This window comes from Acinetobacter sp. ASP199, assembly GCF_022700675.1.
Taxonomy (GTDB): Bacteria; Pseudomonadota; Gammaproteobacteria; order Pseudomonadales; family Moraxellaceae; genus Acinetobacter.
This window is the reverse complement of sequence record NZ_CP062182.1, coordinates 2,306,324-2,767,696: the sequence shown is the minus strand read 5'-3', so window position 1 is coordinate 2,767,696 and position 461,373 is coordinate 2,306,324. Positions and strand designations below refer to the sequence as shown.

The window sequence follows — 461,373 nt, the reverse complement described above, 5'->3', positions numbered from 1 at the left end:
CAGGAACTGGCAGCGAAATATTATTTCCGCCCACGTGATCAAAAAGCCGCAGCAAAATATGCCGCACAGTTCCCTAAAATTCAAACCTTTACGATTGATAAAGTCTTTGGGGGCTGGGCCAAGGCACAGAAAACGCATTTTGTGAATGGGGCAATCTATGACCAGATTTCTGCTGAAAACCGCTAATTTACTAAAAGTTTTCTAAATACAGGATAAAACAGCAAAAACGGATAAGTTGCTTATCCGTTTTTTTCATATCTAAAGAATAAAATGCTATAAAATCTGGATAGTTCTATGTATTTAGAATTTTTATTATATAAAACATGAAATTAAAATAAAAAATAACTGAATATTACCCTGTATACACTTTGTTTGCTGAATTGCGAAAAATAACTTTATTTCATATAGTTATCTGTATACAAGATAATCTTCCCTGTGCTCTCATGAAAACTCAGTTAAAATCAATATTTAGCGCTGCCTTATTGGCAACAGGTTTGACATTTACTGCAACTGCTACCCAAGCAGCTGACCGTGATTTTCTAAACGTTTCTTATGATGCCACCCGCGAATTCTATGATGAATTCAACAAGTCTTTTGGTGCTTACTGGAAAAACCGGACTGGTATTAATGTGAATTTTAAACAGTCCCATGGCGGTTCTGGTAAACAGGCACGTTCGGTGGTTGATGGTCTGAAAGGCGATGTTGTGACACTGGCTTTAGCCAATGACATCGACGAAATTGTAAAATCGGGTCAGATCAAAGCCGGCTGGCAAAAAGAATTTCCATATAACTCTGCACCCTATACTTCGACGATTGTCTTTATGGTGCGTAAGGGTAACCCTAAAAACATCAAAGACTGGACTGATTTGACCAAACCGGGTGTTGAAATTATTACGCCAAACCCGAAAACTGGTGGTCTGCCACGTTGGGTATACTTATCAGCTTGGGGTTATGCAGAAAAACAACCGGGTGGCAGCAAGGCTAAAGCTCAAGAGTTTGTAGGCAAGCTGTATAAAAACGTGAAAGTCATGGACTCGGCGGCACGTGCATCGATGACCACCTTTGCTGAACGTAATATTGGCGATGTATTGCTGACCTGGGAAAATGAAGCTTTAGTGACGCAAAAGACACTGGGCAAAGACAAGTTTGAAATTGTCTACCCATCACTCACGATTCTGACTGAACCTTCTGTGGCAATTGTGGATCGTACTGTCGAGAGAAATGGGAATAAATGGTTAGCAACAGGCTATATTAATTATTTATATTCTCCGCTCGGTCAGGAAATGGCAGCAAAACATTACTACCGTCCACGTAATCAGGAAGTTTTAGCGAAATACGCGAAGCAGTTCCCGAAAATTAACACTTTTACCATTGATGAAGTATTCGGTGGCTGGGCCAATGCACAGAAAACTCACTTTGTGAATGGTGCGATTTTTGACCAGATTTATAACTCAAAACGCTAATTTGTTGATTTAAAATTTAATTTTATAAATAAAAAAGCTTCCTCTATGGAGGCTTTTTTATCATTTGAGCAAAAATAAAAACGGTTTTCTCTATGAAAAATAATATTTATCTACAAAAAGTCGTTTGGAGCTTTAACCAAACAGAGTGATAATGTGCAGTTAAATTTTTCGGCCTATTGATTGAGTTTTTATGTCCCATATTTCTGTATTGCTTCACGAAACCGTTGATGCCCTGGTAGCTGATCGAAATACGGGAATTTATGTGGATGGAACCTTCGGGCGTGGTGGTCATACCCGTCTTTTATTGTCTAAATTAGATGAAAATGCCCGCGTTTATGCTTTTGATAAAGACCCGCAGGCACTTGAAACAGCCGCTATCCTGGAACAGGAAGATTCACGGTTTAAAATCATTCATGCCAGCTTTGCTGATCTTAAAGAGGCACTTGCCCAGCATGGAATAGAAAGTGTGGATGGTGTGATGGCCGATTTAGGCGTGTCATCTCCACAGCTGGACCAGGCAGAGCGTGGCTTTAGCTTTATGAAAGATGGTCCGCTGGATATGCGTATGGACAATTCACAAGGTCCGACAGCAGCTGAGTGGCTGGTGAATATTGAGGAAGAAGCTTTGGCCAATATCATTTTCCAGTATGGTGAAGAGCGTTATAGTCGCCGTATTGCCAAAGCGATTAAGGCTGCTGGTTATATCGATACGACGGCCAAGCTGGCGGAAATTGTTAAAGTGGCGCACCCTAAATGGGAAAAAAATAAACACGCGGCAACCCGAACTTTCCAGGCGATTCGTATTGCTATTAATAAAGAATTAGAAGATATTGAAGTTTTTCTGCCACAAGCCGTTGAAGTACTTAAACCTCATGGCCGTTTGGCGGTAATTAGCTTCCATTCATTGGAAGATCGTTTAATTAAACAATTTATTCAAAAAGAATCTACCTTAGAGGAAGACTCGGGCTGGGGGATGCCACAACAACGCAAGGATACACGTCGACTGAAAAAAGTATCCCGTATCAAGGCAAGTGATGAGGAAGTAAAAGCCAATCCTCGTTCACGTAGTGCATGGCTCCGAGTTGCGGAACGTTTAGCTTAATAGGCAAATAATGAAAACTGAAGTGGTCGAAAGGAAGTTGAATCAGTCAGGGATGAAAAAAGCCATTACTTACGGCATTCTCTTGATGATGATTTTCATCAGTGCTGTATTTGTGGTATTTCAAGTCTTTGAATATCGTCAGGATTATCGAAAACTGAGCAGCTATCTGCGTGAGCGTGATGATCTCAATGCAGAGTGGGGACGTTTGCTGATTGAGCAGCAGACCTTTGGTGCAACCGCACAGATTGGAACACGTGCCGTGACCCAGCTCAGAATGTATTCTCCTCCTGTTTCACAGACCGTGGTGATTTCATTGCCACAAACTTCAGATGTAAAAAAATAAGGCTAGCGCTCAGACATGGTAGACAAAAAAACCAAGCAAGTGGCACGTAAAAAACAGTCCGTGACGACTAAAAATGCTTTAAGCGTTGATATCAGCCGTTTTTATATTATGTGGGCCGTGGTACTGCTGTGCTTTGTGGCTTTAATCGGTCGTGCTTTCTATGTGCAGGTGATTAATAAAGAATTCCTGCAGAACAAAGCCAATGCCAAGATTTTAAAAACTGACAAAATTAAAGCCATGCGCGGTGTGATCTATGACCGCAATGGCGTGCCACTGGCGATCAGTACGCCAATTATGCGGGTGGTGATTGATCCACGTGATTATTTTGAGAATAAAAAACTCTATGATGAAACCATTCAGGCTTTGGAAAAGGATCCGAATAGCCGCAAGCTGAAACGTCAGTTACCGGATAAAAACCTGAACCTGGATGAACTGGCTGATGCTGTGGGGATGGATCGTGCTGACCTGCGCAAGAAGATGGAAGCGCGTCCGCGTTCCCGTTATCTGATCCTGAAAAAAGAAGTTCCGCCTCAGCAGGCTGAGCTGATCATGAAGCGTAATTTCCAGGGTGTATATACCGAGAAAAACTATAAGCGTTACTATCCGCAGCCACAACCGAACTCACAGATTATTGGTCTGACCAACAGTGAAAGCGTGGGGATCGAAGGCCTGGAAATGCAGCTAAATACCCGTCTGTCGGGTGTAGATGGCGAACAGCAGATTGTGCGTGACAAAAAGGGTAACCGAGTTAAAGATCCTGAAATTATTAAAGAAGTTGAAGCAGGGGAAAACATCACCCTGAGTATCGACTCACGTCTGCAATACATCATGTATCGTGAACTGACTGCAGCGGGTGTCGCCAATAATGCCCGTTCCGCAACAGCAATTGCAGTAGATGTGAAAACCGGTGAAATTCTGGCGATGACTTCATGGCCAGCGTATAACCCGAATGATAAAAATAGCATGCAGAACAAAGATGCTATGCGTAACCGCGGTGCAATTGACTCCTTTGAGCCGGGTTCGACCATGAAACCACTGACTGTAGCGATGGCACTGGAAAGTGGTAAATATAATGCCAATTCTGTGATTAATACCACGCCGGGTAGCATGCGTGTCGGTAATCATACCATCCGTGATACGCATAACTATGGCCCATTGACTCTGGGTGGCATTATCCAGAAATCATCAAACGTGGGTGTAGCAAAAATTGCCCTGTCATTGCCTTATGAAACCTTACCAACTTTCTATAAACGTTTAGGTTTTGGTCAGCGTTCAGCAGTGAAATTCCCGGGTGAAAGTGCTGGTCTGATCCTGCCTCCAAGCAAATGGAATGTATCAGAAGTGGCCACCATGTCTTATGGTTATGGTTTGAATGCGACCGTACTTCAGCTGGCAGATGCTTATGCCATGATCGCCAACAAAGGTGTGAAAATGCCACTGAGTCTGTACAAGCTGGAAGAACAGCCACAGGGTGAGCAGGTGATCGATCCGAAAATTGCAGAACAGGTCTTGTTGATGATGGAAGCAGTGACGATGCCGGGTGGTACGGCACGTCAGGCCAATATTCCAGGTTATCGTGTTGCAGGTAAAACCGGTACAGCCCATAAACTGCGTGCCGATCGTAAAGGCTATTCACAAAATGAATATCGTGCCCTGTTTGCCGGTATGGCACCTGTGAGTGATCCTCGTCTGGCGATGGTCGTTGTAGTAGAAAATCCAACAGGTGCCTATTATGGTGGTCTGGTGGCTGCACCGGTGTTTGCGCGTGTCATGCAAGAATCTTTACGCTTGCTGAATGTCCCATTGGACAAACCTTTAGAATCTTCCCAAGTCCAGTAAACAGGTGATCAATGTCGATAACATTTCAAGATCTCTACGCCGTTCAAGATAGCGCTGAATGGATGCGACAATCCTTTCAGGGCTTTGAGCTGGACAGCCGAAAAGTAAAATTGGGGCAAATTTTTATTGCCCTAACTAGTTTGTCCCAACCTGAGAAAACTGTGGAATATGCGAGAAAGGCGCTATCGCTAGGTGCACTTGCGGTCATTTCTGAACAGGATCTTGGAATTTCTCCCGCATTGGTGGTGCCAAATGTACGGCATCTGATGGGTGAATGGCAGAAACGCTATCTGCAAGCGACCCAGCCAGTACAGGCTGCACGTATTCTGGCCGTGACTGGAACCAATGGAAAAACGACGATTTCACGTCTAGTGGCTGAGCTGCTGATGCTACAAGGTAAACCTTGCGCAGTGATGGGCACCACGGGTAATGGAATTTTACCAAATCTGGAAGCCTCTTCGCATACCACACTGGATGCACTGCAATTGCAAAATGCCTTACATGGTTATGCACAAGCAGGTGCAGAATTTGCTTCGATTGAAGCCAGTTCGCATGGTCTTGAACAGGGTCGCCTGAACGGCTGTGATATTGAAATTGCGGCTTATAGCAACCTGAGCCGTGACCATCTGGATTATCACGGCACGCTGGAAGCTTATGCTGAAGCCAAATCACGTTTATTCAAATTTGAATCTCTGAAAGTTGCAATCATTAACCTTGATGATGCACATGCTCAGGTGATGATTGATGCTGCCAAAGCCAATCCAGCACAGCCGAAAATTCTGACTTATTCACTGTCGCAAGCTGCTGACTATCAAGTACAGGATACTCAATACCGGATTTCTGGCGCAGAATTTAAACTGATCACTGCACAGGGTACATTCACGGTACAAAGCCCACTCTTGGGTCATTTTAATGTAGAAAACCTGGTGGCGAGTCTGGTTGTGGCTGAACAGGCGGGTTTTGATTTGGCAAACCTGATTGCGACTGTACCTGAGCTGCAAGGTGCACCAGGTCGTATGCAGGTGATTCGTGATGGCGAACGCCTGTTTGTGGTGGATTATGCCCATACCCCAGATGCCTTAACGCAGGTATTGGTGACTTTAAAACGTCATGTCAATAACAAGTTATGGGCGGTGTTTGGCTGTGGGGGTGACCGTGATCGTGGTAAACGTCCATTGATGACCCAAGCGGCTCTCAATGGTTCTGATATTGCGATTTTAACTTCGGATAATCCACGTACTGAAGATCCAGAGCAGATTTTTGCCGATATGAAGCAAGGTATCGATTTCGCAGCTAAAACTTATCAGGAAATTCATGACCGTCGTGAAGCGATCAAGTTTGCAGTGAAACATGCGCAAGCGGGTGATATTGTAGTCATTGCAGGCAAAGGGCATGAAAATTATCAGGAAATCGATGGTGTACGCCATTGGTTTGATGATGTTGTCGAAATACAGGCGGCAATTGATGCGCAGCACTGTAGCCCTGACTCAGCATATCCAGCGCAGTAATAGGACGAATTTATGCATACTTCAACTACCAGTACTGTGCCTTTGGTACCTTGGACTGCCGCACAATTACAACAGGCAACTCAGGGTTATTGGCTGAATGACCAGCAGCCTGAAGGTGAAATTAAACGTATCCTGATGGATTCCCGTGATGCTGAAGCCGGTGATGCTTTTCTGGCATTGAAAGGCGAACGTTTTGATGCACATGATTTCGTGGCGCAAGTTGCGGCAAATGGTTGCCAGATTGCCATTGTAGATCATCCGGTTGATGCTGAAATCTGCCAATTGGTTGTGGAAGATACCCGTCAGGCGCTGGGTCGTCTCGGTGCTTTCCGTCGTCAGCAAAATCCACAACTCAAAGTCATTGCCCTGACTGGCAGTAGCGGTAAAACCACTACCAAAGAAATGCTGGGCAGTATTCTGTCTCGCATTGCACCAACACTGATTACACGCGGTAACTTAAATAACGATTTGGGTGTACCGATGATGTTATTGGAGCTTCGTCATGAGCATCAATATGCCGTCATGGAGCTTGGTGCAAGCCATAAAGGTGAAATCGATTACACCTCAAATTTAGTTCAACCGCATGTGGCAGGTATCTTAAATATCGGTACTGCACATATGGGAGAATTTGGCGGCCGCGATGGGATCTGCCGCGCCAAGTCTGAAATTTATTCTCATATTTCAGACATCTCGATTGTGCCAGCGCATGATGATTTTACTCAAGAGATTCGTAATGCAGTTCAAACTGAACAAGTAATGAGTTTTGGTGAGGGTGGGGAAGTTTTCGCTACAAATATCGAACTGCAATCACAATCTGCAACATTTACATTAAATACACCACAAGGTATAAAAACTGTACAACTTCCGTTTGCAGGTGAGCACAATGTTCAAAATGCAACGGCTGCTGCAGCATTTGCCTTGGCAATTGGTGTGGGTCTTGATGATATTGTCATTGGTCTTGAGCATGCTGTTGGTGCCAAAGGTCGTTTGAATTTCATCGAGCACAAAGAATATTTATTTATTGATGATACCTACAATGCCAACCCAACATCTATGCGTGCTGCTGCTGATGTGCTTGCACAGCAAGAGGGCATCCGTGTCATGGTGACTGGGGATATTGGCGAATTAGGTTCATCTGCAGCGATTGAGCATTATAAGCTCGGTCGCGATTTGGTTTCGGTGAAAGGGCTTAACTTTGTGGTTGCTGTCGGTGAATTTGCTCCAGCAGCACAAGAAGGTGCTCGTAGTACCCAATATGGTAAGAAAATGCAGGCCTTCTTAAACCAAGAGCAGGCATTGCCATTTTTAATTAATTTGATTGAAACACATCAACCTCAGCCGATGTCATTCCTGTTTAAAGGGTCACGTTATACCCATATGGAAACATTGATGGCTGCATTGATGGAGAAACTTTAAATGCTGTTATGGCTATTTGAACATTTGGCGGGCTATGACAGCACGTTTCAGGTGGTTCGTTATTTAACATTACGTTCATTGCTCAGTGTCTTGACGGCATTGACCATTGGTCTTGTACTTGGTCCGATTATGATTCGCAAGCTACAAGCCTTGAAATATGGTCAAGCAGTAAGTTCATTTGCACCTGAAAACCATGCGAAAAAAATGGGTACACCAACTATGGGTGGTGTATTAATTTTACTTTCGATTGGTATTTCAACCTTACTTTGGGCAGATTTATCCAATCCATATGTGTGGATTGTGCTTGCGGTGATGGTGATCTTTGGTGCGGTCGGTTGGGCAGATGACTGGATCAAAATCCGTTATAAAGACAATGCCGGTTTACCTGCGCGTAAAAAATTCTTCTGGACCTCTGTGGGTTCATTGGGTGCAGGTATTGCACTGTATATGATTGCACAACAGCAAACTAATCCTGTTGTTACAGCGAATATGCTGGATGTACTGATTCCGTTCTTTAAAGATCATAGTATTCCACTATCAGTTGTACCGCTGGGTATAGGTTTTATTATCTTTACTTACTTCGTTATTAACGGTGCATCGAATGCAGTGAACTTAACGGATGGTCTTGATGGTTTAGCCATTATGCCCATCGTTTTGGTTGCAACAGGTTTAGGTGTATTTGCTTATCTTGCGGGTGATGTGCGCTTTGCCAATTATCTTCATATTCCATATGTGAAATATTCATCTGAGCTTGTAGTGATTTGTGCTGCGATGATCGGTGCGGGCTTGGCATTCCTTTGGTTTAATGCTCATCCTGCGCAAGTGTTTATGGGTGATGTTGGTGCGTTATCACTTGGCGCGATGCTCGGCACTATTGCGGTGATGGTTCGTCAAGAAATCGTATTTGCGATTATGGCAGGCGTATTCTTGGTTGAAGCAATTTCGGTGTTCCTGCAGATCGGTTCATTACGTATGCGCAATAAACGTGTGTTCTTGATGGCACCGCTGCATCATCACTACGAGAAGAAAGGTTGGCGTGAAACTCAAGTCGTGATTCGTTTCTGGATTATTACAATTATGCTGGTAGTTTTGGGTCTAATGACTTTAAAATTACGCTAAGAAATGCATTTGAAAAAGTCGGCGCATGCCGGCTTTTTTGTTTTGGAGAATAAATCAATGAACCTACTGATGTGTCCTGTTTGTCGTGAGCAGCTCAAATTGAACGATCGCACGTGGCGCTGTGACAATCAGCATAGCTATGACGTTGCAAAACAAGGCTACGTAAACTTACATGTGGTTCAGCATAAACACAGTAAAAATCCAGGCGATACCCCTGAGTCTGTGCAAGCGCGTCGAGCATTTTTAAGTGCAGGTCACTATGCGCCATTACAGCAGGCTGTCGTTAAAAAAATTCGTGATCTACGTATTGAAAACTTGCTCGATATCGGCTGCGGGGAAGGCTATTACACTGATGCCATGCAGCAGGAAGTACTGCAGTGTGTAGGTGTGGATATTGCCAAAAATGCCATCCAGGTAGCAGCGAAGCTGAATAAAGAGATTACTTGGGTGGTGGGTACAGGCGCAACTTTGCCTGTGTTAGATGAGTCAATAGATCTATGTACCAGCCTGTTTAGCCCGATTCCGAAACAGGAAATTCTGCGTGTACTCAAGCCGAAATCTTATTTGATGGTTGTGACGCCTGCACCACAGCATTTGTATGCCATGCGTGAAGCCTTATTTGAGGAAGTTAAACCGCATGAACCACAGAAATTCGTCGAGCAGTTGCAAGATGAATTTGATTTGGTGAGTGAACAGATTGTTGAAGCGTCTATGAACTTGCCACAAGCAGACCTGAAAAATCTGATTGCTATGACGCCGTACGCTTATAAGGCTAAGTCGGAGCGCCGTCTGGCACTTGAGCAGCAGGAACAATTTGAATTGATGGCACAATACCAGATTTATATTTTTCAAAAGAAATAATGCCGATCATTATCTAAATAATAAAAAGCCCTCAATTGAGGGCTTTTTATTTGACTGCTTTATCAGAGAAATTACCGGACCTGCTCAATCAGATTATCAAGAGAATCAGTTTTCTTTGGCTGCAGCGGTTGTTCCTGTGTAGTTGGAGTTTCATTAGGTACAGTTAATTCTTCACCCGGTAGATCTTCAAAATCATTTTGCTCACGTCTAGGTGTAACAACGGGTGCTGGACGATAGAGTGGGGTAGCCATTGGCGGAGAAGAGAGGTCTTCCTGTACTTCTACATCCTGACTGATGACTTTAGTGCGATTTACTGGCGCTCTAGCTTTACGATCCAGACGTACCCAGGATTCTGGTGTACCTTTTAGTGCATTAGCCATAAAGTCGGTCCAGATTGGCAAGGCGGCTACACCGCCATATTCACGGCGTCCCAAAGTCGTTGGCTGGTCAAAGCCGACCCAAGTTACCGTTACCAGCTTGCCATTAAAGCCGGCAAACCAGGCATCCTTGGCATCGTTAGTGGTACCTGTTTTACCACCCAGGTCACTACGCCCAATGCGTAAGGCTGCACGGCCAGTACCATGCTGAATGACATCACTTAAAATATTAGCCATTTCATAGGCAGAGCTTGATTTGAGAATACGTTGTGCTTGACGGTAATTGCTATGTTCAGCCGAAACCTTTGGTGCTACTGCTTTATTTTCCAGTGAGAGGTTATTCATTTCGATTACTTCATCATCGGGCGTCACCACGTCAGCAGAAGCGATCGTTTGTTCTTCCTGACTGATACAGGAAATACAGGCATATTCAGGTTTTGCTTCAAAGATCGTATTACCATAAGCATCTTCAATCCGACTGATGAAATGCGGCTGAATCCGATAACCACCATTCGCGAACGTGGCATAACCGGTGGCCATCTGAATAGGCAGTACTTGCGGCGTACCAAGAGCAATGGTGTAGTTGCGCGGAATCTGTTTATCTTCCAGACCAAAATCCATCAATAATTGTCGGGTACGCTCTATCCCAACCGTTTGTAGCAAGCGCACAGAAACGGTATTACGTGAAAGGTATAAAGCACGACGTAAAGGAATCATGCCAAGATAACGACCATCTGAGTTTCTGGGGGTCCATTTGCCAATCGTAATCGGCGCATCATTGACCATGGTATGCGGACTCATGCCGCGCTCTAAGGCCAGTGCATAAACAAAAGGCTTAATGGTCGAACCTGGTTGACGCCAGCCTTGAATGGCACGGTTAAAAGTTGATTGATAAAAATTATAACCACCAACCACTGCTTCAATGGCACCATTATTGGGATTTAGTGCAATCAGTTGACCTTGAACTTTAGGAATCTGTACCAGTGCCCACGACGTTTTTTGTTCATTAGGACGTAAACGGACAATATCTTTCAGCTTAACAATATCAGCCGCACGGTTGGGTGCAGCACCCACACTATTGGCGTTTCGGTAGCGTCGTGCCCACGACATTCCTGACCAGGGAACGGTGACTGTTGTTCCATCCTGCATTAAGACTTCAAAACTATTTTGGTTAATTTTAGTGACCTGAGCAGGGTAGGTATTGGCAAAAGGCTGGAAATTTTTTAAGGGTTGATCATTTGCTTCAGCACCGCGCCAGCCATGACGTCGGTCATAGGCTTCAAGGCCCTGTTGTACAGATCGCTCAGCATAAGCCTGACGTTGGCTATTAATCGTGGTATAGACCTTATAGCCAGAATCGATGGCCTGTGCACCAAAATTCTGGATTAGTTCAGAACGAACCATCTCTCCGACATAGGGAAACTTATTTCGGGTACTACGATCCGGCATATCCAGATTGATTGGTTCAGCAATGGCTTGCTGATACTGAGTCTGATTCAGATAACCAAGCTGTAGCATGCGTCCCAGAATCCAGTTGCGACGTTCAAGAGCACGTTTAGGATTGGCAACCGGATTGTATTTGGAAGGAGCTTTCGGCAAACCGGCGATCATTGCCATCTGGGCAAGAGAAAGTTCTTCCAGGCTTTTGTTGTAATAGATTTTAGCTGCTGCGGCGATGCCATACGCATTTTTACCCAAGAAAATTTTATTCACATAGAGGGTTAAAATTTCTTCTTTCGTCAGATTTTGCTCAATTTTACGTGCCAGGAAAATTTCAGTCAGTTTGCGCTTCAGTGTTCGTTCTGGACTGAGATAATAGTTTTTTGCTACCTGCATGGTGATGGTGGAACCACCGGTCTGCACATCGGAACCAGTGACGCTTTCACTTAATGCACGTCCCAAGCCTTTAAAACTGATCCCGCTGTGCTCAAAAAAGCTGGAATCTTCCGCAGCCAGGAAGGCATGAATGAATTCCGGTGGAATCTGATCATATTCTACAGGCACAGAAAGTTTGCCGCCATATTCTGCAATCAGCTCTTGATCTGAACTAAATACTTGTAAAGGTTTAAGTAAAGGTGCCTTTTTAAGGATAGACATTTCAGGCAAAGATGGGGCAATATAAAGGTACATGCCATAAAAACCCATCGGAATTGAGATCATAATTATGATAATGATCAAAAAAAATGGATGAACAAGGCCTGAACTGGATAGCTTTTTCATAACAAGTAAGTTTTAATAAGAGCTAATGGCAAACTAGGTGAGCGGTCAGTATATCCTTTAGATATACATAATGTTAGATGAGTTATTGTATCTAGATAAAATTATTAAACCGTTTATACCTAGTAGGCTACTTTATTTTTGGGGATAAAAAAATAATAGGAATGATATTGTGCGCAGGTTATATCGTAAGCCAAACAAGGGGTTAATAGGCGTCGACATCAGTTCGACCTCTGTTAAAGTTTTGGAACTCTCTATGAAAAGCGGACGGTATTGGGTAGAAAGCTATGCTTTAGTCCCATTACCAGAAGGTAGTGTTGTTGAAAAAAACATCTTAAATCCAGAAGCTGTCGGTGATGCTTTGGCTCGTGCTATTAACTTGGCCAATACCCAATCCAATCAGGCTGCATTTGCGATTCCTACGTCTATGGCGATCACTAAAACGATCGAGATGGATGCAGATATGACGAGTGATGAACGTGAAGTTCAAATTCGTGAAGATGCTGAACAATACATTCCATTTCCGCTCGATGAAGCAAGCATTGACTTTGAAGTCTTGCCTGATCGATTATCGAATCCGAATCGTGTGAATGTTCTGTTGGTCGCAACACGTATTGAAAATGTCGAAGCCCGTTCTGAAGTGCTGCAAATGGCCGGTATTACACCGAAGATTGCAGATGTAGAAAGCTTTGCATTGGAAAATGCTTTCAGGGTGTTCGCTGATACATTGCCAATGGGCGTAAATACAGTTGGTATTCTGGATATTGGTCATAGCATGACAACTCTATCAGTTATGCGGAACAACAAGATTATTTATACCCGTGAACAGGTGTTTGGGGGCAAACAGCTGACTCAGGAAATCCAGAATCGTTATGGTCTGTCTTTTGAAGAAGCAGGACGTGCCAAGAAAACACGTGCACTGCCAGATGATTATGATATTGAAGTCTTAGAACCATTCCTGGATGCTGTGGTGCAACAGGCAGCTCGTTCATTGCAGTTCTTCTTCTCATCTTCTCAGTTTAATGAAATTGACCATATTTTGTTGGCAGGGGGGAATGCCAATATTCCGGGTCTGGCAAAACTATTACAGCAAAAGCTTGGTTACCGTGTCACGATTGCGAATCCATTTTTACAAATGGGCTTTTCTCCTCAAATTGATATTAAAAAAATTGAAAATGACGCGTCCTCACTCATGGTTGCATGTGGTTTGGCATTGAGGAGTTTTGATTAATGGCAAAAATTAACTTACTCCCTTGGCGTGATGAGCTCAGGGTTAAAAGAAATAACGAATTTGTCGCATATTGCGTAGGGGCGTTGTTACTAGGGGTAGCAGCAGCGGGGGGAAGCTGGTTCTATTACGATCAGAAGTTGCAGGATCAAGAACAGGCCAATCAGTTGATCATCAGTACTAATCAGAATCTGGATGTACAGCTGAAATCTCTGGAAGGTTTACAGGAACAGCGTGATGCGATTGTGGAACGCATGAAGCTGATCCAAGGTCTGCAAACCCAGCGTCCAATTGCCGTGCATCTTATTGATGAGATTGTACGTGTGACACCAAGTGATATGTATATTACTAAGTTTGTCCGTAGCGGTGATAAGTTCACTATTGAAGGTAAAGCAGCAAGTCCAAATACGGTTGCAGAATTATTGCGTAATCTTGAGGCTTCTACCTGGTACCGCAATGCCTTCATGAATGCATTCCTGGTGGCAGAAGAGAAAAAGGACAAAGCGCCAAGCTCTATCATTCCACGTGTTGAAGAATCTTATGGCACATTCACGGTTACAGTGGATCTAGATCAGATTGCTCAACCGGTGCTTTCGGAACAACAGCCGCAAGCGGCTGCAGCAACAGGAGGGGCAACATCATGAGCGAACAATTTGATGAATTAGGTCAGGAAGCTGTTGTTGTACCAAAAAATAAAATGACGGTAGAAAAGTTTTTTCAGCAATTTAATACCCTAGATCCAAATAACTATGGTAGCTGGCCGCTGGCTGTAAAGATTAGCTGCTGGGTATTTATTGTTTTCCTGGTTTTGATGTTGGCTTATTTCGGCCTGATTCGAGGCAAGATTGAATCAATTACTCAAGCCAATGCGCAAGAACAGAATCTGTTAAATGAATTTCGTGAGAAAGATTCTAAGCTGCGTAATTTGCAACAGTATCAACAGCAACTTCAGGATATGGAAGCAAGCTTTAACCAACAGCTTGAACAATTACCAAAGGAAACAGAAATTCCAGGTCTGGTTGAAGATATTAACTTGAGCGGTGTCAATGCAGGACTGAAGTTTAAGAATATCCGTCTTGAATCTGAAGTAAAACAAGAGTTCTTTATTGAACAGCCAATTTCTATTCAAGCAACCGGTGATTATCATGCCTTTGGTTCATTTGTCAGCGGTATTGCGGGATTATCTCGTATTGTGACGTTACACGACTTTACGATTACGGGTACTGAAAATAAAGAGAAGAAAAGTGATATTCCTGTTGTGGATTATACCTTGAAGGCAAAAACCTATCGTTATGTCGGTAGTGCGAATTCAGCATCGACAGGTAATAAGGCTGCAAATAGTCAGGGGGCACAGTAATGAAGATGATTAAGATTGCTTCAGCACTTACTGCCGGATTGATCCTGGCAGGTTGTGAGTCACGTATTGATGTGGTGAATCAGGAAATGGCCAATATCCGTAATCAACCAGCTATGCCAATCGAGCCAGCACCAGATTTTACTTCGGTTGAAACTTTTAGTTATGCCGCACATCAGTTAAAAAGTCCTTTCTTGCCAAGTTCATTGGCAGCAGAACTGAAGATTATGGCAGGCAAACGAGTATATCCAAATCTTTCACGACAGCTGCAGCCACTCGAAAGTTATCCACTCGAAACTTTGACCATGAAAGGAAGTCTCAAAAATCAGGCCGGACAGATTATGGCCTTGATTAATACGCCAGATGGGGAAATTGAACGTGTGCAGCGTGGCAGTTATATGGGGCTGAATCATGGCCGGGTGACCAATATCACACCGACACAAATTGATTTGATCGAGATTATTCCAGATGGACGCGACGGCTATGTAGAGCGCCCTCGCAGTATGGTCCTGATTGGGCCTGCGCCATAAGTGAAAGGGAATAACAATGAATAAAAGTTTTAATGAATTTATTTTTGGGGATGCTAATACAATGAATCATGTGTTTCGTCAGTTTTCAATGGGAGCAGTTGCCATTGCTGTAATGCAGGCGGCAAGTGCACAGGTTTCGATGACCAATGTGGTACCAATGCAAATTCCAGGACAAGGTACTGAAATTCGCGTGATGTTTAATGGATTGCCACCTCAGCCACAAGCTTATCAGTTAGAATCACCATCACGTCTGATTCTGGACTTTGATAAAGCACAGCAAAATTTAAAACAAAGTAATATTGCAGTTGCAACCAAAGAAGCAAGTTCTGTAGGCGTGACTTCAGATGCTCAGCGTGCGCGTTTAACTGTGAATCTGGCTGATGCGGGTGCATTTACCACGCGTGTTGAAGGCAATACCTTTATTCTAAAAATCAATTCAACCAATCCAGTTATCCCAGTACAGCCAGTCGTACAACAAAATACTCAAGGTATTACTAATATTGGGTTCCAGCGCGGGGCGAAAGGTGAAGGTCAGGTCGTGATTGATCTGGCAAGTGGTAATACACCGGTTGATGTGCAACAGCAAGGCACCAAAGTTATTGTACGAGCATTAGGCTCCAAGATTCCTACTCATTTAACGCGTCGTCTGAATGTGAATGATTTTGCTACACCTGTTTCGACAGTAGATGCAGTCAACCAGAATGGCTCTGGAGTGATTACCATTCAAACTTCAGATAGCTATGAATACATGGCTTATCAAACCGATAATAAACTGACAATTAGTTTAAAACGCCCAGAAGAGAAAAATCCATTACGTCCAAAGGCTGCTCAACATTATACTGGTAAGAAAATTTCTTTAGATTTTCAGGATATTGAAGTTCGCCGAGTATTACAGCTACTAGCAGATTTCACTGACATTAATATGGTTGCAGCAGACAGCGTACAAGGCAATATCACTTTACGTCTTAAGGAAGTGCCTTGGGATCAGGCTTTAGATATCGTTTTAAAGACCAAGAATTTGGATAAGCGTCGTAATGGTAATGTAATCTGGATTGCGCCTGTATCTGAGCTGATTAAAGCTGAAGAAGAAGAAGCTAAAGCACTTGCACAAAGTGTGAAACTTGCTCCTATTCAGACTGAATATATACAACTCAGTTATGCCAAAGCCGCAGATATTGAGAAACTGATTACACAGAATAAAGGTTCCTCTGGAAGCAATAGCTCAAGTAGTGATGATAAAGGAACTCTACTGAGTTCTCGGGGTTCTATTTCTGTGGATTCTCGAACTAATACTTTGATTGTGAATGATACACAGCAGTTTGTTGATAAAATCAGGAATATGATAGATCTGCTTGATGTACAGGTAAAGCAGGTAATGGTTGAAGCACGTATTGTAACGGCAGAGACAAATTTTTCCCGTGATTTAGGTATACGATGGGGCTTAGAGCGTAATATCCCTAGTTTAAGTGATGGTCCTAATGGGTCTAATATCTGGGGTGGTGATTATTCTCCGAAATTAGATTTAAGTGTGGATTTAGGTACGGCTACGGCAGGAACCTTTAATTTTGGATTGCTTAAAATATCGGACTATATGTTGGATTTACAATTAACCGCCTTACAGACAGATGGTTTGGGAGAGGTACTTTCTGCACCCAAGATTATGACTGGCGATAAGCAAAAAGCCTATATTTTGCGTGGAACGGAAATTCCATATCAAACGTGGAGTGCGGAAGGTGGAACAACAACTTCTTTTAAAGAAGCAAATCTAAGATTAGATGTAACTCCAAGTATTACACCAGATGGGAAAGTACAAATGGAGCTGAAAATTGAAAAAGATAGTGTAGGTACAATTACTCCAGAAGGTCCATCAATTAATACCAATGAATTACAAACTAATGTATTGGTAGGTGATGGTGAAACTGTAGTACTAGGAGGAATATTTGATGATATTCGTGCTAATAACTATCAAAAAGTACCATTCTTAGGAGATTTGCCTGTTATCGGAAATTTATTTAAGAATAATTCAAGAACTTCGAATCAAGCCGAACTCCTAATCTTTGTTACACCTCGAATTGTTAATGACAGTGTTTCAAGAAATCATTAATATATTTTGAAATTAACAGAATGAATAGGTGACTCCTTGCCAAGCAAAGAGTTTGAAACCCTACCAAATATCTATTTGGTAGGGCCGATGGGGGCGGGAAAGACAACAGTAGGACGGCATTTAGCAGAATTGTTAGGACGAGAATTTCTGGATAGTGATCATGAAATTGAGCGTAAAACAGGTGCAACGATTCCCTGGATCTTTGAAAAAGAGGGTGAACAGGGCTTTCGTAGTCGTGAGACGGTTGTCATCGATGAGTTAACCTCACGACCACAGTTGGTTCTGGCCACAGGTGGTGGTGCGGTGACTCAGGCGCCTAACCGTGAATATTTAAAACAGCGAGGCATCGTTGTTTATCTCTACACTCCTGTGGAAATTCAGCTCCAGCGAACCTATCGCGATAAAAACCGCCCCTTATTACAAGTCGAAAACCCGGAGCAGAAACTTAAAGATCTGCTAACAATTCGGGATCCGCTGTATCGGGAAGTCGCACATCATATTATTGAGACCAATCAAGGTGCTGCACGTGATCTGGCGCAGCGTATTTTGAATCTCATCCTTCCGAAAAAATAAGCTCAGTAGAAAAGTGGTTACTCCATCATGCAAACCTTACATGTCGAACTCGGTGAACGTCGTTACCCAATTTTTATTGGCAGCGATTTAAGTCCTCAGGAGCTGTTAGAACCTTATATTCATGGCAAACAGGTGATGATTGTCAGTAATGATACGGTGGCACCACTATATCTGGAACACTATAAGATAGCCTTGGAAAATCTGGGTAAAACGGTAGCAAGCTGTATTTTGCCTGATGGTGAGAAGTTTAAGGATAGTCAACATTTAAACCTGATTTTCGATGCATTGCTTGAAGCGGGTTTTAACCGGGATTGTACAGTATTGGCTTTGGGTGGCGGCGTGATTGGAGATATGGCTGGTTTTGCTTCGGCCTGTTTCCAGCGTGGTGTGTACTTTATTCAAGTACCAACTACATTGTTGTCTCAGGTTGATTCTAGTGTTGGTGGTAAAACTGGGATCAATCATCCATTGGGTAAAAACATGATTGGTGCCTTCCAGCAGCCGCAAGTCGTGCTGGCAGATATGTCACAACTTGCAACGTTGCCGGATCGTGAGCTATCGGCAGGTCTTGCAGAAGTCATTAAATATGCATTGCTGGGTGATGAGGACTTCCTGGTTTGGCTGGAAGCCAATATGGAAGGTCTGATTGCTCGTGATGAGCAGTTGCTGGCTGAAGCTGTTTATCGTTCCTGCGCGCATAAAGCCCGTATCGTGGCGAATGATGAAAAAGAGCAAGGCGAGCGTGCTTTGCTTAACCTTGGCCATACCTTTGGTCATGCCATCGAGTCTTATCTTGGCTATGGTGAATGGCTGCATGGTGAAGCGGTGGCGACCGGTATGGTCATGGCAGCTGATCTGTCTCAGCGTATGGGCTGGATTTCCAAAGCTGATGTAGAGCGTACAAAAAAAATCATTTCTCGTGCCAAACTCCCGATTGTTTGTCCTAAAATTCCTCTGGATGATTTCCTGGGGTATATGGCACATGACAAAAAAGTCTTAAATGGACAGTTACGTCTGGTATTGCTGGAACAATTAGGACAAGCGGTTATCACCCGAGACTTTGATGTAGAATTAATGAAGCAGGCCATTCTGGCCAATCAGGCATAGGTAATTTTAGAAAATGACAGCACTCCACACGCCATGGCAAAAGATTCAGCATTATTTTTGGCTGGTGACTGCGGTAGGCTGTCTTTTTGTTGCGCTCATTTTTTGGGCAATTACAGATAAGGATCAGGTCACTCCTGTAGAGAAAAAGCCTGAAACAGAGGTTGAACTACTGATTCAACCAGAAAAAGTTGCTTCAATGACCCATCTTGGTGCATTAAATGAGGAAGTTCATCCGCTGGATATGACCACACGCACCATTGTAAATGCAAACCATGAAGCCGAGTTTCGTGGTACCAAATATGTTACTCAATTTAAAAATCAGTATGCGATTGAGCTATTTCGGGTCTCTGATGAAATTATTATTAAAAACTTCTTAAGAAAACAGATAGATCGTAATAATTTCATCTACTTACGTCTGTCAGGCGAAAATATGCCTGAGCAATATGTATTGCTCTATGGTGCTTATAAATCAGCGAATCAAGCAAAGCAGGCACTGGATCAACTGAATATGGACTTGCCAAAATCAGTCAAACCAGCTGTGCAGCAATTTCAGGATTATCAACCTTATGTGAATAACTTAGGTTCTGATGAGCTGACGTCTAACCAGAAACTCTATCAAGTACGATTAAAAAATGTGCCTCTACCAAAAATAGAGGAAACAGTAGTTCCTAAGCCGCAGAGCCAGCCCTCATCAAATACGCCAAGTACCACCAGTACAACCATTGTTCGTCGTGATCCATCGGGAAATGTGGTAGATGTGCAGAAGTCTGAAAGCACTGTACCGTCAACGCCACGTGCTCAACCTAACGGTCAACAACGTGCTGAAGAACAAGAGATAAGTGATCCTTTTAACTAATACAAATTTGGGTGCGGGCTAAAATAGCGCACCCTGTATGAAAAAATGCTATAAATGTGCGCTTTTGGTGCAAAAAATACACAATAAAAATCATCACTCTGTATCTAATATTTGCTAAATCTTTGTCATTGGTATTGTTTCTGTCTTAGTGCATCAAGTTGGCATGTTCTTTGCTTTATTGGTGCATGAATTGAATTAATCTCCCTGTTTTGGCGCGAAAATGATTCGATGATTATGCGTAAGTGTCATATTTAGTCGTTATTTTTATGTGATTTCTGAGTCTTTTAAACTTTATTTTTCATGCGTATTAATCTGAAAAGGTTTATCTTCAAAGTGTGAAGAAAAGTTTTACTCTGCTAATAGAAATTTCCTCGAAAGTAAATTGGACGCCATCGCAAAGACGGATTTAGATTGTTTAACAGCCCGCCAGGGCTTTGTGATAAGAAGGGTACGCTATGCACATGCCATCGCCTAATAATGTAGCTCCCGCTCAAGGTTTATACCAACCGGATGAGTTTAAAGATAACTGTGGTTTCGGTTTGATCGCCCATATGCAGGGTGATGCAAGCCATGATCTCGTCAAGACCGCAATTCATAGTTTAAGTTGTATGACCCACCGTGGTGGTATTGCCGCAGATGGTAAGACCGGTGATGGGTGTGGTTTGCTTTTGGCAATGCCAAAGGAATTCTTTCGTGAAGAAGCAAAACGTTTAAGTGATATTACCTTAAGCGAAATTTTTGCTGTAGGTACGATCTTCCTGAACCTGGATCCTGCACTGGCAGCACACGCAAAACAAGTATTAACCAAAGAAATTGAAGAAGAAGGTTGCCGGGTTATCGCATGGCGTGTGGTACCCACCAATAATCAAGCGTTAGGTGAGATTGCGATGCAGTCTTTACCTGCTTTTGAACAGGTCATTGTTAACTGCCCAATCGGTGTCACTGAGGTTGAATTTAACCGTAAGTTATTCCTGGCGCGTCGTCGTGCCGAGCAGAAACTGACAAATGATCCATACTTCTATGTGACTACCTTATGCTCAACTGTGATCAGCTACAAAGGTCTGATGATGCCAGCAGCAATTGCTGACTTCTATACTGACCTGGCTGATGAGCGTCTGGCGTCACATATTGTGGTGTTCCACCAACGTTTCTCTACCAATACCTTGCCACGCTGGCCATTGGCTCAGCCATTCCGTTACCTGGCGCATAATGGTGAAATTAATACTATTACTGCAAACCGTAACTGGGCGCTGGCGCGTACACCTAAATTCGAAAATCCATTACTGCCAGGCTTGACTGAACTGAACCCGATTGTTAACCGTACTGGTTCGGATTCTTCTAGTCTGGATAACATGCTGGAAATCCTCATAGGTGGTGGTATGGACCTGTTCCGTGCGCTACGTATGCTGGTTCCACCCGCTTGGCAGAATGTTGAAACACTTGATGCTGACTTACGTGCATTCTACGAATTTAACTCTAAGCATATGGAAGCATGGGATGGTCCTGCAGGACTTGTAATTCAGGATGGTCGTCATGCGATCTGTATGCTGGACCGTAATGGTTTGCGTCCTGCGCGTTGGGTCGTGACTAAAAATGGTTACATCACCCTGGCGTCTGAGATCGGTGTATGGGGGTATGAGCCTGAAGATGTAGTATCTAAAGGTCGTGTAGGTCCAGGTCAGATTCTGGTTGTGGATACCTTGACTGGTAAAGTATTAGATACTCAGGATGTCAATAACCACCTGAAACGTATGCGTCCATACCGTGAATGGCTGCGTGAAAATTCAGTACGTCTACAGGGTAGCCCTGAGCTGGAAGAATACCTGTGCGATCAAGGCTTAAAAGGCGATAGCTTAAAAGCAGCACAGAAAATGTTCATGGTGACTTTTGAAGAACGTGACCAGTTATTACGTCCAATCGCAGAAAGCGGTCAGGAAGCTGTAGGTTCAATGGGTGACGATACGCCTATGGCGGTGTTATCACGTCAGGTCCGTCACGTTTCCGATTACTTCCGTCAGCAGTTTGCGCAGGTCACTAATCCGCCGATCGATCCACTACGTGAATCGATCGTGATGTCACTGGAAACCTGTTTCGGTCGTGAACAGAATGTATTTGAGCAAAGCCCAGAACATGCAGACCGTTTAATTGTATCCAGCCCGGTGCTGACGAATTCAAAAATGCATCAGATCCGCACGATTGGTCGTAAAGGTTATGAAATTGCGGACATCGACCTGAACTATCCAGAAGCGGAAGGTCTTGAAGCGGCGATTGCACGTATCTGTGAAGAATCTGCCCAAGCGATTCGTGATGGTAAGACTTTACTGGTTCTTTCAGACAAGAAAATCCGTGAAGGCTTCTTGCCAGCCAATGCTGTGATGGTCACTGGTGCAGTACACCATTACCTGATCAATGCAGGTCTGCGTACTGATGCGAATCTGATTATCGAAACTGGTTTTGCCCGTGATCCACATCAGTTTGCCGTGCTACTTGGTTTCGGTGCGACTGCAATCTATCCGTATCTAGCTTATGACGTGATCAATGATCTGGTGGCGAAGGGTGAATTGCTGGGTGATCCGGTCTACGCGCAAAACAACTTCCGTAAAGGTATTGAAAAAGGCTTGCTGAAAGTCCTGTCCAAGATGGGTATTTCAACAGTTGCTTCTTATCGTGGCGGTCAGTTATTTGAAGCAGTAGGCTTATCCAATGAAGTAGTAAACACATGCTTCGTAGGTGTGCCAAGCCGTATTCAGGGTGCAACATTTGTTGATCTTGAAAATGACCAAAAACAATTGGCGGATATTGCGTGGAAAAACCGTAAACCAATTGATCAAGGTGGCTTGCTGAAATTCGTATTCGGTAAGGAATACCATGCATTTAACCCGGACGTGATCAATTCGCTGCATAAAGCAGTACGTTCTGGTAACTATGCCGATTTTAAAGAATATGCAGAACTTGTGAATAACCGTCCGATCGCCACGATCCGTGACTTATTCAAACTGAAAACAGACAATTCGATTGCACTGGATCAAGTGGAATCTGTGGAAGAGATCCTGCCTCGCTTTGACTCTGCGGGTATGTCTTTAGGTGCATTGTCGCCTGAAGCACACGAAGCAATTGCGATTGCCATGAACACCATTGGTGGTCGTTCAAACTCGGGTGAGGGCGGTGAAGATCCGGCGCGTTACGGTACCATCCGTAACTCGAAAATCAAACAAATTGCATCGGGCCGTTTTGGAGTGACTCCTGCTTACCTAACTTCAGCAGAAGTCCTGCAAATTAAGGTCGCGCAAGGTGCAAAACCAGGTGAAGGTGGCCAGTTGCCGGGCGGTAAAGTAAACGGTCTCATTGCCCGTTTGCGTTACTCTGTACCAGGTGTAACCCTCATTTCGCCACCACCGCATCATGACATCTATTCAATTGAAGATTTATCACAGTTGATCTTCGATTTAAAACAAGTTAACCCACAGGCGATGGTGTCAGTTAAACTTGTTTCTGAACCAGGTGTCGGTACGATTGCGGCAGGTGTAGCGAAAGCCTATGCTGACTTCATTACCATTTCTGGTTATGACGGCGGTACAGCGGCTTCTCCACTTTCCTCTATTCACCATGCAGGTTCGCCTTGGGAGCTTGGTCTCAGTGAAGCGCATCAAGCTCTTCGCGTAAATGACCTGCGTGGCAAAGTCCGTGTACAAACCGATGGTGGTTTAAAAACCGGTCTGGACGTTGTGAAAGCAGCAATTCTGGGTGCAGAAAGCTTTGGTTTTGGTTCAACGCCAATGATCGCATTGGGCTGTAAATACCTGCGTATCTGTCACTTGAATAACTGCGCAACCGGTGTAGCAACTCAGCAAGATCACTTACGTCAGGAACACTACATCGGCGAACCACAGATGCTGATCAACTTCTTCACGTTCATTGCTGAAGAAACCCGTGAATGGCTGGCAGCGCTAGGTGTTTCAAGTCTGAAAGACCTGATTGGCCGTACCGATCTGCTGGAAGTCTTGCCAGGTGAAACGGACAAGCATGCGCATCTTGATTTAAGCAAATTGCTGGAGTCACATCCTGCAGCTGAAGGTAAAGCACAGTACTGTGAAGTTCAGGGCAATGCACCGTTCGACAAAGGTATTCTGGCTGAGAAAATGGTAGAAGAGATTCTGCCAGCGATTGAAGCAGGTACCGGTGGCGAATATAACTACAGTATTGGTAACTGTGACCGTTCGATTGGTGCACGTCTTTCTGGTGAAATTGCAAAACGTTATGGCAACCTCAGCATGGAAGCCCATCCGGTTAAAGTAAACTTGCTAGGTACAGCAGGTCAGTCACTGGGTGTATGGAACGCAGGTGGTCTGCACATTAGCCTTGAAGGTGATGCCAATGACTATGTTGGTAAAGGTATGGCAGGTGGACGACTCTCAATCTTCCCGCCGAAAGGTTCGCCATTCCAGACGCAAAATACCGCAATTATTGGTAATACCTGTCTATATGGTGCCACTGGCGGTAAGCTGTTTGCTGCGGGTACTGCAGGTGAACGTTTTGCAGTACGTAACTCAGGTGCCTTCGCCGTGATTGAAGGTGCGGGCGACCACTGCTGTGAATATATGACTGGCGGTATTGTGACTGTGCTTGGTAAAGTAGGTCATAACTTCGGTGCAGGTATGACCGGTGGTTTTGCCTATGTACTTGATCTGGATAACGACTTCGTTGACCATTACAACCATGAACTGATTGAGCTGAATCGTATTTCTACGGAAGCGATGGAAGAACACAAAGAGTTCCTGGGTCGTATCCTGGATGAACATATTAAAGAAACAGGTAGTGCTTGGGCGTACAAGATCCGCCACGAGTTTGACTTCTACAGCCGTAAGTTCTGGTTGGTAAAACCGAAAGCTGCCAACTTGCAAACGCTGTTGAAAACAACTCAAGCTGATCCACAATAATTCCACTACTGCAGAAATGAAGGCAGATGCAAGGCAACTGTGAACCCCTTGCATCTACCCACGGAGAGAGACATGGCAGAACGCCTAAGTAATGACTTTCAGTTCCTGGATGTAGCACGCCAAGATCCAGAGAAAAAAGAGATTGACGTCCGCAAAGCGGAATTTGTGGAAATTTATAAACCGTTTACTACAGAGGTGGCTGCAAACCAGGCGCATCGTTGTCTAGGTTGCGGTAACCCGTACTGTGAATGGAAATGTCCGGTACATAACTATATTCCGAACTGGTTAAAACTGGTGGCTGAAGGCCGTATTTTTCAGGCAGCTGAGCTCTGTCACCAGACCAATACCTTGCCAGAAGTCTGTGGCCGTGTCTGTCCTCAAGACCGTCTATGTGAAGGGGCATGTACCCTGAATGACGGTTTCGGTGCGGTAACGATTGGTAATGCAGAAAAATATATCAATGACACTGCTTTTGCATTGGGCTGGCGTCCAGATATGTCTTCAGTAAAATGGACTGATAAAAAAGTTGCCATCATTGGTGCGGGCCCTGCAGGACTTGGCTGTGCAGACATTCTGGTACGTAATGGAGTTAAACCAGTCGTATTCGACAAACGTCCTGAAATTGGTGGTCTGCTGACTTTCGGTATTCCAGAATTCAAGATGGAAAAAGACGTGATGAAACGCCGTCGTGAAATTTTCACAGGCATGGGGGTTGAATTCCGTCTGAATACTGAAATTGGTACCGATGTCACGATCGACCAGTTACTCGCTGACTATGATGCTGTCTTTATGGGTATGGGAACATACACTTATATGAAAGGTGGCTTTGCTGGTGAAGATCTGGATGGTGTGTATGATGCACTGGATTTCCTGATTGCTAACGTGAACCGTTGCCAGGGTTGGGAAAAAGACCCATCAGAATACATCAGCGTTGAAGGCAAAAAAGTGATTGTCCTGGGTGGTGGTGATACCGCGATGGACTGTAACCGTACTTCGATTCGTCAAGGTGCTGAGACAGTGGTCTGTGCTTACCGTCGTGACGAAGAGAATATGCCAGGTTCACGTCGTGAAGTAAAAAATGCACGTGAAGAAGGTGTTGAATTCCAGTTTAACCGTCAGCCAATCGAAATTGTCGGTGAAAATGGCAAAGTGACAGGCGTGAAATTTGTGACCACTCAACTGAGTGAGCCAGATAGCCGTGGCCGTCGTAGCCCAGAGCCAATTCCAGGTTCTGAGGAAATCCTGCCAGCAGATGCAGTACTGCTAGCATTCGGTTTCCGTACCAGCCCAGCTGACTGGTTTACCGATGTAGAAATCAATCTGGATGGTTCAGGTCGTGTGGTAGCAGCTGAGCAGCAACAGTACAAGTTCCAGACTTCGAATCCAAAAATCTTTGCCGGTGGTGATATGGTGCGTGGTTCGGATCTGGTGGTGACCGCGATCTGGGAAGGTCGTCAGGCAGCAGAAGGTATTCTGGATTATCTTGACGTCTAATACGCCCTTTATCATTTTTAGAAAGACCCGCATTAAGCGGGTTTTTCTTTTTCTCAAGAAAATGGAGAGGTGCTAGAGCGCTAAGGATAGGACAGAAAAATTTATAAAATTTAACAATACATTTGAAAATTATGTTTAAAATCAAATTAATTAGATAAATAAAATGAAAGAATTGAGGAATAATGATGAAAGCATTGCGTAAATCACTCACTATTTTAATGCTTGCCGGGACTTTGTCGCTCACAGGATGTGGCTATAACACCTTACAGGTCAAGGATGAAGCAGTAACTGCAGCTTGGTCAGAAGTGCAGAACCAATACCAACGTCGTGCGGATCTGGTGCCGAATCTGGTGAATGTTGTCAAAGGCTATGCTGCGCATGAAGAGCAGGTGCTTACAGAGGTCACTCAGGCGCGTGCCAATGTGGCAGGCCTGAAAGTTGATCAGGAAGTCTTAGAAAATCCTGAACTGTTCCAGCGTTATCAGGAAGCTCAATCGCAAATGACCAGTGCCTTATCACGCCTGCTTGCTGTCACTGAAAACTATCCTGATTTAAAAGCCAATCAGCAGTTCCGTGATTTGCAAGTGCAACTGGAAGGCACAGAAAACCGGATTGCCGTTGCACGTAACCGTTATATCACTACAGTTCAGGACTTTAACTCTTATGCACGTCAGTTCCCGCAGGTCATGACGGCAAAAGTAATTGGTATGGATACCAAACCAAACTTTAGTGCCGAACAGAGTGCCCAGTCTGCACCTACGGTTTCTTTTGAATAAAGACTGAACTCTAAAATAGGTAGAGAGTGATGCTAAAAATACTGCTGAAATCTATGGCAATGTTGGTTCTCATGCTGGGCATGGGCATGACATTGCCTGTTTCAGCAGAAACTGCAACCGCGACAGATCAGGAAACTGAAGAGGTCATTGTTGCGCGGGAAGTTTTACAAAGACAAAATCAGACCAGTCCATCTTTATCTACACCTGCTGCTGAAGCTGAGAATGAAGTTGCCCCGTCACAGGTTGCCAATGATATGGCCGAAGGACAGTTGCAGCGCGATTTACCCAGTATGAATGAGCCGGTCATTGATCAGGCCAATTTACTCAGTCCGGCAGAAAAGCAGCAACTCAGTCAGCGTATCCTGAAACTTTATAATGAAGGTAAAGGTCAGATTGGGGTGGTGATTGTGCCGACCACCGGCCAGGAAGACATTTTTAGTTATTCAATGCGCGTGGCAGAAGCCTGGCAACTGGGTTCGGCTAAACGTGATAATGGCTTATTGATGACCATAGCCATTAACGACCGCCGTATTCAGATTTTGACCGGTTATGGTCTGGAGGGTGTACTGCCGGACATCGTGGCAGGACGGATTATTAACGATAAAATCACGCCATATTTTAAACAAGGCCAATATGCTCAGGGGATTGATTCAGGACTGGAGGAAATTGAACGGATTTTAAATCTTGATCCTGAAATTGCCGCCCAAGCCGCGGATGAGCTAAAAGAGCGACACGAACAGGCTTATAAAGCCCAGCAAGCTTCTCAAGCAACTTTTGGTGCCGTGATTTTTATTATCATCGCTGGTGTGGTTGCTTCGATGATTTTCGGTAAAAAGCTCAGTGCTGCAACTGCTGCAGTTGCAGGCACAGCTGCTGGCTTAGTCAATGGCATGGGCTTAATTGCCAGTTTAATGATTGGGATTGGCGTATTTTTTGTATTAATCACTTCACTGGCGCAACTACTTTTGTATGCCTTTGCTTCTGGTGCTGGTCGTGGCGGTGGAGGAAGAGGTGGATTTGGTGGCGGCGGCTTCGGTGGAGGCGGTGGCGGCTTTGGTGGGGGAGGAGCATCAGGCTCATGGTAACAACGACAGATACAACAGAGATTGTCACACAGCCGAAGCTGGAAGAGTATGCACGGCCGAGTTTTAAACGCTGGCTCAAGCATTTCTTTTATATGCCGGCAACCAAGCGTTTTTTCTCCAGGCAGGATCAACATGCGATTGCACTAGCTGTTGAAGAAGCAGAGCATGGGCATGTGGGGGAGATTCAGGTCGTGATAGAAGGCTGTCTGCCTTCACGATCTGCCTATTACCAAGATACCTTATGTCGTGCCCGACAGCTATTTGCTGAACTTGGAGTTTGGGATACTGAATATAATAGTGGCGTGCTTTTGTATTTGAATTTATGTGAACAAAAAGTAGAAATCGTGATTGATCGTGGTGTAAAGCAAGCAACAACCCAAGAAATTTGGGAGCAGATTTGCCAATCAATAGTGAAAGAATTTCAGAATAAAAATTACAGACAAGCTGTCGTAGATGGAATTTTACAAATTGGACAAGTTTTAGATGAATTCTATGATCGGAGATTAAATGATCAAGATAATGAATTAGCGAATCACCCGATTATGCTAGATTAAAAGGCGTTAGATGCTGACAAAAATTGTCACTTAGTTACACAAAATGAAACTTAAAAATTACAAATAAAAAAATATTTTTTTAAAGTGCTGTTTTTTCTCTCAAAATTACTATAATAAAAGTTGGCACGTTAGATGCTAAATATAAATAGCTTTAACAATTAAGCTTATAAATAAACATAAAACATTTGTGGAGAATGTTATGAAATCAGTTCAAAAGGGTTTCACCCTTATCGAATTAATGATCGTTGTTGCGATTATTGGTATTTTGGCTGCGGTTGCACTTCCTGCATACCAAGACTATACAGTTCGTGCAAAAGTTTCTGAAGGTATTTTAGCTGCTTCTTCATGTCGTACTGCGGTGACAGAAGCTGTTGACTCAGGCTCTATTCCTGCTTCAGGTCAAAAATGGGGTTGTGAGCAAGGTACAAAGGGTACAGATAAGACTCTATGGGCAACTAAATATGTGCAGGAAGTTACAGTTTCAAATTCAGGTACTTCAGTTGGGCAGATTCGTGTAACATTATCATCAGATCCATCATTGAAGACAGCTGCAAATACACCAATTTATATGACTCCAACAACAGATGTTGAAGGAGAAACACCTTTAAATATAACTACAGTATCAAACGTTACAACTGATACAGCTACTACAGCATTAATTAAATCATGGTCATGTGGTTTAGTAACTGGTGATGCTGATAAACAAAAATATTTACCAGCTACTTGTCGCTCTGTACAAACCGCTGGTACATATTCTAATTAAAATTTTAAATTAAAAAACTGGCTACGGCCAGTTTTTTAATTTAATGGTTACTATGAAAATTATAATTTCTATTATTTTAGGTATTATATATATATCTTATTTTATAGGTATATCTCCATTCCCATGGACCGCGTCATCACAAGATTTTTTATGGTTTTTAGGCTTAGTTTTATCTCTTGGCTTATTTTATAAAAAAGAAGTTAAACTGCCTAAAATTACTATTCCTATTCTTTGTATATGTCTCATTCCTTTAGTCCAATTTATCTTTGGACAGGTGTATTATTTTTCTACGGCATTTTTGAGTTTTATTTTCATTTTTGCTTTTGTAGCCACTGTTTTATATGGCTATAATAGCCATCACTTGGCTGATAAAAATAAAATTATTCAATATATTGCGTATTTTTTTACGCTTATTGGATTGATCAGTAGTCTATTCGCCATTGCGCAATGGTTGCAAATTTCTCATCCTTATATCTTAAATTTAAGTCATAATCGACCTTATGCAAATTTAGGTCAGCCGAATCATTTGGCAACACTTTTGATGCTGAGTATTTGTAGTGTTGTGTTCTTATATGAACAGCTTAAATACAAATGTTTTATATATATCCCTATACTCTTTTTACAATTTCTTGCACTTGCTTTGACGCAATCTAGAACAACTTGGGTTGTTTTGATTGTACTGCTGTTTATATATCTATTTAAAAAAATTCGTTTCCAAAAAAGAACAACACATTATTTACTATCTTTTTTCTTCTGTTCATATGCGCTAATTTTTATATTTAATGCACAGATCGCACAATATTTTAATTTGGTTATACCTGTACCATTAGAAGATCGTATTAATGGTGGTTTTGCGCGTATTGAAATGTGGAAGCATATGTTCTATGCCATCCAACAACAACCTTGGTTTGGTTATGGATGGTATCAAACCACAATTGCTCAGCTTCAAGGTGTATTGTTGTTTAAAAATGAAGGCAATGCAACAAGTGCACATAATATAGTGATTGATCTTATTTTGTGGGTCGGCATTCCTTTAGGAATCTGTATTTGTGCATATGCTTTATATTTACTCAAAATCATATTCATTCATATACGCAGTTTGCCTGAACTTTATATGTTTATGATGGTGATCTGTATATTGGTGCATGCACAACTGGAATATCCTTTATTTTATAGTTATTTTTTATTCCCTTTAGGATTCTTTCTTGGGGTCTTGTTGATTGATTGTCAGTTAAAATCAATAAAGATTAATGAAAAAATCAAGCAAATTGTTTTTTTGGTCTCTATTAGCTTATATGCTCTAATATTTAGACAATATGATCAATGGTTGACGTATCTTGGTTATGCTGCAGGTATGGAAAATACAAGTGAATCGCAAAAACAAAAATCTTTATTATTTTCGCAATTTGCAGACCGAGCTGAGTTTGTCGTTGCAAAAATTGATCAGCATTATACAAAAGATGAGTTGGGTTTATTTGAGCACTATGTTGTAAGTCAGCCGACCTACTATAATTTATTTAAACTTGCTCAAATATTTTATTATAATGATGAACGTGATAAAGCACAGTATTATTTTCAAGTATCGAATGCTTTGTATAATGAAAACGCATTATTTGAAGATATATCTAAAATTCCTACAAAGAATAGCAATGGTATAGCATCGTTATTTTCAAAAAATAGTTCTGATGTATCAGACGCCATGATGAAGTGATAACTTATGTCTAAACGTTTACGCTTTTTTATTCAACATTTATCCCTGTCATTGCTTATGGCTTTATTGTTATTGGGAGTGGTGTTTTATTTTTGGTATCCCATTCCTTTAGCTAAGGCGGTAGGTGTCACGAGTATCATTTTGATGTTATTTGTGATCGATATCATTATTGGTCCATTATTAGGTTTGTTGGTTTATAAAGAGCATAAAAAAACCTTAAAATTTGATTTAGCTGTCATCATTTTAGTTCAGATTTCAGCATTAATTTACGGTGTGTTTACCCTTGAACAGGGGAGACCAGTATGGATTGTTTATAATGTAGATCGTTTTGAGCTTGTGCGTAAAAATGAGATTATTCAGGAAAATCTGGAAAAAGCAGAACCTCAGTTTAAGCAAGTGTCTTGGTTAAAACCTCAATATGTAATGCTTAAAACTATAAACAGTGCTGAAAAACGACAAGAAGATTTATTCACTGAAGTTTTTGGTGGTGTTTCTCTAGCGCAAATGCCTGATCGTTACATAGCATTTGATAGAAACTTAATTTTAAAAAGTAAAAAAATATTACCTATTAAAAAGTTATATGAATACAATCATGACTCAATCGTAAATAATGTATTGAGTAAAACTAAAAAAGTTTCGGGCTATGTACCTTTAAAAGGATCAAAAATTGATATGACAGTACTACTCGATAGTGAGGGTAAACCCATTAAGATTGTTGATCTTCGTCCTTGGGAATAATTTTCTCTAAAATATAAAAAGCGGATTATCTTTTAATCTGCTTTTTAATTATCATATGCCCAATTCAATCCTTCCGAATTGGTTATGAAAACCATCCTTGCACTTATAGCTGCATTTCTCATCTCCCTTGCATGGCTCAGTCCTGTACACTATCGCCCGTGGGTGACTTATACGGGTGAGCTCTATGCATTTATTGCCTTAATTGCGCTTGCTGCAATCTGTCTAAAAGAAAAACTCAAAATCCCAGCAATGAGTCTGCCATTGCTGTTACTGGCCTGTATCCCTCTCATTCAATTTCTTCTTGGACAGGTTTTTTTCTTTAGTACTGCCATGATGGGCTTTATTTTTGTTTTTAGTTTTTGGCTTGCCAGTGTTTTGGGTTATAACCTTTCAACAGGAAATTATAACCGAGAAGAAACATTTCACTATCTGAGCTATGTATTTTTAGCTTCAGGTACAGTGACAGGTCTCATTGCTCTATGTCAGTGGTCGAATCTAGATGCAGTGTTGCCGGGTATGGTCAATATTAGTGGCACACAGCGCCCATTTGCCAATTTTGCTCAGCCGAATAATATGGCGACTTTTTTAGTTATGGCATTGATGAGCTGTCTTTATTTGTATGAAAAGAAAAAAATCCAGACCAAGTGGCTATTTTTATGTGCGGCAATCATTGTCGTTGGCGTGGCTTTAAGCCAGTCTCGTACTGCATGGGTGGCTGCGATCGCGATTATGTTGTATCTGGCGTTCTACCAATATAAAGGGATCATTCGCCTGAAATGGTATTACAGCACAGCGTGGTTCCTCTTTTTTATTTCCTGCATTGTCGCTTTTCCATTACTCAGTCAATTGGCGACCCAACTTATGGATGCCCAGGTGGTGCAAAGCCGTGATGTTGTCTCCCGTGCTACAGGCGATATGTCACGACTTGCCATCTGGCAGCAAATGCTGGCCGCGATTCAGGCTCAACCATGGTTTGGTTATGGCTGGTATCAAACCAGTGTTGCTTTTGTTTCAATCACTGATACAGTTCAAGGTCCGGTCTGGATTCGTAGCGCACATAATTTTATTATCGATTTCCTGATCTGGAATGGGGTAGTGATTGGTGTCCCATTCTTAGCTTATTTCGGTTACTTGGGCTATCAAATGCAGCGATGGGTGAAATCCCCGGAGTCTGTCATTGGTATATTAATGATTGGTGCCTTTGTCACTCATGCCATGTTTGAGTTCCCACAGCATTATGCCTATTTCTTGTTACCAGTAGGTTTTATTATGGGTACAGTACTGGCGCAACGTTCAGGTGTAGCTAAACAGCTTGTCATGCCATCGTGGCTGATAAAAGCCATCTTTGCAGTTGGTGTTATTTTAATTGCAGTCATTTACCGAGATTATGATACCGCTGTACCAAAACTTGGTCAGAGCATTCGCTATGAACAGCAGCCGGAAAAAATTATCAATGAAAAGCCGATCTTCTTGCTAACTGAATTTAATCATCGTATTGACTGGATCCGGGTAAATCCCTATACCAAGATGAGTCAAGATGAAATCCATCAACATGAAAAATTGGTGGTGAGTTATCCAACCAAATACAACTTGTTAAAATATATTCGTTTACTGGCTTACAATGGTTATGTTGAAGAAGCTCATCATCAGCTCTGGCGTTTAAATACCATTCAAAAAACTGAACTGAACTATGATGAAGTCATTAAAGATATGCCGAAATAGTTTCAACTCAATAAAAAAGCCATCATCATGATGGCTTTTTTATGTCTTTAAGAAATCAAAGCTGGCTTTGAATATAGTTTTCAATACTCACACTTTGAATCAGATCAAGCTGAGTCGTTGTCCAGTCTAAATATTCTTCTTCTTTTTCCAGAATTTCCTGAACCAGATCACGCGTCACATAATCCATTTGAGTTTCGGCCAAAGCCACTGCCTGCTGGATGGTTTCAATATTCTCTTTGACTTTGCGCACATCACATTGCAGAACTTCTTGAGTGTGCTGACCAATATAGAGTTTGCCTAGGTGTTGCAGGTTTGGTAAGCCTTCCAGAAATAGAATCCGCTCAATAATCTTGTCTGCATGCTTCATTTGACGAATCGATTCTTTATACTCGGCAGAACCAAGCTTTTCGATGCCCCAGTCATTAAACATGCGTGAATGCAGGAAATATTGGTTAATTGCAGTCAGGTGGTGATACAACACCTGGTTTAATTGATTAATTACATCACGATTGCCTTTCATCGTATCACTCCGTATAACTTGATGGCCCATTTATAATTATGGGTTTTTATATCAAGTTATCTTAAATCATATAGCTCGGCAATGGCGAGTAATTTATTTAAATAAGCGTAAAACCTCCACAGAGGGAAATGGAGGATATAAGCAACACGACATGAAATGTCGTTTTGCTTTAATCAAAGTCTGTTTTGTTTGAGTGTTGATAGTTAATATAAGTACATGAAAACATTGAAACTGCGTATCAAGGACAGCAAACATTGTAAGGTGCTATCTGAATTGGCATTCGAGGTGAATTGTGTCTGGAATTATGTTAATGACTTAAGTTTTAAACACCTTAAACGGAAAGGCGAATTTCTAAGTGCCTACGATATTGATAAATATACCAAAGGCACATCTAAGCTATGCAATCTACACAGCCAAACTATTCAGGCTGTAAACGAAGAATATGTTACACGTAGAAAACAGTTCAAAAAAGCCAAGTTGAAATGGCGTGTCAGCAATAAAAAATCAGCAAAACGCTCACTTGGCTGGATTCCCTTTAAAAAAGCAGCAATCAAATATGCTGATGGATACGTTCAGTACGGTAAGCATCAGTTCAAATTATGGGATAGTTATGGTTTAAGCCAGTACAAGATTAAAACTGGTTCATTTGTTGAGGATGCACGTGGTCGCTGGTATGTCTGTTTGGTTGTAGATACGCCTAAGCAAAATAAATCCACTGCAACCAAAGCAGTAGGCATTGATCTTGGCTTAAAAGATCTTGCCACCTGTTCAGATGGTACAGTCATTGGGAATCCCCAATACTATCGACAGTATGAGCAACAATTAGGTATTGCTCAACGTGCAAACAAGCAAAAACGTGTACGAGCAATAAATGCCAAGATTGCGAATTGTCGTAAAGATCATTTGCACAAAGCCAGTACCCAACTGGTAAAGGAAAATGCATTGATTGCTGTAGGTAATTTAAGTGCGGAGAAGTTAGTAAAAAACAAAATGGCGAAATCTACTTTGGATGCTGGTTTTGCAGCATTCAGAACAATGCTCAGGTATAAATGCGAGTACGCGGGGGTATTGTTTGAAGAAGTGAATGAAAGTTTCACAACCCAGACTTGTTCGTGCTGTGGTGAGATCACTGCCAGCAGTCCGAAAGGTAGGGCGGGTCTTGGAATAAGAGTATGGGAATGTGAAAACTGTTTAAGTGTCCATCAACGAGACTTAAACAGTGCAAAGAACATACTCGCGCTTGGGCATAAGCGTCTAGCAGTAGAAATCCCCCACCTAGCGAATGCGTTGGTGGTGGGAGGATGTCAATGAACTGCAAATGAAAATCGCAATCAAATACTGTCAAATGAAATCTAAAACAATAAAAACCCGCCAGAGTCGAGGGCGGGGGAGGAGTAATGATCAGAGATCATTGTTTTTATCATTATATTTATAAGGCATATATCTTCAATATGATATTTAGGCTGCCACTGCAAGACGTGCAGCGATCTGGGAAACTTCATCACTGATGATCATACGAGCTTCAGGTGCACAGCGACCACAACACGTGCCCAGGTCCAGCATGTCGCGTACTTCACGATAGCTTTCCGCCCCATTGGCAACAGCTTCTTTAATGTCTTGATCAGTAATGCCACGGCATAGACAAACATACATGTCAGATAACCACAGTGATTAAATAAGATAAGTGATATTATTGATAATTATTATCGTTTGTCAATAAAAATCATTTGAAAATGCGTTCAAAATAATTGGGGATTTAGATAAAAAAATACCACCTGAGCGGAAATCCGAGTGCTGCTCGGATTTCCGCACAAGAACGATTTATAATTTAGAATTAAATATTGCAGGCTGGGGGGGGTAGGGATTTTTATAACTTATTGATTAATAATTACTACACCATCCATTTCAACCAGTGCATCCTTAGGTAGGCTTGCTACACCCAGAGCTGCACGTGCAGGATAAGGCTGGGCAAAGTATTCACCCATAATCTGGTTCACCAGCTGGAAGTGAGAAAGGTCAGTCAGGTAAATATTGAGCTTGGCAATATCTGCCAGAGAGCCGCCAGCTGCTTCACAGACTGCTTTCAAGTTGTCAAATACACGACGAATCTGAGCCTCGATGCCTTCAACCAGTTCCATGCTGTATGGATCTAGACCAATTTGACCTGAAAGATACAAGGTATTGCCAACAAGAATCGCTTGCGAATAAGTGCCGATCGCAGCAGGGGCATTTTCAGTATGGATCACTTGGCGGGACATCAATTTCTCCTTTTATATCAACATGCATCATATTAGATCATTGCTATGAGCAAAAGCATTATCGTTTTAAATGATTAACTCGCCTTCGATGTGGCTTCTGTGATGCTGATTGGCTGGGGCAGACGGATAATTCGTGGGAAACCATAATGCATGCGTAGGTCACGAATCAGTTGGGCAATCTGCTTACGGTTGTGTACGACTACGTTGACATAAGTCTTACCCTCGTAGTTACGTACCGACTCTACCCCGGATTTGGCTTTACGGCATTCATAGATCAATTCGGAAATCTGTTCATCATCCATGGAGAGATCAATACAAAGATAAGCGGTGAAGCTAATATCCTCATTGTCTTCAGAGGTCCATTGTAATGGCATCATATTTTCCGGATGCAGATTTTGTTCGTGTAGCAAGTTATGGCAGCGAGCACGATGAACAATCAGACCACGGCGGGTTAGATGACCTTGAATAGGGTCACCCAGTACCGGATTGCAACAGTGCGCATATTTGACATCTACACCTTCTGTACCCTGAATTAAACGATTTGAGTTAGAGCCGGTCTCTGCATCCTGAGCAAAGATATGATTGGCGACCAATTGAGGTAACAAATCACCAACTGCAATTTGTTCATACAGGCTTTCCTGAGTCGGAATATGCCGCCATTGCAGGATATTATTCCAGTCGGCCTCGGTTAAATCCTGAATAGAACGATTAAATAACTTTAAAGCGCGATTTAAAGCCTGTTCACCGACCATACGCTGCTCGTCAATATCTTGATCACGCAGGATATTTTGAATAGCACGGCGGGCTTTTTGCGTATTAATAAAGCTGAGCCAGTCTGGATTGGGTGAGGCGAGTACATCAGTGATCACTTCAATGACTTGGCCACTACTTAAAGGTGTAGAAAGCGGTTTAGTGTCGCCATTGATTTTAGCACCAACTGCATGGTTACCCAGGAACAGACTGGCAGAATAGGCAAAGTCTACTACGGTTGCCCCTTGAGGTAATTCATGTAGCTGACCGTGAGGCGTATACACCCAGATTTTTTCCTGATGCAGATAATCCAGTAATTCATTAAATGTGGTCTTGGCGCAATCGCCATCCACCAAGACATTCAGATTTTGCATGGAAGCCTGAATTGCAGAACGGCAGGCTTGAGGTGCATTTTCACCCAGTACTACACCGAAACGTGCTGCTTTACGCATCAGTTCAGTTTGGATTGTCAGGGAAAGAGTGGTTTTTTCACCCTTGATACGCATACTGAGAGACTGGTTACCACCGGGTAATGGGCGGCGGATATGGTCGGCAAAGCTTAAAACCTGGAAGCTCTCTTCCAAGAGTTCGGCAAAGCGGTCACAGTCAGCAATGCTTTGCAAAATGATTTCAAAGGCATGGCTATGGGTGAGTTCCTGTAAATTAATATCATTCTTAACGAAGTGACGTAGCAACTCGATATTGTTATTTTTCTTCTTGATTCGGCCCTGGATATTATATTGATTGAGTAATTCATTCAGTTTTCTTTCCCAGATCGCCTGATATTCACAGCGTTTGGATTTGGTTTGCTGTAAGGCAGTCTGGATATTATTGTACATGTCCAGATCCAGGTTCTGGTAGCAGAGATGTTCCAGATTGTCAGCCATCTCATTCATACCGACCAAACGGGCCATGGGTACAAAAATTTCAAAAGTTTCTTTGGCAATACGTGCACGTTTATCTGGACGTAAGGCATCTAAAGTAGTCATGTTGTGATAACGGTCTGCCAGTTTCACAATAATGACACGTGGATCCTGTAAGGTGGCCTGCAGAATTTTCCGGAAAGAGGCGGCTTTATTGTATTCCTTATCACTGGATTGGCTCAGCTTAGTGACGCCATCCACCAGTTCAGCCACAGTCTTGCCGAATTTTTCAGTAATGTCGTCCTTATTGAAATCTGTATCTTCAATTACATCATGGAGTAGGGCGGCCATCAGGGTTTCAGCATCTAAACGCATATGCGCCAAAATACTGCTTACCGCAATCGGATGCAGGATATAAGGTTCGCCACTTTTACGCGTGATTCCATCATGGGCAATATCCGCATAATCACAGGCGGCAAGCACACGCTCGACTTCACTGGCACTCAAATAAGCGTCGATGATGATATTAAGCTGTTGCTTGGCTTGACTGACCTGTGGGCCTGGCATAAAACACCTTTAAAACTAAATTCTTTACGAAAATACGCGAATACTTTAATGAAAAGCAAATCGCAAAGTTTGTCAATTTATTCCGTTTATACTCACAGAAAAACCGCATAAACTTGATGACTCGACCTTATGTTATAACCGTTCTAGAAAGAATATAAAAGTCACAAAACAAAAAAAGCCTAGTTGAAAACTAGGCTTTTTATAGGAAGGATTTCTTATTGGAAAGAAAAACCGTCCAGATTCAGGTTATTTGCTGAAAGTGCAAGGTCTAGACTAGAAGTTTGATAGTCTTGATCACGTTGTTTCAGGATGTCTTTAGATACATGACCTACTGCAATTTCACGTAGAGCAACAACGGTTGGCTTGTCATTGTCCCATTCTACAGTTGGTTCAATGCCTTGACGTGCCAATTGACGCGCGCGTTTGCTTGCCACTAGTACAAGCTCAAAGCGGTTGTCTACATGGTCTAAACAATCTTCAACGGTTACGCGTGCCATAAGAATTCTCGTTTGAGTAATATTTTAACAGACTGCGAAGTATAAAAGGCTTTGCCTGTAGACTCAAGTTTTAATCACTCTTCGCTTGGAGTAATTAAGGCTTGAATCAGTTTTTCATGACGGTTGGCTTGCTGTGATAACACCAGACGATTGGCAATGATGACAGATTCCAGATCATGCAGTGCTTTATTAAAGTCATCATTGATAATGACATAATCAAAGTTTACATATTGCTGCATATCTTCTACCGCACAGCCTAAACGATGCTCAATCACTTCAACAGAGTCTGTACCACGGTTAGACAGGCGTTGACGCAAGTCAAACTGGCTTGGCGGTAAAATGAAAATTTGTTTAGATTCAGGAAATAAGCGACGGACCTGTTGTGCACCCTGCCAGTCAATCTCAAGAAGAACATCATGCCCTTTAGCCAATTGTTCTTTTACAGTAGCTTGTGCAGTACCGTAATAGTTACCAAAGACTTCAGCATATTCAATGAAACCGCCTTCATTGACCAGATTAAGGAAATCTTCTTTGGTAGAGAAGTGATAGTGAACACCATCGAGTTCGCCAGGTCGTTGACAGCGTGTCGTATGAGAAACAGAAACATGAAGATTGTTGACACGTTCAAGTAATGCTTTAACGAGGGATGTTTTGCCTGTTCCAGACGCAGCAGAAACGACAAACAAGAGACCCGACATGATATTTTTCCTGATATGATAAAATATCTTCTCTATTTTAGAGTAGAGCGGCTTTAAACTAAATAGTTGTACGTCGATTGTTTTACATTTATTTCAATTGTTGCAGTATGAATTGAGTGAGTATTGAGGATTCTATGGAAATTGTTTTAGCCAACCCGCGTGGTTTCTGTGCCGGTGTGGATCGTGCCATTGCGATCGTGAATCGGGCCTTAGAATGTTTCAATCCACCGATTTATGTGCGTCATGAAGTTGTACACAATAAATTTGTGGTAGATGACTTACGCCAGCGCGGTGCGATTTTTGTTGATGAACTAGATGAAGTGCCAGATGACAATATTGTAATTTTTAGTGCCCATGGCGTATCTAAGGCTGTTCAACAAGAAGCAGAACGCCGTGGTCTAAAGGTCTTTGATGCCACTTGCCCATTAGTGACGAAGGTACATATTGAAGTGACCAAGTATGCCCGTGAAGGCATTGAAGCGATTCTGATAGGTCATGAAGGTCACCCTGAAGTTGAAGGAACCATGGGACAATATGACCGAAAAAATGGCGGGGATATTTACCTGGTTGAAGATGAAGATGATGTTGCTGCATTAACAGTGCGTAATCCAGATAAGGTAGCATTTGTGACTCAAACCACTTTATCAATTGATGATACTGCGAAAGTGATTGACGCATTGCGTCAGAAATTTCCACTGATTCAAGGGCCACGTAAAGATGATATTTGCTATGCCACTCAAAACCGTCAGGATGCTGTACGTGATTTAGCTGATCGTTGTGATGTCGTGTTGGTAGTAGGATCTCCAAACTCATCAAATTCAAACCGCTTACGTGAACTCGCTGAGCGCATGGGTAAAGCGGCATATTTAGTGGATAATGCAGATGAGCTAAAGCAGGATTGGTTTGCAGGTAAGTCTCAAATTGGTGTAACTGCTGGAGCTTCCGCACCAGAAATCTTAATTAAACAGGTCATTCAACGTTTGCAAGATTGGGGTGCACAAGCGCCGCAGGAGTTGAAGGGGCGAGAAGAGAACATCACATTTAGCCTGCCAAAAGAATTACGTATTTCAGTTATTCAAGCCTGAAATGTAACAGGCTGATCCGCTATTTTATAATTTTAGACAGATAACTGCTTTTTGCAGTTATCTGTTTTTTTATGCCATTTATCTCTATGTGTATGGGGTTCGTAAGCTAATTAGATACTATTTTTAATGAGGTAGAGTTTTGTTACCTTGGGAAAAGTATGTAGAAAAAGAATGGATTTACGTTAATTGAGCTCATGGTAACAATTGCGATATTGGCAATTGTGGCAATGATAGCTGCTCCTTCTTTTGGGTAGATGATTGAACGTCAAAAAATAAAAAATACAGAAGATTTGATTAATGTCATTGAGCAAGCTAGAGCTAAGTCCGTTTTGAAGTAAAAGAAGTAAATTAAATTTAAACTCTACTACAACAAATACGAACTCAGTGATGAATTAGAAGGTATCTGATCCTGTCCGACTCAAGATACCCGTCAATAATCAAATAAAATTTACTACTCAAGGTCTTTTTCAGAAAAGTTTTACAGAAATAGAGTTATGTCTGAAAACCGGTGCTAGTGAATCTAAAAAAATTACTTCGGATAAATTTGGAAAAGTTGAAAAACAATAACAGGATCTTGCACATGAATAATAATCAAAAAGGTGTAGGTTTAATCGAGGTATTAGTCTCCTTACTGGTGCTGGCAATCGGTGTATTAGGTTTTGTCGTATTGCAGGCCCGAGCTGTTGAAGCTACAGGTGAAAGTGCACAGCGTATTCAAGCTATAAATATTGCAAGAGATGTGACTGAGCGTATCCGGGCAAATCGTGGTGGTTGGGCAAGTTATAAAACGCAATTGGCCTCAACTGCAAAACAAAGAGATGGTTCTGTTAATTGTACTAATACGACCAATTGTAGCGCAGCAGATTTAGCAGATTACGATGCTCGTGAATTAGAGCAATATGCCAGTTCTTTGGGGATGAATCTGGCTCTATTAGAGTGTCCAAAAACAGGAACGACAGATAGTGGACGTCACTGTTTATTTATTGCATGGAATAATACTTCAGCGACCGATAATTCGAGTGATAGTGATACGGCTTGTACTAAAGGTATTACTTATCAATCTAAATCAACCTGTTTAATCATGGAGGTTTATTAGTGAAACCTACAGGATTTACACTCATTGAATTAATAGTCAGCATTGCCCTTGGGCTTATTGTGGTTGCCACAGCTTTAATGCTGTTTTTAAGTGGTCAACGCAATATTAATTTGCAAAATGCAGCAACAACTATTCAAGAAGATCAAAATTTTGGTTTGTCTTATATTGCAAGGCAAATTCGTATGGCAAATTTGAATAGTTCTCAAGCTATTGTAAATAATACAATAGCTCAATCAGGGATTGTGTTTAGCTCAAGCAATTTAAGTAGTTTTATTTCTGGTTTTACTCACACTTATGCTTCTAGGGCTGATGCCATCAGCAGTAATGTTCAGACCCGAACGGGAAATGCGGCATTTGCAGATGCTACAAGTGATCAGCTGGTCATTCAATACCGCCCTGCTGAAAGTGGTGGATATGACTGTGAAGGGAATGTCATTAATAATAAAAATATCTATATCGTGGAACGCTATTTTGTGCGTCTCGACGCGAACACAGAGTCACATGAAACAAATAATGAATTAAAAAAATCCTTAGCTTGTGCTGCAAGTCGTTATGCCTCAGATATAAGTGCATCTACCGCATTGGCAGCTGCTGGAGCCGGTATTTATGGCAATGGTCAAATCATTTTAAAACGTGTGGATCTGTTTAAGGTGAGCTTTTTAGTGGATGCCTCAACTGCAACCACGACTAATTTAAGATATATGACTTTGGGTCAATATAATGATTTAGCAGGAATTAAACCAAGAATAGTAGCAGTGCAGTTAGGTATTATTTCTCGTTCAACACAGCCTGCAAATGATGCTGCTGTGATTGTAGCGGAGCAGCAATTTAGATTAATGGGGTTCGATGTCAAAGTAAAAACAAACCAACCTGCCAAATATGCACGAGCACCAATCATGCAAACAGTCGCATTACGTAATGCCTTGGGAGATCGTTAATGAATAAGATTGAACGAGGGTCTACATTAATCGTGGTTCTGGTTATTTTGGTAGCCATTACTATCATGGGTAGTTTAGCCATCCGTTCCAGTATCACTTCTTTAAAAGTGGTCACCATGGGGCAAGCACAACAACTTATGATGCAAAACTCAGATGCTGCGCTTTTTCAAGTCGAAAATCCGGATCGATTAGATCGAAATATGGCGATTAATGGCATGTTTGGTTATATCAAAGGTGAAGATAACATCGGTAAAGAATTGGTATTTTGTTATAGGGCATCTGAATCAGAATTTTTTAAGTTAAGCCGAGCAAGTTTAATTGCTTGGAATGGGAACACTGTAAGTAATTCAGAGCTGGGATCAGCAGGTTTCTGCCGAATTGAAGATAGTTATTTTAGTACAAATCGTAAAACGGTAATAACGCAAGTAGCGATTAAAGCGGCAGATATGACTGAAGCAGAAGCATTTGCGTATATGCAAAAAGGAACTGATCCTGATGGTTCCAAAATTGATCCGGCTCAATCGTATACTGTTCATGCAACAACAATATTTCCTGCATTAGCACCATCTACAGTGACCAATGCCTCTATCGATAATTGCTTTAAGCAACATTTTAATAGCATTCCTGCTACGAAAGTAGCTGAAGTTGATCTCGAATTAACGAATGAAAAAGCCAAGCCAGCAACAGGGGCTGGTGCTCAGAATCCAACTACTATATCAAATTTAGAATTAGCCAAAAAAACAGTCTCAGCATGTTTGTCTAACTTAGGTGTGCCAACGCATACACAAGTGGCAACTTATGCACTTTTACAGCATTTGGCAAAATAATACTGAGGGTAAGAAGTTGAATAAAATTAAAAATAGTACATTTTTTACAATCTCCGCATTCAGTGCTGCATTAGTTTGTCAGACGGCAACTACGTATGCCAGTGATATTGAAATTTACAAGGCTCCGACTACAGGTGGATCGACCTTGACGTTGATTTTAGATTTATCAAGCTCAATGCACCAAGGCAAACTTACAAGTAGTTCAACTGATCAAACGCCAGTAAATAAGGACTTTTTTGGGGGGATAAGTTGTACAGTCTTCACGCGATCAACTGGAGATACCAGCTCATTTGAGATATTTACAACATTAAATGGTGTCACAAAAAGTTTTCAGGGCAGATATTGCTTTATTGAAGATAAGCAGAAATATAAAGCAAATGGAACTGTAATAAGTGGTACGCGCGAAGGGGTTTATAAGGATATTACTTCTACCAAGGATAGAAATGCTATTTCAAATGGCTGTATTTCAAGGGGTTTTACAGAGGTAATTAGCGGCTCGACAGATATAAAGAAGGGGACTCGATACTATTGTCCGGATCGTCTGACAACATTAAAGAAAAGCTTATTTGAACTTATAGCAGGTAATTCTAAGATTATAGTACCTGTTGGTGATCCAGTTTTAACTACGGTAGGTGCGTTACCCGATACAACAACGCTTGGAATTACTACATTTAATGCAAGTATTACAGATAGAGGATTTTTTTCATTAAGCACCGATAGAGTAGCGTTATTAGAGGTTATCAAGGATCTTAGTGCTGGATCAGGGACTGCGATATCTAATGCTATGGCATCAGGAGCTCGACAACTTTCTAACTATATTGATACTGTTCAGCAAGCTTGCGCAGGGTATGGACTCTATTTCTTAACTGATGGTGAACCATATAATGATAATAGACAAACAGCTAAAGCGACTTTTGCAAGTATTGTTAAAAATAAATCAGCTCAGGATACTGTTCCCTCAATAACCTCTAGATGTTCCAATGGTACAACCATGGATAATAGTGATGATCGATTAAGATCTTGGGAATGTACAACAGAGATGGCTAGCATTTTAAATCAAGGCTATACCTTAAAAGGAGTTCAAGTTAAAACAGCTGTTGTAGGTTTTGGTAATGAGTTTAGATTTGCTGATAGTGCTGGGGATAGGATTGTTTATTTAACAACGAATCCGAATAATCCTGAAGATAGGGGACATCCTGGCACATACTATACTGATACTATCCTGGCTGGATTATTTAATGGAACCAATAATCGGGTATTACAAGCTGCAAAAGCATCAGTGCGAGGCGGAGGCGGTTGGTATAGTCCAGATAATGCACAAGAAATTACTGACAGTGTTCAAGAGTTTGTAAGATTAATTAAGGTTTCTATTCCGGCAATTACTACAGGAACTGCGACGATCCCGCAGGATAGTTTGAATGCGGTCGCAATTCAGCCATTTGCATATTTTCCACAATTTCAACCAAAACCCTCTGAAGACTACCAGCTTTGGGGAGGTAACTTAAAAAAATATAAAGTGCTTAATGCAGTGTTAAAAGATAAAGATGATGCGAATGCTTTTGGTACGGCATCAGGAACTTTAAACACCGCAGCAAAAGATCTATGGGTAAAAGGTCTGGCTACGGATTCTGAGCTGAATAATATTGGTGGAATATTAGGTAAATTAAACCTTAAAGCAACATCTGCAGTCTTTAATCGAAAAGTATTGACCAATGCTGGAACCACTCTAAGCACAGTCGATGAAACTTATATCAAAGGAGACCTTGCGTCTCGTAAATATTTACTTGGGTTGCTTGGTTACGATTTAACAGAAGCTCAACTCAATGCATTAACAGCAACGTCGAATTTAACTTCATTAAGTCCCGACAAGACGCTTAGAAATATGGGTGCTGTTATGCATTCAACACCTGTACTGCTTACACAAGCAGGTAAAGTTGAATATATAGATGAAACTGCTAATGGCATTACGACCTCAAAAATAAGTACCGCAACACGTGATGACTATTTGTTATTTGGAACTACGCAAGGTGTTCTGCATGTAGTTAAGGTGGGAGCAGAAAGTGATACTACGGCAAATTATACTGGTGGTCATGAAGTTTTTGCTTTCGTCCCACAGGAAATCCTAGCTAACCAACCAAGAGCTTTTTTAAATGAAACTGAGTCTGGTTCAAATGGTATGAATCAACTTTATTATGGTGTGGATGGACAGTGGGTTGCGCATACAGAATATGTATACAACAGTACATCAGATAAATTTCTTGTTAAAGATGGAGCTAAATTAGGTAAGCAGTGGGTCTACGGTGGCATGCGTATGGGTGGGCGTAGTTATTACGCGCTAGACCTGACTGATATGTCTAGTCCAGCTATCAAATTTAGAATTGATCCCGCAACATCCAAAGTTTATAGCCCGGCAGTAACTGCTGGTGAATATTCATATTCTCATTTGAGTAAAATGGGGGAGAGTTGGTCAAAACCAGTTATTGCTAATGTGCAGTGGCAAGGTAAACGGCGGTTAGTTATGTTTGTGGGTGGTGGATACGACCGAACAGGGGGCACAGATGGTAAAGGTTATGAAACATTTAATTATGTTCAGACCAACGGGCTCGGCGCGGGTGTATTTATGTTTGATGCCCATACTGGTGAGCCACTTTGGTCAACTTATGAGGCAATTGATTCAAGTAAGCCTTCTACGTCTCCATATAAGGGGGATGGTAACGAAATCAAATATAGTATCGTTAGCCAAATCAAAGCCATTGATCGTGAGGGTGATGGAGATGTTGATCATTTGTATTTTGGTGATTTAGGTGGGCAAGTCTTTAGGATTGATCTTAATAGTGCTCATTCACCTTTAACGATTAGTTCTACAGCTACTGAGACCCAAAAAAACGCTGCTATTAATAGTTCTAAAGCGAGCTTTGCGAAAAATATTGTGCGCTTGCTAGAGATAAAGCAGGCGAATGGCCTTAGTCCGCGTTTTTATGAGGCTCCAGGTTTTAGTATCTACCTAGGAACAAATGGTAATTTTGCGGTTGTCAGTATTGGTTCAGGAAATAGAAGTAATCCACTTCTAGGAAAACAGGATAATAGTGCATATATAGTGCCAGGAGAAACCGCTGCAACTAATTCAGCGATGATTAATGACGCTGTTTATAATTTGTTTGATGTGGATGTTGTAAAAAAAGATCCTATGACTTTTACCTTACAAGATGCAAACTTAAGTAATTTAGCTGTGGTTACTGATGAAAATAGAGAATTAGGTGTAACACCAGCTGCTACAGCAGCCGAACCTAATCCTTTACCAGCGCGTAAGCTTGATTTTACGGGGAAAAAGGGCTGGTACTATGCCTTTACATCTTCTACAGGGCGTAAAGCGGTAGAAAAAGCTCAAGGTGATGTGATAGTTATTGATCATGATTTATATGTTTCAACATTTGATGCAGAAGCTGTAGGAAGCACAGAAGCTTGTGGGGCTGGTATTTATGGCGCTAGTAAGGCACACCGTTTTTGTATGCCTTACGGACAATGTCCACATGGTGATACTGCAGCAAACAATAAACTGACCTTAGGCAATGGATTGTTAGGGATAACGCTTGGCGGAGGTACAGATGGGAATCCTAATTCAAGAAGTATTGTTGCTCCTTTAAGTAATCGAACAACATCTGCCAATAATAAAATCTTAGGAGTTATGTATAGGAGTAGTTTGAAATTAACACCACTTAGTTGGTATGAGAAGAACTAAGGGGGGGCGGATGAATAATTATAAAGGATTTACATTGATTGAACTCATAATAGTAGTTGTTATGATGGCAATCATGGCTGCTATAGCTTTACCAAGTTATCAGCATTATGTGCGTAAAGCTGATGAGTCTGCTGTTAATCAAATGATGCAGCAGATTTCAAATGAGTTGGAAAAATATAAATCACGTCAATTCACCTACGTGGGTTATAGTCTGCCGGCAGAATTAACCTATTGGCCTAAAAATAGTACTTCAGCAACAGCAAAATATATTATTACAGTGCTTGATGGCGATAATATAACTAAAAAATTAACTGATACTGGTATTACAGGCCGTAAGTGGGTGATATCTGCAAATGCAGCAAATACACAACCTAAACTCAATAGTTTGGTGATGAATAGCCTTGGTCAAAAATGTAAAAAACAGGGAAGTACAATAAGTTTAGATTGTAGTGGAGCTGATCCATGGACAGATTAAAGAATGGATTTACACTCATTGAGCTGATGGTTGTTGTGGTAATTATTGGGATTTTAGCTATGGTGGCATATCCTTCATATCAAGATTATGTGAAAAAAACTAAACGTGTAGAAGCACAATCAGAATTAAGTGAGATTGCTTCAAGATTACAGCGTTATAAAGTTGCCAATTTTCATTATAAGAAATCAAGCACAGCTGCAATTACTTTGGCAGATCTAGGTCTTACGAGTGCCACTCCAAACTCGCAAAATGGACTTTATCGTTTTTCATTGGTGTTTAATTCAAAAACAGCCCCTACTACATGGACGCTATATGCAGAACCCATATCTAGTCAAGTTGGGAATGGGGTCAATTGCATTAATGAGCTCAGTCAGCAATTTTGGTCTAAAACAGCGAGTACATCAGCTCTATGTAAAGCTGGTTTATCTTCAACATCAACATGGGACGGTCGCTAAAACCCAAAATTGTAGCCAACCAATTTTTGATCTTTCATTCAGGGCAAACTTCGCGTAAAATATTGCCCTCTATGAAAGGGGTTTGAAGTGTTCCGGTGGTCGGTACATGAATAATCCGTAAAAACTATAAGGTTCTATCATGGTTGTTATTCGTCTTGCACGCGGTGGTGCTAAAAAACGTCCATTCTATCAAATCATTGTGACTGATAGCCGTAATGCACGTGACGGTCGTTTCATCGAACGTATCGGTTTCTTCAACCCTACAGCACAAGGTAAAGCAGAAAAACTTCGTTTAGATGCTGACCGTTTTGCTCACTGGGTTTCTCAAGGTGCTCAACCTTCTGATCGTGTTGCTTCTCTAGCTGCTCAAGCTAAGAAAGCTGCAGTTGCTGCATAATTTTTAAATAAATTAGGTAGTAGCTTGCCCATGACACCAACACAGAATGTTCCCGAAGATCGTATTCAGATTGGACAGTTACGTTCAGCATATGGATTAAATGGGTGGCTCTGGGTCTATTCCAATACAGAACCTATGAGCAATATATTTGACTACCTCCCTTGGTACATTGAAACTAAAGCAGGTTGGCAAATTGTAGATGTAAAACGTTGGAAACCACATGGCAAGGGCCTGGTTGTTTCGCTGAAAGGTGTGAGTGATCGCACTGCAGCAGATGGCTTGGTGGGTGCTAATGTCTGGATCTCTAAGTCGCAACTGCCTCAAGCAGGCGTGGACGAGTATTACTGGTCTGACCTGAAAGGTCTAACTGTGTTAGGTCTGGATGAAGAAGAGCAGGAAGTCAATCTCGGTCAAATCCATGAAATGTTTGAAACAGGTGCCAATGACGTGATGGTAGTTCGCGCTACTGCTGACAGCGTCGATGGCGAAGAGCGAATGATTCCATGGCATAAAGATGTGGTACAGCGAGTTGATCTCGAAGCTGGTCGTATCTACGTAAATTGGGGCGTAGATTATTAATCCTTTAGGGATTAACGCAGCAGGAAAATGAGGAGTCTGCGGTGTTCTTTGCAGTCATTACGCTTTTTCCTGAAATGTTTGAAGCGATTACAGCCTACGGTATTAGCGGGCGCGCAGCAAAACGCGATTTAATGCAAATTCATTGTATTAATCCACGCGAATTTGCTGAAGGGAACTACAAACGGGTGGATGAACGTCCATTTGGTGGTGGTCCCGGTATGGTGATGATGGCTGAGCCATTAGCGAAAGCAATTCATCGTGCCAAAGAGCTTGCAGCGCAAGCGGGTGCAGTTCATGTTCCTGTGGTGTATATGTCACCGCAAGGAAAAACCTTAAATGAACCTGCAGTACAGGATTTCGTTAAATATGACGGACTGATCGTATTGTGTGGACGTTATGAAGGTGTCGATGAGCGTTTGATCCAGAAATATGTCGATCAGGAATGGTCGATTGGAGATTACGTGTTGTCGGGTGGTGAGCTCCCTGCGATGGTTTTATTGGACAGTATTATCCGGAGACTTCCGGGTGCAATGTCGGATGAACAATCACATGTGCAAGACTCATTTGTGGATGGTCTGTTAGACTGCCCACAATATACCAAGCCAGACCATTTTGAAGGTATGGATGTACCAGACATTTTAAAATCGGGACATCATGCCAATATTGAGAAATGGCGGTTTTTGCAGCGCTATCAGCGCACTTTGGAACGCCGACCTGAGTTGGTAGAAAAAGTTGAACTGAGCAAGCAGCAAAAGAAATGGCTAAAAGATTTGCAAAGTGGCAACAGCTAAACCTGTTGTCCAAGTATGTACTTAAGCAATGTTGTTTAAGTATTTAAAATAGGCTCTTTATGCATTGAAGCGGTCAAGCATAAAGGGAAAGTCAATCGGGCCTATGCGCTTTAGCCTCTAGTCCCAGTGGATTTCAGACCTCTTCTGACCCACATTATTGGAGATACCCCATGAGCGGTAAGCATCCTTTAGTTCAAGCTGTTGAAAATGCTCAGCTTAAACAAGACATCCCAGCTTTTGCACCAGGTGACACAGTAGTTGTCCAAGTAAAAGTAAAAGAAGGCGACCGTGAACGTCTACAGGCATTCGAAGGCGTTGTAATCGCTAAGAAAAACCGTGGTCTGAACTCTGCGTTCACAGTACGTAAAATTTCTAGCGGTGTTGGCGTTGAGCGTGTATTCCAAACTCACTCTCCAATCGTTGCTAAGATTGAAGTTAAACGTCGTGGTGACGTTCGTCGTGCTAAACTTTACTACCTACGTGAACTTTCTGGTAAAGCTGCACGTATTCGTGAAAAGTTGCCAGCTCGTAAACAAGGTTAATTTTAGCCTTGCTTTACAGCAAAAAAATGCGCCGCTTGGCGCATTTTTTTATGCCTGCTATTTTGTCTTATAAACCTTGAAGCTTAAGCCGATTGGCATGTTGGTGGTAGACATTGACAGGATCTGGTGCAAAGGTTCCTTTGAAGCCAAACATCAGGTTAATTTCATCCAAATGATTCCATGGAAAATCATCACGGATGGTTTTGCCAAATTTTGCACTACACACTGATACGATGCCATCATTGGCACCTTCTTTATAGGCAGATAATCTATTTAAGGCTTTCATGGCCACATCACTGATATCTAAAGCATTGGTTGCAGGCTGATTGCCGGTGATTGAATATAGTGCTCTTGATATTTCCCTTCACCACATTTCTTTAAAGATAGTCCCATATTAAAACGTTGGTTAAATTCGGCTGTTCCTTCAATAGACGTACTATGACCGGCTGCTAATGCGTTGTGTGGGAATGCTTGCCCATCTAGCCCTTGTGCCCACATCAGTACATTCCCAAAGGCATTAATCAACACATTCACTAGTTCAGCAGCCCCTGTGTTATTCGCCAGTTTCATGACATCAGATGCGACAATTGTACCTTGGTTGGCACCGCCTACCGTCAGTACAGATGCAATTTGCTTAGGCATCACACCAGCAGCATAACGTACAGCATGTGCACCATGGCTATGTCCAATTAAGTTTTTTTGCACCTGTAATGGCCAGAACTTCCTGAAGTTGAGCCACGTATTGCTCGCCACGTAACTCGCTTGAATTAAATGGGGACATACGTGTTGCAAAAGCCGTGGAACCATTACGTGCCAAATCAGGCAGGATTTGATACCAATAATCCATTCCTAAATTTTCTGTTCCTAAGCGGTTAAAGCCGAGGAGTCCATGTGCAAAGACAATCGGGTATTGGGTTTTTGCATAGCTTGATATGATAAATCTTGTTTCTGCTTGTTGGAGGTGAGAGGTGTTGGCTTGAACATTAAAGGTTGATGTCATGGCTAACAGCATCAATGCAATATTAAGTTTCATAAAGTTCCATTTTAATAAAACATGAAAAAGCCCTACTCATAATGACTAGGGCAGATCAATACAAATTGTTTTATAAACCTTGAAGTTTAAGTCGGTTGGCATGTTGGCGGTAGACATTGACAGGATCTGGAGCAAACAGGTTCTTCAAGCCTAGCACCATATTCACTTCATCCATGTGATTCCAGTTATAGTTATCGCGAATGGTTTTACCGAATTTGGCACTACAGCGTGATACCAGCCCATCATTGTCTTTGCCACCATCAATAAGCAAACTGGTGACTTTTAAGGCGGAATCAGGATCGAGAAGATTGGTTACTGTACCTACCCCAGTAAATGAATAATGATGAATACCGCCGTCTTTGGCCTTACCTTCACCACATGCCGTAGTCGGCATACCCAGCGGATATTGCTGATTGAATTTAGCAGATCCAGCCAGGGTTAGGCTGCTACCACCCGCCAGAGAGTCATGTGGGAAACTGTTTGGATCCAGACCTTGTGCCCAGGTAATGGCTTTAGATACCAAGTTGATACCCTCCACTAAAGGACCTTGTATAGGTGTTCCTTCTGCTTGCAGGATCAGATCTGCAACAGGGGAGCCTTTATGTGGTGCACCGACTGAAGTCAGAGAAGCAACCATTTCAGGTACTACACCTGCGACATAACGAATGGTTGGACCACCATGAGAATGACCAATCAAGTTGACTTTTTTTGCACCGGTAATCGCCAAAATTTCTTCAACTTGATGTTGGAGTTGTTCACCGCGGATTTCAGAAGAATTGAATGGTGAAACACGAGTTGCCCAGGCATTGGCACCGTTGCGCGCCAGATCTGGCAGAATCTGGTACCAGTAATCTAAGCCAAACTGATCTGTACCGATCCGAATAAAGCCCGCCATACCATGCACAAATACGATTGGGTATTTGGTTTTCGCATAGCTGGAACTGGCTTTTGCAGTGACCTGACTGGCCTGGGTAGATGCCTGAGTACTGAGGCATGTAGCTGCCAACAGTAGACCTGTCATTAATGCTCCAAATTTCATTATGTTTTCCTCACTTTTGTTATTTTAACAGGATGGTCCTCATCCTGTTCCGCAAAGTCGCCCCTATGCAGTAGGGACTCAGATTTTAAGCTTTTGTTGTTAAACCTATTATTTTTTTATAAAAAATATGTGATTTATAAACCTTGTAGTTTGAGACGGTTGGCATGCTGGCGATAGATCGCGACTGGATCTGGTGCAAACAGGCCCTTCAGGCCAAACATCATATTGGCTAGATCAGTATGATTGAGTTTATACTGGTCATTGATGACCTTGCCCATGAAAGTACTACAACGTGACACCATGCCATCATTGTCTTTACTGCCATAAGATAAGGGACCGAGCTGCATCAAAATCGTATCAATATCCAGTGCATTGGTGGCTTGGGCGACACCGGTCCATGAATAATAATGAATGCCTTTACTGTCTTTCTGTTTTAAATTTTTATTGCAGTTTTCTGTGGATGCCAATACACCATCTTTCACCACCTGCTGCGCCACTGTGGCATTAAAGGTATTTGAGCCGGTCTGGGTCAGGGATTTCATGGATGCATCAAAATCAATTTCCAGTTCAGGTTTAAACTGACCCAGTGCAATCAGGGGGCCAATAATATAATCACCTAGAATATTAAAGGCTGTACGCGTCAGGCTATTGTTTTGAATATCATCGGCGACCTTAGAACCGTGGTAAGTTCCCGCCACACCGGTAATCGAAGCAATATACTGCGGTTGGGTTGCTGCCACATACAGTACTGTTGGGCCACCATGCGAGTGACCAATTAAATTCAGTTTTGATTTGCCGGTAATGGCCAGAACATCTTCAACTTGCTGAATCAGCTGTTCACCACGATGCGCTGTCGTATTGGCCGGAGAGAGCTGCGCTGCAAAAACAGTTGAGCCATTACGTGCCATATCCGGCAGAATCTGATACCAGTAATCCAGGCCAATACTATTGGTGCCAATGCGTGACCAGCCGAGCCAGCCATGCACCATCAAGATCGGATATTTGGTCTTGGCATAGTCGGACCTGGCCTTTTCGATGACTTGTATTGCATTCGCCGTTGCCTGGGCCTGTGCAGAAAAGCCTAATCCCAGAGTTGTTGCTAAAGCTACAGTAATTAACTGTGCTGTCTTGCTGAAAGTACGCATAATCGTCCCTTTGAAATTTTATCTTTATTCAAGCAATCATTGCTTTTGTCGAGTGCTATAAGCCGACAAAGTCGGGCTTTGAAAATACAGTTTTGGCCTTCAATGGCGGAGCAAATTTTTCTTTTTAAGCAGTGGTATTTTTTCATTTCTAATATCTAAAACCATGTCATTTGAGGACAGGAATGATGAAAGGAATTTGATATTTTAAATATATGTTTTATTTACAGATGTATTTAAAATCAAAGTCTTTGAAATAGTTCAAACTTGCATGCTTTATTGGGCATAGAACTGAAATATCTAGAAACAAATAGCAATTTAAATTTTCAGGGCCTGGTGCAGAATTTTCAAAATAAAAGAGATAAAAAAGCCATCAACAGCTGATGGCTTTTGGATTTAATCAGCAAAGGGCAGTTTGCCTCCTTTGTCATGTACCTGTTCAAAGGTTTCTACCCGCAACTGTTCTTGCGGTGTATTAAAATGCTGCGCACGTAGTTCCTGAACTGCCTTTTGCTTGGCACTGTCATTCAGGCCGCTTTTCATGATGCTGTCACGCTCATTTAAATAACTGGTCACACTGGACTTCCAGCTGGCGCGCTTACTATCCATATTTTCCAGACGTTGTGTGGCTTCAGGGCCAACCAGATTTAAACGCATCTGGCGGATTTCTTCAGTCGAGCCACCACGCGCTTTAATATCTGCGGTCAGGTTACGTAGATCTTCTAATTTATTTAACTGCTCCAGATTTTCTTGCCAGTCTTCCGGTAACTGTTGAAAAAGTTCTTTTAGTTTCTGCGCTTTTTCAGCTTCGCTTAGGTTCTTATCTGCCAGTACTGCCATACGGTCCAGCGTATATTCATGATAGGTATCTTCAGTACCAAACAGTCCCTCAATTTCATAATTAGAAAAGAATCGTTTGCGCAGATTCTGGGTGCTGGTATAGATGCTACGGTAATAGGCAGGATCTTCCTGATCCAGACCGGCAGGTGGGGTTATTTCACCAAGACTTTGACGATACTGCATATAGCGATCCCACAGATCCAGAATCTGGGACAGGGCAGGCTCTTTGTAGTTCTGAGAAATATAAGTTTTAAAATCCTGCTGAATCTGTTCAATGGTTTTTTCACCGTACTGGGTAATGAAATATTCAAAACAGTTGCGGGTCTGTTCATTCACGATCAGGCGATTACTGTTATCCAGCTGCATCTGACAGTTAATTTCGGTATCCTGCTGGCTGGAGCTGGCAAAAAAAGTATTGTTCTGGGCACTGACATTCAGGGCATTTGCTTCAGGATTCAGCATTACTGCCTGAGTGCTATCTTGTTCATTCGAAGTCTGCTTTTCATCCTGAGGGGAAAGCCACAGTAACAGCGTGACCAGACACAGGATCACTAACGCAACAATGATCCATATTTTATATTTCTGCATGTCCTATGCACCTTTATTTTGTTTTTCTTCAATTATTATCAACAAGTGAATCGGCTCAATATGCCATAAATACACATTGAATAGCATAGAAAAGTTGTAAAACATTGACCAGGGTTTTACCATTGCGCCAACTTAAAAATTGTCTGATTTTTTGCCATGAAATCTTCATCTCCTAAAATTCAGCGTCGTCATATCAGCGGTGTGTTCCTGTTAAATAAGCCTTTAGGCATCAGCTCAAATGCTGCACTGCAAAAAGTACGCTGGTTGTATCGTGCGCAAAAAGCTGGACATACGGGGGCGCTGGACCCATTGGCATCTGGTTTATTGCCGGTCTGTCTGGGAGAAGCGACCAAGTTTTCGCATTATCTGCTGGATTCAACCAAGCGCTATCAAACGACTATTTTTCTAGGTCATAGCACGACTACCGGTGATGTCGAGGGGGAAATCCTGCTTGAACAAGCTGTTCCTGAACTGAATGAACAGCTAATCAAGGATACGATTGCCCAATTTGTTGGTGAGATCCAGCAAGTGCCACCGATGTATTCAGCATTGAAAAAAGAAGGTCGCCCGCTGTATGAGCTGGCGCGTAAAGGCATTGAAATTGAGCGTGAAGCTCGCCCAATTACTATTTATGCCATCGAGCTTTTATCTTTTACTAACAATAGCATCACGCTGGACGTGACCTGTTCTAAAGGTACGTATATCCGGGTACTGGGTGAAGATATTGCCAAGGCATTAGGTACTTATGGTCATCTGACTTATTTGCACCGTACGCAAACGGGTCATTTTGACATTATTCCAAGTTATACCATTGAATATCTGGAAAGCCTGAACGAAGAAGAACGTGAAGCTTTATTGCTACCGGCCTATGCGCCAGTGCAGCATTTTCCACAGGTTCAAGCCCCAGAAGGCCGTGCTGAATACTTTAGCCGTGGTATGGAAAGTAATATTGACCATCCGGCAGAGCCACAAGTGCTGGTATTTGAGGGTGAGAAATGTCTGGGCCTGGCAGAAATTACTGATCGTAAGCGTCTGGTGCCGAAGCGTGTGTTAAATCTCTAGTAAATATTAAGAGAAAGTTGATATGGACATCGAGATCATCATCAGTCTGATTGGCTTTGCCTTTATGGCAGGGGCAATTGATGCCGCCGTCGGTGGTGGCGGTCTGATCCAGATTCCAGCGATTATGAGCAGCTTACCATATCTGCAGCCAGCGACCGTGTTCGGTACCAATAAGCTGGCTTCCATTTTCGGCACTGCCTCTGCAGCACTTTCCTATTTGCGACAGGTAAAATTGCCGTGGGCTTTGCTCGGCGTGGTTGCCTTATGTAGCTATATCAGTTCTTTTGCTGGCGCGGCCAGTGTCACCTTGATTCCAGTCGATATTCTCAAGCCTTTTGTGCTGGCCATGCTGATCGTGATCGCGGTCTATACTTTCATGAAAAAACAGTTCGGCCGGGTACATGTCGAGCAAAAGCTGAATAAAAAGATGCTGATTCTGGCTGCCCTAGGTAGCTTGGCAATCGGCTTTTATGACGGAATTTTTGGACCGGGCACGGGCAGTTTCTTTATCTTTTTCTTTATCCGTTATCTGAGCGTGGATTTCTTACATGCTTCAGCACTTTCGAAAATTGCCAATTTCACCACGAATCTGGCTGCACTGAGCTTCTTTATTCCAACGGGTCATGTGCTGTTTATGGTCGGTGCCATGATGGCGGCGGCGAATATTGCAGGCTCGATTGTTGGGGTGAAACTGGCCTTTAAATATGGCAGTGGTTTTATCCGGATTCTGTTTTTAATCCTGGTCAGTTTACTGATCTGCCGGATGGCCTATCAGATGTTTCTGAGTTGAAAATAGATGTAAACTATTCTCGATATTAAAGTTTTTTATACAAATTCTACTTATAAAACCTCCTGAACCCATGCCATTTCCTCTTTATGATGCAAAAAGGCATGACAAAAACAGGAGAACAATTATATGACCACCATTTTTGAAGCACTCAGGGAAAGTCATGAAATTCAGCGTGATCTCGCTGAAAAATTATTACAAACTTCCGGGGATACACCAGAACGCCGTGAGCTGTTCAAACAACTGAAAAATGAACTTTTTGCTCATGAAACGGCAGAAGACCGCTATTTCTATATTCCATTGATGATGACTGATTCTGGCCTGAGTATTACTCGTCATGCCCTCGCAGAACACCATGAAATGGATGAGATGGTGGAAGAGCTAACGGCCATGGAGCTGAGCAATCCTGGCTGGATCGCGCTGGCAAAAAAACTTTCTGAGAAGGTGCATCACCACTTAAAAGAAGAAGAACATGGCTTCTTCCAGCAGGCTGGTAAAATTCTGGGTGCAGAGCAGAAAACCGCTTTAGCTGTGCAGTATAAGAATGAATATCAGCGTTATAAAGACATGAAAAAAGATATGCTGGTCGAGAGCTAAATTTTAAATTCAAAACCAGAAATGCAAAAAGATGGCTGAATTGCCATCTTTTTTATGAGTTCTTTAAGCTGTTTTAGCCTTTCTGGCCTGACGTGCAGCACGCAATGTGACCCCGACAGAAGCTAACATAATACAGGCCAAAGCAATCCATTGTAATAAGCCGATACGTTCACCAAGCAGGACAAAACCGGTTAAAGCTGCCAGTGCAGGAGAAAGGCTGGACAGGGTGCCATAGCTCATCTTGTTCAGCTGTTTCAGGGCTTTCAGATCCAGCGCATAGGGAATCGCCGTCGCCAGAATGGCAATAGTCATGGCCTTGCCCCAATGTTGGGTATCCAGTATCGCCGCAGCATTGTTATATAACCCGAATGGCAGCAAACATAACGCAGAAATACTAATGGCAATGGTCAGGGCATGCATGCCCATATTCTGCTGCACCACACGCTGACCAAAGAAAATGTAAAAAGCCCAGCATAGACCAGCCCCTAAGGCACAGGCAGCACCCAGCAGGTCAAACTGATGATTGGCTGCTTGTCCCCATGGCACCATCAATGCGATCCCTAAAATTGCCAGAATTACCCAGATATAATCACTGCGATTTTTAATCGATAATAGCGCCAGCCCTAACGGTCCTACAAACTCCAAGCCGACAGCAATCCCTTGCGGCAGTCTACCCAGTGACATATAGAACAGGATATTCATCAGGCCTAGTGCTGCGCTGTAGCAGAGTAAATCTTTCCATTTTAGATAGGGCAGTCGGGAAATGATTTTCCAGGAACGGAACATCACACAGACAATGATTGCCGCAAAGCATAGTCTTAAAATGGTGACTGTTAGCGGATCAAGAACCGCAAATAATTGCTTAGCAAAAGAGGCACTGATTTGATATGAAGTCATGGAGAGAATCATGAACAGCACAGCGAGAAGTTGAGCATTTGGCATATCAAAGTAGATGTGGCGAGGGTGAGTGTAAATTGTAACTGAAATCAGCTAAAAAATTGAGCAAGTGGTTTGTTATAAAATAAAAATTTACTTATTACTTGAATAAGATAACAAACCCGCTTGTGGTTTAAATTTGACGTATAATCGCGCCGTGATTTTACATCACCTGAGTGCAGAGTAAAAAATCATAATAATTTGGATAACATGATGATCTTAAATAATTATCTCAAATGGCTTTTGTTGGCATTTTTGAGTGTCTTTTTAATTGCCTGTAAACCCACAGCTCAATTCAATTATCAGCCAAGTACTCCTAAAGTTGGGCAGGTGATTCAATTTGATGCGAGCAGTTCAAGTGTTTATAAAGCATCTGAAGGGAATGCAATCGCATCTTATGTTTGGGATTTCGGCAATGGAGAAAAAGCCACGGGTAAAGTGGTCAATTATACCTATAAGCAAGCTGGAGAATATAAAGTCAGTTTGACCGTGACAGATTTAGCGGATCAGGTCCATAGCACCACGCAAAAAATCAAAGTCATAGCGGCAGAAGATACGGTGAAAAAGACCGTAGAAGCGCTGGTGTTAAGCTCGAATGGTGTGCCATTAAAAGATGCAAAAGTCACTTTGCATGGTCAGCATGTCCAAACCAATGCTGAAGGCTATGTACGTTTTGATGTCATATTGCCAAAAAATACCCAGCGTGTCGTTGCACAGTTCGAGAAGAAAGGCTTTATCAATCAAGCCATCGTTTATGACGTGGAAAATTTAAATGCTATTTCTGCGCAATTATTGGTGGTGAAACAAACATTGCAAGTCAATGATATTGCACAAGCACAAATTATTCAGGCTGCGGACTTGAATGCCCAAATTCGCTTACCTGCTGAAGCATTTGTTAATGCTGATGGTAGTGTTGCTCGAGGTTTAGTCTATGTTGAATTTACACCTTGGGATATTGATTCAGAAGACTTAAATGCAATGCCTGCCAATGGTGTTGCGCGTAATGCACAAGGTCAAACCGTTGATTTGATTAGTTTAGGGATGATCAGTGCACGTTTTACCGATGTAAATGGACAAGCATTACAACTTGCGCCAGGCAAACAGGCTGTAATTCGTATGGACTTGCCTGCGTTTAGTATCAATGAGCAAGAAATTTATGCGGGCATGCAGATTCCAATGTGGCACTTTAATGAAAGCGAAGGCTTATGGGTTGAAGAAGGTGTAGGTCAGGTGATTCATTCACAAGAGTCATGGAGCGGATTTGCCGTAGAAGCAACGGTATCGCACTTTTCTACTTGGAATTGGGATTTAGAGTTTAATAATCCAAATCGTATTTTTGTGCAGTGTCAGGATGCAGGTGTTCCTGTGGCATGTCATGTCACAGCAGAAATCTTGCTGAGTGATTTTTCTCAAGTGACTAAATCACAGTATATTCCTGTAAATGGTCTGGAAATTATTAATTTACCTGAAAATGGTGAAATCTTCTGGTCTGCTAAAAACACCAACGGTACCAAGTTGGCACAAGCGTCTTCAGCAACGACTGGACAAGTGATTCTGCAATTACAAACACCGAAAACCAAAAACTTTGTGCGTTGTGAGAAAGATCAACAACCAGTGGCATGTACTGCAACAGTAAATGGCTATAACTTTGACTTACCTGTTGAGGGTGGCTATGTATCGACGTTATTGGATGAGCAGCAGTTAAATTGGACAGCCGTTACTGAAAAATATGAATCAGAAACGTCAGTCTATCGTTTAACAGGTGAAGCACAATCGAATACCTCTGATGCAGTGGTGATTCAATTGGATCAACATCAAAAACTCTTCGATAAAACAGCGTATACGCTACGTTGTGAAAATGATGATGCTGTTGGATCATGTCTGGTTGCTGTATGGGGGGATTATTACAATCCAGCTAATGGACAGTGGGATGGCTTCCGTAAAGAGCTGAGCTTGAATGTCAATCAAATGACTCTGGTATATTTACCAATTCCAGCACAAGAGACACTACAATCTTTCTGGATCAATGGTCGTAGTACGATCAGTAAAAATGGTTTAGAAAAACATGTGGACTTGTATCATTATCAAGACCAACCGGGTTATACACTCATTTTTGATTTTAAAGACGCAGAATGGTGTGACCCTTCAAAAGGTTGGGAGGATGTGGAGTGGATTGACGATCAGTTGGTGAGCACAGGCTATCCACCATGTTGGTCTTCATTGCCTCAATAAGTTTTAAGATAAAAAACCATGCTAAGGCATGGTTTTTTAGATTTAAGATTTGTTTTTTTGTGCCGTAATGGTACAGCCAATCGAGGCGCTCATAATCGTGGCAAGCGCAAGCCATTGTGTCCAAACTAAGCTTTCCCCTAAAAAGACAAAGCCTGACAGTGCAGCCACAGCAGGCTCTAGGCTCATGAGTGTGCCAAAACTCAAAGCGGTTAAATTTCTAAGTGCAATCATTTCCAGGGTAAAGGGCAGTGCACTGGCTAATACTGCCAGAGCTAAAAAGTACATCAGACTCATTGGCTCAAAAGTATGGGCTGGCATACCCGCAAAAAGAGCAATCGGCATTAAAAGACACATACCGACAAACATGCCTAAACATACGGTGTGATTACCTGACACGCCTGAAGGTTTTTGACCCGCCACAATATATAAGGCCCAACATGCGCCTGCACCTAAAGCAAAAGCAATCCCAAGTGGGTCAAGGGGTTCCGCAGCTTGATCGAATGGAAACAGTAGCACCAGTCCCAGAATTGCCAGTCCCACCCATATAAAATCAAATTTTTGTCGCGCGTAGAATAACGCCACACTTAGGGGACCAATAAACTCAAAAGAGACTGCAATACCAAGGGGCAAGCGATTAATTGCCAAGTAAAACAGCATATTCATACCCGCTAAAGCAATACCGTAGCTGATAATGGCAGACCATTTCACCTGTTTAAAATGAATCTGCCAAACTTTAAAAATCAGTGCCAAAATCAGTGAGCCTAACAGTAGGCGCATTGCAGATACGGTCAGAATTGGAAACTCAGCAAATAAATATTTGGCAAAGGAGCCGCTACTTTGCATGCTGATCATTGCAATCAGCAAAATAAGTGGTGCTTGCACCATCGGTGCAATTTTAAAATTTGGCATAGACTGAATAAGGTTTCGAGGCTATCGAAAAAGGGCAGCATACAGGAGCGGACTGTATGCTTAAACAATAAAAAAACCGCAGACCGAAGCCTGCGGTTTTTTAAAAGTTAAATTAGAATAATACGCGAACGCGGATTGTGCCTTCAACTTCATGTAGGGTATCTAGTGCTTCTGCAGATGCAGTTGCATCAACGTCCATGACTAAGTAGCCCACATCACCTTTAGTCATTAAAGACTGACCAGAAATGTTGATGCCGTGCTCAGCAAACAAGTTGTTGATTTTAGACAATACGCCTGGAATGTTTTTATGAATGTGAAGTAAACGGTGTTTACCTTCAGTCAATGGAAGTGCGATTTCTGGGAAGTTCACCGCAGACAAAGTCATACCTTTATCTGAGTAAGCAACAAATTTCTCGCCTACTTCTAAACCGATGTTTGCTTGCGCTTCGATGGTAGAACCACCTACGTGCGGTGTCAAAATCACGTTTGGAATGTTACGTAGTGGAGAAACGAATTCTTCACCGTTTGCTTTAGGCTCTTTCGGGAATACGTCCACTGCAGCGCCTGCAATGTGACCCGATTTAAGCGCATCAGCCAAGTCTTCGATCACAACACATGTACCACGTGCAGCGTTGATGAAGATTGAACCTTCTTTCATTTGAGCAAACTGTTCTTTGGTCATGAAGTTACGTGTAGACGGAACATCAGGAACATGTAAAGATACCACGTCAGCATTTGCAAGAAGTTCGCCTAAAGAACCCACTTGACGTGCATTACCTAAAGGTAATTTAGTCACTGTATCGAAGTAGATCACTTTCATACCCATGCTTTCAGCAAGCACAGAAAGTTGTGAACCGATTGAACCGTAACCTACGATACCTAAAGTTTTACCACGAGTTTCATACGAACCTACAGCTGATTTGTTCCAACCGCCTGCATGTGTATCTGTAGATTTTTCAGGTACACGACGAAGAAGAAGAATTGCTTCAGCAAGTACGAGTTCAGCAACTGAACGCGTATTTGAGTAAGGTGCGTTGAAAACTGGAATACCACGACGCATCGCAGCGTCCAAGTTCACTTGGTTGGTACCAATACAGAAACAGCCCACTGCGATGAGTTTGTTCGCAGCTTCGAAGATTTCTTCAGTCAATTGAGTACGTGAACGAATACCAATGAAGTGAGCATCTTTGATCGCTTCTTTCAGTGCTTCACCTTCAAGCGCTGTTTTACGATAGTCGATGTTGGTATAACCCGCAGCATTCAGCGTGTCGATGGCATTTTGGTGAACGCCTTCTAACAACAAGAAACGAATTTTATCTTTAGGTAGAGAAAGATGTTGGCTCATTACGGCTCCGCTACAAAGGCCAAATTTAGTCGCGGTATAATAGCACAGTAAAAGGGCGGTTATACATTTCCTTGATGACAGGAATATCAGCTATTTTTGCAAGTGATAGTAGTGAAAATGATATTTTTGGTTGAATTAAATCATCATTTTCAAAGGTGTATTATCAAAAATATCATTTTTTCAAGGAAACCCTGAAAAATAGCTTATAATATTGCGCCATGCTTTGAACCACGCCTATTTTGGTGTTTTAATCGGCATGTATTGCTTGCTTTGTATGTGTGTTTTTATGTCTAAAAAATGTGCAAACAAACGAGCAATGTCTCTCTTGTTTAATTCATGCTAGGTCTGCAAACGATGAATGCTCCAGTCGCTTTAACCCCTGAGTTATTGACCCAATTGACTGCAATTGTGGGTGAAAACCGTATTAAAACTGATGCGGACAGCCTCGAAAATTGGGGTCGTGATCATACCAAACACTTTGATCCAAACCCATCAGTTATCGTTTTTCCTTCGACAACTGAGCAAGTGCAAACCATTGTAAAACTTGCGAATCAGTTCAATGTCGCAGTAACACCATCGGGTGGTCGTACCGGTCTTTCTGCAGGTGCAGTGGCTGCGAATGGCGAGATCGTAGTCAGCATGGACAAGATGAACCAGATTCTGGAATTCTTCCCAGCTGACCGTATGGTACGCGTGCAGGCAGGTGTGGTGACTGAACAGCTTCAGAACTATGCTGAAGAACAAGGCATGTACTACCCGGTTGACTTTGCATCTGCAGGTTCATCGCAGATCGGCGGTAACATCGGTACCAATGCTGGTGGTATTAAAGTCATCAAATATGGCATGACGCGTAACTGGGTACTTGGTCTGACTGTGGTAACAGGTAAAGGTGACATCCTTCGCTTGAACAAAGGCATGATCAAAAACGCAACAGGTTATGCACTTCAACACTTATTTATCGGTGGTGAAGGTACGCTAGGACTTGTGACTGAAGCGGAAATTAAATTAGAACGCCAACCACAAGACCTTCAAGTGATGGTTTTAGGTGTACCTGACTTTGATGCCGTGATGCCTGTTCTACATGCATTCCAAGCGAAAATTGACTTAACTGCATTCGAATTTTTCGGTGAAGTGGCAATGCAGAAAGTGTTGGCAAATGGTCATGTACAACGTCCATTTGAAACTGAATGCCCATTCTATGTATTGCTTGAGTTTGAAGCGCCATTTGAGCCAATTATGGACAAGGCGATGGAAATCTTTGAGCACTGTATGGAACAAGGTTGGGTACTTGATGGCGTACTCAGCCAAAGCCTAGACCAAGTTGAAAGCTTATGGCGCTTACGTGAAGACATTTCTGAGTCAATCGCACCATTTACGCCATACAAAAATGACATTTCAGTATTAATCACACACGTTCCTGCATTTATTAAAGAAATTGATGCAATTGTGTCTGAAAACTATCCAGATTTTGAAATCTGTTGGTTCGGTCATATTGGTGACGGTAACCTGCACTTGAATATCCTGAAACCGGCTGACCTGACCAAAGATGAATTCTTTGCGAAATGCCAAGTCGTGAACAAGTACGTATTTGATACTGTGAAAAAATACGACGGTTCAATTTCTGCGGAACATGGCGTAGGTATGACCAAGAAACCTTATCTTGAATACACCCGTTCAGCTGAAGAAATCGAATACATGAAAGCCTTGAAAAAAGTGTTCGATCCAAATGGCATCATGAACCCAGGCAAACTATTCGATCTTTAATCAGAATAGATTTACAAAAGCGCATCGAAAGGTGCGCTTTTTTTATTGCTCTGTAACTGGACTTACAGAGTCTAAATAGCGTTAAGCTGAAAAGCCCGGCATAATAATTTCTGCATAATAAAGATAATCTGGGTTAAACAATATGTTACGGTTATTGGCGGTTACAATTTTAGGTCTGGGTGTGATGACATCAGGTTGTACAACCACCCAGAAAGTGATTGCAAAAGTGCAGTCTTCTTCAGATACACCTTTGGATCAGGTGCTTAAAATGAGGCCTGACCTGCGTGAAGAACTGGCAACAGTCGAGATACGTCAGTTCTTTAATCGTGTTGAGTCACCGACGGTTGGACAGGTAAAAGTGACTGAAACAGGTTTGATGGATGATTCGGTGAGATCGATTCAGATTATTTATCATTTCAGAAAAGAAGAGAAAAACTGGAAAATGCACAATACTGAAAAGCTCTATCAATGTGTACGCGGTTCAAATACCAAAACTTTCCAGAAAGCAGCTTGTCCATAATAATGTTTGATCTTTAAACAAAACTTCGTTAAAAGCGTATCTTGTTGATGCGCTTTTTTATTGTTTGGGATTCTATAAAAATGAATATTTTAATTGTTGGTAATGGTTTTGATTTGTCGCACTATTTGCCGACTAAGTATGATCATTTTATGGATGTGATGGAGGCTATTGAAAATAAAGAGTTAGGTAAACCTCTTAATGATTTAGTGACAAGTCATTTCGAAAACGTAGGTGACCTTATTGTTAAATTTTTACAACTGAAGAAAGCAATTAATCCTCAGACTTATGAAATGAATTTTGATGAACTTTTTAGTCAGTGTCGAGATAGGGATTTTATTACGAAAACAAAGCAAATCTACGTGACAGATAATATTAAGTTATCCTTTGAAAAAATCATAGAAATCAAATTTCTATTAAAAAATAATCCTTGGTATCAATATTTTAAGAACCACGTAAAAGAAGTAAAAACGTGGATTGATTTTGAGCAAAAGATCGAAGAAGTTATTCTCTCTACTAGTCAATGCTGCTCTGATATATTGAATATTCATGATAATAGTAAAATATATTATTATTTTGAGAACTCAAAAGATGAAGAGTTGAAAATAAGTAAAAAGAACTTAAATATTTTAAACTTTTTTGAATTTGTTAAACCTGAAAGATATGAAACTACTCGAATGAGACCGATAGCTGGATATGGCTCAGATACTTCAATGTCAAAAAGTTATTCGGATAGATTAAATATTAACCCTGAATATTGTTATGGTGGGAAAATTATTAATGGTTTCAATCCTTTACTTTTTTTAGATAAATTGCACAGTCAATTAGAAGAATTTATAGAAATATTTAATTTATATTTGAAATTAATTATTAGTAATCTGCAAACGACTTCTAAATTCCTGATTCAATCCGAAGATTGGGTATCTCCAGATAAAATCTATTCTTTTAATTATACAAATACTTTTCAAAGATTATATGACAACATCCCAATAGACTATTTGCACGGTTCATATGGTGAAGAGCAAAATATAGTTTTGGGGGTTTCAGAATTAGAAGATGAATCGTTGAAAAAATTAAAAGTATATGGTTTCACTAAATATCATCAAAAGCTTTTTAAGGATACGGATTATTTATTTTTAGATGAATACAAAAGGAAAGTTGAAGAAAATTTATATCTTTTAAAAGCTCATGAAGCTACAGAATATGATACGGCTCATAGTAAGCAAAAAAATAGAGAGAGATGGGTCAAAAAAGGGTTATTGGATCTAAATATAGTTATTTGGGGGCATTCTCTTGATTACTCTGATAAAGAATATATTATTGATTTATTTAGTTTAAATGATGAAATAGATAGGAATATTCGAGTAGTTGTTTACTATTTTGATAAATCAGCCAAGTTTTCACTTCTTAATAACTTATTAGCTATTTTAGATAAAGATAAGGTTGAACAATGGATGAAAAATGGCTGGCTTAAATTTGAAAAGAACCCAGAGATTCATTTCGGTGCTCAAGAAGAAGTTGATCAAGAAAAAGAAGCATCCTAAATCTGCAACACACAAACTCGTTTAGCCTATCGAATAAAAAATTTTGCTAGGCTAATCTTTTAATATCTAAAACAAATACGCAGAAAAAATGAAAACACTCGCTTTTATTCATCGTAATGATACACGTTCTGCTGTGGGTGATTTTTCACCTGTGTTATCGGTATTTTCCCATTATGAATTTGGGAATACCATTTCACCATTTTTATTGCTTGATCATTTAGGGCCGGGCGTTTTAAAACCATCACTACGCCAAAAAGGGGTAAGTGAACATCCGCATCGTGGTTTTGAAACTGTGACCATTATGTTTAAGGGTGAATTGGAACATCGTGACTCAAGTGGTGGCGGCGGAATGATTGGCGCAGGCGATGTGCAGTGGATGACAGCCGCATCAGGCATTATGCATAAAGAAGTGTTTAGCAAAGCCTTTTCAGAAACAGGCGGTGCATTTGAAATGCTGCAATTGTGGGTCAATTTACCTGCCAAAGACAAAATGAATCCACCCAAATATCAAAATCTAAGCGCAGATCAGATTCCAAAAATTACATTGGAAAATGATGCGGGTTCTGTACGTGTGATTGCAGGGGAGTTTGCAGGGCAACAAGGACCTGCACAGGTGCATTCGCCGATGCAAGTCTATGATGTCTATGTCAAACACGGGCAGACGATTGATTTACCTGCACAATCAGGTGAAACCACAATACTGTATATCCGTACAGGTCAGCTACAGATAGCAGGTTCGGATGAGGTATGTGTTGATCATGATATGGTGATGTTGTCGAATTTAGGTGAAGGTGTACGACTGACGGCACAGCAAGATTGCGCTTTTTTATATTTAAGTGCGCGGCCACTGAATGAACCTCTCAATGGTCATGGACCATTTGTGATGAATACCTATGATGAAATTTTACAGGCTTTTGATGATATTAAGACAGGAAACTTTATTCGTCATCCAACCAGTGAAATGCATGTACCCTAATCGCTACACAGATTTTGAAATTTAACTCTGTTAGACTGCACGCCTGAAATCAAGATAAAGAAAAATGAATCATCACCTTGATGATTGATATTGAGCTTATGCAAAATATTCAAACGACAAAACTCAATCGTGCCACCATTATGTTCCCATTGGCGCTGGTGCTGTTTGAGTTCTCCGTCTATATCGGCAATGACCTGGTACAACCAGCTATGCTCGCCATTACCAGAGACTTTGGTGTGAGCAGTACCTGGGCGCCGTCGTCCATGTCTTTCTATTTATTGGGTGGGGCATTTATTGCGGCCGTGCTTGGGCCTTTATCAGATCGACTTGGTCGTAAAACCGTATTACTCGGCGGTGTAGCTTTCTTTGTTCTGACTTGTCTGGCAATTTTGTTTACGCCGAATATTGAAAGCTTTATTGCACTGCGCTTTTTGCAAGGCTTTGGCCTGTCCGTGATTGGTGCAGTAGGCTATGCCGCAATTCAGGAAACCTTTGAAGAACGTGATGCCATTAAAGTCATGGCACTCATGGCAAATGTATCCTTACTCGCACCGTTGTTGGGGCCTGTGCTCGGTGCCTTTATGATTGAGCATGTATCCTGGCATTGGGGTTTTATCGGCATTGCCTTCCTGGCTTTTCTGAGCTGGTTTGGTCTTAAAGCTAAAATGCCTGATCCTCAAATCAGTCGGGTTAAACAGCCACTGAGTTATGTCTGGGATGACTTCAAAGAAGTCCTGAAAAATAAGCGCTTTGTGACGCTAACCATGTCATTGCCCACCATCTGCATGCCTTTAATGCTGTGGATTGCATTGTCCCCAGTGATGCTGGTCGAGCATTTGGGTCTGACCAGTATGCAGTATGGTTTAGCACAGATTCCAGTTTTGGGTGGGCTGATTGCAGGTAATCTGGTCTTGCTGAAAATCATCGATAAAATGCCATTAGGTCACACCATCATGCGTGCCGTACCGATGATGTTTGTCGGGACATTGGTCATTGTCGCGGGGCTGTTTATTCCAAAATATTTTGTGCATTGCCTGATTCTTGGCATGACGCTGATCAGTTTCGGCGAAGGCTTGAGTTTCTCGGTGATTTACCGTTTTGCTTTGATGTCTTCTGAAGTATCTAAGGGCACTGTAGCAGCTGCATTATCTGTACTGATGATGCTGAGTTTCTTTGCTGTGATTGAACTGGTGCGGGTGATTTATGAAGCCTATGATATTTGGGGCTATAGTATTTCTTGTGCCTTGCTCATTGCACTGTGGTTTGGTATTCCAAGGACTTGTTTAAAAACACTGATGGCAGAAAGAAAGGAAAGAGGGGAGTTTTGAGTCCTTATTGATGAAATTTATAAATTGTTGAAATCACATATTCAATATTCGAGTTCCCTCTCTTTTAGGAGAGGGTTAGGGTGAGGTATTTTAATTAAGTACCCTCTCTCTAGCTCTTACTTGCACTTCGCTTTAAAGCAGTGCTTTAAATCTCGCTCAAGGAGAGTGGATTTCCTTTGTAGATCTAATAATGATTAGAATCCAAAAATCAGGCCTCAGCTGGCTGCTCCAGCTTTTTTAATTTCATATCAAAGATAAATGGCCCAAATGGCAGAATTGAAGCGATCAGGCCCATAATAAACATACTGAGTGACCATTTCTGTTTTTCACATACCGCAAACAGCACTACCAGAAAAAGAATAAATAACACGCCATGCCCCATGCCGACATATTTCACCAAAACAGGATTGTCCATCATGTACTTCACCGGCATGGCAATAAATAACAACAGCAGGAAAGAAATACCTTCAATCAGGCCAATAAGGCGTAGGGTTTTGATGTTCATAAGCAAGTCAGAATATTTGGAAACTCTACGAGTGTAGCCGATATAAGTATCAGAATAAATAGGCTTTATAACTATAAGTAATTGTATTTAAAATAAATAATTCAGAGTTGTATGGTTGGTTTTAGCTATATTTTTATATTGGTAAAATGATCTGTATGATTTATAAGATATAAAAAAGCACCTCCGGGAAGGTGCTTCACTGTCGTGGATAACTTAGATCACGCCACAGGCAATACGGTCACCGCCACCGCCAAGTGGTTTAGGTGAATCAGAATAGTTGTCGCCACCGGCATGAACCATGATGGCACGGCCTTGAACATCAGCCAGTTTTAAACGTGGTGCAACCACAGTCACTTTCGCAGTCCCATCCGCTGCTACTTTCAGCGCTGGCAAGTCACCGAGGTGACCCGTCATTGGCGTACCGTGATTCGGTGCCTGATTGGTATTCAGGTGACCGCCCGCAGCCAGTGCAGCACCCATTTTACCGTCTTTTTCAGCAGGGGAACATGAACCATTTTCATGGATATGGAAACCACGTTCACCCGCAGGCAAGCTGCTTAAATTGGTACGAATCACCAGACCCGCCGGACTATCAGCCAGGTAAACCATACCAATTGACTGCCCCACACCTTGCGGAGATACGGCATTGATCGTAACCGCTTTCATATTGTCCATATTTGGTTGGGTAGACGAGGTAGCACAACCAGTGAACAGGGCAGCACTGATCATACCCAGCGCAGATAACTTGAATATTGACGACTTAAACAATGAAGACATGATATAGCATCCCATACTTATTTTGATTTTGTGTCCTCATTGAAACAGACAATTTTTGGCAATTCTATATGGATTAAGCACTTAAATGTTTTAGCTTTGTAATTCTGTGTAGACGCTGCCAACACCATTTAGAGTGGTGATGTTGGCGGCGGATCTTTCTTCTCTTCTTCGAGATCGTAGGCCATTGTGGCTTTCGGCATCATCAGCGGTTCATGCTGACCATTTTCATGCAGCCATTCACGCCAGATTGCCAGTAGTACAGCCAGAATCACCGGACCGATAAATACGCCAATCAGGCCGAAGCTGGCAATACCGCCAAGTACACCAAACATGATCAGCAGGAATGGAATCTGGGTTGCGCCGGAAATCACCAATGGACGAATCACATTATCAGCAGTGCTGACGATACAGATGCCCCATGCCATCACGCCAATCGCTTCAATGGTTTGACCTTGTGAAAATAGCCAGAGGGATACGGCGCCATACGCCATAGGTGGGCCAAAGGGAATCAGGGCAAAAATAAAGGTGATGATGGTCAGGACCATCGGGTTCGGCACACCCGCGACAAAGTAACTTACGCCTGCAAGTAGGGCCTGTGCAATTGCAGTCAGGCCAACACCATAGACTACGGCACGCGTGGTATCAGAAATGGTATCCAGATAGTGATGCACACGTGGACCAATCACTTTTTCTAAGGCTTTGCTGACCTGTTTCAGAATGATTTCGCCATCACGGTAGAAGAAGAATAGAGACAGCATTGCAAAACCTAATTTAATCAGGTTTTTGCTGATTTCATTAAATAGCACTTTACCGTAATTGAGATGTCCCTGAATCCAGATTGAAATATTCTGGACAATGCTGTTCGGGTCGTTATTGATCTCACGTAAGGTACGGGAAATTTCCTTACCGACAAGGGGCAGATCACGAATAAAGTTAGGAACATTCAGATGACCAGAAAAGACCTGTTTCTGTAATTCGTAATACAGGCTACGACCTTCATGTTGCAGCAGGAAGATGGCAAATGTCAGTGGAATACCGACCACCAGCGTCACCATAACCATCATGATAATTGCACTCAGGTTCGGTCTAGAACCCACAGAACGTTTGATAGATTGATACAGCGGCCAGGTCATATAGGCAATAATGGCTGCCCAAACTACAGGTACAATAAAGTATTTGAGTACATTAAAACTCAAATAAAGCAGGATAAAAAATAATCCAAACAATAAAACTTTTTGTAATGTAGGCGCGTATTGTTGCACTGAATTCAATGACTCATTCCTTAGGTCTGTCAGGCATATTAACTGAAAAAAAGCCGAGCGCAAACGCACACTAACAAAGTTATACGGATTCTTTTCTTACAAAGAAAGATATTGTGCGCTATCAGTTTAGAACCACTGGGTTGGATCATCAATAATGGCATTTAATACAGGTTGCCATTGCGCCTGCATTTCCCGGTACATTTTTTGTGGTTTATCGAAAATTGACAGGCCTTCCATTGCCAGACGTCCATACGGTGCACGTTCAGAAATCCAGGCCACCGGCTGCTGTTCAATCCGGTCAAAGAACTGCTGAATTTCCTGATTAGACGCTGCATTCGGCCTGTTACGATTTGCCAGGAGCAGAATCTGGACTTTACCTTTACGAATCCGCTTGATCTCCTGAAGATGTTTCAGAAAGCGGCGGGTCGAGTCGATATCAAAAAACGAAGGCTGTAAAGGAATGATGATGGCATGTGCTTCACTGACCAGTTGCTCGGCATGCTCACCATTTAAGGCACCCGGCGCATCGATAATCAGGTATTCGATTTTCTTAGGCACATCGCCAATAGATTTGCTACTACGCCAGTCCAGACTCTGGATCGGGGCGGCATCTTCGGGACGATGTTTGAGCCATTGCAGCGCAGATTTCTGGTTATCGGCATCAGCAAGCGCAACCTTGTAGCCTTTTTGCGCCAGAGCCGATGCCAGATTGATGGCAGTCATTGTCTTGCCGCAACCGCCTTTCTGATTTGCAACTAAAATCGTTTTCATGAGTCGAGATGATTTATTTATGTACACTGCTAGCATATCATTCTTTTCAGAACGGCAGAGGGTGGAAAACCTCGACTTCAGTCGAATCTCCCCATAACTTAAGTGAAAATTAAGGAAGATTGAATGTCCATATGGATGGCGATGTTAATAGGAGCGTGTATCGGGATTGTGCTGACCACGCTGATTCTGGGACAGAGCCGTAATGGCCGAATCAAGGCAGAATATGAGCAGTACATTGCCGAGCTGGAACTGGAACATCAACAGGCCCTGACCGCAGCCCAGAAGCGTAGCGTGAATACCAGCCGGGCTGTACTTAAGGGGAAAATGGCTGAGCAGCTGGCACCGATTATGCCTGAGTTTCAGTATTTACCCAGCGATGCCAAGTTCCTGGGCGATCCGGTAGATTATGTGGTCTTTGATGGTTATACCGACTTTCGTGATGGCGATGGTCTGGCCGAAGATATTGAAGTAGTACTAATTGATATCAAGAGTGGGGGTGCTCGACTGACCAAAGGGCAACAGGCAATTGCCCGGGCGATACAGGAAGGACGGGTACGCTTTGAAACCATCCGCATCGATTTTGAAGAATTCGAAGACTAGGAAAATATCATATGGATAAGTTACTGATCGCAGCAGCACTATTCGCGCTTGGGATCTGGGTCTGGTCAGAGTATTTTCGCGCCATCCCGCATCTAGAAGAAAGTGGCGTACTTAAGAATTTCAAGGTAGAAGCGGTGCAGCCTGTTTCAGCAAGGTATACAGTGCTGGAGAAATCCTTTATTAAACCGAACCGACGGGTCTTGCATCAGGCTAGTCCCTTTGTGGGCAGTTTTAATGATCTGGCCTATGTCAGCAATATTGATATCTTGCTTGCGACTCAGCCTTTGCCCACTATGCAGGCCGAACTGCAGCTTGATAAGCCGAAACGCTGTTTCCAGATTGAAGGTATGACCAATACAGCGCAGCAGGAAGCAATTAAAGCCCATGTGCAGCATTTCAGCCTGATTGCCGCCAATGAAAATATCGCCAATCAGATTCGCCGTCTGAAATCAGGACAGCAGGTTCATCTTCAGGGTGACATTGTCACTGTACATTCGGGTACTACAGGCCAAGATTTTCAGGCAGGGATCGGGTCGAAACATCGCGCCCAATGCCAGTTGCTTAAAGTGAATGCTGTTCAGGTCGATTGATTTTATTCAATGCCTGAAACAGGCTTGCGTGCCCGAGCCAGCAACATCCGCTGTCCAATACTAGGAATACCCGCGGCATCGACATATTTCACTTCATCCAGTTCAAAACCGGCTTCAAGTAAAGCAGTTTCAATATCCCGATCAAGATGACAGCCATCCGCGACTTTTTTCTGAATCGGGGTCAATAAATGCTGTAAACGCTGCACGTTCAGATTCTGGCGGTTCAGTACATGTTCGACTACATGCAAAGTTCCACCCGGAATCAATACCCGGTAAATTTCTTTCAGGCTTTGATGCAGATCGGGAATGCTGCAGAGAGTCCAGGTCGACACCACATTTTCCAGCTCATCACTATCAAAAGGTAATGCTTCAGCACTGGCAAGAATGTGCTCAACCACAAAAGGCGCCGTCTGAATCCGTTCCTGGCCTAATTTAAAAATTTCGGGACTAGGTTCTAAAGCATAGACGGTATGGACGCCTTGATAGAAGGGTAGGTTCAGCCCACTACCGAAGCCGATTTCTAGAACTTCACCCGAAACCCCAAGCAGGAGTTCACGGCGCAGATCCATGAGTGATGCAGTTTGCATGACCTGATTCAGCAGGTGTGGAAAAATGTGTTTTTGATAAAATTTATACAGCATGATTTTAAGTTCAATTTATTGCTGGATTGCGCTTAGCTTAACCGAAAAAGTCCCGCTAAATATAATTTTTAGTAGCACTCATTCATAGCACATTGTTACCAATTTCAACTATTTCCTTCATAAGTTCGCGCTAAGATAATCGGTAAACAGATAAATTGAGATGGTTGGAATAAAAGCAAGATGAGGTTGAAAAGCATGAAGCATATTGCCCTGTGTTTGGGCCTGATGTTACCGGTGCTGTCCCAGGCATCTATAGAACATAATATTGCCAAAGGCTTGCCACCCGTGGCAAAAGGCCAGTCAATTTCGGTATTGCAGCCATTTAAAGGTGATTTCCGGATTTTGGGTTCAAAAATTTATAATAATGATCCGCAAGCCAAGTTTTCCCCGATTGATTATGCCGTAAGTTGGGGACTGTTTGCTGAACCGGAAATTGCCCGTCATATCAGGGTCAATCAGTATGACCGCTACCTGAACTGGAAAATGGATCGTATTCCAGTGCCTAAAGCACAAGCCATGCAGATGGTATCCAATATGCATATCATTCCTGCCAATCCGCAGATTGCCAAAGCCATTAAACAGGTCAAACGTGGTGATCTGGTCCGCTTGAAAGGCGAGCTGGTTGAAGTGCGAGATAAAGATCTGGTGTGGACCTCATCGTTAACGCCGACCGATACAGGTGATGGCGCCTGTGAAGTGTTTCGTGTCGACTCGATTCAATGGATTGAAAAGGTACAGCGTAGCTAGTTGTAGCAGTTCCTTAATCATTTATTTTAAAAAAGAAAACCGCTCAAAGAGCGGTTTTTTATGGCTTGATTCAGCATTTATTTAGCAGCTAGTGCTTCACCTTCAAACTGAATGCCATCCCAGCCATTGATCATGAACTGGCGGATATTCTGGTGATCGGTCGCTTCAGGCGTTGCCAGTACTGCGGCATAGTGTTCAGCAAACAGACTTAAGGTTTGTGCCTGATCCAGACCATTCAGTTTTGCAAAAGAGAATACTTTGGCACTGCCCTGATTTTCAGTGGCTGCATTGGCTTGTTGACCATTTTTAAAAGCTGTTGGTGTGTGCTGATAGCGTGCATCAATGAATGCGATGACATCAGAAAATTTTGCTTCGCCAGCAGCCAATTGGGCCAGTAATTCCTGAGCCATGGGGTTTCCCTCTAGAACTTAAATAAATATGAATGGCGTCGAATATACCAATTTTTTGGCAAAGATCCATGTTCATTGTGCAATTTTAGGTGCATGATGTTATTCATTATTCTCGCCTAGTATCAAGGCTAGTGATGGATTCAGGATTAAAGGATAATGGAGAGGACATGAACTGGCTTTTGGTGGCAATGGGCGGTGCAATCGGGGCAACACTGCGTTATGCAACAGGTATGCTGATTTTCAAGCCGCAAATGCTATTTCCCTGGCCGACCTGGTGGATCAATATCATCGGTTGCCTCTGTGCCGGAATTTTCTTTGCCTTTAGCCAGAAATATAGCTTTTTACAGAATGAAGCACGGCTGTTATTCATGGTTGGGATCCTGGGTGGCTTTACCACCTTTTCCAGTTTTGGTCTGGAAACTTTTCAGCTGCTTAAACAGGGGGCAGCAACCATTGCGCTGAGCTATGTTGTATCCAGTGTGATTGTCGGTGTGCTGATGCTGGGGATCGGTTTCTACCTGACTCAGCTGGCTTTAGCGCAGGCATAAAAAAGTCAGGAAACTAGGGAGATTTCCTGACAATAGAGGATTGAAAAGAGACGTTTCAGCTTTAGCCGCGTTTAAAACGTGCAAAACGTTTGTTGAAGCTTGCTACGCGGCCTTCATTACTGGTTTGACGCTGTTCACCGGTATAGAAGGGATGAGACGCACTTGAAATATCCAGAGTGACATAAGGGTAAGTCTTGCCTTCATATTCACGGGTCTGGCTTGAATTCATGGTGCTGCCAATAACAAAATAAACATCGGCATTGGTGTCATGAAATAACACTTCACGATACTCTGGATGGATATCTGGACGCATGTTTTTCACCGTGCTTGAATAATAATGATGAGATTAATTGTTATGTTATAATATAACAATATTATTTTCAATATAGGTCTGGTAATGATGTGTAACCGGACATTATTCTTATTCCAGCTTAGGTACGTTTTGGTACCAGCTCTTCAAAGACGTCGCTGAGGTCATCTTTGACTTTCAGGTGAATCAGGTTCCAGTATTGTCCGGAAATGGTCCGGTTTACCATCAACGTATCTGGAGAAGGTTTGAATACATCCCAATACTTTAAGGATGGTTTGATCAGCTCTACACCGTCATGGTGCGCCGAGTTTTTCTCAAAATCATAATAGCCATTCAGTGGACGTAACAGTACTTCCAGCCACTGTTCATACAGTTCCTGAGGGAATTTCCCCAGTTCTGTCAGCGATTTAAGCGAGTCTAACTGCTGCTCAATCATTGGAATATTCTGTTCTCGGGCGGCATGCACCAATTCTCTAAAATGACCAATCACTTCAGAAGATAAAGTTTTTACACCACCAAAATCGTAAATGATGACCGTACCATCTTCACGGAAGGCGAAATTACCCGGATGCGGGTCACAGTGAAAACGACGCAGATAGAAAATTTCCTGCCCAATGGCACGGAACAGGCGACGGCCCAGATCATTGCGGATTTCTACCGGCCAGGTACTGGCAGTTTCAATGCTTTCGCCATGTTCCAGACTTAAGGTCAGAATATGCCGTGACGAATAATCCGGATAGACTTGGGGAATCACAATCTTGCTGTCCAGTGTTTCGTGGAAAGCACGAGCGACCTCTAAATTTTGCGCTTCGATTTCATAGTTCAGCTCATCGTCCAGACTGTGTTGAATTTCCTTAAACAGCTGATCTTGCAGTTTACGGTCAACTTTTAATACTCCCATCAGACGTAGCGCCAGACGGACCTGTTTCAGGTCGCTTTCACAGGCTTCTTCCACACCCGGATATTGCACCTTTACTACCACTTGCTGACCATTCGGCAAGGTTGCTTTATGCACCTGACCAATCGAGGCAGCAGCAAAAGGTTTAGGTTCAAAATCCTGGAAAATCTGTTCTAGCGGTTTGCCAAGCTCTTGTTCAACCTGTGCTTTAATCACGTTAAATGGCATGGCTGGCGCCTGACGTTGCAGCTTGGAAATGGCACGTGCGACTTCAGGCGGGAAAATATCTTTGTATTGAGACGCGATCTGGCCAACTTTCATCACCGCACCTTTCATTTCCCCAAGGGTGTCGGCAATCTGTAAGCCAATATCCTGAAAAAGTTTGCTGCGCGCTGCATTTTTCTGCTCTTCGTCGGCAGTTAAATTTTTAATAGAATTTGATAATGTTTTGCTGGCGATACTTGCTGTCATACCGGCAAGTTTCATAAAGCGACGACCGGGTGTGCTAGCCGTTTTTGCCATGCGGAATTCCTCAAAATCATCTTTTTAATGCTGCCTTTGATCATAGGCGACAAAGGCGTAAATGCCTACAACTAATTGTAGAGGTTGTGTTGCCAGGTCAATTTCATGCTTCACAATTTCTTCAATAATCTTCCAAAAATTGTGCCAATACAGCTTTGATTTCATCATTTAGATTAATCAGGTTGAGTATTCATTTTGATTTTTTACTTGTTTATGGGATTAGAATAATCAGCATAATTTAAGCTAAGACTATTCGATGAAAATTTATCGTTATTTTACCGGCAAGGATGATGTGCATTTTTGTGCCCGTGTGACCAAGGCATTAAATGAAGGCTATGAACTGTATGGTTCACCTACCATGACTTTTAATGGTACGGAAGTGATTGTAGGGCAGGTTGTGATCAAAGAAGTCGCAGATGAATCTGAGATTCCACAAGGTTTAAAAGCCGCTTTAGAAACGAATTAAAGTTGTGAATTATCACGGCTTCAATTTTACATTCGTATTTTTATCTCCATGTATAGACGGTCGTTACTATTGATGAGGCATGAGGTACTCAAAATATATTTTGAGAACGCAAGGTAAAAGCCCGTTCATTGATTGGATGCTATATCCTGAGGACGTTGTAAGCATTGGCGTGGTGCAAGATGACTGATCAACGGCGACCTCCATGTCGCCTGATAGCTAATTTAATATGGGATTGAAAATTCATCCTTTTTTAAATACTTTTTAAATCTGCTGAATCAAACGTTTATTGTTGCCATAGAGACGCATCAGTAGCAACACACAGGCCACACTCAGACCGACAATCAGACCCACCCAGACACCGGCCGCACGCATATCCGTAAATCTGGATAGATAGACACCGACCGGGAAGGCAATCACCCAATAGGCAATCATGGTGATCCACATCGGGCCTTTGGTATCCTGCATACCACGTAAGCAGCCTGCGGCGCTAATTTGCCAGCCATCCATCAGCTGATAGGCAATGGCAAACAGCACCAGATAGACCGCGATCTGGGCGACCTGCATTTCTGAGGTATACAGTGCCACAATCTCATGCTTAAAGAACCACAGTAGCAGCATAGTCAATATGGCAAGCACAGTGGCAGTGGCTAAACCGAGCCATTGTACCTTACGCATTGCGACCCAGTTTTTCTCGCCATAATAGGTTCCGACACGAATCGTTAGGGCAATCGCTAAAGACATTGGAATCATAAATAGCTGTGAGGTAATGGAGATCGCAATCTGATGTGCCGCGACAATAGTTTCACCCAACGGGCTAAGGACAATTGCCGCCGTACTGAAAATGCTGACTTCAAAGAAAATCGCTAAACCAATTGGTAGGCCTAACTTGAGAATACGCTTGAGCCAGTAAGTATTAATTTTTTCCCAGTGAGTAAAGGGTTGGGTTGCCTGATAGGCCTTATTTTTTAGAATATAGGTCGCGAGTGTAATCAGCATCAGCCATTGCAGAATCGCTGTAGCAAAACCACAACCCGCACTGCCTAACGCGGGAATTGGACCGAAACCATACATAAAAATAAAGTTTAGCGGAATCAATGCCAGTAGGGCCAATAAACTGATTGCTGTGACTGGGCGTGGATAACCGATTGCCTCAGAATAGCCGCGCAATGCTGCATACATGGTCACGGCTGGCATACCAAAACCAATCGCATGCAGGAACAAGCCAGCCTTAGGTTGCAAGTTTTCCGGTACGCCAAGTAAAGGTAGGGTCAAAGGCAAAATTTGCAAAACCAGACCCGCGATTACGCCGAGTACTAAAGCAACCCAAAGGGACTGACGGGCAATGGTTGAGATTTTCTCTGGGGTACGAGCGCCGTAGGCTTCAGCCACTAAAGGGGTGGTGGCAATCATGATGCCACTAAACAGCAACATCACCGGAATCCATAAGCCGACCCCGACTGCAATGGCTGCCAGATCAGTTGCAGACAGATGCCCGGCCATAATGGTATCAATCAGACCAAGACCGGCCTGAGAAAACTGGGTGACCAAAATCGGTAACATTAAAGTGAACAGGCGTTTTAATTCAAAGCTTAGGGTTGTAGCTGACGAAACATTCGACACAAAAAATACTCATCTTTCATCATGTGCTTAGATATAAGGTTTAGCGTTGTAAAGTGAGAAGCACACCAATAAAAATCACCACGCCACCCAGAAGACGTTGCCAGTTGAGTTGTATTCTTTCACTGTCGAACCAGCCAAAATGATCGATGATCATGGAGGAGACCAGCTGTCCAAAAATCACCAAAGCGGACAAAGTGAGCAGCCCAAGTTTCGGTGCACTATAGATACTCATGCTAATCGCATAGACACCGAGGACACCACCCAGCCATAAATACCAAGGCAATTGTGCAAATGTACTGAGGCCCGGTTTATCCACCTGCTGAAAAAATACCAACACAGCAAGCAATATTGTACCAATCAGGAAGGAGAAAAGGGCAGCTTGTAAAGGAGAATATAAATATTCCCGTAGCTGGGTATTAATACCGGTCTGAAAACTTAAGGCAATACCAATTGCCATTGCCAAAGGGATAAATAGCAGGATCTCGGAAGATATTTTCATTCTCAGGGTCTTGTTTTTGTTGGGTTAAACTGAGTCTACTGTAAAGCGGATGAGAATTCATAAGCAGGGTACTTTTGTCATGCTAAAATACAACAAAATTCATCTGATGTTCTGAGCACTGTCCTTGACTGATTTAAATCCTGCCGCTATTCCATTGTCCCTGTATATCCATATGCCATGGTGTGTGCGTAAATGTCCCTATTGTGATTTCAATTCACATGCGGTACCAGATGGCAAACTGTCTCTAGATCTCGAGCAGGAATATTTGCATGCCTTGGTTGAGGACTTTAAGACGCAGGTTGATTTTGCACAGAGACGTCAGATTCATAGTGTATTTATTGGTGGGGGTACACCCTCACTCATTTCTGCCCAAGGTTATCAGTGGTTATTTAGCCAATTAAAAGTGCTGCTTCCTTTTGAAGAGAGCTGTGAAATCACCTTGGAAGCCAATCCAGGCACAGTGGAACATGACCCATTTGCCGGTTATCTGACAGCGGGCATTAACCGTCTTTCGATTGGTGTACAAAGTTTTAATACTGAGCATTTGAAAAAGCTGGGGCGTATTCATAGCAATCAAGATGCGATCTCGGCGATTGCTCATGCCAAAGAAGCAGGTTTTGAGCGCATCAATGTTGATCTGATGCATGGATTGCCAGAACAGACTTTAGAACAGGCTTTAAATGATTTAAAACTGGCTGTGGAAAATGGGGCAACGCATATTTCCTGGTATCAACTTACTATTGAACCAAATACGGTGTTTTTCCGTACGCAGCCTATTTTACCTGTGGATGAGGTCTTGGAAGAGATTCAGGAACAGGGCGAGGCTTATTTAAAAGCTCAGGGCTTTATCAATTATGAAGTCTCGGCTTGGCGTAAAGAATTGCCGTCAGCACATAATCTGAATTACTGGCAGTTTGGCGATTATTTGTCAATTGGGGCAGGGGCTCACGGGAAAGTGACTCAAGCTGATGGGGTGTATCGTTTTCAGAAAACCCGTTTGCCGAAAGATTATTTAGCCAAAGTGCCCGCAGAGCATTTGCAGTTTAAACGGATTGAAGCTGAAGATATGCCGTTTGAATTTATGATGAATGCCTTGCGTTTAAATGATGGTGTAGCAGCGAAGTTGTATGCAGAGCGTACAGGCCTTAATCTGGATAGTCTAAATGAATTATTGACTTCACTACGTCAACGCAAACTCATGGTTGAGGATCCAGAACGTCTGGCTTGTACCGAGCAGGGGCATGTATTTTTAAATTCAGTATTGGAAGAGTTTTTATAAGCCTGTGGATTTCTATTCAATAAAGTTTAATTGCATCCGCCTCTATTAATTTCTCAATATTTTGTGATTATTCAAATATTAAGTCATTTGAATAACATAACAATATTGCGAGGGGCGAGTGAGTTCTTTATTAGATTTCTACAAAGTAGAATTAGGTGATGCACGCTTTTTTATTTTTGATAGTAAAAGTGATCATCTAGTTTATGGTGACTTGGATTTTGAGGAATATCATTGGGACAAAGCAAAATTTAATAAAGTTCGTCTAGGTGATTTTTTTCTATACCGTCGACCACAAAAAGCTTCAGAAATAAAAAACCAATTCTATATTTACGGTGCTAGCCGAATTGGCCAGATGATTGAAATTCCTAATGAGTCTGTTCCCAGTAAAGTTCGTCAAAAGCCCGTTTATGCCACTATTGAAGAAGGCATTGCTTTTGAAAATCCAATTCTGCAATCCGATTTGGAAAATTTCAGTGGAGCTTTAAAACCCGTGGCTCAACTTGGGAATATTTTTTCCAGCAATATGGTATGAATGAAATCCATGCCGATGATTTTTGGCGACTGCTGGATATCGGTGTGCAAGCTAATACTTATCTAGAGTTCGATGCATCCCAAACTCGTGTAGAGCAAGAAGCTGCCAATTATTTTGTTGAAGATAAGCGCGCCAATGTCAAAATCCGAGGCGTTGAACAAAGAGAATTTGCTTTAAAAGTAAAGCTCAATTACCAATATCAATGCGCAATTTCAGGTATTAAAACCAAAGGTTTTTTAGTAGCTTCACATATCATTCCTTGGTCAGAAAATTATGAGCAACGAACTAATCCACGGAATGGAATTTGTCTGTCTTCTCTATTAGATAAAGCTTTTGATACTGGTTTTATTGCTATTGATGAAAAGTTTAAAGTTTGTATTGCGAATAAAGCAATACACGACCAGTCTTTATATATTTATTTAAAACAGTATGAGGGGCAGAGATTACAGGTGCCAAAGAGCTATCAACCCGATCAAAACTTTTTAGCTTGGCATCGGCAGCATGTATTTTTAGATAATCACAGTGCCGATATCAGTTTCAAGTTAGAGTAAGCAAATTATATAAATTAGCCTTTTATATCATTTTGATTTTTTAAAAATAAAAAAGTCCGATGGATTACCTAGGGGTTTTTCTTCTATTTCGACTTCGCCTTCAAGTCATTCGTATTAACGAGGCTTAGGCGATATTTTGTAATATGGGCTGTTGTGATGATTATGACTTAGTGTAATTTTTTACATGACTGTAATCAGATGAAGAAATTAGACAGAGTATTTTGAATTAAAAGACTAGGGACTAGAGAAAAGCAAGACCTTAATTAATGGATCTAAGATAAGTGTGTATTTATTTATGGCACAAAAAAAGCACTCTAATGAGTGCTTTTTTTCATCTTAGCAACGATTAGATTGCAGTGATGTTAGTCGCTGTAGGGCCTTTTTGACCTTGAGCAACGCTGAAAGAAACCTTTTGGCCTTCAGCTAAAGTTTTGAAACCTGAACCTTGGATTTCGCTGAAGTGAGCGAAAACGTCTGGACCGTTGTCTTGTTGAATGAAGCCAAAACCTTTAGTTTCGTTGAACCACTTTACTGTACCAGTAACTGTATTAGACATAATATAACCTATTGAGTTTTATTGATTTATAGTCGATCTATGAGATGACTAAGATGTAACTTGGAAAAATAGACTGGATGGAGCTTTTGATCTATAAAAACGGAGGTTTATGACTAAAACTGCGATACTTAAAGAAGACTAACCAAAACAAGAATTTTTCTAGTTGTAACCATCATACCCGGAATTCAGAGATATTCAAGCTGTATATCACTATTATTTTTTATGCAGTTGATATCCCTTAAAATAATATTGTAGAAAAAATATACACTACTAAAAAATCAAGGACTTAATAGAATTGAACAAAAAAGAGCGCCGTAGCGCTCTTCTGATTATTTGACTTTAAAATTCAGCGAGAACTTAGTAATCGAAGCTGAAATGTTCAGATGCCAGTGAAGTCATCGTTTTAGATGGATTCACCATGGCCTCTGCATGACCTTGAGCACGCGGCAACATACGCTCAAAGTAGAAGTCAGCTGTCTTGATTTTTGCTTTATAGAACTCAGGAGTTTCAGTACCGTTGCCTTCAGCCAGTTTGGCTGAAGCCACCGCAGCCTGTTGTGCCCAGAAGTATGCCATCATCACATAGCCTGAGAACATCAAGAAATCTACAGACGCAGAAGATACGATGTCACGATCCTTACGTGCAGCCAGCATGATACGAACAGTCAATGCATTCCACTGTGCGCAAAGTTTGGTTAAGTCCCAAGCAAAACGACGCATGTATTTGTTACGTGCATGCTGACCACAGAATTTCAGGATTTCTGCAGTGTAATCACGAATCACTTTACCTTTAGAGGTTAACAGCACTTTACGACCAATCAGATCGAGTGCCTGAACACCTGTTGTACCCTCATAAAGGGTAGAGATACGTGAATCACGTACGATCTGTTCCATGCCCCATTCTTTAATATAGCCGTGGCCACCAAAGACTTGCATACCGTGATTGGCTGCTTCATAGCCTAGTTCAGTTAGGAAGCCTTTCAGAATTGGAGTATAGAAACCTAAGTGATCATCATGCGCTTCAAAAGCTGCTGTATCGCCACGAACCAGAGCATCATTCATTTTGTCAGCAATTTGCGCTGCATGGTAAATCATTGCACGACCACCTTCAGCAATCGCCTTTTGCGTCAGTAACATACGGCGAACATCAGCATGGTGAATGATGGCATCAGCTACTTTTTCCGGATCTTTCTTGCCAGAAAGGGCACGCATAGACATACGTTCTTTGGCATAAGGCAGGGCACCTTGGAAAGACAGCTCTGCATGACAGATCCCTTGAATTGCGGTACCAATACGCGCGGTATTCATAAAGGTAAACATTGCATGCAGACCTTTATTCTTTTCACCAATCAAGTAACCAACTGCATTGTCAAAGTTCAGTACAGCTGTTGCAGACGCGCGGATCCCCATTTTGTGTTCAATCGAACCACAAGTGACCGGATTACGTTCACCAATGCTGCCATCAGCTGCTGGAATGAATTTTGGTACGATGAACAGGGAAATGCCTTTAGTACCCGCAGGTGCATCTGGGAGGCGTGCAAGCACGATATGAATGATATTTTCAGTCAGGTCATGTTCACCCGCCGAGATAAAGATCTTAGTACCTGAAATGGCATAAGTGCCATCTGCATTTGGTTCAGCTTTGGTTTTTACCTGACCCAAGTCGGTACCACATTGTGGCTCAGTCAGACACATGGTCCCAGACCATGTACCTGCTACCAAGTGAGGTAGATAAAGATTTTTTTGTTCATCTGAGCCAAACTGAATAATCGTATTGATACAGCCTACGCTTAAGCCAGGATACATCTGGAAAGACCAGTTTGCAGTCCCCATCATTTCAGATTTAACCAGATTTAAAGATTGTGGCAGGTTTTGTCCGCCAAATTCTTCAGGATAAGAAAGACCTTGCCAGCCACCTTGTACGAACTGATCGTATGCTTCCTTAAAGCCTTTAGGCGTAGTGACTTCACCATTTTCAAAATGACAACCTTCCAGATCACCACTTTGATTCAATGGAGAAAGTACGTTTTCACAGAAATCTGCCGCACCTTCCAGAATCATATCTACGGTATCAGCATCGGCATATTCACCATTTGATAGCGTCTGGTAATGTGCAGGGTAATCAAGCACTTCATTCATTAAGAAGCGAATGTCACGTAACGGGGCTTTATATGCTGGCATGCGTTTTAATCCTGATTAATAGTTTTGGATTATCTGTATCGATTCTTTGATTATTCACATTGCAGCTAAAAATACATTGATAAGGCAAGCAAATAAAAATGTCAGAAAGGCGAATCGAGTAGATAGAAAAAATAGGGTGATTCTGGTTGAAGATATGGGCTAATAATAAAGAGCTAAAAAATAAAAAAGACTTATATGAGATGACTTTAATAGATAATTATTCTGTTTGTCTAGGTGGTTTTTTGGGTGAATTGTACACAAGTGTTATTGTTTGAAAATAAACAGAAGTGCTGTTATTAAACCCACTTATTGCTCTGTAGATTTCCTTCTGTCGGAAAATCAAAAGAGCCTCCGTAGAGACTCTTGAATCATATTAAAAGCTTAAACAGGCTTAAAGGAAATCTTTGAGCTGTGGCTTGACCCCATTCCAGATCGAGAAAGATTCAATCGCTTGACCCACCAGCATGCCAAAACCTTCAGCGCTAGGAATACCACGCGCACGGGCTTGATCTAGAAAAGTAGATGGTTTGCCATAGGCCATTTCATAAGCGTGTTTAAACTGCAGTGCTTCCGGCAGGATTAAGGCATCGCCACTTAAGCTGGCAGAAGTTGCATTAATAATGATATCGAAATCCCCCGCCAGATCAGTCAAGGCAATCGCTTGCAGTTCAGCCTGTGGTACTGCATCTTTCAGATCCGCAATCAGCTGTTCGGCACGAGCGAGGGTACGGTTGGCAATGACAATTTTTTTCGCGCCTGCCTGTACCAGTGGATAGATCACGCCCCGAGTCGCACCACCAGCGCCAATAATCAGAATGTCGGTATTTTCCAGATTCCAGTCTAAAGCACGAATAGCTTCGACCAGACCTTGACCATCGGTATTATCACCATGCAGGGCGCCATTTTCCATCCATAGTGTATTCACTGCACCGGCAATACGGGCGCGTTCAGTCAGCACCTGACACTGAGCATAGGCCTGTTCTTTAAAAGGAACTGTAACGTTCATACCAATACCACCTTGGGCAAAGAAGTCCTGAATATTGGCTTCAAAGCCATCCAGCGGGGCCAGACGTTTACTATAGGTGAGGTCAATGCCGGTTTTAGCGGCAAAGGCATGATGCAATTCTGGAGAACGTGATTGTTCAATCGGGTTGCCAACAACAGCAAATTGTTTGCTCATTTCACAGTGTCCATGTGCTGAAATGCCCAACAATATACGTGAAAACGGGTAGGGACTAAAGCCTTGAAAGGTCTAATTCTATGGACTTATTTTAGGAATTACAGGTTTTAATAATACGTTCAGTCAAGAGCAGGGCACCACTTAAGATAATACCGATGATCATAATAATACTGACACTAATTGCCAGACTGTCCAGGATGACATCCTTGGTTAAGAATGTTGTGGTAATCGCGCTGACTGTAACGGTCAGAAATATCCACATCATCAGCACATGACTTTTGAAATATCGTAGCTGCATATATTTTTACCCACTATTTTTAAGATTTTACTATACAGCAGAGCTTGTGACGAAGTGAGGACATTTCTGCTTATTTGTATAAAGAAAAGTTTCTAAATGTTTATAGAAAATTTTCGTTCACATTCAGAGCGTCAAAAATTCAATTTTGTAAATTTTGCAATGACTCGTTGTAAAGAGAAAGCTTTAAGCAAAAGGAAGATTAAATTTATTTCATACAGAAATTAATCAAAAGAGTTTCAATAAAAAATGCCCTCAAGCGGAGAGCATTTTGGTTAAGCGTATACTTACTTCTTTAACTCTTTTAGCCAATCTCGTGGCTTCAAGTAATAATCGGTGAGTTGTTTCTCTGGTGAACCTTCGGCCCATTCAGGACGATAAGACCAACCAGTCAGTGGCGGCAGACTCACTAAAATGGATTCGATCCGACCACCGGTCTGCAAACCAAACAAAGTGCCACGGTCATAAACCAGGTTATATTCAACATAACGGCCACGACGATAGAGCTGAAACTCACGCTGTGCTTCGCTATAAGGTTTGTCCTGATTGCGCTGGAAAATCGGAATGATGGCATCCAGGTAACCATTGCCAACTGCCTGCATATATTTAAAACAGGTTTCAAAATCCCATTGATTCAGGTCATCAAAGAACAGGCCGCCGACACCACGTTGTTCATCACGGTGTTTTAAGTAAAAATAATCATCACACCATTTTTTATGCTGTTCATAAACTTCTTCGCCGAATGGTGCACACAGGTCATGCGCAGTCTGATGCCATGAAAGCACATCTTCATTATTCGGATAGAATGGCGTCAGGTCAAAACCACCACCAAACCACCAGATCGGATCCTGGCCTTCTTTTTCAGCCACAAATAGGCGCACATTGGCATGTGAAGTCGGTACATTTGGATTTTTAGGATGGATCACCAGTGATACACCCATCGCCTGTGCCTTAGCCCCGGCAATTTGTGGATGACGTTCAGTCGCAGAAGCAGGCAGTCTGGAAATATTGATGTGTGAAAACATCACGCCACCTTTTTCAATCACTGTGCCATTTTGCAGCACACGTGAACGGCCACCACCACCTTCAGGGCGTTCCCAGTCATCAATGATAAATTCAGCTGAGCCACCGCCGGCATGTTCTTGTTGTTCGAGAGCTGCACAGATGCGAGCCTGTAAGTCGAGGAGAAATTCGCGTACGCGTTGAATATCCGCAGAAGTTGGATGCTGCATCAAAACCCTCATGGGGAGAAAGAAAGACTTGCTACATCAAAGCATAAAATGGCATAAAAATTAAGGTGTATTTGCTGATGGTGATTATCTAAAAAGACTTTTTATTTAAAGTAAATTCAAGCAGGGCAGTGTATTAAATCCGACTGAGATGCTAGGTTGAATTCTTTTTCCGGCCCACACACAATAGCCTTAGATGGCCCATGCTTGGGTGAATTTCGATGGTCATAGGTGGATATTATGTCGGTTCAGACTACTTCCCTCATTCAAAAATACAATGTCCCAGGTCCACGCTATACCAGTTATCCAACTGTACCGTATTGGGAAGGACAGTACTTTTCTATCGAACAATGGAAACAGACTTTAAAGCGCTCTTTTGCTGAATCGAATCAGACCGAAGGCATCAGTCTGTATATCCATCTGCCATTTTGTGAAAGCCTGTGCACTTTCTGTGGTTGTCATAAACGTGTTACCAAACGTCATGAAGTCGAGCAGCCCTATATTCAGGCGGTGCTAAAAGAATGGGATCTGTATTGTGAATTATTGGAAGAAAAGCCAATGATCAAGGAAATCCATCTTGGCGGTGGTACACCGACTTTTTTCTCGACTGAGCACTTAACTCAACTGATTAAAGGTATTTTGGCTAAGGCTGAAATTGCACCTGAGCATGAATTCAGTTTTGAAGGGCATCCGAACAATACTACCTATGAACATTTGCAAGGCTTGTATGATCTAGGTTTTCGTCGGGTCAGTTATGGCGTGCAGGATTATAACGAGACTGTACAGAAAGCCATTCATCGCATTCAACCTTATGAAAATGTCAAACAGGTCACTGAATGGGCACGTGAAATTGGCTATACCTCGATTTCGCATGATCTGGTCTTTGGCTTACCATTCCAGAGTCTGGATGATGTACTGAACACCATTGGTCAAACCAATACCTTAATGCCAGATCGTTTGGCCTTATATAGCTACGCCCATGTGCCGTGGATCAAGGGTAATGGCCAGCGCGGCTTTAAAGATGCCGATGTGCCTAAAGATGAGATCAAGCGCCAGTGCTATGAAGAAGGCAAAAAGAAACTGCTGGCACATGGTTACCATGAAATTGGCATGGATCATTTTGCGCTGCAAAGTGACAGCATGTATCAGTCTTTTAAGGATGGCTCTTTACATCGTAATTTTATGGGCTATACCGCTTCCAAAACCCAAGTGATGATTGGACTGGGGATTTCCTCAATCAGTGACAGCTGGTACAGCTTTGCCCAGAATGTGAAAACCATTGAAGAATATTATGAATCTCTGGAACAGAATGAAATTCCGGTCTTTAAGGGGCATGTATTAAGTCAGCAAGATCTGATTATCCGTAAACATATCCTGAATTTGATGTGTAGCTTCACAACTTCTTGGGTTGACGATCACATGCAATTTGCTGAAATTGATGACGTGCTAGAACAGCTCGAAGAAATGTCACAGGATGAGTTAATTAAAATTGAAGACTCATCAGTCACAATTTTAGAGAAAGGGAAACCTTTTGTACGTAATATCTGTATGGCTTTTGACCTGAGATTAAAACGTAAGATGCCAGAGAACCGAATTTTTTCGATGACGATTTAGAAATCCCTCCAAACCTCCCTTTCTCAAAGGGAGGCTTTTTCCTTCTTTTTAGAAAGGGGAGGAACTCCCTCCTTTAGTAAAGGAGGGTTGGGGAGGATTTATACAAATTGTTAAAAATCATCCTTCCGATACAAATGCGACATACGTTCATGCTTGGTCTTAAGGTACTGTTCATTAAATGGATTCAGACCAACCGTCAGCGGTATACGATCCACGACATTAATGCCCAAGTCTTTAAGTGCATTGATTTTTGAAGGGTTGTTGGTAATCAAACGTACTGCTTTTACCCCTAAATGATCCAGCATGATGCTACACATATCGTATTGGCGTGCATCGGCTGGCAAGTTCAGCATCAAGTTGGCATCTACGGTGTCATGACCTTGATCCTGCAGGGCATAGGCACGGATTTTATTGGTCAAGCCGATGCCGCGGCCTTCCTGGCGCAAGTACAGAATCACACCACGACCGACTTCATTAATCAGCTTTTGTGTCGCCTGAAGCTGCGGTCCACAATCGCATTTTAGTGAGGCAAAAGCATCACCCGTCAAACACTCAGAATGTACACGTACCAGCACGGCTTCATCACTTGGTTCTTCCAGTCCTTTAGATAATGCGACATGTTCTTCGCCAGTCTTAGGGTCTTGAAAAACAGTAATTTTAAATTCACCGTGAGCGGTAGGTAATCTTGATGTTGCTACAAACTCGATAGGCACAGCTGAACCCGTTAAATCCTGAAATTGCTCAAAGTATAGCGTAATGATTGGACATTAGTAGGGTTGCATAGATGAATTTCTGGAGAACATTTTCTTTTTTGTATAAAGCGAACGATAATAGTTGATAAACAGTAAGATTATTCAGGATAATCGTATTCTGCAAAATTTTACCCTGATCAAGATCATTGTTTAATATTGCGCCGTTAACAGCTTTACTGAATTGAAGCTGCTACAATTCGACTATATGATCGGGACTCCCCATAGACAGACCTAGCTTAGGATTTGCCAGGCTTTTGAAGGCTTTGCCATTTATGCTGTATACAGAAATACCAACTCAACGCCCTGTAACACCGTTGCTTGATGCGATCGACCATCCAGAGCAATTGCGTTCACTTGAGCCAAATCAGCTTGAGCAGGTGGCAGATGAGTTACGTCAGTACATTTTGTATGCTGCAGGACAAAGTGGTGGGCATTTTGGTGCCAATCTGGGGGTGATTGAGCTGACAGTGGCTCTGCACTATTGCTTCAATACGCCAAACGATCGCCTGATCTGGGATGTAGGCCATCAGGCATATCCGCATAAAGCCTTAACCGGTCGTCGTGAGCAATTAACCACGATTCGTGCCAAAGATGGTCTGGCGGCATTCCCGGCACGGGATGAATCTGAATTTGATACCTTTGGGGTAGGGCATTCTTCAACTGCGATTTCAGCAGGCTTGGGGATGGCCTTGGCGCGTCGCTACCAAAACAATCCATGTGAAGTGGTGTCCATCATTGGTGATGGTGCAATGACGGCAGGTATGGCCTTTGAAGCCATGAATGATGCTGTTGCACACAATGCTGATCTGATGGTGGTGCTGAATGACAATGACATGTCGATTTCCTGCAGCACCGGTGGTTTTGCCAAGCATCTCGCTGCACTGTGGGAACGCGGTGAGTCGGTAAATATTACCGAAGAGGGTGAAGCCTTCGTTCAGCCGCATCCGGAATGGGTCTACAACTCGCGTCTGCATTGCGCAGCGACTGATGCTGCCGATAACCTGTTTAAAGCGATTGGCTTCGACTACTTTGGTCCATATGACGGCCATGACCTGAATCAATTGGTACATGTGTTTAATGCGCTGAAAAAGCGTAAAGGTCCACGCCTGATTCATGTCTATACTAAAAAAGGCAAAGGCTTTGCTCCGGCAGAAGCAGAACAAATTAAATATCACGCGATTAATCGTCTAAATGCAGGATCTGCTACAAACCCAGTACCAAAATATTCTGATGTCTTTGGTCAGTGGCTATGTGATGAAGCGGCTAAAGATGACCGCTTGCTTGCCATTACTCCGGCCATGTGTGAAGGCTCGGGTATGGTGAAATTTGCGAAGCAATATCCTGAGCGTTTCTTTGATGTCGCGATTGCGGAACAGCATGCGGTAACGCTAGCAGCGGGTATGGCCTGTGAGGGTCTAAAACCAGTCGTTGCCATCTATTCAACCTTCTTGCAACGTGGCTATGACCAGCTGGTACATGATGTAGCACTGCAAAATCTGGATGTGACGTTTGGTATCGATCGGGCTGGTCTGGTCGGTGAAGATGGTCCGACGCATGCGGGTGCTTATGATTATGCTTATATGCGTACCATTCCGAACCTGGTAATTATGGCGCCAAAAGACGAAAATGAATGTCGCCAGATGTTACACACTGCCTATCTCTATAAAGGTCCGGCAGCAGTACGTTATCCGCGTGGGAATGGTCTAGGCGTCGAGATTCAGCAGGACATGGTTGAATTACCAATTGGTCAGGCAGAAATCGTAGCGAGCTTTAATAGTCAGCATGATGATTATATCTCTGTACTGGCATTTGGTAGCCGAGTGCAGGCTGCTATTGATGCAGCCCAAGCTTTTGCTGTAAAACTTGATTTGGCGGTGCGTGTGGTGAATATGCGTTTTATCAAACCACTGGATACCCAGATGCTGGATGATATTGCACCAAGTACCAGCCTGTTTGTTACTGTCGAAGAGCATGCAGTTATGGCGGGTGCGGGCAGTGCAGTCAATGAATATCTGGCTGAAGCGCAGATCGTGAAACCAATCTTAAATCTTGGTCTTGCTGATACCTTTATGGCACAAGCGACGCACGCACAGATGCTGCAACAGGCGGGACTTGATGCTCAAGGTATTGAAAAGTCGATGAATCAGGCCTGGTCTTCACTCACTCAGTCGGTCTGAGACAAAGCCTTTAAAATTTTAGACACATTTTTTCCCAAAAAGCCCTTATATTTGCTAAAATGTAGGGGCTTTTATGCATTATTCTTTATCAATATCTTCAAATTTGTAGTGGGTGTTCAATGGAACCTATGGTGGTGATGGCTGCGCGTGCGGCTCAATTAGTTGGTCAAGAGCTTTTAAAAGCGCATCAAAATCGTCATAAACTCGATCTACAAGTCGAAGAAAAAGGCATTGATGGTCCTGTAACGCGTGTTGACCGTTACCTGGAGCAACTGACTATCGATACGCTGCGTAAAAGTTATAAAAACCACAGCTTCCTTGGTGAAGAGTTTGGTCTGCAAGAAGGTAAAGGTCACGACGCTGAATGGTGTTGGGTGATTGATCCTCTTGACGGTACACTGAACTTCATCAACGGTTTCCCGCATTTCTGTATCTCTATTGCTGTTCAGCACAAAGGCGTAACGCAACACGGTGTTATCTATGACCCTGTGAAAGACGAGCTATTCTCTGCAAGTCGTGGTCGTGGCGCGATGCTGAACCAGCGTCGTATCCGTGTAAACGTGAAAGACAACTTACAGAATTCTTTCCTGGCAGTAGGTCATGCTTACCGCGCTCAACGTGGTGGTGAAGTGGTGTCTTATGCGAAAAACCATTTCGAATCACTATTAAACGTCACTGAAGCAGGTGCTCAATACCGCCGTGCAGGTTCTGCTGCGCTGGATCTGGCTTATGTTGCTGCAGGTCGTTTAGATGGTTACTTTGAACTTGGTTTGAAACCTTGGGATATCGCCGCGGGTGAGCTGATTGTGAAAGAAGCGGGCGGTACAGTGGTTGATGCACGTGGTGGCAGCGAATCTATGGAAAAAGGTCAGGTCCTTGCCTGCTCTATGAAAATGCTAAAACCTTTAATGCAGGCCGTTATTCCTGCATGGGGCGATGCAGCTAAATAATCGGGTTTAGACATTTTGGTTTAAAACATATTAAAGGCATCTTCCGAGATGCCTTTTTCATTACTGAAAAATATTTTTACTGCTAACTATGGTTAAAATATCAACTAATTTTAGATTAATACAAAATAACAATAAAACTTAATGACATTATTTTTAATCCTGCTATAATCCGCGCACGCACTTAATTTCTGTTCGTTACCTGAACATTTCTCTTCTTATCATTGTGTATGCGCGTGCGGTCCAAAGAGAGGACGATATCTCGCGCCCCAATCGCTAAAGCGATTCCTTCAGGTTATGCCGTAATCATGCGTGCGTTATATCACATCGTCGTTACTCGGATCGCCGCTGAATGATCTCTTATTTTCAGCGTATATTGCTGTACCGCTTTTTGTCGATGTTCATTTGACTTTATTTTTAATGGAGCACCCAATTTCCGGGTGAAAGACTCTATGAGCAAAACTTTTGCTGATTTTCCTCTACACGAAACCTTACAACAAGCTCTACAAGCACTAGGCTTTACTGCGCCTACACCTGTACAGGAACAATCTATTCCTGCGGCGCTTGAAGGTAAAGACCTTCTAGTGTCAAGCCAGACTGGTTCTGGTAAAACTGCAGCCTTCCTTCTCCCTACATTGAATGGCCTTGCAACTGAAGATACTTTCGTTCCGTTCAAAGAACGCATGAAAGCGGTAACTCAACCGAATATCCTGGTAATTTCACCAACACGTGAACTTGCACAACAGGTATGTCAGGATGCGATTGCATTTGTACGTCACATGAAAGGTGTTCGTATTGCTGCAATCATGGGTGGTATGCCATTTGGTAAACAAATCCAGCAATTAAAAGGTGCACAAGTGGTTGTAGCGACTCCAGGTCGTTTGCTTGATCTTGTAAACCGTCGCCAGATTAAACTGGACAAAGTCGATGCGTTAATCGTCGACGAAGCTGACCGTATGTTAGACCTTGGTTTCTCTGAAGACCTTGAGGCAATCGGTGACTTGGCTGCGAACCGTAAACAGACTTTGATGTTCTCTGCAACATTTGCTCCACGTATCATCACGCTTGCTGAACGCATGATGAATGAGCCAGAGCGTATTGCGATCGAAACTGGTCACTCTACGAATACTGACATCACTCAGACTCTGCACTGGACGGATGGCTTTGAGCACAAGAAAAAATTATTAACTCACTGGTTAAACGAAGAAGACGTTGATCAGGCAGTGGTATTCGCTTCTACGCAAGAAGATACCGATATGCTGGCTGAAGAACTTGCTGAAGCAGGTCTATCTGTTGTAGCGCTTCACGGTGCAATGCCACAGACCGTTCGTAACCGTCGTTTACGTAGCATCCGTGAAGGTCGTGCAAAAATCCTGGTTGCAACTGACGTTGCAGCACGTGGTCTAGACGTACCAACAATCTCTCACGTGATTAACTTCGGTCTTCCAATGAAGAACGAAGACTATGTACACCGTATCGGTCGTACAGGTCGTGCGGGCCGTACTGGTAAAGCGATTACTTTGGCAACTTACCGTGAACGCGGTAAAATCCGTGCGCTTGAAGACTACCTGGATGCTCGTTTAGAAGTATCTGAAATCGAAGGTCTTGAGCCATCTCCACCTCCTGCACGCGGTAGCCGTGATGGTGCTGGTCGTGGTCGCGGCGGTCGTCGTGATGGCGGTCGTGGTGGCTTCGGCGGTGGTCGTCGTTTCGAAGGTGAAGGTAACTTCAAACGTCGTGAAGGTGGTGATGACCGTCCACGTCGTGACTTCAATAGCGATCGTCCACGTCGTGAAGGCGGTTTCGGTGATCGTCCACGTCGTGATTTTAATGAAGACCGTCCACGTCGCGAGTTCAACAATGATCGTCCGCGCCGTGAATTTGGTGACCGTCCTCGTTTCGAAAATGGTGATGACAACCGTGGCAACCGCGTAGACTACAAACCACGTCGCGAAGGTTCTTTCGGTGACCGTCCTAAACGTGATTTTGGTGATCGTCCAGCGCCACGTCGTGAAGGCGGTTTCGGTGACCGTCCTAAACGTGATTTCGGTGATCGTCCAGCGCCACGTCGCGAAGGTGGCTTTGGTAACCGTCCGGCACGTTCATTCGGTGATGACCGTCCTAAACGTGATTTCGGTGGTGATCGTCCACGTCGTAACTTCGATGACAAACCACGTGGTGAGCGTTCGTTCGGTGAAGACCGTCCACGTCGCAAATTCAATGACTAATTGAATCTAGCCAGAAAAAACCAGCGATAACGCTGGTTTTTTTACGGATGCATTTTTTTAAAGTTTTAGGTAAAGTGTGTGCCAATCCGGAATTTGAATCGGTTATGATAATTAACTCTCAAAAAACACACTTGACTTGTTATATTCATGAGGTTGTTATGCCTTATATTGCGCTGATCCTGATCTTATGTAATATTTTTCTCTTTCTCTATAATTTTTATAATTGAATGATTATTGAACATATAAGCAAGCGATAAAATTATAAAAATAAATCATGCTTTCTCATTTTTTTCATTCAGATATTGCCTTTTTGCCATTGTAACATTCCGATCAAAAGGTAACATTTAGACAGATAATCCTTTATAGTACGCATGCTGAAAAAATGCAGGAAAACGCTTAGCTATGAAAAATCAAACAGCGTTTGAGACTCAATCACTCATAGAAGTGAAAGGTTTGAGCTTCAAGCGAGGCGAACGTGTGATTTATGAGAATGTCAGCCTGAACATTCGACGTGGTCAGATCACTGCCATTATGGGACCTTCTGGTACCGGTAAAACTACATTATTACGCCTTATTGGCGGACAGCTAACGCCAGATCAGGGACAGGTGTTGCTGGATGGCAAGGATATCGCACGTATGTCACGTAGTGAGCTGTTTGCTGCACGTGCACGTATGGGTATGTTATTCCAGAGCGGTGCATTGTTTACAGATATGAGTGTCTATGAAAATGTCGCTTTCCCGATTCGTGCACATACCAAATTGCCTGAGCACTTGATCGCAGAAATCGTGGCGCTCAAGCTGGAATCTGTCGGTCTGCGCGGTGCAGAGCAGATGATGCCCTCTGAATTATCCGGTGGTATGAACCGTCGTGTGGCCCTGGCACGTGCGATTGCACTTGACCCAGAGCTGATCATGTATGACGAACCATTTGCCGGACAAGACCCGATTGTGATGGGTGTATTAACGCGTCTGATTCGTTCCCTGCGTGAAGCATTAGACCTGACTACAATTATCGTTTCGCATGACGTCGCAGAAACTCTATCCATTGCGGACTACATTTACGTAGTCGCAGAAGGAAAGATCCAGGGCGAAGGCACACCTGAAGAATTAAAAGCACATCCTTCTGCATTTGTTCAGCAGTTCCTGACGGGTTCCGTTGAGGGGCCGGTGGATTATCAGTTTAGCCATCAGGCTTATTTAAGTGATGAGGTGCGTTCATGAATGCAATTGCCTTATTGGGTAGACGCGTCATAGAACGTGTACGCGGGATTGGGGTCGCGACCTTGATGCTGTTGCGCATTCTGATTTCGATGCCAACCTGGCTGGGGTTTAAGCTGTTTGTTTATCAGATGTATCGTGTTGGGGTGCTCTCTTTACTGATCATCGTAGTTTCGGGCCTGTTTATTGGTGCTGTCCTCGGTTTGCAGATGTATACCATTCTGGCCACCTTCGGTAGTGAAGCGATGCTTGGTACCGCTGTTGCTCTAACCTTATTACGCGAGCTGGCACCGGTTGTGGCAGCTTTACTTTTTGCGGGTCGTGCCGGTTCAGCATTGACAGCTGAAATCGGTCTGATGAAAGCCACTGAACAGTTATCCAGTATGGAGATGATCGGGGTTGATCCGCTGAAAAGGGTTATTTCTCCACGTCTTTGGGCAGGAATTTTCAGCCTGCCAATGCTGTCCGTGATTTTTGCTGCTGTGGGTATTATGGGCGGTAAAATGGTCGGTGTAGATTTCCTGGGTGCAGATGAAGGCGCTTATTGGAGCGGCATGGAAAGTACCGTGCAGTTCTATAAGGATATCTTTAACGGGACCATCATTAAAAGTTTTGTGTTTGCATTAATTTGTACATGGATTGCGGTCTATCAGGGATATGCCTGTGAACCAACATCTGAAGGGATTGCAACGTCCACAACACGTACTGTGGTGTATTCATCGTTGTGTGTTTTAGGTTTTGATTTCGTGTTGACTGCGGTCATGTTCGGAGGTGTTTAATGAAATCACGTACTAGTGAGCTGGCCGTTGGTGTTTTTGTCATTCTGTTTGGAATTGCAATTTTCTTCTTGGCAATGCGTGTCAGTGGTTTGGTCGGAACGAATATTGCCGATAGCTATAAAATGACAGCCACTTTCGAAAATGTAAATGGCATTAAGCCACGTGCCAAAGTGGCTTTAAGCGGTGTAAAAGTCGGTCAGGTCGATACGATTACACTTGATCCAGTCACTCGATTAGCCACGGTACATATGACGCTGGATGGTTCGCTGACATCGTTTAATGCTGAACAGTTGAAGAAAGTACAGCAAGAAGCCCTAGACGAACTACGTTACAGCACTGACTATGAAGCTGCGGCGCCTGCGCAACAAAAAGTAATGGAAAAACAACTCTTAGACAACATGACATCCATCACCAATATTGATGAAGATGCTTACATTATGGTAGCAACCAATGGCTTGCTGGGTGAAAAGTATCTGAAAATTATTCCAGGCGGCGGTCTGAATTATTTGAAACGTGGTGATCAGATTGCCAATACCCAAGGCACGATGGAAATTGAAGATTTAATTACCAAATTCGTGACAGGTGGAGCAGGCAGTAAGTCATCAGAAACTCAGGAGATCTCTGCTGATGAAGCAGTAACTTCTGAAACTACAGATGCAGAACCTGCATTTGTTGAATAATAGGTTGAGGAAATTTGAGTGAATATTTTAGTAAAGCAAACCCTTGCAGCAAGCATTTTATCTACTATGGCGATCGGAAGTGTTTTTGCTGCACCGGCTGAAGCACCACCTGCGTTTATCAAGAAAGTTGCAGATAACTTGGTGACTCGTCTGAAAGCAGACAAGAGCAAGTTGCAGAACAACCCGGCATTGGTGAAAACTATTATTCGTCAGAACCTTGATCCATATATCGATTCACAAGCATTTACCCGTATTGTGATGGGAACGTATGCGACCAATCAGTATAGCTCTGCTGCACAGCGTGCTCAGTTTGAACGTAATTTCCGTGAAACGCTGATTGAAAATTATGGTTCAGCATTTGCGAAGTATACCAACCAGTCTTATACCATGCGTCCGTACAAAGACACCGGTAGCAAAAATCCAGTTGTGACGATTGATTTCCATAACAATGGCGAAAAAATTCCGGTTTCTTTCCAGTTAGCGGATAAAGGTTCACAATGGAAAATCCGTAACATCAATGTGTCTGGTATTGACCTAGGTTTGCAGTTCCGTAACCAGTTTGCAGCAACTGTAAAACGTAATGGCGGTAACCTGGATAAAGCGATCGCGAACTTCAAGCCAGATGCAGAAGCAGCAGTTGAAAAGAAAAAATAAGATAGGTGAGCTGTGATCAAATTCAGTAATCAGGAACTGCACGTTTCAGGCAAAATCGACTATAGCAATGCGCAGCAATACTATGAACAGGGGCTGCGTGAAATTCAGTCACAGACTGGTTTTCCTATTGTGGTAAATCTGTCTGAGCTTGAAAGTGGTAGTACTTTGGCTTTGGCTATATTGGTCAGATGGTTACGTCAGACGCCACAAGCGAAAGGATTGCAGTTTAAGGCTGTTCCTGAAAAAGTGATGAAGATCATACAGTCCTGTCACTTAGAGAATGATTTACAGATCATTCACTAAACATAAAAAAGCACCGAAAGGTGCTTTTTTATTGTGATCAAATTTTAAGAAATAATGAAAATTAAATAGATCTAAGTTAAGTATAGATTGCAATTCCTCTCTCCCTGAGCAAGATTTTAAGCACTGCTTTAAATCGAAGCGCAAGAGAGTTGGAGAGAGGGTGAAGAAATTAGATCCATTTCTTCCATCTAAAGTAAATCAATGGTCCAATGAAGAATGCGACCAGAATTAGCCCGACAGTGATAAAGCTGGTGGTGCCATGTGCGAAAGGTAAGACTTCCGTGTTCATCCCATAGATACTCGCAATCAGCATGGGTGGCGCAAGCATACTTGGCAAGATCGAGAATCGACGGATCGTGTCATTCTGTTCGGTGTTAATGAATCCCGAGGTGGTGTCGAGCAGGAATCGAACCTTTTGGAACAGAAAGGCATCATGCTCAACTAAAGAGCGAACATCTTCACTGAGCTCTCGAATATCAGCATCATAGATATGACTACCGAGCGCACGTGGACGCGACAGGAAGGTCAGTACCCGGCGTAAATCGATCAGACAGAGCTGGGCTTTTCCGAGCATATCCTCGAGTTGTGCCAGACGGGTAATCATGTCATCCAGATCCAGCATCTGTTCACGATGGCGGTTATTCAGCACTTCGGTTGAGTATTTTTCCAGATCCTTGTGCACATCTTCCAGAATATCGGCAAGCTCATCCAGCTTGGCCTCAAGCAAGCCAAGTAAAATCCAGGTCGGGTCCTTATAATCAATCTCATAATCATTGCGACGCGCACGCGCACGAAAGGCACGGAACGCAACCAGCTTTTCCCCACGCAAGGTAAACAGTCGATCTTTATGCAGAATGAATGCGACAGTTTGAACCGTGGCTAAAATGCTGGACTGGTCTTCAGTATCTTCTTCGACCTGATAATTTTTATTTTTCGTTAAAAAATAGGTGCTGATATGCAAAATGCCGTCATCATCGCGGTAGAATCGGGCACTAGATGAAATGTCTTCTAATGATTTGAGGGTAGGGAGATTTTGCTCATAGGCGTCCATAATCCATTGCTGCTCTTCCTGTGAAGGTGCAATCAGATCGACCCAAACCAAATCTTGATGTAAATCAAAGTCGCCATTAATAGTGGCATCTTCTAGGCTACCGCGCTCTGTGGCATAAAAGGCTTCAAGCATGCTGTCTTTTCTCCCTTGCGCAGTATGTAAATTGGAATGGGTGTATTTTAGACAAGGAATTGAATAAAAACACTGATTGAACAGTTATTTTTTCAAAAAAAGCTTCGATCAGAGCTTCCTTGCGATACAGCCAGAACTAAATGGTGAAAAATGATGAATTCTATCGCAATTTTTTGTGGTTCCGCACTGGGAATTGCACCTGTTTATGCCGAGATTGCTGAAAAAGTCGGCCAGACGCTGGCGGCTAGACAGCAAACACTGGTCTATGGTGGTGGTCGTTCAGGCTTGATGGGGATTGTTGCGGACAGTGCTTTGGCTGCAGGCGGCCAAGTGATTGGAGTGATTCCAAAGCAGCTGGTAGACCGTGAGCTGGCTCATCCAGGCCTGACTGAACTGCATATCGTTGAAAATATGCATGAGCGTAAAACTAAAATGTCAGAACTGTCTGATGGTTTTATTGCGATACCGGGTGGCGTGGGAACACTAGAAGAAATCTTTGAGCAGTGGACCTGGGCACAGCTTGGTATTCATGAAAAGCCATGTGCATTTTTAAATGCAGAAAACTTCTACACGGGATTGATTCAATTTATTCAGCATACGACTGAGCAGGGCTTTACCAAGGCACGTTTTACCGAGAAGCTCATTGTCAGTGAGGAAATTGAAACAATCCTGGATGCTTTCGAGAGTTATCAACCACCCCAAGCGAAATGGGGGATGGTGGATCAGCAAGATCTGGTGAAATAAGTGCATTGATCATTTTTAAATTTGAGTTGTTATGAAAGTTATTACTGTTGCCGCCGGCATTGTACTGAATGAAGCACAGCAATTATTGGTGGTGCGCAAGAAAGGCACCAGCTGCTTTATGCAGGTGGGCGGCAAATTGGAACCCAATGAAGTACCTGAAGTGACTATAGTTCGTGAAATTCAGGAAGAGATCTGCTGTCAGGCTAAAGTACAGCAATTTGTTGGTCGTTTTGAAACCAAGACAGCGAATGAGCCAGACCACCAGCTGGTCAGTTATGTATATCTGGTCAAACTAGACCAAATGCCAAAAATTGAGGCAGAAATTGCTGAGATGAAATGGATTGATCTAAATGAACAGGATTTGCCGCTGGCACCACTAACTACAGAAGTTGTGATTCCATGGGTGAAATCCCATCTATTGGCTCAAGCCTGATTTAGAGTTTTGCACCTGCCACACAGGCTGCATAAATTTGCTGGCAGCCGATTTCTTCGAGCTTTTGATTAAGTGCGCGAATAGAACTGCCAGTCGTCACCACATCATCAATAATCAGCACTTTACGATAACGCAATTTTGATGATGTGCTGATCTGAAATTGAGCTTCAATATCTTCAATACGTTCCAGGCGGCTTAAGCCTTTTTGTGAATGCTGCTTGAGTCGACTCACCGGCTGCCATACTGGAACTTCAAGATGCTTTGCGACCTGTTTAGCCAGCAATAAGGACTGGTTATAGCCGCGTTGTACCAGTTTATCTGTCGAGATAGGCATTGGTACAACCGCGCTGACTTTAGGTAGTTTCAGGCTGAGAAGTGCGCCGGCTAACAAATTTTCCAGATAAAGTTTCTGTTCATACTTAAATAGCTGAATCAAGCGATCCATCGGGTAGTCATAATGGCAGGCAATCTGTACCTGCATTTCCTGGCGCTGAATGGTCTGATGTGCCCAAGGTAGCTGGTTCCAGCAATCCTGACATACTGAGTGAATTGCTTGATAATCGTTATGACAGAGCTGGCAGGGCTGTAACTTGCCCAACCAATGCTTAGCTTGCTGAATCAGCCTAGACATAGGCATAACGCGGTGCCTCAGGCAGCCAGCGTTTTAATAACGCATCGGCCTGTTTCGGATAATCCTTTAACATCTGCTGGGCCACATAATGCGCCTGATTCAGCAAATGATCATCCCGTTCCAGCTTGGCGACCCGGAAACCCATATCTCCAGTCTGTTTGGTTCCAAGCAGTTCACCTGGACCACGCAATTCCAAATCCTTTTCCGCGATAATAAAGCCGTCATTGGTTTCCCGCATGATACGCAAACGTTCCTGACCATTCTGAGAAAGAGGATGCTTATACAGGAGTACACAGAAACTGGCTTTGGCACCCCGACCAACACGGCCACGCAGCTGATGCAGTTGTGAGAGTCCGAGACGCTCGGCATTTTCAATCACCATCAGAGAAGCATTCGGTACATCGACACCCACCTCAATCACGGTCGTGGCAATCAATAGCTGCAGTTCATTATTTTTAAATTGTTGCATCACTGCCTGCTTTTCATCAGGCTTCATCTTGCCATGTACCAGACCGATATTGATTTCCGGAAAACGTTCTTTAATTTCAGCAAAAGTGGCTTCTGCTGCTTGGGCATCCAGTGTTTCTGACTGTTCGACCAGAGTGCAAACCCAATAGGCCTGCTTGCCTTCAGCACAGTTGCTGGCAATACGCTGCAAGACTTCTTCACGGCGGTCCAGTGGAATGGTTACGGTTTGGATCGGAGTACGACCGGGTGGCAGTTCATCAATAACTGAAGTGTCCAGATCGCCATACGCAGACATGGCGAGGGTACGTGGAATTGGTGTCGCCGTCATCACCAGCTGATGGGGTGACATGCCATCCAGTCCTTTATTGCGCAGCGCCAGACGCTGATCCACACCAAAGCGATGCTGCTCATCAATAATCACCAAACCGAGTTTGGCAAACTCGACATTTTCCTGAAACAGGGCATGCGTGCCGACCACCAGATTGGCACTGCCATCTTTAATGCTTTGCTCTGCCGCAGTACGAGCTTTGCCTTTTTGCTTACCTGACAGCCAGGAAACAGTCAGTCCCAGTGGCTCAAACCATTTTTTAAAATTTAAATAATGCTGTTCTGCCAGAATTTCGGTCGGTGCCATCAGGGCTACTTGCCAGCCTTCTTCCAGAGCATGGCAAGCCGCTACACCCGCGACCAGGGTTTTACCTGCACCTACATCACCCTGTACCAGTCGTAACATCGGTTTATTGCCTTTCATGTCATGGGCAACTTCCCTGGATACACGTTTTTGCGCCCCTGTCATTTCAAAAGGTAGACCCGCGAGCAACTGTTTGGCATAACGCTTACTGGGTGAAAATGCAGGTGCTTCAATCTGCTGAATAAAGGCACGACGGGTCAGTAAACTGATCTGATGTGCGACCAGTTCTTCAAAGATCAGACGCTGCTGGGCTGGATGGGAACCCTGTGCCAGCTGCAACATATTGGCATCTACTGGCGGATGATGAATATATTCTAGCGCCTGTTTCAGGTCATACCCATTGCTGAATTTAGCTGGTAACAGTTCCGGCAGATCATCACTGTGTAGGGCGAGCGCCTGCTTGATATATTCACGTAGCTTGGGTTGGGTCAGACCTTCAGTTGCCGGATAGATCGCCGTAAGCTGTGTCTGCGGGAGTGGGGTATGCTCAGTAATCACTTGCAGTTCGGGGTGATACATTTCCAGACCCCGGGCACCAACACGCACTTCACCAAAGACTCTTAATCTTGCCCCGACTTTACAGCGGTCAGTAATGCCTTTATAGATATGATAAAAACGTAGGGTAACTTTGCCGCAATCATCATCCAGCAGTACGGCCATGGACTTGCGTTTACCCGGTGGAAAATCTACTCCTTTAACGATGCCTTCCAGTAAATAGCTGCGTCCCACAGTCAATTGATTCATGGGGATGATCGTGCTACGGTCTTCGTAGTCACGTGGCAGATGAAAGAGCAAATCATCAGTTGTGAACAGATTTAATTTTTCAAGTAATGCGGCGGCGGCATTGCCGACACCTTGTAACTGATGGACTGCAGCCATGTCCCCTCAACCAGGTTTTGTGATTCGGTGCTGAATGCATATTTTATTTATCGGTTATGGTAAAACATCCGCACGCATAGCTAAACAATTATTTGAGCAAGGTCATCAAATTAGCACAATCAGTCATAGTGCGAAAACAGATTCCTGCGCCACTCATCATGTTCAGGATGTGCATCAGCTTGATCTAGGCAGCTTTGCACCAATTGACTGGGTCTACGTCTTGCTCAGCCCAGATCAGAGCACTATTGATGCTTATCAGCAGACTTATCTGGATTCAGTTGCTCCAATTGTTACTGCGCTAAAATCCCATCCGATACAGCGTCTGGTTGTCGTATCTTCTACCCGGGTCTATGGAGAAAATGCTGGAGAGCGGGTCGATGATGACAGTGCAATTTATCCCAATGATCCGCAAGGCAAAGTCCTGCATCACATGGAGCAGGCATATTTAGCTGCTTATCCAGAGCATTGTACGATCGTTCGTCCAAGTGGAATTTACGGGACCTCGGTTGTACGTCTAGAAAAAATGGCACGATCTATGGCCAGCTATCCAAATCTGCATTGGTCGAACCGGATTCATATTGAAGACTTGTCACGTTTTATGGCTGAGATGATTCACGTGGAACATCTTGAATCTTCATATATTTTGACCAATAACCAGCCGCAGCTGTTGCATGAGGTTTTGCAATGGTTCCAGCAGCAGATGAGATTGCCTTTATTGAAGGTGGAAAGTGCGCAGGTGACGGGGAAAAAGCTCTATGCGACACGTATGGAAAAGATGGGATTTAAATTAGAACATGAGGATTTTTTTAGGGATTATCTGGAGTTGATGCAGAAAAATAATCCCTCCTAACCTCCCTTTTTTAAGGGAGGAATTCCCCTCCTTTGGAAAAAGGAGGGGAGAGGGATGGATTATAAAAAGACCTTTCTCCTTGCGAAGCAGTACTCCTCATCCCAGAGGGAGAAGAAGCTTAAAGAATTTTACTTCTTCTTGCGCTTTGCACGCTTCTTGGCTTGTTCAGCTGCCAATGCATCTAAAGCTTCTTTCAATTCTTCATCAGTAAAGGCTGTCAGGTTATGCAGCATTTGTAGCTTCACTTCATCCAATACTAGATCAGCGTACTGAGCGATATTCTTGAAGCTCTCATCAAAGACAATCGCATTGTTTTCATTGGTACTGATATAACCTTTTCGGGTCAGCGTTTTGATAAAGCTCTGGAATAGGGCCTTATCAAAGAATTCTGGTGAATTGAATTCATACAGTACAGACAGACGCTGACCAACCAGATGACTTAATTCTTCAACCTGACGGGTGGAGATATTGCCTGAACCACGTTGAGTGATTAGTGCCAGTGTCATGTAATAACGCTCGATACTTTGCATCACAGGCGCAGCTAAAACTTCTAGCTGATGATGCGCTTCGCTGTTTGGTGTAGGCGCAACCAGATTTTTACCATCCTGTGCGATCAGCTTCGCTGAAATCAGGGCATCAATATAAGCGTTTACTGGTGCTTTAATTTCATCTTCATGCCATTTCAGGAACAGTTCAGCTTTCAGGAATGGATAGAGCGTACTGCTGATATTCACCAGATCATCACGGCGAATAATGCCATTATGATTGACCAGTGCAGCGACCAGTGACGGTAATACAAAGGCATGCAGAATATTGTTGCGGAAGTAGGTCAGTAAGATCGCCTGATTATCTTCGATGGCGATAATATTGCCCAGCACATGATTGACGCGTTTGATCAGTTTCAATTTCATTGCATAGGCAATAATTTCTTTGCCTGACAACGGCGTTACTTGCATGCGTTCATCATATGGCAAAGACATCAGCAGATTACGATAAGTATCTAATTGTTTGATACAAATCGCCTCATCCAGTGTGTGTTTTGGTGTTGCTAATAGAATGAGTGACAGCAGGGATACCGGGTTAATTACGGCTGCACGGTTAATATTTTCCAGAATCGCCTGTGCAGAGCTATTCACTGCTTCAGATACTGCTGGCGGGATCGGATCATCATTCTTTTCAATTTTGATCTGATCTGCACCATGCTGTTTCAGCATGTCATCGAGAAAGACGGGTTCACCAAAATTCAGATGTACCTTACCGAAAATACGTTCAATCTTGCGCAAGGTTTTTAGAATGCCAAAAATTGATTCGGCTTCTTTTTCCTTACCATTCATTTCACCCACATAAGTTGCACCTTCCATCAGGCGTTCATAGCCGATATAGGTGGGCACAAAGACGATAGGCTTCGCTTTGCCACGTAGGTGGCCATGTACGGTCATGGCCAGCATGCCGGTTTTCGGTGGTAACAGACGACCGGTACGTGAACGGCCACCTTCAATAAAGTATTCCAGTGGTGTATTACGTGACAGAACGCTATACAGATATTCTTTGAAAACTGTGGTATAGAGTGCATTACCGCGGAACGTACGGCGGATAAAGAAGGCACCCCCACCACGCAGGATCTGGCCGACAAATGGCATGTTCAGGTTATCACCAGCTGCGATGTACGGCACCATCAGACCACGACGATAAATCACATAAGACAATAACAGGTAGTCGATATGACTGCGGTGACATGGCGCATAGACAATTTCATAGTCTTTTGCCAGTTCACGCACGGTACTGAAGTTATGTACATCAATGCCATCGTAGAGCTGAGTCCAGAGGCGGGTCAGAGCTTTATCGGCAAAACGTACGGTTGAATTGGAATAATCTGATACGATTTCATTTAAATAACCAATCGCACGGCGTTCAGCTTCATCCACACTAATCTTGCTGCGGATACTTTCATTGCGTATAGCAGCCTGTACATCTGGAGATTTAATCAGACCCTGCATCACATTACGGCGATCTGAAAGGTCAGGTCCCAGAACGACTTCGCGCTGGGCATCCAGATAGTCATTCAAGGTACTGACAATATACGTTGCTGGAGACAGATTTGGATGTGTCACTTTGGCATGATCAATGAGTGCACGCAGTGACTGTGCTTCATGAAACTCCAGATAAGACTGACGACCATGCAGACCAATATTCACCAGCTGTTTCATCTTGCTTGGTGTTGACCAGGTATCGGTAAATAGCAGCTTGAACCAGGAATCTTCTTTCTCTGGCTCACGACCCCAGAGCACGGTCACCGGAATCAGTTCCACATCCAGTTCTGGATTCTGTTCCAGTACTTCAATCAGACGCAGCAGACGTGGTGGAAAAGCATGCGGCGGCGAACTTAGCAGATTACTTTCATCATGATATTGCAGGAACAATACCGATGCTTTTTCTTGGCTTGTGCCCAGATCCATTGGATCGAGTGCGGCAGGTAATTTGAGACGACGGGTTTCACCATCTACTACCAGCGCGTTACTGCGAGAATGGTTTTGCAGAACATAGCAGACAATCTTTTTCTGATCTTGCTGGTCAGCCGCTGGAGCAGGGACTTCCGTTGGTACTTCCCCAAGTACATGCGGGGTAACCACAAGTTCAAGCATCTTACTTGAAAGCTTGCGATACATTTGACCAAAGCCACTTTTGGACATACCTACTCCTAATTTTGCTGACCAGAACCACAGGATTTCTGAGGGGGATCTATTTTGATAGATTGTATTTGAAAACAATATGTCATTTTCTAACAAATTCTACAAAAGTTCTTTGATTTTAACGAGAAAAAACGATTTTTTTAGCGAAACGTACACAAAGGGAATGACAGGTCAGTCAGTCAATCTCTAGGGGTTTATTGAGAATTTGTGGCAGAATATTACCAGAAATGAAGCACATTGTTATTTTTCCAATTTTGGATATCCCGAACATCGTATAGGTTGCCTATGAATGTCTTAACACAAGAACTGGTTGAATTGCTTAGCCTGGAAAAGCTGGAAGAGAATATTTTCCGCGGAATTAGCCGTAATCTGGTAGGCAAGCGCGTATTCGGTGGGCAGGTGTTAGGGCAGGCTTTGCGTGCTGCATCATATACCACTGATCGTCCAGCACATTCCTTGCACGCCTATTTCCTGTTTGGCGGAGATGTCAATGCGCCGATTATCTATGAAGTAGATCGTATCCGTGATGGCAAGAGTTTTGCCAGTCGTCAGGTGCGTGCGATTCAGCATGGCCGTACTATCTTTATGTGTATGGTGTCTTTTGCCCAACCGGAAGAAGGTTTGAACTATCAGATTTCTGAACCAGAATATCCGCCAGTCGACAGCCTGAAAAATGAGGCGGAACTGAAGCATCAGATCGTTGAATTTGTACCGGAAAATGTCCGTGCTTCATTTATGCGTGATCGCCATGTAGAAATTCGTCCTGTGATGCCGGTGAATCCATTCCAGCCGCAGCCGGAAGCACCGAATTATGCGCACTATATCCGTACCCATGGCCAGATTGCACCAGAAGTTGATGAAGTTTCGCTGCATCAGGCGATTGCTGCTTTCTATTCAGACTTTACCTTGATGACGACTGCATTGCGTCCACATGGTCTGAGCTATATTTCACCAAACCTGCAATGTGCCAGCATCGACCATGCCATGTATTTCCATAAGCCATTCCGTGCTGATGAATGGATGCTTTACGATATGGATGCGACGGTGAGTGCCAGCTCACGTGGTTTGAACTTCGGTCGTATGTGGCAGAATGGAGAACTGGTCTGTAGCACTACTCAGGAAGGTCTGATCCGTCTGCGTGAAATCGAAACCCAGTAAGATTAAAAATAAAAAAGCCGGACTGAAGTTCCGGCTTTTTTTATGGATATCATTTGTATTTAGTGGCAATGTGGTACGTCATTAGCAGAATGCTTATGACAACCTTGCTGTTCTTTATTGCCCGAAGAATGTGCAAAAACCTGCCCGATGCTGCAAATGAGTGCAACAGTAATGATGATTTTTTTCATGAACGTTTATTTCCTTTCCATTAAACCAGTTTATTGCACTGATTAAGCACATCGCGTGCCAAAATTTGGTACATCAGCCTATGTATTAGATGAATAATAAAAGATATTTTGCTGCCAGGCATTTATAAAATTTTACTCGATTATCCGAAACTTGCATGGCATAGTGCCGGATAAGTTCAATATTAAAATGTCCATGAAGATGAGCTTAAATACGCAGATTCTAGTTGCCGCGGTATTGGGTGTCCTGTTTGGTTTTTTATTAAATCTTTTTCCGCAAACTACGTTTGAAGAGGTCAGCCTGTATGGCTTAGGCATCATGAGCAGCATCTTCATTGGTCTGCTGAAGATGCTGTTGATTCCGCTGATCTTTAGCTCGATTGTGGTTGGCGTATCGAATCTGCAGGCTGGTGGTCAGCTGAGTCGAACCTGGAAAATTACCTTGGCATGTTGTGTTACCACGACCACCCTGGCTTTAATCTTGGGGTTGGCCTGTGCCCATCTGTTTGATGTGGGCAAGGGTGTCGATGTATTGATGTTCCAGGATGCCATGGCTCAGCATCAAACTCCGGATACCTTAACGCCGTCTTCATTCTTTACCAACTTTATTCAGAATACCTTGATCAACCCGTTTAAGGCCTTTGCTGATGGGAATGTGCTGGCAGTTGTAGTCTTTGCACTCTTTGTTGGTGTGGCACTGGTTGCAGGGGGAGATAAATTCCGGACGGTGCGCAAACTTAGTATGCAGTTTTTTGACATCATGATGCTGATGATTGGCTGGGTCATGAAACTGGCACCATTCGGGATTTTTGCGCTACTGGCCAAACTGATCGCCACTGAAGATATTTCGGTGCTGAGCCGTCTGGCAGAGTTTGCGGCTGTCGTCACGGGAACCACCATTTTTCACGGTCTCGTAGTGCTGCCATTATTGTTGTGGATTTTCGGGAAAATGGACCCGATTACCTTTTTCAAAGGCACACGCGCAGCACTGATTACCGCTTTCGCCACCAGTTCCAGTTCTGCCACCATGCCCTTATCCATGAAGTGTGCTCAGGAAAATCTGGGGGTGCGTCCGCATACGGCAGGCTTTGTCATTCCGCTTGGGACCCAGCTGAACATGGATGGTACGGCCCTGTATGAAGCTGCTGCGGCTCTGTTTATTGCCAACCTGATGGGGCTTGATCTAACTTTGGGGCAACAATTGGTGGTATGTGCTACAGCGATGATTGCATCTTTAGGTGCACCGGGTATTCCAAGTGCCGGGATGGTAACCATGATCATGGTGCTGCAATCGGTTGGCTTGCCGGCAGAAGCGATCGCGATTTTATTACCGATTGACCGACTGCTCGATACGGTAAGAACAGTGGTGAATGTGCAGGGCGATATGATGATTAGTGTGGTGGTCGATCGACATACGCGTGAACCGCAGCTGGATTAGTCCATCTCCAGATCAGGATTAAAGACCACTTCCCACAGATGGCCATCCGGATCCTGAAAATAGCCTGCATAGCCGCCATAAAATGTGGCCTGTGCAGGTTTCACAATCTTGGCTCCCGCTTTTTCAGCCTGGGTCATGACCTGATCGACATCTAATGGGCTATAAACATTATGTCCCAAGGTCATTTGGGTTGGACACATTGGGCTCAGTTCAAGTCCGGTATCATGCTGGATGCTGCTTTGCGGCCATAACGCCAGTTTTAAGCCGGTTTGTAGTTCAATGAATGCGACTGCGCCGTATTCAAATTCTTTGCCGACAATGCCCTTACTGGGAAAGCCTAGCCCATCACGATAAAAGCGTAGTGCAGCCTCGAGGTCGTGAACACCGAGCGTAATCACTGAAATCCGTGCTTGCATCTGCTGATCCTTATGCTGATTGTCAGATCTTTATATCTTAGGTCAAATAAAAAGCAGGGAAATGATCCCTGCTGTTAGAAATTGTAATAAGAGGAGAGCGCTTAGGCGACTTTTAAGCCTGCCCGTTTGGCTGCAGGGGAATGCTCGAGATAATGCAGAGCATCATGAGTGCTGCCTTCATGCACCGGGTCATACCATGGCATCAGATAGCCGAGCTGCTGGGAAACCAGCCATAGCGGATTTGGTAACAAACGATTGTCCTGCTGTGAAATACGCAACCATTCTTTCCAGATCCAGGGTTTATAGACCGCAGGTTTAAGCTGCTTAAAGCGAGGGTCTTGTGCCAACAAGCGTGCTGCACCGTCAACCCAGAGACCGATTACCCCAATAATCACCACCACGCTGAGATAGTAGCGGGCAATATAACCGCCACCGAGATGACGATATAAGTCAAATGCCACACTGCGATGCTCGATTTCTTCTGCGCCATGCCATTTCACCAGATCTAGCATATTTGCATCAGCGCCAAGCCGTTCCCATTCGGTGTTATAGAGCGCATATTTTCCAAGCACACAGGTCATATGCTCTACAGTCGCGACGATACCAAGCCGGAACAGATCCCATTGATGTTCTGCGATTTTAGGAATTTTTAGACCAAGCGGCTGATCAGCCAGCAATTGATTGAAAAGGAAATTCATAATGTCCAAATTGTGCTGAATATCGATATTACGTTCGGATAAATACTCTTTATTGGCCGAGTTATGCGCCTGAGCATGCATGGCTTCCTGGCGGATAAAGGCCTGCACATCATGCTTTAACTTTTCGTCAGTGATCTGAGAGAGAACCTTGTTATACAGGCGGCAGAACCACAATTCACCAGCTGGCAGAATATTATTAATTTCATTGACAAAGTAACTGGCAAAAGGCTGATTTGGAATCCAGTCAATCGGGGTATCCTGCCACTCAAACTTTACTTTGCGTGGTTTGATGAAATAGGAAATTGAAGAGCCAATTTTTGTTGTTTTGAATCGCGAGAGTAAAGACATGAGCTGTATCCATCACTGCTTGATTAATACAGTATGAAAAAAATATCCCGAATCGCTGCAGGCAATACGGGACATTATTTTGTCACTTGGATCACATCGGACTTATTTTGGTTGTTCTTGTTCGACAATTTCTGTTTGATCAGCTTCAACCGGTGCATCCAGGTCATTTAATTCACTGGTAGTGACTGCATGAGCTGGGTCGAAATCAATTTCATCTTCTAGCTCAACAGATTCAATCGGTTCATCAGCTTCGTTTAAATCATGGATTGAAGCTTCCGGAATGGCATCCAGATCAAATTCACCTGACTGATCCAGGGTAAAGTTGAGACGACCCGCCATAACACTTGCCAATTCTTCCAAACCTTCTTTATTTAAAGAGGAGAATAGTTGAATCGAGAAGTTTAGCTTCATTTTATTTAATGTTGCTTTAACTTCCTGTAGTGCTTTAGAAGCAGGACCACGATTCAGCTTGTCTGATTTGGTCAGCAGTACATGTACAAACAGATGGCGCGAATAAGCCCATTCCAGCATCATCACATCGAAATGTTGCAGTGGATGACGGATATCCATCAACAGTACCAGACCTTGCAAACTCTTACGGTGAATCAGGTAATTTTCCAGTTCTTTCTGCCAGACGATTTTCATCGCTTCTGGTACAGCTGCATAGCCATAACCCGGTAAGTCGACCAGACGCTGGTCCGGATTGCCGAGGCTAAAGAAGTTAATCATCTGGGTACGGCCCGGTCTTTTTGATGCACGTGCCAATTGTTTCTGATTGGTCAGTGCATTGATGGCACTGGATTTACCCGCATTGGAACGACCGGCGAATGCCACTTCATACCCCGTATCTTCAACACAAAGATTAAGTTTCGGAGCACTCATTAAAAATTCAGCTTTGCGCAGCCAATTCAGGGCTTTCACCGAATATTCAGTAATGGCGGGATCCATTTTCTTGGCATAGCTAATCTTTTGCTTAGGTGCAGCAGATGCCTTACTGTTTTTCGATTTTCCTCGGCTGTGGTGCATAGCTCAACTTCAATTACATAATCTACAAAGGGCTATTATAAAGGAAGTCGCTCAGGCAAGCGAACTTTAGAATTGTTTGGCAGGCAATAGGCTGGGATTTAGGTCAGATTAATCAGGCTGATTGGAGATTGTGTGCTGAAATGACTCTTTAGTGGTTTCACTACTTCGCTTAAGGGGTATTGATTTAAGCTGCCATAAAACTGCTCTACGGCATCATCTAAAATATCTTTCAGGCCACAATTGCTGCGTAGTACGCAGGGTGGAGTATTACATTCTACCACTTGGTTGTCTTGTTGCAGAATGCGTACAATTTGACCGAGGGGAAGTTTTAAGGTGAGTGGATTCATGCGAATGCCGCCACCTCGCCCGCGGGTAGTGATGAGCCAGTCCTGCTTTGCCATAAAATGTACAATTTTCATGGCATGATTCTCTGACACCTGCAGCTCATTCGCCAGTTCCGCAATGGTATACGGCACTTCTTTCGGCTGTGCGATGTACATCAGAATCCGTAAGGCATAATCGGTAAATTTATTTAACTGCATTATAAAACTAGAGTTTTCATACAAAGCAGGGCTAGTCTAACACAGCCAGACTAGCCCTTGCTTGATTTCAGTTTAAGCTGACTGCTTAGTGGCGAACACCACCAGTACCGAAGGCTTCACTGTGAATATTCTCAGCAGGAATGCCTCGTGCAACCAGCGCTTTGTGTTGTTCTGCCATAAATGGCATTGGGCCACATAGATAGTAATCAGCATTTTCTGGTAGTAAAGCACGATCAACTGTACTTAGATCCAGACGACCTGCCACATCATAGTCTTCACCGAGTTTGTCAGCTTGGTGCGGAAATTCGTAAGCAGTAAACGTGCTTAAACGTGGGTATTTGGCTTTCAAGTCATGAATATGCTGTTTCATGGCATGAACCTGTTTACTACGGCAGGCATGAATGAAAGTCACCGGCTGTGGCATATCCAGCGTTACCAACTGATTTAGCATGGCTACCATTGGGGTTAAGCCGACACCACCACTGATGAACACGTTACGTTTGTTTGGATCAATCAGATAGAAGTTACCTGTTGGGGCAGATACTTCAATTTCTGAGCCTTCTGCCAGGCTATGTAAAGTATTAGATACCCAGCCTGGAACCAGATCGCCTTTTTGATCTTCACGTTTTACTGAAATACGCAGGTATTCATCTTGAGGGCAAGTTGAAAGCGTATATTGGCGAGGCTGTCTCAAATTCAATTCAGGCACAAACACACGTACAGAGATGTACTGACCCGCTTCATACTTCGGTAATGCACCGCCGTCGACGGGCGCCAGGTAGAACGAAGTGATCTCTGCGCTTTCTACCACTTTTTTAGCAATCTTGAAATTGCGCCAGCCTAACCAGCTTCCTTTGGTCTGTTCATGTTGATCATAAATCGTTTTTTCAGTCGCAATGAACAGGTCTGCTAATTGACCATATGCAGCAGCCCAGGCACCAATCAGTGGATCATCCATAGAAATATTGAGCACTTCACTGATCGAATGAAGCAGGTTTTCCCCAACAATACCGTAATCCGGTGCTTTAATATTTAAGCTGACATGTTTATGCGCAATGAGTTCAACCACAGGTAACAGCACAGAAGGATCTTCAATATTTTCAGCATATGCTAGAACCGCACCTGCTAAGGCTTGCGCCTGAGCACCACTACGCTGGTGACCCATGTTGAAAGTTTCTTTTAGATCAGGGTTATTGCCTAACATACGATTGTAAAAATAACCAGTTAAGGCAACACCATTTTCACGCAGGACAGGTACTGTAGCTTTTACTAGGTCAATTTGCTGTGGAGTCATAGCAGATCTCTCATGGCTGTTATTTATAAGATGTATTTAAAATACATCTTTAAAGATGTATTTACAATGCATCTTTTAATAAAAACCATAAATAAATTATGGGATATTAAAATATCCCATAAAAATGATGAAAATAATCGGAGGAAGGAGGGCTATCTTTTGCCGAATATTGAGCCCAATAAACCACGGACAATTTTCTGTCCGGTACTGCCGCCCAAGCTACGGGCAGCACTTTTGGCAAAAGTGCCGACAATATCCTGAGTCAGCTTTTCACGTTGCTTGGCAGCACGTTCCGCTTCCTTCTGTTGTTCGCGTGCCAGACGTTCCTGTTCACGGGCTTGTTGTTTGGCAAGTGCTTCCTGTTCTTTTGCCACTTGTTTGGCATAAGCCTCTTGTTCTTTCGCTTGCTGTTTTGCAAGCTCAGCAGCTTGAGCCTGTTGTTGACGTTCAGCAACTTTATTTTGCAGCATTTCATGGGCACTTTCCCGGTCGACTTGCTGCTCATAAATTCCAGCCACGATACTTTGCTGCATCAAAGCTTGACGTTCTTCCGGGCTAATCGGGCTAAAAGAGGAATACGGGGGCATGATCCAGCCACGCTCTACAATTTGCGGTATGCCTTTTTCATCCAGACAGCTAATCAGTGCTTCACCGACAGCCAGTTCGGTAATGGCCTCCTGAACTTTGAATTCTGGATTAGCGCGGAAAGTATCTGCGGCAGTTTTTACTGCCTTTTGATCTTTAGGTGTAAAGGCACGTAAGGCATGCTGTACTCGGTTGCCGAGTTGGCCTAAAACACTTTCTGGTAAATCGAGTGGATTCTGGGTGACAAAATAAATACCCACCCCTTTAGAGCGAATCAGACGCACCACCTGTTCAATCTTTTCTTGCAGGGTAGGGCTGGCATTATCAAACAGCAAATGGGCTTCATCAAAGAAGAACACCAGTTTAGGTTTATCCAGATCACCGACTTCTGGTAATTGATCAAACAGCTCTGAAAGCATCCATAGCAAGAAAGTGGCATAGAGCTTGGGTGTGTTCATTAGCTTGTCAGCAGCGAGCAAGTTGATATTGCCATGACCTTGACTGTCGGTTTGCAGGAAATCCATCAAATCGAGTGCTGGTTCACCAAAAAACTTGTCACCGCCTTGATCAGCCAGAGCCAGCAGATTACGTTGAATCGCGCCTAGACTGGCAGGCGAGAGGTTGCCATATTCAGCCTTGAAGTCAGCCGCATGCTCAGTCACATAACTGATCATGGCCTTTAAATCTTTGAAGTCGATCAGCAATAGCCCTTGATCATCGGCAATTCTAAATACCGCAGATAGCACACCTTCCTGAGTATCGTTCAGATTGAGGATTCGCGCGAGAAGAAGGGGGCCAATCTCGGAAATGGTGGTGCGAATCGGATGACCCTGATCACCAAATAAATCCCAAAACACCACAGGTGATGCGGCAAAGGGAATGCTGTCTATACTTAAGCTTTTAATTCGTTCATTAAATTTAGGATTACTTTCACCGGCTTTTGCCAGGCTGGAAACATCACCTTTAGCATCGGCAAGGAATACAGGTACACCAATTCGGGAAAAGCTTTCTGCCAGTACCTTGAGTGTTACGGTTTTGCCGGTACCGGTTGCGCCCGCAATCAGACCATGCCGGTTGGCGAGCTGAGAATGCAGCACGATATCTTGTGTGGTATCGGCAGTTTTTTTAGCAATAACGATTGGTGTACCCATAAATTTTCCTATTGTTATTTATTCATTTTTAACTTTTTTCATGTGTTGTAGTGCATGTTGAATATCTTCAATCAGATCTTCAGGGTGTTCCAGTCCAATACAGAAACGAACCAGGAAACCATCCTTCAAATGTGAATGTTTAAGAACACGCATTTCTTTTAAGTTATATAACATGACCAGGCTGACAGGACCACCCCAGCTAAACCCAAGCTTAAACAGTTTTAAACTGTCACAGAAATTACGGATATCTTGCAGTTCATATTTACTATCAAAAATTACACTGACCAGCCCGGCACTATGTCCTTCCTTGCAAATTTCTTTCCAGTATTGATGACCTGCGCTATGCGGGTCAGCTGGGTGTAGTACTTGCACAAACTCCGCCTGCTGTTTTAACCAGGACATGATGTTGAGCGCACTACTGGATTGATGTGCATAACGCAGTTGCATGGAAGAAAGGCTGCGTTGTACTTGAGCGACGTCATCACCTGATACCGCAATGCCCTGAATGGCGTGTGCACGGAACAGTTTGTGATGCAGGGCTTTATCACGGGTTACCACTGACCCCATCAAGATGTCACCACCACCACTTGGATATTTGGTCAGTGCATGTACGGATAAATCCACGCTCAGGTGTTCATCACCAAAATCAAAGGCATTAAAGGCCAGACCCGCGCCCCAAGTATTGTCCAGTGCAGTCAGAATATTGTGTGCTTGTGCCTTTTTAACCAAGCCATTTAAATCCGGGAATTCCAGTGTGACCGAACCTGCCGCTTCTAGCCAGATCAGTTTGGCTTTCTCGGATGGATTAAAGCTTTCCAGGCAGAGCGGATTATAAACTTGCACCTGAATGCCATAACGTGTTTCCAGGTTACGTAGATGCTCCATATTTGGGCCATAGATATTATCTGCTACCCAGACTTCATCTCCCTGACTTAAAAAGCAGGAATTCACGAGATTAATCGCCGATAAACCGCTAGGTGCCAGCAGGTGATAGCGTCCACCTTCGAGCTGGGCAATGTTGTCACCTAAGGTAAATGTGGTTGGGGTGCCATGGGTACCATAACTATAGTCATAGTCATCGGTCCAATGGCGATTAAACAGGGCATCGGTGTTGTTAAAAATAATTGTTGATGCACGATAGAGGGGAGGTTGAACTGTTGAAATATACTGAGGGGCCTTTCGTGGTGCATGAATCAGGGCGGTTTGAGGATTTTTTTTCATGCTGCAGCTCATATCTGGAGTCAAAAACAGCTTTAGCTTAAGAGAATCTTTGCTTTAGCGCTACTTAGCTTATCAATTGTATAAAACCCTACATAAAATAAAAAGTTGGCTTCATTTTTGCAAAACCTAGCTTATATACATACAAGAATAGGTTTGAGCGCATGAAATCGCATTTACGAGTACATTATTTTCAGCATATTGCTGGTGAGGGTTACGGTAGTTGTCATGAATTTTTAAAGCAGCATCAGGCGCAAATTACAGCGACTGAATTCTTTGCTTTACCCGTGGATCGCGCTTTGGATATAGAGGCATTGCCTGCGGTAGAAGAAGTGGATTTGCTCATTATTATGGGTGGCCCTATGAGTGTGAATGATGAGGCCAATTATCCATGGTTAAAAATCGAAAAACGCTGGTTACGTCGTTACCTGTCTCAAGGGAAGCCAGCTATTGGTTTATGTTTAGGTGGGCAATTGATTGCCAATGCCTTGGGGGCAGCAGTCAGTTATAACCCGGAACAAGAATTGGGTTGGATGTCTGTCAGTAAAGTGGCAAATGTGCCAGCAGACTGTTTTAGTTTGCCTGAACAGTTCCGGATTATGCAGTGGCATAATGAGACCTTTGAAATCCCGAAAGGGGCAGTGCGTCTGGCAGAAAATGAAGCCTGTCGCAACCAGATGTATCAGCTCGGTAAGAATGTACTCGGTTTCCAGTTCCATCCTGAGATCACCCCGGAAACCCTCTCGCTCTTTTTAGAAGATGAAGACGATCTATTAAAATTTTCAGGAAAATACGTACAGCCTGTGCAAGAGCTTAGGAAAAGTCCAAAAACCAATTTTATTGAAGGAAATCAAATACTAAACCGCGCAATTGAATACGTGGTAGAAAAATCTGCCTAACGGGTGAAAAACAAACTCTTGATTTAGCAACCAAATTGATTTGCAGACGAAAACTATAAAAGAGATTTGCTTATGCAATAAACAATGGCTATAATAGGCCACCCTTCGATAGGAAGGATGTTAACTGCGAAGAAAGTAGTTAACTATCGTTACAGTCGTGGCATCGATCACGACCTTAGTGATAATTCACTGCTCTTGACACTTACCTCAAAAATTAGTGGGGTGAGATGCGTCAAGAGTGATTCTTTATATATTTGGCTTGGAGTTTACTGGTATGTCTAACCAGAGAATTCGTATCCGTCTTAAGTCTTTTGATCACCGTCTAATTGATCAATCAGCTCAAGAAATCGTAGAAACAGCAAAACGTACTGGCGCACAAGTTTGTGGTCCAATTCCAATGCCTACACGCATTGAACGTTTTAACGTTTTAACATCACCACACGTAAACAAAGACGCGCGTGACCAGTACGAAATCCGTACTTACAAGCGTTTGATCGACATCGTTCAACCTACAGACAAAACTGTAGATGCATTGATGAAGTTAGATCTTGCAGCTGGTGTTGATGTTCAGATCGCATTGGGTTAAGGCTTTCGGGTTAATTAACGCTCTAAGTTAATTAGGCCGCTTTTTTAGAGGTTTATGCACATGGCTATTGGTTTAGTCGGTCGCAAGTGCGGTATGACACGTATCTTTACAGATGCTGGTGTTTCTGTGCCTGTTACAGTGATTGAGGTTGATCCTAACCGCATCACTCAAATCAAAACGCTTGAAACTGATGGTTATCAAGCGATTCAAATCACTACTGGTGAACGTCGCGAATCTCGCGTAACTAACGCTCAGAAAGGTCACTTCGCTAAAGCGGGTGTTGCTGCTGGTCGTCTGGTTCAAGAATTCCGCGTTTCAGAAGCTGAGCTTGAAGGTCGTGAAGTTGGTGGTACGCTTACTGTTGAGTTGTTCCAAGTAGGTCAAATTGTTGACGTAACTGGTACTTCTAAAGGTAAAGGTTTCCAAGGTGGTGTTAAGCGTTGGAACTTCCGTACTCAAGATGCTACTCACGGTAACTCTGTTTCTCACCGTGTTCTAGGTTCTACAGGTCAAAACCAGACTCCTGGTCGCGTGTTCAAAGGCAAAAAAATGGCTGGCCATTTAGGTGCTGAACGCGTAACTACACAGGGTCTTGAAATCGTTGCTATCGACACTGAACGTTCAGTTCTAGTTGTTAAAGGCGCGGTTCCTGGTGCTACTGGTGGCGACGTAACTGTTCGTCCTACGATCAAGGCCTGAGGGGAAATAACGTGAATTTAAATACTGTTTCCGGCTCTGCTGTTGAATTGTCAGAAGTTGCGTTCGGTCGTGAATTTAATGAAGCTCTTGTGCACCAAGTTGTTACAGCTTACTTAGCTGGTGGTCGTCAAGGTTCTAAAGCTCAAAAATCACGTGCAGACGTTTCTGGCGGTGGTAAAAAACCATTCCGTCAAAAAGGTACTGGCCGCGCTCGTGCTGGTTCTATTCGTAGCCCAATCTGGGTTGGCGGTGGTAAAACTTTTGCTGCTCGTCCACAAGACTGGTCTCAAAAAGTAAACCGTAAAATGTACCGCGGTGCTATGCAATGCATCCTAGCTGAACTTGTTCGTCAAGATCGCTTAGTTCTAGTTGAAGAGTTTGCTGTTGCAGCTCCAAAAACTAAAGAATTGCTTGCAAAACTTAACGACTTGAATGCTACTCGTGCATTGATCGTTACTGATGCTGTTGATGAGAACTTGTATCTAGCTGCTCGTAACCTTCCACACGTAGATGTGGTTGATGCGACTGCAATCGATCCTGTTAGCTTGATCGCGTTCGATAAAGTTGTTATGTCTGTAGCTGCTGCTAAGAAAATTGAGGTAGAACTCGGATGAACAACGAACGTTTATATCAAGTCCTGCAAGGACCTGTTTTCTCAGAAAAAGCACAAGTTTTAGGCGAAACTGCTGGTGTTCAAGTTTTTAAAGTTGCTACTGATGCAACTAAACTTGAAATCAAAAAAGCAGTTGAGCAATTGTTTGGTGTTCAAGTTGTTAAAGTTAACACTACGATCACTAAAGGTAAAACTAAACGCTTTGGTAAAACTATCGGACGTCGTTCTGATGTTAAAAAAGCATACGTCACCCTGAAAGCTGGCCAAGATGTAGAAATGGCTGACTTGGGCGATGCCGCTGAAAGCGCAGCGGAATAAGGACGAAAATTATGCCTATTCAAAAATGTAAGCCAACGTCTCCAGGACGTCGCTTTGTAGAGAAAGTGGTTCATGATCACCTTCACAAAGGCGCGCCTTATGCTCCACTAGTTGAAGCTAAAAAACGTACTGGCGGCCGTAATAATAACGGTCACATTACGACTCGTCACGTTGGTGGCGGTCACAAGCAACACTACCGTATCGTAGACTTCAAACGTAACAAAGACGGCATCCCAGCTGTAGTTGAGCGTATCGAATACGATCCAAACCGTTCTGCGCACATTGCGTTGTTGAAGTATGCTGACGGTGAACGTCGCTACATCATCGCGCCTAAAGGTTTACGCGCTGGTGATTCAGTACAATCTGGTAACGATGCTCCAATTCGTCCAGGTAACTGCTTACCACTTCGTAACATGCCTATCGGTTCTACTCTTCACAACATCGAGCTTAAAATCGGTAAAGGCGCACAGTTAGTACGTTCTGCTGGTACTTCTGCTCAATTGTTGGGTCGTGACGGTTCATACGCTATCATCCGTCTTCGTTCAGGTGAGATGCGTAAAGTACACGTTGAATGTCGCGCTGTGTTAGGTGAAGTATCTAACTCAGAAAGCAACCTTCGTTCATTGGGTAAAGCTGGTGCAGCGCGCTGGCGTGGCGTTCGTCCTACCGTTCGTGGTATGGCGATGAACCCGGTAGATCACCCGCACGGTGGTGGTGAAGGTCGTAGCAAAGGTATTCAACCTGTAAGCCCATGGGGTCAAAAAGCTAAAGGGTACAAGACACGTACCAATAAGCGTACGACTAAGATGATTATTCGCGACCGTCGCGTTAAGTAACAAGTAAAGGAATCTGACAATGCCTCGTTCTCTGAAAAAAGGCCCATTCGTCGATGCGCACTTGTTCGCTAAGGTTGAAGCGGCTATCGCGGCTAATAACCGTAAGCCGATCAAAACTTGGTCGCGTCGTTCGATGATCCTCCCGGATTTTGTTGGTTTAACAATTTCTGTACACAATGGCCGTAACCATGTTCCAGTGATCATCTCTGAACATATGGTTGGACACAAGCTTGGTGAATTTGCACCAACTCGTACCTACCGTGGTCACGGTGTTGACAAGAAATCTAAACGTTAATAGGTGCTATGATGGAAGTAACTGCTAAATTACGCGGTGCCGCTATCTCGGCACAAAAAGCTCGTTTGGTTGCAGATCTTATCCGCGGCAAATCTGTTGCGCACGCACTTAACATTTTGAACTTCAGCAACAAAAAAGCTGCAGTCCTAGTTAAGAAAGCGTTAGAGTCTGCAATTGCAAACGCTGAACACAATAACAGTTTAGATGTAGACGACCTTAAAGTTTCTACGATCTACGTTGATGAAGGCATGAGCCTGAAACGTATTATGCCACGTGCTAAAGGCCGTGCAGATCGTATTACTAAGCGTACTTGTCACATTACCGTTAAGGTAGGGGTTTGATATGGGTCAGAAGGTTCATCCAATCGGTATCCGCCTAGGTGTTGTGAAACGTCATAACGCTAACTGGTATGCGAGTCCGAAACAATACGCTGAATACTTGCTTAAAGATTTGCAAGTTCGTGAGTTTTTAACTAAAAAACTTAAGAATGCAATGATCAGCAATATTCTTATCGAACGTCCTACAGGCGCTGCTAAAGTAACTATTAGCACTGCTCGTCCTGGTATCGTTATCGGTAAAAAAGGCGAAGACATTGAGAAACTACAACGCGAATTAACATCTATCATGGGTGTTCCTGCGCAAGTAAGCATCAACGAAATCGATCGTCCAGACTTAGACGCGCGTCTAGTTGCTGAAGCTATCGCTTCTCAATTAGAAAAACGTGTAATGTTCCGTCGTGCTATGAAGCGTGCGGTTCAAAACACAATGCGTGCTGGCGCTAAAGGTATCAAAGTTGAAGTTTCAGGCCGTTTAGGTGGTGCTGAGATCGCTCGTACTGAGTGGTATCGTGAAGGTCGTGTGCCTCTACATACACTTCGTGCAGACATCGACTATGCTACTATGCGTGCTGAAACTACTTACGGTACGATTGGTGTTAAAGTTTGGATCTTCCGTGGTGAGATCTTGGGCGGCATGAAGCAAGTCATGAACCCAGCTCCAGCTGAAGAACGTCCAGCTAAACGCGGTCGCGGTCGTGGTGAAGGTCAAGAGCGTCGTGGTCGTCGCAATGATCGTTCTGCTGAAAAAGGAGAATAATCCATGTTGCAACCTAAACGTATGAAATTCCGTAAGGTGCAAAAAGGCCGTAACACTGGTCTTGCACACCGCGGTAGTTCAGTATCTTTCGGTACAATCGCTCTTAAATCAATTGAACGTGGTCAAATGACTGCGCGTCAAATTGAAGCAGCGCGTCGTACTATCAGCCGTCGTATTAAACGTGGTGGTAAGATCTTTATCCGTGTCTTCCCAGACAAGCCTATTACTTCTAAACCTCTTGAAGTTCGTATGGGTAAAGGTAAAGGTTCTGTGGAATACTGGGTTTGCCAAATCAAACCAGGTAAAGTCTTGTACGAAATTGATGGTGTTAACGAAGAGTTAGCTCGCGAAGCATTTACGCTTGCAGCTGCTAAACTTCCGTTTAAAACCACTATCGTGACTCGGACGGTAATGTAATGAAAACTAAAGATCTACGTGAAAAGTCGGTAGAAGAGTTGACAGCTTTGCTTGATGAGCAACAGCTTAACCAATTCCGTCTTCGTATGGCGAAAGCAACTGGTCAATTGGGTAAATCGCACGAAGTGCAATTAACTCGTAAGACGATTGCTCGTATCAAGACCCTCCTTACCGAAAAACAGGGGAACGGACAATGAGTGAACAAACAGTCCGCACGTTAACAGGCAAAGTAGTAAGCGACAAAATGGACAAGTCTATTGTTGTGCTTATTGAACGTCGTGTTCAACACCCGTTGTATGGCAAATCAATCCGCCGTTCAACAAAATTACATGCTCACGATGAGAACAATACCGCTAAAACTGGCGATCTTGTAACCATCAAAGAATGCCGCCCAATGTCTAAAACTAAGTCATGGACTTTAGTTGAAGTTATTGAAGCAGCAGCTGAGTAATTAACGTTCTTGTTGCATCATCGGACAAATTCGAGTACTCTTTGAGCCTTTCGAATTTGCGACCGGTGATGCTCGGTTTTGGAGTAGGGCAATGATTCAGACCGAAACTATGCTCGACGTAGCAGACAACAGTGGTGCTCGCCGCGTACAATGTATTAAAGTACTTGGTGGTTCACATCGTCGTTATGCTTCTGTTGGCGACATTATTAAAGTTACTGTAAAAGAAGCAATTCCACGCGCACGTGTTAAAAAAGGTGACGTGATGAATGCAGTTGTAGTTCGTACTAAATTCGGCATCCGTCGTCCAGATGGTTCAGTGATTCGTTTCGACGATAACGCTGCTGTTATTTTGAACAACAACAAAGCGCCGATTGCAACTCGTATTTTCGGACCAGTGACTCGTGAACTTCGTACTGAACAGTTCATGAAAATTATTTCATTGGCTCCTGAAGTTCTATAAGAGGCAATCATGGCTAAGATTAAAAAAGGCGATCAAGTAATCGTGATCGCAGGTAAAGAAAAAGGCAAACAGGGTACTGTTCTGTCTGTTTCAAATGACCAAGTGAAGGTAGAAGGTCTTAACCTAGTTAAGAAACATCAGAAGCCTAACCGAGCTACTGGCGCTGAAGGCGGCATCGTAACTCAAGAAGCTTCTCTTCACATCTCAAACGTGGCACTTTTTAATGCTACAACCCAAAAGGCTGACCGTGTTGGTTACCAAGTGATTGACGGCGTGAAAACTCGCGTTTACAAATCAAATGGTGAATCAGTGGCGGTAGCGAAGTAATAGGTTGAAAAAGGCAATGGCCAGACTTAAAGCACGTTACAACGACGAACTTAAAGCTCAATTACAAGAACAATTGGGTGTTAAGAATGTGATGGAGATCCCTCGCATCACTAAAATCACTATCAACATGGGTGTTGGTGCAGCTGCTGCTGACAAGAAACTCCTTGATGGTGCTCTTTCTGATATGCAAGCTATCGCTGGTCAAAAACCAGTACTTACGTTAGCTCGTAAATCTATCGCTGGTTTCAAAATCCGTGATGGTTGGCCGATTGGTTGTAAAGTTACTTTACGCGGCGAACGTATGTACGAATTCTTAGACCGTTTGATCTCTATTGCGATTCCTCGTATCCGTGACTTCCGTGGTTTCTCAGCGAAATCATTTGATGGTCGTGGTAACTACTCAATGGGTCTTAAAGAACAGATCATGTTCCCTGAGATCGATTTTGACAAGATTGACCGTATTCGTGGTATGGACATTACCATCACTACGACTGCTCGCACCGATGACGAAGGCCGTGCGCTTATGCGTGCATTCGGCTTCCCGTTCAAATAAGAGGTCGAAATGGCTAAGAAAGGTATGATTAATCGCGAATTGAAACGCGAAGCTACTGTTGCTAAATACGCTGCAAAACGTGCTGAATTAAAAGCTGTTATTGCTAACGTAAATGCATCAGACGAAGAACGTTTCGAAGCGATGATGAAATTACAAGCATTACCACGTAATGCATCTCCAGTACGTCTACGTAACCGTTGTGGTTTAACTGGTCGTCCTCATGGTTACTTCCGTAAGTTCGGTCTAAGCCGTAACAAATTACGTGAAACAGTAATGCAAGGTGATGTACCTGGCGTTGTTAAGGCAAGCTGGTAAGGAGCACTATAAATGAGTATGCAAGATACCGTTGCCGACATGCTAACACGTGTTCGTAACGCGCAAATGGCGAAGAAACAAACTGTTTCTATGCCTAATTCTAAGTTGAAGGTTGCTATTGCAAACGTTCTTCAACAAGAAGGTTACATTTCAAACGTAGAAGTTGCTGATGTTGAAGGCAAAGCAACTTTAACTATTACGTTAAAATATTTTGAAGGCAAACCAGTTATCGAAACTGTGAAACGCGTAAGCCGTCCAGGTCTACGTCAGTATCGCGGTAAAGATGCACTTCCAAGCGTTAAGCAAGGTTTAGGTATTGCAATTGTTTCTACAAGCAAAGGCATCATGACTGATCGCGCAGCACGTGCTGCAGGCGTTGGTGGTGAAGTTATTGCTTTTGTTTCTTAATAGGTGATTCCTCATGTCTCGTGTGGCTAAAGCCCCAGTAACTGTACCTAACGGTGTAACAGTTACTCAGAACGGCCGGCAGGTCGAAGTGAAAGGCACTAAAGGTACATTGTCTTTCAACCTGCATGCGCTGGTCGAGCTAAAACAGGAAGACGGTACTCTAGTTATTGCTCCTAAAGCTGAATCTAAAGACGCTTGGATGCAAGCTGGTACTGCTCGCGCTGTGCTTAACAACCTTGTTAAAGGTGTTAGCGAAGGTTTCGAACGTAAGTTACAACTTATCGGTGTTGGTTATAAAGCTGCGGTTAAAGGTAACGTTGTTAACCTTAACCTTGGTTTCTCTCACCCGATCGACTACAACCTTCCTGAAGGTGTAACTGCAGAAACTCCTACAGCGACTGAAATCGTGCTTAAATCTGCTGACAAAGCGAAATTAGGCCAAGTTGCTGCAGAAATCCGTGGTTACCGTCCACCAGAGCCGTATAAAGGTAAAGGTGTTCGTTATTCTGACGAAGTTGTACTTCGTAAAGAAGCTAAGAAGAAATAAGGCGCGAGGTTCTTATGAACGAAAAGAAACAATCCCGTTTGCGTCGTGCGAAAAGCACACGCTTGCACATCCGTGCATTGGGTGCGACTCGTTTGTGTGTAAACCGCACTCCGCGTCACATCTATGCTCAAGTTATCTCAGCAGATGGTGGCAAAGTATTAGCGCAAGCTTCTACTCTAGACGCTACTCTACGTGCTGGTACAACTGGTAATGTTGAAGCAGCTCAAAAAGTAGGTGCTTTAATCGCAGAACGCGCTAAAGCAGCTGGTGTAACTAAAGTTGCGTTTGACCGTTCTGGTTTCAAATATCATGGTCGTATCAAAGCCTTGGCTGATGCTGCTCGTGAAAACGGCTTGGAGTTCTAATCATGGCTAAAGTTGAACAAAACGAAGGTCTTGTTGAAAAGCTGGTTGCCGTTGATCGTGTAGCCAAAGTTGTTAAGGGTGGTCGTATCTTCTCTTTCACAGCATTAACTGTTGTGGGTGATGGTAATGGTCGCGTAGGTTTTGGTCGTGGTAAAGCACGTGAAGTTCCAGCTGCTATCTCTAAAGCGCTTGAAGCTGCTCGTCGCAACATGATTACTGTTGACTTGGTTAACGGTACTGTACAGCACCCGATCAATGCTCGTCACGGCGCAAGCCGCGTTTACATGCAGCCTGCTTCTGAAGGTACTGGTGTAATTGCTGGTGGCGCAATGCGTGCAGTTTTAGAAGCTGTGGGCGTACGTAACGTATTGACTAAATGTTATGGTTCAACAAATGCTGCTAACGTAGTAAACGCGACTTTCAATGGTCTGCGTGACATGACTTCTCCTGAGAAAGTCGCTGCGAAACGTGGTCTTACTGTTGAACAAATTCAAGGGTAATCAATCATGAAAACGATTAAAGTTACCCAGACTAAATCTGCATCGCACCGCTTGAAAAATCACAAGCTTAGCCTTAAGGGTTTAGGTCTGCGTCGTATTGGTCATACTGTAGAGGTGTTAGACACACCTTCTAACCGTGGTATGATCAACCAAGTCTACTATATGGTTAGTGTAGAGGAATAAGCCATGACTCTGCGTTTAAATACAATTGCACCTGCAGAAGGTGCTAAGCGTGACAACCTTCGTCTAGGCCGTGGTATCGGTTCTGGCGTTGGTAAGACTGGTGGCCGTGGTGTCAAAGGTCAAAACTCACGTAAGAGCGGTGGTACACGTCCAGGCTTCGAAGGCGGTCAAACAGCGTTATATCGTCGTTTACCTAAATTCGGTTTCACTAGCCAACAGGCTTTGAAAACTGCTGAAGTACGTTTATCTGAGCTTGCTAAAGTTGAAGGCGACATCGTGTCTCTAGAAACTTTAAAAGCTGCGAACGTTGTACGTAAAGATATGACTCGTGCACGTATCGTACTTTCTGGTGAAATTACTCGCGCATTCACTGTTCAAGGTGTTGTGTTGACTAAAGGCGCTAAAGCTGCTGTTGAAGCGGCTGGCGGTAAAGTCGAGGAGTAATCTCCAGTGTCTATGTCTCCTAGTTCTTCAGGTCATGTCAACATGATGAAAGGCCAACCATTTCATGTGAAATACCGTGAAATTATTCGTCGAATGATGTTTCTCATTGGTGCGTTGTTGGTGTTTCGACTGGGAGCACATATTCCAGTACCGGGCATTAACAATGCCGCGCTGGAGAATCTGTTTAATGCAAACCAAGGTACGATCCTTGGTTTGTTTAACATGTTCTCTGGTGGTGCATTGGAGCGAATGTCTATCCTTGCTCTTGGGATCATGCCATACATCTCTGCATCGATTATCGTGCAGCTGATGTCAACAGTCGTTCCACAGCTCGAAGCTTTGAAAAAAGAAGGCGAGCAAGGCAAACGTAAAATAAATCAATACACACGACAGGGCACACTGTTCCTTGCATTTGTGCAAGCGGTCGGTATGTGCGCGGGCTTGATCAGCCAGGGAATTACCCTGACCTCTGGTCTGGCTTTTTATGTTCCTGCGGTAACCTCACTGGTTGCGGGGACCATGTTCCTGATGTGGTTGGGTGAACAGATTACCGAGCGTGGGGTGGGGAATGGTATTTCCATGATCATCTTCGCAGGTATTGTTGCAGGTCTGCCTACTTTAGTAATGCAGTCTCTGACTTCTGTCGATAATGGTCAGTCCAGCTTAATGGGTCTGGCAATATTTGCATTGTTATCCATCGCCGTGCTTGCAGCTATTGTGTTTATCGAGAAGGCGCAACGTCGTATTCCGGTGAACTATGCTCAGAAGCAGCAGGGTCGTCGCGTATTTACTGCACAGCAGACACATTTGCCATTAAAAATTAATATGGCAGGTGTGATTCCTGCAATTTTTGCCAGTTCATTGCTTTTGTTCCCTGCGAGCTTGGGTCAGTGGGTAGGCAGTGCAGATCCTGATGCAGGAATTATCAAGCGTAGTCTACAAGATTTGGCATTGGTGTTGTCGCCTGGTCAGCCGTTGTATTTGGTGCTCTTTGGTGCGTTAATTATCTTTTTCTGTTATTTCTATACAGCACTAGTATTTAGTCCTAAAGAAGTATCAGAGAACTTGAAACGCAGCGGAGCTTACGTGCCTGGTATTCGTCCAGGTGAGCAAACTGCTCGTTACTTAGATCATATTCTCGGTCGTTTGACATTTATTGGCGCGATGTATATCACGGTCATCTGTTTGATGCCGATGGTATTGCAAAGTTCATTTGGTATCCCATTCACTTTAGGTGGTACTTCTTTGCTCATTGTTGTGGTTGTAGTGATGGACTTTATGGCTCAGCTGCAAGCACATCTCACTTCGCACCAATATGATAATCAAACGTTAATGAGAAAAACGACTGCTCATCCTAAGGGATAAGCGCACTTAGAGGTTTCATCATGAAAGTACAAGCTTCTGTAAAGAAAATTTGTGGTAGCTGTAAAGTTATCCGTCGTAATGGGGTTATCCGCGTAATTTGTAGCGCAGAACCTCGTCATAAGCAGCGTCAAGGTTAATCTGATCAAGACCTGTTGATTTCAGTAGGCGAATTGGGTTATTATCCGCCCCTCAAGATTTTTGTGGGGCGGTTATTATCTTAACTGCCTTTTTGGAGAAAATTGAATGGCTCGTATTGCCGGTGTAAACATTCCGGATAACAAGCATGCTGTTATCTCTCTAACGTATATCTTTGGTATTGGTCGCCATACTTCAAAAGCTATCTTAGCTGCTGCAGGTATTGCTCCAACAACTAAGATTCGTGAATTAGATGACGCTCAGCTTGATGCGATTCGTGCAGAAGTTGCTAAGGTTCCAACCGAAGGTGATTTACGTCGCGAAATTTCCATGAACATCAAACGTTTAATGGATTTAGGCTGCTACCGCGGTCTTCGTCATCGTCGCAGCTTGCCTGTCCGCGGTCAACGCACCAAAACTAACGCACGTACCCGTAAAGGTCCGCGCAAACCAATTAAGAAATAAGATTTCTGGAAGCTAAAAGATGGCTAAAGATACTCGCACACGCAAGAAGGTCACTCGTACCGTCTCTGAAGGTGTTGCACACATTCACGCTTCTTTTAATAACACCATTGTGACTATTACCGATCGTCAAGGTAATGCACTGGCTTGGGCCACTTCAGGTGGACAAGGCTTCCGTGGATCACGTAAATCAACTCCGTTCGCTGCTCAGGTAGCTGCTGAAGTTGCTGGTAAAGCAGCTTTAGATTACGGTTTGAAAAACTTGGACGTCCTTGTTAAAGGTCCTGGTCCAGGTCGTGAATCTGCGGTTCGTGCTTTAGGTGCAGTGGGTTATAAAATTAATAGCATTACCGATGTGACTCCAATTCCTCACAACGGTTGCCGTCCACCTAAAAAACGTCGCGTGTAAGGAGAAACATTCATGGCTCGTTATATTGGTCCAAAATGCAAACTCTCTCGCCGCGAAGGGACAGACCTGCAATTAAAATCTGGCGTTAAACCATTTGACGTTAAGACTAAAAAACATGCTAAAGTGCCTGGCCAACATGGTGGTGCGCGTGGCAGCAAACAATCTGAGTACTCACTACAATTACGTGAAAAACAAAAAGTACGTCGCATGTACGGTGTTTTAGAGCGTCAATTTAGTAACTACTATAAAGAAGCAGCTCGTGTTAAAGGCGCAACTGGCGAGAACTTGTTAAAGTTACTTGAAAGCCGTCTTGATAACGTTGTTTATCGCATGGGTTTTGGTTCTACACGTGCTGAAGCTCGTCAGTTAGTATCTCACCGTTCTATCACTTTAAATGGCCGTCGCGTTAACATCGCGTCTATCCAAGTTAAAGCTGGTGACGTGATTGCAGTTCACGAAGGCGCTAAACAACAATTACGTATCAAAAACGCAATTGAATTAGCTGCTCAACGTGGCATTCCTTCTTGGATGGAAGTAGATCATTCTAAACTTGAAGGTACGTTCAAAGCTGCACCGGATCGTTCTGATTTACCTGCTGAAATCAACGAAAGCTTGATTGTAGAATTGTATTCTAAATAATCCTTGAGGTAGCAATATGACGCGTACTGCAAATGAGTTTCTAACTCCGCAAGCGATCAAGGTCGAAGCGGCAAGCGGGACCTCGGCAAAAGTTATTCTAGAACCCTTAGAGCGTGGCTTTGGTCATACTCTGGGCAATGCTTTACGTCGCATCCTTCTTTCTTCTTTACCTGGCGCTGCTGTGGTAGAAGTAGAAATTGAGGGTGTTGAGCACGAGTACAGTACTTTGGAAGGCTTGCAGCAGGACATCGTCGAGCTCTTGCTGAACCTAAAAGGATTGTCTATTAAGCTGTTCGATCAAAATGAAGCTTATTTAACATTAGAGAAACAAGGTCCAGGCGACGTAACTGCGGCTGACCTTCGTTTACCTCATAATGTTGAAGTGGTTAACCCTGAACACTTGATCGGCACGTTAAGTGCTTCAGGCAATCTTAAGATGCGCCTGAAAGTGGCTCAAGGCCGTGGCTACGAGACTTCTGACTCACGTTTCCCAGAAGGCGAGACTCGCCCAGTGGGTCGTTTACAGTTAGATGCATCTTACAGCCCGATCAAACGTGTGTCTTACACAGTTGAAAATGCTCGTGTAGAACAACGTACTGACCTTGATAAACTGATCATTGATCTTGAAACCAACGGTACAGTTGATCCTGAAGAAGCAATCCGCAAAGCGGCAACAATCTTGCAACAACAAATTGCAATCTTTGTTGACCTTCAGAAAGATCAAGCTCCAGTTGCTCAAGAACCTCGTGAAGAAGTTGATCCGATTTTGCTTCGTCCAGTAGATGATCTAGAGCTAACTGTTCGTTCTGCTAACTGTTTGAAAGCAGAAAACATTTACTACATTGGTGATCTTGTACAGCGTACTGAAGTTGAGTTACTTAAAACTCCTAACTTGGGTAAAAAATCGCTTACTGAGATCAAAGATGTTCTGGCTTCTAAAGGCTTACAACTCGGCATGCGTTTAGAGAACTGGCCACCAGCTAGTCTCCGTATGGACGATCGTTTCGCCTATCGTAGCCGTTAATTAAGTAGGACTATCACCATGCGTCATCGTAATAGTGGTGTGAAATTAGGCCGTACAAGCAGTCATCGTAAAGCGATGTTCCAAAACATGGCTAACTCTTTGTTTGAGCACGAGTTGATCAAAACAACTGTGCCTAAAGCAAAAGAATTACGTCGTGTTGCTGAGCCTTTAATCACTTTAGCTAAAGTCGATACAGTAGCAAACCGTCGTTTGGCGTTTGCTCGTACTCGTTCAGCTGCAACTGTTGGTAAATTATTTACCGTTCTTGGCCCTCGTTACAAAGAGCGTAACGGCGGTTATCTACGTGTTCTTAAAGCGGGCTTCCGTGCAGGTGATGCTGCACCGATGGCTTACGTTGAGCTAGTAGATCGCGAAGTTAACTAATTTCGTGAAGAGCAGCAAACGTTGTTCGGAAAGGTCGGTTGAATAAACCGGCCTTTTTTAATGCCTGTGATTTGCCCAGATATACTAATGATCGGTTAGGCTATAAAATTGTCCCCAAAAGATAAAAAAAGTAAGGCAAATATATAAACTTGACATGGAGTATTGTCAGTTTTGTGCTTTAATAAAATAAATGACAAATTTGGGTCAAAAGAAGAACATGGAAAAACAGGTTGATATCTTAATTGTGGGGGCAGGCATCTCGGGAATTGGTCTGGCAGCACATCTCTCTAAAAATTGTCCGCAGCGTTCTTTTGAAATTATTGAACGTCGCGAAAGCGTAGGCGGTACTTGGGATTTATTTAAATATCCGGGCATCCGTTCTGATTCGGATATGTCGACTTTTGGCTTTAATTTTAAACCTTGGAAAAAAGCCAGTGTATTGGCTGATGGCGCATCAATTAAAAATTATCTGTCTGAAGTCGTAGAAGAATTCAAACTCGAATCCAAAATTCACTATCAGCACCGCGTTTTAAATGCCAATTATGATACACATACGCATAAATGGTCAGTAAAAATCGAAAATGCCCAAGGTAAAACTGAAACCTGGGTAGCGAATTTTGTTCTGGGTTGTACTGGTTATTATAATTATGACCAAGGTTTTCAACCGGAATTTCCAAGTCAGGACGCATTTAAAGGTAGTTTTATTCATCCGCAACATTGGCCTGAAAACTTCGATTATAGCGGTAAAAAAGTCGTGATTATTGGAAGTGGTGCAACTGCAATTACGCTGGTCCCAGCAATGGTCAAAGGCGGAGCAGGGCATGTAACCATGTTGCAGCGTTCACCGACCTATATTGCATCAGTCCCATCGATTGACTTTGTTTATGACAAGATGCGTAAGTATCTATCTGAAGATGTGGCTTATAAGCTTACCCGTGCACGTAACATCGGTATGCAACGCGGGATTTATGCGCTGGCACAAAAACGGCCAAAATTGCTTAAAAAGCTGCTTTTAAATGCAGTAAAGTTCCAGCTCAAGGGCACGGTGGATATGAAACACTTTACCCCAGACTATGAGCCTTGGGACCAGCGCCTGTGCGTGGTGCCGGATGGGGATTTATTCAAAATTTTACGTGAAGGACGTGCCTCGGTTGAAACTGACCAGATCGAGAGATTTACTGAAACCGGTATTCAGCTTAAATCAGGTAAGCATCTTGATGCCGATATTATCGTATCTGCTACTGGTCTAAATATTCAGATTTTGGGTGGGATACAGGCTTCTATCGATGGCAAGCCAATTGATACCTCTAAACATATGCTGTATCGCGGTGTGATGATCAGTGATATTCCGAATATGGCGCTGATTATTGGCTATATCAATGCATCCTGGACGTTGAAAGTAGACATTGCAGCCGAATATATCTGCCGTCTGCTGAATTATATGGATATGAACGGTTTTGATGAGGTACTGCCGGAAGGTAATACTGCGGAGTTACTGAAAGATACTGTCATGGGTAGCCTGACTTCGGGCTATATTGCCCGTGCCGCACACGTCATGCCAAAACAAGGCAAGCATGGCCCTTGGCGTGTCAGCAATAATTATTTAGCCGATCGTAAAGACTTTAAAAATGCCACTTTCGATGATGATATTCTACAATTTAAAGCAAAGGCTGAGCAGGGAAAGCAGCAAGGAAAAAAAGTTAAACCACGTCTGGTGTCTTAAAATCTGAAAAAATAAAAAGGAGCATTTGATGCTCCTTTTTATTTGCTTATATATTTGAATTAAATTGATCGTGAGATCAGTTCTTTCATAATTTCATTGGTCCCTGCATATATCCGGTTGGCGCGATGATCGATGTAGGCGCGAGCAATTGGATATTCCAGCATATAGCCATAACCACCATGCAGTTGCAGACATTCATCGACTACTTTACTGAACATTTCTGAAATTTTATATTTTGCAGCCGCCGCCGCATTCACGTCTAGCTCTTGCTGTAACTGTTGTTGCATACAACGATCCAGATAAGCCCGGCAGATTTCGATTTCAGTACGTAGTTCAGCCAGCTTAAAACGGGTATTTTGAAAGGCAGCAATAGGTTTGCCAAAGGCTTGACGCTCCTTGGTGTATTTTACCGTATGCGCAAAAGCGGCTTCTGCACCAGCCTGGCAGATCATGGCTACAATCAGACGTTCCCAGGCCAGTTCTTTCATCAGCATCATAAAGCCCATACCCGGCATACCCAACAAGTTTTCTTTAGGTACACGCACGTTATCAAAGAACAGTTCACAGGTATCCTGGCCTTTCATGCCGATTTTATTCAGCGGTTTGCCTTTGCTAAAACCAGCACGGTCAGCTTCCACCATGATCAATGACAGATTGGCTGAGCCTTTATCACTATCACCTGTTTTACAGACGACAATTTCCATATCGCAGAGATAGCCATTGGTGATGAATATTTTCGAGCCATTAATGACATAGTCATTGCCCTCTAATACGGCACTGGTACGTACCGCCTGAAGGTCTGAACCTGTGCCGGGTTCGGTCATCGCAATCGCAGTAATCACTTCACCACTGGTCATTTTGGGTAGCCATTGCTGTTTCTGGACTTCATTGCCGAAATTCAAAATGTAATTCGCCACGATATCGGAATGCAGGGAAAAACCGGTCGCTGAATCACCGGCATAAGCTTGTTCTTCAATCAGGATCATGCTGTAAAGCCGATCCACGCCTGACCCGCCATATTGTTCTGGCGCGGTTGGACAGAGTAGTCCCAAGGCTCCAGCCTTATTCCAGAGATTACGATCCACATGCTGTTGCTGTTCGAAGCGTTCGGTATGCGGAATCACTTCCTTTTCATAGAACTTACGCACCGTCTCGCGGAAAGCCTCATGCTCAGCATTAAACAATGTACGCGGTAATAAGTGCGGCAGTGGTCGAATCGCAGCAGATTGCATGATCAGGATTCCTTGTTCTGATTATTGTCCTCATGAACATAAGGGCAGGGGATATTGTGGACAATGTGCGAAATGTACAAAATACAGATAATGCTGATGCTTTCCGCCAATTCCCTCGAAAATTACTTGGCGCTTAGGTAAACTACTCATGTTTTTAACACGTTGGGGAAATATGATGACTGAAGACATCAGCCTGGAAGAGCGTAAAGTGATTTACCGCGCACGTCGTGGTCTCAAAGAGATAGATGTGTATTTTGATCCCTATGTCAAAAACTACTATTTGACAGCAGACCCATTTGAAAAAGAAATGTTTGCTGAGTTGGTGGCGCAGGAAGACCCGGACCTGCTGGACTGGTTTATGGAAGTCTCTGAACCGCCACGCCCTGAATTACGTGAGTTTATTAATAAGCTTAAACATTACGTTCATGGATAATCGTTGTTATCAGCTGAAACGCAGCCTGCTTGCACTCGCGTTTCAGTTTTTCATTTTTACTGTATTGATGTTTGTCATGTACCAGTTATTGCCCTTATGGTTATGGGGAATCTGTCTGGTTGCAGGACTGATCATCTATCATCTGTTTTATCGCAAGCGTCCGCAGATCGCCCAGTTTGAATATCTGGATGGTCGGGAATGGACCATTACCCATCATGATCAGCGTATACAGCGTGCCCAGATCAGTCATGTGATTGATCACCAAGCTTATCTGGTGGTGTATTTTCAACATGCCAAAGTAGCGCCACTGCTGATCTGGTGTGACCAGTTACCAGCACAACAATGGAAGTCACTGAAAGTCCTCACGAAAATGATCTGATAGCCAGACAATCGGTATTTTCATCAAAATCATAATTATATATTTTTCAAATTCTTATCTTTATATGCTGATCTTTTGTCGGACAATTCACTTAATTCTTTCGAAAATATTTGAATTGTCTGACAATTTTCTCGATTGCTTTTATTTTAAACAGGTACATTTAAATCACCGAAGTCAACAGAGGAGATTAATATGGAATTTCCAACGTGGATATTTCCAGTAGTCGCGCTAATTCTGGCACTGGTCATTGGAAGACTCGGTACTCTAGTGAAGGAACGAATTTCAACTCAACCCCATTAAGCTAAAACTATAAGTTAAAGCTTTCCCAGTTAATAAGTAGCATGTGCTGAACCGTCGCAATGCTACTTTTTTTTGCCCCAAAATTCAGTATTTCTTTCGATCAAGTCAATTGCAGAACCGGTAATCAATGGCAAAGTGACTCATCTAATTTAGAGTAAATACTCTTTAATTCATATAGTTCATCTGCTATGTTTAGCAGCATGGACATAATCACAATTATAGAGGACAGGAAAATGTCAAAAGTCCAACAAATATGCCAGGGTATGGCGGCCATAGTAATAACAACAACGGCTTTAACAGGTTGCTCACAGGTGATTAAAACGGGTGCCAATGTGGCGCTGGGTTTCACTGAAAAACATATTGTGCCACCGATTCTGGCCATGGATGATGCAGAAATGGTGTGTAATTCAGGCAATGCTTTAACGCCAGCCATCATGTCAACCAAGGAGATGGGCGCGGATCCGACCCGTGTTGCAGTGTTGATGTACTCTGCAGCCGGTATTTGTGCGGAGCAGAAAGCGCTAGAGGCTGAACTACGTTATATGCGTGCGTCCAAAGCCAATCAGGTCAGTGAGGCACAGGATGCTCGCGTAGAGCAGAAACGCTGGGCGGCATTGGCTGCACAGCGTCAATACACCGGCTACCAGATGTTCCAGAAACGCTATGAGAAAAAATATAGTGTAGCACTTGGCGACAGCTGCCCGAGCATGAAGAGCGATATCGAACAGACGGTATATCTGCTGGGCATGCTCAGTGGTCTGCAGGCGATGACGAATGATATTAACTCGGGTGGTGCGGTGCATGTGCCCAAGGATATTGCGGCTGTGGTGGAACGCGGGATGACCTGCCTGAACAATGAAAAATTCTGGGGTGCACCAAATGCCACGCGTGCCGTAATCTGGACCTTGTTACCAGGTGCAAGTGATGGCAAGCCAGATCCATATCAGACCTTGAAACAGTCGACTCAGATTGGTGAACAGAAAGGTGTGCGTCTATCGCATGCGCTTTACGCCGTAGCTGCTCAGGCTTCGGGTGATGATGCCAAGATGCGTGATGCATTGAAAACCTTTGCACAGGCACGTTCTGATGAAAAACCGGTAAATCCGCAATTCAAGCTGATCGATAGTATGGCTTCGATTATGGTGGGTGGTATTGCAGACCGTTACTGGACTGAACATACTGGCGTACGTAGTGCAGATGACGGCATGCAACGTTTCTGGGACGAAACAGATACGGCGTCTGACCTTGACGACCTGTTTAATTCGGATTCCTGATCCAGTCAGGTCCGTACGTTAAGGCGGACCTGAATTGACATACGCTAAGGGACTCAGCGATGCAGATGCACGATCACTATCTTCGTAACAAGATTGTCTTTCTGGCAGTTTTTGTTGCTTTCTGCGCATGGCTGCAGATTTTTAAAGATAGTTTTATCTTTTGGCAAGCCAGTCTGATGAGTGAACCCTGGCGGCTATGGACAGCGCATTGGGTGCATGTCGGCTGGACACACTATTTCCTGAATATGCTGGCCTTTATCTGCTTGCCCTTTATCTTTCCACGTGCTTCGGTGTGGAACTTCGTCAGTATTCTACTGGTCCTGCCTCCGCTGATCAGTCTCAGCTTCTATTATTTCCTGCCCGATATTGAAGCTTATGCTGGACTGTCGGGTGTCTTGCATGGGGCTTATGCCGCCGTAGCCTGTGTGCATCTGTTGTATAAAAAAGAACGCAGTTTTGCAGCTCTAGTGCTGTTCCTGATTTTTGCCAAGCTGGTCTGGGAAAATACCATGGGCAGTGAGGGCACAGCACAATTGATTGGCAGCCCGGTACTGGTTGAAGCACATTTGCTGGGGGTGATCTGGGGGATTGTAGTGGCTAATCTTTATATCATTGGTAATTACTGGCTGGATCAATGATGCAGTTGGCATAAATAACAAAAAAGAAAATGCAAATTGTCATTTTCATTTTGCACAGTCTGGTGCAGAGTCAGAAGCATAATAATCAGATCGGCCTGTAAATCGGACTTACAAGACAAAGGGAAAGGGAAGCCAGGTGTGGTGGACATTCCCAGAGAATAACAATAGGAATACACATGCAAAATGATGCTGAAAACAGATCAGGATTAGGTCTGTTGCGTTATATCTGGACAGAATGGATCTCGACATTTGTCGTGCTGGTCTTACTGTTGCTGACCCTTGTCATTGGTACTGGTGAAATGATCCATGGGCAATTGCTGCGTATGGGTGAACGGCTTTATGGTGATCCAGCCACAGGGATGCAGTATTCATTCTTACGTACTGAACCAAAAGCACCAACCTGTGAACGTAATGTTGATGTCGATAGCCGCGTACAACAGCAAATGAAAGCTGATGCTGCTGATGAATATGCGGATTTCTTCGGGGTGCGCTCCGAAGCAGATGTACGCGCAGCAGTCATGCAGGCACAACAGGTCTGTGAAGAATCCCATGCTTTCTATACTCAAGCCATAAATCATATCAATGCTCATCCGAGTATTCGTGCTTACCGTAGCTTTGAAACCAGCTTCTTTGGCCTGTTCAAGTTTGGTGTTGAAAACCGTGCGTTACTGCTGGTGATTATGGTGGTATTCGCTGCCATCAGTGCGACCTTGAAAACCCATCATATCGGCCTGCGCAGCCCAGCCACCAAAATTGATTTCCGGGTCTATACCTTGGCTATGCTGGTCGCTAATGCTTTCCTGGCATTCTCCTCCTATAGCCAGTATCAGTCAGTACTGAACTCTGGCGTGGCCATGGGGGAGATGAAATATATCTACTGGCTGTGGATGATTCTGTTTAGCACCTTGACCCTAGTCAGTTTATTCCAGGTGATTAAGCTGCCGAAGCCTACCCGTGAAGGTGGTAGTTTTGGTCTGGCCTTCCTGAGTGTGCCACTGTATGCCTACATGGCAATCAGTACCGGGATCAACTTTACCTTCTTCATGGATTATCCAATGGGGCAAGGGATTTATCTCGGCCAGCTGGTAGAGTTCTCCAGTATCTTCCTGAATCTGGCACTGTTTATCTGGGCAGGTATGTTGCTGAAGCAGACGCGTGTCGTGGATATGTTCCTGAATATTCTGCGTCCGTGGAATCTGGCACCAGAAACCCTGACATGGTTAATTCTGTTGGCAGCTGCATTGCCGACCGCCTATACCGGCGCATCGGGGATCTTCGTCATTGCTGCCGGTGCGATTATCTATAAGGAAGTCTGGAATGCCGGTGGTCGTCGTCAGTTTGCCTTGGCAGCCACTGCCATGTCAGGTTCTCTGGGAGTCGTGTTACGTCCATGTCTGTTGATTGTGGTGGTAGCTTCATTAAATAAAGAAGTCACCACAGACTTGTTGTATAACTACGGTGTGTATGTCTTCTTGTTAAGCTCGACCCTATTCCTGGTGATTTCACTGTTCTTTGCTGAAAGCAAGTTCCGTATTGCCCCAGCAGGCCTAGCAGCCCCACAATCAGGTCGTGCCTTCCTGGCTGTGATTCCATACATTGTGATTTTTGTACTGATCTGGATGTTCTACAAATATGCATTGTCGACCAATCTGAACGAGTTCACTGCACCAGTGATGATGCCAGTCATCCTGTTAATGATTGTACTGTATGACAAGCTACGCCATCAGCCTGCACCAATACCACCAGTGGGACATTGGGATGAAAGCCTGAATGTGAATCTGAACGGAATTGGTGGTACAGCAGCACAGCCTGAATCGGCACCTGGCTCATCCTTACGTCAGTTTGGTTTCTGGAAATCTATGCATATCTCGACCAGTGAAACGGTAGGGCATATCGGTGCACTGGTCATTTTGATGGCTTTGTCTGTCAGCGTCGGTGGTTTGCTGGAACGTCTTGAAATCATGGAAGCTTTCCCGACAGATATTAACAGCACTATTCTGGTCATTAGCATGATTGTTGGCTTGATGATCTTTGTGGGAATGATCATGGATCCATTTGGTGCCGTGATTCTGATTTCTGCAACGGTAGCGCCCGTAGCGTACCAATATGGCATTCATCCGGTACATTTCTGGATGATCACCCTGATTGGCTTTGAACTGGGTTATGTGACACCACCAGTCGCACTGAATCATCTGCTGGCCCGACAATCGATTGGTGATGCCGAAGTGGCAGAAGCAGATGCGGAAGTACGACATCTGTCCTTCTACTACCGCTATGAGCGCTGGATTCTACCAGTCATTGTGTTACTGCCAGCAATGCTGATCATTGCCTATGTACCATACCTCTTCAAGCTGTTCGGCTGGTATCACTAAAACTGGATATAAAAAAAGCACCTACGGGTGCTTTTTTTATTGCTGCCTTTAAGAGGCGGTATGGTTTCGTTTAAAGCGGTTTTGTAAGAGGGGACTACACAGCAAAATGGCTGAGAAAATCAGTGCTAGTCCCAGCAGGCTCATGACATCCGGGATCTCTTTCCAGAAGATATAGCCCCAAATTCCAGCAAAGATAATTGCCACATAGTTTACCGGTCCAATCTGTCCGGCAGGTGCCAGCTTATAGGCATTGGACATGAAGATCTGGCTGATATTGGCCAAGACTCCTGCAGCAATCAGATAAGCCAGTTCAGTCAGATGATAAGGGCGCCAGTGCCAGAACATTGGAATCACGGAAACCAGTGTGCCGATAAAGCAAAAATAGAACACGATCCGTTCCGGTGGTTCAGTATCTGTCAGCGCACGTACAGTCACAAAGGCCATCGCAGCCAGGAAACTGGCACTGAGTCCAATCACTGACATGAGATTAAACAGCCCTGAGTCTGGTTTGGTCACGCATAAAACACCAATAAATCCGATCCCCGCTGCAAGCAGCATTGCTTTGGTGATCTTTTCTTTTAAAAATAGCCAGGCAATGAAGGGAATAAAAATTGGCGAGGAATAGGTAAATACCATGGCATTCGACAGCTTGAGATGGGCAATAGCATAGAAAAAACCATACATCGCCATCAAACCGACTACAGAACGCCAGACATGCATCCATAACTTTTCAGTTTTAAAGAAACTGGCACCTTTGCTGAGCAGCAAAGGCAGGAATAACAACATACCCACCGCATTACGGAAAAACACCACAGTAGCATTATCAACGGTATGTGAAGCATAGCGAATACAGACACCCATCATGGAGAACAGCAAAGCCGAACAGGTGAGCAGAAGGATGGCTTTAATCAGATCAGAAGGGGCTGCGCTGGGCATAGGAAAGCATCGCTAGAAGATTGTGGAATATTCTAGCGAACTATTTGATCAGAAATTATGATTTTTCTGCAAGTTGGGCTTCAAGCAGCTTGATCTGTTCTTCCTTCAGCTTGATTAGCTCATCGGCATCCTTGTGCTGAGCGTCTAACGTCGCTTTTTGCTCATCTAGCTGTGACTGGATATCTTCCAGACGGGAGATTTCCTCTTTGGCTAGTGCAGGGTTCTCAGGCACTGGAGCTTTCAGTAGATCTTCCTGTACCAATGTATTGGCACTTGCTGCTTCTGTTTCAGCTTCTGTTTTGGCAGTTACATCAGTCTTGATAGGCTCTTGAGCAGGAGTGACAGTTGCAGTTTCCTGTTCAGTCATTTCCTGAGATGAAGATGCACTGAACCACTGATAAGCAAATACCAGAATGACGACAGTAACTAAAGCCCCAATAATCCCCATTAAAAGTTTAGAACTATCCCTTTGCTCTACACTCATATTTTCAACCTTATTTATTTTTCTATATTTAACGTGGTTTAAATTGAATCACACCCACTTCATCAGGTACAGCAGGAATTTCAGGTTGATCGACATGCGTAGGGCGGTTTTCCTCATAGCCACAGTCAATACACTCAATCCATTCATTCTCGCCGGAGGTCAGCATGACAATCCGATCCATCGCCTGACATTTTGGACATTTAGCACCTGCAATGAAACGACGTTTGATGGTCATCATACTCACCTGTTGATTAACTTAAAGGGCTAGTTTAAGCATTTTTTACCGTATTCGTCCAACCTTGATGACGTAGTAGGGCATCAATTTTTGGCTCACGACCACGGAAGTTGACAAATGCATCTAGCGCAGTGTCTTTTCCACCGACTGCCAGAATGTTTTTGCGGAAAGCATGACCCGTGTCAGTGTTGAAAATACCTTCTGTTTCAAAACGGTCAAAGGCATCACTGGCCAGTACTTCTGCCCATTTATAAGAATAATATCCGGCAGCATAGCCACCTGCAAAGATATGGCTAAAGCTATGCTGGAAACGGTTATACGGTGTGGTTGGCAACACAGCATATTTAGCTCGGATCTCATTCAACGTCGCCTGAACCTGTTCAGCATTGAGCGCTGGATTGGCACGGTGAATGGTCAGATCGAACAGGGCAAACTCGAGTTGACGCAAGGTTTGCATGCCTGACTGGAAGAAACGGGCATCTAGCAGGGCTTTTAGCAGATCTGAGGGCAAGACCTCTTTGGTTTCTATATGTTCGCTGAGCAGATTCAGGCTGTCCTGATCCCATGCCCAGAATTCCATGAACTGACTTGGTAACTCGACCGCATCCCAAGCCACACCATGGGTACCGGCAACAGAGATATTGTCTACTTCAGTCAACATATGGTGCAGACCATGACCAAATTCATGAAACAGTGTAGTAACTTCATCATGGCTCAGTAGGGCAGGTTTGTCGCCAACCGGCGGAGTAAAGTTACCGACCATATAACAGATTGGCTTTTGTACGCCGTCATGGGTACGCATACGAGAGCGGAAACCACTCATCCAGGCACCGCCACGTTTACCTTGACGGGCATACAGGTCAAAGTAGAAGCCACCGACAACTTCACCCTGATCTTCCAGTTCAAAATAATGTGCATCCGGATGCCAAAGCGGAGCTTCACGTTCGATGACCTGGATGCCATACAGACGGTTCACAATGCTGAACAGACCTTGAATCACTTTTGGGGTCGGGAAATAAGGTTTCAGTGCTTCCTGTGACAGATTAAACTGCTGCATTTTCAGCTTTTCAGAATAATAACTGCTGTCCCAAGGCTGCAGCTCTGTAATACCATCTTCTGCTGCAATTGCTTTCAGCTCGGCAATCTCTTTTTCGGCAGGCGCACGCGCATGTTCAGCAAGATCACGCAAGAACTCATCTACAGCATCGACACTTGGTGCCATTTTGCTGGCCAGTGAATATTCAGCATAGTTGTTAAAGCCGAGGAGTGCTGCCATTTCCTGACGCAGACTCAGGATTTCTTCCATTACAGCTGTATTGTCAAATTCAGACTTATCAGACTGATCTGAAGCACGTGTAGTATAGGCCTTATAGATTTCCTCACGCAGACTACGGTTTTCTGAATAGATCATAATGGCTAAATAGGATGGGAAATCCAAGGTGGCTACGGGCTGATCCAGTCCATGCTGTTTGCCATATTGCTTAAGCAGTTCAATATTACTTGTAGATAAGCCCGCCAGTTCATCGTCATTTAATGGTCTAAAGTAGGCCTGAGTAGCATCCAGCACATGATTGGAAAAATCTGAAGACAGTTGAGATAAACGTGCGGAAATTTCTGCATAACGTTTTTTCGCTTCACCTTCTAGCGCCACGCCAGAAAGTTTGAAGTCGCGTAGTGCTAATTTAATAGCGCTTTGCTGTGCTGCAGGCAGGTCAGTAAACACCGGTGCATCATGTACATGCTGATAAGTCTGATACAGCGCCGTATGTTGACCGAGCTGAGTATAATATTCGCTTAAACCCGGTAATAAGGCTTGATAAACTTCACGTGTTTCTGCATTGTTTTTCACGGCATTGAGGTGCGAGAGAATACCCCAAGCCTCACTCATATTATTTTCGAGTGTGTCAACATGCTCCAAAATAGCGAGCTGTTCCTGAGCTGAATCAGGTGTTTCGGTAAGTTCATTCAGGAATTTTTGACCTTCAGCAATACAGCTTTCAATCTTTTGTTTAAGTTCTGCCAGTGTAATCTGATCAAATTGTGGAACAGGCAAAGTCACCTTGTCTAAAGTCATGTCTTTTTACCGATTTATTTGCTGTGTTAAGTCTAGAAGTAAGGCTTCTAGATACATAAATCAAGCCTTTGACGCTATTTATTCTGTATCGTTTCGATGCTTTGAATGGATTCAATCTTTTTGATATGGCTTCCAAAATGACTTTGAACCACCGCCAACTTCATTTTTAGCACTTGACCTTGGTAGCGTTGGTATTCATCCGCACTCAGTCGAAACATACGGGTAGTGGCATAGGGTGTATCAATAAAATAGGAGACGCTACCTTTTTTCCCATGTTTTTTGATCGCTACGGTATCGATGCTGACCACAACCGGTTGACCAAACATAAGGGTATACAGTAGCGGTGGATAGCAAACCAAATTCATATAAAGAATACAGATAGCGAATAGCGGAAACATAAAGAAAAAATAGAATATCGGCCTTTTTTGCGCATTTTTCCATGTTCGAGGGATGATCCATTCTCCATGCCGATATAGAATATAAAAGTAAATGAGCATCAGAAAATACAACAATGTTGCCAGAATGATTGCGCCAATTTTAACGATAGCTGTGGGCGTGAAATCTAAAATAAAAATGGCAATACATGCGGTAATCATCAGCAGTAGAAAAGCGATGAGCACGTATTCATGATAATAGTATTTAGAGATATTTTTGACTGTCATAGTTGCAGTAGATTGTTTTTATAGCCATATCTTAAATGAAAAAGAGCGCCGTGGCGCTCTTTTTAACTGTGAAAATTATTCACCCTTTGGCTTTGCATTGGCTTTTTTCTTTTTCACTTTGGCCTTTTTCTTTACTTTACCTTTATCCTTTGCTTCAGACTTTCCTGCAGTTTTTTTAGCAGGCTTTTTGCTGTAGGAACTGGGTTTTCCTTTGTCTTTTTTGCGTCGTATGGGTTGTTCCCCATCTGCATTGTCCTTTGCTTTGGACTCACGTTCATTTTTGCCAAAGACTTGTTCAGTGGCTTCCGGACGGAATAAAGGCTTTTTCTCTGCGACACGTGGTGCACGGGCGCGGATTTGGCGGCCAGCATGGGTCAATTGTTGTACCAGTTCAAAGTCAATCTTACGCTCTTCCAGATTCACACCGGCAACCTTGATCTTGACTTCATCCCCCAGACCGAAAATTTGTCCACGGTTCTGACCAACCAGGCTTTGACTGCTTTGATCAAAGATAAAGAAATCATCACCAAGCTGGCTGACATGCACCATGCCATCTACATAAAGGTCTTTCAGGGTAACAAACAGACCAAATTCTGCAGTCGCACTGATAATGCCAACAAATTCTTCACCCAGATGCTGCTGCATATAGTGACATTTCAACCAGGTCGTTACAGAGCGTGAAGCCTCATCGGCACGACGTTCAGTTGCAGAGAAATGTTCACCGGCATCATCCAGTGATGCACCCGAAATCGGATACGGTTTTTGCACCAACTGTGCTTTAATCGCCCGATGTAACAACAGATCAGGGTAGCGGCGAATCGGTGAGGTGAAATGTGTATAAGCATCATATGCCAGACCGAAGTGACCATCATTCTTCGCGCCGTAGTAGGCCTGCATCATTGAGCGTAACAGGACTGCATGAATACTTGGTGCATCAATACGGTCTTTAGTGGCTTCAATGACTTCCTGATAATCTTTCTGGGTTGGCTGTTCCGGGAATTTCAGACCGAGTAGCTTGACGAAGTCACGCACTTTCTGAATACGGGAAAATTCTGGTGGCTGATGTACACGGTACAGCATTGGAATTTCATTTTTCAGCGCATATTCCGCCGCCGCCACGTTAGCGAGCAACATGCACTCTTCAATCAGCTTATGTGCATCATTACGGGTGCGTGGCAGAATTTCTTTAATGCCGCCCAGCTCATCGAATGTCATATAGGTTTCGACAGTTTCGAACTCCATGGCATGACGATCCGCACGCAATTCTTTCAGCACCTGATACAGCTGGAATAGAGTATTCAGTGATTTACGTACATCACGATCTTCAGTAATCGCGTTACTGTCACCCTCAAAATACTGTGCAACCTGGTTATAAGTCAGACGCGCTTTGGAATGCATTACAGAAGGGTAGAATTCAAAACCGGTCACACGGCCTGCACGTGACAGTTTTAAGTCACAGACCATACATAGACGGTCAACATGCGGATTTAAAGAACATAAGCCATTGGAGAGTGCTTCTGGCAGCATCGGCAGGACATAATGCGGGAAGTAAACCGATGTACCACGTTCCTGAGCTTCGTCATCTAGTGGTTTGCCAACACGGACATAATGGCTGACATCTGCAATTGCCACGACAACACGGTAACCACCGCCAGGGCGTTTCTCTGCATACACCGCATCATCGAAGTCGCGAGCATCTTCACCATCAATGGTGACTAAAGCCAGGTCACGCAGGTCGATACGGCCTTCACGATCCTTGGCATTTGGTTCCTTAAAGCTTTCTGCTTCTTTTATGACTTCAGCAGGGAATTCGTAAGGCAGACCATATTCCAGAATGGTTTGTGGAATGATGATTTCAGTATCCGCTTTATCTGCCATTGACTGGATAATATGCGCAGTCGCAAATTCTTCTTTAGTTGGATAAGTATCAATCGCGACACGAATAGAATCACCAACTTTGACCTGAGCATGTTCAATCAGTTCTTTTTCTAGGGTGATTGGCTGATGCGCATTCGGGCTGGCAGGTTGTACGAAATATTCACCTTCATGCTGGCAGACTTTACCAATAATCTGTTTTACACGATGCTGCACCACTTCAGTAATAAAACCCCAGGTCTTGCCTTTGCGGTCGACTGAAGTTTGGCGGACTTTAACGCGGTCACCATTAAAAACCTGGCGCAATTCGCGCTCTGGCAATAACAGGTCATCCTGTCCGGAAATATTGGCTGTACCCATGCCTTTAGAATTGATATACACCGTAGCTTCATATTCCGGTTGCTCAGTGGCAATCTGGAATTTATAACTATCTTTTATTAACTGGCCATCACGCACCATGGCAATCAGGCGGTGGCTCAGAGCATCAATACTTTTTTGATCTGCAATTTCAAAATGTTCAACCAGGTCAGCATGCGACTGGGCATTATTTTTTTCTATGGTTTCTAAAATCAGCGTGCGACTTGGGATAGGGTTGTCATAACGTTCGGCTTCAGCTTTTGCTTCAGGATCGACCCAGTTTTTCATCATGTCTTTAAATTTTCCTAGGAGATGGGATTAGCATAAGACATGTGCGCTCAGACTGCACGTAAATGATTGCAATAATCTGTTTTAAGTTTCCGTTTTTTGGCTGATTTTCGACTATTGGATATAAAGCGGAGCTTTTTCGCGCAATAAGTGTATAAAAACAGATAAATTGTTTAAAAAGTATTTAATCGAGCAAAAAACTGCACTTTTTTTTAAAGCTTTGCTTGCAGTGCTATGCCGAAATTTGTATTATGGCGGCACGTTACGGTGAGATGGGTGAGTGGCTGAAACCACGTCCCTGCTAAGGACGCATACGGGTAACTGTATCGAGGGTTCGAATCCCTCTCTCACCGCCACGCTTACTTACGTCGCGCGCTCATAGCTCAGCTGGATAGAGCACTTGGCTACGAACTAAGGGGTCGGGAGTTCGAATCTCTCTGAGCGCACCAAGTAAGTTAAGCAGAAAAAACGTATTGCCAACCTAGGCACACAAGTTACGCGCTCATAGCTCAGCTGGATAGAGCACTTGGCTACGAACTAAGGGGTCGGGAGTTCGAATCTCTCTGAGCGCACCAACTTGAACAATGAACCGCACATGTTGCGGTTTTTTTGTGCCTAAAATTTACATAACCTATATAAATCACATGCTAAAAATAAGTTTCAGGCAACAGAATAAAAAGAAGGCATGAAATGAGAAAAATCATTGTTCAGGAATTTCTGACCCTAGATGGCGTGATGCAGGCACCCGGCGGACCCGAAGAAGATACATTCGGTGGTTTTTAATATGGGGCTGGGTGGCACCGTATTTTACTGCTGAGCCAGATCCAGCCTTTGATACCATCATGGAAAAATGGATGCAGTCCACTGACATTCTCCTGGGAAGAACGACCTTTCAGATTTTTGAGTCTTACTGGCCTCAACATGCAGAGCAGTGGCCAGGAATTAATGAGGTCAATAAATATGTACTATCCACCAGTCTGGATCACTCGGACTGGCAAAATACGATCTTTCTAAAAAGTATTGATGAAGTGAAGCAACTGAAAGTTTCAGAAGGTGGAGATATCAGGGTACATGGCAGTGCCAGTCTGGTACAGGCTCTTTTTAAATATGGTCTGGTAGATGAACTCAGTTTAATGACTTTTCCTGTTGTTCTTGGTACAGGTAAGCGTTTGTTTGCGGGGGATTCCAAGCCTATAGCTTTTGAATTAACAGATCATCAGGTTTCCTCAAACGGTGTGGTGTTTACTCATTATAAGCAGGTGGGGGGCGTGATAACCGGGACAGTAGGCGACTGATTATTGATGCAAGAATGATTGAGAGAGAAGGAGCTTGATATCCATGGTTGCTGTATAACTTGAGTGTTTGGGGGTTGCTTGATTACATTTTGTGGTCATCCTTTAAAAATTCCATATTTGCAAATTTCATGATTTATTGGTTTTAGCTCTAAATCTGCATGAAAATTCACCTATAAAACCTGAATTTAATGATATCGTTTATTTACTGTACGTTTGTTTGGATTTTTATTAAAAAAGACTTAACAAGTTTAGAAAAACATATATAATGCACCCCATCAAGACGTCGCGCTCATAGCTCAGCTGGATAGAGCACTTGGCTACGAACTAAGGGGTCGGGAGTTCGAATCTCTCTGAGCGCACCAATCTTGATAAGAATTCTGAAAAAACCGCACATTGATGCGGTTTTTTTACGTCTGCTGATTTTGGTTCATAGATATAAAAAAACAATAACTGCTTTTGACTTCATTTCAGCTTTTGCTGCACTTTAAGTGCGTAGACTGTATTTGCTCCCACTGCTGGCAAAGTATCGTGATAAGGCATACTACGCATGGCACGTAATAAAAATGGCGCCTGATCATGAATTTTCATGCTGCTGGTCATTTGAAATAAAGTGCCATGCGCTTGTGGCAGCAGTTTCATGCCTGCTTTGACAAATTTCAGATCTCCGCCAATCGCATCAAACTTGCTCTGCAAAGGCGAAGACTGTTGATAGCGTAACTTGAAATCGAATGGAATCTGAATCACCCCCAGTCCAACTGATACCTTATAGTTAGCATCCATCTGCTGACTATTCACTGGATGAAGTTCCACTTTGCGAATTTGTCGTGGAAACAGTTGCTGACTGGCATCAGCTGCAAGCCAAGGCTGCAGTTTCTGAACGGGTTGTGGATAATAATGAAAACTGCTGCTAAAACGTATGTTTTCTGGGGTTTGATCATATTTGAGCTGACGTGCAGGCAGAATAAAGCTGACAGGCTGGGCAGACTGCTGACTGAGTTGAGTGATTTTCTGAATTTGTCTGCTATTAAAATGAATTTGCGGAATCTGGTTTGCAGATAATGGAATGCTTGACTGGGGGTTAAAACGTTGCTGTAACGCTTCAAGCAGGAAAGCATTGGTACCCGCAGGAATACCCAGTTTAGCTTCAGGTAAAGCATTTAAAATTTTGCTGAACAGAAAGCCTTTCGGCTGATTTAAGTCACCCCATTGAGTCACGGTGACCAAGGTTTTATTGGGTCCTAGTGCAAACCATTCCAGTCGTCCAGCACCATAAGGAATCGGGGCATCCACAATCAAAGTCTCAATACTATTTTCTGATACATGATGCTGCATTAGCACATTTTCCTTGAAATTCAGTACTGGAATTGGCGTAGGAATATGTACCTGATAACGCACCTGCTGGATGTGTCCGTGGGATTCCAGAATCTTGGCAGACTTGAGTGCTGGAAACAGGCCGGCATAGCCCTGATAGTTGGAAAGATGTTTTTTAACCTGAGCCTCAGGGATCGGTAATATCACCGCACTGCTATAAAATTGCACGCTTTGAGCAGCTGCCTGCTTAAAGGTCGGCAACTGTAAGGATTGTCGAGGATGTGCATAGATGAATAGTCGGTCACCGGTCAAATCTGCCAGCTGCTGAGGACCACCGGAAAAGACATCGATACTGCTCGGAAGTGCAGGCGTCCAGGGAATAATTTTCGCCCAGCTGAAAGGAATATAAGTCGTGCAGAGGCAAAGAAGCAGACACGATTTCAATGATTTCATACAACGTCCTGTTGTGCATTTTATTATTCTGATACCCGGGAATTAAAAACGATTTTTATAACCAGCGGAAGCAAAGATATGTAATTCATTTCCGAATACATTTTGCTAATGGGGATAGCAGTGAATTTGATATAGTATGAGCCAAGGATTTTTATATTTTGATGTGATGCTATGACTGAGTCAGCACCGACTTTATCGACCCGCTATTTTCTGACTTTAGAAGAATCTCAGGATGGATTTGCTTTGGCCACTTTTGGCAAAAAGCAGATCAGCCGGTTTCTGACTCCTTTGGTGAGTGTCGGGATCATTATCTGGGGCTTTTCTATGGGCTTTGATGGGGTGGGACGTTATTACGTGGCACTGGGTGCATTCTTCCTGCTTTTACAGGGCATCATGCGTTACTGGTTTCTGCCGATGATGTTCAAGCGCCAGTTTGTGAAATACCAGTTTGGCAAGAGCGAGCAGGGCATTGACCTGTATCAGGATCATGCGGAAATCTTTCATAATGGCCGCAACAAGGTCGTGCATTATAGTGAAGTGCAAAACTTTGCCAAAGGCAAGCTGACCTATATGCTGGAACTTAAAAATCGTACCGTGGTGATCGTACCTAAACGTGCCTTTGCCGATGCCACGGAACAAAGCATTTTTGAACGTACTTTCAAGAAATAATTTCAACATTTAAAAGGGAAAATAGTCAATCATGAGTACACGTCCATCCAAGATCGTTTGTGTCGGCCGCAGTTATGCAGATCATGCTAAAGAGCTGGGTAATGCCATACCGGAACGCCCAGTTCTGTTTATCAAGCCACCAAGTGCATTAGGCGATCTGGATGCTGGAATTGAATGGAATCGTGATCTGGGCAGCTGTCATTATGAATGTGAGCTGAGCTTGCGTATTGACCGTACTCTGAAAAATGAAACTGATCCTGTAAAAGCTTTAGAAGCAGTGGGGGCGCTGACTTTAGGCCTGGATCTGACTTTGCGTGATCTGCAAAATGACCTGAAGAAAAAAGGCCAGCCATGGGAACGTGCCAAAGCTTATGATGGTGCTTGCCTGCTCTCTGACTGGATAGCAGTTGAAGACGTAGTGAATGACTGGAAAGATGTACACTACACCCTGCATGTAAATGATGAACTGCGTCAGAAAGGTGACACTGCTTTACTCATCTTTGATGTGGGAACATTGCTGGTAGAGATCAGCCAGGTATTTACTCTGGAAGAAGGAGATGTGGTGATGACCGGTACACCAGCGGGTGTAGCAGCATTGCAATCCGGTGAACAGTTGAAAATGACCTTAAAGGGTAAAAACCAGGAATATGTCTGGACCACCTTTGTGAAATAATCGTTCTGATTAAATTTAAAAGGAGCAAAATGCTCCTTTTTTATTGGAAATCTTATGAGAAAGTCTGCACAGGCTAAGCTTTATGAAACAGATTTTCATCGAAACTTGAATAAAAATAAAAGGTTCCACATGGAACCTCTGAGTAAGAAGCCAAGTCTAAGCTCTCCGCTTCGCATTTTTATATTATGGCGAATAGAAAAATATATTGAATTTTCTGATTTTAAGCCTCGCTTTTCAGTTTGGCAGATTTATAGTATACCTCTTTATGTGAATTAGGTTGTATTTGTGGAGCAGCGTAAAGCGCTTGATGCGCAAGCCTCATTGATCATGTTTGTCCTGTGTATGTTGTGGGGACTACAGCAGGTGGTACTCAAGCTGGCGGCACCAGATATTTCGGCTTTAATGCAGATTGCATTGCGTTCGGCCTTATCTGCATTAATGGTTTATCCTTTGATTCAAGCAGGTATAAGGCGCCAGCTATGGAGCAGAAACTATCTTCCGGCAGGTTTGCTGGTCGGTGTATTGTTCGCTTTAGAGTTCTACCTGGTCGCTGAAGCGCTTCGTTATACTTCTGCTTCACATACCATCGTATTACTGTATACCGCACCAATTTTCGTGGCGCTGGGGCTACATTGGAAACTTCCTTCGGAACATTTATCTCCCTTACAGTGGGGCGGTATTCTGGTTGCGTTTAGCGGGATCGTGGTGAGTTTCTTATTTCGTAGTCAAACTGGTCAGGCTACGCAAGCCAGCGTGCTTTGGGGTGATTTATTGGCTTTAACAGCGGGTATATTTTGGGCTGCAACCACGGTAAGTGTTCGATTAACACGATTAGCTGAAGCACCAGCAACCCAAACCTTGTTCTATCAGCTCTTGATGGGTGGCATCTTGCTATTACCACTAGCGTGGATTACAGGGCAGACCACTGTGAATTGGACAATGCTCTCTATTTCTAGTCTGATTTTTCATACAGTGGTGATTTCTTTTGCCAGTTATCTGATCTGGTTCTGGATGCTGAAAAAATATTTGGCTTCACGTCTGGGCGTATTTTCTTTTCTAACACCCGTGTTTGGGATGATATTTGGAGTTCTACTACTCGATGAAAAAGTTGAGATGAACTTTATTATCGGTACGATCATGGTCATGCTGGGGGTAGTGTTGGTAAGTTTACAGGGATGGTTGAAGCCGAAAAATATAAAAGTTGTATCTTAAAACATTGATTATAAATAGTTTTAATTCGATATGAAAAACCTGGCGAATACCTGTCTTTGCTCAGAATCTTAGTTATATCGTTCTAAAAAGAAATCCTCTCCTAAGAGAGGATTTCTTTTTAGAAGTATTTAAGTCTTAGGATGAACCTGGGATGCATTCTGTGCTTCTTTCTGCTTAAACAGTTCTGAAAGAGGAATGCTTAGATTTTCTGCCAGATACTGATCTGCCTCTCTTAATTTTGGCTGTAGTCGCTGCATCCATAAATCATCAATCTGAACATTTTCAATTTGATGCGTATGTGGCAAGGCATAAGGAAGTTTCAGGTAGAAATCCCAGAAATTAACCTGATCTAGATCACGTACCAGGACATATTCATTATCATCAGTACGTTTAATCAGGTTTTGTTTTTCAAACATGGCGATATAGTTTGGCAAACGACCAATTTCATCACGTCCCAAGACTTCAAGCGCCTGTGACTCGCTAATACTTTCCCCGGTTTTTTGCTTGCGGTAAAACAGGGCTAGCAAATCCAGTAACATCAGAATTGGATGGCTTTTACGATCCTGACCTGATTCAAATGCTGTGATGGCATAACTGATTTCTACGCCAAGCAGGACGATATTCCAGGAGAGAAAAATCCAGAGTAGAAAAATTGGAACCGCTGCAAAAGCACCGTACACAATTTCATAACTGGTGAAATTGGACATGATAAAGCCAAACAGGTTCTTTAATAGTTCAAAGACCACCGCACTAAATAAACCGCCCACGAATGCGGATTTGATCGGTACATTACGGTTAGGTATGGTCCAGTTCAGGATGAAGAAGCCGAGTATCGTCAAAGAAAATGAAATCAGCCACAGTATAAAAGCACCATCCACTTCGTAGCCGGCAAAGTTGTTGCTCAGCACATTCATGGAAGCCATGGTCGAAGAAATCACGAAAGCGCTACCGAGTAAAATCGGACCGAGGGAAATAATGGTCCAATAGCGCATAAAGCCGATAATCCCGCCACGTGTTTCTGTGACACGCCAGATCCGGTTAAATACTGTTTCAATACTGGTCAGCATCATCACGGTAGTAATAAACAGAAACAGGATCCCGATGATGGTAAGATTGCTGGATTTGTCAGTAAAAGCACTCAGGGCTTTATCAAAGGCAATAGTGGTCTTAGGCAGAAAATTGGTATAGATCATTTCCTGAAGTTGCTGACGTGCAGGTTCCAGAGCCTTGATCGAAGAAATGATGACCAGAAAAACCGTCAGCATCGGTACTACGGCAAACAGGGTGGTATAAGTCAGTGAACCCGCCTGTTCACGGCAGCGGTCGGCCTCGAAGCGCCTGAGTACAAATAGAATAAATTGAAACCAGTGTTTTTCATAAAAAGGTAATTTCTTTAAGTATTCAACGATCATGCGCTTGTTGTCTCAATTTTTTATACATCATGAATTTTCTAGTTTAGCTTACCCAAAAATACAGTATAGTTTTGTTTTTAAGTATTGAACATTCACATTATGCAACCTTATGTCCTTGTTTTATATTACAGCAAATATGGTTCAGTCCGCGAGATGGCACATCTGATTGCCAATGGGGTAGAGTCTGCTGGTATGGTAGTCAAGATCAGAACGGTACCCAATCTTTCTACGGTGGTGAAAGAAGCAGAGCCGAGTATTCCAGCAGAAGGGGATATCTACTGTACGCTAGACGAACTGGCGAACTGTTCTGCTTTGGCAGTGGGTTCGCCAACACGTTTTGGCAATATGGCTGCTGAAATGAAATATTTCTGGGACCAGACCACCAGTCTGTGGCTGAATGGTGCATTGCATGCTAAACCGGCATGTGTGTTCACAGCTTCTGGTGCAATGCATGGTGGTCAGGAAAGTACATTGCTCAGTATGCTTCCGCCGTTGTTCCATCACGGTATGATGATCATGGGACTCAGTAATGCTATTCCAGCCCTGTCAAATACTAAAACGGGTGGTACACCCTACGGTGCCAGCCATGTCAGTGGTGCACGCCATGATCAGGCACTGAGCCAGGATGAAAAGGCACTGTGTGAAGCACAAGGTAAGCGCTTGGCAGAAGTGACTTTAAAGTTAAATCAGGTCTGATCCCTCTCAATTAGGACAATAAGCTTTAGTCTTTATTGTCCTGATCATTTGATGCTTGAGCATCTTCTTTATTCACTTCAAGTGCCTGAGCAGCTGTTGTCTGAGTATTAAAGCGATGTTTGCACTTCAGACAACGATAATCTAGAAACAGGTTGCGATCCACGGTTACACCAGCTTTTTTGCCCAGGAAGTTACCGACCACACCACCTGTGATCCCGACACTAATTGCACCAACGAAAGTTCCAACTGTTCCGCCGACAATTACACCGAGTGGGCCTGCCACAGTCCCGATCGCTGCACCAATCGATGCACCTGAAGCTGCGCCACCTACGGTTCCTGCCGTTGCACCTGCGGATGTCATGAGTAGACCGCCAATTTTTTTCAGATTTTGCTCATGATCACGTTGTTCAATATCTGTTGAGCCACATTTAGGACATTGCATAGGGTATTCCATCAATGATTGTTATGGGCTGTATGTTCAGCCTATTTATGATTTGTCATTTTTCCTAATCAGGTGAATATATGACAGCGCTACAGTATGTCTGTCCTATGTTTTGATGTCAGGGACATTTCCTGCCAATTTTGATTGTAGAGGAGACTTTGATAAGGCTTTGTATTTGTGCTGTAAATTATTTAGTGTCTAAATCTATCTCGAAAATTCTTTAAATTTTTAGCTGCCTTGTGATCTATAGATACTAAAAATAATGTTCTCCAAGTATCTTTTCTATTCCTTATAAAATAATTTACTTGTCATCTTTTTACACTAAATAACATGATCATCATAAATTGAAATTAAGTCATCTTTAATGGATGTATTAAGTATCTATATGTGAGTTTTATTTTTATATTTTTTAAAAAGGTAAAAAATTACATTTAAAAAATAGCCTTTATTATAATTGGTTAATTATATTTCTTAATAACATGATTTGTTAATATTGATTAAAATATAAGCTTTTATAAAATGAAAAATTATTAATAATTGATCGTGAAAATCACCATAAATATTTTCTTAATTAAAATATTTTCCCTATATTTATAAATATTTTTAAAATATTATTTTGAAAAATAAATTTATATTTTGATAAGATTTATAAAACATTTTTTATAATTAATGGAATTGATGGAAATAATTTATTTTAAATAAAATCAATAATTTAAATTTTGGTGGAAATAAAAAATATGTGAAGAATAATAAAATGTAATTTTTAATTTTTAATATGATTTAATTTTTGTCAGATAAATTAAATCTTAATTAAGCAGAACTCAAATAAACATACTAAATCAGAGGATACTAAGGGTATGAAAATATTGGTAATCAAGGCGGGTTTATTGTGTTTGTTTCTTTTGAGTAACGCTCATGCGACATCAGATGAGTGGACTCAGCGCTGGAAAGCATCACCTGCACGTTCTAACGAGAATCTGGCACAGGCAAATCTGATCGAACTCAGAGAGTCTGATTATTATGAGAGTTTTGGAAAAGCAAGAACGACAGTATATAACACCTCTTCAAATTCAATCGGAACTGTAAATACCCCAACTCACAATATTGCGATTGATGGTTCAGAAAATAGTGTAGATATTTCCAGTGAATTATTTAATGAAGCGCCAGTCAGTTCTAATTCCAATCAGAATTCACCACGCTGCCCAAATGTGAGTAACCAGCCGGGAGAAACACTATGTTGAATTTCCCGTATGGAAGGTCTTTATCTTCTGCCAGTATCATTTTTATCTTTACTCACTCCTTGACGGGCTGTACCGGCTTGGCATCTTCAAATTCAAAGCCAGTGGAACTAGTCCAAGGTCCTCCCATTACCGATATTTTTACCCCATTTGATATGGCGCTATCCTGCTTAAAGGGACAATTACGTAATGACATCAGCTTTTCTGTAGGTGCGATTTTAGACCAGACAGGTAAAGATGTCGTAACCAATGGTGGTAGTGGAAAAATGGTGACCCAAGGTGCAGGAGATATGGTGCAATCCGCCTTGTTTCAGTCTGGGGTCAGTGTAATGAACCGGCGTGACCCTCGTATCATTGAAAGTGAAGCAAAATGGGGGATTCGCGATCCCAGACAAATCCAAGCTTCTGATTATTATGTGACTGGCAGCATTAATAGCCTAGATTTTATTCCAGGTGGCGGTTTAGATATGCAGATTGCAGGTGTTGGACCGAATTACAGTCAAACCCGAATTATGGTGGGTTTAGATCTCTCCCTAACTGATACACGCAGCAGTAAAGTCGTCGCGAATGTCTCATTACAGAAACAGATTGCTGCACAAGATTATGGAATCAGTGCAGGAAGATTTACTGGTCGTACCTTGCTAAATATTCAGATCGGAAAAGGTGAGCGTGAAGCGACGAATTTTGCTTTACGGCAGATGTTGAATCTGGCCACTTTTGAATTACTGAGTCAAGTCGTTCCACCTCCAGTATTTGAGAAGTGCCGGGCAGAAATTCCACCAGAATTTGGTCGTTTAAACCTAACCCGAAGTTCGGTTGCTTTGCATAAGTATAAGAAAAGTCAGCAACAAAATAATCTAGATTCCAGTACCCCCGTTCAGGAATTAAGCTCGGACGATATTCAACAATCTCAAGAGAAAAACAAATCGACCAATACGCCGAGTAAAGATACCAAAGAACCAAAAAACAAAGAATCTGAAGTCATTCAAAATCCTGATCCAGAACCGGAAGTGAGTAAACAGGATCTCATTAAATATATCAGTAAACAACAGTCTCCAGCTTCTTCAGACAAAACACGAGAAGAAAAAGAGACACAGGACAAAAACAGTAAAGAAAAAGATGAGGAGAAGACATCCATGCTGTGGGATGCCAATCCTGAGGTTGTTGAAAACTATTGGTCAAGCACGTTGCGGGATTAATAGTTTCACAAATGGGCTCGCTCCCATGATCAAAAGAAGTACTGAGCGAGGAGTACTTCAAAACTAGAAAAGGAAAAACAAAGATGAAAAACACGATCAAAACAATCGCTTTATCCGTCACCTTCCTGTCTGGTGCAGGTATGGCATATGCTCAAGACACAAATGTAGAGGTAGATACCGGTTTACAGGCATCTCTGGATGCAATTTCCCAGCAGGTCGAAAATGGATCTGCCCTGAATCTGGCTGTTAATAGTGCTGATATTAATGCAAGTGTTAATACAGAGGCTTATGCTGATCTAGGCACAGATACTCAAGAGGTCGTTAATACAGTTGAAAATACAATTGAAACTACAGCAATTGGTGCAGCTAATACAGGTAGTATTGAGATCGCGCAAGGTAGTTTGAGTAGAGTGACTTCAGATACATTAAATGAAACTTTGGACTCTGAATACACTGAATTGAATACCCTAGATGATAGTTTCTCGGATGATGTCTCAACATCAGATCTTGCACAAAGTGCAGATATCTCTGACACTTTGAGCACAACAATGGATAGTAGTTTCAGTGAGGAAATCAATGAAACTTTAAGCAATTATAGTGTAGCGAATATTGCTTATAATGCTGGTGCAATTGATGCTTCTGTAAGTGCGATTGCAACAGGTGTGGATAATAGCGTGACTAACAGTATTACTACTACTGCGATCGGTGCAGTAAATACTGGAAGTATTACTGTGACAGTAGGAGAATAATAGAACTTTGCTTAATTTTCTTACAGGTCTAACTATTGGCAGATAGTTAGACCTTTTATTTTATCCAATAATTTAGGGAAATAGTCATTTTTTCATCGGAATCTCAGCTAACTATAGCGAGGTCGTTTGTTTCAGAATTGAATAAATAATTGTTCAGACAAGAAAAAAAAGAGCGCCGAGGCGCTCTTTGAAATTCCGTTTGCAATTTTAATCGCGAACAAATTCAACCGTACCATTTGCGAGTGATTTCACACGAGCTAATGATTCTACGCGATAACCTTTTTCAAGCAGAATGTCACGGCCCGGCTGGAATGATTTTTCAATCACGATGCCAATACCGACTACAGATGCTTCTGCCTGGTGAATCAGGTCTGCCAGACCAAGTGCTGCTTGACCATTTGCAAGGAAATCATCAATCACCAGTACTTTATCAGCAGCGTTGATGTGCTTTTTAGAAATTGCAATGGTACTTTCAGTTTGCTTGGTGAAAGAGAATACCTTAGAACGATACAGATCATCTTTCAGCGTTAATGATTGATATTTGCGTGCAAAGATCACTGGAACACCCAGCTCAAGGCCGGCCATTACAGCAGGTGCGATCCCTGATGCTTCAATGGTGATGATTTTAGTAATACCAGCATCTTTAAATAGACGCGCAAATTCCTGACCAATTTGCTGCATCATGACAGGATCAATTTGGTGATTTAAGAAAGAGTCAACTTTCAAAACTTCTTCAGATAGAACGATACCTTCAGCTAAGATTTTCTGTTCTAGTGCGTGCACGGGAGAATCCTCAAAACAGGTGCTTTTTCAAGCAAAAGCGTATTTTAAAAAGCACTCGGAAAAAATCAAGCAAAAATCGTTAAAAATACTTAGTGCGTGGGACCTTTATAGCCCGTCAGTAACAAACCATATGAAGTTTTTTTGTCGACATGCGCTACCTTGACTGGTAAATAATCAAGTTTTGGAGCTAACCAGAAGATAGTTTCGCGTCCTGGCTTATCATGTCTCATTACGACTTTCATGGTGCTAAAGGTGCCGTAACTGGTTTTGATATTTTCCGTGCCCTGTTTAACAAATTTACGTGCTTCCAGTTCTTTAGCATCTGCAATGTAATAATTACTTTTTAAACCAGAAGCTTTTAGGTCTTCACGGATCTGTAATTCGGCATTTAATTCATCTAGTGCACCATCTCTCCAGGCAAAGGAACGTGCCTTGTCATCTTTTTTTGTGCTAATAGTTTTAGAGGACGGATTGAACCTGATACTCATGGTATTGTTATGGACCAATACCTTGCTGCTACGGCTAAAGTTACTAGAACTAATCTTGCCATTGTTAAAAGTAAAGTGACTGGTTTCTGTCGCAGAAGCAATCGCGGCAGCCTTGGCTGCAAATACATAAGTCCAGTTGTTACCTGACTTGGTTAAGGTACGTGTGGCTGATCCCATGTTCTTGCCATTGTAGCTAAACTGATAAGTTGCCTGAAATGGGCTCATGGCAAACGCTTGACTGGACATGCCTGTGAATACCAGTGCTGTGGTCAGTCCTGCAGTCATACCAATAGTTTTAATTAAGTGTTGTGCCATAAGTGAATTTTCCTGTATGAAAGGGCAGTCAGTCACTTCTGCCAAACTTTTATTATCGGCTCAAAATGTGAAGGGAGAATGAACTGACAGAATTCGTAGAAGTGTATCATTCATGTTTTTTCATTGTCATTTCACTACTTAAACATGTTATGAATCTTGTTTCTGCTTGATCGGTGTGACCTGATTTTCACTAAATTCATCTGCATCATCCCAGCTTTCTTCTTTCTCTTGAGAAAGCTTTCTGAACAGGGCTGCTAGATTTACATTCCCAATGACGACCAGTTCTGCTTCACGTAATACGGCATGATTGATATGCACTTTAGACAAGGTATCTATCACTGATCGGCTTTTACCGAGCCAACGGTTAAGATCTAAATGTAACAGGTCATCGACAACTTTAATGACACCCAGCTTTTCCAGAATCATACCAAGAGGGTCTTTATTCAAAATGCGCTGATAGAAGAATAGGGCACAACGTACACCGAGTTTATAGAACACATTTGGATATTTGGCATCAATTAGCTGGGTATCACTAATCTGTTCAAAAACAATCAGCTGACGGTCTTTGTTGAGTTCCATCTGTACCAGTTTCAGGTCAACAGAAAGAGTAATGATCATGCCATTATAATCAAGCGTTGCGTATAAGCGTAACCAGTCTTCATGCAGATCCGCATGTAAATCTTTTAAGACTTTGACGTTATCAGTCACAAAACGCTGAAAAGTTGCATTCAAAAATACTTGGGATAGGGAAAACTCGCGTTCATCTTCAATAAACCCTTCCGCCTTCTGATACATCTGGCGAATGCGTCTGGAAATATTGGAAATGATGGTTTGCATATGGAAGCATCCTGGCAACTATATTTTTGATAGCATGTATCTTGTCGAAAAGTATAAAAAATACAAGAGCGTGTGCTTGCAGTTTAGCAAAATAAATTGCACCATTTTTAGTGTTTTGTTTATACAACGTAGAAGATTTGATATATGTCTCACTACCTGTTCAAAGTGAAAGATATATCAATATTTATATATTAAACAACTTTCTTTGTAAGATCTTAAGGATAAAGGCTCCTGGCTGAGCCTGAAAATGTGACTAGAATGACCCTGATGCCCTTGGTTAAATCATGGTGGAAAGATCCGATTTTTAGCAGTGCTGTAGCTATTGCTGCATTATTACATATCATGATTTTAATGCTGCAGTTTGGAATGCCATCGGAACAGGATACTTCGACCAAGGAAATCGCAGTCAGTCTGCGAATCAGTAATGACAAAATCGAGCATGCGGATTTTCTTGCTCAGACAGATCAACAAGGTTCGGGTCAGTTCCGTGAAGCACATCGTATGTCCAGTGATGCTCCATTGCCGATGCCGGATCAAACAGCGGGGAAAGAAGAGGCGAATCAAAACAGCCAGGATATGTTGCAACAAAAACAAGAGTTGAGCTTTGAAGAAAAAGTCCTGATGACGACAATGAGCTGGCAGAAACAGGCAGGAGAACATCAGCGTAAGAAACGTCAGGAAGAACTCAACAGCCAGTTTCAAGCCAAGGCTGCTATGGTCGCTAGTCTGGAAGCTCAATATACGCAGCGCCAGAAAAATTTTAGCCGTCAGCAGAAAATCAAAACTGTTGATGGTATTCAGGCCAAGCAGGATGAATCCGCAGCTTATCTGGAAAAATTCCGTCAAAAAGTCGAATTTTATGGGAATCGTTTTTATCCTGAATCTGCCCGTATCCAGCGTCTGGCAGGAGATGTACGTCTGATGGTGATCCTTAATCAGAATGGTGGGATTCGTGCTATTCGTCTCTTGGAGTCTTCTGGGCATCAGATTCTGGATGAAGCTGCGAAAACCTCTTTGCGTAAAGCAGCACCCTTTGGTGCATTTGATAGCAAAATGAAAGATATTTCAGAATTACGCATTATCCGAACCTGGCGCTTTGACCCGGCCGAAGCAGAGTTTGAGGTTCGTTAGTGGTTGTAGTGACGTAATATCTTACAGATTTCAACACTGAAACTTTCATACCAAGTGCTGTGCCCGAGTTGCTGTGCAACATGATGTTCAGCATCCAAATGCCAAGCCTGTATGTCTGAAAGATCATTCCAGTAGGACAGGGCAATTTCAGACAGGCTTTCAGTTAAGGCTTCAAACTGCACACAACCATATTGAGTTAAGGCTTTTTGGCGTAACTGTTGTGCTGTGGTAAAATAAAGAGGATCAAGTTTTTTAATTTTAGCTTTAAAAATAACCACGTATTTCATGATCTTGACTTATTAATTGTTATTGATCTGATCATAAAATGAAACGCCTATAAAAAGCGAGCCAAAGCTCACTTTTTATAGCCAGAAAAACTTTAGTCGTCAGCAGAAAATCAAAACTGTTGATGGTATTCAGGCCAAGCAGGATGAATCCGCAGCTTATCTGGAAAAAATCCGTCAAAAAGTCGAATTTTATGGGAATCGTTTTTATCCTGAATCCGCCCGTATACAGCGTTTGGCTGGAGATGTATGTCTGATGGTGATCCTTAACCAGAATGGAGGGATTCGTGCTATTCGTCTCTTGGAGTCTTCTGGGCATCAGATTCTGGATGAAGCCGCGAAAACCTCTTTACGCAAAGCAGCACCCTTTGGTGCGTTCGATGCCAAAATGAAAGATATGTCAGAATTACGAATTATCCGAACCTGGCGTTTTGACCCGGCCGAAGCAGAGTTTGAAGTGCGTTAATCCGGCGCTGTTTCATAATGACGTAGTACCTTGCAGCATCCACGCTGAAATAGCGATACCAGTTATCTTTACCGAATTGTTGCGCGGCCTGGTGTTCAGCGTTCTGATGCCAGGCATAAATATCCTGCAGGCTGCTCCAGTAGGAAAGTGCAATCTCAGTGATTCCTTCAGTTAAACTTTCAAAATGCTGAAAGTGAAACTGGGTCAAGGCTTTTCCCGCATCTGTTGGGTGGTGGTAAAGTAATCTGTGTCTAACTGCTTAATTTTAATTTTAAAAATAATGACATATTGCATGGTAACTTCTGATTTTAACTAATTGCTGAAATTATTCTTCCACACGATGATAATAACCGTGTTCTTCGGAACTGTTCCAAATAACATTTAAAAATTTGCCTTCAATTTTCAGATGCTTTGGAAAAATCCTCAGATGCTTTTTATATTTACGCTCAGGTTTTAAACCGATGCAGTTGCCATTTTTCCACCATCTACCTTCAGCATATTGATCTAGGGCTCCATAAGCCAAATACCATTTAAATTTACCTTCAGGCAATAACAGCATTTCAGAGCCTGTTTCCATGACGCCATTTAAATAATAATGACCTGTCCAGACTTCATCTGCTTTTTGAAATTGGGTTTCTTTACATACCGTTTTTGAACTTGCATAAAGCGTTGAAGATAGAAGGGAAGTACCCATGAGTAGCAATACTAGAAGAATCTTTTTTATTTTTATCCTGAACTTTAGCTAATCATCTTTATTGTTATGAGGTGTATTTTATCAGCTTTGGTTGAATTAAGTAGCATTGATTTAATTGCTATTTACAGGCATATCTAACAAAAAAGCGAGCCGAAGCTCACTTTTTATAGCAAGAAAATTTTAGTCTTGTTCTAAATAAGGATTATCAAAACCGAGTTTTGCTAGAATCTCGATCTCAATACCTTCCATTTCTTCTGCATCTTCATCTGAAGTTTCATGATCATAACCCATCAGGTGCAAGGTGCCATGAACCAGCATATGGGTAAAGTGAGTCAAAGGGGCTTTGCCTTGTTCAATCGCTTCACGCAATACCACCGGAATACAGATCACCAAGTCTCCAATCGGAAAAGCATCCAGAACTTCTGCCATTTCATCTGGTAGATCACTTGGAAAAGACAGCACATTGGTGGGTTTGTCCTTCCCGCGATATTCCAGATTCAGTTTATGGCTTTCATCATTGTCGACACAGGCAATACCAATTTCACAATCGCTTTGCGTACCAATATGACGTAAAGCAGTTTCTACAACTTTCTTGATATAGGCACGCTTAATCACGAGTTCAGGTGCCTGAAAATCCTGTTGTAGACTAAGACTAAGTTTCAAAACAAATCCTTAAAAATAAATATTAATGCTGGGCATCAGCTGCCGCATCATTTTCAGCGACCAAGGCTTCCTGACGTGCTTTGCGTTCGGCACGTGCTTCGGCACTTAAACGTTGTTGCTCACTATCCCAGCCTTCATAGGCTTCAACGATTTTCTGAACCAGCTGATGACGTACCACATCACGGGAATGAAAACGTGTGATATGAATTTCTTTCACATTTTCCAATACACGCAGGGAATGGGCCAAACCAGACTGCTGACCACGTGGCAAGTCGACCTGAGTCACGTCGCCAGTAATCACTGCACGAGAGCCAAAGCCCAGACGAGTCAGGAACATTTTCATCTGTTCAGGAGTGGTGTTCTGTGCTTCGTCCAGAATAACAAAGGAGTGATTCAAGGTACGACCACGCATGTAAGCCAGAGGTGCAACTTCAATGATCTGACGTTCGATCAATTTGGCTACTTTTTCGAAACCCAGCATTTCATACAGGGCATCGTAAAGCGGGCGCAAGTATGGATCAATTTTTTGTGACAGATCACCCGGCAGGAAGCCAAGTTTTTCACCCGCTTCTACCGCAGGACGTACTAGGAGAATACGCTGAATTTCATTGCGTTCCAGCATGTCCACTGCCGCTGCCACTGCAAGATAGGTTTTACCTGTACCCGCAGGGCCAATGCCAAAGGAAATATCGCTTTGCAGAATGCGTTGTACATAACGCTTCTGATTGGCACCACGCGGATTGATACGACCTTTGCGAGTCTGTAGCCAGACATTGTCCAGACCGGTATGTTCCTGATCATGCAGGTTTTCCTGCAATTCACGGTCGGTCTGGCTGCCTTGGATCATCAGATGCAGAGTGTCTGCACTGATTTGGTTGCTGTGTTCAGATTCTTCATGAAGTCGCTGCAGGAGCAACTCCGCTCTCTCAACGGCATCGATTTCACCATCAATAAAGAAGCTGTCGCCTCGATGGGAAACTTTGACGTCTAAACGTTGTTCAATTTGCTTCAAATGACCGTTATAAGCACCGAGCATGCTCTGTAAACGCTCCATTGAAATTCCAGGAAAAGCTACTGTACGTCGAATCGCTGCTGTCAAAGAGAGTTCCTTATAGAGATAGGTTCTTGTATCCCTACATTACGCCACGTCAGGCTCAAGATTCAATAGCTCACCGTAAACTAAATTGAGTGTTTTTATTTCAGTGATTTCAATCTCGGCAAAACGGCCAACCCATGCAGGATCACCGATAAATGTCACATAACGGGTGTTATCTGCAGTGCCCACCAGGAGATTTGGATCTTTATCAGAAACTTTTTCAATAAGAACACGTTGGATGGTACCCAGCATGGCATCTGTTTTCTCAATACTGGATTGCTTGATCCATTTTTGAACTTTTGCTAGACGTTCTTTTTTCACCTGTTCAGGGGTGGTGTCTTCAAGTTCTGCTGCAGGTGTACCTGGACGTTTTGAATACACAAAGCTATAAGAATGGTCAAAGTCCATATCTTTAATAAACTGATAGGTTTCTTCAAAGTTTTCATCAGTTTCACCCGGGAAACCAATAATGAAATCTGAAGATAAATGCATATCTGGACGAACTTTACGAAGTTTTGCAATCTTCTCGATATAGACATCGATCGTATGGTTACGCTTCATCGCTTGAAGGACATCATTGGAACCACTTTGCACCGGTAAATGCAGATGTGAAACCATTTGTGGCAGGTCACGATAGCATTGAATCAGATCATCATTAAACTCAAGTGGATGCGAAGTGGTATAACGTAAGCGACCAATACCTGGAATTTCTGCAACCAAACGTAACAGGTCGGCAAAAGTGCAGATCTTGCCATCAAAGGTTTCACCACGGTAGCCATTTACGTTTTGACCCAGGAGTGAAATCTCACGTACGCCTTTTTCTGCCAGACCTGCAATTTCTGCAAGAACATCATCCAGTGGACGTGATACTTCTTCACCGCGAGTATATGGCACTACACAGAAAGAACAGTATTTTGAACAGCCTTCCATGATGGATACAAAAGCTTTATAACCTTCGACACGTGGTTCAGGCAGGAAGTCGAATTTTTCAATATCCGGGAAGGAAATATCGACCAGTTTAATTTTGTCTTTCTTTGGTTTTTCGATTTGCTCAAAATGCTGATCCAGCATTTGTGGTAAACGGTGCAGAGTTTGTGGACCAAAAATCATATCCACGTAGCCAGCACGTTTCTGGATGTTGTCACCTTCTTGTGAAGCAACACAGCCACCCACACCAATAATCAGGTCCGGATTTTTATCTTTCAGCTTGCGCCAGCGACCCAATTCAGAGAATACTTTTTCTTGTGCTTTTTCACGAATTGAGCAAGTATTCATCAGTAGAATATCTGCTTCTTTAGGGTCTGTGGTGAGCACGTAGCCATGTGAGTCACCCAAAAGGTCGGCCATACGATGACTGTCATACTCATTCATCTGACACCCTTGCGTTTCAATGTACAGTTTCTTGACTGCAGCATCGTTGGCTGGGGTGTGCGCTGGCTGGGTAACAGTGTTTTCTGAGGCAGCTGGGGCACTCTTCGGAATGAAGGTTTGAACCGTCATGAAGGCTCCTAGGGATAATGTGTTGTAAGTTGTGAGCGGATGACCTTGTTAATCTGCGAATCAGGTCATTTAGAGTTTAATTCACAGAATGAATTTTGTGGAAGTCGCATATTTTAGCAGGAAAGTCGCTTAAACTTATAGCCTTTATTGGTGGCCTGAAAATATTGATTTATGGACAGAAAATGTTTGAAAATTAATATCGCTGAATCATAAGGTTACATAAGAGAACAGTAGAGTCGGTCTAGAATTTATAAACTAGCACCGATGTTGAACAAAATTGTCTGGCACGAACTACATGATAGAAGTTAAATTAATGTTGAAACAGATTATAAGTACACATAAATATTCAAGCTTATTCACTGTAGGGATGGCCTGCCTGGGTTCAATGGGCGTTCAAGCTGCCGAAGCACAATTTAATGACGCACTCACTGCGGCAAATGCTGGAAATATTGAATTATTACAACAGTATCGTGCGGCGATGCAGAATGATGCCTTGGGTTACTACCCGGAATACTGGATTCTGAATCAAAATCTTGCCATGCAGCCGGCCAGTCAGATTATTAATTTTGCCCAGCGTTACCCGCAATCTGCCATGGCAGAAAAGCTGGCAGCAGACTATGTTGAAGAAAAAGTAAAACAGGCCGATTTTGCAACTGCACAGCCAGTCCTGCAATATGTGACCAATCCAGATCAGGCAGAAAGCTGCGCGATTGCTCAGGTACGTGCCAAAGGTGGTGATCCTCTGGTCTATGCCGAATATAAAGATATCTGGTTGACCACCAATTCTCAACCGGAATCTTGTACTGGTCTAGGCAGAATGATGCTGTCCAGTCCCTTATTAACAACTGAAGACCGTCAACAACGTTTGTGGGTACAATTGCGTGCCGGTCAGTCTGGACAGGCAATTGCGACTGCCCAGAGTATCGGCATCAACCTTTCTTTGGCACAGCTTAATAGCATTCAGGCCAATCCGACCGCCTATTTGTGGACGGCACCAAAAGCGACGACTGCTGATCATGCTTATCTGGTGTATGCCATGGGGCGACTGGCGGATAGTGATCTGAATACAGCATTTTCGAGTGTACGACGTACCGCGGAAGGTACCCCTGAACAAATTCAAAAAGCGTTGTACCGTGTAGTTGGTTATATCGGTGGCACCACGGTGATGAAAAATAACTTCAATCGTGAAGTCCTGAATTATCTGGATCTGAGTTATGGTCTGCCATTTAGTCCGGAAGAAGCGGAAATTTATGCACGTCAGGCAATTCGCTTTAGTGCCTGGGAAAGTCTGATTCGAGCGATTGATGCGATGAGTGTGACTCAGAAACAGGAAGATCGCTGGCAATACTGGCTGGCTCGTGCTAGTGAACAGCGCTCAGACCGAGCATCAAAAAAAGCAGCTGAAGATATTTATCGCAAACTGGCCACTGGCGATGATTACCATAACCTGCTGGCACGTGACCGTTTAGGGCAGTTAACTTTAGGTACACCGAAATCGGCACAGCCTTCCGCTAAGGCCATGCAGCGCCTGAATCAGGATATTCATTTCCGTCGTGCTTTTGCCTTGCGTAATATCAATGCTTCAGCCACGTATGTAAACCGTGAGTGGAATTGGGCAGTGCGTCAGGCTTACTTGAAACATGATGATGATCTGCTGCTTGCAGCTGCGAAACGTGCGCATGATATTGGCTGGCATGACCGTGCCATCTATGCTGCAGATCGTACAGTCAATAAGCACAACTATGATTACCGTTTCCCAATGCCATATCGAAATTATGTAGTTAGCCATAGCCAGAATGCCAGTGTTGATCCAGCATGGGCTTATGGTTTGATGCGTCAGGAAAGCCGCTTTAATACTGTAGCACGTTCGCATGTCGGTGCGGGTGGTCTGATGCAGATCATGCCGGATACGGCCAAGCTGGTCGCGCGTCAGATGGGCGAAACCTATAATCCGGCAGCATTAAGCGACATGAATACCAATGTTCGTTATGGCACCTTCTATTTGTCTACGATTCAACGCCAGCTCAGCAACAGTCCTGTTTTAGCAACGGCAGGTTATAATGCCGGACCGAATCGCGCACGTCGTTGGCAGCCAGACTTACAGAATCTAGCAGCAGATCAGTACACGGAAAGCATTCCTTTATTAGAAACACGGGATTATGTGAAACATGTCATGACCAATGCGACACATTATGGCATCCTATTGGGCCAGGGAGCACAATCAATCGGGAAACGTATGCAAGCAATTCCGCTACGTAGTACACAATAAAAATTAATGATTTAGGGATAGTGAATTATTCATGAAGTTGATGAATAGTCGTCGAGTATCAGTATGGATTTCTGCTTGTATAGTCGCAGGAGGAAGTTTTCCTGCGCTTGCGGCACCGACGGGCTATATCATGGATGTGCAGATGGTTCCCGCACTTTGCAGTCTGTATCCTGAATTGGCCAAAAAGCGAAAATGTCTGGAAGGCTATTCCTTGAATATCTCCGGCTTATTTCCTGAAACCAGTCAACAGGATTGCAGCACGCAGACTTCATCCGCACTTCCACCTTTACAAGCCAAGGTGGTTGCTCGTGTCATGCCGGATGAGGCGTCAAGGGCGAGCTTATGGCGGAATATTGGTGGCTGTATTCCGATGAGTGCCAGCCAGTATTTCCGGACGATCATTAATTATGCTGATCGTCTGAAAGTCCCACAGGAACTAACAGACCAAGAAAATATCGTCATGCCAATGAGTACATTGCGTGCAAAATTCCTGAAGATTAATCCGCAATTACTGGCCAGCGCTATCCGGTTTAACTGCCAGACAAACCGTAATGTCAGTCTGCTGACCGCAGTCAAGGTCTGCTATCGTAGCAATGGTCAATACAAGCAATGTCCGGGTACTGTGGTAAATACCTGTCCTCAGAACATTATGATTAAAGGTACATACTGAGCTTTTCAGGCAAATTAATTTATATTTCCTATCAGACTTTTGTTGGAATTCATTCTCTTTTACATGCATCTCCGAAAGGATTGGAGTACAATCTTTGCCGTTTATGATTATTAAGATTAGATAGAACAGCTATTTAATCCGCATTGACTATCCTCTCAATTGGAGATAATTACATGAAGCAACCTGTTCGCGTTGCCGTTACTGGCGCTGCTGGTCAAATTGGTTACAGCCTATTATTCCGTATCGCTAGCGGTGAAATGTTGGGTAAAGACCAACCAGTTATTCTTCAATTATTAGAAATTCCTGTTGAGAAAGCTCAACAAGCGCTTAAAGGCGTGATGATGGAACTTGACGACTGTGCTTTCCCATTATTGGCAGGCATGATCGGTACTGATGATCCTAAAGTTGCATTCAAAGATGCTGACTATGCGTTGTTAGTAGGTTCTCGTCCACGTGGTCCTGGTATGGAACGTGCTGATCTTCTTAAAGTAAACGGTGAAATCTTCATCGGTCAAGGCAAAGCACTGAATGAAGTTGCTAGCCGTGACGTTAAAGTTCTTGTTGTAGGTAACCCTGCAAACACGAATGCTTACATCGCGATGAAATCAGCTGCTGACCTTCCAGCGAAAAACTTCACAGCAATGTTACGTCTTGACCACAACCGTGCGTTGACTCAACTTGCTCAAAAAGCGGGCGTTGCAGTTTCTGACATCAAAACAATGACAGTTTGGGGTAACCACTCTCCAACGATGTATGCTGACTACCGTTTTGCTACAGTAAACGGCGAAAGCTTAAAAGACAAAATCAACGATGCTGAATGGAACAAAGATGTGTTCCTTCCAACTGTTGGTAAACGTGGTGCTGCGATCATCGAAGCACGTGGTTTGTCTTCAGCTGCGTCTGCTGCAAACGCTGCAATCGACCATATGCGCGATTGGGCTCTTGGCACAAACGGCGAATGGGTAACTATGGGTATTCCTTCTGACGGTTCTTACGGTATTCCTGAAGGCGTTATGTTCGGTTTCCCTGTAACTTGCGAAAATGGCGAGTACAAAATCGTTCAAGGTCTTGAAATCGACGAGTTCAGCCGTGAACGTATCAATGTTACATTGAACGAACTTGAAGAAGAGCGCGCAGCAGTGGCTGACATGCTTAACTAATTTAGTCTTTTAAGATTAAATAAAAAAAGCACTCCAAATGGAGTGCTTTTTTTATTTCAGAATATCCTAAGAACAAAAAATAACATCCTGTCAAAGAGCGACAACTGAACTTTCTATATAAGTCGTTTAATTTGTAAGCAGAGTCATCAATAAAAGAGGAGGTACTGAGATGTTAGAGCAGCGACCTACCATGGAAGTTTTTTTTGAGCAACTCGGCTTGGATTCAAGCCCTGAAGCAATCGATGAATTTATCAGAACCCATCAGATCGGGATGGATGTGCCATTACATAAAGCACCTTTTTGGACCAAGAACCAACATGACTTTCTAATTGGGCATTGGAAGCAAGATGATGACTGGGCCATTTTTGTCGATGTACTGAATGAACAATTACATATTGAGGCTGAAGGAAGTGGTTCTTGTGACATGCCTTCTGCTAAACCTTTGTAAAATTTTTTCAAGACAATGCAATGATCCTTTTAATGATGGAGTAAACCAATGATATTAGAACAGCAACCTACTTTAGAATTATTATTTGAACAATTGGGGCTGCCTGCTGATGAAGTATCCATTGAGGAGTTTACAAAAAATCATCAGCTCCCATCAGAGGTAATTTTGCCAGACGCAGAGTTCTGGAGTGAGGGCCAAAGTGCTTTTCTGCGTGAACACTGGCATCGGGATGATGAATGGATCGTAATCATTGATAAACTGAACCAGCTTTTACATGTCGAAAGTGATAAAGAAAATTCTGAAAGTAATTAAGGATGCTTTATACAAAAAGACACAACAAAACCTAGTCCTTTGACTAGGTTTTTTTTGCCTTATCTTATAAGTTGGTTCTATAACTAATTACAGATTAACTGATATAAGGAGGGCGAGATGCTCGGAACAATGCAACCATCCTTACCCCTGTTATTTTCGCAACTTGGTTTGCCGAATAGTCCTGCTGCCATTGAACTTTATGTACGGACCCATCAGTTACCGAAAGAAATGTCACTGCATGATGCGCATTTTTGGAATAAAGCCCAACGTTCATTATTGATTAGTCATTTGGTACAAGATGATGATTGGGCGATTTGGGTAGATGAATTGAATCAACAGTTACATTTGGATGCAGATCGGCGCCGTTTGGCTTAAGAAACTTAATAGAAAAAAATGCCTCATATTCATGAGGCATTTTTATAAGCATAATTTCGCAGTTTTAATGCATCCGACGACGTAGAGTTTGCATAAACCATTCCTGTTGACGGTATTCTTCAAAAGCTGGATGTTGATCTACCAGTTCCAGATCAAAATTGCTCGATTTACTGTATTTATTCAACCAGTGACGCGTCATGGCAGGTTCTTTTTTGCTTGCTGAAGCATACGCCAGGAAGAAATAGATATCCGCATGCTCATAATTGGTCATCGGTTTTAGAATCTGCTGGGTAATCAGTGCATAGCGATTTTCTTTGGTGAGCTCAAAGTAGATCATGTAGGCTTTAGCCAAATGCAGTGACAGATTGATATACAGCTCTAGCGGTATTTCTTCAAACTCGACTCGACCTTGCTCAAGTAGAACAATCGCTTCTTGCAGGAAATGTACCTGCTCCTGATGTACCTGACTGATCGTCACCAGTTGCAGGCGAAGGTCAGCCCGTTCAAGCGCCAGCTCAGGGGTATTGCCATCTAGAAATAGCTGATCTGTTTCACCAATGCGTGCAATGATCTCTTTGGTGGTTGGTCGCATGAACGCAGTCCTCGTGTCTTAATGATTGCTATATGAGGCTAAAAAAATAAATTTAAAGTGATTAGATCAGGCTGGCATCAGAACGTAGCCAAGCCGTAATCGACAGGCGCTGATGCTTGGCTTTCACCACTTCATGCAGCAGATCGCTCTGGAACATGGCAATCCGGTTGGGTTTAGGTTGCAAGATATGCCATTGCTCATTTTTGTCTTGCAGATGCAGTTCACCACCCCAGTCATCCTGCCATTCATCATGCAAGTAATATACTGCAGAGATCATGCGACCATTTTTACCCTGAGGATTGTCACGGTGCAGGGCATAAAACTCGCCAGCGTTATAGCAGGCAAAATGTGCTTCGACATCTTTAATACCGAGGAAGAAAGCACGATTCAATTCGTAAGAGAGCGCATGTAAAGTTTGCACATGCTGATTGGAAATTTTCAAGTCTTCAGTGAGCCACAGAATATGGTCACTACGGATATTACTGACTACGCCATTTTGAATCGCGGCATCACGAAAGCGGGCTAAATTATCAGTACATTCAGCAATAAGCTGTTCAACATAGGTCTGATCATATGCATTGTCGATAATACTGAAACCATGTTGATCCAGATCATCAAGAATCTGATCAACTGACCATGACGCTGGGAGTTGAACTGCGTCCATAGAGATTCACTCAGGCGGATAAATTGAAGTCGCGTTATTCTATGTAAGAAACGTGTCTGAACGAAACTGTTTTTCATGTTAAAATAGCTGTTGATCTTAGGAATAATTGAAACATGAATTATCGTCACCACTTCCATGCAGGCAACTTTGCCGATGTCATGAAGCACGTTTTATTGCTTCAGATTTTGTCTCGCCTTAATAACAAAGATAAGCCATATCGTTATATTGATACGCATGGCGGCGCAGGTAAATATGACTTATCGACTTCAGAAGCGCAGAAGTCGGGTGAGTTCTTAAACGGTATTCATCGCTTGGTTAAATTGGATGATTCGATCAAGCGCAATGCCCCTGAAGGCGTACAGCAGTATCTAAAAATTGTTGAAAAAATGCGTGAAAATTTCGGTAAAGGCGCGTACCCAGGTTCACCTTGGTTTGCTCTTGAAGGCATGCGTGACATAGACAAAGCTACTATTTTTGAAATGCAGCGTGATGTATTCCAGCAACTTGATCAAAATATTTTTGACAAACGTGCTGGTCTGCATGAACGTGATGCTTATGAAGGTTTACTTGCAGTCATTCCACCAAAAGAAAAACGTGGTCTGGTGATGATCGACCCGCCATATGAGCTGGAACGTAAAGATTTCCCTCAACTGGTCGAGTTAATTGCAGCAGCTTATAAAAAATGGCCAACAGGCGTATTCGCTGTATGGTATCCAATTAAAGACCGTGCCATGATTGAGCGTTTCGAGAAAAAAATGTTCAAGACCGGTATTCGCCGTCAGCTGATCTGTGAAATATGTGTATGGCCAGATGACACACCTGTGGGCTTAAATGGTTGTGGTCTGCTGGTGATTAACCCACCTTGGAAGTTCTCTGAAGATGCTGATGAAGCACTGCAATGGTTATTCCCACATTTACGTATGCAGGAAAATGGTGGTCACGCCGCAGTTCGCTGGTTAGTAGGCGAATAATTTTTAAAAGATAAGGTCATAGCTAGGATCGACAAGAATGACAAATATAAGCAAACCGGAACGTGACTCTTCAACCGAAGTGCCTTTTGATGGTATCACTTTTGAGGTGGAAGAAGAGGAGCATACTCAGGAAGGGCAAAAAATTAAGCGTCGAGGCATCTATCTATGGCCGAACCTGATTACAACCGCAGCGTTGTTGGCAGGTTTTTATTCAATTATTGCCAGTATGAATGGTAATTTTCAGCAAGCCATTTATGCGATCTTTATTGCAGCATTACTGGATGGCCTAGATGGTCGTGTTGCACGGGCCATTGGTGCGCAAAGTCCATTTGGTGAACAGTTTGATTCGCTATCGGATATGCTGGCCTTTGGTGTGGCACCTGCTATTCTGATGTATAGCTGGGGCTTAAGTGAATTGGGCCGGATCGGTCTGGCAGCCTGTTTTGTATATACTGCCTGTGCTGCCTTTCGTTTGGCACGTTTCAATGTGCAGATTGGTGTAGTTGATAAGCGCTACTTCATCGGGGTCGCGAGTCCACTTGCTGCTGTAATGATTATTTCGCTGGTCTGGGTCGGTTTAGATTTCCCGGAAATTTTCGATATTAAAGATCCAGTGGTTCAGATCATAAATGCCGTTGCGATTGTGATTACCGGTTTGCTGATGATCTCTAATATCAAATACTATTCTTTTAAAACGGTAGAGCGTAAGCGGGTTCCATTTTTTGTCTTGCCAATCGCCGTATTTATCTTTGCAGCGATGACTTACAACATTCCGGTCGGGATTCTGGTTATCTCTGTAATCTATGCTTTGTCTGGTTTTGTTACGACTTTCATGGCGAAACGACAAGTGAGCTAGTATGCGGGAGAGTCTGATATGGCGTTTCTTCAAGATTTATTGGATCGTTCGAAACAGCTGAATCAGACTCCTGCTGCCCAGGCCGATCTGGCCTGTCACGGTCCAAATAAAAAATATAAATATATTCACCATCGTTTTGTTATTCCCAATGTGCCTGCGCCACTGCATTATTTCAATTTTTTTAGCATGATCGGTCAGCCAAATGTGCCGATGCTATGTAATCCCGATGCCATTCATACTGATGCCTTGGATACAGCAACTGTCATCTGTAGTACCAGTCCGCACATGGTCGGTCAGTTGAATCATTATTCCATCCAAAATGAATGTCGCTTTGAAAACTGTAACTTCAATTTCCATGCACGTGAGCAATTGAGTAGTACATTTCCGGAATTTCATTTCACCCGCCAGGATGATGAGCTCAGTGTTGATCTGAAAATAAGAGCGATTGAGCTGATTACCCACTTTACTCAGCTTCGATTTTCTCTGGCTGACTATTGGTCTATCCCATGCTGGTGTGAAGGTGTCATTCAATATAAAGATCAGCAATACCAAATCGAAAGTCTGGGTAGCTTTGAATATGCCCGTAGTTTTAAGTTTCCCTATTTGCCATTTGCTTTCTTGACTTATCAGATGATTAATCTGAGTCAAAACCGGCAGATTATTCTGGTTCAGGTGCGTGATAGCTTTAATAAAATTATTCAGTCACGCATTTACTATAAAGATCTGGAAAGCCAGCAAACCCAAATGCTGGATGAAAATGTGATTTTTAAAGTGCATCGGGTATATCCGAGTGTGACCACACCAAATGGTCAGAAAATGTATTTGCCGCGTGAGTTCGAATGGTGCTATGAAAGTAAAGAGGGAATTCAAATCTCGATTCAAGGACAAAGTCGGGGTGATTTTAAATTTGGTCTTGGGGCAGGCTATGTGGGGAGTTTTACTTACCAGATAAAGATCAATGAACAGGAAGAAAATGGGGAAGGGGGCTATATTGAATACATTGATTGCCGAGCTTTACGCTTCCAGGAACTCAGCAAAGAAGAAAAAATATTAAGTAATGTGCCTAATTCTGTGCCATTTTTAGCCAAAGAATAGAAAAAACGCTTATTTCTGTAGAATAAATAAACAGGCGATGATTTTTGTTGAAAAAGGGGGTTGCAAGCCCTCTGAAATGCTGTAGAATGCACATCCATCGGCGGTGATGAAGATTAAAACTTCTGATAAAACAGTAACTTAGTTAAGATTGGTTGAGTTGGGTTTTATTTGATAAGTTTAAAAATAATCTGATTTACTGGTTGACTTTCTAGAGATAGAGAGTAATATAGCCGACCTAGCTTGCTGGTGACGAACCAACAAGAAGATCATTAAGAGATTATGAAGAACAACTTGTGTGGATTTTTACTGGTTGATCAATCGAAACTATTTTCATTGATAATTGGTAGAAATTTCTCGAAGTTTATTTGAGCAAATTTTTTGTCAGTAATTGATGAGCCAAGATTGGCACCCTATAGGTGCTATTGATTTTAAACTGAAGAGTTTGATCATGGCTCAGATTGAACGCTGGCGGCAGGCTTAACACATGCAAGTCGAGCGGGGAAAGGTAGCTTGCTACTGGACCTAGCGGCGGACGGGTGAGTAATGCTTAGGAATCTGCCTATTAGTGGGGGACAACGTTCCGAAAGGAACGCTAATACCGCATACGTCCTACGGGAGAAAGCAGGGGACCTTCGGGCCTTGCGCTAGTAGATGAGCCTAAGTCGGATTAGCTAGTTGGTGGGGTAAAGGCCTACCAAGGCGACGATCTGTAGCGGGTCTGAGAGGATGATCCGCCACACTGGGACTGAGACACGGCCCAGACTCCTACGGGAGGCAGCAGTGGGGAATATTGGACAATGGGCGGAAGCCTGATCCAGCCATGCCGCGTGTGTGAAGAAGGCCTTTTGGTTGTAAAGCACTTTAAGCGAGGAGGAGGAACTCTAGATTAATACTCTAGATGTTTGGACGTTACTCGCAGAATAAGCACCGGCTAACTCTGTGCCAGCAGCCGCGGTAATACAGAGGGTGCGAGCGTTAATCGGATTTACTGGGCGTAAAGCGTGCGTAGGCGGCTTTTTAAGTCGGATGTGAAATCCCTGAGCTTAACTTAGGAATTGCATTCGATACTGGAAAGCTAGAGTATGGGAGAGGATGGTAGAATTCCAGGTGTAGCGGTGAAATGCGTAGAGATCTGGAGGAATACCGATGGCGAAGGCAGCCATCTGGCCTAATACTGACGCTGAGGTACGAAAGCATGGGGAGCAAACAGGATTAGATACCCTGGTAGTCCATGCCGTAAACGATGTCTACTAGCCGTTGGGGCCTTTGAGGCTTTAGTGGCGCAGCTAACGCGATAAGTAGACCGCCTGGGGAGTACGGTCGCAAGACTAAAACTCAAATGAATTGACGGGGGCCCGCACAAGCGGTGGAGCATGTGGTTTAATTCGATGCAACGCGAAGAACCTTACCTGGCCTTGACATACTAAGAACTTTCCAGAGATGGATTGGTGCCTTCGGGAACTTAGATACAGGTGCTGCATGGCTGTCGTCAGCTCGTGTCGTGAGATGTTGGGTTAAGTCCCGCAACGAGCGCAACCCTTTTCCTTATTTGCCAGCGGGTTATGCCGGGAACTTTAAGGATACTGCCAGTGACAAACTGGAGGAAGGCGGGGACGACGTCAAGTCATCATGGCCCTTACGGCCAGGGCTACACACGTGCTACAATGGTCGGTACAAAGGGTTGCTACCTCGCGAGAGGATGCTAATCTCAAAAAGCCGATCGTAGTCCGGATCGCAGTCTGCAACTCGACTGCGTGAAGTCGGAATCGCTAGTAATCGCGGATCAGAATGCCGCGGTGAATACGTTCCCGGGCCTTGTACACACCGCCCGTCACACCATGGGAGTTTGTTGCACCAGAAGTAGGTAGTCTAACCGTAAGGAGGACGCTTACCACGGTGTGGCCGATGACTGGGGTGAAGTCGTAACAAGGTAGCCGTAGGGGAACCTGCGGCTGGATCACCTCCTTAACGAAAGATTGACGATTGGTAAGAATCCACAACAAGTTGTTCTTCATGACGATGTATCTGAGGGTCTGTAGCTCAGTTGGTTAGAGCACACGCTTGATAAGCGTGGGGTCACAAGTTCAAGTCTTGTCAGACCCACCATGACATACTCATACGATACATTGAATCCTAAATGATAAGCTGGGGACTTAGCTTAGTTGGTAGAGCGCCTGCTTTGCACGCAGGAGGTCAGGAGTTCGACTCTCCTAGTCTCCACCATCACATCATTGACTACTAGTTGGTCAAGCAGATGTAAGATGAGCTAAGAAATAAGCGATCAATTGATGAGATCCTAGAGATTAACAAGTACAAGCGTTATGATACGCGCACTTGATAATCTCTGTGATCTATCACAGTTGACTGCACTCCGACGAGGATGCAGTGAATCATTAACAGAATATATTTGAGTTGAAATAATTTGTTCAAACTCGTTTTAAACAACCTAACAAGCAATTGTGAAAGTTGAATGAAATGAGTTCTAGCGATTAAACTGAATCAAGCGTTTTGGTATATGAATCTAATTGAAGCTGTACAGTGCTTAAATGCACAAGACGCCAACTGTATGAGAGTGATGAGAAATCATCATGATCTGTTGCTAACCTAACTTGTAAGGGTTAACGACTGTTTGGGGTTGTATAGTCAAGTAATTAAGTGCATGTGGTGGATGCCTTGGCAGTCAGAGGCGATGAAAGACGTGATAGCCTGCGAAAAGCTCCGGGGAGGCGGCAAATATCCTGTGATCCGGAGATGTCTGAATGGGGAAACCCACCTGGTATAAGCCAGGTATCATTAACTGAATACATAGGTTAATGAGGCGAACGGAGGGAAGTGAAACATCTCAGTACCTCTAGGAAAAGAAATCAATTGAGATTCCCTCAGTAGCGGCGAGCGAACGGGGAACAGCCCATTAAGTCATATCAGTTTTAGTGGAATGCTCTGGGAAGTGCAACCATAGTGGGTGATAGTCCTGTACACGAAAGGGCTGATATGATGATGTCGAGTAGGGCGAGGCACGTGAAACCTTGTCTGAATATGGGGGGACCATCCTCCAAGGCTAAATACTCCTGACTGACCGATAGTGAACCAGTACCGTGAGGGAAAGGCGAAAAGAACCCCTGTGAGGGGAGTGAAATAGATCCTGAAACCGCATGCATACAAGCAGTGGGAGCCGACTTGTTCGGTGACTGCGTACCTTTTGTATAATGGGTCAGCGACTTATATTCAGTAGCAAGGTTAACCGTATAGGGGAGCCGTAGGGAAACCGAGTCTTAATAGGGCGTTTAGTTGCTGGGTATAGACCCGAAACCGGGTGATCTATCCATGAGCAGGTTGAAGGTTAGGTAACACTGACTGGAGGACCGAACCCACTGTCGTTGAAAAGCCAGGGGATGACTTGTGGATAGGGGTGAAAGGCTAATCAAACTCGGTGATAGCTGGTTCTCCCCGAAAGCTATTTAGGTAGCGCCTCGGACGAATACCATTGGGGGTAGAGCACTGTTTCGGCTAGGGGGTCATCCCGACTTACCAAACCGATGCAAACTCCGAATACCAATGAGTACTATCCGGGAGACAGACTGCGGGTGCTAACGTCCGTAGTCAAGAGGAAAACAATCCAGACCGCCAGCTAAGGCCCCTAAATTATAGTTAAGTGGGAAACGATGTGGGAAGGCATAGACAGCTAGGAGGTTGGCTTAGAAGCAGCCACCCTTTAAAGAAAGCGTAATAGCTCACTAGTCGAGTCGGCCTGCGCGGAAGATGTAACGGGGCTAAAACTATATGCCGAAGCTGCGGATTTGCAATTTATTGCAAGTGGTAGGGGAGCGTTCTGTAAGCCGATGAAGGTGGATTGAGAAGTCTGCTGGAGGTATCAGAAGTGCGAATGCTGACGTGAGTAACGACAAAGCGGGTGAAAAACCCGCTCGCTGAAAGACCAAGGGTTCCAGTCCAACGTTAATCGGGGCTGGGTGAGTCGACCCCTAAGGCGAGGCCGAGAGGCGTAGTCGATGGGAAATTGGTTAATATTCCAATACTTCTGTTTAATGCGATGAGAGGACGGAGAAGGTTAAGTCAGCCTGGCGTTGGTTGTCCAGGTGGAAGGTTGTAGGCATGTATCTTAGGCAAATCCGGGGTACTCTATGCTGAGAACTGATAGCAAGCTGTACTTGTACAGTGAAGTGGCTGATACCATACTTCCAGGAAAAGTCTCTAAGCTTCAGTTAAACAGGAATCGTACCCGAAACCGACACAGGTGGTCAGGTCGAGTAGACCAAAGCGCTTGAGAGAACTCTGCTGAAGGAACTAGGCAAAATGGTACCGTAACTTCGGGAGAAGGTACGCTGTTGATGGTGATAGGACTTGCTCCTTGAGCTGTCGACAGCCTCAGAAACCAGGCCCCTGCAACTGTTTATTAAAAACATAGCACTCTGCAAACACGAAAGTGGACGTATAGGGTGTGATGCCTGCCCGGTGCTGGAAGGTTAATTGATGTGGTTAGCGCAAGCGAAGCTATTGATCGAAGCCCCAGTAAACGGCGGCCGTAACTATAACGGTCCTAAGGTAGCGAAATTCCTTGTCGGGTAAGTTCCGACCTGCACGAATGGCATAATGATGGGGGCGCTGTCTCCAGCAGAGGCTCAGTGAAATCGAAATCGCCGTGAAGATGCGGTGTACCCGCGGCTAGACGGAAAGACCCCGTGAACCTTTACTGCAGCTTGACATTGAACTTTGATCTTACTTGTGTAGGATAGGTGGGAGGCTTTGAAGTGGCGACGCTAGTTGCCATGGAGCCGTCCTTGAAATACCACCCTGGTAATATTGAGGTTCTAACTCTGCTCCATTATCTGGAGCGAGGACCATGTCTGGTGGGTAGTTTGACTGGGGCGGTCTCCTCCTAAAGAGTAACGGAGGAGTACGAAGGTGCGCTCAGCGTGGTCGGAAATCACGCGTAGAGTATAAAGGCAAAAGCGCGCTTAACTGCGAGACCCACAAGTCGAGCAGGTACGAAAGTAGGTCTTAGTGATCCGGTGGTTCTGTATGGAAGGGCCATCGCTCAACGGATAAAAGGTACTCTGGGGATAACAGGCTGATACCGCCCAAGAGTTCATATCGACGGCGGTGTTTGGCACCTCGATGTCGGCTCATCTCATCCTGGGGCTGAAGCAGGTCCCAAGGGTATGGCTGTTCGCCATTTAAAGAGGTACGCGAGCTGGGTTTAGAACGTCGTGAGACAGTTCGGTCCCTATCTACCGTGGGCGCTGGAAATTTGAGAGGATCTGCTCCTAGTACGAGAGGACCAGAGTGGACGAACCTCTGGTGTACCGGTTGTGACGCCAGTCGCATCGCCGGGTAGCTATGTTCGGAAGGGATAACCGCTGAAAGCATCTAAGCGGGAAGCCTACCTCAAGATAAGATTTCCCTGTGACTTTATGTCACCTAAAGAGCCGTTGAAGACTACGACGTTGATAGGTTGGATGTGGAAGTGTAGTGATACATGAAGCTGACCAATACTAATTGCTCGTGAGGCTTGACTATACAACACCCAAACAGTTGTTGTACGAACTGCGTAAGCAGTGAGCAGAGATTGATTCATTAAAGACCAAACAGTCAACACTGACTGATCTTGATTCAGAATACGCTAGATGAACGAAGATTAAGCAAACGCAACAGCGTTTGCCTGAGTGCAAGACATAAAGCTCTGCTTTATGTTACAATTCAACTCAGATATACCTGTTAATGTACTCTATTTGGTAGAAAGCAAGGCAACCATAAGACCTGGCGAGTATCCATAAACAGTTGTGCTGGCGACAATAGCAAGAGTGAACCACCTGATCCCTTCCCGAACTCAGAAGTGAAACCTCTTAGCGCTGATGGTAGTGTGGGGTTACCCATGTGAGAGTAAGTCATCGCCAGCTCATTATTCCAAAACACCCCCTGACAACAGGGGGTGTTTTTTTATGTACTAAAAATATTCTAGAACTCATCTTATTCATCAACTGCTGCTAAGCTAACTGGCTTTTATTTTGAGCACCTGATAGAACTCAGATAGTTTAATTTTTTAATTGTCTACGTGCATGTTTAAATGCAGTACGTAATCCTTCTTCTAACGTTGGATGATAGAAGGGTTTTTCTAGAATTTGATTAATTGTCAGTTGTTCACCAATCAACCATGCGAGTAGATGTGCTAAATGTTCTGCCTGAGCACAAAATAGTTCTGCACCCAATAGTTTATGTGTAGCCTTGTCTATATATATTTCAGCACCACCCATATTTGTAGCTTCTACACGTGCTCGGCCTTGTCTTTCATAAGAAACAAAACCCGTAACAAAATCAGTTCCTACTTTCTGTAGCTGCTGATAATTTTTTCCAATAATGGCCATTTCAGGCTGACTAAACACAATCGCTAATGGGATAAGTTTTGGAATCGCTTGTACATCTGGATAATTCAGGCAATTTTTGACGATTTTTTTACCTGCATATGCAGCTTCATGCTGAATTGGAGCATCAGGAGCTGCATCACCAATAATAAAAATTGGATAGTTCGCTAACTGTTTTGTAGAAAGATCAATTGGAAGATTTTTGATGTCTGTATATGAAGGATCGATTTTTTCCAGTTCGAGTTGATCAAGGTTGCTGCTTCTTCCGGTTGCCGCTAATACGTAATCAACTTCTAAGATTTCTGCTTGGTCATTTTGCTTAAATTTTATCTGGACTTGTTCGCCTTGCCGGATCATCTCATCAGGAACAGTTTTAAATTTAATCTCAAGTTCTGAGCTGAGTTGCTGTTGAGCAAGTTCCTGAAGCACTGGACTTGTAAGAGAACCGACTTTTTGACTCCGGGCAAATACAGTGGTCTTGACTCCTAAGCGTTGCATGGCTTGAGCAAGCTCAATTGCAATCACACCGCTACCAATCACTGCTAATGACTGAGGCAGGGTAGGAAGCTCAAATACTTCATTGGAGCTAAGCAGCCGCTCTCCAAGCATGTCTTTTTGTTTTTTATCTACATTTGGTCGTGAGCCTACAGCCAAAATAAAACTTTTAGCTTGATAATATTGTCCATCTACTTCTACGGTTTGGGCATCTACAAATTTGGCATGACCTGAAATTTTATGTTTTGGATTCCATTGATTGACTTCTTTAAGGGTGGCTTGAGTAAAGAAATCACGTAATTTACGAACACGTGACATGACATTGTTCGGAGTAACTTCACTATCAATATTTAAAGCTAAATCATGTGCATGCTGAATCAGGTGCATACGATTGGCTGAAGCAATTAAAACTTTACTTGGCATACATCCAACGCGTGCACAGGTCGTATCCCAAGGGCCAGCGTTAATAATAAGAATGTTATCAGTATATTTGATTGCTTCTTTATAGGCAGTGATGCCTGCCGTGCCTGAACCGATGATGATAATGTCGTACATATTAAAATTATTCGCCTAAGTATTTATTCAAATATACAAAAAATTAGCTTCTTTACGGAGGAGTATTATCAAATTTTTACAGGATGCTTTGACGAAGTTGTACTTACTTAAAAAATGGCGCAAAGAGCGCCATGGCTGTTTATGGATAAAATTAAAGGGTAGTTCCCATACTCACCCCCACTGTAGGTCGAACATTCATCGAATTACAGCCAATAAAACTCAAGCTTAAGCAAATGATCAGTAAAACTTTATTCATGAATTAATCCTTGTTCGTTTGCCTTGTAATACAAGGTGGTAAAGCATGTACCACTGCGGCAAATCATTAAAATGAGTTCAGATAAGTCATTATAGTATTTAGAAAATTTTTCAATGTTCTGTTATGTAATTTTTCTATTAATAAGTAGTTGATAAATCACACTGACATGATGTCACTCGGTAATAATGCGAAGCTAAATAACCGTTAATTCATTACCAGCTTTCTGATCTGGGCGATTAAAGATGATTGATTCAATACCTTGTGTCATTAATTCTTGGCACTTGGGGGACTATTTATATGTCCATCTATGCTGAATTTATTTATTAACTATCTGTTTTAATTAATATAAAACCGAATGTAGCAATGCTTAGTCCTGCCCAAGCATTGCATATTCCCGAAGGAATTAATTAATCATCCAACAGATCCATCTGTTTTGCGATTTGGTACAGATTATTAGAACGATTACCTGTACGGCAGAACATCAATAACGGTTTTGGCAGTTCATTATAGTGATTGGCAAAAGTACGGACATCGAGTTCAGTAATCTGACCTGCAACTACAGGTTGATGCACATAATCCAGACCTGCTGCACGCGCAGCTTCTTCAATTTGTGCACTGGTCGGCTGATCCGGGCCACCTTCCATATCTGGGCGGTTATTGATAATCGATTTAAAACCTTTTTCAACCACCTGTTCGATATGTTCTGGACCAATTTGACCTGCAAAGCCTACATTTTCACTCATGATGCCACTCCATCATTTAATTTATAAAGATATGCTTTATGATAGCATTAAGCTCGAAAATGAGCAGAAAGATCTGAAATTTTTATAAACGAATACAACCATAAAATAACGCAACGGAGCGCGTATGCATGCATATACAGTTGAGCCACTGTATGTCAAAAGCGGTCAAGATGTCATTGCTGCCGATTTTTACCGTCCCAAGAATATACAAAAACCAGCGGTCATTTTAATGGCGCATGGCTTGGCTGCCTTACGTCATTTTGAATTGGTCAAATATGCCCAATGTTTTGCTGCAGCAGGTTATGCAGTCATTTTATTTGATTATCGTTACTGGGGAGGGAGTACCGGACGACCGCGTGAACTGGTTTCGATTAAAGCCCAGCTTGAAGACTGGCGAACCATGATTGCCCATGTTAAAGCGCGTAAGTCTCTGGATACAAAGCGTATTGTGCTTTGGGGAACAAGTTTGAGTGGGGGGTATGTACTGACACTTGCCGCAGAATCCAAAGATGTGCAAGCCATTATGGTACAGGTGCCTTTTGTTGATGGTGCTGAAAGTGCCAAGCTATATCCCTTACAGCAGTTACCTAAAGCGCTGAAGATTTCCAGTCAAGATTATATGGGTTCCAAAGTCGGGATGGCGCCACGTACTTTACCCGTTGTTGCTCAGAATGAACTTTGTTTCTTGCCGACACCGGATAGCTATGAAGGTTATCTTTCAATCGTTCATCCAGATCATTATTGGAGTGGAGAAATACCAGCCCGGTTATTCTTTAAACTGATCCGCTATCGACCGATTCAGGACGTCCGCAAGATTACGATACCGGTTCTGTTTATCGCCGCAAAACAGGATAGCCTGATTCCGATTGAGTCTAGCCGTGAAACGGTAACCAATATCGCACCATTTGCCCAATATCATGAGTGGAATATACGACATTTTGATATATATCATGGAGAATGGTTTGAAAAAGCAATTTCGACCCAATTAGAATTCTTACATCAATATATTGGAGTTCGTTAGATGATCATTGTATGTCCGTCATGTCAGGCCAAAAACCGTGTGCCTGAAGATAAACTCACCGCGAGTCCTGCATGTGGCCAGTGTCATCAGGGCTTGATTCCACTTGCGCCGATTGAACTGAATGAACAGAATTTTAGTCAGTTCGTGACAGGCAGTGATTTACCGATTCTGATTGATCTCTGGGCGGACTGGTGTGGTCCGTGCAAGATGATGGCACCGCATTTTGCAACGGTAGCACAGCAGTATCCAAATGTGGTATTTGGCAAAATTGATACTGAAGCGAACCCAAGACTCAGTGCAGCATTTAATGTTCGTAGTATTCCGACACTGGTTTTAATGAATAAAACTGATGAAATTGCTAGAATAAGTGGCGCACTCAGAGCACCGCAGCTACAACAGTGGCTGGATCAGCATCTGAATGCCAAATCTTAATACCCAAGCCTGGAGTTAACGTGTCAGATTCTCATGTACAACCAGAGGGAATTCTTTCCCTACAGACGATTGCAATGCCAGCAGATACCAACTGGAGCGGTGACGTATTCGGTGGATGGATTGTTTCACAAATGGACTTGGCCGGTGCAATTCATGCAGAACGTTTTTCTAATGGACGTTGTGCGACAATTTCCATTAATCAGATGACTTTCCTGGTACCAGTAAAAGTCGGTGATGTGATCAGCTGTTATACCAAGATTCTGAAGGTGGGTAATACTTCGATTCAAATGCAGATTGAAGTGTGGGACAGTCACGATGATTCCCGTCCGCCTGTACGTGTCACTGAAGGGGTATTTACCTTCGTTGCAGTGGATGTCAAAGGCAATAAGCGTCTGATTCCAGATGAAGCAAAACAGAAGTTTCTTGACTCCCAGCAAGTGAATTGATGAGCGCAAAAAAAACCAGACCATATGTCTGGTTTTTTTTATTTCTGAAAGATTAAAACATAAAATCCTGATTTTAAAACGTACCTTGGTTTTAAGGTTAAAAATCAAATGGTGTTTAAGCCAAGAAGAGAAGAGCAGTCATGATCTCTAGAGATAATAAGAATACTTTGACACTATCCCGGATTGAGTTAGCACAGATTATTAAAATATTAAGCAGTAACTTTATTTTTAAGTTGTGATTTAGCAATCCAGGCCCAGAGCATTTCACACTGAATCGGTGCTTCGCCGGATTCATCTGTTACAACCACCTGCACCAATGTTTCGCCTTTATCCGTACTTTGCATCAATTGCTGCTGTTCAGCCGTTAGTGTGGCTACAGCACGCATTGCGCCTTGGGTGGGGCGCTTATAATCAATTTGAATACTTTTAATGAGAACGACTGTAGAATCAGGCACGTTCATTGCGGTGACAAATCCCGTGGCTGTTTCTGCAAGTAGTGCCATGGCACAGGCATGAATCTGACCAATATGGTTTTGCATCGCCTTATGATTGGCCATACTGACAATCACCTGATCATGGCTCAGCTGTTCATAGCGAATTCGGGCAGAACCGACCATTGGCACCACACGTCCAAAGGTTTTACTCAGCAGTGCAGTACGAATGCCTTGTGGAAGTCGTGAACTTGCTCTTACCAGTTTGGAGAGTCGGTTGCTTTTGGTCATGGTTCTATTATCCGAAAATAGACTGTCTTAGTCTTTAAAGTTGTTGAACTGTAAAGGCACACCAAATTGCTGTTCTTTCAGGAACGCCATAATTTGTTGCAAAGTATCGCGCTTTTTATCGGTCACACGAATCTTGTCGCCTTGAATAGAAGACTGCGCTTTAATGCCACTTTCTTTAATGGCTTTGTTAATTTTTTTTGCAGTATCTGAGTCAAGACCATCTTTCAGTTTGATCACCTGGATATAGTTTTTACCTGAAGGTGCGCCTTTTTGCGGATCAAGAGCCTGAATGTCTATTTTACGTTTAAAGAAGTGATTCTCTAACATGCTATAAACTTGTTCACACTGGAAATCACTTTCAGTCTTGATTTTGATTTCTTTATTTTTTTCGTTTAACTCGATTGAAACGTCCTGACCACGGAAGTCAAAACGGGTCGCAATTTCTTTTTGCGTGTTTTGAACCGCATGGTTTACTTCAAAAATTTCTAATTCAGAAACAATATCGAAAGAAGGCATGTTTTAGACCTTTACAAATGGAAAGAATATCTGAGATGCTAGGGATGTTTTCTTCATTTGCCAAGTGTTGTTTACATCAAAGGAGTGCACAATGATCCGTAAACAAGAAATTACAACATTTGAGTTCCCAGAAGGTGCTGTTATCTGGGATGTACGAGATTCAAATGCCTATGCTGAAGCGCATATCAAAGGTGCAGTGAACCAGCCGATTGCAAGTCTATCAGCAGACAGCCTTACTCAGGTGTCCACGGATCAACCGATTTATATTTTGTGTGGCGGCGGAAGCAAAGCACCACGTGCAGCTGAGCTATTAGAGGGAATAGACAACTCACGTGAATATGTAATCTTAATGGGTGGAACACGAGCTGCACGTGATGCAGGTCTACCACTTGAAGAGGGTGTGTAAACATCCTTTAAAAAAAAAAGCGCCGTAAGGCGCTTTTTTTATTGGGTGAGACGTTTATTTCCTTTTCTTTTAGGAGAGAGACAGGGGGAGGTAAAATATTTTTACAATGAAATAAAACCCTCAACCTAGCCCTCACTTGTGCTGCGTTTAAAGCAGTGCTTTAAAATTTGCTTAGGAGAGGGAATTCTTTTCTTAAGGGTGAGGAACTCTGTTCCGTAAAGGAGGAATTCTACTTTACTTGTAATCCCCCTTAGTCTCCCTTTGATAAAGGGGAAATTTTTTAAAATAAGGCTTCTTGGCTTGGACTTTCTTTTCAAAGCGTCTGACGTCCAGTTTCTTCACCAGATTCGTGGATGCAGGGCAAGCTTCTCCTAGAATTTGTGCAGCCAGGATTTCACTGCACAATGGCGCAAACAGGAAGCCTTTGGAACCTAAGCCAGCCAGACTATGGATTTCCTGATCTGATTTGAGTTTTCCAAGCAAGGGGAAATAATCTTTGCTCTGGGCACGAACCGAAGTACGACCTTGCCATTCACGGACATCAGCCAAATTCTGTGCATACTCTGGAAATACTGTATGAATTAGTTCACGGTTATGGATATGATCTTCTTCCAGTACATCTACATCGTCACGATTCAGGCAGAATGAAGCACCGAGCAGTAAATGCTGTTCATCAAACTGGATGCAGTAACCGCCGTAGCTATAGGCAATGTTTGGATCGAGTGGCTGATCGCTATTTTTGAGCCAGCTGACCTGTCCACGAATGGGCTTAAGCTCAGGATACTCTTCAAGCAGCTGAGGCGTATTTAATGCGGTACAGACGATGACATGATCAAACTGTCCGAGTGAGCTATCACCATCAAATAATTCTGGACGTGGTTTGGGCTTAATTTGGCTAATTTGGGCCTGAATATAATGAATATTGGAATGTTGCAGGATTTCATCACGCAACTGATGAGGCGATACGCCCCCTGCTTGCAGTAAAGCCAGTGCAGGATACTGAGTCACTAAAGACTGCTGATTTCGCTCAAGAACTTTCAGAATACCGTCAGGATATTCATTAGCCAGAGCCAACAGGTTTTCCGGATTTTTTAATGCCAGTTGATGAACCTGAATCGGGCGGAAGGCTTTGAACTGTGCATAATAATTCAAGGCATGTTGCCAAGCCTGGGTCATCAGGTGTTCAGCATTTTGTGCAATCGGTGACAGCTTTGGATTGAGGAGCGCTAATGGATTACCAGAACCACCCGAAAGTGGGGCTGTTTGATCAAATAAGCTGACGTGATGACCGCGTATAGCAAAAGCCCAAGCGGTGCTTAAACCGGCTATACCAGCACCAATGACAGCAATCTGGCGTGCCTGATATTCTAACTCTTTATTGAGCGAAGTTTTTTTTTGAGTAGGATCTTCAGGAATTGCTGTTGCTGGCTCTGCAGATGCAGGTGGATTCCAGATTGCTTTCAGCATTTCACGTTTATGACCAAAGCCACGAGGACGTGAAATGGAAATGCCATGATTTCTTAGACCGCGCTTCAATACGCCTGCCACGCTAAAAGAGGCAAAGGTGGTGCCGTAATCCGAGAGTCGCACGATATTATTCAGCACATTTTCTTCCCACATATCCGGATTACAGGAAGGTGCAAAACCATCCAGGAACCAGGCATTGACTGGTGCAGTTTTTTCTATGATCGGAAAGACATCATGTGCATCACCCAGCCATAAATCGAGTGAGAATCGCGCCTCAGGAAAACTAAGCCGATGGCAACCGGTAATTGGCATTGGATATTGGGAAATCAGCTGATCTGCAAGTGGTTTCAGTTCCGGCCAGGCATTTAAAGCACGAATCAGATCATCTTTCGAGAGCGGAAATTTTTCCACTGAAATGGCATGCAGGTGGCTCTGGTTATCTGGACGAACCTGTTGCCACAATTGCCATAAGGCCAGAATATTGAGTCCGGTACCAAAGCCTGTTTCACCTACGCAAAAATATTCAAAAGGTTTGAGATCCGCGAGTCGGGTACCGAGATCATTACCATTTAAAAACACATGGCGCGTTTCAAGCAGACCATTGTCCTTGGAAAAATAAACATCACCAAACTGTTTGGAAACTGGCACATCAATGCCATCCACCAGCTGCCAATCGAGATCGGCAGTTTGAATTGCGTGAGACAAAACGGATACAACCTTCAATACATCAGGAGAGGGAATAGCTTACCACTGACGACGGCGTTTGGTATAAACATAGCTCGCAATCAGGAAGCCCAGCAGCACGCCTACAGCCAATGTCGCAGCACCGTAGAGGAACATTTGTGCACTACGTTCACTTTGTAGCACCTGCACCTGAACGCCGAGATTATCGTTTTTCAGCTGTAGTTCCTGATTCTGGGTCAGTGCTTCAAGATTGGCCTTTTCCAGTTGTTGCAAACGTGTCGCCTGATCTTTGACCAGGGCCTTCACTTTGGCATCTTGCTGAGCCTTATTTTTAGCAATATCTTCTGCAGTCAATGGCTTGGCAGCAGGGTTTTGCACAAGAGGATTATTCGAAGCAGCCACTGGCATGATGCCAGGTTTATTGGCAGGCAGCGTTTGCAGTTGCGTATTGGCTACCGCGGGTTGCACAGTTGCAGGTGTATTTTGCGCTGGGGCAGCAGATTCCGCTGCCGGTGTTGCTTCAACTGCCCAGGCAGTTGTACAGGCAAGAGATAGACCGATTAAACTGGCAATTACAGCGTGCATGAACCTTATCCTTGTGGAAATGCTTTATTGAATGGTTTAACGTCAATATGCGCATAGACGCCTTCTTTTAAGAATGGTTCTTCCTGTAACCATTCATCCAATGCTTCGCGGCTGTCAAAATCCACAATGATGGTGCTGCCATAAAAACCAGCTTGCGGATTACCCGGTTCTTTTGGCATCGCGCCGGCAACGATTAAACGACCTTCATCATCTAATTTTTGCAGACGTTCCAGATGTTGAGGACGAATCGCAAGGCGTTTTTCGACAGTACCTTCCTGGTCGGTACAGCTGACAACAAATAATGGCATGGCAGTTCTCGATGATTTAGTTTAACTTTTATTCAGCAGCTTTAAAGTATTTGCGCAATACAATGAACTGAATAATGATAAAGGAAAACATCACGATCATGTCACCAAATGCGGTAAATTCACCCCAATATTTTCCATCCATAAAGAAATAAGCAAAGAAACCATGCAAGAAAGACATGACCGCAAACATTGCTGCCCAAGCATAGTTGAGCTTAAACCAGCCTCGTTCAGTCAGATCAAAAACAGGACCAAACAGACGCTGAATTAATGGTTTTTTATCTTTACTGAACCATGGTGAAAGCAGGAATACGCCAGCAAAAACCAGATTCAGCAGGACTGCTTTTAGACGAATATAGAAATCATCACTGAGCATTAAGGTGATCCCACCAAAGATCACCGTCATGAACAATACGATCCATTGCTGCTTGTCCAGACGGAATTTTTGCGAAACAAATAATGCGCCGTAGACCACTAACATGGAAATGATCAGACCTGTGGTTGCCACAAGAATATTGTTATTGTCGACACCGCCTGCGGAGCCAATCAGCTGGAGTAATGGATGGTTGGTATCTTTAGGATCTACTGTCTTATATAAATAAAAGAAAATAATGAGTGGCACAAAGTCTAAAAGTGCTTTCATGTTAGAGTATCTAAATCTGATCAAATAAATGTCATAGTATAGAGATGCACGGCGTAGATTTACATACACACAGCAATATTTCTGATGGAACTTTGAGTCCACAGCAGCTGGTTGAGGTCGCGGCAGCGAGCTTTATCCATACGCTGGCCTTGACTGATCATGACACCATGGACGGTTTAGAGCTGGCGCGTGAAGCCGCGAAAGATCACGAAATTAAGATCATTTCTGGGGTAGAGATCTCCAGTCAATGGTCACGTCCAGCCACCAAGAAGAATTATGGTGTGCATATTGTAGCTTTAGATGTTCAAAATCCGGAGCCACTACAACAGGCTTTAGAACAGCAAAAACGGATTCGAGCTGAACGGTCAAAAAGGATCTGTGAACTACTCATACCTCTGATTGGAGAAGATATTTATCCGGATGTAGTGGCTAAAGTCGATGATGTCCCAGACCGTGTGACGCGGACCCATATTGCCAAAACGCTAGTGGAAAAGGGGATAGTCACCCGTCCACAGCAGGCCTTTGATAAATACATCAAGGAAGGCAAGAAAGCCTATGTGAAGTTTGATGGACTGGGACTGGAAGAAACCATTCAGGTGATTCATGCCAGTGGCGGTTTTGCTGTGCTGGCGCATCCAACCCGTTATGATCTGTCTGCAACCAACATCCGTTACCTGATAGAAATTTTTGCCAAGTTTGAGGGTGATGCTGTCGAGCTGCCACCAGCTGTTGATCCGGCTTCTACCCGGCAGATGGTGGATCGGATGATTGCTGAACATGGACTAAAAGTGTCTGTAGGCAGTGATTATCATGGTGACAATATGCCCTGGATTAAGCTTGGTCATATTCCAACAGTTAAAGAAGGGCAAGTTGGTATCTGGGAAAGTTTCAGGTAGTCGTCAGGCTTCAATAAATGGAGACTGCTTTTGCTGCTGAATGTTCATGCCGAGAAGGCAGGCTACAGTCAAACTCAGTAACGCGAGTTGCCAAGTTGCTGTAGTCGCTGCCAACAGTAATAACGCAGCAACAAGCGTATAGTTCAGTAAATTACGATAAACAAAAGGATGATTTCGGGAAATCACTGCCTGCTGGATGGCTGGGTGATGTTTGAATTCTCGATAGCGTAGAAAATCGATCAAATTAGCGAGCGCCAGTTCCAGCTTGTCAAAATGCGCTGCCTTGCAGGACACCCGATAGTGCTTGCCATAGTGAGTGCTGAGCTTAAGTGTATAAGAAGATGAGCCCTCTTCACGACTCGCCTGAATATGTACAATTCTCGGTAAGTCCAACATGAGCCGGCTGGGAATATAGTCGAAGTAAATTCGGCCACGGATCGGCGTCGCGATATAGTACTGCAGATGCTGAAAGTTGTGATTTCCATCATGTGCATATATTTGCACAATCCAGCGCGTACGCATCAGGTAATAGACCAGAACCTTCTGGCCGATCAGTGCATCACTTGGTTGAACCTGGATATCCAGATAAGGTTCTGTGTTAAACACCTGATTCAGATCGACATTAAACCATTGCGGTGCTTCATGATTATTAATCTTTAAGAGTAGTTGCTGCTGTTTGCGTAGCCGGGTCGTGTGAATCTGACGCTGGCCCATAATGGTGGCATCTGAGCTGCGTAAGGCTCTTTCATGAATATCTTGCGCCAGTTTTGAATCAATCAGGTATTGCTAAATCAGAAAAGGAAATTTGAAATATTGTTTCCGGTCATAACTTAGACCAAAAACCAGTATGAAACTGATGAGAAGCAGTAAAAGCCAGTACTGTTTTAACCCACTAAATAAAATATCTTGCCAGGCCAATACACAGCCGAATGCGAACACGACCCCGCTACAAAGCAGTAAAGCCGTTAAAGTTACACCCGGACGCGTCACCGGTTGCGGTGTATAACGATGAATCCGTTGCTTGATATGCATGAGATCTTATTTTTATTGTTTTCATTATTTTAATTTTGAGCTGAACACATGAGTTGGGTTCAGCTGTAATGGTACTTCTTATAATAGATTATGATCTTGGGCCTGAATAGGTGGTGGAGTTGGTTTGCCTAAAGTACCCAAGAGTTCAATTTCAATGGTACGTACCATTGAATCAAGTGGTAAGTCATTGCTTTGCGTACCAAAAGGTTCTTCAATTTCTGAACTGAGAGCATCCAATCCCAAGAAAGTATAAGCTAAAATTCCGACCAACAGCGGTGTCACCATTCCAAGAGTCGAGCCCAGACTAAACGGCAGCATAAAGCAGAAAAAATACACGGTACGATTTAGCAAGACTGAATAGGCGAAAGGCAGCGGTGTGGTGGCAATCCGATCACAGCCTGTCTGTACAATACTTAGCTCAGCTACATGCTGGTTCATCTGCGCATAAATAATATCCGAGATTTCCCCTTCTTTCAGTGCCTGCATAAATTCCCATTGAATCAGACTGAGCGTGTACTGTGGGGCATTGGCCTGTTGATAGAGTTGTTGCAGTGCTTGAGAACTCATGCCACTGGTCTGTACCAGTTCGGTTGGATTGGCGGTCTGATGGCGCAGACGATCACGCAGTACATTGGCGAAGACAATCACATGCTGGATGACCCGCTCACGGCGTGCCTGAGTCAACATACGGCAGTCGCGGTCAAAATGACGTGCATTGGCAATCAGGATGCCCCAGAGCTTGCGCGCTTCCCACCAGCGTTCATAGGCGGCAGAGTTCTTGAAACCAAGAAAAATCGACAGTACTACCCCGATCAGGGTAAAACCAACTAAGGGTAATTCCGGTAAATGTAAATAATCGGTATAAGATAGCCCGCCAATAATGGCAGAGATGAGCATGACCACGCCTAGAGGGGGCAGTACCTTAGGTAAAATCGTTCCCCGCCATGAAAATAATACTTTAAAGATACTGGGTTGGTCACGTACGATCATTTATTGGAATCATCACAATTTTTTTCATGATCTTCATGAGTTGTGAGATCTTTGTCAAGCGCTATTGTTCAAGGTTTTACTGTATGAATGAGTTGCTGTTCGGCAAAGGAAAAGCTGCCTTCCCGGGCAATGATACAGTGATCAATCAGGCGGATTTCGACCAGCCGGCAGGCCTTTGCAATCTGCTGGGTGAGTTCAAGATCTGCTGCGGAAGGTCGAGGCTCACCGAGTGGATGATTATGGGCGATCACAATCGATGTTGCCTGTTGCTGAATGGCATGGCGGAGCAAATGATTAATCGAAATCTCACATGAATTAAGCGAGCCATAAAACATTTTCTTAAAGCTGATTTTTCTTAAGCCGGCATCCAGACAGAGTACGGCAAAGACTTCCTGAGCTTCTCCCAGCAGTTCAAAGCGCAGATAGTCCATGATTTTGCGTGAGTGATTGAGCTCCAGTGCATCCTGGCGAAGGTGCTCGGCAATATAGCGCCGTCCCAGTTCCTTGACAGCCATCAGCTGGGTAAATTTACTGACACCCATACCATGAAACTGGCTGATCTCTTGAAGTGGGGCATCCAGGAGAGTACTTAAATGACCAAAATGCTGAATCAGCAGTCGAGCCAGTTCCACTGCAGAATGCTGCTGGGAACCTGAGCGCAGGAATATTGCCAGCAATTCGGCATCGGACAGGCTTTGTGGGCCTGACTGCAACAGGCGTTCGCGTGGACGTTCCTGTTCAGGCCAGTGTTTAATCGAAAATTGCATGTTTATTAGACTTATTTATTATTAATTATTGTTTTTCATCCAAGAAGGTCTCTTGGGCATGACCTTATTTAATGCTATTGTGAGCGCCACTGCAACACAAAGGTAGCCTGTTTGTGAGCTTCGACGTAAGTGTAATTCCTCATAAAAATATTATTTTAGCTGTGACAGGTGGCATTGCTGCCTATAAAAGTGCAATTCTGGTACGCCGTCTGAAAGATGCCGGTTTTAATGTTCGTGTGGTGATGACTCAAGGTGCACAGGCCTTTATTACCCCGCTGACGTTCCAGGCACTGTCAGGTAATCCTGTGCATACTGAATTACTTGATCCAGAAGCTGAAGCAGGCATGGGGCACATTGAACTGGCGCGCTGGGCAGACTTGTTACTGGTCGCACCAGCAAGCTGCGATACCTTGGCCAAATTTGCTGCCGGTCTGGCTGATGATTTGCTGAGTACACTTTATCTGGCGACTAAAGCGCCAGTCTGGGTAGCGCCAGCGATGAATCAGCAGATGTGGGCAGCCAAGCCAACGCAACGTAATCTGGCCACTTTGATTGAAGATGGCGTGCATGTGATTATGCCTGATGCAGGTTCACAGGCCTGTGGTGATGTAGGTTTGGGCCGTATGCCGGAACCGGAAGATCTGGCACGTCAAGTGACCGAGTATTTCCATAAGGCACAACGAGCGATTGCAGAAAAATTTGGTCAGCTTGCGGGTAAGCGCGTCACGATTACCGCAGGTCCGACGCGTGAAGCGATTGACCCGGTTCGTTATATTTCTAATCACAGTACCGGGAAAATGGGTTTTGCCTTGGCTGCAGCCTGTTATGCCGCTGGTGCGGATGTAACGCTGATTGCAGGACCAGTTACGCTAGATACACCAAATGGTGTCAAACGTAAAAATGTCAGCTCAGCCGTGAAAATGCTGGATGAAAGTCTGCATATGCTAGAACAGGGCTGTGATATTTTCATTGCTACCGCTGCGGTTGCGGATTACCGTGTAGCACAAGTGGCAGAGCATAAGATTAAAAAAGCCGGTGATGAGCTGAATGTCGCGCTGATCAAAAATCCAGATATTGTTGCAACGATTGCCCAACAGGAAAAACGTCCATTTATGGTCGGCTTTGCCGCAGAAACACGAAATATTGAAGAATATGCAGCCGGAAAACTGGTCGCCAAAAAACTGGACATGATTGCCTGCAATGACGTCTCCCGTGCAGATATCGGATTTGCATCAGATGAAAATGCCATGACGGTATTCTTTGCAGAGTCCTATCATATGGAAAAACGTGATCTGGAAAAGGCTTCTAAACAGGAAATTGCCCAGCAATTGGTTGAAGCCATTCATGATGCCCTACATCGTGATTCTTCTGAGGATGATGATTTCTAAGCCAGTGATATATTGAAGCCCTGCATAGTCAGGGCTTTTTTTGTTTCTACAAAATTGACTGACTGTTCAATAGAAAACCAAGTATTTTGACCCTGAAAGATACTTTTGGCTATTTCGTGTCCATTTTGAAAAAGATAAAATAACCCCTATAAGAATCAGAATTTTTTTATTTTCCAGCCTCACTAATTTGAGCACTGGGGGTGGTATGAAAAGAATAAGTCTATTGTTTCTGAGCTTGCTATTATCAGCCTGCAGTTACTTTGTCTCTATTGATGAACTGTCGAGTAATATTCAGTCTCAGATGCAACGTGAATTTAATTCCAGTTTGGATTATCGCCACTACCGGTTGAAAGTCATGGCTGTAAAAATTGTCGAGCGTTCTGGTGATCATTTTCAGGCCATTTCTCAGGTACAGTATCAGGGCCAATCTTTTCCAGTTAAGGTCTCTATCCAGAAGGTGGAGCAAGGGTATAGCTGGCAGTTAGAAGATGATGCTTTTGCCTTTATTGATGAAGTTGAAATTCGGCGTTATGAACAGCAGTTACAGCAGGAACTGGCTATGATTTCTGCAGAATTCGAGCAAGATGAAGGCTTTGAGGATCATAGGGTGAATGAGATCACTGAGGCTGCAGCGCAGGAATCTACGATGGCATCACAGCGGGTTGAAGCACCCATTCCTGTGGGAAATATTACCGCCTATACCCAATAGGTTCTCTAATCAAACACCCTCCATAAAAAAGCACCGGAAAACGGTGCTTTTTAGATTAAAGGTTTTGGGTTTGCTGTTCGAGCAGATAGTCTTCAGTGCGTTTGATCGCTTCCTGAATATTGAACAAGGCGTTTTCTACATCTTTTAAGGTTTTGGCATTGCCACCGCTTAACGCCTGACGCCATTTACGCGCACCTGGTAAGTTCTGGAACAAGCCTAGAATATGACGGGTGATAATCGAGAGTGGTGCACCTTCTGCCATACGCTGGGCAATATATGGCATCATTTGTTGCATAATCTCAAAACGATCAGGGGCTTCAAGATTCCACAGTTGGCCTAACTCTGCCAATAAATAGGGATTATGATAAGCCTCACGACCAATCATTACCCCATCCACATGTTTTAAGTGTTCAACCGTTTCCGCATAGGTTTTGATCCCACCATTGATTTCAATCAGCAGTTCCGGACGTTCCTGTTTCAGACGATAAACATCTTCATAGCGTAGCGGTGGAACTTCGCGATTTTCCTTCGGGGATAGGCCTTGTAACAGGGCAATTCGGGCATGCACAATAAAGTTATTACAACCTGTCTTCGCCACGGTATCGACAAAATGCAGCATTTCTTCATAGGAATGCATATCATCAATGCCGATACGATGTTTCACTGTCACCGGAATATCTACAGCATTACGCATCTCACCAATACATTCGGCCACTAAATCCGGCTCAGCCATCAGGCAGGCACCAATTTTATTGTTCTGTACCCGGTCACTTGGACAGCCGACATTCAGGTTGACTTCGTTATAACCCCAGTCCTGTGCCATTTTGCTACAGGTGGCCAGATCTTTGGGATTAGAGCCACCAAGCTGTAACACAATTGGCTGTTCTTGCTGATTAAAGTCCAAATGACGTTTGGCATCACCATGAATGATGGCACCTGTCGTTACCATCTCGGTATAGAGAATAATATTTGGGTTAAACAGACGGGCAAAGAAACGATAATCTTTGGTGGTCCAGTCCATCATCGGGGCAACACTGATTCTCGGAGATTGAGTGTTTTCAATGTTTTTGTTAATAGTCATTAAAAATCATACCTTTAATCTATATTCTGCAACCTGCGAGAATCTGTTTGAACCTGTGTTTAGATGGGTGAATCCGTTTGCATTTACACCAAATTTTACACCATAATAGAAAAAATAGCTTTTGGTGTAAATTATGGGGTCAATTACAGCAAGGAAAGGTGCAGATGGCAAAGTTAACTATCGTGCTGCGATTCGAATCACTCGAAAGGGCTTTCCTGCTTTTTCTGAAAGTAAAACATTTCACTCAAAGAAATTAGCTGAAAACTGGATTAAGAAACGAGAAGTCGAAATTCAAGAAAATCCTGATATTTTGCTTGGCAAAGAAAAGTTGATTGATCTGACCTTATCAGATGCCATAGATAAATATTTGGATGAAGTCGGGAGCGAGTACGGAAGGACGAAACGCTATTCTCTGCTCTTAATTAAGAAGCTACCAATTGCGCGCAATATTATCACAAAAATAAAATCAGTACATTTGGCCGAGCATGTGGCTTTAAGGAAGGGTGGAATTCCGTACCTCGATCTTGAACCTATTGCGACTAGTACACTGCAACATGAGCTTTTACATATCAGAGGTGTTCTTTCTCATGCTGCTGTTATGTGGGAAATGGATATTGATTTAAATAGCTTTGATAAGGCTACTGCTCAGTTAAGAAAAACACGTCAAATATCCTCCAGTCAAAAAAGAGACCGACTGCCTTCGAGAGATGAATTGATTGCATTGACGAAGTATTTTGCAGAACGATGGAAGCTAAATCGTTATGGCTCTAAATACCCAATGCATTTGATTATGTGGTTTGCAATTTTCTCATGCAGACGTGAAGCTGAATTAACACGATTGTATCTTCGAGATTATGACCCACATCATTCAACGTGGAAAGTGCATGATTTAAAGAATCCTAATGGTTCTAAAGGTAATCATAAGTCATTTGATGTACTTGATCCTTGTAAGGAGCTGATCAAAAGACTGAAACATTCAGAAGTTCGAGAACGGATGCTAAAGCTTGGACATAATGAAAATTTGTTATTGCCTTTGAATCCCAAAAGTTTGGGTAAAGAGTTTAGAGAGGCTTGTAAAATTTTGGGGATTGAAGATTTACGATTTCATGACTTGAGACATGAAGGCTGTACTCGATTAGCTGAACAGAGTTTTACTATTCCTGAAATTCAGAAAGTAAGTTTGCACGATTCTTGGGGGAGTTTACAGCGTTATGTATCAGTGAAAGCGAGAAGAAATATATTACAGTTGGAGGAGGTGCTACGCCTCATCGATGAAACGTAGCAAAATCTTTGGATGCCTCTGAATATTGCTTATCCAAGACAGCAGCAAGATCCTTAATGTGTACCAAAAATGGAGCACGTTTACTTTTATCTATTTTGAATACTGAGAAAGGGAATTGTTGATTATTCGCTTTTCTCAGTGCTTCGGCTTTGCTGAGGTGGGGGTAATAGTCAGAAACTACTGTCATTAGTTCAACGGTCATAGAACGATACTTTATAAAAAGTAGTTCGGTAGTATTAATTTGAAAGCAATTCATGAAGTGGGTATTCCATACATAAAACTTTTTTAATTTGAATGGGTCACCTTTGAAGTAAGGCTGACCATCCCTATGTCTTAATCTTATTTTTTTGATGTAGGTCTTTATGTAATACTAATAATTAGAAATAATATTTTACTAGAGTTGTGGTATAACATATTGAAAACTATTATTTAGATTCATAAATGAAAAATTGCACACTTCTTGATTTTGAGCAATTGAAGGATGAAATTCTGAATTGCTTTTTGGATCATGCTGGACGTTTTTTAAGAGAACATAAAATAATAAGCGATCCTGATCCAAAGACTGAGTTTGAAGCGTCAGAACGCGAATTTTTGGTTGAACTGATGGTAGAGCATAGCCAAATGCAGTTCGTTGGTGAAACGTATTCGGTACAGGACTTGCTGAATTTGCTTGGTCAAATTAATGCGGTAATAGAGAGGATTCGTGATTATAGACAGCAGCAGATTAATGAGAAATATTCTGAAATATTAAATAAATATATTGAGTTGGTTGTTGATGACGGCGAGAGAGTCTACACCTATAACCCGAGTTTGAAGCGTAGAATCAATGGAATTTTGAATATAAGAAAACGATATGCGCCGCTGTTGCATAAAAAGCTTGAAATATTCTATTCAGAATTAACTGGTTATGCTCAAAAAAATGGAAGATTTAAAAATGCTTCGCAGGCAGTACAACTGATTTTACCCACGCTGCAAATCAAGTTTAGAGAGTTTGATTTGCAATGGGTTCAAAGCAGATTAGAGACAAATAAACAGAAAATTTTAGATTTAACAGAAGCCAGAAAAAATAACGAAAATAAAGACACCTGTGAAGATGATGATTTTGGTGTGTCATTTAATATTCAGGATAGAACCTATCTAAACCAGATTAGGGAATTACAGAATGAAAATAAAAAATGGGAACAGTTTCTACAGCATCCAGAGCGGTATTTTCCACAGCAAAAGCAACTCCCATTTAATACAGCATATTGCGATGAAGTGCTGGTCAATCACTTAAGGCGTCGTCCTGATTTATTGAAAGAGATTATCCAGGTTCCATTATGAATATCATTGAGGTGATGAGGGGACTCGTTCTTAGGCAGCAAGTGTATGAGGTGTACTATTGCTGCTTGCTCCTAAAAATGAGTGACTAGTACACTTCATTTGTGTGATTCATAGAGATCGTTTCAATTTAGCGATCTCTAAATCCATCTTGTAATTGGCGTGTTGAATCCGTTCATTTGATGGGTTGTATTGCTTCTGGACCTCATCAGAGAAAGGGGTTTCTTCACATAATTCAAAGTACCTTTCCATCGGTGTTTTACCTTTCAAAGCTGAATGTGGTCTCATCCAGTTATAGTAATGCTGCCATTCGGCTAGCTTGTCTTGGATATCTTCAGAATTAATATCGACAGTAGCGTAGAACTCAGATTTATCAGTCTTTTGAGAACGCTCTACCTTGCCATTCAAATGAGGTGAACCAGGTTTATTTCGCCTAAATTTGATTCCATGCTGCATCAATTTTTTCTGTACTTTTTCAGCAAAGAATTCTCGCCCTCGATCGGTCTGTATTCGCTGTATGGGAAAAGGCATTTCTTCAATTACGCAGTCTAAAAAGTCGAGAGTATTCGCTGCTGTTCGGCGTTTAAATATCCTTAAAACGCGATATCGTGTGCAGTCATCGATAGATGTGTATTGATATATTCCAGGACCCAGTTTACAGGTATCCTTTGAATTCTATCGCCTGGTAATGGGCGTTCATAACGAATGAAATCTGCTTTACGACGGAATTTTTTAATCGGTTTGACTTGATGGGTGGAGAGTACTTTATGGATAGTCGCTAAGGACAACGAGACTCCGTGTAGCCTCATCAATTCTGTTTGCAAACGTCGAGCACCAAGATTTCTAGCCGAGCGCATTTCTAATATTAAAGCTTCTAGCTCAGCATTGATTTTAGTATTTGGCGATTTTAAGGGACGTTTACTCTGACTACTTAATCCATCAATACCTTGTTCAGAATATCGTTTCCACCACTTGCGTAACGTTGGTCTAGAAATGCCACATCTCCGACAAACTAGGCCAGCATCATTGGTCTCTTCAAATAATTTAACCCATACGAGTCTTTTTTGAATTTCTCTGTTCATAGACACCCATTATATTGAAATGATGTCTATGAATCACACACTTCATTGTCATTTTGTACGGTATTGCCATATTGATGATGCTGATCAAATCCTAAAGCATCATTTAAATTTGATCGATTTTTCATTATAAAAAATTGTTTTTGTTCTGCGCATTCATTTCTCAATTGAGTTTCAATTTCGCTAAGTGCTTCGGGTGCAAGAGTTTGGTTAATGCTTTGTTGATCTGCTTCGTTAATCTCGCCTAAAAAAGCTTTAATTTTCTCTAATTCAATGGTTTGATTTGTAGCCCATTGAATTAGGTATTCCTCAAACTCTTTTGCAGATTTGCTCATGTTTTGGTGGATGATATCTTTTTGGTGCACGAGCTCTTTTTCGAGTTCTGTAATTTTTTCATCTTTTAATTTCAATTCTTGCTTTAAATTAGAATCATGATTTGAATTCTGTTCTTTTTTGAGTCTTGATATTATTTTATCTTTTTCACTTAATTTAAAATTATGTGCATCAATTAAAAATTCTAAGCAGTTATCTAGACTTTTAAACTTACAACTTTTTTTAATTTTCTCAAGTTGTTTTAATATATTTTCGTCCATTGTGATTTGTTTGGTGATGCGGTTGGATTTTTTTTTCTCAGAGTGGTATTTAAATAAAAGGAATTTCTTTTTTAAAATTGCAAAATGTTCATCATTAGTTTTAATAATAAAATTTGTTGTCTCACATATGAGGGGGGTTATAAATATTTCGTTTGTGTGGGATGTCCTAGCCAAGTCTTGTAGAGAATCTGATATTAAATTCTCATGTGATCTAGGTTGGGGGTGATTTGTAGATATGTAAACAATCTTTTGGCCAGGTTTATCAAGCTTAGTTAATAGACTTTCCTTCATGTAGCTCTCTTGATCCAAGAAATCTTTTTTTAAGTCCGTGTCAGTCGATAACCATTTATCTAAGGTTAAATGTGGTCGTGCCATTTTAAAATTCATAAATATTTACTTAACATTTATATATCATTAATTAAATATTAAGTAAATATTAATTATAAATTAACTGTTAAAAAAACAAATTTCAATTATCATTTCATGCCTATCATTATTGCTGTAAAATACATATACCCAAAGGAGAACTTGGTGTGTGGGAATTTTTAGCATGAGTATTCAGGATTCTGAACAGCGCTTTTTGGCGCTATTTATGGCTTTCTATCAAAGGGTGGAGGGGCAAATTTCAGCCTATGCTTTTTGGGCATTAATCACGTTTATCAGAAATTTTGGAGACGGAAGTACATCATTGCCACTCGGTGAATTATCAAAAGTGATCGGCATACAGGTTAAAAAATTACGGGGTGTATTGAATGAGTTGGAACAACAGGGGATATTAAAAATAGATTTTCCTGAAACTGGAAAAAGGTCTAGAGTTCGCCATTTACAACTTAATCTTACTTATATAAGGCTTGATTCAGCCACGTCTATTGAATGGTTAGAAAATAGTAATAAGCGTATGGTTAGGCAGATCCCTTTATTAAAATTAATTCAGACTTTATTTATAAAGAGTGATGGCATAAGTATTAGCAATTCACCTAAAAAAATAGAGATCGACTGCTATCTTGATTATCGAAGTTATCTTGTTTTATTACGGTTGCTTTACGGTGCAGACTCGTTTGGGATTGTTATAGGTTGTGGAATTGATGAAATTGAGCGAGCCACAGGTTTAAGCAAACAATCTATTTATCGTGCTATACAGCAGCTTAAAAAAAACGGATTTATCCGCTGCCAAGCGGATGGCGCAATTCGAAATAGTTTTATTCAAACAGAGTCTCCAATATACGCTTTAACCCTTTCGCATAGGTTTTGGGGGGATGCTGCGATCTTCGGCAAATTTTATATTTTGAAGTACCCCCAGCCGCATGTTTTTGAAGTTCAGAAAGTGGCCTCTATTTTTACCGTGCTTGATCAAAAGAGTGACTTGCTCCTAAACGATGGAAAAGACAACTCAAAGACTGGTTTGGAGGTGTTGAAATATAAAAATAACTATTTGCTGCACGATCCTTTGTGTTGGATGAAGCCCATTCTATACAAAAAGAATAATGATTTTGATGTAATACAAAGAGCGGAAGTCATGAAATTCTTTGATCATTATTTAGAGTTAAAGCAGCTGCGTCCAGAAAACTCATTATCCACTACTTTTAATTTAAAGCCGCATGAAAATATTTTGAAAGATGAGGAAGTTTTAGATCATTCAGAATCTATCCAGCATCTTAAACTCAGCGGGATGTGTAATCGCTTAGGTCTTTTTCAAAGCTTGCTTGAGCAATGGTGCTGTCAAATATATAGCAAGAATATATCGCTTTTTAAAATGCTAAGAGATGCTAACCCTGCAGTAATTGATGATGAAAGCTTTGAGCGTTTAGGGTGCACAGACTTTCTCTATCCGTATTCATTGCAAGCCACTCAAATCAAAACAATCAAAGAGGATATGACGCTAAAAAATGAGTCTGATAAAATTGAATCAATGATCACCTTCAAGTTAAATGCTGAGCAGTCCAGAATTCATCAGTTTTTAATGGCCGTTATGGATCTGATTGCAAATAACCAAATTTATTTTTTTCAGCAATGTATGCGGAAACATTCTGATATTGACCAAAAGCTCAGTGCAACTAAAAGTAGTTTGGGAAGGGCATTGGTAAATGCAACTGAAATAGTGACGCCTTTTAGGATTTTACCTCGGTCATTTATACAGAATACATACAGCTGTTGCTTTGTCCCTGATCAGCATGCGGAAGCTAACAGGTATGTCTTAAGTGAATTGGCGTTTCAAGAACCCTTTCAGGATGGAACTCGCTTTGATTTTCCTACACAGCAAATAACAGAAATTTCACCAACACTGGCAGAACTTAAAGATTACGGACTGCTGCATCATCACTGTTTGTCATTATTCGAATAGTTTTTTTGCGCTAAGTTTTTTTGAAAAAACCATTTTTCTGACTTAACTATCGTAACGCTAAAATATATAAAAAGCCGAGCTTAGCCGAAGGTTTGGAAATTCTGCTGATCGGCTGGGCTATGGTTATTGCTTTTGCGCTAAGACGGTTTTATATATTATTAATATATAGAGATTAATACTAATAATAGATTAATGACTATAGATCATAGAACTATAAGTACTAGATATATCAATACAATCACTATTACTCATACAGATAACAAGAACAGTTGGATATGTCATATAGACTGAATACATATCCCAATATGGATGATGCTATGGATCAATAGTTCATGCAGGATGAGAGCACTATTCGATATATGCGGATTGTGGATGACTTGTCCTTACTCTAGATAAGGACTCCATTTAAAAAAATAAGTCGATTGCTTAACTATGACGTGAATCATAGTTAAGGAAGTTCAACGTGTTTCGATTAGATCTAGATGATCAGGCAGGGGTGATGTATACCATTCATCGCTTTATAGATGTATGTCTTAATTTTGATATTTCAGACGAAGCATTCATTTTCAACTTAGAACGCTTGTATTGCGCATTTGAAGCGTTTAAACAAGAAGGGATTGAGTACGCAGCATCGATTAGGGCGTTTATTGCAGTCACTGAATACATCAATAGTCAGCGTGGCATGCTTAGCTTTGCTGAATATCTATCAGGGTTGTCTATAGGTGCAATTAAGGCTCTAAGACGAATCTTACATGCGCATCGAGGGATGATACGCGAGGAGATCAAAAGCTTTACAAGACGGAAAGGATTGAATCGAGTGGCATTACTTGAGGAGTTCGAAGGTGCAATTAAGGGATATTATTCGGTTTTGGTGATCAGAGTGGATTTGAGCTATAGCAAGGACAGCATGAGTGAGATTACGGTGCATGACTTCTATCAGCATATCGATAGCTTCCGTGCTGTGATTACTGATAAAAATGGCTGTTTTGATGCATTAGTAACCTATGCAATCGCACTGGAGCAGGGGATAACCAAAGGCTTTCATGCTCACTTGGCCTTGGTAATTAATCGGTCTGAGCACCAGAGTGATTATAAAATTGCTGAAAGGGTAATTGAGAAGTGGAATGAGATTACTTTAGGCAAAGGGACGGGATGGAACATCAATACGACAGAAAATAAAGAAAACTACGAGAAGCAAGGTTGTTTAGGCATTGGAGATATTCGTCGAGCGATACCCGAACAAGGCAATAATGCTTTGGGTGCAGTTGCGTATCTCAGTGACCCTGATAAATACGAGCAGACGTTATTGGTTAAACCACAAGGACGTAAAACGTTTTATAAAGGAGATTATCAGCATCATGGTCGCCCAATACCTGATACAGAAGAAAATAGAAGAATCAAAGAGTGGAATGCGCAGACTGCTTTAGCAAAGCTGGAAGAGGAGATTTGGTTTAAAAAATTATGAAGATGCCAGTTCTATGAAATCAATTCATTCATAGGACAGCACATGAGTCATTCAGAGTTAGAGTCTGCAGCAGTACGTTTAGAACAAGACGTTTTAGAGCATTACCAAACGACTCGATTTGCTCCAATTCCAGAAGGTACTGATTACGATGCTCATCACAAGAATATCGATGATGAGTTTAAACGCAAGCTGTCTGACTATTTTTCATCGTGGCGCAGAATGATGGCCGTTGGCATTCATGAGCATTTGTCTTTTTCCTTTTGGGCAGACAAGTTCTTTCAGGCTTACTGCAGTGTATTACAGGAAGAGCAGATTCGGTTCTTTGAGGTCACGGCGCAAAGAAGCGCTGGTTTTTATATCGATAAGATCGTAAAGCGGCTGAGAGTGCTGTTTGAAAGCACCAGCTTAACTGAAGAAATGCATAAGCTGAATGAGCGCTACGAGAAGCGGATTGAAAAGCTGAGAGAATCCTACCGTAATACAAGCCAGATCTATCCCGATGCTGCGGATTTAAAGCTGGAACTAAGTCTAAATGAGGGTGGAAATGAAATTATCGATTTGCGACAGTTAGAGCGATTTTTATCAAATTTCCAAAAAAGTCTAGCGGCTGAGTATTGGTATAGAACACAAGCCATTTACCGCTTTTATCAAATTGTACGGGATGATGTTCAGCAGCGTTATGTGATCCACTTTTATCTGAGCTTTAACCGATCGCTCTATTCTGATCCTTTGGGATATTGCAATGATATCAGAGAGCACTGGATGAGGGTTACTGGATATCTGGGCACATGTGTTTATCCAGAAATGCATCATCAGCTTTCCGATGCTGATGCACAAAAAGCGCTGAGGATTGATCGGATTATGCAAGAAGAAGCGGGCTGTCCTTTGGGTGCATTAAATAGCATGCCAGAGAATCAAACGGGGCAGTTTGGGCTTCCGAATAGAATCTGCATTTACCCTAAAGGATTTAAATGGTTTGATGGAGCACCTGTACGGCGCTGAAAATTTATATCAGTGTCCTGCACTTGCTTGACGCTCTACAGCGTGCAGATTATCCTTAGCCTGCTGACCTACATCGTCAGTCGGTTTTGACAGACCGTTTACACACAAGCACATCAAAAAAGTAATTTTTTGGTGGCGAACTCGTTCGTCCCCCTTCGTTGCGGTAGGGCGAGGGAGGGACGCCTTGTGCGTGCTGATTCTTGTGTGTCAGTCTGTCAACCCTTTCTCGTTCTGCCACCATCAATTGACAGTGATTCTGGTAGAACTCTTTCACACAAGGAGTACGCCATGCGCTTACATCAAGACCGTCTTTTATATTTCTCTTTTTTCATGTTTGTGCTGTTGGGTGATTAGACCTGATGCCGTGCAGTCAATGCATAGCTGTGTCCATGACTTTCTAAGAATAAAACTTTTTTAAGTACATATTACCGATATGAAGATGAATCTCTCATGCTGTTTTGAGGGGCATAGATTTGTGTGCTTTATCGTCTATAACACTTCAAAAAAACATAGATATTCATTCCAACATTTATGACATGGGGAACACTGCGTCTGATTAAGACTAAGACCAGTGATGCCTATAAAAAAGAGAAAATGATGATGTTTAAAACTTTCCTAAAAACGACCCTGATTTCATCACTACTTGCAGGCGCATCATTGGCGCAGGCAGGCTGGTTTGCACAAGCCAGTGAAGCCTATTTTGTTCAAGCCCGAAATTTGGGTGGCGGGGTGTATCAGTGCATGTATAAAACCAATCCGGGCAATCGTGGCTGGCGGAATTTCACGGTGAACTTTCAGGGTGGTTGTCCGCGCTTCGTTCACTTTAATGCTCAGAATGGTCAAGTCTCTGTACCGAACTAAAAGGCGGGAGATTTGAGATGAACCAAAAAACTATATTAGGCCTAGCTGCTATTCTTGCCTTGACCATTGTTATCGTGTCTGGATTCTATTTTTTCAGTACCAAGTCCAGCGTTCAGAAGCCTGTGCAAACAACTGCAGCCGCGAGTGATATGCCAGTTTCAGAAGCTGCTGCTTCAGAAGGCATTCCTGCTGCGGAAGTTGATGGCATTGATGTGGAGGAATTGACTGCTGGAATCAAGCAACCAAGCTCTGAACAGAATCAACCTAAGCTGCTGAACTTTGAGCTGGATCAAAGCCTGAAAGCAGCAGATACCTTGTTATCCATGCTTCCTTATGCAGACCTGCCTGAATTTGAACAGAAAAATGTAGATAAGTACCAGCAGCTCGTCTTTGCTAAAGTTGCTAAAGATATAGGTAAACCCGTGAGCAGTTTTAGCTTGCAGGAACACGGTGCATTAGAGTCGGAACAGGCGGGCAACCGTTACTACGTCTATAAATTTGATAATGGTACAGACTGTGAAATCCATTTGGCTAGCATTGATTTAAATACAGGTGATTTTGGCGTGAGCTATAACTACTGCTAAGGATGAATTTGATGAAGCAACTTTTAAAACCCTTACTCCTCGCAGTGACTACAACGACAGGCATCATGTTGAGTGGCTGTAATGCAGGTCTTGATCCAAACACGTTTACGGTCGAACTCGATGTAATTGATACCAGTAACTGGTATGCCCAAAATCAATCCGCTACGGTATTGACCATCCGTTCCAATATTGCAGAGCCTATCGATGTCAGCCATGTTTCTGTCAATCATGGACAATGTCGTTATGAAGGCTATCGTCGATCGTTGGAATATCCGCAGCACTTTAAGATGGGGCAACGTTTAAGACTGAGATTAACAGACTGTAGCTACAGCAATGTGGTGCAGGTTGATGTCGAAACAGATAAAGGCACTGCAAGCTATAGCTTTCAATAGCGACTCTCCTCGACAAAGCAAAATTTAAATCAAACCGTGTCCTCAATGGGCACGGTTTTTTTATGTCCTCAATTCGCTCTTCGCACTGAATTCATTTCGCAAGGAATACCCATGTCTTTTATTCGATGTCCCTACTGTCAGTCTACCCAGGTCAGACAAACCGATTCAGGCAATGCGCATGCCAATTATTTTGAGCAACTACAACGTTGTATCTCACCAACACAGATGGCGATGTTTGGCATGCAGGTCGCTCGCAAGTCAGGCTTTTCACCGCTCTTCGGTGCAGCTGTTGGGGTAGTGGTGGGTGGCGTACTGGTGGTGGTGAGTCAGTATGCCTTTGAAAAATACTACAGCAATGCCGAGCAGTATCTCTGTCTGGATTGCCAACAAGCGTTTGCATGGGTGCCGTAATCGCATCTCTAACTTTACACGGTTACATCTTTCACTTTTATTTGAGGAATAATCAAAATGGCACATCAAATTGAACAAATGGCGTATGTCGGTCAAACCCCATGGCATGGTCTAGGCAATCAACTTAGCCAAAACCAACCGATTGAAGTCTGGGCCAAGCAAGCAGGCATGGACTGGCAGATCGAAAGCTCGAATGTCAGTTATATGGCGGAAAACCATAAAGGACAAAGCTTAATCCTACCGCATGATGAACAGCGGGTTTTGTACCGTTCCGATACGCATGCGCCTTTATCGGTGGTGAGTCAGCGTTATCAAGAAGTCCAACCGATGGAAATTCTGGAGTTCTACCGTGACCTGACCGAACAATCGGGGTTTGAGTTGGAAACTGCGGGTGTCTTAAAAGGTGGGAAAAAGTTCTGGGCCTTGGCACGTACAGGCCAAACAGCAGAATTGAAAGGTGGGGATGTCAGCAATGGCTATATTCTGCTAGCAACCGCATGTGACGGTACGTTGGCGACCACAGCACAATTCACCAATATCCGTGTGGTGTGTAACAACACTTTAGCCATTGCCTTGCGTGGACAGAGTTCCAATGCAGGCGTGGTCAAAGTACCACACAGTACCAAGTTTGATGCTGATAAAGTCAAAGATCAACTTGGTATTTCAGTGAAAACATGGTACGACCACATGTATGAAATGAAACAACTCACCCAGCGTAAAGTCACGCAGAAAGAAGCAGCGGCTTATTTTGATGCGGTATTTAACAACAATAGCCTAAGTGCGATGGAGCAGGAGGATAATATTATTCAGTACTACCGCAATGTTGCATCTCAAGCCAATCCACAGCCCAATAAAACTGAACCGAATGGACGTGCCATGACCAAAGTCATGAATATGTTTAATGGGCAGGGACGTGGAGCAGACTTATCTTCAGCCAAAGACACCGCTTATGGACTACTTTGTGCAATCACAGAATTTGTCGACCATGAACGTCGTGCGATGAGTACCGATCACCGCCTTGACTCTGCATGGTTTGGTGCAGGGGCAGCATTGAAACAACGTGGATTGGAGCAAGCTTTACGCTTAGTGGCTTAAGCTGAATTTAATCTTGAAACTTTACCATCAGGGCATGTGATCAGTACGATCAAGTGTCTTCCTAATTAGCGATCCCTCTTTGCCACATCTTCGGATGTGGCTTTTTTTATGCCGTTTTAAAATCAATGATAGAAGGATAAACCCATGAATCAGATTATAAACCCAACAGTAACGTCTCAATCTCAGTATTTACCAACTGTAGCCAATGAAAAGCTTAAACAAAGTCAATCAGGTTCAAAACGTAGCTTAAATGCCAGACGTCTGATCAACACCAAACAATTGGACTATCAGGCATGGCTTGAAGTGCGTAAGCAGGGAATAGGCAGCAGTGATGCCGCAGCCGCCTGTGGCATAAATCCTTATATGTCGATGCTAGAACTGTGGATGATTAAAACAGGACGTGTACAGCAAAACATTGATAATGAAAGCTCAGGGCATGCACCTTTATATTGGGGCAAGCAGTTAGAACCGCTAGTGGCTGAATACTACAGCATGCACACCAATAATAAAGTCCGTCGGGTCAATGCGGTGTTACAGCACCCTGATCCTGATAAAGCCTTTATGTTGGCAAACTTGGATTATGCCGTGGTGGGCAATGAAGACGTGCAAATCCTAGAATGCAAAACCGCAGGTGAATATGGAGCCAAGCTGTGGAAGGTGGGTGTACCTCTGTATGTGCTGTGTCAGGTACAACACCAACTGGCGGTGACAGGTAAACAAGCGGCACATATTTGTGTGTTGCTGTGTGGGCAGGAAACCAAAATCTACAAAGTCAGTCGTAATGAAGCTTTGATTGAACAGATCATTCAGGCAGAACGGTTGTTTTGGGAATGTGTTGAAAATGACGTTCCGCCTGCAGTGGATGCCAGTGAATCGGCAGCCAAAGCTTTACAACAGCTCTATCCTGAACATACCCCACTGAGTTGTATTGATCTAACGGAGGTGAAGCTTGCCAATGAACTGTTTGATCAGCTGATACAGGAGAAACAGCAGCTTGAACAGCACCAAAGCCAGTTTGATCTACTCAAACACCGAGTTCAGGCACTGATGCAGGAACATGAACGTGCTGTATTTCAGCAAGGTTCGGTGACATGGAAGAAGAGCAAGGACAGTATCAGTCTGGATACCAAGTCCTTACTTCAGCACCAACCTGAACTCATCCAACAATACCCATTGCAGAAAGCAGGCAGCCGTCGTTTCAACATTTATCACGATTAGCTCAAAGTTTAGAGTTAATCACTCAGCAAGAAGCAATCTGAAATCCCGTGCAGCCCTGCATGGGATTTTTTTATGCTGATTTTAATTTAAGCAAACAGTGCAACACATCTAAACATATCAACGACAGAGGAATTTCAACATGATTAAAGGTCTAGCCATTACACCGCCAATTCTTGGGCGGATCAGTATCGGCAAGGTTGTCGAAAAGAATGGGAAACGCATCCCTGAAAAGGATGACCAATTCACCATTACCAGCCAAATCCAAAGCAAAGAGAGTGGTTGGATAAAACATCCACTGGATGATCAGCTTCGAGCGAATATTCTCAATCAAAAGTTACGCTCAATCCCGGTCAGAATGATCTTCAATGATCCTGACTTAAACCTACGTGCAGAATACAGCCTATTTGACCGTCAGACTGGACGGCCAGTCTGTGTCGGCAATGGTGAAACATGCCAGCGTTTAACCAATCAAGGCGTAGAGCAACATCCCTGTCCATCCCCTGATTTATGCCCATTGGCTCAAGGAGGGAACTGCAAGCCCTACGGTCGCCTGCATGTGAATTTGGATGATTCTGATGAATTTGGCACCTTTATCTTTAGAACCACAGGCTTTAACAGTATTCGGACTTTGGCTGCGCGACTGAGTTATTACCATGCAGCGTCTAATGGTTTGTTATCTTGCCTCCCATTGCAGTTGATATTGCGTGGTAAGAGTACGACACAGAGCTATCGTCAGCCAGTCTATTACGTGGATCTGACTTTAAGAGAAGGGATTAGCTTGAATGAGGCGATTATTCAGGCGAAGCAAATTGATGAACAGAGCAAGCAGGCGGGGTTTGATCAGGAAGCTTTAGACTTTACCGCAAGGAAGGGTTTTGCCAATGCACTGTTTGAAACGGATATAGAGGAAGGGTTAGATGTGCTGGAGGAATACTACCCTGAACAAGAACAAAACCGTACGGTGGAGCAACAAGCTTCGCCTGAAGGGTTTGTGCAGGATATTCAGCAAGGGTTGCAGCGATCAGTCAGACCCGTCAATTAATCGATTGGTTGGAAAAGAGCAACTTTCTAGGTTGCTCTTTTTTTTTACGACATTATAAGACGTAGCAGTTGTTAAAGGACTATATTCGCTATGGTTATCTCGTTAAAATGACAAGCCTGAATTAATTCCTAATTTTTTTGTTAAGTGTATGACTTTTAATAAGTCATAGATATGCTAACTTAGAAACATTGTTTAACATTAAGTATAAAACCAAAGCGGTTGATCTTGGATTGAGGAAATAAAATGCATTCATTGGAACAAAAATTTCTAAATGACTTAGATGACAAGCTTTGGAAAGCCGCCGATAAATTACGCAGTAGTCTGGATGCTGCTAACTATAAGCATATTGTTCTCGGGCTGATTTTCTTAAAGTACGTTTCTGATGCCTTTGATGAACGACAGTCTGAGCTCAAGACTTTATTCGCTCATCAAGATGACAACAATATCTACTACATGGCACGTGATCACTATGATAGCGATGAAGAATACCAACAGGCTATTGCTGACGAACTAGAAATACTGGATTACTACCAAGAAAAAAACGTATTTTGGGTGCCCAAAGCAGCACGTTGGTTAAGTATCCGTAATGCAGCAGCACAAGCGATTGGCTCTATCATTTGGCAGGATGAACAAGGGCAAGATGTCAAACTACGCTCTGTATCCTGGCTGATTGACAATGCCTTTGATGAAATTGAAAAAGCCAATCCAAAGCTTAAGGGTATTCTGAATCGTATTGGACAGTATCAGCTGGACAATGACAAGCTACTTGATCTGATCAATACTTTTTCTGACACCAGTTTTACTCAGCCGGAATATAACGGTGAGCAACTCACCCTGCATAGCAAAGATATTCTCGGGCATGTTTATGAATATTTTTTAGGACAGTTTGCCTTGGCTGAAGGCAAGCAGGGTGGACAGTATTATACGCCTAAAAGCATTGTCACCTTAATTGTTGAAATGCTACAACCTTATAAAGGTCGCGTGTATGACCCTGCAATGGGGTCAGGCGGATTCTTTGTTTCTAGTGAAAAGTTCATTGAACAACATGCGCAGGAAAAGCATTACAAAGCATCAGAGCAGAAAAAGCATATTTCCATTTATGGTCAGGAAAGTAACCCGACCACATGGAAACTGGCAGCCATGAACATGGCGATTCGCGGGATTGATTTTAATTTCGGTAAGAAAAATGCTGACAGCTTTTTAGATGATCAGCATCCAGACTTGCGTGCTGACTTTGTCATGGCCAACCCGCCTTTTAATATCAAGGATTGGTGGCATGCTTCTCTAGAAAGTGATGTGCGTTGGAAATATGGCACGCCACCGCAAGGTAATGCTAACTTTGCTTGGATGCAACACATGCTGCACCACCTATCGCCTACAGGCAGCATGGCACTTTTACTTGCCAATGGTTCGATGAGTTCCAATACCAACAATGAAGGCGAGATTCGTAAGAACCTGATTGAAGCCGATCTGGTGGAATGTATTGTCGCGTTACCGGGACAACTGTTTACCAACACGCAAATTCCAGCTTGTATCTGGTTCTTGACCAAAGATAAAAAGAACGGCTTATCCTTGGATAAAAAGAAAGCCAACCGTGAAGGCAAGACGCTGTTTATCGATGCTCGTAATTTGGGCTATATGAAAGATCGCGTACTGCGTGACTTTACCGATGCAGATATTGCTAAAATCACCAATGCTTTACATGCTTGGCAACAAGGCGAAAATTTTGAAGGCGAAGCGTATCAAGATGAGAAAGGTTTCTGCTTCTCTGCTGAGTTAAAAGATATACAAAAGCATGACTATGTATTGACCCCAGGGCGTTATGTCGGTGCAGTCGAGCAGGAAGATGATGGCGAACCATTCGCTGAGAAAATGCTGCGTTTGACTGCTCAGCTCAAAGAACAATTTGCTGAAAGTGCTGTGTTGGAAAGTGAGATTAAAAAGAATCTAAAGGGCTTGGGTTATGAGTTCTGATCATCCTTTATTATTAGAAATTCAGAAGGGTGAAAGTCAAACTCTAGAATTTAAAGAGCAGTTACCGAAAGGACAACAGGTCGCAAAGACCCTGATTGCTTTTGCCAATACCAGTGGCGGTAAATTGGTAGTGGGTGTAAGTGATGATCGCCAACTCGTAGGTATTCAAGATGATATTTTTGAGCTGCAAGATCAGATCACTTCGATGATCAATGAGCTGTGTGCGCCCAATATTCTACCTTACATTTATATCGAGAATATCCAAGGCATTGAGTTGCTGGTAATTGAAGTCAGCCGTGGTTCGTTATTGCCTTATTATCTCAAGCCACAAGGTAAGGCACAGGGAACCTATATCCGTTTGGGTGCAAGTAATCGTGTGGCATCGCCTGAGTATATCCAGCAACTTGAATTGCAACGTCTGAACCAGACTTTTGATGAGCAGCCGAATCCGCAATACAGTTTAGATAACATCGATTTACAGCCTTTACAGCAAGCCTTCACTGAGGTGGGTAAAGAATTGTCTTTGCAGAAAATGCGTAATCTTAAATTGATCATTCAGCAGAATGGACAGGATTACCCAAGTCATGGGCTGCTCATTTTGTTGGGGCTTTATGAGCAGGTTGAGATTAAATGTAGCCGCTTTAAAGGCACGACAATGACAGTATTTTTGGATAAAAAAGAATACCGTGGAGACTTATTTAGTCAGTTAACGCATACAGAGCAATTCATCAAAAACCATCTGCATCTACGCGCTGAAATTTTAGGGTTACAACGTACAGAAAGTTATGAAATCCCCATTCCTGCTATTCGTGAAGCCTTGGTGAATGCAGTGCTGCACCGTGATTATAGCAATGCAGGGCGTGATATTAAGGTCGGTATTTATGATGACATTCTGAATATCGTATCGCCAGGTGGATTGCCCAATGGTCTGACTGAAGAAGATTTGGCACAAGGTCGTTCAGAGATTCGTAACCGTGTTTTGGCGCGTGTGTTTAAAGAGCTGGGTTATATCGAGCAGTGGGGCAGTGGTATTGCCCGTATTAAAGATCTTTGTTTACAAGCAGGTAATGCCGAACCTCAATTGAAAGCACAAGGTGATTTTGTCGATTGGGAATTTTACCGTCCTTCGATTGAGCAATTAGGTGGCTCAATAGGTGGCTCAATAGGTGGCTCAATCAAAGAAACTATGCTGACAGATCGTCAAAAAGAGATTTTAATTTTAATTCAACAGAACCCGAAAATTTCCTATCGTGCTATGGCGGAGCAGCTCAGTATTAATGAGTCAGCAGTGAAAAAGCATTTGAATCATTTAAAAGATGCAGGTTGGCTTGAGCGTATTGGTGGAACAAGGGGCTATTGGGCGATTAAGCAAGAATTTTGGGTAGGAATGTGATGTTAAATAATAAAGTTCGTTTGGGAGACCTAATAGAGGTACTTACCGATTATCATGCTAATGGTGCTTATAAAAAGCTTAAGGAAAATGTAGAACTATTAGATGATGAAGATTATGCCCTAATGGTAAGGACAACTAATTTTGAAAATAATGATTTTCATGATTCTGTAAAATATATTAGTGAACATGCATATAACTTTCTTGAAAAATCCAAGGTTTATCCAAATGACTTAATTATGAATAAAATTGCAAATGCTGGCTCAATATACTTAATGCCTGATTTGCAACGACCTGTATCATTGGCTATGAATTTATTTTTAATCAGGATTAATGAAAAGTTAGCTAATCCCATCTATGTATATTTATATTTAAAAATTAATGAGCAGTATGTAAAGCAGTTTGCTAATGGATCTGTCACAAAGACCATTACTAAAGAAGCAGTTAGAAATCTAGAAATATTTCTTCCTTCTCGTGAAGAGCAAGATATTGTTGTTGAACAATATCTCTCATTAGACAATAAAATTAATTTAAACTTAAAAATAAATCAAAACCTAGAATCTATTACTCAAGCAATTTTTAAAAGTTGGTTTATTGATTTTGATGTTGTTCGTGCCAAAATTCAGGCAAAGCAAGAAAGCAAAGATTCTGAACTTGCTGCTATGTGTGTTATTAGCGGCAAAAGCGAAGAAGAGCTTCAGCAAATGCCTGAAGAAGATTTTGCTGAGTTACAAGCAACTGCAGCACTGTTTCCTGATGAGTTGGTTGAGAGTGAGTTAGGGGAAGTGCCAGCGGGGTGGGAGAAAATTCCTTTCGATCAAATTGCCAAAGCGAAAAAAGGTAAAAATATTACAAAAAAAAATACATCTTCAGGGAATATCCCAGTGGTTGCTGGTGGTTTAAAACCTGCATATTTTCATAATGAATATAATGTCGAAGGCCCAGTGGTTACCATTAGTGCTTCTGGAGCGAATGCTGGATATGTTAATTTGTATCAACAAAATATATGGGCATCTGATTGTTCGTTTATTAGTAAGGACGAAACTACATCTATCTATACTATATATACATTTTTAAAAATTAAGCAAAATGAAATAACTAAGATGCAGCAAGGAGCAGCCCAACCACATGTTTACCCTAAAGATTTGAAAAGGCTTATCTTCCCTAAAATCCCTGGTTGTTTAATCTTGAAGTTTGAAGAGTTTTCTCAAAAAATTTTCAGTAAAATTCATGTTAATGATCTAGAGAATAATGCTTTAAATTCAATTAAGGAAATTATTTTACCTAAGTTTTTTTCTGGTGAAGTAGTTATCCATAAGAGAGCGGAATTGGAATAAGTTATGAAGCAATATAGGGAATATGAGTGGGGTAGAATTCCTGAATGGAATGAAAATAGTATCAAAGATAGTTTTATTTTAATGAACGATCAGATTAATGGTCGTATTCCTGTAACAAAGTTAGAGCATTGGAGCGACTTCACTTCATTTTTGGAATCAGAATTTTGTAATCGTAAAAGAGTTGAGCTAGTTTTTCGTGGGCATAGACGTTATGACTGGGGGCTAACACCAACTTTAGCTAGGTTTAATGAGCAAAATATCATCGATGAGGGGTTGGCTGAGGAGCAGTTGAGACTTTTTCGTAAAGCTATACGAGGCAGAATTTCCGATCACTCTTTGTTTAACAGTGATGATAAGCGAGAGGATGATGAGTTGTGGGCAATTGGACAGCATTATGGATTAAAAACTCCATTGTTGGATTGGACTTATTCACCTTACGTCGCCTTATTTTTTGCCTTCGCTAAGGCAGATGAAGCTGAGGAAACAGATAATCCTTATAGAGCTATTTATATTCTAAATAAAACGGCTATCTCAGATGATGATTACTTTAGCGATATTCGAGTACTAGAACCTCGAAAAGATGATCATGGACGTTTAGTCAATCAAGCAGGGCTTTTTACATTTTCGCCTTATGGAGCAACAATAGAAAATAAGTTGATCGAAGTTCTTGGAAGCGAAGAGTATCCAGATGCAGAACTAAGGAATGCTTCACAAGATGAGGGGGAAGAGCCTGCTATTTTAGCTAAGTATATTTGTAAAGTCTTTATCAAGAATGTTCAGCAAAAAGAATGCTTAAAGTTTTTGAGACGTATGAATGTTCATCATGCAAGTTTGTTTCCTGATCTTATTGGTGCTGCAGATTATTCAAATATTCTAATTGAAGAGTGGGAGCAAAATAGAAAGGATAAAGAAGCTATTATCTTACAACCTGAACCAATAATTATTGCCCCACCAAGTATCGATACTGAGATTGTTGTACCTAAGCCAAGTCTTGAGTCACAGGATGTGGCACCGATCCTTGAATTATTGATTAATTCTTTACAGCAAGAAGAAACTTTAGAAAAGGATTTAATAAATAGGATTGCTTCCGAGATAGCAAAAATCATTACGGAGTATAAAGAAGTTGATTTTGAAGAAAGAGATGATCTTGCCTTAGAGTTGCAAGCAAAGCTCCGCTTAGTTTTGAGGAGGTTGAACTATCCTGAAACTCATAGGGAAGTAGTTATTGATAATATTTTTGATTTTGTGATACAGGGGGAATCTTAACCATGAATGAAACACAACTAGAAAATTTATGTTTAGATTGGTTTTCTGAAAATGGTTGGGAAGTCGTTCATGGTATTGATATTGCGCCCGACAGCAGTAATCCCCTACGCAAAGACTATAAACAAGTCTTAATTGAATCAGACTTACATGCTGCATTTGAACGATTAAATCCACACTTGCCTGCGAGCTGTTTTGAGCAGGTTTGGCAAAAACTGAGCAAGCCTGAAAGTTTGGATTTAGTTATTAATAACCGTGCTTTCCACCGTATGTTATTGGAGGGGGTATCTGTCACGTATAAGAAGCAAGATGATTGGGTACACGACCATGCCTTCTTGGTGGATTTCAACCATGTCCATCAAAACCGATTTGTTGCTATCAATCAATTTACTATTCTAGGTACTAAACAACCTCGACGTCCTGACATCATCTGTTTTATTAATGGTATTCCCTTTGCCGTGTTGGAGTTAAAAAGCCCAACTGATGAAAACGCGGATATTTGGGATGCCTTTAACCAGCTGCAAACCTATAAAGAAGAAATCTCGGATCTGTTTGTTTTTAATGAAGCCTTGGTGGTGAGTGATGGCGTAACGGCTCGTGTGGGTTCACTGACTGCGAATCAGGAACGCTTTTTGCCGTGGCGTACCATCAAGAATGAAGATGATAAACCCGCTTTAGAATGGGAACTAGAAACGGTGATTCGAGGCTTCTTTGACCGAGAATTGTTTCTTGATTACATCCGATTCTTTGTGTTGTTTGAAACAGATGGCGAGAAGATCATTAAGAAAATTGCAGGCTACCATCAATTCCATGCGGTTAGAGAAGCCGTACAAGCGACCATTGCGGCAGCCAATCCGAATGGGGATAAGAAAGCAGGCGTTGTTTGGCATACCCAAGGCTCAGGTAAAAGTATCTCTATGTGTTGCTATGCAGGCAAGCTATTACAGCAGCCTGCCATGCACAATCCAACCTTGTTAATCGTCACTGACCGTAATGACTTAGATGGACAGTTGTTTGAAACCTTTAGCAATGCTCAAGATTTATTAAAACAAACGCCAGTTCAAGCCAATAACCGTGATGAGCTGAGAAAGTTTTTAGCTGAACGTGAGTCAGGTGGCATCATCTTTACCACAGTGCAAAAGTTTGCATTACTGGAAGGTGAGAGTGAGCATCCATTACTGAATGGACGCCACAATATTGTGGTGATGTCAGATGAAGCACATCGTAGCCAATATGGTTTGAAAGCAAAACTAGGTAATGATGGCACGTACAAGTTTGGCTATGCCAAGCACATGCGAGATGCTTTAAAGAATGCTGCTTTTATTGGCTTTACTGGAACCCCTATTTCGAGTGAGGATAAAGACACCCGAGCTGTCTTTGGTGATTATGTTTCCATCTATGATATTCAGGATGCCGTCGATGATGGTGCAACCGTCCCAATCTACTACGAGTCACGCTTGGCAAAGCTAGATATTAATCAGGCTGAAATCGAAGAGCTATCTGATCAAGTCGATGAGGTTATAGAAGATGAAGAAGATGTTGGTAACCGAGAAAAGACTAAAAGTGAGTGGAGCCGACTAGAAAAGCTGGTGGGTGCCACACCACGGCTGAAACAGATTGCTGCGGATTTAGTCGCACACTTTGAAGCCCGTACCGAAGCGACGGCGGGTAAAGGCATGATTGTGACCATGAGCCGAGAGATCTGTGTCCATCTTTACAATGAGATTGTTGCTTTGCGCCCAGATTGGCATGACCCTGATCCTGAAAAGGGTAAAATCAAAATTGTGATGACAGGTTCAGCTTCAGATAAACCATTGTTACAGCCACACATTTATAACAAGCAAGTCAAAAAACGCCTTGAAAAACGATTCAAGGATGTAAACGATCCCCTGCAACTGGTAATTGTGCGCGATATGTGGCTTACAGGTTTTGATGCACCGTGTACGCACACCATGTATATCGATAAGCCAATGAAAGGCCATAACCTCATGCAGGCAATTGCGCGTGTGAACCGGGTATTTAAAGATAAGCAGGGTGGTCTAGTTGTCGACTATATCGGCATTGCCAATGAATTGAAGCAGGCTTTAAAAACTTATACTGATGCCAAAGGTAAAGGTGAGCCGACTTTACGTGCAGAAGAAGCCTATGCAGTTCTTGCTGAAAAGATAGATGCGATACGGGGAATGTTTGCCAAAACCAATGAACAGGTAGGCATGAATTTAAGTGCTTACGAAACTCAGGCACACCGACTGATTATCCCCGCAGCTAACTATGTGCTGAGCTTGAAGGATGGTAAAAAGCGTTTTCTTGATTTAGTCTTAGCAATCAATAAAGCCTTCTCTTTATGCAGCACCTTGGATGAAGCGAAGAACCTGCACAAAGAAATTGCCTTTTACTCAGCCATTAAAGCGGTCATTAGCAAGCATACCTCTGTGGATCGTAAACTGTCGCAAGCTGAAAAGGACAGTACGCTAAAACAGATTCTGGATAATGCTGTCATTGCTGATGGCGTAACAGATGTCTTTGCAATGTGTGGTTTGGATAAACCCAACATTGGCTTGCTTTCAGATGAGTTCTTAGAAGATGTAAGGCAGATGCCATACCGTAACTTGGCAGTTGAACTGTTGGAAAAGTTGTTGAATGACGGCATTAAAGCAAAGACACGAAACAATGTGGTACAGGAAAAACGCTTCTCTGACCGTTTGCAGGAAACCTTGAGGAAATACAATAACCGAGCGATTGAAACTTCTCAGGTCATTGAAGAACTTATTCAAATGGCAAAAGAGTTTCAGGCAGAAATGCAGCGTGAAGCTTCACTTGGGTTAAATCCAGATGAAATCGCTTTCTATGATGCTTTGGTAAACAATGAAAGTGCTGTCAGAGAGCTTGGAGACGATACGCTGAAACAGATCGCACGAGAGATTACAGAGAAGCTACGGAAATCAACGACGGTCGATTGGCAGGTTCGGGATAGTGTGCGTGCTCAGCTTAAAATTCTTGTGCGACGTACATTGCAGCGTTGGAAGTACCCGCCTGATAAAGCAGCTGAAGCGATTGAGTTGGTGATGAAGCAGGCGGAGACTTTGTCTAATGCTTGGACTAAATAGAAGTAGGTAGTAATTGATTAAGAAGATGTCTTCGTAAATAAATACGTTACTTTATTTGTGTAAATTAGATGAAGTCAAAAAGATGAGTAATTTACGAATACCGCAAAGGATAATTAATGTTTAAGACTAAGTACGGGGCATTCGATGGCACTAGTTGGGAGGAGCTATGTCAAATTATATTTAAAAGAAGATATGAAGATGAGTTGTATCAAAAAATTCCTGCTTCACCTGGTGATTTTGGTTTAGAAGGATTTACAAATAGAACTGGAAAAGGGTTCCAGTGTTATTGTCCAAGTACGCATTATGATAAGCATGAACTTTATGAAAAGCAAAGGGATAAGATTACAACTGATTTAAATAAATTGAAGACCTATGAAGAGGAGCTGAAGGCAAGACTTGGTGAAACTAAATTATCTGTATGGATATTTGTTACGCCTGAATTCGATAAAAATGAATTAATTAAGCATGCTCGAAAAAAAGAAGAAGAAGTAAAGAGCTGGGGCTTATCAATAATAGGTTCTGATTTTAAAATAGTACTTTATGATGCCGATAATTATGCACGCGACATCAGGGAACACCAACAGGCTGTTGGTGAGGCCTTAGTCTTTACTGACTTTGAGCCTATAGCTACTTTAGAGCCAGATGAACAATATGAAAAAAATATTGATAGAAAAAATAGAGTGCGGTTAGAATCATTTAAAGATCAAGAAATAATCAATAGAAAGGTTATAAAATTAAATGCTATAACAACACAAAGCTTTTTATCATGCGACGCTTATCTAAGAGAAATAGAAAATAGCGCACCAACATTACACTACAGACTTGTAAGATTGATTAGAGAATTTGAATATATTGTAATTGAGAAAAACATAACTTGGACTGGTACTGCAGAAGAGCTACTAGATAAATTAAAAAATATGTTAGTGGAACGAATAGAGAAAGATTTGAGTCCAAATTTTGATTCAACTTCTGCAGAAGAAGTAGCTAGACGAATGATTGCAAGATGGATTGCAATTTGTGAGTTTGACTATGAATGATAAGAAAATGAAGTTTATACAAAGACCAGCTCCTGTATTTGTCGAGCATAGGCCAATATACAAAATAGGGCAAATTCTCCTAATTTTATATTTATCATCTAGAGGGTTTAAATCTAGCCTTACACGACTACAACTATTTAATTGGTTGATTAAAGAGCGTGTTCGAAAGGATAAAGTAATTTTAAGTATAAAAAATAATAAACTAGATGTTTATGCGTGGGGTTTTGATCCAGCTTTAACTATTGCATTAAGATATGCAATAGCAGAAAAACTAATCGATGAAAATGTTGATTCCTTTAAATTAACTAATAAAGGTGTCGAGTATTGTGTGAGAATCTTAGAGGATGAAACTCTATTTGAGGAAGAAAAAACTTTTTTACAAGTTGTAAAAAAATCAATTACTGAGAAAATTGTTGATTCAGCCACAAAAGGGTGGAAGTAATAATGTATATTGCTGGATTAAAAATAAATATAGTAACTGAGTACGGAGTATTTGGTTTTGAAGAGAATTTTAGTCGTCATCTAACAATAGTCAGAGCGCAAAATTCTAGTGGCAAAAGCACATTATTTAATACTATTTTATATGCTTTGGGTTGTGAGGAAATATTGGGCGGAAAGGGCGAGGGATTCTTATCATATTGCCTGACTTCAAATTTTGAATATAAACAGAAAACTATAAAAGTACTATCTTCTGAAGTGTTCTTAGAGGTCGAAAATAAATATGGTGAAGTTAAAACTTTTAGACGAGCAATCAAAGATAATATTAAAAACTCAAAGTTGGTTGAAATTTATAACTCTAAGTATATTACTGAAAAAGAACGATTAGGTGTAGCTGTACCTACATATTTACACGATGCAGGAGCAGCAATAAATGAGAGTGGATTTCATAGTTTTTTAGAAAATTTCTTGGATTTGAATTTACCTCAAGTGCCAAATACATCAGGAAGTTTAACTAAGCTATACATCCAAACAATTTTTGCGGCACATGCGGTTGAGCAGAAAAGAGGATGGACTGACTATATTGCAAACATTCCATTTTTTGGAATTCGTGATGTTAAGACTAGGGTGATTGAGTATTTATTGGGGTTGGAGGTATTTGATATTAATGAGCTTAAAAATTTTTATATTTCTGAAAGCAATAAGATAATAAGTCAGTGGGATGCTGAGGTTAAAGAACTTTCAGGAAAAGTTAAGGAAAGAAATGGATTTGTAAAAGGGTTGCCAACTAAGCCAAGTAATTTATTTCATGTGGATGAAATTGAAATTTTATTGCAAGATGAGCTAACTATAAGTCAACGTATATCTATTCTGGATAAGGAATATCTTGAAGCTAAACGGAATGAAGACTCTGAAAATAATGTGAGCTCTGTGGAGTTAGTTGATCAAATCGAAAATATTGAAGATGAGTTGAATTTACTAATTATTAAATTCGATCATATTAATAATTCATTAAATAGAAATAAAATTACAATTAGTGATTATAATGAGATTTTAGAACAAATTGAAAATGATTTAATTAAAAATAAATCAGCTTTTAAATTAAGGCAGTTGGGTGCTGAATATGATATTCAGATAGCTAATGATAAGTGTCCTACGTGTTTTCAAAATGTGGTTGATAATTTATTTGCTGAGACAATTAAAGGTCCACAAATGGATTTAAAGGAGCAGATTGAATATTTAAATAGTCAGAAAAAAATGCTTCAAAATCAGATTATAGGTTTAAGTGCTAATAATGAGGTAATAGAGCTTAGTTTAAGTAATGTAAAAAAAGAAATTCAAAGAAAAAATGAAGTGATACGAAGTATTAAAAAATCTATTACTTCTGGAAGTGAGATTTCTAAACTTTATGTGCGTCAGCAAATTTATATTGAAAATGAGGTTAGGGAACTTCAAAGCTTAAAAGATATTGAAGAAAAGGTTAAGACTAATCTTAATGGTTTGTTAATCGATTTTATAAAGAACCAGTCAAGCTTAAATGCTTTGCCTAAAGACGTTTATAGTGTGAAAGATAAAGAAAAGATCAAGTGTTTTGAAAAGAAATTTAAAGAGAATGCAGATGATTTTGGATACAAAAGTGCATCAATCTCAGATATTCATATCAATTTTGATAACCTAATACCAACGCTGAATCATTTGGAATTAAGGGAAATTCGAAAAAGCAGTACGAAGATAGATTCAAGCGCAAGTGATTTTGTAAGATTAATTTGGAGTTTCTTGTTGGGATTACAGCAGACAGGCTTACAATATGATTCCAATATATTAAATATTTTATTACTTGATGAACCTGGCCAACATTCAATGGCTCTTAATAGCCAAAGAATGTTATTTAAGAAGCTTGCAGAAACTCAAAATTTACAGAGTATTGTTGCTGCCTCATTTGATAATGATGAGGGTAACTTTAATCAAGTAACTAGTGGTTTGAATTTTAAGCTAATATCTTGGGACGAAAAATTAATTAAACCATTGAGATAGTTTTTTTTGTGAAAATTCTCATAACATAATCTTTGCTTATAAATTTATAACACAAGGTAAAAACGTGATTAAAGATATTCCAAATAGTGATGAGTTTGATTCTGCTGCAAAAGCCCAGTTAGATTTTGCATGGGACATTGCTATTTCTTTTTTACTTACTATTGAAGATGTTCGAGGCTACGTCGTTGTTGAGAAGGAAGATGAACAAGCTTTTTGGGAATCTGCACGTCAAAGAATATTAACTTCTCTTATTATTGCTCAACAGGGCATAGAGCTTGCATTGAAAGCTAAGCTTGTGGCAATCAGTCCTTTTCTATTGATTGCTGGTAATCCATCAGAATGGCCTAGAGCTGCAGATGAAACAGGTGTTAGTTTCTCTGATTTTAGAGCGATTGATGCTCAAGATCTTATTAAAGTTTATAATACAGTTTACGATCAAAGTTTAAGTATTGAATTTGCTAACTTGTTCGAAAGAGTTAGAAGATTAAGAAATATAGCAATGCACACTGTTAGTAGTAAGTTAAATGTAACTGCGGAAGAAGTGGTAGTAATTCTTTTAGAAGTACATAAGCATCTTTATGCAGATGAGGATTGGATTCAGACAAGAAGAGATTTCTTACATAATGCTCCTGCAACCCAGCTTTATTTTGATAATGATCATGTCGATGGTTTAGTAGTAAAAGAATTTTTAACAGTTTTCAATTTCCTTCAACCTACGCAAATAAAGAAATTTTTTAATATCGATTCTAGACGACGTTTGTATTTCTGTCCTGCATGTAAATATGAAGGTGATAAGTATGAATCCTTAGAACCTAAATATGCAGTGTTGGAGCCTAATGAGCCTGATTCAGAAACGATTTTCTGCTTTGTATGTAGAGATACTCATCTGGTTGAAAGATGCGATTGTACTCAACCTGGTTGCCTAGGAAATGTCATAAGCGTTGAGTATGCTATTTGTTGTACATGTGGAGAAAGCTTGATTTAAGAAAATTATTGCATAGAACTTACAAAATTAATTTAGATAAGACAAGACATCTAAATCTGCTTCAGTTGCGACAATTTTAAGTTATAAATTCCCTGTCTTTGCTACACATTTTGAAATGTGTAGATATTGAAGATTTAACCTATTTTTAAAGATCAATTAGCTAAAGAAGTCGTGGCTTGTAGGACTTTCGCTATTATTTCCCAACCTAGTTTTCTTTTATTTGTACTCTACTAACTTTCTTATAATAAGCGATTTTTTACACCATTTTTACACCTTATTATTTTTAATTAAATTTAAGTTTTTGTATTTTAATATTTATTTATTTTATGGTGTCCAATCCATCATCGGCGCAACACTGATTCGTGGTTGAAGTTGTTGTTCAATGGTCTTGAGATCAGTCATTCAAAATCACGCCTTAATTTAGAAATGGAAGAGACAGCACGCCGTTAGATCTTTGGGCGCTCACCGGCAGATGAGTGATTCGGCCAGTAAAAGAGGGCGCAATATTAGCATAAAAATAATCAGGCTTCATGGCTGAGGAACAGCACTGCAAGAAAGCCTTTTAGAAAAGTGAAAAGTATTTAAATCATTCAAATAGATGCAAAGACCAAGGAGTAGTTTACTAAACAGTAAAAGAGTTTAAGATGAAGAAAACAGGATAAAAAAGGAGAAAAATAATGATGTTACTGGAAGAGATTTATAAAACCACAAAAGCCCAGCATTCTGAATATTTGAATCTGCGTATTCAACGTAGCCTAAGCTGGTTGAGAAAAGCGGTAGAGTTACAGACCGATTATGATTTTCAGTTTCTGAGTCTGTGGATTAGCCTGAATGCTCTTTATGCACAGGAAAATGAAGATAGTCTAGATCAGCAGGCATTACCGCAATTTCTACATCTCATCCTTAGCAAGGATCATGAGAAAAGAATTTCTCGAATGTTATTGGGGCGCTATGATGTTACGTTGCATGCACTTCTGGATAATCAATATCTCACTCAGCACTTTTGGGATTATCAACACAATAAGATCAGCCAAAGCGACTGTCGTGAAATGCTAAACCAGCAGAAAATAGAGCTTCAGGAAGCACTGGAACAGCAGGATATATCGAAGATTCTGCTAGAGGTTTTTAAGCGTTTCACTACTTTAAGACAACAAATCCTGCAGGGTGGGGTGAGTTATGCCAGTGCCCTCAGTCGCAAGCAGATGCAGGAAAGTTGCAGCCTGTTTTCTGCCTTGTTAAATGCCTTTATCTATATATTGCTGGAACATGGGGTGGTGATGGATTCCGGCAAAGTTTACTATCCAGTGGTTCAAGTGACTTAAATGATGATTAGCTGGCTTTTACATGAGCATGATAAAACTGATCAATCAGGGCAAAGCAGGTGGCAGCCAGCGCAAAAAACAGTCCTGTCAGGCAGCTCATGTTCCAGCCACCGTGATGCCATGCATATACGCCAGCTGCAGAGCCACAGGCACCTCCAATAAAATACAAGGTCATATAAATGGAGTTAATCCGGGATTTGGCATCTGGACGCAGGCGGAAAATCACATTCTGGTTACAGCTATGGGTAATCGCCAGTCCTAGATTAATGAGCGCATAACCTGCAATATAGCTCATCAAGGATGTACCACCAAAATAGAGAAACAGCCAGCTTCCTGCCAGAATGGAACAGCCAATCCAGCTTAGCAGTTTGATATAACCTCGGTCTGCCCATTTACCAATCACCTGGGTGGATAATGCGCCAAAGACTCCCACTAAAGTGACCAGTCCCACCATAACATCTGCCAGGTTAAAGGGGGACTGTGTCAATAACAGGGCAATGGTAGAGAACAGAATACTCATCGCAGCAAAGGCAAAAGCACCGGTCAGAGAACGAAAGACCAGTCGTGGTTCTTGAGCCAACAGATTGCCCATAGAGTGGAAAATTCTGGCGTAGCTAATGCGGAGTCTTGGCAGGGTTGGTAGCTGACCACGTAAATAGATTCCCAGAATCAGCATCGAAACCGAACTAAGTGCATAGATGACTTTCCAGTGAAATAAGTCAGAGAGTAACCCGGCAATACTGGTCGACAGCAGAATTCCCACCAATAAACCACTCATCAGAAAGCCAACAACTTCACCAGTTTTTTCCGGCTTGACAGTCATAGCGGCTAAAGGGATGAGCACCTGGGCAGCGACTGAAAACAGGCCGGCAATAATCGTCCCTAGCCAGAGCATGGGTAAATTGACTGCAGTCGCACAGATCATCAATCCTAGCGCGGCCCCCCACATTAAGGCAGGAATCAGCTTGGTCTTATTCAGCATGTCACCCAATGGCACGATGAACAGCAGGCCCAGCGCATAAGATACCTGGGCAAAGGTCACCGTCAGGGCGACTTGCGATTCAGGAACCTGGTAGTACTGCTGAATCGATGAAATTAGAGGCTGGCAATAATAATTTGCTCCAGCACACAGACCACATGCAATTGCCATCAGCCACAGTAATGGTTTATTTTGACTGATATCAAGAGAAGTGTTCATAAGCGGAGTCTGATTCCTTGCTATTTTATAGGGATCTTAGAGGTCTGAATAATGCGGCACTATAAGCCAAATCCAAGTATCAGGATAGGCTAAGAACAGTATAGACATGCAAGCATTTCATTGACCTTTACTTTAGTTTTTTTTTGAAATATTCATTTAAAGAGCACTAAATAAGATCAACTTTCTTTTAAACATACTGCGAGCGACTGAAAACACAGGCTTTTAATGAATATAAACATTATTGAGTAAGGGATTCTGAAAGATATGAGTGAAGATATAAGAAGAATTGCACAAAAAAGGTGCAAATAATTCAATACTGAGAAACAATATTAATATAAAAAATGATTCAGATAATTTTTTTTAACGATAAATGATCAAATTTAGACATATGCTGTCTCAATCAGAAGCTGATCATCCTTGGTCAAAATAGCTACTCTCTCTCATTCAACCTAGTCCATTATCCAAGTAGTTAGAAGTCTTCAAATTCTTGAACAACTGTATGAATCTGGGTTCTCATCATCTTCTTAAAATTGTCAGAATGGTCAATTTAATACGGTGGGTGTGCGCGATTGCGTGCTGTCAGCTGTTCTGAAGTTCACTTAATCTATAAAGGTGTATCAAAAATGGCGCAGCTTTTATGTCAGAAAAATCAATGTAACAAAATGTATAAAAAATCATCTTCTCGAAGAGTGCCCAGACTGCATCGACATGACTTCTTAAAAACTAGATTGATGAATAAAGCAGCACTTTGAAAATTTTCCTTTAATCAATAAATGAACGATGAGTAATTAAATTTTATGAATTGTCAGTTCAAAATATGGCTATTTATTAAATAAATATTGGGTAGTATTTTGGAATAGTTTGATTAGAATCCAAAAATTCAACAAAAACACATCCTGAGGGGAAACATCGTTTTTGCGATGTTTACTTAAGAAAAATTAGCTTGAGGGACGCTCATGCAAATCGGAATTCCAGCCGAAACTGTCGTCGGTGAACATCGTGTCGCTGCGACACCTGAGACAGTAAAGAAATTGATCAGCGCTGGTCATAGCGTAATTATCGAACGTGGTGCAGGGGTGAAAGCTGCCTATATCGATAGTGCTTATGAACAGGTTGGTGCAAAAATTACGGATGATGCTTACACCGGTAGTCAGATGATTTTGAAAGTTCGTGCACCGAAGGGTGAAGAAATTCAAAAATTACCTGCGAATGCTACGGTTGTGGCGATGTTTGACCCATACCGCAATACCGAGCTTGACCATTTCGCGGCACAGAATGTGTCTGCATTTGCATTGGAACTTTTGCCACGTACTTTGTCCCGTGCGCAAAACATGGATGTTCTGTCTTCTCAGGCGAACCTGTCTGGTTATAAAGCAGTGCTTCTTGCTGCAGCAGAATACCAACGTATGTTCCCGATGCTGATGACTGCTGCAGGAACGGTGAAACCGGCTCGTGTCGTGATCATGGGTGTAGGTGTTGCTGGTCTGCAAGCGATTGCAACTGCAAAACGTCTAGGTGCGGTTGTTGAAGCAACCGACTTGCGTCCTACAGCAAAAGACCAGGTTGAATCTTTGGGCGGTAAATGGTTAGACGTACCAATGTCTGAAGAAGAACAACAAAAAGCAGCTGATGCGGCTAAAAATGGTTATGGCTGGATGCCAGGCGAACAGTACATCAAGGATCAGGCGATCATCGTTGATAAAGCAGTTTCCAATGCGGACATCGTGATCACGACTGCATTGTTGCCAGGTCGTGATGCGCCACGCTTAATCCGTGCCGAGACCGTTGCCAAAATGAAACCAGGTTCAGTCATTTTAGATATGGCAGTTGAAACTGGCGGTAACGTAGAAGGCTCAAAATGCGGTGAAACCGTTGTGACTGAAAATGGTGTGAAGATTCTGGGTATTCCAAATATCCCTTCGACTTTGTCAACAGAAGCATCTGCACTGTATGCACGTAACGTTTTGAACTTCGTTGAAACTTTGTTTGATAGCGAAAAGAATTTTGCGATTAATCCAGAAGAAGAAATTCAAAAAGCCCTACTCGTCACTCACGGCGGCCAAGTGCTGTTAAAGCGTGGTTAAGGAGAGTACTCATGGTTGAAACTATTACGATTTTTGTCCTTGCCATCTTTGTAGGTTACTACGTGGTGTGGGGCGTTACCCCAGCTTTGCATACGCCACTGATGGCAGTAACCAATGCACTTTCTTCGATCATTATCGTCGGTGCGATGATTCAGACTGTGGGTTTACCAATGGTTGGTGTTGAAGGCAGTGTGGACTTCCAGACCATTAACGTAGTGAGTGTACTGGGCGCGATAGCAGTATTCCTGGCAAGCATTAATATTTTCGGTGGCTTTGCCGTGACTGCGCGTATGCTAGAAATGTTTAAACCAAAACAAAAGAAAAAAGAGGGCTAATTAATGGAATTCATTCGTGAATATGCAAATTGGTTCTATTTGATTGGTGCCATTCTTTTTATCTTAACTTTACGTGGTTTGTCTGGTCCTAAGACTGCAATTGCTGGTAACCGTTACGGTATGCTTGCCATGGCGATTGCTGTACTGACGACGTTCTTTGTCGCAGAAAATCCAGTGATCTGGATGATTCTTGGTGCAATGGTGCTTGGTGCGATCGTGGGTATTGCCCGTGCCAAAACCGTTCCAATGACACAGATGCCTGAAACCGTCGCATTGATGCACTCTCTGGTAGGTTTATCCGCAGTTCTGATTGCTATTGCTGCGATTATCCATAACAACAAGTTAATCGAATTAGGTCCAGACCTTTTAGCTGTAAATGGCGTAACTTTCCATGAAATGAGCAAAGTGCATTTGTTTGAATTGTTCGTGGGCTGTTTCGTTGGTGCAATTACCTTCACAGCGTCTGTATTTGCTTACGGTAAACTGGCTGCGAAAAAATGGGCAAAAACCATTTCTGGCGCATGGGTAAAACCAGTTCAGGCATTGATCTTTATTGCAATGATTGGTTTTGGTATCCACTTCTTCTTGACCGGTAACATGACATCATTCTGGGCAATGACCGGTCTGGCGCTAGTATTTGGTTGGGTATGGATTGCACCAGTCGGTGGTGGTGATATGCCAGTTGTGGTATCGCTTCTGAACTCGTTCTCTGGTTGGGCAGCTGCAGGTATTGGTTTTACCTTAGAAAACAACATGCTGATCGTTGCTGGTTCGCTGGTTGGTTCTTCAGGTGCAATTCTGTCTTACATCATGTGTAAGGCGATGAACCGTTCGATCATCAACGTACTGTTTGGTGGTGCAATGGGTGGTGCAGCAACTGCGACAGCGGGTGCTGGTGAACAGGTACAGCGTAACCACCGTTCAGGTTCGGCAGATGATGCCGGCTTCCTGATGTCAAATGCAGACAGCGTCGTGATTGTGCCAGGTTATGGTATGGCGCAAGGTCGTGCACAGAATGCGGTGAAAGAGTTGGCGAACCTGTTAAAAGAGCAGGGCGTAACTGTACGTTTCGCGATTCACCCCGTTGCAGGTCGTATGCCTGGTCATATGAACGTATTGCTGGCTGAAGCTGACGTGCCATATGAAGACATTCTGGAAATGGACGAGATCAACTCTGACTTCCCGGCAACAGATGTGGTACTGGTGATTGGTGCGAATGACGTGGTTAACCCGGCTGCGAAAGATGATCCAAGCTCACCAATTTATGGTATGCCAATTCTGGAAGCACACAAAGCACGTACAATCCTGGTGATCAAGCGTTCTATGGCAACAGGTTATGCTGGTCTGGACAATGACTTGTTCTATAACGACAAGACCATGATGATCTTCGGTGATGCCAAGAAAGTTGTGGAAGATATGACTAAAGCCATTAATGGTACGGGTCACTAATTCCTAAAATCTTCTCTTAGCCCTCCTTTGCAAAAGGAAGGTCGGGATGGATTAAAAGAGATTAAAAATAAAAACCACCTTCGGGTGGTTTTTTGTTTTGGTCTTTTTTGTGCGCCGGAATCACCTGATATTTGATTATCAATAAATATAAGATCTCTTTCATAAATCAAAAAATGATCGCTATATTCATATTTAAATGGATATTGAAAGTTCCTTCTCCCCCTGGGAGAAGGTTAGGATGAGGGGTGTTTCTTAGAAAAAACCTCTCCCTAACCCTCTCCTGTAAGGAGAGGGAATTTCCTTTGCAGTGTTTCACAAATGATTTATGAAAGAACCCTATTCATCATGTGAATGAGCAATAGTTTATTGATAAAAGTTAGATTTAATTATCAGTACATTATCATTATCGGTAATTTTAAAAATCACAAAGTGTATGGCATTGTTCTTGCTATTCCCTCATTAAGAATTAAGGGGAATAGCATGACAAAAATAAAATATTTAGGGGTTTTACTGGGGCTACTGAGTTTACCTGCCTATGCGGCTGAACCAGCAGAAATGGTAAAAAATATCCAGGAAATCCGAATATCTCTGGACAGTGTCTGGGTGGTAATGGGCGGTATTCTGGTGTTCTTCATGCAGGCAGGTTTTGCACTGATTGAGAGCGGCTCAGTCAGAAGTAAAAATAGTGTGAATGTTTTAATGAAAAATTACATGGATGCCTGTCTTGGAGGACTGGTTTTCTGGCTGATAGGTTTTGGGCTTATGTTCGGGATTAATCATACCGGGTGGTTTGGTAGCTCACATTTTGCACCGGATAGTTTAGATAGCTGGAGCTGGAATTTACTCTTCTTCCAAATGATGTTTGCCGCAACAGCAACCACCATTGCCAGTGGTGCCATGGCAGAGCGTATTCATTTTGTCGCCTATGTGGTGAGTGCCGCTTTTGTGAGTGGCTTAATTTACCCAGTTTTTGGCAGTTGGGCATGGGGGAGTTTATTTGAGGGTGAAGGCTGGCTCAAAGCCATGGGCTTTATTGATTTTGCTGGTTCAACTGTAGTGCATTCGATTGGTGGCTGGGTTGCTTTGGCGGGCATTATTGTATTGGGTCCACGTATAGGACGTTTTGGCCGCAATGGCCAAGTGCACTATTTACCCGGCCATAATCTGCCTTTAATTGCCTTAGGTGGTTTTATTTTGTGGTTAGCCTGGTTTGGCTTCAATGCCGCTTCCACAGTTAATGCGGATGTCAGCATTGGGCGGATTGCTTTAAATACCCATCTCGCAGCGTGTGCGGCGGCAGTGGCCTATATGCTGTTTGCCCTGGTACGACGTAAAGCCATTTTAATAAGGACTACGATTAATGCTTCTTTAGGCGGGTTGGTTGGGATTACCGCGGGTTGCGCCACAATGAGTCCAATGTTTGCTGTTATAACCGGACTGGTAGCAGGGTTGCTGGTTAGTGTATTGCCAGCACTACTCGAAAAAATGCGTATTGATGATGTGGTGGATGCCGTCACTGTACATGGCTTTTGTGGAGCATGGGGAACTTTGGCCGCTGGTATCTTTTATGAAACTAAAATGTTCGATAGCAGCATTATTGCTGTTCAGGCGCTAGGTGTTGGTGCCGGATTTGCTTGGGGCTTTGGCGTGGCATTTATTGTGTTCAAGGTGCTGCATATTATTTTAGGTGGTTTGCGTGTCAGTGCCCAGCACGAGCAACGTGGTCTGGACTATACCGAGCATGCTGAATTGTCTTATCCCGAATTCCAGCGAGATGTAACTTTCGATACTGATCACATTACCAAACGCCATTAATGAATAGGAGGGTACAATATGAATGCAGAAGTGCTCAATCTAGAACAGCGTCGCCAAGCGATTCAGCGTGGGCTACAGCATTATTTTCAAGGACCTCACCTTGAACAGATCGTAGGATATTGGGAACAGGAATATAGCGAGCAGCCTGCTTTTGTACTGAATCGCTTTCTCAGTGAGATTTGTACTACAGAAGAGCTTAAACAGAACCGTAAACATATGCTTAAACAGGTACTGCATGAGCTGACCATTCTGGAAAAAAGTCAATGGACCCAGTCTGAAGATACACAAGCAGTACCTCTTAATCAGATGGCACAATACCATGCCTATATAGAGTTTGCAGAGTCAGTTCTTGCTTACGTCCAGCTACAAGACCAGAAAGGCTTTTGTATGGAACTGGGACAGCAATTGGTTAGGGATCAGCTTCTGTTCCAGGAAAGCAGTCAGAAATTGCAGAAGAGTATGGATTTGCTGAGCTATGTATCTTCAAAATTCTATGCAAAAGCCATTACCAGTCTATATCAGGTATTTTGTGACTTCTACGGCCCACAACGTAGTGATCAGGTCTATGCTCAGGCCAAAAATTTGATCAAACAAAAATATCCAGAAGCGAATCTACAGCAACTGCTTTAATTCTTTTAGGGGTAAAGTTGATTTCGAGCCAATAAAAAAGCGACCTCAATGAGCCGCTTTTTTAAGAATCTGTTTTTATGCCACTGAATCTGTAGGGGCATTGCTCCACAGGCTTTCTAGGTCATAGAATTTACGCGCAGTAGGAAGCATGCAGTGAACCACTACATATCCGAGGTCCAGGAGAATCCATTCAGCATCACGTTCGCCTTCGATACCGAGTGGACGGAAGCCAGCTTTACGTGCTTCTTCAACAACATTGTTGGCAAGAGATTTGATGTGACGGGTAGAGGTACCGCTGGCGATGACCATGGCATCAGCAACATTGCTCATACCGCTGACATCAAGCACAACAACTTCTTTGGCCTTTACATCTTCAAGTGCAGCATGCACAACTTTCAAGCAGTCTTGTACAGTCTGTAAGTTTGAATTCATAGTAAGATCGTGAGAATTAGAAGCGCTGGGCGATGGTTCTAAATTCATGGGGGATATAATTTCCTAACAATTATGCATGATCTAATATAGCGGTTTTGCCCCGAAATTTCAAATCAGCGCATTGTTCGGTTTGTAATCAATCTGCAAAATAGCGGCTCTTCCAGCCAAAAGACTCTGCTGAATGCTTCATCGGGCGATATTCTGCTGCCACATAGCCTTGATATTGGCTGTTTTCTAACCATTGAAAAATCTCGACATAATTGATAATAGCTGTACCAGGTTCATGTCGGCCCGGGCAGTCTGCAAATTGAATGTGACCAATTGTGTCAATATTCTCTTTTAAAGCTGCAAACACATCTTCACCCATCATCGCCATATGGTAACAGTCATATTGCATTTTTAAGGCTGGATGTTTGACTGCTTCCAGCATCTCCTGCGCTTGAGCTACATTTTGCACCAGGAAGCGTGGCATGTCGGTGCCATTGATCATCTCAAAGACTGGCTGAATACCATGATCTGCCAACATTGAGCAGGCCATTTTCAGATTATCTGCCAATGTATTCAGGCAAGGTAACAGGTCGCTATCCATTGGCTGTTTACCTGCCAGAATATTGACGCTCGGTACTTTTAGTGCGGTCGCATATGCAATCGCTTGTTGCATCGCTTGATGAAATTCAATTTCCTTGCCCGGAATGCCCGCCAAGCCATGACCGCCCTGCATCAGGTCACCTGCCGGGACATTGATCAGGCATAAACTCAGCTGATGCTCTGTCAACTGTGCCTGAATCTGCTCGATACTCAGTTCATAGGGAAACTGGATTTCGACATGATCAAAACCATGCTCACGGGCAAGGGCAAAACGCTCCAGCAGCGGGACTTCCGTAAAAATCATGGAAAGATTGACTGCGAGTTTTAGCATCTGAGGATCCTTGCACTAAATTAGAAATAAACGTGAAAATGAGTTATTGAATGTGTTGAATGACAGTCGCCAGATCTGCTTCGCTGTAGCCCTCTGCTTGATGAGCCTTGAGCTGAGATAAAGCTTGAGAAGCAACCGGAATATTCAGGTCATGTGCTGCTGCAAGCTGTACAGCATTATTGAGGTCTTTAGACAGCGTCTGAACTTTCCATTGCACCGGTTCAAAGGTCTGGGTGGCCATACGCGGTGCCAGAATCTGGAATGGTTTTGAATCGGCGAAACCGCCTGCCAGTGCTGGGGCGAGCAGGGTGGTATCTACTCCAGCACGTCCAGCCAGTGCCACAGCTTCGGCAATCAGCGTACTGTTTGCCGCGACAATTAACTGGTTACAGATCTTTGTCGCTTGTCCTGTACCTGAATCACCCATACGGGTCACACGTTGAGAGAGGACTTGGTAAATTGCAGTTAAAGCAGAAATAGTCTGTTCATTACCGCCGGCAAAGACCACGAGACTGCCTTGTTCAGCGCCAGCAGTCCCGCCAGAAACAGGAGAATCAATCCAGATCACCTGCTTGGCCTGCGCCCGTTGTGCCAGTTCTAAGGTCTGCTGCACAGATAAACTGGAGAAATCCACAATCACCTGTTGTGCAACCAGATAAGGCTCAATCTGTTCATACACTGCCTTAACTGCTGAATCGTCCGCCAGACAGATGAGAACCACCGGATAATCTGCAATCTGATCAAGCTGCAACGATTGTGCACCTTGAGCAATCAATGCCTCACCAGCAGAAGCAGTACGGTTCCAGACAGCGACTTCAAAGCCTGCCTGAATCAGTCGGCTTGCCATACGGCTACCCATCAGGCCCATGCCAAGAAATGCGATTTTAGTGGTTTGATCAAACTGCATGCTGCTATCCGATATCTACTGAGATTATGATCTTATGAATACTGGCGAGGCTGGAACTGCACTTCTGGATTCTTGTCTTTCTTGCGTGCCAACTGGCTGTTTTTACCAAGGAGTAACTTTAACTGCCAGATTTTTTCCATACGTAAGGATTTGTTTGGTCGATGTTCCATGGCATCCAGCACATATTTAGACGCCATTAAAGCATCTGGAGAACGTTGTAGCATTTCTTCAGCCAAGGCCTGTGCTTTTGCTAAAGGCTGCTCATCTACATGAGTAATCAAGCCGATCTGCTTGGCATAATTACCATCAAAAATACGGGCGGTCAGTGTCAGTTCTTTGGCGAGATCCAAACTGATTAAGCCTTTTAGCGAGCGACTCAGACCCATATCTGGTACGAGGCCCCAACGGCTTTCCATAATCGACATTTTAGTCTCTGGATGAGCAATCCGAATATCTGCGGCTAGAGCCAGTTGCATACCTGCACCAAAACAATAGCCTTCCAGAGCCGCAATCACGGGAACCGGTAATTCTTGCCAGATTAAAAAGGCTTTCTGGAACAGACTTTGGCCTGGACGTAATAGTTCCCATGCAGCATAGGCACGATTTTTTGGATTATTTAAATCAGCGAGATCAATCCCGGCACTAAAGACCTGTGCTTCACCTGTCAGGATGACACAGCGGATACTTTTATCCTTTTTGATCTTGTTGGCTGTCACCACAAGTTCACGCAATAGCGCAAAGCTCATGGCATTGCGTTTGTCCGGACGGTTTAAACTCACCGTGGCAATTCCATTATTTTTTTCTAAACGAACCAGTGACATGGCTAAACCCTTCATTTTTATTGCCTTGAGCATAGCATGCGCGTTAGATCAGGTGCATGACACTTAAGTCACGCTTTGTGATTGTCCTTAACTCGCGCATTAGCTCATATGCTTGTTCAGCACCTGTTGTGCAGCCTGTTCTACCTGATCAATCCCAGCCCTAAGCTCATCGAGGCGTTTCATTACTTCCTGGACGAATGCTTCATCAGCTTTGCGGCGTTCTTTACGTAGGGTAGAGACAAACTGTTCAAAACTGCCAGTCAGCTGTTGCAGGTTCGGCGTACCGACATAACGGGTCGCGCCGTAGAGCCGGTGCAGTACATGTTCCAGTTGTGGAAAATCTTCCAGCTCAATCAGCTGTTCTATTTCGCTGAGTTCAGTTTCAAAACTGTCGACCAGCATTCGGAGCAGATCTACGGCCAGGTCTTCTTTATTGGCGGCCAGTTGCAGGCTTTGCTGCCAGTCCAGAATATTGCTATCCAGAGCCTCAATGACATTGGCACGTTCCAGCATTGGGGCCTTGCGGAAGTTTTCCGTGGTCCATTGGGTCAGAATCTGGATGATCTGTTCAATCTGAATGGGCTTGGTAACATAGTCATCCATACCACCCTGTAGCAATTTCTGCTTTTCGTCAGACAGGGCATGTGCTGTCAGAGCAATAATTGGTAAACGTCGATGATTTTCAAAGGTCGATTCCAGGGAGCGGATGGCACGGGTCGTATCCATGCCAGACATCACTGGCATCTGAATATCCATAAACACCAGATCAAATGCGCTTAAGCCTTCTTCATGACGTTTCTGGATAATATCAATTGCTTCCTGACCGCTAGTCGCCTTGGTTGTGGTGACATTCAGTTCACCAAGTAGCGCTTCAAGTACAATCAGGTTCGGTAAATGGTCATCTACCGCCAATATATGTAACCCTTGACCATTAAAGTCTTCATGAACTTCTTGGTCGAATATTGGCTGGTTATTCAGGAGTTGAATCAGTGCACTACGGCTAAGGGGCTGATAGAGAGCACGGGCACGGTGTTCATTCAGCATGTTTGGATCAAGCTGCATCTGATAGCCATAAACTGCCAGATTGCCATGATAACGCGCACGAATTTCTTGCAGCAGGGCCTGACTGTCACCGCTATGATCGACGATCAGCCAGGTATTTTCAGTCGTAGTTTTTAGATGATTCAGACGGCTAAACAGATCCAGAATTGAAGCACACTCAATATGCTTCACGTTATAGTTTTCCAGATAATGACGCAGTACATTCGCTGTTGCTGGATGTGCCAGATAAGAGACCACAGTCAGATTACTAAAGTCCGGATGCTCAATCACATCATCTTCATCTACCAGGAATTGGGCAGTAAACCAGAAGGTTGATCCTTTTTCAGTTGGGGCTCTTTCCTGATTATCTTCAAAGCCGATCTGACCATGCATCAGACTGACCAGCTGTTTGGAAATCGCCAGCCCCAATCCGGTACCACCAAACTGACGGGTGACTGAAGTATCACCTTGTGAGAAGGATTCAAACAGTTTTTTGCGGTCAGTGCCGCTGAGACCGATACCACTATCCTGTACGCTGAAATGCAGCAGGCATTGGCCGATATCATCGTGTTCCATCCGCACCCGTACGATGATTTCACCGTCTGGCGTAAACTTGATCGCATTGGAAATCAGGTTGGTTAGAATCTGCTTAAAGCGCAGTGCATCACCGTTAACGAATTTTGGAACGTTGTCGGCATAGTAGAAAGCCATATCAATATGCTTTTGTGCAGCTAATGGCGAAAGCATGTCCATCACATCAAAAATTGCTTCCTCAAGATCAAATAGCGCCGTTTCGAGTTCTAGTTTACCGGCATCAATCTTGGAGAAATCCAGAACGTCATTGATCAGGGCCAGTAGATGTGCCGAGGATTTGCGAATGGTTTGTAAATACAGACTCTGCTCATTGCTTAAATTGCCTTGACGCAGCAGCAAATGAATAAAGCCATCAATACTGTTGAGTGGGGTGCGTAATTCATGTGAAATATTGGCTAAAAATACTGATTTGGCCTGGTTGGCAGAAATCGCCTGGTCACGTGCTTGACGATAGGTGATATTCTGCACTTCAAGGGTGTCGAGGGTACGACGTAAGTCATCTTCGGTCTGTTCGGTGTGTTCACGCAGCTCCAGGAAACTGAAATGTAGCCGTTTGACCACATTGGCAATATCACGCTGTAACAGGCGCAGTTCACCGGTACTGTTAATGACCATATGCTGATCCAAAGTATCCGCATTCAGACGTTGTAACTGCATGCGGATCTCATACATCGGCGCAATCCAGCGGCGCGAGTAGAAATTCAGACACAGTAAAAGTAGCAACAAGGTCAACAGGCCTGTGGCAATCAATACGATCATCACGCGGTAGCGGGCGATTTCTAAGGGCTGATTGTCCAGCTCAATCGCAAGCCAGCCTGGATTGCCGGTATTGTCATTAATTCGAACCGCGAAAATGTGATTATTCTGATTTACAATCGGGCCAATAAAAGTCGCTTCCTGCTTGAACTTTGGCCAAGGTGCCTGGTCCTGATAGCCAATACCCAAGCGGTTTCTGCCTTGAAGATCCACAATTGCAGCACGTAGCAGATGCTTTTCATTGAGCATATTTTGCATGGCATTGCGTGCCTGCTCATACTGCCAGGGGGAATAATTGACAATATCTAGCGCAGATTCAGAAGTGGCCTGAAAACGAGTCAGAATGGCAATTGCCATCTGTTTTTGCTGGGCACGGGCTGCATTGGAGGTTTCTGTCAAAACCAGCGCTGCACCTACACAAGCCAAGATTGTAATTGGCACAAAGATCAGTGCAATCAACTGACCGTAGGCATGATTTAAGTGTAGGCGTTTAAACAGCTTTTTATTGATATTTGACATGATTCAAGCAGTGTTTTCCTTATGCTCCGCATATTAGCACGCTTTAAATCTTCAGTTAAAATTTCATCAAAGTTTTTCGCAAGATGAAATGAAACGGACTTTTTTTAAGGGTAAATTTGTATATTAAAAATATTCAAATAGATAGGCTATAAAATGCTAAGAAATGAGAGTTTGTAAACTTGAGATTGACCTGAGAAATACTGGAATAAAGGTGAACAGTTTATTAATAAACTACTGACAGACATGATGATTTTTATTTTTTGGACAATGCTGCATGAGTTTTAATCGGTTTTCTGAAAAAGACTGGTTAAATGGGTGCAGGGAAATGCAAATTTTCATACAATAGCCGCACCTCGACATAGGTGCAAATAATGAGTAATACCACCCCTGATTTTCAAGCAGACGAATTTTTACTGGACTACTACGTTGGCAAAACGCCACTGGTGCGTCTACAGCGTCTGGCAAATCACACTCAAGCGACAGTGTTAGCAAAGCTCGAAGGCAATAACCCTGCGGGTTCGGTGAAAGATCGTCCGGCCTATAATATGATCATGCAGGCGGAAAAGCGTGGTCAGATCAAGCCGGGTGACACCCTGATTGAGGCAACGAGTGGAAATACAGGGATTGCATTGGCGATGGTTGCGGCAATGCGCGGCTACAAAATGAAGCTGATCATGCCGAATAACATGAGCCAGGAACGTAAGGATGCCATGCGTGCTTATGGGGCTGAACTGATTGAAGTGACCAAAGAGCAGGGCATGGAAGGTGCGCGTGATCTGGCACTGCAAATGCAAAATGAAGGCAAAGGCCTGGTGCTGAACCAGTTTGGTAATCCGGACAACGTTGAAGCGCATTACCTGACCACTGGTCCGGAAATCTGGCAGCAAACGGGAGGCAAGATCACTCACTTTGTCAGCTCGATGGGAACTACCGGTACTATTATGGGGGTATCTAAATACCTGAAAGAGATAAATCCTGATATTCAGATTGTTGGTTTACAACCTTCTGACGGTTCAAGTATTGCGGGGATCCGCCGCTGGCCAGAAGAGTATCTGCCAACCATTTTTGATCGTAGCCGTGTGGATCGTATTATCGATATTCCACAAATTGAAGCTGAAAAAACCATGCGCAAGCTGGCACAAAAAGAAGGGATCAGTGCTGGAACTTCTTCCGGAGGTGCAGTCTGGGCATCGATCAAGCTGGCAGAAGAAAATCCAGGTGCCGTAATCGTGTGCATTATTTGTGACCGTGGTGACCGTTATCTGTCTACAGGTTTATTCTCTGTACAAGATCCTGAATAATTCCTGAGTAATCAATTTATGCGCTTGCCTGTTTTAACGTTTGATATTGAAACCCAGACCGATCTTAAGTCAGGCGCACATCTGTTTGGCCTGGACCTGCCGGAACAAAGCCTGGATCAAGCCCTGACCAAACTGCGTCGTCAGGAATCCGGTTCTGATTTTCAGCGTCTGCCATTACATGAAATTGTCTGTATCTCCGGACTGTGGATTGATGAGCAGGGTATGAAACTGTTTTCCTTTAGTAGGGAACAGAATTCAGAAGCTGAAATTTTACGAAAATTTTTATCGATTTTTGATAAGCGTCATCCAACCCTAGTGAGTTGGAATGGTTCACAATTTGATCTGCCCGTGATTCTTTACCGGGCCATGTACCATGGCTTGTCTGCGCCAAGTCTGTTTGATCAGGGCGAAATTGATACGCAAAAGCGCTATAATAACTATCAGAACCGTTACCATCAGCGTCATGTCGATTTGATGGATGTGATGGCCATGTTTCATGCCCGTCATTTCCAGAAATTGGATGACGTGGCGCACTTGCTCGGTTATCCAGGCAAGCGTGGCGATGGTGGCTACCATGTGCCTGAATATGTGCGCAATCAGGAATGGGACAAGCTCACCAGCTATTGTGAAGGTGATGTCCTGAACACCTGGCTGGTCTATATTCGCTGGCAGTTGCTAAAGGGACAGTTATTGCTGCCTGATTATCAACATCTGGTACAAAGTACGATCCAGTATTTGCAAACGCAACCGCAGCATGCGGACTTTTTATCGGTCTGGCGTGAAACGTCGCGACGGACTGAATTTACTCAATTTGATTTTCCCATCTTCACACATTAGGTTTTCATGAAACATCGAGCTCAACCACGGCCCAAGCAGCAACCCGAATACATCTTCCAGGTTGAGTCACTATCGCACGAGGGGCGTGGCATTGCTCACTATGGTTCACATCCGGACCATCCAGCGGACAAGCACGGTAAAAAAGTTTTTATTCGTTATGCACTGCCCGGTGAAACAGTGCGTGCCCGAATCACCCGTGAAGTGAAAAAGCTGGAAGAAGCTGACTCGCTTGAATTGTTGAGTGAAGCATCCGAAATTCGCATACAGCCCCCTTGTCCACATTTTGGGATTTGTGGTGGCTGCAATATGCAGCATATCGCTCCGGATGCACAGATTGAACTTAAACAGAATGTGCTGAAATCGCATCTGCAACATTTTGCCGGGATTCAGCCGGATGAATGGCTAGCGCCATTGCGTTCACAGCGCGAAGATTACCGTCGTAAAGCCCGTATTGGCGTACGCTATTTACCTGGTAAAGACAAGCTGGTGGTGGGATTCCGTGAAAGCCAAAGTAACAAGCTGACTTCGATTGATCGCTGCATGATTCTGGATCAGGAGTTTGGCTCGGTTACACGTCTTAAACAATTGCTGCAAGGTCTCAATGGTAAGGCTGACGTTGGTCATATAGAATTGGCCATGGGTGATCAGGAAATCGCATTAGTAGTTCGTGAAACTGCACAATTACCTGAACAGGATGTCAACCAATTACGCGAATTTGCGTTACAGAAGGGGTGGCAGCTTTATATTCAGCCAGCAGCTCAAAACCAACTGACGCGTATTGATCAACCGCAATTGCCTGCGCGGCTGCATTACCGTCTGGATGACTTTGATGTTGAGTTTGGCTTTGATCCGCTAGATTTTACCCAGGTCAATTCCACAGTAAACCCGCAGATGATACGTCTGGCATGTGATTTGCTACAACTACAACCAGGAGAGCGTGTTCTGGATCTGTTTTGCGGATTAGGAAACTTTTCCTTGCCATTGGCGCGCTGTGTTGGTGCGAGTGGAAGTGTCGTAGGGGTTGAGGGTAGTGAAGAAATGGTGCGACGTGGTGCGGAAAATGCCAGAATAAATGGTATTGCACAACTTTCATTCCATTCGCAGGATTTAACCCAGGATTTTTCGCATCATTCTTGGGCAAATCAGGGTTTTGATGCATTGCTGATTGATCCGCCTCGTTCCGGCGCAGAAGAAGTGATGCAATATATTCCTAAGTTTGGTGCAAAAAGAATCGTTTATGTATCATGTAACCCTGCAACTCTAGCCAGAGATGCCGGATTGCTGGTACAACAAGGGTATCGTCTGAGCAGGGCAGGTGTGATGGATATGTTCACACATACGGGCCATGTTGAGTCGATTGCCTTGTTCGAAAAAGAAAATTAAATAAACGATTAAAGAGATGATGTATATAAAAGTAGGAGAATGGTATGGTCACAGTACGTGAACAGCTGCCTGGGCGACTGAATGAGTTGTCACAGGAGGCGACTGTAGAACATGCCGATCAAGCCCTGCAGGATATGACCGAATGGTTAGATCGTGTACGCGGCATATTAGATGGGGCCCCATTAAAACAGCTCGAAGAAGTCGCCCATCTCACTTTAGAAAATGAGTTAGAAACCACGGTTCAGCATCGCTCCAATACTTTCTATACCGGTATTGAGATGGCGGATATCCTTGCCCATTTGCATGTCGATGAAGATACCCTGTCTGCAGCCATGCTGTATCGTTCGGTGCGTGAAGGTGTCACGCCGCTTGCAGACGTACTGGAAAAATTCGGTGAGAATGTGCATGGCTTGGTACAAGGCACCCTGTCGATGGGTAAGCTGTCCGAGCTGATTGAAAATAACAAACGTCTGGAAGACCATTTCAATAATAACCAGCGCGAGCATTTGACCGGCATTTACAAGATGCTGATCTCAGTCACTGAAGATGTCCGTGTGGTACTGATCAAGTTGGCCGAGCGTACCTATGCATTGCGTGAACTGGCGAAATCACCTCGAGACCGTCAGGAACGTGTTGCACGCGAAATTCTGACCATCTATTCGCCACTTGCCCATCGTCTTGGTATTGCCCAGTTGAAATGGGAGCTGGAAGATCTGGCCTTCCGTTATCTGGCACCAGAACGTTATAAAGAAATTGCTTCTTTACTGAATGAAAAGCGCTTGGAGCGTGAACATTATATTCAGTTTGTGATCGACAAGTTGCGTAGTGAACTGGCTGAGCATGGCATTGAGGCTGAAATTACCGGTCGGGTCAAACACATTTATTCGATCTATCGAAAAATGAAGAGCAAGGATCTGAGCTTTGATCAGCTCTATGATATCCGTGCTGTACGTGTCTTGGTAAATTCAGTACCTGAGTGTTACCACACGTTAGGCATCGTACATCAGATCTGGCGTCATATTCCGCACCAGTTTGATGACTATATTACTAATCCGAAAGCCAATGGTTATCGCTCACTGCATACTGCCGTGATTGCAGAAAACAAATCGCTTGAAGTGCAGATTCGTACCTATCACATGCACGAAGAGGCAGAGTTAGGTGTATGTTCACACTTTAACTATAAGGAAGGGGCAAAAACCACAGACCATTCCTTTAACCATCGTCTACATTCTTTACGTGCCGTATTAGAGCATTACCAGGAACGTAATGATGCCAGTGCACATAAAGATTCTGAGGCAGAAGTTGAGAATTTTGAACAGATTCAAGACTTTGAAGGCTTTGAGAAAATCTATGTGTTTAGCCGCGATGGAGATATTAAAGAATTGCCGCGTGGCTCAACAGTCTTGGATTTTGCCTATCATGTCCATACCGAAGTGGGTAACAAGTGCTATGCCGCACGAGTGAACCAGCGCTATGTGCCGCTGACTTATACTCTGAAAACCGGGGAACAGGTCGAGATTCTGACCAAAAAAGACCGTGAGCCAAACCGTGACTGGCTGGTGAACTCGCTTGGTTATATCAAGACTGCACGTGCACGTGACAAGTTACGTCACTGGTTCCGTCAGCAGGATCGCAGCAAGAATCTGGAAGTTGGCCGTGAGATCCTGAATAAAGAGCTTTCACGTCTGGCGATTCACCCGAAATCGATCGATTTGGGTGACTATTGCAATCACTTTAATGTGAAGAGTGGCGAAGACATTCTGATTGGGATCGTAAATGGCGATATCAGCCTGCATGCGCTGATCAATCAGGTGAATCGCCATATGCACCTGGATCAGGATGAACCTGAACTGGTACTGAAGCCGGCGCTGAATCCACGTGCCAGTCATACTTTGTCTGCTCATGGTATTCTGATTGATGGCTTAGACAATGTTGAACTACATGTGGCGCAATGCTGTCAGCCTGTACATGGCGAGTCGATTGGGGGCTATATCACGCTCAATCGTGGAGTAAGCATCCATAAGGTTGCTTGTCCGGATTATGTGCGTATGATTTCGCAGGAACCAGAACGTGCGGTAGAAGCTGATTGGGAAATGCAGCCAACCCGTGGTCAGAGTGTCCAGATTGTAGTAGAAGCTTATGACCGCCGCGGTCTGCTCAAAGATCTGACGCAAGTGATCTTCTCTGATCAGATCAATATCCGTCAGGTAAATACTATTTCAGAAGCAGATGGTATTGCCAACATGAAACTGTTGATCGAAGTCAAAGGTCTGGCCCAGCTGTCCAAACTGCTGGCTCGATTAGAACAGCAGCCAGGGATTATCAGTGCCCGTCGTTTGGTACAAGGTAATTAAATCTACTGATTAATTTGTCTAGAAAAGCCTGCCATTTATTGGTGGGCTTTTTGCTATTTAGCTTATCTATTATAAGGGATGTAATTCAATGCAGTAAAAAATCCGAGTTATAGATATTTGATAATATACAATATATTTTTTGTTGGAAAATAATAACCAATGGTATAATTTGCATGATTTTAAAATTGAAAGTTTTGTTGCAATAATTTTCATAAGGTGAGGGTAGGGGTACATATGATCAGACTGCACATGTCTGACCTGACACAGAATCAGGCAAATACGACATATCCTGCCTTAGAAAAAATTCCTGCCATGCAGCGCCGTCGATTATCTTCGATTGCTAAAATCGCACTGAATAGCGCTATTCAGGCACTCGAAGGGCAAAGTGTCGACTATATTGTCTGGGTATCCCAGTATGGTGATGAACATAAAACTTTGAGTATTCTTAAGGATGTGCTACAAGACCAGATACCTTCACCGACCCAGTTTTCTACTTCCGTGCATAATGCCATTTCTGGCCTATATTCGATTCTTTGTCAGGATGCTACTCCTGCGACCAGTCTGGCAGGTTCCTGGAATGATGCACTGGTCGAAGCCTATGTCTGGTTAAAGACCTCAGCGAATGCAGATGCCGCTGTACTCATCGTTTACTATGATGAATCCTTGCCACCGATCTATCAGGATTTTCAGCCGTTTGAGGCATTTTCTATGGCAGCTGTAGTCTGCTTGGATCAGCCAAATCTGGCACTGGATCTTTCAGCAGCGCCTGCAGTATCTATGGCTTTCCAGGAAGCTCAGGCATTCCAGAAGTTCTGGCATGGCGCTGAGCAGACCCAGGCGGTGTGGCGCAAATGTTAAGTTTTAAAAATATTAAACAGAAAGCTAACTATGTCTGGCGTGTCGGGGCGACAGGCTTTAGTTTTGCCAGCTTTGGTGTAGGTGGTATTGCCATCGGTAGTTTGCTTGCTCCCCTGATTAAATTGACCGAACAGGATCCAGAGCTGCGTCAACAGAAAACCCAGCAACTGATCAAGCATAGTTTTAAGGGCTTTACCGAAATGATGGTTAAGCTTGGCATCATGACCTATGAAGTTGAAGGTCTGGAGCAGCTGGAAAGTAGCCGCCAAGAATTGGTGATTGTCAACCATCCGACCCTGATTGATGTGGTGGTCTTGATTGGGCTGATGCAGCGTGCCAATTGTGTGGTCAAGCAGGCACTCTGGGCGAATCCGTTTACCAAGGGGCCGGTGCAGAATGCCGGTTATATCCTGAATGCCGGTTCTGAGCAGTTTATTCAGGACTGTGTCCTTCGCCTGCAACAAGACCATGCTGCCTCATTATTGATTTTTCCTGAAGGGACACGGACTGCCAAAGGTCAATTATTAAATGACTTTCAGCGTGGAGCTGCTAATATTGCGCTCCGTGCACGTGTGCCGATCCGTCCGGTGATCATCACCTGTACACCATCAACTTTAACCAAAAATGAAAAGTGGTATCACATTCCATCAGAACCTTTCCATATCAAGGTGCGTGTGTTGGATGCCTTCAGTATTGATGAGCTTATTGATGATGTTTCTGTGAACCAGAAAAATGTCCGTCATCTAAGTCAAAAATTACAGCAGTTTTTTAACCAAGAGTTATCGAAAAAATGAGCAATCTTGCTGATGAATTAAAGCAAATGATTATTGATGTTCTCGCACTTGAAGACATCACGGTAGATGATATTGAAACTGAAGCGCCTTTGTTTGGAGACGGTTTAGGTCTGGATTCTATTGATGCCCTGGAACTAGGTTTGGCTTTAAAAAAACGCTACAACATTCACCTGAATGCTGAATCAGCAGAAACCAAACAACATTTTCAATCAATTCAAAGTCTGGTGGCTTTGGTTGAAGCCCAACAGACAGCATAAGAGGTTGTGATGCTTACTCAAGAACAAGTCCTGGAAAAATTGCGTGAGTGGATGGATGAGCTTTTTGAAATCTCGCCTGAAGAGGTGCAGTTAGACTCTAATCTGGCAACAGACCTGGATGTCGACAGCATTGATGCCATTGATCTGGTCATCAAAATTAAAGAGCTGACCGGTAAACAGGTCAATCCGGAAGACTTTAAAAATGTCCGTACGGTTCAGGATGTGGTCACTGTCATTCAGAACATGTCGGCTGCATGAAGCATCTTTTAAAAGGGATAGTGATTACTGCTTTGGTACTCTATCCCTTTTTAGTGGGCTATGCACTGTCACAAGGGCATTTGGTTTGGATCAGTGTCCTGCTGATTGTACTCGGTATGCTGCGTCTGTTTAGCAAAGGTAATACTTTGCTTTGGCCCCTGACCGGATTTGCAATTTTGTGTGGTGGTTTTAGTCTGATCCTGCAAGATCAGCAGTGGTTAAAGCTCTATCCGGTCTTGATGAGTGTGGGTTCATGTGTGATTTTTGCCACTACCTTGCTGCGGCCGCCCTCTATGATTGAGCGTTTTGCCCGCTTGGCTGAACCTGACCTGCCCCCTGAAGGGGTGGCGTGGACCCGGCAAGTGACCAAGGTCTGGTGTGGTTTTTTTATCATTAATGCATTGATCGCACTATATACCGTATATGCTGCATCCATGCAGATTTGGGTGCTGTATAACGGTTTTATTTCCTATATGCTCATGGGTATTTTACTGCTTGGGGAATATCTGTTGCGTAAACGGCAACAAGCTCTGCATCAGTAAAAATAGTCATCTAGAATTGTTAGCGAATAAGTATGTCTTGTCATTTTAAGCACCATGTAAATTCATCGCGCCTGCTGTGTGTCAAAGCCGATTTGACAGCGGCATCATTTCAGGTCTTTTGGCAGGATGTACAACAGCAGGCTGCCCAGATTCAGCCTTTAGCTGCGCCAGTTTGGGCACTCTGGGAGCAGGACAGTTATGAATTTCTGGTGCTGTTCTTTGCAGCCTTGCAAGCCGGTAAACAGGTTTTATTGCCACCACACCGAGTCAGTGAACTTGAACGTGAGCTGGCGGCTGAACAGATTTATTTCCTGAAGCGTCTGGAGCTGCAGTATGCTACAGAAGCTTTCCAGTTAAATCTGGATGACAGCTTTTTACAGCAGGCTCAGGTCTATTTCTATACCTCTGGTTCTACTGGTCAGCCTAAGAAAATTCCCCGTACCCTGGCGCAACTGTTTAATGAAGTTGCAGGACTTGATGCCAGCTTTAGCCTGCAAGAAGATGCAATTGCGATTGCGACAGTCAGCCACCAGCATATTTATGGCTTGTTATTTAAATTACTCTGGCCTTTAGCCAGTGGTCGTGGCTTTTATCAGTCTCAGTTGGCTTTCCCTGAAAATGTGGCTGATATCCAAAAGAAAATAGCTAGCTTTCAACAGCCCAATTATGTGATTTCCAGTCCAGCCCTGTTAAAACGCTGGACCCCAGAGGTGTTATTGCAAGACTGCCTGATGGTCTATTCATCTGGCGGCAAGTTGGATGCAGGCGTACGTCCTCACCTGAACAGTCCGATCACTGAGGTTTTTGGTAGTTCCGAAACAGGGGGGATCGCCCATCGACAGGCAGATGATGCCTTATGGAAACCTTTTGCCAATGTCGAGGTGGGGGCGGGAGAACACAGTGAACTGATGGTTCGTGCCAATCATGCCTATAGTCTGGACTGGATTCTGACCGGCGATAAGGTGGAACTGACAGAACCTGAGAATTTTAAGTCCACTTTTAAGTTACTTGGTCGTCTGGACCGAATTGTAAAGCTGGAAGAAAAGCGCTTAAGCCTGGATGCAATCGAGCAGTGTCTATCTACCCTGGAAACAGTGCAGCAGAGCCATGTACTGGTCTATGAAAAACAGCACCGTCAGATTCTTGCAGCAGTGGTGGTTCTGACCGAAGCTGCGCGTACAGAACTGATGGCTTTAGGCAAAGCCAGATTTGTGGCACAGCTGAAAGCACAGCTGAACGATAAGCTGGAAAGTATCGCCATTCCAAGACAGTGGCGCTTCCTGAGCAAAATGCCACAAAATGCTCAATCCAAGCTCAATAAGCATTATCTGAAATCGCTGTTTTTACCGATGCAGCTCCCTGTGGTGTTATCTCACCTGATTGAAGCAGAGCAGATCTCTTATCAGCTTGAATTTAGTCCGGAACTGACGTGCTTTAAGGGACATTTTCCAGCACATCCGATCTATCCAGGGGTAGGGCAGATTGGTTTTATTCAGTACTTCGCCCTACAAAATTGGGCAGATTTGCACTGGTGTAATGGCATGGAACAGTTAAAATTCCAGGATTTAATTCGCCCTTGGGTCGTGGTTCAGCTCGTGCTGATACGTAAAGCACATAAAGTGATTTTTGAATTGCGGGATGGAGATAAAATCCTGGCTTCCGGGCGTCTCCTCTTTGCACTGGAACCTCAACCACAGCCAGCAGGTTAAGCAGATGAAACAGTGTTTTGTAATTCCGGTGTATAACCATCCGCATTATCTGCAGGCCTTGGTACAGCATTTAAATGGCTTTGAGCTGCCGATTATTATGGTTAATGATGGCAGTGAGGCGGAATGTAGCCAGTTGCTACGTCAGATTGCTGCTGAAAATGAACAGGTCGAGCTGGTGGAGCATGAAGTCAATCAGGGTAAGGGTAAGGCAGTCATGACCGGATTGTTACATGCTGCAGCATCTGGTTTTAGTCATGCACTGCAGCTGGATGCAGATGGACAGCATGACTGGCAGGATGTGCAGCATTTTCTGGATGCCTCCAGGCAGAACCCGGAAGCAATGGTGATTGGCCAACCAGTATTTGATGCATCTGTACCCAAGAAACGTCTATATGGGCGTTATGCGACACATATCTGGGTATGGATTAACAGCCTGTCGCTAGAGATTAAGGACAGCATGTGCGGTTTCCGCGTCTATCCACTGGCGAGTAGCGTTAATATTCTGAAAAATGCAAAATTCCAACCGCGCATGGGGTTTGATACTGAAATTCTGGTGCGTTTGAAGTGGGAGAATGTTCCCTTTGTCAATGTGCCAACCCGGGTCGTCTATCCTGAAAATGGCATTTCACACTTTAATGTCTGGCGTGACAACATTGGCTTGACCAAGGCTCATTCACGCTTGTTTGCGGGGATGCTGCTGCGCCTGCCGAAACTGCTTTATCACAAGGTTAAAGGTTAAACCGGTGGCACAAAGTCAGAGCAAAAAATGGAATAGCGTCCGCGAGCGGGGAGGGATGTTGCCCTTAATGCTGATGCTAGGTTTCTACCGTCTGGGCGGCAGATGGTTATGCCGCGTCGTGCTGTATATTGTGATCATGTGGTACTGGCTGTTTTCCCGTGTAGCACGTCAGGCATCGATGCAATATCTGCAAAATTTGCATCGTTTTGCCGCAAAGCAGTCGCCTTTTTCTTCCATGCCCAGTTTGCCACAAACCTATAGTCATTTGATGCAGTTTGGTGAATGTATTCTCGACAAGATAGAAGGCTGGCTAGGGCATATTCCTGAACAGCATTTGCAGCTGCATGGTCATGAGCATTTTCGTCAGCATTACCAAAAAGGCGCAGTGATTGTCGTGTCGCATTTTGGCAATATTGAATTGCTCCGTGCAATCAAGTCTGAACATCCGCAGCCAATTAATGTGCTGGTCTATCAGAAGCATGCCACCAAATTTAATCAGTTTCTGAAAAAGCTGAATCAACACGCCGATGTGAATCTGATTTCAGTCGATGAATTGGGGGTAGAAACTGCTTTAATTTTGCAGGAAAAGCTGAATCAGGGTGAATGGATTATTGTTGCTGCTGACCGTGTACCGGTGCAGTCAGACCGAGTGCAAACAGTGGACTTTTTAGGGGCACCAGCCAACTGGCCGCAAGGTGCCTGGATTCTGGCGAGCCTGCTCAAGGCCCCGGTATTGGCTGTATTCTGCTATCGCATGCAGCAGCATGTTGAAGTCCATATTCATGCCATTGCCGAGCAGCTTAATTTTCCACGTAAAACCCGTTTGCAGTCTATGCAGCAGGTGACACGTGCTTATGTGGCCTTATTAGAGCAGCATTGTATGCGTGCGCCATATCAATGGTTTAATTTTTATAATTTTTGGGATAGGGGGTAGAGCAGGTGTTAATCGTCGGGGAAAATGCACTGACCATCGAAGATGTAGTGGCGGTTGCACGCCAGCAAAAAATGGTGGCATTACCAAGCTCGGTAACATGGCGAGAGCAGATCCAGCGGGGTGCCGATTTTCTCGATCAGCTGCTGGAAGAAGAAGGCGTGATTTATGGCGTTACCACCGGTTATGGCGATTCCTGTCTGGTTGAAATTCCTGCGCATCAGGTGCATGAACTGCCTTTGCATCTGTCCCGTTTTCATGGTTGCGGTCTGGGTCAGAATCTGGACCTGATCACGGCACGTGCGGTCGTTTTGACCCGACTATGTTCGCTGGCTCGTGGCTATTCCGGGGTGTCATATGCCTTGCTGGAACGACTGGTTTGGATGTTGAATGAAAATGTCATTCCGGTGATTCCATCCGAAGGTTCAGTCGGTGCCAGTGGTGACCTGACGCCGTTGTCTTATATTGCCGGTGCATTGGTCGGTGAGCGTGATGTTTACTGGCAAGGCCAGATTGTTCCAATTGCTGAAGTGTATGCTGCTAAAGGTATGCAGCCGCATGTGATGCGTCCAAAAGAAGGGCTGGCATTGATGAACGGAACTGCTGTGATGACTGCGATTGCTTGCCTGAATTATAAAAAAGCCGAGCAGATTTCTCTGGCCAGCACCTTAGTTACCGCCATGAATGTGCTGGCGCTGGAAGGTAATCCGAGCCACTTTGATAAAGTCTTATTTGAGCAGAAACCGCATCCGGGACAACAGCAGATTGCGACCCAATTGCGTGAGTGGCTGAATGGTGAAGTACAGACTGCACATCAAAGTTCGCGTCTGCAGGACCGTTATTCTCTGCGCTGTGCCCCACATATTATTGGGGTGTTTGAAGATTCTAAAGTCTGGCTGCGCCAGTTTATTGAAAATGAACTGAACTCCAGCAATGACAATCCATTGATTGATCCTGTGAATTTACGTGTTCTGCACGGTGGACATTTCTATGGCGGACATATTGCCCAGGCCATGGACAGTCTGAAGATCATGATTGCCAATATCGCGGATCTGATGGATCGTCAGTTGGCACAACTGGTGGACTATAAGATGAATAATGGCTTGCCACGTAATCTGACTGGTTCTAGTCATGAACGCTTGCCATTGAATCATGGCTTTAAGGCCGTGCAGATTGGTGTTTCTGCCTGGACTGCCGAAGCTCTGAAACAGACCCTGTCAGCCTCGATTTTCTCCCGCTCTACCGAATGTCACAATCAGGACAAGGTCAGCATGGGAACCATTGCTGCACGTGATGCCAGTCGGGTCGTTGTGCTGACTGAGCAGGTGCTGGCTGCCTTAAGTTGTGCCTGTGTACAGGCAGTAAAGCTTAAAGGTCTGGATACAGAATTAACCCCAGTTTTAACGGCATTCCAACAATGGGTGCTTCAGTCCTTCAAATATGTGGAGGAAGATCGCCCCTTGCAGCAGGAACTGCAGACACTGGTGGACCGTTTTGAAAATCTGGAGCTGTTCAGCAGCACCATCTTCGCTTAAATACAGGATATTCATCATGCATGCCGATGTGATTATAGACGTGCCGTTTCATGATGTAGACACCATGAATGTGGTCTGGCATGGACATTATCTCAAGTACTTTGAAATTGCCCGTTGCAAGTTGCTGGACCAATTCCAGTACAACTATAACCAGATGCGTGAGTCTGGTTATGCCTGGCCGGTGATTGAAAGTCACGTACGCTATGCCCATGGCATTCTGTTTGAACAGAAAATCCGGGTACGTGCAATTTTAAAGGAATGGGAAAACCGGCTGAAAATTGAATATCAGATTTTTGATGCTGAAACGGGTAAGCGACTGACCAAAGGCTATACCACTCAGGTAGCTGTCGATATGCAGACCCGGGAGATGTGTTTCCAGTCTCCGCAAATTTTACGTGACCGCTTGCAGGCGTGGTCAGCATTTCAGGCCAGTGCATAATGAATGTGATCCGAAATATAAAATATGGCGCAGCATGTGCTGCTGTTGCCAGTCTGGCTTTCGCCATGCCGGTGACACATGCCCAGAATACCCAGCTCAAGCAAATCTTTACCCAGCTTGCAGCAACCCCAGTGGTACGGGCGAACTTTGAGCAGCATAAGAAACTGGCTTCCCTGAATAAGACCTATGTATCTAAAGGAAACATACTGTTCCATAAAAATCAGGGTGTGCTGTGGCAAATTCAAAGCCCTGTCAAAGCAGACCTGATCGTGACCGAGAAAAAGCTGGTACAGAAAACCCAACGGACTTCTAGCCAGATTGCAGTCGATAAAACACCGTATGGTTCAGTCGCGACCATGTTTCTGCAGTTAATGTCAGGCAATGAAGCTGCTTTGGCTAAAAACTTTAACGTGGTATCGGTACGTTATACACCAGCAGCGTGGAATGTCAGCCTGAAACCGAAAAGCAGCCTGTTTAAAAAGCTTTTTGTTCAGGTAGACGCACAAGGGCAGCGTTATGTAAATCAGATCGTGATTCATGAACAGGCCCAAAATAGCACCACAATTCGTTTTAGCCAGCACTCCTCTCAGCCTCCAAGCTTAACGGCAGCAGAACATGCGCTTTTCCAGCTGGCCAAATAAATTCACTGCTGTATGGCTGCTAATTCTGAGTGTGGTTGCGATTGCACTTGGGACAGCCTGGCTGCGTCAGGATATCCGCATTCAGACCAATATTTTTGCCTTGCTGCCAGAAGCACATCAGGATGCCAACCTGGAGCGTGCCCAGCAATATGTCAGTGCCCAGCTGAATGATAAGGTCTTTGTGGTGCTGGATGCACAGGACGAAACTCAGCTAGATCAGGCGACCACCTTACTGCAACAGCAGGTGGTACAGAGTCAGCTGTTTCAGCCGGCACAGGCCCAAATAGACCCGCAGAAATTTTCCCAACTGCTGTTCCAGCATCGGGCGGGTTTACTTACTGCGCAGGATCGGGAGCTGCTGCAACAGCAGGATTACCTGTCTCTGACAGAGCAGAGCATGCTGCAACTGATGAGTCCGGGCATGCCAGTTACGGCAGAGCTGTTACAGCAGGATCCGCTTTTGCTGTTTCCACGCTATGTCATGGGGCTAAGCAACTTGCAGGACAATCCAGATATTCAGCTGCAGCAAGGCTTTGCTACCCTTCATGATGAGCAGGGCTTATCGCGCCTGATCGTGCTACAGCTTAAGCAAAGTCCCTATAGTATTGACTATCAGGAACAGACAGCAGCTTTTATCCAAAATCTGAAAGCCCAGTTAAAGGCATTCAAGGTGCAGCCGCATTGGACCGGAACTTTGCTGTTTGCCCAGTTCGGTACGACTTCGGCCAAGGAAGAAATTTCGACTATTGGTATTGGTTCAACCCTCGGGGTTTTATTGCTGGTCTGGTTTGGTTTCCGTTCACTACGTCCCATGCTGACTGAAATGATTGCCGTCGGCAGTGGCTGTCTGGTGGCCTTTGCTGCGACCTATGTCCTGTTTGGGGAAATTCACCTGATGACGCTGGTATTTGGTGCCAGCCTGATTGGGGTCTGTGTCGACTTTTCATTTTATTTTATGGCCATGCAATCGCAGCATCGTCATATGGACGGGTTTGCGGTGCTGAAACCCTTATTGCCGAGCCTGTTTGTGGGTCTGATGACGACATTGCTGGCTTATGTAGTGTTGAGTTTTACGCCGTTTCCAGGCTTTAAACAGATTGCCGTATTTTCGATGGTTGGGCTGGCTGGTGCCTGGGTCACCAGCATCCTGTTATTGCCACGTCTGCCTGCCTTAAATGCTGAACCTGCAATCCGTACGCTGGCCTTAATTGGTAAAGCCCGCAGCTGGATTCAGGCCCGGCATCGATTGCGTTATAGCCTGATTGCCGTGATTTTGGTGGTGACGGGCAGTAGCCTGTTTTTCCTGAACAGCAATGATGATATCCGCAATCTGCAAAGTATGGATCAGCAGCTAAAACAGGAAGACAACTATATTCGGGAACGCTTTAAGCAGCAGCAGGGCAATAGCTATTTTGTGGTACGTGGCAATACCCCGGCAGAATTGGAACAACATGAAGCAGAACTGTTAGACGGGTTAAGCCAGTTACAGCAGCAGGGTAAACTGGACGCGTTTCAGGCTTTAGGACAGTGGTTGTTACCGGCTGCAGTCCAGCAGCAGAATATCCAGCTGTTACAGCAGATTCCTTCACAGCAACTGGTTGCCTATGCAGAAGCCATGCAGCTGGATGCACAGCAGGTCCTGCGTTGGCAACAGCAGTTAGCACACCAGCCTGTGCTAACTGCTGCACAGTTAAAACAACATCCACTGGCATTTTTGCAGATGAGTCCGACCGAACGTCTGGTGATGCTACAGAATGTGCAGGATTTACCCGCTTTAGAACAGCTGACATCGTCACAGGTACAATTACTGCAGCCTGTCAGTCAGTTATCGTTACTGTTCCAGCAGCATCGGGAACATGCCCAGAAACTGCTGGTCAGCGCTTTGATTCTTTTGGCCATTGGTTTGGGCGTACTTTATGGCAAAAAATCTATCCTGCCGTTGATTCTACCGGTCAGCATGGCGCTGATGACCACGTTTGCGATTCAGGCCTGGCTTGGGGTAGAGATCAACCTGTTCAGTATTATGGGGACGTTCCTGATTATCGGGATCGGGGTGGATTATGCGATTTTTTATCGGCATGGACATGATCATCCACAAGTGGTCGGCATGGCCTTGTTCTTATGCATGATGTCGACCTTCTTTGGTTTCGGGTTATTGTCCTTTAGTCAGACTTATGCCATTCACTGTTTTGGCCTGACAGTATTATTGGGCGTTATTTTCGCATTTATTTATGCAACATTGTTTACTTCATCCGATGAAGCACATGTTGTCATTGAGCAGTATCAGCCAAAAGGCTGAAGAATAAAGGTAAAGTGCAATGAGCACCATGCAACAGACAGACGTATTGATTATTGGGGCAGGTCCATCGGGCAGTTCAGCAGCAGCTTTGCTGCGTCAGAAAGGCTATCAGGTGAGCGTCATCGAAAGGCAGTATTTCCCTCGCTTTTCGATAGGTGAGTCGCTCTTGCCACAGTCAATGGTGTTTCTGGAAGAAGCAGGATTACTCGATACCGTGCGTGCACATGTGGATGAGTATGCTTTTCAGTTTAAAAACGGGGCAGCATTCCTGCGCGGGCCACAGCGCAGTTTCTACGATTTTACCGAAAAATTCAGTGAAGGTCCTGGCACCACTTGGCAAGTACGCCGGGCCCAGTTTGACCATTTACTCGCACAGGAAGCTGAAAAGAAAGGGGCTGAGATTCGTTTTGGCCATGAAGTCACGGCAGTGGATGTAGAATCTGACCATCCTATCCTGACAGTGAAAAATGAGCAGGGTGAAAGCTATCAGATCCAGGCCAGATTCCTGCTGGATGCCAGCGGCTTTGGCCGTATCCTGCCAAAATTTCTGGATCTGGAAAGCCCATCTAACTTTCCGGTACGTCGTGCGGTATTCACCCATATCGAAGACGGCATTCTAGATGACCCGGAATTTGACCGGGAAAAAATCCTGATCACCGTACATGACAAGGATCACCGGGCCTGGTACTGGCTGATCCCATTTGCGGATGGCCGTTCATCTTTTGGTATTGTGGCTGAGCAGGATTTCTTTGAAAAATATGGTTTTGCTGAAGGGGCTGAGCAGGATCTGGAAGGCCTGTTTAAACGTATTCTGGCAGATGATACTAGCTTGTCTCATGTGCTGCGCAATGCCAAATTTGATACGCCGGTACGTACTCTGGTGGGCTATTCTGCCAATGTCAAACATCTGGCTGAACGGAACTACGCTTTGCTCGGTAATGCGGGCGAATTCCTGGACCCGGTATTCTCATCTGGGGTAACCATTGCCCTGAAGTCTTCCAGTCTGGCGATTCCATTGGTCGATAAAGTCTTGCAGGGACAGACCGTAGACTGGATGAACGAATATGAAAAACCACTGCGCCAAGGTATTCAGGTATTCCGTGCCTATGTTGAATCCTGGTATTCCGGTGAATTTCAGGATGTTGTATTCTCGACTCGTCAGGAAGATAAAATCCGCCGTATGATTTCTGCTTTACTGGCCGGATATGCCTGGGATACTACTAATCCAATTCATAAAAATGCCAAGCAACGCTTAAATACCCTGGCAGAATACTGCCGCGAAGCACAACTACAGGAAAGTTGATCTGATGACAGCAAGATTGCCTTTAAAACTGATCTCTTTAGCCTTCGCGAGCATATTGCTCTGTAGTGGCTGCCAGAGCCTGATTCCTCAAGCCCAAGGTTTAGTCACTTTGAGCTTGCCAGCGCAAAGTTATCAGCGTCAGGACCAGATTGAAGTGCAGTGGAAGGAAAGTAGTTTTAGCTTCTTGCTGTATCAGCAACAACAGGGCGGTACTCTGGAGATGGTAGCACTGAGCTTGACTGGACAGCAGCTGTTTAAGCTGGGCTTTAATGGCAATAAGGTCCAGGTTGAGCAACGTATTGATGCCATGAAATTGCTGCCGTTTGAGTATGTGGTACGTGACCTCTTGTATGCCACCTATCCGGGTTTTGCCAAAATGCAGGCGGAGCAGGTCAGCCTACAGCAGCAAGGCGAGGAGCAGGTGGTGCTGATTCAGAATCAGCCTGTGCTGAAAATTAAAACTTTAGAAGACAGTATTGAACTGAACAATATTCAGGTGCCATATCAGATGGTCATTAGTCCTGTCAGCAATACACTGCAAAATGATGAGGCAATGCATGAATCATAATTCCAAGACGGTTCATCCTGCTGTCGGGATACAGTTGAGTGTTGGCCTGTCAGCTTTAGGATCGACCAAAGATCAGCTGCGACACAATCTCACTCATCCGCTAAACACCCTGACAGAAAGTGCTGATTTTTTACCGGAGCAGAATGTCTGGGTAGGTGCGTATCATGGTGAGCTAGTGAATGAAGTGCCAGATGTGCTTAAAGTTGTGGACTCACGAAATTTACGTTTTGCCCTGACTGCGCTGCAACAGATTGAAGCTGAGGTACAGGCTTATGTCGCACAGTTTTCTCAACATCGACTGGCTGTGATTCTGGGGACTTCAACCTCTGGCATGGGCGATAATGAAACATCCATCCAGGCTTATTTTAACCAGCAGTCTATGGATCTGGTGGATCATCGCAAGCAGGAAATGGGGTGTCTGGCCAAAGCTATTCAGCAGTATTTAGGCTGGTCAGGACCGGCGTATACAATTTCTACTGCCTGCTCATCCGCAGCCAAAGCCATGGCAGCAGGCCAGCGCTTACTGAATGCTAATCTTGTCGATGCTGTCCTGGTCGGTGGCGTAGATACATTGTGCCGTCTGACATTGAATGGTTTTAATAGCTTGGAAAGTCTGTCTGCCGGCATTTGCCAGCCTTGTGGTGCACAGCGTGATGGCATCAATATCGGTGAGGCAGCAGGTTTGTTTCTGCTGTCCAGAGAAACTGCGCCAGTAATGTTATTAGGCAATGGTGAATCGATGGATGCCTGGCATATTTCGGCACCGCATCCTGAAGGTCAAGGTGCGGCACAGGCGATGCAAAAAGCCTTGGTGATGGCTGGTCTCGAGCCAACAGATATTGGCTATCTGAATATGCATGGCACCTCTACACCACAAAATGATGCGATGGAGATAAAAGCTGTGCGCACCGTATTTCAAGATTATGAGGTGCCTTTGAGCAGTACCAAGCATAAAACCGGGCATTGCCTGGGAGCTGCTGGTGCCATAGAGGCTTATATTTGCCAGCAAGTGTTACTGGATCAAAGCTGGTTGCCGCTACATCAGGCTGGTGTGCTTGATCCTGAGCTGGATGAGCAGAACTATGTGCTCAGTCCTGAACTTCAGCAGTCGGTCCGCTCTGCGATGAGCAATTCTTTTGCCTTTGGGGGCAGCAATATCAGTTTAATTTTAGGAACGACCGTTGCATGATGGATGCCGTACAGTTTATTCCCCACCAGCAGCCCATGGTCTTTGTGGATCATTTAATTGAAGTGAATGATGAATTTGCGATTGCCGAGCTGCATATTCGCCCAGAGCTGATGTTCTGCGAAGATGAAGGTTTGCCCAGCTGGACCAGTATCGAGCTGATGGCACAGACCATTAGTGCTTATTCCGGTTTTAAAGGACAGTCAAAGCAGCAGTCCCCACGGATTGGCTTTTTACTGGGTACCCGCAAAATGCAATTGCCGGTAGCGTATTTTGAACTGGGAAGTGTGGTTCGTATTCGGGTAGAGCAGAGTTATCTACACGAAGGTCTAGGCCAGTTTAGCTGCGAAATACAGTATAAAGAACATAATATTACTGCAATGCTGAGTGTATATGAGCCTGCAGACAATGATGACATGATCGGGAAATTAAAGTGAGCAGAAGAATTTTAGTGACAGGCTCTAGCCGGGGGATTGGGAAGGCAATTGCATTGGAATTGGCCAAAGCCGGTTTAGATGTGACGGTACATGCACGTTCCAGACAGCAGGAAGCTGAACAGGTGACACAAGAAATTCAGGCTCTGGGGCAGGCCAGTCATGTACTGATGTTTGATGTTAATGATCGTGCCCAGATTGCCGAAATTCTGGAACAGGATGTCGCTGAACATGGTGCTTTCTATGGCGTCGTGCTGAATGCAGGACTTACCCGGGATGGTGCTTTTCCAGCTTTAACAGACGAAGACTGGGATGATGTAGTCTCAACATCGCTAAACGGTTTTTATAATGTGCTTAAACCGCTGATGATGCCAATGATTCGCCTGAAACAGGGGGGGCGTATTGTCACTTTATCTTCTGTCTCAGGCGTGATGGGGAACCGTGGTCAGGTCAACTACAGTGCGGCTAAAGCCGGTCTAATCGGTGCGACCAAAGCGTTAGCGCTGGAATTGGCAAAACGTAAAATCACGGTGAACTGTGTGGCACCTGGCTTGATTGAAACGGAAATGGTTACGGAAGAAGTGAAGGAACACGCGCTAAAAATGATCCCGATGCAGCGTATGGGCCAAGTTGAAGAAGTCGCTAAAGTCGTAAAATTTTTGTGCAGTGATGATGCAAGTTATATCACCCGTCAGGTGATTTCGGTCAATGGAGGACTAATCTGATGAGACGTGTCGTTGTCACGGGCATGTCAGGGATTACCTCACTGGGTGAAACAGCTGACCAGATTTTTGCTCAATTTGCTGCAGGGCGTAGTGGTATTCGCTATATGCCGGAATGGGAAATCTATACAGATTTGCGCAGTAAGCTGGGTGGACCGGTCGAATCATTTAACGTACCGAAGCATTTTAACCGCAAAGTCACCCGTGGTATGGGGCGTGTCGCACTCATGTCCGTGGTGTGTGCCGAGAAAGCCCTAGAAGATGCAGGCTTGCTGCATGCTGAAATTCTAAATAGTGGTGATGCCGGCGTAGCATTCGGTTCCTCTGCTGGCAGTGTTGATGCAGTACGCGAATTTGGTGCCATGCTGATTGATGACAACATGAACCAGCTGAATGCCACCACCTATATCCGCATGATGTCACATACCAGTGCAGTCAATATGACCGTATATTTTGGTCTGAAGGGACTAACGCTGCCTACCTCAAGCGCCTGTACTTCTGGTTCCATGGCAATTGGTCAGGCCTATGAAGCAATCAAATATGGTAAGCAGACCGTAATGCTGGCAGGTGGTGCGGAAGAACTCAGTGCTGCCGGTTCAGCCGTGTTTGATGTGTTGCTGGCGACCAGTTCCCAGAATGATCATCCGGAAAAAACGCCGCGTCCTTTTGATCAGGGCCGTGACGGGCTGGTGGTGGGTGAAGGTGCCGGCTGTCTGGTGCTGGAAGAATATGAATATGCCAAAGCGCGCGGTGCCAAAATCTATGCTGAAATTATCGGCTATGGAAGTAATACCGATGGTCAGCATGTGACCCGTCCAGATTCGGAAATGATGGGGCGTTGTATGCAGTTAGCACTGAAGGATGCCCAAATCGACCCCGCACAGATTGATTATGTCAATGCACATGGTACCTCTACCGATCAGGGTGATATAGCAGAAACACAGGCAACCTTGCGCATCTTGGGCAAGAAGCCGATCAGTTCATTAAAAAGCTATTTTGGTCATACCTTGGGGGCTTGTGGGGCGATTGAAGCCTGGCTGAGTATTGAAATGATGCAGCGCCAGCAATTTGTGCCGACCATAAATCTGGATCATATTGACCCGGCATGTGCGGAACTGGATTATATTCGTGGGGAAATGCGCGAACTGTCTGCTCAAACGATTATGAGTAATAATTTTGCCTTTGGCGGAATTAATACTTCACTGATTTTTCGAAAAATTTAATCATAATAAACATCATTTTAGAGGGGATTATGAAACTGAAAAATGGTTTGCTGGCCTGTTCAGCAGTACTCATCAGCTTAACGGCTTGCAGTACGGTCAAAATTACTGATTATCCGCAGCGTCAAATGAATGTCCCGGCACAGGTATCTGCTACCAATGTACAAAAGCAGATTCAGCAGGCAGTTGCGACGCAAGTGCGAGCGGGCTGGATGGTCGAACAGGCGGATAGCAGCCGTGTGGTCGCCGGTATTAACCGCCGTAGCCACTATTTACAGGTAACCTATCTGATCAACGGGCAGCAGGTTTCTTCTCAGATTACTGGTAGCCGTAATCTGGAGCAAAAGGGCAACAAGATCCATAAAAATGCTATGGCCTGGAAAATGCGTCTGGACAATGCCGTATTCTCACAATTAACAACATTCTTGAACTAACTTTTTAGAGGGTGAAAACATGAAAATCAAACAATTAGCTTTGGCCGCTGTCTTAGGTTTAGGGGGCATCATGACGGCTCAGGCAGCAGATCAGATGCATGATTTTGACTTTCAGAATGCAGTAAAGCGTGCCGTAGCAGATGGCGTTCTGGATGGTTCAGTAAAATTCTATCTGGCAGGAACCAAATCTGGTGGCCGTGTTATTGAGCGTGGTCTGGTGACCAATAAAAAGACCAATGGCTTTGCCAAGTCAGCGGAATCTTCTTGTGACCACGTATTGCGTTCTGCGTTAATTCAGTTTGAAAAGACCGCAAAATCACGTGGTGCCAATGCGGTGACCAATATCGTAAGTTATTACAAATCCAATGAAAGCAGAAATAACAAGACTTACCAATGTGCGAAAGGAACTGCCTTAGCAGGTGTGGCCTTAAAAGGTGATCTGGTTAAATTTTAATCTAGATCTCTGGATAAAAGCCTGCCATTTATTGGTGGGCTTTTTTATTGTAAGGTGCTTAATAGCACTTAATAAAAATGAAGCTACCCAATTACGATGAGTACAACAGAACTATTTGAACGTAGACGGGAAAATCTGAGCAGGATCATCGATCAATGGATTGCCAGTCAGCGCTTTAAAACAGGCAAAGAAATCTGTGAATATTATGGTCTATCCGCCGCTTATGTCGCTCAGTTACTGAATAGCAAGCGTCAGATTGGAGAAAAGGCGGCACGGGAACTGGAGCAGCAACTTGGCTTGGAATCCATGAGTCTGGATCAGCAAGAGCTTAAGCTAGAACAAGTAGAAAATACTCTGGTTCATAATTTATATCGCATGCAGGTGGTGGAGCAGGAACTGTTTCTTCTAAAGCTTCTTGAACCAGCTGGTTATCAAATAGAGCCCACTATTCAGCTGCTGCCAAATCACTATGCTCTACAAATCAACAACGAAGCCTATGGCCCTATATTAAAATCAGGCTGGTGGCTGCTATGTGACCGTCAGCGACTCGTCCAGACAGCTGATCTGCTTTGTATACAGTTCATCAATGAATTCTGTTTAATTGTAGAATTGCAGCGAGAAACCGAACAGGAGTTCTATTGCCAAAGTCTGGATGGCAAACGTCAGGTTCGTTTTCAAAAGCAGGACGTTCAGCAAGCTGATGTCGTGATCGCCATCCTGCATCCAGAACAGATTCAACCGCGATAAAAAAAGCCCATCCGTAGATGGGCTTTGCATATGTTAAAAGAAGGCTGAAATTATGGAATTTCGTTTTCTTCCTCAAACTCAGGTTTCACTTGAACAATGAAGTCCTGACGGTTCAGGCCACGCCATAAAGCAAAGGCTGTACCGATATAGATCGATGAATATGTACCCACAAAAACACCGACAAACATTGCAATCGAGAACCATTTCAGACCATCACCACCCATGATCATCATGGCTACGACTACGAGCAATAAAGTCATAGAGGTGTGAATGGTACGACGTAAGGTTTCAGTCAAGGCAATATTGATGATTTCCAATGGTTCAGCACCACGGATCTTACGGAAGTTCTCACGAATACGGTCAGATACCACGATGTTATCATTGAGTGAGAAACCGATAATCGCCAACAACGCTGCCAGTACGGTCAGATCGAATGGCCATTGCATCAGTGCAAAGATACCCAGTGTCACCACGATATCGTGGAACAAGGACAGTACCGCACCAATCGCCAGCTTGAATTCAAAGCGGATGGTGACATAAACCAGCATCAGCAGTAGGGCAAGGGCAACCGCACCTGCAGAACGCACGTACAGCTCATTACCGACCTGACCACCAACTACATCAACTTTTGGCACTTCAGCTGCATTACCTGGCAGCTGAACGGCTGTGGTAATGGCTTTGGTCAAATCTTCTGCTTCGACTTCTTCCTGAACAGGCATACGCACCATCAGGTCACGATCTGACCCTAAGGTTTGTACCACAGCATCATTAAAACCAGCCTGACTCAATGCCCGAGTCACTGATTCTGGCTGAACCGGATTGGTATAGTTCAGCTCTGCTGCTACACCACCGGTAAAGTCCAGACCCAGGTTCAAGCCTTTAGTGGCAATAAAGAAGATGCTGGCAACCGTTAATAAAATTGAAATCAATGCCGCAGGCAAAGCAATTTTCATAAACGGGATAACACGTTCGTGATCTGGGCGGCCGTATTGTTTTGAATTTGGTTGAGTATTCTCAGTCATCAGTGATCTCCTTAAATGCTCAACTTTTTCAAGTTACGTTTCTTGCCATAGATGATCTGTACAATCGCACGGGTTACAGTAATTGCTGTAAACATCGAGCAGACAATACCAATCATCAGGGTCACGGCGAAGCCTTTGATCGGGCCAGTACCAATTGCGAACAGAATGAACGCCACAAGGAATGTGGTTAAGTTCGAGTCGAAAATGGTGTTATAGGCTCGGTCATAACCAGCAACAATGGCCTGTTTAGGCGAGGCACCCCACTTCATTTCTTCACGTATCCGCTCACAGATCAGTACGTTGGCATCGACTGCCATACCAATGGTGATTACGATACCAGCAATACCTGGAAGGGTAAGGGATGCACCAATCCATGACATGACTGTCAGGATCATCGCCAGGTTAAATACCAGCGCAAAGTTGGCAATCACACCAAACAGACGGAAGAATACCACCATCCAGATCGCGACCAGAAGGAAACCGATCTGTGTAGAGAGTACACCTTTATCGATGTTTTCCTGACCCAGACTTGGACCAATCACACGTTCTTCAACGAAGTACATTGGCGCAGCCAGTGCACCGGCACGTAACATCAAGGCAAGTTCAGATGCTTCCTGTGGAGAATCCAGACCGGTAATACGGAACTGAGAACCCAATACAGCCTGAATCGTTGCAGCGTTAATTACCACAGATTCGGTATAAGGCGTACGAACTTCAGTTTGCTGACCAGTTGCAGGATCTTCAACATAGCTGATTTTTTGCTTGTTCTCGATGAACAATACCGCCATACGTTTGCCGACAGCATTACGTGTGGCATCGGACATGAGCTTACCGCCAGCGCTGTCTAAAGTAATATTTACTTCAGCACCACCAGTATCCTGGCTAAAGCCAGAAGAGGCATTTTGAACACGTTCACCCGTCAGAATGCGGGTACGGTTTAGTAATAGCTGACGACCGCTGTCCAAAGACTCATAAGCAAAGGTTTCAGTACCCGGTGGTAATGTACCTGTTGCTTGACCGGTATATGGATCAATATATTGATCGTTCAGATCTGAGACCAGACGGAACTCAAGGTTTGCAGTACGGCCAAGGACACGTTTTGCTTCAGCAGTATCCTGAACGCCCGGAAGTTCAACCACAATACGGTTGCTGCCCTGAGTCTGTACCAGTGCTTCAGCCACACCTAATTCGTTAATACGGTTACGAAGCGTGGTTAAGTTCTGGTTGACTGCATAGCTTTCAATTTCCTGCTTACGCACATCGGTATAGGTCAGGCGCAGGGTAGATCCGGCATCAGTCGCTACAGCTTGTTGGGTGAACTCATTGTCGTTACGACGCAAAAAGTCCATTACCGCAGAACGATCATCATTACTGGCAAACTGCAGGGTAATGGTGTTGTTGTTCAGGGTCAGGCTGTTGAATTTCAGGCTGTTATCACGCAACTGACGACGTAGATCGGTTGCAGAGGTTTCCATACGCTGCGCAATCGCCTTGTCCATATCCACTTCTAGCAGGAAATGCACACCACCACGCAAATCCAGACCAAGCTTCATTGGCTTGGCACCAATTTTTTGTAGCCATTCTGGAGTTGTTGGTGCAAGGTTCAATGCCACAACATAATTATCGCCCAGGCCACGACGCAGTGCTTCCTTGGCCTTGAGCTGTGCTTCGCTAGAATCAACGCGGAGTAAGGCCGCATTGTTGCTGAAGCTGTTGTCATGAGTTGCAATATTTTCAGTTTTTAATAATTGCTCTGCCCTTTGTACGATGCCCGCATCGATCTGAGTGCCGGCTTTGGCACCCGAAATCTGTACGGCAGGTTCATCTGGATACAAACTAGGCAGGGCATATAATGTACTGATCGCCAGGACAACCAGGATCAGTACATATTTCCATGCTGGGTAACGCATTTGTTTTCTTCTTAAAATTAAAAAGTCGTGCAGGGAGCACGACTTCTTTTGATTAAATGTTATTCAAGGTGCCTTCAGGAAGTACTGAGATCACGCTTGCACGCTGAACTTTTACTTCTACGCCACGGTTCAGTTCAACCACAGCAAAGTCACCTTCAATTTTTGTGATTCTGCCCATTAAGCCGCCTGCAAATACCACTTCGCTACCAACACCCAGGCTTTCAATCAGTGCACGATGCTCTTTGGCACGTTTAGATTGTGGACGCCAGATCAGGAAATAGAAGATTGCCACGAATACCGCAATCATCAAAAGGTTCGCCATCAGGCTTGGTTGTTGTGCAGCTTCACCTGCAGCGTGAGCAGTCGAAATAAAGAGACTCATTTACATTTTCCTAAACTAAAAACTGTTAATTAACTGAATGATAATAAATTGACTTGTTCTGCAATTTACCTTGTCTTTTTCTTTAGCGCAAATGCTGAAAGATTAATCTTCAGGACAAGGCGGCACTTGCATGCCACGACGGGCATAAAAGTCTTCAACAAATTGCTCGAATGTACCTTGATCCAGTGCTTCGCGCATCGCTTCAGTCAGGCGCAGGTAATAGCGCAAGTTATGAATCGTGCCCAGCATAGAACCTAGCATTTCACCGCATTTCTCCAGGTGGAACAGGTACGCACGGGTAAAGTTTTGGCAAGTGTAGCAATCACAGGTTGGATCAAGCGGGCTTTGGTCATGACGATATTTGCTGTTACGGATACGCACCAGACCGCCGGTCACAAAATAATGACCGTTACGTGCATTTCGGGTTGGCATCACGCAGTCAAACATATCGACACCGCGGCGCACTGCTTCAACGATATCTTCCGGTTTACCGACACCCATCAGGTAACGTGGTTTATCTTCTGGCATTTTTGCTGGAAGGTAATCCAGAACCTTGATCATTTCTTCTTTCGGTTCACCCACAGACAGACCACCAATGGCATAACCATCAAAGCCAATCTCAAGTAAGCCTTTTAAGGATTCATCACGTAAATCTTCATACATACCGCCTTGAATAATACCGAACAGGGCATTGCGGTTTTTTAGCACTTCATGATGCTGGGTCTTACAGCGTTTTGCCCAACGTAAAGACAGTTGCAGCGATTTTTGTGCTTCTTCATGCGTTGCTGGATAAGGCGTACATTCGTCAAAAATCATCACAATGTCAGAATTCAGGGTATGCTGAATATCCATCGAGATTTCAGGTGACAGGAATACTTTAGAACCATCAATTGGCGAGCGGAAAGTCACGCCTTCTTCCTTGATTTTGCGCATCGCACCGAGGCTGAACACCTGGAAGCCGCCAGAATCGGTCAGGATCGGGTTGTTCCATTTCATGAACTGATGCAGACCACCATGCTCACGGATGACATCCAGACCTGGACGCAGGTACAGATGGAAGGTATTGCCCAGAATTACCTGAGACTTAATTTCTTTAATGTCACGAGGCAACATGCCTTTCACCGTGCCATAAGTCCCCACCGGCATGAACATTGGCGTTTCAACCACACCATGCTCAAGCGTTAAACGGCCACGACGGGCACGGCCCGACTGCGCTAATTTTTCAAACTTCATAGGAGTTCCAAATCAAGGCGAAAAAACAGTTCGCTGATTGTTAATGCTAAAACCGGCTATTTTCCTTGATTCTGACTGTAAACGCCAGCGCTCCATCCAGTCAGGGCTGTTTATTTATGTTGCCTGTATGAATGAAAAATGAAGAATAAGCTTGCGATCTAACGTTCAAACTGGCTGATACGTTCCTGAATTTCCGCTTGTGTCATGGCACAACTGCCGTCAATTTCAGTTGCCATCGCCGCGATATGCTGGATCAGTTTCTGGATATACAGATTGGCATCGACAAAATGCGGCTCCAAGGTCAGTAAATAGGCCTGATGGGCCACGTGTAGGTAATCATAGGCCTCTAACTTGACCAGCTGCGCCAGATCAATCAGCAGATCCTTATCGTTCTGGTTGAGTTTAAATGACTTTGACACAGCAGGTTGATGTACAGGCTGTTTACTGACCAGGAACTGTTGTCTTAATGGACTTTCCTGATTTAGCGAAATAGCCGATTGAAGTTCTATCTGTGGTTGTGTGGGCATATGGATAAAAAACACAATCCGGTTTAAGTCCAAACCATAATCCTGTTCTAAGGCATCTCGTGCCTGTTTAAACAGCTTTAACAGTACATTCAGTGTATTGGCCTGATCGGTCTTGTTATGCTCCAGCAAAGGGTTGCCGAAACTATGCTGGTTCTTGAAATAGTTGTCGAGCAGGGCCCGAAACTGCGTCATGCCGCTACTGGAAGAATGAGCAGTGCGGTAACGCCATCTAGCTACATTCCAGCGCTCAGCTTCAGACAGATACTGTGCACGATCTTCCTGATCATTAAAAATACTGCGTTCGGTTGAAATGGCGAGATAGTCCACCCGCAAAAACTCGTCAAAGACCAGGCTACAGGCGTAGATTCTGTCTTCACTATAATGATCATAGAGCTGATAAAACTCCTTGATCAGGACTTCCTTTAAGGTGTCGAGATGATCCAGCATAATTTTAATTCTTTATTTTTATTTTGAAGCAAAGTGCCTTATCTGGAATCTCCAGATCCATCGCTAAGGCAGTTGAGGTATTTCTTATCATGGCATAAATATACGTCAAGGTTTAAAAATTCGGACGATAGTCAAAACTTTGGGTCACGGTCTGATCGCGGAAAGGGCGCACCGCTTTCTTCTGTAGCAACATGTTATTGATCATATTATGCGGGAAAACCTGAATCTGGTTATTAAACAGTTCCACATTACGGTTGTAGATAGTGATTGCGGCACCGACGTTTTCATTCTGTTCTTCAATTTCATTCATCATTTTTAGATAAATTTCATTGGCTTTCAGCTCAGGATAGTTTTCGATGACCACATTCAGGTTATGCATCAGCTCGCGGTTCAGGCTTTCAATACGTTGTAACTGCCCAATATCTGCATCCTTGATATTCAGGTTCATAATGTTCTGACGCAGTTCGGTCACTTTTTCCAGCGTACCTTTTTCAAAACTTGAATACTGCTCGACCAAGGGTTGTAGCCCATCCAGAATTTTCAGTTTTTGCCGTTCATAACTGGCGACATCAGACCATGCACGAATCGTGGCATTATGATGACGTACGATACTGTTGCGGATCATGATGATGGCAACAATCAGCAGAATCGGGATAATGACAAAAACAACAAATCCCATAAAAGCAGCCCCCAGAGAAATAATTATTTTAAAAACTGAATCAGGTCAGTTTTTAGCTTTTCCAATGCTACTAATTTAAACGTTCTCAGATGTCCACGCAATGCAGGAATATCGTTGATATTGTTGTTTTGACTGGAAACTTTAAACAGATCATGCGGACCCAAGTAGCACAGCATATGTTTTTCAGGATGAAACAATAAATCGCCCTGACGCTGCTCAAAGAAATCAGCCAGACGCATGACAAAGCCAGGTGTCAGCAGTTTTGCCATTTGCATCGGATTACTTCCATAAAAGCCTAAGCGTTGATTGGTGCGAATGTCACTGCTGTGCCAGGGATGGCTATAAGGATGATAAAATTTGCGCTTTGACGTGCTGACAGCTAAGCCCTGAATCTGAATGTCAAAGACAAACACGCCCCACAGGTCTTTATGGACTTCCATGACCTTGACTGCCTTGCCTTCTTTGTCACGGACCTGAAGCTCATCAATATAGTGATATTGAAATACCAAGACTTGATGCTGCTGGCCATTTTCATCTTCCCAAACGCTGCTGGCATAACGGCTGATCTCATTACTGAGTGAGCCACGGTCAAACAAAGGAAACAGGCGTTTTAGCTGACCAATAAACTGGATGGGATTCAGTGGAATAGAAATATGTTGTGGTTGCTGTTGGAAAGCTAACTGATATTTCTTGCTGAGCGCGATTTCTTCCAGATAAGCAATTACATCATCAATGGGTTTGCGGTGTTCAAAGCTGATATAGGCCCAGAACATCAGCAGGCAGCCGAGAAAGACACTGCTTTGCATCCAGATATTGTTCGGAGCAATAAAGATTGCCAATACCAATATCACCCCAAAAACGGCGAGGGCAAGTGGCAGGTTATTTTCAAATTTAAGGGTAATGGGGCCATTCCAGGGGTGCAGACCATCAAGCAGATCCTGATGTGTTTCTGCCTGACGGCCCAAGTCCCAAAGCCGGGCGATGTTGCGAAACACCACATCATTTTTCTTACGACGAATATGAATGGAATGTTGCACCGCATCGATCGGCATAAGTGTGTCCTGTAATTATTTGGCCTGATCAATCAGCATGGCATCACCATAGCTGAAGAAACGGTATTTGCTTTCTACTGCATGCTTATAGGCATTCAGAATATTGTCACGATTTGACAACGCTGATACCAGCATTAGCAGGGTAGATTCAGGCAAATGGAAGTTGGTAATCAGACGATCTGCCACTTTAAACTCATATCCAGGATAGATGAAGATTTGGGTATCACCAGTCCAGCCTTTGAGTTCACCGCCATTGGCCTGTGCCGCACTTTCAGTCGCGCGAGTCGCTGTTGTGCCGACAGCAATGACTTTATTGCCACGTTCTTTCGTAGCTTTAATCAGGGCCATGGATTCATCAGAGACCTGACACCATTCACTGTGCATGATGTGGTTTTCAATATTGTCGGTACGAACCGGCAAGAACGTACCTGCACCCACATGCAGGGTCACAAACGTTTTTTGAATGCCTTTTTCTTCGAGTTTTTTCAGCAAGTCTTCATCGAAGTGTAAGGAAGCTGTCGGTGCAGCCACACTGGCTAATTTTGTTGGATCATTGAAAACCGTTTGATAGCGTAAAGTATCAATCTCTTCCGCTTCACGGTTGAAGTAAGGTGGAATTGGCAGCGCACCGTATTTATCCAGGACATCTAAAATCGGCTGGGAGAATTCCACAACAAACAGATTCTCATGACGGCCTTGAACAGTCACTTTAACGGCATCCGGGCCAATAAACAGTTCAGCACCGGCTTTCGGTGTATTGCTGGCTTTAATGTGACAGTGCGCGATGAACTGATCCATCATGCGTTCAACCAGAACTTCAACTGCACCACCTGAAGCACGTTTACCTTTCAGGCGGGCTTTCATCACCTTGGTATCGTTCAGAACCAGCAAATCACCTTCATTCAATAAATCCAGAATGTCGGTAAATTGGTGGTCATGGTATTGACCTTCAGCATCGAGGTGTAAAAGGCGGGAAGCACTACGTTGTTCAAGCGGATAGCGAGCAATCAGCTCATCGGGGAGATCAAAGCTAAAATCAGAAAGTTGCATGACAAGTTACGGTAATAAAAACTGGGCTTAGTATAAACTTTTTTCCTTTTTAAGGAGGAAATTGCAGCTTTATAGATCAAAAAAATGAGTTTTGTTTTAAAATTAAGCAAATGCAAAGAATCTGCGTTGACATCTCATCGAAACCGGGTAATATACCTCTCATCCACTCCCGAGGTGGTGAAATTGGTAGACGCGGTGGACTCAAAATCCACTGTCAGCGATGACGTGTCGGTTCGAGTCCGACCCTCGGGACCAAAATTCTAAAAAACCCCAAGCATATTCAGTCTTGGGGTTTTTTATTGCCTGATATTTAATTTAACTCTTTTAATTCCTTTAATTTTCAGTGACTAAAGCATTAAATGAATGCTTCACTATAAAAAAAATCCCTCTAAATTTAGAGGGGATTCTTTATTTTAAAAGCTTTAAGGCGCAGGATTTGGTGGAACCAGTTTATCCAAATCTTTATCGGACATCTGGTCGAGTTCAGCAATATCAGTTTTGATTTTCCATTGAGATTCATCATCCACCGGATTCGGCAGGCGTGCTTCTAACCAGTCACATACCACATCCGGCGGGAAATCTGCATGATTGCATTGAATGACCCAACACAAGAAATCCTTCGCCTCACCATTCATATAGGGAGGAGGAGATACTGGTAAAAACTGAGTCGGCAGGCGTTCATTCTTGGAAATATAATTCAGAACATGGCCTAATTCCTGTACGGTTTGCCAAGCCAGCGGATGGTCTACATCAATACGAAACTTGAACCACCATGCTTGCTTGCCATCAGATCCATAGCTATCAATCAGGTTTTTTTGAACACTTGGGACTTTACAGAAATATTCATATAAACGATCAAAACTTAAATCGGACACGATGTTGGACTCAAAATTCGGAAAATCAAAGTTTAGCATAAAGCATGCACGCAGCACCTGAGCGACTGGACAAATGTCTATTTCGCTAAAGGTTATAAATCCTTGTGGTATCACTGGATAAATTCATATTTTCTCCGCAAATTTTGTATAAAATATAGGCAAAACTATTGAAGGAAGTTCCTATGAAAATTATCTTGTCCAGCGTCTGTGTAGCTGCACTATTATTTGGAGCTTCTGTCCCAGCTGTAGCGGCTAATAATTGGGTAGGCTATACCAGTAAAGATACTTATAAGCGCCCGCAGCATCCACGTCCACCTCAGCAGCATTATCCACATCGTCCGCAACCGCCTGCACATCATTATCCGAATCAGTGGGGACATCCACCAATTCAAAATGGGGTGAGTATTCGTTATCAGGCACCGACCACCATTTATCAAAACTCGACCAGCTATAGCTGGGTAAATGGTGATCCGAATGTGGCGCAGATTGAAAGCTCACGTTATGTATTGATCAATGACTGGCGCCGTTTGGGTCTGCCTGATCCACCCGCAGGTATGCACTGGATTTATGAAAATGGACGTTATGTCTTGGTGAATAATCGTTAAACCGCCCCAAATGAATAAACAGATACTTCAGTTATGCGTAAATAACTCAAAAACACTAAAATAATTCCCTCACCGGTAAGGAGATGGTTAGGGAGAAATGATCTGAAATAATTGTTTCTCAAATTCTAAAAGAGATTGACACGTATAAATTAAGTCCCTCTTTCTAACTCTCTCCCAAAGGGAGAGAGGATTCTTCAATATATGTATGAATAAAATATTTTATGCCAACTCATCATCTTCAGGACGAGGCGTCTTGCCTTGAGGAACTGGTTTTTCATTATGCTTGTCTCGGATAATGGATGGATAGTTCCAGGATGCATAACGCACGATTAAAATGGCGAAAGCCAAAATAAGGATAGAACCCGTAATAATCACTTGATCCATACTGGCTTTATGCGTGTGTTGAATATCAGAAATCAAGAGACGTGTCAGCGCAGTAATCGCAATATAAATCAGGAAGCGAACTGGCATATGATTGGTTTTAAAATAAATACCCACCATCGCGCCTAATTCCAGATAGATAAATAACAGCAAAATATCATCAATACTGGCAAATTTTTTGACTGTCAAAATGTCGATGACAGTGTGACCGGCAGACCAGATCACCATACAGCCAATAATGAACAGGGCGAGATAATGAAAACTTTCTACGGCAAGATTACCGCCGCGGTCGAGGAGGGCTTCTATTTTCATGGCTTTGGAATTAGGTTTCATCACAATGTCCTCCTGATTAAAAATGAATAATTGATAAATCTCAGGAAATTTTCTGCAAATTTCATGCAAGGAAAATGAAAATATAGAAAATAAAAATGTAAAAAGATGAAAAAGTGTACTTTTTTTATACCAAATTGCTATATTGTAGAAGTTGTACATCGAATAATGAGGGAGAAAAAAGATGTTAGAAAAAATCCAAAATAAGATTAGTCAATTAGAAGTAGGCAAAAAATTAATTCTGGGTACAGGGATTAAAAGTGATGACATGCAGAAAGTACTGGAGCTGTGTGAATCATTACAGTCTGAAGGGGAAATCCGAATTGTGAACAAGCATCTGAATCCTAAGGTGGCCAATCAGCCAGATACGATTCTGATCGAAAAAGTTTAAAAGAATAATAAAAAAACGCCTGCAATTGCAGGCGTTTTTTTATGGCTTAAATATCTTAAGCCTGGGTGGTGAAGTAGTCTTCAGAGAACTGTGTTAATGCTTCTGAACCTGCTTTCACTTTAGTAATACGCAGCGCCAGTTCAGGCAGAATGCGTTGTACGAAGTAGCGAGCAAGCCCCAGTTTGTTCTGATAGAACTCACCTTGTTTATCTTTCGCAGCATTGGCAATGCGCGCGAACATATAAGAGAAGCTCAACAGGCCTACTGCATGCAGGTAATCTACTGCTGCACCATTCGCGTATTCCGGATTTTCTTTCGCAGCTTCAAGAATGTGCTGAGTCACCGATTCAATTTCTGCAGCCGCATCAAGGGTCGCATCTTTAATAAAGTTCAGGTCAGCATCCAGTGCATTGGTAAAATCACGGATTTCCTGAATGTATTCAGCAATAAATTCACCATTACATTTAATGGTCTTACGGCCAATCAAGTCTTGTGATTGAACACCGTTAGTCCCTTCGTAAATCTGTGAAATACGTAAATCACGGATACACTGTTCCATACCCCATTCACGGATATAGCCATGACCACCGAAGACCATTTGCGCATCAAGTGTTGCATTAAATGCAGTATCAGTCAGATATGCTTTCGCGATTGGTGTTAACAGGGCAACACGGTCGTTGGCTTTCTTGATCGCTTCTGCATCTGTAGAGAACTTGGTGATGTCGAGCTGTTGACCAACGTACACCGCGAATGCACGAGATGCTTCATTATTTGCACGTACATTTAAAAGCATACGACGTACATCGCCGTGTACTAAAATGCTGTCTGCCGGTTTGCTTGGAGACTGAACGCCAGAAGCACTACGGCCTTGCAGACGATCTGTCGCATATTGCGCTGCATTTTGGTAAGCAAATTCAGAAGCACCTAGGCCCTGGATACCCATAGACAGACGTTCGTAGTTCATCATCACGAACATTGCTGCCAGACCTTCGTTTTCTTTACCTACCAGGTAACCTTTGGCACCGTCGAAGTTCATGACGCAAGTGGCAGATGCTTTGATCCCCATTTTGTGTTCAATCGAACCTGGACCTACCGGGTTACGTTCGCCCATCGAACCATCTTCATTTACCAGGAATTTAGGCACGATGAACAGGGAAATACCGCGAGAGCCTGCAGGCGCATCCGGTGTTTTTGCCAATACCAGGTGAATAATGTTCTCAGTCAGGTCGTGGTCACCACCAGTAATGAAAATTTTGGTACCAGTAATGCTGTAAGTACCATCCTCATTGCGTTCAGCTTTGGTTTTGATGATACCTAGGTCAGTACCCGCATGTGGTTCGGTTAGACACATAGTGCCTGACCATTCACCAGAGTAGATTTTAGGGAGATAAGTTTCTTTTTGCGCTTGAGAACCATAGCTGTTCAATGCCATACCCGCACCGACAGACAGCAATGGATACAGCATGAAAGACGGGTTAGTAGCGAAAAGCATTTCATCTGACAGAACGGTCAGCATTTTTGGCATTTCCTGACCGCCCCATTCAGCATCAGCACCAAGGCCAATCCAGCCGCCTTCAGCATATTGTTTGAATGCTTCTTTAAAGCCTGCAGGTGTGGTCACAGCGCCATTTTCATATTTCGCGCCTTCTTCATCACCTGTACGGTTTAAAGGGAGCGTGACATTTTGTGCAAACTTCGCCATTTCTTCAAGAATCGCTTCGGCTGTTGCTGCATCGAGATGGGCAAGATTTTCGTTGTTTTGCCAAAATTGTTCTGCATTAAAGACATCATTAAGGATGAATTTCATATCAGCAAGAGGAGCATTATAAATTGGCATCTGTTTTCACCTTTATGTTTCTGTATGCTCTGTACCATGTATGTTTTGAGCAATGACCATGATTAATTTTTTTAAATTTAGCATTGATTTTAAAAAAAAAGGACTCCTAAAACTAGTGAGTCCTTTTTTGTCAATTTAACATTGCAAACAATATTAAATTATGATTAGAAAGCAAAGTGTTCTGCATCTAATGACATCAATGGTGCAACACCACCCGCAATCACATCAACGTGTGAACGAACACGCGGCAAGATTTTCTTGAAGTAGAAACGTGCAGTGGTGATCTTCGCATTGTAGAAGTCAACGTCTGTTGTGCCTGCTGCAAGTGCTTCTTGAGCAACCAATGCCATACGTGCCCAAAGGTATGCAAGCGTCACATAACCTGAGAAGTACAAGTAATCTACCGCTGCACCACCAACTTCGTCTGGGTTTTGCATTGCGCGCATACCGATTTGCATCGTTAAGTCGCCCCATTCTTTGTTTAATGCTGCAAGTGGCTCAACAAACTCAGTCATTGCTGCATTTTCTTTGTTTGCTTCTGCAAATTTGTGGATGATCTTAGTGAAGTCTTTCAACATTGCACCTTGAGTACCCAATACTTTACGACCTAACAAGTCAAGCGCTTGAATTTCAGTGGTACCTTCGTACAAGCAAGCAATACGTGTATCACGTACGATTTGCTCCATACCGTGCTCAGAAATGAAGCCGTGACCACCGAACACTTGTACACCGTGTTTTGCAGATTCTGAACCAGTTTCAGTTAAGAACGCTTTTGCAATCGGCGTTAATAAAGACAAAATATTGTCAGAGAATTTACGCTCTTCTTCAGTTGCACCTTGTTCAACGATGTCAGCATGTTGAGCAAGTAGATAAACCAATGCACGACCGCCTTCAGCATATGCTTTTTGGGTTAAAAGCATATTACGTACCGCGGGGTGAACGATAATTGGATCTGCTTCTTTTTCTGGTGCTTTAGGACCTGTTAAAGAACGCATTGCCAAACGGTCTTTTGCATATGCTAAAGCACCTTGGAACGAACCTTCAGATGCTGCAAGACCTTGTACCGCTGTACCAATACGTGCCGTATTCATGAACGTAAACATGCAGTTTAGACCACGGTTTTCAGGGCCAATCAGGTAACCTTTTGCGTTATCAAAGTTGATGACACATGTTGCGTTACCATGGATCCCCATTTTGTGTTCGATTGAACCACAACGTACGCCGTTGCGCTCGCCCACAGAACCGTCAGCATTTAAGTTGAATTTCGGTACGATGAATAAAGAGATGCCCTTAGTACCTTTAGGTGCGCCAGGAAGACGCGCCAATACGATATGGATGATGTTCTCTGCCATGTCATGTTCACCAGCAGAGATAAAGATTTTCTCGCCAGAAATTGCATAGCTACCGTCTGCTTGTGGTTCAGCTTTGGTACGGATAATCCCAAGGTCAGAACCTGCATGAGATTCTGTTAAGCACATCGTACCTGTCCAAACACCTGAAACAAGGTTTGGTAGGTAAGTATTTTTTTGTTCGTCAGAACCATGGTGTTCTAAAGTACGTACTGCACCATGAGAAAGACCTGGGTACATGCCCCATGACCAGTTTGCTGTACCGACCATTTCAGAAATGGTAATACCTAAAGAGTTTGGTAAGCCTTGACCGCCGTATTGCTCTTCCGCAGAAAGAGAAGGGAAGCCAAGTTCGATGTATTTTTGATATGCTTCTTTGAAGCCTGTTGGAGTGGTTACAACACCATCGTTCCAGGTACAGCCTTCGCGGTCACCCACCTGGTTTAAAGGAGATAATTCATTTTCACAGAAATCAGCGGCAGCTTCTAGGTACTGATCCACGAGCTCACGACTTACGTTTTCCTGGAATGCAGGCAGGCTGGCATAATGTTGTTCAGCATTTAAAAGCTCATGCAAAACAAATTGCATATCACGTAAGGGCGCTTTGTATTGTGGCATAGCATTTTCCTCAATACTGGTTTATACCAGCGTTATAATCCTGAATTAAATTGAAACGTGCCTTCACTGACACGTATTGACATGGGTCTAATCCTGCAACATCTTCCTTGTTGGCACAAGCATTTCAGGGCTATTTCTTGGTGACTGTAAAGTCAAAGATAATTACCCTTGAAATCTTAAGTGTATTGAGTGTAAACGTTTTTATAAAAAAATATCTGACACGAATGGTCAAAAACCTGCACATTTAAATAGACTTGGTTCTAAGAATGAACAAGCATGAAAAAAGACACCCGAAAGTGCCTTTTTAACAATAAATTTCAAATGCTCAATTAAGAAGCTTTAACGGCTGGTGCTTTAACTGGAGCATTGGGCTGGAAACGGACGTGACACTGATCATTAATGGTTTTTTCCCCTATTTTGATCTGTGCAGCTGCGCCATCTTTTTTACCCTGACAGGCTTGAATAATAGCTTTTTGCTGTGCCTGACGTTGGGCCAGACGCTGGTCAAACTGTTTTACCATTTCTGCACGCTGCGTATCCGTCAAGGCTTCAGCACGGTTTGATGCCCCACGAAAATCACCGCGCATTGGGCGATGTTCACCTTTCATGCTACGGAACTCGCCACGCGCAGCTTTCATCTCTTTACGGTCAGCTTTGAAAGAGATCTGACAAGTACCATTTACAGTTTTATCCCCGGCTTTTACCTGAACTGCGCTGCCAATCGCTTTGTTATCACAGGCCTGTTGCATTTGCTTATGCAGCTCCGCACGTTGTGCACGCATTTGTTTGAACTGTTCGCGCTGTTCTGGAGTCAGATGACGACCTTTATGATCTTGATGCTGTTTCATCATTTGCGGATGATCTTCACTTGGTGCATGCTTGGTCGATTGACACGCCGTCAACGCCCCCATTGATAATACACTTGCACCCAGGACGATGATTTTTGTCATTGCTTTCATTGTATTTGTCTCCAAGCCACGAGCCTGATCTATATGTCGCAAAGAATAAATAATAAAGATGAAGAAACAATGAAGAGTTTTTTCAGCTTGTGTTCGCTACAATAATGAATCTAGAGGGAAAAACTGAGAATCTGCTTTTGAATATTCGCCGCATTCCGATTGCACTCCGGCTGTTTTTAACAGTGCTGTTTACCACCTTGGTGATTACCACGGTGAGTCTCGGTGTGCTTCATCTTAATATGCAGCGTAATTTCACCCGCTATGTCGCCGATGTAGAAATGCAGAAACTGGATCATGTCATTGAAAACCTGGCCGAAGTATATGGCGTTTATGATGACTGGGGCAATGCGATTCAGGCTCAGATTTTACAGATCGAAGGTGAAGCAGCGCCGGATGATTATGACCGTTTGTCTCGCTGGTGGTTACGTCGACAGTATGACATTGCCTTACAGCAGCGTTATTTTCAGGATCAGACCTTAGCCAATGTGGCACCAAGTCTGATGGGCACAGATGCTGAGCAGCGTACTGCACATGAGGAAGAGCTGCGTGTATTGGCAGCCAATTTACCTTCACAGTTTCAGCCTTTTGAAGGTTTGAAGTTCCCGTTGAGTTCTAATCAGAACCTGTTTAGAACAGATCGTAAAAATGGCTCACAGTTAACCACGCAACCGCAAGCGGGTAAAAAACAGTTTATCCAGATGCCTGACCGTTTGGGGCTAAGCTCACGTTTATCTCTTTATGATGCCAAGCGCCGTTTTGTGGTCGGTGAACCTTCTGATGAGCAGATTTCTTATCGTCCGATTATGGTGGACGACAAAATTGTCGGTTACCTGGGTCTAAAACCGGTACTGGATCAGGAAGATGCATTAAGTATCAATTTCTTTAGTAATCAAAAACGTTATCTGTTCCTGGTGTATGGCCTCAGTATCTTGACCAGTTTGATCGCTGCACTGTTGCTGGCGACTTATTTCAAAAAACCGATACAACGTTTGCTCAATGGTACGCGCGAACTGACTAAAGGTAATTATCAGTATCAGATCAAAGTCAACCGTAATGACGAACTCGGTGATTTGTCTAATCAGCTAAACCAGCTGGCTGTGATTCTGGATCAACATGAGACTTCACGTCGTCAATGGGTGGCGGATACCTCGCATGAGCTAAAAACCCCACTGGCAGTGTTGCAGGCACAGATTGAAGCGATGCAGGATGGAATCCGTAAGCCAACTCCAGAACATTTTGCTTCGATGCTGGCCCAGGTAACCAGTCTGAAAAAACTGACCCAGGATCTGGCAGCCCTGGCACAGGCGGATGCACAGCAATTGCAGATGTATGTCAGTACGATTAATCCATGGGATGTGGTACAGCAGGAATTAATGAACTTCCATCCGAAGTTTGAACAGGCACAATTAACTGTGACTGCTGAAGGTGAAGGCACAGAAGTAGAGTTGGATCTGGACCGCTTTAAACAGATCGTGGCTAATTTGCTGAGCAACAGCATTCGCTATACTGAAGCGGGTGGACAGGTACATATTCATACTGAACAGAATGAAAAAGAATGGACCTTATATGTTGATGATAGTCCGTTTGGCCTGACCGATGAACAGCTGGCGCGAATAGGTGAGCGTTTCTATCGTGTAGATGACTCGCGTACCCGTGCGACTGGTGGTACCGGACTTGGTTTGGCATTATCGTGTAAAATTACTCAAGCATTAGGCGGCAGTTTAAGCTTCGACCATTCGCCATTGGGTGGATTACGTTGCAAACTGACTTTTCCTAAACGAATGAAATCATAAGGAAGTTTATTCATGAAACATATCATGCTGGTTGAAGACGAAGTCGAACTTGCACAGTTGGTGCGAGACTATCTAGAAGCTGCTGGTTTTGAAGTCAGCATGTTTCATGATGGACAGGAAGCCTATAACAGCTTCACTCAACGTAAGCCGAGTCTGATGATTCTGGATCTGATGGTGCCACGTATGGATGGCCTGACCATCTGCCGTAAAGTGCGTGAGCAGTCTGATCTACCGATTATTATGGTGACGGCACGTACTGAAGAAATTGACCGTGTACTGGGCTTGAATATGGGTGCAGATGACTATATCTGTAAACCATTTAGCCCGAAGGAACTGGTTGCGCGCGTGCAGGCAGTTCTACGCCGTCTGGACCGTAAAGCTGAACCAGAAAGCAATGATTTATTCCGTATGGATAAATCGCAACAGCGCATCTGGTATCAACAAAAGGCGCTGAACCTGACTCCAACAGAATTCCGTTTATTAGAACTGTTTTTGGAACATGTAGGTCAGGTGTATTCACGTGCACAGTTGCTGGATCATATCAACCCGGACAGCTTTGATGTGGCAGACCGTGTGATTGATAGTCATATCAAGAATCTGCGCCGCAAGATTTCCGATGCTGCTGAAACGGGTAACCGCCATGAGTGGATTCAGGCAGTTTATGGGGTCGGTTACCGTTTTGAATATCCTGAGGACTGATCCAGTCTAAGCAAATCATAACAGCGAATAGAGAGTCTCTATTCGCTTTTTTATTCACTGAAAAATATGGCGGCCTTCTGCTATCCAAATAATAGAATAAAAGGAAAATTTTAAAATGAGCATCCAGGTCCATGATGAACAGAAAACTGATATTCAGGCAATTGAAGAGGTAATAAAAGCAGCTTTCTTAAATGCTGAACATACGAGTCATACTGAGCATTTGATTGTGAATAGTCTACGTAAATCCTGTCAGCTCACCGTGTCTATGCTGGCTGTTGAAAATGAAAAAATTGTCGGGCATATTGCGATTTCTCCGGTGATGATTTCTTCAGGAGAAACAGAATGGTATGGACTGGGACCGATTTCAGTATTGCCGGAAAAGCAGGGACTCGGAATTGGCTCATTACTGATGCAAACAGCTTTAGCTCGATTAAAACAACTTGGCGCTCAAGGCTGTGTGGTATTGGGTAATCCAGATTATTATTCACGTTTTGGTTTCCAGGCTTATCCAAAATTATATCTGGAAGGCGTTCCTCCAGAATATTTTCAAGCGCTTTCATTTCATCGACACATTCCGCAAGGACAAGTGGTTTATCATGCTGCATTCAATATAAAAAATGAGTAGTAGAGTTCTTTCATAAATCATTTTTGAATCACTGCAAAGGAAATTCCCTCTCTTTGTAGGAGACTTGCGGAGCACATGCTCCTCAGGGAGAGGTTTTTTCTAAGAAATACCCTCATCCTAACCTTCTCCCAGAGGGAGAAGGAACTTTCAATATCCATTTAAATATGAATATAACGATCATTTTTTGATTTATGAAAGAGATCTAAATTTCTTCAGCTCCATTTAATAAATACAAAAATAAAAGTTTAATAACTAATCACTTAAATTTATGAGTTAGCCGATCTCCAATAGACCCGATACAATCCTATTTTTTTATTCATTATAGGAATATGTTTTGGAGAGTGAAACACCGCAGCTTCAACGCCGTTTGAAGAATCGGCATATCCAGCTGATTGCCATGGGCGGTGCGATTGGTACTGGTCTATTTCTAGGTTCAGCTCATATCATTCAATCTGCTGGTCCATCTATTATTTTAGGTTATCTGATTGGCGGTTTGATTGCCTTCCTGATTATGCGCCAACTCGGTGAAATGATTGTACATGAACCTGTAACCGGTTCATTTAGTTATTTTGCCTTTAAATATTGGGGCAAGTTTCCTGGGTTTTTAACGGGATGGAATTACTGGATTCTGTATATTCTGGTAGCGATGACTGAGCTGACTGCGATTGGTAAATATGTCAATTACTGGTGGTCAGAGATTCCGGCATGGGTTTCGGTTTTATTCTTCTTCATTTTGGTCACTGGCATGAATTTGACCAATGTAAAGATTTATGGCGAATCTGAATTCTGGTTATCAATGATTAAAGTCCTTGCGATTGTCGCGATGATTTTATTCGGGATTTATCTGCTGGTCACTGCTGATGTTAATTCTACTGCTTCAATAACGAATTTATGGGCACATGGCGGTTTCTTCCCGAATGGCTTTGAAGGACTGTTTTATATGCTGGCCTTTATGATGTTTGCATTTGGTGGGATTGAACTCATCAGTATGGCGGCTGCGGAAACAGAAAATCCGGATCAGAATATTCCAAAAGCTGTAAATCAAACCGTTATTCGCGTATTTCTATTTTATATCTGTTCACTTGCAATTCTATTATCACTTGTGCCGTGGAATCAGCTGAACTTAGGTGATTTAGAGCATAGTCCATTCGTGATGATCTTTAATTTGATGGGGATTGATTGGGCCGCCCATTTACTGAATTTCATTATTTTGACAGCCTCGCTGTCAGTGTGTAATAGCGGGATGTATGCCAATAGCAGAATGCTGTTAGGCCTTGCAGCGCAGGGCAATGCACCAAAAGCTTTTAAGAAGGTGAATGCACGAGGAATTCCAGTGCCAGCGGTGCTATTTTCAGCATTGCTGATTTTTGGCTGTGTTTTATTAAACTATTTTGTACCTGAAAAAGCCCTCAGTTATCTGATTTATATTGTGGTGGCAGCCGCGGTGCTGAACTGGATCATGATCACACTGATTCATCTTAAATTTAAGCAAGCTATTCGGTTGCAAGCTGTACAAACTAAATTTCCTGCGTTGTTTTCACCTTTAAGTAACTATCTGGTTTTAGCCTTTATGCTGACGGTGCTCTATATCATGTGGGATCAAGGTTTTATGTTGTCAGTGCTGATGCTGCCAGTGTGGATTGTAATGTTATTTATTCTTTTCAAAATATTGCATGCCAAGAAAGCCTAAATTTTTTATCCTCTAAAAAGTGGGTTCATTAGAACCCATTTTTATGTGCCTTTTTTCATTCTTTAGTGAAAAATAACAATGAACTTTATATGCGCTTGATTAATTGAAATCGGACTAAAGTTCTTTGTCTATATTAGATCTCTTTCATAAATCAAAAAATGATCGTTATATTCATGTTTAAATGGATATTGAAAGTTCCTTCTCCCTCTGGGAGAAGGTTAGGATGAGGGGATTTCTTCTAAAAAACCTCTCCCTGAGGAGCATGTGCTCCGCAAGTCTCCTACAAGGAGAGGGGATTTCCTTTGTAGTGATTAAAAAATGATTTATGCAAGAACCCTATTCTATTTAAAACAATGTAATGCAATTTTTAGTAAGGAAAATATTGCAAATAATTATAAATATTTTTATAAAAAAATTAAGTATTAAATTCTAATTTAATTGACCAATTATTTAAATAAATGAAATAGAAATTTATATTAATAAATATTTTTTAAATTATTGAATTTAAAATAATTTATATTTTTAATGGTTTGATTTTCTCTGGATTTGTTATATATTTTTTAGGCTTCTTAATAATAAAAATAAATACCTATTAAAAGGCGAATTATAAAAATTAATGTATTGTTTTAATAAGGAATTTTAATCATGAAACTCAATATTATAGCAACAATGCTGCTTGCCTCTACGGGAATGATAATGACTGGCTGTGGTTCAGATTCAGGTAGTTCGAGTCGCTCTACACCACCATCTCAAACGACCCCGGAAGAAACCGTCACGCCAGCAAATGGAGTAGAAAGATTAATCATTACCGATGCAAGTCACCTTGCGCTTACAGATGCTAATATTCGAATTTTATCAGCCGCACAATGGAATAATAACGGCACTAATATTTCTGATCATGATACGGTTGATCACAATCTCTTTGTTCAGTATGACCGTCTTCCAGCAATTAATGATTTTTCCTCGGCACGAGAATATACAACAGACCATTTGGGTGCTTCTGGCGCAGTTAATTTAGCACCCGGTATTTATTATATTTTGGTCAGAAAGCAGGCTGAAACTGCAATCGTGCCATTTATTATTCATCCGACAAATACCAATAAGGAATTGTCGATCAATGTACCATTAAGTTGTAATAATGCTGAATGTGAAACGATTCATCCGGTAGACGGCGCAATTATTGGGACACTATCCGGGCAGGTTCTGGTACAAGGTCAACCTTTGGCAAATGCGCAGGTTTCTTTATCCGGTGGTACAGCGACCAATGGTGCATTTGTTACAGCATTAACTGATGCGAAAGGATATTTTAGTTTAGCTTTTAATGTATCTGACGAGCTTGGCGATACATTGAAAAATGCAATGCTCATGATCAGTGCACCGGGATATATAAGTTTAACAAAACAGGTTGCAGTGACTTCCTCTATTTCAACAGGTAGTCAATTTACCTTGATCCCAAATACTGAAGCTACGACCAGCATTTGGCAGGAAACTTTTGAAGACGACTCAGCTACCCGAGATGAATGGGAAAAGGCCTCTACAGTTGAAGAAACAAAATGGTCTTTACTGCAAAAAAATCACAATATCATCAATAAAGATGTGAATCGTTTAGTGAACTTGGCACCAGATGATAGCAGTAATGGCAAACTGCCAGATCCCGCTCAAGGCAATTATGCATATTGGTATGGCAATAGTGTTGCAGGTAATTTCTTGAATAAAAAAGCCGATATTTTAATCGAGGAGGGGCAGCCAGTAGAAACAAGACTGGATGGTGGAACCTCAGAACAGGCATATTATGGAACACTGACTTCACCAGTAATTGACCTGAGTGCTACACAAAAACCACTTAGCTTAAGTTTTAAAACCTGGTGGGAAATTGAATCAGTCAATCCAAGTAGCAGAGGTTATGATGCCATGGATGTGGAAGTTTCAATCAATGGAGGAGAATTCACAAAATTGGCGCGATTAAATCCATTATCTGATCCACAAACAGATTATAAGCGTTGGTCGATTCCATTCTCAAACTTTGGCTTTAACCTTGCGCCTCAATTTGCCCAGCAAGAAGCTATTTCTTTAGATGACTATGCAGGTCAATCTAATGTCAAAATCCGGTTTAAATTCGATACTGTCGATCAGTATTACAATGCATTCCGTGGCTGGATCATTGATGATATTGTGATCCAAAATCAGCCGGGTACTTTCCCACTGTATAGCGATGATGAGGAAGTGGAGGCAGAGGCTTCTATGTTTGTGGCAAAAGCAGCGAAAACTTTAATGAAATCGGCGTCAACTATCCCGATGGATAGAGAACCCACCAAAACGTACACAATAAATAGTGTAATTTGGCATTAATCTTATTAAAAGCGAGGAGTAACAGCACTGCTCGCTTTTTTATTGGATATTTTTAAGCATTTCAATTCGCTGCTGTTCAGCCTTGTGTAATCTGGCAACCACCAGCTCATAAGAATTTAAAATCAGTTCCTGTAGCAAAGACTTATCTAAGTCAGCCTCTTCAAACACTGTAATCCAATGTTTTTTATTCATATGCCAACCGCTACGAATATAAGGATAAATATCCCGCAGCATTTCTCCATGTTCAGGTTCAACTTTCAGGTTAATTGCTGCTTTGCCTTGCAGATGAAACCGTAACATAAACACTTTATCCATTACCTTATATACATCACAGCCCTCACCAAAAGGCTGGGTGCAGCTCACTTCAGCAAGAGAGAGTACAGTCTGTGCAGCAATTGCATGTAAAGACATAAGAAATAAAGATTTCAAAGAAAAACTGTGGATAATTTAAACATTATCCACAGTTTAGGGGCAAGTTATGAATAAATTAAGACGAACAACTCACCATCACTTCCGGTACATCATTTGGTAAAGGACCTAAATCTTCAGGTTGCTCGAGTTCAGGTTGCTTGGTAAATGGCTGGCCAAGTAACTGGAATAGGCGATCCACTTCTGAAAAGTCATCTGCTTCAGCAAGCTCAATGGCTTTCTGAGCCATGTGATTCCGCAATATATAATGAGGATTGGCTTTGGCCATTTGCGTATCCAGCTCAGCGGTATCTTGAAACTCGCGAATAGTTTCATACTGGCTCAAGAAACTTTCAAAAGCACGACGGTCTAAGCAATCATCTTTAATGGCGTCATACTCTTTATTCTGCAAACGAATAAAGCTTTGCGTGTAGTCCAATTGCTCAGATTGTAAGATACGCAGAAAAGCCATGGCACAATCAAAACTGTCTTTATGAAAACCTGGCAAGCCCATTTTCTGATTTAAACCGAGTTTGTAATGCTCCAGGAAAGTTGGCTCATAATGCTCTAAACATGCTGCTAAATCCTGCTTCCATTGTTCCTTGTCATAGTGAATAGGGCAGAGAGGTACAAGATTATTCAGCCATTGCCATAGATTCCAGTGGGCAATACTCGGTTGCTGTTGATAGGTATAACGTCCTTGATAATCCGAGTGGTTATTGATCCAGTTCGGACGGAAACGCTCCATAAATCCATAAGGACCAAAGTCCAGTGTTGAACCAGTAATATTCAGGTTGTCGGTATTCATGACGCCGTGGGCAAAGCCGACCAGTTGCCACTTCGAAATCATCACAGCCGTACGTTGAATGACTTGTGTTGCAAAAGCCAGAATCGGCTGCTCTGAGTCAAGGCATTCAGGATAATGCCACTCGATACATTTTTTGGTAAATTCACTTAAAAGATCAGGCTGATACTGATTGATCCATTCAAAATGACCAAAACGAATATGACAGTCGGAGGTCCGTAGCATCATCGCGCCAGGTTCAAGTTTTTCACGCTGAATCCCTTGAGCAGAGGAGGTAAAACCAACAGCATTACTGGAAGCAATACCTAAACAGTTTAAGGCATGGCCTGCAAGATATTCACGAATGACTGAACGTAATACGGCTCGACCATCGCCCATTCGGGAATATGGTGTAGATCCAGCACCTTTTAAATGTAGATCAATGGTCTGGTTATTTTTATCTAGAATTTGTGCAATCAACAGACCGCGTCCATCACCGAGCTGTCCCGCCCATTGGCCAAACTGATGCCCGGCATATACCATTGCGAGTGGTTCAAATTCAGCAAAAGTTTTCTGACCACTGCAAATTTCTACCCATTCCGCTTTGTCCTGTTCCGACCATTGCAGCTGATCAGCCAAAGCCTCATTGAAATGACCGGCTTTAGGACTTTTTAAAGGACTCGGTTGCTGATGATGATAGAGGCGGGAAGGGAGCGTGTTATAGCGGGCATTAAAGTGCATAGCAATCAGATTTAACGTGTATTTAGTTCACTATAACAAAGAATGATAACGAAAACTGTTGATCATTTTTGACCAGCCAGAAATAAAAAAACGCCCCGAATCTGGAGCGTTTTACAGTATTTAAATTATTCAGATACTGGTGTTTTTTTCAGGTTACGTACCAGTAAATTTAAGGTTTCACGGTGATGAGACAGGCGTTGTTCCACCAACTGGAATTCCATCTTAAGCTTATCATCCATCTGATGGATTTTTTCAGCAACTGCTGCCTTTTTCACTTGAATTTCTTTTTCTTTCAGTTTGGCCCAGTCATTCAAAGTCTGTGTGAAAGCATCATATTCAAGGGCGATCTTGTTTTTAACATTGGCAATGTCTTCATTAACATCATGACCATATACCGCAAGATCTTGCTCGGCATATTTAAACTTCATTGCCAGCTCAGCTTTCTTGATATTGAAGCTTGGAATACGGCGTAAATTCTTTGCCAGACCCAGTTTAGAGCAGGTCCAGATCAACCATTTGGTTGGATCATACTGCCACCATTTCACACCATTACGGTAATCGTATTGGAAAATGTGATGGTAGTTATGATAACCCTCACCCCAAGTTGCAATTGCTAACCAGAAGTTATCACGTGCAGTATTTTCATCGGTATACGGACGTGAGCCCCACATGTGACACAAGGAGTTAATAAAGAAAGTCACGTGATGGCTGAGGATCAGACGAACCAGACCACCGAGTAACAATACACCCCAAACATCGCCAACTGCCCAGCCAATCGGAAGTAAGATCGCTGCATGCACGGCAATTACCAGCGGTACATAATACTTATGCTGGAACATGACAACTTTGTCATTGAGTAAGTCAGGTGCATTTTTGTAGTTCGGTTCTGCTGCAGGATAATCACGAAGCATCCAGCCCAGATGCGCATACCAGAAACCATTATTGATCGAGTATGGATCTTTTTCGACATCATCGACATGGCGGTGATGGGTACGGTGACCTGAACCCCAGTACAAAATACTGTTTTGTACAGCAAATGTACCCATGATCATCAGAATGATTTTTAGTGGTAAAGTCGCTTCATAAGCACGATGTGCCCAAAGACGATGGTAACCCGCTGTAATACCAAGGCTACTGACGCCCAGTAAAACAAACATACTGATCCAGGCAGCAACACTGAAATCATGGTGATACACATACAACGGGATCGCTATCACAGCTGCAATGGGCAGAAAAACCAAAGCAAATACAGCGACCCAGTTAATTGGGGCTTTAGGTAGGGGAGCATTCATCTCCAACAGCACTCCTGGAACCTAGGAAAATGTTTCGACCTAGGAAGGTATATCTAAAAGGCCAAATCCTCTACGATTTATAGGGGATTGAACTTATGCATATTAACATGGGCAATAGGGTGGCACTAGCTTTATTGCACAGGTGTATTGTACTTATGAGTAACAGAATAATTAAAACGAAATGTGACATTTTTAAGCTGTGACAAGGTATAGTTTTTACTGGTCAAAATGAGGAATTTAACCTGTTACAAAGCAGAAAATTTCTATTTAGTTCATACTTGTATCAGTATTATTCATATAAAAATAAAGTCGCAATAAGTAGTTCTAAAAATTCATCATCAGACCTGACAGCAGGTCAGTGCTTTTATGGAATGCCTCCATAATAAGTACACTGTTAATAAGATTAGATACAGTTGTATAGCAATGCGTTTACTCAGCTTTTCACTATCTGATAATTAAAATAAAGCCTCTTCAATTTAAGAGGCTGAGCAAACATAAACATGATTATTTTTAAAGTTGCTGTAACATAAGTTTAGGATAATCAGTGATTAAACCTTGTACACCTAAATCACGCAATTCTTTGGCACGCTCAATATCGTTGACTGTCCATACACTGATATTCAGCTTGGCTGCTTGAGTCGCCTTAATCATTTCTTTATTGGCTAATTCATTCATCCAGCCGATCTGGCAACAACCCAGTTTAAGTGCCTGATCAATGGCTTTATGTTTTACATCAGTTTCAATCAACAGCCCACGCTTAAACTGTGATTTTTGTTGTTGCAGTGCAGCATGAATTTTGGCATCAAAACTGGTAATAATAGCTGAATGTTCAAAGCCCTGGAGTTGTTGCTGTAATTCCAGGGTGATTTGTTCCGCGGCAGCTTCGGAAGCCACTTCTTTGATTTCGACTTCGATATGATCAAAGTTCTGAATGACATTTAAAGTCTGGTTTAAAAGGGGAGTTGGTTCAACCTGATTCCATTCAGACCATTGTACGGCATGATTATATGGGGACAGTTCTTCACGGCTGCATTCATAAAGATGCTTTTGCTGGCCTGTGGTACGGACAAAATCATCATCATGCATAATGATCAAGGCATTGTCTTTTAGTTGGCGCACGTCAAACTCTACCGCGCGAATTCCAATTTCTTGAATATATTGAAATCCACCGAGGGTATTTTCTGGTGCTTCCCCACGAGCACCACGATGGCCGATTATACGCATGGTGCGATAACCTGAAAAAGAAAAGGTGAATACATGATGTCGAATGAAGATGACAATGGAATGACGATATTCTGCGCCTTTAACACTTTGTTGCAAAGTCCCAATGACGCAGATTTTTCTGTGAAATTTACGAAGTTTTAGCGGTTTTATTGATCAATGGTTTCATTGATATTTTTTTGCCACAACACTTCAGAGCCACCTTCGGCACGTTGTAAAGTACGTGAAGCTACAAATAACCAGTCTGATAAACGGTTCAACAGCTGAAGTGAGGTTGCCTGAATATTCTGGTCACGGCTGTGTACAGACATGACACTGCGCTCAGCTCGACGGCACACAGCACGCGCCTGATGAGCATAGCTACAAGACAATGAACCAGCCGGCAGAATAAAGTCTTTCAGCATTGGCAAAGCTTCATTCATGCGATCAATATCATTTTCTAAAAAATCAATCGAGACCGGTTGAACCAGATTAAAGCCAGGAATGCAGACTTCACCACCCAGATCAAATAACCAGTGCTGGATCAGGCTAAGTGACTTGTCCCAAGTTGCTTTATCTTCAATTGAACTTACTGCGATCTGTGAGCGTAATACACCAATCGATGCGTTGAGTTCATCGACATCGCCAAGCGCTGTGATACGCAAGTCATCTTTGGCAACACGTGAGCCATCACCGAGACCAGTAGTCCCTGAATCGCCTGTGCGCGTGTAGATTTTACTTAAACGGTGGCCCATATGTGTTCCTTGAATTTTTAATGAAGATAATAAAAAAGGATAATGTCGGTCATAACATTATCCATAAACTGCGCTGTTTTAAAGTTTTTTGCTGTTTAGGGCTTAGTATTTAAAGGTGATGCCTGCAGAAGCGAGACGGCCACCGTTGATATAGAATTCATCACCACCATAAGATGCAGTCTTAAACTTGTTGTCACCGATGTTCTGAATATTTGTAAAGACTTTAAGATGCGGATTGAGATTCCAATACGCATTCAGATCAACCGTGGCATAGCCAGGCAGTTCTTTCGAGTTTTTTGAAGCAGAAATTTTAGATGTGGATTTCGCAGTTAATGTCGCACTCAAACCATATACATTATTTTCTAATCCAATCGTTGTTGAAAGCGATTGGCGGGGACGACGAATAAGTTCTAAACCTGTTTGTTCATCTTGAGTTTTGACATAAGCGTATTCAGTACTCATAAATAAATCATCTTTTTGCCATTTTAGACCGAATTCACCACCAGTCATTTTTGCTTTGGCTGTGTTAATGAAGTCTGTTGTTGACGTATTTGTCAGATCGTCCCAACTATAATCAGGCGAAATTAGGTTTTTAACTTTAGTTTGATATAAGGATAAAGATGTACTGAAATGATCCGTTAATATTTGATCTATCCCGATTTCGTAAGAAATACTTTCTTCGGGTTTTAAATTGGGATTACCATTAGTGATGTACGTAGTTCCTTTCCACTCACTACTATCAGAATAGAATAATTGATTCCCAGTTGGTGCTTTAAAGCCTGTACCGATATTGCTGTAAATACTCGTTGTATCAGTAAGGTTATATCGACCTGCAATTTGACCGACTACATGGCTACCAAATTGGTCATGATCTTCTAAGCGTAAACCTGCTTGGGTATGTAGCTGATTGGAATCGTAATTATGTTGAACATAGTATCCGATACTATCTAAATCTTGCTTTTGTCCTTGAATAGCATAGCTCTCGATATTGGCTTGATTTAATGCTGCACCTAAGATGACTTTTTGACTTTCTGAAATCTTCAAATTAAGGTTAAGATCAGCTTCATCACGTTCAGTATTGAACATATAGCTGCTTCTAGATCCAAGTAATTCATCTTTGAAATTTGCATATTGCGCATTTAGTGCAAGGTTTTCTGTAAGCGTTGTACTTGCTTTTGTGATAAAAACTTGGTTAAGAAAGTCTTGAGAACCACCATAATAGACATTTGTTCCCTCATTTTTACTAAAACTTAGGCTGGCGCTGTATTTCTCTTGGTCGAGACCCAATTTTGCGCTGTAACCTTTTTGATCGTATCCTGCATCTTCTTTTGCTTTATTTGTAACGGGAGTTCCACCGCTTTCAAGGCGCTGAGCTTTAATTTGAGCGTATAAACCTGACTGATCTACAAAATCTGCGCCAACAATAGATTTATAGGTATGATTTTCACCTATCTCATTGGTCAATGAGATACCTGTTTTCTTAGGTGTAGCCGAAATCACATTGATGACACCACCAATCGCATCTGTACCATACTGAACGGATGCAGGACCTCTTAAGACTTCAATACGTTCAATATCGCTTAAATCTATATAAGGAATATTAGAGCCACCATCTAGAGCGGTATTTAAACTGACGCCATCTTTTAAAAATAGAAGGTGCTTTGAATCTGTACCACGAAGGAACGCAGATGTCGTTTGACCAATACCACCTGATTGCACAATGTTAATAGATGCTTCTCTATTAAGTAGAGAACCTAAATCTGCAATAGGAGATTGTTGAATGGTTTTTTCATCAATCACTGAAATCCGCGCAGGCACATTTTCTATCTTTGCTTCAGAGCGTGTGGCAGTCACCACAATGGTATCTAAAGAGGCTTTCGCAACTTTTTGCTCGGCAGCATGAACAGAAGATGCGAAACCCAACGCAAGTGCGATCGAACCCGCTAAAGCAGCAGGCTGAAATTTAATAGTCATGATATGTGCTCCATACATTCACTCCCCGTGAATGATTGAGTTAAAGAACACAACAAGCAGGTATCCGGACTTAAATGTGCAGGGCCGTTGCCATGCTGCCAATCCACCTTCCCACATCTCTATATCATTATATGCAGTGGTGTAAACCTGAGGTTTAAACTGATTGACGTTTCATTTTTTACCGTTGCGGGGGCAGTGCTGGATTTACACCAGCTTCCCTAAAGCAGAAAGCTTTGACTTGTTGCAAGTTGAGCGCAGTATAAGTCGAGCATGTCATTTAAACAATCTGAATAAATAAATATCAGATCGAACTTTACGCAAGCTATAAAAATTGTTTTACAATGATTTGTTCAATTTCATAGATCGGCTATGACCTTGGGAAAATTTTCGAGCCAAATCAATATGCGAACCCGTGCCAAAATTTGTGGAATTACCCGAATTGAAGATGTACATGCCGTAGTCAATGCCGGCTGTGATGCGATTGGATTTGTATTTTATCCGCCGAGTCCGCGCAGTGTGACTTTAGAGCAGGCTGCAACACTGATTCAGACCGTTCCCGCCTATGTGCAGGCTGTGGGATTATTCGTAAATAGTAGTGCCGATGAAATCCAGACCATTTTAAAAACGGTACCGCTGGATATCCTGCAATTTCATGGTGATGAAACACCACAACAGTGCCTGGCAATTGCCAAACAGGTCGGACGGCGTTGGTATAAAGCTATTCAGGTCAAACCTGGTCTAGAGATCGTGGCTGAAATTCAAAAATATCAGGATGCAGGCGCAAGTGCAGTGCTGTTAGACGCATGGCATCCGGACTTAAAAGGTGGAACAGGGCATAGCTTCGACTGGACTACTTTCCCTAAACTTAATATTCCTTTGATCTTGGCAGGTGGTTTAAACCCTGACAATGTCGAACAGGCAATTCTCACCACACATGCGTATGCTGTGGACGTGAGCGGCGGTGTCGAGTCCGCAAAAGGTATTAAAGACCAACAACTCATCGAACGCTTTATGCAAGGAGTCCTTCGTGGATCAGCAAAATAATGTGATTGACTATACCCAATACCCGGATGAACGCGGGCATTTCGGTATTCATGGCGGGCGTTTTGTGTCAGAAACTTTAATGGCAGCTCTAGAAGATCTAGAGAAGCTGTATTTCCGTATGAAAAATGACGAACAGTTTTTGGCAGAATTCGACCGTGACCTCGCTTTTTATGTAGGTCGTCCTAGTCCGCTTTATCATGCTGAACGATGGTCGAAGGAGTTGGGTGGTGCGCAGATTTACTTAAAACGTGAAGACTTAAACCATACTGGCTCCCATAAAGTAAACAACACCATTGGTCAGGCGCTGCTTGCGAAACTGTCAGGTAAAAAGCGTATTATTGCCGAAACCGGTGCAGGTCAGCATGGTGTGGCAACAGCAACGATTGCTGCACGTTTGGGCCTTGAATGCGTGGTGTTCATGGGTGCTGAAGACGTAAAACGTCAAGCGATGAACGTGTATCGTATGCGTTTGCTTGGAGCAACGGTTGTACCCGTAGAAAGTGGCTCTAAGACTTTAAAAGATGCCATGAATGAAGCAATGCGTGACTGGGTCACCAACGTAGATTCAACCTATTACGTGATTGGTACAGTGGCAGGTCCACATCCGTATCCACAATTGGTACGTGATTTCCAATCGATTATTGGTCGTGAAGCACGTCGTCAGATTCAGGAACAGGCTGGTCGCCTTCCGGATGCACTTGTGGCATGTGTGGGTGGTGGTTCAAATGCGATGGGCTTGTTCTACCCATTCCTGAATGATCAAGACGTGAAAATGTACGGCGTGGAAGCAGCAGGTTATGGCATTGAGTCAGGCAAGCACTCTGCACCTTTGAATGCTGGTCATGTTGGTGTGCTTCACGGGAACCGTACTTACCTGATGTCAGATGAGCAAGGTCAGATCATTGAAACTCACTCAATTTCTGCGGGTCTAGATTATCCGGGTGTGGGTCCTGAGCACAGTTTCTTAAAAGATATGAACCGTGTTGAATATGTACCAATCAATGACCAGGAAGCACTACAAGGCTTTCGTGATTTGACCAAAATTGAAGGCATTATCCCTGCGTTAGAGAGCTCTCACGCGATGGCATACGTGACTAAACTTGCACCTACTATGGATAAAGATCAAATCATTATTGCGACAGTTTCAGGTCGTGGTGATAAGGACTTGATGACTGTGGCACGTATTGATGGTGTGGAAATGGTTGAGATGTAACTTTCTTGAAACCCTCTCCTTATAGGAGAGGGTTTGGGTGAGGTTGTATTTAATAAAAATCCTCTTTCTTTGCAAAAGGAGGAGGTAGGAATGGATTGAGAGTTACAGCCTTCTTTTTAATACTTACGTATGAGCGATCGGTTAGGCAACATGGATGTTGCCGTAAGGCTGAGGTATAAGGATATACCTTCAGCCTTACAAAATGGTTTTGTTACTTTTGCCGAAACAAAAGTAAGGATTTACTAAAGAATCAATATGCAAACTTATAATGAAAATGGGTGTGCGAGAAACATGCTTCAAAAACTTTTCTTCAAGTAGATATTATTTTGGAAAAGCCCAAAGTAACCAAAGGCTTTTTTATTGAGCAGACATTACATCCTTGTAATACTGCTCAACGGACGACATCCATGTCGCAAAAAACGTTTCCTATACAGATAGCTAAAATTTTGGATCCTCATAAAAAGAATAAGATTCAAATGAAATCAAAAGCTTGTTTATAACTTGGCGATAAACGGTAGAAAAAGTTCCTTATCAAGACTAAGGAATTAGCATAATATTGAACCCGGCTGTATAAACTCTCCGACTTACATGGAATGCCTTACATGGATTTAATTCAGGCAAATGGACAACCCCGTTACGGACGTTTCAAAGAAATTCCCAAAAGTATCGATTACAATGCTTACCAGTACAAAACTCCTTATGGCCAGGTTGTTGCCGGCTGGCGTAAGCATCTCAAATATAAAAAATTCAAATTCTGTAGCATTCAGCATGAACACTACAGCATTGGCGTAGCGATCGCCGATATTGCCTGGGCAGGGCATGGTTTTTTCTATATCTATGATCATCAGACCAATGAAGTGCGCGAATGGAATGCGATCAATTTTCTGTCACGGCATACTGTTTTAGATGAACAGCCACTGTTCAATCATAGCTATTTTCATAAATCTCCGTACCAGATTGAAATTCAGCATGCCAATGGTGTGCGTTATATCACCGTGACCAAACATGGGGATATTAAGCTTAGTGCCCGGATTTTCTGTGCTGGAACAGATCCACTGAGTATGTGTAGTCCAACCGGTATTAATGGCTGGACGTATACCCAAAAGTTGACGACTTTGGGTTGTGAAGGTCATTTTGTCACAAGACAAGGACAGACCATCCAGTTTAATGAACGTACCTTTGCTTCACTGGATGATACCTGTGGTTTTCTGCGTCCTGAAACGGCATGGTTCTGGTTATCCTGTAATTTTTGGGATAGTAAGCAGAACCGGATCGGAATTAATCTTGCATCAGGCGTGAATGAAAGCTTTGGTAATGAAAACTGTCTATGGGTCAACGGTAAGATTTATGCCTTGACCGACGTGCTGTTTCAGCAGGAATCAGAAAACCAGTGGAGTATACGCTCATTGGATGAGAAGCTAAATTTGCGTGTAACTACGGGCTGGCGCCGTTATGAAAACCTGAATTTACGTCTGGTGGGTAGCCAGTTTAGCCAATGGCAGGCAAGAGTATCCGGTACTATTCAGCAGGACGATCAGGAATATATATTGCTAGATGAATATGCCTTGCTTGAGCAGCATTACGCCAAGTGGTAAACATCATGAAAAAAAGCCTTCATCTGAAGGCTTTTTCTTTTCTTAGTTTCAATTTTTAGTCTTTCGCTGCCTGCCAAAACGCTTCTCCCGCCTGAATTGGATCACCGGTTTCAGCCAAAGTTTTTAGCCAGACATCATATTGGGCAATCACCGGATGCTGACTGGGGTGAAAATCCTTTTTAAACCAGTCTCGATACTGTCTGCCCATACGGGTCAGCTTACCTTTTTTACCGAAGAACCATGGCAGGCCACGAATATTCATTTGCAGGCGTTGGCGTGGGTTAAAGCCGTCATGTTTGAGCATGACATTGGCACGGTAAATGGTAAAACCAAACATCAGAATGGTTGTAGTAACCAAGGTAGCACGACGGGTAAATTCTGGCGTTTTCGCAACACCTTTCATCACATCAAAAGCCACATCACGGTGTTCCATTTCCTCAATGGCATGCCAGGCAAACAGGGCACGTACATAAGGATGTGCTTCTCTTAAGGTGTCTTTATAGGCATAGAAGGTTTCGGCCATTAGAGCGGTCAGATGCTCGGCGGCGGCAGTGACTGCAATATTGAACTGAGCTGAACGGTGTTTCAGGTCATAGCCCATCATTTTATTTAGGCGGGTAATGAACTGATCCACGGGCATATTTTGCTTGCGCATCATGTCATTCATTTTATCGTGTGCGATGCCGTGTTGTGCTTCCTGACGAATAAAATCTGCTACCCGTTTTTGCAGCTCTGGATCGGTAATTTTATCGCGAAACAGGCGTACGCTTTGAATGAAGTAGCGTTCACCATCCGGGAAAGTCAGGCTCAAGGCATCAAACATACGAGTCAGGAAAGGATCACCGCCAAACCAGAAGCGAGGAATTTCATCAAGTTTAAAGTCAAGATTGGTGCGAACCACCGGCTGTACAGTTGTTTTTAATGGTGCATTCATCTTTTGTCATTCTTGTTGATGTCGATGCTGACAGTATGTCGACCATTACACAAATTGTTTTGACAGTTATTGCCAATTTTTATACATTTTACGCCAAATGAAAATAAAACTTGTCAAATTGCTGCACTCATAGAGAATTACACATGCAGGACATAAGAATATCAAATGGTTATATTCAGCTGTGGGCTACGCATCTGCGCAGCCTGAATATAGAACCTCTGCAGGCTGGTTTTCTTGAAGATCTAAATACACCACTGCGCCATTTAATTGATCAGCCTTTTGATACTGAAGTTCCTCTTGAGTTATTAAATACGGTGATTGAAAGAACCCAAACGCATTTGCATTGTCCACAATTAATTTTTGAAATTGTGCAATCCATTCGTCCGGAGCATTTTGGGGTATTGGGTTATATGGCCTCGAAAAGCAGCAGTATCTCTGAGATGATCGGTTATATCATGCGTTTTCAGCGCCTAGTGGTGGATGGCAGTGAATTTGTCCCTCTGCAAATAAAACAGCATGAACAAAGTATTGAACTCTACTGGGCTTTTCTGCATGAGAAATACCAGTTACTGAATGAACTCACCATTGCGGCGATGGTACAGCTGGGCCGTTATATTTTGCAGGATCATCCGCTAGTACTGCGTTGTGTTCGATTTGCGCATGCACCCTTGATGGCACAACGGCATTATCAGAAATTCTTTGGCGTGGACGTGCATTTTTCTCAGGCCTATTATGGTTTTGAGCTGGACTTACAAGATTTACAATTCAGGTCAGAACAGGCTGATCCGATGCTGTTACAACTGCTCGTCCGCCAAGCTGAAGAAGCCATTGCTACCAGGTCTTCAAATGAATCAATATTACAGCAGGCACGAAAAATTATTGCTGATCAGCTACGTACTGAATATCAGGCAATCAAAATTGAACAACTGGCACAGCAGCTATGGATGTCATCACGCAGCTTACAGCGTTATTTAAGCGAGCAGGGCAGCTCCTTTAAAAAGTTGCTGGAACAGGAGCGAATGAAACGCTGTGAGACGTTATTACAGCAGGGACTTAGCCTGACTGAAATTGCCCAGCAACTGGATTATTCCGATCAATCCGCATTGGCACGTGCCTATAAAGCAGCAACAGGGCAAACACTTTTACAGGCACGAAAACTCTTCAAAACAAAGGAAGAAAAATAGCAATAAAAAAGCGACCCATAAGGATCGCTGATTTTTACTTTTACTGCTTAAGCATTTGCTTTGAGTCGGGGAAACCTAAACGCAATTGCCAGTACTGCAAAGATCGCCAGAATCCAGCAATAATAAACACCACCAATCAATTCTACCGGAGACAGTTTGGCAATCGAACAGGCCAGCAATAGCTGTGCGCCATAAGGAATCAGGCCTTGAACTACACAAGAGAAAATATCCATCAAGGCAGCAGATCGTTTTGGATCAACGCCATATTCTTTTGCCACTTCACGTGCCATATCACCAGACAAGATGATCGCCACGGTATTATTGGCCACAAACAGATTCGAGAAAATTACAAGAAAACTGATACCAATTTCACCGGCACGTTGACGGCCAACTTTAAATAAACGGGTTAGCGCATAGATCCGTTCGATCAGCCAGCGCAGGCCACCTTCACGTTGCATAATGGCGGACAAACCACCGAGGAACATCGACAGCAAAGCGACTTCGAACATTCCCACAAAACCATCATAGATTGAAGTATTCAATTTGAGCAGGTCAAACTCTGATGTCGCGAACAGACCAAATAAGCCCGATAGCAATACGCCAATTGCCAAGACCGCAAGTACATGCAGACGACTAAAGGCCAAGACAAAAACCGCAATATAAGGCAGCACTAACAGCCAGTTAAACTCCTTATATTCCACGCCGCTTGTTGTGCTGGTATGAAAGAAATAAATCGCAATAGTGACAATTGATGCCGGCACCGCAATCCAGACATTGACCCGGAACTTGTCCCGTAGCTGGACTTTCTGGCTGCTGGTCGCCGCAATCGTAGTATCCGAGATCATCGACAGGTTATCACCAAACATCGCACCACCGACAACAGCACCAATGGCATGAATCACGGTAATATCTGTGGCTTGAGTAAAGCCAAAGGCAATCGGTGCACAGGCAGCAATTGTTCCCATTGAGGTACCCATTGCAGTTGCAATGAATGCTGAAATAATAAATAGCATCGGCAAGACAAATTCTGGTGGAATCACTGACAGGCCCATTTGCACGGTGGCATCGACACTGCCAATAGCACCGCTGACACTGGCAAATGCCCCCGCCAGCATAAACACCATGAACATCAGAATCAGGTTAGGATGGCTGGCACCCTTAAGAAATTCTTCAATGCCCTGGTTGAGTTTGCCGCGATATACTAATGCAGCCAAGATAATCGCAGGCAGGGCAGCAACAGGCGCTTTCACCTGATAGAACGCGAACTCGGTTCCGATCATGGTGTGATAAATCCCGCTGCCTAAAAAGATTGTTAAAAATACAATAAGCGGCAACAGTGCAATGGCCCGTGCCTGCACTGTAGCTTCTGAATCAGTCTGCATAGGAGATAGAAAAGTAAAAAAGTGCGCGTAGTATAAAGCAGGTTTTGCAATTTCAGAAAACTTTAAATATATGCGCTAACACCTGTGTTTTTATTCAGTTTTTGGTGATAAAAATAAGTTTATCTAAACATTCAATATTTTACAGAATAGCGAAATTAGTCATCTTTGATCATTGAGAAAAAAATCAAAATATTCGTAAATACTGTCTTTCGGGTTGTTCTGAAATCTTCGCGCAGGAAATGAAATACAATACCGCTTCGCTGTGTACTGTTCAATGAACAAAAAATAGCGTTACAATGCGGTGTCTTGTATTTCTACAATAGTCAACGCTTCAAGTTTGAAAACACGTTAAGGAACGCACAACCCTATGTCACGTTTAGCCACACGATTTGGACAACTTAAATCTCAACAGCGTAAAGCTTTAGTTTCTTATGTTATGGCTGGTGACCCGCATCCTGAGGTGACTGTACCTCTGCTCCATCAAATGGTAGATGCCGGTGTCGATGTGATTGAACTGGGTCTTCCATTTTCGGATCCGATGGCGGATGGTCCCGTGATTGCACTTGCTGCTGAACGCGCACTTGCAGGCGGAACCAATACCCTGAATGCTCTGGAAATGGTGAAAGAGTTTCGTCAGAAAGATAACGAAACTCCAGTGGTTCTGATGGGTTATTTAAACCCTGTTGAAGTGATTGGCTATGAAAAGTTCGTGGCTTATGCTCATGAATGTGGAGTCGATGGTGTACTTCTGGTGGATCTGCCACCTGAAGAAGCAGATGATTTGAAAATCGTATTGCAAAAATATGACATGGATCAAATTTTCCTGCTGGCACCGACTTCAACCGATGCCCGTATTCAGCACGTGGTAAAACAGGCCAGCGGCTTTATTTACTATGTTTCACTGAAAGGGGTGACTGGTGCAGCAACTTTAGACGTGTCTGAAGCTGCAGCCCGCATTCAGAAAATTAAGACCGAGACAGATGTTCCTGTTGGCGTTGGTTTTGGTATCAGTGATGCTGCATCTGCGAAAGCGATGGGTGTTGCTGCCGATGCAGTGATTGTAGGAAGTGCGTTCGTGAAGCAGTTTGCAACGCTCGCGCCAGAACAAGCCGTTGTCGAAACGATGAATAAAGTCAAGGAGCTTCGAGCAGCGCTCGATGAGTTAGTATGAGTCAACCAGTCAAATCAGGCAAAATTCTGAGCCCATCGACCCCATGGACGGAGCGTACAGTTCCAGGTATTGATGTTCCTGATGAGCAAACCGCACTCAAGGCGACGTTTACTGAGCCAACGATTGAGTGCCCAGAATGTCATGCTTTGGTGACACGTACCGCGATGTCATTTAATGCCTATGTTTGTCCACAATGTGATGAACATCTGAGAATGAAGGCACGTGATCGTCTGAACTGGTTCTTTGACCAGGTACAGACAGAAATGGGTCAGGAATTTAAGGCGAAAGATCCACTAAAATTTGTCGACAGCAAAGCCTATCCAGACCGTATGTCAGAAGCACAGAAAAAAACTGGCGAAACTGAAGCCTTAGTTGTGATGCAAGGGCAGCTGAAAGGCGTAACAATGATAGCCTGTGCCTTTGAATTCGATTTCATGGGTGGTTCAATGGGTACAGTGGTCGGTGACCGTTTTGTGCAAGCTGCGGAACGTGCAATTGAACAGCAACAGCCATTGATCTGTTTTGCTGCTTCAGGTGGAGCACGTATGCAGGAAGGCATGTTGTCTTTGATGCAGATGGCTCGTACATCAGCTGCAATCCAGCGTCTGAAAGAAGCAGGTCTGCCATACGTAGTTGTGCTTACCCACCCGGTTTATGGTGGTGTAACTGCATCTCTGGCTATGTTAGGTGATGTGCATATTGCTGAACCGAAAGCAATGATCGGTTTTGCGGGTAAACGTGTCATCGAACAAACAGTACGTGAAAAGCTGGAAGAACCGTTCCAACGTGCAGAATATTTGCTTGATCATGGCGTGATCGACCAGATTGTTCACCGTCATGCATTACGTGATACAGTCTATCGTATTGTCACGAAATTGATGAATTTGCCTTGAACACAGCAGCACCTTTAGCAACAGATTCTTTAGATACATGGCTCGATTATTGGAGCCATGTTCACGTTACGGGTATTGATTTAGGTCTGGAGCGCGTCATTCCAGTCGCTGAAAAGCTGGGCGTTACACAGCCTGAAGCCAAAGTGCTGACCGTTGCTGGAACCAATGGTAAAGGTTCGACCACGACCACCTTGGCCGCCATTCTAAATGCGCAAGGTTTGAAAGTTGGCTTATATCAATCCCCGCATGTGTATCGCTTTAATGAACGTGTCAAACTGCGCGGTATTGAAGTTGAAGATCAGTTGCTGATAGCTGCTTTTGTTGAAGTCGATCAGGCTCGCCGCGAATGTGGTTTGAGCCTGTCTTTCTTTGAAGCAACCACACTCGCTGCCTTTGTTATTTTTAAAAATGAAGCGTGTGATGTCTGGGTGCTGGAAGTGGGTTTGGGCGGTCGTCTGGACGTAGTCAATGTCGTCAATCCAGATGTTGCAGTGATTAGCAATATTGGTCTGGACCATACCGATTGGCTCGGCGATACCATTGAAAAAATTGCCTTTGAAAAAGCCGGTATTATCCGTCCAAATATTCCGGTGGTTTTTGGCGGACAACAGGACATTCCTCAAGCGATTTTAGACAAGGCGGCTGAATGTATAGCGCCGTTATATGCCATCAATCGTGATTATTTTTATGAAGCCTTTGAAGATGGTCAATCTTGGGGCTTTGCATCTTCTGGAACAACCTTGAAACTTCCGACAGGTTCACTGGCACTGGATAATATCTCGACAGCTGTTGCCGCAATTCTGGTGAGTGGTCTGGAAGTCAGTCAGGAAGCCATTGCACAAGGAATCCAAACGGCAAAATTGCCAGGTCGTTTTGAGATTCGTGAAATTGCAAATAAAACGGTGATATTTGATGCCGGGCATAATCCGCATGGGGTCGAATTTCTGTTAAGACAGTTGGGTCACTATTTAAAACATCATTCACAGATTTCTGAAGTGGTCTGTGTCTTTTCGATGTTAGGCGATAAAGATATAAATTCTGTGGTTGGGTTATTGAAAGACAGTATCCGATTATGGAAAATTGCACCGTTAAATGTTCCACGTGCAGCAGAGCTGTCGGTATTGACTGATGCTTTAGCTGGGCAAGCGGTGGAAACCTATAACAATGTTAAATTAGCTTTTCAATCAGCGCTGGATGAAACGAATAATAATCAGCTGATCTTGGTGTGTGGTTCATTTCATACGTTAGAAGCGGTATGGGAGTATTTGGAAGAATGTCAATGAATAACAAACAACGCTGGATGGGAGGCGTTGTTTTATTAGGTGGTGGTGTTTTATTGGCAGCATTACTCCTGAAAGGCAAAGCAGAAATTGATCATCATAGTGTGAATGTGCCGGAACAGCCGGCTCAGGTAGAAAGCCGCGATATCGGTGGCCCGGGTTCACTGACGGTGGATGTTGAAACTGAAAAACGTCTTCTGGAACAGCAGCGCCGTGACCGTGAAAAGGCCGTGGCTGAGCAGGAAGCACGTGCAGCAGAATTCCTGGCGATGCAACAGCAGGCTGAAGCGGATGCAGCACGTAAAGCGGCTGAAGAATATGCTGCACTCAATGCACATCGTATGGGCCAGCAAAGCTCAGACAATATTCCGCCAGAACTGGTAGAAGATGAACAGGCCAAACAGAAGCGTTTAGCCGAGGACAAAGCGGCTGCGCAAAAAAAGCTTGAGCAGCAGAACTTAACCCAGCAGCAAAATTCTTCTGACGCTGTGAAGAAAGAAGCTGAGCGTAAAGCTGCAGAGGAAAAGCGCAAAGCAGAAGAACGTAAAGCGGCTGAGAAGAAAGAAGCTGAACGCAAGGCTGCTGAAGAAAAACGTCAGGCCGAAGTAAAGCGTAAAGCCGAACAGCAGAAAGCAGAAGAACAGCGTAAAGCTGCTGCAAAGAAAGAGGCTGAACAAAAAGCTGCCGAAGAGAAACGTAAGGCAGAGGAAAAACGTAAAGCTGAGGAAAAACGTAAAGCTGAAGAAGCCAAGAAAAAGGCTGAAGCTGAAAAAGCACGTAAATTGCTGGAAGGCGAAGATGACAAGCAATGGATGGTTCAGGTGGCACTGGCTGCCAATGAAGCCAATGCTGATGCGATTGCGGCAAAACTTCGTGCTAAAGGCTATAAGGTGACCAAGAGCCCAACCTCAAAAGGGGTGCGAATTATGGTTGGTCCATCGAAAGACCGTGAAACTGCGGATGCACTACGTAAGAAAATCGCTTCTGATGCCAGTCTGAACATGAAATCAGCCTGGGTTAACGATTGGGTGCCTTTAGATAAACGTTAATCTAACTCTGCTTTAAACTTTAAAATGGATCCGTGAGTTGTTCTCGGATCCATTTTACATTTTCAGGAGTGAATAATTTGTCAATATTGCGCCAGATACTGTGAAAGCCATAACCGCCATGTTTCATTTCTTTTACCGCATCTTCAATACTCCAGTTCTGAAAAATAATCCGGTACATGGCTACGCTGGCACCAGTACGATCAGAACCGTGATAGCAGTGTAATAAAACCTTTTCATTGTTTTGCCGTGCCTGCTGAATTAACTGCATCACTTTCAGTAAATCTTCACGTTGCATCGCCCAAGTATGAATAGGTACATGTCTTAGCTTGAGATTTTCATTGTCGAGTATTGCTGAATCTTTGTCGCGTGAACGCAGATTAATCACTACATCAATATCATACTGTTTCAACAACGGTTTCAGTTCATGGCTTGGCTGTTCACTTCGGTAGACTTCATTATTGATCTGATAAAAATTATGCTGTGTATGTAGTTCCTGTCCCCAATGTGCAGGACGCTGGTGCTCTGGAAAGGCGGGTGTAGTCATACAGCCAGGTAAGGCAAAGATAGAAACGATAAGAAACGAATAATAATTTTTCATGGCGATCTGTATTGTAGTTTTAATCACTATCTTAAACAGAATAGAACTTTTCACAAGAAAAAGCCTGTCTGAAGACAGGCTTTAGAAGAAGTTCGAGAACCCGGCTCGTCAATGGGTTTCGACCAAAACATGGAAATGAATGTTTAGGATTTTGACCATCTTCATTTCCATGGTGGAGAGTAACTTACAGCATTTAAAATATTCATACTTCGGTGAATCAATAAGTACTAGGTGTTTCACTTATCCAAAACTACGCGCTCCGCTTGTCTTGCGAATAATTAAAGCAGCGCTTTAATTATTATTACTCGAAGCATAGCTTCTCGTCTTGCGCAAGGACAGAGCAACGCTCTGCTTATCCTTGCTCAGGCTGGGGCGTTAAACGCAGATAAGGAGTCACTGCCTTATAACCTTTAGGGAAGCGTTGTTTGATTTCTTCCTCATCTTTCAGGGAAGGCACAATCACTACGTCTTCACCTTGTTGCCAGTTGGCAGGCGTTGCCACTTTATGGTGATCAGTCAACTGAAGTGAATCAACCACACGTAGAATTTCGTGGAAGTTACGACCAGTCGATGCAGGGTAAGTAATGATCAGGCGAACTTTTTTATTTGGGTCAATGATAACCAAAGAGCGTACAGTTAAAGTTTCACTCGCATTTGGGTGAATGAAATCATATAAGGTGGACACCTTGCGATCCTGATCTGCAAGAATTGGGAAATTCACGCTGGTATTTTGAGTTTCATTAATATCTTTGATCCAGCCATGATGCGAATCCACATCATCTACGGATAATGCAATCGCTTTTACACTACGCTTTTCAAATTCATCTTTAAGCTTTGCAGTAAAGCCAAGTTCAGTGGTACATACCGGCGTATAATCTGCTGGATGCGAGAACAGGATACCCCAGCTATCCCCTAGAAAGTCATAGAAATTAATGAGACCTTCGCTTGATTGTTGTTCAAAGTTTGGTGCGGTATCGCCTAAACGTAAAGCCATGATGTGTGCCTCTAAATTCTGTTATTGATTTGGATAAATCTAATATGAACCAGTTTTTTTATAATTAAAAATAGTGTTTTTAGCTTTTCTTATGAATAAAAGTGCATAAAGATGAAATCCATCTATCTGCTTTTGAATTAAACAGCCATGCATTTTACTATATTGCATGTTCAAAATTTGCTACATTAGCTTGCCTTAGATCTCCGGGCTGGAAGCTGGAATAAGGTTTTTTTATTAAAACCCTTGTAGTTCAAATTTCTAGCACCATAATAAACGACTAAGAACATATTCATTTGACAAGCAAGATTTAGAGAGTCTATTCATGTTGGCAAGTCTGATCGGAGGAATCTTCGGTACCAAAAATGAGCGCGAACTCAAACGCATGCGTAAAATCGTAGACAAGATTAATGCGCTCGAGCCGACGATATCTGCCCTAAGCGATGCAGACTTATCTGCAAAAACTGAAGAATTCAAACAACGATATAATAACGGCGAAAGTCTAGATAAATTACTTCCTGAAGCGTTTGCAGTCTGCCGTGAAGCAGGTAAACGTATCATGGGAATGCGTCATTACGACGTACAGCTGATTGGTGGTATCACCCTGCATGAAGGCAAAATTGCCGAGATGCGTACGGGTGAAGGTAAAACCCTGATGGGTACCTTGGCCTGTTATCTGAATGCCTTGAGTGGTCAGGGTGTGCATGTCATTACTGTGAATGACTACCTGGCACAGCGTGATGCCGAGTTAAACCGTCCATTATTCGAATTTTTGGGTTTGAGCATTGGTATTATTTACTCTATGCAAAACCCGGCAGAAAAAGCTGAAGCCTATAAAGCCGATATCACTTACGGTACCAATAACGAATTCGGTTTTGACTATCTGCGTGACAACATGGTGTTCTCGCTGGCAGAGAAAAAGCAGCGTGGTCTGACTTATGCCATTATCGATGAGGTCGACTCGATCCTGATCGATGAAGCACGTACACCATTGATCATCTCTGGTCAAAGTGAAGACTCTTCTCAGCTTTATTCTGCAATCAATAGCATTCCACCAAAATTACATCCACAAAAAGAAGAGAAAGTGCCGGATGGCGGTCATTTCTGGATTGATGAAAAACAGCGTTCTGTAGAAATTACTGAAGTTGGTTTTGAATTCGTGGAGAATGAACTGATTGCAATGGGCTTGCTGGCTGAGGGTGAGAGCCTGTATTCGGCTTCTAACCTGAATCTGGTGCATCATGTGACTGCGGCAATTCGTGCACACTACCTGTACCAACGCAACGTGCATTACATCATCCATGAAGGTGAAGTGATCATTGTCGATGAGAACACAGGTCGTACCATGCCGGGTCGTCGTTGGTCTGAAGGTCTGCATCAAGCGGTAGAAGCCAAAGAAGGTCTGGAAATCCAGCCTGAAAACCAGACCCTTGCAACGACAACTTTCCAGAACTATTTCCGTCTTTACAAAAAATTGTCTGGTATGACCGGTACAGCGGATACTGAAGCTGCGGAAATGAAAGAAATTTACGGTCTGGATGTGGTACTTATTCCAACCCACCGTCCAATGATTCGTAATGACCAGAATGACTTGATTTACCTGAATCGTGAAGGTAAATACAACGCGATTATTCAGGAAATTCAACGTGTCCACGAAGCAGGTGTCGCACCGATTCTCATTGGTACGGCAACGATTGAAGCGTCTGAAATTCTTTCTGAAAAATTGCGAGAGGCGGGTATTCAGCATGAAGTTCTAAATGCGAAGCAGCACGAACGTGAAGCAGATATTATTGCTCAAGCGGGTGCACCACGTGCAGTAACGATTGCGACCAACATGGCAGGTCGTGGTACCGATATTTTGCTGGGCGGTAACTGGAAAGCCAAACTCGCCAAAATTGAGAATCCAACACCTGAAGATGAAGCGCAACTGAAAGCTGAATGGGAAGAAAACCATGAAGCGGTATTGGCATCAGGTGGCTTGCACATTATTGGTTCTGAGCGTCATGAATCACGTCGTATTGATAACCAGCTCCGTGGTCGTGCCGGTCGTCAAGGTGACCCAGGTGTATCGCGTTTCTATCTGTCTCTTGAAGATGACTTGATGCGTATCTTCGCAGGCGACCGTATCATTGCCATGATGCGTGCCATGGGTCTGCAAGAAGATGAAGCGATTGAGCACAAGATGGTATCGCGCTCAATTGAAAATGCGCAGCGTAAAGTTGAAGCACGTAACTTTGATATTCGTAAAAACCTGTTGAAATACGATGACGTAAATAACGAACAACGTAAGATTATCTATTCTCAACGTGATGACATTCTGGCAGAAAATTCTCTGCAAGATTACATCGAAGAAATGATCCGCGATGTCATGAAGGGCATGATTGCTAACTATGTTCCACCAGAATCTATTCATGACCAGTGGGATATTGAAGGTTTAGAACAGGCACTGAAGGAAGACTTGAACTTCGAATTACCAGTCGGTCAATGGTTGGAACAGGACCGCCGTCTGGATGAAGAAGGTTTGGTTGAACGTATTACGGATGAAGTGATCAATCGCTACCGCGAACGTCGTGAACAGATGGGTGCTGAATCGGCAGCAACTTTGGAACGTCACTTCCTGTTAAATTCTCTGGACCGTCACTGGAAAGAGCATCTGGCGGCAATGGATTATCTTCGCCAAGGTATTCATTTACGTGGTTATGCACAGAAAAATCCGGAACAGGAATACAAAAAAGAAGCGTATAACCTGTTCGTGAATATGCTGGGTGTAATCAAGTCTGATGTGGTGATGGATCTATCCCGTATCCATGTGCCAACGGCAGAAGAACTGGCTGAGATGGAAGCACAGCAACAGGCTCAGGCTGAAGCAATGCGTATCCAGTTATCCCATCAGGAATTCGATAGCCTGCTGGAAGATGGGGAAGAAGATCATACCCTTCAAAATGCTAATACCACTTCAGTTGCACCAGTATTTGAACCACCTGCAAGCCGTAATGCACCATGTCCATGTGGTTCAGGCCTGAAATACAAACAGTGTCACGGTAAAATTTAAGTGATATAAAAAAATCAGAGCCTCAGAGCTCTGATTTTTTATGTGAAAAAGTTTTTCAAAAGCACATTTGGAATTGCAGTTCACAACATTAAGTGTTATTTAGTTGCTCATTGGACATCAAATTGCGGACAGACAATGAAAAAAGTATTAAAACCGTTGATGATTGCTGCATTGGCAATCCCTACATTGAGTTTTGCAGCTTCAGAAACCACAACTGTAGATAAAGTAAAACAAGCTATTGGCCCAACAACTGCACCTGCTCAGGTAGATGCAAATGGTCAGGTGACTGTAGAAAGTCCTCGTACAGGTATCCGTTATACCTTTGCCAATCCGAATCGTCCGATTGTATTGCAAACTGCTGCAATTACTGCGGCCAATGCAGCCAATGCAGACCGTATTGTGGCATCTAATCCGGCCTTATCTGCAACCAGTCAGCAACAAGCGAAAAAAGCACTGCTTGATCAAGCAACCCAGCTGGTAAAAAACTAAGTTTTGCTGAGCTGAATAAAACCAGTCGCTATGACTGGTTTTTTATTGTGAAAAACCATAAGAAAAGAGAGTGTCTGTCAGGCTTTGGCTCGATTTTTTGTTTCAGATCAACTAAGCTGTATTTTTCTAAAACTTCAATATTGGACATTTTAAAATGGCAGTTGGTGACGTATCTATGCCACAGATGCATGTGGTGAAAGGGGTGAAAATTGGTTCGGCAGAAGCGTATGTGCGCTATCAGAACCGACGTGACCTGGTGATATTTGAACTGGCTGAAGGCTCCAATGTTGCGGGCGTATTTACCCAGAATGCTTTCTGTGCAGCACCTGTTCATGTGTCTAAGGCACATTTAGCCGTAGGTAATCCACGTTATTTAGTCATCAATACCGGGAATGCCAATGCGGGTACGGGGCCTACAGGCATGGCAAATGCTGAAGCGACTTGTGCCAAACTGGCAGAACTCGCAGGGGTAAATGCTGCTGAAATTCTGCCATTTTCAACTGGTGTTATTGGTGAGCAACTACCAATGGAGCGCCTATTAAGCGGTTTACAGCCAGCACTAGACTCATTGCGTGATGATGCATGGGGAGATGCAGCGACTGGGATCATGACTACAGATACCACACCCAAAGGTGCTTCTGAACAGTTCGAAATGGATGGCATCACTTATACCATGACTGGTATTTCTAAAGGTGCAGGTATGATCCGTCCGAACATGGCGACCATGTTGGGTTATGTAGCGACTGATGCACCGATTAGCCGTGAACTGGTTCAACAACTGCTTTCTACCACAGTCAACGTGTCATTCAACCGTATTACGATTGATGGTGACACCTCAACCAATGACTCTTGTATCTTTATTGCAACGGGTCAAGCGGGTGGTACTGAAATTAGCACTAGCGAAGATCCACGTTATGCAGTATTACTTGAAGTATTGACACGTATCATGAAACGTTTGGCTCAATTGATCGTACGTGATGGTGAAGGCGCGACCAAGTTCATCACTGTGGCAGTTGAAGGTGGGGCTAATACACAAGAATGTTGTGATATTGCATATAGTATTGCGCATTCTCCGCTGGTGAAAACAGCAATCTTTGCTTCTGATCCAAACTGGGGGCGTATCCTGGCTGCGATTGGTTATGCAGGTGTGCCAAACTTAGACGTTGCAAAAATTCAGGTTTGGTTAGATGATGTACAAATCTGTAAAGATGGTGGTGCAGCAGCAGACTATACTGAAGAAGCTGGTGCACGAGTAATGGCTCAGGCAGAGATGACCATTCGTGTTGACCTTGGACGAGGGACAGCGAAAGATACGGTTTATACTTGTGACCTGTCTTATGACTATGTCCGAATTAATGCGGACTATCGCTCATAATGCTGATTTAATTCAAAAGCCTCCGTCTGGAGGCTTTTTTATACTTTTTAATTTTTTACTAAATGGTCAAAAAGGCAGATTGCAAAAACTGACCGGTATGTGATGTAGGATGGATGTCTGGCGGAAGTCAGGCATATAGGAAAAGAGAAGACGTTGTTATGAATGATGCAACCAAACTGATAGCCAATGAAGCCAAATCAATTGTGCAGGCACATTTAGATCGCTTGGGCGAGACAAAAGAGCATCAGTTGAGTAAACAGGCCAAGCAGGAAAAGTTTGCTCAGATCCAGGCAGAACTTAAAAAGCGTGATGCTGTACTGGTCGCACATTATTACTGTGATCCTGAAGTTCAGGAGCTGGCAGAACTTAGCGGTGGTTGTGTGTCTGATTCCTTGGAAATGGCACGTTTTGGTCGTGATCATCCAGCATCTACTCTGGTCGTTGCTGGTGTAAAATTTATGGGGGAAACTTCAAAAATTTTATCACCGAATAAAACTGTGCTCATGCCAACGCTAGAAGCAACGTGTTCACTGGATCTTGGCTGTCCTGTCGATGAATTTACCAAGTTCTGTGATGCCCATCCTGATCATACCGTGGTGGTTTATGCCAATACTTCGGCAGCTGTAAAAGCACGTGCGGATTGGGTAGTAACTTCAAGCTGTGCAGTAGAAATTATCGAGCATCTAGATAGCTTAGGTGAAAAAATCATTTGGGCACCGGATCAGCATCTTGGTCGTTATATTCAGAAGAAAACCGGTGCAGATATGTTGTTATGGGATGGTGCGTGTATTGTGCATGAAGAATTCCGTGCGCGCGGCATTGAAAACATGAAAGCACTGTATCCTGATGCAGCAGTATTGGTACACCCAGAATCGCCAGAATCGGTAGTTGCCATTGCAGATGCAGTCGGCAGTACTTCACAACTCATTAAAGCTGCTCAGACTTTACCGAATGAGCGACTGATTGTGGCAACAGACCGCGGCATTTTCTACAAAATGCAGCAGGCTGTACCGAACAAGATCCTGATTGAAGCACCAACTGCTGGGGAAGGCGCGACATGCCGTTCATGTGCGCATTGTCCTTGGATGGCGATGAATGAACTTGATGGCATTTTGCATGTGTTGCAACATGGAGATCAGGAAATTCATGTCGATCCTACATTGGCAGAACGGGCAAAATTACCACTTGATCGAATGCTGGACTTTAGTGCAGGTCTAAAGCGTTAGGATTTGTATAAAAAATGTCTGAAATGCTTGATAAATATACGCTTGAAGTGATTTTTTGATTTTTTTTAAATATAGGTGTTGACGTCTTAGGGCGTCGCGCCTAGAATGCACACCGTACCAAGCGATAAGCTTGATACGAAAGCTGAGATGAATCGGAGCATAGCACAGCCTGGTAGTGCACCTGGTTTGGGACCAGGGGGTCGTAGGTTCGAATCCTACTGCTCCGACCAATTCTTCAAGGCGGATGGTGAGAATCATCAGTAAAGCGCTTGTAGCTCAGTTGGATAGAGCATCCGCCTTCTAAGCGGATGGTCACAGGTTCGAATCCTGTCAGGCGCGCCATTTTTGGTCGCTTGATATTTAAGAACCAAGGCAATGGTGGATGTAGCTCAGTTGGTAGAGCCCCGGATTGTGATTCCGGTTGTCGTGGGTTCGAATCCCATCATTCACCCCAACTCTTTGAGTTGAACATCGGAGCATAGCACAGCCTGGTAGTGCACCTGGTTTGGGACCAGGGGGTCGTAGGTTCGAATCCTACTGCTCCGACCATCTTCTTCATGGTGGTCAAGATATATGATACCGCGCAAGCGGTTTTTTTATGCCTAAATAATGAAGACACCTTGATGGTGGATGTAGCTCAGTTGGTAGAGCCCCGGATTGTGATTCCGGTTGTCGTGGGTTCGAATCCCATCATTCACCCCAACTCTTTGAGTTGAACATCGGAGCATAGCACAGCCTGGTAGTGCACCTGGTTTGGGACCAGGGGGTCGTAGGTTCGAATCCTACTGCTCCGACCATCTATCGAAAGATGGTTGATGATATAAGTAAATACCGCTTAAGCGGTTTTTTTATGCCTGAAATTTAATAACCCAAATAAAATTAGAACGTGCTTTTAAATATCTTCTCAATTAAATCACTTGTTTTTTGAAATATTCAGCATTGTCTATTGTTCGACATTATTGGGATGGCTTTGCTTTGTATATGGCTAGATCTAACTGATGTGATCACTCATCCAGAATAATAATTCTATAACATCACTAAATAATACTAATCTAAACCCATCATTGCGACACTGTTGGTTGAAAATAAGAGGCTCCAGGTAACTGTACATATTTCGCTAAAAGATATTTATCAGAGTTGTTCTTGATATAGGTGCTTTTATAAATGCATAGAAAGTATTTACAAAGATAAAGATGATGAGAGGGAGGTGCTGGTAAAAGAGGGGGAATCAATATTTAAATAAAAAATCACATAAAGAATAATTGATTTATAGGCAGCTTTAGAGAGGCAATGAGGTTTTTTTATAAGAAAGACAAAGAAATTATTAAATAAAATACTTAATTCTGTGCCCTTTTTAATCAAAGAGTAGAAAAAACGCTGATTTCTGTAGAATAAATAAACAGGCGATGATTTTTGTTGAAAAAGGGGGTTGCAAGGGATCTGAAATACTGTAGAATGCACATCCATCGGCGGTGATGAAGATTAAAACTTCTGATAAAACAGTAACTTAGTTAAAGTTGATTAAGTTAGGTTTTAGAAGGGAAGTTTAAAATAATTTGAATTACTGATTGACTTTCTAGAGATAGGGGGTAATATAGCCGACCTAGCTTGCTGGTGACGAACCAACAAGAAGATCATTAAGAGATTATGAAGAACAACTTGTGTGGATTTTTACTGGTTGATCAATCGAAACTATTTTCATTGATAATTGGTAGAAATTTCTCGAAGTTTATTTGAGCAAATTTTTTGTCAGTAATTGATGAGCCAAGATTGGCACCCTATAGGTGCTATTGATTTTAAACTGAAGAGTTTGATCATGGCTCAGATTGAACGCTGGCGGCAGGCTTAACACATGCAAGTCGAGCGGAGAGAAAGTAGCTTGCTACTGGATCTTAGCGGCGGACGGGTGAGTAATGCTTAGGAATCTGCCTATTAGTGGGGGACAACGTTCCGAAAGGAACGCTAATACCGCATACGTCCTACGGGAGAAAGCAGGGGACCTTCGGGCCTTGCGCTAGTAGATGAGCCTAAGTCGGATTAGCTAGTTGGTGGGGTAAAGGCCTACCAAGGCGACGATCTGTAGCGGGTCTGAGAGGATGATCCGCCACACTGGGACTGAGACACGGCCCAGACTCCTACGGGAGGCAGCAGTGGGGAATATTGGACAATGGGCGGAAGCCTGATCCAGCCATGCCGCGTGTGTGAAGAAGGCCTTTTGGTTGTAAAGCACTTTAAGCGAGGAGGAGGAACTCTAGATTAATACTCTAGATGTTTGGACGTTACTCGCAGAATAAGCACCGGCTAACTCTGTGCCAGCAGCCGCGGTAATACAGAGGGTGCGAGCGTTAATCGGATTTACTGGGCGTAAAGCGTGCGTAGGCGGCTTTTTAAGTCGGATGTGAAATCCCTGAGCTTAACTTAGGAATTGCATTCGATACTGGAAAGCTAGAGTATGGGAGAGGATGGTAGAATTCCAGGTGTAGCGGTGAAATGCGTAGAGATCTGGAGGAATACCGATGGCGAAGGCAGCCATCTGGCCTAATACTGACGCTGAGGTACGAAAGCATGGGGAGCAAACAGGATTAGATACCCTGGTAGTCCATGCCGTAAACGATGTCTACTAGCCGTTGGGGCCTTTGAGGCTTTAGTGGCGCAGCTAACGCGATAAGTAGACCGCCTGGGGAGTACGGTCGCAAGACTAAAACTCAAATGAATTGACGGGGGCCCGCACAAGCGGTGGAGCATGTGGTTTAATTCGATGCAACGCGAAGAACCTTACCTGGCCTTGACATACTAAGAACTTTCCAGAGATGGATTGGTGCCTTCGGGAACTTAGATACAGGTGCTGCATGGCTGTCGTCAGCTCGTGTCGTGAGATGTTGGGTTAAGTCCCGCAACGAGCGCAACCCTTTTCCTTATTTGCCAGCGGGTTATGCCGGGAACTTTAAGGATACTGCCAGTGACAAACTGGAGGAAGGCGGGGACGACGTCAAGTCATCATGGCCCTTACGGCCAGGGCTACACACGTGCTACAATGGTCGGTACAAAGGGTTGCTACCTCGCGAGAGGATGCTAATCTCAAAAAGCCGATCGTAGTCCGGATCGCAGTCTGCAACTCGACTGCGTGAAGTCGGAATCGCTAGTAATCGCGGATCAGAATGCCGCGGTGAATACGTTCCCGGGCCTTGTACACACCGCCCGTCACACCATGGGAGTTTGTTGCACCAGAAGTAGGTAGTCTAACCGTAAGGAGGACGCTTACCACGGTGTGGCCGATGACTGGGGTGAAGTCGTAACAAGGTAGCCGTAGGGGAACCTGCGGCTGGATCACCTCCTTAACGAAAGATTGACGATTGGTAAGAATCCACAACAAGTTGTTCTTCATGACGATGTATCTGAGGGTCTGTAGCTCAGTTGGTTAGAGCACACGCTTGATAAGCGTGGGGTCACAAGTTCAAGTCTTGTCAGACCCACCACTAACGACAAGCAAGCAATTGCAGAGTGAAGAAATCAGAAACATTGACTTATTGATAAGCTGGGGACTTAGCTTAGTTGGTAGAGCGCCTGCTTTGCACGCAGGAGGTCAGGAGTTCGACTCTCCTAGTCTCCACCACGTATCCTTCGGATACGTAATAAGCAAACGGTTTGTTAGATTATAGAATTTAGTAAGAAGTTGGCGTAATATGCGCATCTTATTAAATTCTGTGATTTATCACAGCATCTAGACCTGACGAAGGCTAGAGAAATCATTAACAGAATATATTTGAGTTGAAATAATTTGTTCAAACTCGTTTTAAACAACCTAACAAGCAATTGTGAAAGTTGAATGAAATGAGTTCTAGCGATTAAACTGAATCAAGCGTTTTGGTATATGAATCTAATTGAAGCTGTACAGTGATTAAGTTCACAAGACACTAAACTGTTATGTTGGTTGTTCTACTTGTAGGAACAAACGACTGTTTGGGGTTGTATAGTCAAGTAATTAAGTGCATGTGGTGGATGCCTTGGCAGTCAGAGGCGATGAAAGACGTGATAGCCTGCGAAAAGCTCCGGGGAGGCGGCAAATATCCTGTGATCCGGAGATGTCTGAATGGGGAAACCCACCTGGTATAAGCCAGGTATCATTAACTGAATACATAGGTTAATGAGGCGAACGGAGGGAAGTGAAACATCTCAGTACCTCTAGGAAAAGAAATCAATTGAGATTCCCTCAGTAGCGGCGAGCGAACGGGGAACAGCCCATTAAGTCATATCAGTTTTAGTGGAATGCTCTGGGAAGTGCAACCATAGTGGGTGATAGTCCTGTACACGAAAGGGCTGATATGATGATGTCGAGTAGGGCGAGGCACGTGAAACCTTGTCTGAATATGGGGGGACCATCCTCCAAGGCTAAATACTCCTGACTGACCGATAGTGAACCAGTACCGTGAGGGAAAGGCGAAAAGAACCCCTGTGAGGGGAGTGAAATAGATCCTGAAACCGCATGCATACAAGCAGTGGGAGCCGACTTGTTCGGTGACTGCGTACCTTTTGTATAATGGGTCAGCGACTTATATTCAGTAGCAAGGTTAACCGTATAGGGGAGCCGTAGGGAAACCGAGTCTTAATAGGGCGTTTAGTTGCTGGGTATAGACCCGAAACCGGGTGATCTATCCATGAGCAGGTTGAAGGTTAGGTAACACTGACTGGAGGACCGAACCCACTGTCGTTGAAAAGCCAGGGGATGACTTGTGGATAGGGGTGAAAGGCTAATCAAACTCGGTGATAGCTGGTTCTCCCCGAAAGCTATTTAGGTAGCGCCTCGGACGAATACCATTGGGGGTAGAGCACTGTTTCGGCTAGGGGGTCATCCCGACTTACCAAACCGATGCAAACTCCGAATACCAATGAGTACTATCCGGGAGACAGACTGCGGGTGCTAACGTCCGTAGTCAAGAGGAAAACAATCCAGACCGCCAGCTAAGGCCCCTAAATTATAGTTAAGTGGGAAACGATGTGGGAAGGCATAGACAGCTAGGAGGTTGGCTTAGAAGCAGCCACCCTTTAAAGAAAGCGTAATAGCTCACTAGTCGAGTCGGCCTGCGCGGAAGATGTAACGGGGCTAAAACTATATGCCGAAGCTGCGGATTTGCAATTTATTGCAAGTGGTAGGGGAGCGTTCTGTAAGCCGATGAAGGTGGATTGAGAAGTCTGCTGGAGGTATCAGAAGTGCGAATGCTGACGTGAGTAACGACAAAGCGGGTGAAAAACCCGCTCGCTGAAAGACCAAGGGTTCCAGTCCAACGTTAATCGGGGCTGGGTGAGTCGACCCCTAAGGCGAGGCCGAGAGGCGTAGTCGATGGGAAATTGGTTAATATTCCAATACTTCTGTTTAATGCGATGAGAGGACGGAGAAGGTTAAGTCAGCCTGGCGTTGGTTGTCCAGGTGGAAGGTTGTAGGCATGTATCTTAGGCAAATCCGGGGTACTCTATGCTGAGAACTGATAGCAAGCTGTACTTGTACAGTGAAGTGGCTGATACCATACTTCCAGGAAAAGTCTCTAAGCTTCAGTTAAACAGGAATCGTACCCGAAACCGACACAGGTGGTCAGGTCGAGTAGACCAAAGCGCTTGAGAGAACTCTGCTGAAGGAACTAGGCAAAATGGTACCGTAACTTCGGGAGAAGGTACGCTGTTGATGGTGATAGGACTTGCTCCTTGAGCTGTCGACAGCCTCAGAAACCAGGCCCCTGCAACTGTTTATTAAAAACATAGCACTCTGCAAACACGAAAGTGGACGTATAGGGTGTGATGCCTGCCCGGTGCTGGAAGGTTAATTGATGTGGTTAGCGCAAGCGAAGCTATTGATCGAAGCCCCAGTAAACGGCGGCCGTAACTATAACGGTCCTAAGGTAGCGAAATTCCTTGTCGGGTAAGTTCCGACCTGCACGAATGGCATAATGATGGGGGCGCTGTCTCCAGCAGAGGCTCAGTGAAATCGAAATCGCCGTGAAGATGCGGTGTACCCGCGGCTAGACGGAAAGACCCCGTGAACCTTTACTGCAGCTTGACATTGAACTTTGATCTTACTTGTGTAGGATAGGTGGGAGGCTTTGAAGTGGCGACGCTAGTTGCCATGGAGCCGTCCTTGAAATACCACCCTGGTAATATTGAGGTTCTAACTCTGCTCCATTATCTGGAGCGAGGACCATGTCTGGTGGGTAGTTTGACTGGGGCGGTCTCCTCCTAAAGAGTAACGGAGGAGTACGAAGGTGCGCTCAGCGTGGTCGGAAATCACGCGTAGAGTATAAAGGCAAAAGCGCGCTTAACTGCGAGACCCACAAGTCGAGCAGGTACGAAAGTAGGTCTTAGTGATCCGGTGGTTCTGTATGGAAGGGCCATCGCTCAACGGATAAAAGGTACTCTGGGGATAACAGGCTGATACCGCCCAAGAGTTCATATCGACGGCGGTGTTTGGCACCTCGATGTCGGCTCATCTCATCCTGGGGCTGAAGCAGGTCCCAAGGGTATGGCTGTTCGCCATTTAAAGAGGTACGCGAGCTGGGTTTAGAACGTCGTGAGACAGTTCGGTCCCTATCTACCGTGGGCGCTGGAAATTTGAGAGGATCTGCTCCTAGTACGAGAGGACCAGAGTGGACGAACCTCTGGTGTACCGGTTGTGACGCCAGTCGCATCGCCGGGTAGCTATGTTCGGAAGGGATAACCGCTGAAAGCATCTAAGCGGGAAGCCTACCTCAAGATAAGATTTCCCTGTGACTTTATGTCACCTAAAGAGCCGTTGAAGACTACGACGTTGATAGGTTGGATGTGGAAGTGTAGTGATACATGAAGCTGACCAATACTAATTGCTCGTGAGGCTTGACTATACAACACCCAAACAGTTGTTGTACGAACTGCGTAAGCAGTGAGCAGAGATTGATTCATTAAAGACCAAACAGTCAACACTGACTGATCTTGATTCAGAATACGCTAGATGAACGAAGATTAAGCAAACGCAACAGCGTTTGCCTGAGTGCAAGACATAAAGCTCTGCTTTATGTTACAATTCAACTCAGATATACCTGTTAATGTACTCTATTTGGTAGAAAGCAAGGCAACCATAAGACCTGGCGAGTATCCATAAACAGTTGTGCTGGCGACAATAGCAAGAGTGAACCACCTGATCCCTTCCCGAACTCAGAAGTGAAACCTCTTAGCGCTGATGGTAGTGTGGGGTTACCCATGTGAGAGTAAGTCATCGCCAGCTCATTATTCCAAAACACCCCCTGACAACAGGGGGTGTTTTTTTATGTGTGGATTTTTTAATTTATCTTAAATTTACACAAGAAGATAAGATCATTTGATAAAAATAAGACGCTAATTAATATTAATATTTAAGAGGAATAGCTTTAATATTGCATGAAAAAAGCAAAGAATTGTATGTGATTTAGGAAATCTGTGCTATAAAAAAATAAAGCGGCATAAAAATTGCTTATAAAGCGCGGTTTGAATAATGAGGAGTAACAATGAAATTATCAGTGAGCTTAAAAGTTGCGAACTCGCTGTCATTAACTCCACAATTACAGCAAGCAATTCGATTATTGCAACTGTCTAGTCTGGAACTTGAACAGGAAATTCAATTACAGCTAGATAGTAATCCTTTGCTAGAAAAAGTTGAAGAACAATCAAATTTAGAAAGTTTGTCTACTTCTGAAATTGAGAATGAACAAAAAGACTTAACTAATGAGTTGAATGCTGATCATCTACCTGATGATTTGCCGGTAGATACCGATTGGGATGATGTGTATACCCATCAACCTACTAGCTTAGGTGCAGCTGAATATGAAGAACGTGAAGATAATCGTCAGGGGCATTTAAGCTTACAGCAGCATCTGATTGAACAGGTGAATCTTCTGCATTTTTCTAAAATAGATAAGCTGATTGCGCATTGCATTATTGATTCATTAGATGACAAAGGCTTCCTTGAAGTCGAGATTTCAGAAATCACCGCCTCAGTTCAACACTTGTTACAAAGCATGGAATATGAGGAGGAGATAGAAGATGACGAAGTACTTGTTGTACTCAAGCATATACAACGATTAGAGCCTATTGGGGTGGGTTCTCGCAACTTGGCTGAATGCCTGATGGTACAGTTAGATAATTTGCCGGCTTCGACACCTTGTCGCGATGATGCGATCAAGCTTCTACAGCACTATGAATTACTTATTTCCAATGAATTACCTCGGCTGATTAAACAAACCGGTTTGAATCCCGATCAATTACGCTGTGCGATAGATTTGCTGAAAACATTGAAACCACATCCTGGTCTGGAGTTTGAAGACCGTGAATCCGACTATCAGGTACCAGATGTTGTTGTGCTAAAGAAAAATGATTGCTGGCAGGTGATGCTGAACCCGGATGTCATGCCTAAGCTACGTGTAAATTCTTTTTATGCCAATATGATCCGTCGTGCTGATCAAAGTGATGACAACCAGTATTTAAGAAACCAGATGCTGGAAGCCAAGAATTTCATTAAAAGCATCGACGAGCGACATAAGACTTTGTTGAAAGTAGCCACTTGTATTGTGGAGCATCAGAAAGCCTTCTTGGAAATTGGTGCTGAAGGGATGAAGCCGCTAGTGCTACGTGATATTGCTGAAGAAGTGGAACTTCATGAATCAACAGTTTCTCGTGTTACTACCAATAAATACATGCTGACTCCACGTGGATTATTTGAATTGAAATATTTCTTTTCTAGTCATGTGGGTACGACTTCGGGGGGGGAGGCATCTTCAACTGCGATTCGTGCCAAGATCAAAAAACTGGTTTCTGAGGAGAATGTACGTAAGCCATTGTCGGATAACGCAATTGCCAATATTTTAAAAGAAGAAGGCATTGATGTGGCAAGACGTACAGTCGCTAAATATCGTGAATCGTTACATATTCCTTCATCTTCTGAACGAAAGGTCTTGATCTAAGTTTTAAAATCTGACTATTCTAGAGATTCATCATGACGATATGATGAATCTCTTTTTCTTTTGAGGAACCGTAAAATGATTTGATCCAATTTCCGAACGGTAACCTTGCATTGGTTATTGTCATCGAATCATTTGACTGTGACTCGTCTAATCCTAACGAAGTTGAGGAATAGAACTATGCAAATAACAATTCGTGGACATCATTTATCTATTACGCCAGCAATTGAAGATACTATAAAAACAAAGTTCCAGCAGATGACTAAACATCTGGATCAAGTGAACAGTATGCAGGTTAAGCTTTCAAAAGATCATCAGGTTGATAAGCGCTCTAAAAAAGGAAGTAGTAATCACATTGCGGAAGCGATTATCAGATTACCGGGAATCGAATTTTTTGCGCATGCCAATGCTGATGATATGTATACCTCGATCAAGATTTTGACGGAAAAATTAAAAAAACAGATCGATCGGTATCGAAAAATGAACATGAATTATCAGCCATTGGCTTTATAATCGGGCAGAATGGAAAAAAGAGGTTTTGAAAGCCTCTTTTTTTTATATATATAATGTATGTGACTAATGAATTATTTTTTTTATTTATAGTAAAATGATCCGTTTTACACCGTTAGTCCTATAAGAGGTCTTGTGATGAATAATGAACAGCTCGCTGAAATCCTAAAAGCCGCGTTCCCAGAGGCTGACATTGCTGTGAGTGGTCAGGGTGGCAAGTATGATCTCCGTATTGTGGATGATCAATTCGATGGTAAGCGTCCAGTTGCTCGACAACAAGCTGTTTATGCTCCTCTCAATTCTTATATCGCCAGTGGTGAAGTCCATGCCGTAACAATTCGCGCAATGACCAAAGAAGAATGGCGCAAAGCAAGCTTATTTGGAGCTTAATAGATTAATGGATAAATTTTTAATTCAGGGCGGCAATAAGCTCGAAGGTGAAGTGCGGATTTCCGGTGCGAAAAACGCTGCACTTCCACTACTGGCTGCAATGATTCTTGCAGACACTCCTATTACCTTGACCAATGTGCCTAATCTGAAAGATGTAAACACACTGGTTAAGCTTATTGCCGGTCTCGGGATCACCATGAAATACGAAGGTGATACTGTTATTGCGGATACTTCAACCCTGGATAACCAGTTTGCACCATATGAGTTAGTAAAAACCATGCGTGCATCTATTTTGGTGCTTGGTCCATTGTTAGCGCGCTACGGTAGTGCACAGGTATCTTTACCTGGCGGTTGTGCAATTGGTTCTCGTCCAGTCGATCAGCATTTAAAAGCGTTGGAAGCGCTTGGTGCTGAAATCGAGGTTGAAGCTGGTTATGTACATGCCAAAGTTGATGGTCGTCTGAAAGGTGGCGAAGTTGTCTTTGACATGGTGACTGTTGGTGGTACTGAAAATATTCTGATGGCGGCTGTGCTGGCAGATGGCGTGACGACAATCCGTAATGCAGCACGTGAGCCTGAAATTACCGATCTTGCGCAAATGCTCATTAAAATGGGTGCCAAGATCGAAGGTTTAGATACAGATACTTTAGTTGTCACTGGTGTAGAAAGTCTGCATGGTTGTGAATATGCTGTCGTGGCTGACCGGATCGAAACCGGTTCGTACCTCGCTGCTGCTGCGATCACAGGCGGTAAAGTGAAAGCGACTAATACTGATCCAAACCTGCTTGAATCAGTATTGGAGAAATTTGAAGAAATGGGTGCAGAAGTCACACGTGGTGATGACTGGATCGAACTGGATATGATGGGTAAACGTCCGAAAGCTGTCAGCTTCCGTACTCTGCCGCATCCAGAATTTCCAACAGATATGCAGGCTCAGCTGATGGCAGTCAATGCAATTGGCCGTGGCTTTGCGACAATTTCAGAAACGATTTTCGAAAACCGTTTCATGCATGTTCCTGAATTGGCACGTATGGGTGCAAATATTCAGATTGAAGGTAATGATGCTGTAGTCACTGGTGTAGAAAAACTTTCTGCAGCACCAGTCATGGCGACAGATTTACGTGCTTCATTCTCTTTGGTGCTGGCAGCGCTTGCAGCTGAAGGGGAAACAGTGATTGACCGTATCTATCATATTGACCGCGGTTATGAAGATGTCGAAGCGAAGTTACAAGGTTTAGGTGCCCAAATTAAGCGAGTAAGTTAATGAGCGATATGAGAAACGATGATCCAAACTTTGACGTAATGGGCAATTTTGATCATGGTTTAACTTTAGCATTAAGTAAGGGCCGTATTTTAAAAGAAACTTTACCGTTACTTGAAACAGCAGGCATTAACCTGCTAGAAGATCCGGATAAGTCTCGTAAACTGATTTTCCCGACGACCCATAAACAAGTTCGTATTCTGATTTTACGTGCTTCTGATGTGCCGACCTATGTAGAAAATGGTGCTGCGGACATTGGTGTGGCAGGTAAAGATGTGCTCATGGAACATGGTGCACAGAATGTTTATGAACCACTGGATCTGAAAATTGCCAACTGTAAATTAATGACAGCAGGCAAGGTTGGCATGGAACGTCCGAAAGGCCGTCTCAAGATCGCGACCAAATATGTGAACCTGACTCGTCAGTATTACGCAAGCCTCGGTGAGCAGGTTGATGTAATCAAGCTTTATGGTTCTATGGAGCTAGCACCACTGGTTGGTCTGGGGGATTACATTGTCGATGTGGTTGATACCGGTAATACACTGCGTGCGAATGGTCTTGAGCCACTTGAAGAAATCTGCAAGGTATCTTCACGTTTAATCGTCAATAAAGCGAGTTTCAAACGTAAACAGGCTTTATTAAATCCGATTCTTTCTCAGCTTGAACAAGCTGTGGAAGAGCGTGAAAATGCAAAACAGGCTTAAATTTTTTGCGTAAAAAAACCGTCCTCTCAGGGCGGTTTTTTTATGACTGATTTATAGGAATACAATAAGATTGAATTTTAACAATCTGTGAGTCGAGATTGAATTCATAAATATCACAAGCAGCAATAATATGATCAAGACCATCTGAATGTAAAGTTGCTTGACCTTGAATAATAAAATTTTGACAAATATGGGTATGTTTTAACGTAAATAGATGAGGTGTGTTTCGAAAAAAGCTCTCAATTGTTGTGATGTGATTGAGTACAGTTTCTTTTCCTATTGAGTTGTGTTCACCGATGATCTCCCAAACAATGTCATCAGAAATATACGGATGCAATTGATTAAAGTGTCCGAGAGAAAACTGCTGGGCAATCTGTATCGCATCCATATTTATACTCTTATTTTTCGGATGATGTTTTGATCTTGAGTCTAGATTGAACGAGTTTAGCAATAAAATCAAAAGTAATTATTCATGAAAGTTGTGTCATTCCAAGTTGAATCTTGTCCACAATAATCAGGAAACAAGGTAAACTAAAGCCTCCCATTATTTTCATTGTGGATAAATTGATGCGACGTTTATCGACTCAAGATCAAAATTTCAAACAAGTTTTTGCAGATTTGTTGGCTTTTGAAACTGTGAGTGACCCAGAACTATTAAAAACTGTAGATCAAATCATTGCCGATGTTCGTCAACATGGTGATGCTCATGTTCTTAAACTTACACAACAGTTCGATCGACATCCAGCGCATCAATTTTCAGATCTGGAACTGACTCAAGAACAATTAAAAGCAGCTTTTGACGGTTTGACTGTTGAAGTGCGTGAAGCTTTGGAATTAGCCGCTAACCGCGTACGTGAATTTCACCAGGCACAAAAGCAAGATGGTTGGACCTATGTTGATGCTTTGGGCAATACCTTAGGTCAAAAAGTTACACCGCTTGATCGCGTAGGTATTTATGTGCCAGGTGGTTTGGCATCATATCCATCATCTGTGTTGATGAATGCGGTGCCTGCTCATGTAGCGGGAGTGCCTGAAATCATTATGGTAGTGCCTGCACCGAATGGTGAATTGAATCCATTGGTATTGGCCGCTGCCTATTTAGCAGGTGTGACACGTGTCTTCACCATTGGTGGTGCGCAAGCGGTGGCAGCCTTAGCTTATGGTACAGAAACCATTCCTTCAGTTGATAAAATCACGGGTCCGGGTAACCGTTTCGTCGCTGCGGCTAAACGTGCGGTATTCGGTCAAGTTGGTATCGACATGATTGCAGGTCCTTCTGAAATTTTAGTCTATGCTGAAGGTGAAAATAACGCAGAATGGCTGGCAATGGACTTATTGTCTCAGGCTGAACATGACACTGTGGCACAAGCGGTATTCATTACACCGGATGAAGATTTACTGAATGCAGTGGATACGTGGATTGAAAAGCATTTAGAAGCATTACCAAAAGCAGAGATTGCACGTACTTCAATTGAAAACCGTGGTGCATTGGTTTTAGTCAAAGACCGTGCTGAAGGTGTGGAGCTAATTAACCAAGTTGCACCAGAACATTTAATGTTGTGTCTAGACGAAGCTCAAGCAATGGCTGAAGATATTCGCCATGCTGGTGCGATCTTTATGGGGCGTTATACGCCTGAAGCGATTGGTGATTATTGTGCCGGTCCGAACCACGTACTACCAACCTCAGGTACAGCACGTTTCTCATCACCACTCGGTGTATATGATTTCCAAAAGCGTTCGAGCTTGATCATGTGCTCTGAACAGGGTGTGAAAACTTTAGCGAAAACGGCAGATATTCTTGCACAGCAAGAAAACTTGGATGCCCATGCACGCTCTGCACGTTACCGTTATCAGTAATTGATTTTGCCCTTTCCTATAAGCTTTAAGCTCCTTCTCCTTTGGGGAAAAGGCTGGGATGAGGGAGTAAAGAAAATAACTTTCCTTGCGTAGCAGTGCTACTCATCACTTGCGCTTCGTTTTAAAGCAGTGCTTTAAAACTTGCTCAGGAGAGGGGATTTAGAGAATTTAAAAATGAATATCACCACAGAACAAATGCGTTTTTGGAGTCCTGAAGTACGTGAGCTGGAACCTTATGTACCAGGTGAACAGCCAAAAATCCAAAATCTTTTAAAATTAAATACCAATGAAAACCCGTATCCGCCATCTCCAAAAGTGGTAGAAGCGGTACAAAAAGTACTTGCGAATGATGCAGATGTTTTACGTTTGTATCCTGATCCAGATGCATCTGAACTAAAACAGGCGATCGCTAAACAGCAAAAAGTTGCTGTTGAAACCGTGTTTGTTGGTAATGGTTCTGACGAGGTCTTAGCACATATTTTTAAAGCCTTCTTTATCCAAGAATTGCCGCTACTGTATCCAGATATTACTTATAGCTTCTACCCGGTTTATAGCCAGTTCTTTGGTGTCAAAACCAAAGTTTTGCCGTTAAATGATGATTTTGAAATCGTAGTTGATGACTATAAACAGCCGAATGGCGGAATTATCATTACCAATCCAAATGCACCAACGAGTATCGCATTGGGCTTGTCTGCAATCGAAGAGATTCTTCAAGCGAATCCTGATTCAGTAGTAGTAATTGATGAAGCCTATGTAGATTTTGGTGCTGAATCTGCAGTGAGTTTGGTGCAAAAGTATGACAACCTTGTAGTCTGTCAAACCACATCGAAGTCTCGTTCATTGGCTGGATTACGTGTTGGTTTTGCAATCGCTCAGCCGCATTTAATTGCAGCACTTGAAGCAGTAAAAAATAGCTTTAACTCTTATCCAATAGATCGTTTTGCAATTGCAGCCGCAGTAGCTTCATTTGAAGATCAGGAATACTTTGAAGCGCAAAATGCTAAAGTCATTGCCAGTCGAGAAAAGCTTGTAGCGCAGCTGTTGGATTTAGGATTTAAAGTATTGCCATCAAGTGCCAACTTTATTTTTGCTTCTTTATCTACCAAAGATGCAGGTGAGTTGGCAACTGAATTACGTGAACGTGGCATTATTGTGCGTTATTTTAATAAGCCTCGTATCAACCAGTTCTTACGTATTACCATTGGTACAGATGAGCAGAATCAACGTTTGGTTGATACCTTGAAAAATGAAATTCTAGTTTAATTTAATCCCTCTTAACCTCCCTTTGATAAAGGGAGGAAATCCCCCTCTTTATAAAAGAGGCGTTAGGGGAGATTTAAAACAATTCCATCGAATCGCTTTTTTATTTATTCAGGTTTATACCAGGTATTCAATAAATTTAGCATCGCAGATACTTTATCAAAACATTCCTGGTATTCGGCATCAGCATTTGAACTAATCGTGATCCCGCCACCAGCCCATAGTGACACCTCATTTTGGTATTTCTGTATTGAACGAATTAAGATGTTCCACGATCCAGTACCGTCATTATTGAAATAGCCCATTGAACCACAATAGGCACCACGTGGTGCACCTTCCAGTTCTTCAATAATTTGCATAGCCCGAATTTTTGGTGCACCAGTAATTGAACCACCGGGCAGGGCAGACATTAAAACATCAAATGGATTTACATCTTTTTTCAGCGTAGCTTGTACTTCACTGACCATATGATGAACTTGATTAAAACTTTCAATATTGAACAACTTTGGTGTTTTAACTGAGCCAGTTTCCGCATAAACACTCAAATCATTACGCAATAAGTCTACGATCATCACGTTTTCAGCTTGATCTTTTTCAGAATTCTTTAAGGTCTGTTTAGACTGCTCATCCAATATTGGATCTGCATAACGCGGCATCGTGCCTTTGATTGGTTTGGTAATAATCCGTCGCTCAGATTGAAACTCAATAAACAGTTCTGGTGAACAACTTAACAGTTCAAACTCACCCACTCGTAAATAACCTGCATAAGGCGCATTGGTTAGCTGCCAAAATTGTTCTGCTGTGGCTAATACAGTGCCTTGAGCTTGTGCTGAAAATTCTTGAGTCAGGTTAATCTGATAACAGTCGCCCGCTTTAATATATTCCTGAACTTGACTGAAAGCCTCCTGATAAGCCGATTTATTCCAACGGGCCGTACATGGAGAAACTAAACTAAATTTAGACTTATTATGGAATTGATCAAGCAAAGCCTGAATCTGCTGAAAAATCTGTTCTGCTTCAGGATGACTACTTTTAAAAATCCATCCTTCTGGACCCAGTTTTAAATAAGTAGAGAATTGTCCCATAAAAAGGGCTGGCTGATGGCGCTGTCCATAATGAACTTGCTGCTGAGCTGCGAAGTCATAAGAAATGAATCCAACAAAGCCGCCATTAAATCCGGTAGCTCCGAAATTTGATTTAGACGTGAAACTGACAGTTAAATCTGGAGCAATCATTTCATACTGATTAAAAGAAACAGCTTGATAAGTGTGTACTTTATCATCCTGTACAACTGTATAGCGTTCAGCGCAGCAGGCAATAAATGGTGTACCGCTATCATGCAAATATACAACATGATCCAGGGGGCTTAATGCTTCTAAGATGACATGTGGAAGGGTGTTTGAAGCAATCAGGAGATGTTGATAAGTTGGGTTATGCATTCAGTTTAAAGCATTCAAGAGACTGAGATGATTCTATCTCAATTATCAAGAAAAATGAGGTGAAACTTGAATATACCGTTTATCGGTGAATAGCAGAATGCGACCAACAACAGTTGATCAAAATTTGACAGGAAGCTAATTTATTTGGGCGAGCAAATCACTCAAGGATTAATTGTCCGTGCTGTCTTAAAATAAAAATACATCATGGACAAAGAGTGATTCACAACCAAAAAAATAATACTCTTGGGAGAGTACGAATGAAAAAATTCACTAAATTAGCTTTAATTTCTTCAATGGCGATTAGCGCAAATGCGATGGCAATGCAAGCCATGGATGATTCAGCATTAAGCGCAACTACAGGTCAAGACGGTTTGAGTATCGGTATTGGTATCTCTAAAATTGAAATTGAAAAGTTGTTTATTCATGACAATGATGGTTTATCTACAACTGCTACGATGGAATCGTTTGGTGGTATAAAGTTAAAATCAGATCAAAGCGGTATTGAGTATACACCAGGTAAATTACCAACTCTTCAACGTGGTACAGTAGTTGAGATAGACACAAATACAGCTTCATATGATTCAGCCTCTCGAGCTGTTAATTTAGGTGGTAAAGGTGAATCTGCAGCAATTGTTATCTATGGTAATGGTATAGCTGGTGATGCAAACGAAACACATGGTCTTGTGATCGGTGCAAACTATGACGATAACGGTGCGTATTTGCTGGCTAGTCGTAACCTTGCAGATTTAACAATCGACTCTGATGCTGGTGATGGTAATCCATTCATTAATATTGGTGCAAAAGTTTCAGGTTTAGATATCAAAATTGGTAAAATTGGTGTTCAGGCTAGTGCAGCTTTAAATAATAGTGCTACCTCAATCCGTCGTGGTGGTACTGGCAAGGTTAATGATATCTTAAGTGGACTGTCTATCAAGACTGGTCCAATGTCAGCTAATATTCAATTAGGCGCCGCACCACAAGGCGCAATGATTCAATTGAGTGCTAAAATGGTTGGCGGCTTAACGATTGAAAACTTAGGTATTCTTGATAATTCAACGACTGGTGCAACAGTTGCTACAGGTGTAACCACATCAGGTCCAGGTGAAATTTTCATTGGAAGTATTAAGGTAACTGATGCTAATTCTAAAGATTTAACGTTGAATCAAAGTATCAGTGTATTCGGTGCATCAGGTTTACCAGCTGAAAATGCTAATAAAAATGGTTTCATTCGTATTGTAAGTACTAGTGGCGCGCATGATACTTATGTACAAGGTATTCAATTGGGTAGCCGAGCTGCAGCCTCTATTGGTGATATGGAAGTTCAGGGCATGCAAACTTACTATAGCCCATCCCAAGGTACTTACCATCCAGGTGCGATTATTACTATCGCTGGTCACTAAGTTCAATCGAAAAAGTGCGTGTTTACACGCGCTTTTTTTATGACTGTATCATTTATCTAAAAAAATAAAAAAAGACTGTATTTTTTTGAAAAAGAAGGTATCTTTCTAGTTACAAGGAAGTAGGGTGAAAACTCTATAAAAAGAATAATCAGGCGCATCATGCCGATGATAAGAAAAGTAAAAAAATATGTTAGAGATCGCGTTGGGCTCGGCATTGATCTACTACGCTGCCAAAGAAGCCTTTGATATCAAGGAACAGCCCGCTGAAACAGTTCGCTATACTGAAACCTTAGATTCCCGTCAGGATTCTTTTGTGCGTATGCATCGTGAGCCCGTGCGGATTAAACCAGCGCTACAGGATCAATTTCGAGGGATTGTCCGCCAAGCCTATGACTATAGCTGTGGTTCAGCAGCTCTCACGACCTTATTGAATGGTTATGTGGGTACGCAGCTGGATGAACAGCAAATCATGAATGGTCTAATGCAATTTGGTGAAACCGATAAGATTATTGAACGCCGTAGCTTTTCTCTTCTGGATATGAAACGTTTTGTAGCCGCTTTGGGCTTGGAAAGTGGAGGCTATAGAGGAGAATTTGAAGACTTGGTCAAACAAGGGCAGCCGGCTATTGTTCCTATTTCTTATGCAGGATTTAAACATTTTGTTGTCTATAAAGCATATAAAGATGGGCGTGTTTATGTCGCAGATCCAGCACTCGGTAATATTAGTTTTGATGAACAACGTTTTAAACAGGTCTGGGAAAATAATACGCTGTATTTAATCAATGTGCCTGAGCAATATCGTAAAAACCTCTTGGCACTCCAAGATTCAGATATGCGCCATGTTGAGGATGCCACGATTAACCGTTATGCATTGGTAGATTTTCAGTATCCACAGTTCTATATGGAAAAAATTGCAGATAAGGCATCTACAATTCGTCTGGATACCAATATGAATCCAGAATCTGAGTCCTTTGGACAGCCAACCTATAACTTCTTAAGACTTTATTATAAGAGCAAGTAAAAACTAATTAAAAAACTGAATTAGAAAAATAAAAATGGTGGGATGCAACATGAAACGTGAATGGATGAACAAAACTCTCTTGGCACTTAGTGTTCAAATGGTCATGGGGGCAGCATATGCTGCAGATGAGCCGGCATTAGGGGAATACGAGGAAGTCGTAGAAGTAGAAGAAGCTGTTGCTGAATCTGTAGCTGAAACTGAATTAGGTGGATATGAGCAAGTCACTGAGACAGAGGAAAATACTGCAGAATCAACACAAGCAACTACGGTAGAACAACAAGTCGTAGAACCGGTAAAAGCTTCATCTGCATTACAACAGCGTGAAGGGGATGCATCTCAAGAAACAAATCTTGAAGAGGTCTTTACTTCGAATGAGCGTCAATATTCACTTATTAAGCAAGGTGAAATTTCATCGTATTATGACATTGACTATACCTATTATCGAGATACTCAGTTAGATCTGGAAATGGCACAAGGCCAACTGTATCAGTTACGTGTTCAGGAAAATGCAACCCATACGCTGACTAACACATTCACTGCACAATACGGTCTAAAGGACAATTTAACCCTAACAGCGTCTTTACCGCTGGTAACCAAAACAGACTTATTGAAAGATACGTCTACAGCAGGTTTAGGTGATATAAGTCTTGGAGCACGTTGGGAACCATTTCCATTAAAAGCAGGACGTCTGCCACTCATTTTATTTGGTAATCTTTCCACTAAGACCGGTGATAGTCCATATGAAATTAATGCGGCTGATGATTTATCCACAGGTAAGGGCTATTACGCTGTAGGCGTGGGAGCAAGTACCCGTAAATATATTGATCCAGTCGTATTGTTTGCTTCTGTTTCTGCCAATTATGGATTTAAAGTAACTGACTTAAATCAGCGTCGGGGTTACCGTGTAATTGATGAATTTGAACCCGGAATCAGTGGTGGTTTTGCTTTTGGTTTTGCTTACTCGTTTAATTACGATGTCTCAATGACAATGTCCTATCAGCAAAGCTTTAATACTGGTTCAGAGTTCAGATATTCAAGTGGTGAAAGTTACTCGCCAGCAGATCAAACCAGTTCAACCTTTGCAATTTCCCTCGGGGTACGTATCTCTCCTGAAACAATTGTCAATGGTACTGTAGGGCTAGGATTAACGGAAGATGCACCTGATGTCTCGCTCGGTCTATCTTTCCCACTCGATATTTTAGGTTTTGGTAAGAAAATTCGCTAAGGGGCTGTCTTATGAGACAAATTCGACTCAGCCCGTTAGTGAGTGCCATTCTTTTAACGGGTTGTTCAGGTGCAGCATTTGCACAATTAGGAACAAATTTATCGGTTGACCTGCGCTCGCTTTCACTAGGTAATGCAGTCACTGCAGATCCGCCAGGAGTTAATGCTGTTCATTTTAACCCGGCAGGTTTGACTAAAATTCAGGGCTTACAAACTGAGCAACAGATTATTATTGCTAATTTTGATATTGGACGTGAGTTCAGTGTCCCTGCTGGTTATAACGTTTTCGGTTATTCAGATGATCCTTTGGTTTGTAATGATGGACCAGAGGTCAATTCAGATCTATGTACTGATTTTAAAGATGGGCCGATCAGAGGTGACGTTGAATACGTTAGCTTATATGTACCTATTTTAAAAAAGATGGTAGATCTGGGGGAAGGGATGCCAGTGGCTGCACCCACGATGGGAATTGCCTATAATCCACCAGGCTCCAAAGCAACTTATGCGACAGCTGTATATGCACCTCTTATGGCGGGTTTTGGTGCTGAAAGTGGCAATCCTGCAAACTATATGGGGCAGCAGGTTGCACTTGAGCGGATTACCTATCTGTCACCTTCGGTAGGCTATCAGGTCAGTGATACGCTTTCGATTGGAGGTGGTGTCGGTATGTCATACCAAGCCATGGGTATGAAAACCGACCTACGTTTTCCGAATGAACTCATCGGCATGCTGAGAATGATCGATGAAGTGGTATGTACACCATTTAAAGAAAACTCGGACATTATCACCGATATTCTTTTACTCGGGATGTGTAATGCTCAAGAAGGAATGAATCCATTTGGCAAATTTGGTCAAATGCAACTTGGACTGGAACAATCCCTGAGCCCGAGTTATAACTTGGGTGTACTATGGGAACCTACTGAAGATTTCAGTTTTGGTATGGTCTACCAAAGTTCAGCAAAAATGCGCCTTAAGGGTAAATATCACATTGATAATGCCAGAGCGCCGCAGGAGATGATCAAGGGCTTGATGTCTTCTCCGACAGGGCAGATTCTTGCAGCTATTCTCGGATTCCCAAATTCTGTACCAGCGAGTGAATCTGGTTTGGTATCCATGGATCTGGAGTTTCCAGCACATTTTCAGGCGGGAATTAAATATAAATTATTGCCTGATTTGCAGGTTAATTTTGATGTTGGATGGACAGATTATAAAGCCTGGGACAAATTCCGTTTCGAATTTGATCGTCAAATTTCAGCATTGAAAATTGCCAAGCTTTTATCTGCAAATGTTACCGATACTTCATTAGCCTTACCCCTTGAGTTTACCTCACCATGGAGTTGGGGAATCGGTTTTGAATACTCAGCAACAGACCGTCTAAAGCTGCGTGCAGGTTATGAGCCGCGTTCGAGTGCTATTCCTGATAACAAGCGTAACACGATGGTGCCGATCAATAATGCCCAATTATTTGGCCTGGGCGTAGGTTACAAGTTTGATGCAGACACAGATCTCGATTTATCGATTGGTTTCTTACGGAGTAAGGATAGTATTCCAGCTAATAGCAGTAGTCTTTCAAACCAGACAGGTGTTAATAACTTATTATTAAATCCATACGCGGGTTTAAATGTTAAAACAGATACAAAAATTACAATTTTAGGACTTAATTATAGAACAAGATGGTAGGCATATCAGGATGATAGGACATTTATGGCTAAGGACGTTAGTTGTGTTGATAACAGCACAATTAGGGAATGTTTATGCCGGTACATTCCATACGATTATTGGTCCAGATGGCCGACCAATGGTAGTACAAAAAAATAATACTCAAACCAGAACGGTCTTAGAGTCAAGTCCAAAAAAACAGATTTTGCATCCTCAAACGCAGGTCATGACTGCACCCACTAAACTTCAAAGCAGTCAAGTCGTTACAGAGCAGCAAGTTAAACAGAATGATCTAATTCAGAATAAAAAGAATTTACCTCATTCAGAGAGTATCAATAAAACGCGTACTTCATCTCCTGCTATCTATACGAAAGATATTCCAGAGACTCTATCAAGCAATAGCTCACAACAGAATCTTGATCATTCGATTGAACCTATTGTCGTCCAGCAGTCTGCTCTGGAAAGTGAAGATATCCAGCCAGCATCGGCCGAAAATTTAAAAAAGTACTTTGATGAGCAAGGTGATATCTTGGAAATAGAAGGCAACCAATATGTCAAAAATGAAGTGCTTGAGGAAAAAGAGTTTAATCTGGATGGCAATAAACGCTTCTATACCATGCCGGAAGGTATAATTGATACTAAAAATGGAGCAACACGCCTGCAAACGGTTCAACGTGAAAAAGGTGTTGGACAATCGGTTATGCATGCTTTATTTAAGAAAAATAGGGATACTGGGCAGGATACTCCTCTCATTCTAGCGAGTACGTATTACCGTATTTCTGCAGAAACTGCTTCTGAGGGAATGGGGCGCACCTGTTTTCAGGATAAAAAAATTAAAAAAGCCAAGGATATTGCACTGGATACTCAGGTAAATCTCTGGCCTCGCGCACCTTTAAAGGATGAATTTGACTTTGAAGTAGTGAAATTAAAACAACCTTTACAAAATATTCAGATTCAATCTTATGCATCCCGTGAAAAAGATCCCACTTTTTATTGGCCATTTGCAGTGTTCTTGGATGAAAAAGGTTGTATTCTGGAAGGGGCCGGTGGATTTAAAAATAATGATTCAGCATCGGATTACCTGAAATACGAAAATATAGAAGGCATGATACAGGTACCACGTGATAGCCACTATTTATTATTAACGCCATTGGCCTCGGCAATTGATGTTGAGGAGCGGGTATTAAGTAATCAAGGACAATTAAAATTAATAGGTATCCGTTAAGGATAACGAGATGAGTATAAAGATGAATAAGAATAAAATAATATTACCTTTTGCATTCTCAGCTATGGCAATCTTGCTCCAAGGATGTGGCGGTGAAAGCGCGGATGTTATTCCAGAAAAATATGATAGTAGTACAATCAATGGAGCTTGTATTGGCACAAGGCCAGGTTGTATTGAATTTGCTCTAGATTATCCATTACAGACTTTAGATTTTTACTGTGGCGATGATACAAAGCAAACTTTTATCACAACCTATGACGTAGATAAGGGCGTGGCAACAGGTGCCTGTAAAGTAGGCCAGTCAATTACTTTCTATATCTTAGGTAAAGATGAAAGACGTGTAGATTTGGGTTCATTCTCAATGAATCAGATTGGTAATGTTACGTCTAAATCTCATTATCCACGTATGAATTTATTGGATATCGCTGAGGGCATTCGTAAGACCAACTCAGCAGGTAACCTGTCTCAATATGATATTGCTATTCGCTTAGTCCAGTTAATTCAGGCCATGGGTTTAAATAGCGATCAATTACGATCAGCAACGGAAATCTATCCTGTTGCGATAAATGATGATATTCGAGCTGGACTTGATCAATTAGATGAAGATATTACTGTTGAAAAAATTAAGACTTTATCTGATCAGGATTTTGATGCTTTACTGAAAACATGGTTGGGGCCAACAACGATTACTAAAGAACAGGCCAAACAGGTACTTCAAGCATTATTAAATATTTCAAATGCTGCTGTTTATCAGCCAGAATTTTCCCTGTTTTCTACTGAATCCATAGGTAGTTATGTTACTGGTTCAGAAGGGTTAGTAGGATGCAGTAATCTTAACCGAGAATGCTCGTTAAAAGATACCGAGCTGACACATATCTTGGGTCACTTTATATTGATGACTGACCGACAGGGTATGACTTTTGGCAGTGGCTTACAGTGGAAAGGCAAAATAGAAAGCACAACACAGAATCCTGGTGATTTTACGACCATAGGCGGGCTGAATGCTCATTTAATTCGTAGTATTAAACCTGTACAAATGACTGCAGATGCCCAGAACTCATGGATTGACCCGGAAACAAAACAAATTGCCAATACACCGGGTTATTTATTTAAAGTTGGCGATTCTACTTCCGAGAAACTCAAGATAGAACAAGGTCGCTTATATAATGATTATATGATCGCTGGTAAGGAGCGTTTTTACAAGGTTCTCACCGGTAAGAGTGTGAGTTATAACTTAAATGAGAATGAAAAACGTGACTTAGGTCTGTGGCAGCAAACGGGTGGTTCACTGAATTTTGCTGGCACGATGGATCTTTATAAAATCTATCCAATTACACATTTAGACCGAAGGGTTTTTAAGACTCAAAATAATGTACAAGATCAAGAAACTTATTTTTTCCCATTATATGGCGATTTGAAATTCACCTTAACCAATGATTCAAACAGAACAATTAATTTGGGCATTGTGATTGATGAAAATGGTGATATTCGTACGAATATTAAACCTGCTACAGCAAAAGTTGATGAATGTAGTGCTGAATTCAATCCATCTACAATGCAAACCACCTATTCTGTCGAGGGTCCTGAGGATGCGGTAGAAACAGTACAACAATATCGTATTGGAACCGTTTCACGTGCCTTTGTGCCTTCAGCTGTCAGAAAGAAAACAGACAATACACTTTCTGTTCGTCTGGTTTTGGCAAATGAAGTTTTAGGGGATCTGAACGGTGCACTCATTGGTATGAACTCCACCATCAAGACCTCAACTGATGGTTCTTCAGAATCAATCGTGGTAGGGGGGGCATTAGTGCATTTGACTGATTTATTTAATGTAAGGGTAACAGGTGACGGTACGAACACTCCCAAACCGACGATCAGTTTGACAGACTCTGAAGGGAATACAGTGAAATGGGCAAATAGCTTTGCTAGCTTTAGCCAAGTTTATGGTAAACAAAATCCTTCTGATGAAGATGTTAAGAAATTGGCTAAACTTGCAGGAGGGACTGTTAGCCTTGCCGCTGCCGACTGCTATAAAGTAAAAGTAAAATCTTAATAAAAGACTTTTCAATAAAAAAACCAGTCGATTGACTGGTTTTTTTATTGGGTTCATCTGCTTGCTAGATTGGCCAAGTTCTTACATAAACCCTTCAAGCGGAAGCCAAGACACAAACTTTAACATGGCTTTTTGATGCCATTTCATTTTCGGTTCTTTGGTCAAAGTTTTAATCTCGCCATTGGATTGCTTGATCTTCCAGTTGATATTCTGATTGGCATCTAATACCAGCTTATAGGCATATTTACTCAAATTCTGATCCATGGTCTTATGCACAGCTTGTGCTAAGGTTGGGCTATTCAGTAATACACCAATCTCTGTATTCAAATAGGCTGAACGCGGGTCAAAGTTAAAAGAACCAATAAACACCTGTTTCTCATCTAAGGCCATCAATTTGGCATGTAAGCTGGAACGACTTAGACCTTTCAAGCTCACTTTAGCCTTGTCAGCAATTTCCCTGGTATTGGCATTTAGGTTAGCTGCATCTGGTGCTGCCAAGAATTCATACAACTGTACATCATGTTTTAATAAATCTTTACGGTATTTAGAATAAAAAGCATGCACGACAGGCACGTCATTGGCTTTATAAGAATTGGTGAGTACCCGAACCTTTATGTCTTTTTGAGCCAGATTTTTGAGCCGTTCAGCCCCTTCTTTTTCTGGTACAAAATACGCCGAGACAATATCTACACTCTGTTCAGGCTTTTCTAGATGCTGGAGCAACTGGAAATTCAGGTGTTCTTCTTTTTTTGCCTTGGACTTGATCTTGGTAGGTGAGTCTTTAACTACTTCTGCTTCAACCCAATCCAGCTGGATATTATGATCAAGCCATTTATCGAAAGCCTTAGACCTGTTGGCTAAGTCGAGATAATTTTGTACTCGTGGATCATCATGATGTGCTTTTAGCTGCTGTTTTAGGCTTTCAAAGCGCAGGCTATGGTGACGTGGATTAACAATATTTCGCACTGGATAGGCGTAGTCATCATTCCAGTATTCATCAAAGGAATGGATAATCTCGTCAGAGGCAGCTCCCACCAGTAAAACATCCACATCGGAAAACTGATAGGCATCACTCACGTTGTAATACTGATTGCTCATATTACGTCCGCCAATTAATGCAATCTGATTATCTGCAATAAAGCTCTTGTTATGCATACGACGATTGATACGTTTTAAATCCAGTACCATATCCATGGCGCGATGCTGACGGAAGCGGTAGGGGTTATATAAGCGGACATCAATGTTCTGATGTTGATCCAGGGCCAGATAAATACCTTCCATCTTCTTGGCATTGTTATCATCAATCAGGAGACGGACCTTTACCCCACGGTCAGCAGCCTGAATAATACCATTTAAGGCTAGAGCGCCAATCCGGTCATTGTCCCAGATATAATATTGCAGATCTAAAGTCTGCTCAGCCTTATGAATCAGTTGCATACGGGCTGCAAGCGCTTCAAGCGGATCATAGAGGACATGATAGCCAGTCAAACCAATATATTGATCACGTAAAGGTTGAACAATTTTAGATAAAGAAGTCTGGGATGTATCAGTTTCGAAAGCTGTATGTGAAGGTCGCTCTACCTGTGGAGGCAGGGTACTGCATGCAGGAATTCCCAGAACAAGGCTAAAACCCAGTAAAACCGCAGATTTATATGGAGTATTACGTTTGGTAGTGACCATGGGCAGGTCAGCCTTGAAGCGGGGAGCAATCGTCATATGAGTCTAAGCGTGATAAATTAGGTTTGAGTATAATTGCCAGCTGTGAAAAGATAAATACAGAGCAGAGAATGTACTAAAGAACTGGACAAGGCGAAATTATGGGGAATATCGATTCCGTGATCTTATATTTCTATATCGGAATGGCGATTTTAGCGCTGTGGTGTATATCGCAGGCGTGGATCAGTCAATCACATACCCAGACGATTCATCCCTTTAAAGCCTTTACCCATCTGCTCGCTTATTATCTGTCTTATCTGCTGATTCCTTTATTTTTCTTTAGTATTTATGCCGGTTTTAATGGTTACTATTCCATTCATGAGGCAGTATTTATCTGCTTGCTCAGTGGAGTGCTATGTTATGCGCGTTTTATCGAACCGCATTTAATCCAGATCAAAACTACTCGTTATCAGATTAACTCTGATAAAAAAATGCAGAAACCTGTTCGAATTGCTTTAATTGCAGATTTGCATATTGGTTTATTTTCCGGGCAGGAACGCCAGCTCAAGCAAATCGTGCATAAATTGAATCAACAGCAGCCAGATTTAGTCGTGGTAGCAGGTGACTGGACCTATGAACCGGAAGATACTCTGGCCCAAGAGCTCGCCATCCTGCAGGAGATTCAGGCGCCGGTGTATTCTGTAAATGGTAATCATGATGAACAGTATCCGGGACCACCTATTCAGGAGCTATTACATACGGCTCTACTCACCAATAATGTCATGGATATTGAAGGGCAAATTGTGGAGTTTGATGAATTCCGCCTGGTGGGTATTGGTGATCTCTGGGCGGGTAAAGCCGATATGCGTTTCTTGCCGGAGTTACCGCAAGATAAGCCCTGGGTGATCCTGTCACATAACCCGGATACGGTAGACATGGTGCCAAAATTGCCAAGCCGGCCATTGATGCTCTCTGGGCATACGCATGGCGGGCAAGTGGAATTACCGTGGTTGACGGACTATGTGATGAAACGGGTGTCTATCCTTGGACATAAGCGTGGCTTATACCGACATGAACATGCCGATGTATTTGTCACTGTCGGAACAGGTCTGGTGGGGGTACCTTTCCGTTTTCGTGTACCACCCACCATCGATATCATTGAGTTGATATAAATGATTTGGCGGATTTCAGTATCTAGCCAACCATCCAGATAATTAGCAGAATCAGAATAATAATACCTGCAATGATCCAGATCAGATGCGGTCCATTTTTTGCAGTGACCGGTTCAGCGACTTTTTCCTGTAACTCTTGGGTCGACTCTGGAATGGGTGGGCGGGTAGCATGATCTTGTGTAGCGCTTGCAGGGATGGAGACTGCAATAGAGTCGGTTAGCGCTTCTGTCTTTAGCTGAGGATTAATGGTGACATCATCACTAAATCTTGCGCCTTGTGTCTGTACCTGTAAAGCAGCATCATGTTCCATTACGATCGCGGCAATCACTTCAAGCGCCTGCTGTTGGTCTAATGGCGTATGTTGAACAATATATTGGATGGCTTCAGTTTTCTTGTCTTCTTCCAGTAAAACCACAATATGAACCAGCTGGTCTTCGGTCAAATATTCGATTGGATCCTGCATATCTTATCCTTCTCGTTATGAATCCGTTTCTGTATTGTTCCGTAAATAGAGAGGGAGAAATAGCAGTTTTTTGTTGCACACCAAATTTCGGAAATAAAAAAGCCAGTGTGAACGCACCGGCTTTTCTTATAGGCTAATACCAGAATTAGATCTGATTATTTACATCATCATGCTTGGTTTCACGAATCAGCAGGAATGCCAACAGTGACAGGACAGATGCTGCTGTCAGGTAATAACCTACAGCAGATAAGCCATATTGTGTTGCCAGCTTGGTTGCGATCAATGGCGCAAAAGATGCCCCGAAGATACCTGCCAAGTTGAAGGTCAAAGCGGAACCTGTATAACGTACTGAAGTCGGGAAGATTTCAGACAATACAGTACCAATCGGACCATAAGTTAAACCCATGATCGCAAGACCGATACACAGGAACAGGAATACGATAACTGTACTGCCTGATTCAAGCATGTCGGCAAAGAAGATACCGAAGATCGCAGAAACGATACATACACCGATTGAAGTCGCTTTACGACCGAACTTTTCTGCGAATACAGCAGATAATGGGATGAATGCAGCAAAGCATAGCGTTGCAACTAATTGCAACTGAAGGAATTCTTCACGTGAATAGCCTAGCTGCTTAGTACCCCATTGCAGCGCAAATACAGTTGTTAAGTAGAACACAACGAAGGTACAGATAGCTGCAATTGTACCCAGTACTAACATTTTAGAATGTTTTTTAAATACTTGAACAAAAGGTACGTTTACTTCTTTTTGCTTGTCCAAAACGTTCTGGAATGCAGGTGTTTCATGCAGTTTTAAACGAATCCAAAGACCTACAATAACAAGAAGCGCACTTGAAATGAATGGAATACGCCAGCCCCAAGCCATGAAGTCAGCTTCAGACATCAATGCACCGAGCGTCAAGAATGAGCCAGTTGCCAGGATAAAGCCAATTGGTGCACCCAATTGCGGGAACATACCATACCAGGCACGTTTACCTTCAGGTGCATTTTCAGTTGCAAGTAAGACCGCACCTGACCATTCACCACCCAGGCCAAGGCCCTGACCTAAACGGCATAATGCCAGGAGCAAAGGTGCCACAATACCAATTTGTGCATAGGTTGGCAGTAAACCAATCGCAACCGTAGAAAGACCCATGGTCAGCAAGGCAGCGACCAGCGTGGCTTTACGGCCAATTCTATCGCCAAGGTGACCAAATAATGCCGCACCGATCGGACGTGCAATAAAGGCAATTGCGAAAGTCGCAAGTGACTGAATTGTTGCGGTCATTGGGTCTGTACTTGCCGGGAAGAACAAATAAGGGAAAATAATGACAGCGGCAGTGGCATAAATATAGAAATCGAAGAACTCGATTGTAGTGCCTACTAAACTTGCTGTTAAAACGCGAAATTTTGAGTTTTGTGCTGGCTGAGCAGCAGAATTTGACGACGCCATGAATGACCTTACACTTACTAAAAATAAAAGAACTTAGTTTTAAAAGCGTAATCTTTTTAAAAAAGGCGTAATTTCTTAAAAAAACAACTGCAATCGTCTCGAATCTGCTCGCTCAGGGTCACTGAAATGGAGAATGAGAGGATTAAATCACGTAAAGATAGATGGACAGAAAATGTGATCCTGCGCCTATCAATACAAATATGTGCCAGATAGCGTGGGTATATCTTACTCTTTTTAAAGCGTAAAACAATGCGCCCACAGTATAAGCTAATCCGCCAATGACAAGAAAGGTTAAAGATTGTACAGATAAATATTTCTGCATATCATCAATAACTAACAGTGCAAGCCAGCCCATTGCGAGATAAGCAAACAGGGAAAGTTTCTGAAAACGATGAATGAAAATGAACTTGAATAGTGTGCCAAGGACAGCAATGATCCATAGCGCGATCAATAAATACTGAGCTTTGGCAGTGGGAATAGCGATTGCCAAAAAGGGCGTATACGTACCGGCAATCAGATAATAGATGGCAGTATGGTCAATTTTTTTATAGAAATAACGTCGATCCGCAGTCGTGGCCATGTGATACAGCATGGAAGCAGAAAAAAGCACAATCATGCTCAGTCCATAAACCCATAAGCCAAGCCATTGGCCCGTACTGAGGTAGGAGCCTTTAATCACCAGTAAAATACCGGCAATGACTGATAAGGCAGCACCTACACCGTGACTAATATAGTTGATGCGCTCTTCGGCAGCATCATAATCCTGAAGCAGTGGTGCATTTGACATAATTATCATTCTTCTTAAATATACAAATGTATAGTAATTCAATTTTGCTTTTAGGGTAAGAACATTTACACTTTAATGGCAATTCATTTTAGGTTTCATTTATGTCCACTTTGGCTTCTCTCTCGGTTCAAGAACAGCAATTTCTGGATACTTTCCAGCAAGCCATTGAAACAGATCAGTTTGATCGTCTGATTTTAAGCCAATATAAGGGCGAATTGGAACAGTTGGAGAAAATGACCTTGCGCGTCATTTTGCTGAATGAGCAGAAAGTGCTGAGTTGTCTATATCGATATAAGACTCAGGATGTCACCAAAAACTATCCTTTAACTGAAGCATTGCCTCAGGTGACTGAATTACTGGCATGTTGCAAGCAGGCCAATCTCATCACCGCAGCCGAAGAATTGCAGCTGAAAAAGAACAAGAAAAAAGTCATGTTGACCCGCAGCAAAACCAAACCCGTCATTAAATCAAAAGCTGCTGAACAGGGCCATGACCGGGTCAAGCAGCGTTATGTAGATCAGGACAGTGTATTTTTACAACATTTAGGCATTACTGATCAGCAAAGTCAGATCATTCCGAGTATGGCGCGTAAGTGGAAACAGATTAACAAATTTGTGGAAATTTTCTCGAACGCGCTTTCGCAGATTAAAGCTACTCAGGAAGGACTGCGTGTGGTGGACTTTGGTTCGGGTAAGGGTTATCTGACCTGTGCCTTGTATGACTATATGCAAAAGCATGGACAGACGCCGTGGGTAACTGGCGTAGAACTAAATCCCAAAATGGTCGAGTTTTGCCAGAACGTGGCAGACCAGTCCCAGTTTAACCAGCTGGATTTCTTCCAGGGCGATGTGCGTACCTATGAGCCTGAACGTCTGGATGTGATGATTGCCTTACATGCTTGTGATGTGGCAACGGATTTTGCTATTCATACCGGGATTCGCCTGAATGCGCAGATCATCATGTGTGCACCATGTTGTCATAAGGAACTGCGTCCACAGTTGCAGGCACCGCAAGTGCTGAGTCCGATGCTGCAATTCGGGATTCATGCTGGTCAGCAGGCAGAAATGTTGACAGATACCATTCGTGCCTTGTTGCTGAAAGCCTATGGTTATGAAACTAAAGTATTTGAATTCGTCGCACTCGAGCATACCAGCAAGAACAAAATGATTCTGGCGGTAAAGCGTAAAGACGATCAGGAACCGGATCAGGAAGTGCTAGCTCAAATTCAGGCCCTGAAAGAGATGTATGGTATTCAGAAACACTCACTAGAACTGTTGCTCAAGGATGAATGGAATCAGCAGGGAATTGGCTGTAAATGCTAAATAATGCTGAGCTAAGAATTGCTGCAGGTACTTGGGTGGAGCTGGCTGCCGAAGCCAGACTGATTCGTGGAGCTGTGTTTATTCAGGAACAGCATATTGCCCCAGAAGATGAATGGGATGCAGAAGATGAGGTCTCGACCCATTTCGTGGCTTATCTGCATGATCAACCGGTTGCCACAGCTCGACTATTAACAAGTAACAGTATCGGTCGTGTCGCAGTACTGAAATCAGCGCGTGGTCACAAGATCGGTCAGCAGTTAATGCAGGCAGTGATTGACTATGCACGCACTGAAGGTCGGCAGTTTGTTAAACTTTCCTCTCAAGTACATGCTATTGGCTTTTATCAAGTCCTGGGTTTTCGGCTACAGGGTGAAGAATATCTGGACTGTGGAATTCCACATATCGATATGTATTTACAACTTTAAAGATTCATTTTTCAGATATAAAAAAAGCGAGGTTAATGCCTCGCTTTTTTTTATTTTTACATCTTAATGACCATGTGCGCTATTTGCAGCATGTTCAGTATCCATATTGGCATGTTCGTCTGCTGACATATGATGTTCTTCCGCAGTAGTTGCTTGTGAGGCAGGATCTTGTTGAGCAGCTGCACGAGCTTCACGATCTGCCTGAGCTTTGGCAATGGCTTCTTCTGACATGGTCGGGGCATTTTTAAATGCGTGTTGCTGGGTATCCTGTTTCTTCTGCTGGCTTGGCATGTAGTCTGGTTCATTACTGACAGCTAACCAGAAGATGAACATGAATATACCACCAATTATGCAGAAGATAATCAGTGCTCTCCAACCCCAAGGTGAATTTTCAGGAGTATTTTGATCAGACATAGCATGAACCCAAAGATGAGATAGTATCTATGTTACTTTATAACATAAATTGGCTGAAAAGCAGACTGGATTTGCACTGTAAAATATGCCTATTTTTTCAGTAAGCTTATAAAAAGAGGAGCTTAAAGCTCCTCTCGATCTGACCAAAGTAGATTAAAAAGTTTCGGCAGCAGAAACTTTATTTTTGAGCAGAGTCGGTGCCTTAAAGCGTTCACCATATTTCTTTTCCAGTACATTGGCACGTGCCAAGACCTTCGCCAGTCCATACTGATTTAAATATTGCACTGCACCACCGGTCCAGGCAGGGAAGCCAATGCCAAAGATCGAACCAATATTCCCCTCTACCGTTGATTGCAATACGCCTTCTTCCAGACAACGTACGGTATCCAGCGCCTGTACAAACAGGAAACGTTCAATCATTTCCTGCTCAGACATTTCGGTATTCTTATTCCAATGACTGAGGCCTGACCAAAGTTGTTTTTTCCCACCTTCAGGATAGTCATAAAAACCTGCACCAGCTGCTTTGCCTTTACGGCTAAACTGGTGAATCATGGTCTGAATCACTTCATCGGTAGGTGAGGCCTGACGTTCTTTACCTTCTGCTTGAAGTGCCTTACGCGTTTCATTGCTCACATGCTCGGTCAGGGTTAAGGACACTTCATCCTGAACTGCCAATGGACCAACGGGCATACCGGCTTTTAAAGCAGCCATTTCAATACGTGCTGGATGCACACCTTCTGCCAGCAGACGCAAACCTTCTTGTACAAAAGTGCCAAAGACGCGGCTGGTAAAGAAACCACGACTGTCATTTACGACGATTGGCAGCTTGCCGATCTGCTGGACGAAATCAAAAGCTTTGGCGAGGGTTTCATCCGAAGTATTTTGCCCCTTGATGATTTCCACCAGCTGCATTTTATCCACCGGACTAAAGAAATGCAGACCGATAAATTTAGCTTGATCCTTGCTCGCCTGGGCCAGATTACTGATTGGTAAAGTTGAAGTATTTGATGCCATCACGCCATCGGCAGCCAGATACTGTTCCGCCTCCTGAGTGACTTGAGCTTTCAGTTCCTGATTTTCAAAGACTGCTTCGATGATCAGGTCACAGCCTTGCAGATCATTAGCCTGAGCAGTGGTCTGAATCAGGCTTAAAATCTGATTGCGCTGCTCAGCACTAAGTCTGCCTTGACTGACTTTCTTATCCAGCAGCTTCTGGCTATAGGCTTTGCCTTTTTCAGCAGCTTCGATTGAGACATCTTTTAGAACGACCTGAATGCCTCTGCTGGCAGTAACATAAGCAATTCCAGCTCCCATCATCCCTGCACCCAAAATCCCAACTTTCTTGGCTTGCCATTTAGCAAAATATTTCGGGCGATGTGCGGCAGATTTAATACTGTTCATGCCATGCCAAAAGGTGCCGATCATGTTTTTCGATATCTGACCGGTCGCCAGAAAGGTGAAATAACGGGATTCAATCCGCAGTGCTGTATCGACATCAACCTGTGCACCTTCAACAGCCGCAGACATAATCGCTTCTGGTGCCGGATAACAGGCTTTGGTTTTATCGCGTAGCATCGCAGGAGCAATGGCTAGCATTTGTGCCACTGCTGGAGTGGAGGGTGAGCCGCCTGGAATTTTGTAGCCTTTTTCATCAAAAGGTTGTACGGATTTAGGATGGGCTTTAATCCATACAACTGCTTTTTCCAGCAGCTCATCAAGGTTATCAGCCGTGTCATGGATCAAGCCCAATGATTGAGTTTTTTCCACACCGAGCTGCTTACCTTCCATCAATAAAGGAAGAGCAGTCTGTAAACCCAGCAGACGAATGGTACGGACTATACCACCGCCGCCGGGTAGCAGACCTAAAGTCACTTCTGGCAGGCCGAATTTGCTTTTCGAGTCATTCAGTGCAATCCGATGATGGGCACACAGGGCGATTTCCCAGCCACCGCCAAGGGCGGTACCATTTAAGGCTGCAACCACTGGAATACCACGGGTTTCGATATAACGCAGCTGTGCTTTCATCTCTTCAATCATGTTGAAGAATTCAGTGGCATGTTCTGGTGTGGCTTGAATCAGCTCATCCAGATCACCACCAGCGAAGAAGGTTTTTTTGGTTGAACGGAAAATAATTCCGGAAATTTCATCATCTACTTTCAGCTTGTCGACCACTTCACTAAGTGCAGTGCGAAAGTCGGCATTCATGGTGTTAGCAGACTGGTTTGGAGAGTCAAAAGTCAGAACAACAATATTGTCCGCTGTTTTTTCAAATTGAATGGCACTCATGGTTCTCTCCTTAGACCAGTTCAATAATGGTGGCAATGCCCATGCCGCCACCAACGCATAAAGTTGCTAATCCACGTTTTTTACCTTGGCGTTCCAGCTCATCTAGCAACGTGCCGAGAATCATGGCACCGGTCGCACCGAGTGGATGACCCATCGCAATGGCGCCGCCGTTGACATTGACTTTGGCAGGATCAATGTTGAGTTCTTTAATAAAGCGCATCACGACTGCGGCAAAGGCTTCATTGACTTCAAACAGGTCAATATCATCAATGCTAAGACCAGCTTTAGCCAAGGCTTTTCGTGCAGCCGGGGCAGGGCCGGTGAGCATAATGGTTGGATCAGCGCCCACCAGTGCAGTCGCCAAGACTTTGGCACGGGGTTTTAAATTTTGTTCTTTGACAGCCTGTTCCGAAGCCAGCAGGACCAGTGCAGCACCATCCACGATGCCAGAAGAATTTCCTGCATGGTGCACATGACTGACTGCACCGACTTCTGGATATTTTTGCAGGGCAATCGCATCAAAGCCCATCTGTCCCATGCTGGCAAAGCTTGGGTTGAGTTTGCTTAGTGTTTCAATCGTCGTATTCGGTTTAATGAACTCATCTTTATCCAGAATCACCACACCGGTTTTGTCTTTAACCGGTACAATCGATTGATTAAAATGACCATTGGCCTGAGCTGTCGCCGCTTTTTTCTGGGACTGTTCTGCGAAGCTATCTACATCATCACGGCTATAACCATCAATGGTCGCGATCAGGTCGGCACCAATGCCTTGTGGAATAAAGTCACAAGCCATATTGGTTTCAGGATCGAGCGCCCAGGGACCACCGTCCGAACCCATCGGCACCCGGGACATGGATTCCACTCCACCCGCAACAACCAGATCTTCCCAGCCGGAGCGGACTTTTTGTGCGGCCATATTCACAGCTTCCAGACCAGAAGCGCAGAAACGGTTAATCTGTACACCCGCCACATCATTGTCCCACCCAGCTGCAATCGCGGCAGTTTTGGCAATATCAGCGCCCTGGTCACCAATCGGGGTGACACAGCCCAAGACAATGTCATCAATCTTGGAGGTATCTAGGGAATGACGGTCTTTCAGTTCATTCAGCAGAGTGGTGAGTAAACTGATCGGTTTGACTTCATATAAGGATCCATCCTTTTTGCCCTTGCCACGTGGCGTGCGAATGGCATCGATGATATAGGCCTCGCTCATACAATTTCCCTTTTTTGAATGGATAAGATTTGTTCTAATAATTTTGAGTGTAATGATTCTTTAGCTAAGCGCAATGACGAGAACGGACCAGGTCATTTGAGCAATCTGGTCAATGGCAATGATAAAAGGTTCAGACAAAAAATGCCCAAGTCTGGAGCTTGGGCATGAACTGAGATTAGCAAAAGAGCTAATGCTGAATATGAAGATGATGTGGCTTAATGGTAACCGTGTAACTGGCGATATAAACCTGGTGTGACACCAGTCCATTTTTTGAAGGCACGGTGGAAGGTACTGGTTTCACTGAAACCGACCTGTTGAGCGACATCTTCTAGGGTTAAATCTGGGTTTAACAACAGGTGAATTGCAGCATCTCGACGCAATGCATCTTTAACACCTTGATAACTCTTGCCTTCAGCAGCCAGACGACGACGTAAAGTTTGTGGAGATAGATACAGCATGGAAGCGACATCATTCAGCGTCGGCATTTCTTCACCGATCTGGCTCTTCAGTACATCACGAATACGGGAGGTGAGAGAATTGGTATTTTTAAATTTCACCAACAGTTGAGCAGGTGCAGCTTTCAGGAATTCTTCAAGTGTTTCTTCATTCTGACGGATTGGCAAATCCAGATAATCCGCTGCAAAAGTAATTTCTGTACGCGGCGCGTCAAACTGCATCACGGGTGCAAAGAATAATGCATCGTATTCATCAGCATGATTTGGACGTGGGTAGCTAAAATGTACGCGTTCCAGTGGCAGGCGACGTTCAATCAACCAGGACGCCAGACCATGCCAGATCATCAGCATGCTTTCAGTGATGAAATGATCCGGATCCATCTCTTTCGGAATTTGAGGGACTAAACGTGCTTCGTGCTTGTCACGTTCCAGTGTCACAGCCCAGTCATCGCCAAACAGCTTGTAAAACTGGGACGAAAGTTCCAGCGCATCACCCAGAGTTTTAGCGTGGATAATCAGCTGACACATGATGGCGAATGTACCCAGACGGCGAGGCTGTTTGTCAAAGCCCACATGCTCGTCCTGTGTCACCATCCACAGCATTTTAATAAAACGGGTATATTGTTCTGGCGAGATACGGGCCTTAGGCTGATGCAGAAGTTCAGCTTCAATACCAACATGAGACAATAACGTATCGACGTCCATGCCGAGACGCTTCACGCCGTAGAGTGCAGCGTTAACGAAATGGATACTGATCGTATCGCGACTCATGTTTAATCCTTCAGTCTCTTTGATGTTCACTAATGCTTGACCTAATTGACAACAAATAATAAATCAATGGCAATTTACAAAATCTGATTTGCCATTTGTTACATATTAAATTGCCGAAATGATCAAGGTAAATGGCTGAACATGACATTGTTTTTGTGTGTTTATGTTTCTAAGATGCATAAAAAACCAACATAAATAGAGTAAATATTCTAATGTCTCATGCCTTAAAAGGATTGAAAGTCCTCGATTTTTCTACACTTTTACCTGGCCCCTTTGCCACTATGTACTTGGCAGACCTCGGTGCCGAGGTTGTGCATATTGAATCACCGACACGTCCTGACCTGTTGCGATTAGTGCCACCGTACGCAAATGGGCAGGCAACTGCGCACAATTATTTGAATCGTAACAAACAATCTATCACGCTGGATCTTAAAAATCGTGACTGTATCGAACAGATCAAAACCAGGATTTCTGATTATGACATTGTGGTTGAACAGTTCCGTCCCGGTGTGATGCAACGTTTGGGACTAGATTACGCCACCTTGGCTGAAATCAATCCACGACTTATTTATTGTTCCATTACTGGCTATGGGCAAACCGGTTCTTATAAAGATAAGGCCGGACATGACATTAATTACCTGGCTTTATCTGGAATTGCCGGACATAGCGGTCGGGTTCAGGGTGGTCCACCGGTATTAGGCATTCAGGTGGCAGATGTTGCTGGCGGTTCCATGCATGCAATTATCGCCGTTCTGGCAGCGGTGATTGAACGCCAGCGTAGCGGGATGGGACAGTATATTGATATTTCCATGACCGATTGCACGGTGACCTTAAACAATATGGCTGCTGCCGCCAGTCTGGCGGCAGGTGTGCATGCCCAACCAGAATCCGGTCATCTTAACGGGGGCAGTTTTTATGATTATTACCAAACCCAAGATGGTCGTTATCTTTCCATTGGCAGCTTGGAGCCCAAATTTATGCAGGGTTTAGCACAGGCATTGCAGCTACCCATTCTGTTAGAAAAAGGTTCATCCTTAGATGTCCAAGATCGGACAGAAGTGAAAGCAGCAATCCAAGAGAAAATTCGCAGTAAAACTTTGCATGAGTGGCAGACTATATTTGCTGCTTTAGATGTGTGTGTGGAGCCGGTATTACACCTAGATGAAGCTTTACATTCACAATTGGCACAAGAGCGGGGCTGGGTTGTACAGGTTCCAGTCAAAGCAGGTGAGCAGAAGACTGAGCCACAGCTGGCCTGTCCAATCAAATTTTCCCGTTCCAGCTCACGTTATAATTTTATTGGACAGGCACTGGGTGAATCTGAACAGTGGTAAAGTTTCAGACCTTTTAATGATTATTTATCAATCAGCAGCGGTGAGCTGTTTTTATATGAAAATAAATGCTAAGGATCTAAAAAATAAATTATTATTAGTTGAAAAGTGGTTTTGCTCGACAAATCCTTTAAATCACTGAATTTCTGGTAGGCTTATCAATAAAATCGCTATGAAATATGTATAAAAAGCATTTTATTGATAGTTTTAATCTCGTTATCCTTGCCGACGATATAATAGAAACTACTAGCTGTACGCCATGTATTTATATACTGATTTCGATCAGCAACTGATTAATGAACGTGTTGCACAGTTCCGTGACCAAACGGAACGTTACTTAGCGGGCAAATTGACGGAAGATGAATACCGTCCGCTCCGCCTGCAAAATGGTCTATATGTACAACGTTATGCGCCAATGCTGCGTGTAGCCGTGCCGTATGGTCTCATGAACTCTAACCAACTTCGTAAAATTGCTGAACTTGCGAAAGAGTATGACCGTGGCTATGCACACGTTTCAACGCGCCAAAACTTCCAGTTCAACTGGCCTGCGCTTGAAAACGTGCCTGACATGTTGCAAGAATTGGCATCAGTACAAATGCATGCAATTCAAACGTCTGGTAACTGTATCCGTAATACAACGACTGACCAATATGCAGGTGTCGTTGCAGGTGAGATTGCCGATCCGCGTCCAACATGTGAGTTGATCCGTCAATGGTCTACCTTCCATCCTGAATTCGCATTCTTGCCACGTAAGTTCAAGATTGCTGTTTCTGCGCTGGAAGAGATCGACCGTGCAGCAACTTCATTCCATGATATCGGTGTATATATCGTGCGTAATGAAGCAGGTGAGATGGGCTACAAGATCAAAGTCGGTGGCGGTTTAGGTCGTACCCCGATTATTGGTAGCTTTATCCGTGAGTTCTTGCCACGTGAAGATTTAATTGCTTACTTAGAAGCAGTGCTTCGTGTGTATAACTTACATGGTCGTCGTGACAACAAATATAAAGCACGTATCAAAATCTTAGTAAAAGCACTGACACCTGCAGTGTTTGCTGAGAAAGTTGAAGCTGAATTTGCGCACACTGTAAAAACATTGAAAATTGATGCTGACACCTTGGCGAAAATGGATGAAAACTTCATGCCATTTGCGTACCAGGATTATGCAGATGAAGATTTCTCTGAACAGTTCGCTGCACATCCGAAATTCAAGCAATGGTTCAACATCAATACCAATGCGCACAAAGTGAAAGGCTATCGTATTGTTACGATTTCACTGAAACGTGCTGGCGTTGCACCGGGTGACGTGACCACTGAAGAAATGAATCTGATTGCTGATCTTGCAGACAAGTACACCTTCGGTGAACTCCGTACCACGCATGAGCAAAACATTGCCCTTGTCGATGTACCACAAAAAGATTTATTCGAATTGTGGCAAACACTTGAACAAGCGAATTTGGCTCGCGCGCATATTGGTTTCTTGACCGACATTATTTGCTGCCCGGGCGGTGACTTCTGTTCATTGGCCAATGCAAAATCAATTCCAATTTCTGAAGCGATTTCACGCCGTTTTGATGATCTTGATACCATTTATAACCTTGGTAAATTGGACCTCAACATCTCAGGTTGTATGAATGCGTGTGGTCACCACCATGTGGGGAATATCGGTATCTTGGGTGTAGACAAAAAAGGTGCTGAATTCTACCAAATCACTTTAGGTGGTAATGCAGACCATGATGCATCGATTGGTGACATTCTTGGACCATCGTTTGCAGCAGATCGTATCCCTGATGTAGTTGAAGAAATCTTAAATACCTATCTTGACCTGCGTCAGGAAGGTGAAGAGTTTATCGATACTTACCGTCGTGTCGGCATCCAACCATTTAAGGAGCGTGCATATGCTTAATACCGCACTACAAGTGCTCTCTAAAGATGGCACGATTGCAGACAACACTTACCAATTGATTGCTGAAGATGGCGTATTACCACAAGGTGATGTAGTTTTGACTGTTGAGCAGTTAGACCAAATTGCCAATGTTTCAGGCAAAAAAGCATTGTACTTAACGGTTGATGCTTCACCTGAAACCAATGAATTCCCGCTAGATCAACTTGATGCAATTTTCATTGAGTTTGCCGGTTTTAACGATGGTCGTGGCTATTCATTTGCAGCTTTACTTCGTCGCCAAGGTTTCCAGGGCGAACTGCGTGCAACAGGTGACGTGTTTAAAGACGTGTTGAACTATATGAAGCGTTCTGGTTTTGATACTTTCGTGATTAAAGAAGGTAAAGATATTCAGGAAGCGGCAGCAGGTTTAGGTGATTTTACTCATCCATACCAAGCATCAACTGCAGTACCAAAACCAAATTATCAAACAGGTGCTTAATTGAATTAAGCCCTTCAAAAAGCTGGACTTCGGTTCAGCTTTTTTGTTTTTAGAATAATTAAAAAGAATGACGTGAAATCAATACAACGGACTGAATGTACAGCGGGATTGATTGCATAGCATGATGAATCCACAGCTGTTTTATCTATTTTGACCTCTCATTAGGCATAGCGCATTGTTGCACATCTGCTTGCTCATCTATAGAGGATTTATTTGAAAAAGGCATGTATATGATTGAACTTTTATGGTGATACATCTGCTGTAATTTTGTGCATATTGATCCGCTAGATACCAAACAATCGTGTTTATTTGCGTCAAATTGGTGCTAATTATTGTAGTATAAGGATTATTCAGCTGAGCTTTCTTGGTGCAGCTCGGATGACGATCTTGTAAATAGAACAGATCTTTCAAATTGTGATCGAGATCATTGCTATTTATAAGTCTTTATATTTTTTCAGTGATACATTAGTTATGCAAAATTCGATTCGTGTCGGGATTGTCGGTTACGGCAACTTAGGTCGTGGCGTTGAAACGTCAATTCAAAAAAACCCAGATTTACAATTAGTGGGTATCTTCTCACGCCGTGATCCTGCAACGGTTTCTCCGTGTTTCAACGATACTCAAGTGTATCGTATGGACGATTTGAGCGACTTCCAAGATAAAATTGATGTACTGATTTTATGTGGCGGTTCAAAGGATGACCTTCCAAAGCAAACTCCTGAATTGGCGCAAATGTTCAATACAGTGGACAGCTTCGATACGCATGCACGTATCCCAGAATTCTTTGATGCAGTGAATGTGCCTGCATTGGCAAACAAGAAAACGGCAATGATCTCGATTGGTTGGGATCCAGGTATGTTCTCAATTAACCGTTTATTTGGTGAAGCACTGCTTCCTGATGGTGAAACATATACTTTCTGGGGCAAAGGCTTAAGCCAAGGTCACTCCGATGCAATTCGTCGTGTTGAAGGTGTAAAAGCAGGCGTGCAATACACGATTCCTTCAACGGAAGCAATCGACAAAGTCCGTAGCGGTGTACGTCCAAACTTGAGCACGAAAGACAAACATACACGTGAATGCTATGTAGTGCTTGAAGAAGGTGCAGATGCGCAAGCGGTTGAGCAAGCGATTGTGACCATGCCAGACTATTTTGCTGACTATAATACAACTGTAAACTTCATTGATGAAGCGACTTTAGCTGCTGAACACAACACCATGCCACATGGTGGTTTTGTGATTCGTAGTGGTAACAGCAGTGAAGCACATAACCAAGTGATCGAGTTCTCTTTGAAACTGGACAGTAATCCTGAATTTACGGCAAGTGTATTAGTTGCCTATGCACGTGCAACATATCGCATGAACCAAATGGGGCAGTACGGTGCGAAAACAGCATTTGATGTTGCACCAGGTCTACTTTCAATGAAGTCACCTGAACAACTTCGCAAAGAAATTCTTTAATCATTACGTATAAAAAGCCTCCGATTGGAGGCTTTTTTTATTGCTTCTCCCTCTCCTTTAAGGAGAGGGCTGGGGAGAGGTAGATTTTCATCCTTCTCCTTGTGAACTCAGAATATATTCTGAGGATTCTCATCTCCCTGAGGGAGAGAGGACTTAAGGCTTTAGATTAACTCAATCGCGACTGCAGTTGCTTCACCACCACCAATACATAGCGCTGCAACACCTTTTTTGCCGCCAGTGCGCTTTAAAGCATGGATCAAAGTCAGGATAATGCGAGAACCTGTAGAACCCACTGGATGACCTAGTGCACAAGCACCACCATTAATGTTTACTTTTTCCGGATCAAGCTTGAACTCATCCATTGGGCACATGGTGACCATGGCAAAGGCTTCATTAATCTCCCAAAGATCTACTTCTTCAGCGGTCCAGCCTGCTTTATCCAGTACTTTCTGAATAGCGCCAACAGGTGCAATCGTGAACTCTGATGGATGTTGAGAGTTTGAAGCGTAGGCAACAATTTTTGCCAGTGGGTTTAAACCTTGAGCTGCCGCATTGTCAGCAGAGGTTAATACTAATGCAGAGGCACCATCAGAAATAGAGCTGGCATTGGCTGCAGTAATGGTACCATCTTTGGCAAAAGCAGGGCGCAATGTTGGAATTTTATCAATATTGGCATTGAATGGCTGTTCGTCTTTATCTACCACTACATCACCTTTACGGGTAGAAACAGTGACTGGCACAATTTCATCTGCAAAGTAGCCTTCATTTACCGCAGTTTGTGCACGCTTTAATGAACGAATGGCAAAGTCATCCATCTGTTCACGCGTATAACCTTTGGTATTTGCCATATCTTGGGCAAAAGAACCCATCAGGCGACCAGTTTCTGCATCTTCTAAACCATCCAGGAACATATGGTCTTTAATTTCACCGTGGCCCATTCGCAAACCGCCACGTGCTTTAGGTAGTACATATGGCGCATTGGTCATAGATTCCATACCACCTGCAACTACATAAGTTGCAGAACCGGCCTTGATCATGTCAGCAGCTTGCATCACTGCTTTCATGCCTGAACCACACAGCTTATTAATAGTAACAGCACCAGTGCTGTCGGGAAGACCCGCCTTACGCATCGCCTGGCGGGCAGGACCCTGTTTTAAACCGGCAGGAAGAACACAACCCATAATGACTTCTTCGATGTCCGTTGGTTGTAAACCTGCACGAGCAATGGCTTCTTTGATCGTCACAGCACCCAGGTCAGGCGCAGTCACACCTGATAAGCTGCCTTGAAAGCCACCCATGGCTGTACGTGCACCATTGACAATTACGATGTCAGTCATTGTTGTATCTCCGTATGAGTTTTAGTCATTTATTCTCGACCTAAGCAGTATATTGAAAAAACTGCAAGATTAAAGCTTCAAAAAAGTTGAAACATAAACCAGGCAGTTTTCTCAGCATGTACTAAGATTCTCTTTACGCAGATGCCCCATTTTGCTGAGTACAATTCTATAGTAATGGGAATGCTGAAAAGAACAGTAGTAAAAGCTGCCATTGGAGCCAATAGGTAAATTGGTCTGCGCCTGATAATTGACACTTGGGATACTTAAAGCACCTCTCCAATCCAGCTGCCCATATTTGAGCTTCAAATGATCAACATGCAGTACGGTTTCGCCGGCATCAACTTGTCTATTTTTATTTTGATCGACAAATACCAACCAGGCATTGCTCCACTGATTCGTTTGACAGGTTGATAGATTTAATGTGGGACAAATCACAATATTCTGACGTAATACTGCTGATTGACTACGTGCATAGCGATTCACCGCTGTAATCTTCTGATAAATACTGTTAGCTTCTTGTTTTGACTGATATTCTTGAAAGAAAGGAACTGCTAGGGTTGCAAGTATTGCAAGAATGGAGATGACAACAATAAGCTCCACAATTGTGAACGCATTATTTCTTTTTATATACATGGTTTAACCTATTTATATATTATTTTTATCGGAAACATGCTATTAATTGGGCGTTTTTTAATGCTTTTTTTTATTTACCTAGTATTTTTGTACTTGAAATAGGAGAAAGCTGTTAAAATTAGGTAAGAGACAATAAGGTATTCACAACAAAAAATTGAGTAAAAATTTACCGAATTACAACGGAAATTGTAAGTAATTTTGTCAATAATTTACTTGATTAGATTAATCAAGCACTTGGAAAATTTATTCAGTGTTTGTATGATTCCCTGTGAATAGCTTAAAAATAAAACTGGGGTAAAAGAAGCCTATCTCAGGAAAGCCAATTTAGGCTTGAGCTTGAACAACAATTGTTATCTCTGGAGGATAAATCCATGAAAATGAGTCGTATTGCTTTAGCAATGCTCGTAGCTGCGCCATTCGCTGCTGCAAACGCAGGTGTAACTGTTACTCCACTATTAGTGGGTTATAACTTTGTAGACACTAAACACAACAATGACAAATTAACAAATGGTCCTGAACTTCAGGATGATTTATTTGTTGGTGCTGCACTTGGTGTTGAATTGACTCCATGGTTAGGTTTTGAAGCTGAATACTCACAAGTTAAAGGTGATGTAGAACTTGCTGATGTAGAAATTGGTGAGTACAAGAAACAGCAAATTGCTGGTAACTTCTATGCAACTTCTGATTTGATCACTAAAAACTACGATAGCAAAATCAAGCCGTACGTACTTTTAGGTGCTGGTCATGTTAAAACTGAAGGTAAAGATGGCTTCGCTTTTGAAGAAGAAAGCACTATCGGTAATACTGGTTTAGGTGCTTTCTGGCGCTTAAACGATGCTTTATCTCTACGTACTGAAGCTCGTGCTACTTATAACTTCGACAACGAATTCTGGGACTACACAGCTTTAGCTGGTCTTAATGTTGTTCTTGGTGGTCACTTGAAGCCAGCTGCTCCTGTAGTTGAAGTTGCTCCAGTTGCTCCAATCGCTCCAGTTGCTCCAGCACCACAAGAGTTAACTGAAGACCTTAACATGGAACTTCGTGTATTCTTTGATACAAATAAATCAAACATCAAAGATCAATACAAACCAGAAATCGCGAAAGTTGCTGAGAAGTTAGTTGAATACCCTAACGCTACTGCTCGCATCGAAGGTCACACAGATAACACTGGTCCACGTGCTCTAAACGAACGTTTATCTCTTGCTCGTGCTAACTCTGTTAAATCTGCTCTTGTAAGCGAATACAACGTTGATGCTTCTCGTTTGTCTACTCAAGGTTTCGCTTGGGATCAACCGATTGCTGACAACAACACTAAAGAAGGTCGTGCTATGAACCGTCGTGTATTCGCGACTATTTCTGGTAGCCGTACTGTTCTAGCTGAACAACCAGTTGCAGAGCAACCAGTTGCTCAATAATTTATTATTGAACACTGATTAAAAAAAAAGCGGCTCTTATGAGTCGCTTTTTTTATTACCCTGATTTGACTACACTGCATAGCCCTAAACCTGTTTTTGAGTCTGAGCATGAGTGTGGAACTTCCTGAAGATTTACAGAATCTGGAGGCTAATAGTGGAATCTATGCGATCTGGATGATTTTTCATCACTATGGTATAGATTTGCATATTCCGGATCTGATCCAGCTCACACACCATAACCCTGAAATGGGAACCTCCAGTATTGCACTTGCAGTTGCTTTAAAAACACTGGGTTTGGATGTCGATTTTTACACTGAACATGATCCAGATAAACAGCCCATTGAAATTGAGTTTTATCAACAAGCATCTCGATTAAGAATCCCGGTTATAGAACAGCCATTGTCTTATGCAGAAATTCAGGAACATGTAGAAGCTGGACGTTTTGTGATTGTGTTCTATGACACCCTAGAGGGAGTCGGGAATCATTCTTTGGTGTATGAAATCAATGAAACTGAAATTAGCTTCTTTGACAGTTTTGAGTCTATGCCAAAAGAGGTATTTGAGCAGCAACATCGGGCAGAGGGGATCTGTCAGCAAGCCATCGTCATTGACGATCGAAATTTTGTTATGCGACACAGTTAATGCAATAAAAAAGCAGCCATTCAGGCTGCTTTTTCAGTTCAAAAATTATTCACGATCTATTTTCATAGGCTGAACATCCATTTCTTTATAAGAAATGAGTTTGGTGTTGTGTTTCCACTTATAACCTAACCAGATCGCCAGGAATAAGAAAATACCAATGTAAGTGGAAAGCACTGCAAGCCATTCACCATTCAGTACGGCCTGATAGTTTTGCCCCAGTACTACAATCGCACATAGCACAAAAGCAAACCATGGTGCAAACGGGAAGAACTTGGCACGATAAGCCAGATCCTCAAGTTTATAACCTTGAGCCAGATATCCTTTGCGGAAGCGGTAATGGGATATGGCAATACCCAGCCATACAATAAATCCACACATACCAGACATATTGAGTAGCCAGTTAAATACTTCCTGTTCACCAATAAATGTCGTCAGGAAGCACAGTGCAGCAATCGCAGTCGTGGCATATAGTGCATTCATTGGCACACCGCGCGCATCCAGACGACCAAACAATTTTGGTGCACTGCCTTTACGTGCCATATCAAACAGCATACGGGTAGAGGAGTACATGCCCGAGTTACCCGCAGACAGAATTGCAGTCAGAATCACCGCATTCATGACACTGGAAGCGAAGGCAAAACCAGCTTGTTCATACAGCAAAGTGAAAGGCGAAAGCGCAATATCTTCACTCGATGCTGCCTGTAAAAGGCGTGGATCATCATAGGCAATCAGGGTGCCAATAATGAAGATACATACGATATAGAATAACAGGATACGCCAGAAAATCTGCTTGATTGCTACAGGAATGGTTTTCTGCGGATCTTTAGATTCACCTGCAGCCACGCCTACCATTTCAGTCCCCTGGAAGGAGAATCCGGCAATCATCGCCACCCCGATCAGGGCAGCTAAGCCGCCAACAAATGGTGCTTCACCTTTGCTCCAGTTGGCAAATGCAGAAACATCAGGTGTCAGCATGATTTTTGCAATCATGAAGATACCAATAATAATAAATGCAATAATCGCCAGTACTTTGATTAAGGAGAAGAAGAATTCAGATTCACCAAAGCCTTTTACCGTCAGCGCATTAATTCCAAAGACCACAGCCAGGAACAGGGCGCTCCAGTAAAAGCCAGGAATGTCCGGGAACCAGAATTTCATAATGAACTGGACTGCAACCAGTTCAAAGGCTACGGTAATCGCCCAGTTATACCAGTAATTCCAGCCTAGTGCGAAACCAAAACCACCCTCGACATATTTAGTACCGTAAGTAAAGAAGGCACCTGAAGTTGGGTTATGGGTTGCAAGCTCACCTAAGCTGGTCATCAGGAAGTAAATCATGACACCAATGAGCGCATACGCAAGTAATGCACCACCTGGTCCGGCATTGGCAATGGTCGCACCTGAAGCCAGGAACAAACCTGTACCAATTGATCCACCAATGGCGATCATATTCAGATGACGAGCACTTAGCTTACGCTGCAGCTGTGTGCTGTTTTGAGTTTCGCTCATCATGATTCCTTAACATTTTTTTGAGTGCTGGCGAAAAGCACCTTGAAGCCTTGTTGATCAGTTTTGACTGTACACTGGCCAAAATTTTGCTCAATTAAAATCGGGTAATTCAAGAAGCGGTTCGCCACAATCCATAATTCACCACCAGACTTGAGATGACGACGTGAAGTTTTGCACAGATTTTCACTGGCATCATAGTTGGTTTGAATGCCTTGATGGAAGGGAGGATTGCTGACGATGGCGTGCAAAAATAATGGTGCATCTTCAATCCCGCTCACTGCCTTAATTTCAAGTTGCTCAGGCTCAAGCTGATTTTTCTCAAAAGTCATTTTGGTAGAGGCTAATGCAAAAGCATCCACATCTAATGCGAAGATACGATTGTTTGGATTGAGTTTGGCAAGATAGGCGCTGATGACGCCAGCACCACAACCAAAGTCAGCAATTTTACCTGAGGTCACTTCAGACAGGTAAGGCAGGAAAACTGCTGTACCCACATCCAGATGATTCTGGCTGAATACCCCAGGAAGTGCACAAATCTGTAAATCACCTTTAGGAGTAGAGACGCTATAGGTTTGTGCCCAGTCAGCTAAGGCTTTTTTCTCGACGCTGCAGTCTAGGGTCAATTGCCACAACTGGCAATGTCGTGCACTGTCCAGTTTAAGCGTTTTACCGTAAGGCTGAAGCTGTTTCGCTGCACGTTCCACGCCGCCCTTTTTCTCGCCCACCAAAAAGACATGACTGCCTTGTTTTAGGTGAATCGCGACATTATGAATGAGATAGTTCAGTAATTCTTTGGATTTTGGAACAAAAATTACAGCCTGATCAAATTTACCTTCAGGAAATTCTGCACCAAAATGTACATCGGCTTGCTGGGTCTGAAAATACAGGTAATCATTATAATTCCATGTCCACACTGCAGCCTGAATAGATTGATTAAATTCAGCCAGCAGGTGATCTGTTGGAGGATTAATCAGCAGTACACGACCCGACAAATAATCATATTGTCTTAATAAGACTTCGCTTTTAGCATCCATAGGAATCTCTCCAATAGAAAAACACTGTCCAGGTTCAACTCAGACAGTGTTTTCTGGACATGAACTTACTTCTTTGTTTCAGGAAGTACAATATTTAGAATCAAGGCTGCAATACCGCCGGTCGCAACACCAGAACTAAAGATATTACGGAATAATTCAGGAAGATGTTCCAGAATCTGTGGAACCTGTGCCACACCCAAGCCTAATGCAAGAGAAATTGCAATGATCAGTAGGGCACGACGGTCCAGGTGAATACCCGACAGAATGTTAATACCAGATGCAGCGACTGCACCAAACATCACCATTACTGCACCACCAAGCACTGCTTGAGGAACAGCCTGAATCACGCCAGCCACTGCGGGAAGTAAACCTAGAATGACTAAAAGAGCGGCAATCCAGATCCCGACATAACGACTTGCTACACCAGTCAACTGAATCACACCGTTGTTTTGTGCAAATACAGAACTTGGGAAGGTATTGAATAAACCCGCAAGTAAAGAGTTCGCACCATTCACTAACACGCCACCTTTAATACGTTTCATCCAGGTTGGGCCATCGACTGGCTGGTTAGAGAGTTTAGATGTCGCAGTAATGTCACCAATGGCTTCTAATGAAGTCACCAAATAAATAAATGCCATTGGAATGAATAAGCTCCAGGAGAAGCTTAAACCAAAATGCATTGGTGTTGGAATCTGAACCAGTGGGGCATCTTTTAGGCCTTCAAAGTTCAGATGTCCCATAAAGCCAGCAAGGATATAACCTGCAACCAGTGCGATCAGAATTGCCGAACTTTTTACCCAGGTAATTCGTACACGATTCAGTAAAATAATCAGTGCCAGAACTGTACATGACATGATCAGGTTATCAGCATTCGCAAAGGTTTTATCATTCATGGCTTGATAACCACCACCCATGCTGATTAAGCCTTCTTTAATTAAAGTCAGACCAATCAGTAAAACCACAATCCCTGTGACTAAAGGTGTGATTAGCTTTTTAATCCATGGCAGGATTTGCGATACGCCCATTTCAATAAATGAACCTGCAATCACTACACCAAAGATCGAAGCCATGACTGCTTCTACTGGTGTGCCGGCAGCGACCATTGCCGAACCAATACCAATAATTGGACCAATAAAGTTAAAGCTGGTGCCTTGAACAATCAGCAGTCCAGCACCAAATGGACCAACTTTCTTGGATTGTAAAAAAGTCGCGATCCCTGAAATGACCAAGGACATGGATAAAATCATATTGGTATCTTCTTTAGAGACACCAAGTGCCAGACAGATCAGCAGGCCTGGAGTCACAATTGGGACAATAATGGCCAGTAAATGCTGGAATGCGGCTAAAAATGCGATAAACGGTTTAGGACGATCTTCAAGACCATAAACGAGGTCAAGTTGATCTTTAGGGGGGGGAGATTGATTAAAATCAGACATATGTCAATGCAAATTAAGGCTGAGTGGCGCTATTCTAATCGAGTTACACGTCATTACAAAAGTAATTGGAAAAAAAATTGACGATGTCAACAAACTGTCACTGTCAAAAGTTTGTATTTTTCTGTATAATTTGCCCTCAAATTTAATACGTATCGAATTTACATGTCAGATATTAAAACTCTCCGTAACATCGCCATTATTGCGCACGTCGATCATGGTAAAACCACTCTTGTAGACAAACTTTTGCAACAATCAGGTGCTCTCGGTGATCGCGCGGGTGAGATCGAGCGTGTCATGGATTCTGGCGCTATTGAAAGTGAACGTGGTATTACCATTCTTGCAAAAAACACTGCAATTAAATGGACTGATGCACGTACTAACACAGAATATCGCATTAACATCGTTGACACCCCGGGACACGCCGACTTCGGTGGTGAAGTTGAACGTGTTCTTTCTATGGTTGACTGCGTATTGCTTCTTGTAGACTCACAAGAAGGTCCAATGCCACAAACTCGTTTCGTAACGCAAAAAGCGTTCGCACGTGGTTTGAAGCCAATCGTAATTATCAACAAAGTCGACAAGCCAAGCGCGCGTCCTGACTGGGTAATTGACCAAGTATTCGATTTGTTCGATAACTTAGGTGGTACTGACGAACAGTTAGACTTCCCAGTGGTTTACGCTTCTGGCCTTCGTGGTGTAGCGGGTCCTTCTCCTGAAGAACTAGCTGAAGACATGACTCCGTTGTTCCAAACAATCGTAGACATCGTTGAACCACCAGCAGTTGACGTTGATGGTCCATTCCAAATGCAAGTGTCTTCACTTGACTATAACAGCTTCGTAGGCGTTATCGGTGTTGGTCGTATTCAACGCGGTTCAGTGAAATTAAACACACCTGTAACTGTGATCGACAAAGATGGCAAAACACGTAACGGCCGTATCTTAAAAATCATGGGTTACCACGGTTTAGATCGCATTGATGTTGAATCTGCTCAAGCAGGCGACATCGTTTGTGTAACTGGTATCGATGCACTAAACATTTCTGACACAATCTGTGATCCGAAAGCAGTTGAAGCGTTACCACCACTTTCTGTAGACGAACCTACAGTATCTATGACCTTCCAGGTAAACAACTCACCGTTTGCTGGTAAAGAAGGTAAATTCGTGACTTCACGTAACATCCGTGAACGTCTTGATCGCGAATTGATCCACAACGTAGCACTTCGTGTTGAAGACACTGACAGTCCAGACCGTTTCAAAGTATCTGGCCGTGGTGAACTTCACCTTTCAGTTTTAATTGAAAACATGCGTCGTGAAGGCTTCGAAATGGGCGTATCTCGTCCACAAGTAATCATCAAAGAAATTGATGGTGAAAAGCAAGAGCCATACGAAAACGTGACGTTTGACGTTGAAGAACAGCACCAAGGCGCTGTAATGGAACAAATGGGTCACCGTAAAGGCGAAATGACCAATATGGAAGTTGACGGTAAAGGCCGTATCCGTATTGAAGCAACTGTCCCTTCACGTGGCTTGATTGGTTTCCGTTCAGAATTCCTGACGATGACTTCTGGTACTGGTATCATGACATCAAGCTTCTCGCACTACGGTCCAATGAAACAAGGTACTGTTGCGAAGCGTCAAAATGGTGTGTTGATTTCTATGGTTCAAGGTACTTGCCTTGGCTATGCATTGTTCACGCTGCAAGACCGTGGTCGTCTATTCGCTAAACCACAGTTAGAAGTTTATGAAGGTATGATCGTAGGTATTAACTCACGTTCAGACGACATGACTGTTAACCCGACTAAAGCGAAACAGTTAACAAACGTACGTGCATCAGGTACTGACGAGGCGTTAACACTTGTTCCTGCAATTGAATTCACGCTTGAACAAGCACTTGAATTCATTGAAGATGACGAGCTAGTTGAAGTAACACCGAAGTCAATCCGTATCCGTAAGCGTTACCTGACTGAAAACGAACGTAAACGTAACCGTGCTAAATAAGACCGGTCACTAATACGAAAAAGCCGCTGACTCTGTTCAGCGGTTTTTTTTTAGTAAAAAAGTTGGGTAATTTATATAAACTTGATAAATTAGTTTTAAATAGAATTATTTAACTAATGTATAATCCATCACAAAATTGTATAAAAAAATGGTGAAATTATGAGCATTATTCAGGAATTTAAGGAATTTGCAGTTAAGGGCAATGTTATGGATCTTGCAGTCGGTGTGATCATTGGCGGCGCTTTCGGTAAGATCATTGACTCAATGGTGAAAGACATCATGATGCCGTTGATCAGTTGGATCATGGGTGGTGATGTTGACTATTCAAATTGGTTCCTGGTATTGGGCGATAACCCAAACAACGTTTCAAACTTGGCTGCGGCACAAGAAGCTGGCTTGAATGTCTTTGCTTATGGTAATTTCATTACGATTTTAATTAACTTCTTACTCTTGGCTTGGGTCGTGTTCTGGTTGGTTAAAGTGATGAACAAACTGCGTCGTCAACAGCCTGCAGAGCCTGAAGCACCAGCAGCAACACCTGAAGATATTGCATTGTTACGTGAAATTCGTGATGAACTAAAGAAACGTCCTGAAGCTTAAGCTTTGTGGATAAAAAACGGCGCTTGGGGCGCCGTTTTTTATGGAATCCCTCCTGACCTCCCTTTAATAAAGGGAGGAAAAGTCCCTCTTTGTAAAAGGTGAGAAGCACTGCTTCGCAAGAGGGGGGATTAAAAATCCATTCGAAACTTAATTTCTACCAAATGAAAACCGAACTGACTTTTCACTGGTCCATGCAAAACACGTTCTGCTGCAGTAAAAACCAGTTTATCAATCACTGGAACAAGTTGGCCTTTTTTCACTTCACCGAGTTCACCACCGCGTTTGGCAGAGTTACAGGTCGAATATTGTTTGGCAATTTTGGCAAAATCTGCTCCTGCAAGAATCTTCTTCTTGAGCTGTTCGGCAGTATCCTTATCCTTGACCAGAATATGGCGGACGATTGCAGTCTTCATTATTTTTTACCTCGTACAGCTGCTGCACGTTTGCTGGAAAGCTTCACCTTTTTTAGTGGCTGGCATTCAGGGCAATAAACCGATGCACGTTGTCCTAATTTAATATTTTCCAGTGTGGTTTCACAGTTCACGCACATTTCTCCGACACGGCCATAAGCCAGCAGCGTTTGCTGGAAATAGCCATTTTCTCCCATGGCATTGGTATAGTCGCGTAAGGTTGAGCCACCTAGATCAATTGCCTGCTTTAAAATGCGCTTAATTTCAACAACCAGCTTTTCAATCTGCTCAAAACTCAAGGTAGAGGCAGGTTGTGCAGGGTGAATGCCCATATTGAATAGACTTTCGGTTGCATAAATATTGCCTACACCAACTACAACATGGTTGTCCATAATTGCAACTTTGGTGCCAACATTTTTATTTTTTAATTTTTCAAATAAGTATTCAGCATTAAAATTATCGCTCAATGGTTCAGGCCCAAGCGTATCAATCAGCTTGCTTTGCGATTGTGCATCCAGCCAGAGAATACAACCAAATCGACGCGGGTCATGATAACGAAGTTGAATATCTTCAAATTGAATAATCAGATGATCATGCTTACGCAATTCTTCACTGGCCTCACATAAGCGAAAACTGCCTGACATACCCAGATGCCATAGCATCGTATCCTGTTCAAATTGCGCCAGAATATATTTGGAACGGCGCGTCAGTTTAATCAGGCGTTGTCCTTGCAGGCGAGCAATATCCTCAGGAATCGGCCAGCGTAAACTTGATTGACGCACTTCCACGTGTAAAACTTGCTGATCAAGGAGAGGCAGGAGACTGGTTTTTGTAGTTTCAACTTCTGGTAATTCAGGCATAACATTTAGCAGCTAATATCATGAGGCTAATATTGGGCGTTTTATGCTTGAATGCAAGCCCTGTTTAAAAGAGAACTGAAGATGGAGGATAGAAATTTATTTTAATAATTGTTTAAAAAATAAATTTCAACATCGGGCTTATTTCAGCTTTTTAGATCTGAAAGGAGACAGATTTTAGATTTTATAAGAAAAAGTTAAGTCTAGCTTCCCTGCCATTCATGGTAACTGTGACTTCAGCTCAGGCTCAATCTGCATTTGATCCTCAAGGACACTACCTGTTAGGGGGCTGGGATGGGAAGTGTGCAGAACTTGCCCAGTAATAAGGTGTCAAGGTTGAAGCAAAGTGGCTAATGCTATGCCCAAACCTGCAAGATGTAGTAAATCCAGGGTCTAGCAACCAAGTAGATGATACATTAGTGCTCAGTTTAACTACATCAGTGATCTTCTAAAGTTGGATTGTTCACGCTATAACTAAACAGGCTCTTGAGAACCTGTTTTTATTTTGAATATAAATCAGCCAATAAGAAGAGGAAACATCGCGTGACATTACTCTTTCAACCCATGCAATTTGGATCATTGCAACTTGATAACAAAATCGTAATTGCTCCGATGTGCCAGTACTCTGCAACAGAGCAGGGTGAAATCACCTATTGGCATGAACAGCAATGGGCCAATTATGCTTTGTCTGGTGCCGGTTTATGTATTGTAGAAGCGACTGCTGTACAGCCAGAAGGTCGGATTAGCTATGCAGACCTGGGGTTGTGGAATGATACCCAGGCGGCACAGATCAAGACTCTGCTTGCGAAAGTGCGATCTCTTTCGCCAATGCCTTTTGCAATTCAGCTGGCACATGCGGGACGTAAAGCCTCGACAGATAAACCTTGGGGAGGCAAGGGCCAAATTGCACCAGATCAACCTTTGGGCTGGCAAACTGTCTCTGCCAGTGATATTCCTTTTCAGGCACATGAGCATCCGCCAAAAGCCCTAAGTGTTGATGAAATCCAGCAAGTGATTCAGGATTTTGCTGACAGTGCCAAACGTGCTGTTGAAGCAGGATTTGAGCTAATTGAGCTTCATGCTGCACATGGTTATTTGCTACATCAGTTTATGTCACCACTCTCGAATCAGCGCCAGGATCAATATGGCGGTTCATTTGAAAACCGCATTCGCCTGACTTTAGAGGTCTTTAAAGCAATCAAAGATGCGGTTCCTGAAGGCTATCCGATTGGTGTACGTATTTCTGCAAGCGACTGGATGAAAGGTGTTGAAAGCTGGAATATTGAGGCTTCTATTGAACTTGCTAAAGCGCTGGAAGCATTAGGTGCAGTCTATATCCACGTTTCGAGTGCAGGTTTACATGTAGACCAGAAAATTGATGTGCATCCGAATTATCAGGTTCCGTTTGCAGAAGCGATTAAAAAGGCGGTCAATATTCCAGTGATTGCGGTTGGATTGATTACAGAAGCGATGCAGGCAGAAGGAATTTTGCAATATGGACAGGCGGATGCTATCGCGCTTGCGCGTGCGATTTTATATGATCCACGTTGGCCATGGCATGCAGCTGCGACACTCGGTGAAACCGTAGAAGTTGCACCACAGTATTTGCGTTGTCAGCCACATGGTTTGCGTGATCTGCTGAAGCCTTTCTCCTCAGATCACACATAAAATCGCTTTTAATGAATGGAAATTAGTCGTTCAGGGATGAACATATCAGGGAACAATGCAGTATAACTGCAGAAAATTTAATGTTATTCAGTATTCTATTTCCAATTTGTGCTGTCGTGTTTTTAGGTTATATCGCTGCACGCACTCAATTTATCACACCCTCGCTGATTACGGCGATGAGCCAGTTTGTCATGAAGATTTCCTTGCCAGCTTTTCTGTTACAAGCCTTGGCAAGTAAAAATCTCAGCGATATCTGGAGTCCACAGTATTTTATTGCCTATGCAGGCGGTTCTTTGCTGCTGTATGCTTTAGTGTTTTTCTGTTGCCGGTATTTCTTTAAAGCCCCTCTCACTGAGTCAAGTGTGCTGGCCATGGGTGGTTCCATGTCCAATACCGGATTTATCGGCACGGCGATACTGACCTTATTGATTGGTTCACATTCAGCAATTTATCTTTCCTTAACCCTTATTGTAGAAAATCTGCTGATCGTGACCTTGATGCTGGTTTTGGCTGAACGTGGTCTGCAAGCTCCGGGTACAGCAGGCAAAAGTATCCTGGCTGGAACATTGCTGCGGATCTTCAAAAATCCGGTGATTGTTTCGATCATGCTGGGCATTCTGTGCATACTTTTGGATATTCAACTGCCAGAACTACTTGCATCTACCTTAAAAATGTTAGGGCAGACCGCATCGCCACTGGCCTTGTTTGTGATTGGTGGTAGTCTGATTGGCATGAATCTTAGGTCGCTTACTGCCTTTAGCTGGTTCCTGACAGCCATGAAAGTCATCGTCATGCCATTGCTGATTTTCAGTTTATTGTGGGCGTTCGATGTCAGTCGTGAGATGCTCTTTATCGGTACATTGCTGGCGGCATTGCCAATGCCAATCGCTTTGGGGATTTTTGCCCAGCATTATGGGGTGCAGGAAAAAGCTTTACCACCATTGGTACTCAGTACCTTAATGGGATTTATTGTGGTGGCAGTCATCCTGACTCAATCTGGATATTATCTCAGTTAAACATTTCAATAAAAAAGCCCCTGATTCGAGGCTTTTTTATATTAAAACTTAGCTTTTCTTTTGCGCCGTCGGTTGAGCAGGTTTCTTGCCTTGTTCAGCAATCATTTTGTCTACTGCTGCCAAAGACTCTTTGGCCTGTGGAATATTTTCCTGAGCCAAGGCACTAAAGATCTTCTTCGCTTCAGGCAGGTTTTGCGGCACGATATTACCATTGGCAAACATATTCGCTACTGCCATTAGGGCAGGGATATAGCCTTTCTTGGCAAGATCCTGAATTGAGCTTAAACCTTGCTGAATTGGTTTTTCATTTTTATTTTTAAAGCCCAGGCTGATGTCATACAGGGCTTTGGCATGAATTGCCTGGAAATTATCTTTTTTAATCAGTGGTTGAAGTTTTTTCAGTGCTTGCTGGTCAGAAGCAGGTTTGCCTTCAGCAAAAAGTAACACTGCCAGATCCACAGTAGCATCATCAAAACCAGTATTGGATGCACGTTCTAGATATTGTTTGGCTTTGGTCAGATCTTGTTTTAGGCCGAGTGTGCCACCTGCATAATTTTTACCAAGCACATAGTTGGCAACCGGGTAACCTTTGCTGGCTGACTGCTCATACAGTTGTACGGCTTTTTTCTCGTTTTTCACGGTGCCCTGACCAGTCTGTGTTAAATAGCCTAAGTTATACAGTGCTTGAGCATTACCTTTCTGTGCTAGCTCATTCAGTAAAGTGTGAGCACCTTTAAAGTCGTTGGCTTTTACTAGGGCTTCAACTTTGGCAAATTGAGGATCAACTGCTTCAGCTTTGGTATTTGCATTAGCAAGTGCATATTGAGATGAAACTGCGAGCATCGCAGCAAATATTATTTTTTTCATGGTTCCTGGACCTTGTTGTATGCAACACCTGATTCCGTGGTGTTTTTTAAATTATTACAGCTACATCATAAGATGATTTTATAGTTTGTAAATATCCTAATTGTCACGAAATACAAATATAATAGAGAGTGATGAAGAGAAGATGAAGACTATCTTTACGACAAAACTTTGAAATGCTCTTAATCTCTGATTAAATCCGCGTTTGAGCTATGAGGTAGGGTTAAAAACAATGTTTATTAAAGGCATTAAACGTGCATATGATCAAATCAGTAAGGATGACAGTATCGCTGATGAGGATAAGTTTGATGCATTACTCATGCGATTAGGTCAAAACTTTTTAGTTAGCAATGCAGACCGTGTATATATTTTCGAGCACGAAGGTAAAACTGCACGTTTCGATGCGAAACATGCACGCGCTTTTCATTTTAAAGATTATGTGATTAAAGACATGAACAAACTGTTCCATGATTTTAATCTTTAACAAAAAATCCTCCATATAGGAGGATTTTTTGTATCAATCACTGTTATTGCGGTCGAGCTACATCACCGCTGAGTGCTTCAGGCAGATCGAGTACAGTCAAATCTAATTCAATAATCGCTTCCGGTTTGGCCACAACAAGTGCTTTAAACCCGCCATTAATATTGACGCTATTTACGACTTCTACATCATTATTCAGTTTGCTTGCAACAGCAGGTGCTTCACCTGTGCCTTGCACCAGATGCAGCCAGTGTTTCGGTTTGGCTTTAAACCATAAACGTGCAATCACTTCCTGACCGAGGTAACAGCCTTTGTCATAGTGTACGCCTTCACGCTGATGCAGGCGCAGTTCTTGTGGCTGGAATTGTTCTGCGGTTGCTGCTTGAATCCATGCCTGACCTGATTCAATTGCATACATTTCCCAAGCTTGAATATCAGTTGCTTCAAGACCAAATTCGCTATGAATGCCTGCAGTGACTGGATAAGCTGGACCTACTTGTTCCAGCTTCATTTTGGAGAAAGCACCAAACTTGCGGATGTGCTTGGCAAAGTCTTCAGCCTGATCAGCAGTCACAACAATTTCAAAGCTTTCAGCGTTAATTTTTTTCAGCCATAAGCCAAACTGAATACGTCCTTTTAAACTACAGATCGCGGTATAGCGCGTCTGGTTCTCAGCCAAAGCTTCAGTATTTAAAGTCACTTGACCTTGCAGGAATTTTTGCGCATCTACTCCATTCAGCGTAAATAAGGTAAAAGCAGGAGATGTTGCCATGATCAGCCTCAGTTTGAATACTAAAAATCAATCAAACTATTGTGCAGCAAGCATTATCTCTAAGCAAATAAAAAAGCCCGCAATATCAACTGCAGGCTTTTAATTAAAAGCGAGGGTTAGTGATGATGGTCATGTGAACCAGGTAAATCAGCATTACAGTCAAATTTCCCGCCACAAATGCGTACATATTCCATCATGCCCTGATCTTCATGATCGAGGATATGACAATGCTGTACAAAATCACCTTCAAATTTCTTGTAATGACTTCGAACAATCACTTCATAGCCCGGTTTAACAAAGATCGTATCCTTGAATTGTCCTTTTAAACCTCGGTACTGGACATCATCCAGCTCATTTGGTGTGGTTGCAGGTCCAGATAGAGGTTCACTCACATCCTTTTTATCCGGGTTTAAAATCTTAACAATCTGGAACGGATTTACATGAATATGGAAAGGATGTCCCAAGTTTGCGCTGGTCAGTACCCATTCATCGATTTTACCAAGTTCTAGCTTGCGCACATATTTGCCATTGACCACACTTTGTCCAGTGAAGGTTTCTCCAAAACTATAGATGCCTGGATGATCATCGTGACGGTAACCAAATTTACCATTTGGACCAAAAGAGGCATCAAAAGTAGAGCGTTGTTGTGGTCTGTCTTTAATCAGATTATCTATTTCTCTGGTCATCAATGATGGATGATCAGTAAAGGCAGACAGATTAAGTTGCGCTAATTGCGCCTGAATCTCCTTGCTTAAGCCGATTTTCTGTGCCTGATCTTTTAAAAACTGCGCAGCTGTTTGCGCCTTCAACTTGCTGGATTTTACATTTACCCAGCCAAGCAGCTGAGCATTTAGTCCACTGTTAGGAGATAGTTGTGGGGTAATTTCACCGGAAGTTCTGGTATTGATTTCATCATCAATATTTAATCTTGAATCAAAAATACAGTATTTGTTGGTTGTGGGAAAGCTGAGCATGGCATCATGACGATAACCTGGCTGGAATACAGAAAGTGTACGAGTCTGGGCCTGAGTCATTGTTAAACCATCTTGGGCAATCGTATGGACGGGTAGGCTGGTCAGTTGCTCGAAAGGAATTTTTGAGGCAGGAATGAGTACATTCCCCTGATAGGAAAGACAGGCATCCACCGTTTGTTTGGCAGTATATTTATTAGAGCCAGGTAATTCTTTAATGATTAAACCGATAGTATCCCGAACCCCTCCATGAATCATACGCCAGCGGTTAAATTCATTTTGGTTAACCTGAATTTCGCCTAATACTTTGCCATTAATTGAAGTGTAGTAGTTATTTAACCCCCAAGAGTTGAAGCTATTCAGACCAGCATAGTTTTCCATCGTGCCTATGCCTGCACCTTTACAATCATTACTGTTTAAAGATTGGCCTTCAGTGTCAGTACAGTCATATTGAATTTGCTGGAAGACCAGGATTTTTTCATTTGCATCATTATGCTTGGCTTTATCTTTCCATAAAATATCGAGATCACCTGTAGAAGTCACCTTGCCATTTTTCACTTTAGGTACACGGCTTCCTTCCACAATGAGCGGACCAGCCATACCACTAGAGACCTGAATTGCGGTCGAGCCATGTAAATGGGCATGGTACCAGTAAGTGCCCGCAGGATGATTGGGTTCAATCTTATATTGATAATCAAGATTCGCCTGCGGAGCAATTTTCAGAAAGACATTGTCACTATTTCCCTGAGGGCTGACCCAGAAACCATGCGTATGCAGATTGGTGGTATTAAAACAATGGGGTTCATTCGGGTCGAGAATATTTTCACAGCTTTCAGGTGTTTCATCAGGTAGCTGATTATTTAAATTAATCGACAAGGTTTCACCCTGTTTGACCCGAATCTGCGGACCCACCAGTTCATCCACAATTCCGGTTTCACGTGCTTCCTGTCTGTTCAATAAACTGGCTTTAGTCAAGTAACCCCGAACCAGTAATTGATCCCATTGCGATTGCCTCGGGTTATAAATCTTATTGGTCTTATATGCCGCAACCAGTTCGTATTTACCTTTAGCACCTTTCTGCAGCAAGGGTGGATTATTAATGAGTGACTCCGATTTACCAGAGGCGGGAGGAGAAGGGGGGGATGGATGATCCGGTTTAGTGGGATGGGTGGGATTCGGTTTAGTCGGATTGTATGGATCGGAGGGCTTTTTCCCTCCAATCCAGCTGGAAGCCAAAACTGCCACTAATACAGTAATGATCCCAATAATGGCGATCTGTAACATGTTCTTCACCTTTATTAATTTTTATGTTGTGTGTTGTTGTTATGAAGCAATTACCGCATAGGTTTACTGAAATGTTTTAAGGGTGAATATCACCAAATTGGGGTATGCAGATAGATGACAGTGAAAGGCCAAAACTATTCAAGTAATAAGCTGGGAAAAAGAAGTATTAAGTTTTTGAATTAATTATGATATTTAAAGTAATTTGCAATAAATCATCGACTGTAAAAAAATCTTAAAAAAGTTAGGGATTTTAATCTAGCTCACTTGCTTTATAGACTTTCAGGTACCAAGTGCATATTGCATTTCCCCAAAAAATTAAAAATAAGCAAAAAGAAATCTGGAAAATTTTATTGATGGTATTGTTGGTTGTCAGGCTAGGGATTTTGCCAAAAATGGCAGAGGATAAAAAAACATCTGTTGAGCAGTGCTATTTCTGCTTAAAAACTCAGCTAATTTAAAAGTATCCCTCCTATCTAAGAATAAAAATAAGGCACGCCGTTAATCTTAAATAAGCCTGTTTTTTGATCTATAAGGTTATTCTAATACTAAAGAATAAGAAGGATTTGCCCTGTTTTTTTTAGAAAATAGCGATTTAGAGTCATTATTCTACAGAATATGTAACTATTTATTTCAAAAATGCTATTTTTTATATGTAAGTTTATGAAATATAAAAGATTTGGGAAATGGCTTTTCAACAGTGTACTATGCCTGCAAAACGATGTGAAACATCTACAACAAGTATGCAGTAAAGAAGAACGATTCAAGAGGCAGGTAAGCTATGAACAACAACTACCGTAAACCGCTGCAAGGTACCCAGCTGGAATATTACGACGTGCGTCAGGCCGTTGAAGATATTCAGCCAGGCGCATATGCCAAACTTCCCTATACCTCCAAAGTGCTTGCAGAGCAGTTGGTACGCCGTTGTGACCCTGCCATTCTGGAACAGTCACTGCGTCAGCTGATTGAACGTAAGCAGGAGCATGATTTTCCCTGGTATCCGGCACGTGTGGTGTGTCATGACATCCTGGGGCAAACGGCACTGGTCGATCTTGCCGGTCTGCGTGATGCCATTGCTGATCAGGGCGGTGACCCCTCCAAAGTCAATCCGGTAGTGCCGACCCAGCTGATTGTCGATCACTCACTGGCAGTGGAATATGGCGGTTTTGATCCGGATGCCTTTGAGAAAAACCGTGCGATTGAAGACCGCCGTAATGAAGACCGTTTCCATTTTATTGAATGGACCAAAACCGCCTTTGAAAATGTCGATGTGATTCCTGCCGGGAATGGCATCATGCACCAGATCAATCTTGAAAAAATGTCACCAGTGATTCAGAACCGTGATGGCATTGCCTTCCCGGATACCTGTGTGGGTACAGACTCGCATACCCCACATACTGATGCGCTGGGTGTAATCTCGGTCGGTGTTGGTGGTCTGGAAGCTGAAAACGTGATGCTGGGCCGTGCATCTTGGATGCGTCTGCCGGATATTATTGGGGTAGAGCTGATCGGTCAGCGTCAGCCAGGCATTACCGCAACGGATATCGTTTTGGCGTTAACTGAATTCCTGCGTAAGGAACGTGTGGTAGGGGCTTATCTGGAATTCTTTGGTGAAGGTGCTGACAGCATGTCAGTCGGTGACCGCGCCACGATTTCGAATATGACGCCGGAATATGGCGCAACAGCAGCCATGTTCTATATCGATCAAAATACGATTGATTATCTGACGCTGACTGGTCGTGAATCTGAACAGGTCAAACTGGTTGAAAGCTATGCCAAGGAAATTGGTCTGTGGTCATCGGAAATGACGCAAGCAGAATATCCACGTGTACTGCGTTTTGACCTGTCGACTGTGACCCGTAATATTGCTGGCCCATCGAATCCGCATGCGCGTGTTTCAACTGCTGACCTGAAAGAGAAAGGTATTGCCGGTGTGGTAGAAAACCGTACTGATGGCTTGATGCCAGATGGTGCGATCATCATCGCGGCGATTACTTCATGTACCAATACTTCAAACCCACGTAATACTGTTGCTGCAGGTTTATTGGCACGTAAAGCCAATGAGCTTGGCTTGGTGCGTAAGCCATGGGTGAAATCATCTTTTGCACCGGGTTCTAAAGCGGCTGCACTGTATTTAGAAGAAGCCGGTGTACTTGAAGATTTGGAAAAACTTGGCTTTGGTATCGTCGCTTATGCATGTACGACCTGTAACGGGATGTCAGGTGCGCTTGATCCGAAGATTCAGCAGGAAATTATTGACCGTGACCTGTATGCCACAGCAGTATTGTCCGGTAACCGTAACTTCGATGGCCGTATCCATCCGTATGCGAAACAGGCTTTCTTGGCATCTCCACCGTTGGTTGTGGCGTATGCAATTGCCGGTACCATCCGTTTTGACATTGAAAAAGATGCCTTAGGCACCGACAAAGATGGCAATCCTATTTATCTGAAAGACATCTGGCCATCAGATGAAGAAATTGATGCTTTGGTGAAAGAGTCCGTCAAGCCGGAGCAATTTAATAAAGTTTATATTCCGATGTTTGATCTGGGCGAACGTGAGAAGGCAGCAAGTCCACTGTATGACTGGCGTCCGCAAAGTACCTATATTCGCCGTCCTCCGTATTGGGAAGGTGCATTGGCTGCACCGCGTACACTCACCAACATGCGTCCATTAGCTATTCTTGGGGATAACATTACTACTGACCATTTATCGCCTTCAAATGCGATTGTGCGTGATTCAGCGGCGGGTGAATACTTAGCAAAAATGGGTGTGCCCGAGGACGATTTTAATTCTTATGCGACGCATCGTGGCGATCACCTGACTGCACAGCGTGCAACCCTGGCGAATCCTAAGCTGTATAACGAAATGGTGGTCCGTTCTGATGGCACCATCAAGCAGGGTTCTAAAGCACGTGTGGAGCCGGAAGGTGAAGTAATGCGCATGTGGGAAGCGATTGAAACCTACATGAACCGTAAGCAGCCGTTGATCGTGATTGCCGGTAAAGACTATGGTCAGGGCTCAAGTCGTGACTGGGCAGCCAAAGGTGTGCGTCTGGCGGGTGTAGAAGCGATTGTAGCTGAAGGTTTTGAGCGTATTCACCGTACTAATCTGGTGGGTATGGGCGTACTTCCGCTTGAGTTTAAACCAGGTACAGACCGCAAGACTTTAAAGCTGGATGGTACTGAGCTGTATAGCGTAATCGGTAATATTGCACCGCGTTCGACGTTGACGCTTGTGATTGAGCGCGCGACTGAAGAGGGGAAGAATCAGGTGCTTGAGGTCCCAGTCACTTGCCGTTTGGATACTGAAGAAGAAGTGCATGTGTATGAAGCGGGTGGGGTATTACAGCGTTTTGCACAGGACTTTTTGGAAGGGAATGTGGCTTAATTTTTTTAAGAATCTCCCCTAACCCCTCTTTGAGAAAGAGGGGGAACTCCCTCCTTTAAAAAGGAGGGTTGGGGAGGATTAAAGTTGTTGATATTGTTTGAAAAAGACCCTACTGTGAAGTGGGGTTTTATTTTTTAGGGTAATTTGATGGATACTGATTTATTACATAAAATGATAATTTACCAAAAATCATATTTTGAAATTATTTACGATTTTTTTATAAAATTTATGGGAAAAGAGCCCAAAGATTTTCATGATTTTAATGAGATAGGTTTTTACTTAAAAGAGAAGTATGAACAAAATAAGCATAATATGGCGTACTTTTCTAATTTGAATCAAATACGTTTAGAATTCTTTGAAAAATTAACGCTATTATATTCTATTGAGTCACCTCAAGTTTTTAAATCAGCACAGGATTTAGATGTTTTTAAAATTAACTTAGGAGGAAGTAGTCGTTTTTTAAAAACACAACTAAATGCAGTTCGTAAGTCACTATTACTAACAGATATCGTTTTGATTCCTGATCCGATTTTACCCTGGTTGGAAAGAGAAAGAGGTGAAGAAAAGTTTAATAATATAAGAATGATTGAAGCAATATTTTTCATATTGCAATTGAGAGATCTATTAACCGAGGATTTTGATATTCCCCCATTTTTTATTTTTCCTAGTTGGGAGAAAATATTAGAAGAAAAGGACTCCTATACAAAAGAAAGTATATCAACTTTACTCGTAGATTTTTTTAACTTTTATGTGGGTACATCCTTTGATAATAAAAATGATCTAATTAAGTATGCGTTTAACAATAGAGATGAATTTTTAAAAAATGTAGAAAATAAACGTCTATTTATTGCTCCAAATGGATTAGAAACTTTCAGTCTTAGAAAGTCTATTGATGATTATAAGGTTTATGTTAAAGAAAATAGGACAGATGAATGGTGTCATCAATATTTAAAGGATGATATTCAAATAGTATTGAATGGAATAAGTGAAAGATTAGCACCACAATTTCATTTATTTGATAATTCAAAGGAAATGAAAAGTAACCCATATCTCTGTATTCCAGAACATGCTCATTACTATAAGTTAATTTCTAAAATGAGTTGGTCTTATAACGTAGATGAGGTTATAGATAAACAAACGCAAACAATTCTTGAAGCATTAAGCTCTCAACGTTTAGATTATTTAGCAAATATAAGTGATGATGAAATAAAAATGCTGAGAAAGACTGATGAACACATTCTTTTTAAAAAAGAGATGAGAGATTTTGTTAATTCATTGTCAAATTCGAAAATTGAAGATATTCATTATGTTTCTAGAGAGTTTTCTGATTTTCTGAGAATGAAAACAAGCCAACATATTAAAGAGTTAGAAGTATTAAAAAGTAAATATAGAGCTAAGCATACACAAACCCTATTGCTAGCAGGAGGTACTTTGGCAGTTAATTTTATGCCATTGATTGGTCCAGTCTTATCGGCTGTTTTAGGAGTTGGAGGGGTCGGCTTTAAGTATGCTAGTGACAAGTCAGATGAAATAAATGATTTAAAAAAGATGAATTCTTCCATGTTAGGAGTGATTGCCTTGACGAAAGCACGCCAACGCTAGAGTTTTGTTTCTTGCAAAAACGCCACCATCACTCGTCGAAATGACCAATAGACATCCATCATAAAAGGCATATACTAGGTTCACCATTTCTAAAACCCATGGAGAACAAAAATGGTTACTGCTGGCTCAAAACCCGGAACAGGCTTCTATTTTTGTGTTCAATGCGGACACCGCACCTACTTAGAAATTGGTACTGATCGTTTACCACCGTGTACCAAATGCCTCGGCACCCAATATAACAATTAAGGTTGCCTAAGCTATAGCAAAAGATAAAACAGAAAACCTGTTTTAAATAAAAGCCCTATTACCCCATAGGGCTTTTTGCTATTTTAGAGAGAAAGAAAAATCACCCATCGCCACAAACAGGTTTGGAGTGCAGTATGGAAACGATCCTCGGTTTATGTATTGGTATTGGACTCAGTGCAGCGTGTGGCTTTCGTATATTCGCACCTTTGCTGGTCATGAGTATCGCTTGTAATCTGAACTGGTTTGAACCGATCCAAGGTTTTGGCTGGCTGGCTTTACCCTCGGTTTGTCTGACGTTGGGCATCGCGACCTTGTGTGAAATCGCAGCTTACTATATTCCTTGGGTAGATAATATCCTCGACACTATCGCGACACCCGCAGCTGTTATTGCTGGAACGGTATCCACTATGGCGGTAAGTAGTGGGGAAATGTCGCAGTTTGTGGCTTGGGCAACTGCATTAATTGTGGGTGGGGGAACTGCCGGAGCAGTGCAGTTTAGTACGGTCGCATTACGAGGTTTATCAACTGCCACCACCGGCGGTGTAGGAAATCCGGTGATTTCTACAGGGGAATGGATCAGTGCAGTCCTGATCTCGATCCTGTCCTTTTTGGCACCTGTACTTATGGTGATCGTATTTATTATTGCTGCCATCTGGTTTGTACGCTGGTTTAAACAGATGAAGAAAAATAAGTCTGATCCTGGCGTAGTATAAATAGTCTAAGTAGTTGTTCTGCCAATCTTAAATCTGAATATCGGAGTCATAAATTCACAATAAAAAATTCTATAAATTGATTGATTTTTATCCATAAAAGGCATAGTTTTAGTATGGGATTAATAAATTACATACTTTTAGTTTTAGTATGACTTTAATTCCTACCTTTATAAAAACGAATATGGGGGAATTTTTATGGAGATGATCAAGTTTGTGGTTGATGAGCAGACAACGGACAATGGGGCACATCTGATCCATAATTTAACGACCGGTTGTGAAGACTTGCCTGATACGGACGCTCAGATTCTGATTGGTTATTTTGCCAATTATGAACTGGCTTACAAGCGTGCGCGCATGAACTGGCCTAGAGAGAAAGTGACCGGTTGTGAAAAATGCTGCAAGGCATAACTCATGAATCAATCAGTAATTAAAAATGAATATGATGTTGAGATTTTTGACCCTACCATCGTGTAGGGTCATTTTGTTTCAGCTTTCATCTTTCTATGTTAAAAATAATAAGCAACATGTGCCTATACATATGAGATCAGGAAAATGAAAATCGCAAAACTTGCAGTCTTTTTCAGTGCAGCCCTATTGATCTCGAATGCAGCCATAGCGCAAGAAGCACTAAAGCCTGAACAGCGCCAGTCACAACAAGATCAAAAAACTTTTCAAGCCTATGTTCCTAAAAATTATTCTTTCTTTGAAGTGGTAAAAGGTGACTTAAATAAAGATGGTGTGCAGGATGCTGTACTGATTGTCAAAGCTACAGATCCTAAAGCTTTAGTTAAAGATGAATATCGTGGAACCTTAGACCGGAACCGCCGAGGTATCATTGTTCTTTTGGGACAAAAGGACACGAGCACTTATAAAAAGTTTCTGCAAAACCTGAACTGTTTCAGCTCGGATCAGGAAGATGGTGGGGTGTATTATCCACCTGAACTGGTGCCTGAAATTAACAAAGGATTACTAGAGCTTAGGTATCAGCATGGACGTTATGGCTATTGGAGCTATAAATTCCGTCTTCAGAATCAGGATATGCGACTGATTGGCTATGACCAGTTTTCTCATCATGGTCCTTTGCTTGAGTCGAAAACCAGTATCAATCTGCTGACTGGCAAAAAAATCTATAGTAAAAATTTAATCACAGATCCGGAGCGCAGACCAAAATATAAAGAAACGCATTCAGTGCATAAACAGATGCCCATTTACTTATCCAAAATTAAAAACTTTGATGAACTCACATTTTAAATATGCAATTGCCTGAAATTGGCGCACATTTTGCAATTTATTTAATACGAAGATGCAAAGCTTTATCTCATTAAAGAGCTTTGACTTAATTTAGTGCACTTTTATGCACGACAAAGAGGGCAATCGAGTATGGATATGACTAATCACGTTTCTGAATCCCCGAAATTACCGCTTTCTGCACACGCCTGCGCGGCATGGCCACTGATATTTGTGCCCTTTTGTGGTGCAATTGGCCTGATCTATTTTGCACTGGCCTATCTGATCAATCTGAAGGTATTAACATCTGAATTAAGCAAAATGAATAAAGTACTGGCGATTATCATGTCAGGGATGTGTGCCATGAGTGGCTGGTGGTTTACTGCACAATGGTTGCAAGGTACTTTTTAAACTAGAAAATCATGAAAAATGTATAAATAAAATTCCAATAAAGCTCATTTTTTAAAGAATAAAACCTCATAAAAATGAGTTAATGACATTTATTTCTCTAAATTAGCTTATAAATTGGAAAATTTTTCAAAAATTAAAAAAATGATAAAAACATAGGAAATTAATCCCGTACGCTCAAGGCTACTATATATCTCAAGGGTGTGACGGGATCGGAAAGAGTAGCATGCTGTGAGCGGCGCAAAACGCGAGAGCAGTACTTACCCACAAGGTCTTGATCCGGCTTAGGACGCTATGAACCAGAAGTTTGTAGGCTATAAGATCAATTCTTACAAAGATTGATAGTTGAAGTAAACCATCACGAGTTTTCCCAACACCCTAAAAAATTCTCCAGTAAAACCCATTAGAAAATATAAAAATAACTCTTCTATTCAGATCCCCTTAACAGAGTTATATCCGCCATTTCTTTTTATTCAGTCAATTTGTGCTAGTCTGGAAATTGAACCGTATCCTTTAGGGGAATCGCGATGGAACTTGATTTATGGCGGCAATTTTTACTGTATGCATTGTTCGTTAATTACAGCATATTAATATTCTGGTTCCTGATCATTGTCTTTGCCCGCGACTGGGTCAAACAGTTGCATGGAAAATGGTTCAAGCTATCAGATTCAACCTTTGATGCCATTCATTATGCGGGTATGGCGCTCTATAAAATTGGTATTCTGCTGTTTAATCTGGTACCGCTATTGGCTTTATATCTGATGTAAATATAGAGTGAAATTTGAGATTTAAATCTTTTATTCACGTGATTTTAACAAGTGGTCGAATAGTGATATCAAAGTCCAAGTTCAACTTATTAAAATTGTACAACTAACAAGAGCAAGATTACTAAAACGGAGTTCAGGCAAATGAATCAGTTTAAACCCGCCCTGATTTTAGGTGCACTCATCGGCTTAGGAATGATTATAACGGGATGGATTCTGGGGAACAGTGCCGTCAAGATCAAACAGTATGAACGGATTGTCTCGGTCAAAGGCCTGTCTGAACGTGAAGTTAAGGCAAATGTCGCGGTCTGGCCGATTCGCTTTAGTTCGGCCAGTCAGGATTTGACACAGCTTTATGACATGATGGAACTACAAACCCAGCAAATCCAGACTTTCCTGAAAAGTGAAGGCTTTAAAGCCGAAGAAATTACCACGGGAGCACCCGTCACCACAGATAAATATGCACAGCAGTATGGCGGCGATGCCAATGTTGCACTACGTTATACCGCACATCAAACCATTACCGTGTATACCCATAACATTGATGCAGTACGTGCAGCACAAACCCGTTTGGCGGAACTAGGTAAAAAGGGTATTGCCTTTGGTGGCGATGATTCAGGACAACGAACCGAATATTTATTTACCGGTTTAAATGACATTAAACCAGCGATGATTGAACAGGCCACACAAAATGCACGGAGCGTGGCAGAAAAATTTGCAGCCGATTCGCAAAGCCGTCTAGGGAAAATCAAAACCGCCAATCAGGGCCTGTTTAGTATTGAAGATCGTGACAGTAATACGCCGTATCTCAAAAAAGTTCGTGTTGTGTCTACCGTAGATTATTATCTGGCAGATTAAATTCACCGCAAGGCTGCTATAAAGAAGTCTCCGAACCTTCATCAGTAGCCCAAGATCAGAATAAATATAATTCTCAGAAAACCTGATTTTACTGCAATAAAAAATCAGGTTTTTAAAGCAAAAGATAAAATATTCTTGAATGAAAACCGTGAAAGAAAAAATTTCCTATGCGGGTCGGAAAATAACAAAACATAGGAAATTAATCCCGTACGCTCAAGGCTAATATATGTCTCAAGGGTGTGATGGGATCGGAAAGAGTAGCATGCTGTGAGCGGCGCAAAACGCGAGAGCAGTACTTACCCACAAGGTCTTGATCCGGCTTAGGACGCTATGAACCAGAAGTTTATAGGCTATAAGATCAATTCTTACCAAGATTGATAGTTGAAGTAACTTCCCAACACCCTAAAAAATTCCGCATCGAATAAAACATAAAAATATTTTTAAATTAGTGGATTAATCCAGATAAAAAGCTTTTCTTGTGTTCATTTATTTAAAAATTCTTCTCTTTTTCATTAAAAAAAATTTTCTGTTATTTTATTTGAATTATTCTGCAATAGGGATAAGTCTCAGTATTTGCTGAAATGAGCAGTGATATGGCTATATTTTCTGGATTCTGTGAAGCAATTCGATAAATTTTATTTCCAAAAAATATGATTATTTTTTAATCATTTTAAAATTAAATAATAAAAATCAAGTGTTAGTGGTAGTATAAAAATTGATCATTTTGGGAGGGTAATATTATGACGAGCTATGAAGTAGAAATAAGTTATCCCAGCCAGAACAATAGCAGCGATGGTTTACAAGTTGAGACTTTAGCTTCCGAAGATGTACGGGCTAAATTTAATAGCATGAACTGGAACCAGTTGTTGATTCTGCAACTACAGATGCAAACAGGAAAAACAATTTTTACCGTGAGCAATACAGATACAGGACAATCCATCCAGATCACCTTGAATGAATTATCCAATTCGTAACAGCTGGAATTTAAACTTGAAAGCGATATTCTGGTTGAAGGGGCTAACAAAAGCTTATTCGGTTTTCTTGGCTTTAAGGGCAAGGATTATGTGTCTTATAGAGAGCTGAATTTGAAACAGACCCAGGCGATACTCGATAATTTTTTGAATGAGGATATAGAAGTAATTAAACAGTACTATCTGAGCAGCTTGAACCAGACTGGCCAGGTCACAAGCCGAGCATAATTTCCCTAAATCACATTCCTGTAAAAGTTCAGATTGACACACTGAATTGACATTGATATTTTGCGCATCTTTCTTCCTATGCACTTGCGCCATGCCACTCAACGATGACTTTGTTTACTGCCCACCTCAAGGTCCACTCAAAATTCTCTATGAAGATGATGATCTGGTGGTGATTGAAAAACCGGCGGGTTTATTGTCAGTACCGGGTCGTCTGCCAGAGCATCATGACAGCGCTTATTTACGTGTGCGCGAGCAATTTCCAGAAGCACGAATTACCCATCGTCTGGATATGGCCACTTCCGGAATTCTGATGTTTGCCAAGCATCGTGATGCAGAAGTCGCTGTCAGTAAAATGTTTCAGGCGCGTACGGTGAACAAGCACTATATCGCTTTGGTACAAGGAAAACTGCTCGGTGAGGGCGAAGTAAATGCCCCCTTAATCACGGACTGGGAAAATCGCCCACGCCAGATGGTACACCTGGAACTGGGCAAGCCATCAAAAACCCTGTATCAAGGTTTGGATTATGATGTAGCACAAGATATTAGCCGTGTGTTATTAACGCCGATTACGGGTCGTTCGCATCAACTGCGTGTGCATATGATGCATATTGGTCATCCAATTACTGGCGATAAAATCTATCACCCTGAACCACTGCGCAGTCCTCTAAAGCGTATGGCCCTGCATGCCAGTTATCTTGCGTTTACCCAACCTTTAAGTAATAAACCGGTAGAAATTCACGGCAGTGTACCTTTTTAATCATTTTTGGTTTCAAAGCTATACTTGCAAAAAGATATTTGAATATTTGGGATGGATGCAGAGTACTGTATTTATCTATTCATCTGCCTAAAGTGTGAGAAAATATTTCATATTTTTTCTTTTATTCTCTAAATTTACTTATTTTTTGATCTAAAAAAGATCTATGTAATAATAGTCATCTACTTTGTTAAAACATGTAAATTTATAAGTTTAGCTATATTAAGGTGATCTTGTAGAGAAGGTGTAATTTTAAAAAAATCAAAAATTGGTAAATTTAAACATATGTTATTAAAGAATATTGGAGTTTGAATTTATTCCTATTAAAAACTATTGTTTTTTTATTAAGTTAAATCAATCATTTGTTGTTCATGACTTAAGTTAATAAATACTTAAAATTTCATGTTGTCATTTGGGTGAGATTTCAAGCCATAAAACGGTAAAGTTCAACAAAAATATCAATATTATTAAATATTTATACCAGGTTCTAGTGATAGGATTTTTGAGGAAAACAGTGCAAAATAAAAAACTTTCACGAGTTTTTTTTGTTTGAGTTAAAACACTTTTCTTTTTTATATTTTTTAATTAGGGCACGGACGATGTTAAGTATTATTTTATTCGTTCTGGTGGGGATACTATCTGGCGTTCTGGCAGTGACACTAAAAAAATTAAAATCCCTGCGTGGAAACCTCGATGTTTTACAGGACAATCTGGATCATGCACGTCATAAACTGACTGAGTATGAACGACAGGTAGAAGATAGCGAGTACGAGCTGTCTCAGCTACGCGTGCAAGTCAGTGGTTTGCGTACGACCGTAGACAAATATAAGAAATACCAAGAGATCTGTGAAATAGAACAGTATGTTATTAACCGTAGCTTACAGGCTGAAAATTTTGTGGAAATGACCAAGGTTGATGCTTCAATCATGGTGGATGACATTAAAGGCTATATCGAACGGGTAAAAGCATTTATAGAGGATTATCGGACTAAGGCTATCCAGAAAGTAGAGCTTCAGGCACGCGAAAAACTGCAAGGCCATTATAAACAGGCACAAGAAGAATATCGCTTGCAGGATGTAGTCACTGCCTTAGAGCATAAAATTCATGGTTATCAGTATGGATTTTCGATCGCAGCTAAAGATGTGTTGTCTGAATTAATAGAGGGTTATCAGGAGCAAGATGCTGCAAGACATTTACTGGATATTCGTCAGCAGATTGAGCAGGTAATTCGAAACAAAAAAGTCGCGCAATGTAACTATGTCGATGAGAATCGCCGTAATACCACTATTGATATGATCAGCATGGCCTTTAACAGCCGTGCTGACCTGTATCTGTCCCGTTTAACTACAGATAACTTGGGACAGATGTTACAGGCACTGCAAGATGATTTTTATTTAATTAATCATAAAGGACAGGATTTAAGTCAAGCCAGTATTCAGCAATCGTATCTGGATTTACGTTTACAAGAACTGAAGTTTGCAGCCTTGCTTCTGGAATTAAAGAAAACACCTGGAATCACTGAAGTTGTTCAGATGGCTTAAGCAGCTGAGTCGAAAACTTAATCTGATAAGATGAGGGGGGAGAAAGCTCCCCAAAATAAGCAGTTAAAGTCCCTCTACTAGTAAAAGTTAAATTGTTATTTCAAAAGTATGGCCCCAATTTGATTTATAAAATCAGTCATTTAAAAACTATAAAAAATATTATTTTAGCTATCGTATCCTGTATAAAAATCAGCTAATCTAATTTGTATAATAAAACAGCAGCACAATAAGGACAGCCCTATGTCACGTGATTATCAGCAGTTCCCGGATGATGAAAATGGCAATGTACTCTGGCAGATGTTTCAGGATGGTGATGATCTGACTGAAGCACATGAAATTGAATTTTCGATTGCATTTAATGAAGAATCTCAGGCCGATCGCTGTGCTTTGCATCTATTAAAAGAAGAACAGAAAATCAGCCTGTTCCAGGATGAAGAAAGCGATACACTCGAGTGGGTAATCACGATTTTCATTTATATGGAACCGAGCTATGAAGATATTGTCGATCTGGAGCAATGGTTTACCAAAATCGCGAGCGAATTTGGTGGAGTTTATGATGGCTGGGGCTGTATGGCTTATGTATATGACGACATCGATGATGACGATACACCTTTGAGCAGTTAAGGCTCAACCAGCGCTTAATACAGAATGAAGATTGTAAAGCCCAGTTTCGCTGGGCTTTTTCTTTTTATCAAGAATCTGTTGATGAAAACTCAAAAGAGAATCCAGACTAATATTAGACCTCTTGCGAAAGTTGTTATTGCAAGTTGATTCGGTTTACCAGTGCAGCAATTAAGTTCATGCGTAAACCGAATCTTTTCCGTCTATTTCGATAGCGTTCACTTAAGATTCTAAATGTTTTCAATTGACTATTAATGTGTTCGATCACAACGCGTATTTTTCCAATCATTTTATTGTACTTTTTCTCAACTTCAAATAAAGGAAAATTCTTCTTTTTCTTAATGGGCATCAATAATTTAAAGCCATCTTGCTCTAATCCGTAGTACCCTAAATCAGTCATAACATATTCACAATGTTTGAATTTCTTAACCGTTTTCCTTGCCAATTTAATGTCATGCTGACTGCCATACGATATATCTAATCCTATGATTTGTTTACTCTTAGGATGGTAGATCACTTGGGCTTTAAGCGTATGTTTCTTCTTTTTACCACTATAGAACTTACTCTGATTTTTTTTTCGGGCGTTCTATTGAACATTCTGTCGCATCAATAATGACCCAGTTAAAGCGTTCGTCTGTTGTGGTAAGGCTTCGTTTTGGCAGAGTAAAACGTCTTGATCTCATTAAGGCATCTTCAACCTTTTTAATGGTTCGGTTCACATTACTTTCAGCGATATGATAGTGTGCTGCTAACTCCAATTGAGTGCTATAATTTCGTAAGTAATTGAGTGTTAATAACAATTGATCCTCTATAGCTAAAGTATGAGGACGGCCTGATTTCTTTTTGAGTGATTCTGCTTTTTCTAAAACCTCGACCATTTCGGTAAAAACTGCTCGAGGTACGCCAACCAAGCGCTTGAATTCAGAATCTGAAAAACGGTTTAAGTTCTGATATCTCATGAAATCTATATGGGGATGGTTTTTACTTTCGCAAGAGATCTATTCTTTAAATCTTTCAGTAAAAATGTAGAAGTTAAATCCATATAAAATATAAGGTATAAAATGCTATAATGAGTTTTTGATTTATTCATTTCTTATTTTTATTTTTGAGGTTCTTATGAGTCTACCCCATTGTCCAAAATGCCAGTCTGAATATACCTACGAAGATGGGGATTTACTGATCTGTCCTGAATGTTCGCATGAATGGAAAGAGGGTGAAGATACAGAAGAGCAGCTAATTATTAAGGATGCCAACGGCAATGTTCTTGCTGATGGTGATAGCGTAACAGTGATCAAAGACCTGAAAATTAAAGGTTCATCATCTGTGGTGAAAGTTGGCACTAAAGTAAAAAGTATTCGCCTGTTGCCAGATGCTGCAGATGGTCATGATATTGACTGTAAAATTGAGGGTATTGGTGCAATGAAGCTCAAGTCTGAATATGTGAAAAAAGCATAATTCAGTCTTGATCTGCTTAATCTCATAAAGTTTGAATCAGAATGGCGGTTTAAAAAATAAGCCGTCATCATCTGCCTTGGCTTACATTTTATTGTACTCGGGGCATAATGAAGAAAAAATACAGAGTAAATAAAATTTCATGCCTCATCTTCATATTGAATATTCAGATAATCTCCAGAACCTGGACATCAAGCCGATGCTGCTCGGGATTCATCAGGCCTTATGTACTGCAAATTATATTCAAAATCCGAATGATTTAAAAAGCCGTGCAATTCGCCAGCATGATTATGTGATCGGACTGGATTTGAATACCACTCAGGCCTATGTCCATGCGAAAGTATCCTTATTGTCGGGTCGTAGTCCTGAACTGAAACAGGCGATTTCCCAGTGTGTCCTAGAAGTGCTGCAACAGCATGTATCAGCACAACAAGGTTTGACAGTGCAGCTTTGTGTAGAAATCGTAGAAATGCCAAAGGACTGTTATAGTAAAGCCATTGTTTAAATTTAATTCATCAATATTGTATGTTGTTAGAATTATAAGTATTGTTTTTCGGAATTGTCATGTTGTGACAAAGCTAAAATTTAACAAACAGTTAAAAATAACTTCGATAAGCTTAAATTAACCAAGCTCATCCGTAAGTTTTATGGAAGGTGTTCAGCTCACAATAAAATGATTTTCAAAAATGGACTCTATGAGTCTTTTAATAATATTTAATGATTTTACCAGTTAAGGCTTTGTTGCTGTAATTCTAAAGCTTCTATGCCCATCTATAAGGCAGATTGCAGTAATTATTTGGCCACGCAGATTCAAATACCAAGTGCGACATATTTGTAGTTAGTTGAAAAAGTTAGGTGTATTAAAATCATTAGACTTTTTTCAACTCGCAATTGGAAAGCACCCAATGAAGCAATACACCCAACTTTCTCAAGATGAAAGATACGAAATTTATGCTGCTTTGAAAAGCAAATCTTCAATCTCTACCCTTGCCAGGGAGCTTGGACGTTCTCGATCAACCCTTTATCGTGAGATCAAAAGAAATACTGGAAAACGTGGATATCGAGCTCAACAGGCAGAGAAATTTTCAAGTCAAAGACGATATCGATCCTCTTCACAAATGACAGATTTTGCTCTCGTTTATATTCGTTATCTGATTGGCTTAGATTGGTCTCCTGAGCAAATTTCAGGTGCTTTAACACAACGAGGTTGGCTTGATGTGCCTTCACATGAATGGATTTATCAGTATGTTTATCTAGATAAATCTAAAGGTGGTAAGCTCCACCTTCATTTAAGGCATCAAAAGAAATATCGTAAACGAGGTTATAAAAATACAGACCGTAGAGGCCAACTCGTTGATAGAACAAGTATTCACTGTCGCGATGAGGTCGTCGAGAAACGTCAACGCCTAGGTGATTTTGAAGGTGATACCGTGATAGGCAAGAATCACAAGGGGGCATTATTAACTCTGGTTGAGCGCAAAAGCTTGTATGTACATATCGTTCATTTGGGACAAACTAGAACCACAACTAAAACGATCTCGTGTGCTTTAGCATGTTTGCGCAGCAGTCATGCCTACAGTGTAACCTTTGATAATGGTAAGGAGTTCTCCGAGCACCGGCGGATAACGGAAGCAGGGATAGAGACGTACTTTGCAGATCCATACAAGTCGATTCAACGAGCCAGAAATGAAAATACCAATGGTCTGATCAGGCAATATCTGCCAAAATCATCTTCGTTTGATGAACTGTCAAATGAACAAATAGAGCAGATAGAATTTGCTCTCAATCATCGCCCTAGAAAAACACTAGGCTGGTATACGCCTAGTGAAGTTATGGCTGGTTTTTATACTGTTGCACTTGCTGCTTGAATCCGCCCCATTTAAAAATATAAGAGAATAGAGATGAAAATATTCGGGGATCCATCTTTAGGCGAAGAGATAGTGAATTTATTACATAAATGGGATGGTGCAATAGCGGGCTTGGATATTCAGAATGCGCTTAAGTTGTGTGTGCCAGATGTCAGGTTTTTTGATTTAAGTACAGAAGTTCATGGTCTGGAAGCTTATGAACAGAAATGGAATCTCTACAAGCCCTATATGCTTCATGGGGTAACCATACAGCGACATGATGTGACAATCCATGTAGAACCACATTTAGCTTTCATTCATGGTTATGTAAAACTTACACCAGCAAATGCTGAAAAAGTAAAATGGCTTCCCTCCGTGAAATGGTGTCGTACTAGCTTATGTTTGAAAAAGGAACAAGGGCAGTGGAAGATGGTGCATCAGCATATTTCTGTACCGGTAGATATCGAAACAAACAGCATGAAAGTATTAGAGCTAACAACTTAAATCTACAATGACATTATTTATATGAATTCATGCGCTATTTGAGTTCTCTAATATCAGTAATGTCTAAGTTGAATTTGAATAAAAAAAGAGCCTGAATGATTTAGGCTCTTTTTTATGTACAGAATGGGTATTAACCAAAGCGTTTTGGAATTTTCTGACCATTCGGTATAGGCGTCTCAGCATTTTTTAATACACCGAATAACCATGTCTCAGCATGCTGCACGGCAGTCTTGAGCTGATCACCGAGTGCTAAACGACCGGCAATAAAACTGGCCAGTGAACAGCCTGAACCATGATATTCCCCCTCCAGACGAGCGCAACGGGTCTGGTTCACCAGCTCACCCTGAATATATAAACTGTTCTGGATATAATCTGGAGTATCTTCATGTCCACCTTTGACCAGTATGGCTTTTGCACCCATGGCAAACAGTTTTTGTGTTGCAAGTTCCAGATCCTGCTCACCTGTCAGCGCACGTAATTCCACTGTGTTTGGTGTAATAATAGTTGCATGAGGGATCAATTGGGTAAAGGCCTTGACCAAGGTTGCCTGATCTCCCAATGAGCCACCACTGTTCGCGACAAGTACCGGATCAAGCACATAAAAATATTCAGGATGCTCAGCAAGAAACTCTGCTAAGGCTGCAATATTATCGGTAGTGCCAAGCATGCCGGATTTTATGCCACGGATGGGCAAGTCACCGACTACCGCCTGGGCTTGTGCAAGTAGCAGACTTTTTGAGGTCGCTTCAAAGCCAAATACCTGTTGGGAGTTCTGAATGGTAAGGGCAGTACAGGCAATTGCAGCATGGGCACCGCTTTGGCCGATAGCTTCAATATCAGCCTGAAGACCTGCTCCACCTGAAGGATCCAAACCTGAAAAGCATAGTACTGTAGGGCGCAAAACGATGTCCTTAAACTCTAAATTTGCGTTAGTATAGGCAAAATTTCATGAACACTCGATACCAATTTGCATCGAAGTAGCCGGAGGACTGTGGTGATTCAGAATATCTTGATTGATCTGGATGGAACGTTAACTGATCCTAAAGTAGGAATTACCATGTCGGCACGTTATGGCTTGGAAAAAATTGGTCATCCTATTAGTCCTGATACCAATATTGACTGGATCATTGGACCACCGCTTAAAGCCTCACTCGCTAAAATCCTGAATGTTGCAAGCAATCATGTGCTGGCCGAACAGGCACTAGAAGCCTACCGTGAACGTTTTGCCGTCACTGGCCTATATGAAAATAAAGTCTTTCCTGAGGTGGCTGAAACTTTAGCTGAACTCAAACGCCGTGGATACCGACTATTTCTTGCGACTGCTAAACCCACCGTTTATGCACGACAGATTCTTGAACACTTTAAGCTGGATCAATATTTTGAAGGCATTTATGGTAGTGAGCTAAATGGTGATCGTACCAACAAAGGCGACCTGATCGAATATATTCTGCAGCAAGAGCAGTTAGATCCAGCTGCCTGTATTATGGTTGGAGATCGCGAGCATGATATTTTTGGTGCTAGACGTAATGGGATAGAAACTATCGCAGTCACCTATGGCTATGGTTCACCAGAAGAGTTTACTCAAGCTGAACCCAAATTTCAGATTCAACGCTTTAATGAAATTTTTGATTGTCTGGGTTAAATAGTTTTTTATATTCCAACTGAACAAGGGTGATGAGTTGTGGGATAGGTCATCTGCCAGCAGGTGGTCAATCTACTCTAATGACTTATCAAATCAACGGTAAACAATACGTTATTATCATGGCAAGTGGTCATGGTTCATTTGGTACCAAAATGGACGAGTCTGTAGTTACCTGTGTATTAGCAGACAATAAATAATTAAGTTTTATACTTAGTGTAAAAAATCCTGATCCATCAGGCTTTTTTATGCAAAATACCAGCTGTGATAAGAATAAAGCGCTAATAAGTATTAATGATCTTATGTCAGGTTCAGTTGAACACGCATTTTTATAGAGTCAATATTTTGACCTCACAGATCATACTGACAATTCAAGATTCAGCATAAAACACTTTAAAAAAATATTTTGGCTTCTATGGCATGAATAGATGCCAGACATCAGGAATATGATCTATGTGCCTTCATATAAAACAGTTACCAATAAAATCAACGTTGTCCTGTCTAATAGTCTGTATTAGTCAAGATATCCATGCGGAGGAACCGGGGATGGAGGTACAGCGACTGGCACCTATCGTAGTTGAGGCAACCCGTACCGACCGTGCATTACTGAACACCCCAGCTTCAGCTTATTACCTGAGCCAGAATCAGCAAAATAGCCTGAATGTAAATCTCTCTGAAACCTTAAAAGGTGTGCCAGGCTTACAACTGAATAACCGGGAAAATTATGCACAAGACCTGCAGATTTCCATGCGAGGCTTCGGTGCACGCTCGACTTTTGGTGTGCGTGGTGTGCGTTTATATGTCGATGGTATTCCTGCAACCATGCCGGATGGGCAAGGGCAAACTTCCAATATTGACTTAAATAGCCTCGATCATATTGAGGTACTGAGCGGCCCATTTTCCTCACTTTATGGTAACTCGTCAGGTGGCACAATTTTAACTCAAAGCCGGGAAGGGCAAGGCCCCGATTCACTGACCTTAGGATATTCGGGTGGCAGTCAAAATAAAGGCCAAACCCATCTGGTGCTGCAAGGGGGTTCGGATCATGCCTCTGAGCCAAGCTATGTCATCAGTTCATCCTATTTTGATACCAATGGTTACCGTGACCACAGTAGTGCACATAAAGTTTTGAACAATGCCAAGCTCACTTGGGAGCTGGAAGATGGCAGTAAAATTAACTGGGTGAATAACTATGTCAAAATTACAGCAGATGATCCGAGTGGTTTAACCCGTGAGCAATGGAGAGCCGATCCTAAACAGGTTGCAAATAACGTCCTGTTATATAACGCCCGAAAAAATATTGAGCAGTTGCAAACAGGTTTAACCTGGGAGAAGCCTCTTAATGATCAGCATGAACTCTATGGCATGGCCTATTGGGGACAACGTGAAGTCACTCAATATCAATCAATTCCTCGTATAGCACAAGATAGAGTCAATCATGCGGCTGGTGTAATTGATTTTGACCGCCAGTTTTATGGAGCAGACTTGCGCTGGACAGCTAAGGATATTCTGCCTAATACCAAGCTGATTGCTGGTGTTGCTGTCGATGCTATGACCGAGGACCGGAAAGGCTATCAAAACTTTGTCGGTGACACTTTGGGTATCAAAGGTGAGCTACGTCGTGATGAAGATAATCGCTTATGGAATGCCGACCCTTATCTACAGGCTTCTTATAACATTTCGCCGGATTGGACCTTGGATACAGGCTTACGTTATAGCAATGTACATTTTAAATCTGATGATCATTACTTAAGTAATGGCGATAATTCAGGTAAAACAACTTATGAGAAATTACTGCCTTCAGCCGCGTTAAGCTGGCAGATTCTTCCTGAACTGATGGCCTATGCCAGTTATGCACAAGGTTTTGAAACACCAACTTTTACTGAAATGGCGTATCCAGCGGATGGTAGTAGCCGCACACTTGATCTAAAAGCAGCAGAAAGTGAAACCAATGAAATTGGCTTAAAGTCTGCCAATCATTTCGGTGATTTTACTGCTGCAATTTTCTATACCACGACTCAGGACGATATTGTTTCTGCAGGAAGTGATAATGGACGCTCTACTTTCCGTAATGCGGATAAAACTTTAAGAAAAGGCTTAGAGCTGTCATGGAGTAAAGACCTGTGGCGTGAGCTTACGGCTCAAGCCAGCTATAGCTATATCGACGCCACTTTTGATGCTGATATTCCTGAAATTCTAAATCAGAATGGTGGTATTGCAGTGTCGAGAGTTGAGTCAGGCAACTATATCCCCGGTATTGCCAAAAATCAGGCTTTTCTTGGCTTAGGCTGGAAACCTGAAAATGGTTTAAGTGTTGGTCTGGATGTACGTTATTCAGACCGGATTTATGTCAACGATACCAATACTCAATATGCGCCAAGCTATACCGTGGCTAGTGCAAATGTTGGCTATAACTGGAATATGAAAGACTGGTCTGTAAAAACTTTTGCACGTGTAGATAACCTGTTTGATAAAGATTATTCAGGTTCAGTGATTGTGAATGAAAGCAATGGTCGCTTCTATGAACCGGCAGAAGGACGAAACTGGAGTGCTGGCTTGAGTGTAACGAAAGAGTTTTAATTGAAATGATTTGTTGGTGCTAAATTTTCAAAAAACAAAATCCCGCTTCTTGAGTGGGATTTTTTTAATATTTAAGCTTTGGAAAGTTGATCAGAGGATTTGAGATAAAACTAGATTGTCTGCTGATTTACCCGTTTCGATAATTCCTCGGCGCTTTCCACCCGTTCAGAATATCGATTGGTGAGATAAGCAGACTGACCGCGGGTGAGGAGGGTGAATTTGTAGAGTTCCTCCATCACATCCACAATGCGGTTGTAATAAGGCGATGGTTTCATGCGACCGTCTTCTTCGAATTCAAGGAAAGCTTTCGGTACAGAAGACTGATTTGGAATGGTGATCATCCGCATCCAGCGGCCTAAAACACGCAACTGATTCACTGCATTAAAGGATTGTGAACCACCACAAACCTGCATCACGGCCAGTGTCTTGCCTTGGGTCGCACGAATTGCACCTGCTGCCAGAGGAATCCAGTCAATTTGGGCTTTTAAAATCGAACTCATCGAACCATGACGCTCCGGTGAACACCAGACCATGCCTTCTGACCAGGCCAAAAGTTCATGTAGTTCTTTTACCTTAGGATGATTCGTATCTGCATCTTCAGGTAAGGGTAATCCTTTAGGGTGGAAAATTCTGACTTCAGCGCCAAAATATTCCAGTATCCGGCCGGCTTCCTGAACGGCGAGGCGACTGTAGGACCGGTCACGGTTTGAACCATACAGCAGCAGAATACGAGGTGGATGATCCAGCGCTTTGGCCTGAACTTTATCCAGTGTCGGGGTTTCTAGCAGATTCAAATTGATATTCGGGAGATCCATCGGGTTATGCCTCTTTAAACACTTTTTTTCTTAGCCATAATGAAACGCTGACCAGCGCAATCAGAACTGGAACTTCAACCAGAGGACCAATCACAGTGGTAAATGCTACAGGGGACGCGAGACCAAAAGTGGCAATTGCAACCGCCAGTGCCAGTTCAAAATTATTACCGGCGGCGGTAAAAGAAATAGCCGCAGTTTTAGGATAATCATTGCCCATCCACTTGCTCATAAAGAAACTGATAAAGAACATCACAATGAAATAAATGGTTAAGGGGATAGCAATTCTGAGTACATCCAGTGGCAGGCTGACCACATCACCGCCTTTCAGGCTAAACATGGCGACAATGGTAAATAACAGGGCCAGCAGGCTGAGCGGACTGATTTTTGGAATAAACTTCGTTTGATACCATTCTAGACCTTTTTGCTTGACCAGAATCAAGCGCGTCAAAAAACCCAGCAAAAATGGAATCCCCAGATAAACCAGAACCGCGTGGGTAATCGTCCAGAAGCTGACATCAATCACCTGTGCTTCCACACCAAAATAAGGCGGCAAGAAGGTCAAAAACAACCAGGCATAGCTACTGAAGAACAGAATCTGGAAAATACTGTTAAATGCCACCAGTCCGGCCACATATTGATTATCGCCACAAGCCAGACCATTCCAGACCAGCACCATGGCAATACAACGCGCCAAGCCGATCAGGATGACCCCCGTCATATATTCAGGATAGGATTGCAGGAAAATCAGCGCCAATGCAAACATCAGGCAGGGTGCAATCAGCCAGTTCTGAACCAGAGAAAGGGTAAGCGTGCTTTTATCCTTAAACACCTGCGGCAAGGTGGCATAGTCCACTTTGGCAAGCGGTGGATACATCATGATAATCAGACCAATGGCAATCGGAATATTGACCGAATCAATACTCATCCGGTCTAAAGCGATCGACGCCTGAGGAAAGAAAACCCCAATCCCGATCCCCAGCAGCATGGCGATAAAAATCCAGATGGTCAGATTCTTATCTAAAAATGACATTTTTGAAGCAGACATGATATTGGGCTCAGGATAATTCGCAGGGTGCTGAAATGGTAGATTTTAACTTTTGAATTTCCGGATCTTGTGCGATGACTTTTAATACTTCATTTGCCCAGACCGGCAAATCAGGATTTAAACGGTAGTAAACCCATTGTCCTTGGCGTTGATCCAGCAAGATGCCCAGATTTCTCAATAAGGCCAGATGACGGGAAATTTTGGGTTGGCTCAGATTTAATTGTTCTGTGAATTCACAGACGCAAACATTCTGCTTGGCCATAACCAGCTTTAAAATATCTAAACGTGTTGAATCGGCAAGACATTTAAAAAAATCGGTCTGATGCATTGCGATATCCTGATATATTTGCTATTGCGAATATACGGATATCCATATATAAAAGCAATATCGTTTCTGTACTGAGAAAAGTCATGTCCCAAAAGATCAAGATTTATCATAATCCTGAATGTGGAACCTCTCGAAATACTTTGGCCTTGATCCGTAATACCGGTGAGGAACCACAGGTGATAGAGTATCTGAATACACCACCAACAAAAGAAGAACTGATTCAGTTAATTCAGGATGCTGGTCTGTCGGTACGTGAAGCGATTCGTAAAAATGTAAAGCCCTATGAAGAACTTGACCTGGAAAGCAATCATTGGACAGATCATCAACTGATTGATTTTATGCTGCAACATCCGATTTTGATCAATCGTCCATTTGTGGTGACTGAACTTGGTGTGAGATTATGTCGACCATCAGAAGTTGTTTTGGATATTCTTTCTGCTCCGCAGCGCGCAGCTTTTAGCAAGGAAGATGGGGAAATGATTATTGATGAAGCGGGGAAGCGGTTAAAATAAATTCCAGAATTGAAGCTGATCAATCAGATCATGAAAAAAGCCACCGCGAGGGTGGCTTTTTATTTAAAGTTAAAATGACCGATAGCATGAGATTTATTTTTTTAATGAAATCAAAGATTTTTTAGCTTTTTTGACATTCAATATTAACTGTGTTTTTCCCGTTGTGGGAGGTTTAGTTGATCATCTAGAGTAACTATATGAAAATCATCTTCGAATTATTTTAATCCTGTTACTAAGAGGGTATTTTTCGATCCGAATAATTTATTTCAAAAAGCTCATAAAAATTTAAAGCCTTATCATCAGACCATTATAAAGCTAGATACTAATGTTTGCATGAAGTGCTTTATTGACGTGCTCGACTGTAATTTTTTCTTGTTCCATACGCCAGTTATTGGATTTTACTAGTTGATATAAGTATTGCTCTTCATTGTTGAGGTGGTTTTCTACGTTTATTATTGAAGGGGTTCCCGAATCCTGTTCAAAGAATAGATCGAACGTAATTTTATCCATAAGAAAACTTTTGGCATGAGGGAAATAACTTCTGAATTGGGAAAGAATTTCAAAGCCCTGAGCATCAATGTCCCCCCAATAAAGTAATTCAACATGATCGAGCCAGGTTACTTTTTTCAGCTCCGCTATTTTATAGCCGCTGCCAAAAATGACGATTGTATTAGACATATCGGGCAGGGTGAGTGCAGTATAAAAACTAACTTTATTTTCAATCACAATGACACGTTTTATCGGTAGTGATAAAGATTGAAATTGGCTTAAGGGAATTGCTAGATCAGAGATCCCGAGTAGATATTGGTTGCTGAGTTGTGAGTCCAAAATACGGAAACGAACTTGTGATTCATATACTTTTAAATTAAAGCAATGTTCAAAAATGGTCTGTTTAGGGTCGCAATATTCTGGAATTATTTCTAGTAACAAGGCGCGAAGAATGCCCTTGTTTTGCTCAATAAATTTGGTATGTACAAGAATGGGTAACTCACGGATATATAAGTTTGGCTGAGGCGTAGTTTGAAAATATTGGCAGACTTTTAGCAAACTGTCCCAATTATTCGCATGTTCAATGACCTTTAATGGATTAAGTTCAATCCATGTTTTCAATTGAGGTATCAGCTGCAGTATCTTTTGATAGTTTTGTCTAAAGATTTCAACTTCATCGTATTTGGAAATATAGCGAACAAAGTCTTCTTCGCATTCAAAAAAGACTCTTGCTGGCAGGTCTTGTAAACCTAAGTATTTTGTTCTAATAGTCTGATACTCAATGGAGTAGCCAAATATATTCTTTTCTTTGCTGTCTTTTGATATATAACTGATTTCGCGTCTAAACTCATCCATTGATGATTTGTTATAACTCTTATTACCAGGAATATCTAATGGGAAGATAGTCCCTCCGGTGATGAGAGATTTTAAATATTCGGCGTACTTGCGCTGAGCTTTTAATTTGATTTCTTGTGCAGTAATCATTTCATTAAACTTTCGCTAAAACTGTTGAGTGACAGGTAAGTTATGCATGTCGTTTGTTTGTCGAGTTTCTCTATTAATCCATTGTTCTTTTTCTTCTTTAAACTGTTCGATTGGCATGTCATATAGCCAAGAATGACGTTCATTCTTCCGCTCAACATAATGTACGAAGGAAATATCATTTTCTACAATATGGATATTATCGCTCGGGGTGACAACCAAAAGCTGTAAATGCAGCTGCTTACATAGGTTAATAAGATAACGTGCTTTGTCTTCGTCTTGGGCTTTAAATGCCTCATCAATTGCGATGAAACGGAATGAGTCACTTTGTAAGCCTTCTTTTGTTAAGCCAAATTGATATGCAATGGCAGATCCTAGGATAGTGTATGTTAGCTGTGCTTTTTCACCTCCAGAAAGTTGTCCCATGTTTTCATAGGTCTTGAACTTACGATGATTTTCCCGATAAAATTCTTCAGCTTTATAACTAAACCAAAAGCGAACCTGCATGACTTTTTTGCGCCAATCCTCATGATCAAGTTTCTTGATAAATGGCTCAATATGATTCACAAAGTGTAAATGTTGAGCTTCAGGATTCTTTTCAATCTCTCTGGCATTAGGAATAGCCTGCTCTAAAAGTCTTTTGAAGTCTTTAATTTCATCGCTAATGCGGGTAGGGAAAACGATTTGGATATAGGTTTTGAAATCTTTATCTCTGAAATCTATTTCCTGTAGGGCATCATTCAGTGTTTGAATATTTTCCTTAATTGAGTCAGCCCAATTCATAAAGAACATGCGGAAATCACTAACCTTGTTGGTTATGGTTTCATGTAAATAATCATTAAATCTTTTCTCGAATTTAGGAAGATTATCGTTCTGTAGTTTTTCCAGGAAAGTTTGGTATTCACCAATTAAGTCCAAATGCTCCGGGTCAGGCAGATGATGTACATCAGATCTCCAATCTATAAACTTGGAAGTAATTACTTCGTTGGGGTTTTTAAATTGAAAGATTCTCTTGGTAATTTGGTCCGTATGATTTTTGAGACGGTCATCGAGCGCTTTTGTTTGGTTATTAAAATAGGTCAACATCTCGATTTTTTTCGTATCAATATTTTTAAACTCAACCTGGCTATAAGTTGGATATGCTTCGACGAAAGAGGTAGTATCCACAGCGATCGAGGAGGAGAGGGATTGCTGTTCCTTTTCAATCTGAGAGGAAATCTCTTCTATTTTCTTCTCAACACTAAAGATTTCTCGTTGAGCATGGGTAATAGAGGTATCTTTCAATGTAGAGAGTTTGGTTTCAACATCCACTAATTGTTGTTGTAGTGCTGCTATACGATCATTTGCTTGTTTTAATACCTCAAGTTGTCGTTTGAGGTCTTCAATTTGTCTGGCATCGTTTTGCCAGTCAATGTCATCAAATTGTTCATACTTATCGATAAGCTTGTTACAGTTGGCTTGATGTTGTTTGAGCTGTTCGACTTTCTCATGAGCTCGATCTATTTTTGCCTTATTGTTGGTTTGATCTTCTTGAAGGGCATTAAACCTGTTCCTTAATAAAGAGATCTTTTCTTGGTTATCCCAGCCTAGAATATAGTTATCACGGTGAGTGATGTTCTGGCGATCGTCTTTTTCATGTTTACCTTTGGTGGATTTGATAAGTCCTTGTTGGGTTACTGCTTTTTCATTGTAGTGGTTAAATTCCTCTAGACTATTTACACAAGCATAGTCAAACTGGTGTTTGATAACATCCTCAATGCCAGTGATGTATGTGCTTTTTGGGTTGAATTCCAATTTGTTAAATAATGCATTAGCAGAGGGCTGTTTTAGCGAGCTGAACGAGTTCAGCTGAGAAATATCCTGATAACGCTGGTATACGATGCGGCCTTTTAAGTTAGTCCGGTTCACGTACTCATTGACTTGTTTGTAATATTTTTCTGGTATAACTAGGCGTAATGCGAAGCTGTGCAGGATTTTCTCAATGGCTGGTTCCCAAGCCATTTCCTCACTCTTTACTTTGATGAGCTCGGCAATGAACGGGATTTCATGTTTATTGGCGCCAGTATGTTGCAAAATTTCATCGCGAATACTGGCTACACGACCAGTAATATTATTCTGGTTCCTTTGCAAAGTTTGAATATTCTCCATGAGCTCACTAATGCCACGCTGAATGTCTATTTTCTCATTTTCAAGTTTGCGTAGTTCTAGTTGTTTATCTTGTTGCTGTTGCTCTAAGTCCTTAGCAGACTTCTGTGCTTGAGTTTTGTTGTGTAGAAATTGATTGATATCAGGATTTAGAATCAGCCCGAGTGAGCATACCAGCTGATTATATTCCTCCAATCTTTTTGAGCGTTGCTCACAACTTTTTTCTAAAGGGTTAATCCGTTGCTTTAAGCTCTCAATTTGGCCACCAACATGGTCAGATTTGATTTGTACCTTTAAATCTGTTTGCTGTTCAGTAAGTTGCGTTTCTTGCTCCCGTAATCTAGATAGATCAATGCCTTTGATGGTCAATTCGGCATTTTGTTTTTCGAGTTCTTGTGCTGCAAGCTCAACGAACTTTTTCGTAAACCAATAGTTCCCTTGTTTTTTAAACTGATCAAGCCGTTCTTTTTGTTGAGTGACGTGTTGAATACTCTGCGCAAGCTCATCAATTGGAAGCAGCTGGTTAATTTGTTCTTTCGCTTTCTCGATATTGGTTTTTGCTTCCATGAGCGTCACAAAACTTGCTTTTAATTGCAAGTATTCATTTTCTGCATCACGATTTTCCAGCATGTTATTGCGAATAAACTCATCCAAATCATCGAGCACTTTAACGCCAACGACCTGATTAAAAAGGCTAAGGGCGGTTGCTGAGCGCATACCTAATAGATCAGCAAAGCGTTCAGCGTAGCCAGTAGGCCCATCAAAAAACTCAATGATACGCTTACTTTGATTACTGTATTGTTTTTCTAATCGTTTTTTCCAGCTGCCTTTCGCATCAAAGTGGTTAAAATCTTCACTAATGGTTAAGTCGGTATGGGCTAAGCCAAAGGTGCGTTTGAGTTCGCCATTGCTGAACCAGCGAACCTGAAAAAGTGTGATTGTACGAAAGTCAGTATTACTAAAGTTGGCTAATATGACAGAGTAGCAGTTTTTATCCCGTAGTTTTTGAGTTGAGGTGCCAGCTTCACCCTCGTTTTGAATATTGCCATAATGGCCAAGGACATACGTTTCTTCAGTTCGATCCCCCTTTTTATCAATCCCAGAGGATTGGTTATAGAAGCGATCTTTCTTTACCGGAACAAGCAATGTCAGAAGGGCATCAATAAATGTGCTTTTACCTGATGCATTTGCGCCAGTCAACAGCGAGTTATTGCCTTGAGGCATAATTCTGAAGATACGATCATCAAAAGTTCCCCAGTTATACACTTCCATATAATTAAGGCGGAAGCCAGCACGGTCAGAACTTGTACTAAATAGACTGTAGGTAGTCATTTATTTTTCCTTTGAATTCTTGTAATTCGTTTAAACTGATTTTTTCTTTGATAATGCGATGAATTTGATAGGTTTTTTCCAGTTCCTTTTTCGAAACCAACCTGAGATAGCCGAGTTCCTCTATAGTATCAATATGCCTGTCTAGGTCTTTTTGGAATTTAAGATGGTTATAGCTCTCTTGAAGAAATAGCTCCAACTCTTCACGAATTTGAATATTGGAAATGAATTTTTCACTGGCTTGGTACTGTGTCGGATTGCTATCAAACTCTTCTAGGCTATTGCGCAGTACAACCAAGACAATGGAGGCCTCAAAACTTATAGCACGTCTTTGTACAAGTCCTAAGGTGCCACCTTCGCTATCTTCCATTTGCTTGACATAGGCAAAGCCTTCATCCTTTTTAATGATTAATTCAAGCCCAATTGTTCCAACATAGTCCTGAATTGCAGCCTGATAATGAATAATGCTTTCCCATAGTAGAGAGCTACGTTCGATTGGTGATTTCAGTAGTCTTATAATGGCTCTGGAGTAGGGTTGTTCGTACTGTTCTAAATTTGGCACTTTAATAATCCTTAAGAGCATATGACAATAATTTCAGGAATCTGAATGACCTTTTGCTGAGCTTGATCGAAGCAGATACGCAGTTGATGCTCGTCATTCACTGTATGTTTAAAATCTTTGATGACATCCATGTATCCAAATAACTCTGGTAATCCTTGAGAAAGTCCACCTTGTTTATCAATGAGTTCCTGAATGCTTGCTTGTGATTGATGAAGTAGAATGCCTTGAATATGCTGTCTGATTTTCTTTTTATCAACATGGATGTGTGCAAACAGTTTTGCCAATTGTTCCGAGTGAGCCAGGTCCATGCTTGCCAGAGTAGGGTTTATTTTATAGTCAACTGGTTTGGATTTTTCATAGCTTAACTTTTTCTCAAAAGGAATTTTTATTTCTGCTGAGGTTTCAAGCTCAAAACCAATATCTGGTTTTTGGTTGTGCTTATTTAAGATTAGCAGAGATTTCTTGATATCCTGAATAATGCTTTTTGTAAGTGCAGATTGAGAGGCTTCACTTTCTCTAATGATGCGGCTCAACTTTTCAGCCATACGATCGTTGGCTTTATAAACTTTTTGACCTGATTGATACAGGTACTTCTTCATTCCACGCAGAAAAAAGTCGTCGATCTGAATATTCTTTTCTTGAAGCATTTCATATAAGGAAATAACTAGACTGTCCCATTCTTGTTGCAGACTTGGATTGAGCAGGAAAGACCAAAAAGCATAGAAACTTTTACCTTGAGAGCTTTCTTTAAGAGCGTCAAGTGAGTCAAAGGCAAATTGTAAGATGTCACTTTTGTATAGATTCCCTTCGGCATGACGTTGATAGATATCTTTGGTAATTGATTTAAAGTTTTCCTCTACTTCTTTGAAGTCAGATAGAAGCTCTTTTGCGGATTGGGTGATTTCTTTAAAACGAGGTGTAATCTGATATTCTTCATAGATATTAATATCTTCGCCAATCTTAAGGCGTTGAATTTGCTGTTCAATTTCTAGCTTCTTTTGCTCTAATACTTGGATACGGTTTTCTACATTGTCATTGGTATTTTCTACTAGCTCTTTGAGTTGACTAAAGATGTATTTGAATTTGGATTCAGTACCGACAAATTCCTCTTTTGTGAGGCTTTGTAGCCAGTCTAATGTCTTATTTGTGTGAGAAGATAACTCATAAAATATGATGCCTTGATCATCCTGATAGTTGCTGAGAAAGCCTTTATTGGTCCAATGTTGAATATAGCGTTTTGCTTTTGCCTCATAAGTCGTAAGTGATAAATCCTGATCTGTATTGAAGTCATCAGCTAGATCAAACTCGTCATTATCGTTAATCGAATCAAGATTCGTTTCAATATATTTGATTAAAGCTAATTGCAGTTTTTCTGATGAGTTAGATGGTTGTTGAGTGGGAAAAGCCTCAAGCAGAAACTGAATAACCCATTCTCTGTTTTTCAGACACAAAAGAGTAATGCTGGGAGATGTTCTAAGAGAGATAGATATTTCTTGAACATTTGGCATTTCCTTGCTCCATGATTGGTTTTTAACGATTTTATGATTATTAATATCCAAATAAATCATTCACGAAAGCGACTAGAGCCTCATGAGTTATGGGCTAGTTAAGGTTTATCAAGTGCAGAGAGATATGGATACCATATATAAAATTAATCACTGCAATGAAGGTTACCGAATACAGTCTGAATAATTAGTGTTTAGTTTGGTTAGATATTAACTTTAATTGTTGCGTAACATGTTAAATTTAATAGTTATACAATAATCTATTGATCACGAATTGCACAGTTTGGTTCGGGTAAAGAGCGACAAAGTATGTCGCATAGTTTTAAATTGTTTATTACACATGTAATGGCTGTTTGTAGATTATTATGTAACGAATGCCATCTAGCATTAGTTATTTTTTAAAGTTCGATATGCAAAAAAAATAGAGCCACATGAGCTCTATTTTTTAGTTAATGTAATAATCTTGAATATGTGTCAAAAATCTCACATCAACTGTCATTTAACGACAACAAAATTAGCTTACCAGCTTAGCGCACCGCCAGTTTGGTAATCTGTTACGCGCGTCTCGAAAAAATTCTTCTCTTTACGCAAGTCCATCATCTCTGACATCCACTGGAATGGGTTATTCACACCAGCGAACTGTTCAGGCAAGCCTAATTGCGCCAGACGACGGTTAGCAATGAACTTCAGGTATTCTTCCATCATGCCAGCATTCATACCCAATACACCGCGCGGCATGGTATCACGTGCGTATTCGATTTCCAGCATGGTACCTTCAAGAATCATCTGAATGATTTCTTCCTGGAATTCAGTCGTCCATAAACCTGGGTTTTCGATCTTGATCTGGTTGATCATATCGATACCGAAGTTCAGGTGCATCGACTCATCACGCAGGATGTACTGGAATTGCTCGGCAACACCATTCATCTTGTTACGACGGCCCATAGACAGGATCTGGCTGAAACCACAGTAGAAGAAGATACCTTCAAGTACACAGTAGAACGCGATCAGGTTGCGAAGCAGGATCTGGTCGTTTTCAGGTGTACCAGTTTTGAAAGTAGGATCACTTAAAGACTGAGTATATTTCAGGCCCCAAGCGGCTTTACGTGCAACTGATGGTACTTCGCGGTACATGTTGAAGACTTCGCCTTCATCCATACCTAAAGATTCGATACAGTACTGGTAAGCATGGGTGTGAATCGCTTCTTCAAACGCCTGACGCAAAATGTACTGACGGCATTCAGGGTTGGTAATGTGACGGTAAATCGCCAGTACCAGGTTGTTTGCAACCAGTGAATCGGCAGTCGAGAAGAAACCAAGTGAACGCATCACAATGGTACGTTCATCTTCAGTCAAGCCATTTTCAGACTTCCACAACGCGATGTCGTGGTTCATGTTAACTTCTTGAGGCATCCAGTGGTTTGCACAACCGTCCAGATACTTCTGCCAAGCCCATTCGTATTTGAATGGAACAAGCTGGTTCAAGTCCGCACGACAGTTAATCATTGCCTTGTCGTCAACCTGTACACGTTGCGCACCCATTTCAAGCTCTTCTAAGCCTGGTGCAACATCAAGCTGTTCTAGGGAAGCAGATGCTCTTGCCAGCGAATCGGTTGGATTTGATCCTCGGTTTTGAGTGGCTCTAATGGGTTGTGCAGCTGCCACATCCGACGATGTGTTGCTTGCATCAGATACCACTTGTGAATGAGTCGCTTTTTGCGGCTCGACGGGCGCAGGCTGCTGTGTTTGTGCAGCTGGTTTTTGCGAATCATCTTCGAAATCGTCCCAACTTAGGATAGACATATCAGTTCTCTCTTCGATGCTTATATCTTTTATTAGACATTCAGCCTCGCTGAAATGTCCTACTATACGCTCAATTTATGTAAGCAAAATTAAGTTTTGTCGATGACTGCTCTGCTTTTGTACGGAAGAGCAAAAATCCCCACTACTTATTTTGCTTGCGCGATTTATGAGCCTTAAACCAGAAATAGGCAATTGGCAAATAAAAGGTAAGTACAAAGGAAACGACCAATGCGACAAGTCCTAACATGTAATTGTGAGTCATATGCGGCATGGTGGTTTCCTTATTTATATTAAATTTTAAATCCTCCCCAAACCCCTCCTTTAATAAAGGAGGGGCTTCCATCCACCTATTTTGATTTCTGGAAGTCCCCCTTGGTAAAAGGGGGATTTAGGGGGATTCTAGAAAAACCTTAGCGATTAATGTTTTTCTTTTCAGATGCAACGACCTTAGTAATTGCATCTTCATTAATATTTGATTGAGATGCTAGATCTGAAGAATGCCCGGCACTGCCACCCAAGAGAAAATATATTACTAATAGGCGGCAAATAATTTTTTCAGCTTCTTCAAATACTACACGTACTTTCTTTCTAAAATCTTTTAACTTCTTCGACATGTTCGCTCCTAAAAGGAATCAATCATTACGAAGTAGCAAGAGTGAGTTCTTATGCTAACCACTCATAAGAATCAACCATTGCTAATCTCGCAATTATGAGATAAATCTCGGTTGATTCCTAAATGGGTTAACTTACTGACAAGCCTCACAATCAGGGTTGTCAATCGAACATGCCATTGGCACTGGCGCTGCTTGCGCAAAACCTTCTTCCTCTGCAGGAACTTCAGGTTTTTTCGCTTCAACCACCGGAGCGGCTGCTGCAACAGGTGCTGCGGTTGCAGTCGCTTTAACAGCATTTAGTGCGCCAGTATTAATAGTCGATTTCTCAGCAGAAGTCGCACCCAATGCACGTAGGTAATAAGTGGTTTTAAGACCACGTAACCACGCCATTTTGTAAGTGATGTCCAGTTTTTTACCGTTTGCACCAGCGATATAAAGGTTCAGAGACTGCGCCTGGTCGATCCATTTTTGACGACGTGATGCAGCATCTACGATCCAGCGAGTTTCAACTTCAAACGCAGTCGCGAAGATGGCTTTAAGCTCTTCAGGAATACGGGAAATCTTCTGCACAGAACCTTCGAAATGTTTCAGGTCATTCACCATCACAGCATCCCAAAGACCACGTTCTTTCAATGCACGAACAAGGTAAGGGTTAATCACTGTGAATTCACCAGACAAGTTTGATTTCACATACAAGTTTTGGAATGTTGGCTCAATGGATTGCGACACGCCACAAATGTTTGAAATCGTAGCAGTTGGCGCAATTGCCATCACATTCGAGTTACGCATACCGTCTTTTTGAACTTTGGCACGTAAAGTGTCCCAATCCAAACGTTGAGTACGATCCACTTCGAACATACGTTCAGGACGTGATTTAGCCACGATGTCTAAAGAATCGATTGGTAAAATACCTTGATCCCATAGTGAACCTTTGAAAGTTTCGTATGTACCACGTTCAACAGCAAGGTCGCTAGATGTTGCAATTGCGTAGTAAGAAATCACCTCCATTGATTCATCAGCAAACTCAACCGCAGCATCAGAACCATAAGCAAGGTTCATTTCGTATAGCGCATCTTGGAAGCCCATGATACCCATACCAACAGGACGGTGTTTCAAGTTCGAGTTACGTGCTTGTGGAACAGCGTAGTAGTTGATGTCAATCACGTTATCAAGCATACGAACAGCAGTTTTTACTGTACGAGCAAGCTTTTCACGGTCTAACACACCACCTTGAACGTGTTGTACCAGGTTAATCGAACCCAGGTTACATACCGCAATTTCGTCTTTGCTTGTGTTCAAGGTAATTTCTGTACACAAGTTAGAAGAATGAACTACACCCACGTGTTGTTGTGGTGAACGTAAGTTACATACGTCTTTGAATGTGATCCACGGGTGACCAGTTTCAAACAACATAGACAGCATTTTGCGCCACAAATCTTTTGCACGGACTTTCTTGTGCAACATGTTTGTTTCTTTGGCAACGCTTTCGTAGTAAGCATAACGCTCAGCGAATTCTGCACCAGTCAAATCATGTAGATCTGGTGTTTCAGAAGGCGTGAACAGTGTCCATTCAGCATCTTCGAATACACGTTGCATGAACAGGTCAGGAACCCAGTTCGCAGTGTTCATGTCATGCGTACGACGACGGTCATCACCGGTGTTCTTACGAAGTTCCAGGAATTCTTCGATGTCCAGGTGCCAGGTTTCAAGGTATGCACATACTGCACCTTTACGCTTGCCACCTTGGTTTACCGCAACAGCAGTATCGTTCGCCACTTTAAGGAACGGAACAACACCTTGTGATTTACCATTTGTACCTTTGATGTACGAGTTCAAGGCACGAACAGGTGTCCAGTCGTTACCTAAACCGCCTGCCCATTTAGACAACATAGCGTTATCACGCATCGCGCCATAAATGTCATACAGGTCATCATCAATTGTAGTCAAGTAGCAACTAGACAACTGTGGACGAAGCGTACCTGAGTTAAATAGGGTAGGCGTCGACGCCATGTAGTCAAAGCTAGACAATAAGTTATAGAACTCGATTGCACGCTCTTCACGGTTTTCTTCATTTAGGGCAAGACCCATCGACACACGCATGAAGAATAATTGCGGAAGTTCGAAACGTACGCCATCCGAGTGGATGAAGTAACGGTCAAATAATGTTTGTAGACCTAAATAAGTAAACTGATTCGAGCGTTCTGGTTGAATCGCTGCTGCAAGTTTAGCCAGGTCAAAGTTTAATAATTCAGGTGAAAGAAGTTCTAGCTCAATCCCTTTTTTCAAGTAAGTTTCCAGCGCATCGCCTTCAACTGTATCTGCAGGTAGACCCAAGAATTCTAAACCAGTTGCCACCAGGTCATTACGTAACAGGCGCGCAGTCACATAGGTATAGTTTGGTTCTTGTTCGATACGGGTACGCGTCGCCATCATCATGGTCGTAGAGATGTCTGACTCTTTTACGCCGTTGTAAAGGTTTTTAACAGTCTCGTCGACAATTGCCTGAACGTCGATGCCTTCAAGGCCTTCAGCAGCTTTAGCAACAGTTGCAGTCAGTTCGCTCAAGTCAAGCGGTTTCAGCTTGCCTGCTGCATCAGTAATTTGCAGGGTAGGGTGATGGTTGGCACCCAGTTGCTTACGAGCGTCAGAACGTTGTTCGCGATAGATGACATAGGCACGCGCAACTTTCTGTTCGCCAGTACGCATAAGCGCAAGTTCAACCTGATCCTGGATTTCTTCAATGTGAATCGTCCCACCAGAAGGCAAGCGACGTTTGAAAGTGTTCATGACCATTTCCGTCAGCTGCTCGATACGATCGTGAATACGGCTCGAGTCAGCACTTTGTTGGCCTTCAACAGCCAAAAAAGCCTTACCAATTGCGACAGAAATTTTTTCTGCATCAAAAGTGGCAACATCACCGGTGCGTTTAATCACCTGAAGTTGACCAGGAGTTGAAGTAATTACGCTCATTTTAGCATAGCTCCATTGTCATCTATTTTTATGTTTATGGACCGTTTGAACTGGGCAATTTTTATGCCACAGTGTTTGAGGAATAAACACAATACCTAGTGGTTTAAAAATTAATTGAACACAAGATACGGGAAAATTTAGGGTAGATCAATATTGACATTTTAATAAATATTTAAGTGAAACAACCTGAGAAACTTTATTAAAAAAATCCTTTTTTTTATCATCTTGGTGCAAGCCTTATCCGGCAAGGCGTAGCATAACAAAGCTGGCAAAAAGTGCTTATAGATAACATTGTGGATAACTTTTTTTAAGTAAATTTGGGACCATTTTTTATTCAGATAAACGGTTTTCTAGCGCAGAGCTAAGCAAGGTTGTGTATAAAAAATGTCGCTAACAGAAAGATCAGCAAAAAAATATTACAAAATGCTACTTTGATGTATCAGTTTGGTGAACGCTATCTTGTTTACAATGTAAACGTGTGTATATTGCTTGCTATATCCACCGTATCTATCAGATTTCAAAAGGATACGTCCATCGAATAAAGGTGCACAATATATGAGCCAAGAAGAAAAGTTACCCAAAATTCTAATCGTTGAAGATGATGAGCGTCTTGCTCGTTTAACTCAGGAATATCTTATTCGTAACGGACTTGAGGTTGGGGTAGAGCCCGACGGTAATCGTGCGATTCGCCGCATTATCGCCGAGCAGCCAGACATGGTGGTGCTTGATGTCATGTTGCCAGGTGCGGATGGTTTAACCATTTGTCGTGAAGTTCGTCCGCATTATCATCAACCGATTTTGATGTTGACTGCACGTACTGAAGATATGGATCAGGTATTAGGTCTGGAAATGGGTGCGGACGATTATGTTGCCAAGCCAGTTCAGCCACGTGTCCTGCTTGCGCGTATTCGTGCCTTGCTGCGTCGTACGGATAAAGTGCCTGAAGATGAAGTGGCTCAGCGGATTGAATTTGACGATCTTGTGATCGACAATGGTGGCCGTTCTGTGACCTTGAATGGTGAACTGGTGGACTTTACCAGTGCAGAATATGACCTGTTGTGGTTGCTTGCGTCAAATGCGGGTCGTATTCTTTCTCGTGAAGATATTTTTGAGCGTCTGCGTGGCATCGAATATGATGGCCAGGACCGTTCGATTGACGTGCGTATTTCGCGCATCCGTCCGAAAATTGGTGATGATCCAGAAAACCCTAAACGTATCAAGACTGTTCGTAGTAAAGGTTATCTGTTCGTTAAGGAAACCAATGGCATGTGATGCATGTCATTCCTAAGCTGAATAAGCGGGAAAGCTTATAAGTGTTCAAGCACAATATATTTTTGCGTATTTATGCAGGACTTGTCATTCTGGTACTCCTGGTGACTCTGTTCGGTTATTTGTTGGTGCAAATTATTAATTACCAGCGCGCGCAGGTATATCGTGAGTCCTTGACTGATGGTATGGCCTATATCATGAGTGAAGGGGTAGCACGCCAGCCGAATATGCAGCAGAAACTGGACTGGATTTCGGATGCTTCAGATTTGCTGGAGCTTCCTATCTATTATGTAGAAGCTGAAAAAGTTGATCTGACCCGGGCAGAGAAACGCCGTATCGAAGACCGTAAGGCGGTGGTGCGCTGGGATGCGCAAACTTCAGTGGCTTATGTGGTCATTGGATTGCGCGATGATCCGAAGCATTTCCTATATATAAAAGCAGATAATATTACCGAGCGCCAGATGAAGGCGCTGCCGGTGTTTATTCTGGACTATCTGGTTTATTTCCCAGGTCAGGAAAAAGAATATCTGGAAAAAATCGAGCCGTATTTCTCTTATCCAATCAGTATTCAGGATGTGCAAAGTCTGCCGCTCGATTCAGAACAGATTGGCCGTCTTCGTTTAGATCACAGTATTATTCTCTATCGTGATAGTGCCACGATTCGTGGTACCACTATTTCGATTGTTTCGCCAATTCCGAGCTCCGTGTCTGAAGTGCTGGTGATGGGACCTGTACCATTGTTTAACTGGATGCCATTCCAGTTGGCAGCGGGGATTACTTTGCTCAGTATGTTTGTGCTGAGTCTGGGTGTGTATGGTTTGCTGGTGCCGATGCAACGCAAACTGCGTGAAGTCAGCTATGCCTTGAACAAGATGAAGTCTGGTAATATGTCGGTGCGTCTGGCGATAGATGGTAAGGACGAAATGGCATTGCTGGCATCGAGCTATAACGCCATGTCGGATCATATTCAGCGTCTGATCGAAGCCCAGCGTGAGTTGATGCGTGCGGTATCACACGAACTGCGGACACCGGTTGCACGGATTCGTTTTGCCATGGAAATGCTGGCAGATGAAGATGACTATGAATATCGTCTGCAACAGATGGAGCAGATCGATAAAGACATTGAAGCACTTAACAAGCTGATTGATGAGATCATGACCTATGCCAAGCTGGAGCAGGGTACACCTTCACTCGATTTTGAGAAGATCAATCTGTATGAAGTCCTGGATCAGGTGGTCATTGAAACTGAAGCGCTGAAAACTGGTAAGAAGGTTGAGCTGCATCAGGTACCGATGGATATCGAAGTTGAAGCCGAGCGTCGTTATCTACATCGTGTGGTACAGAACCTGGTGGGGAATGCGGTACGTTATTGTGATGAAAGAATCATGATTAGCGGCGGTATTGATGTCAATAATCAGGCCTATATTTGTGTAGAAGATGATGGGCCGGGGATTCCGGAAGAAGATCGTGCTCGTGTTTTTGAAGCCTTTTCGCGCCTGGATGATAGTCGTACCCGTGCATCTGGTGGCTATGGTCTGGGATTGTCGATTGTCAGCCGGATTGCCTTCTGGTTCGGTGGTAAGGTCGAAGTAGATCAGAGCCCTGAGCTGGGTGGTGCGCGCTTTACCATGAGCTGGCCAGCACAGCGTTATAAGAAAAAATCTCGCTTTAAGGCGATTGAAGAAAATAAAGAAGACTTTGATTCTTTATAAAGGGTTTTATAGGTAATAAAAAACGATGCATCCGCATCGTTTTTTATTGAAGCTCATCAATGAATAAGAAATTAAATTCTATAAATAGCTTTACTCGTGGATTTTAGCATCGGGTTCAATAATCGGTTTACCTTCGCGTAAACTTTTGACTGCTTCCGAATTCAGATTCAGCAGAAGGTTATTGTACTTGCCATCGATGCTATAACCTTGAATCAGTTTCTGGTCGCCATGCAGAGTTTCCACGCGATATTCATCAGCAATATTTAAAATACCTTCTAAATTTGTCGAGGCTGAAGCGAAATCCTTGCCAAACAGGTCATAAATATTCTGCAAGTTAAAATTAGGATTATTTTCCTGAGGGTGCTTCATAATATAATTTTCAAGATGTCGAACAAATAGCTGGGCATAGAGAAAATAATCAGGTTTATGGGTGAACTTTAAACTCATATATTCAATCCTTATTGTTCGTTTTTGTGCTGTTTATAGGAATAACACAAAGCGACAAACGGATGAAGTTGCAGACGCAAGTGGTTGCAAAAAATACACAATTCACAGGTGCTAACTGTGTTTCAGTAGCATCAATGATGAGCACAATTAAGCTGATTGTGGAAAAAATAATGAATTTATTATTTTTAATTTGTTAAAGCGATTGTTTAGCAACGTGGGCGATGGAGCCTAGAAAAATCGGGTATTCGTCCAAAAAATCATCCAAAAGACTAAGGCTTATAAGCTAGCAAGTGAAATCCAAAATCAGGTACAATTGGCGGGATTAATTTTGTGTTTGGTGTATTTGAAGGCCAATACATACATTCTTTGTTAATACATAGGCCTGCCAGGAGTTATCCCCGCATGAGTGCCATTACTCCATACGAATGGGCAATTATTGCCTTCGTGATCGGCGTTACATTTTTATGCGTCTTTATGCTGACTGTCCCATTACTCCTTGGGGGTAAATCATGGGGCCGTGCGAAGCAGGACCAGTTTGAGTCAGGCGTAGTCAGCGCAGGTGGAGCTCGTATCCGCTTGTCTGCAAAATTCTATTTGGTTGCAATATTCTTCGTCGTATTTGATTTGGAAGCACTTTATCTCTATGCATGGGCAGTTTCTGTTCGTGAAGTGGGTTGGGTTGGTTTTGCAACTGCAGCGATCTTTATTTTAGTTTTACTTGTTGGTTTGATTTACGAATTATCGACAGGCGCGCTGAACTGGGCACCTTCAGACAAACGTAAGGCGGCAGGAATTAAAGCTAAGATTGGTTCGCCAAACATGGATCTTGCAGAAATTACGCGCTTCAATTCGGTTGAAGAATTGGTGATGGATCCTACGGGGCAAATCCCAGCTCAATCATCTGGTCGTGTGAAAGGTTCACCGGCTCCATTATCTGATAAGGAGTAATACGGGATGAAATATACATTAACCCGTGCGAATCCGGATGCTGATCAATATCCACTTCAGGAGCGTATCGTTGTAGACGACCCGCTTCTACAGGAAGAAGTGAATAAAAATGTATTCATGACTCGTTTAGAGGATGTGATGCATACAGCAGTAAACTGGGGGCGTAAGAACTCAGTTTGGCCGTTCAACTTTGGTACATCATGCTGCTACGTAGAGTATGCAACGACCTTAACCGGCGTGCATGACTTGTCACGTTTCGGTGCCGAAGTTATTCGTGCTTCACCGCGTCAGGCAGACTTGATGATTGTTGCAGGTACCTGCTTCGTGAAAATGGCTCCGGTTATTCAACGTCTGTATGAACAGATGCTTGAACCGAAATGGGTTATTTCAATGGGTGCATGTGCAAACTCAGGTGGTATGTACGACATCTATTCAGTTGTACAAGGCGTGGACAAAATTATCCCGGTGGATGTGTACATCCCAGGCTGTCCGCCACGTCCTGAAGCATTGATCCAGGCATTAATGCTATTGCAAGACCAGATTCAACTTGAGCGTCGTCCGCTTTCTGCGGTGATTGGTGATGATCTTCAGCCAGTGTATAAGCCAAAGATGATGCCAGAACGTGACCGTAAGAAAGATCAGCGTATTGCTGTGAAAAATCTGCGCTCAATGGATGAAATTAAATAATTTAAGCGACAAATTTCTTTATGCACCCGACTTGGGTGTAATTGTCGTTTAGGTTGACTGAATTTGTATTAAATAGGAAGCCAAGCCAATGGCTGAAACTGACATTGCTATGCCAGAATCAACAGCAGTTGATTCCCGCCCTGCATTTGCAATTGTAGAAGAACTCAAAACCAAATTTGGTGAGAACTTCTATGTGCAAACAACTTTCGAGGATTTCCCGACAGTCTGGGTTGAGCGCGCACGTGTACAAGACGTTTTAATGTTCTTGCGTACAGTGTCACGTCCATACGTGATGCTGTTCGACCTGTCAGCGGTAGATGAGCGTCTGCGTACGCACCGTGACGGTTTACCTGCGTCTGACTTTACAGTGTTCTATCACTTGTTATCGCTAGAGCGTAATACGGATATCCGTATTAAAGTTGCGTTGAATGAGAGCGATCTCAATATCCCGACTGCAACGAATATCTGGCCAAACGCGAACTGGTATGAACGTGAAGCCTATGACATGTTTGGTATCAACTTCGAAGGGCATCCAATGCTCCGTCGTATTTTGTTGCCGACTTACTGGGAAGGTCATCCGCTACGTAAAGAGTATTCTGCACGTGCGACTGAATATACCCCGTACCGTCAAAACCAGGCCAAACAAGATTATGAACAAGAACATCTTCGTTTCGTTCCTGAAGACTGGGGCATGAAACGCGGCACAGCCGATGAAGACTTCATGTTCCTGAACTTAGGTCCTAACCACCCGTCTGCGCATGGTGCTTTCCGTGTCATCCTACAGATGGATGGTGAAGAAATTAAGGACTGTGTACCGGATATTGGTTATCACCACCGTGGTGTAGAGAAGATGGCTGAGCGTCAAACCTGGCACTCTTTCATTCCGTATACAGACCGTGTTGACTACCTGGGTGGTTGTGCGCAAAACATGCCATACGTGATGGGTGTTGAGCAGATGGCCGGGATTACTGTTCCTGACCGTGCACAATGTATCCGCGTGATGATGTCGGAACTGTTCCGTATCAATAACCACTTGCTGTATATCGGTACTGCGATTCAGGATGCCGGTGGTATGACCCCTGTATTCTATATGTTCGCTGACCGTCAAAAGATCTATGACGCAATCGAAGCGATCACCGGTTACCGTATGCATCCAGCATGGTTCCGTATCGGCGGGACTGCGCATGACCTTCCAAATAACTGGCAGCATCTGATCCGTGAAATCCTGGATTGGATGCCAAAACGTTTGAAGGAATACCACACTGCAGCCCTGAAAAACTCAGTCTTTGAAGGCCGTACCCGTAACGTGGCGCAATACGATGCGAAATCTGCATTGGCATGGGGCGTAACAGGTACCGGTTTACGTGCAACTGGTATCGACTTTGACGTACGTAAATACCGTCCATACAGTGGTTATGAAAACTACGATTTCGAAGTGCCGGTGGAGTACGAAGGCGATGCATATGCACGTGTGATCGTTCACTATCGTGAAATTGAACAATCGCTGAAAATCATCAAGCAGTGTCTGGACAACATGCCATCTGGTGCGTATAAAGCAGACCATCCATTGGCTGTTCCACCACCAAAAGACAAGACATTACAAGATATTGAAACCTTGATTACGCACTTCTTAAGCGTATCTTGGGGTCCTGTAATGCCAGCAGGCGAAGCATCTGTCATGGCGGAAGTGGTGAAAGGTGCATCGAACTACTACTTGACTTCAGACAAGTCAACGATGAGTTACCGTACCCGTATTCGTACACCAACCTTCACGCATTTACAGCAAATGCCTTCTGTGATTAACGGCAGCTTAATGTCTGACTTAATCATTTATTTAGCGACAATTGACGTCGTAATGGCTGACGTGGATCGCTAAGGGGTAATCGCATTATGATGATTTTGACTGATAAAAAGCCACGTGTGAATGTTGAAGGGATTTTGACTGCGGAAGAAATCCAGGAAATTCAACATCACATTGAGCATTATCCGTACCCACGTGCGGCGTGTTTAGATGCGCTTAAGCATGTACAACGCCGTAATGGTTGGGTTGATGATGCGCAAATGAATGCAATTGCACAATTGCTTTCAATGAGCGTTGCGGACCTCGAAGGTGTTGCGACGTTCTATAACCGTATTTACCGTCAGCCAGTAGGCCGTCACGTAATTTTATTATGTGATTCGATCGCTTGCTTCTTGATGGGTGCAGAAACTTTGGCTGAAGCATTCCAACGCGAATTGGGTATTTCTTTTGGTCAAACCACTGCAGATGGTCGTTTTACTTTGCTTCCAATTTGCTGTTTAGGCAACTGCGACAAAGGCCCAACTTTAATGATTGATGAAGATACTCACGGTCTTGTTGAAGTGACATCAATTAAACAGTTATTGGAGAAGTATGTATGAATACTGAACCAAAACCAATTTATGGCGACGGCAACCCGGAAACTCATCCATTAACATGGCGCTTGAGTAAACAGGCAAACGTACGCAATGCAGATGACTACGAAGCTTTAGAAGGCTACGCAGGCTTCAAAAAAGCATTGTCTATGCCGCCAAAAGATGTGCTTGATGTGATTAAAGCAGCGACTGTTAAAGGTCGTGGTGGTGCAGGCTTCCCAGCAGGCATCAAATGGTCTTTGATGGCGCCAAATGACAATTCAGGTCCACGTTACCTGATTTGTAATGCCGATGAGATGGAACCAGGTACCTTTAAAGACCGTCTGTTGATGGAAGATCTTCCGCATCAGTTGATCGAAGGGATGTTGATTGCAGGCTATACGCTTGAAGCAACACACGGTTATATCTTTATCCGTGGTGAGTACATCGAAGCTGCGAAGTATTTGAACGAAGCTTTAGAACAAGTTCGTGCCAAAGGTTACTTGGGTGAAGACATCCTTGGATCAGGCTGGAACTTTGAAATGCACGTGCATACCGGTGCGGGTCGTTATATCTGTGGTGAAGAAACTGCATTGATTAACTCGCTTGAAGGTCGCCGTGCAAACCCACGTACGAAGCCACCATTCCCACAAGTTGCAGGTGCTTGGGGTCGTCCTACGATTGTCAACAACGTAGAGACCTACAACAACCTACCCGCAATTATGCTTCGTGGCCCTGAATGGTATATCGGCTTATCTGCGGGTAAATCAAAAGATCCAGGCACAAAAATCTATGGTGCATCAGGTAAAGTTAAATTCCCAGGTCTTTGGGAACTTCCATTCGGTACAACTGCGCGCGAAGTGATCGAAGATCATGCGGGCGGTATGCGTGATGGTTTAAAACTAAAAGCTTGGTTACCAGGCGGTGCTTCAACTGACTTCTTGGCAGCTGAACATATCGATCTTCCAATGGATGCGGAAAGCATCATGAAAGCAGGTTCACGTTTGGGTACCTGTTTGCTCATGGTGGTTGATGAAACACAATGTATGGTTTCAGCAACACGTAACCTAGAAGAATTCTTTGCGCGTGAGTCTTGCGGTTGGTGTACACCTTGCCGTGATGGTTTACCTTGGGCGGTTAAAGCGCTTAAAGCACTGGAAGATGGTACAGGTAAGAAAGAAGATATCGATCACTTACAAGAGCTTACTCGTAAGCTTTGGATTGGTAAGACTTTCTGTGCTCACGCACCAGGTGCGATGGAACCACTTATGGGCGCACTCAAACATTTCCGTGGCGAGTTTGAAGCTAAAGTTGTGAATGCAGCGGCTCAGACTAGCAACGTAGAACAAGCTTAAGGAATTCGACTATGGCTACAATTCATGTCGATGGTAAATCGTATGAAGTCAACGGCTCGGAAAACTTGCTACAAGCATGTTTGAGTCTTGGCATTGATATCCCATACTTTTGTTGGCATCCATCCTTAGGTTCTGTCGGTTCTTGCCGTCAATGTGCCGTGACCCAATACGCGAATCCAGAAGATACGCGTGGCCGTTTGGTCATGTCATGTATGACGCCTGCATCTGACAATACCTACATCTCGATTGAAGACAAAGAAGCAAAAGATTTCCGTGCTTCGATTGTTGAATTCTTGATGACCAACCACCCGCACGACTGTCCAGTGTGTGAAGAAGGCGGTCACTGTCACCTGCAAGATATGACAGTGATGACGCAACACGACCGTCGTCGTTACCGTTTCACCAAACGTACGCATTACAACCAAGAACTTGGTTCGTTCATTGCGCACGAGATGAACCGTTGTATCGCATGTTACCGTTGTGTTCGTTACTACAAAGACTATGCGGGCGGTACAGATTTCGGCGTATATGCGAACGCTTCTCGCGTTTATTTCGGTCGTCCGGAATCAGGTACTTTGGAATCTGAATTCTCAGGTAACCTGACCGAAGTGTGTCCAACGGGTGTATTCACCGATAAGACTCACTCAGAACGCTATAACCGTAAATGGGACATGCAGTACGCACCAAGCGTATGTCATGGCTGTTCTTCAGGTTGTAACATCTCTCCAGGTGAGCGTTATGGCGAGCTTCGTCGCGTTGAAAACCGTTTCAATGGTGATGTTAACCAGTACTTCCTATGCGACAAAGGTCGTTTCGGTACAGGTTACGTAAACCGTGAAGACCGTCCACGTCAGCCACAGTTCCGTACAGGCAGCAACGTAGAAACTGTTTCAGTTGATACTGCACTTGATACTGTGATTGCAAATATCCAAGGTAAAAAAGTTCTGGGTATCGGCTCTCCACGTGCGTCACTTGAAACCAACTATGCATTACGCGAGTTAGTGGGTCAGGACAACTACTCAACGGGTATGTCTCAAAAAGAGCAAAACCTGGTTGAACTGGCTGCTTCAATCATGCAAACCGAGGGTGTTTACAACCCGAACATGCGTGAAATCGAAAGCTATGATGCTGTGTTGATTCTTGGTGAAGACCTGACTCAAACTGCGCCACGTATGGCTTTATCTGTTCGCCAAGCTGCGAAAAATAAAGGTAAAGAAATGGCGGCTGAACGCCGTACACCAGACTGGCTGGCTGAGCCTGTACAACGTATTGCGCAAGATGCAAAATCTCCGATTTACATTCTTGCTGCAACACAAACACGTCTAGCGGACGTAGCGACAGGTGAAGTGGTTGCATCTCCAAACGACATCGCGCGTTTAGGTTTTGCGGTTGCTGCTGCTGTGAAAGGCGAAAGCATTCTTGGTTTAGATGACGATGCCAAAGCATTTGCGCAAACCATTGCCGATACGTTAAAAGCTGCGAAGAAACCACTGATCATCTCTGGTACTAGCCTACAAGATGCTGCGATCATGGAAGCTGCTGCACAAGTTGCACAGAACCTTGGTAATGCGGGTCTTACATTGACTGTTCCTGAAGTGAACTCAATGGGTCTGGCAATCTTCGGTGGTAACAGTCTGGAGCAGGCATTTGCTCAGGACTACGACACTGTAGTGATTGTTGAAAACGACCTTTACCGTCGTTTACCAGCCGCTCAGGTAGATGCTGCACTGGCAGGTAAAGAAGTGATCGTGCTTGATCATTCTGAAACTGAGACAGTGAAGAAAGCCAATATCGTACTTTCTGCTGCATCATTTGCTGAAGGTGACGGTACTGTGGTGTCTCAAGAAGGCCGTGCACAACGTTTCTACCAAGTGTATGACCCAAGTTACTACAAACCAGAACTTGCGATCAAAGAATCTTGGCGCTGGTTACATGCCATTGAAACTGGTGTGAAAGGTCAAGCAATCTCTTGGACAGTGTTGGATGACGTCATTGATGCAGTAGCGAAAAATGTTCCTGCACTTGAAGCAATTCAAGACGTTGCTCCAGACGCGGGCTTCCGTGTTCATGGTCTGAAAGTTGCACGTGAACCACGTCGTTACTCTGGCCGTACTGCAATGCGTGCACCGCTTTCTGTACACGAGCCGAAACAACCGACTGACCAAGACACTGCATTAACATTCTCTATGGAAGGTTATGTAGGTGACCAAACTCCATCTCCACTTGTGCCATTCGCATGGTCAGCGGGCTGGAACTCGCCACAAGCCTGGAACAAATTCCAGGACAAAGTGGGCGGTCGTCTGAAAGGTGGTGATTCTGGTATCCGTCTGTTCGACCTGTTACCAAAACGTCCAGCGCGTACTTTCGTTGCACCTGCACCTGTGCTTGTGAACGCTGAAAGCTTCCGTCTGGTACCGATGCATCACATCTTTGCATCTGGCGAATTCACGATCAAAACACCTGCAATGGAATCACGTATTCCGGATGCAGTATTTGCAGTGGGCGAACAGGATGCTACACGCTTGAACTTGCAAGACGGTCAGAAGATCACTGTGAAAGCAGGCGAGACTTCAATCGTTCTTCCTGTACAAGTGATTGAATACTTACCAACAGGTTATATTGGTTACCCAATTGGTCTAGCACCGACGGTATCTCTTGCAGAGCCTGTTTCAGTCGCGGTAGGAGTGTAATTCATGGAACAAGAATTGATCCGTCAGACGCCGCTGTGGGCTGAAAACTGGCCGATTGCCTATTCAGTACTTCAAGCAATTGTGATCTTACTGGTTGTAGTGTTGATCGCAGCGTTGATGTCATTCATTGAACGTCGTTTGCTGGGCTTGTGGCAGGACCGTTACGGTCCTAACCGTGTAGGTCCGGGTGGTATGTTCCAGATCGTTGCCGACATGCTGAAAATCATGTTCAAGGAAGACTGGACACCAAAATTTGCTGACAAGCTGACTTTCCGTATGGCTCCTGCAGTTGCGATGGCAACTGCCGTGCTGTCGTTCATGGTTATTCCTGTTTCACCTTACCTAGGTGTTGCAGACATGAGCATCGGTCTGTTGTTCTTTATGGCAATGGCAGGTATTGCAGTTTATGCAGTACTGTTCGGTGGTTGGTCATCTAACAACAAATACGCGCTTTTAGGTGGTTTACGTTCTGCAGCTCAGACTATTTCTTATGAAGTGTTCCTGGGTATCTCGTTGATGGGTGTAGTGGCAATTGCTGGCTCATTCAACATGCGTGAAATTGTAGAAGCACAAAAAGACGTATGGTTTGTGATTCCTCAGTTCCTTGGCTTCCTGATCTTCGTGGTTGCGGGTGTAGCGGTAACGCACCGTCATCCATTTGACCAACCAGAAGCGGAACAGGAATTGGCTGAAGGTTACCATGTTGAATACGGCGGTATGAAATGGGGTATGTTCTTCGTTGCGGAATATGTAAACGTGGTACTGATCTCTGCATTAATCGTAACGTTATTCTTCGGTGGTTGGTTAGCACCATTCGGTCTTGATTTCCTACCTCCAGCAGTATGGTTCATTCTGAAAACTTCATTCTTTGTGATGATGTTTGTCTTGGCTCGTGGCTCTTTAATGCGTCCACGTTATGACCAGGTGATGAACTTTGGTTGGAAAATTTGCTTGCCATTGGCGTTAGTTAACTTGCTGGTTACTGCCGCAGTTGTGTTGTGGTAAGGGCAGGGAGAACAAAATGTTTAAATTTCTAGCTGGATTTGGTTCGATCGTTCGCTCGTTGTGGATGGTGTTCAGCCATGCAACGCGCAAACGTGACACTATTTTGTACCCAGAAGTGAAAGCGGAAGACATCGTACCACCACGTTTCCGTGGCCGTATTGTGTTGACACGTGACCCAGATGGCGAAGAGCGTTGTGTTGCATGTAACCTGTGTGCGGTTGCCTGTCCGGTAGGCTGTATCTCTCTGCAAAAAGCAGAAAAAGAAGATGGCCGCTGGTATCCGGAATTCTTCCGCATTAACTTCTCACGCTGCATTTTCTGCGGTATGTGTGAAGAAGCATGTCCAACCACTGCGATTCAAATGACACCTGATTTCGAACTCAGTGAATATGTTCGTCAAGACCTGGTCTATGAAAAAGAACACTTACTGATTTCTGGTCCTGGTAAATATCCTGACTATAACTTCTACCGTGTAACAGGTATGGCTGTAACTGGTAAAGATAAAGGTCAAGCACAGCGTGAAAGTGCGCCTGTTGATGTACGGAGTCTATTACCATGATGTGGCCGTTTTATCTGATGGCGCTTGTGGCCATCGTCTCTACGGTTCGTGTAGTGACTAACGCGAACCCGGTACATGCTTTGTTAAGTCTGATTGTTTCACTTCTTGCAGTTGCAGGCATGTTCATGATCGTAGGAGCGCCGTTTGCCGGTGCTCTTGAGATCATCGTTTACGCTGGTGCGATCATGGTCTTGTTCGTATTCGTGGTGATGATGCTGAACCTGGGTGAACAAACCATTGAGCAGGAGCGTAAGTGGTTAACTTCAAGTGCCTGGGCTTACCCGGCACTCATGAGCTTCCTGATCGGTCTGATCCTGGTTTGGGTGCTGAACTCTGACTACGCTCAGCCGTCTCTGGTGATGGGTGCTGAAATTGTTGGCCCTAAAGCAGTTGGTCAAACGCTCTTTACACAGTACTTACTATTGGTAGAAGTTGCTGCGATGTTACTGTTAGGCGCACTTGTTGCTGCTTACCATCTTGGCAAACGTGAACCAGGTGCAGAAGAGGACAATAAATAATGGGCAACATCCCTTTAGAGCATGGTTTGATCGTTGCATCCATTCTTTTTGCACTGGGTTTTTACGGTGTAATGGTGCGACGCAACCTGCTATTCATTCTAATGAGCCTTGAAATCATGATGAACGCTGCTGCTTTAGCGTTCGTCCTGGCGGGCAGTGCCTGGGCACAGCCAGATGGTCAGATCATGTTCATCTTTATTCTGACGCTGGCTGCGGCAGAGGCGTGTATTGGTCTTGCGATCGTCCTTCAGTTCTATCATCGCTTCCATCATCTGGATGTGGATGCTGCTAGTGAGATGCGCGGATGAGTTATTTATATCTAACAATTTTATTTCCGCTAATCGGCTTTGTATTGTTAGCGGCAGGGCGTAACAAGCTTCCTGAATCTGTTGCAGCCATTATTGGTGTGGGTTCCGTAGGTCTGTCTGCATTATTTGCACTGATCGCGGGTATGGAATTTACGAGTAACGGTTCAGTTGCTCAGGTTCAACATCTCTGGACCTGGTTCAATGTCGGTGGTTTTGCTCCTGGCATCAGCTTGCATTTAGACGGTTTGTCTCTGTTAATGCTGGGCATGGTAACGGGCGTTGGTTTCCTGATCCATATCTTTGCATCATGGTACATGCGCGGTGAAGAAGACTTCGCACGTTTCTTCTCTTACTTCAACCTGTTCGTTGCGAGCATGTTGCTGTTGGTTCTGGGCGATAACCTGGCGTTATTGTTCCTGGGCTGGGAAGGCGTAGGTCTATGTTCTTACCTGTTGATCGGTTACTACTATGAGAACCCGAAAAACGGTTTGGCTGCAATCAAGGCGTTTACTGTGACTCGTGTGGGTGACGTATTCCTGTTGATCGCAATGTTCCTGATCTTCCAGCAATTCGGTACGCTGAATACTCAGTACATCGTTGAAAATGCTGCGACTGTGATGACTCAAAGCTCATCATTGACTATCTGGACTGCATTAATGTTGTTCCTGGGTGCTGCTGGTAAATCTGCACAGATCCCGTTACAAACATGGTTAGCAGATGCGATGGCTGGTCCTACACCAGTGTCTGCATTGATCCACGCTGCAACAATGGTAACAGCGGGTGTTTACCTGTGCTGCCGTCTGTTCACAGTATTTGAACTTGCGCCTGAAGTGATGATGTTCATCTCGATTACTGGTGCGGTGACATTACTTGTAGCTGGTTTTGCTGCGCTTGTTCAAACTGACATTAAACGTATCCTTGCTTACTCAACCATGAGTCAATTGGGTTATATGTTCATGGCAGTGGGTGCTGAAGCATACCAGGCTGGTCTATTCCACATGCTGACTCACGCATTCTTCAAGGCATTATTGTTCTTGTCGTCTGGTGCGGTGATTCTTGCGTTCCATCACGAACAAAACATCTTCAAGATGGGCGGTTTGTTCTACAAGAACAAATTCCTGTTCGCATGTTTCGCAATTGGTGGCGGTGCCTTGGCTGCAATTCCATTCTTAACCATCGGCTTCTTCTCTAAAGATGCGATCTTGGCTGCAGTTTGGACTCAAAGTCATTTAGCTGGCTTACCAGTGTACAACACGTTGTACTGGGTAGGTGTAGCAGGTGCATTCTTAACATCGATCTATACATTCCGTTTAATCTGGGTTGTATTCTTCGGTAAAGAAAACACACCTTATCACGAGATCAAAGGTGTGACTTACTGGGCTCCTTTGGCGATTCTTGCAGTCCTTTCTACGGGCTTGGCGATCGTGCTTAAAGTACCAGTAATGGCAGCGCTTGATGCAGCGAAAATTCCAGCATTTGTGATTCCTGAAAACTTAGTTGCAGGTGCACATGGTGCAGAATACGTTGCGATTGCAGTGGCATTGGCTGGTCTTGCTGTTGGTGTGGTGTTGTTTGCTTTTGCTTACAATGCAGTGAAATCGTTTGCTAAGACTTCACTGGGTGCTGGTCTTGCGAACATTTGCCGCAATGCACTTGGTTTTGATGCACTATATGACCTGATCTTTGTGAAGCCTTATTTATTCTTCGCGAAATTGTTCGGTCGTGATCCAATTGATGGCTTGTGGTTGGTACTGCCTGCACTTGTAAAAAGTGGTCACAGCTTCACAAGTTCACGTCAAACCGGTTCACTGCGCGAATATGCATCTAGTATGGGGCTCGGTGTCGTTGTCCTACTGATGATCTTGCTCGTGATTCAGGTAGTGGGGAAATAAAATGGAAGCTCCAAACAACATGATTTTGCCGGCTCTGATCCTCATTCCGTTCATTGCAGGTTTTGTATGCTGGTTGGTCGACAAGCTCGACCAGTCTCTACCGCGTTATATCGCGTTAATCGGGATGCTGGTAACTCTGGTATTAACCGTGGTTCTCTGGCAGAACGGTACTTATGTTTATGAATTAGGCGGTGCTACACCTTCGTGGGCTGCTGAATTCAAATTGCCTTGGATTCAAACCCTGGGCATTAACATTCACTTAGCAGTGGATGGTTTATCTTTACTGATGGTTGGTTTGACTGCACTACTCGGTGTATTGGCAGTTGGCTGTTCATGGGGTGAGATTCAGAAAAACGTTGGTTTCTTCCACTTAAACCTTTTATGGTCTTTGGGTGGCGTAATTGGTGTGTTCCTGGCAATTGACCTGTTCCTGTTCTTCTTCTTCTGGGAGATGATGTTAGTGCCAATCTACTTCTTGATTGCACTATGGGGTCATAAAGGGGCAGAAGGTAAGTCACGTGTATATGCTGCAACCAAGTTCTTCATTTACACACAGGTTGCTGGTCTGGTGATGCTGATTGGTATCCTGGGTCTGGTGGTTGCTGGTTATTCAATGACTGGCGAAATCCGTTTCGACTATAACTTCCTGTTAGGTGTGGCGAATACACTGGATACACAAGTTCCAGCGTTGGCTTATGCCTTCATGATCTGTATGTTTATCGGTTTTGCAGTCAAACTTCCAGTATTCCCGCTACATGGCTGGTTACCAGATGCACATGCGCAAGCACCAACAGCGGGTTCTGTTGACCTTGCAGGTATCCTGATTAAAACTGCTGCGTACGGTTTGCTGCGTTTCGTTATGCCGTTCTTCCCGGCAGCTTCTGCACAGTTTGCCGACATTGCGATCATTCTTGGTCTGATTGGTATCTTCTACGGTGCATGGTGTGCTTTCCAGCAAACAGATATGAAACGTCTGTTGGCCTACACCTCTATTTCACATATGGGCTTTGTTTTACTTGCACTTTATGCAGGTAATGTACTGACCTTCCAGGGTCTGATGATCATGATGCTGGCTCACGGCCTGTCATCTGCAGCATTGTTCATTATGTGTGGTCAGGTGTACGAACGTGTTCATACACGTGATATGCGTCTGATGGGTGGTATGCGTGGTCAGTTCCCGTACCTGGCATTCTTCCTGATGTTCTTCGTAGCAGCATTGGTTGGTATTCCTGGTCTGGGTAACTTCATCGGTGAATTCCTGATCCTGATGGGTTCATTCGGTCAATATCCGACTTACACCATTCTTGCTGCAATCAGTCTGGTATTTGCTGGTCTGTACGGTCTGATTATGATTCACAAGGCACTGTTTGGTACGCCAAACGAAGAGCAAAAACAGCATTACACGAATCCGCTGAAAGATCTGAATGCGCGTGAAGTGGTAATCCTGTTGATCTGTGCGCTTGGTCTAGTATGGCTTGGTCTATACCCACAAAGCTTCCTTGATATTTCAAACTCAAGCATGGCGTGGTTAGCAAATAGCTACATTCCTGTGTCTGAAGCAGTTGATGCTGTGCAGCAAGCTGCCGTTTCAGCTGAAAATGTGGAGATCCAATAAGCCATGAACTTCACAATGTCTTTTTCTGAGCTTATGCCCCTAGCACCTGTGATGATCGTGGCATTGACTGCGATCGTTGCAATGCTGGTGACAGCAGTTAAGCGTAACCACAACCTGGTTGCGACTACGACAGTTATTGGTTTAAACCTGGCTGCGTTATATATGATCTTCGTCCTGTTGGCGGGTAAATTTGCACCTGCCAACGTGATGAACCTGTTTATCGTAGATCCGTTTACGATGCTGTACCAATTTGTGATCATTGTGGCTGCACTTGCGTGTAGCACATTGTCACATGCGTATATTGATAGCTATAAAGACAACCGCGAAGAACTCTACATCTTGATGTTGTGTTCGGTTGCGGGTGCAATGTTGATGGTTGCGAGCACACATTATGCTTCATTCTTCATCAGCCTTGAGTTAATGTCGATTCCGGTTTACGGCTTGTTGGCGTATACACATCAACGTTCTCAGTCGCTTGAAGCGGGTGTGAAATACCTTGTATTGTCAGCAACTGCATCTGCAATGCTGCTGATGGGTATGGCGTACATCTATGCTTTCACAGGTACGCTGAACTTCACTGCTGAACCAGGCAAAATGTTCTCTGCATTTAGCCAGCCAGCTGTGGTCATCGGTCTTGCGTTAATTGTCTTTGCTGTGGCATTCAAATTATCGCTTGCACCATTCCACAAGTGGACACCAGACGTATATGCAGGTGCTCCATCACCAGTTGCAACTTTCCTCGCGACTGTTGCAAAAGTGGCAATGTTGGGTCTGTTCGTGCGTTATGTATTGTCTTCAGGTTTAATTCTGGCAGACAGCTTCGTAACCATCATTACGATCCTTGCAGTGCTTTCTATTCTTGCTGGTAACTTGCTGGCAGTGAAACAGGTGAACTTGAAACGTATCCTTGCATACTCTTCAATTGCTCACTTCGGTTATGTACTAGTTGCCATCGTTTCTGCACGTAACTCTGACTTCCTGCAAGTCCAGGGCTTCGCAACATTTGAAAGCGTGAACGTTTATATCATCACTTATGTGTTGACTACAATCGGTGCATTCGGTGTGGTAACCCTGATGTCTAGTCCGTATAACAACACGGATGAAGCAGGTAGTCTGGCTGAGTACCGTGGTCTGTTCTGGCGCCGTCCAGTATTGACTGCTGTATTAACTGTGATGATGTTGTCTCTAGCGGGTATTCCATTAACAGCGGGCTTTATCGGTAAGTTCCTGGTGGTGAAAACTGCGGTAGCGGGCGAGTCTTGGTTCCTTGCTGCCATGGTGATCATTGGTTCAGGTATTGGTCTGTACTACTACCTGCGTGTAATGGTAGTAATGTATATGACTCCGCCAGAAACCCCTCGTCTTGACGCTGTAAATCACTGGGGTCAAAAAGTGGGTGGTATCATGGTGTTGGCAGTGGCTGCACTGGTACTGATTCTAGGTGTTTACCCAGATCCAATGATTGCATTCTCTAAGTTTGCTTTCTTTGCAATCTCACCTGAGCTTCAGCAGTTTATTTTCACTTTGGTTCAAAGTGGTTATAACTAATCAATCGAAAGATTAGAACGTTATTACAAAAAAAGCCTCCTTCATAGGGGGCTTTTTTATTTATATAAAAACAAAAATCGCTTTATAATAAGCAGCAATTTATTTTCAACCTTTTAGGTGTTCTCCCGTGGCAATCCATGAAATCCGTCATCCTTTAATCCGACATAAGCTCGGTTTACTTCGTCGTGCAAACATCAGTACCAAGAACTTCCGTGAGCTGGCTCAAGAAGTAACCATGCTTTTGACTTATGAAGCGACTAAAGATCTTCCTGTTGTTGAACATGAAATTGATGGTTGGAACGGCTCAGTCACTGTAGAGCGTATTGCTGGTAAGAAAATTACAGTAGTGCCAATTCTGCGTGCCGGTATTGGTATGCTGGATGGCTTCCTGAACCTGATTCCTAGCGCTAAAGTATCTGTATTAGGTCTTGAGCGTGATGAAGAAACTTTAGAAGCACGTACTTACTATAAAAAACTGGTACCAGACGTACAAAACCGTATTGCGATGATTATCGATCCAATGCTGGCTACAGGTTCTTCTTTGGTGGCTGCGATTGATGTATTGAAAGCAAGTGGCTGTAAAGACATTCGTGTGATGGTCCTGGTAGCTGCACCTGAAGGCATTAAACGTGTTGAAGAAGCACATCCAGATGTAGTGATCTTCACGGCTGCGGTTGATAATGGCTTGAACGAACATGGTTATATCGTTCCGGGTCTTGGCGATGCGGGTGACAAGATTTTTGGTTCAGTTCAAAAAGATTAATTTTTGAAGATGAACAGGAAAGGGGCTTTTATAGCCTCTTTTTTATATACTGATCTATAGCTGTAAGATTTAGGGTAAGCAGATGAGCAACGAACAATATCTAGGTAAGGTAAAACAATATAATTCTGAAAAAGGCTTTGGTTTTATTGGTTGTGCTGAAGGAGATGTATTTTTCCATATTTCGGATTTTCCAGCAGATGGCCAAGAACCAAAACGTCATGATCGGGTAAAATTTAACGTGGTCAAAAATGGCGATAAGTACAAAGCCATTAAAATTGAACGTGTTGAAGATAAATCCAAGAAAGCGAAAAAAGCCAAGGCTGTCGCTGTAAATACCTCAATCACTTCAGAATTATTATCTAACTTAAAACGTTAATTTTTTATTTTCGATCTAAACTGAAAAGGGGCTTTAGGGCCTCTTTTTTATTACAATAAGCAAAACAAGAAATAATAGAGTAGCTTATGCAATTAAATGGGGAAATTATCAGTTTTAACGCGCACCAGCGCCGCGGATATATCTATACCGAAGGCTATCCTGAAATTCTGTATCGTCAGATTGATCTTCCTCTAGGTTATATTCTGCCAAATGTAGGTGAAAAGCTCAGTTTCACTTTAAATGATAAAGATGGGAATTTGTTTGCAAGTGATATTACTCGTCCTGAGATTCAGGTAACTCCAGGCTATAAAGCAAAGTTAAAAGCGATTCAGCATCACTTATCTATGCTGTATCTGGAACAGCCAAAATCCAAGCGTAAGCAAATTTGGATGGGTGCGATTGCTATATGTGTTTTGAGCTTGGCCTTACTTGTATATGCGATAAGCAGTACCTTCCAAGAATTTCAACAGAATAAAACCCAGCAATTCCAGTTAGTGCAACAACAAGCGATCGAACAGCAAAGGGCAGAATTAGGTGAGATTGCTGAACCGGGTTTATCCGAAGAGGCTAGACGGAATTTGGATGCTAAGGTTTATGGTACAGTGAGAGAACGTTCTGCAACAGTAACTGCAGGGATTGATAAATTAAACGGTTTACAACCTGCGAGTAGTGGAAAGTTCAAATGTGATGAACGAAAATTTTGTCATGAAATGCGAACCTACTCAGAGGCTTTATATTTCCAAAAACATTGCCGTGGGGCGAGACTGGATAACAACGGTAATGGAATCCCTTGTGAAAATGATATTCGTTGGATAAAAAAAGACTAAATGCAGAATCAATAAAAAAGCGCCTTGAGGTGCTTTTTTATTTTTAGGATTTTCATCATTTTTTGAATACAATTACTAAAAATATCAAACAATAGAGTGAATTATGTTTTTAGAGGGGAAGATCAAGACCTATAACGAAGAACGAGGTTTTGGTTTTATTGAAATCGTAGGAGAGTCAAAGGACTTATTCTTTCATATTAAAGACTTTCCAAATAAAAATGTACCACCAAAAGTTGGGGAAAGTTTAAAATTCCGTAAAGTGCAGGATGGAGACAAGTTTAAAGCGGACAATATTGTACGTTTGGATCTTAAAACAGAAACCCCTCGACATACGCCACAATCCCGAGCACTACAAAATAAGCCACGTGTTAGTCGTCAGCGTCAACATACTCAAGAGAAGAAAAACAACTTCACAAGCTACATAGGAATTTTGATTATTCTTGGCTTAGCCTATGCGGTCTATAACAAATATCAGGACTGGCAAAGTAGTAAAGCACCGACAGTAGAAGTACAGCGTATAGTTGAAGAACCACACGTACAGCAGAACTTTAGCTGTGATGGACGACAGCATTGTAGTCAAATGGGGTCATATGAAGAGGCTTTATACTTTGTGCAAAACTGTCCAAATACTAAAATGGATGGGGATGGTGATGGTATCCCATGTGAAAATGATTCCCGCTGGTAATAAAAAAGCGCCTTTAGGCGCTTTTGTATTTAAACAGAAATTTAGGCTTCACAGAATTTCATAAAAGCTTTTAAACCTGGCCCTTGGTACTTTTGACGATGTACCAGCATAAACAATGGACGGGTCAGGGACCAGAATGGTGTATTAAGGACCACTAACTGGCCTTTCTCACGCAATGGTTCAATTGCCAGTTTAGAAATACATGACATACCTAAGCCACCCGCAACAATCTTCAGGATTGCCTCGTTATGACCGAGTGTTAGACGGATATTGGCATCTGGAACATCTTGTAGAATGGCATTGTCAAAAACTTCACGCGTTCCTGAACCTTCTTCACGCAGAATCCACTCTACAGTTTTGAAGTCTTCTGCAGTCAGTGGACGGTTTAACTGAGCAAGTGGATGATCTGGAGCACAGCAGACTGCGAGTTCATCATCACGCCAGTGGATACATTGCAGCTGTGGCAAGTGACAGGAACCTTCAATCAGCGCAAGATCCAGCTGGAACTGGTTCACAGCTTCAATCATCTGGCGGGTATTACCCACCTGAAGTTGCAAGTGTGCCTGTGGCTGGATTTTCAGAAAATCCGCCATCAGGTCCGGCATCAGATAGTCAGAAATAGTTAGGGTCGCACCGAGACGCAGGTCAATACTTTGCAATTCACCTTTGGCTGCCTGTTCAAAAGCATCACAGCGACCAAGAATTTCAAGCGCTTGCGGGAGAAGAAAACGACCTAAGTCATTGAGCTGTAAACGCTTGCCCAGACGGTCGAATAAAGGCGCACCAAGACCATCTTCTAAATCTGCTAAAGCCATACTCGCCGCACTTTGGGTGAGTTTGACTGCATCACTGGCTTTGGTGACGGTACCTTCTTGAGCAACTGCTACAAAAACAGCCAACTGGCGTAGAGTCATGCGCATGAATAGAGCCTTAACATTTAAAAAATATTAATAAATTATGCTGTCATGCTACCATGAGCATAGTCTTTGATGCCACGTTTGAATCATGTCTATTGAAAAATTTAGCCTAGAAAAGGTTTTATCTGTACACCGTTGGACCAATACGCTGTTTAGTTTCACCATGACCAGACCTGCACATTTCAAGTTTACCGCAGGACAGTTTGCGCGTATTGGCTTGAAGGTAGGAGATGAGCTGGTCGTTCGGGCATATTCGGTGGTGTCATCGCCTTTCGATGAAACTCTGGAATTTTTCTCAATTGTCGTGCCTGAAGGTAAATTTACCTCGAATTTACAATACCTTAAAGTAGGTGATGAACTCCATCTGGAAAAAATTCCTTATGGCTATCTGACCCTGGCACGTTACCAGTTACCATTACCACAAGATTTATGGTTACTGGGAACAGGCACAGGCTTGGCGCCATTCCTATCTATGCTGCAAGACTTTGAAACCTGGAATAACTATAAGCAAATTAATCTGGTTTATAGCGTGCGCACGCAAGCTGAACTGGCCTATGTGGAACGTATTCAGGAAATTGCAGAAAGCTTTGGTGAAGGACATAGCGGCTTTAAATTTATTCCAATTATTACCCGTGATCCTGAAGCGGCACTGCATGACCGTCTACCGATTCTGATTGCAAATGGTGAACTGGAAAAGGCCGCAGGTATACAGCTTAATCCTGAAACCAGCCATGTCATGCTCTGCGGTAACCCGGATATGGTGGAAGATACCAAAGAAGCATTAAAAGCACGTGGTTTGACCATGAACCGCCGTGGTGAAGGAAATATTGCAGTCGAGAATTATTGGTAAGAATTGAACTCCCTCTCTCTTTGGGAGAGGGAATAAAGCCCCCTTTTAACAAAGGTGAGCAGCACTGCTGCGCAAGGGGTGGATTTGATATATCAAAATCCCTCCCAACCTCCCTTTAAAAAAGGGAGGAGCTTTTTACCTCTCTAACTCCTTCTAAAAGGAGAAGGAAGTTCTAGCTATAAAAAAGCCTCCATCATGGAGGCTTTTTTCATACTGAAGTTTAGTGAACAAACATATCCATAAAGTCACGGATTTCCTGGATCGCTGTCTCTACATCAGAGGTCAGCCAGGTCGGTTCAAAGAAACCGGCATAATGTTCGAGGCGTTCAGCAGGCACGACCAGACGTACCGGACATTCTTCTTCCAGTAAGCGCCATGGGATGATCGGCACATCATTGTCGAGCCAGGCTACGACATTACGCACATCAATAATCATCGCATTCACGCAGTCCGGGAATGGCATCACCGACATTTCTTCGGTACGACGACGGAAATATTCCAGATCCTGCCAGCGCAGTAAAAAGCTCGGCTTGCTGAATTCAATAATTCCAATCAGATGCTGATCGCGGGTGTGGTGTAACGCACATTGATGTGTGACGTCGGTGTCAAGATCAAGCGATACACTTTGTTGACGATACGCCATATAACTCGGGTGTATAAACAGAAGGTGGATAATTATAGCGCATTTCCTATCTTTAGGGCAGCGATTCAATTTGCTTTCCCTAGACTAAATGAACTGGTACGGCTTATGCATATCTTCAAGGCACAAAGATAAAAACAAAGAGGTGGCTATGTCAGAAATGTTGACCAAATCTGGTGCGTCCTTAAAAAGCACCGGGTGGTATGGTGATCGTGTCAATTGCGCTGATACTTGCTGCGATTGCCATGGTGGCGGGCTTTCTGGTCGATCCAAAAGTCTGGTTAATGGCAGCTGCGATCTATGTGGTACAGCTTCTCTATTTCCTGTTGTATAGCCGTCATCATCTGATGGCCGATACATTGGAAGAAGAATTTGTCCGTATTGAGGCAGCAGAAAAAGAACTGAACTAAAACCATCCAGCAAAGGGAGCATATGCTTATGTTGTATCAGATCAATGTGGCCAATCAGCACTATGTGTTTAAAGATTTAAAAACCCTGATGGCTAAGGCTACTCCTGAACGTTCTGGCGATCAGTTGGCGGGAATTGCAGCCACTGATGCAACCGAGCGTGTTGCTGCACAAATGTGCCTGGCAGAGGTGCCGTTAAAGCAGTTTCTAAATGAAGCTTTAATTCCTTATGAGCAGGATGAAGTGACCCGGCTGATTCTGGATGAACATGATGCCCATGCTTTCTATCCGATCTCGCATTTTACTGTGGGAGATTTTCGTAACTGGCTGCTGAGTGCAGATGCCACTACCGAAAAACTGGGTGCTTTAAAAATGGGTCTGATCCCGGAAATGGTCGCGGCAGTAAGCAAGATCATGCGTAATCAGGATCTGATTTTAGTGGCAAAAAAATGCCGGGTAGTGACCCGGTTCAGAAATACCATCGGTCTGGAAGGGCAGCTATCGACACGTTTGCAGCCGAATCACCCGACCGATGATCTGATGGGCATCTCAGCTTCGATTTTAGATGGCTTGATGTATGGCAATGGTGATGCGGTGATTGGCATTAATCCGGCCACGGATAACCTGCAAAACCTGTCCGAGTTATTAAAATTACTGGACCACATTATTCATGAATATGAGATCCCAACCCAGTCCTGTGTACTGACGCATATTACTTCAGGCATTCAGTTAGCTAACAAGAATATTCCGATCGATCTGATGTTCCAGTCCATTGCCGGAACAGAAAAAGCCAATACCGGGTTTGGCATTAATCTGGCGCTGTTACAGGAAGGCTATGAAGCCACTTTAAGTCTGAAACGCGGCACAGTGGGGCAAAACGTGATGTATTTTGAAACTGGGCAGGGCAGTGCTTTGTCTAGTAATGGTCATCATGGTGTCGATCAACAAACTTTGGAAGCACGGGCCTACGCCGTGGCACGTAAGTTTAACCCGCTCTTGGTGAATACCGTGGTGGGCTTTATTGGACCGGAATACCTGTATAACGGTAAACAGATTATCCGGGCGGGACTGGAAGATCATTTCTGCGGTAAGTTGCTCGGCGTACCGATGGGCTGTGACATCTGCTATACCAATCATGCTGATGCCGATCAGGATGACATGGATGTGTTGCTGACCTTGCTTGCCAATGCTGGGCTGAACTTTATTATGGGTATTCCTGGCTCGGATGATGTGATGCTGAACTATCAGACCACTTCCTTTCATGATGCTTTATATATTCGTCAGTTATTAGGACTGAAACCTGCTCCTGAGTTTGATCACTGGCTGCAACAGCAGGGCATTCTGTCTCAGCAAGCGAATCAGTTGCAGTGGCCGACTGAATTACCAAAACAATTTTCCCGTCTGATGCTGTCTTAAGGAGTGATGATGAAACTGGTTCCTGATATGCAATTTCAGTCACAGCTGCAAGACAATCCTTGGCAGAAGTTAAAGGCTTTTACCGATGCACGTATTGCCTTGGGACGTGCAGGTGGCAGCTTGCCAACCCGACCAAGTCTGGAATTTCAATTGGCCCATGCCCAAGCCAAGGATGCAGTACTTAAACCTCTTGATGCCGAGCAACTTAAAAGTAGTTTAAGCAAAATTAATTTACCTATTCTGCAAATTAAAAGCCAGGCGGTGGAAAAGGATCTCTATTTAAAACGTCCGGATTTGGGACGTATCCTGTCCGATGAATCTAAAGCGATGTTGCAGCAATACCGGGCTGAACATCAGGACACTTGGGATGTGGTGATTGTTGCGGGAGATGGACTTTCAGCCCGTGCCATTGAAGAAAATACCACACATTTTATTCCTGCCTTGGTAGAGGCTTGTAAAGCACAAGGCTGTAATATTGCGCCCTTGATTATCGCCCGAGGTAGCCGTGTTGCGCTGGGCGATGAAGTTGCCGAAATTTTAAAAGCCAAAATGCTGGTGATGCTGATTGGGGAGCGACCTGGACTGAGTTCACCTGATAGTATGGGAATTTACTACACTTATAATGCTTTTAAAGGCTGCCATGATGCACTTAGAAACTGTATTTCGAATGTTCGTCCGGCAGGTCTGTCCTATCCACTGGCGATTCAGCGATTGATTGCACTCATGCAAAAATCCTGTACATTGCAGCTTTCAGGCGTACAGCTGAAAGATGAACATGAAACTTCGGTTGAAGTTCAGCATAAACAAAGCAAAGGATTATTTTAAACAACCAATAGCGTAGAAAATTCTGCGCTGTTACAGACTTACACGCCGTCACCATCTCACTTATTTTTGTCACACAAGTTAAAAATCAGCTTGTTATGATGAAATCCACACATGAATAAAAATCAGTGAGGATGGTTATGGCTAATGATTTCAACAAAACACCACCTTCAGACTATGATGAAGATACACGCCAGAAGAAAAGAATTCCTGTCTATATTTTGATTTTGGTGGGTATCTTCCTGCTGGCGCTGCTGCTTTATATGTTTGCCGATATTAAGCCTTCACCAAAAGAAGCACCTCCGGATCATCCAAATCCACAATCTCAACCAGCCACCATGAACAATACGACTCCAGTTCAGTCAGAGGCAGGGCGTAGTCAGGATCTGGATCAGCCTGCGAACTTAAGTGGAGTTACGGGTACGACTGAAGCGACTGCAGAAGATACAGCGGGAGGTATGGATGTTGGTGTAGCAACAGACTCGGAAGGATCTAGTCGAGGTGCAGGTCAGTAAGCACCCTCTTAAAAAGCCCTGGTTAAGAATCAGGGCTTTTTTGCAATCTAATGTGCGGATTTGTTGTAGTTGTGCATTTCTCAATTGAATAAAAAAAGCTCAAATTCTAATGTGAATAGTGCACAACAAACGGCTTTACAACTTTCCAAAAAAGAAGTCTGTAAATACTTATAAATAAAGTAAAACCATAGAGGGCATGACAACATGAATGAATATATGAGAGGCCCAGGCGGTTATGACGCCATGTACTATTGGGAACAGTTTCATCCCATATTAAGCGCAGTGGCAATCCTGCTGATCGGCTGGGTCATTGCATTGCTGGTCTCTGCAGGTGTAAAAAAAGTCTTGCAAAAATTAGGGACCAATGAGCGACTTAGCCATGCGACTGGTCATCGTTCCAATATTGAAAATATCATCACGCGAATTGTCTTCTGGTTAATCCTGATTATGGCAGTCATTGGTGCATTGAATGTGCTAAATCTGACCAATGTCAGTGGACCGTTCAGTAATATGATTCAGCGCTTCCTGTTGTTTATCCCTCAACTGCTTGCTGCGATTGCTGTCGGATTCATCGGCTGGATTGTTGCCAATCTGGTTAAGGTGGGACTACAGAAGCTGCTTGATCGCACGCAACTGGATGAAAAACTCAGTTCAGAAGTCGGGGTAAAGCCACTCAGTGAGAATATCAGTGAAATTATTTACTGGTTGATTCTGCTGTTATTCCTGCCTATCGTGCTCTCGATTTTGGGTTTAAGCGGTCTGCTTTATCCAGTTCAGAATATGGTCAATGATGTGGTTGGTTATCTGCCTAATATCTTCATTGCCGGCGTGATTATTTTTGTCGGTTATATTCTGGCGAAAATCATCCGTGGCATTGTCGAAGGCTTACTGCGTAGTCTGAACGTACAGCAACAGGCAGAAAAAGTTGGCATCTTCAAGAACTCTAATGTTCCTCAGTTGATTGGTTCCTTTATCTTTGCTGTAATCATCATTACAGCCCTGATTATTGCCTTTGAAGCACTCGGTATTGAAGCAATTTCACAACCTGCCACCGCAATGCTCTATGAGGTAATGAATGCCATTCCAAATATCATTGCCGCAGCCCTGATTCTGATACTGGCTTATGTGGTATCGAAACTGGTTGCCAAACTGGTGACTGAAGTTCTGGCAGGCACGGGTGTAGATGAAGTTCCGGCCAAGCTCGACTTACAACGTTTCCTGGGTACGACTAAAATTTCCCATGTTGTGGGTGTGTTGATCATTCTGTTCACTATGCTGTTTGCTGTGTCTGAAGCGGCGAACCGTCTTGGCTTTGAACAGGTGAGTAGCCTGATTGCGATGTTCATTTACTTCGGTGCGAACATCCTGCTCGGCGCAGTGATTCTGGTGGTTGGCTTCTGGCTGGCAAATGTGGTTGCGAATGTAGTGCAGCGCGGTGAATATAACAGTTCCCGCTGGTTAGCCAATCTGGTTCGTGTCCTGATTATGGGTCTGGTAGTTGCAATGGGCTTACGCGCAATGGGCATTGCCGATTCGATCGTAAACCTGGCATTCGGTCTGACTCTGGGCGCAGTAGCAGTGGCTTTTGCTCTGGCATTCGGTCTTGGTGGTCGTCAGCCGGCAGAACGTGTTCTGACGGATTTGATTGATAAAGCCAAACGTGAAGGCAAAGAACCAAATCTCTTGAAAAAAGATACTGATATCATGACTTCAGCTTTTGGTTCAGGTAGTACGACTTCTGCGACTGAACCAGCTACTACAACAGGAGCGAGTATCGTGGCCAATCAAGAACCTGATGACAATGCACCTATGCGTACGGACTTATCGAATAGTACCCCTGCAACACTCACTACTGCCCCGCAGGATGATGAAGCGTCGGGTATTGATCAGGTCACTCCAGATGTAGATCAGGCCGTACCAGATTCGCTCGACATCGATCCGACTCATCCACCAGCCAATAATCCATTTGGCTCTACAGGTGAAGACGAGCCGAATGTTGATAGTCATCCAAAGAAAGATGACCCGAATTAACCTGTTTCAATCAAATAAAATCGGCCACGCTTAAGTGGTCGATTTTATTCAGTCATGAGGAAAAATGAATGAATGCAAAAAAACCGAATAAAGTCCTGGCACCTTTAATCATCGCGGGAATTACGATTGGCTTTTTCACCGCTGCCTATCGATTTATTTTTGTTAAGAGCAAAGAGGATGAGCGGTCTGAGCAAGCGCTGGAAAAGAACATACCGGAGACAGATGAGTTTAACTGAGAAAAACTCCTTGTCATACACATGTAATATAATCTAGTCTACAATAAATATATAATATTCAAGTGAATACTAAAATTATTTTGGTATCTTTCTTGCATTAAAAATATAAAGACAAAGGAGATTAATAATATGTTAAAAGCATTACAGTACAAATTCATGTCATCTAGAGCAGCTGAAGTACCACTTTATCTGCAAGAAGCAGCTCGAAAAATGCAGCTGACGATTGACCGTATTGAAAATACAGCCAATCTTAAGCTGTTTAAAACAGACTATTTGGAGTGAGTAAATACTTGTTCCAGACGACTTAGTAGAGTTGTTTTATAAATAGGACCCTAATTATTAGATCTCTTTCATAAATCAAAAAATGATCGTTATATTCATATATAAATGGATATTGAAAGTTCCTTCTCCCTCTGGGAGAAGGTTAGGATGAGGGGGTTTCTTAGAAAAACCTCTCCCTGAGGAACATGCTCCGCAAGTCTCCTACAAGGAGAGGGAATTTTCCTGATTATTTTTTAATGATTAAAAAATAATTTATGATAGTACTCTATTGATTAAACATATTCCGATGCGGCATGGGCAGATGACCAGGCCCATTGGAAGTTAAATCCACCCAGATGCCCGGTTACATCCAGGATTTCACCGACGAAGAACAAGCCTTTCTGTTTCTTGCTTTCCATCGTCTTTGAAGAGACTTCCGTAGTATCTACACCACCCAACGTCACTTCGGCAGTACGATAGCCTTCGGTGCCTGATGGTTTCACTTCAAAGCCGTGTAGACGTTTGGCGATCTGTTCCAGTTTGTCATCACTGATATTGCCAATCGATGTTTCTGCAACTTCAGTCCAGATCAGATTTTGTAATTCCAGTACCACACTTTTTGGTAGATGTTCGGTAAGTAGCGTACGCAACAAGACTTTTGGCTGGTTTTGTTTTTTAGATTTAAAGAAATCAAACAGATCAACGCTTGGCAGGAAATCGACCTTAAAGCTTTGACCGACGTCCCAATAGTTAGACAGTTGCAGCGAGCTTGGACCACTTAGACCACGATGGGTAAACAGCAGGGCTTCAGTAAAGCTGTTTAGCTCATTGGATAATGTTGCTTCTACTGCATTACCACTTAAGCGCATTGTGACTTCTTTAAAATTATCCGAGAAGGTGAAGGGCACCAAACCGGCACGGGTAGGATAGATATAGTGACCAAATTGTTTGGCAATCTCATAGCCAATACCAGAACCACCCAGCGTCGGAATGGATAGGCCGCCGGAAGCCACCACTACAGATTCAACTTCAAAATATCCCAAAGACGTTGCCACCTGGAAACCTTGATCATCTACCGCATTGACTGCTTTCACTTCACAACTGGTTTTAATGTCGACCAGACCGGTCTTGTCACATTCAGACAACAGCATCGCCAGAATTTCTTTAGCACCATTTAGGGTAAACAGCTGACCATGCTTACGTTCTTCATATTCAATACCGTACTCGCACACCATGCCAATAAAGTCCCAGTTGGTATAACGGGTCAGGGCTGAAATGACAAAATGCGGGTTATGCGAGATGAAATTTTCTGGCTCGACATACAGATTGGTAAAGTTGCACTTACCACCGCCAGACATCAAAATCTTTTTACCAACCTTGTTGGCTTTTTCAACCACGACAACACGACGACCACGTTGCGCAGCCATATATGCTGTCATTAAACCTGACGCACCTGCACCTATGACTAAAACATCGTATTGCTTGGAAGACATGACACACTCAAGGGAGAAGAAAAGGAAAGCATTATAGACAATTTTATTTCAGCTTTCTCTATTCATCCCGAAGCAAATTGAATTACAGATACGCATCAGACATTCATCACAACTGATTTGAAATTCTGAAAGGCTGCTTCTATAGTTTTATAGATGAGGATAAACAGCCCAGGGAGAAAGACTGATGGCGAATATCGAACAATTAAAACAATATAATCTGATCACCTATATTTTATATATCCTGGGTTTCTTTGTTGGCCTGACCCCATTTGTCGCCATTATTATGAACTATCTGAAACGTGATGAAATGCGCGGCACCTGGCTGGAAAGTCATAGCGACTGGCAGATTCGAACTTTCTGGGTTAGTTTAATTGGTTATCTGATCGGTGGCTTATTAACCACGATTCTGATTGGATTCGGGATTCTGTTTGTAGTGTTTATCTGGCACATTTACCGTTTAGCCAAAGGCTTGATGGCTTTAAATAATAATGAGCCAATCACTCCAGTTTAATCATTACGAAGCGCAGGGAGTCTGCCTTGCAGGCCTCCAGTATGAATAACCAAGAGCTTTGATCCAGCAGGGAAGTAACCCTTTGTAATCAGGTCAGTCAGACCCATGAGCATTTTCCCGGTATAGATCTGTTCTAAAGGAATAGTGTGTTCAGCTTCAAAGTTCTGAATGAACTGAATCAGTTCAGCTGTAGTTTTGGCATAACCCCCACAGCAATAGTCATCTATAATCTGCCAGTTCTTCTTGTTGGTCAGTTTGGCGACATCTTCAGTTAAGAATGTCCCTTTCAGTGCAGAAAAACCTAAAACTTGCTGATGATTTTGACTGGCTTCAATCAGTCCTGTAATGGTACCACCTGTGCCAACTGCACAACAGATCACATCAAACTGTTGATCTTCAGGTGTTAAAATTTCCCGGCAGCCTTGAATGGCAAACATATTGGTGCCGCCTTCAGGAATCACATAATGATCCGGAAATTGTTGTTGTAATTCTGCCAAAAATTCGGGTTGCTGCTTACGTCGATAATCTTCACGGTTAACAAAATGCAACTGCATGCCAAAGTCCTGTGCGGTCTTTAGCGTAGGATTTAAGGGCTTCTCTTTAAGCTCTTCACCACGAATAATGCCGATACTTTCAAAACCAAACTGGTGTGCCGCATATGCCGTCGCTGCAATATGATTTGAATAGGCACCGCCAAAAGTCAGTAGCTTTTTAAAACCTTGCTGTTGTGCTTGCAGAAAATTATATTTCAGCTTAAAGAACTTGTTGCCCGAGATCTGTGGATGCACCAGATCCAGCCGGCGCATGGTCAGTTGCATACTATGTATATTCAGGCTTTGGTCTATGACTTGCTGGGCAATTGAATCAAACATGGTGAATTTAAAAATGAGAATGACAACAGTATAACCAAGTCGAGCATACCCGAAAGTGACTTTAATTCTTATTCAGTAATTGCACGCTTGTATGATGCAGCTTGTCACAAAATAATTGAATGAAAAATAGACATGTAATGCTAATCTAGAACAAAGGGAATCTTGTCAGGAGGGTAGCAAATGAAAAATCTATCCTATGCTGTGCTTGTATTATTGCTGTCCAGTCTGGCTGGCTGTGATAATGATAAAATGAATAAACCGAAGACAGAAGTCAGAACCATGATCATAGGCGGGATGCCCGTACATGATCATGACTATCGCTTGTCTAAACCGCCATTTATCGCACAAGAGCTTCAGTAAGTTTAAACTGAATATTTATTAGATAAAGTTAAGATTTAGTACTATAAAAATGCAGCATTCGTGCTGCATTTTGCTTAGAATAGCGCAATCAAAATTTAACCGAGTTGTGTTGTGGAATCATTCTGGATTTTGGGCTCAATTGCCTTTGCATTAATGTTAGGTGCAATGAGTCCTGGGCCGACATCAATTTATGTGGCAAAAAATTCAATTGCTATTTCGCGTAAGCATGGCTTGTTTACCGCTCTAGGTACCGGTACAGGTGCGGCTATTTTTGGCCTGCTCGCAGTTCTCGGCTTACAGGCATTTTTATTGGCTGTGCCGTCTGCCTATCTGGCTTTAAAAATCTGTGGTGGTATCTATTTACTCTGGTTGGCATTTAAAATTATTAAACATGCCAAAGAACCGATTGAATCTGACACAAATACTACTTCGCAAATGTCACTACGTCGTGCATTTACCACGGGTTTGATTACACAGCTTTCGAATCCTAAAATCGCAATTGTGTTGGCAAGTATCTTTACTGCCCTGTTACCTAAAGAAATTCCAAGCTATTACTACGTGGTCTTACCGATTCTGTGTTTCTTTATTGATGCAGGCTGGTGTTCTTTGGTGGCTGTTGTATTGTCTGCAGAAAAGCCACGTCGCGTGTATTTGAAATTCAAAGCTGGCTTTGACCGAGCTGCAGGTGCAGTCATGACCGTACTCGGTTTAAAGCTGATTTTTGGGATGAAATAACCTACCTCTTATTCCCTCATCCAAACCTTCTCCCAGAAGGAGAAGGCTTTCATTGCGTTTAGTCTTTAAAATGCACTGGAATCCATTGATAGCTATTTCCATTCTGAGAATAGATATGTCCGATCCCTGGGAAAGGTAAATGCGGTGCCGCAATCAGTTGTCCTTCTTTGGCATATTCAGCAAAGTGCTTTAAGCGAGTTTCCACCGCAGCTTTCGGGTCGATGTCAAATTCAATGGCGGTTTCAGGTTTATCAAACTGCAAGGTATGTGAATGCACAATGTCACCAATAAACACGACTTCCTGACCATCTGACTTCAATTTAAAGCTGTAATGTCCCGGGGTATGACCAAACGAAGGCTTAAATTCGACGCCACCAAATGCTAAAGATTTATCTGAAAAGACTTTAACTTTTTTAGCTTTTTCATAGGGTGCAAGTGCGGCTTTAATCTTTTGAACGGTACCTAAAAATCCTGCTTGTTTGTCTTTTGGCAGTTTTTTTACGGTATTTGGACTCAGCCAATAGTCATATTCCGTTTTTGAAATATGCAGCGTTGCATTTGGATAATTGGCCACACCCTTGTTAGAAATGCCACAGACATGGTCAGGGTGTAGATGTGTCAGGAAAATACCATTCACTTGCTCAGGCGGATAACCTGAGGCTTTGAGGTTGTTATAGATTGAACCTAAGTGTGCGCCAAAGCAGCTTGCAGCACCGCTGTTGACCATAAGCAGTTGCTTACCTGTATTAATGAGAAAGGCGTTGACTGAGGTTTGGATGCCTTTGTCATTCACCGCAGCGTATTTTTTTAAGATGTCAGTTTTTTCACTATCACTTAAGCCTTTAAACATAGATGGATTGAGATAGTTTGTGCCATCAAGTAGGGCAGTGATTTGGTATTATCAATTTGATGGTGGTAATAGCCTGCGACTTGTTTTTGTTGGGTGATGATGGGTTCAATAGCTTGGGTAGCTAGGGTTGTGGTGCTTAGAGCAAATATAAAGAATAAGGGTTTTGAAGTTTTCATAAATTTCTTTTAGGTTTTAAAGGTTTGCTTCTTTTTTATCATATTTATCGCGAAAATTTAAAGCTAGTTGAATGCTCCTTCTCCCTTTGGGAGATGAGAAGCATTCGCAATGGAAGTTATTTTCGTAATTTTAAAGTGGGGCAATGATTCAATAAAACCTCTCCCTAATCCTCTCCTAAAAGGATAGGGAACTACACACAAATTAATTTAGTAATGAATGCTCCTTCTCCCTCTGGGAAAAGGTTAGGATGAGGGCTAAAACTAGAAGGCATAAAAAAGCCCCTACATCGGTAGAGGCTTTTTAAAATATAACAATTTTATTTTTTACATTCTGGCTGTGAACGGTCAATAACTTGAGTACCTTCCACACGGTAACCGATCTGACCCACAATAAATGCTTGATTCAGTTGAGTAATGACAACATCAGACAAAGCCACAGCACAACGATCTTTCTCAATTGCACGATCTACCGCTGTTTTGAAGTTAGGAATACCTAATGGGAATAAAACTACAGGTACTTTATCCTCACCTGTAACGCGCTCACCTTTAACAAATTGGTTTGAATTCAAGTTATAGTTTTTTGTAGAAGCTACAGTCATATCTGCCATACGAACTGAACAGCCTGTAAATGCAATTGTTGACATCGCTAGAACTGAAACTAGTAATTTTTTCATGCTTACCCCGAATAGTTATAAGAAATAAAAAGTGCTTTGATTTTATCGACATATTTTTTAAAAACAAGAAAATAAATTTTATAAATGGCATTAAAAAGCCCCTACAATATAGAGGCTTTTTCTCATCTTAATCTAAAAATTAAGATACTTTATCACCCGGTTTAGCACCAGATTCAGGTGAAATTACCCAAACGCCGTCGCCATTACCCGCAGCTAAAACCATCCCGTTAGAAATACCAAAACGCATCTTACGTGGTGCAAGGTTCGCTACCATCACCACCAATTTACCTTTAAGGTCTTCAGGCTGATAGAACTCACGAATACCGCTAAATACGTTACGTGGTTCAGCTTCACCGACATTTAACGTCAATTGAAGAAGCTTGTCAGAACCTTCAACCGTTGCAGCTTCTAAAACTTCAGCTACACGTAGGTCAACTTTCATAAAGTCTTCGATGCCAATACTGCTCGTGTTAAGAGTAGCTTCGCCTACTTTAGGTTCAGGCTTTTTCTCAGCTTTCTTCTCTTTTTTCTTTTCCTCTTTTGGTGCTTCAGCAGGGGCAGCTAAAGAATCTTTAGATGCATCTACCATTGCCGCCACAGCTTTTGGATCAACACGTTGCATCAACGGTTGGAACAACGCAATTTCATGACCAACTAAGATTTGCTTACGTGATTCAAAGTTGAAGCTGTCAAGCTGTAAGAATGCTTGAACTTGTTCAGCAAGTACAGGAAGGACAGGGCTTAAGTAAACCGCCAATTGACGGAACAAGTTAATGCCCACAGAACATACATCATGAACTTGTTGTTCTTCGCCTTCAATCTTCGCAAGAGCCCAAGGCTTTTTCTCGTCGATATATTGGTTGGCTTTATCTGCAAGCGTCATGATTTCACGGATTGCAGTTGAGAATTCACGTGCTTCATAAGCCTGTGCGATAGAATCACCCGCATCAATAAAGCTTTGAACCAATTCAGGCTCTGCACATGTTGCAGACAATTTATTGTCAAACTTGGTGTTAATGAATTTCGCACAACGGCTTGCGATGTTGACTACTTTACCTACAAGGTCAGAGTTAACCTTTTGAACGAAGTCATCAAGATTCAAGTCAGAATCTTCAACTTTGTCAGAAAGTTTAGACGCGAAGTAGTAACGTAAATATTCAGGGTTTAAATGCTCTAAATACGTTTCCGCTTTAATGAACGTACCACGAGATTTCGACATCTTCTGACCATTTACAGTCAAGAAACCATTTACGAATAAGCTTGTTGGCGTGCGGTAGTTTGCACCTTCAAGCATCGCCGGCCAGAACAATGCGTGGAAGTAAACGATATCTTTACCAATGAAGTGATAAACTTCATTTTCCGAATCTTTTTTCCAGTAATCATCAAAGCTTAAATCAGGACGTTTAGTCTTGATGTAGTTTTCAAAACTCGACATATAGCCGATTGGCGCATCCACCCAAACGTAGAAATATTTGTTTGGTGCATCAGGAATTTCAAAGCCAAAATATGGCGCATCACGGGAAATATCCCAATCAGAAAGACCCGCTTCAAACCATTCATCAAGTTTATTGGCAATCGACACAGGTAGACGACCTTGGTCACGTGTCCATTTTTGCAGGTATTCACCAAAGTTAGGCAGTTTAAAGAAGTAGTGATCTGAAGATTTCTCAACCGGTGTCGCACCGCTTAAGGTTGATTTTGGATTTAACAATTCAGTTGCGTTGTAAGTCGTACCACATACTTCACATGAGTCGCCGTATTGATCTTCCGCTTTACATTTAGGGCAAGTGCCTTTAATGAAACGGTCAGACAGGAACATGCCTTTTTCAGGGTCGAACAATTGCGTAACAGGGCGAACAGCAATATTACCTGCTTCACGGTTCTTGATATAAATCTCAGAAGCGCGCGCTTGGTTTTCAGCACTGTTGGTTGAATCGTAGTGGTCGAAGTCAACTTTAAAGCCAGCAAAATCACGTTCATGTTCTTTTTGTACGTTGGCAATTTGCTGTTCAGGCGTAATTCCATTTGCTTCAGCACGAAGCATGATCGCTGTACCGTGAGCATCATCCGCGCAGACATAAGTCACGTTATGACCCATTGCACGCATCGCACGTACCCAAATATCAGCTTGGATATAACCCAGTAAATGACCCATATGGATCGGGCCATTGGCGTATGGAAGGGCGTTAGTGACTAAGATATTACGCACGGATATGACTCTCTCATTCGTATTTTATGCAATGGGCGATAATTTTACATGAGATAGACCAGACTTGCATAAGGCTTTTGGTGAATTCTTTTTCAATAACAAAGTTGCACATCGAACAAATGCTACTTTGTGGCAAGATTATCGGGGATAATAGCCTATCCGCCATTTGCTTGAGTGCTTGACCATGTATGACGATTACGATGATTTTGAAGATGATCAACCAGTCAGACGGATTAAATCGAATATCAAACAGCAGACTTTGGGCAAACGTATCCTCGAGGATGCACAAAGCTATTTAGATCAAATCTCCCAAGGCGAACATACTTTTTTAATCGAGACTTTGCGTGATCTGGCACAGCAAGATGAGTATTTTAATGTTTGGGCAGATCAGCTGGATCAGCCTGTCGGCTCGAAAGTTGCCAATGACGCTTTAAACCTGATGCACTTTTGGCAACAGATTCATCGTTATGAAGATGTCAAAGCCTTTAACTTACTCGATGTCATCAATAGCGAAGATTTCCAAAAAGATGTACTGACTGCTTTTGATGCCATGCAGATCGATGAAGCCCATAAAGTCTTACGCCGTCCGGTGATTGTTGAAGCCTTTAAAATGTATAAATTGGGCTGTTATGCAGGTTGTGTACCGTTGCTGTATGCACAGCTTGAAGGTTTGTTGACCGATGTGCTGATTCAACAAGGCTTCTTAAAACAAAATGGCACCAAGTTTGTCGATGTCTATAAAATCGTTCCTGGTCTAAAAGGCAATGAAATTAAGAGCCTGTGGCATAAATCTAAAATCGCGATTGACCTAAACCCATACTTTGCTGAACTGGCTGCCTATAAGATGGATTCCAGCTCGAATGTGACAGCAACACGGCATAACATTCTGCATGGCACAGATGTAGTGCATTTCACTCAAGCGCGTAGTTTTATCCTGTTTATCTGGTTGTTCTCGGTATTGAGCTTTATGAGTACTGTGCGTGCTTAAGCTAAGAGCTCTGGATACCTGTAGTTTTAATCATTCTTTAAACGTTTAATGTAGATTGATCATAAGCATCCTTTAGCTTGGGAAATCAGGCAATCCCAGCATTTGAATAGGCAAGCTAAAGGAAATGCATTGTCAGGATGACAGTAAAGTACTCAACGATGCTACAAAGAATAAGAGAAACAGAATGTTCAAAATACACAGCACGATCTCATCCAGTTGGCAGTGAGGAAAGTTTGAGATCGTGCGCTTTGTGCTATCTGATGCAATGATCAGCAACAACATGTACAGGCTTTGTTGCAGTTTGCTTACTTCGCCCGATTCATTGACTGCTTTATGCTAAAAAATTGTCTGATGATTTATATGACTTACCTCAGGAGGGTACTCATGACTCAGAATAACCAGACAAGTACTTCTAAGCAGAACCAAGATAAAGAACAACATGCACGTGAAGTGCATGATCAAATTGAAAAAGAGCAAAAGCAGAATGAGATTGATAGACAGCACAAACATGAACATCAGGACGTACTAGAGGCACAGAAGAATGGTACGGATGAGAAATCAGATAAGCAAAGTGCTAAAGATTCAGAGAATGAGCAGTCAGATAAAAAAAATGAAACGACCAAAATGGATGACTTAAAAGCCAAGGCCATTGCCATTGGTGAAGAGCTATTGCAGAAAGGTGAAAAGATTCTGAACGAACTCAAAAATGGTAAATCTGAAGCCAAGCAGAATGATGGAGCAGATGATACCAAACAGGCTGCGCATAAAGAGGGAAAATCAGATCAGCAACATGGCAATGGTCAAGATCAGCAGGATCGTATGACTCATCTTAAAGATGAAGCCCTGCATAAGTTTGATGATACTAAACAGAAAATTACTGAGTTGGTGAATGAGGCTTCTGTCAAACTGGCTGAACTGAAACAGATGGCCACCGATACAATGACTAAAATGAAAGAGAATTCATCTAAGGATCAGGATTCTAAAGATGACAGCTCTAAGGAGAATGCTTCGGATAAGAAAGAGGCTGCCAAAGATAAAGATTCAGAATCTGATGCAGACCAGTCTAAACAAGATCAAGCTAAAAACACTAAGGATCAGCAAGACAAGTCTGAACATAATAAAAATCATAAATAAGCTGTGATCGCATTGCCACTTCAACCATAGCAGGGTTGAGGTGGCTGAATCTAATCAGCCTTTGATTATAAAAATAATAGATCTCTTTCATAAATCAAAAAATGATCGTTATATTCATTTAAATAGATATTGAAAGTTCCTTCTCCCTCTGGGATGAGAAGTGTTACTTCGCAAGAGGATGAGGGAATTTCTTAGAAATAACCTCTCCTCCAAGGAAAGGGAATTTCCTTTTCACTGATTCAAAAATGATTTATGAAAGAACCCTAATTGTTCTCAAATTAAAAAATGTTTTATTTCCTATTCTTCTTCACTTTTCATTATTTCTATTCGTCACGAATTGACAAAACCAAGTAAAATAGTTGGAAATTGAAATATCTCCCTCATCTTATTGGTTAGAGTGCTTAACCTTAAGTGAAAACCCCGTTAAACTAAGTTATTTAGATGTCGACCTACATTTTTGGAGTAACCTATGTCGTGGCTTTCTTCGCTTAAATCGGTTTTTTCGCCTTCCAGGGAGGTGAACGAAGAAGCTGTGCAGAACGTACTGCAAAACTATATCTTGCCAAATTCTAGCAATGCCTTGAAGGATCGTATTACTCAGGTCAATGTACAAGGCGAGATTCTTCAAATCACCATTAATACCTATCCTGAAGAAAAAGAGCAGTTACAACAGATTCATGATGAACTGGCTGATGCACTGGAAAAATGTGGCATCAAAGAACTCAATATGCATGTGATCCAGCAAAAAACGGGTCATAAAAAAGAGGGCGGTTGCGGACATCATCATGCCGAAGGTGAAAGCTGCTCTAGTCAGCCGAAAACCACAGCGGCTCCAAAATCAAATCTGCCACCAGTGGTAGATGCATCTGCAAGCGCTAATGCTGTCAAGCAAGCGAATGAAAATTATCAACCTCAACAAGAAGAAGCACCGATTCAAAAAGCTGCACCGCAACAGCGTGATGTACCGAAGCATCCACGTATTCAAAATGTGATTTTAGTGTCTTCTGGTAAGGGTGGTGTGGGTAAATCAACCACCACGGTGAACCTGGCTTTGGCTTTGCAAAAACTTGGCTTAAAAGTGGGTGTGCTGGATGCGGATATTTATGGACCAAGTATTCCAACCATGCTTGGCAATGCCGGTAAAACGCCAATGATTGAAGCTGAACACTTTGTACCATTAGATGCCTATGGCCTGGCAGTGCTGTCAATTGGTCATTTAACCGGTGATCACAATACACCGGTGGCTTGGCGTGGTCCAAAAGCTACAGGCGCATTGATGCAATTGTTTAATCAGACCCTTTGGCCAGATCTGGATGTATTGATGATCGACATGCCGCCTGGCACGGGCGATATCCAGTTGACCTTGGCACAGCGTATTCCGGTAACAGGCGCAGTAATTGTGACAACGCCACAAAATGTGGCATTGCTGGATGCTACCAAAGGGATTGAACTGTTTAACCGGGTGCAGATTCCAGTCATGGGTGTAGTTGAAAATATGTCGACCCATATCTGTTCAAATTGCGGTTTTGAGGAACAGATTTTTGGTACAGGTGGTGGCGATAAATTGTCAGAACAGTACAATATTCCACTACTCGGCCGTCTGCCTTTAAACGCTGTGATTCGTGAAAATGCCGATGCAGGGAAACCTTCCGTGATTGCAGGGGACGAAGCAGCAGATAGCTACATGGCAATTGCAGAAAAGATTGCTGCAAAATTACCAAAAGCTCAAAAAGATCAGTCCCGTATTTTTTAATAAAGAGCATTGATTAAAACCTCAGTCCAGGCTGAGGTTTTTTATTTTAAAGCTAACAGTAAAATGAAAGTACTTGCTAGCAAGAAGGTTCAATAGACTTATTTCATAAGTCATTTTTTACTCAGTTCCATATTGTAGATTCCAGCAATTAAATTGAATCTTAAACCCAGTCTTTTTCCTCGATTACGATATCGCTCAGCAAGGATTTTGAAGGTTTTTAAACTGCCAAATACATGCTCAATCCCAATTCTTCTTTTGTTGATTTCTTGATTATAGATTTTTAGTTCAGGATTCAATTTACAGCGCTTTTTTGCTTTTAATGGCAATAGGCTATTTGGATACACTGAGTAAATCCCTTGATAGCCTTTATCTGCAAGGATAAAGGCACCTGCCGGAATCTGATGCAAGTTTCGTTTGAAGAGTGCGAAATCATGTACAGCACCACGACTCGTGCATAAACTCAGAATTTGTTGAGTTCTATAATGAATGATGGCCTGTACTTTGAAAGTATGTGCCTTCTTTTTGCCACTATAGCTTTTCTTCTGTTTTTTTAGGTCTTTGTATTGGAATTTCTGTGGCATCAACAATCACCACGTTCCAGTCGATGCCTTCGCCCTTAGGTAAATGCTTCGGTAAATTAAATAGATTAGACTTGATCAGGCAGTCCTCTACATGACGGACAATTCTTGAAGCAGTCGGCTCTGACACACCATAACTAGTTGCAACATGGAACAATGTTCGATATTCACGCCAATAACTTAAGCACAGAAGGATTTGATCTTCTATGCTTAATTTGGTGGGTCTACCTTTAGCAGGAACATGCATTTTCAGTTGTTCCACCATTAAATCAAAGGTTGACCATGAGATGCCTGTGTATCGCTTAAACTGTGTTTCAGAAAGCTTTTTTGAATCGATGTATTTCATCCGCAGATTATGCATGAATATTTAAAATTCTTCGGTACAAATAATCAGCAAGAGACTGTTTGTTTTTTGATTTATGAAAGAGGCCTAATAAAAGAAAGCAAATAAATTAAGACCGTGCGTTGAAATAAACACTTTGAAATAAGCTAAGTTACTTTAAAAGATTTGAAGATGAAAAAAATAAGAAATTGACTGTTAAATTAACCATTTTTAAAAATATAAAAGTTTAATTTTAGAAGTGTGATTTCACTAGAATTTTCTCATAAATCAGCGAGAGTCAACTAAAATGACTCCACCGTATATTCCTGAAATTCAACCTTTTTATTATTTAAGTATTTGAATTTATTTTAAAAATTAAATTATTCCAAAAAATTATAATTCTCCTTACAAATAAGATTTTGCAGGTAAAAATATTCTGATCTATGCTGCAAGCATTACAGCGAGGTCAAGCTATGATTTCTTGGTTATTTATTGGTTTAGTGGTCACTATTTTGTTGACTCCAGGCCCAACCAATACCCTATTGGCATCTTCCGGGATCCATGCAGGTTTTAGGAAATCATTTTATCTTATTCCTGCAGAAGCCTTAGGTTATCTGCTTGCGATCAGTTTTTGGGGAATCCTGATTGGTAAGATTTCAACCCATCTGCCAGCTTTACCTAATATCCTGAAATTATTCAGTGCCTGTTATATTCTCTATTTGGCAATCAGGTTATGGCGCACTGCAGAAGTCGCTGACAGTTTGAGTCAATTCACCATCCGTGCCAGAGAATTATTCTTAGCCACTTTGCTGAACCCTAAGGCTTTATTGTTTGCATCAGCGATTTTCCCGGTGATTGCATGGCAGAATAGTTACTACTATGTCGCGCATATGCTGATGTTTTTAGGACTGTTGATTCCAATTGCATTTTTATGGACGTTCTTCGGTACTTTACTGGGGCGTAACAATAATCGTTGGCTTAATCAAAAAAATATGCAAAAGACCGCCTCATTGGTACTGATGAGCTTTTCTGTGCCGCTGAGTTATTCAGCGATTATGAGTCTGTAAATTCACTAAAAAAATGTCATTAAAATTTCAAAGTGTCATCGAGAAAGATCACTTATTTTCATTGAAGTGAATTTCAGTTAAAGTACGTCGCAATAACTGAATTTAAGATTTTTGGATTAGTACCAATGGCAATTAAGTCTGATCGCTGGATTCGCGAAATGAGCGAAAAACATGGCATGATCGAACCATATGCAGAAAACCAGGTTCGTTTTGGTGAAAATGGTGAAAAACTCATTTCCTATGGCGTATCAAGCTATGGTTATGATGTTCGTTGTGCACGTGAATTCAAGGTATTTACCAATGTGCATTCTGCGATTGTTGACCCGAAACACTTCGATGAGAAAAGCTTCATCGATATTGAATCTGATGTATGTATTATCCCGCCTAACTCATTTGCGCTTGCACGTACTGTCGAATATTTCCGTATTCCACGTAATGTACTGACGGTTTGTCTGGGTAAATCTACCTATGCGCGTTGCGGTATTATTGTGAATGTGACTCCACTTGAACCAGAGTGGGAAGGTCATGTCACCCTTGAGTTTTCAAATACGACGAACCTTCCTGCACGTATCTATGCGGGTGAAGGTGTGGCACAGATGTTGTTCTTTGAATCTGATGAAGTTTGTGAAACTTCATACAAAGACCGCGGCGGTAAGTATCAGGGCCAGACAGGCGTGACTTTGCCAAAAGCATAATTATTTAAGATATTGAATAAACGGGGCTTTAAGTCCCGTTTATTTTTTTGAGTTTTCATTCATCGGAAACTTGGCTATTCAGCACTTTGCTTTTTGCATCTGAATGGAAAATAAGCATAATGGATGCAGAAATCTAATTAAAAGATGCACGATGCATCACTCAAAAATAGAAATTGCAGCTCGGAAGCTGAAAGATAAAGATGCGGAGCATCTGATAATAAAAGGATAGTGAAGATGATTTTGAACGGTAACCATTCCATCTTTAAAAAGTCATGTTTAGCAAGCATGGTGAGTTTGTTATGCATGCCTTCTAGCTATGCTTTGCAGCAGTTATCGGATGAATCTTTAGCAGATACGACAGGGGAAGGGATCGCACTTACCCTAAATGATTTTAAAATGGTATTTCAGGCACCTAATGATGTGTCGGCAGGCTCTAGTTATGCCCGCGGCCTCGATAATCCTGGTCAGGCAGATACAGGTTTCATTCGCATTATTCCTACGGGGGGAAACTACACCCAGTTAGGGCAGCGTGCCTATGACCGTGTCTATGCGGATACCTACAATAAAAGTGTATTACAGGGTAAAACAGATAATAATTATTATACGCTGTATAGAGATACTTATGACACCACCTATAACTCACAATATTCTACATTATTAACAAGTTATAGTGCCAATATCGAAACTAATGCTGAGGCGAAAAGGGAAACCTTTTTATTGGAAACGCGTCAAGCACTACTGCAAGACCCTATTATTAAGCAATATTACACACAACGTCTTGCAGATTATCGAAATGGGACATGGGGATTGGATGGATGGACACCTGCATCTTTAAAAAAAGATGGTACAACTTCACACACAATGCTGGCTGTAAGTAATGATCCTACAGGTGTTTTAGAATTAGAAAAAAAAGCTAAAGACTATGCATTGGGTAACACCTATGAAATGATTAATTTACTTTATGGTCCAGGCGCTTTAACTTCTAATAGTGATCTTACAAATTCTACATTTTATCAGGGTCTAACTAACTTCGTCAGATCTGATCAAATTACTGCAACAGTGAATAGTCTGATTTCTGATGAAATTACTAGAGAACGTCTTGCTGCAGAATTACGTGCTAAATATAACGCTACTCAACTCGCAGAAGATACTGCAGAAGCAGCAACAGAACAAATCTTGGCGTTAATTATTGCAGCTGCTGAAGCCAGTGCATTACAGGCGGCAGCAAATTCCCCGGTCAAATCGTTAAAGACCAAGGCGGATGTTTTTATCTATGGTCTGGCATTATCTAAAGGTGATGGCTCATTAAGCACACGTTATAGCAATGAAGGATTTAACTGGGGGTCAGCTGAAAACCCTTGGTTATTCCGTGCAGGTACAGAGCGAGTTAAACAGTTTAAAAATGCAGATAAAGACATCGGTTATCTGGCACTAGAAGCACCATTGGCATTAATCCCTCAGTATGCAACTGCAGATGACAATAATATAAAACTCGGTTTCTGGACCGATATCTTTTCTAGAAGTCTGGATTCAAGTAACCAGATCGATCCAGCAACAGGTGCGCCGACTTCAGGTTTAGAATTAGATCAACGGCTACGTATGCAAGTGGTTGCCAATGGCTTAAGTCTGAATGGTTCACAAGTCCGTTTGTTCCAAACAGCCGAATCAGATGATGCAAACCATAATAAGACCTTGGGTTTAGCGACATTATTGCGTTTGAATACCAATCATAATCCAGCGACATTGAGTAAACTAGATTCAAATCTGGATGCACGTGGCATTCGTATTAGCTCAGCAGTTGAAAATGAAGATAATACGGTTGTTACACCTGCTATGGTACGAGGTACACCAGCCCCAATTTTCGAAGGACAGGAAGGCTTGTATTTATATAGTCCTAATATCAATCTTGTTCTCGGTAATATGTATCAACCTTTTGTGGTGGGGTCAGAAGGTAATAATATTATTTTGGAGGTTACCCGTATTCCAGATATTCCAGAAATTTACAATAAGATCTACCAAAATTATAAGAGCAGCAATTACAAACCTAGTGATTCTGCATATAACACACGATACGGTTTGACTGAATACTTAGGGACCAGCAGCCTGGAAGGTTCTACCTGTAATGTGTATACCTGTGGCACAGAAATTAAAGCCAATGATCTTGATACGGTCGCAAAATATCAAGGGCGGAATGCAACTCACAGTAGTATTTCAATTGGTACCGTAGATCGTTTGCCAGGTAACCTTTTAGATGCAAATAAGGGCGAAAATGCGACAGGAATTATGTTCAAAAGCACTGCAGCAAATGGAACTGATTTTAAGAACTTTGGTTCGGTGGCAATTGATGGTGTGTTGATTCAGCATTTAAAAATTAAAACGACAGGACTATAAAGGGAGTTAGCCATGTTAAAGAAAATGACCTTAGCGACCTTGATGTGTGTATCGTTATCTAGCTATGCCAATTTAGTGAATTTAAATCAACAGGAAATGAAAGAGGCAGTGGGACAAGGGGGGGCAGACCTCAGTTGGACTTTTTCTCTAAATCATCGATATGCCACTAATCCAAATCTTAAAAATATTCATGGGATTGAAAACGGCACAGCAACTGTATATTACGATTTTGATGCAAGCTCATGTGGTACAGACAATCTATTCTGTCGTTTGGCTATTTCACCTAATAATCATGTAGATGAGAATGGCAATAAGAAATGGCTAGTTTTTAAAGATATTCAGGGTACCTTGCAAATTGACCGTTTTTCTATAGATGGCGCTACTATCATTAATTATCGGAATATTCCTCAAGCTGCGATGCAAGTAACTTTTTATGATGAAAGTCCGCTTAAAATACGTAATCTTGGCTTTAGTACCTTAGCAGTTGAAACAGGAACTACAGACGCGGCAGATAATAGGGAAGAAGGTTATTTAAATGTCGATAAATATGACACATACGTAGA

428 protein-coding genes, 15 tRNA genes, 6 rRNA genes, 9 pseudogenes and 1 riboswitch (2 of these 459 only partly in view) are annotated in these 461,373 nt (G+C 42.8%); of the genes and pseudogenes, 307 read left to right on the top strand and 151 right to left on the bottom strand.

Translation table 11 applies throughout. The features are described 5' to 3' along the window. From IHE35_RS13280 to IHE35_RS13240, 9 genes are all read left to right on the top strand, one after another. Positions 1–186, top strand: partial view of a sulfate ABC transporter substrate-binding protein gene (locus tag IHE35_RS13280; RefSeq protein WP_242788042.1) — the end only. It extends 816 nt beyond the left edge of the window; 186 of the gene's 1,002 nt are visible here — the last part of the coding sequence; its start codon lies off the left edge, out of view; it ends in the stop codon at positions 184–186. 257 nt (positions 187–443) lie between these two features. Further along, on the top strand, positions 444–1,463 hold the full coding sequence (locus tag IHE35_RS13275; RefSeq protein ID WP_242788041.1) for a sulfate ABC transporter substrate-binding protein: 1,020 nt from the start codon (positions 444–446) through the stop codon (positions 1,461–1,463). Positions 1,464–1,653: 190 nt separating this feature from the next. Continuing rightward, positions 1,654–2,565, top strand: coding sequence for a 16S rRNA (cytosine(1402)-N(4))-methyltransferase RsmH (gene rsmH, locus IHE35_RS13270; RefSeq protein WP_242788040.1), 912 nt, complete (start codon positions 1,654–1,656; stop codon positions 2,563–2,565). 10 nt (positions 2,566–2,575) lie between these two features. Further along, the gene (locus tag IHE35_RS13265; RefSeq protein WP_242788039.1) at positions 2,576–2,908 is read left to right on the top strand and encodes a cell division protein FtsL; all 333 of its coding nucleotides are present in this window, start codon (positions 2,576–2,578) and stop codon (positions 2,906–2,908) included. A 15-nt stretch (positions 2,909–2,923) separates the two neighbouring features. Next, positions 2,924–4,747 carry a penicillin-binding protein PBP3 gene (gene ftsI / locus IHE35_RS13260; RefSeq protein WP_242788038.1) on the top strand — a complete coding sequence of 608 codons (1,824 nt, stop codon included), beginning with the start codon at positions 2,924–2,926 and terminating at the stop codon, positions 4,745–4,747. Positions 4,748–4,758: 11 nt separating this feature from the next. After that, entirely contained in the window at positions 4,759–6,255 is a 1,497-nt protein-coding gene (locus IHE35_RS13255) for a UDP-N-acetylmuramoyl-L-alanyl-D-glutamate--2,6-diaminopimelate ligase (protein ID WP_242788036.1), read from the top strand. Between the two features lie 12 nt (positions 6,256–6,267). Continuing rightward, entirely contained in the window at positions 6,268–7,671 is a 1,404-nt protein-coding gene (gene murF, locus IHE35_RS13250) for a UDP-N-acetylmuramoyl-tripeptide--D-alanyl-D-alanine ligase (RefSeq protein WP_242788035.1), read from the top strand. After that, positions 7,672–8,790, top strand: a complete 1,119-nt coding sequence (gene mraY / locus IHE35_RS13245) for a phospho-N-acetylmuramoyl-pentapeptide-transferase (protein ID WP_242788034.1) — start codon at positions 7,672–7,674, stop codon at positions 8,788–8,790. It abuts the gene before it with no gap. 57 nt (positions 8,791–8,847) lie between these two features. After that, positions 8,848–9,651: a putative RNA methyltransferase gene (locus tag IHE35_RS13240; protein ID WP_242788033.1), complete on the top strand. Its 804-nt coding sequence runs from the start codon at positions 8,848–8,850 to the stop codon at positions 9,649–9,651. A gap of 71 nt (positions 9,652–9,722) precedes the next feature. Here IHE35_RS13240 and ponA read toward each other — a convergent pair whose 3' ends face one another. Beyond that, positions 9,723–12,248, bottom strand: coding sequence for a penicillin-binding protein PBP1a (gene ponA / locus IHE35_RS13235; RefSeq protein ID WP_242788032.1), 2,526 nt, complete (start codon positions 12,246–12,248; stop codon positions 9,723–9,725). A 169-nt stretch (positions 12,249–12,417) separates the two neighbouring features. Here ponA and IHE35_RS13230 point away from each other — a divergent pair, with 169 nt between their 5' ends. From IHE35_RS13230 to IHE35_RS13150, 17 genes are all read left to right on the top strand, one after another. Then, complete coding sequence (locus IHE35_RS13230; RefSeq protein ID WP_242788031.1) at positions 12,418–13,476, top strand: pilus assembly protein PilM; 1,059 nt, start codon at positions 12,418–12,420, stop codon at positions 13,474–13,476. Then, positions 13,476–14,117: a PilN domain-containing protein gene (locus IHE35_RS13225; RefSeq protein ID WP_242788030.1), complete on the top strand. Its 642-nt coding sequence runs from the start codon at positions 13,476–13,478 to the stop codon at positions 14,115–14,117. Before IHE35_RS13230 ends, IHE35_RS13225 begins: the two co-directional genes overlap by 1 nt. Next, a complete protein-coding gene (locus IHE35_RS13220) occupies positions 14,111–14,830 on the top strand; it encodes a type 4a pilus biogenesis protein PilO (RefSeq protein ID WP_242790022.1) in 720 nt (239 codons plus the stop codon). The genes IHE35_RS13225 and IHE35_RS13220 overlap by 7 nt, the downstream gene beginning before the upstream one ends. Then, positions 14,830–15,357, top strand: coding sequence for a pilus assembly protein PilP (locus IHE35_RS13215; protein ID WP_242788028.1), 528 nt, complete (start codon positions 14,830–14,832; stop codon positions 15,355–15,357). Before IHE35_RS13220 ends, IHE35_RS13215 begins: the two co-directional genes overlap by 1 nt. Positions 15,358–15,373: 16 nt before the next feature. Beyond that, entirely contained in the window at positions 15,374–17,461 is a 2,088-nt protein-coding gene (locus IHE35_RS13210) for a type IV pilus secretin PilQ family protein (RefSeq protein ID WP_242788026.1), read from the top strand. A 36-nt stretch (positions 17,462–17,497) separates the two neighbouring features. Then, a complete protein-coding gene (gene aroK / locus IHE35_RS13205) occupies positions 17,498–18,034 on the top strand; it encodes a shikimate kinase AroK (RefSeq protein ID WP_346015085.1) in 537 nt (178 codons plus the stop codon). A gap of 27 nt (positions 18,035–18,061) precedes the next feature. Continuing rightward, the gene (aroB, locus tag IHE35_RS13200) at positions 18,062–19,141 is read left to right on the top strand and encodes a 3-dehydroquinate synthase (protein WP_242788024.1); all 1,080 of its coding nucleotides are present in this window, start codon (positions 18,062–18,064) and stop codon (positions 19,139–19,141) included. Between the two features lie 13 nt (positions 19,142–19,154). After that, complete coding sequence (locus tag IHE35_RS13195) at positions 19,155–19,997, top strand: hypothetical protein (protein ID WP_242788022.1); 843 nt, start codon at positions 19,155–19,157, stop codon at positions 19,995–19,997. A 461-nt stretch (positions 19,998–20,458) separates the two neighbouring features. After that, positions 20,459–24,934, top strand: coding sequence for a glutamate synthase large subunit (gene gltB, locus IHE35_RS13190; protein WP_242788020.1), 4,476 nt, complete (start codon positions 20,459–20,461; stop codon positions 24,932–24,934). 72 nt (positions 24,935–25,006) lie between these two features. Next, positions 25,007–26,428, top strand: a complete 1,422-nt coding sequence (locus tag IHE35_RS13185; protein WP_242788018.1) for an FAD-dependent oxidoreductase — start codon at positions 25,007–25,009, stop codon at positions 26,426–26,428. A 185-nt stretch (positions 26,429–26,613) separates the two neighbouring features. After that, the gene (locus IHE35_RS13180) at positions 26,614–27,204 is read left to right on the top strand and encodes a LemA family protein (RefSeq protein WP_242790020.1); all 591 of its coding nucleotides are present in this window, start codon (positions 26,614–26,616) and stop codon (positions 27,202–27,204) included. Positions 27,205–27,233: 29 nt separating this feature from the next. Further along, positions 27,234–28,289: a TPM domain-containing protein gene (locus tag IHE35_RS13175; protein ID WP_242788016.1), complete on the top strand. Its 1,056-nt coding sequence runs from the start codon at positions 27,234–27,236 to the stop codon at positions 28,287–28,289. Next, a complete protein-coding gene (locus IHE35_RS13170; protein WP_242788014.1) occupies positions 28,283–28,843 on the top strand; it encodes a TPM domain-containing protein in 561 nt (186 codons plus the stop codon). The genes IHE35_RS13175 and IHE35_RS13170 overlap by 7 nt, the downstream gene beginning before the upstream one ends. A 199-nt stretch (positions 28,844–29,042) precedes the next feature. Next, positions 29,043–29,606: a pilin gene (locus tag IHE35_RS13165; protein WP_242788012.1), complete on the top strand. Its 564-nt coding sequence runs from the start codon at positions 29,043–29,045 to the stop codon at positions 29,604–29,606. A gap of 52 nt (positions 29,607–29,658) precedes the next feature. Then, on the top strand, positions 29,659–31,317 hold the full coding sequence (locus tag IHE35_RS13160; protein ID WP_242788010.1) for an O-antigen ligase family protein: 1,659 nt from the start codon (positions 29,659–29,661) through the stop codon (positions 31,315–31,317). A 6-nt stretch (positions 31,318–31,323) separates the two neighbouring features. After that, the gene (gene tfpZ, locus IHE35_RS13155) at positions 31,324–32,055 is read left to right on the top strand and encodes a TfpX/TfpZ family type IV pilin accessory protein (protein WP_242788008.1); all 732 of its coding nucleotides are present in this window, start codon (positions 31,324–31,326) and stop codon (positions 32,053–32,055) included. Positions 32,056–32,139: 84 nt separating this feature from the next. After that, complete coding sequence (locus IHE35_RS13150; RefSeq protein ID WP_242788006.1) at positions 32,140–33,777, top strand: O-antigen ligase family protein; 1,638 nt, start codon at positions 32,140–32,142, stop codon at positions 33,775–33,777. A gap of 55 nt (positions 33,778–33,832) precedes the next feature. Here IHE35_RS13150 and bfr read toward each other — a convergent pair whose 3' ends face one another. Next, entirely contained in the window at positions 33,833–34,297 is a 465-nt protein-coding gene (gene bfr, locus IHE35_RS13145; RefSeq protein ID WP_005233605.1) for a bacterioferritin, read from the bottom strand. Positions 34,298–34,513: 216 nt separating this feature from the next. Between bfr and IHE35_RS13140 the strand changes: the two genes are divergently transcribed. Then, entirely contained in the window at positions 34,514–35,608 is a 1,095-nt protein-coding gene (locus IHE35_RS13140; RefSeq protein WP_242788004.1) for a transposase, read from the top strand. Between the two features lie 147 nt (positions 35,609–35,755). Here IHE35_RS13140 and IHE35_RS13135 read toward each other — a convergent pair whose 3' ends face one another. The 5 genes from IHE35_RS13135 to gmk all read right to left on the bottom strand — a co-directional run bounded on the left by IHE35_RS13135 (position 35,756) and on the right by gmk (position 39,930). Next, positions 35,756–35,950, bottom strand: a complete 195-nt coding sequence (locus IHE35_RS13135) for a bacterioferritin-associated ferredoxin (RefSeq protein ID WP_242788003.1) — start codon at positions 35,948–35,950, stop codon at positions 35,756–35,758. Between the two features lie 221 nt (positions 35,951–36,171). Further along, positions 36,172–36,555, bottom strand: a complete 384-nt coding sequence (locus IHE35_RS13130) for a RidA family protein (protein ID WP_005223441.1) — start codon at positions 36,553–36,555, stop codon at positions 36,172–36,174. 74 nt (positions 36,556–36,629) lie between these two features. Next, a complete protein-coding gene (locus IHE35_RS13125; RefSeq protein WP_242788002.1) occupies positions 36,630–38,735 on the bottom strand; it encodes an HD domain-containing protein in 2,106 nt (701 codons plus the stop codon). A gap of 215 nt (positions 38,736–38,950) precedes the next feature. Next, positions 38,951–39,232, bottom strand: coding sequence for a DNA-directed RNA polymerase subunit omega (gene rpoZ, locus IHE35_RS13120; RefSeq protein WP_004896248.1), 282 nt, complete (start codon positions 39,230–39,232; stop codon positions 38,951–38,953). Between the two features lie 74 nt (positions 39,233–39,306). Next, positions 39,307–39,930, bottom strand: coding sequence for a guanylate kinase (gmk, locus tag IHE35_RS13115; protein WP_242788001.1), 624 nt, complete (start codon positions 39,928–39,930; stop codon positions 39,307–39,309). Between the two features lie 134 nt (positions 39,931–40,064). Here gmk and ispH point away from each other — a divergent pair, with 134 nt between their 5' ends. The 11 genes from ispH (at position 40,065) to rplS (ending at position 50,854) form a co-directional block, all read left to right on the top strand. Continuing rightward, complete coding sequence (gene ispH, locus IHE35_RS13110) at positions 40,065–41,015, top strand: 4-hydroxy-3-methylbut-2-enyl diphosphate reductase (RefSeq protein ID WP_242788000.1); 951 nt, start codon at positions 40,065–40,067, stop codon at positions 41,013–41,015. A gap of 580 nt (positions 41,016–41,595) precedes the next feature. Next, positions 41,596–42,111 carry a type IV pilus modification protein PilV gene (gene pilV, locus IHE35_RS13105; protein ID WP_242787999.1) on the top strand — a complete coding sequence of 172 codons (516 nt, stop codon included), beginning with the start codon at positions 41,596–41,598 and terminating at the stop codon, positions 42,109–42,111. Continuing rightward, complete coding sequence (locus IHE35_RS13100) at positions 42,111–43,049, top strand: PilW family protein (RefSeq protein ID WP_242787998.1); 939 nt, start codon at positions 42,111–42,113, stop codon at positions 43,047–43,049. Before pilV ends, IHE35_RS13100 begins: the two co-directional genes overlap by 1 nt. Then, a complete protein-coding gene (locus IHE35_RS13095) occupies positions 43,049–43,876 on the top strand; it encodes a pilus assembly PilX N-terminal domain-containing protein (protein WP_242787995.1) in 828 nt (275 codons plus the stop codon). Before IHE35_RS13100 ends, IHE35_RS13095 begins: the two co-directional genes overlap by 1 nt. Next, complete coding sequence (locus IHE35_RS13090) at positions 43,848–47,615, top strand: PilC/PilY family type IV pilus protein (RefSeq protein WP_242787993.1); 3,768 nt, start codon at positions 43,848–43,850, stop codon at positions 47,613–47,615. Before IHE35_RS13095 ends, IHE35_RS13090 begins: the two co-directional genes overlap by 29 nt. Before the next feature lie 10 nt (positions 47,616–47,625). Continuing rightward, positions 47,626–48,090: a type IV pilin protein gene (locus IHE35_RS13080; RefSeq protein WP_275975170.1), complete on the top strand. Its 465-nt coding sequence runs from the start codon at positions 47,626–47,628 to the stop codon at positions 48,088–48,090. Beyond that, positions 48,078–48,545, top strand: a complete 468-nt coding sequence (locus IHE35_RS13070) for a type IV pilin protein (protein WP_275975169.1) — start codon at positions 48,078–48,080, stop codon at positions 48,543–48,545. Before IHE35_RS13080 ends, IHE35_RS13070 begins: the two co-directional genes overlap by 13 nt. Positions 48,546–48,684: 139 nt before the next feature. Further along, positions 48,685–48,942, top strand: coding sequence for a 30S ribosomal protein S16 (gene rpsP / locus IHE35_RS13065; protein WP_004281198.1), 258 nt, complete (start codon positions 48,685–48,687; stop codon positions 48,940–48,942). Positions 48,943–48,972: 30 nt separating this feature from the next. Next, positions 48,973–49,521, top strand: coding sequence for a ribosome maturation factor RimM (gene rimM / locus IHE35_RS13060; protein ID WP_242787992.1), 549 nt, complete (start codon positions 48,973–48,975; stop codon positions 49,519–49,521). Positions 49,522–49,562: 41 nt separating this feature from the next. Further along, on the top strand, positions 49,563–50,312 hold the full coding sequence (trmD, locus tag IHE35_RS13055; protein ID WP_242787991.1) for a tRNA (guanosine(37)-N1)-methyltransferase TrmD: 750 nt from the start codon (positions 49,563–49,565) through the stop codon (positions 50,310–50,312). A 170-nt stretch (positions 50,313–50,482) separates the two neighbouring features. Further along, the gene (gene rplS, locus IHE35_RS13050) at positions 50,483–50,854 is read left to right on the top strand and encodes a 50S ribosomal protein L19 (protein ID WP_004787066.1); all 372 of its coding nucleotides are present in this window, start codon (positions 50,483–50,485) and stop codon (positions 50,852–50,854) included. Positions 50,855–50,921: 67 nt separating this feature from the next. Here rplS and IHE35_RS13045 read toward each other — a convergent pair. The 4 genes and pseudogenes from IHE35_RS13045 to IHE35_RS13030 form a co-directional block, all read right to left on the bottom strand. Continuing rightward, positions 50,922–51,887: pseudogene (locus IHE35_RS13045) on the bottom strand (triacylglycerol lipase). 70 nt (positions 51,888–51,957) lie between these two features. Further along, a complete protein-coding gene (locus IHE35_RS13040; protein WP_242787990.1) occupies positions 51,958–52,926 on the bottom strand; it encodes a triacylglycerol lipase in 969 nt (322 codons plus the stop codon). Positions 52,927–53,060: 134 nt separating this feature from the next. After that, positions 53,061–54,071: a triacylglycerol lipase gene (locus IHE35_RS13035; RefSeq protein WP_242787989.1), complete on the bottom strand. Its 1,011-nt coding sequence runs from the start codon at positions 54,069–54,071 to the stop codon at positions 53,061–53,063. A 393-nt stretch (positions 54,072–54,464) separates the two neighbouring features. After that, positions 54,465–55,496: a lipase secretion chaperone gene (locus tag IHE35_RS13030; protein WP_242787988.1), complete on the bottom strand. Its 1,032-nt coding sequence runs from the start codon at positions 55,494–55,496 to the stop codon at positions 54,465–54,467. A 156-nt stretch (positions 55,497–55,652) separates the two neighbouring features. Here IHE35_RS13030 and truB point away from each other — a divergent pair, with 156 nt between their 5' ends. From truB to IHE35_RS13015, 3 genes are all read left to right on the top strand, one after another. Continuing rightward, positions 55,653–56,558 carry a tRNA pseudouridine(55) synthase TruB gene (gene truB, locus IHE35_RS13025; protein WP_242787987.1) on the top strand — a complete coding sequence of 302 codons (906 nt, stop codon included), beginning with the start codon at positions 55,653–55,655 and terminating at the stop codon, positions 56,556–56,558. Positions 56,559–56,580: 22 nt separating this feature from the next. Beyond that, positions 56,581–57,348 carry a TSUP family transporter gene (locus IHE35_RS13020; RefSeq protein WP_242787986.1) on the top strand — a complete coding sequence of 256 codons (768 nt, stop codon included), beginning with the start codon at positions 56,581–56,583 and terminating at the stop codon, positions 57,346–57,348. Positions 57,349–57,474: 126 nt separating this feature from the next. Further along, positions 57,475–57,942: a hemerythrin domain-containing protein gene (locus IHE35_RS13015; protein ID WP_242787984.1), complete on the top strand. Its 468-nt coding sequence runs from the start codon at positions 57,475–57,477 to the stop codon at positions 57,940–57,942. Positions 57,943–58,005: 63 nt separating this feature from the next. Here the strand turns inward: IHE35_RS13015 and IHE35_RS13010 are convergent, their stop codons facing one another. Next, complete coding sequence (locus IHE35_RS13010; protein WP_242787983.1) at positions 58,006–58,884, bottom strand: EamA family transporter; 879 nt, start codon at positions 58,882–58,884, stop codon at positions 58,006–58,008. Positions 58,885–59,088: 204 nt separating this feature from the next. Between IHE35_RS13010 and IHE35_RS13005 the strand changes: the two genes are divergently transcribed. After that, positions 59,089–61,110 carry a PKD domain-containing protein gene (locus tag IHE35_RS13005; RefSeq protein WP_242787981.1) on the top strand — a complete coding sequence of 674 codons (2,022 nt, stop codon included), beginning with the start codon at positions 59,089–59,091 and terminating at the stop codon, positions 61,108–61,110. A 42-nt stretch (positions 61,111–61,152) separates the two neighbouring features. Here the strand turns inward: IHE35_RS13005 and IHE35_RS13000 are convergent, their stop codons facing one another. Both IHE35_RS13000 and serA read right to left on the bottom strand, forming a co-directional pair. After that, entirely contained in the window at positions 61,153–62,019 is an 867-nt protein-coding gene (locus IHE35_RS13000) for an EamA family transporter (protein WP_242787979.1), read from the bottom strand. A 112-nt stretch (positions 62,020–62,131) separates the two neighbouring features. Next, positions 62,132–63,364: a phosphoglycerate dehydrogenase gene (gene serA / locus IHE35_RS12995; RefSeq protein ID WP_242787978.1), complete on the bottom strand. Its 1,233-nt coding sequence runs from the start codon at positions 63,362–63,364 to the stop codon at positions 62,132–62,134. A 354-nt stretch (positions 63,365–63,718) separates the two neighbouring features. Here serA and IHE35_RS12990 point away from each other — a divergent pair, with 354 nt between their 5' ends. The 5 genes from IHE35_RS12990 (at position 63,719) to IHE35_RS12970 (ending at position 69,493) form a co-directional block, all read left to right on the top strand. Beyond that, on the top strand, positions 63,719–65,128 hold the full coding sequence (locus IHE35_RS12990; protein WP_242787977.1) for an FAD-binding oxidoreductase: 1,410 nt from the start codon (positions 63,719–63,721) through the stop codon (positions 65,126–65,128). A gap of 142 nt (positions 65,129–65,270) precedes the next feature. After that, positions 65,271–65,648: a hypothetical protein gene (locus tag IHE35_RS12985; RefSeq protein ID WP_242787976.1), complete on the top strand. Its 378-nt coding sequence runs from the start codon at positions 65,271–65,273 to the stop codon at positions 65,646–65,648. Positions 65,649–65,728: 80 nt separating this feature from the next. Beyond that, positions 65,729–67,189 carry an AbiH family protein gene (locus IHE35_RS12980; RefSeq protein ID WP_242787975.1) on the top strand — a complete coding sequence of 487 codons (1,461 nt, stop codon included), beginning with the start codon at positions 65,729–65,731 and terminating at the stop codon, positions 67,187–67,189. Between the two features lie 88 nt (positions 67,190–67,277). Then, positions 67,278–68,165: a pirin family protein gene (locus IHE35_RS12975; protein ID WP_242787974.1), complete on the top strand. Its 888-nt coding sequence runs from the start codon at positions 67,278–67,280 to the stop codon at positions 68,163–68,165. Positions 68,166–68,263: 98 nt separating this feature from the next. Continuing rightward, positions 68,264–69,493, top strand: a complete 1,230-nt coding sequence (locus tag IHE35_RS12970; protein WP_242787973.1) for an MFS transporter — start codon at positions 68,264–68,266, stop codon at positions 69,491–69,493. 208 nt (positions 69,494–69,701) lie between these two features. Here the strand turns inward: IHE35_RS12970 and IHE35_RS12965 are convergent, their stop codons facing one another. The 4 genes from IHE35_RS12965 to IHE35_RS12950 form a co-directional block, all read right to left on the bottom strand. Beyond that, positions 69,702–69,998, bottom strand: coding sequence for a DUF3817 domain-containing protein (locus tag IHE35_RS12965; protein ID WP_071319828.1), 297 nt, complete (start codon positions 69,996–69,998; stop codon positions 69,702–69,704). 213 nt (positions 69,999–70,211) lie between these two features. Beyond that, entirely contained in the window at positions 70,212–70,775 is a 564-nt protein-coding gene (gene sodC, locus IHE35_RS12960) for a superoxide dismutase [Cu-Zn] SodC (RefSeq protein ID WP_242787972.1), read from the bottom strand. Between the two features lie 128 nt (positions 70,776–70,903). Further along, positions 70,904–72,037 (bottom strand): AI-2E family transporter, encoded by a 1,134-nt coding sequence (locus IHE35_RS12955; RefSeq protein WP_242790017.1) that lies wholly within the window; start codon positions 72,035–72,037, stop codon positions 70,904–70,906. Positions 72,038–72,163: 126 nt separating this feature from the next. Further along, positions 72,164–72,808 (bottom strand): ParA family protein, encoded by a 645-nt coding sequence (locus tag IHE35_RS12950; protein ID WP_242787970.1) that lies wholly within the window; start codon positions 72,806–72,808, stop codon positions 72,164–72,166. Between the two features lie 123 nt (positions 72,809–72,931). Here IHE35_RS12950 and IHE35_RS12945 point away from each other — a divergent pair, with 123 nt between their 5' ends. Further along, on the top strand, positions 72,932–73,408 hold the full coding sequence (locus IHE35_RS12945) for a Holliday junction resolvase-like protein (RefSeq protein ID WP_099338161.1): 477 nt from the start codon (positions 72,932–72,934) through the stop codon (positions 73,406–73,408). Between the two features lie 11 nt (positions 73,409–73,419). Beyond that, positions 73,420–73,998 (top strand): hypothetical protein, encoded by a 579-nt coding sequence (locus tag IHE35_RS12940; protein WP_242787968.1) that lies wholly within the window; start codon positions 73,420–73,422, stop codon positions 73,996–73,998. Positions 73,999–74,000: 2 nt separating this feature from the next. Here IHE35_RS12940 and IHE35_RS12935 read toward each other — a convergent pair whose 3' ends face one another. Continuing rightward, entirely contained in the window at positions 74,001–74,639 is a 639-nt protein-coding gene (locus IHE35_RS12935) for a class I SAM-dependent methyltransferase (protein ID WP_242787966.1), read from the bottom strand. Between the two features lie 195 nt (positions 74,640–74,834). Here IHE35_RS12935 and IHE35_RS12930 point away from each other — a divergent pair, with 195 nt between their 5' ends. Beyond that, the gene (locus tag IHE35_RS12930) at positions 74,835–75,386 is read left to right on the top strand and encodes a hypothetical protein (protein WP_242787964.1); all 552 of its coding nucleotides are present in this window, start codon (positions 74,835–74,837) and stop codon (positions 75,384–75,386) included. A 77-nt stretch (positions 75,387–75,463) separates the two neighbouring features. On the opposite strand, the gene IHE35_RS12925 is transcribed toward IHE35_RS12930, so the two are convergent. Continuing rightward, positions 75,464–75,796 (bottom strand): HopJ type III effector protein, encoded by a 333-nt coding sequence (locus tag IHE35_RS12925; RefSeq protein WP_242787962.1) that lies wholly within the window; start codon positions 75,794–75,796, stop codon positions 75,464–75,466. Positions 75,797–75,963: 167 nt separating this feature from the next. Here IHE35_RS12925 and crcB point away from each other — a divergent pair, with 167 nt between their 5' ends. Then, positions 75,964–76,344: a fluoride efflux transporter CrcB gene (gene crcB, locus IHE35_RS12920; protein WP_242787961.1), complete on the top strand. Its 381-nt coding sequence runs from the start codon at positions 75,964–75,966 to the stop codon at positions 76,342–76,344. Between the two features lie 61 nt (positions 76,345–76,405). Here crcB and IHE35_RS12915 read toward each other — a convergent pair whose 3' ends face one another. Together IHE35_RS12915 and IHE35_RS12910 are read right to left on the bottom strand one after the other, a co-directional pair. Then, positions 76,406–76,657, bottom strand: a complete 252-nt coding sequence (locus tag IHE35_RS12915) for a type B 50S ribosomal protein L31 (RefSeq protein ID WP_242787960.1) — start codon at positions 76,655–76,657, stop codon at positions 76,406–76,408. A 118-nt stretch (positions 76,658–76,775) separates the two neighbouring features. Beyond that, positions 76,776–78,074: an AarF/ABC1/UbiB kinase family protein gene (locus tag IHE35_RS12910; protein WP_242787959.1), complete on the bottom strand. Its 1,299-nt coding sequence runs from the start codon at positions 78,072–78,074 to the stop codon at positions 76,776–76,778. A 256-nt stretch (positions 78,075–78,330) separates the two neighbouring features. On the opposite strand from IHE35_RS12910, the gene IHE35_RS12905 reads away from it, so the two are divergent. Next, entirely contained in the window at positions 78,331–78,540 is a 210-nt protein-coding gene (locus IHE35_RS12905) for a DUF1737 domain-containing protein (protein WP_242787958.1), read from the top strand. A gap of 261 nt (positions 78,541–78,801) precedes the next feature. On the opposite strand, the gene IHE35_RS12900 is transcribed toward IHE35_RS12905, so the two are convergent. Further along, complete coding sequence (locus tag IHE35_RS12900; RefSeq protein WP_275975168.1) at positions 78,802–80,160, bottom strand: MATE family efflux transporter; 1,359 nt, start codon at positions 80,158–80,160, stop codon at positions 78,802–78,804. 40 nt (positions 80,161–80,200) lie between these two features. Beyond that, positions 80,201–80,659: a DMT family transporter gene (locus IHE35_RS12895; RefSeq protein ID WP_242787957.1), complete on the bottom strand. Its 459-nt coding sequence runs from the start codon at positions 80,657–80,659 to the stop codon at positions 80,201–80,203. 124 nt (positions 80,660–80,783) lie between these two features. On the opposite strand from IHE35_RS12895, the gene hemW reads away from it, so the two are divergent. The 3 genes from hemW to IHE35_RS12880 all read left to right on the top strand — a co-directional run bounded on the left by hemW (position 80,784) and on the right by IHE35_RS12880 (position 83,021). After that, complete coding sequence (gene hemW / locus IHE35_RS12890) at positions 80,784–81,938, top strand: radical SAM family heme chaperone HemW (RefSeq protein WP_242787956.1); 1,155 nt, start codon at positions 80,784–80,786, stop codon at positions 81,936–81,938. Between the two features lie 118 nt (positions 81,939–82,056). Then, the gene (locus tag IHE35_RS12885; protein ID WP_242787955.1) at positions 82,057–82,470 is read left to right on the top strand and encodes a hypothetical protein; all 414 of its coding nucleotides are present in this window, start codon (positions 82,057–82,059) and stop codon (positions 82,468–82,470) included. Then, positions 82,467–83,021 carry an HNH endonuclease gene (locus tag IHE35_RS12880; protein ID WP_242787954.1) on the top strand — a complete coding sequence of 185 codons (555 nt, stop codon included), beginning with the start codon at positions 82,467–82,469 and terminating at the stop codon, positions 83,019–83,021. The genes IHE35_RS12885 and IHE35_RS12880 overlap by 4 nt, the downstream gene beginning before the upstream one ends. Positions 83,022–83,367: 346 nt before the next feature. Here the strand turns inward: IHE35_RS12880 and IHE35_RS12875 are convergent, their stop codons facing one another. The 5 genes from IHE35_RS12875 to hemF form a co-directional block, all read right to left on the bottom strand. Then, on the bottom strand, positions 83,368–83,577 hold the full coding sequence (locus IHE35_RS12875; protein WP_004786992.1) for a cold-shock protein: 210 nt from the start codon (positions 83,575–83,577) through the stop codon (positions 83,368–83,370). Between the two features lie 357 nt (positions 83,578–83,934). Next, positions 83,935–85,758 (bottom strand): acyl-CoA dehydrogenase C-terminal domain-containing protein, encoded by a 1,824-nt coding sequence (locus IHE35_RS12870; RefSeq protein ID WP_242787952.1) that lies wholly within the window; start codon positions 85,756–85,758, stop codon positions 83,935–83,937. Between the two features lie 391 nt (positions 85,759–86,149). Further along, positions 86,150–86,938: a shikimate dehydrogenase gene (gene aroE / locus IHE35_RS12865; protein ID WP_242787950.1), complete on the bottom strand. Its 789-nt coding sequence runs from the start codon at positions 86,936–86,938 to the stop codon at positions 86,150–86,152. A 91-nt stretch (positions 86,939–87,029) separates the two neighbouring features. Next, the gene (locus IHE35_RS12860; RefSeq protein ID WP_242787948.1) at positions 87,030–87,236 is read right to left on the bottom strand and encodes a hypothetical protein; all 207 of its coding nucleotides are present in this window, start codon (positions 87,234–87,236) and stop codon (positions 87,030–87,032) included. 284 nt (positions 87,237–87,520) lie between these two features. Beyond that, positions 87,521–88,465, bottom strand: a complete 945-nt coding sequence (hemF, locus tag IHE35_RS12855) for an oxygen-dependent coproporphyrinogen oxidase (protein WP_242787946.1) — start codon at positions 88,463–88,465, stop codon at positions 87,521–87,523. A 237-nt stretch (positions 88,466–88,702) separates the two neighbouring features. Here hemF and hemN point away from each other — a divergent pair, with 237 nt between their 5' ends. Further along, on the top strand, positions 88,703–90,076 hold the full coding sequence (gene hemN / locus IHE35_RS12850) for an oxygen-independent coproporphyrinogen III oxidase (RefSeq protein ID WP_242787944.1): 1,374 nt from the start codon (positions 88,703–88,705) through the stop codon (positions 90,074–90,076). A 110-nt stretch (positions 90,077–90,186) separates the two neighbouring features. Here hemN and ribA read toward each other — a convergent pair whose 3' ends face one another. Beyond that, a complete protein-coding gene (gene ribA, locus IHE35_RS12845; RefSeq protein ID WP_242787942.1) occupies positions 90,187–90,789 on the bottom strand; it encodes a GTP cyclohydrolase II in 603 nt (200 codons plus the stop codon). Positions 90,790–91,100: 311 nt separating this feature from the next. Between ribA and dxs the strand changes: the two genes are divergently transcribed. From dxs to IHE35_RS12805, 8 genes are all read left to right on the top strand, one after another. After that, complete coding sequence (dxs, locus tag IHE35_RS12840) at positions 91,101–93,005, top strand: 1-deoxy-D-xylulose-5-phosphate synthase (protein WP_242787940.1); 1,905 nt, start codon at positions 91,101–91,103, stop codon at positions 93,003–93,005. Positions 93,006–93,124: 119 nt separating this feature from the next. After that, complete coding sequence (locus tag IHE35_RS12835) at positions 93,125–93,955, top strand: inositol monophosphatase family protein (protein WP_242787938.1); 831 nt, start codon at positions 93,125–93,127, stop codon at positions 93,953–93,955. 449 nt (positions 93,956–94,404) lie between these two features. Continuing rightward, positions 94,405–96,180 (top strand): DEAD/DEAH box helicase, encoded by a 1,776-nt coding sequence (locus tag IHE35_RS12830; protein ID WP_242787936.1) that lies wholly within the window; start codon positions 94,405–94,407, stop codon positions 96,178–96,180. Between the two features lie 402 nt (positions 96,181–96,582). Continuing rightward, positions 96,583–97,401 (top strand): ABC transporter ATP-binding protein, encoded by an 819-nt coding sequence (locus IHE35_RS12825; RefSeq protein WP_242787934.1) that lies wholly within the window; start codon positions 96,583–96,585, stop codon positions 97,399–97,401. Continuing rightward, positions 97,398–98,177, top strand: a complete 780-nt coding sequence (mlaE, locus tag IHE35_RS12820) for a lipid asymmetry maintenance ABC transporter permease subunit MlaE (protein ID WP_242787932.1) — start codon at positions 97,398–97,400, stop codon at positions 98,175–98,177. The genes IHE35_RS12825 and mlaE overlap by 4 nt, the downstream gene beginning before the upstream one ends. Continuing rightward, on the top strand, positions 98,177–98,857 hold the full coding sequence (locus IHE35_RS12815; protein ID WP_242787930.1) for an outer membrane lipid asymmetry maintenance protein MlaD: 681 nt from the start codon (positions 98,177–98,179) through the stop codon (positions 98,855–98,857). The genes mlaE and IHE35_RS12815 overlap by 1 nt, the downstream gene beginning before the upstream one ends. Positions 98,858–98,875: 18 nt before the next feature. After that, a complete protein-coding gene (locus IHE35_RS12810; protein WP_242787928.1) occupies positions 98,876–99,511 on the top strand; it encodes an ABC transporter substrate-binding protein in 636 nt (211 codons plus the stop codon). Between the two features lie 12 nt (positions 99,512–99,523). Further along, positions 99,524–99,814, top strand: coding sequence for an STAS domain-containing protein (locus IHE35_RS12805; RefSeq protein ID WP_242787926.1), 291 nt, complete (start codon positions 99,524–99,526; stop codon positions 99,812–99,814). 169 nt (positions 99,815–99,983) lie between these two features. On the opposite strand, the gene IHE35_RS12800 is transcribed toward IHE35_RS12805, so the two are convergent. Further along, entirely contained in the window at positions 99,984–100,997 is a 1,014-nt protein-coding gene (locus tag IHE35_RS12800; protein ID WP_242787924.1) for a CorA family divalent cation transporter, read from the bottom strand. A 153-nt stretch (positions 100,998–101,150) separates the two neighbouring features. On the opposite strand from IHE35_RS12800, the gene IHE35_RS12795 reads away from it, so the two are divergent. Together IHE35_RS12795 and IHE35_RS12790 are read left to right on the top strand one after the other, a co-directional pair. Beyond that, positions 101,151–101,741, top strand: a complete 591-nt coding sequence (locus IHE35_RS12795; protein WP_242790015.1) for a TIGR00730 family Rossman fold protein — start codon at positions 101,151–101,153, stop codon at positions 101,739–101,741. A 31-nt stretch (positions 101,742–101,772) separates the two neighbouring features. Beyond that, a complete protein-coding gene (locus IHE35_RS12790; RefSeq protein WP_242787922.1) occupies positions 101,773–102,174 on the top strand; it encodes an NUDIX domain-containing protein in 402 nt (133 codons plus the stop codon). A gap of 1 nt (position 102,175) precedes the next feature. Here IHE35_RS12790 and IHE35_RS12785 read toward each other — a convergent pair whose 3' ends face one another. Beyond that, complete coding sequence (locus IHE35_RS12785) at positions 102,176–102,811, bottom strand: phosphoribosyltransferase family protein (RefSeq protein WP_242787920.1); 636 nt, start codon at positions 102,809–102,811, stop codon at positions 102,176–102,178. Then, positions 102,798–104,843: an ATP-dependent DNA helicase RecG gene (recG, locus tag IHE35_RS12780; RefSeq protein ID WP_242787919.1), complete on the bottom strand. Its 2,046-nt coding sequence runs from the start codon at positions 104,841–104,843 to the stop codon at positions 102,798–102,800. The genes IHE35_RS12785 and recG overlap by 14 nt, the downstream gene beginning before the upstream one ends. A gap of 34 nt (positions 104,844–104,877) precedes the next feature. Here recG and IHE35_RS12775 point away from each other — a divergent pair, with 34 nt between their 5' ends. Continuing rightward, positions 104,878–105,693 carry an NAD-dependent epimerase/dehydratase family protein gene (locus IHE35_RS12775; protein ID WP_242787918.1) on the top strand — a complete coding sequence of 272 codons (816 nt, stop codon included), beginning with the start codon at positions 104,878–104,880 and terminating at the stop codon, positions 105,691–105,693. 128 nt (positions 105,694–105,821) lie between these two features. Here IHE35_RS12775 and plsB read toward each other — a convergent pair whose 3' ends face one another. Further along, positions 105,822–108,383, bottom strand: coding sequence for a glycerol-3-phosphate 1-O-acyltransferase PlsB (gene plsB, locus IHE35_RS12770; protein WP_242787917.1), 2,562 nt, complete (start codon positions 108,381–108,383; stop codon positions 105,822–105,824). Positions 108,384–108,668: 285 nt separating this feature from the next. On the opposite strand from plsB, the gene IHE35_RS12765 reads away from it, so the two are divergent. After that, on the top strand, positions 108,669–109,541 hold the full coding sequence (locus IHE35_RS12765) for an acyl-CoA thioesterase II (RefSeq protein WP_242787916.1): 873 nt from the start codon (positions 108,669–108,671) through the stop codon (positions 109,539–109,541). Positions 109,542–109,600: 59 nt separating this feature from the next. On the opposite strand, the gene IHE35_RS14680 is transcribed toward IHE35_RS12765, so the two are convergent. Beyond that, on the bottom strand, positions 109,601–109,729 hold the full coding sequence (locus IHE35_RS14680) for a hypothetical protein (RefSeq protein ID WP_275975167.1): 129 nt from the start codon (positions 109,727–109,729) through the stop codon (positions 109,601–109,603). Between the two features lie 199 nt (positions 109,730–109,928). On the opposite strand from IHE35_RS14680, the gene IHE35_RS12760 reads away from it, so the two are divergent. Beyond that, entirely contained in the window at positions 109,929–111,164 is a 1,236-nt protein-coding gene (locus IHE35_RS12760; protein WP_242787915.1) for a dicarboxylate/amino acid:cation symporter, read from the top strand. Here IHE35_RS12760 and IHE35_RS12755 read toward each other — a convergent pair. From IHE35_RS12755 to IHE35_RS12725, 7 genes are all read right to left on the bottom strand, one after another. After that, the gene (locus IHE35_RS12755) at positions 111,161–111,580 is read right to left on the bottom strand and encodes a VOC family protein (protein ID WP_242787914.1); all 420 of its coding nucleotides are present in this window, start codon (positions 111,578–111,580) and stop codon (positions 111,161–111,163) included. The two genes, IHE35_RS12760 and IHE35_RS12755, sit on opposite strands and share 4 nt — an antisense overlap. Positions 111,581–111,681: 101 nt before the next feature. Continuing rightward, positions 111,682–112,626, bottom strand: coding sequence for a metal-dependent hydrolase (locus IHE35_RS12750; RefSeq protein ID WP_242787913.1), 945 nt, complete (start codon positions 112,624–112,626; stop codon positions 111,682–111,684). A gap of 102 nt (positions 112,627–112,728) precedes the next feature. Continuing rightward, positions 112,729–113,652 carry a ribosome biogenesis GTP-binding protein YihA/YsxC gene (yihA, locus tag IHE35_RS12745; protein WP_242787912.1) on the bottom strand — a complete coding sequence of 308 codons (924 nt, stop codon included), beginning with the start codon at positions 113,650–113,652 and terminating at the stop codon, positions 112,729–112,731. A gap of 98 nt (positions 113,653–113,750) precedes the next feature. After that, positions 113,751–114,194: an Rrf2 family transcriptional regulator gene (locus tag IHE35_RS12740; protein ID WP_242787911.1), complete on the bottom strand. Its 444-nt coding sequence runs from the start codon at positions 114,192–114,194 to the stop codon at positions 113,751–113,753. An 85-nt stretch (positions 114,195–114,279) separates the two neighbouring features. Then, positions 114,280–115,488 carry an NO-inducible flavohemoprotein gene (gene hmpA / locus IHE35_RS12735; protein ID WP_242787910.1) on the bottom strand — a complete coding sequence of 403 codons (1,209 nt, stop codon included), beginning with the start codon at positions 115,486–115,488 and terminating at the stop codon, positions 114,280–114,282. A 152-nt stretch (positions 115,489–115,640) separates the two neighbouring features. Then, a complete protein-coding gene (locus IHE35_RS12730) occupies positions 115,641–117,224 on the bottom strand; it encodes a helicase HerA-like domain-containing protein (protein WP_242787909.1) in 1,584 nt (527 codons plus the stop codon). An 18-nt stretch (positions 117,225–117,242) separates the two neighbouring features. Then, complete coding sequence (locus IHE35_RS12725) at positions 117,243–118,445, bottom strand: PLP-dependent transferase (protein ID WP_242787908.1); 1,203 nt, start codon at positions 118,443–118,445, stop codon at positions 117,243–117,245. 161 nt (positions 118,446–118,606) lie between these two features. Between IHE35_RS12725 and IHE35_RS12720 the strand changes: the two genes are divergently transcribed. The 30 genes and pseudogenes from IHE35_RS12720 to IHE35_RS12575 all read left to right on the top strand — a co-directional run bounded on the left by IHE35_RS12720 (position 118,607) and on the right by IHE35_RS12575 (position 134,894). Continuing rightward, positions 118,607–119,341, top strand: coding sequence for a type 1 glutamine amidotransferase (locus IHE35_RS12720; RefSeq protein WP_242787907.1), 735 nt, complete (start codon positions 118,607–118,609; stop codon positions 119,339–119,341). Positions 119,342–119,615: 274 nt separating this feature from the next. After that, a complete protein-coding gene (gene rpsJ / locus IHE35_RS12715) occupies positions 119,616–119,927 on the top strand; it encodes a 30S ribosomal protein S10 (protein WP_000070912.1) in 312 nt (103 codons plus the stop codon). A 60-nt stretch (positions 119,928–119,987) separates the two neighbouring features. Then, positions 119,988–120,626 carry a 50S ribosomal protein L3 gene (gene rplC, locus IHE35_RS12710; protein WP_004809812.1) on the top strand — a complete coding sequence of 213 codons (639 nt, stop codon included), beginning with the start codon at positions 119,988–119,990 and terminating at the stop codon, positions 120,624–120,626. Positions 120,627–120,637: 11 nt separating this feature from the next. Continuing rightward, positions 120,638–121,240 carry a 50S ribosomal protein L4 gene (gene rplD / locus IHE35_RS12705; protein ID WP_004786925.1) on the top strand — a complete coding sequence of 201 codons (603 nt, stop codon included), beginning with the start codon at positions 120,638–120,640 and terminating at the stop codon, positions 121,238–121,240. After that, a complete protein-coding gene (rplW, locus tag IHE35_RS12700) occupies positions 121,237–121,557 on the top strand; it encodes a 50S ribosomal protein L23 (RefSeq protein ID WP_004809809.1) in 321 nt (106 codons plus the stop codon). The genes rplD and rplW overlap by 4 nt, the downstream gene beginning before the upstream one ends. A gap of 11 nt (positions 121,558–121,568) precedes the next feature. Beyond that, a complete protein-coding gene (gene rplB, locus IHE35_RS12695; RefSeq protein WP_004809807.1) occupies positions 121,569–122,393 on the top strand; it encodes a 50S ribosomal protein L2 in 825 nt (274 codons plus the stop codon). Between the two features lie 19 nt (positions 122,394–122,412). Further along, entirely contained in the window at positions 122,413–122,688 is a 276-nt protein-coding gene (rpsS, locus tag IHE35_RS12690) for a 30S ribosomal protein S19 (RefSeq protein WP_004673001.1), read from the top strand. Between the two features lie 11 nt (positions 122,689–122,699). Then, positions 122,700–123,029: a 50S ribosomal protein L22 gene (rplV, locus tag IHE35_RS12685; protein WP_001982638.1), complete on the top strand. Its 330-nt coding sequence runs from the start codon at positions 122,700–122,702 to the stop codon at positions 123,027–123,029. Between the two features lies 1 nt (position 123,030). Continuing rightward, positions 123,031–123,808: pseudogene (gene rpsC, locus IHE35_RS12680) on the top strand (30S ribosomal protein S3). Next, positions 123,787–124,200, top strand: coding sequence for a 50S ribosomal protein L16 (rplP, locus tag IHE35_RS12675; RefSeq protein ID WP_004809805.1), 414 nt, complete (start codon positions 123,787–123,789; stop codon positions 124,198–124,200). The pseudogene rpsC and the gene rplP overlap by 22 nt, the downstream one beginning before the upstream one ends. Continuing rightward, positions 124,200–124,397: a 50S ribosomal protein L29 gene (gene rpmC, locus IHE35_RS12670; RefSeq protein ID WP_004786915.1), complete on the top strand. Its 198-nt coding sequence runs from the start codon at positions 124,200–124,202 to the stop codon at positions 124,395–124,397. Before rplP ends, rpmC begins: the two co-directional genes overlap by 1 nt. Further along, a complete protein-coding gene (rpsQ, locus tag IHE35_RS12665; RefSeq protein WP_242787906.1) occupies positions 124,394–124,651 on the top strand; it encodes a 30S ribosomal protein S17 in 258 nt (85 codons plus the stop codon). Before rpmC ends, rpsQ begins: the two co-directional genes overlap by 4 nt. A 91-nt stretch (positions 124,652–124,742) precedes the next feature. Beyond that, a complete protein-coding gene (gene rplN, locus IHE35_RS12660) occupies positions 124,743–125,111 on the top strand; it encodes a 50S ribosomal protein L14 (RefSeq protein WP_001982634.1) in 369 nt (122 codons plus the stop codon). 9 nt (positions 125,112–125,120) lie between these two features. Beyond that, a complete protein-coding gene (rplX, locus tag IHE35_RS12655; RefSeq protein ID WP_099338204.1) occupies positions 125,121–125,438 on the top strand; it encodes a 50S ribosomal protein L24 in 318 nt (105 codons plus the stop codon). A 16-nt stretch (positions 125,439–125,454) separates the two neighbouring features. Then, positions 125,455–125,991: a 50S ribosomal protein L5 gene (gene rplE / locus IHE35_RS12650; protein WP_004809796.1), complete on the top strand. Its 537-nt coding sequence runs from the start codon at positions 125,455–125,457 to the stop codon at positions 125,989–125,991. Between the two features lie 9 nt (positions 125,992–126,000). After that, complete coding sequence (gene rpsN, locus IHE35_RS12645; RefSeq protein WP_004732275.1) at positions 126,001–126,306, top strand: 30S ribosomal protein S14; 306 nt, start codon at positions 126,001–126,003, stop codon at positions 126,304–126,306. Positions 126,307–126,318: 12 nt separating this feature from the next. Continuing rightward, positions 126,319–126,714, top strand: a complete 396-nt coding sequence (gene rpsH, locus IHE35_RS12640) for a 30S ribosomal protein S8 (RefSeq protein WP_099338206.1) — start codon at positions 126,319–126,321, stop codon at positions 126,712–126,714. 13 nt (positions 126,715–126,727) lie between these two features. Next, complete coding sequence (rplF, locus tag IHE35_RS12635; RefSeq protein WP_242787905.1) at positions 126,728–127,261, top strand: 50S ribosomal protein L6; 534 nt, start codon at positions 126,728–126,730, stop codon at positions 127,259–127,261. Between the two features lie 14 nt (positions 127,262–127,275). Beyond that, complete coding sequence (gene rplR / locus IHE35_RS12630; RefSeq protein WP_004281497.1) at positions 127,276–127,626, top strand: 50S ribosomal protein L18; 351 nt, start codon at positions 127,276–127,278, stop codon at positions 127,624–127,626. Between the two features lie 2 nt (positions 127,627–127,628). After that, positions 127,629–128,126 (top strand): 30S ribosomal protein S5, encoded by a 498-nt coding sequence (gene rpsE / locus IHE35_RS12625; protein ID WP_004691304.1) that lies wholly within the window; start codon positions 127,629–127,631, stop codon positions 128,124–128,126. Positions 128,127–128,132: 6 nt separating this feature from the next. Further along, positions 128,133–128,309: a 50S ribosomal protein L30 gene (gene rpmD, locus IHE35_RS12620; RefSeq protein ID WP_004809788.1), complete on the top strand. Its 177-nt coding sequence runs from the start codon at positions 128,133–128,135 to the stop codon at positions 128,307–128,309. 3 nt (positions 128,310–128,312) lie between these two features. Next, a complete protein-coding gene (gene rplO, locus IHE35_RS12615) occupies positions 128,313–128,753 on the top strand; it encodes a 50S ribosomal protein L15 (protein ID WP_004809786.1) in 441 nt (146 codons plus the stop codon). Positions 128,754–128,798: 45 nt separating this feature from the next. Beyond that, on the top strand, positions 128,799–130,118 hold the full coding sequence (gene secY / locus IHE35_RS12610; RefSeq protein WP_242790014.1) for a preprotein translocase subunit SecY: 1,320 nt from the start codon (positions 128,799–128,801) through the stop codon (positions 130,116–130,118). 20 nt (positions 130,119–130,138) lie between these two features. Then, positions 130,139–130,255: a 50S ribosomal protein L36 gene (gene rpmJ, locus IHE35_RS12605; RefSeq protein WP_000867907.1), complete on the top strand. Its 117-nt coding sequence runs from the start codon at positions 130,139–130,141 to the stop codon at positions 130,253–130,255. Between the two features lie 106 nt (positions 130,256–130,361). Next, positions 130,362–130,718 (top strand): 30S ribosomal protein S13, encoded by a 357-nt coding sequence (gene rpsM / locus IHE35_RS12600; protein WP_004281492.1) that lies wholly within the window; start codon positions 130,362–130,364, stop codon positions 130,716–130,718. A 19-nt stretch (positions 130,719–130,737) separates the two neighbouring features. Further along, on the top strand, positions 130,738–131,124 hold the full coding sequence (gene rpsK, locus IHE35_RS12595; RefSeq protein ID WP_001040166.1) for a 30S ribosomal protein S11: 387 nt from the start codon (positions 130,738–130,740) through the stop codon (positions 131,122–131,124). Positions 131,125–131,136: 12 nt separating this feature from the next. Then, positions 131,137–131,763: a 30S ribosomal protein S4 gene (gene rpsD, locus IHE35_RS12590; RefSeq protein ID WP_242787904.1), complete on the top strand. Its 627-nt coding sequence runs from the start codon at positions 131,137–131,139 to the stop codon at positions 131,761–131,763. 16 nt (positions 131,764–131,779) lie between these two features. Further along, on the top strand, positions 131,780–132,787 hold the full coding sequence (gene rpoA / locus IHE35_RS12585) for a DNA-directed RNA polymerase subunit alpha (protein WP_004809777.1): 1,008 nt from the start codon (positions 131,780–131,782) through the stop codon (positions 132,785–132,787). A gap of 18 nt (positions 132,788–132,805) precedes the next feature. Next, complete coding sequence (gene rplQ, locus IHE35_RS12580) at positions 132,806–133,171, top strand: 50S ribosomal protein L17 (RefSeq protein ID WP_004786886.1); 366 nt, start codon at positions 132,806–132,808, stop codon at positions 133,169–133,171. A 217-nt stretch (positions 133,172–133,388) separates the two neighbouring features. Further along, the gene (locus IHE35_RS12575; protein WP_242787903.1) at positions 133,389–134,894 is read left to right on the top strand and encodes an NAD(P)/FAD-dependent oxidoreductase; all 1,506 of its coding nucleotides are present in this window, start codon (positions 133,389–133,391) and stop codon (positions 134,892–134,894) included. A gap of 59 nt (positions 134,895–134,953) precedes the next feature. Here IHE35_RS12575 and IHE35_RS12570 read toward each other — a convergent pair whose 3' ends face one another. Continuing rightward, the gene (locus tag IHE35_RS12570; RefSeq protein WP_242787902.1) at positions 134,954–136,126 is read right to left on the bottom strand and encodes an acyl-CoA dehydrogenase family protein; all 1,173 of its coding nucleotides are present in this window, start codon (positions 136,124–136,126) and stop codon (positions 134,954–134,956) included. Positions 136,127–136,301: 175 nt separating this feature from the next. On the opposite strand from IHE35_RS12570, the gene IHE35_RS12565 reads away from it, so the two are divergent. The 5 genes from IHE35_RS12565 to IHE35_RS12545 all read left to right on the top strand — a co-directional run bounded on the left by IHE35_RS12565 (position 136,302) and on the right by IHE35_RS12545 (position 141,522). Beyond that, positions 136,302–136,559 (top strand): succinate dehydrogenase assembly factor 2, encoded by a 258-nt coding sequence (locus IHE35_RS12565; RefSeq protein ID WP_242790013.1) that lies wholly within the window; start codon positions 136,302–136,304, stop codon positions 136,557–136,559. Next, positions 136,552–136,938, top strand: coding sequence for a hypothetical protein (locus IHE35_RS12560; RefSeq protein ID WP_242787901.1), 387 nt, complete (start codon positions 136,552–136,554; stop codon positions 136,936–136,938). Before IHE35_RS12565 ends, IHE35_RS12560 begins: the two co-directional genes overlap by 8 nt. 533 nt (positions 136,939–137,471) lie before the next feature. Next, positions 137,472–138,512 (top strand): hypothetical protein, encoded by a 1,041-nt coding sequence (locus tag IHE35_RS12555; protein ID WP_242787900.1) that lies wholly within the window; start codon positions 137,472–137,474, stop codon positions 138,510–138,512. A 65-nt stretch (positions 138,513–138,577) separates the two neighbouring features. Beyond that, complete coding sequence (gene rrtA, locus IHE35_RS12550; RefSeq protein ID WP_242790012.1) at positions 138,578–139,150, top strand: rhombosortase; 573 nt, start codon at positions 138,578–138,580, stop codon at positions 139,148–139,150. 176 nt (positions 139,151–139,326) lie between these two features. Then, a complete protein-coding gene (locus IHE35_RS12545; RefSeq protein ID WP_242787899.1) occupies positions 139,327–141,522 on the top strand; it encodes a TRAP transporter large permease subunit in 2,196 nt (731 codons plus the stop codon). Between the two features lie 48 nt (positions 141,523–141,570). Here IHE35_RS12545 and IHE35_RS12540 read toward each other — a convergent pair whose 3' ends face one another. The 6 genes from IHE35_RS12540 to rnr all read right to left on the bottom strand — a co-directional run bounded on the left by IHE35_RS12540 (position 141,571) and on the right by rnr (position 148,436). Beyond that, positions 141,571–142,458 carry a DMT family transporter gene (locus IHE35_RS12540; protein ID WP_242787898.1) on the bottom strand — a complete coding sequence of 296 codons (888 nt, stop codon included), beginning with the start codon at positions 142,456–142,458 and terminating at the stop codon, positions 141,571–141,573. A 55-nt stretch (positions 142,459–142,513) separates the two neighbouring features. After that, positions 142,514–142,942, bottom strand: coding sequence for a hypothetical protein (locus IHE35_RS12535; protein WP_242787897.1), 429 nt, complete (start codon positions 142,940–142,942; stop codon positions 142,514–142,516). Positions 142,943–142,970: 28 nt separating this feature from the next. Beyond that, positions 142,971–143,171, bottom strand: coding sequence for a YheV family putative zinc ribbon protein (locus IHE35_RS12530; protein WP_242790011.1), 201 nt, complete (start codon positions 143,169–143,171; stop codon positions 142,971–142,973). Between the two features lie 40 nt (positions 143,172–143,211). Next, positions 143,212–145,251, bottom strand: coding sequence for a M3 family metallopeptidase (locus tag IHE35_RS12525; RefSeq protein WP_242787896.1), 2,040 nt, complete (start codon positions 145,249–145,251; stop codon positions 143,212–143,214). 74 nt (positions 145,252–145,325) lie between these two features. Continuing rightward, complete coding sequence (locus tag IHE35_RS12520) at positions 145,326–145,871, bottom strand: hypothetical protein (protein ID WP_242787895.1); 546 nt, start codon at positions 145,869–145,871, stop codon at positions 145,326–145,328. Between the two features lie 117 nt (positions 145,872–145,988). Next, entirely contained in the window at positions 145,989–148,436 is a 2,448-nt protein-coding gene (gene rnr / locus IHE35_RS12515; RefSeq protein WP_242787894.1) for a ribonuclease R, read from the bottom strand. Positions 148,437–148,699: 263 nt separating this feature from the next. On the opposite strand from rnr, the gene IHE35_RS12510 reads away from it, so the two are divergent. The 5 genes and pseudogenes from IHE35_RS12510 (at position 148,700) to IHE35_RS12490 (ending at position 150,090) form a co-directional block, all read left to right on the top strand. Then, a tRNA-Ser gene (locus tag IHE35_RS12510) sits at positions 148,700–148,789 on the top strand. A 16-nt stretch (positions 148,790–148,805) separates the two neighbouring features. Next, positions 148,806–148,882 (top strand) — tRNA-Arg (locus IHE35_RS12505). Positions 148,883–148,931: 49 nt separating this feature from the next. Further along, positions 148,932–149,008, top strand: a tRNA-Arg gene (locus IHE35_RS12500). A gap of 115 nt (positions 149,009–149,123) precedes the next feature. After that, positions 149,124–149,728 (top strand): annotated as a pseudogene (locus IHE35_RS12495) (dihydrofolate reductase family protein). 285 nt (positions 149,729–150,013) lie between these two features. Beyond that, a tRNA-Arg gene (locus IHE35_RS12490) sits at positions 150,014–150,090 on the top strand. Positions 150,091–150,190: 100 nt separating this feature from the next. On the opposite strand, the gene IHE35_RS12485 is transcribed toward IHE35_RS12490, so the two are convergent. After that, the gene (locus IHE35_RS12485; RefSeq protein ID WP_242787893.1) at positions 150,191–151,492 is read right to left on the bottom strand and encodes an SRPBCC family protein; all 1,302 of its coding nucleotides are present in this window, start codon (positions 151,490–151,492) and stop codon (positions 150,191–150,193) included. Positions 151,493–151,663: 171 nt separating this feature from the next. On the opposite strand from IHE35_RS12485, the gene IHE35_RS12480 reads away from it, so the two are divergent. The 3 genes from IHE35_RS12480 to IHE35_RS12470 all read left to right on the top strand — a co-directional run bounded on the left by IHE35_RS12480 (position 151,664) and on the right by IHE35_RS12470 (position 154,046). After that, complete coding sequence (locus IHE35_RS12480; protein WP_242787891.1) at positions 151,664–152,161, top strand: YcxB family protein; 498 nt, start codon at positions 151,664–151,666, stop codon at positions 152,159–152,161. Positions 152,162–152,192: 31 nt separating this feature from the next. Beyond that, complete coding sequence (locus IHE35_RS12475) at positions 152,193–152,834, top strand: fumarylacetoacetate hydrolase family protein (protein ID WP_242787890.1); 642 nt, start codon at positions 152,193–152,195, stop codon at positions 152,832–152,834. Positions 152,835–153,119: 285 nt separating this feature from the next. Continuing rightward, positions 153,120–154,046, top strand: coding sequence for a DMT family transporter (locus tag IHE35_RS12470; protein WP_242787888.1), 927 nt, complete (start codon positions 153,120–153,122; stop codon positions 154,044–154,046). Positions 154,047–154,174: 128 nt separating this feature from the next. Here the strand turns inward: IHE35_RS12470 and IHE35_RS12465 are convergent, their stop codons facing one another. Further along, positions 154,175–155,458, bottom strand: coding sequence for a YihY family inner membrane protein (locus IHE35_RS12465; protein WP_242787887.1), 1,284 nt, complete (start codon positions 155,456–155,458; stop codon positions 154,175–154,177). 99 nt (positions 155,459–155,557) lie between these two features. Between IHE35_RS12465 and wrbA the strand changes: the two genes are divergently transcribed. Continuing rightward, the gene (gene wrbA / locus IHE35_RS12460; RefSeq protein ID WP_242787886.1) at positions 155,558–156,154 is read left to right on the top strand and encodes an NAD(P)H:quinone oxidoreductase; all 597 of its coding nucleotides are present in this window, start codon (positions 155,558–155,560) and stop codon (positions 156,152–156,154) included. A gap of 25 nt (positions 156,155–156,179) precedes the next feature. Here the strand turns inward: wrbA and IHE35_RS12455 are convergent, their stop codons facing one another. Further along, complete coding sequence (locus tag IHE35_RS12455) at positions 156,180–156,608, bottom strand: hypothetical protein (RefSeq protein ID WP_242787885.1); 429 nt, start codon at positions 156,606–156,608, stop codon at positions 156,180–156,182. An 845-nt stretch (positions 156,609–157,453) separates the two neighbouring features. Between IHE35_RS12455 and IHE35_RS12450 the strand changes: the two genes are divergently transcribed. From IHE35_RS12450 to IHE35_RS12440, 3 genes are all read left to right on the top strand, one after another. Beyond that, positions 157,454–157,837: a hypothetical protein gene (locus IHE35_RS12450; protein ID WP_242787884.1), complete on the top strand. Its 384-nt coding sequence runs from the start codon at positions 157,454–157,456 to the stop codon at positions 157,835–157,837. Next, positions 157,831–159,033: a CsgG/HfaB family protein gene (locus IHE35_RS12445; protein ID WP_242787883.1), complete on the top strand. Its 1,203-nt coding sequence runs from the start codon at positions 157,831–157,833 to the stop codon at positions 159,031–159,033. The genes IHE35_RS12450 and IHE35_RS12445 overlap by 7 nt, the downstream gene beginning before the upstream one ends. 83 nt (positions 159,034–159,116) lie before the next feature. Beyond that, positions 159,117–159,782, top strand: coding sequence for a hypothetical protein (locus tag IHE35_RS12440; RefSeq protein WP_242787882.1), 666 nt, complete (start codon positions 159,117–159,119; stop codon positions 159,780–159,782). A 207-nt stretch (positions 159,783–159,989) separates the two neighbouring features. Here the strand turns inward: IHE35_RS12440 and IHE35_RS12435 are convergent, their stop codons facing one another. The 3 genes from IHE35_RS12435 to IHE35_RS12425 form a co-directional block, all read right to left on the bottom strand. After that, positions 159,990–160,565 (bottom strand): xanthine phosphoribosyltransferase, encoded by a 576-nt coding sequence (locus IHE35_RS12435; RefSeq protein ID WP_099338232.1) that lies wholly within the window; start codon positions 160,563–160,565, stop codon positions 159,990–159,992. 89 nt (positions 160,566–160,654) lie between these two features. Then, entirely contained in the window at positions 160,655–161,368 is a 714-nt protein-coding gene (locus tag IHE35_RS12430) for a DUF3108 domain-containing protein (protein WP_242787881.1), read from the bottom strand. Between the two features lie 147 nt (positions 161,369–161,515). Continuing rightward, positions 161,516–162,205 carry a hypothetical protein gene (locus IHE35_RS12425; RefSeq protein ID WP_242787880.1) on the bottom strand — a complete coding sequence of 230 codons (690 nt, stop codon included), beginning with the start codon at positions 162,203–162,205 and terminating at the stop codon, positions 161,516–161,518. 267 nt (positions 162,206–162,472) lie between these two features. On the opposite strand from IHE35_RS12425, the gene IHE35_RS12420 reads away from it, so the two are divergent. Next, positions 162,473–163,336, top strand: a complete 864-nt coding sequence (locus tag IHE35_RS12420) for a TonB family protein (protein ID WP_242790010.1) — start codon at positions 162,473–162,475, stop codon at positions 163,334–163,336. On the opposite strand, the gene IHE35_RS12415 is transcribed toward IHE35_RS12420, so the two are convergent. Beyond that, positions 163,333–163,623, bottom strand: a complete 291-nt coding sequence (locus IHE35_RS12415; RefSeq protein WP_242787879.1) for an antibiotic biosynthesis monooxygenase — start codon at positions 163,621–163,623, stop codon at positions 163,333–163,335. The genes IHE35_RS12420 and IHE35_RS12415 overlap by 4 nt on opposite strands. Before the next feature lie 82 nt (positions 163,624–163,705). Between IHE35_RS12415 and IHE35_RS12410 the strand changes: the two are divergent. Next, positions 163,706–164,086: pseudogene (locus IHE35_RS12410) on the top strand (TonB family protein); the annotation flags it as partial. Here the strand turns inward: IHE35_RS12410 and IHE35_RS12405 are convergent. The 5 genes and pseudogenes from IHE35_RS12405 to miaB form a co-directional block, all read right to left on the bottom strand. After that, positions 164,083–164,380: pseudogene (locus tag IHE35_RS12405) on the bottom strand (antibiotic biosynthesis monooxygenase). The pseudogenes IHE35_RS12410 and IHE35_RS12405 overlap by 4 nt on opposite strands. A 31-nt stretch (positions 164,381–164,411) precedes the next feature. Beyond that, positions 164,412–164,780 (bottom strand): hypothetical protein, encoded by a 369-nt coding sequence (locus IHE35_RS12400; RefSeq protein WP_242787878.1) that lies wholly within the window; start codon positions 164,778–164,780, stop codon positions 164,412–164,414. Between the two features lie 180 nt (positions 164,781–164,960). Then, positions 164,961–165,443: an rRNA maturation RNase YbeY gene (gene ybeY / locus IHE35_RS12395; protein WP_242787877.1), complete on the bottom strand. Its 483-nt coding sequence runs from the start codon at positions 165,441–165,443 to the stop codon at positions 164,961–164,963. Positions 165,444–165,465: 22 nt separating this feature from the next. Beyond that, entirely contained in the window at positions 165,466–166,542 is a 1,077-nt protein-coding gene (locus IHE35_RS12390) for a PhoH family protein (protein ID WP_242787876.1), read from the bottom strand. A gap of 39 nt (positions 166,543–166,581) precedes the next feature. After that, complete coding sequence (gene miaB, locus IHE35_RS12385) at positions 166,582–168,039, bottom strand: tRNA (N6-isopentenyl adenosine(37)-C2)-methylthiotransferase MiaB (RefSeq protein ID WP_242787875.1); 1,458 nt, start codon at positions 168,037–168,039, stop codon at positions 166,582–166,584. A 367-nt stretch (positions 168,040–168,406) separates the two neighbouring features. Here miaB and IHE35_RS12380 point away from each other — a divergent pair, with 367 nt between their 5' ends. The 6 genes from IHE35_RS12380 (at position 168,407) to IHE35_RS12355 (ending at position 173,273) form a co-directional block, all read left to right on the top strand. Further along, positions 168,407–170,308 (top strand): lytic transglycosylase domain-containing protein, encoded by a 1,902-nt coding sequence (locus IHE35_RS12380; protein ID WP_242790009.1) that lies wholly within the window; start codon positions 168,407–168,409, stop codon positions 170,306–170,308. A 31-nt stretch (positions 170,309–170,339) separates the two neighbouring features. Next, on the top strand, positions 170,340–170,978 hold the full coding sequence (locus tag IHE35_RS12375) for a ribonuclease I (RefSeq protein WP_242787874.1): 639 nt from the start codon (positions 170,340–170,342) through the stop codon (positions 170,976–170,978). Positions 170,979–171,151: 173 nt separating this feature from the next. Further along, positions 171,152–172,138 carry a malate dehydrogenase gene (locus tag IHE35_RS12370; RefSeq protein ID WP_242787873.1) on the top strand — a complete coding sequence of 329 codons (987 nt, stop codon included), beginning with the start codon at positions 171,152–171,154 and terminating at the stop codon, positions 172,136–172,138. A gap of 169 nt (positions 172,139–172,307) precedes the next feature. Then, complete coding sequence (locus IHE35_RS12365) at positions 172,308–172,586, top strand: DUF2789 family protein (RefSeq protein WP_242787872.1); 279 nt, start codon at positions 172,308–172,310, stop codon at positions 172,584–172,586. Positions 172,587–172,634: 48 nt separating this feature from the next. Further along, entirely contained in the window at positions 172,635–172,898 is a 264-nt protein-coding gene (locus tag IHE35_RS12360; protein WP_242787871.1) for a DUF2789 family protein, read from the top strand. Between the two features lie 117 nt (positions 172,899–173,015). Beyond that, complete coding sequence (locus IHE35_RS12355; RefSeq protein WP_242787870.1) at positions 173,016–173,273, top strand: DUF2789 family protein; 258 nt, start codon at positions 173,016–173,018, stop codon at positions 173,271–173,273. Positions 173,274–173,337: 64 nt separating this feature from the next. Here the strand turns inward: IHE35_RS12355 and IHE35_RS12350 are convergent, their stop codons facing one another. Both IHE35_RS12350 and IHE35_RS12345 read right to left on the bottom strand, forming a co-directional pair. Then, on the bottom strand, positions 173,338–173,865 hold the full coding sequence (locus IHE35_RS12350; RefSeq protein WP_242787869.1) for a hypothetical protein: 528 nt from the start codon (positions 173,863–173,865) through the stop codon (positions 173,338–173,340). Positions 173,866–173,926: 61 nt separating this feature from the next. Then, positions 173,927–174,529, bottom strand: a complete 603-nt coding sequence (locus IHE35_RS12345; protein WP_242787868.1) for a 2OG-Fe(II) oxygenase — start codon at positions 174,527–174,529, stop codon at positions 173,927–173,929. Between the two features lie 113 nt (positions 174,530–174,642). Here IHE35_RS12345 and rlmJ point away from each other — a divergent pair, with 113 nt between their 5' ends. The 8 genes from rlmJ to rrf (IHE35_RS12305) all read left to right on the top strand — a co-directional run bounded on the left by rlmJ (position 174,643) and on the right by rrf (IHE35_RS12305) (position 183,366). After that, positions 174,643–175,500, top strand: coding sequence for a 23S rRNA (adenine(2030)-N(6))-methyltransferase RlmJ (gene rlmJ / locus IHE35_RS12340; RefSeq protein WP_242787867.1), 858 nt, complete (start codon positions 174,643–174,645; stop codon positions 175,498–175,500). Positions 175,501–175,537: 37 nt separating this feature from the next. Beyond that, positions 175,538–176,356, top strand: coding sequence for a CDP-diacylglycerol--serine O-phosphatidyltransferase (gene pssA / locus IHE35_RS12335; protein WP_242787866.1), 819 nt, complete (start codon positions 175,538–175,540; stop codon positions 176,354–176,356). A gap of 18 nt (positions 176,357–176,374) precedes the next feature. Beyond that, positions 176,375–177,451, top strand: coding sequence for a DUF6670 family protein (locus IHE35_RS12330; RefSeq protein WP_242787865.1), 1,077 nt, complete (start codon positions 176,375–176,377; stop codon positions 177,449–177,451). A gap of 430 nt (positions 177,452–177,881) precedes the next feature. Continuing rightward, positions 177,882–179,419, top strand: a 16S ribosomal RNA gene (locus IHE35_RS12325). Between the two features lie 61 nt (positions 179,420–179,480). Then, positions 179,481–179,557 (top strand) — tRNA-Ile (locus tag IHE35_RS12320). A 41-nt stretch (positions 179,558–179,598) separates the two neighbouring features. After that, positions 179,599–179,674, top strand: a tRNA-Ala gene (locus IHE35_RS12315). 418 nt (positions 179,675–180,092) lie between these two features. Next, positions 180,093–182,986, top strand: a 23S ribosomal RNA gene (locus tag IHE35_RS12310). A 265-nt stretch (positions 182,987–183,251) separates the two neighbouring features. Continuing rightward, positions 183,252–183,366 (top strand): 5S ribosomal RNA (rrf, locus tag IHE35_RS12305). The 16S, 23S and 5S rRNA genes sit together here with 2 tRNA genes alongside, the layout of an rRNA operon. A gap of 135 nt (positions 183,367–183,501) precedes the next feature. On the opposite strand, the gene IHE35_RS12300 is transcribed toward rrf (IHE35_RS12305), so the two are convergent. Both IHE35_RS12300 and IHE35_RS12295 read right to left on the bottom strand, forming a co-directional pair. Further along, a complete protein-coding gene (locus IHE35_RS12300; RefSeq protein ID WP_242787864.1) occupies positions 183,502–184,878 on the bottom strand; it encodes a dihydrolipoyl dehydrogenase in 1,377 nt (458 codons plus the stop codon). A gap of 663 nt (positions 184,879–185,541) precedes the next feature. Next, positions 185,542–185,877 (bottom strand): TIGR01244 family sulfur transferase, encoded by a 336-nt coding sequence (locus tag IHE35_RS12295; protein WP_071321295.1) that lies wholly within the window; start codon positions 185,875–185,877, stop codon positions 185,542–185,544. A gap of 124 nt (positions 185,878–186,001) precedes the next feature. Between IHE35_RS12295 and IHE35_RS12290 the strand changes: the two genes are divergently transcribed. Genes IHE35_RS12290 through IHE35_RS12280 form a run of 3 tightly spaced genes read left to right on the top strand, consistent with a single transcriptional unit; the run spans position 186,002 to position 187,776 of the window. Then, complete coding sequence (locus tag IHE35_RS12290) at positions 186,002–186,898, top strand: alpha/beta fold hydrolase (protein WP_242787863.1); 897 nt, start codon at positions 186,002–186,004, stop codon at positions 186,896–186,898. After that, the gene (gene trxC, locus IHE35_RS12285) at positions 186,899–187,330 is read left to right on the top strand and encodes a thioredoxin TrxC (RefSeq protein WP_242787862.1); all 432 of its coding nucleotides are present in this window, start codon (positions 186,899–186,901) and stop codon (positions 187,328–187,330) included. A gap of 20 nt (positions 187,331–187,350) precedes the next feature. Then, positions 187,351–187,776: an acyl-CoA thioesterase gene (locus tag IHE35_RS12280; RefSeq protein WP_242787861.1), complete on the top strand. Its 426-nt coding sequence runs from the start codon at positions 187,351–187,353 to the stop codon at positions 187,774–187,776. Positions 187,777–187,985: 209 nt separating this feature from the next. On the opposite strand, the gene IHE35_RS12275 is transcribed toward IHE35_RS12280, so the two are convergent. Next, on the bottom strand, positions 187,986–188,498 hold the full coding sequence (locus IHE35_RS12275; protein WP_242787859.1) for a DUF4442 domain-containing protein: 513 nt from the start codon (positions 188,496–188,498) through the stop codon (positions 187,986–187,988). Between the two features lie 27 nt (positions 188,499–188,525). Further along, on the bottom strand, positions 188,526–189,014 hold the full coding sequence (locus IHE35_RS12270; protein ID WP_242787857.1) for a YajQ family cyclic di-GMP-binding protein: 489 nt from the start codon (positions 189,012–189,014) through the stop codon (positions 188,526–188,528). A 91-nt stretch (positions 189,015–189,105) separates the two neighbouring features. Here IHE35_RS12270 and IHE35_RS12265 point away from each other — a divergent pair, with 91 nt between their 5' ends. Continuing rightward, positions 189,106–189,420, top strand: coding sequence for a rhodanese-like domain-containing protein (locus IHE35_RS12265; protein ID WP_242787855.1), 315 nt, complete (start codon positions 189,106–189,108; stop codon positions 189,418–189,420). A 234-nt stretch (positions 189,421–189,654) separates the two neighbouring features. Here IHE35_RS12265 and mnmC read toward each other — a convergent pair whose 3' ends face one another. The 4 genes from mnmC to IHE35_RS12245 are packed head-to-tail and all read right to left on the bottom strand — an operon-like array spanning position 189,655 to position 193,104. Then, a complete protein-coding gene (gene mnmC, locus IHE35_RS12260; protein ID WP_242787853.1) occupies positions 189,655–191,592 on the bottom strand; it encodes an FAD-dependent 5-carboxymethylaminomethyl-2-thiouridine(34) oxidoreductase MnmC in 1,938 nt (645 codons plus the stop codon). Between the two features lie 39 nt (positions 191,593–191,631). Beyond that, complete coding sequence (locus IHE35_RS12255) at positions 191,632–192,156, bottom strand: hypothetical protein (protein ID WP_242787851.1); 525 nt, start codon at positions 192,154–192,156, stop codon at positions 191,632–191,634. 5 nt (positions 192,157–192,161) lie between these two features. Next, a complete protein-coding gene (locus IHE35_RS12250; protein ID WP_242787849.1) occupies positions 192,162–192,464 on the bottom strand; it encodes a YciI family protein in 303 nt (100 codons plus the stop codon). A gap of 28 nt (positions 192,465–192,492) precedes the next feature. Further along, positions 192,493–193,104 (bottom strand): septation protein IspZ, encoded by a 612-nt coding sequence (locus IHE35_RS12245; RefSeq protein ID WP_242787847.1) that lies wholly within the window; start codon positions 193,102–193,104, stop codon positions 192,493–192,495. 44 nt (positions 193,105–193,148) lie between these two features. Between IHE35_RS12245 and IHE35_RS12240 the strand changes: the two genes are divergently transcribed. Continuing rightward, on the top strand, positions 193,149–194,000 hold the full coding sequence (locus tag IHE35_RS12240) for a PHP domain-containing protein (RefSeq protein WP_242787846.1): 852 nt from the start codon (positions 193,149–193,151) through the stop codon (positions 193,998–194,000). 3 nt (positions 194,001–194,003) lie between these two features. On the opposite strand, the gene IHE35_RS12235 is transcribed toward IHE35_RS12240, so the two are convergent. The 4 genes from IHE35_RS12235 to radC form a co-directional block, all read right to left on the bottom strand. Then, positions 194,004–194,714, bottom strand: coding sequence for a hypothetical protein (locus tag IHE35_RS12235; RefSeq protein WP_242787844.1), 711 nt, complete (start codon positions 194,712–194,714; stop codon positions 194,004–194,006). A gap of 72 nt (positions 194,715–194,786) precedes the next feature. Beyond that, a complete protein-coding gene (locus IHE35_RS12230; protein ID WP_242787842.1) occupies positions 194,787–195,032 on the bottom strand; it encodes a hypothetical protein in 246 nt (81 codons plus the stop codon). A 78-nt stretch (positions 195,033–195,110) separates the two neighbouring features. Beyond that, positions 195,111–196,022, bottom strand: coding sequence for a bestrophin family protein (locus tag IHE35_RS12225; RefSeq protein ID WP_242787840.1), 912 nt, complete (start codon positions 196,020–196,022; stop codon positions 195,111–195,113). A gap of 68 nt (positions 196,023–196,090) precedes the next feature. Continuing rightward, complete coding sequence (gene radC / locus IHE35_RS12220) at positions 196,091–196,789, bottom strand: DNA repair protein RadC (protein WP_242787838.1); 699 nt, start codon at positions 196,787–196,789, stop codon at positions 196,091–196,093. 113 nt (positions 196,790–196,902) lie between these two features. Here radC and coaBC point away from each other — a divergent pair, with 113 nt between their 5' ends. Continuing rightward, positions 196,903–198,177, top strand: a complete 1,275-nt coding sequence (gene coaBC / locus IHE35_RS12215; RefSeq protein ID WP_242787836.1) for a bifunctional phosphopantothenoylcysteine decarboxylase/phosphopantothenate--cysteine ligase CoaBC — start codon at positions 196,903–196,905, stop codon at positions 198,175–198,177. A 205-nt stretch (positions 198,178–198,382) separates the two neighbouring features. Beyond that, positions 198,383–198,886 (top strand): hypothetical protein, encoded by a 504-nt coding sequence (locus tag IHE35_RS12210; protein ID WP_242787834.1) that lies wholly within the window; start codon positions 198,383–198,385, stop codon positions 198,884–198,886. Positions 198,887–198,941: 55 nt separating this feature from the next. On the opposite strand, the gene dusA is transcribed toward IHE35_RS12210, so the two are convergent. Continuing rightward, positions 198,942–199,949: a tRNA dihydrouridine(20/20a) synthase DusA gene (gene dusA, locus IHE35_RS12205; RefSeq protein WP_242790008.1), complete on the bottom strand. Its 1,008-nt coding sequence runs from the start codon at positions 199,947–199,949 to the stop codon at positions 198,942–198,944. A gap of 151 nt (positions 199,950–200,100) precedes the next feature. Here dusA and IHE35_RS12200 point away from each other — a divergent pair, with 151 nt between their 5' ends. Next, positions 200,101–201,249 (top strand): tyrosine-type recombinase/integrase, encoded by a 1,149-nt coding sequence (locus IHE35_RS12200; protein ID WP_043973256.1) that lies wholly within the window; start codon positions 200,101–200,103, stop codon positions 201,247–201,249. On the opposite strand, the gene IHE35_RS12195 is transcribed toward IHE35_RS12200, so the two are convergent. Continuing rightward, positions 201,233–201,505 carry a pyocin activator PrtN family protein gene (locus IHE35_RS12195; RefSeq protein ID WP_004644614.1) on the bottom strand — a complete coding sequence of 91 codons (273 nt, stop codon included), beginning with the start codon at positions 201,503–201,505 and terminating at the stop codon, positions 201,233–201,235. The two genes, IHE35_RS12200 and IHE35_RS12195, sit on opposite strands and share 17 nt — an antisense overlap. Positions 201,506–201,690: 185 nt before the next feature. Here IHE35_RS12195 and IHE35_RS12190 point away from each other — a divergent pair, with 185 nt between their 5' ends. Continuing rightward, entirely contained in the window at positions 201,691–202,572 is an 882-nt protein-coding gene (locus tag IHE35_RS12190) for a hypothetical protein (protein WP_242787832.1), read from the top strand. 108 nt (positions 202,573–202,680) lie between these two features. Here the strand turns inward: IHE35_RS12190 and IHE35_RS12185 are convergent. Both IHE35_RS12185 and IHE35_RS12180 read right to left on the bottom strand, forming a co-directional pair. Further along, positions 202,681–203,651, bottom strand: a pseudogene (locus IHE35_RS12185) (IS481 family transposase). 26 nt (positions 203,652–203,677) lie between these two features. Continuing rightward, on the bottom strand, positions 203,678–204,616 hold the full coding sequence (locus tag IHE35_RS12180) for a hypothetical protein (RefSeq protein WP_242787830.1): 939 nt from the start codon (positions 204,614–204,616) through the stop codon (positions 203,678–203,680). Positions 204,617–204,791: 175 nt separating this feature from the next. Here IHE35_RS12180 and IHE35_RS12175 point away from each other — a divergent pair, with 175 nt between their 5' ends. The 20 genes from IHE35_RS12175 to IHE35_RS12080 all read left to right on the top strand — a co-directional run bounded on the left by IHE35_RS12175 (position 204,792) and on the right by IHE35_RS12080 (position 229,539). Continuing rightward, positions 204,792–206,582 (top strand): hypothetical protein, encoded by a 1,791-nt coding sequence (locus IHE35_RS12175; protein WP_242787828.1) that lies wholly within the window; start codon positions 204,792–204,794, stop codon positions 206,580–206,582. A gap of 463 nt (positions 206,583–207,045) precedes the next feature. After that, positions 207,046–208,047, top strand: coding sequence for an inovirus-type Gp2 protein (locus IHE35_RS12170; protein ID WP_242787826.1), 1,002 nt, complete (start codon positions 207,046–207,048; stop codon positions 208,045–208,047). Between the two features lie 42 nt (positions 208,048–208,089). Next, positions 208,090–209,049, top strand: a complete 960-nt coding sequence (locus IHE35_RS12165; protein ID WP_242787824.1) for a hypothetical protein — start codon at positions 208,090–208,092, stop codon at positions 209,047–209,049. Positions 209,050–209,649: 600 nt separating this feature from the next. After that, complete coding sequence (locus IHE35_RS12160) at positions 209,650–209,910, top strand: hypothetical protein (protein ID WP_242790007.1); 261 nt, start codon at positions 209,650–209,652, stop codon at positions 209,908–209,910. A 17-nt stretch (positions 209,911–209,927) separates the two neighbouring features. Beyond that, positions 209,928–210,494, top strand: coding sequence for a hypothetical protein (locus IHE35_RS12155; RefSeq protein ID WP_242787822.1), 567 nt, complete (start codon positions 209,928–209,930; stop codon positions 210,492–210,494). 11 nt (positions 210,495–210,505) lie between these two features. Beyond that, positions 210,506–210,886, top strand: coding sequence for a hypothetical protein (locus tag IHE35_RS12150; protein WP_242787820.1), 381 nt, complete (start codon positions 210,506–210,508; stop codon positions 210,884–210,886). Between the two features lie 111 nt (positions 210,887–210,997). Further along, positions 210,998–211,297: a hypothetical protein gene (locus tag IHE35_RS12145; protein WP_002126054.1), complete on the top strand. Its 300-nt coding sequence runs from the start codon at positions 210,998–211,000 to the stop codon at positions 211,295–211,297. Between the two features lie 57 nt (positions 211,298–211,354). Continuing rightward, the gene (locus tag IHE35_RS12140) at positions 211,355–212,392 is read left to right on the top strand and encodes a DUF932 domain-containing protein (protein ID WP_242787818.1); all 1,038 of its coding nucleotides are present in this window, start codon (positions 211,355–211,357) and stop codon (positions 212,390–212,392) included. A gap of 144 nt (positions 212,393–212,536) precedes the next feature. Next, a complete protein-coding gene (locus IHE35_RS12135; protein WP_121533572.1) occupies positions 212,537–213,610 on the top strand; it encodes a lambda-exonuclease family protein in 1,074 nt (357 codons plus the stop codon). Positions 213,611–213,749: 139 nt separating this feature from the next. Next, complete coding sequence (locus tag IHE35_RS12130; protein ID WP_242787816.1) at positions 213,750–214,652, top strand: hydrolase or metal-binding protein; 903 nt, start codon at positions 213,750–213,752, stop codon at positions 214,650–214,652. A 243-nt stretch (positions 214,653–214,895) separates the two neighbouring features. After that, the gene (locus tag IHE35_RS12125) at positions 214,896–216,626 is read left to right on the top strand and encodes a class I SAM-dependent DNA methyltransferase (protein WP_242787814.1); all 1,731 of its coding nucleotides are present in this window, start codon (positions 214,896–214,898) and stop codon (positions 216,624–216,626) included. Next, on the top strand, positions 216,616–218,019 hold the full coding sequence (locus tag IHE35_RS12120; RefSeq protein ID WP_242787812.1) for a helix-turn-helix domain-containing protein: 1,404 nt from the start codon (positions 216,616–216,618) through the stop codon (positions 218,017–218,019). The genes IHE35_RS12125 and IHE35_RS12120 overlap by 11 nt, the downstream gene beginning before the upstream one ends. Beyond that, positions 218,019–219,353 (top strand): restriction endonuclease subunit S, encoded by a 1,335-nt coding sequence (locus IHE35_RS12115; RefSeq protein WP_242787810.1) that lies wholly within the window; start codon positions 218,019–218,021, stop codon positions 219,351–219,353. The genes IHE35_RS12120 and IHE35_RS12115 overlap by 1 nt, the downstream gene beginning before the upstream one ends. Before the next feature lie 3 nt (positions 219,354–219,356). Continuing rightward, positions 219,357–220,619: an FRG domain-containing protein gene (locus tag IHE35_RS12110; protein ID WP_242787808.1), complete on the top strand. Its 1,263-nt coding sequence runs from the start codon at positions 219,357–219,359 to the stop codon at positions 220,617–220,619. 2 nt (positions 220,620–220,621) lie between these two features. Continuing rightward, a complete protein-coding gene (locus IHE35_RS12105) occupies positions 220,622–223,723 on the top strand; it encodes a type I restriction endonuclease subunit R (protein WP_242787806.1) in 3,102 nt (1,033 codons plus the stop codon). Between the two features lie 116 nt (positions 223,724–223,839). Continuing rightward, positions 223,840–224,760, top strand: coding sequence for a hypothetical protein (locus IHE35_RS12100; protein ID WP_117007183.1), 921 nt, complete (start codon positions 223,840–223,842; stop codon positions 224,758–224,760). Then, positions 224,753–225,202, top strand: coding sequence for a hypothetical protein (locus tag IHE35_RS12095; protein ID WP_117007184.1), 450 nt, complete (start codon positions 224,753–224,755; stop codon positions 225,200–225,202). Before IHE35_RS12100 ends, IHE35_RS12095 begins: the two co-directional genes overlap by 8 nt. 2 nt (positions 225,203–225,204) lie before the next feature. Further along, entirely contained in the window at positions 225,205–227,232 is a 2,028-nt protein-coding gene (locus tag IHE35_RS12090; protein ID WP_242787804.1) for a hypothetical protein, read from the top strand. Positions 227,233–227,296: 64 nt separating this feature from the next. After that, complete coding sequence (locus IHE35_RS12085; RefSeq protein WP_242787802.1) at positions 227,297–228,217, top strand: hypothetical protein; 921 nt, start codon at positions 227,297–227,299, stop codon at positions 228,215–228,217. Between the two features lie 677 nt (positions 228,218–228,894). Beyond that, positions 228,895–229,539: a hypothetical protein gene (locus IHE35_RS12080; protein ID WP_242787800.1), complete on the top strand. Its 645-nt coding sequence runs from the start codon at positions 228,895–228,897 to the stop codon at positions 229,537–229,539. Between the two features lie 7 nt (positions 229,540–229,546). Here IHE35_RS12080 and IHE35_RS12075 read toward each other — a convergent pair whose 3' ends face one another. After that, positions 229,547–230,737, bottom strand: coding sequence for an MFS transporter (locus IHE35_RS12075; RefSeq protein WP_242787798.1), 1,191 nt, complete (start codon positions 230,735–230,737; stop codon positions 229,547–229,549). 956 nt (positions 230,738–231,693) lie between these two features. Here IHE35_RS12075 and IHE35_RS12070 point away from each other — a divergent pair. From IHE35_RS12070 to IHE35_RS12050, 5 genes are all read left to right on the top strand, one after another. Beyond that, on the top strand, positions 231,694–232,821 hold the full coding sequence (locus IHE35_RS12070) for a Re/Si-specific NAD(P)(+) transhydrogenase subunit alpha (RefSeq protein ID WP_242787797.1): 1,128 nt from the start codon (positions 231,694–231,696) through the stop codon (positions 232,819–232,821). 11 nt (positions 232,822–232,832) lie between these two features. Continuing rightward, positions 232,833–233,156 (top strand): proton-translocating transhydrogenase family protein, encoded by a 324-nt coding sequence (locus IHE35_RS12065; protein ID WP_004783638.1) that lies wholly within the window; start codon positions 232,833–232,835, stop codon positions 233,154–233,156. Between the two features lie 3 nt (positions 233,157–233,159). Further along, entirely contained in the window at positions 233,160–234,605 is a 1,446-nt protein-coding gene (locus IHE35_RS12060) for an NAD(P)(+) transhydrogenase (Re/Si-specific) subunit beta (protein WP_242787795.1), read from the top strand. A 480-nt stretch (positions 234,606–235,085) separates the two neighbouring features. Further along, positions 235,086–236,420 (top strand): ammonium transporter, encoded by a 1,335-nt coding sequence (locus tag IHE35_RS12055; RefSeq protein ID WP_242787793.1) that lies wholly within the window; start codon positions 235,086–235,088, stop codon positions 236,418–236,420. 18 nt (positions 236,421–236,438) lie between these two features. Further along, the gene (locus IHE35_RS12050) at positions 236,439–237,050 is read left to right on the top strand and encodes a hypothetical protein (protein WP_242787791.1); all 612 of its coding nucleotides are present in this window, start codon (positions 236,439–236,441) and stop codon (positions 237,048–237,050) included. Between the two features lie 75 nt (positions 237,051–237,125). On the opposite strand, the gene rsfS is transcribed toward IHE35_RS12050, so the two are convergent. The 5 genes from rsfS to IHE35_RS12025 form a co-directional block, all read right to left on the bottom strand. Beyond that, entirely contained in the window at positions 237,126–237,530 is a 405-nt protein-coding gene (gene rsfS, locus IHE35_RS12045; RefSeq protein ID WP_242787789.1) for a ribosome silencing factor, read from the bottom strand. Positions 237,531–237,618: 88 nt separating this feature from the next. After that, a complete protein-coding gene (locus tag IHE35_RS12040) occupies positions 237,619–238,401 on the bottom strand; it encodes a TIM barrel protein (RefSeq protein WP_242787787.1) in 783 nt (260 codons plus the stop codon). A gap of 43 nt (positions 238,402–238,444) precedes the next feature. Next, the gene (locus tag IHE35_RS12035) at positions 238,445–239,308 is read right to left on the bottom strand and encodes an NAD(P)-dependent oxidoreductase (RefSeq protein WP_242787785.1); all 864 of its coding nucleotides are present in this window, start codon (positions 239,306–239,308) and stop codon (positions 238,445–238,447) included. A gap of 32 nt (positions 239,309–239,340) precedes the next feature. Beyond that, positions 239,341–240,129, bottom strand: coding sequence for a crotonase/enoyl-CoA hydratase family protein (locus tag IHE35_RS12030; protein ID WP_242787783.1), 789 nt, complete (start codon positions 240,127–240,129; stop codon positions 239,341–239,343). 99 nt (positions 240,130–240,228) lie between these two features. Next, positions 240,229–243,039 carry an ATP-binding protein gene (locus IHE35_RS12025; protein WP_242787781.1) on the bottom strand — a complete coding sequence of 937 codons (2,811 nt, stop codon included), beginning with the start codon at positions 243,037–243,039 and terminating at the stop codon, positions 240,229–240,231. A 371-nt stretch (positions 243,040–243,410) separates the two neighbouring features. Here IHE35_RS12025 and cysM point away from each other — a divergent pair, with 371 nt between their 5' ends. The 25 genes from cysM to IHE35_RS11900 all read left to right on the top strand — a co-directional run bounded on the left by cysM (position 243,411) and on the right by IHE35_RS11900 (position 266,984). Continuing rightward, complete coding sequence (gene cysM, locus IHE35_RS12020; RefSeq protein WP_242787779.1) at positions 243,411–244,340, top strand: cysteine synthase CysM; 930 nt, start codon at positions 243,411–243,413, stop codon at positions 244,338–244,340. Between the two features lie 18 nt (positions 244,341–244,358). Continuing rightward, positions 244,359–245,177, top strand: coding sequence for a 3'-5' exonuclease (locus IHE35_RS12015; RefSeq protein ID WP_242787777.1), 819 nt, complete (start codon positions 244,359–244,361; stop codon positions 245,175–245,177). A 6-nt stretch (positions 245,178–245,183) separates the two neighbouring features. Continuing rightward, a complete protein-coding gene (rlmD, locus tag IHE35_RS12010) occupies positions 245,184–246,560 on the top strand; it encodes a 23S rRNA (uracil(1939)-C(5))-methyltransferase RlmD (protein ID WP_242787775.1) in 1,377 nt (458 codons plus the stop codon). A gap of 44 nt (positions 246,561–246,604) precedes the next feature. After that, positions 246,605–248,914 carry a bifunctional (p)ppGpp synthetase/guanosine-3',5'-bis(diphosphate) 3'-pyrophosphohydrolase gene (locus IHE35_RS12005; RefSeq protein ID WP_242787773.1) on the top strand — a complete coding sequence of 770 codons (2,310 nt, stop codon included), beginning with the start codon at positions 246,605–246,607 and terminating at the stop codon, positions 248,912–248,914. Between the two features lie 234 nt (positions 248,915–249,148). Then, complete coding sequence (locus IHE35_RS12000) at positions 249,149–249,772, top strand: beta-ketoacyl synthase chain length factor (protein ID WP_242787771.1); 624 nt, start codon at positions 249,149–249,151, stop codon at positions 249,770–249,772. After that, entirely contained in the window at positions 249,766–250,566 is an 801-nt protein-coding gene (locus IHE35_RS11995; protein ID WP_242787769.1) for a lysophospholipid acyltransferase family protein, read from the top strand. Before IHE35_RS12000 ends, IHE35_RS11995 begins: the two co-directional genes overlap by 7 nt. Beyond that, the gene (locus IHE35_RS11990) at positions 250,563–250,823 is read left to right on the top strand and encodes a phosphopantetheine-binding protein (RefSeq protein ID WP_242787767.1); all 261 of its coding nucleotides are present in this window, start codon (positions 250,563–250,565) and stop codon (positions 250,821–250,823) included. The genes IHE35_RS11995 and IHE35_RS11990 overlap by 4 nt, the downstream gene beginning before the upstream one ends. Positions 250,824–250,832: 9 nt before the next feature. Beyond that, positions 250,833–251,081 (top strand): acyl carrier protein, encoded by a 249-nt coding sequence (locus IHE35_RS11985; protein ID WP_242787765.1) that lies wholly within the window; start codon positions 250,833–250,835, stop codon positions 251,079–251,081. After that, a complete protein-coding gene (locus IHE35_RS11980) occupies positions 251,078–251,623 on the top strand; it encodes a septation protein IspZ (protein WP_242787763.1) in 546 nt (181 codons plus the stop codon). The genes IHE35_RS11985 and IHE35_RS11980 overlap by 4 nt, the downstream gene beginning before the upstream one ends. 32 nt (positions 251,624–251,655) lie before the next feature. After that, on the top strand, positions 251,656–253,332 hold the full coding sequence (locus IHE35_RS11975) for an AMP-binding protein (RefSeq protein WP_242787761.1): 1,677 nt from the start codon (positions 251,656–251,658) through the stop codon (positions 253,330–253,332). A 4-nt stretch (positions 253,333–253,336) separates the two neighbouring features. Continuing rightward, on the top strand, positions 253,337–254,071 hold the full coding sequence (locus tag IHE35_RS11970; RefSeq protein WP_242787759.1) for a glycosyltransferase family 2 protein: 735 nt from the start codon (positions 253,337–253,339) through the stop codon (positions 254,069–254,071). Positions 254,072–254,126: 55 nt separating this feature from the next. Further along, a complete protein-coding gene (locus IHE35_RS11965; protein WP_242790006.1) occupies positions 254,127–255,005 on the top strand; it encodes an acyltransferase in 879 nt (292 codons plus the stop codon). 5 nt (positions 255,006–255,010) lie between these two features. Then, a complete protein-coding gene (locus IHE35_RS11960; protein WP_242787758.1) occupies positions 255,011–256,537 on the top strand; it encodes an aromatic amino acid ammonia-lyase in 1,527 nt (508 codons plus the stop codon). Positions 256,538–256,553: 16 nt separating this feature from the next. Continuing rightward, positions 256,554–256,976 (top strand): thioesterase family protein, encoded by a 423-nt coding sequence (locus IHE35_RS11955; protein WP_242787756.1) that lies wholly within the window; start codon positions 256,554–256,556, stop codon positions 256,974–256,976. Further along, complete coding sequence (locus tag IHE35_RS11950; protein ID WP_242790005.1) at positions 256,973–257,617, top strand: outer membrane lipoprotein carrier protein LolA; 645 nt, start codon at positions 256,973–256,975, stop codon at positions 257,615–257,617. The genes IHE35_RS11955 and IHE35_RS11950 overlap by 4 nt, the downstream gene beginning before the upstream one ends. Then, on the top strand, positions 257,592–259,916 hold the full coding sequence (locus tag IHE35_RS11945; RefSeq protein ID WP_242787754.1) for a hypothetical protein: 2,325 nt from the start codon (positions 257,592–257,594) through the stop codon (positions 259,914–259,916). The genes IHE35_RS11950 and IHE35_RS11945 overlap by 26 nt, the downstream gene beginning before the upstream one ends. A 19-nt stretch (positions 259,917–259,935) precedes the next feature. After that, positions 259,936–261,219 carry an NAD(P)/FAD-dependent oxidoreductase gene (locus tag IHE35_RS11940; RefSeq protein WP_242787752.1) on the top strand — a complete coding sequence of 428 codons (1,284 nt, stop codon included), beginning with the start codon at positions 259,936–259,938 and terminating at the stop codon, positions 261,217–261,219. 4 nt (positions 261,220–261,223) lie between these two features. After that, on the top strand, positions 261,224–261,787 hold the full coding sequence (locus IHE35_RS11935) for a DUF3261 domain-containing protein (protein WP_242787750.1): 564 nt from the start codon (positions 261,224–261,226) through the stop codon (positions 261,785–261,787). Beyond that, positions 261,777–262,976 carry a beta-ketoacyl-[acyl-carrier-protein] synthase family protein gene (locus tag IHE35_RS11930; RefSeq protein ID WP_242787748.1) on the top strand — a complete coding sequence of 400 codons (1,200 nt, stop codon included), beginning with the start codon at positions 261,777–261,779 and terminating at the stop codon, positions 262,974–262,976. Before IHE35_RS11935 ends, IHE35_RS11930 begins: the two co-directional genes overlap by 11 nt. Then, entirely contained in the window at positions 262,973–263,410 is a 438-nt protein-coding gene (locus IHE35_RS11925; protein ID WP_242787747.1) for a 3-hydroxylacyl-ACP dehydratase, read from the top strand. The genes IHE35_RS11930 and IHE35_RS11925 overlap by 4 nt, the downstream gene beginning before the upstream one ends. Beyond that, positions 263,407–264,132 carry a 3-ketoacyl-ACP reductase FabG2 gene (locus tag IHE35_RS11920; protein ID WP_242787745.1) on the top strand — a complete coding sequence of 242 codons (726 nt, stop codon included), beginning with the start codon at positions 263,407–263,409 and terminating at the stop codon, positions 264,130–264,132. Before IHE35_RS11925 ends, IHE35_RS11920 begins: the two co-directional genes overlap by 4 nt. Beyond that, positions 264,132–265,352, top strand: a complete 1,221-nt coding sequence (locus tag IHE35_RS11915) for a beta-ketoacyl-ACP synthase (protein WP_242787744.1) — start codon at positions 264,132–264,134, stop codon at positions 265,350–265,352. Before IHE35_RS11920 ends, IHE35_RS11915 begins: the two co-directional genes overlap by 1 nt. A gap of 29 nt (positions 265,353–265,381) precedes the next feature. Further along, on the top strand, positions 265,382–265,783 hold the full coding sequence (locus tag IHE35_RS11910) for a hypothetical protein (RefSeq protein ID WP_242787742.1): 402 nt from the start codon (positions 265,382–265,384) through the stop codon (positions 265,781–265,783). A gap of 19 nt (positions 265,784–265,802) precedes the next feature. Beyond that, complete coding sequence (locus tag IHE35_RS11905) at positions 265,803–266,237, top strand: excinuclease (RefSeq protein WP_242787740.1); 435 nt, start codon at positions 265,803–265,805, stop codon at positions 266,235–266,237. A gap of 96 nt (positions 266,238–266,333) precedes the next feature. Then, positions 266,334–266,984: a hypothetical protein gene (locus tag IHE35_RS11900; protein ID WP_242787738.1), complete on the top strand. Its 651-nt coding sequence runs from the start codon at positions 266,334–266,336 to the stop codon at positions 266,982–266,984. Between the two features lie 50 nt (positions 266,985–267,034). On the opposite strand, the gene secF is transcribed toward IHE35_RS11900, so the two are convergent. The 8 genes from secF to queA form a co-directional block, all read right to left on the bottom strand. Then, entirely contained in the window at positions 267,035–268,009 is a 975-nt protein-coding gene (secF, locus tag IHE35_RS11895) for a protein translocase subunit SecF (protein ID WP_242790004.1), read from the bottom strand. A gap of 8 nt (positions 268,010–268,017) precedes the next feature. Further along, the gene (gene secD, locus IHE35_RS11890; protein WP_242787736.1) at positions 268,018–269,916 is read right to left on the bottom strand and encodes a protein translocase subunit SecD; all 1,899 of its coding nucleotides are present in this window, start codon (positions 269,914–269,916) and stop codon (positions 268,018–268,020) included. A 52-nt stretch (positions 269,917–269,968) separates the two neighbouring features. Beyond that, positions 269,969–270,298: a preprotein translocase subunit YajC gene (gene yajC / locus IHE35_RS11885; protein WP_242787734.1), complete on the bottom strand. Its 330-nt coding sequence runs from the start codon at positions 270,296–270,298 to the stop codon at positions 269,969–269,971. Between the two features lie 102 nt (positions 270,299–270,400). After that, complete coding sequence (gene tgt / locus IHE35_RS11880) at positions 270,401–271,531, bottom strand: tRNA guanosine(34) transglycosylase Tgt (protein ID WP_242787732.1); 1,131 nt, start codon at positions 271,529–271,531, stop codon at positions 270,401–270,403. Between the two features lie 158 nt (positions 271,532–271,689). After that, positions 271,690–272,505 carry a DUF4303 domain-containing protein gene (locus tag IHE35_RS11875; protein WP_242787730.1) on the bottom strand — a complete coding sequence of 272 codons (816 nt, stop codon included), beginning with the start codon at positions 272,503–272,505 and terminating at the stop codon, positions 271,690–271,692. Positions 272,506–272,617: 112 nt separating this feature from the next. Continuing rightward, entirely contained in the window at positions 272,618–273,184 is a 567-nt protein-coding gene (locus tag IHE35_RS11870) for a LemA family protein (RefSeq protein ID WP_242787728.1), read from the bottom strand. 23 nt (positions 273,185–273,207) lie between these two features. Further along, positions 273,208–274,236, bottom strand: a complete 1,029-nt coding sequence (locus tag IHE35_RS11865; RefSeq protein WP_242787726.1) for a hypothetical protein — start codon at positions 274,234–274,236, stop codon at positions 273,208–273,210. A 15-nt stretch (positions 274,237–274,251) separates the two neighbouring features. Continuing rightward, positions 274,252–275,286 (bottom strand): tRNA preQ1(34) S-adenosylmethionine ribosyltransferase-isomerase QueA, encoded by a 1,035-nt coding sequence (gene queA, locus IHE35_RS11860; protein WP_242787724.1) that lies wholly within the window; start codon positions 275,284–275,286, stop codon positions 274,252–274,254. A 168-nt stretch (positions 275,287–275,454) separates the two neighbouring features. Here queA and IHE35_RS11855 point away from each other — a divergent pair. Then, positions 275,455–275,541 (top strand) — tRNA-Leu (locus IHE35_RS11855). Positions 275,542–275,708: 167 nt separating this feature from the next. Here IHE35_RS11855 and IHE35_RS11850 read toward each other — a convergent pair. Next, a complete protein-coding gene (locus IHE35_RS11850) occupies positions 275,709–276,161 on the bottom strand; it encodes a hypothetical protein (protein WP_008306039.1) in 453 nt (150 codons plus the stop codon). 182 nt (positions 276,162–276,343) lie between these two features. On the opposite strand from IHE35_RS11850, the gene IHE35_RS11845 reads away from it, so the two are divergent. Further along, positions 276,344–276,766 carry an RcnB family protein gene (locus IHE35_RS11845; RefSeq protein ID WP_242787722.1) on the top strand — a complete coding sequence of 141 codons (423 nt, stop codon included), beginning with the start codon at positions 276,344–276,346 and terminating at the stop codon, positions 276,764–276,766. Between the two features lie 219 nt (positions 276,767–276,985). Here IHE35_RS11845 and IHE35_RS11840 read toward each other — a convergent pair whose 3' ends face one another. Further along, positions 276,986–277,480, bottom strand: a complete 495-nt coding sequence (locus IHE35_RS11840; RefSeq protein ID WP_242790003.1) for a phosphate-starvation-inducible PsiE family protein — start codon at positions 277,478–277,480, stop codon at positions 276,986–276,988. Positions 277,481–277,661: 181 nt separating this feature from the next. On the opposite strand from IHE35_RS11840, the gene IHE35_RS11835 reads away from it, so the two are divergent. Then, positions 277,662–277,868 (top strand): hypothetical protein, encoded by a 207-nt coding sequence (locus tag IHE35_RS11835; RefSeq protein ID WP_242787720.1) that lies wholly within the window; start codon positions 277,662–277,664, stop codon positions 277,866–277,868. A gap of 55 nt (positions 277,869–277,923) precedes the next feature. Here the strand turns inward: IHE35_RS11835 and IHE35_RS11830 are convergent, their stop codons facing one another. The 3 genes from IHE35_RS11830 to IHE35_RS11820 all read right to left on the bottom strand — a co-directional run bounded on the left by IHE35_RS11830 (position 277,924) and on the right by IHE35_RS11820 (position 282,631). Further along, positions 277,924–279,705: an acyl-CoA dehydrogenase C-terminal domain-containing protein gene (locus tag IHE35_RS11830; RefSeq protein ID WP_242787718.1), complete on the bottom strand. Its 1,782-nt coding sequence runs from the start codon at positions 279,703–279,705 to the stop codon at positions 277,924–277,926. A 164-nt stretch (positions 279,706–279,869) separates the two neighbouring features. Then, the gene (locus IHE35_RS11825) at positions 279,870–281,672 is read right to left on the bottom strand and encodes an acyl-CoA dehydrogenase C-terminal domain-containing protein (RefSeq protein WP_242787716.1); all 1,803 of its coding nucleotides are present in this window, start codon (positions 281,670–281,672) and stop codon (positions 279,870–279,872) included. 329 nt (positions 281,673–282,001) lie between these two features. Continuing rightward, on the bottom strand, positions 282,002–282,631 hold the full coding sequence (locus tag IHE35_RS11820) for a hypothetical protein (protein WP_242787714.1): 630 nt from the start codon (positions 282,629–282,631) through the stop codon (positions 282,002–282,004). A gap of 137 nt (positions 282,632–282,768) precedes the next feature. On the opposite strand from IHE35_RS11820, the gene baeS reads away from it, so the two are divergent. The 5 genes from baeS to IHE35_RS11795 all read left to right on the top strand — a co-directional run bounded on the left by baeS (position 282,769) and on the right by IHE35_RS11795 (position 289,787). Then, a complete protein-coding gene (baeS, locus tag IHE35_RS11815) occupies positions 282,769–284,424 on the top strand; it encodes a sensor histidine kinase efflux regulator BaeS (RefSeq protein WP_242787712.1) in 1,656 nt (551 codons plus the stop codon). Positions 284,425–284,436: 12 nt separating this feature from the next. After that, positions 284,437–285,123, top strand: coding sequence for a response regulator (locus IHE35_RS11810; protein ID WP_099337351.1), 687 nt, complete (start codon positions 284,437–284,439; stop codon positions 285,121–285,123). Positions 285,124–285,238: 115 nt separating this feature from the next. After that, on the top strand, positions 285,239–285,748 hold the full coding sequence (locus IHE35_RS11805; protein ID WP_242787710.1) for an N-acetyltransferase: 510 nt from the start codon (positions 285,239–285,241) through the stop codon (positions 285,746–285,748). A 334-nt stretch (positions 285,749–286,082) separates the two neighbouring features. Next, positions 286,083–287,438: an amino acid permease gene (locus IHE35_RS11800; RefSeq protein ID WP_242787708.1), complete on the top strand. Its 1,356-nt coding sequence runs from the start codon at positions 286,083–286,085 to the stop codon at positions 287,436–287,438. Between the two features lie 645 nt (positions 287,439–288,083). Next, positions 288,084–289,787 carry a carboxypeptidase regulatory-like domain-containing protein gene (locus tag IHE35_RS11795; RefSeq protein WP_242787706.1) on the top strand — a complete coding sequence of 568 codons (1,704 nt, stop codon included), beginning with the start codon at positions 288,084–288,086 and terminating at the stop codon, positions 289,785–289,787. Positions 289,788–289,826: 39 nt separating this feature from the next. Here IHE35_RS11795 and IHE35_RS11790 read toward each other — a convergent pair whose 3' ends face one another. The 6 genes from IHE35_RS11790 to IHE35_RS11765 all read right to left on the bottom strand — a co-directional run bounded on the left by IHE35_RS11790 (position 289,827) and on the right by IHE35_RS11765 (position 296,941). After that, positions 289,827–290,198, bottom strand: a complete 372-nt coding sequence (locus tag IHE35_RS11790) for an MmcQ/YjbR family DNA-binding protein (RefSeq protein ID WP_242787704.1) — start codon at positions 290,196–290,198, stop codon at positions 289,827–289,829. A 76-nt stretch (positions 290,199–290,274) separates the two neighbouring features. Continuing rightward, positions 290,275–291,720 carry a protein adenylyltransferase SelO family protein gene (locus tag IHE35_RS11785; protein ID WP_242787702.1) on the bottom strand — a complete coding sequence of 482 codons (1,446 nt, stop codon included), beginning with the start codon at positions 291,718–291,720 and terminating at the stop codon, positions 290,275–290,277. 125 nt (positions 291,721–291,845) lie between these two features. Continuing rightward, on the bottom strand, positions 291,846–293,012 hold the full coding sequence (locus IHE35_RS11780; RefSeq protein WP_242787700.1) for an acyl-CoA desaturase: 1,167 nt from the start codon (positions 293,010–293,012) through the stop codon (positions 291,846–291,848). 510 nt (positions 293,013–293,522) lie between these two features. Beyond that, entirely contained in the window at positions 293,523–294,236 is a 714-nt protein-coding gene (locus IHE35_RS11775) for a glycerophosphodiester phosphodiesterase (protein ID WP_242787698.1), read from the bottom strand. A 146-nt stretch (positions 294,237–294,382) separates the two neighbouring features. Continuing rightward, on the bottom strand, positions 294,383–294,967 hold the full coding sequence (locus IHE35_RS11770; protein WP_242787696.1) for a cob(I)yrinic acid a,c-diamide adenosyltransferase: 585 nt from the start codon (positions 294,965–294,967) through the stop codon (positions 294,383–294,385). Between the two features lie 102 nt (positions 294,968–295,069). Continuing rightward, positions 295,070–296,941, bottom strand: a complete 1,872-nt coding sequence (locus tag IHE35_RS11765) for a TonB-dependent receptor (RefSeq protein WP_242787695.1) — start codon at positions 296,939–296,941, stop codon at positions 295,070–295,072. Between the two features lie 37 nt (positions 296,942–296,978). Beyond that, positions 296,979–297,198: riboswitch (cobalamin riboswitch) on the bottom strand. Positions 297,199–297,343: 145 nt separating this feature from the next. On the opposite strand from IHE35_RS11765, the gene IHE35_RS11760 reads away from it, so the two are divergent. The 3 genes from IHE35_RS11760 (at position 297,344) to IHE35_RS11750 (ending at position 300,793) form a co-directional block, all read left to right on the top strand. Then, complete coding sequence (locus IHE35_RS11760) at positions 297,344–297,985, top strand: phosphoribosylanthranilate isomerase (RefSeq protein WP_242787693.1); 642 nt, start codon at positions 297,344–297,346, stop codon at positions 297,983–297,985. Beyond that, positions 297,969–299,198, top strand: a complete 1,230-nt coding sequence (trpB, locus tag IHE35_RS11755; RefSeq protein WP_242787691.1) for a tryptophan synthase subunit beta — start codon at positions 297,969–297,971, stop codon at positions 299,196–299,198. Before IHE35_RS11760 ends, trpB begins: the two co-directional genes overlap by 17 nt. 602 nt (positions 299,199–299,800) lie before the next feature. After that, positions 299,801–300,793 (top strand): DUF2804 domain-containing protein, encoded by a 993-nt coding sequence (locus IHE35_RS11750; RefSeq protein WP_242787689.1) that lies wholly within the window; start codon positions 299,801–299,803, stop codon positions 300,791–300,793. A 55-nt stretch (positions 300,794–300,848) separates the two neighbouring features. On the opposite strand, the gene IHE35_RS11745 is transcribed toward IHE35_RS11750, so the two are convergent. Next, positions 300,849–301,727: a metal-dependent hydrolase gene (locus IHE35_RS11745; RefSeq protein ID WP_242787687.1), complete on the bottom strand. Its 879-nt coding sequence runs from the start codon at positions 301,725–301,727 to the stop codon at positions 300,849–300,851. A gap of 143 nt (positions 301,728–301,870) precedes the next feature. Here IHE35_RS11745 and IHE35_RS11740 point away from each other — a divergent pair, with 143 nt between their 5' ends. Next, positions 301,871–302,911 carry an AraC family transcriptional regulator gene (locus IHE35_RS11740; protein ID WP_242787685.1) on the top strand — a complete coding sequence of 347 codons (1,041 nt, stop codon included), beginning with the start codon at positions 301,871–301,873 and terminating at the stop codon, positions 302,909–302,911. A gap of 47 nt (positions 302,912–302,958) precedes the next feature. Here IHE35_RS11740 and IHE35_RS11735 read toward each other — a convergent pair whose 3' ends face one another. Beyond that, entirely contained in the window at positions 302,959–304,293 is a 1,335-nt protein-coding gene (locus IHE35_RS11735) for a Na+/H+ antiporter NhaC family protein (RefSeq protein WP_242787683.1), read from the bottom strand. 367 nt (positions 304,294–304,660) lie between these two features. Here IHE35_RS11735 and trpA point away from each other — a divergent pair, with 367 nt between their 5' ends. The 4 genes from trpA to IHE35_RS11715 are packed head-to-tail and all read left to right on the top strand — an operon-like array spanning position 304,661 to position 308,686. Continuing rightward, positions 304,661–305,464: a tryptophan synthase subunit alpha gene (trpA, locus tag IHE35_RS11730; protein ID WP_242787681.1), complete on the top strand. Its 804-nt coding sequence runs from the start codon at positions 304,661–304,663 to the stop codon at positions 305,462–305,464. After that, entirely contained in the window at positions 305,461–306,357 is an 897-nt protein-coding gene (gene accD, locus IHE35_RS11725; RefSeq protein WP_242787678.1) for an acetyl-CoA carboxylase, carboxyltransferase subunit beta, read from the top strand. The genes trpA and accD overlap by 4 nt, the downstream gene beginning before the upstream one ends. Then, positions 306,354–307,640, top strand: coding sequence for a bifunctional tetrahydrofolate synthase/dihydrofolate synthase (gene folC, locus IHE35_RS11720; RefSeq protein WP_242787676.1), 1,287 nt, complete (start codon positions 306,354–306,356; stop codon positions 307,638–307,640). The genes accD and folC overlap by 4 nt, the downstream gene beginning before the upstream one ends. After that, a complete protein-coding gene (locus tag IHE35_RS11715; protein WP_242787674.1) occupies positions 307,637–308,686 on the top strand; it encodes an SPOR domain-containing protein in 1,050 nt (349 codons plus the stop codon). Before folC ends, IHE35_RS11715 begins: the two co-directional genes overlap by 4 nt. A gap of 19 nt (positions 308,687–308,705) precedes the next feature. Here IHE35_RS11715 and IHE35_RS11710 read toward each other — a convergent pair whose 3' ends face one another. Together IHE35_RS11710 and IHE35_RS11705 are read right to left on the bottom strand one after the other, a co-directional pair. Beyond that, entirely contained in the window at positions 308,706–309,284 is a 579-nt protein-coding gene (locus tag IHE35_RS11710) for a dual specificity protein phosphatase family protein (protein WP_242787672.1), read from the bottom strand. A gap of 352 nt (positions 309,285–309,636) precedes the next feature. Beyond that, positions 309,637–310,278 (bottom strand): peroxiredoxin, encoded by a 642-nt coding sequence (locus tag IHE35_RS11705; RefSeq protein WP_242787670.1) that lies wholly within the window; start codon positions 310,276–310,278, stop codon positions 309,637–309,639. Positions 310,279–310,600: 322 nt separating this feature from the next. On the opposite strand from IHE35_RS11705, the gene secA reads away from it, so the two are divergent. The 20 genes from secA (at position 310,601) to hisG (ending at position 328,236) form a co-directional block, all read left to right on the top strand. Continuing rightward, on the top strand, positions 310,601–313,327 hold the full coding sequence (gene secA / locus IHE35_RS11700) for a preprotein translocase subunit SecA (protein ID WP_242787668.1): 2,727 nt from the start codon (positions 310,601–310,603) through the stop codon (positions 313,325–313,327). 135 nt (positions 313,328–313,462) lie between these two features. After that, positions 313,463–313,816 (top strand): hypothetical protein, encoded by a 354-nt coding sequence (locus tag IHE35_RS11695; protein ID WP_242787666.1) that lies wholly within the window; start codon positions 313,463–313,465, stop codon positions 313,814–313,816. A gap of 154 nt (positions 313,817–313,970) precedes the next feature. Further along, positions 313,971–315,191: a bifunctional glutamate N-acetyltransferase/amino-acid acetyltransferase ArgJ gene (gene argJ / locus IHE35_RS11690; RefSeq protein WP_242787664.1), complete on the top strand. Its 1,221-nt coding sequence runs from the start codon at positions 313,971–313,973 to the stop codon at positions 315,189–315,191. A gap of 158 nt (positions 315,192–315,349) precedes the next feature. Beyond that, positions 315,350–316,417, top strand: a complete 1,068-nt coding sequence (nadA, locus tag IHE35_RS11685) for a quinolinate synthase NadA (RefSeq protein WP_242787662.1) — start codon at positions 315,350–315,352, stop codon at positions 316,415–316,417. Positions 316,418–316,570: 153 nt separating this feature from the next. Further along, positions 316,571–316,647 (top strand) — tRNA-Pro (locus tag IHE35_RS11680). Between the two features lie 35 nt (positions 316,648–316,682). After that, positions 316,683–316,759, top strand: a tRNA-Arg gene (locus IHE35_RS11675). A 36-nt stretch (positions 316,760–316,795) separates the two neighbouring features. Further along, positions 316,796–316,871, top strand: a tRNA-His gene (locus tag IHE35_RS11670). Between the two features lie 18 nt (positions 316,872–316,889). Further along, a tRNA-Pro gene (locus IHE35_RS11665) sits at positions 316,890–316,966 on the top strand. A 77-nt stretch (positions 316,967–317,043) separates the two neighbouring features. Then, positions 317,044–317,119 (top strand) — tRNA-His (locus tag IHE35_RS11660). Positions 317,120–317,137: 18 nt separating this feature from the next. Further along, positions 317,138–317,214 (top strand) — tRNA-Pro (locus tag IHE35_RS11655). Positions 317,215–318,215: 1,001 nt separating this feature from the next. Beyond that, a 16S ribosomal RNA gene (locus IHE35_RS11650) occupies positions 318,216–319,755 on the top strand. A gap of 61 nt (positions 319,756–319,816) precedes the next feature. Beyond that, positions 319,817–319,893: transfer RNA gene (locus tag IHE35_RS11645), tRNA-Ile, on the top strand. Between the two features lie 61 nt (positions 319,894–319,954). Next, a tRNA-Ala gene (locus tag IHE35_RS11640) sits at positions 319,955–320,030 on the top strand. Between the two features lie 359 nt (positions 320,031–320,389). Then, positions 320,390–323,283: ribosomal RNA gene (locus IHE35_RS11635) — 23S ribosomal RNA — on the top strand. Positions 323,284–323,548: 265 nt separating this feature from the next. After that, positions 323,549–323,663 (top strand): 5S ribosomal RNA (gene rrf / locus IHE35_RS11630). A 259-nt stretch (positions 323,664–323,922) separates the two neighbouring features. After that, a complete protein-coding gene (locus IHE35_RS11625; RefSeq protein WP_242787660.1) occupies positions 323,923–325,374 on the top strand; it encodes an RNA polymerase factor sigma-54 in 1,452 nt (483 codons plus the stop codon). A 177-nt stretch (positions 325,375–325,551) separates the two neighbouring features. Beyond that, positions 325,552–325,884, top strand: coding sequence for a ribosome-associated translation inhibitor RaiA (gene raiA / locus IHE35_RS11620; protein ID WP_242787658.1), 333 nt, complete (start codon positions 325,552–325,554; stop codon positions 325,882–325,884). Positions 325,885–326,019: 135 nt separating this feature from the next. Then, the gene (gene ibaG / locus IHE35_RS11615; RefSeq protein WP_004814457.1) at positions 326,020–326,271 is read left to right on the top strand and encodes a BolA family iron metabolism protein IbaG; all 252 of its coding nucleotides are present in this window, start codon (positions 326,020–326,022) and stop codon (positions 326,269–326,271) included. Between the two features lie 7 nt (positions 326,272–326,278). Next, positions 326,279–327,535: a UDP-N-acetylglucosamine 1-carboxyvinyltransferase gene (gene murA, locus IHE35_RS11610; RefSeq protein ID WP_242787656.1), complete on the top strand. Its 1,257-nt coding sequence runs from the start codon at positions 326,279–326,281 to the stop codon at positions 327,533–327,535. Beyond that, complete coding sequence (hisG, locus tag IHE35_RS11605; RefSeq protein ID WP_242787654.1) at positions 327,535–328,236, top strand: ATP phosphoribosyltransferase; 702 nt, start codon at positions 327,535–327,537, stop codon at positions 328,234–328,236. The genes murA and hisG overlap by 1 nt, the downstream gene beginning before the upstream one ends. 40 nt (positions 328,237–328,276) lie before the next feature. On the opposite strand, the gene IHE35_RS11600 is transcribed toward hisG, so the two are convergent. Further along, a complete protein-coding gene (locus IHE35_RS11600) occupies positions 328,277–328,624 on the bottom strand; it encodes a hypothetical protein (RefSeq protein WP_242787652.1) in 348 nt (115 codons plus the stop codon). 167 nt (positions 328,625–328,791) lie between these two features. Between IHE35_RS11600 and hisD the strand changes: the two genes are divergently transcribed. Further along, positions 328,792–330,093, top strand: coding sequence for a histidinol dehydrogenase (gene hisD / locus IHE35_RS11595; RefSeq protein ID WP_242787650.1), 1,302 nt, complete (start codon positions 328,792–328,794; stop codon positions 330,091–330,093). Positions 330,094–330,267: 174 nt separating this feature from the next. Beyond that, on the top strand, positions 330,268–331,356 hold the full coding sequence (gene hisC, locus IHE35_RS11590) for a histidinol-phosphate transaminase (RefSeq protein WP_242787648.1): 1,089 nt from the start codon (positions 330,268–330,270) through the stop codon (positions 331,354–331,356). Positions 331,357–331,460: 104 nt separating this feature from the next. Here the strand turns inward: hisC and pabB are convergent, their stop codons facing one another. Then, a complete protein-coding gene (gene pabB, locus IHE35_RS11585) occupies positions 331,461–332,792 on the bottom strand; it encodes an aminodeoxychorismate synthase component I (protein ID WP_242787646.1) in 1,332 nt (443 codons plus the stop codon). A gap of 257 nt (positions 332,793–333,049) precedes the next feature. On the opposite strand from pabB, the gene IHE35_RS11580 reads away from it, so the two are divergent. From IHE35_RS11580 to IHE35_RS11555, 6 genes are all read left to right on the top strand, one after another. After that, entirely contained in the window at positions 333,050–334,192 is a 1,143-nt protein-coding gene (locus IHE35_RS11580; protein WP_242787644.1) for a DUF6160 family protein, read from the top strand. Positions 334,193–334,379: 187 nt separating this feature from the next. Continuing rightward, positions 334,380–335,213 carry a C39 family peptidase gene (locus IHE35_RS11575; protein WP_242787642.1) on the top strand — a complete coding sequence of 278 codons (834 nt, stop codon included), beginning with the start codon at positions 334,380–334,382 and terminating at the stop codon, positions 335,211–335,213. 49 nt (positions 335,214–335,262) lie between these two features. Continuing rightward, a complete protein-coding gene (locus IHE35_RS11570) occupies positions 335,263–336,438 on the top strand; it encodes a transporter (RefSeq protein ID WP_242787640.1) in 1,176 nt (391 codons plus the stop codon). Between the two features lie 11 nt (positions 336,439–336,449). Next, entirely contained in the window at positions 336,450–338,117 is a 1,668-nt protein-coding gene (locus tag IHE35_RS11565) for an outer membrane protein transport protein (protein WP_242787638.1), read from the top strand. Between the two features lie 43 nt (positions 338,118–338,160). Next, the gene (gene filE / locus IHE35_RS11560; protein ID WP_242787636.1) at positions 338,161–339,321 is read left to right on the top strand and encodes a putative pilus assembly protein FilE; all 1,161 of its coding nucleotides are present in this window, start codon (positions 338,161–338,163) and stop codon (positions 339,319–339,321) included. A gap of 22 nt (positions 339,322–339,343) precedes the next feature. Continuing rightward, positions 339,344–341,374 carry a hypothetical protein gene (locus tag IHE35_RS11555; RefSeq protein WP_242787634.1) on the top strand — a complete coding sequence of 677 codons (2,031 nt, stop codon included), beginning with the start codon at positions 339,344–339,346 and terminating at the stop codon, positions 341,372–341,374. Positions 341,375–341,455: 81 nt separating this feature from the next. Here IHE35_RS11555 and IHE35_RS11550 read toward each other — a convergent pair whose 3' ends face one another. Further along, the gene (locus IHE35_RS11550) at positions 341,456–343,054 is read right to left on the bottom strand and encodes a phospholipase D family protein (protein WP_242790002.1); all 1,599 of its coding nucleotides are present in this window, start codon (positions 343,052–343,054) and stop codon (positions 341,456–341,458) included. A 137-nt stretch (positions 343,055–343,191) separates the two neighbouring features. Between IHE35_RS11550 and IHE35_RS11545 the strand changes: the two genes are divergently transcribed. Then, positions 343,192–344,202, top strand: coding sequence for a metallophosphoesterase (locus IHE35_RS11545; RefSeq protein ID WP_242787632.1), 1,011 nt, complete (start codon positions 343,192–343,194; stop codon positions 344,200–344,202). A gap of 22 nt (positions 344,203–344,224) precedes the next feature. On the opposite strand, the gene IHE35_RS11540 is transcribed toward IHE35_RS11545, so the two are convergent. The 3 genes from IHE35_RS11540 to IHE35_RS11530 all read right to left on the bottom strand — a co-directional run bounded on the left by IHE35_RS11540 (position 344,225) and on the right by IHE35_RS11530 (position 346,905). Beyond that, positions 344,225–344,665, bottom strand: a complete 441-nt coding sequence (locus IHE35_RS11540) for a hypothetical protein (protein WP_242787630.1) — start codon at positions 344,663–344,665, stop codon at positions 344,225–344,227. Between the two features lie 145 nt (positions 344,666–344,810). Beyond that, on the bottom strand, positions 344,811–346,118 hold the full coding sequence (locus tag IHE35_RS11535; RefSeq protein ID WP_242787628.1) for an MFS transporter: 1,308 nt from the start codon (positions 346,116–346,118) through the stop codon (positions 344,811–344,813). Between the two features lie 142 nt (positions 346,119–346,260). Beyond that, positions 346,261–346,905, bottom strand: coding sequence for a hemolysin III family protein (locus IHE35_RS11530; RefSeq protein WP_242787626.1), 645 nt, complete (start codon positions 346,903–346,905; stop codon positions 346,261–346,263). Positions 346,906–347,006: 101 nt separating this feature from the next. Between IHE35_RS11530 and IHE35_RS11525 the strand changes: the two genes are divergently transcribed. Both IHE35_RS11525 and IHE35_RS11520 read left to right on the top strand, forming a co-directional pair. Then, complete coding sequence (locus IHE35_RS11525; protein WP_242787624.1) at positions 347,007–348,227, top strand: SAM-dependent methyltransferase; 1,221 nt, start codon at positions 347,007–347,009, stop codon at positions 348,225–348,227. Then, positions 348,221–348,652: a GNAT family N-acetyltransferase gene (locus IHE35_RS11520; protein WP_242787621.1), complete on the top strand. Its 432-nt coding sequence runs from the start codon at positions 348,221–348,223 to the stop codon at positions 348,650–348,652. Before IHE35_RS11525 ends, IHE35_RS11520 begins: the two co-directional genes overlap by 7 nt. A gap of 63 nt (positions 348,653–348,715) precedes the next feature. On the opposite strand, the gene IHE35_RS11515 is transcribed toward IHE35_RS11520, so the two are convergent. From IHE35_RS11515 to IHE35_RS11500, 4 genes are all read right to left on the bottom strand, one after another. Continuing rightward, entirely contained in the window at positions 348,716–349,066 is a 351-nt protein-coding gene (locus tag IHE35_RS11515; protein WP_242787619.1) for a hypothetical protein, read from the bottom strand. Positions 349,067–349,219: 153 nt separating this feature from the next. Next, positions 349,220–351,352: a 3-hydroxyacyl-CoA dehydrogenase NAD-binding domain-containing protein gene (locus IHE35_RS11510; RefSeq protein ID WP_242787617.1), complete on the bottom strand. Its 2,133-nt coding sequence runs from the start codon at positions 351,350–351,352 to the stop codon at positions 349,220–349,222. A 10-nt stretch (positions 351,353–351,362) separates the two neighbouring features. Beyond that, positions 351,363–352,568: an acetyl-CoA C-acetyltransferase gene (locus tag IHE35_RS11505; RefSeq protein WP_242787615.1), complete on the bottom strand. Its 1,206-nt coding sequence runs from the start codon at positions 352,566–352,568 to the stop codon at positions 351,363–351,365. A 215-nt stretch (positions 352,569–352,783) separates the two neighbouring features. After that, complete coding sequence (locus tag IHE35_RS11500; RefSeq protein ID WP_004814497.1) at positions 352,784–353,794, bottom strand: AraC family transcriptional regulator; 1,011 nt, start codon at positions 353,792–353,794, stop codon at positions 352,784–352,786. Positions 353,795–354,006: 212 nt separating this feature from the next. Between IHE35_RS11500 and IHE35_RS11495 the strand changes: the two genes are divergently transcribed. From IHE35_RS11495 to IHE35_RS11480, 4 genes are all read left to right on the top strand, one after another. Beyond that, positions 354,007–355,128: a CaiB/BaiF CoA-transferase family protein gene (locus tag IHE35_RS11495; RefSeq protein ID WP_242787613.1), complete on the top strand. Its 1,122-nt coding sequence runs from the start codon at positions 354,007–354,009 to the stop codon at positions 355,126–355,128. 256 nt (positions 355,129–355,384) lie between these two features. Next, a complete protein-coding gene (locus tag IHE35_RS11490) occupies positions 355,385–357,028 on the top strand; it encodes a nitrite/sulfite reductase (protein WP_242787611.1) in 1,644 nt (547 codons plus the stop codon). Next, the gene (locus IHE35_RS11485; RefSeq protein WP_242787609.1) at positions 357,021–357,506 is read left to right on the top strand and encodes a DUF934 domain-containing protein; all 486 of its coding nucleotides are present in this window, start codon (positions 357,021–357,023) and stop codon (positions 357,504–357,506) included. Before IHE35_RS11490 ends, IHE35_RS11485 begins: the two co-directional genes overlap by 8 nt. A gap of 471 nt (positions 357,507–357,977) precedes the next feature. Then, complete coding sequence (locus IHE35_RS11480) at positions 357,978–358,964, top strand: diaminopimelate dehydrogenase (RefSeq protein WP_242787607.1); 987 nt, start codon at positions 357,978–357,980, stop codon at positions 358,962–358,964. Positions 358,965–359,125: 161 nt separating this feature from the next. Here the strand turns inward: IHE35_RS11480 and IHE35_RS11475 are convergent, their stop codons facing one another. Beyond that, positions 359,126–360,301 (bottom strand): thiolase family protein, encoded by a 1,176-nt coding sequence (locus IHE35_RS11475; RefSeq protein ID WP_242787606.1) that lies wholly within the window; start codon positions 360,299–360,301, stop codon positions 359,126–359,128. A gap of 111 nt (positions 360,302–360,412) precedes the next feature. Next, entirely contained in the window at positions 360,413–360,934 is a 522-nt protein-coding gene (locus tag IHE35_RS11470; RefSeq protein WP_242787605.1) for a GspH/FimT family pseudopilin, read from the bottom strand. Positions 360,935–361,305: 371 nt separating this feature from the next. On the opposite strand from IHE35_RS11470, the gene omp38 reads away from it, so the two are divergent. Beyond that, a complete protein-coding gene (gene omp38 / locus IHE35_RS11465) occupies positions 361,306–362,349 on the top strand; it encodes an outer membrane protein Omp38 (RefSeq protein ID WP_242787604.1) in 1,044 nt (347 codons plus the stop codon). Positions 362,350–362,457: 108 nt separating this feature from the next. Next, positions 362,458–362,991 carry a cysteine peptidase family C39 domain-containing protein gene (locus IHE35_RS11460; RefSeq protein ID WP_242787603.1) on the top strand — a complete coding sequence of 178 codons (534 nt, stop codon included), beginning with the start codon at positions 362,458–362,460 and terminating at the stop codon, positions 362,989–362,991. 45 nt (positions 362,992–363,036) lie between these two features. On the opposite strand, the gene IHE35_RS11455 is transcribed toward IHE35_RS11460, so the two are convergent. From IHE35_RS11455 to IHE35_RS11445, 3 genes are all read right to left on the bottom strand, one after another. Beyond that, positions 363,037–364,500 (bottom strand): amino acid permease, encoded by a 1,464-nt coding sequence (locus IHE35_RS11455; RefSeq protein ID WP_242790001.1) that lies wholly within the window; start codon positions 364,498–364,500, stop codon positions 363,037–363,039. Beyond that, the gene (locus IHE35_RS11450) at positions 364,500–365,534 is read right to left on the bottom strand and encodes a methyltransferase (RefSeq protein ID WP_242787602.1); all 1,035 of its coding nucleotides are present in this window, start codon (positions 365,532–365,534) and stop codon (positions 364,500–364,502) included. Before IHE35_RS11450 ends, IHE35_RS11455 begins: the two co-directional genes overlap by 1 nt. Before the next feature lie 65 nt (positions 365,535–365,599). Continuing rightward, positions 365,600–366,970 carry a uracil-xanthine permease family protein gene (locus IHE35_RS11445; RefSeq protein ID WP_242787601.1) on the bottom strand — a complete coding sequence of 457 codons (1,371 nt, stop codon included), beginning with the start codon at positions 366,968–366,970 and terminating at the stop codon, positions 365,600–365,602. A gap of 162 nt (positions 366,971–367,132) precedes the next feature. Between IHE35_RS11445 and typA the strand changes: the two genes are divergently transcribed. Continuing rightward, the gene (gene typA, locus IHE35_RS11440) at positions 367,133–368,968 is read left to right on the top strand and encodes a translational GTPase TypA (protein ID WP_242787600.1); all 1,836 of its coding nucleotides are present in this window, start codon (positions 367,133–367,135) and stop codon (positions 368,966–368,968) included. A gap of 159 nt (positions 368,969–369,127) precedes the next feature. Next, positions 369,128–369,568 (top strand): large conductance mechanosensitive channel protein MscL, encoded by a 441-nt coding sequence (gene mscL / locus IHE35_RS11435; protein ID WP_242787599.1) that lies wholly within the window; start codon positions 369,128–369,130, stop codon positions 369,566–369,568. A gap of 128 nt (positions 369,569–369,696) precedes the next feature. Here mscL and IHE35_RS11430 read toward each other — a convergent pair whose 3' ends face one another. Both IHE35_RS11430 and mutM read right to left on the bottom strand, forming a co-directional pair. Then, positions 369,697–369,981 (bottom strand): peptidylprolyl isomerase, encoded by a 285-nt coding sequence (locus tag IHE35_RS11430; protein ID WP_242787598.1) that lies wholly within the window; start codon positions 369,979–369,981, stop codon positions 369,697–369,699. Next, complete coding sequence (gene mutM, locus IHE35_RS11425) at positions 369,981–370,838, bottom strand: bifunctional DNA-formamidopyrimidine glycosylase/DNA-(apurinic or apyrimidinic site) lyase (RefSeq protein WP_242787596.1); 858 nt, start codon at positions 370,836–370,838, stop codon at positions 369,981–369,983. The genes IHE35_RS11430 and mutM overlap by 1 nt, the downstream gene beginning before the upstream one ends. 540 nt (positions 370,839–371,378) lie before the next feature. Here mutM and IHE35_RS11420 point away from each other — a divergent pair. Both IHE35_RS11420 and IHE35_RS11415 read left to right on the top strand, forming a co-directional pair. After that, a complete protein-coding gene (locus tag IHE35_RS11420; RefSeq protein ID WP_242787595.1) occupies positions 371,379–372,503 on the top strand; it encodes an NADH:flavin oxidoreductase/NADH oxidase in 1,125 nt (374 codons plus the stop codon). An 80-nt stretch (positions 372,504–372,583) separates the two neighbouring features. Next, positions 372,584–373,519 (top strand): AEC family transporter, encoded by a 936-nt coding sequence (locus IHE35_RS11415; protein ID WP_242787593.1) that lies wholly within the window; start codon positions 372,584–372,586, stop codon positions 373,517–373,519. 48 nt (positions 373,520–373,567) lie between these two features. On the opposite strand, the gene IHE35_RS11410 is transcribed toward IHE35_RS11415, so the two are convergent. Beyond that, positions 373,568–374,386 (bottom strand): tetratricopeptide repeat protein, encoded by an 819-nt coding sequence (locus tag IHE35_RS11410; protein ID WP_242787592.1) that lies wholly within the window; start codon positions 374,384–374,386, stop codon positions 373,568–373,570. A 229-nt stretch (positions 374,387–374,615) separates the two neighbouring features. Here IHE35_RS11410 and IHE35_RS11405 point away from each other — a divergent pair, with 229 nt between their 5' ends. Continuing rightward, the gene (locus tag IHE35_RS11405; RefSeq protein ID WP_242787591.1) at positions 374,616–374,867 is read left to right on the top strand and encodes a hypothetical protein; all 252 of its coding nucleotides are present in this window, start codon (positions 374,616–374,618) and stop codon (positions 374,865–374,867) included. A 43-nt stretch (positions 374,868–374,910) separates the two neighbouring features. On the opposite strand, the gene IHE35_RS11400 is transcribed toward IHE35_RS11405, so the two are convergent. Then, complete coding sequence (locus IHE35_RS11400) at positions 374,911–375,636, bottom strand: folate-binding Fe/S cluster repair protein (protein ID WP_242787590.1); 726 nt, start codon at positions 375,634–375,636, stop codon at positions 374,911–374,913. A gap of 116 nt (positions 375,637–375,752) precedes the next feature. Further along, entirely contained in the window at positions 375,753–377,891 is a 2,139-nt protein-coding gene (locus IHE35_RS11395) for a multicopper oxidase family protein (RefSeq protein WP_242787589.1), read from the bottom strand. Positions 377,892–378,669: 778 nt separating this feature from the next. Here IHE35_RS11395 and acnD point away from each other — a divergent pair. The 10 genes from acnD to IHE35_RS11345 all read left to right on the top strand — a co-directional run bounded on the left by acnD (position 378,670) and on the right by IHE35_RS11345 (position 388,068). After that, positions 378,670–381,276, top strand: a complete 2,607-nt coding sequence (gene acnD / locus IHE35_RS11390; RefSeq protein ID WP_242787588.1) for a Fe/S-dependent 2-methylisocitrate dehydratase AcnD — start codon at positions 378,670–378,672, stop codon at positions 381,274–381,276. A gap of 147 nt (positions 381,277–381,423) precedes the next feature. Next, positions 381,424–382,878, top strand: coding sequence for a hypothetical protein (locus IHE35_RS11385; RefSeq protein WP_242787587.1), 1,455 nt, complete (start codon positions 381,424–381,426; stop codon positions 382,876–382,878). Between the two features lie 111 nt (positions 382,879–382,989). Then, a complete protein-coding gene (locus IHE35_RS11380; RefSeq protein ID WP_242787586.1) occupies positions 382,990–383,124 on the top strand; it encodes a zinc ribbon-containing protein in 135 nt (44 codons plus the stop codon). A 134-nt stretch (positions 383,125–383,258) separates the two neighbouring features. Next, a complete protein-coding gene (locus IHE35_RS11375) occupies positions 383,259–383,837 on the top strand; it encodes a DUF4126 domain-containing protein (RefSeq protein WP_242787585.1) in 579 nt (192 codons plus the stop codon). A 201-nt stretch (positions 383,838–384,038) separates the two neighbouring features. Further along, positions 384,039–384,245 (top strand): hypothetical protein, encoded by a 207-nt coding sequence (locus tag IHE35_RS11370; RefSeq protein ID WP_242790000.1) that lies wholly within the window; start codon positions 384,039–384,041, stop codon positions 384,243–384,245. Positions 384,246–384,389: 144 nt separating this feature from the next. Further along, positions 384,390–385,088 carry a hypothetical protein gene (locus IHE35_RS11365; RefSeq protein ID WP_242787584.1) on the top strand — a complete coding sequence of 233 codons (699 nt, stop codon included), beginning with the start codon at positions 384,390–384,392 and terminating at the stop codon, positions 385,086–385,088. A gap of 129 nt (positions 385,089–385,217) precedes the next feature. Then, positions 385,218–385,475, top strand: a complete 258-nt coding sequence (locus IHE35_RS11360) for a hypothetical protein (protein WP_242787583.1) — start codon at positions 385,218–385,220, stop codon at positions 385,473–385,475. Positions 385,476–385,999: 524 nt separating this feature from the next. Further along, on the top strand, positions 386,000–386,239 hold the full coding sequence (locus IHE35_RS11355; RefSeq protein ID WP_242787582.1) for a DUF6868 family protein: 240 nt from the start codon (positions 386,000–386,002) through the stop codon (positions 386,237–386,239). 141 nt (positions 386,240–386,380) lie between these two features. Next, positions 386,381–387,094: an SIMPL domain-containing protein gene (locus IHE35_RS11350; RefSeq protein ID WP_242787581.1), complete on the top strand. Its 714-nt coding sequence runs from the start codon at positions 386,381–386,383 to the stop codon at positions 387,092–387,094. 740 nt (positions 387,095–387,834) lie between these two features. Continuing rightward, positions 387,835–388,068 (top strand): hypothetical protein, encoded by a 234-nt coding sequence (locus tag IHE35_RS11345; RefSeq protein WP_242787578.1) that lies wholly within the window; start codon positions 387,835–387,837, stop codon positions 388,066–388,068. A 54-nt stretch (positions 388,069–388,122) separates the two neighbouring features. Here IHE35_RS11345 and IHE35_RS11340 read toward each other — a convergent pair whose 3' ends face one another. Then, the gene (locus IHE35_RS11340; protein ID WP_242787576.1) at positions 388,123–388,386 is read right to left on the bottom strand and encodes a hypothetical protein; all 264 of its coding nucleotides are present in this window, start codon (positions 388,384–388,386) and stop codon (positions 388,123–388,125) included. Between IHE35_RS11340 and IHE35_RS11335 the strand changes: the two genes are divergently transcribed. The 3 genes from IHE35_RS11335 to IHE35_RS11325 all read left to right on the top strand — a co-directional run bounded on the left by IHE35_RS11335 (position 388,385) and on the right by IHE35_RS11325 (position 391,212). Beyond that, the gene (locus IHE35_RS11335; protein WP_242787573.1) at positions 388,385–389,050 is read left to right on the top strand and encodes an RluA family pseudouridine synthase; all 666 of its coding nucleotides are present in this window, start codon (positions 388,385–388,387) and stop codon (positions 389,048–389,050) included. The two genes, IHE35_RS11340 and IHE35_RS11335, sit on opposite strands and share 2 nt — an antisense overlap. Positions 389,051–389,646: 596 nt before the next feature. Further along, on the top strand, positions 389,647–390,588 hold the full coding sequence (locus IHE35_RS11330) for a DUF4041 domain-containing protein (RefSeq protein WP_242787571.1): 942 nt from the start codon (positions 389,647–389,649) through the stop codon (positions 390,586–390,588). Positions 390,589–390,828: 240 nt separating this feature from the next. Continuing rightward, positions 390,829–391,212, top strand: a complete 384-nt coding sequence (locus IHE35_RS11325; protein ID WP_242787569.1) for a ribonuclease E inhibitor RraB — start codon at positions 390,829–390,831, stop codon at positions 391,210–391,212. Positions 391,213–391,345: 133 nt separating this feature from the next. Here the strand turns inward: IHE35_RS11325 and IHE35_RS11320 are convergent. Beyond that, a protein-coding gene (locus IHE35_RS11320; protein ID WP_242786769.1) for an IS5 family transposase occupies positions 391,346–392,168 on the bottom strand; the annotation gives its coding sequence in 2 pieces (ribosomal slippage) (positions 391,346–391,786 and positions 391,788–392,168; 822 coding nt in all). Between the two features lie 157 nt (positions 392,169–392,325). On the opposite strand from IHE35_RS11320, the gene IHE35_RS11315 reads away from it, so the two are divergent. From IHE35_RS11315 to IHE35_RS11300, 4 genes are all read left to right on the top strand, one after another. Continuing rightward, positions 392,326–392,664 (top strand): zinc ribbon domain-containing protein YjdM, encoded by a 339-nt coding sequence (locus IHE35_RS11315; protein ID WP_004814566.1) that lies wholly within the window; start codon positions 392,326–392,328, stop codon positions 392,662–392,664. 139 nt (positions 392,665–392,803) lie between these two features. Next, on the top strand, positions 392,804–393,166 hold the full coding sequence (locus IHE35_RS11310) for a 5-carboxymethyl-2-hydroxymuconate Delta-isomerase (protein ID WP_242787566.1): 363 nt from the start codon (positions 392,804–392,806) through the stop codon (positions 393,164–393,166). A gap of 400 nt (positions 393,167–393,566) precedes the next feature. Continuing rightward, positions 393,567–394,529 (top strand): IS30 family transposase, encoded by a 963-nt coding sequence (locus tag IHE35_RS11305; RefSeq protein WP_242787563.1) that lies wholly within the window; start codon positions 393,567–393,569, stop codon positions 394,527–394,529. A gap of 33 nt (positions 394,530–394,562) precedes the next feature. After that, positions 394,563–395,012, top strand: a complete 450-nt coding sequence (locus IHE35_RS11300) for a nuclear transport factor 2 family protein (protein WP_242787561.1) — start codon at positions 394,563–394,565, stop codon at positions 395,010–395,012. Between the two features lie 130 nt (positions 395,013–395,142). Here the strand turns inward: IHE35_RS11300 and IHE35_RS11295 are convergent, their stop codons facing one another. Continuing rightward, the gene (locus tag IHE35_RS11295) at positions 395,143–395,913 is read right to left on the bottom strand and encodes a hydroxymethylpyrimidine/phosphomethylpyrimidine kinase (RefSeq protein WP_242787558.1); all 771 of its coding nucleotides are present in this window, start codon (positions 395,911–395,913) and stop codon (positions 395,143–395,145) included. A gap of 93 nt (positions 395,914–396,006) precedes the next feature. Between IHE35_RS11295 and IHE35_RS11290 the strand changes: the two genes are divergently transcribed. The 3 genes and pseudogenes from IHE35_RS11290 (at position 396,007) to IHE35_RS11280 (ending at position 399,231) form a co-directional block, all read left to right on the top strand. Further along, positions 396,007–396,654, top strand: coding sequence for an HAD-IA family hydrolase (locus tag IHE35_RS11290; RefSeq protein ID WP_242787556.1), 648 nt, complete (start codon positions 396,007–396,009; stop codon positions 396,652–396,654). Between the two features lie 53 nt (positions 396,655–396,707). Beyond that, positions 396,708–396,851 (top strand): annotated as a pseudogene (locus IHE35_RS11285) (hypothetical protein); the annotation flags it as partial. Between the two features lie 253 nt (positions 396,852–397,104). Beyond that, the gene (locus IHE35_RS11280; RefSeq protein ID WP_242787553.1) at positions 397,105–399,231 is read left to right on the top strand and encodes a TonB-dependent receptor; all 2,127 of its coding nucleotides are present in this window, start codon (positions 397,105–397,107) and stop codon (positions 399,229–399,231) included. A gap of 110 nt (positions 399,232–399,341) precedes the next feature. Here IHE35_RS11280 and arsH read toward each other — a convergent pair whose 3' ends face one another. The 3 genes from arsH to IHE35_RS11265 are packed head-to-tail and all read right to left on the bottom strand — an operon-like array spanning position 399,342 to position 401,419. Further along, positions 399,342–400,046 (bottom strand): arsenical resistance protein ArsH, encoded by a 705-nt coding sequence (gene arsH / locus IHE35_RS11275; protein ID WP_242787551.1) that lies wholly within the window; start codon positions 400,044–400,046, stop codon positions 399,342–399,344. Between the two features lie 4 nt (positions 400,047–400,050). Then, on the bottom strand, positions 400,051–401,091 hold the full coding sequence (gene arsB / locus IHE35_RS11270; protein ID WP_242787548.1) for an ACR3 family arsenite efflux transporter: 1,041 nt from the start codon (positions 401,089–401,091) through the stop codon (positions 400,051–400,053). A 10-nt stretch (positions 401,092–401,101) separates the two neighbouring features. Beyond that, positions 401,102–401,419 (bottom strand): metalloregulator ArsR/SmtB family transcription factor, encoded by a 318-nt coding sequence (locus IHE35_RS11265; RefSeq protein ID WP_242787546.1) that lies wholly within the window; start codon positions 401,417–401,419, stop codon positions 401,102–401,104. A gap of 83 nt (positions 401,420–401,502) precedes the next feature. Here IHE35_RS11265 and arsC point away from each other — a divergent pair, with 83 nt between their 5' ends. Beyond that, the gene (arsC, locus tag IHE35_RS11260; protein ID WP_242787543.1) at positions 401,503–401,931 is read left to right on the top strand and encodes an arsenate reductase (glutaredoxin); all 429 of its coding nucleotides are present in this window, start codon (positions 401,503–401,505) and stop codon (positions 401,929–401,931) included. 315 nt (positions 401,932–402,246) lie between these two features. Here arsC and IHE35_RS11255 read toward each other — a convergent pair whose 3' ends face one another. The 7 genes from IHE35_RS11255 to IHE35_RS11225 form a co-directional block, all read right to left on the bottom strand. Next, on the bottom strand, positions 402,247–403,404 hold the full coding sequence (locus tag IHE35_RS11255; protein WP_242787542.1) for a Wadjet anti-phage system protein JetD domain-containing protein: 1,158 nt from the start codon (positions 403,402–403,404) through the stop codon (positions 402,247–402,249). A 15-nt stretch (positions 403,405–403,419) separates the two neighbouring features. Further along, complete coding sequence (locus tag IHE35_RS11250) at positions 403,420–406,878, bottom strand: SbcC/MukB-like Walker B domain-containing protein (RefSeq protein ID WP_242787539.1); 3,459 nt, start codon at positions 406,876–406,878, stop codon at positions 403,420–403,422. After that, a complete protein-coding gene (locus IHE35_RS11245) occupies positions 406,856–407,437 on the bottom strand; it encodes a DUF4194 domain-containing protein (RefSeq protein ID WP_242787537.1) in 582 nt (193 codons plus the stop codon). Before IHE35_RS11245 ends, IHE35_RS11250 begins: the two co-directional genes overlap by 23 nt. A gap of 11 nt (positions 407,438–407,448) precedes the next feature. Next, positions 407,449–408,945 carry a DUF3375 domain-containing protein gene (locus tag IHE35_RS11240; RefSeq protein WP_242787534.1) on the bottom strand — a complete coding sequence of 499 codons (1,497 nt, stop codon included), beginning with the start codon at positions 408,943–408,945 and terminating at the stop codon, positions 407,449–407,451. Between the two features lie 516 nt (positions 408,946–409,461). Continuing rightward, positions 409,462–410,745: a ribonucleotide-diphosphate reductase subunit beta gene (locus IHE35_RS11235; RefSeq protein ID WP_242787531.1), complete on the bottom strand. Its 1,284-nt coding sequence runs from the start codon at positions 410,743–410,745 to the stop codon at positions 409,462–409,464. A 410-nt stretch (positions 410,746–411,155) separates the two neighbouring features. Next, complete coding sequence (locus IHE35_RS11230; protein WP_242787529.1) at positions 411,156–411,359, bottom strand: hypothetical protein; 204 nt, start codon at positions 411,357–411,359, stop codon at positions 411,156–411,158. A gap of 132 nt (positions 411,360–411,491) precedes the next feature. Next, entirely contained in the window at positions 411,492–414,329 is a 2,838-nt protein-coding gene (locus IHE35_RS11225) for a ribonucleoside-diphosphate reductase subunit alpha (protein WP_242787527.1), read from the bottom strand. A 555-nt stretch (positions 414,330–414,884) separates the two neighbouring features. On the opposite strand from IHE35_RS11225, the gene bfmR reads away from it, so the two are divergent. Further along, positions 414,885–415,601 (top strand): response regulator transcription factor BfmR, encoded by a 717-nt coding sequence (gene bfmR / locus IHE35_RS11220; protein ID WP_004891693.1) that lies wholly within the window; start codon positions 414,885–414,887, stop codon positions 415,599–415,601. A gap of 41 nt (positions 415,602–415,642) precedes the next feature. Further along, entirely contained in the window at positions 415,643–417,310 is a 1,668-nt protein-coding gene (gene bfmS, locus IHE35_RS11215; protein ID WP_242787525.1) for a sensor histidine kinase BfmS, read from the top strand. Between the two features lie 90 nt (positions 417,311–417,400). Here bfmS and IHE35_RS11210 read toward each other — a convergent pair whose 3' ends face one another. Further along, a complete protein-coding gene (locus tag IHE35_RS11210) occupies positions 417,401–417,757 on the bottom strand; it encodes a hypothetical protein (protein ID WP_242787522.1) in 357 nt (118 codons plus the stop codon). A gap of 402 nt (positions 417,758–418,159) precedes the next feature. On the opposite strand from IHE35_RS11210, the gene ndhC reads away from it, so the two are divergent. From ndhC to IHE35_RS11125, 17 genes are all read left to right on the top strand, one after another. Then, positions 418,160–418,705, top strand: coding sequence for an NADH-quinone oxidoreductase subunit A (ndhC, locus tag IHE35_RS11205; RefSeq protein ID WP_242787519.1), 546 nt, complete (start codon positions 418,160–418,162; stop codon positions 418,703–418,705). A gap of 6 nt (positions 418,706–418,711) precedes the next feature. Beyond that, the gene (locus IHE35_RS11200) at positions 418,712–419,392 is read left to right on the top strand and encodes an NADH-quinone oxidoreductase subunit B (protein ID WP_242787517.1); all 681 of its coding nucleotides are present in this window, start codon (positions 418,712–418,714) and stop codon (positions 419,390–419,392) included. An 88-nt stretch (positions 419,393–419,480) separates the two neighbouring features. Further along, positions 419,481–421,268, top strand: a complete 1,788-nt coding sequence (gene nuoC / locus IHE35_RS11195; RefSeq protein ID WP_242787515.1) for an NADH-quinone oxidoreductase subunit C/D — start codon at positions 419,481–419,483, stop codon at positions 421,266–421,268. A gap of 14 nt (positions 421,269–421,282) precedes the next feature. Next, the gene (gene nuoE, locus IHE35_RS11190) at positions 421,283–421,792 is read left to right on the top strand and encodes an NADH-quinone oxidoreductase subunit NuoE (RefSeq protein ID WP_242787512.1); all 510 of its coding nucleotides are present in this window, start codon (positions 421,283–421,285) and stop codon (positions 421,790–421,792) included. Further along, positions 421,789–423,120, top strand: a complete 1,332-nt coding sequence (gene nuoF / locus IHE35_RS11185) for an NADH-quinone oxidoreductase subunit NuoF (RefSeq protein ID WP_242787510.1) — start codon at positions 421,789–421,791, stop codon at positions 423,118–423,120. The genes nuoE and nuoF overlap by 4 nt, the downstream gene beginning before the upstream one ends. Before the next feature lie 11 nt (positions 423,121–423,131). Further along, complete coding sequence (gene nuoG / locus IHE35_RS11180) at positions 423,132–425,810, top strand: NADH-quinone oxidoreductase subunit NuoG (RefSeq protein ID WP_242787508.1); 2,679 nt, start codon at positions 423,132–423,134, stop codon at positions 425,808–425,810. A gap of 3 nt (positions 425,811–425,813) precedes the next feature. Continuing rightward, a complete protein-coding gene (gene nuoH / locus IHE35_RS11175; RefSeq protein ID WP_242787505.1) occupies positions 425,814–426,815 on the top strand; it encodes an NADH-quinone oxidoreductase subunit NuoH in 1,002 nt (333 codons plus the stop codon). 16 nt (positions 426,816–426,831) lie between these two features. Further along, a complete protein-coding gene (gene nuoI, locus IHE35_RS11170; protein ID WP_242787502.1) occupies positions 426,832–427,374 on the top strand; it encodes an NADH-quinone oxidoreductase subunit NuoI in 543 nt (180 codons plus the stop codon). Beyond that, positions 427,374–427,892, top strand: a complete 519-nt coding sequence (nuoJ, locus tag IHE35_RS11165; protein ID WP_171058617.1) for an NADH-quinone oxidoreductase subunit J — start codon at positions 427,374–427,376, stop codon at positions 427,890–427,892. Before nuoI ends, nuoJ begins: the two co-directional genes overlap by 1 nt. After that, the gene (nuoK, locus tag IHE35_RS11160) at positions 427,892–428,200 is read left to right on the top strand and encodes an NADH-quinone oxidoreductase subunit NuoK (RefSeq protein ID WP_004814693.1); all 309 of its coding nucleotides are present in this window, start codon (positions 427,892–427,894) and stop codon (positions 428,198–428,200) included. Before nuoJ ends, nuoK begins: the two co-directional genes overlap by 1 nt. Continuing rightward, the gene (nuoL, locus tag IHE35_RS11155; RefSeq protein WP_242787500.1) at positions 428,197–430,092 is read left to right on the top strand and encodes an NADH-quinone oxidoreductase subunit L; all 1,896 of its coding nucleotides are present in this window, start codon (positions 428,197–428,199) and stop codon (positions 430,090–430,092) included. The genes nuoK and nuoL overlap by 4 nt, the downstream gene beginning before the upstream one ends. Position 430,093: 1 nt before the next feature. Next, entirely contained in the window at positions 430,094–431,707 is a 1,614-nt protein-coding gene (gene nuoM / locus IHE35_RS11150; RefSeq protein WP_242787498.1) for an NADH-quinone oxidoreductase subunit M, read from the top strand. A gap of 3 nt (positions 431,708–431,710) precedes the next feature. Next, positions 431,711–433,255, top strand: a complete 1,545-nt coding sequence (gene nuoN / locus IHE35_RS11145) for an NADH-quinone oxidoreductase subunit NuoN (RefSeq protein ID WP_242787497.1) — start codon at positions 431,711–431,713, stop codon at positions 433,253–433,255. 127 nt (positions 433,256–433,382) lie between these two features. Then, a complete protein-coding gene (upp, locus tag IHE35_RS11140; protein ID WP_242787495.1) occupies positions 433,383–434,018 on the top strand; it encodes a uracil phosphoribosyltransferase in 636 nt (211 codons plus the stop codon). Between the two features lie 82 nt (positions 434,019–434,100). Beyond that, positions 434,101–434,394, top strand: coding sequence for a cold shock domain-containing protein (locus tag IHE35_RS11135; protein WP_242787492.1), 294 nt, complete (start codon positions 434,101–434,103; stop codon positions 434,392–434,394). Between the two features lie 86 nt (positions 434,395–434,480). After that, on the top strand, positions 434,481–435,221 hold the full coding sequence (locus tag IHE35_RS11130) for an excalibur calcium-binding domain-containing protein (protein ID WP_242787489.1): 741 nt from the start codon (positions 434,481–434,483) through the stop codon (positions 435,219–435,221). A gap of 103 nt (positions 435,222–435,324) precedes the next feature. Beyond that, complete coding sequence (locus IHE35_RS11125) at positions 435,325–435,906, top strand: cold shock domain-containing protein (protein WP_242787486.1); 582 nt, start codon at positions 435,325–435,327, stop codon at positions 435,904–435,906. 41 nt (positions 435,907–435,947) lie between these two features. Here the strand turns inward: IHE35_RS11125 and gigC are convergent, their stop codons facing one another. Then, positions 435,948–436,826 carry a LysR family transcriptional regulator GigC gene (gene gigC / locus IHE35_RS11120; RefSeq protein ID WP_242787485.1) on the bottom strand — a complete coding sequence of 293 codons (879 nt, stop codon included), beginning with the start codon at positions 436,824–436,826 and terminating at the stop codon, positions 435,948–435,950. 85 nt (positions 436,827–436,911) lie between these two features. Between gigC and IHE35_RS11115 the strand changes: the two genes are divergently transcribed. Next, entirely contained in the window at positions 436,912–437,673 is a 762-nt protein-coding gene (locus tag IHE35_RS11115) for a ferredoxin--NADP reductase (protein ID WP_242787482.1), read from the top strand. A gap of 220 nt (positions 437,674–437,893) precedes the next feature. On the opposite strand, the gene IHE35_RS11110 is transcribed toward IHE35_RS11115, so the two are convergent. After that, a complete protein-coding gene (locus tag IHE35_RS11110) occupies positions 437,894–438,316 on the bottom strand; it encodes a hypothetical protein (protein WP_242787480.1) in 423 nt (140 codons plus the stop codon). A 164-nt stretch (positions 438,317–438,480) separates the two neighbouring features. Here IHE35_RS11110 and IHE35_RS11105 point away from each other — a divergent pair. From IHE35_RS11105 to IHE35_RS11075, 7 genes and pseudogenes are all read left to right on the top strand, one after another. Further along, a pseudogene (locus IHE35_RS11105) lies at positions 438,481–438,723 on the top strand (ethanolamine permease); the annotation flags it as partial. Between the two features lie 28 nt (positions 438,724–438,751). Then, entirely contained in the window at positions 438,752–440,137 is a 1,386-nt protein-coding gene (locus IHE35_RS11100) for an ethanolamine ammonia-lyase subunit EutB (RefSeq protein WP_242787478.1), read from the top strand. A 9-nt stretch (positions 440,138–440,146) separates the two neighbouring features. Beyond that, positions 440,147–440,962 carry an ethanolamine ammonia-lyase subunit EutC gene (eutC, locus tag IHE35_RS11095; RefSeq protein ID WP_242789999.1) on the top strand — a complete coding sequence of 272 codons (816 nt, stop codon included), beginning with the start codon at positions 440,147–440,149 and terminating at the stop codon, positions 440,960–440,962. Positions 440,963–441,099: 137 nt separating this feature from the next. Continuing rightward, on the top strand, positions 441,100–441,474 hold the full coding sequence (locus tag IHE35_RS11090; protein ID WP_242787475.1) for a hypothetical protein: 375 nt from the start codon (positions 441,100–441,102) through the stop codon (positions 441,472–441,474). A 204-nt stretch (positions 441,475–441,678) separates the two neighbouring features. Further along, the gene (locus tag IHE35_RS11085; protein WP_242787474.1) at positions 441,679–443,505 is read left to right on the top strand and encodes a mechanosensitive ion channel; all 1,827 of its coding nucleotides are present in this window, start codon (positions 441,679–441,681) and stop codon (positions 443,503–443,505) included. A 68-nt stretch (positions 443,506–443,573) separates the two neighbouring features. After that, entirely contained in the window at positions 443,574–443,741 is a 168-nt protein-coding gene (locus tag IHE35_RS11080) for a hypothetical protein (protein ID WP_242787471.1), read from the top strand. Positions 443,742–443,870: 129 nt separating this feature from the next. Further along, a complete protein-coding gene (locus tag IHE35_RS11075; protein WP_242787469.1) occupies positions 443,871–444,023 on the top strand; it encodes a hypothetical protein in 153 nt (50 codons plus the stop codon). Positions 444,024–444,295: 272 nt separating this feature from the next. Here IHE35_RS11075 and IHE35_RS11070 read toward each other — a convergent pair whose 3' ends face one another. Then, positions 444,296–445,495: an NAD(P)/FAD-dependent oxidoreductase gene (locus IHE35_RS11070; RefSeq protein ID WP_242787467.1), complete on the bottom strand. Its 1,200-nt coding sequence runs from the start codon at positions 445,493–445,495 to the stop codon at positions 444,296–444,298. Between the two features lie 184 nt (positions 445,496–445,679). Here IHE35_RS11070 and IHE35_RS11065 point away from each other — a divergent pair, with 184 nt between their 5' ends. Continuing rightward, positions 445,680–446,006 carry a DUF4870 domain-containing protein gene (locus IHE35_RS11065; RefSeq protein ID WP_242787465.1) on the top strand — a complete coding sequence of 109 codons (327 nt, stop codon included), beginning with the start codon at positions 445,680–445,682 and terminating at the stop codon, positions 446,004–446,006. Here IHE35_RS11065 and IHE35_RS11060 read toward each other — a convergent pair. Then, on the bottom strand, positions 446,003–446,878 hold the full coding sequence (locus IHE35_RS11060) for a pyridoxal-phosphate dependent enzyme (RefSeq protein WP_242787463.1): 876 nt from the start codon (positions 446,876–446,878) through the stop codon (positions 446,003–446,005). The genes IHE35_RS11065 and IHE35_RS11060 overlap by 4 nt on opposite strands. A gap of 180 nt (positions 446,879–447,058) precedes the next feature. Between IHE35_RS11060 and IHE35_RS11055 the strand changes: the two genes are divergently transcribed. Beyond that, entirely contained in the window at positions 447,059–447,238 is a 180-nt protein-coding gene (locus IHE35_RS11055; protein WP_242787461.1) for an NF038215 family lipoprotein, read from the top strand. Positions 447,239–447,349: 111 nt separating this feature from the next. Next, entirely contained in the window at positions 447,350–447,973 is a 624-nt protein-coding gene (locus IHE35_RS11050; protein WP_242787459.1) for a LysE family translocator, read from the top strand. A gap of 58 nt (positions 447,974–448,031) precedes the next feature. Here the strand turns inward: IHE35_RS11050 and IHE35_RS11045 are convergent. The 3 genes and pseudogenes from IHE35_RS11045 to metG all read right to left on the bottom strand — a co-directional run bounded on the left by IHE35_RS11045 (position 448,032) and on the right by metG (position 451,882). Next, positions 448,032–448,999: pseudogene (locus IHE35_RS11045) on the bottom strand (MBL fold metallo-hydrolase). A gap of 317 nt (positions 449,000–449,316) precedes the next feature. Beyond that, complete coding sequence (locus IHE35_RS11040) at positions 449,317–449,673, bottom strand: hypothetical protein (protein ID WP_004960269.1); 357 nt, start codon at positions 449,671–449,673, stop codon at positions 449,317–449,319. A 139-nt stretch (positions 449,674–449,812) separates the two neighbouring features. Next, on the bottom strand, positions 449,813–451,882 hold the full coding sequence (metG, locus tag IHE35_RS11035; RefSeq protein ID WP_242787456.1) for a methionine--tRNA ligase: 2,070 nt from the start codon (positions 451,880–451,882) through the stop codon (positions 449,813–449,815). 184 nt (positions 451,883–452,066) lie between these two features. On the opposite strand from metG, the gene IHE35_RS11030 reads away from it, so the two are divergent. From IHE35_RS11030 to apbC, 3 genes are all read left to right on the top strand, one after another. Further along, entirely contained in the window at positions 452,067–452,870 is an 804-nt protein-coding gene (locus tag IHE35_RS11030; protein WP_242787455.1) for a hypothetical protein, read from the top strand. Positions 452,871–453,254: 384 nt separating this feature from the next. Next, positions 453,255–454,004 carry a hypothetical protein gene (locus IHE35_RS11025; RefSeq protein WP_242787453.1) on the top strand — a complete coding sequence of 250 codons (750 nt, stop codon included), beginning with the start codon at positions 453,255–453,257 and terminating at the stop codon, positions 454,002–454,004. Positions 454,005–454,473: 469 nt separating this feature from the next. Next, positions 454,474–455,757 carry an iron-sulfur cluster carrier protein ApbC gene (apbC, locus tag IHE35_RS11020; RefSeq protein ID WP_242787450.1) on the top strand — a complete coding sequence of 428 codons (1,284 nt, stop codon included), beginning with the start codon at positions 454,474–454,476 and terminating at the stop codon, positions 455,755–455,757. A 110-nt stretch (positions 455,758–455,867) separates the two neighbouring features. Here apbC and IHE35_RS11015 read toward each other — a convergent pair whose 3' ends face one another. Beyond that, positions 455,868–456,338 carry an IS5/IS1182 family transposase gene (locus IHE35_RS11015; RefSeq protein WP_004646477.1) on the bottom strand — a complete coding sequence of 157 codons (471 nt, stop codon included), beginning with the start codon at positions 456,336–456,338 and terminating at the stop codon, positions 455,868–455,870. After that, entirely contained in the window at positions 456,286–456,681 is a 396-nt protein-coding gene (locus IHE35_RS11010) for a transposase family protein (RefSeq protein WP_004646478.1), read from the bottom strand. Before IHE35_RS11010 ends, IHE35_RS11015 begins: the two co-directional genes overlap by 53 nt. Positions 456,682–457,130: 449 nt before the next feature. Between IHE35_RS11010 and IHE35_RS11005 the strand changes: the two genes are divergently transcribed. The 4 genes from IHE35_RS11005 to IHE35_RS10990 form a co-directional block, all read left to right on the top strand. Next, complete coding sequence (locus tag IHE35_RS11005; RefSeq protein WP_242787447.1) at positions 457,131–457,724, top strand: LysE family translocator; 594 nt, start codon at positions 457,131–457,133, stop codon at positions 457,722–457,724. A 125-nt stretch (positions 457,725–457,849) separates the two neighbouring features. Then, positions 457,850–458,419: a dCTP deaminase gene (gene dcd / locus IHE35_RS11000; protein ID WP_242787446.1), complete on the top strand. Its 570-nt coding sequence runs from the start codon at positions 457,850–457,852 to the stop codon at positions 458,417–458,419. Between the two features lie 234 nt (positions 458,420–458,653). Then, complete coding sequence (locus tag IHE35_RS10995) at positions 458,654–460,810, top strand: hypothetical protein (protein WP_242787444.1); 2,157 nt, start codon at positions 458,654–458,656, stop codon at positions 460,808–460,810. Between the two features lie 12 nt (positions 460,811–460,822). Beyond that, positions 460,823–461,373, top strand: partial view of a hypothetical protein gene (locus IHE35_RS10990; protein ID WP_242787441.1) — the 5' portion only. The gene runs 175 nt beyond the window's last position; only the first 551 of its 726 coding nucleotides appear in the window; the start codon lies at positions 460,823–460,825; the stop codon falls past the right edge of the window.

Bases quoted from the DNA above. Each gene is read 5' to 3' on its own strand.
- IHE35_RS13275 (WP_242788041.1), top strand. From the start codon at position 444: ATGAAAACTCAGTTAAAATCAATATTTAGCGCTGCCTTATTGGCAACA.
- rsmH (WP_242788040.1), top strand. From the start codon at position 1,654: ATGTCCCATATTTCTGTATTGCTTCACGAAACCGTTGATGCCCTGGTA.
- IHE35_RS13265 (WP_242788039.1), top strand. From the start codon at position 2,576: ATGAAAACTGAAGTGGTCGAAAGGAAGTTGAATCAGTCAGGGATGAAA.
- ftsI (WP_242788038.1), top strand. From the start codon at position 2,924: ATGGTAGACAAAAAAACCAAGCAAGTGGCACGTAAAAAACAGTCCGTG.
- IHE35_RS13255 (WP_242788036.1), top strand. From the start codon at position 4,759: ATGTCGATAACATTTCAAGATCTCTACGCCGTTCAAGATAGCGCTGAA.
- murF (WP_242788035.1), top strand. From the start codon at position 6,268: ATGCATACTTCAACTACCAGTACTGTGCCTTTGGTACCTTGGACTGCC.
- mraY (WP_242788034.1), top strand. From the start codon at position 7,672: ATGCTGTTATGGCTATTTGAACATTTGGCGGGCTATGACAGCACGTTT.
- IHE35_RS13240 (WP_242788033.1), top strand. From the start codon at position 8,848: ATGAACCTACTGATGTGTCCTGTTTGTCGTGAGCAGCTCAAATTGAAC.
- ponA (WP_242788032.1), bottom strand. From the start codon at position 12,248: ATGAAAAAGCTATCCAGTTCAGGCCTTGTTCATCCATTTTTTTTGATC.
- IHE35_RS13225 (WP_242788030.1), top strand. From the start codon at position 13,476: ATGGCAAAAATTAACTTACTCCCTTGGCGTGATGAGCTCAGGGTTAAA.
- IHE35_RS13215 (WP_242788028.1), top strand. From the start codon at position 14,830: ATGAAGATGATTAAGATTGCTTCAGCACTTACTGCCGGATTGATCCTG.
- IHE35_RS13210 (WP_242788026.1), top strand. From the start codon at position 15,374: ATGAATAAAAGTTTTAATGAATTTATTTTTGGGGATGCTAATACAATG.
- aroB (WP_242788024.1), top strand. From the start codon at position 18,062: ATGCAAACCTTACATGTCGAACTCGGTGAACGTCGTTACCCAATTTTT.
- IHE35_RS13195 (WP_242788022.1), top strand. From the start codon at position 19,155: ATGACAGCACTCCACACGCCATGGCAAAAGATTCAGCATTATTTTTGG.
- gltB (WP_242788020.1), top strand. From the start codon at position 20,459: ATGCCATCGCCTAATAATGTAGCTCCCGCTCAAGGTTTATACCAACCG.
- IHE35_RS13185 (WP_242788018.1), top strand. From the start codon at position 25,007: ATGGCAGAACGCCTAAGTAATGACTTTCAGTTCCTGGATGTAGCACGC.
- IHE35_RS13180 (WP_242790020.1), top strand. From the start codon at position 26,614: ATGAAAGCATTGCGTAAATCACTCACTATTTTAATGCTTGCCGGGACT.
- IHE35_RS13175 (WP_242788016.1), top strand. From the start codon at position 27,234: ATGCTAAAAATACTGCTGAAATCTATGGCAATGTTGGTTCTCATGCTG.
- IHE35_RS13170 (WP_242788014.1), top strand. From the start codon at position 28,283: ATGGTAACAACGACAGATACAACAGAGATTGTCACACAGCCGAAGCTG.
- IHE35_RS13165 (WP_242788012.1), top strand. From the start codon at position 29,043: ATGAAATCAGTTCAAAAGGGTTTCACCCTTATCGAATTAATGATCGTT.
- IHE35_RS13160 (WP_242788010.1), top strand. From the start codon at position 29,659: ATGAAAATTATAATTTCTATTATTTTAGGTATTATATATATATCTTAT.
- tfpZ (WP_242788008.1), top strand. From the start codon at position 31,324: ATGTCTAAACGTTTACGCTTTTTTATTCAACATTTATCCCTGTCATTG.
- IHE35_RS13150 (WP_242788006.1), top strand. From the start codon at position 32,140: ATGAAAACCATCCTTGCACTTATAGCTGCATTTCTCATCTCCCTTGCA.
- bfr (WP_005233605.1), bottom strand. From the start codon at position 34,297: ATGAAAGGCAATCGTGATGTAATTAATCAATTAAACCAGGTGTTGTAT.
- IHE35_RS13140 (WP_242788004.1), top strand. From the start codon at position 34,514: ATGAAAACATTGAAACTGCGTATCAAGGACAGCAAACATTGTAAGGTG.
- IHE35_RS13135 (WP_242788003.1), bottom strand. From the start codon at position 35,950: ATGTATGTTTGTCTATGCCGTGGCATTACTGATCAAGACATTAAAGAA.
- IHE35_RS13130 (WP_005223441.1), bottom strand. From the start codon at position 36,555: ATGTCCCGCCAAGTGATCCATACTGAAAATGCCCCTGCTGCGATCGGC.
- IHE35_RS13125 (WP_242788002.1), bottom strand. From the start codon at position 38,735: ATGCCAGGCCCACAGGTCAGTCAAGCCAAGCAACAGCTTAATATCATC.
- rpoZ (WP_004896248.1), bottom strand. From the start codon at position 39,232: ATGGCACGCGTAACCGTTGAAGATTGTTTAGACCATGTAGACAACCGC.
- gmk (WP_242788001.1), bottom strand. From the start codon at position 39,930: ATGTCGGGTCTCTTGTTTGTCGTTTCTGCTGCGTCTGGAACAGGCAAA.
- ispH (WP_242788000.1), top strand. From the start codon at position 40,065: ATGGAAATTGTTTTAGCCAACCCGCGTGGTTTCTGTGCCGGTGTGGAT.
- pilV (WP_242787999.1), top strand. From the start codon at position 41,596: ATGAATAATAATCAAAAAGGTGTAGGTTTAATCGAGGTATTAGTCTCC.
- IHE35_RS13095 (WP_242787995.1), top strand. From the start codon at position 43,049: ATGAATAAGATTGAACGAGGGTCTACATTAATCGTGGTTCTGGTTATT.
- IHE35_RS13090 (WP_242787993.1), top strand. From the start codon at position 43,848: ATGCACTTTTACAGCATTTGGCAAAATAATACTGAGGGTAAGAAGTTG.
- IHE35_RS13080 (WP_275975170.1), top strand. From the start codon at position 47,626: ATGAATAATTATAAAGGATTTACATTGATTGAACTCATAATAGTAGTT.
- IHE35_RS13070 (WP_275975169.1), top strand. From the start codon at position 48,078: ATGGACAGATTAAAGAATGGATTTACACTCATTGAGCTGATGGTTGTT.
- rpsP (WP_004281198.1), top strand. From the start codon at position 48,685: ATGGTTGTTATTCGTCTTGCACGCGGTGGTGCTAAAAAACGTCCATTC.
- rimM (WP_242787992.1), top strand. From the start codon at position 48,973: ATGACACCAACACAGAATGTTCCCGAAGATCGTATTCAGATTGGACAG.
- rplS (WP_004787066.1), top strand. From the start codon at position 50,483: ATGAGCGGTAAGCATCCTTTAGTTCAAGCTGTTGAAAATGCTCAGCTT.
- IHE35_RS13040 (WP_242787990.1), bottom strand. From the start codon at position 52,926: ATGAAATTTGGAGCATTAATGACAGGTCTACTGTTGGCAGCTACATGC.
- IHE35_RS13035 (WP_242787989.1), bottom strand. From the start codon at position 54,071: ATGCGTACTTTCAGCAAGACAGCACAGTTAATTACTGTAGCTTTAGCA.
- IHE35_RS13030 (WP_242787988.1), bottom strand. From the start codon at position 55,496: ATGCAGAAATATAAAATATGGATCATTGTTGCGTTAGTGATCCTGTGT.
- truB (WP_242787987.1), top strand. From the start codon at position 55,653: ATGAAATCTTCATCTCCTAAAATTCAGCGTCGTCATATCAGCGGTGTG.
- IHE35_RS13020 (WP_242787986.1), top strand. From the start codon at position 56,581: ATGGACATCGAGATCATCATCAGTCTGATTGGCTTTGCCTTTATGGCA.
- IHE35_RS13015 (WP_242787984.1), top strand. From the start codon at position 57,475: ATGACCACCATTTTTGAAGCACTCAGGGAAAGTCATGAAATTCAGCGT.
- IHE35_RS13010 (WP_242787983.1), bottom strand. From the start codon at position 58,884: ATGCCAAATGCTCAACTTCTCGCTGTGCTGTTCATGATTCTCTCCATG.
- IHE35_RS13005 (WP_242787981.1), top strand. From the start codon at position 59,089: ATGATGATCTTAAATAATTATCTCAAATGGCTTTTGTTGGCATTTTTG.
- IHE35_RS13000 (WP_242787979.1), bottom strand. From the start codon at position 62,019: ATGCCAAATTTTAAAATTGCACCGATGGTGCAAGCACCACTTATTTTG.
- serA (WP_242787978.1), bottom strand. From the start codon at position 63,364: ATGAGCCAACATCTTTCTCTACCTAAAGATAAAATTCGTTTCTTGTTG.
- IHE35_RS12990 (WP_242787977.1), top strand. From the start codon at position 63,719: ATGAATGCTCCAGTCGCTTTAACCCCTGAGTTATTGACCCAATTGACT.
- IHE35_RS12985 (WP_242787976.1), top strand. From the start codon at position 65,271: ATGTTACGGTTATTGGCGGTTACAATTTTAGGTCTGGGTGTGATGACA.
- IHE35_RS12980 (WP_242787975.1), top strand. From the start codon at position 65,729: ATGAATATTTTAATTGTTGGTAATGGTTTTGATTTGTCGCACTATTTG.
- IHE35_RS12975 (WP_242787974.1), top strand. From the start codon at position 67,278: ATGAAAACACTCGCTTTTATTCATCGTAATGATACACGTTCTGCTGTG.
- IHE35_RS12970 (WP_242787973.1), top strand. From the start codon at position 68,264: ATGCAAAATATTCAAACGACAAAACTCAATCGTGCCACCATTATGTTC.
- IHE35_RS12965 (WP_071319828.1), bottom strand. From the start codon at position 69,998: ATGAACATCAAAACCCTACGCCTTATTGGCCTGATTGAAGGTATTTCT.
- sodC (WP_242787972.1), bottom strand. From the start codon at position 70,775: ATGTCTTCATTGTTTAAGTCGTCAATATTCAAGTTATCTGCGCTGGGT.
- IHE35_RS12950 (WP_242787970.1), bottom strand. From the start codon at position 72,808: ATGAAAACGATTTTAGTTGCAAATCAGAAAGGCGGTTGCGGCAAGACA.
- IHE35_RS12945 (WP_099338161.1), top strand. From the start codon at position 72,932: ATGTCCATATGGATGGCGATGTTAATAGGAGCGTGTATCGGGATTGTG.
- IHE35_RS12940 (WP_242787968.1), top strand. From the start codon at position 73,420: ATGGATAAGTTACTGATCGCAGCAGCACTATTCGCGCTTGGGATCTGG.
- IHE35_RS12935 (WP_242787966.1), bottom strand. From the start codon at position 74,639: ATGCTGTATAAATTTTATCAAAAACACATTTTTCCACACCTGCTGAAT.
- IHE35_RS12930 (WP_242787964.1), top strand. From the start codon at position 74,835: ATGAAGCATATTGCCCTGTGTTTGGGCCTGATGTTACCGGTGCTGTCC.
- IHE35_RS12925 (WP_242787962.1), bottom strand. From the start codon at position 75,796: ATGGCTCAGGAATTACTGGCCCAATTGGCTGCTGGCGAAGCAAAATTT.
- crcB (WP_242787961.1), top strand. From the start codon at position 75,964: ATGAACTGGCTTTTGGTGGCAATGGGCGGTGCAATCGGGGCAACACTG.
- IHE35_RS12915 (WP_242787960.1), bottom strand. From the start codon at position 76,657: ATGCGTCCAGATATCCATCCAGAGTATCGTGAAGTGTTATTTCATGAC.
- IHE35_RS12910 (WP_242787959.1), bottom strand. From the start codon at position 78,074: ATGGCAAAAACGGCTAGCACACCCGGTCGTCGCTTTATGAAACTTGCC.
- IHE35_RS12905 (WP_242787958.1), top strand. From the start codon at position 78,331: ATGAAAATTTATCGTTATTTTACCGGCAAGGATGATGTGCATTTTTGT.
- IHE35_RS12895 (WP_242787957.1), bottom strand. From the start codon at position 80,659: ATGAAAATATCTTCCGAGATCCTGCTATTTATCCCTTTGGCAATGGCA.
- IHE35_RS12880 (WP_242787954.1), top strand. From the start codon at position 82,467: ATGAATGAAATCCATGCCGATGATTTTTGGCGACTGCTGGATATCGGT.
- IHE35_RS12875 (WP_004786992.1), bottom strand. From the start codon at position 83,577: ATGTCTAATACAGTTACTGGTACAGTAAAGTGGTTCAACGAAACTAAA.
- IHE35_RS12870 (WP_242787952.1), bottom strand. From the start codon at position 85,758: ATGCCAGCATATAAAGCCCCGTTACGTGACATTCGCTTCTTAATGAAT.
- aroE (WP_242787950.1), bottom strand. From the start codon at position 86,938: ATGAGCAAACAATTTGCTGTTGTTGGCAACCCGATTGAACAATCACGT.
- IHE35_RS12860 (WP_242787948.1), bottom strand. From the start codon at position 87,236: ATGCAGCTACGATATTTCAAAAGTCATGTGCTGATGATGTGGATATTT.
- hemF (WP_242787946.1), bottom strand. From the start codon at position 88,465: ATGCAGCATCCAACTTCTGCGGATATTCAACGCGTACGCGAATTTCTC.
- hemN (WP_242787944.1), top strand. From the start codon at position 88,703: ATGTCGGTTCAGACTACTTCCCTCATTCAAAAATACAATGTCCCAGGT.
- dxs (WP_242787940.1), top strand. From the start codon at position 91,101: ATGCTGTATACAGAAATACCAACTCAACGCCCTGTAACACCGTTGCTT.
- IHE35_RS12835 (WP_242787938.1), top strand. From the start codon at position 93,125: ATGGAACCTATGGTGGTGATGGCTGCGCGTGCGGCTCAATTAGTTGGT.
- IHE35_RS12830 (WP_242787936.1), top strand. From the start codon at position 94,405: ATGAGCAAAACTTTTGCTGATTTTCCTCTACACGAAACCTTACAACAA.
- IHE35_RS12825 (WP_242787934.1), top strand. From the start codon at position 96,583: ATGAAAAATCAAACAGCGTTTGAGACTCAATCACTCATAGAAGTGAAA.
- mlaE (WP_242787932.1), top strand. From the start codon at position 97,398: ATGAATGCAATTGCCTTATTGGGTAGACGCGTCATAGAACGTGTACGC.
- IHE35_RS12815 (WP_242787930.1), top strand. From the start codon at position 98,177: ATGAAATCACGTACTAGTGAGCTGGCCGTTGGTGTTTTTGTCATTCTG.
- IHE35_RS12800 (WP_242787924.1), bottom strand. From the start codon at position 100,997: ATGCTTGAAGCCTTTTATGCCACAGAGCGCGGTAGCCTAGAAGATGCC.
- IHE35_RS12795 (WP_242790015.1), top strand. From the start codon at position 101,151: ATGAATTCTATCGCAATTTTTTGTGGTTCCGCACTGGGAATTGCACCT.
- IHE35_RS12790 (WP_242787922.1), top strand. From the start codon at position 101,773: ATGAAAGTTATTACTGTTGCCGCCGGCATTGTACTGAATGAAGCACAG.
- IHE35_RS12785 (WP_242787920.1), bottom strand. From the start codon at position 102,811: ATGCCTATGTCTAGGCTGATTCAGCAAGCTAAGCATTGGTTGGGCAAG.
- recG (WP_242787919.1), bottom strand. From the start codon at position 104,843: ATGGCTGCAGTCCATCAGTTACAAGGTGTCGGCAATGCCGCCGCCGCA.
- IHE35_RS12775 (WP_242787918.1), top strand. From the start codon at position 104,878: ATGCATATTTTATTTATCGGTTATGGTAAAACATCCGCACGCATAGCT.
- plsB (WP_242787917.1), bottom strand. From the start codon at position 108,383: ATGTCCAAAAGTGGCTTTGGTCAAATGTATCGCAAGCTTTCAAGTAAG.
- IHE35_RS12765 (WP_242787916.1), top strand. From the start codon at position 108,669: ATGAATGTCTTAACACAAGAACTGGTTGAATTGCTTAGCCTGGAAAAG.
- IHE35_RS14680 (WP_275975167.1), bottom strand. From the start codon at position 109,729: ATGAAAAAAATCATCATTACTGTTGCACTCATTTGCAGCATCGGGCAG.
- IHE35_RS12760 (WP_242787915.1), top strand. From the start codon at position 109,929: ATGAGCTTAAATACGCAGATTCTAGTTGCCGCGGTATTGGGTGTCCTG.
- IHE35_RS12755 (WP_242787914.1), bottom strand. From the start codon at position 111,580: ATGCAAGCACGGATTTCAGTGATTACGCTCGGTGTTCACGACCTCGAG.
- IHE35_RS12750 (WP_242787913.1), bottom strand. From the start codon at position 112,626: ATGTCTTTACTCTCGCGATTCAAAACAACAAAAATTGGCTCTTCAATT.
- yihA (WP_242787912.1), bottom strand. From the start codon at position 113,652: ATGCACCACAGCCGAGGAAAATCGAAAAACAGTAAGGCATCTGCTGCA.
- IHE35_RS12740 (WP_242787911.1), bottom strand. From the start codon at position 114,194: ATGCAGTTAAATAAATTTACCGATTATGCCTTACGGATTCTGATGTAC.
- hmpA (WP_242787910.1), bottom strand. From the start codon at position 115,488: ATGACTCCACAGCAAATTGACCTAGTAAAAGCTACAGTACCTGTCCTG.
- IHE35_RS12730 (WP_242787909.1), bottom strand. From the start codon at position 117,224: ATGGGTACACCAATCGTTATTGCTAAAAAAACTGCCGATACCACACAA.
- IHE35_RS12725 (WP_242787908.1), bottom strand. From the start codon at position 118,445: ATGAAAAAAAATCCTCAAACCGCCCTGATTCATGCACCACGAAAGGCC.
- IHE35_RS12720 (WP_242787907.1), top strand. From the start codon at position 118,607: ATGAAATCGCATTTACGAGTACATTATTTTCAGCATATTGCTGGTGAG.
- rpsJ (WP_000070912.1), top strand. From the start codon at position 119,616: ATGTCTAACCAGAGAATTCGTATCCGTCTTAAGTCTTTTGATCACCGT.
- rplC (WP_004809812.1), top strand. From the start codon at position 119,988: ATGGCTATTGGTTTAGTCGGTCGCAAGTGCGGTATGACACGTATCTTT.
- rplW (WP_004809809.1), top strand. From the start codon at position 121,237: ATGAACAACGAACGTTTATATCAAGTCCTGCAAGGACCTGTTTTCTCA.
- rplB (WP_004809807.1), top strand. From the start codon at position 121,569: ATGCCTATTCAAAAATGTAAGCCAACGTCTCCAGGACGTCGCTTTGTA.
- rpsS (WP_004673001.1), top strand. From the start codon at position 122,413: ATGCCTCGTTCTCTGAAAAAAGGCCCATTCGTCGATGCGCACTTGTTC.
- rplV (WP_001982638.1), top strand. From the start codon at position 122,700: ATGGAAGTAACTGCTAAATTACGCGGTGCCGCTATCTCGGCACAAAAA.
- rplP (WP_004809805.1), top strand. From the start codon at position 123,787: ATGTTGCAACCTAAACGTATGAAATTCCGTAAGGTGCAAAAAGGCCGT.
- rpmC (WP_004786915.1), top strand. From the start codon at position 124,200: ATGAAAACTAAAGATCTACGTGAAAAGTCGGTAGAAGAGTTGACAGCT.
- rpsQ (WP_242787906.1), top strand. From the start codon at position 124,394: ATGAGTGAACAAACAGTCCGCACGTTAACAGGCAAAGTAGTAAGCGAC.
- rplN (WP_001982634.1), top strand. From the start codon at position 124,743: ATGATTCAGACCGAAACTATGCTCGACGTAGCAGACAACAGTGGTGCT.
- rplX (WP_099338204.1), top strand. From the start codon at position 125,121: ATGGCTAAGATTAAAAAAGGCGATCAAGTAATCGTGATCGCAGGTAAA.
- rplE (WP_004809796.1), top strand. From the start codon at position 125,455: ATGGCCAGACTTAAAGCACGTTACAACGACGAACTTAAAGCTCAATTA.
- rpsN (WP_004732275.1), top strand. From the start codon at position 126,001: ATGGCTAAGAAAGGTATGATTAATCGCGAATTGAAACGCGAAGCTACT.
- rpsH (WP_099338206.1), top strand. From the start codon at position 126,319: ATGAGTATGCAAGATACCGTTGCCGACATGCTAACACGTGTTCGTAAC.
- rplF (WP_242787905.1), top strand. From the start codon at position 126,728: ATGTCTCGTGTGGCTAAAGCCCCAGTAACTGTACCTAACGGTGTAACA.
- rplR (WP_004281497.1), top strand. From the start codon at position 127,276: ATGAACGAAAAGAAACAATCCCGTTTGCGTCGTGCGAAAAGCACACGC.
- rpsE (WP_004691304.1), top strand. From the start codon at position 127,629: ATGGCTAAAGTTGAACAAAACGAAGGTCTTGTTGAAAAGCTGGTTGCC.
- rpmD (WP_004809788.1), top strand. From the start codon at position 128,133: ATGAAAACGATTAAAGTTACCCAGACTAAATCTGCATCGCACCGCTTG.
- rplO (WP_004809786.1), top strand. From the start codon at position 128,313: ATGACTCTGCGTTTAAATACAATTGCACCTGCAGAAGGTGCTAAGCGT.
- secY (WP_242790014.1), top strand. From the start codon at position 128,799: ATGAAAGGCCAACCATTTCATGTGAAATACCGTGAAATTATTCGTCGA.
- rpmJ (WP_000867907.1), top strand. From the start codon at position 130,139: ATGAAAGTACAAGCTTCTGTAAAGAAAATTTGTGGTAGCTGTAAAGTT.
- rpsM (WP_004281492.1), top strand. From the start codon at position 130,362: ATGGCTCGTATTGCCGGTGTAAACATTCCGGATAACAAGCATGCTGTT.
- rpsK (WP_001040166.1), top strand. From the start codon at position 130,738: ATGGCTAAAGATACTCGCACACGCAAGAAGGTCACTCGTACCGTCTCT.
- rpsD (WP_242787904.1), top strand. From the start codon at position 131,137: ATGGCTCGTTATATTGGTCCAAAATGCAAACTCTCTCGCCGCGAAGGG.
- rpoA (WP_004809777.1), top strand. From the start codon at position 131,780: ATGACGCGTACTGCAAATGAGTTTCTAACTCCGCAAGCGATCAAGGTC.
- rplQ (WP_004786886.1), top strand. From the start codon at position 132,806: ATGCGTCATCGTAATAGTGGTGTGAAATTAGGCCGTACAAGCAGTCAT.
- IHE35_RS12575 (WP_242787903.1), top strand. From the start codon at position 133,389: ATGGAAAAACAGGTTGATATCTTAATTGTGGGGGCAGGCATCTCGGGA.
- IHE35_RS12570 (WP_242787902.1), bottom strand. From the start codon at position 136,126: ATGCAATCTGCTGCGATTCGACCACTGCCGCACTTATTACCGCGTACA.
- IHE35_RS12565 (WP_242790013.1), top strand. From the start codon at position 136,302: ATGACTGAAGACATCAGCCTGGAAGAGCGTAAAGTGATTTACCGCGCA.
- IHE35_RS12560 (WP_242787901.1), top strand. From the start codon at position 136,552: ATGGATAATCGTTGTTATCAGCTGAAACGCAGCCTGCTTGCACTCGCG.
- IHE35_RS12555 (WP_242787900.1), top strand. From the start codon at position 137,472: ATGTCAAAAGTCCAACAAATATGCCAGGGTATGGCGGCCATAGTAATA.
- rrtA (WP_242790012.1), top strand. From the start codon at position 138,578: ATGCACGATCACTATCTTCGTAACAAGATTGTCTTTCTGGCAGTTTTT.
- IHE35_RS12545 (WP_242787899.1), top strand. From the start codon at position 139,327: ATGCAAAATGATGCTGAAAACAGATCAGGATTAGGTCTGTTGCGTTAT.
- IHE35_RS12540 (WP_242787898.1), bottom strand. From the start codon at position 142,458: ATGCCCAGCGCAGCCCCTTCTGATCTGATTAAAGCCATCCTTCTGCTC.
- IHE35_RS12535 (WP_242787897.1), bottom strand. From the start codon at position 142,942: ATGAGTGTAGAGCAAAGGGATAGTTCTAAACTTTTAATGGGGATTATT.
- IHE35_RS12525 (WP_242787896.1), bottom strand. From the start codon at position 145,251: ATGACTTTAGACAAGGTGACTTTGCCTGTTCCACAATTTGATCAGATT.
- rnr (WP_242787894.1), bottom strand. From the start codon at position 148,436: ATGATGAAAAACTGGGTCGATCCTGAAGCAAAAGCTGAAGCCGAACGT.
- IHE35_RS12485 (WP_242787893.1), bottom strand. From the start codon at position 151,492: ATGAAATCATTGAAATCGTGTCTGCTTCTTTGCCTCTGCACGACTTAT.
- IHE35_RS12480 (WP_242787891.1), top strand. From the start codon at position 151,664: ATGACTGAGTCAGCACCGACTTTATCGACCCGCTATTTTCTGACTTTA.
- IHE35_RS12475 (WP_242787890.1), top strand. From the start codon at position 152,193: ATGAGTACACGTCCATCCAAGATCGTTTGTGTCGGCCGCAGTTATGCA.
- IHE35_RS12465 (WP_242787887.1), bottom strand. From the start codon at position 155,458: ATGATCGTTGAATACTTAAAGAAATTACCTTTTTATGAAAAACACTGG.
- wrbA (WP_242787886.1), top strand. From the start codon at position 155,558: ATGCAACCTTATGTCCTTGTTTTATATTACAGCAAATATGGTTCAGTC.
- IHE35_RS12455 (WP_242787885.1), bottom strand. From the start codon at position 156,608: ATGGAATACCCTATGCAATGTCCTAAATGTGGCTCAACAGATATTGAA.
- IHE35_RS12450 (WP_242787884.1), top strand. From the start codon at position 157,454: ATGAAAATATTGGTAATCAAGGCGGGTTTATTGTGTTTGTTTCTTTTG.
- IHE35_RS12445 (WP_242787883.1), top strand. From the start codon at position 157,831: ATGTTGAATTTCCCGTATGGAAGGTCTTTATCTTCTGCCAGTATCATT.
- IHE35_RS12440 (WP_242787882.1), top strand. From the start codon at position 159,117: ATGAAAAACACGATCAAAACAATCGCTTTATCCGTCACCTTCCTGTCT.
- IHE35_RS12430 (WP_242787881.1), bottom strand. From the start codon at position 161,368: ATGGCACAACACTTAATTAAAACTATTGGTATGACTGCAGGACTGACC.
- IHE35_RS12425 (WP_242787880.1), bottom strand. From the start codon at position 162,205: ATGCAAACCATCATTTCCAATATTTCCAGACGCATTCGCCAGATGTAT.
- IHE35_RS12420 (WP_242790010.1), top strand. From the start codon at position 162,473: ATGCCCTTGGTTAAATCATGGTGGAAAGATCCGATTTTTAGCAGTGCT.
- IHE35_RS12415 (WP_242787879.1), bottom strand. From the start codon at position 163,623: ATGAAATACGTGGTTATTTTTAAAGCTAAAATTAAAAAACTTGATCCT.
- IHE35_RS12400 (WP_242787878.1), bottom strand. From the start codon at position 164,780: ATGGGTACTTCCCTTCTATCTTCAACGCTTTATGCAAGTTCAAAAACG.
- miaB (WP_242787875.1), bottom strand. From the start codon at position 168,039: ATGACGGTTCAAACCTTCATTCCGAAGAGTGCCCCAGCTGCCTCAGAA.
- IHE35_RS12380 (WP_242790009.1), top strand. From the start codon at position 168,407: ATGGCCTGCCTGGGTTCAATGGGCGTTCAAGCTGCCGAAGCACAATTT.
- IHE35_RS12375 (WP_242787874.1), top strand. From the start codon at position 170,340: ATGAAGTTGATGAATAGTCGTCGAGTATCAGTATGGATTTCTGCTTGT.
- IHE35_RS12370 (WP_242787873.1), top strand. From the start codon at position 171,152: ATGAAGCAACCTGTTCGCGTTGCCGTTACTGGCGCTGCTGGTCAAATT.
- IHE35_RS12365 (WP_242787872.1), top strand. From the start codon at position 172,308: ATGTTAGAGCAGCGACCTACCATGGAAGTTTTTTTTGAGCAACTCGGC.
- IHE35_RS12360 (WP_242787871.1), top strand. From the start codon at position 172,635: ATGATATTAGAACAGCAACCTACTTTAGAATTATTATTTGAACAATTG.
- IHE35_RS12355 (WP_242787870.1), top strand. From the start codon at position 173,016: ATGCTCGGAACAATGCAACCATCCTTACCCCTGTTATTTTCGCAACTT.
- IHE35_RS12350 (WP_242787869.1), bottom strand. From the start codon at position 173,865: ATGCGACCAACCACCAAAGAGATCATTGCACGCATTGGTGAAACAGAT.
- IHE35_RS12345 (WP_242787868.1), bottom strand. From the start codon at position 174,529: ATGGACGCAGTTCAACTCCCAGCGTCATGGTCAGTTGATCAGATTCTT.
- rlmJ (WP_242787867.1), top strand. From the start codon at position 174,643: ATGAATTATCGTCACCACTTCCATGCAGGCAACTTTGCCGATGTCATG.
- pssA (WP_242787866.1), top strand. From the start codon at position 175,538: ATGACAAATATAAGCAAACCGGAACGTGACTCTTCAACCGAAGTGCCT.
- IHE35_RS12330 (WP_242787865.1), top strand. From the start codon at position 176,375: ATGGCGTTTCTTCAAGATTTATTGGATCGTTCGAAACAGCTGAATCAG.
- IHE35_RS12300 (WP_242787864.1), bottom strand. From the start codon at position 184,878: ATGTACGACATTATCATCATCGGTTCAGGCACGGCAGGCATCACTGCC.
- IHE35_RS12295 (WP_071321295.1), bottom strand. From the start codon at position 185,877: ATGAGTGAAAATGTAGGCTTTGCAGGTCAAATTGGTCCAGAACATATC.
- IHE35_RS12290 (WP_242787863.1), top strand. From the start codon at position 186,002: ATGCATGCATATACAGTTGAGCCACTGTATGTCAAAAGCGGTCAAGAT.
- trxC (WP_242787862.1), top strand. From the start codon at position 186,899: ATGATCATTGTATGTCCGTCATGTCAGGCCAAAAACCGTGTGCCTGAA.
- IHE35_RS12275 (WP_242787859.1), bottom strand. From the start codon at position 188,498: ATGACCAAAAGCAACCGACTCTCCAAACTGGTAAGAGCAAGTTCACGA.
- IHE35_RS12270 (WP_242787857.1), bottom strand. From the start codon at position 189,014: ATGCCTTCTTTCGATATTGTTTCTGAATTAGAAATTTTTGAAGTAAAC.
- IHE35_RS12265 (WP_242787855.1), top strand. From the start codon at position 189,106: ATGATCCGTAAACAAGAAATTACAACATTTGAGTTCCCAGAAGGTGCT.
- IHE35_RS12255 (WP_242787851.1), bottom strand. From the start codon at position 192,156: ATGCACGCTGTAATTGCCAGTTTAATCGGTCTATCTCTTGCCTGTACA.
- IHE35_RS12250 (WP_242787849.1), bottom strand. From the start codon at position 192,464: ATGCCATTATTTGTTGTCAGCTGTACCGACCAGGAAGGTACTGTCGAA.
- IHE35_RS12245 (WP_242787847.1), bottom strand. From the start codon at position 193,104: ATGAAAGCACTTTTAGACTTTGTGCCACTCATTATTTTCTTTTATTTA.
- IHE35_RS12240 (WP_242787846.1), top strand. From the start codon at position 193,149: ATGCACGGCGTAGATTTACATACACACAGCAATATTTCTGATGGAACT.
- IHE35_RS12235 (WP_242787844.1), bottom strand. From the start codon at position 194,714: ATGGGCCAGCGTCAGATTCACACGACCCGGCTACGCAAACAGCAGCAA.
- IHE35_RS12230 (WP_242787842.1), bottom strand. From the start codon at position 195,032: ATGCATATCAAGCAACGGATTCATCGTTATACACCGCAACCGGTGACG.
- IHE35_RS12225 (WP_242787840.1), bottom strand. From the start codon at position 196,022: ATGATCGTACGTGACCAACCCAGTATCTTTAAAGTATTATTTTCATGG.
- radC (WP_242787838.1), bottom strand. From the start codon at position 196,789: ATGCAATTTTCGATTAAACACTGGCCTGAACAGGAACGTCCACGCGAA.
- IHE35_RS12210 (WP_242787834.1), top strand. From the start codon at position 198,383: ATGAAAAGAATAAGTCTATTGTTTCTGAGCTTGCTATTATCAGCCTGC.
- IHE35_RS12200 (WP_043973256.1), top strand. From the start codon at position 200,101: ATGGGGTCAATTACAGCAAGGAAAGGTGCAGATGGCAAAGTTAACTAT.
- IHE35_RS12195 (WP_004644614.1), bottom strand. From the start codon at position 201,505: ATGAATTGCTTTCAAATTAATACTACCGAACTACTTTTTATAAAGTAT.
- IHE35_RS12190 (WP_242787832.1), top strand. From the start codon at position 201,691: ATGAAAAATTGCACACTTCTTGATTTTGAGCAATTGAAGGATGAAATT.
- IHE35_RS12180 (WP_242787830.1), bottom strand. From the start codon at position 204,616: ATGGCACGACCACATTTAACCTTAGATAAATGGTTATCGACTGACACG.
- IHE35_RS12175 (WP_242787828.1), top strand. From the start codon at position 204,792: ATGAGTATTCAGGATTCTGAACAGCGCTTTTTGGCGCTATTTATGGCT.
- IHE35_RS12165 (WP_242787824.1), top strand. From the start codon at position 208,090: ATGAGTCATTCAGAGTTAGAGTCTGCAGCAGTACGTTTAGAACAAGAC.
- IHE35_RS12160 (WP_242790007.1), top strand. From the start codon at position 209,650: ATGTTTAAAACTTTCCTAAAAACGACCCTGATTTCATCACTACTTGCA.
- IHE35_RS12155 (WP_242787822.1), top strand. From the start codon at position 209,928: ATGAACCAAAAAACTATATTAGGCCTAGCTGCTATTCTTGCCTTGACC.
- IHE35_RS12150 (WP_242787820.1), top strand. From the start codon at position 210,506: ATGAAGCAACTTTTAAAACCCTTACTCCTCGCAGTGACTACAACGACA.
- IHE35_RS12145 (WP_002126054.1), top strand. From the start codon at position 210,998: ATGTCTTTTATTCGATGTCCCTACTGTCAGTCTACCCAGGTCAGACAA.
- IHE35_RS12140 (WP_242787818.1), top strand. From the start codon at position 211,355: ATGGCACATCAAATTGAACAAATGGCGTATGTCGGTCAAACCCCATGG.
- IHE35_RS12135 (WP_121533572.1), top strand. From the start codon at position 212,537: ATGAATCAGATTATAAACCCAACAGTAACGTCTCAATCTCAGTATTTA.
- IHE35_RS12130 (WP_242787816.1), top strand. From the start codon at position 213,750: ATGATTAAAGGTCTAGCCATTACACCGCCAATTCTTGGGCGGATCAGT.
- IHE35_RS12125 (WP_242787814.1), top strand. From the start codon at position 214,896: ATGCATTCATTGGAACAAAAATTTCTAAATGACTTAGATGACAAGCTT.
- IHE35_RS12120 (WP_242787812.1), top strand. From the start codon at position 216,616: ATGAGTTCTGATCATCCTTTATTATTAGAAATTCAGAAGGGTGAAAGT.
- IHE35_RS12115 (WP_242787810.1), top strand. From the start codon at position 218,019: ATGTTAAATAATAAAGTTCGTTTGGGAGACCTAATAGAGGTACTTACC.
- IHE35_RS12110 (WP_242787808.1), top strand. From the start codon at position 219,357: ATGAAGCAATATAGGGAATATGAGTGGGGTAGAATTCCTGAATGGAAT.
- IHE35_RS12105 (WP_242787806.1), top strand. From the start codon at position 220,622: ATGAATGAAACACAACTAGAAAATTTATGTTTAGATTGGTTTTCTGAA.
- IHE35_RS12100 (WP_117007183.1), top strand. From the start codon at position 223,840: ATGTTTAAGACTAAGTACGGGGCATTCGATGGCACTAGTTGGGAGGAG.
- IHE35_RS12095 (WP_117007184.1), top strand. From the start codon at position 224,753: ATGAATGATAAGAAAATGAAGTTTATACAAAGACCAGCTCCTGTATTT.
- IHE35_RS12090 (WP_242787804.1), top strand. From the start codon at position 225,205: ATGTATATTGCTGGATTAAAAATAAATATAGTAACTGAGTACGGAGTA.
- IHE35_RS12080 (WP_242787800.1), top strand. From the start codon at position 228,895: ATGATGTTACTGGAAGAGATTTATAAAACCACAAAAGCCCAGCATTCT.
- IHE35_RS12075 (WP_242787798.1), bottom strand. From the start codon at position 230,737: ATGAACACTTCTCTTGATATCAGTCAAAATAAACCATTACTGTGGCTG.
- IHE35_RS12070 (WP_242787797.1), top strand. From the start codon at position 231,694: ATGCAAATCGGAATTCCAGCCGAAACTGTCGTCGGTGAACATCGTGTC.
- IHE35_RS12065 (WP_004783638.1), top strand. From the start codon at position 232,833: ATGGTTGAAACTATTACGATTTTTGTCCTTGCCATCTTTGTAGGTTAC.
- IHE35_RS12060 (WP_242787795.1), top strand. From the start codon at position 233,160: ATGGAATTCATTCGTGAATATGCAAATTGGTTCTATTTGATTGGTGCC.
- IHE35_RS12055 (WP_242787793.1), top strand. From the start codon at position 235,086: ATGACAAAAATAAAATATTTAGGGGTTTTACTGGGGCTACTGAGTTTA.
- IHE35_RS12050 (WP_242787791.1), top strand. From the start codon at position 236,439: ATGAATGCAGAAGTGCTCAATCTAGAACAGCGTCGCCAAGCGATTCAG.
- rsfS (WP_242787789.1), bottom strand. From the start codon at position 237,530: ATGAATTTAGAACCATCGCCCAGCGCTTCTAATTCTCACGATCTTACT.
- IHE35_RS12040 (WP_242787787.1), bottom strand. From the start codon at position 238,401: ATGCTAAAACTCGCAGTCAATCTTTCCATGATTTTTACGGAAGTCCCG.
- IHE35_RS12035 (WP_242787785.1), bottom strand. From the start codon at position 239,308: ATGCAGTTTGATCAAACCACTAAAATCGCATTTCTTGGCATGGGCCTG.
- IHE35_RS12030 (WP_242787783.1), bottom strand. From the start codon at position 240,129: ATGTCACTGGTTCGTTTAGAAAAAAATAATGGAATTGCCACGGTGAGT.
- IHE35_RS12025 (WP_242787781.1), bottom strand. From the start codon at position 243,039: ATGTCAAATATCAATAAAAAGCTGTTTAAACGCCTACACTTAAATCAT.
- cysM (WP_242787779.1), top strand. From the start codon at position 243,411: ATGAGTAATACCACCCCTGATTTTCAAGCAGACGAATTTTTACTGGAC.
- IHE35_RS12015 (WP_242787777.1), top strand. From the start codon at position 244,359: ATGCGCTTGCCTGTTTTAACGTTTGATATTGAAACCCAGACCGATCTT.
- rlmD (WP_242787775.1), top strand. From the start codon at position 245,184: ATGAAACATCGAGCTCAACCACGGCCCAAGCAGCAACCCGAATACATC.
- IHE35_RS12005 (WP_242787773.1), top strand. From the start codon at position 246,605: ATGGTCACAGTACGTGAACAGCTGCCTGGGCGACTGAATGAGTTGTCA.
- IHE35_RS12000 (WP_242787771.1), top strand. From the start codon at position 249,149: ATGATCAGACTGCACATGTCTGACCTGACACAGAATCAGGCAAATACG.
- IHE35_RS11995 (WP_242787769.1), top strand. From the start codon at position 249,766: ATGTTAAGTTTTAAAAATATTAAACAGAAAGCTAACTATGTCTGGCGT.
- IHE35_RS11990 (WP_242787767.1), top strand. From the start codon at position 250,563: ATGAGCAATCTTGCTGATGAATTAAAGCAAATGATTATTGATGTTCTC.
- IHE35_RS11985 (WP_242787765.1), top strand. From the start codon at position 250,833: ATGCTTACTCAAGAACAAGTCCTGGAAAAATTGCGTGAGTGGATGGAT.
- IHE35_RS11980 (WP_242787763.1), top strand. From the start codon at position 251,078: ATGAAGCATCTTTTAAAAGGGATAGTGATTACTGCTTTGGTACTCTAT.
- IHE35_RS11975 (WP_242787761.1), top strand. From the start codon at position 251,656: ATGTCTTGTCATTTTAAGCACCATGTAAATTCATCGCGCCTGCTGTGT.
- IHE35_RS11970 (WP_242787759.1), top strand. From the start codon at position 253,337: ATGAAACAGTGTTTTGTAATTCCGGTGTATAACCATCCGCATTATCTG.
- IHE35_RS11965 (WP_242790006.1), top strand. From the start codon at position 254,127: ATGTTGCCCTTAATGCTGATGCTAGGTTTCTACCGTCTGGGCGGCAGA.
- IHE35_RS11955 (WP_242787756.1), top strand. From the start codon at position 256,554: ATGCATGCCGATGTGATTATAGACGTGCCGTTTCATGATGTAGACACC.
- IHE35_RS11945 (WP_242787754.1), top strand. From the start codon at position 257,592: ATGCGCTTTTCCAGCTGGCCAAATAAATTCACTGCTGTATGGCTGCTA.
- IHE35_RS11940 (WP_242787752.1), top strand. From the start codon at position 259,936: ATGAGCACCATGCAACAGACAGACGTATTGATTATTGGGGCAGGTCCA.
- IHE35_RS11935 (WP_242787750.1), top strand. From the start codon at position 261,224: ATGACAGCAAGATTGCCTTTAAAACTGATCTCTTTAGCCTTCGCGAGC.
- IHE35_RS11930 (WP_242787748.1), top strand. From the start codon at position 261,777: ATGAATCATAATTCCAAGACGGTTCATCCTGCTGTCGGGATACAGTTG.
- IHE35_RS11925 (WP_242787747.1), top strand. From the start codon at position 262,973: ATGATGGATGCCGTACAGTTTATTCCCCACCAGCAGCCCATGGTCTTT.
- IHE35_RS11915 (WP_242787744.1), top strand. From the start codon at position 264,132: ATGAGACGTGTCGTTGTCACGGGCATGTCAGGGATTACCTCACTGGGT.
- IHE35_RS11910 (WP_242787742.1), top strand. From the start codon at position 265,382: ATGAAACTGAAAAATGGTTTGCTGGCCTGTTCAGCAGTACTCATCAGC.
- IHE35_RS11905 (WP_242787740.1), top strand. From the start codon at position 265,803: ATGAAAATCAAACAATTAGCTTTGGCCGCTGTCTTAGGTTTAGGGGGC.
- IHE35_RS11900 (WP_242787738.1), top strand. From the start codon at position 266,334: ATGAGTACAACAGAACTATTTGAACGTAGACGGGAAAATCTGAGCAGG.
- secD (WP_242787736.1), bottom strand. From the start codon at position 269,916: ATGCGTTACCCAGCATGGAAATATGTACTGATCCTGGTTGTCCTGGCG.
- yajC (WP_242787734.1), bottom strand. From the start codon at position 270,298: ATGAGTCTCTTTATTTCGACTGCTCACGCTGCAGGTGAAGCTGCACAA.
- tgt (WP_242787732.1), bottom strand. From the start codon at position 271,531: ATGAAGTTTGAAAAATTAGCGCAGTCGGGCCGTGCCCGTCGTGGCCGT.
- IHE35_RS11875 (WP_242787730.1), bottom strand. From the start codon at position 272,505: ATGCTGGATCATCTCGACACCTTAAAGGAAGTCCTGATCAAGGAGTTT.
- IHE35_RS11870 (WP_242787728.1), bottom strand. From the start codon at position 273,184: ATGGGATTTGTTGTTTTTGTCATTATCCCGATTCTGCTGATTGTTGCC.
- IHE35_RS11865 (WP_242787726.1), bottom strand. From the start codon at position 274,236: ATGCCGATCGATGCGGTGCAACATTCCATTCATATTCGTCGTAAGAAA.
- queA (WP_242787724.1), bottom strand. From the start codon at position 275,286: ATGCAACTTTCTGATTTTAGCTTTGATCTCCCCGATGAGCTGATTGCT.
- IHE35_RS11845 (WP_242787722.1), top strand. From the start codon at position 276,344: ATGAAAATTATCTTGTCCAGCGTCTGTGTAGCTGCACTATTATTTGGA.
- IHE35_RS11840 (WP_242790003.1), bottom strand. From the start codon at position 277,480: ATGAAACCTAATTCCAAAGCCATGAAAATAGAAGCCCTCCTCGACCGC.
- IHE35_RS11835 (WP_242787720.1), top strand. From the start codon at position 277,662: ATGTTAGAAAAAATCCAAAATAAGATTAGTCAATTAGAAGTAGGCAAA.
- IHE35_RS11830 (WP_242787718.1), bottom strand. From the start codon at position 279,705: ATGCCAATTTATAATGCTCCTCTTGCTGATATGAAATTCATCCTTAAT.
- IHE35_RS11825 (WP_242787716.1), bottom strand. From the start codon at position 281,672: ATGCCACAATACAAAGCGCCCTTACGTGATATGCAATTTGTTTTGCAT.
- IHE35_RS11820 (WP_242787714.1), bottom strand. From the start codon at position 282,631: ATGAAAGCAATGACAAAAATCATCGTCCTGGGTGCAAGTGTATTATCA.
- IHE35_RS11810 (WP_099337351.1), top strand. From the start codon at position 284,437: ATGAAACATATCATGCTGGTTGAAGACGAAGTCGAACTTGCACAGTTG.
- IHE35_RS11805 (WP_242787710.1), top strand. From the start codon at position 285,239: ATGAGCATCCAGGTCCATGATGAACAGAAAACTGATATTCAGGCAATT.
- IHE35_RS11795 (WP_242787706.1), top strand. From the start codon at position 288,084: ATGAAACTCAATATTATAGCAACAATGCTGCTTGCCTCTACGGGAATG.
- IHE35_RS11790 (WP_242787704.1), bottom strand. From the start codon at position 290,198: ATGTCTTTACATGCAATTGCTGCACAGACTGTACTCTCTCTTGCTGAA.
- IHE35_RS11785 (WP_242787702.1), bottom strand. From the start codon at position 291,720: ATGCACTTTAATGCCCGCTATAACACGCTCCCTTCCCGCCTCTATCAT.
- IHE35_RS11780 (WP_242787700.1), bottom strand. From the start codon at position 293,012: ATGAATGCTCCCCTACCTAAAGCCCCAATTAACTGGGTCGCTGTATTT.
- IHE35_RS11775 (WP_242787698.1), bottom strand. From the start codon at position 294,236: ATGCGTATAATCGGCCATCGTGGTGCTCGTGGGGAAGCACCAGAAAAT.
- IHE35_RS11770 (WP_242787696.1), bottom strand. From the start codon at position 294,967: ATGGGCCACCGTTTAAGTAAAATCTACACGCGCACAGGCGATTCAGGG.
- IHE35_RS11765 (WP_242787695.1), bottom strand. From the start codon at position 296,941: ATGACTATTAAATTTCAGCCTGCTGCTTTAGCGGGTTCGATCGCACTT.
- IHE35_RS11760 (WP_242787693.1), top strand. From the start codon at position 297,344: ATGCGAACCCGTGCCAAAATTTGTGGAATTACCCGAATTGAAGATGTA.
- IHE35_RS11750 (WP_242787689.1), top strand. From the start codon at position 299,801: ATGGATTTAATTCAGGCAAATGGACAACCCCGTTACGGACGTTTCAAA.
- IHE35_RS11745 (WP_242787687.1), bottom strand. From the start codon at position 301,727: ATGAATGCACCATTAAAAACAACTGTACAGCCGGTGGTTCGCACCAAT.
- IHE35_RS11740 (WP_242787685.1), top strand. From the start codon at position 301,871: ATGCAGGACATAAGAATATCAAATGGTTATATTCAGCTGTGGGCTACG.
- IHE35_RS11735 (WP_242787683.1), bottom strand. From the start codon at position 304,293: ATGCAGACTGATTCAGAAGCTACAGTGCAGGCACGGGCCATTGCACTG.
- trpA (WP_242787681.1), top strand. From the start codon at position 304,661: ATGTCACGTTTAGCCACACGATTTGGACAACTTAAATCTCAACAGCGT.
- accD (WP_242787678.1), top strand. From the start codon at position 305,461: ATGAGTCAACCAGTCAAATCAGGCAAAATTCTGAGCCCATCGACCCCA.
- IHE35_RS11715 (WP_242787674.1), top strand. From the start codon at position 307,637: ATGAATAACAAACAACGCTGGATGGGAGGCGTTGTTTTATTAGGTGGT.
- IHE35_RS11710 (WP_242787672.1), bottom strand. From the start codon at position 309,284: ATGAAAAATTATTATTCGTTTCTTATCGTTTCTATCTTTGCCTTACCT.
- IHE35_RS11705 (WP_242787670.1), bottom strand. From the start codon at position 310,278: ATGGCTTTACGTTTAGGCGATACCGCACCAAACTTTGAACAACAATCA.
- secA (WP_242787668.1), top strand. From the start codon at position 310,601: ATGTTGGCAAGTCTGATCGGAGGAATCTTCGGTACCAAAAATGAGCGC.
- IHE35_RS11695 (WP_242787666.1), top strand. From the start codon at position 313,463: ATGAAAAAAGTATTAAAACCGTTGATGATTGCTGCATTGGCAATCCCT.
- argJ (WP_242787664.1), top strand. From the start codon at position 313,971: ATGGCAGTTGGTGACGTATCTATGCCACAGATGCATGTGGTGAAAGGG.
- nadA (WP_242787662.1), top strand. From the start codon at position 315,350: ATGAATGATGCAACCAAACTGATAGCCAATGAAGCCAAATCAATTGTG.
- IHE35_RS11625 (WP_242787660.1), top strand. From the start codon at position 323,923: ATGAAATTATCAGTGAGCTTAAAAGTTGCGAACTCGCTGTCATTAACT.
- raiA (WP_242787658.1), top strand. From the start codon at position 325,552: ATGCAAATAACAATTCGTGGACATCATTTATCTATTACGCCAGCAATT.
- ibaG (WP_004814457.1), top strand. From the start codon at position 326,020: ATGAATAATGAACAGCTCGCTGAAATCCTAAAAGCCGCGTTCCCAGAG.
- murA (WP_242787656.1), top strand. From the start codon at position 326,279: ATGGATAAATTTTTAATTCAGGGCGGCAATAAGCTCGAAGGTGAAGTG.
- hisG (WP_242787654.1), top strand. From the start codon at position 327,535: ATGAGCGATATGAGAAACGATGATCCAAACTTTGACGTAATGGGCAAT.
- IHE35_RS11600 (WP_242787652.1), bottom strand. From the start codon at position 328,624: ATGGATGCGATACAGATTGCCCAGCAGTTTTCTCTCGGACACTTTAAT.
- hisC (WP_242787648.1), top strand. From the start codon at position 330,268: ATGAATATCACCACAGAACAAATGCGTTTTTGGAGTCCTGAAGTACGT.
- pabB (WP_242787646.1), bottom strand. From the start codon at position 332,792: ATGCATAACCCAACTTATCAACATCTCCTGATTGCTTCAAACACCCTT.
- IHE35_RS11580 (WP_242787644.1), top strand. From the start codon at position 333,050: ATGAAAAAATTCACTAAATTAGCTTTAATTTCTTCAATGGCGATTAGC.
- IHE35_RS11575 (WP_242787642.1), top strand. From the start codon at position 334,380: ATGTTAGAGATCGCGTTGGGCTCGGCATTGATCTACTACGCTGCCAAA.
- IHE35_RS11570 (WP_242787640.1), top strand. From the start codon at position 335,263: ATGAAACGTGAATGGATGAACAAAACTCTCTTGGCACTTAGTGTTCAA.
- IHE35_RS11565 (WP_242787638.1), top strand. From the start codon at position 336,450: ATGAGACAAATTCGACTCAGCCCGTTAGTGAGTGCCATTCTTTTAACG.
- IHE35_RS11555 (WP_242787634.1), top strand. From the start codon at position 339,344: ATGAATAAGAATAAAATAATATTACCTTTTGCATTCTCAGCTATGGCA.
- IHE35_RS11550 (WP_242790002.1), bottom strand. From the start codon at position 343,054: ATGGTCACTACCAAACGTAATACTCCATATAAATCTGCGGTTTTACTG.
- IHE35_RS11545 (WP_242787632.1), top strand. From the start codon at position 343,192: ATGGGGAATATCGATTCCGTGATCTTATATTTCTATATCGGAATGGCG.
- IHE35_RS11540 (WP_242787630.1), bottom strand. From the start codon at position 344,665: ATGCAGGATCCAATCGAATATTTGACCGAAGACCAGCTGGTTCATATT.
- IHE35_RS11535 (WP_242787628.1), bottom strand. From the start codon at position 346,118: ATGGCGTCGTCAAATTCTGCTGCTCAGCCAGCACAAAACTCAAAATTT.
- IHE35_RS11530 (WP_242787626.1), bottom strand. From the start codon at position 346,905: ATGTCAAATGCACCACTGCTTCAGGATTATGATGCTGCCGAAGAGCGC.
- IHE35_RS11525 (WP_242787624.1), top strand. From the start codon at position 347,007: ATGTCCACTTTGGCTTCTCTCTCGGTTCAAGAACAGCAATTTCTGGAT.
- IHE35_RS11520 (WP_242787621.1), top strand. From the start codon at position 348,221: ATGCTAAATAATGCTGAGCTAAGAATTGCTGCAGGTACTTGGGTGGAG.
- IHE35_RS11515 (WP_242787619.1), bottom strand. From the start codon at position 349,066: ATGTCTGATCAAAATACTCCTGAAAATTCACCTTGGGGTTGGAGAGCA.
- IHE35_RS11510 (WP_242787617.1), bottom strand. From the start codon at position 351,352: ATGAGTGCCATTCAATTTGAAAAAACAGCGGACAATATTGTTGTTCTG.
- IHE35_RS11505 (WP_242787615.1), bottom strand. From the start codon at position 352,568: ATGAGCGAGGCCTATATCATCGATGCCATTCGCACGCCACGTGGCAAG.
- IHE35_RS11500 (WP_004814497.1), bottom strand. From the start codon at position 353,794: ATGAGTCGCGATACGATCAGTATCCATTTCGTTAACGCTGCACTCTAC.
- IHE35_RS11495 (WP_242787613.1), top strand. From the start codon at position 354,007: ATGTCTCATGCCTTAAAAGGATTGAAAGTCCTCGATTTTTCTACACTT.
- IHE35_RS11490 (WP_242787611.1), top strand. From the start codon at position 355,385: ATGTATTTATATACTGATTTCGATCAGCAACTGATTAATGAACGTGTT.
- IHE35_RS11485 (WP_242787609.1), top strand. From the start codon at position 357,021: ATGCTTAATACCGCACTACAAGTGCTCTCTAAAGATGGCACGATTGCA.
- IHE35_RS11480 (WP_242787607.1), top strand. From the start codon at position 357,978: ATGCAAAATTCGATTCGTGTCGGGATTGTCGGTTACGGCAACTTAGGT.
- IHE35_RS11475 (WP_242787606.1), bottom strand. From the start codon at position 360,301: ATGACTGACATCGTAATTGTCAATGGTGCACGTACAGCCATGGGTGGC.
- IHE35_RS11470 (WP_242787605.1), bottom strand. From the start codon at position 360,934: ATGTATATAAAAAGAAATAATGCGTTCACAATTGTGGAGCTTATTGTT.
- omp38 (WP_242787604.1), top strand. From the start codon at position 361,306: ATGAAAATGAGTCGTATTGCTTTAGCAATGCTCGTAGCTGCGCCATTC.
- IHE35_RS11460 (WP_242787603.1), top strand. From the start codon at position 362,458: ATGAGTGTGGAACTTCCTGAAGATTTACAGAATCTGGAGGCTAATAGT.
- IHE35_RS11455 (WP_242790001.1), bottom strand. From the start codon at position 364,500: ATGAGCGAAACTCAAAACAGCACACAGCTGCAGCGTAAGCTAAGTGCT.
- IHE35_RS11450 (WP_242787602.1), bottom strand. From the start codon at position 365,534: ATGGATGCTAAAAGCGAAGTCTTATTAAGACAATATGATTATTTGTCG.
- IHE35_RS11445 (WP_242787601.1), bottom strand. From the start codon at position 366,970: ATGTCTGATTTTAATCAATCTCCCCCCCCTAAAGATCAACTTGACCTC.
- typA (WP_242787600.1), top strand. From the start codon at position 367,133: ATGTCAGATATTAAAACTCTCCGTAACATCGCCATTATTGCGCACGTC.
- mscL (WP_242787599.1), top strand. From the start codon at position 369,128: ATGAGCATTATTCAGGAATTTAAGGAATTTGCAGTTAAGGGCAATGTT.
- IHE35_RS11430 (WP_242787598.1), bottom strand. From the start codon at position 369,981: ATGAAGACTGCAATCGTCCGCCATATTCTGGTCAAGGATAAGGATACT.
- mutM (WP_242787596.1), bottom strand. From the start codon at position 370,838: ATGCCTGAATTACCAGAAGTTGAAACTACAAAAACCAGTCTCCTGCCT.
- IHE35_RS11415 (WP_242787593.1), top strand. From the start codon at position 372,584: ATGTTATTCAGTATTCTATTTCCAATTTGTGCTGTCGTGTTTTTAGGT.
- IHE35_RS11410 (WP_242787592.1), bottom strand. From the start codon at position 374,386: ATGAAAAAAATAATATTTGCTGCGATGCTCGCAGTTTCATCTCAATAT.
- IHE35_RS11405 (WP_242787591.1), top strand. From the start codon at position 374,616: ATGTTTATTAAAGGCATTAAACGTGCATATGATCAAATCAGTAAGGAT.
- IHE35_RS11400 (WP_242787590.1), bottom strand. From the start codon at position 375,636: ATGGCAACATCTCCTGCTTTTACCTTATTTACGCTGAATGGAGTAGAT.
- IHE35_RS11395 (WP_242787589.1), bottom strand. From the start codon at position 377,891: ATGTTACAGATCGCCATTATTGGGATCATTACTGTATTAGTGGCAGTT.
- acnD (WP_242787588.1), top strand. From the start codon at position 378,670: ATGAACAACAACTACCGTAAACCGCTGCAAGGTACCCAGCTGGAATAT.
- IHE35_RS11385 (WP_242787587.1), top strand. From the start codon at position 381,424: ATGGATACTGATTTATTACATAAAATGATAATTTACCAAAAATCATAT.
- IHE35_RS11380 (WP_242787586.1), top strand. From the start codon at position 382,990: ATGGTTACTGCTGGCTCAAAACCCGGAACAGGCTTCTATTTTTGTGTT.
- IHE35_RS11375 (WP_242787585.1), top strand. From the start codon at position 383,259: ATGGAAACGATCCTCGGTTTATGTATTGGTATTGGACTCAGTGCAGCG.
- IHE35_RS11370 (WP_242790000.1), top strand. From the start codon at position 384,039: ATGATCAAGTTTGTGGTTGATGAGCAGACAACGGACAATGGGGCACAT.
- IHE35_RS11365 (WP_242787584.1), top strand. From the start codon at position 384,390: ATGAAAATCGCAAAACTTGCAGTCTTTTTCAGTGCAGCCCTATTGATC.
- IHE35_RS11360 (WP_242787583.1), top strand. From the start codon at position 385,218: ATGGATATGACTAATCACGTTTCTGAATCCCCGAAATTACCGCTTTCT.
- IHE35_RS11355 (WP_242787582.1), top strand. From the start codon at position 386,000: ATGGAACTTGATTTATGGCGGCAATTTTTACTGTATGCATTGTTCGTT.
- IHE35_RS11350 (WP_242787581.1), top strand. From the start codon at position 386,381: ATGAATCAGTTTAAACCCGCCCTGATTTTAGGTGCACTCATCGGCTTA.
- IHE35_RS11345 (WP_242787578.1), top strand. From the start codon at position 387,835: ATGACGAGCTATGAAGTAGAAATAAGTTATCCCAGCCAGAACAATAGC.
- IHE35_RS11335 (WP_242787573.1), top strand. From the start codon at position 388,385: ATGCCACTCAACGATGACTTTGTTTACTGCCCACCTCAAGGTCCACTC.
- IHE35_RS11340 (WP_242787576.1), bottom strand. From the start codon at position 388,386: ATGGCGCAAGTGCATAGGAAGAAAGATGCGCAAAATATCAATGTCAAT.
- IHE35_RS11330 (WP_242787571.1), top strand. From the start codon at position 389,647: ATGTTAAGTATTATTTTATTCGTTCTGGTGGGGATACTATCTGGCGTT.
- IHE35_RS11325 (WP_242787569.1), top strand. From the start codon at position 390,829: ATGTCACGTGATTATCAGCAGTTCCCGGATGATGAAAATGGCAATGTA.
- IHE35_RS11315 (WP_004814566.1), top strand. From the start codon at position 392,326: ATGAGTCTACCCCATTGTCCAAAATGCCAGTCTGAATATACCTACGAA.
- IHE35_RS11310 (WP_242787566.1), top strand. From the start codon at position 392,804: ATGCCTCATCTTCATATTGAATATTCAGATAATCTCCAGAACCTGGAC.
- IHE35_RS11305 (WP_242787563.1), top strand. From the start codon at position 393,567: ATGAAGCAATACACCCAACTTTCTCAAGATGAAAGATACGAAATTTAT.
- IHE35_RS11300 (WP_242787561.1), top strand. From the start codon at position 394,563: ATGAAAATATTCGGGGATCCATCTTTAGGCGAAGAGATAGTGAATTTA.
- IHE35_RS11280 (WP_242787553.1), top strand. From the start codon at position 397,105: ATGTGCCTTCATATAAAACAGTTACCAATAAAATCAACGTTGTCCTGT.
- arsH (WP_242787551.1), bottom strand. From the start codon at position 400,046: ATGGATCTCCCGAATATCAATTTGAATCTGCTAGAAACCCCGACACTG.
- arsB (WP_242787548.1), bottom strand. From the start codon at position 401,091: ATGTCTGCTTCAAAAATGTCATTTTTAGATAAGAATCTGACCATCTGG.
- IHE35_RS11265 (WP_242787546.1), bottom strand. From the start codon at position 401,419: ATGCATCAGACCGATTTTTTTAAATGTCTTGCCGATTCAACACGTTTA.
- arsC (WP_242787543.1), top strand. From the start codon at position 401,503: ATGTCCCAAAAGATCAAGATTTATCATAATCCTGAATGTGGAACCTCT.
- IHE35_RS11255 (WP_242787542.1), bottom strand. From the start codon at position 403,404: ATGATTACTGCACAAGAAATCAAATTAAAAGCTCAGCGCAAGTACGCC.
- IHE35_RS11250 (WP_242787539.1), bottom strand. From the start codon at position 406,878: ATGACTACCTACAGTCTATTTAGTACAAGTTCTGACCGTGCTGGCTTC.
- IHE35_RS11240 (WP_242787534.1), bottom strand. From the start codon at position 408,945: ATGCCAAATGTTCAAGAAATATCTATCTCTCTTAGAACATCTCCCAGC.
- IHE35_RS11235 (WP_242787531.1), bottom strand. From the start codon at position 410,745: ATGTCTATCCTAAGTTGGGACGATTTCGAAGATGATTCGCAAAAACCA.
- IHE35_RS11230 (WP_242787529.1), bottom strand. From the start codon at position 411,359: ATGTCGAAGAAGTTAAAAGATTTTAGAAAGAAAGTACGTGTAGTATTT.
- IHE35_RS11225 (WP_242787527.1), bottom strand. From the start codon at position 414,329: ATGAGCGTAATTACTTCAACTCCTGGTCAACTTCAGGTGATTAAACGC.
- bfmR (WP_004891693.1), top strand. From the start codon at position 414,885: ATGAGCCAAGAAGAAAAGTTACCCAAAATTCTAATCGTTGAAGATGAT.
- IHE35_RS11210 (WP_242787522.1), bottom strand. From the start codon at position 417,757: ATGAGTTTAAAGTTCACCCATAAACCTGATTATTTTCTCTATGCCCAG.
- ndhC (WP_242787519.1), top strand. From the start codon at position 418,160: ATGAGTGCCATTACTCCATACGAATGGGCAATTATTGCCTTCGTGATC.
- IHE35_RS11200 (WP_242787517.1), top strand. From the start codon at position 418,712: ATGAAATATACATTAACCCGTGCGAATCCGGATGCTGATCAATATCCA.
- nuoC (WP_242787515.1), top strand. From the start codon at position 419,481: ATGGCTGAAACTGACATTGCTATGCCAGAATCAACAGCAGTTGATTCC.
- nuoE (WP_242787512.1), top strand. From the start codon at position 421,283: ATGATGATTTTGACTGATAAAAAGCCACGTGTGAATGTTGAAGGGATT.
- nuoF (WP_242787510.1), top strand. From the start codon at position 421,789: ATGAATACTGAACCAAAACCAATTTATGGCGACGGCAACCCGGAAACT.
- nuoG (WP_242787508.1), top strand. From the start codon at position 423,132: ATGGCTACAATTCATGTCGATGGTAAATCGTATGAAGTCAACGGCTCG.
- nuoH (WP_242787505.1), top strand. From the start codon at position 425,814: ATGGAACAAGAATTGATCCGTCAGACGCCGCTGTGGGCTGAAAACTGG.
- nuoI (WP_242787502.1), top strand. From the start codon at position 426,832: ATGTTTAAATTTCTAGCTGGATTTGGTTCGATCGTTCGCTCGTTGTGG.
- nuoJ (WP_171058617.1), top strand. From the start codon at position 427,374: ATGTGGCCGTTTTATCTGATGGCGCTTGTGGCCATCGTCTCTACGGTT.
- nuoK (WP_004814693.1), top strand. From the start codon at position 427,892: ATGGGCAACATCCCTTTAGAGCATGGTTTGATCGTTGCATCCATTCTT.
- nuoL (WP_242787500.1), top strand. From the start codon at position 428,197: ATGAGTTATTTATATCTAACAATTTTATTTCCGCTAATCGGCTTTGTA.
- nuoM (WP_242787498.1), top strand. From the start codon at position 430,094: ATGGAAGCTCCAAACAACATGATTTTGCCGGCTCTGATCCTCATTCCG.
- nuoN (WP_242787497.1), top strand. From the start codon at position 431,711: ATGAACTTCACAATGTCTTTTTCTGAGCTTATGCCCCTAGCACCTGTG.
- IHE35_RS11135 (WP_242787492.1), top strand. From the start codon at position 434,101: ATGAGCAACGAACAATATCTAGGTAAGGTAAAACAATATAATTCTGAA.
- IHE35_RS11130 (WP_242787489.1), top strand. From the start codon at position 434,481: ATGCAATTAAATGGGGAAATTATCAGTTTTAACGCGCACCAGCGCCGC.
- IHE35_RS11125 (WP_242787486.1), top strand. From the start codon at position 435,325: ATGTTTTTAGAGGGGAAGATCAAGACCTATAACGAAGAACGAGGTTTT.
- gigC (WP_242787485.1), bottom strand. From the start codon at position 436,826: ATGCGCATGACTCTACGCCAGTTGGCTGTTTTTGTAGCAGTTGCTCAA.
- IHE35_RS11115 (WP_242787482.1), top strand. From the start codon at position 436,912: ATGTCTATTGAAAAATTTAGCCTAGAAAAGGTTTTATCTGTACACCGT.
- IHE35_RS11110 (WP_242787480.1), bottom strand. From the start codon at position 438,316: ATGGCGTATCGTCAACAAAGTGTATCGCTTGATCTTGACACCGACGTC.
- IHE35_RS11100 (WP_242787478.1), top strand. From the start codon at position 438,752: ATGTTGTATCAGATCAATGTGGCCAATCAGCACTATGTGTTTAAAGAT.
- eutC (WP_242789999.1), top strand. From the start codon at position 440,147: ATGAAACTGGTTCCTGATATGCAATTTCAGTCACAGCTGCAAGACAAT.
- IHE35_RS11090 (WP_242787475.1), top strand. From the start codon at position 441,100: ATGGCTAATGATTTCAACAAAACACCACCTTCAGACTATGATGAAGAT.
- IHE35_RS11085 (WP_242787474.1), top strand. From the start codon at position 441,679: ATGAATGAATATATGAGAGGCCCAGGCGGTTATGACGCCATGTACTAT.
- IHE35_RS11080 (WP_242787471.1), top strand. From the start codon at position 443,574: ATGAATGCAAAAAAACCGAATAAAGTCCTGGCACCTTTAATCATCGCG.
- IHE35_RS11075 (WP_242787469.1), top strand. From the start codon at position 443,871: ATGTTAAAAGCATTACAGTACAAATTCATGTCATCTAGAGCAGCTGAA.
- IHE35_RS11070 (WP_242787467.1), bottom strand. From the start codon at position 445,495: ATGTCTTCCAAGCAATACGATGTTTTAGTCATAGGTGCAGGTGCGTCA.
- IHE35_RS11065 (WP_242787465.1), top strand. From the start codon at position 445,680: ATGGCGAATATCGAACAATTAAAACAATATAATCTGATCACCTATATT.
- IHE35_RS11060 (WP_242787463.1), bottom strand. From the start codon at position 446,878: ATGTTTGATTCAATTGCCCAGCAAGTCATAGACCAAAGCCTGAATATA.
- IHE35_RS11055 (WP_242787461.1), top strand. From the start codon at position 447,059: ATGAAAAATCTATCCTATGCTGTGCTTGTATTATTGCTGTCCAGTCTG.
- IHE35_RS11040 (WP_004960269.1), bottom strand. From the start codon at position 449,673: ATGAAAAAATTACTAGTTTCAGTTCTAGCGATGTCAACAATTGCATTT.
- IHE35_RS11030 (WP_242787455.1), top strand. From the start codon at position 452,067: ATGTATGACGATTACGATGATTTTGAAGATGATCAACCAGTCAGACGG.
- IHE35_RS11025 (WP_242787453.1), top strand. From the start codon at position 453,255: ATGACTCAGAATAACCAGACAAGTACTTCTAAGCAGAACCAAGATAAA.
- apbC (WP_242787450.1), top strand. From the start codon at position 454,474: ATGTCGTGGCTTTCTTCGCTTAAATCGGTTTTTTCGCCTTCCAGGGAG.
- IHE35_RS11015 (WP_004646477.1), bottom strand. From the start codon at position 456,338: ATGCCACAGAAATTCCAATACAAAGACCTAAAAAAACAGAAGAAAAGC.
- IHE35_RS11010 (WP_004646478.1), bottom strand. From the start codon at position 456,681: ATGAAATACATCGATTCAAAAAAGCTTTCTGAAACACAGTTTAAGCGA.
- IHE35_RS11005 (WP_242787447.1), top strand. From the start codon at position 457,131: ATGATTTCTTGGTTATTTATTGGTTTAGTGGTCACTATTTTGTTGACT.
- dcd (WP_242787446.1), top strand. From the start codon at position 457,850: ATGGCAATTAAGTCTGATCGCTGGATTCGCGAAATGAGCGAAAAACAT.
- IHE35_RS10995 (WP_242787444.1), top strand. From the start codon at position 458,654: ATGATTTTGAACGGTAACCATTCCATCTTTAAAAAGTCATGTTTAGCA.